Raw genomic sequence first — 438,950 nt, 5'->3', positions numbered from 1 at the left:
GTATATGTGGCAGTGTTCGCTGTTTAGAGAGTTGGCTGTGTAGGCTAAAACGTTCTTGTCGTCGCTCTTGATTGAGAGCTCGGGACAGTTTTTATTTTCTAGGGTTACAATTATTTCTTTGTCAGATTTTTGTGAGAGATAAAATAGCGGAATAAAATATGGTGCGATTATTTGGCTTGAAGTCGCTGTTGCGCCGTTGGTTTTTATTTTATTGCTTGCGCACTGCTCAGCAACAGCTTTATCAAATTTTTGGCCTTTTTCATCAATTACCCAATAGTCGCCAGATTTATAATCTGCAGATATGCATCCGCTAGCTGTGATGGCCATGAGAATTATTAAAACAATACGCACGGTAGTCCTATAACGTTTGGTTAAGGGGGCGGCTTTAGCCGGTCCCGAGTGAGCGGAGCGAGCGACTTGAACCAATTGTTAGACGTGGCCCTTTAGCGCAGCGATCTCCTGCTCTGCAATTCGTTTGGCTTTTTCAGAGCTTACACCGTGAGACTCTACAAATAACCGTATTTGCTCTGCAATGGCCGGTTGCAGAGAAACTGCCTCCGCCTGAAGATCCTCTAAACGTTGAAAAACAGTCTGACGACCTACATCGGTATACAAGGTGTCAGCATCTTGGTGTTGTGAGCGGTGCACAAGCCAGTCGCGCTCTTCTTTTAAACTTGAAAGCCTTGAAAAAAGTTCTTGTGGCAGTGAGTTATTTTCTTTGGCTGTGCGCAATGCCGTACCCAAGGTTGCTCTTCTGTGTTTCTTGAGCAACTCATATGCTTTGTCCTCAGGCACCGCTCCAGGTGTTTTTATTTCTATTTTTAGCGTGAGCAGTGTATGGAGTGCGTCTTCAACATACTGGATGTGCCAGATACATTTTCCAATGTATCGGTAAAGAATCTCTAGCTCTTCTGGGTGCATTTGGCGACGCATTCCGTGCCCCTACGTCTAACGTTTGGTTAAGGGGCCGCGGAACGCGGTCCCGAACGAGCGAAGCGAGTGACTTGAACCAGTTGTTAGAGCTTGGTGAGTCACATGGGGAAATATTTTACATTGTCCTCTACGAATACTGGATAGCACATATTTTTTTGTTCTTCGGTTAGGTCTTCCCATTGTACTTTTTCAAACCAGCGCATGGTTTGTCGAGATGCTATAAGGGCTGATATGATTTTGGCTTCTATTGATTTTCTGGAGGCATCAAGAGCTGTAGGAAATTGGGTAAAAGAAAATTTTGGCGATGGATCAATTTGATGGATTTCCAGTACATGCTCTGCGGTGGAAAAATACAAGCATGGAAATTCATCTCGTATTTCTGAAGGGATGTTTATTAAGTATTCCCCGGTTTCTGCATCGAAAGTTATATGGCTGGGGAGTTGGGCTGCATTTATTCGTTTAAATCGCTGCAGTTTTTTATCGTCACGCGCGCAGTCAGAGGCTATTGCTATGATGTCTTCTGTGTTTAAGTATCGGCGCTGAAATTTCATTAGCATAGAGCTCTAACGTTTGGTTAAGGGGCCGGCTTTAGCCGGTCCCGAGTGAGCGAAGCGAACGACTTGAACCAGTTGTTAGGCGCTTACGGTCCCCAGTAGTTGAAATAATACGTTTTGCCTTCTTTTATAATAATTTCCATACCGGTACCGCACTCGATACTATGTTCGCCGGGTTCTACTTGCCCTTTTTGATTGAGATCGTACGGCCACTCTTTTTTATCGACTAGTAGCGGGCCGCACTGGCCACCATTGTCATCTTCGATTACAAGATATGTTTTCCCGTCCGATGATTCTTTATATCTTCCTCTTAGCTCGTAGGTGGCATCAGGGTCAAGGCTCAATATATGCTCGGTAACTATTGCAAAAATAATTGCAAGTAGAACAAGAAGCGCGCCAAGCAGATATTTGATGAATTTCTTCAATGTTGCACCTAGCGCCTAACGTTTGGTTAAGGGGCCGGCTTTAGCCGGTCCCGAGTGAGCGAAGCGAACGGCTTGAACCATTTGTTAGGGGCGTTGAACAGTAATTGATATTATTGCCAAGATGCCGCACGCCCAGTAACTGACCAAGCTAATTAAAATAAGAAAAACTTCAGATTGGTCGCTGTACGCATATAGCGCGTACTGAACGAAGAGGCCTGCTATTAAGCAGATCCAGCCCAAGTTGAGGGGGAATATCAAACCCTTCCCCTTTATTATTGATAAGGAGACTATGGCTATTGGCAATATCCACCACAGTGAAAGATATAAAGAATCTCCCAGCCAATAAGGTTTAGATCGTGAAGCCATATTTATAGCAAGCACCATTTCTCCAGCCATCAGAGCCGCAAGAAGAAAAATTGTCACGTATGTGGTTTTTTGGAGCTTACGCGACATGCGGGAGACCCTAACGTTTGGTTAAGGTGCGGGCTTTAGCCCGTCCCAGTGAGCGCAGCGAACGGTTTGAACCTATTGTTAGGCGCGATTTTGAGCCGAAATAGGTTTTATTGAACACTATTTTGTAATGTTAAATTCGCAAATTCTGCGATCAGCCATTTTGAGTCGTAACCAGAAAATTCAATGTTGATCATCGTGGTTTCTTCATTGGGCGTTTGAATTTTTATTACTTTGCCGTTTCCGAATTTTGGATGGACCACTTCGTCTCCGACACGTACTAGGCCTAGGCCGGAAATTTCGTGCTCATCCACGCCATCTAACATGTTAATCATAAGGTTATCCGCGAGTGCTTCTTTCGGGGAAAATGCGATTCCAGCAAGTAATATAATGGTTGGCAACCGCATGCTTTGTTGCCTAACGATTAAGCTAAGGGGCGGGCTTTAGCCCGTCCCAGCGAACGAAGTGAGCGATTTGAGCGCATTGTTATACGGCTATTTCGCATGCAATATTTTGGTGTTTAGGTATTTTAGTATTTCTTTGCAATCGGATTCGTAGCCGTGGTTAGGCATGTTATTTATAAGTTTTGCCCAATTTTTAAAGTCTTCGCGGTTTTCAGTTTTCGCAACAATTTCCGCATCAGAGCCGAGCTTTGACAAGATTTCGGAATAGCACATGTTTTGACTGAATGAATTTGAAAAGACACCAGCATAAAAAATAATGGCGGCAGCAATAATGCTTACGGCAACAGTGTTAACTGTTTTCAGGTACACCGCAGATTCTCCTTAGCCTTATAACGATTAAGCTAAGGGGCGGGCTTTAGCCCGTCCCAGTGAACGAAGTGAGCGATTTGAGCGCCTTGTTAGGTGCGCATGAGTTGCGCACTATAACTACAGGTGTAAACATTAGGTATAAGCATATTCGTAAATTAACTTGGTAAATAATATTGCGCCAAATGAAAAACAGGATAAAGCAACGAGCCAATATAGTTTCGGGTGTTTTTGGTGGTAAAAGGTGAAGCCGTAAAATACTGCTCTCTTTGTATATAGAATATGTATTCCGAGCAAGATCCAGAAGGGTGCGAAAAAAAATATTTCCACTGGGCTAAGTTTAGCCATAATATCGCCATCGTTGACGAATAGTAAAACTATAAACCAGATGGATATATAAGCGTGAGGTATGTAGTGCCACCACTTCTTATCAGGTTTTAACAGTTCTGACATGAGTTGCTGAGCACCTAACTATAATTAGGCGACATTCCTGTCGCATAAAACACCTGAAGGTGTCTGATAACGTTCCTTGTCACCCGCTAAGCTTTTGAATTACATACCAACCCGAGCAGCAAACGCGACACGAGAAAGATGAAAAGCGACATGAGGCAAGACCGAGGCCTGATTGACAGCACCATTGGCGCTAGAAGCTACTGACAGGCTCTGGACCTGTCTAGCGTGTGTGTCGAAAAAATGTCGAAATCACTTGCCAAGGTAGGTCGATAAAGCCCAAAGCCGGACGAGCAGGGGGCTGGGAGCGACCAGTAAAGACTAGCGTTATCCATCAATGACTTAGCGCGAAGAAGGCTATAAACTTTCCGATCTTTACGGTGAGCCAGCCAGTGGTTCCGACGAGCCGCCCAACCCAGCATGACACCCATACAACTGCCTTTAGGTGTGCGTCTGCGTGATGACGCCACTTTCGCCAACTACTACCCCGGCGCCAATGCGGCGGCCCTCGGCTATGTCGAGCGGCTGTGCGAGGCTGACGCTGGCTGGACCGAGAGCCTGATCTATCTATGGGGTGGTGAGGGCGTAGGGCGAAGTCACTTGTTGCAGGCGGCGTGTTTGCGCTTTGAGCAGCGCGGCGAGCCGGCGGTTTATCTGCCGCTGGCTGAGGTGGTCGAGTACGGACCGGCGCTGCTGGATAATCTGGAGCGGTGTGAGCTGGTTTGTCTGGATGATCTGGATGCAGTGGCCGGGCGCAGCGACTGGGAAGAGGCGTTGTTTCATCTCTTTAATCGCCTGCGCGACAGTGGTCGGCGGCTGTTACTGGCCGCCAGCAGCTCGCCGCGCGAGTTGCCGGTACAACTGGCTGATCTGCAGTCGCGCCTGACTTTGGCTCTGGTGTTTCAGCTGCAGTCACTCTCCGATGAGGACAAGCTGCGTGCTTTGCAGTTGCGTGCGTCGCGTCGTGGTTTGCATCTGAGCGATGAGGTCGGGCGTTTTATCCTGACTCGCGGTGAGCGCAGCATGAGTGCGCTGTTCGAGCTGCTCGAACGCCTGGATCAGGCGTCCTTGCAGGCTCAACGCAAGCTGACGATTCCCTTTCTTAAAGAAACTCTCGGCTGGTAGCGGTTGCGCTCGCTATAAAATCGCTGAGCCCTAGAGAAGGCAGGTTCAGCTCTTACCTTAGTTTTCCCCAGCCAATTTACGCTCGTACTGAAACCGCCAGCGGGTAAACATCAGAGCGGCGCAGAACAGGCTAAAGCTCAGCCCTGTCAGCAGCCAGCCATACAGCGCCTTGCTGGGATCGAAGGCGGCGAGTACGCCCTGGATAAAGTACAAATTCACTACGAAACAGGCCCAAGCGTGGGTGCGGGCATTGCCTAGAATCAGGCCGGGTGCGAGCAATAGCAGGGGCGCGAGTTGTACGCCGAGGATTACCCAAAGCAGTTTGCTGGGGACATTGGCAAACCACAGGTTCCATGCGAGCAACAACGCAGCGAGGCTAAAAAAGCTCAATAGGCTGACGACGCGGCTGATGTTCAGGCGTGGTTGCAACCATTCCAGGGGCGGCAGCGGTTTTGTGGTTTTAGCCACGGGCGTTCTCCAGTTTTGCCGCAGTTTGTGCCAGGCGCTGGCCGAGTGCGCGGCACAGGGCGATTTCATGTTCATCCAGGGCGCGTTTGCCATCGGCTCCAGCGTAGTGGCTGGCACCATAGGGCGTGCCGCCACCACGGGTTTCCAGCAGCGCGGCTTCGCTGTAGGGTAGGCCGGTGATCAGCATGCCGTGGTGTAGCAGTGGTAGCAGCATCGACAGCAGGGTGGTTTCCTGGCCGCCGTGCAGGCTGGCGGTGGAGGTGAACACGCCGGCCGGTTTGCCAACCAGGCCACCGGTCAGCCAGAGGCCACTGGTGCCATCGAGAAAGTACTTGAGCGGTGCGGCCATATTGCCGAAGCGAGTCGGGCTGCCGAGCGCCAGGCCGGCGCAGTTCTTCAGGTCATCCAGGCTGGCGTACAGCGCGCCTTCGGTCGGGATGTCCGCAGCCACTGCTTCGCACTCGTTCGATACGGCAGGCACGGTGCGCAGGCGCGCTTCCAGACCATCTATTTCTACGCCACGGGCGATCTGGCGGGCCATTTCGGCGGTTGCGCCATGGCGGCTGTAATACAGCACCAGAATGTAGGGTGCGCTCACGGCAGAATCCCCAGAACATTTTCAGGTGGGCGACCGATGACGGCTTTTTCGCCGACGACCAGAATGGGGCGCTCAATCAATTTGGGCTGCTCAACCATGGCCGCGACCAGCTGTGCGTCGGTCAGTTGCGAATCGCTCAGGCCGAGGGTTTTGTATTCATCTTCACCCGTGCGCAGCAGTTGCCGTGGGCTGATGCCGAGCTTGTTCAGCAGCGTCTGCAGCTGGGGAGCGTTCAGTGGTGTTTCCAGGTAGCGCACGATAGTTGGGCTGTGCCCGCGATCTTCCAGCAATTGCAATGCACTGCGCGATTTTGAGCAGCGAGGGTTATGGTAGAGCGTCATAGCAGTCATGTTAGGGTCGCCGGTTAACTTCGATGGCGGCTATTCTAACCGCTAACGGCATTCACGCCTGCGCCTGTAGTTAAGGTTGTCGGGATGCAAATGGCTAAGGAGAGGGCATGCTGCAGCGCGTTAACAATCTATTGGAGTTCTGGCGTTTTCTGTTGCAGCGCTTTATCGCCGACCAAGGTACCAGCAATGCTGCGGCCTTGACTTACACCACCCTGTTTGCGGTGGTGCCGATGATGACGGTGACCTTTTCCATGCTCTCGGCCATTCCGGCGTTTCAGGATACTGGCGAACAGATTCAGAGCTTTATCTTTCGCAACTTCGTGCCCTCCGCGGGGGAAACCCTGCAGCAATACCTGCGTGACTTCACCACCCAGGCGCGCCAGTTGACCTGGATTGGTGTGGCAGTCTTGGCGGCGACGGCGTTCTGGATGCTGGTGACTATCGAGAAAACCTTCAACACCATCTGGCGTGTGCGCCAGCCGCGTCGTGGTGTGTCGAGCTTTCTGCTGTACTGGGCGATTCTCAGCCTGGGGCCGCTGCTGCTGGGCGGTGGCTTTGCCATCAGCACTTACTTTACGTCGCTGTCGCTGATCTCCGGTCCGGATGCGCTGATCGGTGCCCAGACCCTGCTGAAATTTATGCCGCTGCTATTCAGCGTGGCGGCATTTACTTTGCTGTATGCCACGGTGCCGAATGCCCAGGTGCCAGTTCGCCATGCCTTGCTGGGTGGCTTGTTTACAGCGGTGCTGTTTGAAGTGGCAAAGATGCTATTCGGCCTCTATGTGCGCCTGTTTCCCGGTTATCAGCTGATCTATGGCGCATTTGCTACGGTGCCGTTGTTTCTGTTGTGGATCTATCTGTCCTGGCTGATTGTGCTGTTTGGCGCCGAACTGGTCTGTAACCTGGGGTTCTCTCTGCAATGGCGCAAGCGTGCGATACCGCGTCTGTTGATGACGCTTGGTGTGTTGCGGGTGTTCTATGAGCGTCAGCAGTCGGGTTTGAAAGTGCGTCTGCTGGATGTGCAGCGTCAGGGCTGGTCGCTGGCTGAGCATGAATGGGAAGAGATTCTGGTGTTTCTTGAGCAGCAGAAACTGATCGCTCCGACCGGTTCTGGAACCTGGGTGTTGAGTCGCGATCTTGGCCATTACTCAGTGCAGCAACTGCTCAGCCACAGTCCCTGGCCGCTGCCTAGGGCGGAGAACCTGCCCGAGCTGCTTGATGAAGTCTGGTATCCGGCGCTGCGTAGAGGCTTGGTGAAGCTGCAGGAAGAGCAGATAGCGTTATTTGGTGAAGACCTGGCGACGTGGTTGCAACCAGAGGCTGAGCCGGAAAAGTGACGTAAAACGTCAGTTTGCGGCGTTGTGCTGATGGCGCATGATGGCACGGCGACCACGAAGGTCGCCAAACGCGGTTAAAGGGAAGCTGGCACGTTTCTGGCTATCTGTCCTGCAGATAGCGATCAGGTTGCCAGCAGGGCAGGGATTGGCGGAGTGTGAAGGCGTTATGACAGCCACTAAAGGCAAAGTGATTCATCTGTATCAGCGTGATCCGCAAGAGGCCCTCGAGCGCCTTAATCGCATCACCGGGCTGCGTTTCAGCAGCTGGCCACAGTCCTTAGTCAATTCCAGTCCGGCTGGACAGCCCGACTCTTCGGGTCCATCTGAAGCTGCTGTGCAGCCTGACTCCGGCGCCAAGTGCGGGCCGGTGGGAATGCTCTCGCGTTAAACGCAAAACCCCGCGTCGTCGCGCGGGGTTTGGGTGTAGCGGAGTGCTATCAGGCGAGTGCTTGGCGGCTATCGGTTTGGGGCAATTCGACTGCTTGTACGAACAGCTCCTCAACCACCAGGCTGGTCGCCGGTACGGCAGAGCGCAGGCGCACCTGCATTTCTTCGATCTTCTGCTTCACCGGCAGGCGAGCCACGCTGGATAGTAGAATCTTGCTGTGCTGATTGACCTTGCCGTGATCGACCATCACTTCACGGCGGGCGGTGCCGTCACGATAGCTGATCAACAGGGATACGGGCAGGTTGGCCAGCCCTGGCAGGTGCAGCCAGGCGGCTACGTTGAACTCTGCGACGCGCCCTTCGTACGGGGTGACCTGTAAGCGGGCGAGATTGACGATGGCAGATGGCACGGGGCCGACCAACTTATCGAGGGCTTGGGTCATGGGTGTGTTCCAGGCTAATAACGGATCGCATCAAGCGTGAGTGCGATGAATTATAAGCTGGCCCCCCCCGATGAAACTGTGCGCTCGGCCGACGTTCGGCGTGACCTTTCTCGCAGTTTTAGCGTATTGGCAACCAGGCTCAGGCCAGTTGCATCGGATAGCGGGTGACGGATGCGGTGACCAAGTTGGCGGTCGGCAGTGGCAGGATCGCCTGATTGTGCGCGCTGGCCAGTTGCAGCCAGACATTTTCCCCTTCAACAAACTGTCCATTAGGCAGCCATAAGCCGTGATGCCAGCCATTGCCGGGTGCTGGTGTGCTTTGCAGTACGCCAGGGTGAGTCTGGGCGCTGGGGGCGCGGCGTAGCCAGACTGGACGCGGCAGGCCTTTCAGGTAGCGCAGGCCCAAGTGCAGGCCTTCACTGTTCAGGTGTCGCCAGCGTACCAGGGCCAGGGTTGGCGTATCGCTGCCGGTGATCAGCAACACCAGTTGGCCAACTGACAGCTGTACGGCCTGATCAGCATTACACAGCAAGCGTGCGCCGCCCGCACTGGCGTCGAGCATTTGCGCACTGGTGCGCAGTGGCCGTTGTTCCAGCAACTGCGCATGAATGGCGGCTAGGCCGACTACCAGGCTGCACTCCGAGCTATGGTCGGCGCGGGTATGCCGACGCTGCTGACGCCCCAGCCAATGCTGTTGTACACGTTCCAGCAGTTGGCGTTCCGCCTTGCTTTGCAATGGTGCTGGCTCATGCAGGGCCACCAGCAAGGCGCCCAGCTCGAAGCGGCGTAGATAGTCAGCACTGCCTTCTGGCGTCTGGGCGTAGCTCAGGCAGGGTTGCGCCTCGGTCAGATCGATGGTCGGCCCTTCGATCTCTTCGTCCTCGTCCCAGGGCAGTAAACGAGCCAGCCCGGCCAGCGGCGAGAGCGCCCCGAACAGCAGTGCACATTCGCCATCGGCAAGGTGAAACGGGTTGCTCAGTGCGAGCAGCAGCATCTGTTGGTAGATGCCGCGCATGGTGTTTGCCGGTTGCGGGGTAAACGCCGCAGCCACTGGCTCGTCCAGGCAATCCTGATGTTCGCCGATCCAGTACAGCAGATGGCTGTCGCGCCACAGGCTGGGCGGCGGCTCCTGATACAACTGATAGTGGCGCAGCAGGCTCTGCGCGAGAAAATGCTGGGCCATATACAGGCACCAGGCCAGGTGCGGGCGTGAGGGCTGGCGGCCTTGCAGGATTTGCAGGAGCAGGCGCTTGAAACCGATGGCCAGTTCACTGCACAGGTGCACGAACAAGGCCGTGGGTGGATTCTCGCCTTGATAGGCCTTGCTGTAATGCCGGTACTGGTCGCTGAAGCTTTGCAGTGCGCGCTGCCTTTCGAGTAAGGTCATGGCGCTGCGGTTCAGCCTGAAGAGCAGGCCGAGCGTTTGTTGCAAGGCCAGTTCTGGCGACTCCAGGCGGGCCTGAGCCAGTTGCTCGTTGAGGTCGGCCAGCGGCGCGACCTCGGTTTCGAGGATGTCTGGCACTTCCAGGCGCAAGGCATCTAATGTCATATCAACCTTATGGAATCAGGGAGCGAATGCATGGGAATGCGTTTCCAGGCGATCATTCGTGCTGTTGCGGGCGTAGGCATAGGTCTGATTCTGGCCGGTTGCGCTGAAGACATAGGCGTCGATCAATATGGACGAAAGGTAGCGGTTGAGCGCCTGGAAGGCCAGTGGTTAGTGATTAATTACTGGGCGCAGTGGTGCGCCCCTTGTCGTACCGAGATTCCCGAACTCAATGTCCTGGAGCAACAGCTCAAGGAGCAATCCGTGCAGGTGCTCGGGGTGAATTTCGATGCGCTGCAAGGTGAGAAACTGAACCAGGCGGCACAGGACATGGGTATTACCTTTACCGTGCTGGCGCAGGACCCGGCCGAGCGCTATCAGTTACCGCGTGCCGAAGTGCTACCGGTGACCTATATCGTCGACGATCAGGGGCGCATGCGTGAGCGCCTGCTGGGTGAGCAGACGGCGGCGGGTTTGCTTGCTCGTCTGGCCGCGCTCAAGGCGGGGGGGTAAGCCGTGGTGCGTATATGCAAACATGGTTACGTCAGTGGCTACGTCCAGGGCGTACGTTTTCGTCAGGCGACTACAGAGCAGGCCGAGCGACTGGATCTCGACGGCTGGGTACGCAACCTGGTGGATGGCCGGGTCGAGGTGCTGTTCGAAGGTGATCAAGCTGCTGTGGCTGAGCTGGCAAGCTGGTTAGAGCAGGGGCCGCCGGCTGCCGAGGTGACTGCGCTGGAGCTGCAGGATCAGGCGTTGCAGGGAATTGCCGGGTTTATCGTGCGGCGCTGAATCGGTTCAGGGTTTGACATACCAGAAGTCATGCCAGAAACCGACGACTTTGGCCGAGTAGGTGTGTTTGCCCAGGCTGCCGTTATAGCGCGCCAGGGCGCGGTTCAGGTCGCCGTTTTCCTTGCGCAGATAGAAACTGAGAATGGTGCAGCCATAGCGCAGGTTAGTGGCGTTGTCGGTGAGGTTGTCCTGTGGGCGGCCCAGTTCGGCTTTCCAGAAGGGCATCACCTGCATCATGCCCTGGGCGCCGACTGAGGAAATAGCAAAACGGTCGAAATGACTCTCGGCATGAATCAGTGCGATCACTAAATCAGGACGCAAGCCCGCTTTGCTGGCTTCACGGTGCACCAGGCGCAGCAGGCTCAGGCGCTGCTCGGCATCCGGAATATAGCGACGCATGCGTGTGGACATATCCAGCAGCCAGACTTCGGCCTCGAAGCGATCCTGAAAGCTGTCGGCCTGGGCTACGGTCTGTTGCAGCAGTGTGCGCAGCTCTGGTTCAGGTGCCTGGCGCACTTGCGCATACGCCGCGCTGCAGAGCAGCAGGCAGAGTAGGGCGCAGGCCAGGCGCTGCCGCATGAGGTTTCAGTCGTTGCCAGGATCGGCGACCAGGCGGCCGGCGTCTTTGGTCAGGGCATGCAGGAAGATTTTTTGCAGCTCCGGATCGTTGCGCGTCAGTTCGATCAGGCTCTGTTCCAGCTCGCTGGCTTCCTCTTCCAGTCCCAGTTCTGACAGACGTTTGACTCGGTGCACCCATTGGGCAACGTCATCGCCCTCAAGGTCGTCATAAATCAAGTCGTGGGCTTCCTGCAGCTTGCCGCGCAAGGTGCGGCTGACCAGCAGCGAGGCATCTGCGCGCGCCGAGCCCTGGTCATCTTCAACTGTCAGCAGCAGCGTGCTGATAAGGGTGACATCTTCTTCGGCAAACGGGCTGTCGAGCAGGTTCAGGCGCAGGATGCCGTTACGGTCGGTGAGCAGTTCATGGTTCTTCTCGCCGGCTTTGACCCGCACCGGGCGTTCGGCCCACGGCAGGCTGGAATACTCCATGCGCGCATCCTGGCGGCGCTCTTCGAGGCTGGCAAGGTTCTGCTGTGAGCGGCCGTTCGATTCGACGTTCATCGCCGGGTTGAGCCCGGCAAAGCCATAACTGATCCAGTCCTTGGTGACGCTATCAGGCAGGCTGCCGAGCAGTACCACGTTGAGCACGTTGGCGCCGATGCCACCGACCACTGCCAGTGCTCCCAGCGGCACTTCATAGAGTTCGCGCCAGGGCTGGTAGGGGGTGTAGCGGTCGTAACGGCGTGTCACGTCAAACGCCGTGACCTCGAAGGTCTTCTGTTCATGCACGCGTACGCGGCGTTGCGGCAACTCCAGCACGCGTGGTTCACCCACATCTATCTGCAGGCTGTGATCGAGCAGTTTGCGCTCGACGCGCTCCTCATGCTCGCTGCGTTGCGGCAACTGGTTGGCGCAACCGCTGAGTAGCAGACAGCCACCTGCAAGGGTGGCAATAAGGCTGAGGGTGTTTCGCTTGAACATGACGACTCTTGCTGAAGGGGCTGAGATCAGTGGCTGATGCGGGCCTGGATAAAGTTCAGGATATCGGCGACAGGCACCGCCTGGGCTTCAGTTTCTTTACGGCTCTTGTATTCCAGGTTGCCTTCGGCCAGGCCGCGATCACTGACTACGATGCGATGCGGGATGCCGATCAATTCCATATCCGCGAATTTGATGCCCGGGCTGGTCTTTTTGTCACGGTCATCGAGCAGTACTTCGAAACCGGCAGCAGTAAGCTCGGCATACAGCTTGTCGGTGGCTTCGCGCACGGCATCGGTTTCGTAACGCAGCGGCACCAGGGCTATATGGAAAGGTGCCAAGGCGTCGTTCCAGAGAATGCCGCGGTCGTCATTGTTCTGCTCGATGGCAGCCGCCACCACGCGGGAAACGCCGATGCCATAGCAGCCCATGGTCAGTGTTACCGGCTTGCCGTTTTCGCCGAGCACCTGGCAGTTCAGCGCTTCGCTGTACTTGGTGCCCAGCTGGAAGATATGCCCGACTTCGATGCCGCGCTTGATTTCCAGAGTGCCTTTGCCATCCGGGCTCGGGTCGCCGGCTAGCACATTGCGCAGGTCCGCTACTTCCGGCAGCGGCAGATCGCGCTCCCAGTTGACGCCGAAATAGTGCTTGTCGTCGATATTGGCGCCGGAGGCGAAGTCGCTCATCAGGGCAACCGAGCGATCGATGATGCAAGGGATAGGCAGGTTGACCGGGCCCAGCGAACCAGGACCGGCGCCGATGGCCGCGCGAATTTCGGTTTCGTTGGCGAAAACCAGTGGGCTGGCAACCAGCTCCAGGTTGGCGGCCTTGATTTCGTTGAGTTCATGGTCGCCGCGTACGATCAAGGCCACCAAAGTGCCTTTTTTGGCACCGTGCACCATCAAGGTTTTGATGGTTTTCTCGATGGCCAGGCCAAAGCCTTGTACCAGCGCATCGATGGTCTTGGTGTCAGGGGTTTCAACCATGCGCATGCTTTCAGTGGCTGCGCCACGGCTGCTTTCGCGCGGAACGGCTTCGGCTTTCTCGATATTCGCGGCGTAGTCGGAGCTGTCGCTGAAGGCGATATCGTCTTCGCCAGAGTCGGCCAGTACATGGAATTCGTGGGAGCCGGTACCACCAATCGAGCCGGTATCCGCCTGCACGGGGCGGAAGTTCAGACCCAGGCGGGCGAATACATTGCAGTAGGCCTGATGCATGCGGTCATAGGTTTCCTGCAGCGAAGCCTGGTCAACGTGGAAGGAGTAGGCGTCCTTCATGATGAACTCGCGGCCACGCATCAAGCCGAAGCGCGGACGGATTTCGTCGCGGAACTTGGTCTGGATCTGATAGAGGTTGATCGGCAGCTGCTTGTAGCTATTCAGCTCATTGCGCGCCAGATCGGTGATCACTTCTTCATGGGTCGGGCCGGCGCAGAAATCGCGGCCGTGACGATCCTTCATGCGCAGTAATTCCGGGCCGTATTGTTCCCAGCGCCCGGACTCCTGCCACAGCTCTGCCGGCTGAATGCCAGGCATCAACACTTCCAGTGCGCCAGCGGCATTCATTTCCTCGCGCACGACCTTCTCAACCTTGCGCAGCACGCGCAGGCCCATGGGCAGCCAGGTGTACAGGCCGGAAGCCAGCTTGCGGATCATGCCGGCACGCAGCATCAGCTGATGGCTGATCACTACGGCATCGGATGGGGTTTCTTTCAGAGTCGAGAGCAGGAACTGGCTGGTACGCATATTTGGCTGTTCTGTCGGTTGCAAGAGATTTTGAATGGCCCGCATTGTACGGTGCCTGTACAGATGCGTACAGGAGGCTGGCGTGTGCTTATAAAAGGAGGGGGAGTGTGTCGATATTGACGGCGGAACAGGTTCAGGCGCTGATTCGGGCAGGGCTGCCGATGGCAGAAGACATTAACTTGTGTATTGATCGGTTGGATACAGAGGGGGCACTGGCGCGGGTGCCATTTCACAGCAAATTGATTCGCCCCGGCGGCACCTTGTCCGGCCCGACCATTATGGCCCTGGCAGATGCGGCGATGTATGCGGTGGTACTCGGCAGTCTTGGTCGGGTGGAAATGGCTGTGACATCTAACTTGAATATCAACTTTCTGGTTAAACCTAGGCCGGTTGATCTATTGGCTGAGGCGCGGATATTGAGATTGAGTCGTAGGCAGGCTGTTTGCGAAGTGTCGGTGTATTCGCAGGGTAATGAAGATGAGTTGGTGGCGCATGTGACGGGTACTTATGCATTACCACTGTAAGTTTTCAGCAGATAAGAAAAAGCCCGACCTAGGTCGGGCTTTCTTTACCAGCTAAACGGTCTGAATTATAGAACGCTCAGTGGGTATTCAACGATCAGGCGGAAATCGTTGATGTCACCGCCATAGGCTTTGTCTGCACGGTAGAAGGCATTGCGGATGCGGAAGGACAGGTCCTTGGCAGCGCCTTCTTGAATGACATACTTGGCTTCGATGTCAAGCTCGCGTTCTTCAACGTCCGACTTGGTATCAGTAACAATGTTGTCGCCGGCTATGTAACGAGTCATAAAGCTAAGGCCTGGTACACCGTACTCGGCCATGTTGAGGTCGTAACGAACCTGCCAGGATGTCTCGTCTTCAGCGTTGAAGTCGGAGTATTGAACCGAGTTCGACAGCCAGATAGTGCCGCCACCGTCAACACCGTAATCGTAGCCGCGGTCGCCGCTGGAGCGCTGGTAGGCGACAGTGAAGCCGTGTGCGCCCATGCTGTATTTAGTCGCAAGGCTCCAGATGGTGTTGTCTTGTTCGCTGGAGGTATTGGTGTACTGCTTGTCGTATTCGGTTTTATAGATGTTGAAGTCGAAGTTCAGTGCCTGGTCCTCAGCTAGCGGCATGTTGTAGTTAACATTGCCGTAGTACTTGTTCCAGTAATCTTCGACGTCAGAGGCATGTGCTGCAACGCTCAGATTGTCGCTCACAGCATAAGACAGACCAATGATGTCGGCAGAGGTGAGTCCTGCTTCGCCCTTGCCATTAATATCGTCGCGGCTGCTGCCTGTTTGGCTGCTCAGTGCTGTAAAGCGACCTGCGGTCAGCTCAAGACCTTCGATCTCGTTGCTGGTAAGCAGGGTGCCAGTGGCGACTTCAGGCAGAATGCGGCTATCGTCGGTAGAGAATACCGGACTGCCGGTGAACATGTTGCCGTGTTTCAGAACGGTGTCGGAAACGCGGAATTTGATGGCGCCGCCGACTTCAGTCTGGGTGTCATCGCCACGGCCTTCATCGGTTTTGCCGAATTGGCCAGTACCTACGCGGCCACGGCCACTGTCCAGCTTGATGCTGCTCAGAGAGTGAGCGTCAAAGCCAACGCCGACGGTGCCTTGAGTGAAGCCAGACTCAAGTAGCAGGCGAATGCCCAGGCCTGTCTCTTCACGGTAGCCAGCTTTATTAGCTGAGGTGCTGGCGGAGTTTGGACCATTACGGAAATCACGGTTCTGATATAGGACGCGGTTGAAGATATTGAAGCTGCTGTCTTCAACAATGCCCTTGGATTCGGACTGGCTGGATGCCACTGCCATTTGGGTGGTGCCCGCTGCTACTGCGAGGGCGATTACGCTCCACTTCATCACTTGCATCGTGATTGCTCCTTTGGTTTAGAAAAGTTGCGCCGTCCGGCTGGTTGTTATATGGACGACTCTTTCTTTTTGTGTCGGCGGTAACTTATAGCACGCTGCCAATGTTGGCGATAGTTGCAATCTATTCATTACGATTTCTTCACGGCCGTGTCGCAAAAGCTTATGAAGTATGTCGCATTTTTGTAGATGCTGCTGGCGTGCTTGAAGTCAAGGCTGACGGATTTTTGTGCCTGCTCGCTGGTTGCTTTTGGCAGCTAAACGGTGCAGTGCTCTTCATCATGGATTGCTTAGCAATAGTCGTGCACAAAATCCGGAAAGCCAGATTTTTATCCTGGATTTTGCTCGTCTGTCCATGGTTCTCGGGGTTTGCATTGGTTTGTTGATGCTTTTTTAGTGGTTATCTCTGATTTTGTTGTCAGCGAAAGGTTTTTTTGTTGGCGCCTTCTGCTTTGTTTTCAGTCGCTTGCTGTCATGTGGTGGTCGTGTGGCATTTGGCTGCTGCGTGGGGATTACCGAAGGGAACAGTTTTGGTGCGCTTGTTTGAGGTGGTTCTGTTGTGTGCTGTCTATTGGTGCGTGGGGTGGTTGAGGGTGCCGTGTTTTCAGCTTCGGCGTATCCTGCGCTGCCGGTGTTTACTGGCTTTGGTTTGGCTGCCTGTAGGTTGGTCAGGTTTTAGATGTCACCGCTTGATCTGTTCGATTTCAGCTAGAACTGAGGTGGTGGGTTTTTCTTAAAGGTAGATGGTTATGTTTGCTCTGGATTCGCGATTGCAGCAGGACACTGTTTGGTTGGGTGATTACCCGTTATGCAGTTTGCTGTTGATGAATGATGCGCAGTATCCCTGGTTTATTCTGGTGCCGCGTCGTGAAGATGTCAGCGAGTTGTTTCAGTTGGATGCGGCCGATCAGCTGCAGCTTTGGCGGGAAACCACTGCACTTGCCGAGGTGCTCAAAGATTGTTTTGCGGCAGATAAGATGAATGTCGCGACCTTGGGCAATATGGTCAGTCAGCTGCATATGCATGTCATCGTGCGGTGTCGCGAGGATGCGGCTTGGCCAGCGCCCGTTTGGGGTAAGCATCCGGCGCAGGCTTATGCGCCTGAGCAATTGGCTGCGTTGAAAGCCCGTTTACGCCTGGTTTTGACCGGGGATTTTTGTTTTGCTGAGAGTTGACTGGTGGAAATAGAAGAGCGCATCAACGATTTGCAAAGCCGGCTGGCTTTTCAGGACGACACTATTCAGGCGCTTAATGATGCGCTGGTGGCGCAACAGCGGCTTCTGGAGCGCTTGCAGCTGCAGGTGGCTGCGTTGATCAAGCGTCAGGATGAGGTGAGTTCGCAGTTCGGTATGGCTGAGGATGAGGCACCTCCGCCGCATTATTGATTGGCTATAAAACGCAAAAGGCCCGCAGTGTGCGGGCCTTTTGCGTTTATGCGCTTAACGTCGCGCAGGCAGCGCGGCGATGACGTCTTCGGCTTGCAAGCCTTTGTCGCGTTGCATTACGGCAAACTCGACCCGTTGGCCTTCGACCAGTACGCGGTGGCCTTCACCACGAATGGCACGAAAGTGCACGAAAATATCGTCGCCCGAGTCACGGGAGATAAAGCCGAAACCTTTCGAGGTGTTGAACCATTTCACTGTGCCTGTCTCACGGTCGCCCAGATCCTGCGAGCTTGAGGTGTTGCGTGATTTCAGGCGTAGGTTGGCTGCCAGGTGTACGGCTACGGCCGCTGCGATGATCAGCAGGCTGAACAGGCTGGCCGGTTGGTTAGCAATTACTGGCAGTGGGGCGAGCAGAACCAAGGCTTGGAGTAGGGTGCCGAGTACCAGTAAGGCGGACACCAGATTTTGCGCTTGATGGCGTAGGCCGGCGTGCCAGATGGGTAGCTGTGGGGCAAGCAGCAGGTTTAGCAGGCCGAACAAGGTGAGGCACAGTGCGTTGGGTTGCTCTAGGAATGAATGTGCTGTGTTACCGAAGGATGGAACAAAAGAAAGCAGCAGGGCGAGAGCGCCCGTCAGAAGGTGGACAATTTTCAACATGTTCGATGAGCTCGCTTAATTTAAAGAGTCAACAGGAGGGCTGGTTGCGCGTATTTGGCGTTGCAGGGGAGGACTAAAAGCGCGTGGTGCCAGCCTATGCGCTGAACCCTGAATGTGGTTCAGCGGCACGGGGCGTATTTAACAGTAAAGAGGTGGGGTTCTCAATCAAGCACTGAGCGCTGTTTCACTCGGAATGGGGCTTACTTGGTTGCGTCCATTGCGTTTGGCCTGGTAAAGCGCATCGTCAGCTCGGGTGAGCAGGGTTTCCAGCGTATCGCCTTGTTCTGCAAGGGCAAAGCCGAAGGAGGCCGTAATGCTGTCCAGTACTTCGTCGGTGCGACGCACTTTAATGCGCAGTGACTGGATCTTCAGGCGTAATTGTTCGGCAAAGGCGTAAGCCGTGGCGTTGTCAAAGCAATCGCGCAGGATGATGCAGAACTCCTCGCCGCCATAACGCGCAGCCATGGCGCGTGCCGGTAGTAGGTCGCGCAACAATTGGCCAACGTGCTGCAGTACGCGATCACCCAGTGGGTGGCCGTATTGATCGTTGAACTGTTTGAAATGGTCGATATCTAGCATCACCAGAGCAACGCCGTCATGCTCAGTGCTCAGGGTTTGTTCCAGTAGTCTGCTGAAAGCGTTGCGGTTGAAGACCTGAGTCAGGCTGTCCAGTGTTGCAGCGATATGCGCGCGTTCAAGCTGGCTGCGTAGGCTTTTGATCTCCTGCTGGGCAGCATTCAGGCGATAAAGGAACTTGTCCTGCTGGTCCTGCATCAATTGCGTGCTTTGCTGCAGCTCGTTCAGGACATTCGGCAGGTCGTCGATGATGGGCTCCTGCAATGCCGCTAGGCCATGTTCCAGGCTGACCTGGTAATTGCGGCTGCCAATAATGCTGCGTGACACATTGCCTTCGATGTCATCGACCAACTCAATCACCTGCTGTTGGCCAGCGCGGGCTTCTTCGAGTTCGCCATGGATGATGTAGTCGCGAAACAGCTTGGCCGCAGTCTCCGGTGGGAAACTGTCGAAGTCGGTGACGGTTTTGTCCAGGCGACGATTGAGTTCGGGCTCCAGGCCTTTGCTGTAGGTGTACCAGAGTGCGTAATGCATCGGGTTAGGTGGAATATCGTGGCGCATCATCAGCGGTACCGCCTTCTTCAGAAGCGCCGCAGCGTCGCGGGTTTCCTCGGGGTACAGTTCCAGAATGCTGGGGGCTTTAGCGGGTTTGTTCATGCACGTCACTGTGGCCAAGTTGCAATTGACCAAAGCATAGAACAGCTGCTGGGCAAGCGCCTAGCAAAAGGCCCATGGGTACGGGCCTTTTACGTAATTTGTCTATTTACCTATATACCTAGGCTGCCAGGAGGCTGCGCAGCATCCAGGCGGTTTTTTCATGAACTTGCATGCGCTGGGTCAGCAGGTCCGCGGTGGGCTCGTCGCTGACTTTGTCCAGCAGGGGGAAGATGCCGCGAGCGGTGCGCACAACGGCTTCCTGGCCTTGAACCAGCTGCTTGATCATGTCTTGTGCGTTCGGCACGCCTTCCTCTTCCTTAATAGAGGACAGGCGGGCGTAGGCGGCGTAGGTGCCGGGTGCCGGGAAGCCCAGGGCGCGGATGCGTTCGGCAATCTGGTCGACAGCCAGCGACAGTTCGGTGTACTGGCCTTCAAACATCAGGTGCAGGGTGTTGAACATCGGGCCGGTGACGTTCCAGTGAAAGTTGTGGGTTTTCAGGTACAGGGTGTAGGTGTCGGCAAGCAGGCGCGACAGGCCTTCGGCGATGGCGGCGCGGTCTTGTTCGGCGATTCCGATGTTGATGTCCATACCATTTCTCCTCTCAGGTGGCTCGGGGCTTGGCTGCCCGCTAATGGGCAGAGACTACCATGGGCTTTACCGAGCTTTAACGTGGTTTATATCAATGAAAGTGATGGTTGGAGGCTATGGCTTGGCGTGGGTTCAATTTTTCTACGGCTCAGCGATGTGTCAACTCTGGGTGTTGTTGCAGCGTCTGGTTGAACAGCTCAACCCAGTGTGCACTGAACTGCCGTCCGGCGAGGTTGTTGATTTCTAGGATGGCGCGTAGCAACGGACGTTTGTTCAAGGTTTGGTGAGCGCGCTCATGGGTGCGGGCGTCAAATGTGTCGACGATGTTGATAATCAGGGCGCCGGGGCTGGTTTCAATTTCCTTGAGTCCTTTGGGGTAGCCGCTGCCGTCGGCGTGCTCCTGGTGTTGCAGGGTGATTTCAGCTGCTGCGTCCCAGCGCGGCATGCGTTTGAGCAGGTCGTAGGCCAGGCGCGGGTGTGACTGCATCTGCCGGCGTTCTTCGCGATTGAAGTGTGCCTCCTTGTGCAGCATATCCAGGGGTAGAAAGGCCATGCCCAGGTCGTGCAGGCAGATGGCTGCCGCCAATTGCTCGGGTTGCTCCGGATTACCGCCCAGCTGGTTTATCGCCAGGCCCAGGTCCAGCTGGCGCAGGCCGCGTCCTTGCCAGAAATGCGAGCGGCGTTCGCTGGCTTGCATCAGGTCGACAAAGAACAGCAGGTCAGCGTCGGGTTCGATGCCGTAGCGTCTGAGCAAATCGGCAGCTGCAGGTTCGTCGGCTGTAATGGCAGCAGGCGGCTTTGAGCTGGGGTCGAGTTGTTGCAGCAGTGCACTGCGGATGCCGGTTTGTTGCGTCGCTGGTGCCAATGCCAGGGCGCTGAGAGCCTGGCTAAGCGCTTTGCTTTGGGCTGCATTGAGTTGTGCTGGCGGGCCGCCGAGTGCGTGTTGAATGAGTTCTTTCAGGTGGTCAAGAGTTAGCAGGAGGATATCGCCCAGCAGGCTATCGAAATGCAATTGGCTCTCTCGCAGGCACGACAGCACATCTTCCATGGCTTGCGGCACGCTCATCAGCGAATCCAGGCCGATATACCCCAGGTTGCCCTTGAGGGTATGCACCAGGCGAAACAGCTCGCGCAGGCGCTCGCGGTCGTCGGGGGCGTGCTCAAGCTCGATCAGCAATTGCTCGCAACGCTGGAATTGTTCGCTGGATTCCAGGCGAAAGTCGGCCAGCAAATCGCTGGGTATTTCAGCCAGGTTCGGCGTGACCATAAGCCTCTCCACTTATCGACAGTCAAATAGCTGCATGGCTGAGTATAGGAAGGGCTGGCAAAAGCGCGTGGGGCGGCGGCTGCAAGTGGCGGCTTAACCATATATAATCCCGCGCTTTGCCGCGTTTTGTCGGGCGAATAGTGGGCTGCGTATGCGCCACTGATCGTTTCGCGCCCCTTAAAGGCAGCACAATTGCGGAAAATGGCGCCTGCGCCAGCCGGTTGTCCGGCCAACGAGCGTCGCAGTCACTGCGGCCCAACGAATTCAAGACTCAAGAGAAGCGACCACCACCATGATGCGCAGCCATTATTGCGGCCAACTGAACGAGAGCCTGGACGGCCAGGAAGTCACCCTTTGCGGTTGGGTACATCGCCGCCGTGACCATGGCGGGGTGATTTTCCTCGACATCCGTGACCGTGAAGGTCTGGCCCAGGTGGTATTCGACCCGGATCGTGCCGAAACTTTCGCCACTGCCGACAAGGTGCGCAGTGAATACGTGGTCAAGATCACCGGTAAGGTGCGACTGCGTCCGGCTGGTGCCGGCAACGCCAACATGGCGTCCGGCGCCATCGAAGTGCTGGGCTATGAGCTTGAAGTGCTGAACGAAGCGGAAACCCCGCCGTTCCCGCTCAATGAATACACCGACGTCGGCGAAGAAACCCGCCTGCGCTATCGCTTTATCGACCTGCGTCGCCCGGAAATGGCGGCCAAGCTGAAACTGCGTTCGAGCATCACCAGCAGCATCCGTCGTTACCTGGATGACAACGGCTTCCTCGACGTGGAAACGCCGATCCTCACCCGTGCCACGCCTGAAGGTGCGCGTGATTATCTGGTGCCGAGCCGCACCCACGCCGGCAGCTTCTTTGCGCTGCCGCAGTCGCCACAGCTGTTCAAACAGCTGCTGATGGTGGCGGGCTTCGATCGCTACTACCAGATCGCCAAGTGCTTCCGTGACGAAGATCTGCGTGCTGACCGCCAGCCGGAATTCACCCAGATCGACATCGAGACCAGCTTCCTCGATGAGAAAGACATCATGGCCATTACCGAGACCATGGTGCGCAATCTGTTCAAGGAAGTGCTGGGCGTCGAGTTCGGTGAGCTGCCGCATATGACTCTGGCCGAAGCCATGCGTCGTTTCGGCTCCGACAAGCCGGACCTGCGCAACCCGCTGGAGCTGGTGGATGTTGCCGACCAGCTCAAGGATGTTGATTTCAAAGTCTTCGCTGGCCCAGCCAACGATCCGAAATGCCGAGTGACCGCGCTGCGCGTACCGGGTGGGGCGAGCATGCCGCGCAGCAAGATCGACGAGTACACCAAGTTCGTCGGCATCTACGGTGCCAAAGGTCTGGCCTATATCAAGGTCAACGAGCGCGCCAATGGCGTCGAAGGCCTGCAGTCGCCGATCGTCAAGAACATCCCGCTGGACAACATCAATGTGATCCTCGATCGCGTCGGTGCAGTGGATGGCGACATCGTGTTCTTCGGCGCAGACAAGGCCAAGATTGTCAGCGAAGCCCTGGGTGCCCTGCGCATCAAGCTCGGTCATGACCTGAACCTGCTGATCTGTGAGTGGGCGCCGCTGTGGGTCGTCGACTTCCCGATGTTCGAAGAGAACGACGATGGCAGCCTGACCGCCATGCACCACCCGTTCACCGCGCCGAAGTGCACCCCGGCTGAGCTGGAGGCCAACCCGGCCGCTGCGCTGTCGCGTGCTTACGACATGGTGCTCAACGGCACCGAGCTGGGTGGTGGTTCGATCCGTATCCACGACAAGGCCATGCAGCAGACCGTGTTCCGCGTTCTGGGTATCAGCGAAGACGAGCAGCAGGAGAAGTTCGGCTTCCTTCTCGACGCTCTGAAGTTCGGTGCGCCGCCCCATGGCGGCCTGGCCTTCGGCCTGGATCGCCTGGTGATGCTGATGACCGGCGCACAGTCGATCCGCGAAGTGATTGCTTTCCCGAAAACCCAGAGTGCGGCCTGCGTCATGACTCAGGCGCCGGGTGAGGTGGACAACAAGTCGCTGCGTGAACTGCACATTCGTCTGCGCGAGCAGCCGAAAGCGGAATAAAGCGTCACAAGAAGCCTGGTTTACCAGGCTTCTTCTTTATAGCGGCCTGAGAGACTCGAACTCTCACGCCTCGAAATCGAATGTGAAACAACCGGAGTGAGTTATGGCTGGTCATTCCAAATGGGCCAACATCAAGCACCGCAAAGGGCGCCAGGACGCCAAGCGCGGCAAGATCTTCACCAAGCTGATTCGTGAGCTGACGGTCGCCTCCAAGCACGGTGGTCCGATCCCGGCGGACAACCCACGCCTGCGCCTGGCGGTGGACAAGGCGCTGACCAACAACATGTCGCGCGATGTAATCGACCGCGCCATCGCCCGTGGTGCCGGTAATAACGAAGCCGACAACGTTGCCGAGCTGAGCTACGAAGGCTACGCACCGGGCGGTGTGGCAATCATCGTTGAGGCCATGACCGACAACCGCAATCGCACGGCCGCCGAAGTGCGGCATGCGTTCAGCAAATGTGGCGGCAACCTGGGTACTGACGGTTCGGTCGCTTATATGTTCGACCGCAAAGGGCAGATCAGCTTTGCCACGGGCGTGAGCGAAGATGCCTTGATGGAGGCCGCGCTGGAGGCTGGTGCCGATGACGTGGAAATGGCCGAGGATGGCTCTGCGCTGGTGTCCACCAGTTTTGCCGATTTCCACGGGGTCAACGAGGCGCTCAGTGTGGCTGGTTTCAAAGCTGCAGAGGCGGAGATCGCCATGATCCCGTCGATCAGTGCACCGATTACCGATCTGGAAACTGCGCAGAAGGTCATCAAGCTGATCGATATGCTCGAAGACCTTGACGATGTGCAGGAGGTCTATCACAACGCCGAGATTCCTGACGAGCTCATGGAACAACTTGGCTGATTGTTTGCGGCTGTCCGAGCCGGAGGTATTCAGGTCATTGGCCTGATTCCTCCGGCTTTTTTATGGGTGGTTGTCCATGGCGCTAAGCGGTGTGCCGGTGCTGCCCTATATGAATGATGCGCGGTCATTTTTATAACCTGTACCTGGATGACGCGGGCGCAGGCGAGCTCTATACTCGCGAGCTGGATAAATAGACAGTGTGCTGGCTAAGTGGCTGGTGCCTCGAGTGGGCGGAAGGCATGACCTTGATCCTTGGCATCGACCCCGGTTCGCGCATCACCGGTTACGGTGTGGTACGTGATACTGGGCGCAACTGCGAATATGTTGCCTCTGGCTGCATTCGTACAGGCAACGGTTCGATGCCGGAGCGTCTGCAAGTGGTGTTTCGCGGGGTGCGTGAGGTCATCGAAACCTACGGGCCAGTGACCATGGGCATCGAGCAGGTGTTTATGGCACGCAACCCGGATTCCGCGCTCAAGCTCGGCCAGGCGCGCGGCGTGGCCATCGTCGCGGGGATCGAGGCGGGGCTGGATATTGCTGAATACACCGCCACCCAGGTCAAGCAGGCGATTGCCGGCACCGGCGGGGCGGATAAGGAGCAGGTGCAGCTGATGGTCATGCACTTGCTCAAACTGGTGCAGAAGCCACAGATCGATGCCTCCGATGCCCTGGCAATTGCCCTGTGCCATGCCCATCACCGGCAGAGTCTGATTCCCCATGGTCTGGTCGGCGCCAAGCGGCGCGCCGGTCGCCTTCGTTTGTAATGTGATTTTTAAGGAAAGCAGCGGTGATCGGACGTTTGCGTGGCACTCTGGCGGAAAAGCAGCCGCCCCATGTAATTGTGGATATAAATGGTTTGGGTTATGAGCTGGAAGTGCCCATGACCACCCTGTACCGTTTGCCCTCGGTGGGTGAGCCGTTGACCCTGCACACCCATCTGGTGGTGCGCGAGGATGCGCATTTGCTCTATGGCTTTTTCGAGAAGCGTGAGCGCGAGCTGTTTCGTGAGTTGATCCGCCTTAACGGCGTTGGCCCGAAACTGGCCCTGGCCTTGATGTCCGGGTTGGAAGTTGATGAGTTGGTGCGTTGTGTGCAGGCGCAGGACACGTCGGTGCTGGTGAAGATTCCCGGGGTCGGCAAGAAAACCGCCGAACGCCTGCTGGTTGAACTAAAAGATCGCTTCAAGGCTTGGGAAGCCGTGCCGGGCATGTCGACCCTGGTGGTGGAACCTCGCGGTACTGGTGCAGTCACAAGCGCGGAGAATGATGCAGTCAGTGCACTTATTTCGCTCGGCTACAAACCCCAGGAAGCCAGTCGCGCCGTCTCAGCTATTAAGGAGGACGGTTTGAGTAGTGAAGATATGATTCGTCGAGCCCTGAAGGGAATGGTTTAAGTGCTAGAAGCTGATCGCCTGATTACCGCCACCAGTCGTGACCGCGACGAGCAGGTTGACCGTGCCATTCGCCCGCTGAAACTGGCCGAATACATCGGTCAGCCGAGTGTGCGCGAGCAGATGGAGCTGTTTATCCAGGCTGCCCGTGGCCGCAGTGAAGCGCTCGATCACACCCTGATCTTTGGTCCGCCCGGTCTGGGCAAGACCACCCTGGCCAATATCATTGCTCAGGAAATGAATGTTTCGATCAAGAGCACCTCGGGGCCCGTATTGGAGCGGCCGGGCGATCTGGCCGCCTTGCTGACCAATCTTGAACCGGGTGATGTGCTGTTTATCGATGAGATTCATCGCCTGTCGCCGATTGTCGAAGAAGTGCTGTACCCGGCCATGGAAGACTTTCAACTCGACATCATGATCGGTGAAGGCCCGGCTGCGCGCTCGATCAAGCTTGATCTACCACCCTTTACCCTGGTCGGTGCGACCACCCGTGCTGGCATGCTGACCAACCCGCTGCGTGATCGCTTCGGTATTGTCCAGCGTCTGGAGTTCTATAACACCGAAGACCTGGCGACCATTGTCATGCGTTCGGCGGGGATTCTAGGTTTGCCCATCGAGCCCCACGGCGCCTTCGAGATTGCCCGTCGCGCACGCGGTACACCACGGATTGCCAATCGCCTACTGCGCCGCGTGCGTGACTTTGCCGAAGTGCGCGGGCAGGGCGACATTACCCGGCCGATTGCCGGCCTGGCGTTGAATCTGCTGGATGTTGATGAGCGTGGCTTCGATCACCAGGACCGGCGCCTACTGCTGACCATGATCGAGAAGTTCGATGGCGGTCCGGTGGGTGTCGATAACCTGGCGGCTGCCATCAGTGAAGAGCGCCACACCATCGAAGACGTGCTCGAGCCCTATCTGATTCAGCAGGGCTATATCATGCGCACTCCACGTGGCCGAGTCGTCACCCGGCATGCGTATTTGCACTTTGGCCTGAATGTGCCCAAACGCATGGGCGAATTGCCCACGGCTGACTTGTTTGGGCGTGATGATGAGTAAGAAAAAATACTTGTCGAAGACGATTGGCAAGATCAGGAGCTGGCACTAGAGTATGCGCGCGCAAAACGGAGTTACGCCGTTCAGCCATCGTTGTCGGGTTTATTTCGAAGACACCGATGCAGGCGGCATCGTCTACTACGTCAATTACCTCAAATTTATGGAACGGGCTCGCACCGAGTGCCTGCGTGATCTGGGTTTTCTCCAGTCAACGTTGGCCGAGGAGGGCCTGTTGTTCGTTGTGCACTCGGCTGAAGCGCGCTACCACGCGCCAGCCAAGCTCGACGACGAGTTGCTGGTAAGCGCTGAAGTTATTGAATTAAACCGTGCCAGCCTACGTTTTCGTCAACAGGTCAGGCGGGCAACGGATGATGTGCTGCTGTGTGAAGGGCAGTTTATGGTGGCCTGTGTGCGCGCCGACAATTTGAAACCCCGGGCCATTCCCCAAGCTCTGCAAGCGGCCTTTGCCGGGCAGGGCGGCGCGGGTACATCTAAAGCAGGAGAGTAAAGCGTGGAAGCCAACGCCGTTGACCACATGTCGATGTGGAGTCTGATCAGCAACGCCAGCCTGGTGGTGCAACTGGTAATGCTGACGTTGGTGGCCGCATCGGTCACTTCGTGGGTCATGATTTTTCAGCGCACCGCATTGCTGCGTGCGGCCAAGCGTGCCCTGGATAATTTCGAAGAGCGCTTCTGGTCGGGTATCGACCTGTCCAAGCTGTACCGCCAGGCGGGCAGCAACCCGGACCCTGACTCCGGCCTGGAGCAGATTTTCCGCGCTGGTTTTAAAGAATTCTCACGTCTGCGCCAGCAGGCCGGTGTTGATCCGGATGCGGTGATGGACGCGGTGGCGCGTGCCATGCGTGTGGCCATCTCGCGTGAAGAAGAGAAGCTTGAGCAGAGCCTGCCGTTCCTTGCCACCGTTGGCTCGACCAGCCCGTATATCGGTCTGTTCGGTACCGTGTGGGGCATCATGAACTCCTTCCGCGGCTTGGCTCAGGTGCAGCAAGCAACCCTGGCCACTGTGGCTCCGGGTATTGCCGAGGCACTGATCGCCACCGCCATCGGTCTGTTCGCCGCGATTCCAGCGGTCATAGCCTATAACCGCTTTGCCGCCCGTGGCGAAATGCTGATCGGTCGTTACTACACCTTCGCCGATGAGTTCCAGGCGATTCTGCACCGCAAAGTCCACACCAGCGACGACTAAGCCTTAGGCATTCTCATTACAGGTTTTTCAAGCCATGGCCAGAATTCGCAACAGACGCAAGCCCGTCGCCGAGATGAACGTGGTGCCTTACATCGACGTGATGTTGGTACTGCTGGTGATCTTTATGGTAACCGCGCCCATGCTTAATCAAGGGGTCAAGGTCGATCTGCCGCAAGTCAGCAGTGAGGTCTTGCCGCAGGACAATAACGCCCAGGTGCTGACCATCTCGATCAAGGCCGACAAGACCTATTTCTGGAATATGGGCACCGAGGTTGATGTCGATACCGTGCAGGATAAGGCGCTGACCCTGGAAGAGATGACCCGCGCGGTAACGGCGATCATCAGCCAGAGCCGGGCAACCGGTAAGCAGGTGCAGGTGTTCGTGCGCGGCGACAAGAGCGTTGATTACGGCACCATCATGGCGGCCATGGGCGGCTTGCAGCAGGCTGACGTGGGTAACGTCGGGCTGATTACCGAGGCCCCCTGATGCACGACCAGCGCGAGCGTTCGCCCTCGGAAAGTCTATTCTGGCCGGTTGTCTGGGCTGTGGGGCTGCACGTCATCATGTTTGCCATGTTGTTCGTCAGCTTTGCCTTTGCCCCGGACCTGCCGCCGGCCAAGCCGGTGGTGCAAGCGACCCTGTACAAGCTGCAATCACAAAGCCAGGCCACCACGCAGACCAATCAGAAGATCGCGGGTGAAACCAAGAAGACCACCGCACCTGTGTACGAAACCGAACAGCTTGAACAGAAAAAAGCCGAGCAGGAAAAAGTAGCGGCCAAGGAAGCGGAACAAAAGAAAGCCCAAGAGGCTCAGAAGGCGGAGGCCGCAAAAAAGGCTGACGCCGATAAAAAAGCCGCCGAGCAGAAGAAGCTCGCGGATGTCGCCAAAAAGAAAGCGGCGGATGAGGCGGCCAAGAAAAAGGCTGCCGAAGATGCCAAGAAAAAAGCTGCAGAAGCTGCGAAGAAGAAAGCCGCTGCAGAAGCTGCGAAGAAGAAAAAGGCTGATGACGCCAAGAAGAAAGCGGCAGAAGCAGCCCAGCGTAAGGCGGTAGAAGACAAGAAGGCAGCCGCACTGGCTGAGCTGCTGTCCGAGGATGTCGGTCGCCAGCAGGCAATCGCCGATACTGTCGACGATGAAGTCGCCGGAAGCCTGGATGATCTGATTGTTATGCTGGTCAGCCAGCAATGGCGACGCCCGCCATCGGCGCGTAATGGCATGAGCGTAGAAGTACTGATCGAAATGCTGCCCGATGGCACCATTACCAATGCCAGCGTGACGCGTTCCAGTGGTGACTCGCCATTTGATAACTCGGCCGTGCAAGCGGTACGCAACGTCGGTCGCATTGCCGAAATGCAGCAGCTGGACCGCGCCACTTTTGATCGCCTTTACCGGCAGCGTCGCGCTGTCTTCAAACCGGAGGATTTAGGTCTGTGAATACCCTGATGCGTATTGTTCTGCTCGGTCTGACCATGCTGGTCGGCACCGTTCAGGCCGCTGATCCGCTGGTGATCAGCAGTGGCACCGACCGTGCCACGCCCATCGCTGTGGTGCCTTTTGGCTGGCAAGGTGGCACCGTGTTGCCTGAGGATATGGCCGAAATCATCGGCAATGACCTGCGTAACTCCGGCGTATTCGAGCCGATCCCTCGACAGAACATGATCAGCCTGCCGACTCAGGCGACTGAAGTGATCTACCGCGACTGGCAAGCTCTTGGCGCACAGTACGTCCTGGTCGGCAACATCGTGCCGAATGCCGGTCGTCTGCAGGTGCAGTTCGCCTTGTTCAACGTCACTACTCAGCAGCAGGTCATGACCGGTAGTGTGGGTGGCAGTGTCGATCAGTTGCGTGACATGGCGCACCATATCGCCGATCAGTCTTTCGAGAAGCTCACCGGCGTCAAGGGGGCGTTCTCGACGCGTATGCTGTATGTGACTGCCGAGCGTTTTGCGGTCAATAACACCCGTTACACCCTGCAGCGTTCCGACTATGACGGCGCCCGTGCAGTAACTCTGCTCCAGTCGCGTGAGCCGATCCTCTCGCCATCGTTCGCTCCGGATGGTCGTCGTATCGCTTACGTCTCGTTCGAGCAGAAGCGTCCGCGCATTTTCGTGCAGCATATCGATACCGGTCGCCGCGAGCAGATCACCAATTTTGAAGGCCTGAATGGCGCGCCAGCCTGGTCGCCGGACGGTAACCGCCTGGCGTTTGTGCTGTCGCGTGACGGTAACCCGGAAATCTATGTGATGGACATGGGCTCTCGCCAGCTGCGCCGCGTGACTAACCAGCCGTCGATTGATACCGAACCATTCTGGGGTAAGGACGGTCAGACCCTGTACTTCACCTCGGATCGTTCCGGTAAGCCGCAGATCTATAAAACCAACATCAATGGTGGCTCGGCAGAGCGTGTGACCTTTATCGGTAACTACAACGCTAACCCGAAACTTTCCGCTGATGAAAAAACCCTGGTCATGATCCACCGCCAGGATGGTTACACCGTGTTCAAAGTGGCGGCGCAAGACCTGCAGCGCGGCAATTTGCGGATACTTTCAGACACCAGTCTGGATGAGTCGCCTACTGTTGCGCCTAACGGCACCATGGTAATCTACGCCACCCGCCAGCAGGGTCGGGGAGTCTTGGTATTAGCGTCCACTAATGGACGTGTGAGGCTCCCTCTTCCTACCGCTCAAGGCGAAGTTCGAGAGCCTTCTTGGTCCCCTTACCTGAACTGATGCGGCGCTACACCGTTGTTGTTTGAAATACTGCTTAACACACTGGGGTTCATTAGGAGTTACATGATGGAAATGCTGAAATTTGGTAAGTTCGCCGCACTGAGCCTGGCTCTGGCCGTAGCCGTAGGTTGTTCCTCGAAAGGCGGCGACGCTGCTGGCGAAGGCGCTACCGATCCTAACACTGGCTATGACGCCAACAGCGGTATCGACAGCAGCCTGAGCGAAGAAGCTGCTCTGCGCGCTATCACCACCTTCTACTTCGAATACGACAGCTCCGACCTGAAGCCAGAGGCCATGCGCGCTCTGGATGTGCACGCCAAAGACCTGCAAGGCAATGGCGCTCGCGTAGTTCTGGAAGGCCACGCTGACGAGCGCGGTACTCGTGAATACAACATGGCTCTGGGCGAGCGTCGCGCCAAGGCTGTGCAGCGTTACCTGGTACTGCAGGGCGTTTCCCCGGCTCAACTGGAACTGGTTTCCTACGGCGAAGAGCGCGCTATCGCTACCGGTAACGACGAGTCCTCCTGGGCTCAAAACCGTCGCGTCGAACTGCGTAAGTAATTCGATATGCGTACGTGCCGCCGTGCTTTAACCGTTTTGGCGCTCAGCCTGCCGCTTGCGGCGTGGGCTGAGGTTCCTGTGGTGGATAACAATGCCGGTTACGGCAGCAGTTACCCGCCTGCTGGTTACGGTACGTCCGGCACCTCCGTCGTGACAGGGGCTGCGGCCCCTGTCACGGCGCAGGGCATGCTGTTCAACCAGTTGCAGCAGATGCAGGAAGAGATCGCGCAGCTGCGCGGTACGCTGGAAGAACAACAGAATGAAATTCAGCGCCTGAAGCAAGAAAGCCTGGAGCGTTATCAGGATCTTGATCGGCGTGTAAGTGGTGGTGCGGCAAGTGCTGCAGCCAGCCAGAATTCCTCAGCTGCTGGCGTAATCAATGCCAGTGGTACACCTACTCCGCCAGCGGCGGGGCAGGCACAAGCTCCGGCTAGTAATGAACCGGCCGATCCGGCAAAGGAGAAGCTGTTTTACGAGGCTGCCTTTGACCTGATCAAGGTCAAGGATTTCGACAAGGCCAGCCAGGCTTTCGCAGCCTTCCTGCGTAAATACCCGAATAGCCAGTACGCGGGCAACGCGCAGTACTGGCTAGGCGAGGTAAATCTGGCCAAGGGTGACCTGCAGGGCGCCGGCCAGGCCTTTGCACGGGTAAGTCAGACTTACCCGAGCCATTCCAAGGTGCCGGACTCGCTGTTCAAACTGGCTGATGTTGAACAGCGTCTGGGCAATAGCGACAAGGCCAGGGGCATTCTGCAGCAGGTGATTGCGCAGTACCCGGGGAGTTCAGCGGCTCAGTTGGCGCAGCGCGATCTGCAGCGTTTACCTTAAGTGCTGAATGCCTGATCAAGAAACCCGCGCATGGCGCGGGTTTTTTATTGGTGAATTTTCACTGCGTCTCTGGCGCGTCGTCATGCGGTGTGATGAGTCTTATGATCAGTCATCTTTGAGGTCCACCCTCCGGGCTGTCGCTGCGCGACGTTAAAAAATGCTCCCGGCAGTTTCTTATGGCCAACCATTCCCTGCGTCCAGCCTTCGGGTCGTAGCTGTGTGGCGTTAGGAATTTCCCCCGGAATCTATTTCGTATACAATCCGCGGCCCTTTTCCCGCAACGGAGGCGGACAGCCTGTTTAGCTGTCACGCCCGTGGCTGATATGCAAGATACCCTGCGCATTACCGAGATTTTCTACTCGCTGCAGGGCGAGACGCGCACCGCCGGCTTGCCGACTGTGTTCGTTCGCCTGACCGGCTGTCCTCTGCGTTGCCAATACTGCGACACCGCCTATGCCTTCAGTGGTGGCGAGATCATGTCGCTGGACGCCATTTTCGAGCAGGTTGCCGGCTACAAGCCGCGTTATATCTGCGTGACCGGTGGTGAGCCATTGGCGCAACCCAACTGCATTGCTTTGCTCAAGCGTCTGTGTGACGCCGGCTACGAAGTGTCACTGGAAACCAGTGGCGCGTTGGATGTGTCGGCGGTCGACCCGCGGGTAAGCAAGGTCCTTGACCTGAAAACCCCAGGCTCGGCGGAAGTTGCGCGCAATCGCTACGAGAATATCGAGCTGCTGACGCCGAATGATCAGGTCAAGTTCGTGATCTGCTCCCGTGAAGACTATGACTGGGCGGTGAGCAAGCTGATTCAGTATCGCCTGGCTGAGCGGGTTAGCGAGGTGTTGATGTCACCCAGTCATCATGAGCTGGATGCACGCTCGCTGGCCGAGTGGATCATTGCCGACAACCTGCCAGTTCGCCTGCAGATGCAGCTGCACAAGATTCTCTGGAATGATGAGCCGGGACATTGATATGAGCGATAAGAAAGCGGTAATCCTGCTGTCAGGCGGCCTGGACTCGGCCACCGTGGTGGCGTTGGCCAAGGCCGATGGCTACAGCTGTTACACCATGAGTTTTGATTACGGTCAGCGCCATCGCTCCGAGTTGCAGGCGGCCGAACAGGTGGCGCGGCAATTGGGTGTGGTCGAGCACAAGGTGATCGGCCTGAACCTCAATGGCATGGGTGGCTCGGCGCTGACTGATTCGAGCATCGAGGTGCCGGAAAGCCCGGTCGAGGGCATTCCGGTGACCTACGTGCCGGCGCGCAATACCGTGTTCCTGTCGCTTGCGCTGGGTTGGGCCGAGGTGTTGGGCGCTCGGGATATTTTTATCGGTGTGAACGCGGTGGATTATTCCGGTTACCCCGATTGCCGCCCTGAGTTTGTTGAGGCCTTCGAGCGCATGGCTAACCTGGCCACCAAGGCTGGTGTCGAAGGGCAGGGCTTCCGTATTCAGGCTCCGTTGCAGGCCATGAGTAAGGCCGAGATCGTCCAGGTTGGGGTTCAACATGGCGTCGACTACGCGCTGACCGTTTCCTGTTATCAGGCTGATGATCAGGGCCGCGCCTGCGGAAAATGCGACAGCTGCCGCCTGCGTGCGGCGGGCTTTGCTACTGCCGGGCTGGTAGATCCCACTCGTTATTTCTAAAAAGTTTTCGCGAAGTGTTGAATTTCTGAATTAAATCAGTATCATGCGCCTCGCGTCGGGTCGTTAGCTCAGTTGGTAGAGCAGTTGGCTTTTAACCAATTGGTCGTAGGTTCGAATCCCACACGACCCACCATATTTCCTTCCTCGGAAGGTCAAGAAGCCTGAAAGTTCTGTTAAAGGAATTTTCGGGCTTTTTTGTACCTGTAACTTTTACCGTCTTTGCGTGGATGCAAGCTGCCTGCTTCGTCGCTATCCAGGCGGGTATACTCGCTGCACTGAAAGCATATTCAGAGCCTGATGACATGACCCAGATTTCCGAACGCCTGCTGGTACAAGCCCATCTCGATGCCAAGCAGCCCAAGCCGCTGACACCTGAGCAAGAGGCTTTTTACCGTGCCGAGATTGCTGCCGAACTGAAAAAGCAGAACGCCGTGCTGGTGGCGCACTATTACTGCGATCCGGTGTTGCAGGCGCTGGCCGAGGAAACCGGCGGCTGCGTTTCCGATTCGCTGGAAATGGCCCGCTTCGGCAACCAACACCCGGCGCAGACGGTGCTGGTAGCCGGCGTTAAATTCATGGGCGAAACGGCGAAAATCCTCAATCCAGAAAAGCGTGTGCTGATGCCGACGCTTGAAGCGACCTGCTCGCTTGATCTGGGCTGCCCGGTAGAGGAGTTCTCGGCGTTCTGTGATCAGCATCCGCAGCGCACGGTGGTGGTGTATGCCAATACCTCGGCGGCGGTGAAAGCGCGGGCTGATTGGGTGGTGACCTCCAGCTGTGCGGTGGAGATCGTTGAGCACCTGATGGACAACGGTGAAAGCATCATCTGGGCACCGGATCAGCATCTGGGCCGTTATATCCAGAACAAGACAGGCGCCGACATGCTGCTGTGGGACGGTGCGTGCATCGTTCACGAAGAGTTCAAGGCCAAGCAGCTGGCAGACATGAAGGCGTTGTATCCGGATGCCGCCGTGCTGGTTCACCCGGAGTCGCCGACGGCAGTGATCGATCTGGCCGATGCTGTGGGCTCTACCAGCCAGCTAATCGCTGCTGCGCAACGTTTGCCGAACAAGACCTTTATCGTCGCCACCGACGCCGGCATCTTCTACAAGATGCAGCAGCTGTGCCCGGACAAGGAGTTTGTCGCCGCCCCGACTGCCGGCAATGGTGCCGCCTGCCGCAGTTGTGCGCATTGTCCGTGGATGGCTATGAATACCCTGCAGCGTACCCTGGAATGCTTACGTGAGGGCAGCAACGAGATATTCGTCGATCCGGCATTGATCCCCAAGGCGATCAAGCCGCTCAAGCGCATGCTCGATTTCACCCAGGCTGCACGGCTCAAGCTGAGCGGCAACGCTTAAGCGAGCGGTATAAAAAAGCCAGGCATTTGCCTGGCTTTTTCGTTTCTCGGGCGGGCAGTACTAGCGAAGCATCTGCTCGATGATGCGCTGTTCTTCCATTAGCTCGCGCTGCCTGGCGTCGATCCGTGAAGCCAGTTGGAAGTTGTTGCTGGCGCGGCGCTTGGCGAAGTCGAGCTGTTCCAGGGCCTGCTTGTAGTCGCCGACCAGGGCGAAGAATTCCCCGCGAGCTTGATGCAGGCCGATGGTGTTACCACTCAGGCCGCGCACTTCGGCTACCTGGTACCAGACGTCCGGGTCCTTGCCGCGACTCTTCAGCATGTCGTCGAGGGCGCGTTCGGCTTCCTGAATGCGACCCTGCTTCATCAGCAGGTCGATATGTGTCTGATTGACCGGGTAGTTGTTCGGGTAGAGGGTCAGTAGTCGGGTAGTCCGGCTTTGCGCCTCGCTCAGGCGATTGGCGGCCATATCCAGTTCAATCTGGGCCAGGTTGTAGGCCACATCATTGGGTGAGTTCGCCAGTAGCGGTTGCAGGGACTCGCGGGCCTGCTTGTGTTGGCCGCTTTTTATCTGCGCAATCGCCAGCCCGTAGCGGGCGGCTTCCAGCTGTGGGTTTTCGTCAAGCATACTGCGAAAACGTTTGGCGGCGACTCCTGGGGTTTCTTCATAGGTCAGTTGCACGCGGGCGCGCATCAGCTGGTAACGCACGCTGTCAGTGATCCCTGAAGCGTTGTACTGCTCGGCGCGGTTGCGGGTGTCGGCGATACGCGATTCCGACACGGGGTGGGTCAGGAGGAATTCCGGCGGTTTACGGTCGTAGCGGTACTGGCGCATCAGGCGCTCGAACATGCTGGGCATGGCGCGTGGGTCGAAGCCGGCTTTTTCCAGGTTGACCAGACCAATGCGGTCGGCTTCCTGCTCGTTCTGTCGAGAGAAGCGCCGCTGCTCTTGCATGGCGGCGGCCTGGGTCGAGGCAATGGCTGCGATGCCTAGATCTCCCGCGCCGGCGGCGGCTGCCACGATGCCGGCGAGCAGGCCGGCCATCACCGGGATCTGCATGCGCTGCTGCGCTTCCAGCCCTCGAGCGAAGTGGCGTTGTGATAAATGCGCCAGTTCGTGAGCCATAACCGAGGCGTACTCGGCTTCGGTCTGCGCATAGAGAAACAGGCCGCCGTTGACCCCGACAATCCCGCCTGGCGCGGCAAAGGCGTTGATCTGCGGGCTGTTGAGCAGAACGAACTCCAGGCGACGATCCTGCAGCTGGCTGGTTTCGCTCAAGCGGTACACGCTGGTTTCGACGAAGTCCTTGAGCTGCGGATCGTCGAGCTGGCTGACCTGGCCGCGTACCAGGCTCAACCAGGCGCGGCCCAGCTGGTGTTCTTGCTGTGGTGAGACGATGGCGGAACTGGCATCGCCAAGGGAGGGCAGGTCACTGGCTATGGCGGGGGCTGCCAGCAGGCAGGCCAGCGTCAACAGGGTAGGGCGCAGAAGGCTCATGCACAAAGCTCGTGTCGAACAAAGGCGCTACTGTAGCTGGCTGGCGGCTGTGCTGGCCAGGGTTGTGCGGCCTTGGGTATCCTTGGGGCCCTCCTGGAGTAGCTCAATGACTGATATGCAATGGCGTGCCGAAGACTTCGACGCGCAACTGGACGCCTGCGGGTTGAACTGCCCGCTACCTTTACTCAAGGCCAAATTGGAGCTCAACCGTATGGCTAGTGGCGCGGTGCTCAAAGTTGAGGCCACGGACGCGGGCTCACAGCGGGATTTTCGTGCCTTCGCCAGCCTGGCTGGGCATAGTCTGCTGCGTGAAGAAATTGATAATGGCGTGTACCGCTATTGGCTACGCAAAGCTTAGGATTTGCTGCGTTTGATGCGGATTATGAGGCAGCCTTTATAGGTGCTGCCCAGGTAAGGAGTCACGATGTTCAAGGTGTTTCAAGACTGGCTGCATCGCTATTTTTCCGATGAGCAGGCGGTGGTGCTGGCGGTGCTGCTGGTGGTCGGCTTCGCTGTCATACTGACCCTGGGCGGCATGCTGGCTCCGGTACTGACCGGTATGGTGCTGGCGTTTTTGATGCAGGGTTTGGTAAATGCCTTTGAGCGTTTGCGCATCCCGCAGGTGGTGTCGGTATGGCTGGTATTCACCCTCTTTATGAGCATGCTGGGGGTGTTTCTGTTGGTGCTGATGCCGTTGCTCTGGCGCCAGGTGATTACCCTGTTCAACGAGTTGCCGCGGATGCTGGGCGAGTGGCAGTCACTGTTTCTGTTGCTGCCGGAGCGCTACCCCACGCTGATTACCAATGAGCAGGTGTTGCAGCTGATTGAGGCCGTGCGGGGTGAGGCTGGAAGTGTCGGCCAGTCGGCGCTGTCGTTCTCGCTGTCCAGTTTGCCGATGTTGGTCAGCATCATGATCTACGTGGTGTTGGTGCCGATTCTGGTGTTCTTCTTTCTCAAGGATCGGGAGCTGATCGGTGTCTGGTTTCGCGGTTACCTGCCGCGCGAGCGGGCGCTGATTACTCAGGTGGCCGAGGAAATGAACAAGCAGATCGCCAACTATATCCGTGGCAAGGTGATCGAAATCATTATCTGCGGCGTGGTTACCTATATCGCCTTTGCTGCCCTGGGGCTTAACTATGCGGCGCTGCTGGCTTTGTTTGTCGGCCTGTCGGTGGTGGTGCCGTATATCGGTGCGGTGGTGGTGACTGTGCCGGTTGCGCTGATCGGGCTGTTCCAGTGGGGCTTTGGTGATCAGTTCATCTATCTGATGGTGGTCTACGGGATCATTCAGGCGCTGGATGGCAACGTTCTGGTGCCTTTGCTGTTTTCCGAAGCGGTTAATCTGCACCCGGTGGCGATTATCTGCGCTGTGCTGTTGTTTGGCGGTATGTGGGGGTTCTGGGGGGTGTTCTTCGCCATCCCGCTGGCCACCTTGTTCAAGGCGGTGATTGACGCTTGGCCGCGCAGTGAGCAGGTGGCGGCGCAATAGCTGCAGGCAATAAAAAGCCGGTCATGGACCGGCTTTTTTATGCGTGACGTTCAGGCCTTATTCAGCGCCTGGGCTGCAGCCAATACCGCATCGACATGCCCTGGAACCTTTACGCCGCGCCATTCCTGGCGCAGTACGCCGTCTTTATCGATCAGGAAGGTGCTGCGGTCGACGCCCAGGTATTCCTTGCCGTAGAGCTTCTTTAGCTTGATCACATCGAACAGCTGGCAGACCGCTTCATCCTTGTCGGAGATCAGCTCGAAGGGGAACTCCTGCTTGCACTTGAAGTTCTCGTGGGATTTCAGGCTGTCGCGCGAGACGCCAAAGATCAGCGTGTTGGCCGCCTGAAACGCCGGGTATTGATCACGAAAACCCTGACCCTCGGTGGTGCAGCCTGGGGTGCTGTCCTTCGGGTAGAAGTAGATCACCACTTGCTGTCCCTTGAGTGCCGAGAGCTGAACGGTCTGGCCGCTGGTGGCCTGTGCCTGGAAGTCTGCAACCGGGGTGTCGAGTGCTACGGCCATAAAATGCTGCTCCTTATGGGTTCTGTGGGCGCCAAGGCTCAATCAGCGCATCCAGGTTCAACGCATCGGCAAAGTCGAGGAACTGATCACGCAACCAGCTGATCTGCGTACCGGCTGGCAGGGTCACGGTCAGGGTGGCGTTGAGCATGGTGCCGCCGGTCTGTGGTGCCTGGTAGGTATCACAGGTGAGGTTTTCCAGCTCGACGTGGTGGTCGAGAAAGAACTGGCACAGCTCATTAAGGATGTCCGGGCGGTAGGCCGAGCTGACATACGCTACATAAGGTAGCGCCTGTGGGCGGCTTTCCGAGGCAGCGCTGCGAATCACATTGACCGAGAAACTGTGCTTTTTCGCCAGCGCCGGCAGGTTCGACTCCAGGCGCGCGAGGGCATCCCAGCTACCGGACACCTGCAGCACCAGCGCGCTGTATTCGCCATGCCGGCTAAGGCGGGTACTGACCACGGCGCAACGGTTCTCATGGCTGGTGCGGCAGAGCACATTGGTCAGCTCCATAGCATTGGGGCCAAGAGCGCTGATAAGCAGGAATTGTTCGCGAACTGGGGGGGTGGACATGCAGCCTTCCTAAACGATAAGCGGTCGAGCTGCTGGCGCAGCGCCGATCAAAGCCGGAAGGGTAGCGAAAAGCACCGCTGAGGGGAATGCCGGCAGGGCTTGTCGATGAGTAATGTGCCGCGTTTGCCTGATAAAGATTGTATACGCGTTGCCTCGGTACTTCGCTTGTGCAAGGCAGGTGGCCCCAGTACCATTACGGCTCTCTTTTTCCGGCAGGAGCGGTTGCATGATTGCGGGCAGTATGGTGGCACTGGTTACGCCCATGGATGCACAAGGTGGTCTTGATTGGGACAGCCTGAGCAAACTGGTGGATTTCCACCTGCAGGAGGGCACCAATGCCATCGTCGCAGTCGGCACTACCGGCGAGTCGGCGACCCTTGAGGTGCCTGAACACATCGAAGTGATCAAGCGTGTCGTTGATCAGGTCGCCGGGCGCATTCCGGTCATCGCTGGCACCGGTGGTAATTCCACCCGTGAGTCGGTCGAGCTGACCCGCGCAGCCAAAGACGTCGGCGCCGATGCATGCCTGCTGGTCACCCCGTATTACAACAAGCCGACTCAGGAAGGCCTGTACCTGCACTTCCGTCACATCGCCGAATCGGTGGCCATCCCGCAGATCCTCTACAACGTGCCAGGCCGCACCGTCTGCGACATGCTGCCGGAGACGGTTGAGCGCCTGGCCAAGATCGACAACATCATCGGTATCAAGGAAGCCACGGGCGACCTACAGCGCGGCCAGGAAGTACTGGATCGCGTGAGCAAGGACTTCCTGGTTTATTCCGGTGATGACGCCACCGCCGTCGAGCTGATGCTGATGGGCGGCAAGGGCAATATCTCGGTAACCGCCAACGTCGCCCCGCGCGCCATGAGCGATCTGTGTGCCGCTGCCATGCGTGGTGAAGCCGCCATCGCACGCGCCATCAATGATCGTCTGATGCCGCTGCACAAAGCGCTGTTTATCGAATCCAACCCGATTCCGGTGAAATGGGCTCTGCATGAAATGGGTTTGATGCCAGACGGTATCCGTCTGCCACTGACCTGGCTCAGCCCACGTTGTCATGACCCGCTGCGTCAGGCCATGCGCCAGTCCGGCGTATTGGTTTAATTGAGGAATTACTACGCATGAAGCGACTCACCGGACTCTCCGCCCTGGCCCTGATCATCGCTGGTACCAGCGGTTGTGGCTGGATCTATGGCGAAAACGGCTATTTCCGTGACCGTGGCAGCGACTACCTCGAAGCCCGTCAGACGGCCACGATGCAACTCCCGCCAAACGTCGACGCCAAGCGTATCGACCCATTGCTGCCCGTGCCGCAGCAGGTGGCGACCACCACCGATACCGGCGAATTTATCGTGCCGCGCCCGCAAGCCCTGGCTGTAGCCGGTGATGCCAGCGAGTTCAGCCTGCAAAAGAGCGGCGAGTCGCGCTGGGTTGTGGCGCAACGTGTACCGGCTGAAGTCTGGCCTGTAGCGCGTCAGTTCTTTGCTGACAACGGTTTTCAGATTGCAGAAGAGCGGCCGCAAACGGGTGAATTCAGCACCTCCTGGCAGCGTTTTGATGCGCTGTCCGAATCCATGGCGCGCCGTCTGAGCAGCCGCGTGTCCGGTGTGAACCCAGATGCCGAAACCCGCGTGCGGGTGCGTATCGAGCCAGGCGTGCAGCGCAATACCAGCGAGATTTTCGTGGTCAGCGCCGAGCGTCCAGCCGGCAGCACGGCCGATGTCGCCTTCACCAACCGCAGCAGCAATCCAAGCCTGGATGCTGCGCTGCTCGATGAAATGCTCGTGACCCTGGCGCGCAGCGCCGAGCAGGGTGGTTCGGTATCCTTGCTGGCTGCTCGTGATTACGACGCGCCGAACCGCGTTAGCTTGTCCGAAGATGGCAACGGCAACCCGGTGTTGAGCCTGGGGGCGGATTTCGATCGTGCCTGGTCCGGTGTCGGTCGCTCCCTGGAAATGGCTGATGTGCGCATCGACGATATCAACCGCAGCCTGGGTGTTTACTACATCAACCTCGCCGAGCGCGCGCAGAAACCTGACGACAAGCCTGGCTTCTTCGGCAGCGTATTTGGCAGCGCCCCGAGCAAGGAAGAGATCGACGCCCGCGCCGAGCGCTATCAGGTACGCCTGACTGCCGTTGGCGATAGCGTGCAGGTCACCGTGGAAAAAGACCTCAACACCATTGCCCCCGCCGACGTGGCGCGCAAGGTGCTGGACCTGATCCAGGAAAACCTTGGCTGACAGCAGGCCACTGCTGCACCGGCACTACCAATAGGCGAAACCCGGCGGGTTTCGCCTGTTTTGTTTACCAAAGGCGGAAATTCCGACATGAGCACAGCCACCACCCTGAGCCTGAAGAAAATCTATTCGGGCAAAGTCCGTGACCTATACGAGATCGACGACACACGCATGCTGATGGTCGCCACCGACCGCCTTTCGGCATTTGACGTGATCCTCAACGAGCCGATCCCGGAAAAGGGCAAAATCCTCACCGCCATCTCCAATTTCTGGTTCGACAAGCTCAAGGACCTGGTGCCCAACCACTTCACCGGTGACAAGGTTGAGGACATCGTCCCGGCCGCCGAATTGCCGTTGGTGGAAGGCCGCGCAGTGGTCGCCAAGCGCCTTAAGCCGGTCGCGGTGGAAGCCATCGTACGTGGTTATATCGTCGGCTCCGGCTGGAAGGAATACCAGAAGGACGGCACCGTCTGTGGCATTCAACTGCCTGCTGGCCTCAAAGAAGCGGCCAAGCTGCCGCAACCGATCTTCACCCCCTCGACCAAGGCTGCCGTGGGCGATCACGACGAGAACATCAGTTTCGAGCAGTGCGAAGCGATCATCGGCGCAGAGCTGGCTGCGAAAGTGCGCGACACCTCCATTGCCCTCTACAGCGCAGCGGTGGAATACGCAGCCACACGCGGCATTATCATCGCCGACACCAAGTTTGAATTCGGCCTGGACGAAGACGGCACCCTGACCCTGATGGACGAAGCGCTGACCCCAGATTCCAGCCGCTTCTGGCCGGCGGACAGTTATGTAGAAGGCAAGAATCCACCAAGCTTCGACAAACAGTTCGTACGTGACTGGCTGGAGTCCACCGGCTGGAACAAAGAACCGCCAGCTCCAGCAGTGCCCGCTGACGTCGCGCAGAAAACCGCTGACAAATACCGCGAGGCTTTGACGCGCCTGACCGTCTAAATCGCTGCAATATGCGTGTAAGTGCGATACAGAGGGGCGCTACGGCGCCCCTTTTTGTGGACGACTGTTTATCCTCCTACCAGCCAGATTTGGCCGCTGTTCAACTCCTTTGATCGCAAGCATCTGAAAGTATGTGAAAAATTTCAAAACTGGGGTTCGCCAAACGCACTTCAGCTGTTATCATGCGCGCCGCCACGGGAAGATGCCGGAGTGGCCGAACGGGACGGATTCGAAATCCGTTGTATCAGCGATGGTACCTAGGGTTCAAATCCCTATCTTCCCGCCATATTGCAGTACCTAAACCCCTGATTTTCCTAGTGAAGTCAGGGGTTTTTTGTTTCTGGCATTTGGGCACTGTCGAAAAAGTGTCGAAAGTGAGGAAAAGGTAAAATCTCTGCCTGATATTGAATAGGCAAACGCCCTGTAGGATGCTTTGCCGCTGGATATCGACCCTCTAGATTGTGCCTACTCATCATAAAAGGACTTACGAATGTTCTGTCGCAAGCTGCTTCCTCTCTTGCTACTGTGTGCCGCAACGACAGCGCAAGCTCAGATCTACAAATGGGTTGATGAGAACGGCCAAAAACACTTCAGCACCCAGCCCCCACCAGCTCAGCAAAAAGTCGAGCCGGTAAAGATCAACCAAGGCTATATTGGTGACGATCGACCTGCTCCAGAGGCGGAGGCTCCGTCTTCAGAGAGCAACCCCACTGCCTCAGCTAAGGCATCGAAAAAAGAAATGTGCAGCAGCGCTATGCGTTGGACGGCTATCGATATCGATAATCTGAAGGACATTGCAAGAGAGAAGAAGCAGTCCGGAAAGGCATCAGCAGCTGAGTATGACAAAGGCATAAAAAGCCTGGATGCCGTCAATAAGCAGATAACCATGCAGGACTGCATTACAAGCTCAGGCGAGGATCAGAAAAACTATGAGTGCCTGTCTAAAGGTGCCGGTATTTTGGTCTGTTCAGGCCTAATGGCAGAAGCCTTCAAAGAAGCGTTCAAGGAAGGGGCCAAGCGCGCTCAAAAACCCTAGCGCCCGGCCCACCGTCAGAAGAACCGTTCAAAATCATCAATAGGCCCAAAGCGCACAGCATCCTGCAGGTGATCCGGTGACAGGTGTGCATAGCGCATCGTCATGGCCAGTGACGTATGGCCGAGGATCTTCTGCAGCGTCAGGATGTTTCCGCCGTTCATGATGAAGTGCGATGCGAAGGTATGGCGCAGCACGTGTGATGACTGCCCGGCAGGCAGTACCAGGCCTGATGCCTTCAAGGTCTTATCGAAGCTGTTAAGGCAGTTGGAAAACAGCCCGTGAGCGGTGAAGTGCGCGTTTAGCTGCTGCTCCAGCTCGCCACTAATCGGGATGGACCGAGCGCGCTTTGATTTGGTGTTCACAAAGGTCACTGTGCCATTGCGAACCCGCTGCGGCACCAAGCCCTGAGCCTCGCTCCAGCGTGAACCCGTTGCCAGGCATATCAACGCAACCATATGCACATGCGGCGTCTTACAGCGCTTCCTGATGGCTTCAAACAGCGTGGTGATCTGCTCATCATTCAGATACGTCAGCTCACGCTCCTGTAGCTTGAGCGGCTTAACGCGGAGGAGGGGATTGGCATAATCGATCTCGCCTTGCTGTAGCAGCTCGTTAAACACAGCACGCAGATAACCCAGGCGATTATTCAGCGTCTTGCCGTTGGCACCACTGGCCAACTGCTGTGCCCGGTACTCGGTGTAGTTATGAGCACTGAAAGCGATCGCCACCGGATCTCCGAGATCCGCCACCAGCTGTACTAAAAGCTTTCTGCGGTTTTCACCATCCGCCAACGCATGCCCATGCAGCAATGCCCAACGCGCCACCAGCTCGCTAAGCCGGCGTTTATCCTTCGGCTTTAGATTCCAGTCTGGGTTTTGCGCTAAGCGCTCCCGCACCATCGCCTCAAACCGCACGGCCTCCGCTTTGGTCTTAAATCGCCGCCGAAAGCGTTTGCCCTTCACTGGCTCTACATCCGCCAACCAACGACCGTCTTCTTGCTTTTCAATACTCATAAACCCTCCTCATAAAGAAGGGTTTATCAAGCATAAGCTCTATAAAATCAAAATAAACACAACAAAGTGCACTAGTGTGCAGATAGAACTCTACTTGTTGATTTTTATTAGTCGATGAAAAACGATAGCAAGGTTACTGTTGAGGTAATACATTGTAAGACTAGAGCTACACAAAGAGAGATGACTAAACCACTCCGAGCATGCGGCGAGAAGAACGCATCCTGAATAGGTAGGAATACAAACTCCACAAGGTCGTCAACGAATCTAATTGTTTTTGAAGTTTCTATGGGCGCGGCTAACTCAGTGCCGCAGAGCCATTGCATGTCTCTGAGTTTTCTGTAAAGCGTCCGGTCGCTTAATTCATATTTTCCTGATTTATTAATTATCCAATATGTTATTTCTTTTATCATTTTTAAAAATATAGGAATTTGAAATATAAAGACAATGGCTATAAGCGTGCAGAATATGAGTAGTTCTCGAGTGAAAATAATAAATGTTTCCCAGATTTCTGCGAGGTTTAGAAATAGATAATTTTCATCTACTTCGATTGTTACCAATATACTTGCGAGAATGGCGAGTGTAACTGCCATTAGTGCTACAAGACGGTCGCTTTTAGGGGTTTTGAAGAAAGCCTGTACTAGGCTCCAATCGCCATTACCGGCTAGGTTCTGTACTTCCTTCCAATTCAGCCACTCGCGCTGGATATCTTTGCTTAACTGCGAAAGATCATCCTGTGTGCATTGATATTTTTCGGTGAGCCAAATTATTTTATGTCTTGATATTTCGGCTATAACATTGTGTTCTGCTGATACAAAATCTTCAGGAAGTGGAACTACTTTTTTTGCTTTTTCAATAGCGCTTTTAGTTGCTATGTGAATGCCCATAGGCACTAATAGCAATTGTGAAAATAGTAGGGTAAGTGATGCCTTGTTGTATTCATATGTGTTTTGGTCTAGATATTTAGTGATGAAATATAAGCTGGTGAACGTTGTTATTATGTGGCCTATGATGTAATAAGAAAATCTGTCGCTACAGACTGATTTTAGGGAGGTGCTATAAAAAATATCGGTGTACTCTTTGGTTGTGGTGATTATTTTCTGTAGAGTGATTTGTTGGTTTTTGTAAGTCGTATGGATGTTCACCGATCTACCTCTAAAAGGACTGCGTGTAATCTAATTTAGGGATTTAGTGCTGTATAAAAGCTGCGGGTTTAGTTTTTTATATTATCGCTTTTTGAGTTTTTCCGAACTATCGCTCGAATATACTTATTCTGAATCTGGAATCGATACGTCCCACCTGCTTTTGATTCAACTCTAGCAAGTGTGTGGTCGCCCAAGCTCCATATGATGTGTGCGTCAGTTAGTTCGCATTTCTCGTTAATTTCAACTGGGAAGTTTTTGATTTCGCAAAAGTCTTTAGTGAGCACAAGGCTTGTCGCAGTGTAGTTGCCTAGGCTGAGCATGTTTATAAATTTACTTGGAAAGCTTGTTAGTACTCCGCCGTAAAAAAGTATTACTGCTGAGAAAATAATGCACGCATAGAGTAAGTAGCGAATACCGCCAAGAACCGCAATGCATGAAATTGATATTACTAGAGAAATGAATATGGAGCCGATTAGTATGACTGCTGATTGAGCGATATCGTTGCCTGCGTTAAATATTGCTTCTTTGGCAACTAAAATTATTGTTAGTATCGAGAAATTTGACATAAGAACTGCGATTAACAATGTAAGAAATAACGCAAAAATGCTGCTGGCTTGAAATTCTAAGAATTGGCTTGAAATCGCGCAAAATATCAAGCTTATAAATAAAGGTATCGTAAAAAATATTGGCATGTAGTGATCGGAAAATGAAAATACTGCCAGCCAATTTAAAAGGCCGCCAAATAGTATTGGGTAAAATATGAGTATTCTGTAGACGAAAAACATTTGAATCCTGTCTTCGCTTTCGTCTGGATTTATAAAGTGTATCCTAAGTTTCTTTTTGCTTTTGTCATGAGAAAGCAAAATGCTCTTGTATATGAATCCTGGCGCTGCCAATGCTGAAGCTATTGAAAGAATTAAAATCGCGCCAATTATAAATGCAAATATCAATAGAGAACTGAACTGCAAAATGTCAAAGCTTGGGTAGAATCCTTGCTTTACAAAATACGAAAGAAATATAGAAAGCCCTATAATGGGCGGGGCTATTGTTAAAATCTCTTTAAGATGTTTTAGGGCGAAAGCCTCGAATTTGGCTATTGTTTTATCAATAGCGTCTTCTTCGATATTTGTATTGTTGCTCAAGTTTTCTTCCTTGAATTTATTCGCAGTATTTTTGAATGCTTTCTTGTGATTTTTGCGTAGGCGCAGTGGTGTGCTGCTGCATCCAGAATCGGCATTGTGGGCTGGTTATGCGTTGTTCTTTTTCTGATTGGGCCTGGGCTTCGGCTTGTTCGCGTTGGAGTTGGGCTTGGTTCTGTTTGAACTGCTCAAACATCTGCGTGCTCGCATCAACCTGGGGTCGTGCGGGAGGGTTTTGGAAGACTTCGCCCATCTGGCGGAGTGCAGAGTTAACCTGGCGGATCTGCTGCTCTTCGTAGACCTTATAGATCAGGGCGCAGGTGATGAGGATTGCCATAAAGCCCAGCCATAACCCGACAGCAATGCTGCCTACCAGCATCCATGGGTTAACGGTGATGTAGAGTTCGCGGCGTCTGGGTCTGTATGGCATGGGGCATCCTTGCTGCTTGCTGTCCTTGGCTTTGCCGGAGCTTACCGCATCAGCTGCGGGGAATGTAGCCAAACGCCATTACGTCTATTAAGGGTATTTTCATCCTGTTACCCTCGGCGTCCGTATTGAAGAATGGAGTCTGGTATGCCCGCGGTGATTGCAGAGAACGACGTTTCCCAATGGGCGGACCAGACAGGCGTTGTCTACCACTTTCCTAAGCGCTATCAAGCGATCCTCACACCTGGCACCCAGGTGATCTACTACAAAGGCAAGCTTCTGGATAAGGCCTTTGCTGACTCCCGGCTTAGCCCTAGCCCGCATTACTTTGGTGTAGCGACAATCGAGCAGGTGCACGCGGATGAAGCCAGTTCCAAGGGCGATCTGTATGCGATTTTGAGCGACTACAGAGCCTTTGCAGAACCGGTGCTGGCTAAGGAAGGCGATGATTACCTAGAGGTGATACCCGACTCTAAGGCGAGCAACTACTGGCGCAGTGGTGTGCGGCCAATCGACGGTGCCACCTATCAACGGATTGTGAACAAGGCACGGCTTAAACCGTTTGAGGTCAGAGAGGCTGAGCCACTGCCTAGCCTGGATGAGTTTGAGTCCAGGGAAGAAGGCCACCCCTCCAAGGTCTACAGCACCCGCTATGAGCGCGACCCGAAGCTACGCCAGCAAGCGATCGCCATTCATGGGCTGACCTGCAAGGGCTGTGGCTTTAACTTTGAGAAAACCTATGGTGAATACGCCAAGGGGATTATTCATATTCACCATATTGTGCCGCTTTCCGAGTATCAAGGCAGCCGGGTAGTTGATCCGGAAAAGGATCTAGTGCCGCTTTGTCCTAACTGCCACTCTGTCGTACATAGAATTAAAAACGCTACGTTGTCGATAGAAGATTTATGCAAGATTTTGAGAGGTGTGAAATGTTGATACTGTCATTTGCTAAGGGCTTTGGAAGCCATTGGCAGTGTGTATGAATGTCAAAAGCTCATTGATCCTTTGATTCAAGTCAAGCTTTGAAAGGTCTGCTTCATAGTTTGTTGTGTAGTGTTTAGCAATGCTTATTTTGTCAGCCGTTGCTTCTGGATTTTTCGTGCCGGTCTGTTTAAATTTTAAAGTGTTGTCCCAAACGTCTTTCCCTAAAAGAGATGTAGCGTGGGGGTGTACAAACTTGACGCATTTTTCAATGATATCTGGATCGATGTAGTTTTCAATTTCTCTGCCGCGAGTAACCCATGCAAACCCAGGGCCTTCATCAAATTCTTTTTTCAGTCTTTCTTTGGTATTAGAAAGTTTGGCGCGAGGGGACGATTTGTCACTGTCGAACATTATTGCTGACCATCTGTTTAGCTTTCTTAGTGCTATAAACTCACTAGTTGTCTCTTCCAGGTGTTCATCGCTTGCTCCTGAAAGGTGACTAAAAAGGCGGCCGCCATAAAACATAATTGAATAGTGAATCCCTTCAATAAGTTGTTTGCTGTTTTTTTCTATCCAGAAATTTAGATAAATTCTATCTGAAGGGCCTTCAACCCAAATTATGCAATTGGATTGGAGTATATCTGATGCTTTGTATCCTAACTCATGACATATGTTTGATCTTTCTCTGGTTGTGGTGACTGCGTCTACAATGGTATTACAATGTTCATCTTTCCTTACGAAAAAAACTTCTGCGCCTACTGTGTCTAGTAGGTGCGCGGAGTGTGTGGTAAATAAATATTGATTAGAAGTTTTTTTAGATAAGTAGTTGATTAATTTTCTTTGAAGCAATGGGTGCAAATGCAACTCCGGTTCTTCTACGCATAGTAGTGTTTCATCCAGAACAGTGGCTGCAGTTGCAAGAATTATTACCTCATGAATTCCAGTTCCTAGAGAGCTTAGTGGAAGTGTTCTCTGGTCCATGTGGACTAAAATCATATCTCGGTCGTGAGGTACTTCTAGTGTGGCACTTTCGTTGTCGAGAACTGTTTGGAGGAACTTATTTATATTGTGAAATTTTATCTTGTCACTTTGAGAGTCGATATTCGGATTTTGAAGTTTGGCAAGTCTATTTATAATTCCCTCACCACTGTAGTCGTCATCGTTTGTGCCGGGCGTTCCGATTTTTCTTATGGCGGGTATTAGCTCAATTTTTGGCAAGGGTGCAATCAATTTTGCAAGGACTACAAGTGAATCTGTAATCCAAGTGTCGACGTCACCTCCATTGCGGTTTGTAAGCTTTGACCAAATGGATTGCCAGGTACCTAAATTTATTCCAATTTTTATGTCATTTATATTGTGTTGTAATTTTGTATTTCTTCCGTTGCCTTCTCCAAATTTTAACCATGAAATTCCACTTTTTGGCGAGAAGGTTTCATGATTTAGTAAGTTTGCTATTGCGGTAGTATCTCTATTGGGTAAAGTTAAGTCTGGAATTTTAGAGAGATACTCGGAGATTTTATCGGCGCTATTAGGTACTGGTAGGGCAAGATGGAAGGGGGTTCGGCTGTCGAGGTGTATGTCAATTTTATTTAAACTTGATCCTTGGTCATTCCTTCCCAAAAGGTTAAGTTCCTTTTGGAGGTGATGTTTGAGGAATAGTGTAATGTTCGACTTTCCTATGTTATTTTCGCCAATAATAAAGTTTATTTTCTTTAGCGGCCCTATGAGTGCTGGCTTTTCACCGATGCTTCGATAGCCAGAGAATCCAAATCCTAAAAAATTCATGGGTAATCCTTTTTTATTACTCGCTGCGTCTTCTTTCGCTTTCTTTTGATAGAAAGTCTTTAGATAGAAATCGAGTTATTTTTGATCAGACTCTTTGTTTTTAATATCGTCATTCGCTAACTTGGCTTTGTCAGCTATCTCCGCTGAACGCTGCAATGAGTAATCCTTTAGGCCTTGGGTGCCTTGGAAAATTGCGAACAATGCAATAATAGATACTGCGACTTTTAGAAGAGTTCTTTCAACATCCATGTTTGTGCTTCCCATTCTTTCGGGCGTACCAGCGCCTAGTCACTTCCTTTGTGATCGCTATCCCGCGTGAGGTTTGCTCAAGTTTGAATGAGCCTCGTCATATTCTGGGCTGGTCTGTCCTGATTCTGGCGCTACCTTCCCGCTGATCAGCCAAAAGGCGTAATCAGGAAAGGCATTCGCCATGGCAGCAATATCGTCTTCGTTAGCGCGCCGCCTTCCGTTCCGAAGCGAATACCAGTTGCTACGGTCGATCCCCGTGAGCTTTTCCAGCTCTGTCGCACTCAGTCCTTTCTTATCCCAAATGGCTATAAGCCGGTCTCTGATCATTCAATAATCGACTTAAAAATGTACATAAGTTCCTTGAAGTATGTTCAAGCAATCTGTACTTTTGATCTTGCCCTTGAAGATAGTTCAAGGAATTTAAAGCCCAAGATCATAGTGCAGGAATGTGCATGGAAGTGGAAGAACTCAACGCCAGCCAGTTCGTTAACTGCCCACCGCTAATGCCGTGGCGTCAGTTCGCCAACTGGATACATATGGAAAGCGAACAAGAGACCGTTCGCGGGTGGATCGATAAAGGCTACCTGCCAACCGTGCGCATGGGCCGCCACCGTATGGTGAACGTGGTCTCGCTGGTTAAGAGCCTCCTTGAACAGGAGGACTACTAATGGAGCGCCTGCTCGACCTTATCTACCTGTGCCTTGGGCTGCTCGGCCTGGCCACTGTGGCGCTGTGGGGTGCTAACCACTGCAACGCCAACCCCAAAGCCAACACCTCATTCGCTGACAGCACGTACTGCGGTACGGCTGATCTGTTCGCGTCCATCACTGTTTGGGTGGTGAGCCATATAGCGGAGGCCAGCCATGAATGACCCTCTGATTCTCGGCGGCACTGTTTACGCTGCGCTGGCCTTCCTCTATGGCCTGGCTTCGCCCTTTATGAGTGACAAGGGCTACTCACCGTTTGTGAGTACAGCCGTGGGCATGTTCTACGGCTCGGTGCTGTCGATCCCTGGCTGCGTTGTCGGTGTGCTGATGGGCGCATGGCTGCGGTTTTTGATGGAGGGCGTGTGATGTACGCACAAACCCTCCTGCCGCTCGCCGTCGTGGCTGCGTGCTTCGGCTTCTTCTATGCCGTGCTGGGCAACCAACAGCCACGCCTGACGCTTGGCTATGTGGTGCAGTCGTTCTCGATCTCCATCGTTGGCTTTGCACTGCCTGTGCTGCTGATCGGCCTGTCGGTGGATCTGCTCGGTTGGTTTGTCTTCGAGTTGCTGCCCGCCTGGGCTGTGATCGTTGGGGAGGGCTGAGCATGGCCGGCTTGAATCTACTGATCGCCTCGGGTGTGTTGCTGCTGCTTATCTGCGCGCTGATCCCGCTGTCCCTTAAGCACGACTGCCCAACGTGCCAGCACTGCCTGGCGATTGGCTGGATGAAAGCGTGCGCGCCTTCTGCACGGCCCAAGGCCAAGCCCACCGCATCGGCACCGCCGAGAAATACCAAGGGGAGGGCATGTGATGCGCCTGCCTGTTTCCGTGCCTTACCTGACCTTCCTGATCGAACAGCTTTTGAGCGGCCGCCACGTATGCGCCCAGCACAAAGCCGCCCCCGTGCTAGGCGGTTTCTTCGCGCTGTGCCTTGTGTCCGTCACCCCACTGTCGGGCGGCCGCTCCTTTTACACCTGCAGCAAACCTCACCGCCTGCGGAGGTACTTCTATGACACCTACTTACCGCGGCTTGAAAGCGCACATCAAGCCGGGCTGCTCGTTGAAGGAACGTTTCCCCGAGCTGAGCCAACAGGAACCACCCGTAAGGGGTCACGGCCCGAACTGCATACAGCCTCGGCTGTACCAGACAGCGGACGGCCGCTGGCACGTCGAACCCGTTATTTGCCGCTGTGCCATGCGCCAGAGCAACAACCGGGATTACTGGCAGCTGGCCGAAACCCGCGGCAAGCCCACGCCCTTTGTGCCGCTGCATCGGCCCGGTGTGCTCGATGAACAAACCGAACTCTTTTGACCTGCACCGCGACACGCAGCACCGCATAGCCGAGGTAACCGCCATGACCACCGCCATACCGCCACGCCAGGCCGATTTGGAAGACAAAGACCGGCGCTTCTACGTCAGCGCTCCCGGCTCCGTGCACCTGGCCTTGCAGACCGAAGCCCATCAACGCGGAACGGATCTGTGGACGCTGGGTGGCGCCGTACTGAGCCAGTGGGTGCGCCTCGGCTGTCCTGACCAGCTGTCAGCCAACACCGGTTCCTTTGCCTCCACCCCGTCGCCGTCACCTTCGGTCGCGAACCAAAAGGAGCCTGCTGCAGCAGAGGGGCAAGGCTGAAAAGCGCCGAAGGCGCGTGCCTTGAGCCTCTGAGGCAGCGGGCTACGGTTCGCATCAAGACCGGAGGGGATGGCAGAGGGGTGGTGCAAAGCAGCCTCCACCCTTGAACCCGAACCCGAGGGAGCAACAGACCAGGCAACACCGAATTACCAGACCCGGCACTAACCGGCCGGACACAGCAAGGCAAAACGCCAAAACCACGAAAGGGGAAACACCATGCAATTCGAACTCACCGCCCTGTGCCTCAACGTTAAAAAAGTCACCGTCGAAGGCCGCACCTACTGCTCCGCGATCATCGCCCGCGAACCTCAAACCGAGGCCGAGCTGCAACAGAACCGCGGCTACCTGGTGCAGAAAGTCACCGCCGAAGTCGCCGTTTTTGACCAAACCAAAGACCTCGATAAACCCACCGTACGCAAATTCCTTTGCACCCTCGTCAGCGCTGCAGGCGGCAAAAGCCAACCGCATTTGCTGGGCGTTGTGCCGTCAGCCAACAGCACCAAAGCGGCTTAAGGCTGACACATGAATTTCATCGCCTGTGATGGGGCTTGGTCGGCAGGTGCATCAGGTGAACTCCTGTGCACCGGCACTCTGGTTTCCATCCCTGGCGAGGAAATGCAGAACCTTTCCGGCTCTGCACTCACTTGGGATCAGGTCAGCGAACTGCAGGGCGAAGCCATCATTTTGTTCGCCACGGTGTTCGGCTTCCTGGTTCTGAAAAAAGCCCTGAAATAGAGAGGTAACACCCATGAAACGCAACCTGCAAAACCTGAAACGCTCCCTCGGTGTCGTCGCTGCTGCTGGCGTGCTGAGCATCCAACAGGCCTACGCCGCTGTACCGCCTGAAGCCACTGGCGCACTCGATACCGCGGGTACTGACGTTGGCACCATCGGCTGGGCGGTGTTCGCCGTGATCATCGCGGCCATGGCCTTCAAGTACATGCGCCGCGCCCTGTAACCGTCCCTCTGCACCTACCAGTGCCGTAGCAACCAAACCCCGCTTCGGCGGGGTTTTCTCTTCTGGATAACGCCATGAGTTATGAACTGTACGTCCTGATCCTCACCACCCTGGCGTTTTACCTCGTGTTCTTTGGGCGGGTTTAACTGTGATGCGGCCATACGTGCTACTTCGACTACTGCTGGCTCTGACTCTAATAGGGTGGGGGCGATTCTCTTACGCTCAAGATTTTTTTTGGGCTAGCAATACGTTCGGCGGTACGTTTTCATCTCCGCTTGAAGCCTGCATATCCATATCGAAACACAACCTCGGCGGCGGCATCGAGCATGGTCGCGCCGAGGTGACCCGCATTCGTGATGATTACTTCCAGTGCCGTTTCTTTACCACGACTGGCTCTCCTTGGAGCGGTTTTCCGCCTTTCATCACTCGCCATGGCACCTCCTGTCCAGTCAATGCCATTTACGATCCAGCTACAGGCGTTTGTAAGCCACCTGAGCCTGACAAATGTGAGCCTACAGTGGGCGTGGATGTTGAACATCGTCACCGCGCTGGCGAGTTTACCGGGGCAGGTGTGATCGCTGGCCGTGTTGATCCCCCTGGTTCTGTATGCCGTGGTGGTTGCCAATATGCCTTCTCCGGCTCTGCACCTTCGCGGGCTTACCGTTTTGAAAACGGCGACCCGATTGGTGTCTTTCTGGCCTTCAAATACAAGGGTAACGGTGTCTCCTGCACCGGCAATGAATCCGAATTTGCTCAGCCTTCGGACGGTACGCCAGTTGTTGAAACACAGTCTGAATGCACCACCAAAATTACCGATGCTGAAGGTCGCCAGCGCTACGACTGCCAAGCCACTGAGCTGAATATCGACCCCGGCAATATGGAATGCAGCCTCGGTACTGTGGGCGGTGAACTGCAGTGCATCCCCAAGCCACCGTCGCCGAAAATGACCGACAAAAAGGTCGATCAAGAGATCGTCGAGAAAACCAACCCGGACGGCTCGAAAGACACCACGACAACCACGACCACCACCACGACCCAATGCACGGGCGTCAAATCCTGCTCAACCAGCACCACCACGAACGTCAGTAACAACCACACCAAAGCAGATGGCACCCCAGGTGGTGAAAGCAACACCTGCACCGGCCCAGGCTGCAAGGATGCCGACGGCAAGACCCAGGAAGAGCGCGAAGAGGAAGAAGAGAAAAGCGAAAGCAAGGTCACCGGTGGGCAGACCTGCGAAGCCGCGCCGGCCTGTGAGGGCGATGCCGTGCAGTGCGCCATCCTCAAACAGCAATACGAAGCCCGTTGCGACTTCGAAGAAGCCAACGACTTTGAAGAAAACGAAGACGACATCAAAGGCCTGTTCGAAGGCCAGGGCGACAAATTCAAGCTCGATGAAGGCTCAGGCGATATCGACGTGCCGTCCTTCATCAACCAAGGCACGCGCTTTCTCCCCGCCACTTGCCCAGCCGCTGAAAGCTTCTCCCTGACCACAGCCGGTGGTCGCACCTTCACCCTCAGTTATGAACCGCTGTGTCGCGCCGCCTCAGACCTTAGCGGGCTGTTCGTGGCCGTGGCCACCATCTTGGCCGCGCTCTATGTCGGCCGCTCCGTAGGAGGTAACTGATGCACTTTCTCTATGTCGCCCAGCTGCTGATCATCATCCTCGGCCCGCTGGTGAAGATGGTGCTGCGCATTCTGGGTTTTGGCTTCGTCACCTATGTCGGCTTCAACCTGATCATCGGTGAAGCCCAGTCCTACCTGTTCGCCCGCATGGGTGAAGTCGGCCCGATCATTCAACAGATCCTCGGCCTCGCCAAATTCGATGTGGTGGTGAACATCTACTTCGCCGCCATTTCCACCCGCTTCCTGTTGGCCGGCATCGACAAGGCCACCGACCGCAAACGTAGCCAAGTCTGGCGCAAGCCGGGCGGCACCTCCATTGAGGCATAAGGAGACTTCCCATGCTCTACATCCGCACGGGTAAGCCCGGCCACGGCAAAACCCTCAACACCATCCGAGAAGTGGACCAGAAGGCCCATGCCGAAGGCCGCACGGTTTACTACCACAACATCAACGGCCTCAAACCTGAGCAACTGCAGGCCGCGTGGTTCTCATTTGAAGACCCGGAGAAATGGTTTGAGCTGCCTGCTGATTCCATCATCGTCGTGGATGAGGCCCAAGGCTGGTTCGGTGCACGTGATCCCAGGGCACGCCCGCCGGAGCACATCAGCCGTTTTGAAACCATGCGCCACAACGGCCACGAAGTGCATCTGGTTACCCAAGACCCGCGCTATATCGACGTGCACCTGCGCCGCCTGTGCAACGGCCATATCCACTACTGGCGCGTATTCAAATCACAGCAACTGCTGCGCTTTGAATCCGAAGCGGTGATTGAGAAAGTCGAAACCAAAACCAGCTTCAAGGATGCCGACAAAAAGAGCCTGCGCCTCGATAAGAAGTACTTCGCCGTCTACACCAGCAGCAACGCCCAACACCACTTTCAGACCAAGTTACCGACCAAGTTCATCCTGGCCATGATGGTGATTCTTGGGGCCGGGATACTCGTTTACCGCGCCTACGACCGCTATGCCTCTGAGCAGGTCAAAACCCAGCAAGCCGATACAAAAGAAACACCGGCCAGCATGGTCGATCAGGTCAAATCCACCGTGGGTTCATTCATCAAACCTACCGGCCAGCCCGGTGAGCAAAACAGCCAAATAAGCCCCGCGCAGTACCTCGATCAACGTGCACCGCGCATTCCGCAAATACCGGCATCAGCACCCATCTACGACCAGCTCACGCAGCCCGTGGCCCACCCGCGGCTCTACTGCATGTCCAGCACCGACCCTAACACCTACGCCCGTGAGTTCAACCGCATGTCCAGTGCAGTAGTGAACGGCAAGCCCACGGTGTGCCAGTGCTACACCCAGCAAGGCACCCGTGTGAACACCGACTTCCTCTTCTGCAGCAACGTGGTGGAGAACGGCTACTTCGATCCGAGTATTCCTGATCGATCACAGCAGCACGCGCAGATGCAGCAGCCCCCACAACAACCTGTCCAGCAGCCTCAACAGCCGCTTGGGCCAACCGAGCCGAAGCCCACCATCACCGTGGTGCAGTACGAGAAAGGCAGGTTCCTGTGGTGAGCACCCAAAAACCCAGCCTGGCGCTTTTGGGCGCATGCGCGAGGTACGAGCGCAGCGCCATAAGCGCCAGGCCAGACGACCCTGTAGCACGTCTTTAAACAATTCCTTTGACAGCACATAACAGCACAGACGGACATAGAAGAATGAAACCAGCACGCGATCTGATCCGGATTCACTTCGACGAAACCGGTAACTTCAATGAATCACCGACCGGTCGCTATTTCCTGGACCAGGGCAACGGTGCGTTTATCGACATGACCCGAATCAACATCCTCGGTTGTCATGTCGATACGGTTCGTCAGCTTTACCGCGGTGTAATCCGTCCGGAGATCTTCGCGCTGTTCGAAGGTACAGACCTGGTTAGCTTTGCGGGTAAGCAATGGGCACCAGGCAGGGTAGGGCGAGACTCGGGGTATCAGTACAAGCTGCAGAATGCGGATCTAGGCTTGATCCTGCTGATCAAAAACTACAACGTCAAAGCCGACTCACCAGGCCCACACCTCAAGATCGAAGTCAGTCCCCACCTGATCGAGCAACACTCGCCAAAACAGCTACAGCAGATCCTGGATGAGCTTGCAGGGCAGGTACTGGCTGCCCTTGAAATCAGCCAGTGTGCTGTTCACTTGGCAGTCGATTTTCAAGGCTGGACGCCACCTGCAGACCTTGTGCCTCGTATGCGCTGCAAGTCCCGTAACGTCCGCGAGTTCGACGGTATAGGCAGCATCATCTTCGATGAAATGGCCGCTACCTACAGCCGTGGTCAGTCCTTCCTGTTCGGCTCTGCAGCAGCCCTACAGTGCGCGATCTACAACAAAACCAAACAAGCCAAAGCCGTTGATAAGCTCGACTATTGGGAAAACCGCTGGCGTGATGGTGACAACCCCTTCGAAGATGAAATCGGCAACTATGACCCGAAACTGGATGTGTACCGGGTCGAATTTCGTTTCCATCACTCGGTGGTCGAGCAGTTCGCCCAGGGTTCCCACAACAGCAGTGGCGAGATCCTCAACTCATGCTGCTACGCAGAGTTGGCTACTCACCTGCAGGGCCTTTTTGAGTACGGTCTAGATACCTTCAAACTCCTGCACCGTGTTGCCTACACAGATCCGCTGTGGACCATCCTACGCAGCGAAACCCGCTTCCTAGCACCTGTTGATCGCTTCGTTTACCGCCGCTACTACAAAACGGCCAGGGGGTTCTCGGGAAAGAACATCGAGCTGATGCTAGGCAACGCCATCACGCTCTTTGCCCGTAATCGCATGGACTTCGCGTCCTGCTGGGCAGCTCTCAAGTCGTTGCCAGTGTTCCACCTGGTGGAGGAGTACTACCGCGAGAAAGGCAGGTCACAGACCTGGCTCAAGAAGCACCTGGCTAAGAAGCTTGAAGAGCGCTATGTGCGATATGGAATGGCAGCTTAATTGAGCTGAAAATGGATTAGGAAAATTTTTACTTCTCTAATATGTGGCAAGCGGACGGATGTTAGCTAGCATCAATTTCAGCATCAAAAGAAAGGATAAAAAAGCGTCAAGGAAATGGCTCGAGAAAAATTGACACTATTGGTCTAGATAGTAGTTGAGAACGAGCTGGGTGCTCTCTTGTATACGTTTTAGCACCTTGAGTAAATTAACTAAACCATACATAAGTGGTGAGGGAATATTATGTGCGCAAAAAATATATGGAATTTGTTTTTGCCAGTGATCTTTTTTGTAGTGATTTCTGGCTGTGCTATTTCAAATCAGGGTGCTGTGGATTACCGGTACAATAGACCAGGCACTACAGGAGGTGAATTGCAGCCAAAGTATATTAGCATTTCGAATGCAAAAAATAGAATTGTAGCAGGTGATCCAATTGCTGTTTCCATAAAGCAGGTTTTTGTTAAGGATTTCTCAGAGTTTAGGAGTTTACTAAGGATTGCTCGTCGTGAGCCTACTTCTGGAGATATAGCGATAGTTGCAAGTACATGTGAAGATCCTTGCGCTAGAAAATTTGGTAGTGATGGGGTGAGAAATTCCAAAGTCATTTATTATAGTAATGATGTTCGTCGTGGGCAGTTCTTGAATTTTTCGAATTTGCATGGTGTGTATGGTCCTATTTCATATAGCGGACATCCATTTAAAATGGATGTATATATAATTGAACTTGACGCTGACGGGACCCAGCTTAGTAACCTTGCCGGAAACCTTGCGACGTTAGGTGAAACGTTCTATCCGCCTGCGCATCCGGTTACCTCTATTTTATCATCTCTTGCGGAGGTATTTATACAAGATGATCTGGATGATACTGCAATGGCTTTTTCTTTTGACCTGAAAAGCTTGGCTGAATCTGCTGATGCAGCAAACCCAGATACAGCATTTTTAGAGGCAGGTAACTACATTATTGTGAGAAGTGAAGACCGCAGTAAGCAAATTCCATGGAGTGAGCTGTCGTTTAATACTTCGGTTGGTAGGGTTGTTTATAAGAGTTGTGCAGGTGAACTAGAACCTATTGAAAGCTGCTACTACTTAGATAATTCGTATGTGGTGGTTGAGATAACTAAGGCAGCTAGCGCCATGGCAAACGACTCTCAGCAAATGTTGTTTTCTACACTCAGAAATACGATTTCCGGAGCTGGTGGGGCTATGAACTCTCAAGTGAGTTCTGAGAGTGTTGCAAAAATTAAAGAAAGTTTAGAGAGCTTAGAGGTTCGTTCTGCGGCATCTGGATATTTGAGTGGAATTAAAAATAGTGCTGCTAATTCCTTTGAAAGGAAGACGTTGGTATTTGAGTTTGTAACACTCTGGTTCGATGGAAGCAGGAGCGTGCTTGCTTCGGATGTGAATTTGGTTGCGGGTCAAGTACGCGCTTTTTTAGGTCAGTGCAGTGGAATCACAGTTGAAGAAAGGGTTGGTTATCATGATGCCGTGAAAAGTAGAAACACTACCAATAAACCAGAACTAATAAGAGCGCTTGAAAACTGTTCGGCTTAAGTGTTTTTTGAACTTTTTGAAAGTTTTTGGAGGGTTTTTAAATGCGGGTTTTAAATTTTCTGTTTCTTGCAACGGCTATGTCGATTTCTTCTTTGTCGCACTCGGAAGAATATTTTGGTGTTTTTTTGGGTGCATTGAAAGGGGAGATTGTTCCAGCTGTTCCAAGACCGAAGTTTAAACTATCACATGAGTTTCAGTTTGATGACCCTAACGGTCTTGTCTGGAGTGTGCCACCAGAGGTGGAAGTAGACGGCGCTTCAATACCACAAGCGTTTTGGTCATTTATAGGCGGACCTTTTGAGGGCGAGTATGTTAGGGCCTCTGTGATTCATGACTATTATTGTGATATTAAAACCAGAACTGAGCATGATACGCACAGGAGCTTTTATTATGGAATGAGAGCGGCAGGGGTAGAGAAATGGAAAGCTAAGTTCATGTATTGGGCCGTTGAGACGTTTGGCCCTACATGGACTATTACAGAGCGTGTGTCTCAGAAATTAAATTGCAGCTCTGTGGGCGGCCAAATTGCCTGCACACAAACTCCAGTGATGAGTAATAAGCTAGTTAGTTTTCCATCAGTCGATCTTGGTGATCCTGACACATTAGCCGCGGCGTTAAGTAAAGCGTCAGCCGTTGCTAGGTCGCTTAAAACTAGTGATGGAGAAATTTTAGATGTAACAGCGGGTGGGCAAGTAATGGCAGGGTTAGATAATATATCTAATAGCGCTGAAAATTACCGTAAAGTTTTCTATGCCCAGTCTTTCAAGACCAATCCTGAGTCTCTGGGCGTTCTTTCTCAGTGGAATGCTGCCGGTTTGGATAAAGTTGAGTCTTGGGATAATAATGTGATTCCGCAATATAAATCGTCGGCGCCACTTGATTTTTCTACTGTTGCGCGTGTTCGCGAAGGAGAGTCTTTCCGGTTGGATTCTCGTTCTGGTGGGCTTTTGCGTGATCGAATTAATTTTGACGCTCTGGACATGAAAACGACCAGTGGTGATTTATAGATGCTCTACTTAAGTTAAAGGCTAGAAGTGTCGAAAATGTGTCGAAAACGCTGTGCCATACAGTGGCTAACAGTGTAATGGAAGACTCATAACCTATTGATTATGTAGGATCTGTGTTGGTGTGTGCTGTTCTGAGAGGGGTTCAAATCCCTAGCTTCCCGCCATATTGCTGTACGCAAAGCCCCTGAAATCGCCATGGATTTCAGGGGCTTTTTTGTGGGCTTAGATTTTAGGATAAACAACCCTAAAAACTCTCCAAGTCCGTCATTTTTATGCTGTTCCCCATCGGCCAAGGCTTACTTTTTTGTTGTGTGGGGGCAGGGCTATGGGCGTAAGCATTGGGCTGCGCTAGCCAGTCGCCGTTTGCAGGTTGGCCTTGGCCTGTTGTTCGTATCGATTCCGGAAGTGGCTTGTGTTGTAGAGGTGGTCGCGCGTGAGGAAGTGCTTGAGCACTGCCCTGCGTTTGATGCGGTACAGCAGACCAGGTACCCAGCTGTATTCGGCGCGTACCTGGCGGTCGTATTCGTTGAAGCGCGCAGGTGCGGCGCCGAGTATGGCCAGGTCGATATCGACGAGAAGTTGCTGGTCGGCATCGCTAGGTATGGCGTTATGGAGGGTGGTCATGATCAGGTTATGCACCCGCGCTTGAACCTGCGTTGTGGCTCCGCTGGCCGCTAATTCCTGCATGGCCCAGTCGGCGCTGCGCAGTTCATTGTCTGCTCCGCGCAGTATGTAGATTGCATCGTGAAACCACAGCGCGATTTCCACTTCACCGGGCTCGGTCGCAAGGGCGAGCGCTGCGTCGAAATGTTCGAGGCATTCCACGATGTGTTGTTGCGTGTGGTAGTGGCGATGCGGCTCGTTATAAGCAGCCAGCAGCCGCTCGAACAAACCGGCCGGGGCCGGTAGGTTCAGGTTGCGCCATGCACGTTGCCAGGACTGGATGAGGTCGCCATGTGTTGTGGGCGTCTTGAATGGTTTCATTGGCCATCTCTCAAATTTGTGTGGCGCGGTTGTTCAGTAGGTCAACTAGCCCTCGCGCCAATTACCTTTATTAAGAAAGCAAACTACGACCTCAATGCGGGCAAGGTGTGCAGCCCGATGTCTGTGCAAGTATCCGTGCTCGTAAGGATCGCTGGCATGGACTGCTTGCCCCACCTGTGGCTAAAAGAAACTGCTGCATGTAACCGTTAGTGGATTTATAGCTGTTCATTCGCGTTCACAGCCTAAAGCGTTGACCAGAGATGCTCGTTCATCTTCGCGCTAGCCAGGTTAGCGGGGCAGGGGCTGGATCATTTTCACAGCTTCAAGCCAGTCCGCATCGAGTCGCAGTTGATCGGTCTCCATGCCCAGCTCTTCCATGCGCTCCTTGTGCCGATTGATTTCCGCCACCGCTTCACTGAGTGCGCTGGAGTTGCCATCCAGTTGGTGCATTTGGGTCAGACCCAGGTGGTAGAAACGCAGTAGCTGCATGGCAGCTGGGTCACGGGCGGCGACACCGGCTTTGACGTGGTGCATCAGATTGGTCACGCGCATCAGGCTGCGTTTCAGGCGCCAGCCGTACACGGCGGCGGCCATAAAGGGCTGTGGCCATAGCAGCACGCGCACCAGGGCTACAGTCAGCACTAGTGCGGCGATAACCCCGCCGAGGTTCCAGCGGAAGTTGTCGCCGCCTGGGGTGCCGAACAGCAGCACGGCGCTGCTCGATAGCAGCATGGCCAGGGCGACAAAGATCGCCGCGATAGTCAGGGTGCTGCGGCGGGTTTGCTGGCGGTAGATTTCAGGAGTGTGGTGCTGGATTTCGAACATCGGGGCCACGGAAATTCTCACTTGGGCAGGTGGTAGCGGTGTTACGTACGGGGGGAGGGCAGGCCGGGGTTGTCGAAGCATGCACCCAATGCTGCAAATTATGCGCTATTGCTCGGTAACAGGTATCTTCGCCCATTCGTTGACCGCATCGCTTAAGGATTTACCGGGTTTATGAGGCGTACTGTGTTTCAGGTTGTGATTATCTGCGTGGCAGCGCTGTGTTCGGGCGTCGCGCTGGCCAAGGTTGAGGTGCAGGCCGGGCAACATAAGAGTCTTGGGCGGATTTTCGTCGCCAAGGTCTTTGAGGATATTGCGCCGGGCGATTACGAGGCGCTGCTCAAGGGCATCAAGGCCAATCCCGGCAAATATACGAAGAAGATTGTCATGCTCGACAGCATTGGCGGCAGCGTAGCCGAGGCGATTCGCATGGGGCGCTTGCTGCGTGAAACGGGCTTTGATGCTCTGGTGCCGTCCACCGGAATTTGCCAAGGCAGCTGTGTGTACCTGTTGGCTGCGGGGCATGGAAAAGATGTGCGCGGTCATGTGGGCATTCACCGGCCGTATTATGCGGGCAGTGATTCGGTGCATTCGGCGTCCGCCTTTGCACCGAGCAGGGCGACTCAGGCAGCTTACTTCAAAGAAATGCAGATACCGCCCGAGCTACTTGAGGCGATCAACAGCACCGAGCCACAGCGCATGCGCGTGCTGACGCCGGCTGAGCTGACGCGTTACCGCCTGAAGTGAGGCTGCGCAGTGTCGGCTGGCGCGGTGCCTTTCGAAGAAACTCATTACCTGTGCTGGCGTCCTCGCGGGGCATGTCATAGCGCTGCTGCATCAGGTTGTCAGTTTGCGCCAGTTTTTCTGGATGGTTTCGGCAGCGGGGCTGCTTATGCGTGGCGCTCCTGAGGTTGCTGGTCTGGGCCAGTTGCGCGGTCAGAACGGAATTGTACTCAGGTCCTTCTGTCAAAACGTGCCGGGCTAGTGGGCGTGCATTCAGCGCGGCTTGACCTGGGCTGTCGCGACCTCGAACAGGATGAAGCCCTGGGGCTCAACTGCACCTGGTGTGCCGATATTTTACTGACGCTGACTGCCGATTAGCTGGCGAACTGCACCGGGCAGCGCTCCGCGCCTTCCAGCTTGTGGATTTCATCGATCACCTGTGGCCGTGCGTGGTGCAACACCAGATGCCGCTGCTGGCCGTGCAGGCGGCGGGCTTCCTGGTGCAGCATGGCGATGCCGGCGTAGTCGATAAAGTTGATGTGCTGGGCATCGATCATTACCCAGCGTGCCGAGCTGCGTTGCAGCATCTGCTGCAGGTAGTGGCAGGCGCCGAAGAAAATTGAGCCTTCGATGCGTAACCATTCCTGCTCACCGTCCTGCCATTGGCGCACACGCGGTTGCGAGGTGCGTTTGAGGTAGACGAGCAGGGAGGCCAGAACACCGGCATAGATAGCGCTTTGCAGCTCCAGCACCAGGGTTGCCAGCACGGTTAGCAGCATCACCAGAAACTCGCTGCGGCTCACACGCTTTAGGGCCTTGACGGCGTTGAGGTCGAACAGCCCCCAACAGATCAGCAGAATACTCGCCGCCATCGCCGGAATGGGCACATAGGCGAACAGGCGGCTGCCGTACAGGGCAAACAACGCCACCAGCAGGGCGGCGAACACCCCGGCCATGGGCGAGCAGGCACCGGCTTGCTGGTTGAGCGCCGAGCGGGTGAAGGAGCCGGCCGACAGCGAACCGCTAAACCAGGGGCCGACGATATTCGACAGGCCCTGGGCGCGAACTTCCTGATTGGCATCGAACAGCTGCTGGGATTTATCCGCCAGGGCGCGGGCAATCGACAGGCTGGTGACCAGGCCGAGCAAACCGCAGGCCACGGCTGCAGGCAGCAGTTGCAGGATGTGGCTGAGGTTGAACTCCAGCAGGGCGAAGGGCGGCAGGCTGCCTGCAAAACGGCTGACCAGCGCGACGTGGCCAAGTTGCTCAGGCCAGGCCATGACCAGCAGGCTGGCGGCCACAATCCCGATCAGTAAAGCCGGCGCACGCGGCCACAAGCGCCTGCTCAACAGGCTGATGGCCAGGGTGAACAGTGCTACGGCCAGGGTGCGCCAGTCACTCTCGGCCAGGTGCTCGCCGAGGCTGAGCAGGCTTGTCAGCGCGGTGGTCTGGCTGGTGACGGTGAGGCCGAGCAGGTTGGGCAACTGGCCGATGCCGATCACCAATGCTGCGCCCAGGGTGAAACCGAGCACCACCGAATGTGAGACGAAATTCACCAGCGCGCCGAAGCGCAGCAGGCCGAGCAGCCATTGGCACACACCGGCCAGCAGGGTCAGCAGCAGAATCAGGGCAATAAAGTGGTCGCTGCCCGGTGTCGCCATCGGACTGACACTGCTGAACAGCACGATGGAAATCGCGGCGGTGGGGCCGCAGATCAGAAAACTGGAGGAGCCCCACAGGCAGGCAATCAGCACCGGCACGATGGCCGCGTACAGGCCATATTGTGGCGGCAGCCCGGCAATCAGCGCATAGGCGATAGATTGCGGCAGCGCGAGGATGGCACCGTTGAGTCCCACCAACAGGTCTTTACCGAGGCTGCGTTTGCTGCAATGCGGCAGCCAGCGCAGAAAGGGCAACAGGGTCTGAAGGCGGAGCAAGGGCATGTGTGGCTTCTTGTGCGGACGATGGACAAGGCCGCTGCACAGCAGCGGCCCGCCTACTTTAGGGAATCAAGCCGGCCGGTTCAAAGCTTGGCGTTAACTGCCGCCAGAGCATCACCGCCCGTGCGGCTGGTGACGCCCTCAAGCCAGCCGGCCACCACCGCGGGGTTGGCCTTGATCCAGGCCTTGATTGCCTCATCGTTGCTGGCCTGTTTGCTCAGCACCTGATCCATGATGGCGTTCTCCATCTCCTGGGTGAATCTCAGGTTGCTCAGCAGCTTGCCGACATTCGGGCACTGCGCGGCGTAGCCTTTGCGGGTCAGGGTGTTGACGCTGCCGCTGGCACCGAAGTACTTCTCGCCGCCCTTGAGGTAGCGCATGTCGTATTGCACGTTCATCGGGTGCGGGGTCCAGCCGAGGAACACCACAAACTGCTCGCGTTTCACTGCGCGACCGACCTGCACCAGCATGGCCTGCTCGCTGGATTCGACCAGACTCCAGTCCTTGAGACCGAATTCGTCGGCGGCGATCATCTTCTGGATGGATTCGTTGGCCGGTGCGCCGGAACCGATGCCGTAGATCTTGCGGCTGAACTTGTCGGCATGCTGGTTGAGGTCGGCAAAGCTCTTCACCCCGGCCTCATAGGCGTAAGTGGGAACGGCCAGGGTGTACTCGGTGCCGCTGAGGTTTTCCACCACCTGCTCGACTTCACCGGTGGTCACGAACTTGTCGTAGTTGCTTTGCTGCGCCGGCATCCAGTTGCCGAGGAACACATCCACCTGACCTTTCTGCAGCCCGGTGAAGATGATCGGCACGGCCAGGGTCTGCGGCTGCGCCTTGTAGCCCAGGCCGTCGAGCAGGAAGCTGGCGATGCCATTGGTTACGGCAATATCACTCCAGCCCGGATCACCGAGTTTCACCGTGGCGCAACTGGCGTCTTCGGCGAGGCTGTAGCTGCTGGCTGTCAGTAACAGGCCGCCGATAAGTACTGTGCTGAATCTGTGCATGGCAATGTCCTCTTGAATTATTAGTTTTTGGATCAACTCGGCAGTGGCTTGCAATCAGGGTTGCGGGAAGCGAGCGCGACGTTCGAGATCGTCGAGATCAATGTGGTTGCGCATGTACTGCTGGCTGGCGTCGACCATTGGCTGGTGGTCCCAGCTGGTCAGGTGCCCCTGGGTCAGGGCGCTGGCAACAAAACGCCGGCGGCGCTGGCTGGCCAGGGTGGCCTGATGAATCGCCGGCATGTCCCAGCGCGCCTGGGCCTGGTTGATAAAGTCGGCCAGCAGGCTTTGGTGCTCGGCGGACTCTGCCAGGTTTTCGTGCTCTTGCGGGTCGTGGCGCAAGTTGAACAGCAGCAGGGGGTCGTGTTCCGAATAGATAAATTTCCACTCGCCCTGGCGGATCATCATCAGCGGGCTGATGGTGCCTTCGGCCATGTATTCGCCAAGCACTTCATCATGCCCCTGGCGACCTTCGAGGTGTGCCAGCAGCGAGCGGCCATCCAGCGGCAGGTCGGCTTGCAGCGTGCCACCGGCCAACTCCACCAGGGTTGGCAGCAGGTCCATGGTCGAGACGTTCTGGCTTACCCGGCGCGCAGCAAACTGCTTGGGGGCGTGCACCAGCAGCGGCACGCGGGCGGCCATTTCAAACCAGTGCATTTTGTACCAGAGGCCGCGCTCACCCAGCATGTCGCCGTGATCGCCGGAGAACACGATGATGGTGTTGTCGCTCAGGTTGCAGTCCTTGAGGGTTTTCAGCAGCTTGCCGATATTGCTGTCGATGTAGCTGCAGGCACCGAAGTAGGCGCGGCGTGCATCCTTGATCTTCTGCTCGGGCAGCGGCTTGTCCCACAGGTCGATGACTTTCATCAGGCGTTGCGAGTGCGGATCTTGCTCGGCCTGATCGATGTGCTGGCGCGGCAGCGGGATGTCCTTGTCGCGGTAGAGGTCCCAGAACTCGCTCGGGATGGTGTAGGGGTCATGCGGGTGAGTCATCGACACGGTCAGGCAGAAGGGCTGCTCGCCGTCGCCACGCACGTGGTCATACAGATACTGCTGGGCCTTGAACACCACCTCTTCATCGAAGTCCAGCTGGTTGGTGCGCACGCACGGCCCGGCCTGCAGCACTGAAGACATATTGTGGTACCAGCTGGCGCGCACGTCCGGCTCATCCCAGTTCACCGCCCAGCCGTAGTCGGCGGGGTAGATGTCGCTGGTCAGGCGCTCTTCATAGCCATGTAACTGATCCGGGCCGCAGAAATGCATCTTGCCCGACAGCGCTGTGCGATAGCCCAGGCGGCGCAGGTAATGGGCATAAGTCGGCACATCGGCGGGGAAGTCGGCGGCGTTGTCGTAGGCGCCGATCTTCGAGGGCAGCTGGCCGCTGACCAGGGTAAAGCGCGACGGCGCGCACAGCGGGCTGTTGCAGTAGGCGGCATCGAACACCACGGCGTCGGCGGCCAGGCGCATCAGGTTGGGCATCTGGATTGGTGAGGCGGCATCGTGCAGCGGCAGAATCGGCGCGGCCATCTGATCGGCCATGATAAAGAGGATGTTCGGGCGTTTCATGGCAGCCGGTATTCCATATAAATGATTTATGCGACAGTGCTGGCTTGATCATCCGGCTTAGCAAAAGCTGGGTAAACCTGCTGTCAGTAGATACATTGGATAACCTGAGCTTATGTTTGAACGCATCGATGGGGTGTCGCTGGATGTGCTGCGGGTATTCGAGTCCGCCGCCCGCCAGCTGAGCTTTACCGCCGCCGCCAGCGAGCTGGGCACCAGCCAGCCGGCGATCAGCCAGCAGATCAAACGTCTGGAGCAGCAGCTGGCCACGCGCCTGTTCGACCGGGTGTACCGGGGCATTACCCTTACCGATGCCGGCGAGCTGTTGCTGAGTTACGTGCAGGACGGTCTGCAGAGCCTGGATGCCGGGCTGCTGGCGGTCACCGCGCAACAGCAGCATGAGGTGCTGCAAGTGGCCACTGACTTTGCCTTTGCCGCCTACTGGCTGATGCCGCGTTTGCAGCGTTTCCATCAGCTGCATCCGGAGGTGGATGTCAGCCTGATCACCAGCGAGCGTGATCAGGGTGCTCTGCCGGCGGAGATTGATGTGGCGATCAACTTCGGCGATGGGCGCTTCAAGCATGCCGAGGCGCAGCTGATGTTTCGCGAAGAGGTGTTCCCGGTGTGCAGCCCGCAGCTGCTCAAGGGGCAGACATTGCCTTTACCTGCTGCTGCGCTGGCCAGCCTGCCGCTGCTGCACCTGCGCCCGGAAAACCGTTCGCGCTGGTTCGACTGGGCCGGGCTGTTCCGCGCCTTCGGCCTGCAGCAAACGCCCAGCCCCGGCAGCCTGCGTTTTGATAACTACACACTGCTGATTCAGGCGGCCATCGCCGGACAGGGCGTGGCCATCGGCTGGCGCCATCTGGTCGATGAACTGCTGACGCAGAACCTGCTGTGCCGTCTGGGCGATGAAGTCGCGCATTCAACGATGGGCTATTACCTGGTGCTGCCTGAGCGCAAACGCCGTCAGCGCCTGACGCAGGTGTTTGTCGATTGGCTGCAGGTTGAACTGGCCAAGGGGCCGGGGAGGTAACTGAGCCCCTCCCGGACCCTTGGCTAGGCTCGCTGACGAAGTTATTTGCGCTGCCACTTACCTTCAAGCTGGATGTATTGCCCTGCCGGGGTCTTGTCGATGGCTTTCTGCCCGGCAATGGCTTCCACATCGCTGAGCTGGATGCCGTTCTGCGCCGCCAGCTTCTGGTATTCGGTACGGCGCGCCTGGTTGATTAACTGGGCGATTTCGGCGGCCTGGCCAGCGTTACTCACCACGCCGAGATAGCCATTGGGCATTTCGCCTAACTGGCCGCTGGCTTTTGCGTCGCCCAGGGCGGACATGGCTTCGTTAAGGTTCAGGGCTACGGCCGGCAGGCTCAGGCTGAGCAGCAGTAACAGGCTGGCAAGGCGTTTATAGAGGTTCATGCTCGGGCTCCTTAGAACAATCCGCTGGATTCGCTGAACATGCTGTCCAGGGCTTTATCCACCTTGATATAGATTTCGTGCTCGATCTTCACATTGAGGTTGATGTTGATCGGCTCATTGGGCATCGCCAGCTGTACGGTCGGGGTGCAGGCCGTACTGAGCAGCCCTAGTAGCAGGACGGCGAAACAACTACGCAAGCGCATGGCGCTTCTCCTTGGTCATGGCTCTGTCGGGGCCGTTTTGGCATTGCGTTCCAGCATACGCTGTTGCACACGCTGCTTGATGATATCGCTGACTTTGTCGGTCAGTTGCAGGCTGGCCAGCAGGGTCGGAATGTCTTCTTCCAGGTTGATATTGAAGTGGATCGGTCGGCCTTGTTCGATGGCCGGGTTCTGTCCCTCCAGGCGCATGGCCAGAGCCAACTTGCCTTGCTGATCGTAGTTGACCTGGCTGCTCAGAGTCGTAAAGCGAAAATCCTCTAGCGATTGGGTCACCAGCTGCATCGCTGGGTTGCTGCGGCCGAGGGCGCGGATACGTTCGGAGTGGAACTGCAGTTTGCCGCCCGGTGCGCGTGCGCTGAGTTGGCCTTGTTCGATGGTCACGCCCTGGCTGCTAATCTGCAGCGGCAGACGACCATCGAGGGTACCGGTACCCGCCAGGCCCTCTGTGGGATAGAGGATAAACAGCTGCTCAAGTTCCAGGCCCTGCACCTGTACGGGAAATAGCAGCGGTTCGGCGGCCAGGCTCCATTGTCCGGGTGCCAGTTGCAGCTTGCCGCCCATCAGCGCCGCTTCGGCCTGGCGCAGCTGTAGCTGGCCTTGGGTCGGTGTTTGCAGGGCGGCGCTGTAGCTGCCGCTGAGCTGCAGCGGGCCTAGCGGTATGCCGGGGTTGGCCTGGGCCAGGCGCAGCTCGCTCAACTCAAGCTGCAGCTGTTTGGGGTCGACTCGCACATTGATACGGCTATCCAGCCCCTCCAATGCGGTGCGGTCATAAATCCCGCCCAGGCCCTTGCCGGTGAGTTCGAGTTTGAGCGTGGGCATCTGTTGATCACTGGCGAGGGTCAGGCTGGCGCTGGCATTCAGGCGACCGTTGTTCAGCTCCAGCAGGGCTGGCCATGCCGTGAAGCTGCCTTTTAAAGGGTTGCCGCTGCGCAGAAACAGCTCCGCCAGTTGTGCTTGCAGGCTTAGGCCCTTGGCGCTGCTGTGTTGTGCCTGCAGCTTGAGTTGCAGGCCGGCATCGTTGTGCAGTGTGCCGTCCAGCTCCGCCTGCAGTTGGTTGGCAGTCAAAGGGCCTTGCCAGTACCAGCGCTGTGGCTGCAATTGCTCATGCTGCAGCTGCGCACTGAGGTCGAGAGGTCCTTTTAGCTGCCAGTCGAGCAGCGCGCCTGCCGCCAGTTTTGCCTGCAGTTGCAGCTCACTGCTGCTGGCCTTGAGTTGCTGCGCCTGAACAGACGCACTACACAGGTGCTGCAGGCTGAGCTGTGAGCCTTTGCCGAGGACGAGATCCAACTGCTGTGCATCCAGAAAAACGTCGAGTTGCAGCTGCGTCTGCAGTGCGCCGATTTTCCAGCCCTCCAGCTGAAATGCCTGGGTGGATGCGTTAAGGCTGCCGTCCAGCAGCTGCAAGCCCCAGGGCAAGCCTTTGGCCAGGGCCAGCGTTCCTCGCAGCTCGAATTGGTTGCGCCCCTGGCCCTTTAACAGCAGTTGCAGGGGCAGGGCGCGACCAACCAGTTGTGATGCCAGGTTTTCGGGCGTTTGCGTGGCCTGGATTGTTAGCTGCAGCGCTTCGGGATGCAGTTTCGCGGGTACGCCACTGATAAGGTCATTGGCAATCTGCTTGAGGTTGAGGTCGGCACTCAGGCTATCGGCCAGCCACTGCCCATCCAGCGCCTTGGCGGAGAGATCGAAGCTGCCCTGCAACTGACCGATAGCGGGAATGGGCCAGGGCTCTGGCAGGTTGGCGCGGGCCTGTAACTGGCCGCTGGCCTGCTGCAGTTGCGCCACGTTAAGTGGGCCAGGTGCAAGCTGCAGTTGCCAACTTGCCTTTAGCTGCGCTGCCGTCGGAGCCTCAGGCAGCGTGCCTGCGGCGTTGGGCAGCCATTGGCTAAGCCAGCTCTGTAGCACCGCGCTTTGCTGCAGATCGCCGGTGAAATCACCTTGCCAGAGTTGCCCGGCGGCACTCTGTTGCAAGCTGCTGCTGAGCTGCAGTTGCGCTTGTTGATTGATCGCCAGGCTCAGCTGCAGCACTGCAGTTGTGGAGTCGCCTTGTAGTTGTGCGTGCCAGCTCAGCTGGTCCTGCTGATGTTGCAGGTTGAGCTGCGCATCAAGCTGTGCGGCGTCTTTGCGTAGCAGCAGATCGCCGAGCAGCTGGCAGCGCGTGTCGGCGCAGGGCAGCTCGATCTGCAGTGCATCGAGCTGCACGCGTTGCGGCAAGAGGCTGATAACGGCGGCGAGCTGCTCCAGCGGCACCTCAAAATCCGTACTGTCGTCAGCTGCAGGCTCGGCTTGAGAGGGCAGATTCAGTTGCAGGCCGGTGATCTGCACCTGCTGCCAGAAGGGCGGCGCCAGGCTGAATCCGCTCCAGCGCAATTGCACCTGTTGCAGCTGCACTGCGCCGCTGGGGTGCTGCAGGCTGAGCTGTTCAAGCTGTATGCCCTGGGTGGATAGGCCCAGACCGCGCCATTCGAGATTTTCGATCTGCTCGCGTTCGAGCAGACGATTCAGGCTCAGGTAGCCGTAAGCGCCAAGCAGGACGAGCAGTAAAACCAGGCAACTGATAAGTCGCAGCCAGGTGCGCCGGCTGGGCATAAGCACTGATCCATAGTGGGGGAGTTGCGTGGCAGGACGTTAACCCATGTCTGGCAGGCTGCCAATCACAGGTTATTCTGTTCTGTGTAATTGCAGCATTTAGTGTTATTTTTGCTGTAAACAGACATTGTGATAGTAGGAGGCCGTGATGAGCGCATTGATTCGACCGGTTGCCGACGCCGATGCGGTGCTGGCCAAGGCGCTGCTCAATACCCGTGAACAGCTGGGCCTGACTCAGCAGGAACTGGCGGACATCATTGGCGTACACCGTACAGCGATCTCGCGCTGGGCTGAGGGTGGCCTGCGCGTGCACAGCAAGACCGGTGAATTGGCCCTGCTGCTAATCCGCGTATACCGCTCGCTGTTTGCCCTGTTTGGCGGCAATTTGCCGGATATGCAGCATTTTCTGCGCACCGACAACCGCCATCTGGATGCACCGCCCTTATCCCTGATGATGCAGGTGCAGGGGCTGGTGCGGGTGGTGGAGTATCTCGATGCGATTCGTGGCAAAGGCTAGAACCTGTTTATGACCTGCTGCGCGTCGGCCCTGCAGCGTTAAAAACAGGACTCTAGCTCGCGAGGCCCTAAACAGCTTCTAAACAGCAAGCTTGAAGCGCAGTAGCCAACAATAATAAAAGTTAAGGACAACGCCACCATGGATATCTGGCAACACTGCCAAGGCCCGGCTCAGATCAAACCGCTGCGTGGGCGCCTGGTGCGTCTGGTCGAGAGCCAGGCCCAGGTCGCCACTTTGCAATTGGTCGATACCCTTGCCGAACAGGCGCTGCTTGAAGAGTTGCTGGAAACCAGCAAGCCGCCGCTGCCGCAGAATGCCGAGCCGTTGCATTACCTGCTGAAAACCCCGTTCCGTTATCCGCCGCTGCGCTGGGGCTCGCGCTTTGGTTCGGTGCACGAGCCGAGCCTGTTCTATGGCGCGCTGCGCATCGACACCGCCATGGCCGAGGCGGCGTATTACCGCTTTCTGCTCTGGGATGGCATGAGCATTGCGCCACCCAGCGGGCGCATCCTGTCCGAGCATTGCACCTTCGAGGCGCGCTATCAGGTTGAGCGCGGCATTCAGTTGCAGCATCCGCCGTTTGCGGATTTCCAGGCCGAACTCTGTCATGCCAGCGATTATCAGCCTTGCCAGGCATTGGGTGCAGCCATGCGCGGGGCAGGGGTTGCGGCGTTCGAGTACCGTTCGGCGCGCTGCCCGCAGAAGGGCAACAACGTTGCGCTATTCGTTCCAGGCGCGTTGGCAGAAAAGCGCCCGCGTAACCTGCTGAGCTGGCTGTGCGAAACCACCGACGACTATGTCGCCTTCAAGAATGCCCAGGTTCCGGACACCCCTAGAGTCTTTCGCCTGGATGCTTATCAGGTGGATGGTCGCCTACCGCGCCCGGCTTAGGGGCCGAGCCTGTTTTAGCGCGATACTGCATTTCTCGACACTCATTTGGAACAACCAAACTTCGTGTCTCGTGCCTTGCCTCGCGCTAAAACAGGCACCGGCGCGGCCGCGAGCGAAACGGCATCAGACCCTATACAGGGCGGCTTTTTCAGGGCGTTTTGCCCTGAAAAAGGGCAGTGCGACGGCGTGACGCAGCGACTTGTGCACAATTGCGATGCGCCTTGTCAAGCAGGATGCAGTGCTTGACGTAAACCCTTGATTCTTTTTATTGATTTTATAAGTCAATGAAATATATGGGTTTTTTGCGCTGGTGAAAAAATCACCAGTTTGACCTTGGGCCCCACACCATAGGCGCTGAGGCCGCTTGCTCCCATGTTATCCACGAAGTTATCCACAGCTTCTGTGGATTAACCCGAGCGCTTGCTCTAGGTCGCCGTCTGAGGCTTTGTTGCAAGGCTTTACCTTGGCGAAAAAAGGAGTAGAGTTGCGCGCCTTTCCGGCTACCGCTGCTTTTTATGCCTCGCGCAATCACTCGACTACCTATCGCTGCAACCACTGCTCCTCGCCTGCCCACCCGTGTGGCACTCTGGCTACTGGACAGCCCTCGACTCGGTCATGCCCCCAGCGTCAAACGCTTTGCTGGCCACCTGCTCAAGCAACCTGCATTGCAGGGCGTAGTGCAGGCACAGAGTCGGCTTGGGCAAATGCTCTGCCGTGATTGCGGTAACCCACGTGATCGGCGCATCGGTTTTGAACTGCTGCGCCAGGCCGCCCGCGCCGGTGATATGGGGGCCCAGCTGGAGCTCGGCCAACTCTATAGTCAGCCGCGCAACAATGAACCGCAGCAGGCCCGCCACTGGCTGGAGCTGGCAGCGGGGCAGGGTTCGCCAGAGGCGCAGCAACTGCTTAAACAGCTCTAGAGCCAACTCAAAGTCTGCTGCGCGTCGGCCCTGGCGCGTTAAAAACAGGTTCGGCAAGCCGCTGCGGTTAACGCGCTTCAGGCGACCCGAAGGGCGAGTGAAACGAGTAATGCTCTTGTACAAAAGTACACTTCGCTTGATTCGCTGCGCTCACCCTAAGGACCAGCCGTTGGCTGTTACTAACGTAGCGCCTTGCATGGCACTCGCTCGCGATACTTTGAGCAGGCTCTGACGCAATGGGCCGCTCTGTAAGAATACTGGTTATACTGCCAGTATTTTTCTGCGGAGTTGCTTATGCCTATCGATCTGTCCGTCGCGTTGGCACCTGCGCTGCTCGGGTTTGCCGCCGCAGCACTTCCTCTTCTTTATATGGCCTGGTCGCTGCAACGCCGTTTGGCCAGTCAGCAGCTGGAATTCAGCCTGCTACAGGAACGCTTGAGTAATGCGCAGCTCGCGCAGACCGGCCTCGCGGCGCAGCTGGATGATTGCCGCGAGGAAGTCGCCGAGATCAGCGAGATCAAGGCTGATCAGCAGGCCGAGTTGGCGGCGTTGCGCCGTGAGGCCGACTTGCTGCAGCAGGAGCGCCAGATTGCCCGCGAAGCAGCCCAGGCCTGGGCCAGCCAGCGCGAACAGCAGGAGTCTGAAATCCGCCGCCTGGATGCTCAACGGGCGGCCCTCAGCGCCGAACTCAAAGAACAGCAGGACAGCCATCAACAGCGTCTGAGCGACCTGCAAGGCTCGCGCGATGAACTACGCGCGCAATTTGCCGAACTGGCCGGGAAGATCTTCGATGAGCGCGAGCAGCGTTTTGCCGAAGCCAGCCAGCAGCAGCTCGGCCAGTTGCTTGACCCGCTCAAGGAACGCATTCAGTCCTTCGAAAAGCGCGTGGAGGAAAGTTATCAGCAGGAAGCCCGTGAGCGCTTTTCTCTGGGCAAGGAGCTGGAGCGTCTGCAGCAACTCAACCAGCGTTTGGGCGATGAAGCGACCAACCTGACCCGTGCCCTCAAGGGCCAGAAAACCCAGGGCAACTGGGGCGAGCTGGTGCTGGAGCGGGTGCTGGAGCACGCCGGCCTGGAGAAGGGGCGTGAGTACCAGACCCAGGTCAGCCTGAAGAGCGCCGACGGTGAACGCTTCCAGCCCGATGTGCTGATCCAGCTGCCGGGCGACAAGCAGGTGGTGGTGGACGCCAAGGTCAGCCTTACCGCGTACCAGCAATATATTGCCGCAGAGGACGACGCCAGCCGGCAGCTGTCGCTCAAGCAGCATGTGCTGTCGCTGCGCAGTCACTTGAAGGGCTTGTCGCTCAAGGACTACCAGCGCCTGGAGGGCCTGCACAGCCTGGATTTCGTGTTGCTGTTCGTACCGATCGAGGCGGCCTTTGCGGCGGCGTTGCAGGCCGACCCCGGGCTGTTTCAGGAGGCCTTTGATCAACATATCGTCATCGTCAGCCCGACCACGCTGCTGGCCACCCTGCGGGTGATCGACAGCCTGTGGCGACAGGAGCGGCAGAGCCAGAACGCCCGCGAGATTGCCGAGCGCGCGGGTGCGCTGTACGACAAGTTCGTCGCCTTTATTCAGGATCTGGATGAAATGGGGGCGCGCCTGCAGCAGCTGGACAAAGCCTATGTCGGCGCACGCAACAAGCTCTGCGAGGGGCGCGGAAATATCATCAGTCGTGTGGAAAACCTCAAACTGCTCGGCGCCCGCGCCAGCAAAAGCCTGCCTGCCGAACTACTCGAGCAGGCGGCCGGGGTGAGGGTGCTGGAGGATGAGGCGGCCGAGTAGAGCGCTCTTCTGTTCGTTGGCGAGTTGTCAGGCCCTGACCTGGGCTTGTTCAGCTGCCGCGCGTTGCGCCGCCGGTGAGTTAGCCAGGTAATTCAGCGCCACGCGGATATCGCCTTCGCTGCGCGGGTGATAGCTGGGGTTGAAATAGCGCACCACCGAACGGCCGATGCTACCCATGCGGGGCAACAGACCACGCTTGCCCAGGTGGTACCACAGGCGCAGAAAGCCTGGCCGGTAGCGGGTGACCGGGTCCTGGCGCATCATGATTTTCATTCCGCTGCTGAACAGAAAGATCAGCGCCGGCGTGGCAATCATCATATACACCCAGCGCATCAGCAGACTGCCGCCAATATGTACGTGTAGATCGTGGGCCACGCTGCGGTGCTCGACTTCTTCGGCGCCGTGCCAGCGCAGCAGGTCGAGCATTACCGGGTCAGCATGGTCGAGGCTGCGGGTGGTGATGATCCAGTCGCCCAGCACGCAGGTGAAGTGCTCCACTGCGGCGATCAGGCCGACCCGCTGACGCAGCCACCAGGGCTGCAGGGCGCGACTGATGGCGTTGTTGCCGAGGGGAAAGTCGCACAGCACGCGCTCGAATAGCCAGTGGATTGGTCTGGTAAAGGGCGTCGGATCAATGCCATGGCGCAGCAGGTAGGGCGTCAGTGCGCTGTCGTGGGCGCGGGCATGTTGCGCCTCCTGTTTGACGAAGCCTTGTACGTCTTCGCGCAACTGCGGGTCGCAGACCAGTGGTAGGGCCTTGTTATAGACCCGGCAGAACCAGAATTCCCCAGCCGGCAGGATCAGGTGCAGGCTGTTCATGATGTGCGAGGCTTCTGGCTCGTTCGGCACCCAGTGCAGTGGCGTGTTGGCAAAGTCGAAGCGTACTTTGCGTTGTTCCAGGCGGTGCTGTTCGCTCATCTCGATTCTCCTTATCGTCCTGCCAGGTTCTGGCTGGCAGGCTCGGTGCTGGCGGCCTCGCTGTGGATATGGGTGGTGAACTCACGCAGCCACTTGGCCAGCTGTTGTGGCTCAGTCAGCAGTTGCCAATGCCCGGCATTTGCCTCGCGCTGCTGTAGCCTGGGCGCCCAATGCTGCAACTGGTCGAACAGTTGCGGGCGGACGAAGCGGTCGCGGGTCGGCACGATCAGTTGCACCGGCACCTGGGTATGACGCAGGCGTGGCGTGAACAGGCTGCGGATAAAGTTGGCGCGGTACAGCTTGACCCCGTGTACACCGTCGGAGCGCTGGCTGCTGCTGACCGCGACATTGCGCAAGCCTTCGACTTTGCGCAGCAGGCCAGGCCAGGCGCGGTCCAGGCCCATGCGCCAGGTCAGCTCGGGCAGTAATGGCGTGTGGAACAGGGCGATGTACCAGGAGCTGAGCAGTTGGCCGAGCACCTGCAGCAGTGCGCGCGGAGTCTTCTGCTTGAGTTTGTCGCGCATCCAGTGGCCGACATGGTCCAGACAAGGTCCGGAGATGCTGGTGTAGGAGGCCAGCAGAGGTTGCATGCGTGGTTCGGTGACTGCTTCCCAGGCTTGAATCGAGCCCCAATCATGAGCCACCAGATGCACCGGCTGCTCGGGACTGAGGGCCTTGATCACCGTTTCCAGATCATTGGCCAGTTTTGCCAGGTGATAGTCCAGGCGCTTGCGTGGAATATCCGAGGCGCCAAAGCCGCGCACGTCGTATGCAATGATCTGATAGTCGGCGGCCAGCTCGCGTACCAATGGCAGCCAGATTTCATGGTTATCCGGGTAGCCGTGCACCAGCAGCAGAGTCGGGCCGTCCGGCTTACCCCAGCGATAGGCCGCCAGCTGTACACCATCGCCCTGAACCCACAGCTGTTCGGCTTGCAGTCCGTCGTTCGGCAACACGGCGGGCGCGTTCATACGGTTGCCTGATGCAGAGCGAGGGGTAGTGAGTAATACAGGGTGATAAAGGCGAGGTCGATGGGCATGCAGCGTCTCCGAATTGTCTGGATGATCGTTACATCATTTGATGTCACGGTTATTGTTGGGTGCTCGGGACGTCTCTGCCTAGTCATCGGCTGAACTCATTGCAGGTCCTGTTACGGTGTTACTTAGATAGCTGAAAGCCTTCTGCAACAGGGCTTTGCGCGGGCTGTGCAGGGCCGATTGAGCCGTTGGGTAGGGTAAGTCCAGCCCTTGGTTGGGGCGGTTGTTGGCCGGTTGCTCGTGCGGCTATGATCGCCGCCATGCAAACAGCCTCTGCTTTTCTCCAGCGTTTATTAGGCAGCGCCGCCCCTGTGGTGGAGGCGGTGTCCGTCGAATATCGGGTCGATGATCTGGCCCAGGCCGCGCAGACCAGCGTGCGTAATGTGCGCGCTTATCAGGATCAGGGGCTATTGCCGCCGCCGGAGCGGCGAGGCCGGCTGGGGATCTACAACGGCGAGCACCTGGCGCGGCTGAAGCTGATCGGCCAGTTGCTGGAGCGTGGTTACAGCATCGCCAGCATTCGCGAGCTGTTCGAAGCCTGGGCTCAGGGTCGCGACTTGGCCCATGTGCTGGGGCTGGAGCAGGCCATCCAAGGGCCTGGGCAGCCGGAGCAGGCCGAGCAGCTGTCATTTGCGCAGCTGCAGGCGCTGTTCGGTGAGGTGCTGGATGACCAGGTCATTGAGCGGGCCCTGGCCCTCGGTCTGCTGGAGTTTGCCGGCGACCATCTGCGCGTACCCAGCCCCAAACTGTTTGCCGCCGGGCTTGAGTTGTACCGCGCCGGTATTCCTTTGCCGGCGTTACTCGATGAACTGGCAGCCATTCGCGGGCATGTGCAACAGGTGGCCACGGGCATTGTCACGATGATTACCCAGCAGCTGGTTAACCCGCTGTTGCACAGTGATTTGCCGCATGCCGCTGATCTTGAGCGGCTCAGTGCGCAGTTGCTGCAACTGCGCCCCTTGGTGGAGCAGGTCGTCGTGGCCGAGCTGGCGCGCAGTCTGCCCGAGGCGGCCAATCGCGAGTTGAGCGAGCGGGTGCATAAGTTGCTGGAAGGTTTTCTGCGCGTCGCCCCTTCAAAGCAGCAGTAAAACCGCCGCGCCGACCAGCAGGCCGGCAGCCATCACCGGCAGGGTCATCAATGCCAGCTTGCGGCCACCGATCAGCGCGACCAGAAAGCCTTTGACCAGGCTGTTACTCAGCGCTGCGAGAAAAATTCCCTGCACGGCGACCTGGGCATCCAGTTCACCCTTGGCGCTGCGCGCCAGCGATAGGGTAATGGCATCCACATCGGCCAGCCCCGAAAGCCACGCCACCAGATAAACGCCGACATCACCCAGCCAGTGCTGTGCGGCTTCAACCATCAATAGAATCAACGCCAGTAACGCGGCAAAGCGCAGCGCCGGGCCCAGTTCAAAGGGGTTTTTCAGCGGCGGTTCGGCCTGCTCTTCGTTTTCCGTGCCGGCGCGGCGGAAGTACAGCAGCGCGCCAGCGGCATACACCAGAGTGGCGATGCCCAGCGGCCAGACCAGCTGTGGCAACAGGCTGGCGTTGACCAGGCCGACCTCCAGCAGTACCCGTGGAAACATCAGCGCCGAGGTGGCGAGCAGGCCGCAGGCCAGAATCGCTTGCAGGTTACGCCCCGGGGCCAGGCGCGCCAGGGTCACGGTCATCGCCGTGGACGACACCATGCCGCCGAGCAATGCGGTAATCAGCAGGCCATGACGCATGCCGATCAGGCGAATCGCCACATAGGCGGCAAAGCCAATGCTGGCGATCAGCACCACCATCCACCAGATGGCGTAGGGGTTGAAGGCCTGCCACGGACCGTAGCCTTGGTTGGGCAGCGCCGGCAGCAGCACCAGGGAAATAAATAGCAGCTTCAGTGCGCCTGACAGTTCCGCCTCGCTGAGTCGCTGCAGGGCACCGTGTAGCGACTGCTTGAGGCTTAGTAGCAGTGCAACCGCCACCGCGCCGGCCGCCGCCAGCCCGGCATAACCGGCCATGGCCAGGCTGCCGAGCAGGAAAGTGATCAGCAGCGCCACCTCGCTGGTCAGGCCCATATCACCCAGGCGTTGCAGTTCGCCAAAGTAGGAAGCCACCACCAGCAGGGCGAAACCGCTGAAGATCACCGCCCAGGCGATAACGCCGAAATGCTCACCGAGCAGCATGGCAAAGGCGCCGAGCAGGCTGCTCAGGGCAAAGGTGCGAATCCCTGCGACCAGCTGGGTGTCCTCGGTATTGCGTCCCTGCCAGCCGCGTTCGGCACCAATCAGCAGGCCTGCGGCCAGGGCGCTGGCGAAATTCAGCAGGGTGTCGAGGGCTTCCGGCATGAGTAGATCCTGGGCGGGCAATGCTGGCAGTCTAGCCAGTGGGTGTTGGGCTGTATTGCGGCAGGTCAGTCTACGGCGCAGTGCTGCGCAAGATTGTTCAAGACGCCGCAGCCGCGATGCGTCAGGCTATGCAGCAAAGGAGGGCGAATGAGCCGTTTACAGCAGTTTATCTATGGAGTTCGCGACAGTATCCCGATGATTGTCGGCATTCTGCCGTTTGGTCTGATCTATGGCGCGTTGGCCAGCCTGGCCGGGCTGAGTCTGGGGCAGGCGCTGGGTATGTCCCTACTGGTGTATGCCGGCTCAGCGCAGTTTATTGCCATCAGCCTGCTGACCCTGGGCAGCGGCGCGGTGGTGATTCTGCTCACCACCTTGGTGGTCAATCTGCGCCATGTGCTCTACAGCGCGGCGCTGCAGCCTTATGTCGGCAAGCTGCCGCAGCGCTGGCGGGTGCCGTTGGCGTTCGGCCTGACCGATGAAACCTTTGCCGTGGTGCAGCGCCGGTATCTGGCGCGCGGCATGACCGAGCACGGCCAGTGGTATCACGCTGGCGTGGCATTGGCGTTATACCTGTCCTGGGTGTCCAGCTCGCTGGTCGGTGCGTTGTTTGGCCAGAGCGTGCCGAACCTCGCGGGTTGGGGGCTGGACTTCGCCATGCTGGCGACCTTTATCGGCATTGTGGTGCCGGCGCTGCGCAACCAGCCGCAGATTGCTGCCGCTTTGGTAGCCGGTGCGGTGGAGCTGCTGTGCCATGCCTGGCCCTATAAATTGGGGCTAATGGCGGCTGCGCTGAGTGGCATTGCGGTCGGCGTATGGTTGGAGCAACGCACAATGCCGGTGACTGTCGGGGAGGGTGCGTGATGGCTATCTGGTTGCTAATTCTTGGTATGGCGCTGATCACTTTTGCGATTCGCTACAGCCTGTTTGCCTTTCCCGATCTGCGTTTCCCGCCGTTGGTGCGCCAGGGCCTGCATTACGTGCCGACCGCCGTACTGAGCGCCATCGTGCTGCCGGGCATGCTGATTCCCGATGGCCAGCACTGGGCGTTCAGCCTTGACAATGCCTACCTGTTGGCAGGGTTGGCGACTATTGCCATCGCCGCGCTGACCCGGCATCTGCTGGCTACCATCGGCGGCGGCCTGCTGGTGTTCTTTATCGTGCGTTGGTTGTTGGGTCAGTTGCCCCTGTAAGCAGGTTTTTTGCCGCCTGGATTTGTAGAAAATGCAGCAAAAGGCAGGTTTCGCTGTGGCTTTGTGAGGTGTTCTTGCAGTCAAATGCCTGACAACCCGCTTGGCCACTGCAGACAGGTACACGGACGATGACCGAACAATCACAATTCGCATTGCTGGGTAAAAAGCGCTTTTTGCCGTTTTTTATCACCCAGCTGTTGGGTGCTTTCAACGACAACATCTTCAAGCAATCACTGATTCTCGCCATTTTGTTCAAGATCAGTTCCGGGGCTGACAAGGCCTTGCTGATCAACCTCTGTGCGCTGTTGTTTATCCTGCCGTTTTTCCTGTTCTCGGCCCTCGGCGGCCAGTTTGGTGAGAAATTCGCCAAGGATTCGCTGATCCGCAAGATCAAGTTCGCCGAAATCGTGATCATGCTGCTCGGTGCTGTCGGCGTGTTGCTCGGCAACCTGCCCATGATGCTCGCGGTGCTGTTTGCCATGGGCACGCAGTCGGCGTTGTTCGGCCCGGTGAAGTATTCGATTTTGCCGCAGCACCTTGAAGAGCAGGAGCTGGTGGGCGGCAACGCACTGGTCGAGATGGGCACCTTCCTGGCCATCCTCGCCGGCACCATTGGTGCGGGCATCATCATGGCCAGCAGCGGTTATGCGCATATCGTCGCCGCCTGTGTGGTGCTGGTGGCAGTGTTTGGCTATCTGGCCAGTCGCGGCATTCCCGTGGCGTCGGCGGCCATGCCGCAGCTCAAGCTGGATTGGAACATCCTGCGTCAGTCCTGGCTGATCATGAAACTCGGCCTGGGCCAGCGTCCGGCGGTGTCGCGCTCGCTGGTGGGTAACTCCTGGTTCTGGTTTCTCGGCGCGGTGTACCTGACGCAGATTCCGGCCTATGCCAAAGAGTGGCTGTACGGCGATGAAAGCGTGGTGACGCTGATTCTCACCGTGTTCTCGGTCGGTATCGCACTGGGCTCGATGCTCTGTGAGCGCATGAGTGGACACAAGGTGGAAATCGGCCTGGTGCCGTTCGGCTCTATCGGCCTGACCCTGTTCGGCATCATGCTCTGGTGGTTCTCCGGTGGCTTCCCTGAGGCCGCAGAAAACCACGACTGGCTGTCTGTGCTGAGCTATAGCCAGGCTTGGTGGATTCTCGGCTCGATTCTCGGTATTGGTCTGTTTGGCGGTTTCTACATCGTGCCGCTGTATGCGTTGATCCAGTCGCGCACGGTGGAGCATGAGCGGGCACGGGTGATTGCCGCCAACAACATTCTCAATGCGCTGTTTATGGTGATTTCGGCAATTGTCTCGATCCTGTTTCTCAGCGTTGCCGAATTGTCGATTCCGCAGCTGTTCCTGACCATTTCGCTGATGAACATCGCGGTCAACAGCTACATCTTCAAGATCGTTCCCGAATTCAGCATGCGCTTTATGATCTGGCTGCTCAGTCACTCGATGTACCGGGTGGAGCACAAGGGGCTGGAGGCTATTCCTGATGAGGGTGCGGCGGTGCTGGTGTGCAACCACGTGTCGTTTGTCGATGCGCTGCTGATCGGTGGTGCGGTACGCCGGCCGGTACGCTTTGTCATGTATTACAAGATCTACAACCTGCCGGTGCTCAACTTTATCTTCCGCACCGCTGGCACCGTGCCTATTGCTGGGCGCAACGAAGACCTGCTGATCTACGACGCCGCGTTCAAAAAAATCGCCGAATACCTGCGCAATGGCGAAGTGGTGTGCATCTTCCCTGAGGGCAAACTGACCACCGATGGCGAACTGAATGAGTTCAAGAACGGCATTGAGCGCATCGTCGAGGCCAACCCGGTACCGGTGATTCCCATGGCGCTGCAGGGCTTGTGGGGCAGCTTCTTCAGTCGCGATCCGCACAAGGGCTTGTTCAAGCGCCTGTGGTCACGCATCACTCTGGTGGCCGGTACGCCGGTAGCACCCGAGTTGGCCAAGCGTGAGTTGCTGCAGGCTCAGGTGGCTGAGTTGCGAGGTGAGCGGCGTTAAACCGCAGGGATGAAAAAGCCCGCCAATTGGCGGGCTTTTTGTGCGTTTTGAGTGGCTAGTGGCTGAGTTTTAGCCCGATCAGGCCGCAAACGATCAGTGCCACGCTGGCGATACGCAGCAGCGTCACCGCCTCGCCAAACAGCATGATGCCGGCAATCACCGTACCTACAGCGCCGACACCGGTCCAGATCGCATAGGCGGTGCCCAGCGGCAACTCCTTCATGGCCAGGCCAAGCAGTGCCAGGCTGACGATGATCGCCGCAACAGTCAGTAGAGTGGGGAGAGGGCGGGTAAAGCCGTCGGTGTATTTCAGGCCAACAGCCCAGCCTACTTCGAACAGGCCGGCCAACAGCAAAATGAACCAGGACATACAAACCTCCAAAACAGATAGAGGGGCCGTCCCGTGGTGATAACTCGTAGAGTGGTGAGGTCGTCCTCACGCTGTGCAGTATTTTGCACATTGGCAGGGGTAGGGCAAGCCGCAGAGGACCAGTGGTCTGTTTCTCTGCGGCTGTCCAATGGTTTAGATCCCCTGCGGAATCTCTTCGCCGCCCAGGGCTTCGAACAGCGCCGGGAGGAAGTCCACCAGGGTCAGCATCATCAGGGTGAAGCTGGCATCCTGCTGGCCGAGGTCGTCGTCGCCACCGTCCTGTTCGGCTTGATCCTGTAGCAGGTCTTCGAAGCGCAGGCGCTTGACTACCAGTTTGTCGTCGAGCACGAAGGACAGCTTGTCCTGCCAGGCCAGGGACAGTTGGGTGACCTGCTTGCCCGCGCTCATGTGCAACTGGATCTCGTCGCTGGTCAGGTCCTGGCGCTTGCAGCGCACCACGCCGCCATCTTCATGGGTGTCGCGCAGTTCGCATTCATCCAGCACGTGGAAGTCCGGAGCTGCTTGTTGCACCTTGACCCAGTCGGTGAGGGTCGCGCTTGGTGCGATCTTCACGGTCAGTGGGCGCACCGGCAGCGAGCCGATGGCTTCACGCAGGGTCGACAGCAGGTCTTCAGCACGCTTGGCGCTGGCCGAGTCGACCAGGATCAGACCCTGTTTCGGCGCGATAGCGGCAAAGGTGGCGGATTTGCGGATAAAGGCGCGTGGCAGGAAGGTCTGCACGATGTCGTCCTTGAGTTGGTCGCGCTCCTTCTTGTAGACCTTGCGCATCTGCTCGGCTTCGATCTCGTCGACCTTGTCCTTCAGCGCATCGCGCACCACGCTGCCGGGCAGGATGCGTTCTTCCTTGCGTGCTGCGATCAGCAGGAAATCACCACTGACATGTACCAGTGGCGCATCGCCGCCTTTGCCAAAGGGCGCGATAAAGCCATAGGTGCTGAGCTCCTGGCTGGCGCACGAGCGGGCCGGTTTGGCTGAGAGGGCCGTTTCGAGTGCCTCGGCATCAAATGGGATGTCCTGGGTGAGGCGATAGACCAGCAGGTTACGAAACCACATAAGAGGGTGTATCTCCATTAACAGACCTGCCGGCAACGGCAGGTATCACAAGTCGTCAGTACCCTATGCGGGTGCTGTTTCAGGTTGGCCGCAGCGCTATGACCCGTTGGGCAACCTGTGCGTTGCATTGGGGGCGCATTATTCCCTTGAGCGGTGCCTGAGGCCAAGTCTGCGCTAAGCCTTTGCTGCATCAATAAAAAATTTTCAAAACAGTGCTTGCCAAGGTGCGGATCGCTCTCTAGAATGCGCCCCACTTCGAGAGTGAAGGGTGATTAGCTCAGCTGGGAGAGCATCTGCCTTACAAGCAGAGGGTCGGCGGTTCGATCCCGTCATCACCCACCAACTCGCTTTTTGAAGTTACGCGCAGCGGTAGTTCAGTCGGTTAGAATACCGGCCTGTCACGCCGGGGGTCGCGGGTTCGAGTCCCGTCCGCTGCGCCATTTTTCTCCTCGCTTCATCCCCTCTGTGACACGTCGCAATACCTCGCAAAATCCTTTCTCAATAATCAGCTAAACATCTGAACTTATACGCATTTTCTGCCTCCTAACACGGTAGCCAGTGATCGCAGCAGCCTGCTAAGCTCGCGCTTTCACACCATTAGCCCTAGGGCGCACCGGACAAGGAACAAGCATGAAACAGCATCGTTTAGCAGCGGCGGTCGCCCTGGTAGGTTTGGTTCTCGCAGGTTGCGACTCGCAAACCAGCGAAATCACTCTGGAAACCCCTGCACAGAAAGCGTCCTACGGTATCGGCCTGAACATGGGCAAAAGCCTGGCTCAGGAAGGCATGGATGACCTGGATTCCAACGCCGTTGCCCAAGGCATCGAAGACGCCATTGGCAAGAAAGAACAGCGCCTGAAAGACGAAGAGCTGATTGAAGCCTTTGCCTTCCTGCAGAAACGTGCCGAAGAGCGCATGGTTGCGCTGAATGAAGAGTCGGCCAAAGCCGGCAAGAAGTTCCTCGAAGACAACGCCAAGCGTGACGGCGTGACCACCACCGCTTCCGGCCTGCAGTATGAAGTTGTGAAGAAGGCCGACGGCGCTCAGCCGAAAGCCACTGACGTGGTGACTGTTCACTACGAAGGCAAGCTGACCGATGGCAGCGTGTTCGACAGCTCGGTTGAGCGCGGTAGCCCGATTGATCTGCCGGTTAACGGCGTGATCCCTGGCTGGGTTGAAGGTCTGCAGCTGATGCACGTGGGCGAGAAGTACAAACTGTACATCCCAAGTGAGTTGGCTTACGGCGAGCAGAGCCCGACTCCGGCGATTCCAGCCAATTCGGTGCTGGTGTTTGATCTGGAGCTGATTGCGATCAAAGACGCAGCCACTCAAGAGTAATTTCTAGCGTTTCCTGCAACGCCCCGTCTCGACGGGGCGTTGTCGTTTCTACGGATCGCAATCGGCACTTTTTGCTTGATTGGAGGGTCTTAAACAGCGTGTGTAGGTCGTGTGGTGTTACGGTTATGCACATTTCCCAGATTGGCCGTGACGGGTTAGGGTAACTCTCTTGAAGAAACCCTTTGCCATTTTTAAATTATTGATTTATATGAAGTTTTGTTGTGTGGGCAAAAAATGTCCGATCTGTGGCGAGGCCGCATGGGCTGGGCGTTTGCCAGGGTTATCGAGAAACTGTTCACAAGGTTATCCACAGCTTTAGTGGATAACCATGGCCAGCCCAGCGGGCACGCGGGGTTGCCGGGAGAGGGCGATGAAAACACCGAAAAATTTCGCGCGTTACCAGTTTTTGGCCAAGCGTTTCCTCAAGGCCGGACGGTTACCGGCGTTGCTGTTATCGGTCGCTCGAAAGCGTGAAAAACTCGGCAATGGCTTTGCTGGATTGGCCGATCAGCTGAAGCAGCTGCAGGCGCTTTGTCTGGCTTGGTGGCGCGGTGAATATCGGGCAATCGATTCTCGGGCGTTACTGGCGGTGGTGGCAGCGTTGCTGTACTTCGTCACGCCGCTGGATGCTATCCCTGACTGGTTACTGGGATTTGGCCTGGTCGATGACCTGGCTGTGCTGGCTTGGGTGTTACGTACCTGGCAGGAAGAGCTGGCGGCGTTTCAGCAGTGGCGAGCGGATCAGGCTCCCGAAGTGTTGCAGGCAGTCGAGCGTTTGCCCGATGTGGATGAATCGCTCGTGCCGCTGCAGGGGCGTGTGGAGTAGCGCGGCGCAGTTTCAGATGTCGTTGAGCATCTGCTCGATCAGGCCCTGGTCGCGTAATTGCTGCAGCGTCTTGTCCAGTCGTTCGGCACTTACCGGCAATTGCGGGCTGAAGGTGCAGTGCATGTCGTAGCGATCAATTACCCAGGGGTTGATCTGCAGCGGCGCATCCACACGCTTGGCCAGTTGGAAGTTCAGTGGCCGGCGCATATCGATGATCGCATCCAGGCGCTGTTTGCGTAGCAGGTTGAGCCCGGCTCTGTGGTCGCGTAGATCTTGACGAATGATCTGCTGCTTGGCGAAGGCCTCCATCAGTTCGCTTTTGTAGACATAACCCAGCTGGGTGCCAAGGGTTTTGCCGTGAAGTTCTTGCAGGCTGTTGATCGGGGCATGCTGGCGGTGCAGTAGCAGCACGTCCTCTTCGCTATAGAGGGGCACGGACCACTGATAGCGCTCGGGTTTGTCTATCCATTGCGGGTTGCTGTTACAGATCACATGGATGCGGCCGCGCTGCATATATTCATCGATGCGCTTGTTCGGGGTTTCGACAAACGCAGCTTGATAGCCCAGTTGCTGGCTGGCCAGCTGGCCTAGTTTGTAGATAACCCCACCGCGTAATTGCTGCTCGTGCACATCGACATAGGGCATACCGTCAGCCGTGGCAAAGCCCCAGCGCAACTCATCTGCGCAGGCCCAGCCGCTGTAGCCAATTAACAGCACTGTTATCAGTGTGCGCAAAGCCTGCCCCTAACTGCTGCTTGATAACCTTGAGGCAGTATAGATCACGCGCTTTATCGTGCTGGGCTGTTAAGATGGCCGTCTGTTCTGGAGTTGCTGAGAGTGATGGAAGTGCTCTGCATGGAGATTTACAGATGAATGTGCAAGTGATCGAGCGCGATGGCCAGCCGGAATATGCGGTGCTGCCTTGGGCGCAGTATCAAGCCTTGCTGCAGGCCGCAGGGCGCACGCCTGAGGTTGCCGCTGTGGTGGTGAGCGCCAGCAAGCCGGCGCTGAGCCAACTGGCGACGCTGCGCGAAGCCAAGGGCATGAGTGCCGAACAACTGGCACGCAATGTTGGCATCAGCCCATATTATCTGGGCATGATCGAGAGCGGCGAACGCCAGCCGGATGCTGCCATCCAGCGCGCGCTGGCCTGGCATCTTGGGGTCGATGGGTGGGAGGCACAGCCTTGAGCGTAAGCATCAGTCGGCAACATTGGCAGGCGTTGCTCGGTGAGCTTGAAGATGCCCAGCGTCAGCGTCATCTGCTGACTTATCGAGCCTTGATCGAACGACTGGCCTTGCCTAGCCCTGCCATGCAGACGTTAGCCGCCGCGCTGGAGCACCTGGCGGCCTTGGATGCGCGTGCCGAGCGTCCGCTGCGCAGTGCGCTGGTAATCAGCCAGGGCGCCAGCCGTTTGCCGCGTACCGGCTTCTTCGAGTGCGTCAGCCGCCTGGGGCGCTTCAGTGGTGCGTCCGATGGCATTGCCGCGGCATCCTGGCATGCCGCCGAAGTGGCCCGCGTGTTCGAGTTCAGCTACCCGGAAGACGCCTGATGTTCGGCGCGCTGCGTGCGCGTATCGGCTACCTGCTGGCGCGCCGCCTGTTCCACTGGGCCTGGCTGGTCAAGCAACCACGTGCCTGGCGCTGGCTGGAAGGGCAGTTCGCCCGCATGGCCAATCTGGGTGATACCCAGGCGCAAAGCTTCTACGGGCATATCCTGCTGTTTCGCGGTCAGGGTCTGGGGGCACGCAACGAAGGTCGGCGTTTGCTCGGCTTAGCGGCCAAGGCCGGCGATGCCAAGGCCGCTTACCAACTCGGTGTTCTGAGTCTTTCCGGCGATACCCAACATGCGGCAGATGCGCAGCAGACCATCGTTTGGTGGACGCTGGCCGCACACGCAGGCCACCCGGCTGCGGCCTATCGCTTGGCTGAGTTGTATCGCAGCGGCGCTGCGGGCGTTGCCGCTGATGCGGCGCAGGCCGAGCATTTCTCTGCGTTATCCAATCGCCTGAGCGGCCTCTGATTCAGGCCGCCGTATCCGCCTGGGTGTCGATGATATGCAGGCTGTAACCCGGCACCGCCTTGGCGTGCCGCTTGGCCTCTGAGGCCATAGCCGCCAGCAGGCTGGCATCCAGTTGTGCGCATTGTTCGGGATGTACATGCACCACCCCGAGTGACAGGGACAGCAGCGCATATTCCTGGCGTTTACCGCTACGGTCATGGGCGACAAAGCAGCCCGCATACAGGTCTTCTTCACGGTAGAAGCGTCGGCACTGGCTCTGGAAGTCTTCCAGCAAGCGATTGAGTCGCGCGCGCCAGTCCTGCGAACCGAGTACCAAGAGAAAGTCATCGCCGCCAATATGGCCGACAAAGTCCCGCGTTGGGTCGACCCGGTCATTCAGACACTGCGCCAGACTGAGCAGCACTTCATCGCCCTTGGCGTAGCCGTAGATGTCGTTGAACGGCTTGAAGTTGTCGATATCCACATAACACACCACGGCCTCGCGGCCCTGCTGCAGCAGGCGGGTCAGGCACTGCTGGATGGGTACATTGCCTGGCAGCAGGGTCAGCGGGTTAGCGTAGCGGGCCTGCTGGATCTTCAGCTCGGTAATCAGCTTGAGCACATCGATCACCCGCCCCAGCCCGATATAGCAGCCGTCCTCAATGATGATGAAGTCTTCTTCGATACGCTGGCGGGCGCGGCTGGTGAGCAGGCGGCTGACCTGCTGCAGTGACTGGCTGGATTCCACCGCCAGGTAGTCATCGCTCATCAAGCGGCTGATCGGTTTGCGGGAGAACAGCTCGTTGGCGAAAGGCTTGAGTAGGGCTTCAGCCAGTGAGTGACGATGCACGATGCCGACGGGTTGCTGCGCCTCGTTAAGCACCGCCAGCGAGTTCAGGTTGGCCTGAGCGCGGAACATCTCCAGCACTTCGCTGGTGGGGGTGCTCAGGGCTACTGCACGTTGCGGGTTGAGCAGGCTACGCAGATCGCTGGACTCTTCGCTGAGCGGGCTGCTGGCTGTGGCGCTGGGCAACAGATTGATGGCGTCACGCGGTGGCTGTTCCTGCGGCCGGCAGAGCAAATAGCCTTGCAGCAGGTCGACGCCCATCTCGGCGAGCACGGCGAGTTCTTCAGGCAGTTCGATGCCTTCGGCGATCACCTGGGCGCGCGAGGCCTTGGCCATTTTCAGAATGGAGCCGACAAACTCGCGTTTGACCGCATCCTGATGAATGCCGTCGATAAAGTGGCGGTCGATCTTCACGTAATCCGGGCGCAGTTCTGACCACAGACGCAGGCTTGAATAGCCAGCGCCGAGGTCATCCAGGGCGATGGAAAAGCCCATGGCGCGGTAGTGATGCAGGGCGGTGTCGAGCAGGGCAAAATCGTCGGTGGGTGATTGCTCGGTCAGCTCGATTACCACCTGGCTCGGTGGAATGCCCAGGGTTTGCAGCAGTTGCAGGGTGCGCCCCGGCTGGTGCTTGGGCTCCAGCAGCGAGTCTGGCGAGACGTTGAGAAACAGCTTGCCTTCAAGCTTGAGCTGGCTGAAACGCTGGCAGGCATTCTTGCGGCAGAGCAGTTCCAGTTCACTCAGGCGGCCGGCGCTGCGGGCGACGGCGAACAGGTTGATCGGCGAGTGCAGGGCGCTGTTGGACGGGCCGCGGCTGAGGGCTTCGTAGCCAAGAATGCGCCGCTCCGAGAGCGAAAAAATCGGTTGAAACAAACTATGCAGGTCGCCATTGGCGAGGATGCTGTCCAACGCGCTGAACTGCTCGGTGACGATCATGGCGGCTCTCTGTGCATAAAAAACGGGGGACTGGCATTGCTACCAGTCCCCGCATTTCACGACAGTTTGATGACCCTTTGATGACGCTCGCTGTTTTACTGCTTGGCCAGGTGCGTATTCAAGCCTAGGTAATCGAGCAGAATGCGTCCGCTTTCGGCGAGGTAGGCGTCATCTTCCGGCTTGGTTTTTTCATCTTCCGCCGGCAGGGCGTCTTCGTCTTCTTCCTTGAGCTTGTTCAGCAGCGCTTCACCTTTGGCTTTGCGGCGGCTGTTCTCGATGCTCAGCTGCTGGCCTTCGATATCAGTCTGCTGGGCACGGCGCTTGGTTTCGTTGAGGCTGACAGTGTTTTCTTCCATCAGCTTCTGCGCCAGTTGCAGGCGTTCACGGGCGAAGGTGAAGTCCGGGTTCTGTGCGGTGCGGTTCTCGAAGCGGCTCTGCAGTTCGGCAAGGAACGGCTTGATCGGGTCCAGCTCTGGTTTGATCGCCGGCTTGATGCTGTCCCACGGCAGGGCCTCGGGCAGGGCGCTCTCGCCGATTTCCTTGGTGTCCATGATGTCTGGATACTGGATATCGGGAATCACGCCCTGGTGCTGGGTGCTCTGCCCGGAGACGCGATAGAACTTGGCCAGGGTCAGCTTCAGCTCACCGTGGTTGAGCGGTTGAATGGTCTGCACGGTGCCTTTGCCGAAGGTCTGGCCACCGAGAATCAGCGCGCGGTGATAGTCCTGCATGGCGCCGGCGAAAATTTCCGAAGCCGAGGCCGACAGGCGATTGACCAGCACGGCCAGCGGGCCTTTGTAGTAGATGCCGGTGTTTTCGTCGGCCAGTACATCGACGCGGCCATCGCTGTTGCGCACCAGAACGGTAGGGCCTTGGTCGATAAACAGACCGGTCAGCTCGGTGGCTTCCTGGAGCGAGCCGCCGCCGTTGTTGCGCAGGTCGATGACCACGCCGTCGACTTTCTCTTTTTCCAGCTCTTTGAGCAGGCGTTTGACGTCGCGGGTGGTGCTTTTGTAGTTCGGGTCGCCGGCACGGAAGGCCTTGAAATCCAGGTAGAACGCCGGAATCTCGATAACGCCGAGCTTGTAGTCGCGGTTGTCGTGCTTGAGGTTGAGGATGGATTTCTTCGCGGCTTGCTCTTCCAGCTTGACCGCTTCACGGGTGATTGAGACCACCTTGCTGGTTTGATCGTTTGGCGCATTGCTCGCTGGAATCACTTCCAGGCGCACAGTTGAACCTTTCGGCCCGCGAATCAGCTTGACCACCTCATCCAGGCGCCAGCCGATCACGTCGACCATTTCCTTGCTGCCCTGGGCCACACCAATGATCTTGTCGGCGGGGGAGATCTGTTTGCTCTTTTCTGCCGGGCCAGCCGGCACCAGGCGCACGACCTTGACGTGTTCGTTGTCGCTTTGCAGCACGGCACCAATACCTTCGAGCGACAGGCTCATATTGATGTCGAAGTTTTCTGCGTTGTCCGGCGACAGGTAGGTGGTGTGTGGGTCGTAGGACATGGCAAAGGCATTGATATAGGCCTGGAACACGTCTTCGCCGCGGGTCTGCTTGAGGCGTGCGAGCTGGTTGTTGTAGCGCTTGGTCAGCAGTTCCTGGATTGCCTTGGGCTCTTTGCCGGCGATTTTCAGGCGCAGGACTTCGTCTTTGACACGCTTGCGCCACAGGTCATCGAGTTCGGCAAGGTCTTTGACCCAGGGGGCGTTCTCGCGGTCAATCAGCAGGCTTTCGTCGCTGTCGAGGTCAATCTTGTCGACACCTTTTTCAAGCATGTTCAGGGTGAACTGCAGGCGGCTCTGCAAACGCTCCAAGTGGCGTTTATAGATGGCAAAGCCAGGTTGCAGGTCGCCGTTTTTCAGCAGGTCGTCAAAGCGCGTGCGCCATTGATCGAACTCGGCGATATCGGAAGCAATAAAGTAGCTGCGCGAGGGGTCGAGCATCTTCAGGTAGCCCTGATAGATCTTTTCCGAGCGCTCGTCATTCAATGGCGGCTTGTTGTAGTGATGGCGCTTCAACAACTCCACTACGTTGAGGCTGGCGATGACCTGCTCGCGGTCAGGTTGCAGGTATTCCCAGGAGCCGTCACTGGTGGTTTTCGCCGCGAGCGGCAAGGCGCTCAGGGCAAACGAAAAGGCGAGGGTGACGCTGAGTAGGGATCGCTTCATGCTGATTCGACGTGTGGGCAGTTGATAACGCATATTAGGCCGTCTTTAAGGGCGCCAGGTTCCATCGGCGCAATGCAAAAGCCCGGTGGTCAGCGCCGGGCTCGGTTCAAATGCACTATGGAGGCAGCGTGAAGGCATTGCAAGGCGTTGAAGGCCGTGTGGAATGGGCGCAACACCCAGCGCCGGCCTGTGATGTAGGGGAAATTCGCATCCGTGTAGCGGCTGCCGGGTTGAATCGTGCGGATTTGTTGCAGCGGGCTGGACTTTACCCGCCGCCGCCTGGCGCCAGCGAGGTGCTTGGGCTGGAGTGCGCCGGTATCGTCAGTGAAGTGGGCGCCGGTTGTGACTGGAAAGTTGGCGACCGGGTTTGCGCGCTGCTCAGCGGTGGCGGTATGGCCGAGGAGGTGGTGGTCGATGCGCGGCACGCCTTGCCGGTGCCCGAAGGCATGACGCTGGCCGAAGCGGCGGCGTTGCCCGAGGTATACGCCACGGCCTGGCTCAATCTGTTCCAGCTGGCTGCGTTGAAGCCTGGGCAGAAGGTGCTGTTGCATGCCGGCGCCAGCGGCGTGGGTTCGGCGGCCATTCAATTATGTAAAGCCTTTGGCAGCCCGTGCTGGGTCAGTGTCGGTTCAGCTGAACGGCTGACCTACTGCGAAAGTCTCGGTGCTCAGGGCGGTGTGCTGCGCGGTGAGGAACAGCTGCAGGCGCTGCGTGATTTTGCTCCGTTCGATGTGATTCTTGATCCTGTGGGCGGCAACTACGCCGCGCTTAACCTGGATCTGCTGGCTGTGGATGGTCGCTGGGTGAACATCGGTTTGCTCGGTGGGCGCAAGGCTGAGCTCGATCTGGCGGTGGTATTGGGCAAGCGTATTACGCTGATTGGCTCGACCCTGCGCAATCGTGATGAGCAGTTCAAGGCCGATCTGTTGCGCGATTTGCAGCAGTTTGTCTGGCCGCTTTTCGCCGAAGGGCGCCTTAAACCGCAACTTCAGCAGGCTTATGCGCTCAAAGATGCCGAAGCCGCCTTTGCTGCGCTGGCGAGCAATCAGGTCAACGGCAAATTGGTGCTGGTCATAGACCCAACCTTGGAATAAATCTGTTTACGATCTGCTGCGCGTCGGCCATCCAGCGTTAAAAACAGCCTCGGAATGCTCATTTACACCAGTAAACTCCGCTTCCTCGGCTGTTTTTGCCTTGTCTGGCTCTAGCTCGCGAGAACGTAAACAGACTCTGGTGCTGGTGCGTCGATTGGCTTACTCAATCGGAATCATGGCGGCAATCAATAAGCTTTTTTTGCATAAGGCGCTAAGATGCGCCCTGTAAATTTCTAACCCTCAACAAGGAACCCGAGATGAATCTCATCAATACCCAAGTTCAACCGTTCAAGGCCAACGCTTTCCACAACGGCAAATTCATCGAAGTGACCGAGCAGTCCCTGAAAGGCCAGTGGTCGGTACTGATCTTCATGCCAGCTGCCTTCACCTTCAACTGCCCGACTGAGATCGAAGACGCTGCCAACAACTACGCTGCGTTCCGCGATGCCGGCACCGAAGTTTACATCGTCACCACCGACACCCATTTCTCCCACAAAGTCTGGCATGAAACTTCGCCAGCTGTAGGCAAGGCTCAGTTCCCGCTGGTGGGTGATCCAACCCACGCTCTGACTCGCGCTTTCGGCGTGCACATCGAAGAAGAAGGCCTGGCGCTGCGTGGCACCTTCCTGATCAACCCGGAAGGCGTGATCAAGACCGTTGAAATCCACTCCAACGAAATCGCCCGTGACGTATCGGAAACCCTGCGCAAGCTGAAAGCTGCCCAGTACACCGCTGCTCACCCAGGTGAAGTGTGCCCAGCCAAGTGGAAAGAAGGCGAGAAGACTCTGGCTCCTTCCCTGGACCTGGTTGGCAAGATCTAAATCTGCCGACACTTTCCCTGGGCTCAGGCTCGGGGAGGGGAGTACTTAGCGCTGTCAGGGTCGCAATCCGACCCTAGTGGTGCCCGATGCCCGGGCGCGATCCGCCCGGGCATTTTATTGCCTGCCATTCCATGGCGGCACCCTGCAGGCCGTCGCTACGCGACGTTAAAAATTGTTCCTGACAATTTTTTATTGCCCAGAATTTTTGTCATTGAGGACTACCCGCTATGTTGGACGCTAACCTGCAAACCCAGTTGAAGGCCTACCTGGAAAAGGTCACTCTGCCGTTCGAGATCGTCGCGTCCCTCGATGACAGTGCAAAATCCCAGGAGCTGCTTGAACTGCTCCAGACCATTGTCGGCCTGACCGACAAGATCACCCTGAAGACCGATGGTAGCGGTGCTCGTCGTCCGTCGTTCTCGCTTAACCGCCCTGGCGCAAATATCGGTCTGACCTTCGCCGGCATTCCCATGGGCCACGAGTTCACCTCGCTGGTACTGGCGCTGCTGCAGGTGGGTGGCCATCCGTCCAAGCTGGATGCCGAGACCATCGAGCAGATCAAGAGCATTGAAGGCTCGTTCGAGTTCGAGACCTACTATTCGCTGTCCTGCCAGAACTGCCCGGACGTGGTTCAGGCGCTGAACCTGATGGCCGTGCTCAACCCGAATATCCGCAACGTGTCGATCGACGGTGCGTTGTTCCAGGAAGAAGTCGAGCGTCGCCAGGTGATGGCCGTGCCGAGCATCTACCTGAACGGCGAAGTGTTTGCATCCGGCCGTATGGACGTGAAGGAAATCCTCGCCAAGATCGACACCGGCTCCGCTAACCGCGATGCGGAGAAGATGAGCGCCAAAGAAGCCTTCGATGTGCTGGTGATCGGTGGTGGCCCAGCTGGTGCTGCTGCGGCCATTTACGCGGCGCGCAAAGGTATTCGTACCGGCCTTGCTGCCGAACGTTTCGGTGGCCAGGTGCTCGATACCATGTCGATTGAGAACTTTATCTCGGTGAAGGAAACCGAAGGCCCGAAACTGGTGCGCGCTCTGGAAGAGCACGTGCGTGAATACGAAGTCGACATCATGAACCTGCAGCGCGCCAGCGCCTTGGTTCCTGCGAGCAGCGAAGGCGGCTTGCATGAGGTGAAGTTCGACAATGGCGCGAGTCTCAAGGCCAAGACCCTGATTCTCTCTACCGGCGCGCGCTGGCGCGAGATGGGGGTGCCCGGTGAGCATGAATACAAGGCCAAGGGCGTGTGCTTCTGCCCGCATTGCGACGGCCCGCTGTTCAAGGGTAAGCGTGTTGCAGTCATCGGCGGTGGTAACTCCGGCGTCGAGGCAGCGATTGATCTCGCCGGTATCGTTGCTCACGTGACCCTGCTGGAATTCGCCGACACGCTGCGTGCCGACGCTGTGCTGCAGAAGAAACTCTACAGCCTGCCCAACGTTACCGTGATCAAGAGCGCGCAGACCACCGAGGTCAAAGGCGATGGCCAGAAGGTCAATGCGCTGGTCTATAAGGACCGCACCACCGAAGAACTGCACAGCGTTGAGCTGGAAGGCATCTTCGTGCAGATCGGTCTGTTGCCTAACACTGACTGGTTGAAGGGCAGCGTCGAGTTGTCGCGTTTCGGTGAGATCATCGTCGACGCCAAGGGTGCTACCAATATTCCTGGTGTGTTTGCTGCCGGTGACGTGACCACCGTGCCGTACAAGCAGATCGTTATCGCGGTGGGCGAGGGTGCCAAGGCCTCCCTGAGTGCCTTCGATCACCTGATCCGCAGCTAACACGCTCGACGTTCTACGTCGTACCAGAGCGGACAACCTTTACGGGTTGTCCGCTTTTTTGTGCTCTGCCATCAGGCGGCTAGCGGTCTTTTTTCAGGTTTTTTTGCGTCTCAGGCGTTTGCGGGATAGCTGTCGATAGTTTTTATTATGGGCGACATATAATATTTATATTATGTGTGTAATATTATTTGGCGCACTATACCTCCAGACAGCCTACCTACCCGTATACCCCGTATACCCAGGAGACGCAGCATGAGCACGCATAACGAGAAAGGCACTGCATTGATCACCGGCGCTTCATCAGGCATTGGTGCCACCTACGCCGAGCGCCTGGCGCAGCGCGGTTACGACCTGCTGCTGGTGGCCCGCGATCTGCCGCGCCTGCAGGCCCTGTCAGCGCGTCTGACCGAGCAGTACGGGGTAAAGGTCGAAGCGCTGAAGGCCGGCCTGACTGACAAGGCTGATCTGCATGCCGTTACCCAGCGCCTGCGCACTGACAAGGCGATCAGCACACTGGTCAATAACGCCGGTATGGCCATGGGCGGCCAGCTGGCCGAGGCCGATCTCGACACTGTTGATCGCATGATCCTGCTCAACGTGGTTTCGCTGACACACCTGTCCACCGCAGCCGCTGCCAAATTCACCGCCGCCGGGCGTGGGGCAATCATCAATATCGCCTCGGTGGTGGCCCTGGCGCCGGAAATGTTCAATGCCGTGTACAGCGCCACCAAGGCCTATGTCCTGAGCCTGACCCAGACCCTTAACGGTGAAGTCAAGGCGCAGGGTGTGCAGGTGCAGGCCGTGTTGCCCGGTATTACCCGCACCGAAATCTGGGAGCGCAGTGGTATGGATGATTCGGCACTGCCGGCGAGCATGATCATGGAGGTCGGTGAAATGGTTGATGCAGCGCTGGCCGGTTTCGACCAGGGCGAGCTGATCACCATTCCATCGCTGCCTGATGCCGCTGACTGGCAGGCCTTTACCGATGCCCGCGGCAAGCTGGCGCCGAACCTGTCGCACAGCAGCGCGGCTGCTCGTTACAAATAAGTCGCTGGCTCTAACAACAAAAGCCCTGGCTGGAGACAGTCAGGGCTTTTGATAGGTGGCGCTTAGCCGTTGCAATCAGGCGCTTGGCGCTGAGTCGCCGCTGTTCTGCTCGATAAGCAGGCGGCGGGTGGTTTTCAGCAGTCGGTCAGACAGCTCTGGGTCGCTGACGCTGCGTGACAGCAGCAGGGCGCCAACCATGGCGCTAAGAATCAGCACGCTCTGTTCATCGGCATGCTCAACGCCAAGGCCGGCTTCGATGGTGTGCAGGCGGTCGCGGATCAGCTCATCGGTCACCGGGCTGGGTACGCCGCGCTGGCCCAGCTCGGCGGACATGGTCGGCAGTGGGCAGCCATCGCCCGGGTCGGCGCGGTGGGCGGACGACAGGTAACCACTGATCAGGCGGGTCAGCGGTTTATCGCTGTTGGCCATCTCGTTGGTGACCGCCGTCAGCTTGTCAGCGCTGTGGCGCAGGGCGGTTTCCACCAGCTCATCTTTCGATTTGAAGTGGGCGTAGAAGCCGCCATGGGTCAGGCCCAGGGTTTTCATCAGTGGCTGCAGGCCGGTGGCACCAACACCGTCGCGACGGAACAGGCGCGCGGCCTCTTCGATGATGCGCTGATGGGTCTGGGCTTTGTGGTCTTCGGAATAACGCATGGAGTACCTGGCCGCTGGTTTCAGATGTTGCCTGCCATCTTACTCGCTTCGCCCCGGTGTTTCAGTGCCGGGTGCAGGCGATGTCCCAGGCATGCTGAGAATCAGGCAGGTGGTTGAGCCAACGGCGTACAGGCGGTCGTCGACGTCGTAGATGCGCCCTTCGGCCAACGCGGTGGTGCGGCCGATATGCACGATGCGGCCTTCGGCGCGGATCGGGCCGACCTTGGTGCTGAGGGCGCGGATGTAGCTGATGCGTAGATCAGTAGTGGTGTAACCCTGGCCGCGCTGCAATTGGGTGTGGATAGCGCAGCCCATGCAGGAGTCGAGCAGGGTGGCCGCATATCCGCCATGCACACTGCCCAGCGGGTTGTAGTGGCGCGCATCGGGCGTGCCCTGGAAGACGAAGCGCCCGGATGACCATTGCAACGGGACAAAATCCAGCAGATGGCCGATGGGCGGCGAGGGCAGTTCACCGCGGCCGATGCCGTCAAAGAACTCCTGTGGTAGCAGTTCGCTGACCTGCGCCAGGCTCATGCTGCCGGGTGCGCCGAGGCTGGCGCGCATGGTCTGTTCGGCGGCAAGCCATTCGGCCAGTTTTTCTTCGCGTGATGGGATGCTCATGGACAGACCTCGTTGGCGGGTGGCTTTAAAATTACAAGCGTAATGTGATTTTTTATATTATGGTTGAAATATTAAAAGGTTGGCGAACCACGCCTACCCGTGATCACAGGACCCACGCCCATGTATCCCTTGCCGTCGCGCAGCCTGCTGTTGATTCTGGTGGCACTGACTGCCCTTGGAGAGATTTCCACCCAGCTGATCATCCCCAGCCTGGGCGCTATCGAACTGATCATGAACGCGCGTCCTGGCAGCAGCCTGCTGGCCTTATCGGCTTTCGTTGCCGCCTTTGGCCTGGGCCAGTTGCTGCTCGGCCCGCTGTCGGATCGCATAGGCCGACGTCCGGTGCTGGTCGCCGGGCTGCTGGTCTATCTACTCGCCACCTTGTGGATGCTGCTGGCCAGCAGCATGGACGAATTTATTGCTGCCCGCGTGCTGCAGGGGTTTGGGGCCTGCGCGGCATTGGTTTTGGCGCGGGCCATCGTTCGCGATGTGTGGCAGGCGCAGGCTGGGCCGGCATTGGCGTTGACGGTGATCGGCATGCTCTGCGCCATTGTCCTGTCGCCGATGCTGGGCGGCGTGTTGGTGCTATATGGCGGCTGGCGTACGCCGATTGCCTTGGCACTGCTGATCGGCGTTGCCATTGTTGTTGCCGTGTTGGGCCTGTACCGCGAAAGCAATCGGCAGCTCGACCCGCAGGCCGGGCAGCTGAGCAGCTTGGCTGGCAACTATGCCGATCTGCTGCGCGCCGCCTCGTTCCGCGCGCTGGCCCTGACGCTGGCCTGCACCTATGGCGCGATGTTTGCGGTAATCGCCGGCTCGTCAGCTGTATACATCGGTCTGCTCGGGTTGAGCACGGCGCAATACGGCATCACCTTTGCGGCAATTGTTTCGGCGCTGATCGCCGGCGCTCTGTTTACCCAGCGACGAATTCTGCAGTTGGGCCCGGAGAAGATCGTCGGCATAGGCGCGGCGCTGGTAGCGAGCGGTGCCCTGGCCACCTTGGCGATCTATCTGCTGTTTGGTTTGTCGCTGCTTGGCCTGTCGATACCCCAGGTTTTGGTTACCTTGGGTGGTGGCATGTTGCTGCCGGCATCGGTGGCTGGTGCGGTGATTCCCAATGCCCACCGCGCTGGGCTGGCCGCAGGCTTTATGGGCTTTGCGCAAATGGCCGGCGCCACCTGCAGCGGCGTTCTGCTCAGCCTGCTGGCGGATGGCTCGGCGTGGCCTATGGTGTTGCTGAACAGTTTATTTGCCGTCGCGGCGTTCTGCGCCTTCCACCTGCTGCGCCCACGGCCGGCAGCGAGCGCGGCTTTGGTTCGCTAAACCTCTGCAGCCTAGGAGTAACTCAATGAGCAACTATGACGTGCTGATCATCGGCGGCGGCCCCGGCGGCTACAACGCCGCCATCCGCGCCGGGCAACTGGGCCTCAAGGCCGCCTGCATCGAGGGCCGCGAGACTCTGGGCGGCACCTGCCTGAATGTCGGCTGCATGCCATCGAAGGCACTGCTGCATGCCTCGGAGTTGTACGAGGCGGCGACCAGTGGTGAGCTCAACAACCTCGGTATCGAGGTCAAGCCGACGCTTAATCTGATGCAGATGATGAAGCAGAAGGATGAGAGCGTAACGGCCCTGACCAAGGGCATCGAGTTTCTGTTTCGCAAGAACAAGGTCGAGTGGATCAAGGGCTGGGGCCGTTTGAACGGGCCGGGCAAGGTCACGGTGACCCTTGTCGATGGCAGTGTGCGTGAGCTGCAGGCCAAGGATATCGTGATCGCCACCGGCTCGGAGCCGACGCCGTTGCCTGGGGTGACGATTGATAACCAGCGCATTCTCGACTCCACCGGCGCGTTGGCCTTGCCCAAGGTGCCCAAGCACCTGGTGGTGATCGGCGCCGGGGTGATCGGCCTGGAGCTGGGTTCAGTATGGCGGCGTTTGGGCAGCGAAGTGACGGTGGTGGAATACCTCGACCGCATTTGCCCGGGCCTGGACAACGAAACTGCGAAAACCCTGCAGCGCACCCTGAGCAAGCAGGGCATGAATTTCAAACTGGCCACCAAGGTCAACGCCGCCAAGGCCACGGCCAAAGGCGTGACCCTTGAGCTGCAGCCTGCTGCTGGCGGCGCTGTCGAGCCATTACAGGCTGACTATGTACTGGTCGCGATTGGCCGCAGGCCTTATACAGCCGGCCTGGGGCTGGAGACCGTGGGCCTGGCCACCGACAAGCGCGGCATGTTGGAAAACCAGCAGCACCGCAGCAGCGTGCCGGGCATCTGGATTATCGGCGACGTCACCTCCGGGCCGATGCTTGCGCACAAGGCTGAAGATGAAGCCATCGCCTGTATCGAACGGATTGCCGGGCATGCCGCCGAGGTCAATTACGAGGCGATTCCCGGCGTCATCTACACCAAGCCGGAAGTCGCCACCGTGGGCAAGACCGAGGAGCAGCTGAAAGCCGAAGGGCGCGCCTACAAGGTCGGCAAATTTCCCTTTACCGCTAACAGCCGGGCGAAGATCAATCACGAGGCCGAAGGCTTCGTCAAAGTGCTGGCCGATGAGCGCACCGACCAGATTCTCGGCGTGCATATCATCGGCCCCAGCGCCGGCGAGCTGATCGGCGAATACTGCGTGGCGCTGGAATTCAGCGCATCGGCTGAAGATATCGCGCTGATCTGCCACCCGCATCCGACGCGTTCCGAGGCTTTACGTCAGGCGTCGATGAGTGTGCATGGTTGGGCGATGCAGGCTTAAGCCCCGAAGCGCTGCAGCTGCATCTCCTGCAAGCGGCTTAGGGTGCGGCGAAAAGCGAAGCTCAGGTAGCCCTCGGTATAGAGCTCGGCGAGCGGTACCTGGGCTTCCAGATACAGCGGCACCTTGCGGTCGTAGCACTCATCGACCAGGGCGATAAAGCGCCGCACGCTGTCATCCTTGAGCGACAGGGCGGGTAGCTGGCGATCGCCCGCCTGCACCCGCTCGACGCCATCTTCGGTGCCACGGGCGATCTTCGCCGCGCGTTGCGGGCTGCTCAGGTTGGGCACCTCGCTTAGCAGGATGGCCTGGAAGCGGTCGCACAGGGCGATAAAGTCCGGCGCGGCCAAGGGCTGCTCGCACAGATCAGCAAAGCGGCACCAGAGTACGCCGTCGCAGTGGCGCAAGGCCTGCACGCTACGGTGACCAAGCGTGAGCGGTTGATCGCTGCTGGGCCTACCTGCGGCCAGCTGGCTAAAGGTTCGGCTCAGCACACTTGGCAGCCCAGGCGTGGCAACCCAGTAACGGGTGTGCGCGGCGCCTGGGTGCAGGCGATGGTCTTGCTCGCCATTGAGGCTCACCACCTGCATATGCAGCTGCAAGGCGGCCACCGCTGGCAGAAAGCGCTCACGGTTAAAGCCTTCGGCATACAGCAGCTCAGGTGGCTGATTGGAGGTGGCCACCAGCACCACATCCTGTTCAAACATCACCTGGAACAGGCGGCCGAGAATAATCGCATCGCCGATATCGCTGACAAACAGCTCATCGAAGCACAGCACGCGCACTTCGCGACTCAGCTCCACAGCCAGGGACTGCAGCGGGTCAGGTGTGCCGGTGAGCTGAAACAGGCGCCTATGTACCCAGCGCATAAAGTGATGAAAGTGCTGACGCCGTGCCGGGACCTTCAGTCCTTTGTGAAAGCTGTCCATCAGCCAGGTTTTGCCACGGCCCACCGGCCCCCACAGATACACACCGTTGATCGAGCTCAAGGGTTCGTCTTGGTGCAACGCCTGATGGCAGTCGTGCAATGTCTGCGCGGCCTGCCACTGCGCAGGGTCGGACTTGAAACCGTCGCGGTTGATGGCCTGTTGATAGGCGGCGAGGGGTGAATTGCTGGGCATGAAATCAGGCGCATGGCTGTGAGGTGACGCGTTATAGCCTGTAGGCAGGCTTACGCGCCACAACCGGCCTCAATCAGCGCCAGCTCAGAATTGGCCAGCCGGCCTGCTGGGCGTGCGCAAGTAGGGTTGGGTCGGGGTTGACCACATAGGGTTTGTCGACCACCTGCAGCAGCGGCAGGTCGTTGCGTGAGTCGGAGTAGAAGTAGGCACCGTCGAGAACTTCGCCATGCTCTTGCAGCCAGGCACGCAGGCGCGTGACCTTGCCTTCGCGGTAGGTCATCACGCCCTGGGTACGGCCGCTGTAGTGGCCGTGCTGAACTTCCAGGTCGATGGCCAGCACTTCTTCAATCTTCAAGCGTGCAGCAACGGCGCTGACCAGAAAGTGCGCCGAGGCGGAAATCACCAGCACCCGGTCACCGGCGGCGCGGTGGTTGGCCAGGCAGCGGGTGGCGTCGCTGTAGAAAATCGGCTCGATCACGTCTTCGACAAAAGGTTCGACCACATGGGCGACTTCTTCCGGCGTGCGGCCCACCAGCGGCGACAGGGTGAAGGCCATATAGTCTTCCATGGCCAGGCAGCCGGCCGCGTATTGGCGCATCAGCTCCTGCTCATGGGCGATAAAGCTGTCGGCGTCGGCCCAGCCGAGCTTGACCATTTCCTGGGTCCACAGGCTGGCGCAGTCCCCGCCGATCAGGGTTTCGTCCAGGTCGAAAATTGCCAGGGCCATCAGGCCACCTCACAGATTGCGTTGTCTTCAATGTTCAGGTTGATGCGCTGCCCGCTGGCATGCAGGTCGGCCGGGGAGCGGTTGAGCACGTCCACCAGCAGTTCGACGCCGCGCGCCTCGACGCGGTAACGGATCACGTTGCCGAGCAGGCGATGGCTGTGGATCTGTCCTTCGATGCTGCCCTGGGCGCCAATCTGGATGGCTTCCGGACGGATCGCCACGCGGCTGTTGACCGGACGCAGCAGCAGGCGGCTGGCGGCATCGGCGTCGAGCAGGTTGTAGTTGCCGATAAATCCGGCGGCAAAAACATCGGCCGGGGCGGTGTAGAGGGTTTCTGCGTCGCCGCTCTGGACGATCTTGCCGGCGTTCATCAAGAAGATACGGTCGCTCATGACCAGCGCTTCTTCCTGATCATGGGTGACGAAGATGGTGGTCAGCCCCAGCTCCTGCTGGATGCTGCGGATCTGCTCGCGCAGGTGTTTGCGAATCCGTGCATCCAACGCCGACAACGGCTCGTCGAGCAGCAGCAGGCGCGGGCGGGTGACCAGTGAGCGGGCCAGGGCCACGCGTTGGCACTGGCCGCCAGACAGTTGCTGCGGGTAGCGGTCGGCAAAGTCATTCAGCTCAACCAGCTCCAACACTTCCTTGACCCGCTGTTCGGCTTCGCTGCCTTTGACCTTCTGCATGCGCAGGCCAAAGGCGACGTTCTGTTGCACGGTCATATTGGGGAACAGTGCGTAGCTCTGAAACACCATGCCGATGCCGCGTTTTTGCGGGGCGACGGGCACCAGGTCCTCGCCGTCGAGCAGAATCTGCCCGCCATTCACTCCAGTTAAACCGGCGATGCAACGCAGCAGGGTGGATTTGCCGCAGCCGGACGGGCCGAGCAGGGTGATGAATTCGCCCTTGGCGATCTCGCAGTTGATATCGCTGAAGATCGCGGTATCGCCGTAGCGTTTGTGCAGGCCTTGAATACTCAGATAACTCATGACTTGTCCTTATTCAGGCGGTTGGCCGCCCAGGTCATCAGCAGCACGAACATAAAGTAGGAAATCACCAACGCGCTGGTGAAGTGACCGCTGTCGTTGCGCATGTTGTAGAGGTACACCTGCAGGGTTTCATAACGGCTGCCTACCAGCAGGTTGGCGAAGACGAATTCACCGAACAGGAAGCTGAAGGAGAGAAACACCGAGACCATCAGGCCCTTGCGCAGGTTGGGCAGCACCACCATAAAGGCCGCGCGCCAGGTGCTGGCGCCGAGCAGGTGGGCAGCGTCCATCAGATCGCGCAGGTTGATCGCCTGCAGGTTGTTACTGATCGCCCGGTACATAAAGGGCAGGGCGATAGTGAAGAAGCAGCCAATCAGAATCCACGGCGTACCGAGGATCGGCAACGGGCCGCCAGCGAATAGCTGCATCAGACCGACCGAGGACACCACCGGCGGAATGGCGAATGGCAGCAGGATCAGCACGTTCATCAGCGCATCGAGCTTGGGGAAGTGATAACTGACCACAAACAGCAGCGGCAGAATCAGCACCAGCGACAGCGCAAGCGCCGCCAGGCAGACCAGCAACGAGCGGCCAAACGCGGCGAGAAAGCGTGCATCGCTCCACAGCGCCAGGTACCACTTGAAGGTCAGTCCGCTGGGCAGCACGCTGGCCGACCAGCTGGTGGAGAACGAGTAGAGCAGGGTGCCGAGCAGCGGCAGCAAAAGGATCAGCAGCAGGCTGTAGACCACCAGCTGGTGGAACAGCGGCGAGCGTTTTTCAGCGTGGGACATGGTAGCTCCGGCGCAGCAGCCATTGGTGGACGATGGTAATCAGGGTCATCAGGCCAACCAGAATCATCGCCAGGGCACTGGCCATATTCGGGTCGAGGAAGATGTCGCCGGAAACCATGGCGGCAATCCGAATCGGCAGGATGTTGAAGTTGCCAGTGGTTAGCGCATACACCGTGGCGTAGGCGCCGAGGGCGTTGGCCAGCAGAATTACGAAGGTGCCGAGCAGCGCGGGGGTCAGCACCGGCAAGCCGATATGCCGCCAGAACTGCCAGTTGCTCGCGCCGAGTAGTTCGGCCGATTCGCGCCAGTCTTCACGCAGGGCGTCGAAGGCCGGGTAGAGCAGCAGTACACCCAGGGGAATCTGGAAGTAGGTGTAGAGCACGATCAGGCCGGTTTTCGAGTAGAGGTTGAAATCCTCGATGATTCCCGCCTGCTTGAGCAGGATGGTCAGTGCGCCGTTGAACCCCAGCAGGATAATAAAGGCGAAGGCCAGCGGCACCCCGGAGAAGTTGCTGGTCATGTTGGAAAACGCCATAACGAAGTCGCGCAATTTGCTGTCGACCTGGCGCAGCGAGTAGCTGCCGAGAATGGCGATGCTGATGCCGATCAAACTCGACCAGAACGCCACTTCCAGGCTGTGACGCATGGCCTGACGGTAGAACGGCGAGGCGAAGGCCTGCTGGAAGTTGCCCAGGCCCCAGCCATCGCTAGTGTGCAGGCTGTTGCTGGCCACCCAGAGCAGCGGGGCGATCTGAAAGGCGATAAAGAACAGGGCAAAGGGCAGCAGGCACAGCAGCGCCAGCCATTTGCCGCGCAGGGCAGACATCATGCGAGGAGCTCCCGGCAGACAGGTTTGTCGTGGGCCACGCCGAGTAGCTCGCAGACCGTACCGCACAACTCCAGCTGTTTCGGCTGGGCGTTGGGGTTGAGGCTGAAGGCGCTGCCAAGTACCAGCAGCGGCACTTCGCGTTCTTCCGGCAGCAGGCCGTTGTGGCTGCGGTCGTTGTTCATGCCGTGGTCGGCGGTCACCAGAACCTGGTAGCCGGCGTCGAGCCAGGGCTGGATATACTCGGCCAGTAGCACATCGGCCATACGCGCACTGTTGCGGTACTGCGCGCTGTCGAGGCCGTGCTTGTGGCCGGCGTCGTCGATATTCATCGGGTGCACCAGCAGCAGGTTGGGCGCGTGGCGCAGGCGCAGGCTTTCCGCGTCGGCGAACAGGTGCGAATCCGGGTAATGGTCGGCGTAGTAGAAGTGGCCGTACTGAATCGGCAGGTTGGCGTCTGCCGTGTGACGGTCGCGCGCCGCCTGGAATGGCGAGCGGTTATACAGCTCGCTGACCCAGTGATAGGCCGCCGCAGCGGTAATCAGTCCGGCGTCGCGGGCGTAGTGGAACATGCTGCGCTGGGTCGACAGGCGCGACACATCGTTATTGACGATGCCGCTGTCGATGGGCGCAACACCAGTCAGAATCGCTTCATACAGCGGGCGTGACAGGGCCGGGAGTTCACAGTCGAGCTTATACAGCGCGGCGCGTCCAGCCTGGCAGTAAGCCTGCAGATGCCCCAGCGCATGCTGAGCCACCTGATAGCTCAAGCCATCCAGAACCACGAGGATGACGTTGTGCGACATGATTGAAAGCCTTAGCAACCGAATCGGCCCCGGAGTGTATCCGGGGCCAGATTGCATTAGTTCATATTGATGATGACGTGTTCCTGCCACAGACGCGGCAGTGCTTTGGACGTGGCTTCCCAGGCAGCAGCATCCTTGATCGGCTGAACCTTGGCGTATTGCTCCTGCGGCAGCAGCTTGGCTTGTACTTCGGCTGGCAGGGTCAGGTGCTCGGCGCGGATCGGCCGGGCGTTGCCTTTGGCCAGGTTGATCTGGCCGGCGTCGCTGAGGATGTACTCACGCGCCAGTTTGGCCGCGTTGGGATTTTTTGCCCACTTGTTGATGATGGTGCTATATCCGGAAATAACCGAACCATCGGAAGGAATCAGCACTTCGAAGCGGCTTGGGTCGATCTGGTCGCGGTAGCTCAGGCCGTTGAAGTCCCATACCACGCCCACTTCCACTTCACCTTTTTCCAGGGTCTGGATGGTTGGGTTGGCCAGCGACAGACGACCCTGTTTGGCCAGCTCGCCGTAGAAATCCAGCGCCGGTTGCACGTTGCTTTCATTACCGCCCATGGCGATGGCAGCAGCCAGTACGCCGTTTACCGCTTGTGCAGCAGTGCTGACATCGCCGGCAGAGACTTTGTAGGTGCCCTTTTTCAGGTCAGCCCAAGAGCGCGGGATGTCCTTGACCAGTTGCTTGTTGACGATAAAGGCAATGGAGCCGGTGTAGGCGAGCATCCAGTGGCCGTCGGTGTCCTTGGCCCAGGTTGGAATCTGTTCCCAGGTGCTCGGCTTGTAGGGCTGGGTAACACCTTGCTGCACGGCGATGGGGCCGAAGGCCGCACCGACGTCACCGATATCGGCGGTGGCGTTATCTTTTTCAGCGGCAAATTTGGCAATTTCCTGGGCCGAGCTCATGTCGGTATCCATATGCTTCAAACCATAAAGCTTGTTCAGGTCAACCCAGGTGTCCTTCCAGTTGGCCCAGCTATCTGGCATGCCCACACTGTTCACCGCGCCTTCAGCGCGCGCGGCCTTTTCCAGTGCTTGCAAATCCGTTTCAGCAGCCATGGCCGAGGTGGCCAGGGCGATGGCTGAGCCCATCAGTGAAGCCAGCAGCAGTTGTTTCATTGGAAACTCCTTTGCGATTGAAGTGCGTGCAGTGAAAAGTTCTGGTCTAGATCAGCAAGACCCAGGCCAATTTAGGCGTGTTAAATGACAGTTTTATGTACGTCGGTCATTTACCGGCTCAAGCCGGGTTGCACAAACTGGCGCACCACTAGCGTAGACCATCAACAAATTCAGTCATGTATGGCCTTCAGGCCAAGTTTTATAAGCTTTTACTGGCACTGAAAGAAAGTTGTCATGGCATGGTCATCAAGACTGCTTAAACTTGAAACATGGTTTTTACTGCTGCACTCACAGGTTGATGCCCCGAAATGGGGCTGGACTAGTCCAGTTTTGGAGGTCTTGATGCGCGATGAAGCGCCGCGGGCAGTCACTGCAATATGCCGGGCATTGGAAGAGCAGATCGAACACGGCCTGTTGCCGTCGGGAAGTCAGTTGCCGGCCGAACGCAAGCTCAGCGAGGTATTCGATACCACGCGCATTACCCTGCGTGAGGCGCTGGGCCAGCTTGAGGCCCAGGGGCTGATCTACCGCGAGGAACGGCGTGGCTGGTTTGTTTCGCCACCGCGCGTGGCCTACAACCCGCTGGTGCGCAGCCACTTTCACGCCATGGTCGGCGAGCAGGGCCGGGTGCCGGCCACCGAAGTGCTGAGCGCGCGGCTGATTCCCGCCAGCGCCGAGATCTGCCAGCTACTGGCCTTGCCGGCGCTGTCCAGCGTCTACCAGATCCGTCGCGCGCGGCGCATCGACGGCCGCTTGGTGTTGTATGTCGAGCACTACCTCAATCCGAACTACTTCGCCGGCATTCTGGATTTTGACCTGACCCGTTCGCTGACCGAATTGTATGCCAGTGAATACGACATTCATTACGGCCGAGTGCGGTTCGATATGGTGCCCACGGCCTTGCACAGCGAAGCCGCGTCGGCCTTGAAGGTAGCGGTGGGCAGCCCGGCGCTGCGTATCGTGCGGATCAACCGCGACCAGCATGGCCGCTTGATTGATTGCGACCTGGAGTTCTGGCGCCACGACGCCCTGCATGTGAGCGTCGAAGTACCAGAGTGATTTAGCGACCTGGCGGCCACTCGTCATGGTTGGGTAAATCGTCGCTTGCCAGCCATGGCCTGTCATGGCTAGTCCAGATGTGTTGGGCAGGGCGTTCTCCGGGGTCCTGATCCAGTGTTGCCACGCGGATGATCACATGGGGCTGGGCAGGTCGTTCAGCCACCAGCTGAGAGCCGCAGACCGAACAGAAGTGGCGCAGCTTGCCCGGCGAGGACTCATAGCTGGAGAGCTTGTCTTCGCCACGCAGCCAGCGAAAGTCCTCACGCAGCACGCCAGCCGTAGTGGCGAATGCGGCGGCATGTGCTTTCTGGCATGTCAGACAGTGACAGTGACCAATGGGCTTATCCAGGCGCGCGACGCTGTAGGCCAGCGCACCGCACAAACAGCTACCCGTCAGCATCACGGCAACTCAGCGCTGGCGTAAAACGCCGTCAGCACTTTCACCAGATGCGCCAGGTCATGGCTGCCGGCCAGTTCGCGGATCGAGTGCATGGCGAAGGTCGGCAGGCCGATATCCACGGTGCGTACGCCCAGCTGGCTGGCAGTGATCGGGCCGATGGTCGAGCCGCAGCCCATGTCGCTGCGGGTGACGAAGCTCTGCACCGGCACTTCATTTTCCAGGCACAGATGGCGGAAGAACCCGGCGGTTTCGCTGTTGGTGGCGTAGCGCTGGTTGCTGTTGATCTTGATCACCGGGCCGGCGTTGAGCTTGGGGCCGTGGTTGGCGTCATGCTTGTCGGCGTAGTTGGGGTGTACGCCGTGGGCGTTGTCCGCCGAGACCAGCAGCGAGCGCTGGATGGTGCGGACGAAGGCGTCACCGTCCGGTAGCACGCGACGCAATACCTGTTCGAGCATCGGGCCGTCGGCGCCGCACGCCGAGCAGGAGCCGACTTCTTCATGGTCGGTACAGACCAAGACGCAGCTTTCTTCATCCGGCGCGGCCAGCAGTGCCTGCAGGCCGGCGTAGCAGGACAGCAGATTGTCCAGCCGTGCGCCAGCGATAAAATCGTTGTTCAGGCCTATAACCGCGGCACTTTGGGTGTCGTAGAAGCTCAGCTCGTAATCGAGCACCGCATCGGCGCTGAAATCGTGTTCGCGGGCCAGTTGATCGGTGATCAGTGCGCGAAAGTCGGCCGGCTCATCGCCGGATATCTGCGCGAGGATTGGCGGCAGCTCAATCTGCTGGTTGATCGCCCAACCCTGGTTGGCTTCACGGTTGAGGTGGATGGCCAAGTTGGGAATGATCGCAATCGGGCTTTGAAAATCGATCAGCTGGCTTTCCACCTTACCGTCGCGGCGGTAGGTGACTCGACCGGCCAGCGATAGATCGCGGTCGAACCAGGGCGCCAGCAAGGCACCGCCGTAGACCTCAACGCCAAGTTGGAAAAAGCCTTGTTGCTGCAACTCCGGCTGCGGTTTGACCCGCAGGCACGGGCTGTCGGTGTGTGCGCCGACCAGGCGGATACCGCCTTCCAGTGGCGCGCGCTTGCCCAGCTTGAAGGCGATGATCGAGGAATCGTTGCGCGTGACGTAATAACGACCGCCGGCCTCGGTGTGCCAGCTGGCGCGCTCGTCCAGGTGCTGAAAGCCGGCCGCTTCAAGGCGCAATGCCAGGCTGGCGGTGGCATGAAAAGGGGTTGGCGAGGCCTTGAGGAACTCGATCAGGCCTTGATTCAAATCTTCGCGCATAGGGCACTCCAGACGGCAATCGGCCGAGTTTAGCGGATTTGCCTGGCGCTTTGGGCTGCCGCGCTCGACAGATCAGCGTGCAATGCTGATCAGGCTCAGCAGATAACCGTCGAACTCGGCGAACTGGCCTTCCAGCTCACTGCCGGCGGGCCAGTTCGTATGCAGGTCAATCAGTAACCGCATACGTGCCTTATTGTCGGCGTCGACGCTGAGCAGTTCGGCATCCTGAAAATAGAAGTGCTGCAATACCTGTGGGTAGAGCGCCTTGAACAGGCTTTCCTTGAGCGAGAAGGTCAGGCTGATGCGTTGCGCGCGCTGTTCGCTCGGCAAGGCTTCCAGGCGGAACAGCTCGGCTGAGGTAAGAATTTCCCCAGCCAGGCGTTCGGCGCGGCTGGCCGGCATGATCTGCTCGATATCCAGCCCGAGACCGCGCCAATCCGTGCTTTTGCCCACCACGGCGCCGGCCCAGCCGCTGCCGTGGGTGATGGAGCCGACCATACCGACTGGCCACTGCGGCGCGCGATCTTCACCAGAAGCTGGAACTGCCGCTGTACCGGTCACACGCAGCAAGGCTTCACGCGCACACAGGCGGCCGGCCAGGTATTCGGCCTGGCGTTTAGCCACGCCGCGCACCGGCTCGATGGTGCAGCGGCTGAAGTCCGCCATATCCAGCAGCTCTGGAGTAAAGAGGGTGCTGATCAACTGCACCGCCGGCAGCTTGTGCGGCAATGGCCAGTGGTCATTCAGCGGGCTGCAGCAGGACGGCAAGTAGGCTGTATTCATCGGCCTATTCTGCCGCGCGGCGTTTGGTACGGCCAGCCGGCGCGGGCGTTTACATTTCTTTGCAAAGCCGCAACAAAGCTAAACGGAGTTGCCGAGACTTTTTTGCCACACTGCGGCATGCGTTTCTTCGGGGACGCAGGTGAGGTTGTAGCTGGCATAGGCGTAAGGCTTGTTCCGGCATTTCTCTGAGAATGAGTACGGGAGCCCGTTTGGGCTCCCGTTTTTTTATGGCTTCCATTCATGGCAGGCACGCCTTCGATCATGCCGAGATCACTGGGTAGGCGGTGAGGGATGCCGAGCTGTGGTCGCTATGCCACCCGCGCCGAATGCGTCTTTTCTCGCCTGCCAGTCAGGCTACTTCCAGTACCCTGGTAGAACAAAAAACTGCAGCAGCCGCTGACGAGCGGCTTTTGTCGCCAAGTGGCTGCTCTTGCGCAGCACAACGGCTATGCACCCCGCGCAAAACCAGCGTTGCTGGCTGCGTGCTAATCTGCCAGGACGGCCGATTTAGAGCCTTTTTGTGAGCTTGCCGATGCCTGCTGCCAATTCCTCAGCGCACCTGATGCGCGGTACTCCCGCCTACCGGCGCGCGACCCTGGCGCTGTTCTGCGCCGGGTTTGCCACCTTTGCCTTGCTCTACTGCGTGCAGCCGCTGTTGCCGCTGCTGGCCGCGCACTTTTCCGTATCGGCGGCGGGCAGTAGCCTGGCGTTATCGCTGACCACCCTGAGTCTGGCCGTCTGCCTGCTGGTATCCGGTGCGCTGGCTGAGAGTTGGGGGCGCAAGCCGGTGATGGTGGCCGCCCTGGGTCTTGCGTCGCTGCTGGGGATTGCCTGCGCGCTGGTGGATAGCTGGGATCATCTGCTCTGGCTGCGTACCTTGCTCGGCCTGGCCCTGAGCGGATTGCCGGCGCTGGCCATGGCCTATGTTGGCGAGGAGTTCGATCCCGAAGCGTTGCCTGCGGCGATGGGCCTGTATATAGGCGGCACCGCTTTAGGTGGTTTGCTTGGCCGGCTGCTGGCAGGCTTGCTCAGTGATCTCGGTGGCTGGCCGCTAGCCCTGGCCGGGATTGCCGGCATGGGCTTGCTGGCGCTGGGGCTGTTTATCTGGCTGCTGCCGCCGTCGCGGCATTTCACCGCGCAGTCGTTGTCGCTACGCGGCCTGCTGCGTAACTTTGCGCTGCACCTGGGCAACGCTGAATTACGCCGTCTGTTTCTGTTGGCGTTTCTGTTGATGGGCGGCTTCGTCGCCTTATTCAACTACGTCGGCTTTCGTCTGGTCGCGGCGCCGTTCAATCTATCTTCCAGCCTGATCGGCCTGCTGTTTACGGTGTATCTGCTGGGTATCGTCAGCGCCGGTTGGGCGGGGCGGCTGGTGCCACGCCTGGGCGCGCGCCAGGTGATGCAGGGCGGTATCGCCATCATGCTGCTTGGTGTGGCGCTGTGTGCCACGCCTTGGCTGAGCGCGGCGGTGGCGGGTCTGGCCTTGTTTACCCTGGGCTTCTTTGCCGCCCATGCGGTGGCCAGCGGCCAGGTGGGGCAGCGCGCGCATGGCGCCAAGGCGCAGGCGTCGGCGTTGTACTTGTGCGCCTACTACCTGGGCTCCAGCGTGATCGGCTACGCCGCCGGGTATATCTGGGAGCATGCGGGCTGGCTGCCGATGCTCGCCGTGCTGGCGGCGTTGTTTGTCGCTGCTGGGATCAGTGCGCGCAAGTTGTAAGAGGGTTGTTCAGCATTTGTTTAGCAAGGGTTCAGTGGGCGTTCAGCTTGGGGTAGGCAACATGGACCTCGAGTTAAGCAACACCGACTAATCACTGAGGACACACCATGAACCGCACTCTTAGCAAACTGGCCCTGGCAACTTCCCTGACCTTCGCGGCGGCTGCGGCCAATGCCGGCGACAACTTTGTTGGCCTGACTTGGGGCCAGACTGACAACAACATTCAGAAATCCAGCGCGCTCAACAGCAACCTGAACAATCCCAAGCTCGACAAGGTGATCAACGACACGGGCACCTGGGGCGTGCGAGCTGGTCAGGTCAGCGAGACAAACCGTTACTACATGACCTACGAAAATGTCTCGGATACCGACAGCGGCAACAAGCTGCGTCAGCAGAACCTGCTGGGCAGCTACGATGTGTTCCTGCCGATTGGTGACTACAACACCAAGCTGTTCGGTGGTGCTACCGCTGGCTTGGTCAAGCTGGAGCAGGAGAGCAAAGGCTTTAAGCGTGACAGCGATATCGGTTATGCCCTCGGGCTGCAGGCTGGCATTCTTCAGGACATCAACCAGAATGCCTCGATTGAAGCCGGCTACCGCTACCTGCGCACCAATGCCAGCACGGAAATGGCGCCACACGGTGCAGGCAAGGTCGGCTCATTGGACCTGCACAGCAGCGGCCAGCTGTACCTGGGTGCCAACTACAAGTTCTAATCTGCTAAGCCAAAAGGGCCGGGCAGCATGCCCGGCCCTTTTATTGGAGGAATGTGCAGGATGAAACTGTTGGTCGTGGAAGATGAAGCGCTGCTGCGTCACCACCTCTATAGCCGGCTTGGTGAGCAGGGCCATGTGGTCGATGCCGTGGCCAATGCCGAAGAAGCGCTGTACCGCGCTGCCGAATACAACCATGACCTGGCGGTGATCGATCTCGGACTGCCAGGTATGAGCGGGCTGGACCTGATTCGTCAGCTGCGCAGTCAGGACAAGAGCTTCCCTATTCTGATCCTCACCGCTCGTGGCAACTGGCAGGACAAGGTCGAAGGTCTGGCCGCCGGTGCTGATGATTACGTGGTCAAACCCTTCCAATTCGAGGAGCTGGAAGCGCGTTTGAACGCCTTGCTACGCCGCGCTTCTGGTTTTACCCAGGCGAGCATTGCCGCCGGTCCGCTCGTGCTCGACCTCAACCGCAAACAGGCGCTGCTTGAAGGCGAAGCCCTGCAACTGACGGCCTACGAGTACCGCATTCTCGAATACCTGATGCGCCACCAGCAGCAGGTGGTGGCCAAGGAGCGGCTGATTGAGCAGCTCTACCCGGATGACGAAGAGCGCGACCCCAATGTGATCGAAGTGCTGGTCGGCCGTCTGCGCCGCAAGCTCGAAGGCCAGCTGGATTTCAAACCGATTGAAACCGTGCGCGGTCAAGGCTACCTGTTTAGCGAGCGCTGCCGATGAGTGAGGCCGAGCTGCGTAAACCGGTCGCGGGCCGTCGCGGCGAATCCTTGCGCTTGCGTCTGATGCTCGGCACAGCGGTATTGGCTGTGCTGTTTATGCTGGCACTGCTGCCGGCTTTGCGCGGCGCTTTTGTCATCGCCCTGGAGCAGTCCATCGAAAAGCGCCTGGCTTCGGACGCCGCCGGGCTGGTTACTGCCGCGCGTAACGAGCAAGGCCGATTGAGCATGCCGGACAAACTGCCAGCAGAGGAATTCGACACGCTGGAAGCCAAGCTGCTGGGCTTTATCTATGACCGCCAGGGCAAACTGGTCTGGCAGTCACGTTCCTCCCTGGACGAAAGCGTCAGCTACCGCCCACGCTACGATGGCAGTGGCCACGAGTTTGTGCGCATCACCGATGCTCATGGCCGCGAGTTCTTCGTTTATGACGTGGAAATCGACCTGCTGCGCGGGCAGAGCTCGGCCTTCAGCGTGGTGACCATGCAGCCGGCCAGCGATTACCAGGCTATGTACGACGGTTTTATGGGCCAGCTCTACCTCTGGCTAGGCGGCGCGCTGCTGGTGTTGCTCGGGCTGCTGTGGTTCGGCTTGACCTGGGGCTTTCGCAGCCTGCGCGGGCTGAGCGCCGAGCTGGATCAGGTGGAGGCGGGTACCCGCGCTGGCCTGAGTGAGGAGCACCCACGCGAGTTGTTGCGCCTGACCGGCTCGCTCAACCGCCTGCTGGAAAGTGAACGCCAGCAACGCGAACGCTACCGACATTCCCTGGACGACCTGGCGCACAGTCTGAAAACCCCCTTGGCCGTGCTGCAAAGCGTGGCCGAGGTGATCGACAAGCAGCCGCAGAACCATGAGCAGTCACAGGTGCTGCAACAGCAGATCGAGCGCATGAGCCAGCAGATCGGCTATCAGCTACAACGCGCCAGTCTGCGAAAAAGCGGCTTGATCCGCCATAGCACACACCTGGCGCCTTTACTCGATACGCTCTGCGGTGCGCTGGACAAGGTCTACCGCGACAAGCAGGTACAGGTACTGCGCGATTTCGCCAGCGAGCAGCACCTGCCAATGGAGCGCGGCGCGCTGCTGGAGCTGCTCGGCAACCTGCTGGAAAACGCCTACCGCCTATGTCTTGGCCAGGTGCGTGTGAGCGTGCGTCAGCAGGGCAGTGTGCTCGAACTCTGCGTCGAAGACGACGGCCCCGGGGTGCCGGCTGATCAGCGTGAGCGCATCCTGCGCCGTGGCGAGCGGCTGGATGCTCAGCATCCGGGGCAGGGCATTGGTACGGCGGTGGTCAAGGACATCATCGAAAGCTACGGCGGTGAGTTGCTGCTGGAGGATTCGCAGTTGGGTGGGGCGAGTTTTTGTGTGCGCCTGAGCGTCTGAAACATGCCGCCGGCCATTTGGCAGGGGCTTTAGCCGGTGGCTAGTTTTTGCTGTTTTCTAATGCACATCTAACTTCGCGGGTGGGCCCATCGAGCCGCAAAAAATTCCCGTTGAGCGAAGACATTTATGGGCTGACCAATTTGCTTGAAATCGGTCAGCCCAACTTGCTTATTGAGCAGGTGGAGTACGTTTAAACGGGTAGGCGAGTTGCTTAAGCATGCCTTTTGGCAGCTCTTTGCCGAATACGCCATAACGCGTTGGCCATTCCTTCGGCGGTAGCTTAAATGTGCCGAAAAGCATGTCAACTAATGGGGTATGGATCGCGTAGTTCTTATAGATGTAATCAATGTGTCGGGCATGATGCCAGTGGTGGTAACGAGGTAGTACAAGGATGTAGTTCAGCCAGCCGCCATCAATCTTGACGTTCGCGTGCGCTAATACAGCTTGCACACCAATCAAGATCACATAGGCATTCATCGCTTCTGTAGAGAAACCAAGCAGCATCAACGGTACCAGCACGCCCGTGCGGGTCAGCAATACTTCTGCAAAGTGAACTCGTGAGCCGGCAAGCCAATCCATGGCTGTACTGGAATGATGCACCGCGTGGAATTTCCACATCCATGGAATGACGTGGTACAGGCGATGCAGCCAATACTGGCCAAGATCAGCCACAAATACGGCCATTACAAACTGAACGACTATAGGCAGGCTGCGAACGGTCTCTTGAAGCGTGTCGGACACAGCCCAACTGGCGAGGAAACTGGATGAGGCTGTGACGAAGATCAGGATGAATTGCACAGCCATGTGACTGACGAAGAAGTAGCACAGATCTGTTCGCCAATGTGGGCGCAAGATTTGTAACTCAGGGTCTTTGGCGTAAAGCTTTTCCAGGGGAATAAAGACTATCGCCGAGACCAGCAATGCCAAGATGAACCAATCTAGGCCAAGCGAATACGGCGAGTGGCCAATGGTGTCGAACTGGATATTACTGCCGCCCAGGAGCAAGGCCGCTCCCGAGGTCAGCATGCCGGTGATGCCAAGGCGTTTACGCTTGTTAACCAAGATGTTGAGGGTGCCCAAGCCAAAGGAGCAGGCTAAACCGATCAGCAGCGCGGAGCGCGCAAATTGCTCGCTGTAGACTTTACGGAACTCTGCAAAAGTCAGCCATTCTGGAAATAGAAAGCACAACACGGCCAATAAACTGAGGATCCCGGTTGTCGCTGAGATATAGCCACTAATGCGGCCTTCTCCGATCCGAAACGCATCAGACCCATGGCGGTCGAAGTACGCTTTTACTGTTTGAATGAGCATGCACTGTTCTCCTTGTGCGCATTTTGACTATCAGATGCCCGGTATATCTGATTCATCACAGTTAAAACTCAAGAGCGCTAAAAGCTTTGCAGTTTTTAGCTCTACGATTGGAGCGTTCTAAGGTGGCCAGATAGTGCCCAGTCACTTCGGTATCAGCAATTTTCAAAAATGGTCGCAGGTCACACTGTGAGAAAAATGCGCTGATTAAATTATGCGGAAAATGCCTTGAGGGCTCTGTATGCAAACATTCAGCATGACAGGTGTTTGATCTGCATCCTCCAATGCCGAAGCGCACTAAAATATTTCACCCTTCCTGCGCCCGATAAGCCCCCGGTGTTAACCCGGTCCATTTTTTAAACGCCCGATGAAACGCCGACGGTTCCGAGAACCCCAGCTGCTCGGCAATATCCTGAATCGCCAACTCATCGCGCCCCAGATGGTAAATCGCCAAATCCCGGCGCAGGTGGTCTTTGAGTTCTTGAAAACTCGACCCTTCCTCGCGCAAATGCCGGCGCAGGGTTTGCGGGCTCATATGCAGTTGCTGGGCGACGGCATCCAGGTCCGGCCAGTTGCTGCAGTCGCGGCCGAGCAGGCGGCGGATTTGGCTGATCAGGCTGTCGCCGCCATCCGGGCGGGCGAGCAGATCGGCGGGGGAGTGCTGGAGAAATTGCTTGAGGGTGCGTTCATCCTGCAGCAGTGGCATGGCCAGGTAACGCGCATGGAATAGCAGGCTGGTGCGGCCGGCCGTGAAGCGGCGGGTGCATGGGAATAGCAGTTCGTATTCGCTTGCATGGGCGGGTTGGCTGTAGGTGAAGGTGGCTTCTTCCAGGCGGATGCGTTGGCCGATCAGCCAACTGCCGAGGCGGTGCCAGATCACCAGCAGGCTTTCCACCAGAAAGTGATCGGGGTCCCACAGGGTTGAGTCGTCCACGCTAAGGCGGGCCCAGTCACCTTCACGCTGGATGCTGATGGTTGGGGCTTCAGGGAACAGACTGTAGAACAGCGCGCCACGGCCCAGGGCTTTTTCCAGGGAATGGCAGTGGATGATCGCGTAACACATCATGGCGAAGGTGCCACGTTTGCTGCGCAGGCGGCCGAAGCCCAGGTATTCGTCGTCGAGGCTTTCCCACAGCAGTTGCACCAGGCGGGCGAACTGTTCCGGGGCGACCCGCGCGCGGGGCTCGTCGAGCAATGCCGGTTGGATGCCCAATTGGCGCAGCAGTTGTGTGCAGTCGTGGCCCTGGCGTTCGGCGCCGCGCAAGGCGGCGCGGACAAAGTGGCTGGCGATGGTGCGTTCGCGCATGACGGCTCCTTGAAAGTACGCCGATGGTAGGCAGCACACTGCGCCGCCGACAAGCCGGTCGAGCGATTGGGTCAATCCAGGCTGAGCGCATGGGTCATTGAGGCGCTAGGGGGCTGGGGCCTAACCTGCTGCACGACTTCAGCTCAGGGAGCACACCCGCATGCAGCGCCTTATTTTCGACACTGAACACAACTTGTTTCGCGACGCTTTTGCCGCCTTTCTGAAAAAGGAAGTGGTGCCACATCAGGATGAATGGGAAGCGGCCGGTGTGGTCAGTCGCGAGGTGTGGAAGAAGGCCGGCGACATGGGCTTTCTGCTGCCGTGGGCGGATGAGGAGTACGGCGGTGCCGGGCTCAAGGACTTCCGTTACGAGCAGATCATGTGCGAGGAGCTGGCGAAGATTAATGAGCCGGGCTTTATGCTGCCGCTGCACTCGGCGCTGTGCGGCCCCTATATCGCCGAATACGGCAATGCCGAGCAGAAGGCGCGTTTTATGCCGGGCATCATCAGCGGTGAGCTGATTCTTGCGGTGGCGATGACCGAGCCGAGCGCCGGTTCGGACCTGGCGGGTATGCGTACCAACGCGGTGGATCAGGGCGATCACTATGTGCTCAACGGCTCCAAGGTGTTTATCTCCAACGGCCTGCTGGCCGATGTGGTGATCGTGGCGGCCAAGACCGACCCGAACAATAAGCACGCCATGGGCCTGTTCCTGGTGGAGCGCGGTATGCCAGGCTTCGAGCGCGGCAAGAATCTGGACAAGCTCGGCATGAAGAGCCAGGACACCGCTGAGCTGTTCTTCAATAACGTCAAGGTGCCCAAGGCCAACCTGTTGGGCGACGCCAAGGGCGGCTTCTTCTATCTGATGAATATGCTCGCCCAGGAACGCCTGACCAATGCCTGCGGCGCGGTGGCCGGAGCCGAGGCGGCGCTACAGACCACCATCGATTATGTGAAAGAGCGCAAGGCCTTCGACCGGCCGATTTCGCACTTCCAGAACACCCGTTTCAAGCTGGCGGAAATGCGCACGCAGATCGACGTGGCGCAGGTGTTTGTCGACCGCTGCGTAACCGACCACAACCAGAAAAAACTCACCCCGGAAGTGGCCGCCGAGGCCAAGCTGTTCACCACCGAGCTGCTGTGCAAGGTGGTCGATGAAGGTGTGCAGCTGCACGGCGGCTGGGGCTATATGTGGGAGTATCCGATCTGCAAGATGTACGCGAACGCACGCATCCAGCGCATCTTCGCCGGCACCTCGGAGATTATGAAAGAGATCATCAGTCGTGGGATGAAGCTGTAGCGCGGGTGCAGCCAGACGGGCGATCCCTGCGGTTTACTGGGGTTGTCGGTCTTCAGGCTCCACGATGTTTTTTACCGAGGGACGCTGTTCAAGCGCTAACGTTCATGTCGGCAAAACAATAAGAACGAGGGATTGCGATGACCGATCAACTGCCCCTGGAGCGCCTGGCGCTCTGGGTTGAGAAGCGCCCCGATGCGGTCTGGCTCAGCCAGCCGGTAAACGGCCAATGGCATGACCTCACCTGGGCGCAGGTGGATGACCAGGCGCGGCGCATGGCCACGGCCTTGCACGCGCTGGGCTGCGTACCGGGGGATCGGGTGGCGCTGTTGGCGAAGAATTGTGCCGAGTGGATCATCGCCGACCTGGCAATCATGCTCGCTGGGTTGATCAGCGTGCCGTTGTATCCGCTGCAGTCGGCGGAAAGCATCGACTATGTGCTGCGTCATTCGCAGTGCAAGGCAATCTTCCTCGGCAAGCTGGATGAGCCGGCCAAGCTGGCGCCAGGCATTCCGGCGGACGTTGTGCGCATTGCCATGCCGTACCCGACCATCGAGGCCAACCACGGCTGGCATGCCTTGCTGGCAGCCCATCAGCCCTTACGCGATGGTCATTCGCAGTCACCGGATGAGTTGCTGAGCATCCTCTATACCTCCGGCACCACCGGCCAGCCCAAGGGCGTGATGCTTTCGGCCAAGGCTTTTGCCATTGCCGGTGGGTGTTCGGTGAAAGAACTGCAGATCACCGAGCAGGATCAGTATTTCTCCTACCTGCCGCTGTCGCATGCCGCCGAGCGCTTTCTGGTGGAGATGACGGCGCTGTACAGCGGTGGGCGAATCGCCTTTGTCGAGTCGCTGGAAACCTTTGCCAGTGACCTGCGCCATGTGCGGCCGACCGTGTTTTTCTCCGTGCCACGGCTGTGGACGCGCTTTCAGCAGGGCGTGCTGGAAAAACTACCGCAGCCCAAGCTGGCGCGGCTGCTGGGTATTCCGCTGATCGGCGGCTTGGTGGCACGCAAGATTCGCAAGGGCCTGGGGTTGGACCGCGCGCGCATTCTGGTCAGCGGCGCGGCGGCGATTCCGCGTGCCTTGCTCGACTGGTATCAGAGTATCGGTATCACCATCTGCGAGGGCTACGGCATGACCGAGCACCTGGCGTATGGCTGTTTCAACCGGCCGGGGCAGGTGCGTTTCGGCACCGTTGGCCGACCCATGCCGGGTAATGAACTGCGCATCGCCGAGAATGGCGAAATCCTTCTGCGTTGCCCGAGTCTGATGCTGGGCTATTACCAGGACCCGGAGAAAACCGCCGAAACCATCACCGATGGTTGGTTGCATACCGGCGACAAGGGCGAGGTCGACGCGGCCGGTTACCTGAAAATCACCGGGCGGGTGAAGGACATCTTCAAGACCAGCAAGGGCAAGTACATCGCCCCGGCGCCGATTGAAGGCGAGATCGCCAAGAATCTCTGGGTTGAGCAGGTGTGTCTGATGGGCAGTAATCTGGATCAGCCACTGGCGCTGATCGAGCTGTCGCCGGCGGCCCGCGAACAATCGCGTGAGCAAGTCACCGCGGATTTGCAGCAAACCTTGCAACAGCTCAATGCGCAGCTACAAGCGCATGAGCGGGTGAGCCACTTTGTGCTCGTGCGTGAGGCCTGGACGGTGGACAACGGCTGCATGACCCCGACCATGAAGATTCGCCGCAACATATTGGAAGCGCGTTTTGCCGATCAACTGGCGGCGCTGGATGCCAAGCAGCCGCTGCATTGGCAGTAACTGCACACGGTTGGCGTGCGCTATAGCTGAAGGTTGTGCGCCATCGACGTTAACAATTACCCCAAGGAGCTGTTATGGCAGGCCCGTTGTCGTCACTGAAAGTGCTGGACTTCTCAACCCTGTTGCCGGGGCCGTTTGCCTCGTTGTTGCTGGCTGACATGGGTGCCGAGGTGCTTCGGGTTGAGTCTCCTTCACGCATGGACCTGGTGCGCGTGCTGCCACCGCATGACGGCGGCGTATCGGCCAGCCATGCGTACCTCAATCGCAACAAGCGCTGCATCGCCCTGGATCTGAAAAGGCCTGAAGCGGTGGAGATGGTCAAGCAGCTGGTGGCCGAGTACGACATCGTGCTGGAGCAGTTTCGTCCCGGTGTTATGGACAAGCTCGGCGTGGGCTACGAGGCGCTGAAGGCAATCAACCCGAAGCTGATTTATGTATCGATCACCGGCTACGGGCAGAGCGGCCCGTACAAGGACCGCGCCGGCCACGACATCAACTACCTGGCCCTGGCCGGTATCGCCAGCTACACCGGGCGACGCGACAGCGGGCCGTTGCCACTGGGTATTCAGGCGGCGGATATCGCGGGTGGCTCGCTGCACGGGGTAATCGGCCTGCTCGCGGCAGTGATCCAGCGCCAGGCCACGGGGCTGGGCCAGCAGGTGGATATCAGCATGACTGACTGCGTCTTCAGCCTGCATGGCATGGCTGGGGCAGGGTATCTGGCTGCCGGGGTGGAGCCGGCGATGGAAAACCAGGCGCTGAACGGCGGCAGCTTCTACGACTACTACCGCACCCGCGACGGTCGCTGGTTCTCGGTCGGCAGCCTGGAGCCGCAGTTTATGCAGCAGTTCTGCGCCGCCATCGGCCGCCCGGAGCTGGCTGCGCGGGGGCTGTCGCAGAAGCCTGAAGATCAGCAAGCGCTCAAGCGCGAGATCGAAATCGAGTTCGAAAAACGCGATTTCTCCGAGTGGAGCCAGGTGTTCGCCGGGCTGGATGCCTGCGTGGAACCGCTGCTCAACCTTAGCGAGGCGGTCGAACACCCGCAGATCAAGGCTCGTGGCCTGGTCACCGAGGTGCCACGCGCGGGCAGTGGCCCGCAGGTACAGATTGCCTGCCCGATCAAATTCTCCAGCGGTTTGTCCGAACCTCGGCATATCGGCGCAACCCTGGGTGCACATACCGGCGAGGTGCTGGCAGAACTGGGCTACAGCGCCGAGCAGATTGCCCAGCTCAAGGCGGCCAAGGTGGTGGCCTAACGGCATCAGTAATAAGGCTGGCGTTGCCTCTCAAACTCAGGCATTAATCGGCACAAACACGCCTTGTGGCGAGCAACTGTTCTACGCTTCGAGAATCATTCGCTGTTCTGCGCGGATGGTTGTCATGGACAGTGCCGCTGTTTGCCGTGATATCTCCGAATAATGGATGTTGAGGGGAATGCCTGTGTCTACCAGCCACTATCACTTGCGAGCTTTTGCGCTGAGCGCATTGCTACTGTTCTCGGGCCTCAGCCTGGCGCTCGAAAAGCCCACCGGTCCCGCCGTGCTGCGTATCTCCGGGCTGGTGACACAGCCGAATATGCAGCAGCAGGCTGTTTTCGATATGTCGATGCTGCAAGCCCTGCCGCAGCACAGTTTCACCACGCAAACGCCCTGGTATGCCGAGCCGGTGAAGTTCACGGGGCCCTTGCTGCGTGATGTGCTGGCCGCCGCCGGGGCCAAAGGTGAGGGCATTACCGCGATTGCCCTGAATGATTACCGCACCGAAATCCCCTTCAACGACGCCGTCAAATACGACCTGATTGTGGCCATTCTGATGAATGACCAACTCATGCCGGTGCGTGAAAAGGGCCCGTTGTTTCTGGTTTACCCGTTCGATAGCAAAGCCGAGCTGCAGGCCGCGACTTTCTACAATCGCTCGGCCTGGCAACTGCGCGCCCTGAAGATCAAATAACCATGCGCCAGTTCCGCCTGCTGTGGCTGTTGATCATCAGCCTGGTGCTGCTGTACTTGGCAATCGGGGCGATTCTCGCTCATCAGTACCGCAACCTCAGCGAGGTTATGCGCAGTGGTGACGACAACGCGTTGTGGGCCTTTGCCCAGCTGAGTACCGAGTACCAGCGCTTTGACCATGCGCTGCACACTTACATCCTCGATCCCGTGAGGTCGCGCCGTAATCAGGCGTCCGATGAGCTGGGCAGCATTGGTATCGATGAGCTGCAGCTGCGTTACGACATCTTCGTCAGCCGTGTCAGCACCATCAAAACCCAGTCGGCGCGGCGCCTGATGGGCGATGAGGCGATTTACCAGCAAACCCTGCATGATCTGGAGCGCTTTATTGAGACGGCCGACGCTGCCCTTGAAAACTTCGCCCGACATGCCAGACCGCTGGATGCCGCCTCGCTGCGGGAGCAGTTGCAGCTGCTGCAGGATGATGTGCAGGAGCTTGGCTACACCTCGGCCCAGCTGGCGGCACGTACTGTCGATGGGCGCAACGCCGAGCTGCGCTCTCAGGTTGTGGTCACCACTGCGTTGACCCTGTTTCAAGGTTTTCTCACCCTGATGTTCGGCCTCGCCATGCTGCGTCAATCGCGCCAGCGCGTGCGAGCCCAGCGTGAGCTGCTGGCGGCGCAAGGCAAGTTGGTGGAGGCCCTGCAGGAAAATGAAGAGGTATTGGAAGGCCGCGTGCAGCAGCGCACCCAGGAGCTGGCCGAGGCCAATCAGACGCTGCGTGAACATGAAGAGGAACTGCAGATCGCCCGCGCCAAGGCCGAGAGCGCGTCGCAGTTGAAGTCGGACTTCCTGGCCAATATGAGCCATGAGATTCGTACGCCGATGAATGCGGTCATTGGCATGAGCCACTTGGTCCTCAGTAGCGACCTGACCGCCAAGCAGCGCGACTATGTAGAGAAGATTCAGCGCTCAGGCCAGCATTTGCTGGGGTTGATTAACGACATCCTCGACCTGAGCAAGATCGAGGCCGGCAAACTGGATGTCGAGTCGGTGCCGTTTGAGCTGCAGGCCGTGCTGGAAAATATGGCCAGCTTGATCGGTGAAAAATGCGCTGCTAAGGATCTGGAGCTTATTTTCGACATTGATCCACAGCTGCCTGAGAGTCTTATCGGCGATCCCCTGCGCCTGGGCCAGGTACTGATCAACTACGCCAACAACGCGGTCAAGTTTACCGAGCACGGCAGCGTGGTGATTCGCGCGCGCCTGTTGGCGCAGGATGCCAAGGGCGTGCGGGTACGTTTTGAGGTCGAGGACTCCGGTATCGGCCTCTCGCCCGAGCAGCAGGCGCGGCTGTTCCAGTCATTCCAGCAAGCTGACAGCTCAACCACGCGCAAGTACGGCGGCACCGGGCTGGGCCTGGCCATTTCGCGCAAGCTGGCCGAGCTGATGCATGGCGAGGTGGGTGTCGACAGCGTGTTGGGGCAGGGCAGCACCTTCTGGTTTACCGCCCGCCTGGGCGTGGTCGCTGCGCCGAAAACAGTGCTGTCGCTGCAACCCTCGCCGGATTTGCGTAACCGTCGGGTGTTGGTGGTGGACGATAACCCGCAGGCGCTGCATATCCATGCCAGCCTGCTGCGCTCCATGAGTTTTCAGGTGACGGAAGCTGACTGCGGTGAGCAGGCGCTGGAACTTGCAGCCAAGGCCTGCGCTGCCGGAGCACCCTTTGAAGCTGCGTTTGTCGATTGGAAAATGCCCGGTATCAACGGCCTGGAAACCTGTCGTCAGCTGGCCCTGCTCGAACCGGCGCCGCAGCCGGTGATTGTCACAGCCTATGGTCGCGAAGAAGTGTTCCACGAGGCCGAGCAGGCCGGGATTGCCTTGCTGCTGGTCAAGCCTGTGAGTCCATCGCTGCTGTTCGATGCGGCGATTCGCGCCCTGGGTGGCAATACCATCAGCGACAGCAGGCTGCGCCCGGCCAGTAACGCCAACGAGCAGGACCTCAGCTCGTTGCAGGGCGCGCAGGTGTTGCTGGTGGATGATAACGAGCTGAACCAGCAGGTCGGCCGCGACCTGCTGGAAGCCGCCGGGGTCTGCGTGGCCGTGGCCGAGAATGGCCAGGTTGCCCTGGATATGCTGGCCAGCAACGATTACCAACTGGTGCTGATGGATATGCAGATGCCGGTAATGGATGGCCTGACCGCTACCCGGCAGATTCGCGCCAACCCGCGCTGGGCTGATTTACCCGTGCTGGCCATGACTGCCAACGCCATGAGCAGTGACCGTGAGCAGTGTCTGGCGGCAGGCATGAATGCGCATCTAGCCAAGCCCATCGATCCGGATGAGCTGTTCGCGCTGCTGCTGAAATGGCTGCCAGCGGCGGTTGAGCCGGACAACGCGCTGCCCGCCGTGCGGATGCCGGCCCAGGCTGAAGCAGGCTTTCCCGAAATTGCCGGTGTCGATGTACAGGGCGGCTTGCGCCGCGTGCTGAACAAACGCACGGCCTATGAATCGATGTTGCGCAAATTTGTTCAGGGGCAGGCGGATGCCGCCCAGCAGACGCGGCGTCTGCTTGCCGAAGGCCGACACGATGATGCCTTGCGTGCCTTGCATACCCTCAAGGGCACTGCCGCGACCATCGGTGCCAATGGCCTGGCCGAACAGGCCGGCGTGCTGGAGGACCACCTCAGGCAGGGGCCGCCGGATAGCCAGTTCGATGCACAGCTCAGTGCGCTGGGCGAGAACTGCGCTGAGTTGATCGCGCGCTTACAGGCGGTATTGCCCGCGCAAGCCGTAACGGAGGCTGTATCAGGCGCTATCGACTGGCCACGTGTACGTCAGTTGGTGGCACGCCTGGAATACCTGCTCAGCGATGACGATGCCGATGCCATCGAGTTGTTCCAGCAGGAAGCGGCCTTGTTCAAGGCGGTTCTGGGTTCGGGATTTTCTGCTCTGGAACGGGCCATCAGCAGTTATATTCTGGACGACGCCCTAGCGGTCTTGCAGGCGGCGATACAGAACAATCCGGCACTGGGTAAGGATGCGACGTAATGGACAGGCTACTGGCCGGCAGGGAAAAACCGACGATTCTGGTGGTGGACGACACTCCCGATAACCTTTCGCTGATGAGCGGTTTGTTACGCGAGGACTACAAGGTCAAGCTGGCACCCAGCGGCGAACGTGCGCTGCAGATTGCCAGCGGCGAGGCCAAGCCCGATCTGATTCTGCTCGACATCATGATGCCCGGCCTGGACGGCTACGAAGTACTGCGCCGCCTGCAACAGGACGCTGGAACTGCGGCGATTCCGGTGATTTTCCTTACCGCCATGACCGCTGCCGAGGATGAGAAGATCGGCCTGGACCTGGGCGCCGTCGATTACATCAGCAAACCGATCAATCCGGCGATTGTTCTGGCCCGTGTGAACACGCAGCTGCAACTTAAATTCGCCCGTGACTTTCTGCAGAACCAGAATGCTTTCCTTGAGCGCGAAGTGGAAAAGCGCACCCGCGAAGTGATGACTATTCAGGATGTCACCATTCGGGCGATTACCTCCCTGGCGGAAACCCGTGACAACGAAACGGGCAATCATATTCGTCGTACCCAGTTCTATGTAAAGGCCCTGGCTGAGCATCTGCAGACCCACCCGCGGTTTGCCGGCGAACTAACCGCCGCGACGATCCAGTCGATATTCAAATCAGCGCCGCTGCATGACATTGGCAAGGTCGGCATTCCCGACAGCATTCTGCTCAAACCGGGCAAGCTCGATTTTGACGAGTTTGAAATCATGAAAACCCACACCACCTTGGGCCGTGATGCCATCGTGCATGCGGAGCAGGAGCTGGGTGAATCCATCGCCTTTTTGCGTCACGCCAAGGAGATTGCCTACAGCCACCAAGAGAAATGGGACGGCAGCGGATACCCGCAAGGCCTGGTGGGTGAAGCGATTCCCCTGTCGGCGCGCTTGATGGCCCTGGCCGATGTGTATGACGCGCTTATCTCGCGGCGGGTGTACAAGCCGCCCTTTAGCCACGAGCAGGCCCTGGAGATCATCCGCGAGGGACGTGGCAGTCATTTTGACCCGGATATCGTCGATGGGTTTGTGCAGATCAGCCAAGCCTTTGCCCAGATCGCCCAGCAATACAGTGATGAGCCGGACTCCAACGCATAGAGGTGTTCTGCAGCATGTCAATCAATGCCACTACGCTGCTAGTTGTTGATAGCGACCCGGTGCTGACCCGCGCCCTGGTCGATGAATTACAGCGCTATGGCTTTGCCCAGGTGCTGCAGGCCAATGATGTGGCGAGTGCCTTGCAGCAGCTGCGACAGGCGCCGGTTTCGCTGGTGCTCAGTGAGCAGAACCTGACGGGCTCCACCGGCCTGGCGCTGTTTGAAGGCATGCGCAGCGATGAGACACTGGCGGAAATTCCCTTTGTGCTGATGTCCAGCGCCATGCAGCGTCAGGATGTGCAGCGGGCTATCCAGTTGGGCATCCGCGACCTGCTGGTTAAACCCTTTACCACTCAGCGCTTGCTGGAGCGGATTCAGCGCTCCCTGCAGCGTGATGATCTGCTCGCGCAAACCAGCCTGCCACAGGGCGAGGAGCGCGCGAGCATTCTGGTGGTCGATGACACGCCGGAGAATCTTCAGCTATTGGCCGGGCTGTTTCGCGATCAGTTCAAGGTGAAACTGGCGCATAACGGCGAAAAAGCCATCGCCATCTGCCACTCGGACAACCCGCCGGACCTGATCCTGCTGGACGTGATGATGCCCGACATGGACGGATTCGAAGTGGCGCGCCGGCTGCGTCAGCACCATGCGTCTGAGCATATCCCGATTATTTTCGTCACCGCCTTGAGCGATGAGCGTTCCCGTGAACAAGGCCTGTCACTAGGCGCGGTGGACTATGTATTCAAACCGATTGATCCGACGCTGCTGCGTATTCGCGTGCGCAACCTGATGCGTTATGTCGAGCATCGCCGGCAGCTGCAGACGGACTTGGATCAGTTGCTGGAACTGGCCGCTCTGCGCGCGGACATGCTGCACCTGATCAGTCATGACCTGCTGCAACCACTCAACCAATGCGCCGAGGCGTTGCAGAGCCTGGCGCAGGACGGCGCACTTAATCCTGCGCAGAAGCAACAGGTGCAGTTGGCCACGCAAGGCGGCCAGCAGATGAAGGAGCTGCTTGAGTTGGCGGGCGAGCAGTTATCCCTCGAGGCCGGACAGCGCGAATTGTGCCCTGAAAGCATCCGGCTTAACCCGCTGCTGCGTGAGCTGATCGGCGAGCTGCGCCAGCGTTATGGCGACCGCGGCGTCGATATCCAGCTGGAGACCGCGCTGGGCAGCAGTACCGCGGTAATGGCCGACCCCGGGCTTTGCCATGCCTTGCTCTACCGCGTGCTAAAGCACGCCCATGCAGCATGCCCGGTGGGCAGCCAGCTGAGCCTGGTGATGATTGATGAGAGCCCCGCGCAGGTAAAACTGCTGCTGCCTGTGCGCCCTGCCAGCAACAAACCGCTTGCCGCCGCCCGTGCTCTGGCCCGCGCCCAGGGCGGCGACGTGCAGCAGGAAGATGACGGCGAGAGTTGCGTGATTCGCGTCAGCCTGCCGCGCGCCTGAGTGTATGCCGAGGTCGTGATTGACCCCGTATTTTGTGTGGGGCGGTGACGTGACGCTCGTCAAACAGGCTTTTTTCCGGCATAAGCCTGGGGCATTCGCGCCAGTGGGCAGCTTGGGAACGGAAAACATGTATCACGGGGAACGCTTCAATGCCTGGACCCATCTGGTCGGGGCGCTTCTGGCCTGCGCGGGGGCGGTGTGGCTATTGCTGCTGGCGAGCCTGGAGGGCGAGCAGCGCAAGATCATCAGCGTGGCGATCTATGGTTTGACGCTGGTGCTGCTCTACAGCATCTCCACGCTTTACCACAGCGTGCAGGGGCGGGCGAAAGTGTTGATGCGCAAGCTCGATCATCTGTCGATCTATCTGCTGATTGCCGGCAGCTATACGCCGTTCTGCCTGGTGACCCTCGAAGGTGCCTGGGGCTGGACGCTGTTCGGCATCGTCTGGACGCTGGCCGTGATTGGCATGCTGCAGGAGATCAAGCCGCGCTCAGAGGCGCGGGTGCTGTCGATTGTGATTTACGCGGTGATGGGCTGGATCGTACTGATTGCGGTCAAACCGCTGATTGCTGCGCTGGGCATGGCTGGGTTTATCTGGCTGGCCGGCGGTGGAGTGCTGTACACGGTGGGCATCATCTTCTTCGCCTATGACAGCCGCTTCCGTCACTGGCACGGCATCTGGCATCTGTTCGTCATGGGCGGCAGTCTGATGCACTTTGTCGCGGTGTTGCGTTACGTCCTTTAATTGCCCGGCGAGTCATTCGACTCGCTGTTCGCCGGTATAGCTCAAGGTGACCTTGCAGCGCCGGCAGTAGTAGCGCCGGCCCTTACTGACCAGTGCATGGCGCTGGGCTGAGAAGGGAAACTCGCCCTGCGGGCAACTGCAACGGTAGATATAGCGGCTAACTGCGCGCCGTTGCACCGCATAGCTGTGACAGCGATTGGGCGGCAGTTCATAGACGCCGCGCATGATCAGCTGCCATTCCTCGCCATGGGGTTGAATCTTCAGGCCGAACAGCTGATGGGCGATCAGATGCGCCACTTCGTGGGGGACGGTCTGCCTGAGGAAGTCTTCGCGGTTTTCCCGGTACAGCTGCGGGTTGAAGCGCAGCTTGTTTTCCGTCAGGTGCGCCACGCCAGCCTTTTGCCCACGCAGCTTGAAACTCACCTCGGCGCGGGCAAAGGGGCGTTTGAAAAAGGCTTCAGCCTGTTGGTAGCAGTGTTCTACGCGGCTCAGGAGGTGTTCGGGCATACATGCGGTTATCGCGGCTGGGGCAGCGATTATGCCCAAGCAACGCAGCGATCACAGCCCTGAAACGACGAAACCACCCGTAGGTGGTTTCGTCTTGCGTCATCAGCTGTCGCGTTAGCTGGTGTAGACCGGGCCGACCCCAAAGCCCCAGAGAATCACCGAACTGGCGATCATCGCCACCAACACCACCAAGCCTACTGCGAGCACCGAGCTGGAGAACATAAAACCTTCGTCCTCGGGGATGCCCATAAAGGTCGGTATGCCGACGTAGAGTAGATAAACCGTGTAACAGATGGCCGCCGTGCCCACCACCATGGCCAGCCAGAGATGTGGATAGAGCGCCGCCAGCCCGCCAATAAACAGCGGTGTAGCGGTATAAGCCGCAAATACCACGCATTGCGTGAGGTTCGGGCTGGCATCGTAGGTACGTGCCATCCAGTGGATAAACGCGCCCATCACTGCGATCCCGGCAAGCATTGCCAGGTAGGTCATGACGGTCATTTGCAACGCACTGGCCTCGGTCAGCATCACCGGCGCTCGATCGCCGATTGCCCAGCCGACCTGGGTGGTGCCGATATAGGCCGAAACAGCGGGAATAGCCGCGAGAATCAGTACGTGGGTGAGATACATGTGGCTGATGGTTTCTTCTTCGCCACGGATTTCCTGCCATTCCTGGTCAGGATGGGTGAATAGCCCCCAAACGTGATGGATCATGCCAGACCTCCTATTTTTATAGCGGTCGCCCCCCAGCGCAGCGCCTGATTCGCGTATGCAGCGCCATCAGGTACAAGGCCGAACCTATGCGACCGTATGTCGCAGTATAGGCAGAGGTCGCGATTGGCAAAGGCTGGGCATTAGAGCAAATCGGACTCTCAAGCACGCCCGTAATAGCGTTCGAGGATTTCCATGGCCTTGTTGATCGACTGCAGGCGTGCTGTGTTACCGCCGCGATCCGGGTGATGCAGGCTCACCAGTTGCCGGTAGCGGTGCTTGATAGTGGCGAGATTGAGCGTCTGCTCGCTGCCTTCGAGCTCGAACAACTCCAGCGCCGCCTGTTTTTCTTCGCTGCCATGCATGCGCGTCCAGAAGCTCAGCAGCAATTTGGCTACATCCTGTTCGTCGGTGTCGTTGAGCAGGCTGAGGTCGAGGTAATAGTCGCGCAGTGGGTCGTGCTCGCTCAGTTCGCTGCTGCCGGGCTGATAGGGCAGTAACTGGATTTTCAGTGCGCTGATCTGCAGGTAGCCGCTCTGGCTGGCCCAGAGCTGATCGCGCAGGCGGTAGAGGGCGTTGAACAGCAGAAAGTGCGTGCGGAACAGCACCAGCTTGTCGGTCAGTGGCAGATTGGGGATGTGCACGCACTGGCGGGCTTTCAGCAGCTGGATCAGCTGGTATTCGCTGAGGCCTTCAGGGGTCGCGCGTAACAGCAGATGCAGTTGTTCGGGCAGATCGAGGCCCGGGTCGAAATCGTCGTTCATCGGCCGAGCCTAGCATTTCCGCAACTGTGGGGTAGGGCGCGTCACGCTTTCTGGGTAAAATGCCGCACTTTCGTAACCCTCCGGATTCCAGCGCACCATGGGCACCTTCTCGGTCAATCAGAACAAACTGCAAAAACGCCTGCGTCGTCAGGCCGGCGAAGCCGTTGCCGACTTCAACATGATCGAGGATGGCGACAAGGTCATGGTCTGCCTGTCCGGTGGCAAGGACAGCTACACCATGCTCGACGTGCTGTTGCACTTACAGAAGGTCGCGCCGATCAAGTTCGAGATTGTTGCGGTGAACATGGATCAGAAACAGCCGGGCTTCCCTGAGCACGTGCTGCCGGCCTATCTGGAGTCCATCGGTGTGCCGTATCACATCGTCGAGAAGGACACCTACTCGGTGGTCAAGGAGAAGATCCCGGAAGGCAAGACCACCTGTTCGCTGTGTTCACGCCTGCGTCGCGGCACCTTGTACACCTTTGCCGATGAAATCGGTGCGACCAAAATGGCCCTGGGACATCACCGCGACGACATCCTGGAAACCTTCTTCCTCAATATGTTCTACGGCGGCACCCTCAAGGCCATGCCGCCCAAGTTACGCGCCGATGATGGTCGCAACGTGGTGATTCGCCCGCTGGCTTACTGCAATGAGGCGGATATCGAGGCTTACAGTCAGCTCAAGGAATTCCCGATTATTCCGTGCAACCTCTGCGGCTCCCAGGAAAACCTGCAGCGCCAGGTGGTCAAGGAAATGCTCCAGGACTGGGAGCGCAAGTCGCCGGGCCGCACCGAGATCATGTTCCGCGCCCTGCAGAACGTGGTGCCGTCGCAGCTGGCTGACCGCAACCTGTTCGACTTCCAGAGCCTGAAAATCGACGACAGCGCTACGCCACGCTTTCTCGATGTAATGAACCTCTGATCCCGCGGTTTCTCGGCTCAAGGATTGCCTGATGCGCGATTACAAATGGCTTAACGAATACTGTCTGAACCGTTTTGGCTCGGTCGCTGCGCTGGAGTCGATCCTGCCGCTGCCACGCAGCGCTGATGAGCTGCGCGCGATCAGTGATGATCGCTACCTGTCGACACTCAGCCTGCGGATCTTTCGCGCCGGCCTCAAGCACAGCCTGGTGGACGCCAAATGGCCGGCCTTCGAGCAGGTGTTCTTCGGCTTTGATCCGGAGAAAGTCGTGCTGATGGGGGCTGAGCGTCTGGAAAGCCTGATGCAGGATGCGCGCATCATCCGTCACTTGGGTAAGCTCAAGAGTGTGCCGCGCAACGCCCAGTTCATCCTCGATGTGCAGAAGGAGAAGGGCAGCTTTGGCGCGCTGATCGCCGACTGGCCGGTGAGCGACGTGGTCGGCCTGTGGAAGTACCTAGCCAAGCACGGCAGTCAGCTTGGTGGGCTGTCCGCGCCGCGTTTTCTGCGCATGATCGGCAAAGACACCTTCGTCCCCACCGATGACATGGTCGCGGCGCTGAAGGCGCAGAAGATCATCGACAAGGCGCCGACCAGCTTGAAAGAGCTGGCTGCCGTGCAGGCGGCGTTCAATCAATGGCAGGAGCAGAGCGGGCGGCCGTTATCTCAGCTGTCGGTGATGCTGGCTCATACGGTCAACCACTGAGGGTTTGGCAATGGAACGGGCAATCCAGCAGGTCGCTGAGCAGCTCAAGCAGGCTGAACGCATTCTGCTGATTACCGGTGCCGGGCTGTCCGCCGATTCCGGTTTGCCCACTTACCGCGGCCTCGGTGGCCTGTATAACGGCCACACCGCCGAAGGCTTGCCGATTGAAGCGGCGTTGTCCGGCTCGATGCTGCAGCGTGACCCCGCGTTGTGCTGGAAGTACCTGGCGGAACTGGGCAAGGCTTGCCTGGGTGCCCAGGCCAATGCTGGGCACCATGCGATTGCCGAGCTGCAGCGCAGAAAGCCGCAGTGCTGGCTGCTGACCCAGAATATCGACGGCTACCACCGTGCAGCCGGCAGCCCGATGGAGCGGGTGATCGAGATTCATGGTGAGTTGGCGCCGCTGTATTGCCAGTCCTGTGGGGCTGTGGACAGTGAGCTGGCAGAACATCTCGAGCGGCCGCTGCCACCCAAATGCCGGCAATGCGCCGGGGTGTTGCGTCCGCCCGTGGTGCTGTTCGAGGAAATGCTGCCCGAAAAGGCCATCGACACGCTCTATACCGAAGTGCGCAAAGGCTTTGAGGTGGTGATCAGCATCGGTACCAGCGCGAGCTTTCCATATATCGTCGAGCCGCTGCTACGTACACGCCAGGCGGGTGGCTTTACGGTAGAGATCAACCCGCAGCGCACCGACTTGAGCTCTCGCGTGGATGTGCATCTACAAGGGCGGGCGTTAGATGTTCTACCAGAACTGCTGAGTCACATTTAGAGCCATAGAATTTGCAAATGCATGCCGTAGAGGGCATAGTCGCGCTCTTGTGAAATTCACCGACACGGTCGTGCCCATGCTCAAACGCCTCGCACCCCTCGTGCCTATCGCACTCTCCCTGTTTTTGGCCGCCTGCGCCAACCATGCCCCACAGCCGGAGCTGGCAACCCAGCCTGCGGTGTTCTCCTCGACAGAACTTGCCGAGTTTGACGAACAAGCCAAAGAAGCGGCTCTGGGCGACTTCACTGAAGAGAAATCCTACAAACTGCCGCAACTGGCTGACAGCATCCTGACTCATGGCCTGTCGCTGGTGGGGACCCGTTATCGTTATGGCGGCAGTTCGGTGAAATCGGGCTTCGACTGCAGCGGTTTTATCGGTTATCTGTTCAAGGAAGAGCTGGGCATGAAACTGCCGCGCTCATCCCGCGACATGATCAATATCGACGCACCGCTGGTATCGCGTGATGACCTGGAGCCGGGCGATCTGCTGTTTTTCAGCACCAATGGCCGTAATCGCGTCAGCCATGCCGGCATCTACATGGGCGATAACCAGTTTATTCACTCCAGCAGTAGCCGCAGCGGCGGCGTGAGGGTCGATAGCCTGGACGATCGCTATTGGTCGCGTACCTTTATCGAAGCCAAACGTGCCCTGGCGCTGGCGCCAAGCGAGTCGGTTGTACGTCACCCTTGAGCCCTGCGAGTGGCGACCGAATCTGTTCGGTCGCTCGATTAACTGATACTTCAGACCTATCTCGATAATTTTCAACAACCTGCCAAGCAAAGCTAAAGCTTGCACTACGATGTGCAAGCCGGCAGAGTAGAGCGCATCCCGGCTCAGGATCGCTCGTCCATGACCGCTATCGCCCGTCTCTGCTTGATTATGCTTGCCGCACTGCTTAGTGCATGCGCCAGCAATGCCCTCACTCCATCCCCCAAGCCTGTTGTGCATGCGCCTATCGGCAGCTTTAACGGCAATGCTGAAGATGTACTGTTTCGTGCCCTCGGCCTGGTCGGCACACCCTATCGCTACGGCGGCAATACCCCGGATGGCGGCTTCGACTGCAGTGGTCTGATTGGCTATGTCTACCGCGATGCGGCGGGTATCAGTCTGCCGCGTTCGACCCGCGAGCTGATCAGCATGCGCGCCCCAACTGTCGGCCGCGACCGCCTGCAAAGTGGTGATCTGGTGTTCTTCGCTACCAATGGCGGCAGCCAGGTTAGTCATGCTGGCATCTATGTCGGTGACGGGCGCTTTGTTCACGCTCCTTCCAGCGGCGGCACCGTGCGCCTGGATAGCTTGAGCAATAAGTATTGGCAGCGCACCTACCTGAATGCCAAGCGCGTGTTCACCCCAGAACTGGCGCGCAACCCCTGACAGCTTAGGTTTGCAGAGGGAGTAAGCATGACCAATCGAACACTCAATCTCGATTCCATCCTGTATCAATACCTGCTGGATGTCTCCCTGCGTGAAACACCGCTGCTCAGACGTCTGCGCGAGGAGACCGCGCAGCTGAGTATGGCGCGTTGGCAAATTGCCCCTGAGCAGGGGCAGTTCATGGCCTTGCTGGTGCAGCTGACGGGGGCGCGGCGGATTGTCGAGGTCGGCACCTTTACCGGCTACAGCGCCATCTGTATGGCCCAGGCCATGCCTGAGGGGGGGCGGCTGATCTGCTGTGATATTCCCGGCGAATACAACGCCACGGCCGAGCGTTACTGGCGCGAAGCGGGGCTGAGTGAACGCATCGAACAGCGTTTGGCGCCTGCGCTACAGACCCTGGCGGAGCTAGAGGCCGAGGGTTTGGCTGGCAGTATCGATCTGCTGTTTATCGACGCCGACAAGGCCAATTACCCCGCCTACCTAGAGCATGCTCTGCGCCTGGTGCGCCAGGGTGGGCTGATCCTGTTCGATAACACCCTGTGGAGTGGGCGGGTGCTTGAGGAAAACCCCGAAAGCGCCGACACCCGAGCGATTCAGGCGCTGAACCTGGCGCTGCGCGATGACCCGCGCATCGACCTGTCGCTGCTGCCGCTGGGTGACGGGCTGAGCCTGTGCCGTAAACGCTGAACCCGTATGCCTGAACCGATTCGTCTGCCCGAGCAACCTGATGCCTGCGAGCTCTGCGCCCGCGCGGCCGCTTTGACACGCCATCATCTGATTCCCAAGGCGCTACACAACAAGGTCTATGTGCAGAAGCGCTTCGAAAAAAGCGAGCGCATCAGCGCCACGCTCTGGGTCTGCCGCGCCTGTCACAACCAGATCCACCGCTTGTTCAGCGAAAAGGAGCTGGCGCTGACCTACAACAATCGCGACAGCCTGCTCAGTGATGAACGCCTGCGTACCTTTGTCGAGTGGCTGGCCAGCAAGCCGGCGGGCTTTATGCCCAGGCATTGAATCGCGGCTAGGCTTGCTGTTTGTTTGTGATGACCTTCTGACCCCTTATGTAGTGGCGACTGCCGATGACCTGTTTGCGCGCGCTGTCATGTGTATGCCTCGCTCTGCTGTTGGGCGCCTGTGCTGGGCCAACGCCGCTGATGCTGATGAGCACGCCGGTGATTTATCACCAGGCTGCTATCGATCCTTTCGCCCATTTGTCGCCGGCAGAACGGGTGCCCGATGTGGCACTGTTCTATGCCACTACCCGGACGCCAGAGGGCGCGGGCTATGGCAATCGCGTCAGCCCGACCTTGCAGCTGGGGCGTGCCCAGGTGCGTTTGGGCGACCAGCAGAGTGATTGGTCGCAATTGCATTCGGCCTCGGTCAGCGAGCTGCGCGCGCGTGAGCTGCCACTGAGTCTGATTGCGGCTCAGCAAACAGCTGTACTGCCGGTGCGGCGACCGGTTGATGTGCCTTTGGCGGCGCCAGTGCAGAACTATGTCGATGCGATCAATCTGGCGCTGGACAAGGCCCGCGACAAGGAAATCATCATCTATGTGCATGGCGCAAAGGTTGATTTCGCCAATGCCTGTGAGCTGACGGGCGAGCTTGTGCATTTTGCCGGGCGCGACTTTGTCGGTCTGGCGTTCGACTGGCCGTCACACCAGAACATTGCCAGCTATCTGCTCGGCATCGATGTGAATCGCGCTCGCGATTCCAGCCAGGCGTTGGCGCAGTTGATCGAGCTGCTGGCGCGACATACCGCTGCCGAGCGAATCAACCTGATCGCCTACAGCGCCGGTGGGCGCGTGGCATCTCTGGCGTTGCAGACGTTCCAGAATCGTCATCCGGATTTGAATACCGCGCAGTTACAGACGCGTTATCGGATTGGCGCGGTGGTGTTTGCCGCTGCGGATGTCCCCGAGGAAGTATTTGAGGGGCGTCTGCTGGCAATCAGTCGCGTCGCTGAACAGGTGATGATCACTGTGTCTGATCAGGACGAGGCGCTGGATTACGCGCAGCGCCTGATGCCCGGTGGCGCACGGATCGGCAGCAGCCGGGCCGAACAGAGCCTGCACCAGTTCACCCGCAGGCGGCACTTGAACAATGTCACCCTGCTGGATGTTTCCGGTAATAGCAGCGAGCGCGGCTTTGATATCGTCGGACATCACTACTGGTACCGTCACCCCTGGGTCAGCAGTGATGTGATCTTGCTGCTGCGTACCAACCTGCCGCCGGATCAGCGAGCGCTATCTGTCACCGAGCACCCGGCAGTCTGGTACATGAATACTGACTACCCGCTGACGGTACGTGAGGCAACCCGGCGGGTACTCAAGGGGCAGTGGTAGGTGTTCTGGTCTGGCCTTAGCTGACGAAACATGCAGCTTGGCGCCAGCAGGATGTAAGCCTGGATGCGGCTATTTAAAACCAACGGATAGCGGACGAGGAATCAGCATGTTCACCCCTAAGCGTTTTGCCCTTTTGGCTCTGCTCGGCCTGCCGTTAGCGACCCTGCAGGCGGCTGAGCCATCGTTCAGCTGCACCAAGGTAGAGGCTGGCAGTATCGAGGCGCTGATTTGTCAGGCGCCTGCTCTGGCCGAACTTGATCAGAAAATGTCGGATATTTATCAGCAGGCTTCGGCTAAGGCCGCAAACCAGCATCCTCCCGTACTCAAGGCTGAGCAGCGAGGTTGGATAAAAGGCCGCAATGACTGCTGGAAGGCCGCTGACCGTGAGCAGTGCGTAGCCGAGAGCTATCGCCTGCGGATTGCCGAACTGCAGGCGCGCTACGCGTTACTGAAAGGGACCGGTTCGGTGCATTTTCAATGCGATGGCCTGCCAGCCAAGGAAGTCATCGTCACCTACTACCCCACCGAGCCTGGGACTCTGCTGGCCGAGCTTGCTGACAGCGTGTCGTTGATGTATCAGCAGCCTGCAGCCAGTGGCAGCAAATATCAGGGGCGCAATGAATCATTCTGGGAGCACCAGGGTGAGGCGACCGTGGTGTGGGGCTATGGCTCGCCCGAGATGAAGTGTCAGGCCAAGTAACCCAGGTGGTTTAAGCCGTCTGCGCTAAATGGCGCATTCGTTTGACGCTTAATCGCGAACTCTCTACCCTTCGCGCCTTGTAACAGGTGCCCCCAACGCTGTGCGTGTGTGGGGTGAAACTGGGAAGTCGGTGCGCTGTGCGTGTGAACGCCCGCTATTCCGACGCTGCCCCCGCAACGGTAAGTGAGTCAAACGCCGCAAGTGCCACTGTGCTCAAGCATGGGAAGGCGCGGCATAGAGCCTGCTAGGTTCTGAGAACCTCAAGGTTCGCTCACAAGCCCGGAGACCGGCCTGTTGCAGTCCACGGCATCGCGGAGGGCGATGGCTGGCGTGTGGTTTGCGCTGTGCGTGGGCCCGCGCTTTCCCTGTCCTCGCATGCTTTTTCCAGCCAGATCGCCCTGTGGCGGTGGAGCAGTGCGATGACTGAATCGATTGAGCGTGACGCCCGGCACAAGGCGCGCATGGCCCGCAAGAAAGCCCTGATCGATGAAAAGATTGCCCAGGCCCAGGATGAATACGGCCTGCTGCTGGTGCACAGCGGCAATGGCAAGGGCAAGAGCAGCAGCGCTTTCGGCATGGTCGCGCGTGCCTTGGGCCATGGCCTCAAGGTCGGCGTGGTGCAATTTATCAAGGGCGCGGCCAGCACCGGCGAGGAAAGCTTCTTCCGCCGTTTTCCCGATGAAGTCAGTTATCACGTAATGGGTGAGGGCTTTACCTGGGAGACTCAGGATCGTCAGCGCGATATCGATAAGGCCCGTGAGGCCTGGGCGGTGGCGGGGCAGCTGCTGAACGACCCAGCCATCGGTCTGGTGGTGCTCGATGAGCTGAATATCGCGCTGAAATATGGCTACCTGGAACTCGACGCGGTGCTCGCCGATATTGAAGCGCGGCCGCTGCTGCAGCATGTGGTGGTGACCGGTCGTGGCGCGCTGCCTGGGATGGTCGAGGCTGCGGATACCGTCACCGAAATGAGCCTGGTCAAGCATGCGTTCAAAGCCGGGGTTAAAGCACAAAAGGGAGTGGAGTTTTGAGCAGCGCCCGCTCTTGCCCCGCCTTATTGATCGCAGCTCCCGCTTCCGGCCAGGGTAAAACCACGGTAACCGCTGCCTTGGCGCGTTTGCATGCGCGCCAAGGCAAGCGCGTGCGGGTGTTCAAGTGTGGCCCGGACTTTCTCGACCCGATGATTCTCGCCCGCGCCAGCGGTGCGCCGGTGTATCAGCTTGACCTGTGGATGGTCGGCGAAGCCGAGAGCCGTCGCCTGCTCTGGGAGGCGGCAGGTGAGGCCGATCTGATTCTGATCGAAGGGGTGATGGGGCTGTTCGATGGCACGCCGGCGGCGGCCGACCTGGCCCGGCACTTTGGCGTGCCGGTGCTGGCGGTGATTGACGGTTCGGCCATGGCGCAGACCTTCGGCGCCATGGCCCATGGTCTGGCGACGTTCCAGGCGGATTTGCCGTTTTCCGGGGTGCTCGGTAATCGGGTTGGCAGTGCGCGGCATGGCGAGATTCTGCGTGATGCGCTGCCAGCCTCGATCCGCTGGTACGGCGCGCTGCCGCGCAGCGCCGAAGTTGGTTTGCCAAGCCGCCATCTCGGTCTGGTGCAGGCGGGGGAGCTGGCCGACCTGGATGCGCGCCTGGACGCCGCCGCCGATGCCTTGGCCGCCAGTGCCGATACCAGCCTGCCGCCGCCGGTCAGCTTCGCCGCGCCTGAGCAGGCAAGGCCCGCGCCGTTGCTTAAGGGCGTGCGGATCGGTGTGGCGCGCGACAGCGCCTTTGCCTTTCTCTACCAGGCTAACCTCGATTTGCTGGGCGAACTGGGTGCTGAATTGGCGTTCTTTTCGCCGCTCAGCGATCAGCAACTGCCCGATATCGACAGCCTGTATCTGCCAGGCGGTTACCCGGAGCTGCACCTGGCCGCACTTGAAACCAACCAGCCCATGGCCGAATCGATTCGCGCGCACCATGCTGCCGGTAAACCGATCCATGCCGAGTGCGGCGGGATGCTCTATCTGCTCGACAAACTGACTGACAAGCAGGGCGCCAGCGGGCAGATGCTCGGCCTGTTAAGCGGCGAGGCGACCCTGCAACCACGCATGACCGCCATGGCCTTGCAGCAGGCCGAATTGCCGGAAGGGCTGCTGCGCGGCCACAGTTTCCACTACTCGGCGCTCAGCAGCGGCCTGCAACCGCTGACCCGCGGCGAATGCCCGAATTACAAGCGCACCAGTGAGGCGGTCTATCGCCAGGGGCGGATGACCGCCTCCTATATCCACTTCTATCTGCCATCCGATCCGGTTGCCGCCGCGGCGCTGTTTTGCCCCGGAGCGCCGGCATGAGCGAGCAGGCCTTTAGCCCGCAAGAACGCGCGGCGGTGTATCGCGCCATTGCCGAGCGCCGTGATATGCGCCATTTCAGCGGCGGAGAGGTGGCTCCCGAGCTGCTCGCGCGCCTGCTCGAAGCCGCGCACCAAGCCCCCAGCGTCGGCCTGATGCAACCGTGGCGGTTTATTCGCATCACCCGCCCAGCCTTGCGCGAGGCGATTTATGGTTTGGTCGAAGAGGAGCGTGCGCGCACCGCCGAGGCGTTGGGCGAGCGCAGTGATGAATTTATGCGGCTGAAAGTCGAGGGCATTCGCGACTGCGCCGAGCTCTTGGTGGTGGCCCTGATGGAGGGGCGTGAAGCCCATGTGTTTGGCCGGCGCACTTTGCCGGAAATGGATCTGGCGTCCCTGGCCTGCGCGATTCAGAACCTCTGGCTGGCCGCCCGCGCCGAGGGCTTGGGCATGGGCTGGGTGTCGCTGTTCGAGCCCCAGGCCCTGACGGATCTGCTCAACATGCCAGCAGGCAGCAAGCCGCTGGCGGTGCTATGCCTGGGGCCGGTGACGCAGTTCTATGAGGCACCGATGCTGGTGCAGCAGGGCTGGGCCGAACCACGCCCGCTCAGTGCGTTGCTGTTCGAGAATCAGTGGGGCACGCCATGAGCCTGGTGCTGAGTACGTGCGCCGGGGTCGTCCTGGATGCCATTTGGGGCGAGCCCAAGGGCTGGCATCCGCTGGTGGCGTTCGGGCAATTGGCCAATCGCATCGAGCAGCGCTTCAATCCGGCCGGCGGTGGTTGGCGCAGCCATGGCGTCAGCGCCTGGTGTCTGGCGGTGTTGCCGCTGACCCTGCTGGCCTGGCTGCTGAGTGAGATCAGCGGGCTGGGTTGGGCGGTGGAAATCATTGCCTTGTACGCCGCGCTGGGTCTGAAAAGCCTGGGCGAGCACGCCATGCCGGTGGCGCAGGCACTGCGTCTGGGCGATCTACGCCTGGCGCGGGAGCGGGTTGGCTATATGGTCAGCCGCAATACTGCGCAGCTAGATGCCACGGGTGTGGCCCGCGCTGGCAGCGAATCGGTGCTGGAGAACGGCAGTGATGCGGTGTTCGCTGCGCTGTTCTGGTTTGTGATTGCCGGTGCGCCGGGCGTGGTGCTGTATCGCCTGAGCAACACTCTGGACGCCATGTGGGGCTATCGTAACGAGCGCTTTGAGCGCTTTGGCTGGGCTGCGGCGAAGATCGACGATGGACTCAATTATCTGCCTGCACGGTTGGTCGCTTTGACCTACGCGTTGCTGGGTAAAACCATGCTGGCGCTGCGCTGCTGGCGTACCCAGGCGCCGCTATGGGACAGCCCGAATGCCGGCCCGGTGATGGCGGCCGGGGCAGGGGCGCTGGGCGTCAGTCTGGGCGGCGCGGCGGAATATCATGGCGAGCTGCATATGCGCCCTGAACTGGGCGCGGGGCCGCAACCCAAGGCGCGGGATATCGAACGGGCACTCAATCTGGTCAACGGTGGCGTGCTGCTGTGGTTGGCGCTGCTGCTGTTGTGGGGGGCTTTTTATGCTTGAACCTTCTTATGCTTGAACATGGCGGGCGCTTGCGCGCGGCTTCGCTGCGTTACGGCATTGCTTTGGCAAATTGGCTTGATTTGTCTACGGGCATCGCGCCTTACGGTTGGCCGCTGCCAGCGATTCCCGCCAGTGCCTGGGCACGCCTGCCCGAGCAGCAGGACGGCCTGGAAAACGCCGCCCGCGATTACTACGGTGTGAGCAATCTGCTGCCGGTAGCCGGTTCGCAAGCCGCGATCCAGGCGCTGCCGCGGCTGGTGCGCAATGTCACGGTGGGTATTGTTTCACCGGCCTATGCCGAGCATGCCGCGGCCTGGCAGCGCGAGGGGCACAAACTGCTGGAGATCAGCGAGGGCGCTATCGAGCGGGCGCTGGAGCGCCTGGATGTGCTGCTGCTGGTCAATCCGAATAATCCCACCGGGCGGCGTATCGAGCCCCAGCGATTGCTGGACTGGCACGCCCGCCTGGCCGAGCGCGGCGGCTGGCTGGTGGTGGATGAGGCCTTTGTCGATTGCACCCCCGAGCACAGCCTGGCGGCCTTTAGCGAGCGGCCGGGGCTGATCGTGTTGCGCTCGTTCGGCAAGTTCTTCGCTATGGCCGGTATTCGTCTGGGTTTTGTCCTGGCTCAGCCGGCGCTACTCGAACAGCTGGCCGAATTGCTCGGCCCTTGGGCGATCAGCGGGCCGAGTCGGGTGGTGGCCAGCGCGCTGCTGCAGGATCATGCCGGCCAGCGTGTGCAACGTGAGCGTCTGCTGGTCGATGGCGAGCGCCTGGCCGCGCTGCTTGGTGCGCAAGGCCTGACAGCAACTGGCGGCTGTGCGCTGTTTCAGTTCTGCTGCACCCCCAGGGCTGCCGAGCTGCACGAGTTTCTCGCGACCAAGGGCATTCTTACCCGGCTATTCAGCAGCCCCAGCAGCCTGCGTTTCGGCCTGCCGGCCGATGAGGCCGGTTGGCAGCGGCTGCAACAGGCATTAGCGCTATTTGCCAAGGAGTGCCCATGAGCACATTGATGGTGCAGGGCACCACTTCGGATGCCGGCAAAAGCACTCTGGTTACTGCGCTGTGCCGCTGGCTTAAGCGCCAGGGCGTCAGCGTGGTGCCGTTCAAACCGCAGAATATGGCGCTCAACAGCGCAGTCACTGCCGACGGCGGCGAAATCGGCCGCGCCCAGGCGGTGCAGGCCCAGGCCGCCGGGCTGGCGCCGCATACCGATATGAACCCGGTATTGCTCAAACCCAATAGCGATACCGGCGCCCAGGTGATCATTCATGGCCGCGCCCTGAGCAGCATGGATGCCGTTGCTTATCACGACTACAAAAAAGTGGCGATGCAGGCGGTACTCGATTCCCATCGACGTCTGAGCGCGGCCTATCCGGTGGTGATGGTGGAGGGCGCGGGTTCGCCTGCGGAGATCAATCTGCGTGCCGGTGATATTGCCAATATGGGTTTTGCCGAGGCGGTGGACTGCCCGGTGATCCTGATTGCCGATATCGACAAAGGCGGCGTATTTGCTCATCTGGTCGGCACTCTGGCGTTGCTCTCCGAGAGCGAACAGGCGCGGGTGCAGGGCTTTGTGATCAACCGTTTTCGCGGCGATGTCGCCTTGCTGCAACCTGGACTGGATTGGCTGGAGCAGCGCACCGGTAAACCGGTACTGGGCGTATTGCCCTATCTGATGGATTTTCACCTGGAGGCCGAGGATGCCATCGATATTCGCCAGAGCGCCAAGACGGCCGAGCGGATCAAGGTGGTGGTACCGGTGTTGCCCCGTATCAGTAACCACACTGATTTCGATCCGCTGCGCTTGCATCCGCAGGTTGAGCTGAGCTTTGTCGGCCCGGGCCAGGCCATTCCGGCGGCTGACCTGATTATCCTGCCCGGCTCGAAAAGCGTACGTGCCGACCTGGCGTTTCTGCGTGAGCAGGGCTGGCCGGCGGCCATCGACAAGCACCTGCGTTATGGCGGCAAGCTGCTGGGTATCTGCGGCGGGCTGCAGATGCTCGGCATGCAGATCGACGACCCCCATGGCCTGGAAGGCGCTGCGGGTTCCAGCCCAGGGCTGGGGCTGCTGGATTTCAGCACCGTGCTGGAGCCGGAGAAACAGCTGCGCAATGTGCGCGGCCAGTTGTGTCTGGAAAATGCCCCGGTCAGCGGTTACGAGATTCATGCCGGGGTCAGCTCTGGCCTAGGGTTGAACGCAGCTGTGCGCCTCGATGACGGCCGCAGCGACGGTGCGTTGAGTGCTGATGGTCAGGTGCTTGGCACCTATCTGCATGGTTTGTTCGAGAGCAGCGATGCGTGCAGCGCCTTGCTGCGCTGGGCCGGCCTGCGCGAGGTGCAGCCGGTGGATTACCACGCCCTGCGCGAGCGTGATATCGAGCGCCTGGCCGATCTGGTCGAGGCGCATCTGGATACGGCAAAACTGCGAATGTTATGTGGCCTGTAGGGTGGATCACGCTGTATCGATCCAGCATTTGCGGTGGGACGGTGGATGTAAAAAGCGTCATCCACCCTACGGGGAAACTAGGTGAACCATGCATGAATTAATTCTCGGCGGTGCCCGTTCCGGCAAAAGTCGCCTGGCCGAGCGGTTGGCGGCCGAATCCGGCCTGGCGGTCACCTATATCGCCACCAGCCAGCCGCTGGATGGCGAGATGAATGAGCGCATTCAACATCACCGTGAGCGTCGTCCGGCGCATTGGGGGCTGGTGGAAGAGCCGCTGGCTCTGGCCCGGGTGCTGCGCGAGCGGGCCGACGCGGATAAGTGCCTGCTGGTCGATTGCCTGACCCTGTGGCTGACCAATCTGCTGATGCTGGACGACCCGGCGCGCCTGAGCGCCGAGCGCGATGCGCTGCTGGATTGCCTGGACAACCTGCCGGGGCGGCTTCTGCTGGTCAGCAATGAAACCGGTCTGGGCGTGGTGCCGCTGGGCGAGCTGACCCGGCGTTATGTCGATGAGGCCGGCTGGTTGCATCAGGCCCTGGCCGAGCGCTGTGAGCGCGTGGTGTTTACCGTGGCGGGTCTGCCGATGGTTCTCAAAGGAGAGGCGCTATGAGTGAGCAATGGTGGCAGCAGGGCTGTCAGGCGCTGGATAGCGCTGCGCGCAACACCGCCGAGGCGCGGCAGCAGCAGTTGACCAAGCCGGCCGGCTCGCTCGGCCAGTTGGAGCGGCTGGCGATTGAGCTGGCGGCCATGCAAGGCAGTCAGCGGCCGCAGGTCGAGCAGCTGTGGATCAGCATTTTTGCCGGTGACCATGGTGTGGTGGCCGAAGGGGTTTCGGCCTTCCCGCAAGCCGTCACCGGGCAAATGCTGCGCAACTTCGTCAATGGCGGCGCGGCGATCAGCGTATTGGCCAAACAGCTGGACGCAACGCTTGAGGTGATCGACCTGGGCACCGCGCTGCCGCTGGAGCCGCTGCGCGGCGTGCATCATCTGCATCTCGGTGCGGGTACAGAGAACTTCGCCCAGGGCCCGGCGATGTCTGCCACGCAGTTACTGCAGGCTTTGGATGCCGGCCAGGCCAGCGTGCAGCGCGCCCGTGAAGCCGGCAGCCAGCTGTTTATCGGTGGCGAAATGGGCATCGGCAATACCACCGCCGCCACGGCCATGGCTTGCCTGCTGCTGGAATGCCCGGCACTGGAACTGGTCGGCCCTGGTACCGGCTTGGACAGCGCGGGTGTGGCGCATAAAGCCAAGGTCATCGAGGCTGCTCTGGCCTTGCATCGCCCGGGGATCAGCAAACCCATCGATATCCTGCAGCGCCTCGGCGGCTTCGAGATTGCGGCGTTGAGCGGCACTTATCTGGCCTGCGCGCAGCAGGGCATCACCGCGCTGGTGGATGGGTTTATCTGCAGCGTGGCCGCGCTCATGGCGGTGCGCATGAATCCGGCTTGTCGCGACTGGCTGTTGTTTGCCCACAGCGGCGCCGAGCCTGGCCACCGGCGGGTACTCAAGGCGCTGCAGGCCGAGCCGCTGCTTGATCTGGGCCTACGTCTGGGCGAGGGCAGTGGCGCGGCTTTGGCCGTGCCGCTGCTGCAACTGGCCTGCAGCCTGCACAACGACATGGCCACCTTTGCCGAGGCGGCGGTAGCAGAGCGTCCGCTATGACGGTCTATCTAGAGCTGCTGCGCCACGGTGAAACCGAACTGGGCGGCGGCCTGCGCGGCAGCCTGGACGATGCCCTGACCGAAACCGGTTGGGCGCAGCTGCGCGCGGCGGTGGCCGAGGCCGGCCCCTGGGATCGCTTGATCAGCTCGCCCTTGCAGCGCTGCGCGCGTTTTGCCGAAGAGCTGGCCGCGCAGCATGACGTGCCGCTCAGTCTGGAGCCGGATCTGCAGGAGCTGCATTTCGGCGCGTGGGAAGGGCGCAGCACGGCCGAGCTGATGCAGACCAGCGCCGAAGAGTTGGGCCGTTTCTGGAGCGATCCCTATGGCTTTACTCCGCCCGAGGGCGAGACCTTGCTGGCTTTTGAGGCGCGGATACTGGGCGCCTTGCAACGTTTGCAGGCGCGCCATGCCGGCGAGCGCCTGTTGTTGGTCACCCACGGCGGGGTGATCCGCCTGCTGCTGGCTCGGGCTCGTGGCTTGCCGCGCAATGATCTGCTGCAAGTAGCGGTCGGGCATGCCGAGCGCTATCAACTGTGCCTGGATGAACAAGGCGAGCTATGGGAGTGCGTATGACGCCCTGGTGGATTGCCCTGCAGTTTCTTACCCGTTTACCGGTGATCCTGGCTGGCATGCCGAGGCCTGAGCAGATCGGTCGCTCGCTGCTGTTCTATCCACTGGTGGGGTTGCTGATCGGCCTGTTGCTGCTCGCCGTGCAACACCTGCTGGGCGATAGCGCGCTGCTGTTGCAGGCCGCGTTGTTGTTAAGCCTGTGGGTGGGCATCAGCGGCGGCCTGCATCTGGATGGTCTGGCCGACAGTGCCGATGCCTGGGTTGGCGGCTTTGGCGATAAACAGCGCACCCTGGCGATCATGAAAGACCCGCGTAGCGGGCCGATCGCAGTGGTGGTGCTGGTGCTGCTGTTGCTGCTCAAGTTCGCTGCGCTGGTGGCCTTGCTGGAGAGCGGCTCTGGGTTGTTGCTGGTACTGGTGCCTTGGTTGGCGCGTTGTCTGTTGCCGCTGCTGTTTCTGACTACACCCTATGTGCGGGCCGGCGGGCTGGGTCAGGCATTGGCCGAGCATCTGCCGCGTCGGCAACTGCCCTGGGTACTGGCCGCCAATGTTGTGGCCATGTTGCTGTTTGGCTGGTCGGCGCTGCTCGCCTTGCTGGTAGCCGGGGGCGTGTTTATCTGGCTGCGCAGCTTGATGCTCAAACGTCTGGATGGCACCACTGGTGATACCGCCGGAGCACTGCTGGAAATAGCCGAGTGCGCGGTGCTGGTGGCGTTGGCCTGCTAGCGTGTAAGGACAGCAAGGCTGTGGCAGGAATCTATATGGTGCGCAGGTCGTCTTACTCGGTGTTATTGGCTGCATTGCTTGGGGCCTTGCCCTGTGCAGGGCTATTAGAGGCCGAGGAGCTGGTGTGGGATGTTGTGCCGATTCCGGGGGGCGTCAATGTACGCGATGATCAGCCGGTTGACGGCCTGCTGTTCGAGGTCATGCAGCTGTTGGCTGCACGCCTGCCCGAGTTGCAGATGCGCTATGAAATATTGCCCCTCGCGCGCGTCGAAAAGCGCATGGGCGAGAAAGGCGAAAAATGCAGTAGTGGCCTTCTGCAGACCTCCGAGCGCAATCAGTTGAGTTACTTTGTACCTTTTGTGGCAACCACGCCGATGCATGTGCTGGTCCGTCGGCAGAGCCTGGGTGAGTTGCGAATCGAAAACGGCCAGGTCAGCCTCGACTGGCTGTTAGGCAATCCCTATCTGCGCGGTGCTCTGGCCAAGAGTCGGGTCTATCCCGCGTCGATTCGTGAGCGCCTGCTTCAGGCGCACGCCGAAGGGGATTTCCTCGAGCTGGGCGGCAGTCAGGGTGGGGAAAACCTGCTGCTGATGGTCAGCCATCACCGTCTGGATTATGTCTTCGACTACCCGGTGATCTACACCGAGGTAATGCGCCATTTCAGCCTCAGTGACGCGCTGGTGAGTGTGCCGCTGCGGGAAAACGCCGAGCTGGTGACGGTGGGTATCTATTGCCCACGCACACCATGGGGCGCGCGCATGGCCGGGCGTCTCGATCAGGCCATTCGCGAGCTTTCTGCTACACCCGTCAGCACCCTGGCGATCTACCAGCGTTGGCTGCCGCCTGAGGTGTACAGCCACTACCACGAGCAGTTGCTGGCGTTCTTCGCCCAGCGCGCCAGCGCCGCACCGCTGCTGTTCGATTAGCTGGCCGTTTTCAACGCAGGCTTGCCCAAGCAGGTAGTGTTCTCAGCGGCCTGTTAGCCGATGGTCGGCTTGCCGGCATGTCTAACTCAGGGTGCAATCTGTAGCACTGGATTGCCGAACAGCTGTAGCTGTTGCCTTGGCGGGTAGCGGTATATACCTGCGCGATATTGCCGATTTCTCGATAAACGGGGCGCTACCCGTAAAGGACAACCTATGACTTCGCTTTGGCGCACCAGTGGCTGGATATTGCTGGGCGCATCTTTGGTCCTGGCACTGTCGCTGGGCATTCGCCATGGCTTTGGCCTGTTCCTGCCGCCGATGAGCGCCGAGTTCGGCTGGGGGCGTGAGGTGTTCGCCTTCGCCATTGCCTTGCAGAACCTGATCTGGGGGCTGACCCAGCCCTTTACCGGCGCGCTGGCCGATCGTTTTGGCGCCAAACGTACGGTGATTGTCGGCGGCATTCTGTATGCCATTGGCCTCGGTTGCATGGGCCTGGCCGACTCGCCTCTGAGTCTGTCGCTGAGCGCTGGGTTGCTGATCGGTATTGGTTTGTCCGGCACTTCGTTCTCGGTGCTTCTCGGGGCAGTGGGTCGCGCCGTACCGATGGAAAAACGCAGCATGGCCATGGGTATCGCGGCGGCGGCGGGCTCCTTTGGCCAGTTCGTTATGCTCCCCGGCACCCTGGGCCTGCTTAGCTGGCTCGGTTGGTCGGTGGCGCTGATGGCCCTGGGGCTGCTGGTGACATTGATCGTGCCGTTGGCGGCCATGCTCAAGGACACACCGCTGCCGCTGACCGGTCAGGAGCAAACCCTGGGTGAAGCGCTGCGTGAGGCCTGCAGCCACTCCGGTTTCTGGTTGTTGGCATTGGGCTTTTTTGTCTGCGGCTTTCAGGTGGTGTTTATCGGCGTGCATCTGCCGGCCTATCTGGTCGATCAGCATCTGCCCGCGCTGGTCGGCACCACGGTGCTGGCGCTGGTCGGCTTGTTCAATATCTTTGGCACTTACATTGCCGGTTGGCTGGGCGGGCGGATGTCCAAGCCGCGCCTGCTCAGTGCACTGTATCTGGCCCGGGCAGTGGTTATTGTGGCGTTTCTTATGACACCGCTGACGGTGTGGAGCGCCTATGCCTTCGGCGTGGCCATGGGGCTGCTGTGGCTATCGACGGTGCCGTTGACCAATGGCACGGTGGCAACGCTGTTCGGCGTGCGTAATCTGTCGATGCTTGGCGGCATCGTCTTTCTGTTCCACCAGTTGGGGGCTTTTCTCGGTGGCTGGATGGGCGGCTATCTGTATGACCACACTGGCAGTTATGATCTGGTCTGGCAGATTGCCGTGCTGCTCAGCTTGCTGGCCGCCGCGTTGAACTGGCCAGTACGTGAGCTGCCCGTGGCGCGTTTGCAACAACAGGAGGCGAATGCATGAATACCGACTATGGCTGGAACACCGCACTGGTGATGGGCGGCATGTTGGCTTTGGGCCTGGCCTGGTGGGGCTGGCTGCAAAGTGGGTTGGCGTTTTTGCAGCTGGGTTTGGGTGTTTGCTGATGTCATCAAGGTGATCCGTATGTGGCGTTTTTCCCTGCTGGCTGTCGTTCTGCTTAGTGCCTGGGTTGGCCCCACGCAGGCCGCTGAGTGCCCGGCATTGCTGCAGGGTGAGGTGCAGAAGCTGCGCAGCGAGGAACGTATCGATCTGTGCGAACAGTTCGCCGGCAAGCCGTTGATAGTGGTCAATACCGCCAGCTTCTGCGGCTTTACCCCGCAGTTCAAAGGCCTCGAAGCGCTCTACCAGCGCTACAAGGAGCAGGGCCTGCAGATCCTCGGGGTGCCTTCCGATGACTTCCGCCAGGAGGCCGACAGCAGCGAAGAAACCGCCAAGGTCTGCTACGTCAATTACGGCGTGACCTTCCCGATGAGTGAAACTCAGCGTGTTACCGGTAGCGATGCGCTGCCGCTGTTTAAAGAACTGGCTGCGCAAAGCCAGGCGCCGCGCTGGAACTTCTTTAAGTATGTGGTCGACGCCCAAGGCAAGGTGCTTGCCAGCTTCCCCAGCAGCACCATGCCCGATGATCCCAAGCTGGTTGCCGCCATCGAACAGGCCATCGCCTCGCAGCGTTGAGGTATCACCCATCTGGGCGATAGCCCAGTTCCCAGTCCCTCCTTAGAGTTGTGAGTACGCCGGACGCAGTTTCCCGGCGTGCCAACAAGAAAAATAAGGAGGCACCCATGCGTCGCGTTATTACTTCTGCTCTCGCTGTATGCGCCCTGGTCGGCGCGGTTGAGGCCCAGGCCAACTACACCAAGACCAAATACCCGATCGTACTGGTACACGGGGTGACCGGCTTCGATACCATCGGCGGTCTGATCAACTACTTCCACACCATCCCCTGGAACCTCGAGCGCGATGGCGCCAAGGTCTATGTGGCCAGCGTTTCGGCGCTCAATGACAGCGAGCAGCGCGGCGCCGCATTGGCTAAGCAGATTGTGCCGTGGGCCGGAGCCAATGGCGGCAAGGTCAACCTGATCGGCCATAGCCAGGGCTCGCCAACCTCGCGCGTCGCGGCCTCCCTGCGCCCGGATCTGGTGGCCTCGGTAACCTCGGTCAACGGGGTGAACAAAGGCTCGAAAGTCGCCGACGTACTGCGTGGCGTGATCCCGCCGAACAGCGCCATTGAAGGCGGTGCCAATGCCCTGTCCAATGCTCTGGGTGCGGTAATCAACCTGCTGTCCGGCAGCAGCAATCCGCAGAGCGGCATCGATGCGCTGAAAACCCTGACCACTGCTGGTACGACTGCGCTGAACGGTCGCCATCCGTGGGGTGTAAACAGCAGCAGCTACTGCGCCAAATCCACCGAAGTGCACAACGTGCGTGGGCACAACATCCGTTACTTCTCCTGGACCGGTAATACCTCATACACCAACGTGTTCGATGCGGTCGATCCGTTCCTGGCGATCACAGGTTTGGCATTCGGTAGCGAGAAGAACGATGGTCTGGTTGGCGTCTGCTCCACCTACCTGGGTCAGGTGATCGGTGATGGTTACAACATGAACCACGTGGATGCGATCAACCACCTGTTCGGCATTCGCGGTTGGACCGAGCCGGTTTCGCTGTATCGCCAGCATGCCAACCGCCTGAAAAACAAAGGCGTCTGACCGTTGCACCAGCGGGCTGCGCAATGCAGCCCGCATTCTGGAGGTCATATGGCCCTGTCGTTGCGTTCAACTGTTGCTCTTTTGCTACTGGCCGGCAGCGTTGCCGGCCTTACGCTTTATTGGCAGTGGCCAGCCACTGCTGTAGCCGTCGCGCCTGCTGCAGCGGTTACCGTCACGACTCCTCTTGCTGTCGCACCTAGCCCGCTGTTGCCAGTCGCCAAGCCAGATACCGTTGCTGTTGGCGCGCCGGTAAGCCTGCCGGGTTTGCAAGGCACCGACGTGGATGGCGAGCTGAAGGCAGATAGCGCCGGCAATCTGCAGCTGAACCTGGCGCTGCGCGATTATCTGGATTACTTCCTCAGCGCCGCCGATCAAGCCGGGTTGGAAAGCGTGGTTGAAGTGATGTTGGCCGATGCGCGTGGACGTTTGCCGGAACCCGCCCTGGGACAGTTTATCGGCCTGCTCGGCGACTATATGGATTACAAGCGCGCCAGCCTGGCGCTGCTGCAGCAACCCTTGAGCAGTGCCCAGCAAAGCACCCCCGATGGCCAGCTGGTTGCCTTGCAGCGAGCCTTCGAGCAGTTGGCGCAGCTACGCCGGGCACACTTCTCCAGTGCGGCGACCGAAGCCCTGTTCGGCGCCGAGGAGGCTTATGGTCGTTACACCCTGGACAACCTGGCGCTGATGGCCCGTGACGATCTGAGCGAGCACGGCAAAGCCCTGGCGCAGGAGCGTTTACGTGCTCAACTCCCTGAAGCCATGCGTGCCAGTGAAGAGCGCCAGATCCAAGCGCAGGCCTTGCAGGCTCAGACTGACAAGCTTTGGCAGGAAGGCGCCAGCGAAGAGCAGGTGCGCCAGCTGCTTGCCTTGACCTATGATCCGCCCACGGCCGAACGTCTGCTCAGCGAGCAGCGCAACGAGCGCGCCTGGCAACAACGTTATGCCACCTACCAGCAGGAACTTGCCGCCTTGCAGGGCAATGGCCTCAGTGCGGCGGATCAGCAGCAGGAGCAGCAGCGTTTGCGCCAGCGTCTATTCAGCGCCGAAGATCAGCACCGGGTGGAAACCTATGACGCCATTGCCGCCAAGCAGCAGGACAATCAACCGCCCGAGTTGTAGGCCGTGAGCCTGGAACGTCAGGAAGCGCTGCTATTGGCCCAGCAGCGCCGCGGTTATCGTCGACTGCGTTTTACCAGTGTGCTGGAAGACGAGTTTGTCGAACACCGGGTACAGCGTATCCGTCGCCGCCTGCTGCTGATCATCAGCACTGCAGTGATCTTTCAGCTGGTCTACGCCGCCCTCGATCTGTTGTTGCTGCCCCTCAATGCCAGCCTTGTGACCTTGCCAGTGCGACTATTGGGCATAGTCGGTGCGCTGCTGTCCTTCTTCTATTGCCGCCGGCCCCAGAGTCCGCCGCGCCGCGCGCTACTGGTCTATGTGGCTGCTTACGCCCTTAACGGCGTTTGCGTCGCCGTGATCATTCATCTGTGCTGGAGTCTGGGCGTGGCCATGCCCTATGACGGGCTGTTTCTGGTGCTGCTGTTTGGTTACGTGCTGCTCGGGGTATCGTTTCGAGCCGTCAGCCTGGCGTCCTGGGGCGTGTGCGGACTGTTCCTCTGGCTGGGGTTTGTCGCCACCGGCGGCAGTGTGGCGCTGGGTTATCAGGGCTTGTTTCTGTTCTGTGCCAACCTGATCGGCAGTGTTGGTGCCTACCTGCAGGAGCATGGCCAGCGCGGCGCCTGGCTCAACCTGCGTTTGCTCGATCTGGCGCGGCAGCGCGCCGAAGCCGACGATGCGCGCAAGCTGCGCCTGCTGGCAGCCGCCAGCCATGATCTGCGCCAACCGCTCAACGCCATGGGCCTGTATGCCCAGCACCTGCTGGAGCAGAACCAGGACCCCGGCGTGCACCGCATCAGCAGTCGTCTGGCGATTGCCGTGGAGCAGCTCAGCCGGCTGCTGCAGTCGCTGTTCGATTACACCCGCCTGACTCTGCCCGGTGGGGTGCAGGCCAAGTCGCAGGTATTTGCCTTGCGCCCCTTGCTGGCGCGCCTGAGCGGTGAAAGCCGCGCCGAGGCCGATGCCCAGGGTGTCGAGTTGCAGCTGCAATGTGCGGAACTCTGGGTTCGCAGTGACCCGCTGCTGCTGGAGCGTGTGCTGCGCAACCTGCTGAGCAACGCGTTGCGCCACGCCCAGGCGCGGCAAGTCTGGCTGCATGCCCGCGTGGAGCAGGGCCTGGTGCAGCTGGAGGTCGGTGATGACGGCCAGGGCTTGAGTGAAGAAGAACAGAGTCAGGTATTCGAAGAATTTCGCCAGCTGGACAACCCTGGACGCAATGCCGAGCGCGGTCTGGGCCTGGGCCTGGCCATCGTTCAGCAATTGGCGCAGCTGCTCGGGCATCCGCTGCGGCTCGACTCCAGCCCAGGCGCGGGCGCACGCTTTATCCTGCAACTGCCGCAGGCTGAAGCTGGTGAATGGCAAGCCCCCGCAGCCGTTGCCGCGGCATTGAGTGGACGGGTGCTATTGCTGGAAGACGATGCTGCTGGCCGGGAGGCGCTGTCCGGTTTACTGCAGCGTTGGGGGTGCGCAGTCTGGGCCTGCGCCGATCCAGCCGAGGCTTTGCAGTGTCTGCCCGAGGCGCAGCCGCAGGTGCTGATCAGCGACTATCGCCTGGCGGCCACCGAGGACGGTTTGCGTGTTATCGAGCGCATGCGTGAGGAGGCCGGACGCATGTTGCCGGCCTTGTTGATTACCGCCGACGTCAGCGCCGACCTGCAGGAGCGCTGCACTCGCGCCCATGTCACCTTGCTCGGCAAACCGCTGTTGCCGGCCCGTTTGCGTCAGGCCCTGGCGGTGCTGTTACCGGCAGAGCTTAGAGCCAGCCCCGTTGCCGCGCCGCACTGACGCAGGCCGTGCGGGTATGTACGGAAAACTCCTGAAACAGTGATTTCAGATGGGTTTTCACCGTGTCTTCGGAAACGCCCAGCTGACGGCTGATCGACTTGTTCGGCAAGCCTTCGGCGAGTAACTGGAGGATTTCCATCTGCCGGGGTGTGAGCTGTGGTTTGTCGCCCGTCTGCGGCACTGGCAGGGTTTCGCCCAGCAGTACGCGGGTCACCGCCTGGCGCAGTTCATCGCTATTGGCACTTTTCGGGATAAAACCCAGCGCGCCGGCTGTCAGTGCGGCCTGGGCGTCCAGATTCGAGTCACTGGCGCTAAGGATTGCCACCGGGGTCATGCGACCTTGTTGTTGCCAGCGTTGCAGCAACTCCAGACCCGGCATATCGGGCAGGCGTAGGTCGAGCAGAATCAGGTCGAAGGTGGCGTGTTGCAGGCAGGCTTCGGCCGCAGCAGCGGATTCGGCGGTGTGAATCTGCAGGTCGGCGCAGAGTGGGGCGAGGGCCAGGCTGAGGCCATCGAGAAAGATCCGGTGGTCATCCACCAGTAACAGGCTGAGCTGTTCGGGCAAGTCTGTGCAGAGTGCAGTCATAAGGGCTGTCTCAGGCGGCATTATTGTTTTTGTGAGCGCCGCGCGAGTGTAACCCAAACCGCTGGTTGATTTAGAAGCGGTACGTCACTTGTGCGCCCAGGCCGTGGGCCGTGTTTTTGTAGGTGGCGCGGTAGTCATCCCGCTTGATGTGGGCGTCGTCTTCCATCAGGTAGGAGTAGGCCAGGTCGATGGTCACATCATCATTGGGGCTCCAGGCTGTGCCCAGGCTAAGGATGGTGCGGTCGCCGGTGGGGATGCGCGGCGAACGGTCAGCGTTATTGGTCGGCGACTGGTCGACGGCCAGGCCGGCGCGCAGGGTCCACTGCGGGTTCAGCTTGTAGGCGGCGCCTAAGGCGTGAGCCCAGGTGTCGTGCCAATTCTGTGGTTCGCTGATGCTGCTGAGGTTGCCTGCCAGCAAGCCACCTACGCCTTTGTTATCAGCGCGGATTTCTTGCAGACGGCTCCAGCGAGTCCAGGTGCTGCCGGCGTAGAGGGTCCATTCGGCATCCAGCTCGTGGGTGACGGAAAAATCCACCGATTCCGGGGTGGTCAGCTCCAGTGACGCATCGTAGGTGCCGGCGGAGGAGCCAATGACGAAGCCAGGGCCGGACACTGTGGTGTCACCCTTCAGGCGGTAGTCCACCTTGGAATGGTAGGTCAGGCCGAAACGGGTCTGCGGGGTGATTTCAAACAGCACGCCGACGTTGTAGCCCAGTGCCGTGTCATCGCCCTTGATTTCAACCTTGCCGTCACCCGCACCGGGAATCGGGTTGTTGATGGCTGACGTCAGCTCGCCGTCGATACGGTTGATGGTTGGGCCGAAACCGATCGACAGCTGCTCGTTGAAGCGATAGCTCAGGGTCGGTTGCAGAGTGATCACCCGCACTTCGCTGCGGTCACCGTGGTAGCGGCCCTGGAAGTTGCGCTCATAGTCGGTTACCAGGCCAAACGGCACGTACAGGCCCAGGCCGAAACTCCAGTTGTCGTCCAGCGGTTTGACGTAATAGCCCATAGGCGCGCCAATAAACGGCACCATGTCGCCGTCATTGCTGCCGCTGGCAGAGCCGCTGGCGTTGTCGATATCGGTTTTCGCGTGGATCAGGGCAATGCCGCCGCTGACTTGTTCGCGTTTGATACGCGCCATACCGGCTGGGTTGCCGAATACGGTGCTGGCGTCATCGGCCGATGAGGAACGGCCGGCAAAGGCGGTGCCCATGCTGCTGACGCTTTGTTCGTTGATGGCAAAACCACTGGCGAAGCCATGGCTGGCGGCAGAGGCAAGGGCAAGGGACAGGCAGGTCTTGACGACTCTTCTAGTCACGGAGGACTCCTAGGTTTACGGGGGGCGGAAACTAGCAACTTTTCCTGACCCCTGCCAAGCCCGCGAAGTTCCCGAGATAGAGCGGTTTATGCCTTTAACGTGGTGCTATTTTCTGCTAGCTGCATTGATCTTGTCGGACAATGCGGGTCGTTCGCTCGTGTCAGGCCACCTGGCTGAGGCTGCCGATGCAGCGTTGCCAGGCGGCGAGAAAGTCTTTGGTGCGCCCGTGCGGTTTGAATACCCGGCGCCAGACTTGCGCCATGCCGAGCAAATCATCGGCGGCCGGTAGTTCGCGGTGTTCGGTTTCAATCAACATCCAGGCAATCGCCGTGGCGTAGCGCAGGTTGACGGTCAGTTCCAGGTGCGGCGCGGCAAGGAAGGCATGCTGGCTGGCGAGGCCGCGTACCTGGCTGGCGAGGTCTGGGTCCAGCGCCAGGTGCTGATCCCAGAGCTGCTGGTGGCGCAGTGCGGCGATGCGGTAGAGGCCGTGGCCGTGTTTGTCATCGAGAGCCGAGCCGAGCCCGGATTGGCTGGCCGCTGCGCCCAGCAACAGGGCTTCGGCGGCGTTGGAGTGACGCCCAAGGTAGAGCAGGGTAGGGCGGATGACGTACTGGCTTAACTCGCAGGCGGCAATTCCCATATAGCCCTCGGCGAAAGGTGACCGATGGGGCCGGGGCGCTGGCAGCTTCGACTTATTCTGATAAAGGCCCCACCGGGAGCGGGGTTAGCCGCTCATGTTGAAGTGTAGTGCGACCTTTCTACTGTAAAGGGCTGTTTTTAAATTGTTTTCGGCTTTCGGTTATTGCCTATATTCCAGTTGGTACTTAACCAAGGCTGGCGGGCAATATCCGCATGGCCAGCCTGTCCACGCACAAATCAGTCCCCCGTGGCCACTGGGCGAGCTGGGTCAGTGATCCATTCGCTCCAGGAGCCGGCATACAGCGGTGCCAGCGGATAGCCAGCCAGGCACAGAGCAAACAGGTTGTGACAGGCCGTTACGCCTGAGCCGCAATAGGCCACCAGGCCCGTAGCCGGGCGCTCACCGAGTTGCGCGGCAAAGCGCTGGCGCAGCTGCTCTGGGCTGAGGAAGTGGCCGTCGCTGTCGAGGTTGTCGGTGAACGCCGCACACTGCGCGCCGGGGATATGCCCGGCGACTGGATCGATCGGTTCGACTTCGCCCCTGAAACGCGGCAAGCCGCGGGCATCCAGCAGGGTTAGTTGGCTATCACCGAGGCGCTCTTGCAGCTGCGCGGCACTGACCAGCAGGCTGGCATCGGCGCTGCCAGTGAACGCGCCGGGAATCGGCGTGGGTAGGTCATGGGTCAAGGTACCGCCGGCTTCGCGCCAGGCCTTGAGGCCGCCATCAAGCAGATACACCCCCTCGCGTTTACCCAGCCAGGCCAGCAGCCACCAGGCGCGAGCGGCAAAGGCGCCGGGGCCGTCGTCGTACAGCACCACGTCACTGTGAGTGTGCAGCCCCCACTCACACAGGCGATTTAGCAGTTGTGCGGGCTCCGGCAGGGGATGACGGCCGGTGATGCCTTTGTGGATCGGCCCGGACAGGTCGCGCTCCAGATCGGCAAACTGCGCCCCGGGGATATGCCCGTCGGCGTAGCTGCGCTGTCCGTAGGTCAGATCGTCGAGGGCAAAGCGGCAATCGAGAATCAGCAGGTTGGGTTCGGCAAGGCGCTGCTGCAGTTGCGCAGCACTGATCAGTTGGGCGAGGGGCATACAGTCATCCTGTGGGTAAATAAGAATCTGCTCACGATCTGCTGTGCGTCGGCCCGCTGCGTTAAAAACATGCTCGGAAGCCGCTTGCGGCTAACGCGCTTCAGCGCGACCCCGAAGGGGCGAGTGAAACGAGTAATGCTCATGTACAAAAGTGCACTCCGTTTCCTCGCCTGCTTTGACCAGCCGGAGGCTGTTACTAACGTAGCGCCTTGCATGACTCTAGCTCGCGAGATACTGAACAGATTCTAGGGCAGCCGGCATCATAAACCCTGCTATTGAGCTGTCGCAGCCTGGTTCTGGAAGATTTCTGCCCGCTGGGCGCTGCATCTTTGTCGGTTTATGGGCATGCTGCATCCCCGTTTTAGCTGACCCAGGTTGCGCACGCCATGAAGCGTTTTGTACTGCTCGATACCGCCCCGATTCCCGATGGCTCGGGTGCTTTGTGCCTGTTCGAGTACGGCGAGGACTTCGTCATCAAGATCGCCGGTGGCGATGGCGGTCAGTTGATGAATACGCGCATGCACGGCTCCGAAGATGCGCTGGCGGCGATTCCCTGCAAGAAGGTTGCGGGTCGCCCCGACTCACGGGTGCTGATTGGCGGCCTGGGCATGGGCTTTACCCTGGCTGCCGCCTTGCAGAATCTGGGCAAGACTGCCGAAGTGGAAGTCGCCGAGCTGGTGCCAGGGGTGGTGGAGTGGAACCGTGGCCCGCTGGGGGCCAAGGCCGGTTACCCCATCCTTGATCCGCGTACCCGCGTGATTCAGGACGACGTGGCCAACTGCCTGAAAAACGCCGAGCAGCGTTATGACGCAATTATGCTGGATGTCGACAACGGCCCCGAAGGCCTGACCCAGAAACGCAACAGCTGGCTGTATTCGGCCCAGGGTCTGCAGCGCTGTTACCAGGCATTGCGCCCCAAAGGCGTGTTGGCAGTGTGGTCAGCCAGTGCCGACCGGGTGTTCAGCGACAAGGTGCGCAAGGCCGGTTTCAAGGTGGAAGAAGTGCAGGTTTATGCCCATGGCAACAAGGGCACTCGACACACCATCTGGATTGCCAGCAAGTAGCGCTAGCCACCACTGAACGCCGCCAGGCGCTCAGTGGTGTTCGGCTCAGCCAAGCAACTCGGCAAAGCCTTTGTCGGCATCCAGAATCGCCGGCAGCTCGTCCAGCAGACTGGCCACATCCAGCCCTTCGAACAGTGGCCCCTGCAGCGTGTCCACCGCCTTGGACATGGCGCCCGGATGTTCACGCAGCGCCTCGGCAATCGACACGGCCTGGGCCAGCACGCGTGGCAAGGGCATGTCCACGGGTGCCTGGAACGGTCGGCTCTGGTAGGCGATGGCATGCTGGATCAGCTCCGGCAGTTGCCAGCGCCGCGCCAGCTCCGCACCCACTTCGGGGAAACCGAAGCCCAGTTGCAGGGTTTCCAGTGCCACACGCTGGGCGGCCCCGACATCCTTGCCGTTCTGGTTGAGGCGCTCGGCCAGCTCAGGTACACCGGTCTGAATCAGCAGTTCACCAATGTTGTGCATCATCCCGCAGGTAAACGCGGTTTCCGCGGCAACGCCGCGGTTCTTTGCCAGCAGCCGACTGATGCTGGCCACCTGGAAACTGTGCGTCCAGAAGCCCTTGAGATCAAAACCTGGTGGCGCCTGGAACGCGCCGGTTACGGCCGAGGCCAGAACCAGTGTGCGCAGGGTGTTGAAGCCCAGGCGCATCGCAGCATCTTCGACGCTGGTGGACTCGCGTGCACCGCGAAAGCGTGCAGAGTTGGCCAGGCGCAGTACTTTGGCAGCAATCACCGGGTCCAGGGCGATATTGCGTGCGACGCTGTCCAGGCTGGTGTGGGGGTTATCGAACTGTTGAATCAGGTCCTGGGCGACTCGGGGTATACAGGGCAAGCTGTGAACTTGGGAAAACAAGGCACTTATATCCATGATAGGAGCCTGCTTGAGGGGGGGAGTAATCACGATAGCAGCGATTTGCAGGGGCCATTGTGCCGTGCGCGCTTCTCCTGCTCTGGATCAGGAAAGCGGCTGCAAGAGTGGGGGCGAACGTGAGAGGCGGCCCGCGGTGCGGGCTTTAGCGGATCTTCAGCTTGCCAATGCGGTCGTTGTCCAGGCTGCCGAAGTACAGATAATCGCCCACCGGCTTGACCGAAGTGATCATGCGCAGGTGGGTGCCGCTGGTGTCGTGCAGGCTCAGGGTGATTTCGCCTTGTTCATTGAGGGCGATGGCAAAGCCGTAAGGCACGGCCTTGGGCCAGAAGGCGCGGGGCAGTTTGGCCAGCTGTGATTTCGCCCAGGGCGAGCGGTGCAGCATGTCGGCGTCGGCTTTACGCGGGGTTGGCAGAGCCACCCAGAAGGTGCCGTTGCGGTCGCCCTGCAGGTTGTCCGGCAGGCCCGGCAGGTTGTCGATAAAGATGTCGTGGGTGCCGGCCTTGTCGCCGCTCAGCCAGTAACGGGTGATGCGGTAGCGGTAGGTTTCGTTGACCAGCACGAAGTCCTCATTGGCCGACAGCGCCACACCGTTGGCGAAGTACAGGTCCTTGAGCAGCACCTTGGTTTCGCCGTTGATCGGGTTGTAGCTGAGCAGGCGGCCCCAGGGGCGAGCTTCGAGCAGGTCGAGCAGGTAGTCAGGTTGTTCGAAGCGCTGGCTGGCATCGCTGAAGTAGATGGTGCCGTCGCGGGCGATATCCAGATCGTCGGTGAACTTGAACGGCACGCCTTCGGCTTCAGTAGTCAGTACTTTGATCTGGCCCTGAGGGTTGATGCTCAGCAAGCCCTTGTAGGCGTCGGCGACGATCAGGTTACCGGCAGCGTCAAAGTCCATTCCCAGCGGGCGGCCCTGGGTGTCGACGAAGGTTTCTACACTGCCGTCAGCCTTGATGCGCACGATGCGGCCGTCATGCAGGCCGCTGTACACCTGCCCCTGGGCATCCACCGCCGTGTCTTCCGGGCCATGTACCTGGCCACGACCGAGCAGTTCGGCCTTCATCAGCGTGTCATTGGGTTCCAGTACGCCAGTCATCGGCGGGATGGCCGGGGCTTCCCAGGCCAGTGGATCAATCGGGCTGGGCGTAATGGCGAGATAGATCGCCGCCGCAGCAATCAAGGCCACAAGCAGGCCAAGCAGTTTCTTCATTGTTGTTATTCCCTGTGCTGAAGGTGGTTCTGGATGCAAGCGGGCGCAGAATAGCGCGTCTGCAGCCCGTCGCGCATTGTCAATGCCCGGCTATTGGGTGTGGCGATATATACTGCGCGGCATTCTTGATGGGAGAGCCGCGTGGCGATTGATATTCAGTGGATTGGTGATGACGCCAGCCTGGCGCAGCATTGCGCAACCTGGCGCAGCTTGGCGTTTGTCGCGGTGGATACCGAGTTTATGCGGGTTGACGCCTTTTACCCGATTGCCGGCCTGCTGCAGGTCAGCGAGGGCGAGCGAGCGTACCTGATCGATCCACTGCTGATCAGCGACTGGACGCCCTTTGCCGAGCTGCTGCAAGACCCTGCAGTGGTCAAGGTGCTGCACGCCTGCAGCGAGGACCTGGAAGTCTTTCTGCGCCTGACCGGCAGCCTGCCTACGCCGCTGTTCGACACCCAACTGGCCGCCGGTTATCTCAACCTGGGTTTCTCCATGGGTTACTCGCGCCTGGTGCAGGCGGTGCTGAATATCGAACTGCCCAAGGGCGAGACCCGCTCCGACTGGCTGCAGCGACCGTTGTCGGCCACTCAGGTCAGCTATGCCGCCGAAGACGTGCTGCACCTGGCTGAGGTGTATGCGCAGCTCAAGGCGCAGCTGTCAGCTGAGAAATACGCCTGGGTGCTGGAAGACGGCGCCGAGCTGGTCGGCAACCTCAAACGTGAAGTCGATCCCGAGCTGGCCTACCGCGAAGCCAAGCTGGCCTGGAAACTCTCGCGTCAGCAGTTGGCGGTACTGAAAGCGTTGTGCACCTGGCGTGAAGAGCAGGCGCGTAAACGCAACCAGCCGCGCAACCGGATTATCCGCGAGCATTCGTTGTGGCCACTGGCGCGCACCCAGCCGGATAACCTGGTGGCGCTGGCGCGGATCGAGGATATGCACCCGAAAACCGTGCGTCAGGACGGCGAATTTATTCTGCAACTGATCAAGCAGGCGGCTGCCACTCCGCCTGAGCATTGGCCTGAAGCGCTGCCGGAGCCTTTGCCGCTGGAAGTAGGGTCACTGCTGAAAAAGCTGCGTGCCATTGGCCAGCGAGAGGGTGAACGCCTGAACATCGCCCCTGAGCTGATGCTGCGCAAGAAAACCCTCGAAGCCCTGCTGAAAACCGGCTATCCCAATGGGCCGTACCAGCTGCCGGAGTCGCTGCGCGGCTGGCGGCGTGAATTGATGGGCCAGGCGCTGTTGAATTGCCTGGCTGCAACCGGAGAGTCCGCGTGAAACGTATCTGCTCAATCTACAAAAGCCCGCGCAAGAACGAGATGTACCTCTATGTGCTGAAAAGCGACGGCCTCAAACGTGTACCTGAGGCGCTGTTGAGCGCCTTCGGCCCCCCGGCACTGGCCTTCGAATTGATCCTCACCCCCGAGCGCCAACTGGCCCGCGAGGACATCCACAAGGTGCTGGCCAACCTCGACGAGCAGGGTTACCACCTGCAAATGCCGCCACCGGAAGATGAGTACATCGAGCACCTGCCCGATGAACTGCTGCGTCGTAACGATCCGGTCTGATGACCCCGCCAGCCGACACCCCGCTGCGCGTACTGATCGCGGAGGGCGAGCATCGCCGCTATGCCGCGCTGTTGCGTGAGCAGGCCCCGGGGTTGGAAGTGTTCGGCAGCGACCAGCTGGGCGATTTGCAGCTTCAGGCATCAACCTGCCCTGTGTGGCTGGGGCAGCCGGACCTGTTGGCTGCCTTGCTGCGCCAAGGCGCTCGGCCGCAATGGCTGCAATCGACCTGGGCAGGCATCACGCCCTTGTTGGCCGCTGATTTGCCAACCGATTACCGCCTGAGCCGCGCCGTGGGCATCTTCGGTCAGGTGATGGCCGAGTATGTGCTGTGCCACCTGCTGGCCCACGAGCGTCAGTTGCTGGCGCGTTTGGCCGACCAGGTCGAGCAGCGCTGGGACAATCGCCTACCGCGCAGCCTGGCCGGGCGTAAGGTGCTGATCGTCGGCGCCGGTGATATCGGCCTGAGCGTGGCGCAGTTTCTCGCGCCGTTCGGCATGCAGTTGCTGGGCATTGCCAGCAGCTCGCGCCATCTGCCGCCGTTCCGTCAGGTGGCTGGGCTCGACGAACTACCGAGCCTGGTGGGTGAGGCCGATTACCTGATCAACCTGCTGCCGGATACTCCGGCTACCCGCGATATCTATGACGCGGCGCTGTTCGCCGCCTGCAAGCCCAGCGCGCTGTTTATCAATGCCGGACGCGGTGTTGCAGTGGTCGATCAGGCACTGGTCAGCGCCTTGCAGCAAGGGCAACTGGCGGGTGCGGTGATCGATGTCTGCCGTGAAGAGCCACTGCCTGCTGGTCATCCATTCTGGGATGCGCCGTGTCTGCTGCTCACCGGGCACAGTGCTGCACCGACTGATCCTCATCTATTGGTGAAGTTGTTTGTCGATAACCTAGCGCGCTGGCAGGTAGGTTCAGCACTGCGCGGGCAGGTGGACTTTGTCCGTGGTTATTAATTGACCATTCAGCTCTCCGCCCTTGGCCGTTAAAGCCCCAGCCGCTAGACTGCCGGCCTTTTCGCCAGTCACCGTACCTCCCGCCATGGCCGCCAAAGTCGAACCCTTCTGGAAACGCAAAACTCTCGAACAGCTGGATCAGGACGAGTGGGAGTCGCTGTGCGATGGCTGCGGCCTGTGTTGCCTGCAAAAGCTCGAGGATGAGGACGATGGCAGCGTGTATTACACGCGCATCGCCTGCAAGCTGCTGGATCTGAATACCTGCCGCTGCACTGACTACAGCAACCGACGCAAATTCGTCGCCGACTGCATCCAGCTCACCCCGGCCCAGGCCGACCAGTTCCAGTGGCTGCCGCCGACCTGCGCCTACCGCCTGGTCAGTGAGGGCAAGGACTTGCTGCTCTGGCATCACCTGGTCTGCGGTGACCCGGATCAGGTGCACAAGCAGCGCATATCTCAGGCCGGGCGGATGCTCAGTGAAAACAGCGTGGCCGAGGATGAGTGGGAAGAACACATGATTTTCCGCGCTGGCTGAACCTCGTCGAGCAATCCCAGCCTAAACTCGCCTGAATCAATGATTTGCACTGTGGAGCCTTGCCATGCTGATGCGCCGTTTGCTGCTGTCCGTTGTTCTGCTGAGCCTGAGCACGCCGCTGTGGGCAAAGAAGGTCGACCTGGATTACCGCGTGCGTTTTCTGCCTGAGACCGAGCAGGCCGAAGTCAGCCTGACCCTGGAAGACGGCGCGCAGGTCATCAGCCTGGCTTTCAATCTGGGCGACCAGGGCGTTTACAGCGACTTCAAGGCTGACGGCCAGTGGACGCAGAACAGCCCTGAGTTGGGCACCTGGCAGCCGAGCAAAGGCCAATCCACCCTGACTTACCGCGTGCGTATCAATAATGAGCGCAGTGCTGGGCGCTTTGATGCGTTGATCACCAAGGATTGGGCGCTGCTGCGTGGCGACGATCTGGTGCCGGCGGTCAAGCTGCGCCAGGAAGATCACACCGTGCTGGTGTCGCGTCTGCAGTTCGACCTGCCCAAGGGCTGGAAAAGTGTTGAAACCGGCTGGCCGCGTGTCGGCAAGAACAAATTCCGCATCGACAACCCACAGCGCAAGTTCGACCGCCCGACTGGCTGGATGGTGGCCGGTAAGATCGGTACGCGCCGCGCCAAACTGGGTGAAACCGATGTGGCTATTGCCGCGCCGGTGGGCGAGGGCATGCGCCGCATGGATGTGATGACCCTGCTGACCTTTATCTGGCCGCATGCTCAGGACGTGTTCCCGCGCGACCCGACCAAACTGCTGATCGTCGGCGCCGGCGACCCAATGTGGCGCGGTGGTCTGTCGGCCACCAATTCCTACTACATGCACAGTGACCGTCCGCTGGTCAGCGAGAACGGCACCAGTTCCCTGGTGCACGAACTGGTGCATGTGTTCAGCCGGATCAAGGCGCGTGATCGCAGTGACTGGATCACCGAAGGCCTAGCCGAGTACTACGCCATCGAGCTGATGCGTCGCGCCGGGGGCCTCAGCGAGGAGCGTTACCAGAAGATCCGCGAGCAACTGATCCGCTGGAGTAAACCGGTCAAGAGCCTGCGCACCGACGACTCCAGCGGCCCGGTGACTGCCCGCGCGGTGTTGCTGCTGCAGGAGCTAGATCGGGAAATCCGCCAGGCCACCAAAGGCACCACCCAGCCGCGTTCGCTGGATGACGTGACCCGCGGCCTGATGCGCCTGGACAAAGCCAGCACCAAGGACTTTATCGAAATCAGCGAAAACGTCATGGGCGCTGCCTCCGAGGTGCTGGACAACAAGCTGTTGCGCTAGTTACCCGCCTGAGTAAGCATGCGGCGCAGTTGCCAGCGAGGAGCGCCGCATGCGCCGTCTACCGTCTCTCACTGCCTTGCGTACCTTCGAGTGCGCCGCTCGGCATGCCCACTTCGGCCGGGCAGCGGCCGAGTTGTGCGTCACCGACAGCGCAGTCAGCCATCAGATCCGTCAGCTGGAAGAGCAACTTGGCACTGCGCTGTTTGCCCGTGAAGGTCGTCAGGTCGTGCCGACGCCTGCCGCGCGGCGTTTGCTGCAGCGTTTGCAGCAGGCGTTTGAGCTGATTGGTGAGGCCTGTGACGAGTTGCGTGACCCTGGCTCGCAGGCGGTGTTGCGTATCGCGGTAACGCCCGAGCTGGCGCAGAAGTGGCTGGTCAGCCGCCTGGCTGATTTCAGCGACCGTTACCCGCAGATCACCCTGCATCTTCACGAACAGCCGCTGGAAGCCAGTTTGCCGAGCCCGGATATCGATCTGGCGATCACCTATGGCACCGGGCCCGAGGATGCCAGTGCCTACTTCGTGCGGCCGCTGCCGACCCTGCAGTTCTTTCCGGTGTGCAGCCCCAGTCTGTTCAACCAGGGCGGCCTTAAACATCCGCGTGATCTGGCTCGCCACGGCCTGCTGCACGATGATCAGGACGGCAAGACCTGGACCGCCTGGCTGACCACCCATGCCAGTGATATCCAGCCGGCGCGTCATCTGTACCTGGGGCATGCCGGCCTGGCGCTGGAGGCGGCGGCGCAAGGGCAGGGCGTGGCCATGGGCGACAACCTCACCGCTGCCGAAGACTTGGCCTGCGGTCGTCTGGTGCGTCCATTCAACGCCAGTGTGGCAGCGCTTGGGCAGTATGCGCTGGTCTGTGAACGCATTCGTCTGGAGAAGTCGGCAGTGGTGGACTTCTTAGATTGGCTGAGTGATCACCTGGCTGAATGATGAATTGAATTCAGTTATTCCGTAATTATCGTCGTTGGAACCTCGGTCAGAGCGCCGCGTACTGTGTGGCCATCTTCCCCACAGGCATGAGGTGCATCCTATGGCGCGTTCCCTGACTTCCCTCCCCAAAGCCGATGGCTTTCGTCTGCCCGGCGAATTCGAACCCAAGGCCGGTTGCTGGCTTGGCTGGCCGGAGCGCACTGATGTGTGGCGCAACGGTGCCAAGCCGGCGCAGAAGGTCTGGGTCGATATCGTCACGGCCATCGCCAGCAGCGAGCCGGTCACCGTGTGCGCCTCGGCCAGCCAGTACGCCAACGCCCGTCGCCAACTGCCGGCCCATGTGCGGGTGGTGGAGATGACCTGCAACGACACCTGGTTCCGCGACAGCGGCCCGGCTTTTTTGGTCAATGACGACAGCGGCGAAGTGCGCGGTGTGGACTTCGAGTTCAATGCTTACGGCGGTCTCGATGGCGGCTTGTACTACCCTTGGGACAAAGACGATCAGATCGCTCAGAAGATCCTCGAAATCGAAGGTTATGATCGCTATCGGGCGCCCTTTATCGCGGAAATGGGCGGTATCCAGACTGATGGCCAACGTACCTTGCTGACCACCGAGCAGTGTCTGCTCAACCGTAATCGCAACGCTCACCTGGGTAAGGATGAAATGACCCGCCGCCTGCGGGACTATCTCGGCGCCGAGCAGGTGATCTGGTTGCCACGCGGCTGCAAGTTCGATGAAACCGACGGCCATATCGATGACCTGGCCTGCTTTGTCCGCCCCGGTGTGGTGGTGATGCAGTGGACGGACGATCGCAACGATCCGCAGTGGGAGATCTACCAGGAGGCCTACGACATTCTGCGCAGTACCCGCGATGCCCAGGGGCGCGCGCTGGAAATCCACAAGCTGCCGCAACCGCGCGTACTGGAGTGGACGGCTGAAGAGGCCGAGGGCCTGGATCAGGATGATTCGACCCACACCCGCCAGGCCGGCACGCAGATCTGCGCCTCCTACATCAACTACTACGCCGGCAACTCGGCCATCGTCGTGCCGCTGTTCAACGACCCCTGCGACCGTGTTGCCCAGGCCACTCTGGCCGAGCTGTTTCCCAAGCACCGGATTATCGGTATCGAGAACTCGCGGGAGATTCTGCTCGGTGGCGGTAACGTCGCCTGCATCACCATGCCGCAATACGCCGCGCCCAAGCGCGCCTAGGAGGCTTCGATGAAACTGCATACCAGTTTGTTGGCCCTAGGCCTGGCCGCCAGCGTTCAGGCGCTGGCGGCCGAGGCGCCGAAGCAGGTCAATCTGTTTATCTGGGGCGAGTACCTGGCATCGGACACCCTGAGCAGTTTTGAACAGAAGACCGGAATCAAGGTGGTGGTCGATCACTTCGACTCGCTGGAAACCGTGGAAACCAAACTGCTTACCGGGCGCAGCGGTTACGACCTAGTACTGACGGCCGGTCAGCATCTGCAGCGGGCCATCCAGAGTGGCGCGCTGCAACCGCTGGACAAGGCCGCGCTACCGCATTTCAGCGGGCTTGATCCGGAGTTCACCGGGCATATGGCGACTTTCGATCCGGGAAATCGCTATGCCGGCCTGTATGTCTGGGGCACCACGGGTTTTGGTTATCAACAGCAGGCCATTGCCAAGCGCATGACCGATGCGCCAACCGACAGCTGGGCCATGCTGATGGACCCAGCCGTCGTGGCGAAGTTTGCCGACTGCGGAGTGAGTTTTCTCAACGATCCCAATGAGGTGTTCGCTGCCGCGTTTCGCTATCTGGACCTGGATATCAACCGGCAGAGCCTGGATGACCTGAAACTGGCCGAGGCGCATCTGGCCAAAGTACGACCGTCGATCCGCTACTTCGACAACGACCGCAATATCACTGACCTGGCAAACGGCGATACCTGCCTGGCGATGTCGTGGAATGGAAACGTGTCGATGGCCGCCGGCCAGGCTGAGCAGGCGGGCAAGCCCTACAGCCTGCACTACAGCATCCCGCGCGAAGGCACGCTGATCTGGTTTGATGCGATGGTTATCCCCAAAGATGCGCCGCATCCTGAGGCGGGCCTGGCGTTGATGGACCACCTGATGACCCCCGAGGTGATTGGCGCCATCACCAACACCATCTACTACGCCAACGCGGTGCCGGCGGCGAATGCCACGGTCGATCCGGCCATTCTCGCTGACCCCGGCACCTACCCAGCTGTCGATGTACGTGCGCAGTTGTACACCAAGAACGACAACGCCAAGGCTTTCAACCGCGCATTGACCCGCGCCTTTAGTCGGCTTAAATCTGGGCTCTGAAGGCTCGTATTGTGCGTCGCTCCAACGCCATCCAGTGCTATGCCGCTGGGTGGCGTTGCTGTTTCTGCGGCGCAGTTTGCTCAGTCGTGGCATAGCCAGCTTGACCCTGAGGTGTCGATCAATATCTAATGATAAGTATTCTCATTTAATGCTTGTCGATCCACGCACCCTGTTGCGTTGTTAGATTGATGCGGTGCAAGGGTGTGGCGGTGTTAGCGAACAATACGGCGTACGGGCGCCATGGCTATGGATAAACAACTCCATGGCCCGATTTCCCTGGTCTATCGCACCCTGCATGGCGAACTGCTGAAGTTTCTCGGCAAGCGTCTGGACAGCTCCGCCGATGCAGATGATCTGGCTCAGGATGCCTTCACCCAGTGGCTTGGCCGGGATGGCCGGGGTGATGTGCAACAGCCCCGCGCGTTTCTCTTTCAGATTGCACGCAATCTGCTGCGTGATCACTGGCGCCGTCAGCAGTCCCGCCCTCAGCTCTGCGCGGAGGGCGATTCACAGCATGGGTTGGACGCCATGGTTGATGAGCAGGGCGCCGGCCCCTTGGAAAAAGTCGAACAGCATCAACGTTTGCATCTGCTGGCCAGTGCCCTGGATGATCTGCCGCCGCGCCGGCGCGAGGCCTTCGTGCTGCATAAATTCGATGGCCTGTCCCAGGTTGAGGTGGCCGAGCGCATGGGAATTTCTCTGAGCATGGTGGAAAAGCACATTGCCAGTGCCTTGCTGCACTGCAAACGGCGTGTGCAAGGCCAATCCGCGGTGGAGCCGCTATGAGCCCAGGCATGCACAGGGAGCGTTCGATTTCCATCGATGAACAGGCGGCCATCTGGTTTAGCCGGCGTTGCCGCGGCCCGTTATCGAGGGCTGAGCAGGCGCAGCTGGATACCTGGTTGGCGGCTGATCCGGCCCATGGGCGGGCACTGGCCGATATGCAGTTGGTTTGGGCCGATCTTGATCTGCTGCCGCGACCCGTTTTGCCGGCGGCAGCTGCGATGACCTTACGGCCGCAGCGCAGTTGGCGGCCGGGGCGCGCCTTGGCGGCTGCGGTGGTGCTGGTATGTGCGGTGTTGGCAGCGCCGCAGAACTGGTTTAGCGCGCCGCCAACGCAGGAGTTGAGCCTGTCCAGCGCGCCTGGTGAGCAACGGCAGGTCGAGTTGGCGGATGGCACACGTATCGATCTGAATGTGGATAGCCAACTGCATGTGCGTCTCTATGAGGATTACCGCGAAGTTGAACTGCTGGCTGGTGAAGCCTTTTTCGCTGTGGCGGCTGATGCCTCGCGGCCCTTCGCGGTGATGGCTGGCGAGAGCAGCGTGCGGGTGATCGGTACACGCTTTAGCGTGCGTCGCAGTGACGAGCGCCTGGCGGTGGCAGTGGAAAGCGGCAAGGTGGCGGTGCAGCCGCAGGCCGATAAGGCGCAGCAAACGCTGCTGAGCGCGGGTGAGGGCGTCGACTTCGATTACCGCAGCAAGACCTTGCAGCAACTGCGTCTGGGTAGCGAAGAGATTGCCAGCTGGCGACGTGGTCAACTGGTGTTTAGTGATCGGCCTCTGGCGCAGCTGCTGGATGAGTTGGCGCATTACCGCGCAGCCCCGGTGCGCCTGGCCCAGGCCAGCCTCGGCAAGCGGCGCCTGTCCGGCAGCCTGAATATCGCCAAGCCGGATGACTTTCTTGCCGCGTTGCCGCAACTCTTGCCGGTTCGGGTTGAGCATCGCGGCGATGGTGTTGTGCTGATTCATCCCCTCTAAAAGCGAGCCTGCCCGGCAGGCTCTTTTGTATTTTTACAAATGAAAATATTTTGCATTCGCATATGTGGGTTTCTCGGCCTGCTGCGTCTTCCTGTTGTCCGCCTTATGCGAGGGCGGTTTTGCAGTATCTGGGAGACTTGCATGAAAACCCGCACCACCCGTTTTGCCCTGCGTCAGCTCTGTGCCAGCACCGCCATGGCTACCTGTCTGCTGAGTGGCAGTGTTCTGGCTCAGGAATTCAGCTTCAATCTGCCGGCGCAACCGATGGCCAGCGCTATCACCGCACTGGCTCAACAGAGCCAGTTGCAGATCCTTTTTGATGAAGCGCAATTGCGTGACCTGCAGGCTCCTGCCTTGCTGGGAACACTTAATGCGCGTGATGCGTTGGAAAAGTTGTTGAGTAACTCGGGGTTGGAGCTGCTGCCTGCGGGTGAAGGTTTTGTGGTGCGTAAACGTGCTCAGCAGAGCAGTCAGCAACATACGATTCAGCTCGATGCCCAGACTATTGTCGGCAGTGGAACCAGCGTCGATGCCAGCACTGTGGGCCGTTCGACTTTGACCAACAGGGAGATCGAGCGCCAGCAGGCCGATAATATCCCCAGCCTGCTGCAGACCTTGCCAGGCGTGAGCATGGGCGGCTCGGCCAAGCCAGGTGGGCAAACGATGAATATCTGGGGCCTGGGCGATGCCGAAGATGTGCCCTTTACCCTCGATGGTGCTACCAAGAGCGGCTTCGAGCGTTATCAGCAGGGCACGGTGTTTATCGAGCCGGAGCTGATCAAGCGTATCGAGGTGGAGAAGGGCCCGCATTCGGTGTTTACCGGCAATGGCGGCTTTGGCGGCACGGTGCATATGGAAACCAAGGATGCGCCGGATTTGTTGAAGGAAGGACGAAACCTGGGCGCCATGCTCAAGTACGGTTACCACAGCAACGATCAACAGAAAATCTACAGTGGCGCGGTGTATGGGCAGACGTCGGATGGTCGAGCCGATGGTTTGCTGTATCTGACCAGTCGTGATGGACGCGATATGAAGCTGGCAGGAACCATTCCTGATCCCGATAACCGCTATCCGGTCAATCCGCAGCGCTTGCCAAACTCGGCGCAGGATCTCGATGCCGGCTTGTTCAAGCTCAATCTGTATGCCACCGATGAGCATGCATTCGGGCTGTCCTGGGCGCGTTCGAAAAGTGCTCGTTGGACGCCATTCTCCTCGGCCAGCTTCCCGACACCGCCCACCCAGAGCAATATCAACCAATATGGTTATGAGGCGGCTTTGCGGCGTTTCCTGGCCCATCGGGAAACCATCGACACGACCTGGTCTGCAAAATATCACTACCAGCCGCTGGAGAATCCGCTGCTGGATATGACTCTCAGCTACTCGCAGTCCGATGTTGAACAGGTGGACGAGCGCGAGCCCGGGGCTTTCGTGCAGCCCTCAACCGGTGGCCGCAAGATGGACACCGGTTACCACGACAGGGTCATCGAACTGCGCAATACCAGCCGTTTCGACACCGGCCGCCTGTCCCATGCGCTGACTCTGGGCGGTGCATGGCGTCAGCACAACCGCGACACACTGATGTATATCGATACCTCCACCTACAACAAGCCACGCTACAACTATGGCCTGTTTCAGCCGACCTTTATGCCCAGCGGCGAGCAGCTAACTCACAGTTTCTATGTGCAGGACGCTATCAGTTACGGCCGCCTGACTGTTACGCCGTCCATGCGCTTCGACAGTGTGCGTAACGAAGCTGAGCCGAACCTGGCACCGATCTACAACAATGCGGCCCTCGGTCACGACTACAGCAGCCAGAGCTATTCGGGCTGGTCGCCACGCTTGTCGTTGTTCTGGGCTGCGACTGAGCAACTTGGCTTCTTTGCCGATTACACGCAAACCTGGCGTGCCCCGTTGATTGATGAACAGTACGAGGTACAGAACAGCAGCAGCCGTCCGGCCACCAGTCGTGATCTGGACCCGGAGCGTATGCATGCCCTGCGCGCCGGCAGCGTGCTGAGCCTGTCCAACCTGCTGGTGCAGAGCGATAGCCTGCAGGTTCGCACCACCTTGTTTCGCAACCGCATCAAGGATGAAATTTTCAAGAACGTTGGGGTGGGCTGTGAGGAGCAGTCCATCAGCAACGGTTCCTTGTCTGGCAGCTGTGGGGCTTATCTGCCGCAGGGTAACTACCGCAATATCGGTGATCTGACGATCAAAGGTGTCGAAGTCGAGAGCTTCTACGACAGTGCGCGGGTATTTGCAGCGCTGTCGTATTCCTGGATGAGCGGCGAACACGAGGGCGCCTATACCAACCCCTGGGGGCCGAATGTTTGGGCTAGGGGCATTCAGCCGGTCAAGTGGGTCGCGACGCTGGGAGTGAAAATCCCTGAAATCGACACACGAATTGGCTGGCAGGGTGAGTTTGTACGCAAGAGCGACCGCCTGCCCAGTGACCGCTATTCGGGTGGCATGGGCAGCTCGGTGGGGGACACCTATTACGATCACTTCGACAATGCCAGTTACGACACTCAGCGCATCTTCGCCAGCTGGAAGCCGCAGCTCGCTGGGCTGAAAGATACCGAGGTGAATTTCGTCGTGGATAACCTGTTCAACCGCTTCTATCAGCCGGCATTCAGTGGTGATCGGGTTTACAGCCAGGGGCGCAATGCCAAGCTGAGCATTACTCAATTCTTTTGAGTGACGAGGCCAGGCTGGACGGTTAGCTGCCCAGCCTCTGCAGGAGTATTAAACCGAGAGGAGGCAAGTGTCGGTCACCGATTACTTGAACCCGGGCCCGGACTTGGTGTTGATGCCTTTGGCCATGCGGTCGTAGAGCACCACATTGACGGTGGCCGCGAGGTTCATGCAGCCCTGGGTGGGGATGTAGATGACGTCCTCACACCAGTCGAGGACTTCCTTGCTCAGTGAGCCGTCTTCGGGGCCGAAGATATAGATGGCGCGGTCGGGGTGGGTGTATTGCGGCAGCGGCCGTGCGCCTTCGACCAACTCCACGGCCACCGGCGTGCAGCCGATGGGGATGATCTGCTGCAGGTCTTCCACGCCGATCAGCGGAATATCCATATAGATACGCTGGGTGTCGGTAATAAAGTCGCGAGCGCGGGCATAGCGTTTACCGCTGTAGAACACCGAGGCGGCGCTATAGCAGCCGGCTGCGCGCATCACTGAACCGACGTTTTCCGGGGACTTGGGGTTGAACAGGCCGATGCAGGCGTATCTCTTGTTGGCCACGGTGGCACTCGCACAGAATTTTCGGGGGGATTTTGCAGCCGCACCAAGGGGGCGGGCGGCAAAAAAGACGCGAGTATACCTGTATGACAGCAGCCTGATTTTTCTGGGAGACAGCTTGCTGACGATATAACTAACTCTTAGGTCGTCAGCAGCGGGCTTCTGCAGCATTGCGTTACTGTTTTTTAAGCCTTGCAGCCAGGTCGGCGAAGGGATTGTGGGTTGCCTGAGAGGTTTTTGGGCTGCTTAGCGAGCCTTCGCTGAAGTACTGCTGGTCGGTGTAACGCGCATGTTCGTTGTCATGGCAGTACAGGCATAACAACTCCCAGTTGGAGCCGTCCTGCGGGTTGTTGTCATGGTTGTGGTCGCGGTGGTGCACGGTCAGTTCGCTCAGGCGCTTGCCGGAAAACTCGCGGGCGCAGCGGCCGCAGACGTGCGGGTACATCTTCAGCGCCTTGTCGCGGTAGCCTTCTTCGCGCGAGCGCTGGGCCTCGGCGAGAATGCGGTCAAGCTTGCCGGTGGCAGAGGGGGATTTGTCGCTGCTCATCTGGAGTCTCTTACGGTGGGCCTTGGTTGCAGTCTAGCCTTGCCGGTGGTCAGTGAGAACTGCCCGCGCGGCACTTAACGCCGTGGTTGAGGCCCAAGTGACTAACTGTCTGGGAGATGTCCGCATGCGCCTGACTACTCTGTTGTTTGTTCTAAGCGCGCTTTTCAGCACTTCGCTGCTGGCTCAGCAACCGCCCAAAATGCCCGCTACGGGGCCTGCAACGGGTGCTCCGGGTACCGCAACGCCGCAACCTTATGCGCCGGTTGCACCGCAGCACCTGCCTGCGCCGACCCGCAATAACCCGCCGCTGCTCAAGCAGGCTCCGTTGCCAGAGCCCAGCCAGCCGCGCCGCGACCAGGAGTTGCCGTTGCTGAAAGAGCAGCGCGAACGCAATACGCGACCATTACCAAAATCCGACGAGTGACTGGCTGTCGCTAAAGCTGCTGTTCGACCAACTGCCCATCGGCCATGCGCAAACGTCGGGACATGGCAATAGCAATAGCACGGATGACTTTGGCAGCGGTCTTTGGCGCCTCGCCGAGCATCTTGTCCAGTGAGTCTCTGGCCAGCATTAGCAGGCTGCAGTCACTCACAGCGATGCAACTGGCCGAGCGGCGTTCGCCGTCGAGCACCGCCATCTCACCAAAGGCACGGCCCTTGCGCAGCTTGGCCAGTTCGATGGTTTCGCCGCTGGAGTTGATCTTGCGCACCGACACGGCACCTGAGTGGATGATGCACATAAAGGTGCCAGGGTCGCCTTCGCGGCAGATGCTGGCCTCCGGTGCACATTTACTGATGTTGAAATAGCCGGCGGCGCTGAGCAGCTCGTTGGGCGTGAGGCTGTCGAACAGGCCGCAATCGAGCAGCATGTCGCGTATTTCATCAATCAATTGAGAGTGGGCGGGCATGGACGGCAGCCTGGATAAACGTAGCGCGGGGTCAGTCGCATAGATTGACCTTAGCCGTCCGCCATCAGGCCCGCCAGCGCCACTCGCGACTGGCTGCCGAGTGGCCTGAACGGGAGACGGTTTAGAAACTGAAACGCCGCATTACACCCTGCAAGCGTCCAGACATGGCTTGCAGGGCCTGAATGGCTTGGACGATGCCGCCCTGTGCGGCGGAGTTTTCTTCGACGATCTGCGCGACAAGTTCCACGCTCATGGCCACCTGCTCGCTGGCAGCCCGCTGCTCTTGCAGCGAAAGCGAAATCACGCTGACGGCCTGGAGTGATTCATTCAGGGCTTGACGGATTCCCGTCATCGAGTTGCCCGCCTGATCGACCAGCTGGGTGCCGATGCTGACCCGTTCACAGCCAGCGGCCATGCTGCTTTTTGCCTTGTGCATGCCGCTGTGAATGGCATCGACCAGGGCGATGATTTCCGTGGTGGAGTGGGCCGTACGCCCGGCGAGGCTGCGTACTTCATCGGCAACCACGGCAAAGCCGCGGCCTTGCTCGCCGGCGCGCGCTGCTTCAATGGCGGCGTTGAGGGCGAGCAGGTTGGTTTGTTCGGCAATACCGCGAATCACATCGACAATCGCGCTGATATTGCGTGATTGCGCGGCCAGGGTTTCTACATCCTGGGAACTTTCGGCCACCAGCTCGGCGATCTTGTGCATTTCTGTGGTGGCTCGGGCCATCACAGAAATGCCCTCATCGGTCATGTCGCCGGCTTTTTTGGCCATGTCGTAGGTTTGCTGAGCGTTTTCGGCAATGTGGTTGATGCTCACCGCCAGTTGTTCAACGGTGGCAGCCATAGCCGACGCTGTATCGCTCTGCACGTTGGCGCTGGTCAGCACCTGTTCGGAGGAGGCGGCCAGTTGCAGGGTGGCGCATTCGATCTGCTCGGAGGCTTCGCCAATGTTGCCGATCATGTCCTGCAGACCACGGCGCATGCTCTGCACAGATTTCATCACGCCGGTCAGTACCTGGTTGCCCAGGCTTTTGCCGCCGCCCAGACGGCCTTCAGCAATCCGTGCACTGATTTCTTCCAGCTCGCCAGGCTCAGCGCCCAGCTGCCGGCTCATCAGGCGAATAAAATAGAACACCTGCGCCATACCAATCAGCAGGGCAATCAGCAGCACGCTGATGCTCAGGTTGAGGTTGCTGGCATAGGCGGCTTCACCCAGTTGGTACTGGCGCTTGGCTTCGAGCAGCTGCACGTCGATCAGCTCAGCAAATTTCTCTGACAGTGGGTCGATCAATGGGTAGAGCCGCTGGCTGGCAAAGGCTTCGATGCCGGCTTTATCGCCACGGTTGAGTAGGCTTTGCAGCTCATCCAGTGGTTGCTGGGCCTGTTGCATAAGCGGGTTGATCTGCTCGATCAGCTGGCTCTCTTCGCGGATCAGTTCGGTGACCAGGTACGCCTGCCAGGTTTCCTCGATACGCATCTGGGCTTGCTCGATCAGCTGTTGTGCTGTTTTTTCATCAAGCTCACCGCTGCGCGCTTTGTGGGTCGCATCAACGATATTGACCGCATACAGGTCGGCAATCAGTTTGAGGTCGCGCAGCGGCACCACGCGGTCCAGGTACACCGTTTGCAGCCCTTTTACGGTGGCCTGCAAGCCATACAGGCCAAGACCGCCGACACACAGCAGGCCAAGAAGCAGGCAACCGGCAAGTAGGAAAAGGTGAGTTCTGATCTTCCAGTTTTTCATCACAGACCGTCCATGGTGAGCAGGCAGTTGAATGGGTGAGATGGCAGTACGCCAGCGTGTCATTCAGCCTAGCTGAACTTGCAAGTCAGGCAGGTTAAATCTGCATGAACGGTCAAGTAATTTTTCGCGCTAAACGTCCGTTGTTTAGCGCGAATTACTCTGAGCTGCCGTCGCTTAGTAAGCCCGCATACGAGTGGACGAGCGGTGGTGGGGACTCAAGCCAGGCCCAGCACCTTGAGGATAAAGGCGTATTCTAGGGCTGCATCCTTGAGGGCTTGATAGCGGCCGCTCATGCCGCCGTGGCCGGCATCCAGTTCGGTTTTCAGCAGCAGCAGATTGCTGTCGGTTTTCTGCGCGCGCAGCTTGGCCACCCATTTGGCGGCTTCCCAGTACTGCACGCGGCTGTCGTTGTAGCCAGCCACCGCAAGAATCGCCGGATAGGCTTGGGCTCGGACGTTTTCGTAAGGTGCGTAAGCCTTGATCCGTTCGAACACCTCGGGCTGGTTGGGATCGCCCCATTCGTCGTATTCAGTGATGGTCAGCGGTAGATCCGGGTTTTGCATGGTGTTGAGCACATCGACAAACGGCACCTCGGCGATGGCGGCGGTGAACAGCTCGGGGCGCTGATTGAGCACCGCCCCTATCAGCAAACCGCCGGCGCTGCCACCGCTGATAACTAGTTGCTGCGCGCTGGTGTAGCCGGTGGCGATCAGGTGCTCGGCGCAGGCAATGAAGTCACCGAACGAGTTCTCTTTGTGTTCCAGTTTACCGGCGCGGTACCAGGCTTCGCCCAGCTCGCCGCCGCCACGGACATGGGCGATGGCAAATACGAAACCGCGCTCCAGCAGGCTCAGGCGCGCATGGGAGAACCAGGGGTCGAGGCTTTCGCCATAAGCGCCGTAGCCATAAAGGTAGAGCGGGGCAGAGGTGCCAAGCACCTCGCGTTTGGCCACCAGGCTGATCGGTACCTGGCTGCCGTCGGCGGCTGTAGCCCATAGGCGCTGGCTGACGTAGCTGTCGGCATCGAACGGCCCGAGTACCGGGGTTTGCTTGAGTACCAATTGCGCGCCCGTGGCCAGCTCTAGCTGACGTACCTGCGCCGGGCGATTGAGCGCTTCATAACGCAGGCGGATCGCGGGGCTGTCGAACTCCAGACTGTCCTGCACATACAAACTGTAGGCCGCGTCCGGTAGCTGCACGCGATAGGACGCTTGCCCCTGCGGCTGCACTTCGATAATCGGCAGGCCGCCTTCACGCAGGCTAAGCACCAGCGCTTGCTGATTGAGGCTAAAGCCTTCGAGCATCACTTCTGGGTCATGCTCACGCAGCAGGTGCCAGTGCGCGCGGCTTGGGGTTGTTTCAGTCGCGCTGAACAGGGCGAAGTTGATGCCGTGCTGGTTGCTGCGGATCAGCCAACTCCACTCGCCATTCAGGGTGCCGTGGTCTACGTCATATTCGTGGCCTTCTTCGCGCGGGGCCACGCAGCTGAACGAGGCTTGCGGAGTGGCGGCATCCAGCACCCAGGCTTCGCTGGTGGTTTTGCTGCCCAGCTGCAGAATCAACTGGCGCTCGGAGCTGCTGCGGTAACAACTGAGGAAGAAGCGGCCATCAAGCTCGTGGAATACCAGTTCGGCCGCGTCGGTGCCGAGGCGGTGGCGATACAGTTTGTGCGGCCGGTGGGTATCGTCCAGCTCGCCAAAGAACAGGGTCTGGCTGTCATTGGCCCAGGTCATGCTGCCATCGCAGTCCTCGAACGGCAGCTCGATCAAACTGTCGTCGGCCAATTCCTTGACGAACAACTGGTAGGTTTCCTCGCCGCTGGTATCCAGGCTATAGGCCAGGCGTTGATGGTCGGGGCTGATGCTGAAGGCGCCGAGCGAGATGAAACCGCCATCGGCCAGGGCATTAGGGTCGAGCAGCAATTGCTCGCTGGCCTCATCGACCGTCAGTGCGCTATCGGCAGATTTGCGGCAGCGGTAATGCCGGGGGTATTCATCGCCAGCGGTGGTGCGCTGGTAATACAGATAAGGCCCCCAGGGTGACGGCAGGCTGAGGTCGGTTTCGCGAATGCGTCCCTTGATCTCCTGAAACAATGTTTCACGCAGATGCAGTTGCTCACTGAGCTGCTGTTCCAGATAGGTGTTTTCCGCCTTGAGGTAATCAAGCACCTCAGCGCTGTCGCGGTTTTCCAGCCAGCGATACGGGTCGGCAGCGTTGTCGACGCGGGCGATGGGGGCGTGAGACATGGGGTAACTCCGTTAAATGACGGCCAACAGCGGGGACGCCGAAGCAGGCAAAAGCCGTTATCATAAGCGCCACTTCGCCCGTCGGCTGCTGAAATCTGCGCGTTTACGCGCCTATGCTGCCCGGTCTTCAATGCCAGAGAATTTGCGTTTTATGACTGAAAACGACTACATGCTTGCCTGGGGCGCCTATCTGGTGGCAGCTCTTGGTTGTCTGTTGGTGTGGTTTCGCCTGACCAGCTGGATGTGGCGTTACCTGCGTGAGCCGCTGCGCGTGCTGGTACTGGTGGTGCTGTTCAGCCCGACCATTGTCGACCCCGGTAAAGAGCAGTTCGCCCCTGCAGTGGCGATTACCGCCATGGACATGCTGCTTGGTGTGGGCAACAACGCCTGGCGCGCGGTGGCCGACCTGAGCATGTACGCGTTGATCCTGTTTACCCTATACCTGCTGTTTGTTGCCGTGCGTTGGCCCGTGGAGCGCTGGTGGCAGGGCCGCAAAGGGCCTGCGCCGGTTGCTGATGACGAGCCGACCTTGCGCGAGATGATGGCCCGTGATGAGCATGATTTCGGCGACACCCGCTACGATGCGCGCGGTGATCGTCGCCTGCGAGTTGAGCCCCGTTTGTAAGCCGCAGCGGCGCCTAACGCCGCTGCCCTTGCACCGCCGCACACACCCGGTCAGCATGGCCCTTATCGACTAAGGAGGGGTTATGGAGTGTGTGTTCTGTGCAATTGCCGCTGAGCAGTTGCCGGCCGAGCGTATTTATGAGGACGAACACTTTATCGTCTTGCTGGATATCTTCCCTCTGCGTCCGGCCCATGTATTGATTGTCAGCCGCGAGCACGCGCCTTTTCTCAAAGACCTATCCGCTGCAGCCAGTGAGCAGTTGCTGCCGTTGGCGCAACGCATGGCTGCCGCCTTGCGCGCGGCCGGTTATGGCGAGCAGGGCATCAATTTTTTGATCAACGATGGGCCGACCTCCAATCAGCATGTACCGCACCTGCATCTCCACCTGATTCCACGGCGCAGCGGTGATGTCACGCAGTTGCTCTGGCGCGCCCTGACGCGGTTTCTGCCGTTGGCGCGCAAGCGCATCGAGGCGCGCCTGGCAATTGAGGCGCAACAGCTGCGCGAGGCTCTAGCCAATGTGTGAGTTGCTGGGCATGAGCGCCAATGTGCCGACCGATATCGTCTTCAGCTTTACCGGTCTGATGCAACGCGGCGGGCGTACCGGCCCGCACCGTGATGGCTGGGGCATCGGCTTCTATGAGGGGCGCGGCCTGCGCCTGTTTCAGGACCCGCGCGCCAGCAGCGAATCAGAGGTGGCGCAGCTGGTACAGCGCTACCCGATCAAGAGTGAAGTGGTGATTGGCCACATTCGTCAGGCCAATGTCGGTCGGGTCTGCCTGGCCAATACCCATCCGTTTGTACGCGAGATGTGGGGGCGTAACTGGTGCTTTGCGCATAACGGCCAGTTAGCCGATTTCGCTCCGCAGCTGGATAACTACCGGCCGATTGGCGACACCGACAGCGAAGCGGCCTTCTGTGATTTACTCAATCGCCTGCGTCAGGCGTTTCCTGAACCGGTGGCGGTGGACCAGTTGTTGTCCACTCTGGTCAGTGCCTGCGCCGGCTATCGTCAGCACGGTGTATTCAATTGCCTGCTCAGCGATGGCGACTGGTTGTTCAGCTTCTGCAGCAGCAAGCTGGCGCATATAACCCGGCGAGCGCCCTTTGGCCCGGCGCACCTGAAAGATGCCGATATGCAGGTGGATTTCCAGGCAGAAACCACGCCCAATGATGTGGTCAGCGTGTTGGCGACCGAGCCGTTGACCGATAACGAGAGCTGGACGCCTTACCAGCCGGGTGAGTGGCGTTTATGGCGTGGCGGTGAATGTGTGGCGCAAGGCATAACGGACTGAATTGGGGGAGGGGAGATGTTTAGAAGCTATCTGCGGTTGGCCTTGTTTGCCTTGGGCTTGCTGGTTGGGGTGCAGGTGCCGGGGTTTATCGACGACTACAGCAAGCGCGTTGAAGCCCATCGCATTGAGTCGGAACTGGGCCTCAAGGGCTTTCGCGAAACGGCTCGGCGCTTTTTCAAAGGCGATTTGGTGGCGTTGGTTGGCCATTACCAGGCCAGCGCCGACCCAGTGATGCGTAGCGATGCGCAGAGCCTGGGCACACTGGTTGAGCGCTCGGCATTTCTTGAGCGTGAATCCAAGGCCATGCAAGGGCCCTGGTATGGCCAGGTCTGGCATCTGGCTACTGCCGCCGACCGCGAGTTAATGGAAGAAACCTTCGCTGCCTACCGCTACCAGGTGTTGCTCGCTCCCGAGGCCATCGCTTGGGGCATTGCCTGCGCCATGTTGCTGGCCTGGTTGCTGGAAAGCCTGGCACTGCTGGTCGGTATGCTGTTTGGTGTGGGTCGCAGCCAGAAGGTGCAGCAGCGGCACTGGCGCTAAGTTGAATCACCCAAGGGCTCGCAAGAGCCCTTGCTCTAAGCCTGCTGACCGGGTGATGAGGCCGGGGTGGCGAGTGTCTGCTTGTTAGCGTGAACGTCCTCGGCAGTAGGTGCGGGCTGAACGGGCACAGTTTTACGCCGCGACACCAGCAACACACCCGCCAAAACCAGTCCAGCCCCCGCTAGCTGGGCAAGCGAAACAGGCTCCGATAACAGCATCCAGGCGAAGACAATCGTCAGGATCGGCCCCAGCGTGCCAATCAGTACGGTACGCGCCGAGCCAATCAACCGTAGTGCAGCCGATTGCCAAAATATCGGTAGCACTGTGGAGAACATCGCCATTGCCGCGCTGTAGGCATACACCTCGACCGGCAGCTGCAGTGCGCTGAATGGCTGCGTGGCGAGGAAATGCAGCTGCGTGGCAAAGGTGGAGACGATAATCGCCAGCGCGGCAAAGCGAATGGTGCCCAAGCGGTGAATCGCCACTTCGGCCCCCGAACTGTACAGCGCGTAGGACAGGGCGGAGCCGAAGATAAAGGCTGCACCGATCAGGACCGTATGCAGGTCCTCTGCTACTTGCAGGTCGTGGGCGAAGGCCAGGCCGATACCGGCGTAGGACAGCAGCAGCGCCGCCACTTGGCGTTTCTCCAGACGTTTGCCCATAAACAGCACGCCAATTAGCACGGTCATGGTCGGGTAGATAAACAGAATCAGGCGTTCCAGCGCCGCCGAGATGTACTGCAGGCCAATAAAATCGAGGATGCTGGCCCCGTAGTAACCCAGCAGCCCCAAAGCGATCAGCATGCCCCAGTCCCTGCGCGTTAGCGGCGGCGCAGCGCGGCACAGCCACAGCGTGGCCCACAGCGCGATAGGCAGGGCAAAGCTCATGCGCAGCGTCAGCAGGGTGACCGCGTCCACAGGTGCGGCGGCGTAGGCCAGCTTGACGAAAATCGCCTTGAACGAGAAACCGAATGCAGCGAGCACCGCGAGTGCGATGCCTAACTGTTCGGCTGACCAGGTTTTCCATGGCATGGTAAATAACGCCCTAAAGAGTTGTGCTGAACCGAATGATGCTGGGGTTAGAATCCCTGTGGAATTGGCTATTTCATAAGTGATCGTTCGGATTTAACTAACGCTATGCACTATGACCTGATTGATCTGCGTCTGTTTGTCGCCATCGCCGAGGCGAAAAACCTCACCCGAGGTGCCGAGCGTGTGCATCTGGCGGCGTCTTCGGCCAGTCACCGTATGCGTCTGCTGGAAGCGTCGATTGGCACACCGCTGCTGCTGCGTGAACCACGCGGGGTCAGCCTGACCCGTGCCGGCGAGGCGTTACTGCGTCATGCGCGCCAGGTGTTTGCCCAGCTTGAGCAGATGCATGCCGACCTTACCCCATACGCCAAAGGCGTGCGTGGGCATGTCAGCCTGTGGGCCAACACCCACGCGACCCATACCTTTCTGCCGGATAGTCTGGCGACTTTTCTGCAGCGTCATCCGCAAGTGAGTATCTCTCTGGAGGAACACACCAGCCCCGATGTACTGATGGCGGTGACGCGCGGCGAGGTGGAGGTCGGAGTGGTGGCGGGGACGATGGAAGGTGCCGAGGTTGAGCTGATTCCATACCGAGCCGACCGCCTGGTGCTGATTGCACCGACTGATCACCCGCTTGCTACGCTTACCAGCAGCCTGTTTGCCGAGGTGCTGGATTATCCCTTTGTCATGCTGCATTCAGGTTCGGCGATTCACACTTTCACCATGAATGCGGCGGCCGCCTTGGGGCGACACCTTGAGGTGCGGATTCAGGTGCGCAGCTTTGAGGCCGTGTGCCGCATGGTCAGTGCTGGCGTGGGTATTGGCATGGTGCCGCGCAGTGCGGTAACGGCTGGCGCGCCGCTGGCGGTGATTGAGCTGGAAGAACCCTGGGCGCAGCGGGACTTGAAGGTCTGTGTACGCAAGCGCGAGCTGTTGTCGGGGTTTGCCGCAGCACTGGTCGACTGCCTGACTGGTAGCGATACCCGTTCGGTTAAGGCCTTCTAAAGAACAACGGGCCCTGCTGGGCCCGTTGGTTTTACTTGGAGAGAAACTTCATCCCGTCTTCCAGACCCTGCAGGGTCAGGGGGTACATCTGGTCTTCCAACAGCTCGCGCATGATGTTGGTCGAGGCGGTGTAGTTCCAGGTGTCCTTGGGGTAGGGGTTGATCCAGATAAGCTTCTTGTACTTCTCCATAAAGCGCTTGATCCAGACGTAGCCCGGCTCCTCGTTCCAGTGCTCGACGCTGCCGCCGGCCTGGGTGATCTCGTAAGGGGCCATGGCCGCATCGCCGACGAACACCACCTTGTAGTCCGCGCCGTACTTGTGCAGCAGGTCCTGGGTGGAAAAGCGCTCGGAGGTGCGGCGCAGATTGTTTTTCCACACCGACTCGTACACGCAGTTATGGAAGTAGAAATACTCCATATGCTTGAACTCGGTCTTGCAGGCGGAAAACAGCTCTTCGCAGACCTTGACGTGGGCGTCCATCGAGCCGCCGATGTCGAACAGAATCAGCAATTTCACCGCGTTGCGCCGTTCCGGACGCATCTGGATATTCAGCAGGCCGCCGTCCTTTGCGGTGTGGTCGATGGTGCCATCCAGATCCAGCTCGTCCTGGGCGCCCTGGCGGGCGAACTTGCGCAGGCGGCGCAGGGCCACCTTGATATTGCGGGTGCCCAGCTCGACCTGATCGTCGAGGTTCTTGTATTCGCGCTGGTCCCACACCTTGACCGCCTTGCCCTGGCGCTTGCCGGCGTCACCCACGCGAATGCCTTCCGGGTTGAAGCCGCCTGAGCCAAACGGGCTGGTGCCGCCGGTGCCGATCCACTTGTTGCCGCCTTCGTGGCGTTCCTTCTGTTCTTCGAGCCGCTTCTTGAACTCCTCAATCAGCTTGTCCAGGCCACCGAGGGATTCGATCTTGGCGCGTTCCTCGTCGGTCAGCGAGCGTTCGAACTCCTTGCGCAGCCACTCATCGGGGATCAACGCCTCGATATGCTGGTTGAGGTTTTCCAGGCCCTTGAAGTAGGCGCCGAACGCGCGGTCGAACTTGTCGAAATGCCGCTCGTCCTTGACCAGGATGGTGCGCGAGAGGAAATAGAACTCGTCCATATCGGCGAACACCACGTTGTGTTTCAACGCGTTGATCAGGTCGAGCAGCTCACGCACCGACACCGGCACCTTGGCAGCGCGCATTTCGTTAAACAGGTTGAGCAGCATGGCTGCGCCCTCGTGAATTCAACAGACTATGGCGCTAGGAGCGCCGCTCCAATGGCAGGCCATCGTTGATGGCGTACCAGTCGGCCTTCGATTCCGGAAAAATGTGCTTCTGCGCGATTTCACCCACGGGCGTATCCAGCGTGCCCAGCGCGACTGATAGCCAGTTCGGGTAGGGCTGTTCGCTGTACCACTGCAGGGTCGAGCCACAGTGCTTGCAAAAAGTCCGCGTCACGCCCGGCGAGGACTGGTAGACGCCCAGTGACTCCTCGCCTTGGGTGAAGTGGAAATCCTTGCGCCGCACATTGGCGTAAGTGGCGAATGCTGCTCCGTGGGCTTTGCGGCACATCGAACAATGGCAATGCGCCGCCGACTCGATAGGCGCATCGATGCGGTATCTCACTGCAGCGCAAAGGCAACTGCCGCTATGCATGGATTCGCCTCCCGGGGCCAATATTTAACGCGAAGAGCGGCGGCTCATAAAGGCCAGACGCTCAAGCAGCTGCACATCCTGCTCGTTTTTCACCAGGGCGCCAGCCAGCGGCGGGATGGCCTTGGTCGGATCGCGTTCACGCAGCACCGCTTCGCCGATATTGTCGGCCATCAGCAGTTTCAGCCAGTCGACCAGCTCGCTGGTGGAGGGCTTCTTCTTCAGGCCCGGTACCTTGCGCACGTCGAAGAACACGTCCAGCGCTTCGGCGACCAGGTCTTTCTTGATGTCGGGGTAGTGCACATCGACGATCTTCTGCAGGGTCGCGCGATCCGGGAAGGCGATGTAATGGAAGAAGCAGCGGCGCAGGAAGGCGTCCGGCAGTTCTTTTTCGTTGTTCGAGGTGATGATGATGATCGGGCGTTTTTTCGCCTTGATTGTCTCGTTGGTCTCGTAAACGTAGAACTCCATCTTGTCGAGTTCTTGCAGCAGGTCGTTGGGGAACTCGATATCGGCCTTGTCGATCTCGTCGATCAGCAGAATCACCCGTTCTTCGGCCTCGAAGGCCTCCCACAGCTTGCCTTTCTTGATGTAGTTACGCACGTCGTGGACTTTGTCCGAATCCAGCTGTGAGTCGCGCAGGCGGCTGACCGCGTCGTACTCGTACAGACCCTGATGGGCCTTGGTGGTGGATTTGATGTGCCAGGTGATCAGGCGCGCGCCAAAGGATTCGGCCAGTTGTTCGGCCAGCATGGTTTTACCGGTACCCGGCTCACCTTTGACTAGCAACGGGCGCTCCAGGGTGATGGCGGCATTGACCGCGAGCTTGAGGTCGTCGGTGGCGACGTAGGACTGGGTGCCTTCGAACTTCATCGGTAAATCCTCGAACGGTAACGCGCAGGGCCATACCCGCGGGTTCAGTATTTAAAAGCAGACTATAACGCGCAGCCCTGGTGACTGTGAACGTAGACGGGCCATTCAGTCACTGAATGGCGGGTCACCCAGCCTCTGTTACCATGCTGGACGCAGGCGGGCGGGCGTTTTAGTCTGGCTGACTATCGGCAACCACCGCACAAGGACCTCGCCATGAGCCGCATTTTCGCAGACAACGCACAAGCTATCGGCAACACCCCGCTGGTTCGGATTAACCGTTTGGGCCCGGATGGGGTGACTATCCTGGCCAAGATCGAAGGTCGCAACCCCGCCTATTCGGTGAAATGCCGCATCGGCGCCAGCATGGTCTGGGATGCCGAAGAGCGCGGCGTGCTCAAACCGGGTATGACTATTGTTGAACCGACCTCGGGCAATACCGGTATCGGCCTGGCTTTTGTGGCGGCGGCGCGCGGCTACAAGCTGCTGCTGACCATGCCCGCTTCGATGAGTCTGGAGCGGCGCAAGGTGCTCAAGGCCCTAGGCGCCGAACTGGTGCTGACCGAACCGGCCAAGGGCATGAAGGGCGCCATTGAGAAGGCCACGGAAATCGCCGCCTCTGACACTGCTACCTACTTTATGCCGCAGCAGTTCAACAACCCGGCCAACCCGGCGATCCATGAAAAGACCACCGGCCCGGAAATTTGGAACGACACCGATGGCGCGATTGACGTGCTGGTTGCTGGCGTCGGTACTGGTGGCACCATCACCGGTATTTCGCGCTATATCAAACAGGCCCAGGGCAAGCCAATCCTCTCAGTGGCGGTCGAGCCGATTGGCTCGCCCGTCATCACCCAGACCATCGCCGGTGATGAAGTCAAACCCAGCCCGCACAAGATCCAGGGCATCGGCGCCGGCTTTGTTCCAGGCAACCTGGATCTAGCCATGGTTGACCGGGTTGAACTGGTGGCGGATGACGACGCTAAAGCTGTAGCCCTGCGCCTGATGCGCGAAGAAGGCATCCTCTGCGGCATCTCCTGCGGCGCGGCTATGGCTGCCGCCTTGCGTATCGCCGCCGAACCCGGCATGCAGGGCAAGACCATTGTGGTGATCCTGCCGGACTCGGGTGAGCGCTACCTGTCGAGCATGCTGTTCAGCGACATGTTTACTGAGCAGGAGTTGCAGCAGTAAGCATTGATCGCCATAAAAAAGCCGCCTATCAGGGCGGCTTTTTTATGGGCGTGGGTTTTGTGTTCATCAGGCTGGCGCCTTGGCCGTGCCACTCGGTCGCACCACCAGCCATAGCGCGATGGCGATCAGCACGCCGCCGTACAGGTAGGCCCAGGACAGCGGCTCATCCAGCAGCAAGGCGCCCCACAGCACGCCGAAGGGTGGGATCAGGAAGGTGGTGGTGCTGGCCTTGATCGGGCCGATGTCGCTGAGCAGGCGGAAATACAGCACGTAGGCGAATGCGGTGCAGATAAACCCCAGCCCGGCCAGGGACAGCCAGACGTCGAGTCCGCCCCAGCTAGCAGGTGGCTGTATCAGCAGAGAGCCGCCGAAGAATGGCAACAGAAACAGGCTGGCACCGCACAGGCTGGCGAAAGCGGTCAGGCGGTTATCCAGGCCGCCTTGTTGGCCGATCCAGCGCCGTGTGAGAAAACCGGCAAAGCCGTAGCAGGCGGTAGCCACCAGGCAGGCAGCTGCGCCCCAGAGCAGCGGCAAATCAAACTCCACCGGGCCGGTGCGAGTCAGCACCGCTACCCCGAACAGGCCGATGGCCACCCCGGCAGCTTTGCTCAGGGTCAGCGCCTCAGCGAAGAACAACATGCCGATCAGCACGCCCATCATTGGTGTGGTGGCATTCAGAATCGCCGAGTAGCCCGCTGGCAGTACCAGCGCCGCCAGGCAGTACATGGCCGAGGGCAGGCCGGCGTTGATGACCCCGAGCATCAAACAGTGCTTGAGCTTGCCGCTGAAATCCCAGCGCACGCGCATCAGCAGCAGAATCGCCAGCAGGCCGAGCATGCCTAGGCTGGCGCGAAAGAACGCCGTCGGCATGCTGCCCAGTACCGGTGCGACGATGCGCATAAACAGAAAGCTGGCGCCCCAGATGGCAGCAAGCAACAGCAGACGGATCAGGTCGGCAAGACGCACAACGAACTCCATGACAGTTAGAAAGGCGAGCAGTGTTGCCGGGCGCGCACGCCAAGGCAATTCGAAATGCGCTTTCAAAGCCGTTGCTTGGCAATATTTCGTGGCAGATAAACGCCTGTCCACGCATTGCCAGCTTTTACTTGGTGCGGCCACTGGATAAGCTCGGCGGATTGTCCGCATTTCATCTGCAGGGGGTTGTTTATGCCACAGCAATGGCCGGCCAGCGCGATTGCCGCGCTTATCCTCGAAGGCTTTGACGATTACCGCGAGCAGTTCCGGCAGATTACCAACGGCGCGCGGGTACGTTTCGAGCAGGCGCAGTGGCAGGAAATCCAGCAGGCTTCAGCGGCGCGTATTGCCTTGTATGAGGAGTGTGTCAGCGCGGTCAGCGCAAGCCTGGGCCAGGCTTACAGTGCAGAGGTGCTGCTGGATGTGGCGCAGTGGCCGCTGGTCAAGTCGGCTTATATTGCCCTGATCGACCTGCGTTACGACGATGAGCTGGCGGAAACCTGGTTCAACTCGATCTTCTGCGGGCTGTTCAGCCATGACCAGATCAATGATGGCTGCATGTTTATCCATACCACGCGCCCAGCGTTGCGGGTTAATGAGCGGGCACCGCAAACCCGTCGTTACGAACCCAAGGGTAATGTCGAGCAGGCGCTGCGGCAGATTTTCGAGGATTTCAGTTTCGAAGTCGGCTATGAAAACCTCGAGCGCGACCTGGCACGGCTGCTTAAACAGTTGCAGGCCAACTTGCCGGATTGGGTGTGCAAGGACCCTGATTTGCGCATTGAGCTGTTCGCCTCGCGCTTGTATCGCAACAAGGGCGCCTACCTTGTCGGGCGTATCTACACCTGCGATGAGCAATGGCCGTTGGTGATCCCACTGCTGCACCGCGAAGGGCAGGGCATTCAGATTGATGCGCTGATCACCGATGAGGCGGAGGTGTCGATCATCTTCTCCTTTACCCGTTCCTATTTCATGGTGAGGGTGGGCTATCCGGCGGAATTTGTCGGCTTCCTTAAGCGCATTCTGCCGGGCAAGCATATTGCTGAGCTGTACACTTCTATTGGTTTCTACAAACACGGCAAGTCGGAGTTCTACCGTGCGCTGATCAACCACCTGGCCACCACTGATGACAAGTTCGTCATGGCCCCCGGGGTGCGCGGCATGGTGATGAGCGTGTTTACCCTGCCGGGTTTCAATACCGTGTTCAAGATCATCAAGGACCGTTTTTCGCCGTCGAAAAACGTCGACCGCAATACGGTGATCGAGAAGTACCGCCTGGTAAAAACCGTCGACCGGGTAGGGCGCATGGCCGATACCCAGGAGTTCGCCGATTTCCGCTTTCCGCTGAGTAAGTTTGACCCCGAGTGCCTGGCCGAGCTGCTGGAAGTCGCGCCGTCCACCGTCGAGGTGAGGGGCGATACGGTGCTTGTACGTCACTGCTGGACCGAACGGCGTATGACCCCACTCAACCTGTATGTGGAAAGCGCCAGTGCAGCCCAGGTGCGCGAAGCGCTGGATGACTACGGCCTGGCCATCAAACAGCTGGCGGCAGCCAATATCTTTCCTGGCGACATGCTGCTGAAGAACTTCGGCGTGACCCGTCATGGCCGCGTGGTGTTCTACGACTACGACGAGATCTGCTTCCTCACCGAGGCCAATTTCCGACGAATTCCGCCACCGCGTTACCCCGAGGATGAAATGTCCTCTGAACCCTGGTATTCGGTCGCGCCGCTGGATGTGTTTCCCGAGGAGTTCCCGCCGTTCCTGTTTGCCGATATGCAGCAGCGCAAGTTGTTCAATGAACTGCATGGCGAACTGTATGACGCCGATTACTGGAAAAGCCTGCAGGAGGCGATACGTGCCGGCAAGGTCATCGACGTGTTCCCCTATCGACGCAAGGACCAGGCCGACAAGGAGTATTGAACGGCGTGCGCCTGGTACTTGGAGTGATTGCCGCCGGCCTGTGGCTGCTGAACGACAGAGCTGTTGCTCAAGCGACCGAGGCTGAAAACACAGCAGTCGAATTAGCGCCATTGCTGATCACCTCGCCGCGCAGCACCACGCGCTGGTTGAGCACCCCGACCGCGGTGACTGTGATCGACGCCGGTGAAGTGCCAGGTGAGCAGAACCTAGCGCTGGATGCTTTGCTGGCCCGCGTACCGGGCGTGTTCAGTCTTAACCGCTACAACCTGGCTCAAGGTTTGCGCCCCGCGATTCGGGGCTTTGGTGCGCGCGGTAATTTCGGCGTGCGCGGCATTCGCGTATTGGTCGATGGCGTGCCCTTGACCATGCCCGATGGTCAGACCGAACTCGACGGCCTTGATCTGGGCTTGGTTGAGCGCATGGAGGTGCTGCGCGGCCCTGCCTCGGTGCTGTACGGCAATGCCGCTGGTGGCGTGCTGGCGATTGAAACCCGCGAGCCGCCGACGTTGCCCACGATGCAGTTGGACCTGAGTGCGGCCGGACTCGGTTATCAGCGCACGCGCGGCGAAATCGGCGGTAGCGGCGGTAACCTGGGTGGCTTGCTGGCATTCAACAGCACTGTTCTGGACGGCTATCGCGAACACAGCCGGGCGCAGACCAACAGCTTCACCGGCAAGCTGCGCTGGTATGCCCCGACGGGGCGTTTGCGCCTGAACTTCAATGCCATCGACAACCGCGCCGAAGACCCAGGTGGCTTGACCTCCGCCGAAGTAAAGGCAGATCGCCGCCAGGCGGCGCCGAACAACCTGCGTTTTGATGCCGATGAATACATTCGTCAGCAGCGCCTGGGCCTGGTTTGGGATGGTTACGCAGCCGGCGACGATGAGTACCAGCTACGCAGTTACTTGGGGCATCGCGAGTTTGCTAATCGGCTGGGCTTTGCCAACGGCGGGCAGACGACATTTGAACGCTATTTCAGCGGAGTTGGCGGGCAGTACAGCCATCACCGCGAGTTGATTGGCCTGTCTCATAAAATCACCACAGGCTTCGAGCTCGAGGCGCAACGTGATGACCGTCGGCGTTATGACAACCTGCTTGGCGAGCGCGGGCAATCACGTCTGCAGCAGGATGAGTCGGCACTGAGCCAGGGACTGTTTATCGAGAACCAGATTGCCCTGAACGAGCAGTGGCAAGCCACGCTTGGACTGCGCTATGACCAGGTTCGGTTGGCTGTGGATGACTTTTATCTGGCCGATAATCGCGATGATTCAGGCTCGCGCAGCCTGGAGGACTGGAACTACAGCGCCGGTCTGAGTTACCGCTTTACCCCGCAACAATCGGTCTATGCGCGGCTGGCCAGCTCCTTTGAAACCCCCACCATCAGCGAGCTGGGTAACCCGCAAGGTGGCGGCTTTAATAGTGCCTTGCAGCCGGCTCAGGCCTTCAGCCGGGAGCTGGGTATCAAAGGCGAATGGCCCTCGCTGCGTTATAGCCTGGCGCTTTACCGAATTGAGCTGGAAGATGAGTTGGTGGGCTTCAGTCTGCCAACTCAGCCAGGCCGTAATTTCTATCGCAATGCTGGGCAGTCGCGCCGCGATGGTCTGGAGTTGAGCCTGGATTGGCAGTTTGCCGATGCCTGGCGCTGGTCGGCGGCCTACGCCTACAACCGCTACCGCTTCGAGGATTATCAAACAGCCGTTGGCGACTTTTCCGGCAAGCGCATTCCCGGGATCCCACGGCAAACCCTGTTCAGCGAGTTGGCCTATGAGCATCGAGGCGGCTATGTGCGCCTCGGTGTTGCGGCTCAAACGCGGGTGTATGCCAATGATGCCAATACGCAGTCCGCCCCCGGCCATGCCTTGTTCAATCTGCGCCTAGGCAAGCGTTTTCAGGTCGGCGAGCAAAGCCTGGAGCCTTACCTGGGTATCGATAACCTACTGGGGCGTGAGTATTTTGATAACTTGCGCATCAACGACGGCAACGCGCGCTACTTCGAGCCAGGGCCGGGACGTACTTTGTATGCCGGTTTACGTGTGCTGTTTTAGACAGTCGCGACGAAGTGAGCGGCAGTTTCAAACCACCTGAACTAGGCTGAGAAAAGGTGTCCAAGCACCTATTCGATGTCCTTGGTTGGAGGCTACTTTATGAGCGCCAAGTTGCAGAATGCCTTGCTTGATCTGTTGGTTGCCCTTGGCCTGTGTGAGCGGCCAAAACTGCAGCCGATTCCTGTACGTAGCAATTCGCCTGATTCCAAAGCGGTTCCCCCTCGACGCTAGGTTCTCCCGCCCTTATTAATGCGCTCGGCTACGGTCAGATAATGTCTGGCTGTGGCTGTGGCTGTGGCTGTGGCAGCGACTAATTGTCCTAGATCATTATTGCGAGCATTAAACAAGCATTTGCTAGCGCGTTGGCACGGCTGTGCTAGACCTACATCTGAAGTTATGTAAATAGCTCAGACAGGGATAGCCCCAATGCGCCAGAACCTCCCAGTGACTCAGCGGGAAAGAACCTTTCCTGCGAATGAACGGCTGATTTCCACCACCGACCTGAACAGCAATATCACCTATTGCAACGACGCCTTTGTCGAAATCAGCGGATTTACTCGCGAAGAACTGATCGGTCAGCCGCACAATCTGGTGCGCCATCCGGATATGCCCCCCAGTGTATTCGGCCATATGTGGGAAACCATCAAACAGGGCAAGCCCTGGATGGGGATCGTCAAGAATCGCTCAAAGAACGGTGATTACTATTGGGTCAGCGCCTATGTCACGCCGATCTATGAGAATGGCCGGGTTGCTGGTTACGAGTCGGTACGCTCCTTGCCCGATGAAGCGCAGAAACGCCGTGCTGAAAAACTCTATGCCCGTTTGCGCGAGGGCAAAGCGCCGGTGCCAAAACTGGAGTACTGGACGTACGACATTATCCAGTCATGGCCGCTATTTCTGACTGGTCTGCTGATTCTCGGTGCGCACTTTGTGCTGAGTGGTCCCTGGTTATGGGGCTTTATTTTTGCGGCCATGTTTTGCCTTGGGTCCTACCAGCTGTATGCCAAACGCAGCTTGATCAGGCGCACGCTTTCCGAGCATCCCAAGGCGTTTACCAGTGCTCTGGTTGCCTTGACCTATACCGACAGCCGTGGTGCACAGGCCTTGCTGGATATGGCAATGATCAGCGAGGACGCGCGCTTGCAGACGGCGTTGACACGCATTGAAGACGCCGGGGCAAACGTCAAGACGCACGCCACTCGTTCCGCCGATCTGTCGCGTTCTGGAGCGAAAATGCTTGATCAGCAGCGCAGCGAAACTGATCAATCGGCCACAGCGATCAACCAGATGGCGGCAACCATTCAGGAGGTGACGCATAACGTGCAGAGCACCTCGCACGCCGCCGAAGAAGCGGATCGCCTGGCCAGGCAGGGCTTGCAACTGGCCAGCGGCAGTCTCGACTCCATGCAGCACATGGCCAAGGCCGTAGTGGACATTGGCCAGGCAGTTAATGACCTGGCTAACTCCACTCAGTCAATCGGCAGTGTGGCGGATGTTATTACCTCGATTGCCGAGCAGACCAACCTGCTTGCACTCAATGCTGCAATCGAAGCGGCGCGCGCAGGCGAGCAGGGACGGGGCTTTGCGGTAGTGGCTGATGAGGTACGCTCGCTGGCTTCACGCACGCGAGAGTCGACCGAGCAGATTCACCAGATTATTTCCTCACTACGTGCCGGCGCTGAACGGGCGGTGGTAACGGCGGGCAAGGGCGAGTCAATTTCCAAACAGAGCGTGGAGAGTGTAGAGAGTGTGCGTACCGCGCTGGATGGCATCAGTGAAGCGGTTAGCCGCATCACCGGCATGAGTCAGCAGATGGCTTCGGCTTCCGAAGAACAAAGCCATGTGGCGGAAGATATCAGCCGGCAGATCACTCAGATTGCTCAGCTCTCTGATCGCAGTGCCGAGCAGGCGCATCAGGGCGCGGCTATTGGCCAGGAACTGGAAGACATGGCGGACTATCTGCACAGCCTGGCGGAGCGCTTCAACCGCTAAGTGACGGTTCGTTTATATGTCTATCGGCTCACCTCTTAGGTGGGCCGGTTTTCTATCTGGTATGGCAAACTGCGCGGCTGAGGAGATACCGATGCCCCGCCCGCAATGCCCACGTTGTACCCGCCCAACCGAGCGCTGTTTATGTGCGCTTATTCCCTGCCTGAGGAGCCGTACTCGGGTGTTGATCCTGCAGCATCCGAGCGAGGTCAAGCATGCGCTGAATACCGCCCGCCTAGCAGCTCTTGGCTTGAGCAATGCTGAGTTGCTGGTGGGCGAGGTCTTCGAGCCGCTTGCGGCGCTGTTACAGCAGCCTAGCTATCGCGCGTGTTTGCTGTTCCCTGGCGAGCAGGCGCAAGCGTTGCTGCAGTTTGCTGAACAGCACAGTGAGCAGCCGCTGTTATTGGTGGTGCCCGACGGTACCTGGCGCAAAGCGCGCAAGCTGTTGCACCTCAATCCGTTGTTGGCGGCTTTGCCCAGAGTTGTGCTGCCGGAGGGGTTGCAGTCGCGTTATCGCTTGCGCAAAGCGCCGATGCCGGGTGCCTTATCGACCATCGAAGCGATTGTTACTGCACTGAATACTGTCGAGGCACCAGTTTGCTTCAATGCGCTGCTCAAGCCCTTTGAGGCATTGATTGAGGGGCAGATCGAGGCGATGGGAGAGCAGACTTTCCTGCGCAATCACGGCAAGCCGGGTGTTGTGGCTCAATGATTCTGGACACCCCGATAGGGCGTTAAGCTTCGCCCAGCAATGAGGTGTTTACGTGACCAGAAGATCATTCAGTACAGATTTCAAACTCGAAGCAGCAGGCCTGGTTTTGGCGTTACCTGACGGACTACTACAACCATCAACGGCCACACAGCTACAACGGGTACAAAACGCCAGTGGAAGCCGAATCACTGGCCGGATAAACCTAAACCAGTGTCCAGAATTCGTTGACCACAACAATCAGTAGCCCCTGCGTTGAGTAGCGCGTGCATTTCTGCATGAACCGCCCGCGAGAATTCGATGAGGCTCTTAAGCTGAGATTGTTTTCGAATAACGCTAAAAGCCGTTTGTTTCTTGTCCTCAGCGATAAGACCCTCCTTGATCAGAAGGTCCACTATCACGCCCGAGAGGAGCTTCTTTTCTTGGTCATTTGAACAAAGACCGCCATTGAGGTTCCAGCACCTGCGATCCTCATCAGGAGAGCTACCGTAAGCCTCCGTCTGATACAGGCCACCGAAGGCCTTTGGTACATCGTTCCAGCCGGTCGCGAGTATCTCCCCTTCCGAGCTGGTGATGGCGGCTCCCACCTGCCGTGATAGACACGCTGAATTGCGAGCAGCTGAGAAAGCAGCGTACATGGCCCGTTCGTTCAGCGTCGGCGTGGCAATCATCGTTCCTAACATCAGATCGAGAAAGCGTCGGACCCGCCCTTTTCGGTGGGTATCCGTGGTTTTCTCTACTCGCAAGAAGAAGTCTGCCTGGGGGAAGGTATCCTCGACCCGCTGACCGTAATCGACCTCCTCACCGGAGTCCCGATCAATTAGATCGTGAATCTGGTCTTCCTTCCCCTTGATACGTTCTAGTCGTGCTACCCGGAGCTCAATCGGCGAGTAAACGCCAACAACGTGCAACATGTCTCCATAGACGGAGCGCAGCAGACGAAGCTCATCAATGTGCTTAACCGAGTCGATGATGTGGCAATAGCGGGGAGTGACCTTTGGGACAACCGCTCCTTCAGTCGAGTCAAAGAGATCCGGTTCTCTGCGGTCTTCCGCCTGCTTTTGAGCGGCCTCACGCGCGAGGGTAATTTGCCGAATGGCAAAACGGGCAAGAATCTCATTGCCGTATTTTTGCCGCAGCTCATTCCCAGCGTTGATCAGTTTAAGGATTGATCGGTCTTCCGGCAGCTCTGAATGTGACCTGATCTCATCACTCAGCTTGATGATTTTGACTTCGTGATAGCCATAATCCGCGCTGGTGAGGAGTTCCTGAAATGTTTCAGCGACTTCATGCAGGGGCGTGCCCATCGGCCCACACAGCGCAATAACAATCTCTGGGGTGATCGTTCTGCCGATGGCTCCAACATCATCGAAGTGTCCACTGTCGTCGGTGTTAGCCGAAGGAACTAGCCGGAAATCTGGAGCTGCCATAGCCATCCCTGTCTGCTTGTGAGCTGAAGCCTGATAATCGCACAGTGCCATCGCTCCCGACAGCCCCACCCTTACGCGAATACTCGCCATGGGCGCCGGTAGATTGATTCGCAAAATGAGTGGTAATGGCCAATTTTTTAAGCGCCTGCTTCTCGCTGATCGCGCTCCTTCAAAGCGTGCTTCTCTCGGCCAATAATCGGACATTAATGAGCGCCACATCTTGGCATTTGGCAGCTGGTCATTCGATCATCCGGCTGTCGTACCATTCTCAGGTCGCCAGAGCGGATTGAAGGTGTAGACAATCGAGTCATTGTCATTGGCTCAGGCATAGTGGGCGCGTCCTTTGCGTATCACCTAGCTAGCAAAGGCACGAATGTCATGACGGTATAGGGTACTCGATAAGAGTTAGAAGGCTGCAGGTACATGGAGGTTATAGGTTTGAAAGAATATTTCTCTGAAATTTTATACGTGATAGCAATTTCCAAGAAAACGCAGTGGGCCATTCTTCTTGGCATTGTGTTTTTCATCGGTATAAATTTTCTTGGAAGCCACCTTACAAGTAACCTTCAATTCACTGGTCCACTCAAAGGGCTTGAAGATGTAGTTTCAGGTAAGCTACTTAAACGGTACGACAGAGTAGCGCTCTTCGCATTAATTTCATTCTGGGTAATAGCGTTTAAATGCTACCATCGCGATAAAAAGCGGTTGTGGTAGCCGTCTAACAATGCGCCATCTTCGTTCGCAAAGGCGGGCTAATGCCTGGCCCTTCGAGTATTGTTAATCCGCGAAGGTTAGTGCTGTTATTTTCCAGCTATGGTCTTTATAAAAGCCGATGACTTCTTGTGGTGGTGTCATTGTCTAGTTTAAATTGTTGTTGCACTTTGGGGTTGATATGCTGCAAGCACCAACTGATTCACTTTATAAATTTCTTGCTATCGCCGGACTATTGCTGATTGGATTGAGCGCGGCTTTAGGTTTTTCTCATACTTCAAGTTATCTCTCGCAAACATCTGCAGCTGGGAAAGCTTTGAATGAGATTGGAGCAGAGCTTATATTTTTGAAGCTTGAATTTGCGCCATATATTCGTGCCGCAAAAAATGTGCAACAAGGAATTCCCGTGGATGGTGAGCTACTTGAGTTGCCCGGTACTATTAAGTCAAAAGTCAACGAGCTGCAGCGGAAAATTGCAAATGGTCAGGTGTTAGTTGTAGATATAGGCATTGCAAAGCGAATTTGGTTGGGGGTCTTAATCGTTTGTGGGTTTCTTTTTTTATTTGGATTTGCGCTTTCGGCTATAGGTTTCAGGCTCTGGTACCTTCGCATTCAGAGATACTTGGATATTGATATAAAAAATCAGAGTGAGAAAAACTCGCGTAAGCCCTACTCATTAAACACTAGGCGCAGGCGTGCGCGTTGATTGCAGATCACGAGTGGTAGTCTGGAAGGATGGGTGGATACTAGTGAAGTATTTATGAGAGCAGCTGATTAGCTGTACGAGTGGTTCCCATTACATCGACATGATCTTTTGAAACAATGCGGGTATTAATGCAGCATTTCTTGAATTTTATACCGCTGCCACAGAAGCAAATTTCATTTCTATCTTTATGCTGATAATTCGGATTAGGAATGAGGCGCTTTGAGAAGATCAATTTGGAAAAGCCAATTATATTGCATGTTTTGTTATCAATGAGTTCTCCTATGTAGTTGATAATGGAGAATCCTGGGTCGCTATCGTCTAGTGTGATCACGCACCGTTTATCTCTTGGGTTTTTTACCAGCGCTACATGGTCAAGCCTTGTTACTTCCTTGGCAATGGCTACTGCCATTTCTCCGCCATATAGTTGGCCCTGCATATGCGGGCAGTCAAAACTATCAATGTTTTTTCCGCAAACGCTGCATTCAAAATGGTCAACAATTGCTCCAATAGATGCGAATATTTTATATGGGTATGCTTGCTCAAGTTGGAGTAATTGCTCCTCAAGTTGCTCAATAGTTATCTTGGAAAATCGTTTAATATTTCTCAGGTTACTTAGGCAGTCTTGTAAATTCACCCAGGATTGAGAGAACCTCCCCGAGGTTATTGCGAGCCAGAGTTGACAGTAGTCCTCAAACAATTCAATAAACCGATCAAGCACCCAAAGTGCGTTCAAATAATCTTCTTCTTTGTCTTCGTGCTTGTAGCGCGCTTCGCTGATGTGGTTTTTTGCGGAAAGCAATGATGTAATTGCTGACTCGAACTCCAATGCATTAATATCGACCACGGCTTGCGTGGTTATATTTTTAATGTGTAGAAAAATCTCATTTATATGTGGGTGCGTAAATAATTTACTCACGGAAAAACTCGTTTGCATCAAAGCGTTTGATAGCGGATTTCAGTGATTCATGGTCGCCTTCGAAAGTGAAACGCTTTATTTTTCCGGAGTGATTATCTTGAAATTCCGCACTAAAGTGAACGCGCGGCGACTCACCTTTAAGACTGCCTTTCATTCGATCGTACAAATAGCTGGCTATGAGATTTAGATATACAGGAAATGCAACATCGCTGGCTAAAAAAGCCAGCGGAATCCAAATATCGGCAGAGTGGAGAATGAGTCGGGGCGAGTCTTCAACCGCCACTTGTAGGTTCTGGTGATTTAACCTTAGCCATTTCGCAAATTGGAGACCATCTGCCTTGACTGTCTTGAGGCCTGCCTCTGAAGAGGGTTCCTCAAGAAAGGCTATTCCCATTGGATATTTTTGTGCCGTAGCGTTGAATGGCGCGTCATCGATTACGTCTGTGAGCTGAAAAGATTTGTCAGTTGCGTTCATTCGAAAATCTAACTCTTTAAAGTGGATATACCATGTAAACGCTTTGATATGCTCTTGGGTTTCTTAGGCGATGTTGTATTAAATTAGAGCTCGTGGAGGTCGTTAATATAATTTTTGAGGTGCTGCCCATGTATCAGAGCTGTTATTTAATTTCGCTATTTGTTGGTTTGACTCATGCTAGCGCGAGTCAAGCATGCGAGGAGTTAGATATGACATCAAGCCTTGGTTGTATTAGTCTAGTTGGACTAGAACTATCGCCCAAATCTCAGCTCGGAGGAGGGTTTCCTCTCTTCAGCATCAAGCTGATCAGCAGCTTCGGTGCTTTCCCTCCAGATGAAGGCCTCAATAGTTGGTACCAGCTCTTTTCGTCGTTCTTCAATAAGGTTTATTGAGTTCTCAGAAGCAGGTCTTTGCTCAAAATAATGCGCAAACTGAATGAGATCGGAGAGATCTGCGACAGGCCAATAAAATCCATCAGCGCTTGCAATCACTGCTTTCATCGGGTGCCCGTTACCACCCTCATCATCATGAGCTTTACAAAGAGCCCACAAATAGGCGGCCATATCTTCTAACAATAATCCGCTATTAGAGCTCCACAGTAGTCCACGCACAGTAGTTGGTTCCACGACGTAAAAATCGGGGTCAGCTTCTTGTCGTAGTGGCCCAGTTAGTGCGTCGTAATATGGTTGCGCTTCTAAGATAGTCTCATGAACCGGCATGAAACCATTATCTGGAGCTTTCCGCCCTTTGGGAAATGTCGGGTAAACAACAAAATGGCCATTGCGTGAAAGCTCTATGAAAGGTAGGTCGAACTGTGGATCAATGAATTTCATAAAATCCAGGATGAATTTTCCTTTCTCAGTCGCTAATTTTGCTTTTTCTGATTTGAACTCAAGTAGGAAAAAGCGTGCCCCATTCGACGTTAGAACATCCCCGCTTGCAGATTCGGCTCTTCCATCAAGCTTGGCTAGGAGAGGCGGAGGGCTGGTGAGAAGATCGGCACCTCGCTGGTTTTCGGGAAGGCTTGCGAGTCCCTGGCTTTTTTGCGTCAGTAACTGCACAGCTTTTGCCATAACAGCATGCTGTTTGACCATCCACTGAAGGTCTCTGAACGCTAAAATCAACGCGTCCTCCCAAGGAGCTGAATTTGCACTTTCGCTATTTTGTTTACTTTTTTTCTGCACTAGGGCTCTCACATATTCTACGATCGTAAATTCAGAATTCGCTAACCAGTATAGGAAGATTCTCTATTATGCGGCTATATATTATGTCGCTCCAAAAACGAGTATCTGGGTTTTGTTCTGGCGTTATGTGAGATAAATTATTATCTGAATGCTTGGAAGTTGAAGGGTGTCTAATACGGTACGTGCAGATTTTACTGAATAATATTTTTGCGCGCTTGCGATGATTATCCTTCCATTCATTTTCAGGTTCAGGCCAGCGGTTCTTTACTGTTGTTAATATTAAAAGTTCGTTGAATAATTGGTCGTCAAGGCTGGTAAAGTCATGTCTATGTAGCAGCAGAGTGCATTGTCCCGATGCGCCAGACTTTAATTCCATTTCTAGCAAATAGGCGAATTTTGACTCGTCGCTTGTAACTATTTCGGTCCACACTATTTTGCGGGGGCGTTTATTACCATCCGGGCTTATTATCTTATGCCATGTATATCTTTTCCCCACTCTTTCGGGAAATGTAGTAATAAGATCATCTCCTGTGCTTGTAACCCCGTTCCGTTTGCGTGTGCGTATTGTCCAGTTATGATTAATTGCCTTTTCACGAAGGTGCGCTAGCATTTCAATAAAGAGCGAAAGCTCTCTATCTAAGTGGTAGTCTTGGTTCTGGAATGCACTTATGCCTAAGATGCCATGTGTGCTTTCAGCGTAACTACCATCCTCTCGTGTCAGGGCGCTAACGGTGACATCAATTTTAAACCCTGACTGAGAGATGTTCTGGACAGTCGGTGGTCGTCTGTGTTCAAACACAAGTCCTTCGAATGCGCTGAATTGGTTGGTGTAGCTGAGAGACACAAGACGGTTAAGGCGTTGATCTGCTGGCTCATCGTTGAACTCGTATTCACTATCCTCGTCAGTTAAGGGGTTAAAGTGTGGTGGATTTATAGCGCTAGCGGGGCTATTAACCTGCTTGCTTGATAAGAAAGCCTCATCTTTTCTCAATACAACTCTGGAGAAGTCTCTGGGCCGTGCGCAATGATTGATTTCCATTGCAAAAAGTGCCCATTGCTCAGAGGCTCCTGCTTTTGTTAAAAGCATTTTTTTTCCGGAGACCTTGAGTTGAGTTATGCCTGTGAACGGAAAGCTCGCTTCAATTATAAGTGGGGACTTATTGTGCTCGCTGAGTGTTGCATTGTTTATGTTTGTCTTTGATAAATGCTTGTGCGGCCCTAGGAGTGAGTCCATAGCCGTAGGTGACCAATAAGCGCGTGCTAAAATTGAAGCTTCTTGGTGATTAATATCTTTCCGTATATACAAAACTGGTTGGCCTTCTTCTTTTTCGCAATTCTCCCAGTCGACGTAGTCATCAAAGAGACCTTGCAAGCTGCAGGAAATAAATCGTGCAGAGGCTCCAGTATAAAATCTGAAAAGCTCAGAGGCTGGTATCACAAGCCATTGAATTCGAGGATTCTCGAGTACTCGGACAATTACATATGAAGAAGATGCAAGCGCTGAGCGGTTTTGCCCCATGTCGAAATATGCTGTCGGTAGTACAGAGGGTGCCCACTGATCAGCTAATCTGACTGCGTGCATCAGTGGAACAGACCGTGCGCTGCTTGTGTCAATTGCGACAGTTACAGGAGCCTCTCTTGGGCCGGAAACACAGAGTCCATTTTCCCAGAGAGAGCCGACCTTAAACTCCTGAAGCCAGGAGGTATGAACCGATAGGCTATGTGTTGATCCATTCCGAGAGCTTGAAGCGTAGGGTTTACTTAAACCTATGTCAGTTAGGCCAGAGAAAAAGACGGTTGCTCTATTCCCTAACTGAGCATGCCCATCAATTGGCCCTATGCCATCGACGCGCCACAGTCCTGGTTCTTTCGCTAGCCCTGCGTGAGGTTGCTCCATCGCGTATCTTCACTATTTCGCAAGTGAGGATATTCGCGTTTTGGTTAGATCATTTGCAAATATTTTTGTGCCTTTCAGCGAGAACCCTACGCATGAAAACCATGCTGGTAGTGATGCGAGCGCTGGGAGTTGATTTGACCGCCCGCATGCGCAATAAAACCCCGCCCAGTTGAAGTAAACCCTAACTAGGCGTCTGGGTGGCACCCTGCGCAATGTCCGGATAGGGCAGATCCCGGTATTTTCTGACGTTTCGCCAGCAACCCTATGACCTCAACCTGTCAGGTCGCAGGCTTGGCGTACGTTTTTTCCGTTTTCTCTATCGTCCCCTCGAAGAGGGGCAGCAGATCCACCCACTTACCAGGGAGTGCCACACAAGCGGCCGTAGTAGACGTTGTACTGCCGGCGTAGATACGAATGCACAGAGGCTCTAGCTCGAGCGTTCCCTGGATTTTTCATACACCAGAAACGAAAAAACCGGCGCTCGGCCGGCTTTTTCCCCCTCCAACCAGATGGTCAAGCCACGCCGGTCGTGAGGGTTAGTTGTTGAGCGCAGTATTTCGCAACGTAAGTCGCGATACAAGAGGTTGCGTAAAACAGCCGTTAACTGGAGAGATCCGCCTGCCGCTTCTCTTCCTTGCGTATCTCTTCCTGGAACGCCTGATCCAGCAGGCTCGGACGCTTTTTCCAAGGCTTTCGATCTGGCCCAGGCTGAGTTGCATAGGTCATGACTTCACCGCCATAAACTGCCTCAAAACGTTGTTTCTGGCGCTCAAGCTCAGCGCGTAGTTCGTCTTTCGTCATGCGTGTTCCGGGTCGATCTGACGATCTGAGATTGCCAAACCTGTGGCCCGCTGTAAAACCAATCAGCACCAGGTGATCGCTGGCGACTAAAAGGCCAACTCGCAGCGTGTGCCCTCGCTGCCTGATTAGAACCAATCTCGCCTGAGCTATCACGGTTAACACGTGAGAATGCGCTCGCGCAAATATCGTCAGAAACTCTCAGCTAATTATGTTTGTTCTCATTTAATTCTAGAACTTACACCTCCGCCAACCAGCGCCGGGCCGGATGCGCTGTGATGAGGCGTTCTAAAGGGCCTTTGCGGCCAGGCACATAGCGGCGTATGGCTGGCCACGGAATGAATGGCCGCCACCTCCAGTGCTTCGGCCTCATCCAGCGGTGGTAACAGCCCCGGCAGGCGACTGGCCAGTAGGGTTTTGCCGGTGCCGGGTGGCCCGGTAAACAGCAGGTTGTGCGAGCCGGCTGCTGCTACCAGCAGCGCGCGTTTGGCGGCGATCTGGCCCTGTACCTCGGCCAGATCGGGATAGGGCAGCACGTGGCGCAGCAAGCCCTGAGCCTGATAGGGCGCAATCGGCGTTTGGCCATTGAGGTGGGCGGCGACTTCCAGCAGGTGCTCGACGGCAATCACCGTCAGTCCGGACGCCAGGCTGGCCTCCTCGGCATTGGCCTTGGGCACTACTAAGGTGCGTCCGGCAGCGCGGGCGGCCAGGGCAGCGGGCAAGACGCCCTGTACTGGACGAATCGCCCCGGACAACGCCAGTTCACCCAGGCATTCCAGCGGCTCCAGTGCACTGCTTGGCACCTGGCCACTGGCGGCGAGAATGCCCAGGGCAATTGCCAGGTCGAAACGCCCGCCGTCTTTGGGTAAATCTGCAGGTGCCAGATTGAGGGTGATGCGCCTGGGGGGAAAATCGAATGCGCAGTTGAGGATGGCGCTGCGCACGCGGTCCTTGCTTTCCTTGACGGCGGTTTCCGGCAGGCCGACCAGGGCCAGTGAAGGCAGGCCATTGGCCAGGTGGGCTTCGACGGTGACGGCGGGGGCTTCAACTCCCACCTGGGCGCGGCTGTGGACTATGGCCAGGGACATCGATCACTCCTTGATCGGCTGATGCATCCGCTGCGGGCGTTACTCGTCGGTAGCTGGCGCGTCCGCGCTGCGCGCTTCCATCTCGGCGACCTTGGCTTCGAGGGCTTCCAGGCGCGCACGGGTGCGGGCTAGCACGACCATCTGGCTGTCGAATTCGTCGCGGCTGACCAAGTCGAGTTTGCTGAAGGCGCTTTGCAGCAGCACTTTGAACTGGGCTTCGAACTCGCCGCGCGGCAAGGGCGCGTCACCGTTGAACAGGCGCGAGGCATGGGTGGTCAGGGCATCTAGCAGGGCTTTAGGTGGCAGCATGGTGAGGTTCCGTTTACAGGTGGCGGCAGTGTAGCACGCAGCTTTATCTGGCTTGCTGGGCGGGTCCGGAACGGCGTTGGCAGGTTCTGCACAGTTTTCGCGCGCTGCTTGGCGGGCCGTTGCACCGTTGTTGTGCGCTGGCGGTTGGCTAGTACCGGGCTAGAACGCCCGTTTGCCGGGTAACTGCATGAAATGAATCGGGTTTAGCTGTTCTGGCAAGCTTTCTGCTTTGTCTCCTGCGACGCATGCACCGATGCAGTTCCGGTGCGTCAGGCGAAGCGGGGAAGTGTTTCGTCGGGAGCGGTTGGTGAGCATCGGTGCCGCTGGGTCAGGGCTGCGATGCATTACAAAAGCCAGGCACTGCGCTTAGACTTGGGCCGGGTTCGTAATTCCTGGGGCAAGTCCACCATACACGGGAGAGAGTTACATGAAGCTAGTCACTGCCATCATCAAGCCGTTCAAGCTGGACGACGTCCGTGAGTCACTGTCGGAGATCGGCGTGCAGGGCATCACTGTCACTGAAGTCAAAGGCTTCGGTCGCCAGAAGGGCCATACCGAGCTGTACCGCGGTGCTGAATACGTGGTCGATTTCTTGCCAAAAGTGAAAATCGACGTGGCCATCGCTGACGATCAACTCGATCGCGTGATCGAGGCCATCACCAAGGCTGCTAACACCGGCAAGATCGGTGACGGCAAGATTTTCGTTGTAAACCTGGAACAGGCGATCCGCATCCGTACCGGCGAAACCGGCACCGACGCAGTTTAAGCCTCCGAACGAACCCCACGCCCCAGGAGTTAAACCATGACTCTGCGAAAAATCGCAGGGCTAGGAGCCCTTTTGTCTCTCGTTCCTGGCTTTGCCATGGCCGAAGAGGCAAGCCTGAACAGCGGCGACACCGCTTGGATGTTGGTCGCCACTGTACTGGTGCTGTTTATGACCATCCCCGGTCTGGCGCTTTTCTACGCCGGCATGGTGCGTTCGAAGAACGTGCTGTCGGTGTTGATGCAGTGTTTTGCAGTAACCGGGTTGATCAGCATTCTGTGGGTCGTTTACGGCTACAGCCTGGCCTTTGATACCACTGGCATGGAGCAGGGAGTCGTCAACTTCAACTCCTTCGTCGGCGGTTTCTCCAAAGCCTTCCTATCTGGTTTGACCCTGGACAGCCTGGTGGCTGGGATTCCAGAGAGCGTGTTCATCACCTTTCAGATGACCTTCGCCATCATCACCCCGGCGCTGATCGTCGGTGCCTTTGCCGAACGCATGAAGTTCTCGGCCATGCTGATCTTTATGGCGGTGTGGTTCACCCTGGTTTATGCGCCTATCGCGCACATGGTCTGGGGCGGTAACGGGGCGCTGATGTGGGACTGGGGCGTGCTCGACTTCGCTGGCGGCACCGTGGTGCACATCAACGCCGGTATCGCCGGTCTGGTGGCCTGTCTGGTGCTGGGCAAGCGCAAGGGTTTCCCAACGACCGCGATGCCGCCGCACAACCTCGGCTACACCCTGATCGGCGCAAGCATGCTCTGGGTCGGCTGGTTCGGCTTCAACGCAGGTTCTGCGCTGGCAGCCAACGGCAGCGCCGGTATGGCCATGCTGGTCACCCAGATTGCCACCGCTACCGCGGCGCTGAGTTGGATGTTCGCCGAGTGGATCACTCACCGCAAACCAAGCGTTCTGGGCATTGCTTCGGGTGCTGTGGCGGGTCTGGTGGCGATCACCCCAGCGTCCGGTACGGCGGGGCCGATGGGCGCTCTGGCGATTGGTCTGGCAAGTGGGGCGATCTGCTTCTTCTGCGCCACCAGCCTGAAACGCAAGCTGGGTTATGACGATTCCCTCGACGTGTTCGGCGTGCATGCCGTGGGCGGCATTGTCGGCGCCATTCTCACCGGGGCGTTCGCCGCACCGGCCTTGGGTGGTTTCGGCACGGTGGAAGACATTCCGGCGCAGTTGTGGATCCAGTTCGAGGGGGTGGCCTTCACAGTGGTGTACACCGCGGTGGTGACCTTCGTGATTCTGAAAGTGATCGACCTAGTAATGGGCCTGCGTGTCAGCGAAGAGGAAGAGACCATCGGTCTCGATCTCGCCCTGCATAACGAGCGCGGCTACAACCTGTAAGCACACGGAGCGCGTCCGGAGCCAACCCGGACGTCTTAACCGAATAGCGCTAAAAAGCGCACGGCAAGAGGTGAACCATGGACAACACAGCATTGACTGCATTGCAGTACGGTTTTGATACCTTCTACTTTTTGGTTTGCGGCGCCCTGGTAATGTGGATGGCAGCGGGTTTTGCCATGCTCGAATCCGGTCTGGTGCGAGCCAAGAACACCACTGAAATTCTCACCAAGAACATCGCCCTGTATGCAGTGGCGAGCATCATGTACCTGGTGATCGGCTACCACATCATGTACTCCAGCCCGGAAGGCGGCATCCTGCCAAGCCTGGGTTTCCTGCTGGGTGAAGAGAACAGCGTTGAGTCGGTTCTCGCCGGCGGTGACGATGCCCCTTACTACTCGGCGCGTTCGGACTTCTTCTTTCAGGTGGTGTTTGCCGCGACCTGCATGTCGATCGTTTCCGGTGCCGTTGCTGAGCGCATGAAGCTGTTTGCCTTCCTGGCTTTCGCCGTGGTCATGACTGGTTTCATCTACCCGGTACAGGGCTTCTGGAAATGGGGTTCGGGCTTCCTTAACGAAGCGGGCTTCCTCGACTTCGCCGGTTCTGGCGTGGTGCACATGGCTGGTGCTACTGCTGCTCTGGCTGGCGTACTGCTGCTCGGCGCACGTAAAGGCAAGTACGGCCCGAATGGCCAGGTCAACGCCATTCCGGGTGCCAACCTGCCGATGGCAGCGCTGGGTACCTTCATCCTGTGGATGGGCTGGTTCGGTTTCAACGGTGGCTCGCAGCTGAAGATGAGCACCATCGAAGACGCCAACGCCGTAGCCAACGTGTTTGTTAACACCAACATGGCGGCTGCCGGTGGCCTGATCGCCGCGCTGATCGTGGCGCGTATCCTGTTCGGCAAGGCTGACCTGACCATGGCCCTCAACGGTGCCCTGGCTGGCCTGGTGGCCATCACTGCCGAGCCGCTGACCCCGACTGCCCTGCAAGCCACCCTGATCGGTGGCGTGGGTGGCGTGCTGGTGGTGTTCTCGATCCTTGGCCTGGACAAGCTCAAGCTCGACGATCCAGTCGGTGCCATCTCCGTTCACGGCGTGGTCGGTATCTGGGGCCTGCTGGCTGTCTGCCTGACCAATAGCGACGCCAGCCTGGGCGCGCAGCTGCTGGGTATCGGCGCGATCTTCGCCTGGGTCTTTGTGGCCAGCCTGATCGTCTGGTCCATCATCAAGCTGGTGATCGGCCTGCGTGTCAGCGAGGAAGAAGAGTACGAAGGTGTGGATATCGCCGAATGCGGTATGGAAGCCTATCCGGAATTCACCAAGCGTTGATTTCCTAGGGTTTCAACAAGGGCGCCTCAGGGCGCCCTTTTTTATAGCCTGCCATCCCTGGCGGCCACCCTCCGGGCCGTCGCTGCGCGACGTTAAAAATTGCTCCAGGCAATTTTTTCTGAATGCCCATTAAAGGTTGTGGTTTTCAGCATTTGCGCGGTTGTGATGGAGCGGCAACAGACCCTAGAATGCGCGCCGTTGAGCGCAGTTCGCCGATGCGCAACGCTCAGCCCAAGGCAAGGCCACTGGAATTTTTATCAGCGACGTTAGAAAGCTGACGCAGCTGGGCTATAACTACTCTGCTTTTCGCAAGTCATGAGGTTGGAACATGAGCGACGAAGATCTGGAACACGACGAATTAGAAGGCGCTGACGAAGACGAAGGCGAGGAGCTGGCTGCCGCCGATGATGGCGATAGCAGCGATGATGGCGACGGTGACGACGAAGTCGTACCCGCCAGCAAAGGCAAAAAAGCCAAAGCCGCCGTCGACGTAGAAGAACTGCCGAGCATCGAAGCCAAGCAGAAAGAGCGTGACGCGCTGGCCCGCGCCATGGAAGAGTTCCTCTCCCGTGGTGGCAAGGTGCAGGAAGTCGAGCCGAATGTGGTTTCCGACCCGCCCAAAAAACCGGACAGCAAATACGGCAGCCGCCCTATCTAAGGGCCCATTATGATCTGCTGCGCGTCGGCCCTGCGGCGTTAAAAACCGGCTCGGAATGCTCATGTACAACAGTACACTCCGCTTCCTCACCGGTTTTTGCCTTGCAGGACTCTAACTCGCGCGATCGTAAGCAGCCCCTAAGTGCCTGTACGAATACAAAAAGCCCGCAGGCTGAAGTCTGCGGGCTTTTTTGTGGCGGTTAAGCGCTGGTCACGCCCAGCTATGCAGTAATGCCGGCAGCTCAGCCAGGCTGCGGATCTGCCCGTCCGGGGCATTGTCGGCCTCCCAGGCTTTGCCCTGGGGGTTGAACCAGATCGCCCGTAGCCCTGCAGCCTGCGCCCCGGCAATATCGTCGCTGGGGTGGTCGCCGATATGCACCGCGTGCTCGGCGGCGATGCCCGCGCGTTTCAGCGCTTCGGTAAAAGGTTTCGGGTCGGGTTTGCCGACGCCCAGTTCCTCGGCGCACAGGGCGAACTGGAAGTAATCGGCCAGGCCCAGGCGGCGCACATCGGCATTGCCGTTGGTAATGACCCCGAGCTGGAAACGATTGGCCAAGGTTTCAAGGGTTGGGTGCACCTCGGCGAATAGCTCGACCTGATGGCGCGCGGCGAGAAACACCTGAAAGCCGGCCTCGCCCAGCGTTTGTGCATCCGCGTGTGCATAGCCTGCATCTGACAGAGCGTGGAAAAGAATGCGTCGACGCAGCTCGCTGAGGCGATGCTTGAGCATTGGCTCGGCCTGCAGCAGGGTGGCGCGAATCGTCCACAGGTGTTCCACCGGCACGCCGCCGAGGCGTGGTGCGTGTAACGCCAGCCAGTTGCGCAGTGCCGCTTCGGCGTCCTGCATCACCGGGGTAACATCCCACAGGGTGTCGTCTAGGTCGAAGGTAATCAGCTGAATGCTCATTCTGTGCTGCCTTTGCGTTTGGCCCGTGGATGAGCCTTGTCATAGACCGTGGCCAGGTGCTGGAAATCCAGGTGGGTGTAAACCTGGGTGGTGGCGATATCGGCGTGGCCAAGCAGCTCCTGCACCGCGCGTAGGTCCTGGGAAGATTCGAGCATATGGCTGGCGAAGCTGTGGCGCAGCATATGTGGGTGCAGGTGCTGCCCCAGCTCACGCACGCCGGCCTGGCGCACGCGCAGCTGCACCGCGCGCGGGCCGATGCGTCGGCCCTGCTGGCTGATAAACACCGCGCCGTCGCTCGGGTTCGCTAGCGCACGCAGTGGCAGCCACTGCTGCATCGCTTCACGTGCCATGCGCCCAAGCGGCAGTTCACGAGTCTTGTTGCCTTTACCTATGACGCGTACCAGGCCGGCGGGCAGGTCGAGGCCATCGAGGTTGAGGCTGACCAGTTCGGACAGGCGCAAGCCTGAGGAGTAGAACAGCTCCAGCATGGCCTGATCGCGGCGGGCGATAAAGTCGTCTTCCAGGGCACCGTCGAGCAGCTGTGCGGTACGGTCGGCGTCCAGGGTTTTCGGCAGGCGACGTTCGCCCTTGGGCGGCGTCAGCCCGCTGGCTGGATCGCTCTGGCAGTGGCCTTCACGAATCAGATAACGATAGAGGCCACGGGTGGCTGAGAGCAGGCGCGCCAGGCTACGGCTGGACTGACCTTGCATATGCAGGCGGCCGATCATGCGGCGCAGGCGTACGGTATCGAGCGCGTTCCAGCTGTCGATCTGCTCCTGGTTGCAGAACGCCAGCAGCGTGCTCAGGTCGTGGCGGTAGCCGATCAGGGTATGGGAGGAAAGCTGGCGCTCACTGCGCAGGTGTTCGAGGTAGGCGTCCAGGAGGTCTTGCATGGAAGCTCCCTGCGGTGCAGTCGGTGCGATGCTTACAACGATTAACGCACCGAGCGCAAAGGTGTGGCAAAGCCCGGTACAACGCGTGCCAGCACTTCGGCGATATAACCGAGGAACAGCGTGCCCAGCGAGCTCTTGTAATGCTGCGGATCGGCACTGCCAATCGCCAGTACGCCATGCAGGCCCTGATGGCTGATGCTGACCACCGCCGCCGAACCGACTTGAGCACCGTCTTCGCTGCCGAAGAGGAAGTTCAGCTCATGCTCGCGCAATACGCCGCAGATGGTCTTGCCGCCGGCCAGTAGGCCACCAATGGCTTGGTGCGCTTCGGCGCTGCTGACCGAGCGGCCAACCGGCAGTGGCGCTTCGCTGAACAAAATCAGGCTGACGAAGGGCACCTGAAACTCGCGGCGCAGGCTGTCTTCGACGCAGCTGACCACTTCTTCCAGGCTGCTGGCATCGAGCAGGTCGAGCACCAGGCGACGGGTCTTGTCGAACAGGCGGTCGTTGTCGCGGGCCACGTCCATCAGTTGTGAGAGGCGGTGACGCATCTCGATATTGCGCTCGCGCAGCAGTTTCACCTGGCGCTCGACCAGCGACACGGTATCACCGCGCTGGTGCGGAATGCGCAGCTCGGGGATCAACTCATCGTGGTCGATAAAGAACTCCGGATGCAGGCGCAGATAAGCAGCAACCGTTTCCGAATCCAGTGGCTTGGGTGAATCCTGCTTGTCGGTCATAGGCGAACCTGTCCTTCGTACACACGTACTGCGGGTCCGGTCATCATAACGGGCTGGCCGGGGCCTGCCCACTCGATGCTCAGTTTGCCGCCGGGCAGTTCGATCTGCACCGGTGAGTCCATCCAGCCCTGACTGATTGCCGCCACTGCCGCTGCGCAGGCGCCGGTACCGCAGGCCTGAGTTTCCCCGGCACCGCGTTCCCAGACGCGCAGCTTGGCGCGTTGGCGATCGAGCACTTGCAGGAAACCGACGTTCACCCGCTGCGGAAAGCGCGAATGGTGTTCGAGTTTTGCTCCAAGGCTGTGCACCGGTGCATTGTCGACGTTGTCGACGCGCAGCACGGCATGCGGATTGCCCATGGACATGGCAGCCAGCTCAACGGTCTGACCGTCGACGGCCACGCTGTAACTCAGTGCCTGCTGCTCGGCCTGAAACGGGATATCAGCAGGCACCAGGCGCGGCGCGCCCATGTTGACACTGATCTGCCCGTCGTTGCGTACGTCCAGCTCGATGATGCCGCCCTTGGTTTCCACGCGCATCTGCTTCTTCACGGTCAGGCGCTTGTCCAGCACAAAGCGGGCAAAGCAGCGCGCGCCGTTACCACACTGCTCCACTTCCGAGCCGTCGGCATTGAAGATGCGGTAGCGGAAATCCACGTCCGGGTTGCTTGGCGGCTCGACCAGCAGCAGCTGATCGAAGCCCACACCGGTGTGGCGGTCGCCCCAGGCCTTGGCGTTCTTCGGCTGGATATGCGCGTGCTGGCTGACCAGGTCGAGGACCATAAAGTCATTGCCGAGGCCGTGCATCTTGGTAAAGCGCAATAGCATCAGACTTACTCCGGCAGGCGGCTTTCGCCCGCAAAGAGTTCGCTGAGCGTCTCGCGGCGACGCACTTCGAAGGCATGGTCACCGTCCACCATCACCTCGGCGGCGCGGCCGCGGGTGTTGTAGTTGGAGCTCATGACAAAGCCATAGGCACCGGCCGAGCGCACGGCCAGCAGATCGCCCTCTGCCAGGGCCAGCTGGCGATCCTTGGCGAGGAAGTCGCCGGTCTCGCAGATCGGCCCGACGATGTCGTAGTTGCGCGTCGCGCCATCGCGCGGTTGCACGGCCACCACTTCCATCCAGGCCTGGTAGAGGGCCGGACGGATCAAGTCGTTCATCGCCGCATCGACGATGGCGAAGTCCTTGTGCTCGGTGTGCTTGAGGTACTCGACCTGGGTCAGCAGCACGCCGGCGTTGGCGACGATCGAGCGGCCCGGTTCGAACACCAGAGCCAGATCGCGGCCAGCAATGCGCTCACGCACGGCCTTGATGTAGTCGCCAGCCAGTGGCGGTTGTTCATCGCGGTACTGCACGCCGAGACCGCCACCCAGATCCAGGTGCTTGATGCGGATGCCGTCGGCGGCAAGTTGATCGATCAGCGCGAGCAGGCGGTCGAGGGCATCGAGGAACGGCGGCAATGTGGTCAGCTGAGAGCCGATATGGCAATCAACGCCCACAACCTGAAGGTTCGGCAGGGCCGCGGCGCGGGCATACACAGCTGGTGCCTGCTCGATATCGATGCCGAATTTGTTTTCTTTCAGGCCCGTGGAGATATACGGGTGAGTGCCGGCGTCGACGTCCGGGTTGACTCGCAGCGAGATCTCCGCCGTCTTGCCCAGTTCGGCAGCGACGATTTGCAGGCGCTCCAGCTCGTCGGTGGATTCGACGTTAAAGCAGTGCACGCCCACTTCCAGGGCGCGGCGCATATCGTCACGGCTTTTGCCGACGCCGGAGAAGACGATCTTGCTCGGCTCGCCACCGGCGCTGAGTACGCGTTCCAGCTCGCCACGGGAGACGATGTCGAAGCCAGCACCGAGGCGCGCCAGGACATTCAGTACGCCGATATTGGAGTTGGCTTTAACGGCAAAACACACCAGATGCGGCATGCCCTGCAGGGCATCAGCATAGGCGCGGTACTGCGCCTCGATGTGCGCACGCGAGTAGACGTAGGTCGGCGTACCGAAGCGTTGGGCGATGGCGGACAACGCCACGCCTTCCGCGAACAGCGCACCGTCGCGGTAGTTGAAGGCGTTCATAAGCTGTCCCTATTCGGTTTGCGCAGGCGCTGGCTGGCTTTCTTCCGGCAGGTACAGCGGGCCTTTCTGGCCGCAGCCAGCGAGCAGAGCGCTGACGGCAAGCATCGCGACAAAGGCAGTAAACAACCGCTTCATGGTGAAATCCTTGTAATAAAGCATGATTGCGCCGGAGTATACCGGCCCCCCGGCGCCTTGCCTATGCGCCGGGGTTCCCGTCTGGCGGGGCTTTGCCTGTATCTTTGGCGATGTCTTCGTACCCATTGCCAGTGATCAGGAGACTGGATGGACAACCCCGTACCCGTGAGTAGCTCGGTTTCCGTTGCCTATCTGCAAGGTTTGCTCGATTACCTGGCGCGCCAGGGCGTCGACAGCGCTGAACTGCTTGAGCGGGTGCAGCTCAGTCCGCAGCTTCTCGCCCAGCGAGATCAGCGCATCGCCGCCAGCACCTATCTGGAGCTGCTCGGCCATGGCGTAAGGCTGACCGGCGATGAGCAGCTGGGCCTGCATCTGGGCGAGGCGGTACGCCCTGGTTATTACGGCGTGCTCGGTTATCTGATCATGAGCTGCGCGACTCTCGCCGACGCGTTGCATCGTCAGGCGCGTTACGCCGCGTTGGTGGGTAATCTGGGCCAGGTCGATCTTGCCGATGAGCCACCGCGCCCAGGGCTGGAGCCGCAGGTGGCACACAGTTGGCAACCGTTGTTGCCGCAGCAGAAACGTCAGCTCAGTGAGGAGACATTGGCCGGCTGGGTAACCTTCGGCCACTGGATCAGCGGCCTGGATATTCCACCGACCGAGGTGCGCTTTCAGCATGCTGCCCCGGCGGATATGTCCGAATATCAGCGGATCTTTCGCTGTCCGGTGCTGTTCGATCAGGCCGATAACGCTCTGGTATTCCCCAAGCGCCTGCTCGCCACGCCGCTTGGCCAGGCTGATGCTCAGGTGCGCCTGACGCTCGATGCCTATGCTGATCGCCTGCTGGGCGAGATCCAGCAGGGCCATAGCGTGCTCGATCGCGCGCGCCTGGAGTTGTCCCGTCAGCTGCCGGAAGTAGGCGCCGACCTGCAGCAAATCGCCGCGCGTTTGGCGCTCAGTCCGCGTACCCTGCAGCGGCGTTTGCGCGAAGCCGGGTTATCCTTCAATCAGTTGGTGGATGAAACGCGCCAGCAGCTGGTGTTGCATTACCTGCGCGACCCGGCGCTGGAATTGGCGGAAATCGCCTTCTTGGTTGGCTTCAGCGAGCCTGGCTCGCTGGCCCGCGCGTTTCGCCGCTGGACCGGGCAGAGCCCGGGCGACTATCGCCGTAGTTTGAAAGAACATTAATCACTGCAGCCCTGGGAGCCTGTCGGACATAACACTGTTCTGCTGCGAAGAAGCCGGATTTGGCCATTTTTGCTGTTCTTTCTCGTTAAATAGCTCGCTATTCGCCTCGAAAGACCAACAAAACTGACTCGGTCCGGACTTTCCCTCGTCACGAACGGTCAAGCCCGACAGGTTCCTATACTTTTGCAGTCGCTGACTTTTTTGAGGTAAGTCGTAATGAGTTTGACCGAAGCCCGCTTTCACGATCTGGTCGATGCCACCCAGCAGGCGGTGGAAGATATTTTCGATGACAGCGACCTGGACCTCGATCTGGAAAATTCCGCTGGGGTGCTGACTGTGCGTTTTGAAAACGGCACCCAGCTGATCTTCAGCCGTCAGGAACCGCTGCGTCAGCTATGGCTGGCGGCGCGTTCGGGTGGTTTCCACTTCGATTATGACCAGGCCAGCGAGCGTTGGATCTGCGACAGCAGCGACGAGCAGCTGGGCGAAATGCTGGCGCGTATCACCCTGGAACAATCCGGTGCCGATCTTGAGTTCGAAGAGCTCTGACAGCGCGGGCCAGGAGGTCGCCTCGCCCTGTCGACGTCAGTGTTGTCTGGATGATCAGGATATCTGCCTGGGCTGCGGTCGCACGCTGCAGGAAATTCTCGATTGGGGCAAAGCCGATATGACGGGCAAGCGCAGCATCTGCGCGGCTGCCGACGCGCGCTTGCGACAGCGTCGCGCGGCACCTTGACCGGGCGGTCTTGTTTATTTGACTAGCTGTGGTACGGTCAGCTCAAGCCTTGCAAAACCCCGTCTTAGTGATGGGGTTTTGCTTTTTTCACGATCCGTAAAGGGGACATACCCGCACCATGACCAGCGCACCTTCGCTCACCATCACCCGTCTTGACCTGCAGCGTCTGGAGCATCTGCTCGACAGCCTGGACGACTTTGGTACCAGTGCCATCGCGTTGCAGGCCGAACTGGACCGCGCCGACGTGGTCGGCCATGACGAGGTGCCGGCCGGGGTGGTGACCATGAATTCGCGGGTGCATTGCCGTGAGGAAAGCAGCGGCAAGGATTACCACCTGACCCTGGTCTACCCGCAGGATGCCGGTGGTGATGGCTGTGTGTCGGTATTGGCGCCTGTAGGCACGGCCTTGCTGGGGCTGTCCGTGGGTCAGCATATCGACTGGGCTGCGCCTGGCGGCAAGGTGCTCAAGCTGACCCTGCTGGCGGTGGAATATCAGCCGGAAGCGGCGGGCGAATACAGCCGTGCCTAGTCTAGAGTAGAGCTACGCCAATCTCGGCATGGAGGCCGTATGTCCAGTCTACCTATGTACTTTCCCCAGGGTTTTGACCTCTCGCGCGCGCTGCAATGCGCGCAGTTGGTCGGTTTCGCCTACGACCAATACAGCCAGTGGCAAGCTCAGCAGCGTCCGCGACGGCCCCAGGATTTCACCTGGCTGCCGCCTACGTTGCCGGGCTGGGGCTTTTCCGCACCAATCTGGAGTGTGCTCAGCGAACTGCGCTTTCTTAACGAATCGGAGCCCTTTGGCTTTGCCGCGCGTGACCCGCAGGGCGAGGTCTATCTGGTGTTTCGTGGCACCGATACGGTGCAGGACTGGCTGGACGATCTGGATGCCGATCAGCGCGCGTACCCCTGGCAAGCTGGCCTGGGCAATGTGCATGACGGCTTTCTCAAGCTCTATACGTCACTGCGCGACCAGGCCTTGCAGGCCGTAGATACTCAGCAGCCCAACGGGCCGCTGTGGGTGTGCGCACACAGCCTGGGCGGTGCACTCTCCAGCCTGACCGTGCTGGATTTGCGTGAACGCTGGCCGGACTTGCCGCTGCAGCACTACAGCTTTGCCAGCCCGCGCCTGGCTGCCCCGGATTTCGCTGCACATTACAGCGGGCTGCAGGTGCCGACCTTCCGCGTGGTGAATGACAGTGATCTGGTGCCGCAAGTGCCACCGGGCGTTACCGGCACGTGGCTGTATCAGCACCTGGGGCTGGCGGTGACCTTCACGGCCAGTTATGCATCGGTGGGCGACAATCACAGCCTGGCTGACTGCTACCTGTATGCGTTGCAGAACCCGCAGGCGCCGATGCGCGGCTGATCAGGCCTTCTGCAGCGCTTGATTAAGCGCTGCTTCCAGGCGGCTCTTGTAGCGCAGGTAATGCACGCTCTGCATATGCCCTTCGCCGAGTACCGCCGACAGGTCGAGGTCGGTGATATAGCAGGGGTAGCGCGCGCCATCGCGGCGTTGCGCGAGAATGTGCTGGGCGACCGCGGCGAACAGGTCGCCTGCGTATTCCAGCTCGGAGAATTCGCGGTGATTGCAGTACAGGGTGACATGCGAGCGCTTGCCATCTGCCGGCTCGACGATGGCCTGCACGTCATAGAACGGGTGGCTGATCGGTGACAGCGGCGGTGGCCGGCGCTCCAAGCGCTGAGCGCGCTGGGGCGCGTCCGGCAGCACCTGGTAATACAGCACCTCCAGTGGCTGATGCGCCGGCAGGTTATCCAGCGGCAGCAGGGCGTTACGCCGGTACAGCACCGATTGCAGAAAGCGTTGCAATGGGGTCAGCAGGCTCTGTTCATCACGGAACGGCATCTGCTGGCGCCACAGCGCGTTGTGCTCGTCGAGCACACTCAGTTCGGCCGTGGCGCTGGCTTCGTTCAGCCGGTAGAACACCTGAATGCACTGCGGCCGGCCCACGGGCAGGATCAGCGCCAGGTCTTCGCCTTCCAGGGCGCTGCGGTCCAGATGCAGCTCGCTGTAGCCGGGCAGCTCCTCGCCTAGGTGCTCGATCAACGTGGGCAGGTCTTTCAGGCTGGTGTGGCTGACGTGGCCGGGTTTCAGTTCGAGCAGGTGGTAGTGCTGTTTGATCTGCAGCAGGTAGCGGTTGGCCTGTTCGCTGCTGAAGCTGCCGAGGGTTTCGCGGAACAGCTCTTCAACTCGCTCGGCAATCGCCGTGGCGCGGTTGCGACAGAAGCAACGCACCCGCAGGTTGGGCTTCTTGCCGCTGGCGGGCAGGCTGTTGAGAAAGTCGCGCAGGCAGTCGAGCAGCGCATGCGGGCCGTCATAGCGGGTCACCAGCAGTTCGTTCCAGCTGTTCAGGGTGACCTGGTCAATGGTCAGAATCAGGTTTTCGCGTACCCCGGAATAACCCAGGGCATCGGTGCGCTCGGTGGTCATGTGCATGTTCATCTGGCTGAACTGCTTGAGCGGATCGATGCCGACATTGACCAGTAGCATCACTTCACCGGGCACGCTGGCGCTGAGCAGCGCCGCTTCGTCAACTGCCGGCAGAGGCAGCGGCACCACCTGCTGCAGGCTGCTGAGCAGATTGGATAACTCGTATTCGCTCAGGTCGCTGCTGCCTGGGTGCAACGACAGCCGCGTGCTGTTGTCGATTACGCCGTTGCGCTGGCACCAGGCGAGCAGCTCGATCAGCTCGCGCGAGCGCTTGAGCGGCGAGAAGTCTTCCAGATCCTGAGCGTTGACGCTGCCGCTGTAGAGCGCCCACAGCGTTTCATTGGGTTCATCCGGGCTGGGGCTTTGCGCCAGTGTCAGAGTGTCTTCGGCGAGGTCCGGGGCGATGCCCGGGTTGATAAATTCGATCTTCCCGGCCTTGCGCTCGAAGGCGGCGTAGAGGCGGCGGCCGAGGATGCCCAGGTCGCGGCTGTTGAGCGAGCTGCCGGCATGTTCGCTGCGGGCGAATTCGGAGAGAAAGCGATAGCTGTAGGTCAGCTCGTTGACCAGCATGCGTCGTTCGGCGCTGACCTGGCGCACCTTCCACTGGCTGCGGCTGTCGAGCATCGCCAGCTGGCGGCTGTCCCAGTTCCAGTCGCGGGTCAGGCGCTCCAGCAGCAGGCGCTGCCAGCTCTTGCGGTTGTTGCGCGGCGGGCGGCTGAGCTTCTTGTCGACCTTGAGGTACAGGCAGCGGCGGATCAGCTCCAGGCGCTCGTGCTCGCCGCGGGCATTGAGGTACTCCTCCAGGCGCCGGTAGACCACGATATAGGGGTCGAGCTCATCGACGTCCAGGCGATTGGCGAACACCGCCTGCTTGAAGCGCAGCGACAGGCATTCGACCTTGGGGTGTTCACTGGCGTAGACCTCGGTAAGCAGCAACTTGAGCACCGACTTGTAGGGTGACTCGATGCCCTTGAACAGTTGCCACATACCGGCGCCGATAAATTCTTCCGGCGGGATGCGCGCCAGGTGGCCGAGGTCGAGCACGTCCTCGGCGCGGATAAAACGCTTGGCCAGCAAGGTGCTGGTGTAGTGCTGGTAGCGCTGCTCTTCATACACCGGCACCAGCCACCACAGTGGCGTGCGCCCGCCGAGCCAGATGGCGGTGCGGTAGAACTCGTCGAGCAGCAGGTAATGCTGGGTGGTGCCGCAGTCGTCCGAGGTCAGCTGCGCCTCGCGTTCGCCCTGGGTGAAGCGCGCCGGGTCGATCAGAAAGAAATGCGCCTCGGCACCGAAGGTGGCCGCCCAGTTTTCCAGCAGTGCGCATTTCTTGTTTAGTTCATGCAGCTGTTGCGGGCTCAGGTCGCTGGCGTGGCACACCCAAAAATCCATGTCGCTCTGTTCAGCCTGGGCCACGGTGCCCAGGCTACCCATCAGAAACAGGCCGTGGATCGGTAGCGCCTGCTTGCCGCGATAGGGTTTGTAGGCGAACGAGCGGGTCAGGCGTTGCACTTCGGACAACAGTTCGTCGTCCGGTTCGAAGCCGCTGAGGCCGGCCGGAGTCAGCCCGGAAACGTAGCCCGGCAGCAGCGGATGATTGACGTGAAACAGCAGCGGCAACAGTTTGAGTACCAGCTGCTGGCGTGTCGACAGTGCCTGCATGGCGCGTTGCAGACGGCTCTGGTTGAGTTTGAGGAAGCGTGCACGCAGCTGCGTCAGTACCTTGCGGTCGATACCGTCTTCAATGTCCGGACGAATTTCCTCGGTACGACTCATGCTCAGGCTCTGCAGGGCGGTGCGTGATCATGCCTTGCCAGATGGCTGGCGGATACAGGGTTATCGCCTGCGTCGCGGGCAGCTTGAGGAAGTCGCTGCAACGCAGGCTCGGTTGGCTTGGAAGCGGTTTCGATCGCGCTAGTTGGCGAGATTTGAGGGCGCTTCTCAGGCCGCTTCGGTCACATTGAGAATGGTCAGCAGAACTTGCGCGTGTTCGGCGGCGTCGAGCCCTAGGCTGGTCAGATAACCGCCGTCTGGCTGGTTGATCAGGCCTTTGTCGTGCAGGCGTTGGGCGGCGGCAATCGCCGAGGGGGTGGCAGTGTGGTGAACCTTGATTCCTTCCTGAGTGGTGCCCAGGTTGAACAGCGCGAGGATTTCCAGTTCGGCAATCAGTTCAGGGGTAAAGGCCATAAGTACTCCAGCTTCTTGTTTTAGTGAGCTGCGGCCGGCGGCGGCAGCACCCGCTGCGGTAAATCGGCTGAAACAACAGGCAGCCTGCGAAGGCAGTGTAGTGAAGCGCCAGGCAGTCTGCTGTGACTTGATGCTGCCAGAAGTTGGCGTGCTGTGGGGTAAATTTTTCCGCGCCGTTTACGGCGCCTGTTCGGGCAGCTCGGGCAGGGCGCGCAGGCCTTGCTCATAGCGGGCGAGATCGAAGGGACGCTCATCGCGCAGCATGACCTCGATTTCATCGGCCAGCACCAGGGCCATCAGCTCGATGATCTCTTCGCGCTCGTAACCGACCAGCGTCAGCTTGTTCAGTACAGCTTGGACAAAGGCCGGTTCGCCAGCTTCCAGTTGGTTTTCGATGGCCTGGATCAGGGTGTCCTGGGCGAAATCTTCGTCATCTTGCTCGCTCATATGCTGCTCCAAAAGAGTGCGGCTTCAGCCTTGGGCAAAGTCCAGCAAAGCCTGGCCGGTAAGGCGGTAGGTGGTCCATTCGTCCTGCGGGCGGGCGCCGAACGCCTGGTAGAAATCAATGGCTGGCTGGTTCCAGTCCAGCACGGCCCACTCGAAACGGCCACAGCCTTTGTCTACGGCCAGCTGCGCAAGGTGGCGCAGCAGCGCTTTGCCTGCGCCCACGCCGCGTTTTTCCGGGCTGACGTAAAGATCTTCAAGGTACAGCCCGTGCTTGCCCAGCCAGGTCGAGTAGTTGAAAAAGTACACGGCATAGCCAATGGGTTGGCCGTCATGCTCGCAGATCAGCGCGCGGGTGCTGCTCTCTGGGCCGAACAGGCTTGCCTCGATGCCGGCAGCGTCGGTCTGCACTTCATGTTCGGCTTTCTCGTAGATCGCCAGGTCGGTGATAAAGCGCAGGATCAAAGCCGCGTCTGCGGCGGTGGCGGGGCGGATATTCAGAGACATGGGTACTTAGCCGTAGAGAAAAAGCAGGACAGTCAGCGGCATGCCGACCACACAGAGAGCGCCGAAGGCGGTGATCCAGCTGCTGCGCGAGTCCATCGGGTCAGACACGTTTAGTGGCAGGCGCGGATAGCGGCCCAGCGTCAGTAGGCGCAGCACCAGCCAGCCGCTGGCGTAGAAGAGGTAGCCGAACACCAGCTCCAGTACGATCTCCGCCAGGACAGCCAGGCCGCGTAGCAGCAGCTCGAACATGGGACGTCCCTTTCCCTTGTGAGTTGATGATCAGCGCGTCGCCAGCAGTTCTTTGCCGCGTACAACCGCTGCGCGTACCTGGTTCGGTGCGGTGCCGCCGATATGGTCGCGGGCGTTGACCGAGCCTTCCAGGGTCAGTACGGCGAACACGTCCTGCTCGATCTGGTCGCTGAACTGGCGCAGTTCTTCCAGGCTCATCTCGGCCAGGTCCTTGCCGGACTCGACGCCGTACTTCACCGCATGGCCGACGATCTCGTGGCAATCGCGGAAGGGCAGCCCCTTGCGCACCAGGTAGTCGGCCAGGTCGGTGGCGGTGGAGAAACCGCGCAGCGCCGCTTCACGCATGATCGCGTGCTTGGGCTTGATCGCCGGGATCATGTCGGCAAAGGCGCGCAGCGAGTCGCGCAGGGTGTCGGCGGCGTCGAACAGCGGCTCTTTGTCTTCCTGATTGTCTTTGTTATAGGCCAGCGGCTGGCCTTTCATCAGGGTCAGCAGGCCGGTCAGGGCGCCGAACACACGGCCGCTCTTGCCGCGCACCAGCTCTGGTACGTCCGGGTTCTTCTTCTGCGGCATGATCGAGGAGCCGGTGCAGAAACGGTCGGGCAGGTCGATAAACTGGAACTGCGCGCTGGTCCACAGCACCAGCTCTTCGGAGAAACGCGACAGGTGCATCATGGCAATCGAGGCGGCGGCGCAGAATTCGATAGCGAAGTCGCGATCCGATACGCCATCAAGCGAGTTGCCGCCCACTGCGGCGAAACCCAGCAGTTGTGCAGTGATTTCACGCTGGATCGGGTAGGTGGTGCCGGCCAGGGCCGCCGAGCCGAGTGGCATGCGGTTGGTGCGTTTGCGGCAATCGACCAGGCGCTCGTAATCGCGCGAGAGCATTTCGAACCAGGCCAGAAGGTGATGCCCGAAGGTCACCGGTTGCGCGGTTTGCAGATGGGTAAAGCCGGGCATGATGGTCTCGGCTTCACGATCGGCCTGCTCCAGCAGACCCTGCTGCAGGCGGGTGATCTCGCCGAGGATCAGGTCGATTTCGTCGCGCAGCCACAGGCGGATATCGGTGGCCACCTGATCGTTGCGGCTACGGCCGGTGTGCAGCTTCTTGCCGGTGACGCCAATGCGATCCGTGAGTCTGGCCTCGATGTTCATATGCACGTCTTCCAGATCGACGCGCCAGTCGAACTGGCCGGCTTCGATTTCGCTCTGAATCTGCGTCAGGCCGGCGATGATGCTATCGCGCTCGGCGTCGCTGAGTACGCCGACCTTGGCCAGCATGGTCGCGTGGGCGATGGAGCCCATGATGTCGTGGCGATACAGGCGCTTGTCGAATTCGACGGAGGCGGTAAAGCGGGCAACAAAGGCATCGACTGGCTCGCTGAAGCGGCCGCCCCAGGATTGGTTGGTTTTTTCAGTGCTCATGGGCTTCGCTCGGCTGGTGCGCTAAAACGGGCTGGCCGCGCTGGGGCGGCCGGCAAGACGGAAAAGTGCGCCGATAATAACAGGCTGGCCGGCAAATTCGCCGCGTCGCTTTGTCGGTGGGCGCAGCTAGGCTGCAGTAGAGCAATGTTGCGCCGTTCACAGTTTTATCGCGGCGGGTGCATTTCGGTGCTTTATTTTGCCCGGTCGCAGCTGTCTATCTTGCTGCTAGAGCGGGTCACGCGGAAACTGCGGCGATGAAAATAAAAAGCGCTTTATCAGAAAAACAACCACCACTGGTCGATGACTTCTTCGTGCCCGAACTCTGCCAGCCAGAAGCCCTGCTGAGCATGGTGCTGCTGGCTGAGCTGCTGGTGCTGGTGCTGGTGCTGTCCGAACCCATGCTGCCGGGCTTCGACTGGGTACGCCTGGCGCTGACCTCATTATTCGTGCAGTGGATCGTACTGCTCTCGGCCGCCGTGCTGTGCCGCCTGCGCCCGTTGATGGCGCGCATGCCCGCAGCGACGGCCGGCGCCTTGTGCTGCGCGATTGTGGTTACTCTGAGCCTGATCTGTACTGCTGTGGCGGATTACTACGAGCTGGGCGGGCCGCTGCCGCGTACTGGCGAGGTCAACCTGTACCTGCGACATGCCTTGATCAGCTTGATCATGTCGGCGTTGTTGCTGCGCTATTTCTACTTGCAGAGCCAGTGGCGCAAGCAGGAGCAGGCTGAATTGCGTGCGCGCATCGAATCGCTGCAGGCGCGCATCCGCCCGCACTTCCTGTTCAACAGTCTGAACAGCATCGCCAGCCTGGTGGTAGTCGACCCGTACAAGGCCGAGCAGGCTGTGCTGGATCTCTCCGACCTGTTCCGCGCCAGTCTGGCCAAGCCCGGTAGCCTGGTGCCCTGGCGCGAAGAGCTGGAGCTGGCACAACGATATTTATCGATTGAGCGCTATCGGCTCGGCGAGCGTCTACAGTTGCAGTGGGAGATTGTCGATGTGCCGGACGATCTGCCAATTCCACAACTGACGCTGCAACCCTTACTGGAAAACGCCTTGATCTATGGCATTCAGCCGCGCATTGAGGGTGGTCTGGTGCGAGTCGAGGCGAGTTATCACGAGGGGGTATTTCAGCTGTGCGTGAGCAATCCATACGAACAACTAGGCGAGGAGCCGCCCTCGCGCGGTACGCATCAGGCGCTGACCAATATCGATGCGCGGCTGGTGGCACTTTTCGGGCCGCGTGCCAGTCTCAGCGTAGAGCGCCGTGACGGACGCCACTTCACTTGTCTACGCTATCCTTGTGCGAGACCCAAGCAGGAAGCCCGTGCATTATGAATGTCCTGATTGTCGATGATGAACCCCTGGCCCGAGAGCGCCTGAGCCGCATGGTGGGCGAACTCGATGGCTATCGTGTGCTTGAACCTGCAGCCAGCAACGGCGAGGAGGCTCTGAGCCTGATCGACAGCCTGAAACCGGATGTGGTGCTGCTGGATATCCGCATGCCGGGCCTTGATGGCCTGCAGGTGGCAGCCAGGCTGTGTGAGCGCGAGGCGCCGCCAGCCGTGATCTTCTGCACCGCCCATGATGAGTTTGCCCTGGAGGCCTTCCAGGTCAGCGCTGTGGGTTATCTGGTCAAGCCGGTGCGTGCGGAAAGCCTCAGTGAGGCGCTGAAGAAAGCCGAGCGGCCCAACCGTGTGCAACTCGCCGCCCTGACCCGTCCTGCCGTAGACAGCGGTGGCGGCCCACGCAGCCATATCAGTGCACGCACCCGCAAAGGCATCGAGCTGATTCCGCTGGATCAGGTGATCTACTTTATTGCCGACCACAAGTACGTAACCTTGCGTCACGCTGGCGGCGAAGTGCTGCTGGATGAGCCGCTGAAAGCCCTGGAAGACGAGTTTGGTGATCGCTTTGTGCGCATTCACCGCAATGCGCTGGTTGCTCGTGAGCGTATCGAGCGCCTGCAGCGCACGCCGCTCGGGCATTTCCAGCTGTTCCTCAAGGGTATGAACGAGGAAGCATTGATTGTCAGCCGTCGGCATGTGGCCGGCGTGCGCAAGCTGATGCACAACCTTTAAGGCTCTCGGGCAGCCCGGATGACTTCGGGTTGCAGGCCTGATCCGGGTCAGCCTGTTATTATCCCCGGCAGTTCGTTTTCTGGAATTGCCCATGTCTCGCGAAATCCGCATCGCCACCCGTAAAAGTGCCCTGGCCCTGTGGCAGGCCGAACACGTCAAAGCCCGTCTGGAACAGGCGCACCCTGGTCTTAAAGTCAGCCTGGTGCCTATGGTCAGTCGCGGTGACAAGCTGCTCGACGCGCCGCTGGCGAAGATTGGCGGCAAGGGCCTGTTTGTCAAAGAGCTGGAAACCGCGATGCTGGAGAATCAGGCCGACATCGCCGTGCATTCGATGAAGGATGTGCCGATGGACTTCCCCGAAGGCCTGGGCCTGTACTGCATCTGTGAGCGGGAAGATCCGCGCGATGCCTTTGTGTCCAACACCTATGCCAGCCTCGATGCCTTGCCTGCCGGTAGCGTGGTCGGCACTTCCAGTCTGCGCCGTCAGGCCCAGCTGCTGGCGCGCCGGCCAGATCTGAAAATCCAGTTCCTGCGTGGCAACGTCAACACCCGCCTGGCCAAGCTGGATGCCGGTGACTACGACGCCATCATCCTTGCCGCCGCCGGGCTGATTCGCCTCGGTTTTGCCGAGCGCATTCGCTCCTCGATCAGCGCTGAAGACAGCCTGCCGGCCGGTGGTCAGGGCGCGGTGGGTATCGAATGCCGCACAGCCGACAGTGAGATCCATGCTCTGCTGGCACCTCTGCATCATCACGATACTGCGCTGCGGGTGACCGCCGAGCGCGCCTTGAACAAGCACCTGAATGGCGGCTGCCAGGTACCAATTGCCTGTTACGCAGTGCTTGAGGGCGAGCAGCTATGGCTACGCGGCCTGGTCGGTCAGCCGGATGGCGGTTTGCTGCTGCGGGCGGAAAACCGTGCTCCGTCAGCACAGGCTGAGCAGTTGGGGGTGCAGGTCGCTGAAGCCCTGCTGGCCCAGGGCGCTGCGGCCATTCTGCAAGCCGTATACGGCGAGGCCGCTGCCGAGTGATGGGTTGGCGTTTGCTGCTGACGCGACCGGCCCAGGAATCGGCAGCGCTGGCAGCAACCTTGGCCGAGCAGGGCATCTACAGCAGCAGCTTGCCGCTGCTGGCTATTGAAGCCCTGAGCGAAAGTGCCGAGCAACGCGCCGCGCTTGCTGATCTGCAGCGCTACTGCGCGGTGATCGTGGTGAGCAAGCCGGCGGCTCGGCTGGCGCTTGATCTGCTGGATCGCTACCAAACCCCAGTGCCTACCGAACAACCCTGGTTCAGCGTCGGCGCGGCCACGGCGCAGATTCTCCGTGGGCATGATCTGCAGGTGTATTACCCGGAAGAGGCTGATGACAGCGAGGCGCTGCTCGCCCTGCCGCAGTTACAGCAGGCACTGACGGCGGCCGCCAGCCCACGGGTATTGATCCTGCGCGGTGAGAGTGGCCGAGAGTTACTGGCCGAGCGCTTGCGCGGCCAAGGCGTGCAGGTGGACTATCTGCCACTGTATCGCCGGGTACTGCCGGATTACCCGTCCGCAGCACTGATCGAGCGGATTCAGGCTGAACGCCTGAATGCGCTGGTGGTCAGCAGTGGACAGGGCTTTGTGCATTTGCGCGAGTTGGCCGCTGAGTCCTGGGCCGAACTGGCTCAACTACCCTTATTTGTACCCAGCCCGCGAGTTGCCGAAATGGCCCGTGCGGCCGGTGCGCAATTTGTTGTGGACTGTCGTGGCGCGAGTGCCGCGGCGTTGCTGGCAGCCTTGCAGACGCAACCTGCCCCGATCTCTGACGCAAAGGATGGATACGTGAGCGAAGCAACTACTCCGAAAGAGCAAGGCCCGAACGATCACGCCGTAAAACAACCCGAACAGGCACCGCTGGATACCGCCGCTGCGCTGCCGGCTACGCCGCCTGTCGCGAGCCAACCGGCTTTGCGTGGCAACGGTCTGGCGCTGCTGGCCTTGCTGGTCGCTGCTGCTGGCGCCGGTGCGGGTGGTTGGGGGCTTTGGCAGTTACAGGCACTGGACGCTCGCGAGCAACAACAGCAAGGCCAGTTGCAGGAGGCGCGCAGTGAAGCGCAAAGCCTGGCGCAGACTGGCAAGAAATTAGAGGTGCGCCTCGATCAGCTGCCAAGTGTCGAGGAGCTGGAAACCCGTCGTCGTCTGCTGGCCCAGCTACAGGGCGATCAGCAATTGCTCAATCAGCGTCTGGAAACCGTACTGGGTGCCAGTCGTCAGGACTGGCGCCTGGCCGAGGCCGAGCATCTGCTGCGCCTGGCCAGCTTGCGTCTATCTGCTTTGCAGGACATCAACAGCGCCACCGCACTGGTGCAGGCCGCCGATGAAATCCTCCATGAGCAGGATGACCCCGCCGCATTTGCCGCCCGCGAGCAATTGGCCAAGAGCCTGCAGGCACTGCGTTCGACCGCCAACCCGGACCGTACCGGGCTGTTTCTGCAGCTCGGCGCATTGCGTGAGCAGGTGGTGCAACTCAATGCGCAGGCGCCTAGCTTCAGCGCTGACGGTGGCGTACTCAGCGAGCTGGCCGATTCAGGAGTGGTTGAGCAGCAATGGTGGCAGCGTGGCCTGCAGACCTTGTCGGAATACTTTCGCATTGATTTCAACGCCGACCGCAATATCCGCCCCGTGCTCGCCGGCCAGAGCCTGACTCAGGTACGCCTGGCCCTCAGCCTGGCGCTGGAGCAGGCCCAGTGGGGGGCGTTGCATGGTCAGCGCGAGGTCTATCGCCAGGCCTTGCAGCAGGCACGTGAGGTGCTGGATGCACACTTCGATGTGGATAACCCCAATAGCCGCGCCCTGCGTGCGCGCATTGATGAGCTGGCCGAGCGGCCGATTGCGGTGACGCCGCCGGACCTCAGCCCGACGCTGAATGCCGTGCAGGCATACATACAAGCCAAACAGACCGCGCGCAGCCAGCAGAAGGTCGAGGCTGAACCTGCCGCCGCGCCCAGCGATGATGTCGAGGCGCAACTGCAGGAGGCGCTGCAATGAAGCGCATCTACTGGTTGCTGCTGGTTCTGGCGATTGTTGCCGGCGTCGCCAGCCTGGTGCTGTTCGGTCTGCCGCTGGCCGAGCACAAGGGTTATGTGCTGATTGCCTTTCAGGGCTTTCGTTATGAATCCAGCCTATGGGCCTTTGTCGCTCTGGTGTTGGTGCTCTGGCTGCTGGTTTATCTAGTGCGTTTGAGCGTCCGGCTGTTGGTCACATCCGGCGGCCTGCTTAATCCCTGGTCACGGCTGCACAGCCGTCGCCGCGTGCGGCTGGCGTCCGAGCAAGGCTTTCTCGACCTTGCTGAGGGTCGCTGGGCGCGCGCCCTGCGTCATCTCAAACAGGCGGCCAGCAGCTCGCCGCAGCCCTTGAGTTATTACCTGGGCGCCGCACGCGCTGCACATCAGCTGGGGCATCACAACGACAGCGACGACCTGCTGGAGCAGGCACTCAACCGACAGCCGCAGGCGGAACTGGCAATTGCCCTGCAGCATGCCGAACTGCAACTGGCGCGCGGACAGACCGATGCGGCGCTGGAGACTCTGCAAGCCATGCGTTCGCGTCATCCACACCATCACCTGGTGTTGCGTCAGCTGCAGCAGCTCTACCTGCAGTCGGGCGATTGGTCGGCGCTGCTTGGGTTGCTACCTGATCTGCGCAAGGAGAAAGCTCTGGGCAATGCCGAGCTGAGCGAGCTTGAGCGTCAGGCGTGGCGTGGACGCTTGCTGCAGGCTGCTCAACCGATTGACGGCGACGCGCAGGCGGCGCTGCTGGCGTTGCAGCAAGTCTGGCAGGCCATGTCGACGGCGCAGCATCAGGTGCCCGAGTTACTGGCGGTGTATGCCGAGCAACTGCGTCAACTGGGTGCCGAAGGCGAGGCGGAAGAGCTGCTGCGGCATTTCTTGAAGCAGCATTACGACACCGCTCTGGTGCGTCTATACGGCTTGCTGCATGGGCGTGATCTGGGCAAGCAGTTACAGGCGGCCGAGGGCTGGTTGAAGCAACATCCACAAGATGCCGGCTTGCTGTTGACGCTGGGGCGGCTGTGTCTGCACAGTCAGTTGTGGGGCAAAGCCAAGGATTACCTGGAAAGCAGTTTGGTTTTTCAGCGTCATCCAGAAACCTGTGCCGAGCTGGCGCGTTTGTTGGCACAACTGGGCGAGCTGGAGCGTAGCAACAGCCTGTATCAGGAAGGCCTACGCCTGCTTGATGCGCGGTTGTGTACGCCAGTTTTGCCAGCAGCGATTTGATTTAGCCGCTTCTTGAGGTGCTTATGCGGACACTGTTGATCTGTTGTCTGGTAGCGCTGCTGGCGGGTTGTGCAGGCCCGCAGGTGAATGAGTATGTCAGCGAGCAGCCTCGCCTGGAGTTGAGCGATTACTTCAATGGCGAGTTGCAGGCTTGGGGCATGTTCCAGAATCGCTCCGGCGAGGTGGTCAAGCGTTTCCATGTGGCCATGACCGGCACCTGGGACGGTGATGTAGGCGTGCTCGACGAACGCTTTACCTACAGCGATGGCAGCACCGAACGGCGCGTCTGGACCCTGACCAGGCAGGCCGACGGCAGTTGGCGTGGTACTGCGGATGATGTGGTCGGGGAAGCCGTCGGTGAAGTTGCCGGCAACGCCTTGCATTGGCGTTACCAGCTACGGCTGAAGGTCGATGACTCAACCTATGTGGTTGATTTTGATGACTGGATGTTCCTGATGGATGGCCAGGTGATGCTCAATCGGGCGCGTATGTCGAAGTGGGGCATTGACCTTGGCCAGGTCACTCTGAGCTTTTACAAGCCTGCGGCGGCTGAGAAGGCTGAGTAGGCGCCGGTTAAACGCTTGTATGAAATTTTCTCCAACGCTACCTTGAAGGCCTAAGCCAGCGGGAATAATCTGGCCCTCAGATACCGCCGGAAAGTTGCCGTTTCACGGTTGTCTTCCCAGACCTTGCACGGACTGACAAAAATCTGTCTCGATGCGGGCGTACAACACTAATAGCAATAGGGAAGTAGAGGTCATCATGCTCGAGAGTTGTCAGAACGCCCAGGAGCGTTGGGGTGGAGTTCACCTGCTGATCGACCGTTGGCTGCAAGAGCGCAAAGAGCTGGTTCATGCGTATGCCGCCATCAACAATTCACCGCAAGCACCGAGCGCTAATGCCGAGGCATTGCAGCGTTTCTGCGAGATCCTTGTCGATTACGTATCCGCTGGCCACTTCGAGGTCTACGAACAGTTGACCAGCGAAGCCAAGGCCTTTGGTGATCAGCGTGGTCTTGATCTGGCCAAGCAGATCTACCCGCGCATCGAGGTGATTACTGAAGTGGCGCTGGCCTTCAATGACCGCTGCGATAATGGCGACTGCCACGACTCGGTATCCCTGCTGGATGAGCTGAAACGCCTCGGCCAGTTGCTGCACGAGCGCTTCGAACTGGAGGACTGCCTGATCGAAGTCCTGCATAACGCCCATCAGGAGCAGGCCGCACTGGCTCTCTGATGAACTGACTCGTTACTCCTTGGTGTCGAGCAATTCCAGCTCGAACACCAGGGGCGAGTAGGGTGGAATCAAATCCCCCGCTCCTTCTTCGCCATACGCCTGAGCCGACGGAATCACCAAGCGCCACTGCGCGCCCACCGGCATCTGCTGCAGCGCACTGCGCCATCCGGCGATCACACTGTCCAGGCGAAACCACTGCGCGGTCTGGCTTTCGTCAAACTGACTGCCATCTGCCAGAAAACCTATATAGCGCACCTGAATGCGGTCCTTCGCGCCAGGCTTGCGGCCGCTGCCTGCGCGCAGCTCCTGCATCAGCACGCCATCCTGCAGTACACGTACGCCGGCTTTGGCCTTCTCCGTGGCGAGAAAACGCTGCTCGGCTGTCTTGGCTTTTTCAATGCGTTCCGGGGCGCTGGCCAACTGCGCTTCATGTTCGGCCAGCAGGCTTTCGATGCGCTTGGCATCCAGCGCCAGCGACTCGTTGCGGTAGGCCTGGCGCAGGCCGTCGAGCAGGGCTTGCAGCTCCAGATCCGGTACTTCGTCACGTAGCCGCTCACCGAGTTTTACCCCCAGGCTATAGGCCAGGTCGTGGGAATGCTCATGCGCTTGAGGCAGAGGCGCGAGCAGGCAGAGCAGTAGCAAGGCGAAACGTGGCATGGGTGTTCTCCGGCCTAAGGTGCGCCAATAATGCCAGCCAGGCTCGCAAGCTCAATGCGTGAGGTGGCAAGGCGGGCAAAAGGAGGTCTAGTATGACGCCATCTTCATCCGCCAGGAGGCGAGTCATGTCGGCTACAAAGAATGCAAAGAAGAAATCAGTGAGTACTCCGCTGCATCTGCTGCAGCAACTTTCCAGCAGCCTGCTTGAGCATCTTGAAGATGCTTGCACACGCGCTTTGGTTGATGCCGAGAAGCTGCTCGCCAAGCTGGAAAAGCAACGCGGCAAGGCTCAGGAAAAGTTGCACAAAGCCCGCAGCAAAATGCAGGATGCCGCAGTCGCCGGCAAAGCCAAGGCCCAGGCCAAAAGCAAAGATGCCGTGGCAGAACTGGAGCAGCTGCTCGATACCCTAAAAGACCGTCAGAGTGAAACCCGCAGCTATATCGCCAACCTCAAGCGCGATGCACAGGAAAGCCTGAAGCTGGCCCAGGGTGTCGGCAAAGTTAAAGAAGCCGTAGGCAAAGCGCTGGACAGCCGTTCGGCCAAGGACGCTGCGGTCAAACCGGCTGCCAAGCCAGCCGCAACGAAGGCCCCGGCCAAACCCGCTGCCAGCAAGCCAGCGCCTAAACCTGCCACTAAAGCTGCTGCGCCAGCCGCCAAGGCCCCGGCGAAAGCGCCCGCCAAGCCGGCTGCAAAAGCGCCGGCCAAAGCTGTCAGCAAGGCTCCCGTCGCGGCAAAGCCAGCCGCCAAGCCGGCGGCGAAGAAACCAGTAGCCAGCGCAGCCAAGCCTGCAGCTAGCAAACCCGCAGCGAGCAAGCCGGTGGCACAGCCTGCCAAGGCAGCGGCTAAACCTGTGGTGAAAAAGGCTCCAGCGGCTAAGCCCAGCAGCAAGCCTGCGGCCAAGCCAGCTGCAAAACCTGCGGCCAAGCCGGTTGTGAAGAAAGCTGCCGCTAAACCGGCTGCCGCCAAGCCAGTAGTGGCTAACGCCCCGGTTGCCGATGCATCTGCTACATCTGCCGGCAGCAATGGCAGTACCCCGCCAAGTGCTGTTTAAGCGCTGAGGTGTGCCGCCGCGATGCGCAGCGTTTGCAGCGCATCGTGGTTGCTCGGCTGGGGAGCCAGGCTTTCCAGCCAATTCAGCGGTGCGTTCGCCGCGTTGCTTGGCCAGTCTTGAGTACAGGCCGCCAGGCGCTCCAGCTGCTCGCGTTCTGCGGCCAGCTCCAGCTGTTTGACCTGTTCACGTAACTGCGTCAGGGCGTTATCGCTCTGTGCTTGCTCGCGCCAGCTCTGGCGCAATTGGCGCAGCGGCACCACCACCTGCTGTTGCCAGGGCTGCGCGATATTGCGCAACGCTTCGCTGCGCTCGTTACTGCAGAGAATCTGCCGGCGTTCCAGCCAGGCAGCGCAGAGCAGCAGGCACACATCCGCTCCCTGCGTTTGCAGTAGCAGGCACGCGGCCTCGGTGCCAGGGCGTTGATACAGTGCTTCGGCGAATCGCCACAGGTCAGTAGGCATGGTGCTTTCCGGGTTTCTCTAAAGGGACTCTGGTAGACTCCGCCGCCATTATGATCCGACTCCAGAACCTGACTTTACAGCGTGGTCCTCAGCGTCTGCTAGAAGACGCCGAAATGACCCTGCACCCCGGCCACAAAGCCGGCCTGATCGGCGCCAACGGTGCCGGCAAATCCAGCCTGTTTGCCCTGTTGCGTGGCGAGCTGAGTGCCGACGCGGGCGATTGCCTGATTCCCGCCGATTGGCGCGTGGCGCATATGCGTCAGGAGATCGACGCGGTCGAGCGCCAGGCGGTGGACTATGTGCTCGATGGCGACGTACGGCTGCGCCGCGTGCAGGCCGAGTTGGTGCAAGCCGAAGCCGCCCATGACGGCGCCGCCGTGGCGCGGTTGCACACCGAACTCGATACCCTCGACGGCTACAGCGCCGATGCCCGTGCGCGCAAGTTGCTCGCCGGCCTGGGTTTTGACAGCGCGCAGATGGATCGCCGCGTCGGTGATTTTTCCGGTGGTTGGCGCATGCGTCTGAACCTGGCTCAGGCGCTGATGTGCCCGTCCGACTTGTTGTTGCTCGACGAGCCGACCAACCACCTCGACCTCGACGCGATCCTCTGGCTGGAAAGCTGGCTGAAAGGTTACCCCGGTACCTTGCTGCTGATCTCCCATGACCGCGATTTCCTGGATGCCGTAGTGGACCACGTTGCCCACCTCGATCAGCAGAAACTGACTCTCTATCGCGGTGGCTACTCGGCCTTCGAGCGCACCCGTGCCGAGCGTCTGGCGCAGCAGCAACAGGCGTACGAGAAGCAGCAGGCGCAGCGCGCGCACATGGAAAAGTACATCGCCCGCTTCAAGGCCCAGGCCACCAAGGCGCGCCAGGCGCAGAGCCGGATCAAGGCGCTGGAGCGGATGGAAGAGCTGTCGGCAGCGCACGTCGATTCGCCCTTCGACTTCAGCTTCCGTGAGGCGGACAAGATCTCCAGCCCGCTGCTCAGCCTTAGTGAAGGTCGCCTGGGCTACGGCGACAAGGTGGTGCTGGAAAAGGTCAAACTGAGCCTGGCGCCTGGTGCGCGCCTGGGCCTGCTCGGGCCGAACGGCGCGGGCAAGTCGACCCTGATCAAGAACCTGGCGAACGAGTTGCAACCGATCGGCGGCCATCTGCAGCGCGGCGAGAACCTGGTGGTCGGCTATTTTGCCCAGCATCAGCTCGATGCTCTGGATGACAAGGCCAGCCCGCTGCTGCACTTCCAGCGCCTGGCGCCGACCGAGCGCGAGCAGACACTGCGCGACTTCCTCGGCGGCTTCGATTTCCGCGGCCCGCGCTGTGACGAGCCGGTGCTGAATTTCTCCGGCGGTGAGAAAGCCCGTCTGGCCCTGGCGCTGATTGCCTGGGGCAAGCCCAACCTGCTGCTACTCGATGAGCCGACCAACCACCTCGACCTGGAAATGCGCCTGGCGCTGACCATGGCCCTGCAGGAGTTCAGCGGCGCAGTGGTAGTGGTGTCCCACGATCGCCACTTGCTCAAGAGCACCACTGACGAGTTCCTGCTGGTCGCCGATGGTCAGGTGCAGCCGTTCGATGGCGATCTGGAAGACTACGCCCGCTGGCTGGTGGATTACCGCACGCGGCAAACACCGGCGAGCAGTGGCGAAAGCAATCCGGACAAATCCGACAAGCGTGTGCAGCGCCAGGCCGCAGCGGCCTTGCGTCAGCAGTTGGCGCCGCACAAGCGTGAAGCCGACAAACTGGAGAAAGAGCTGGGCCAGTTGCACGAGAAGCTCGCCGCCGTCGAAGCGCGCTTGGGCGACAGCGGCATCTACGAAGCCGCGCGCAAGGACGAGCTGCGTGACGCCCTGGCCGAACAGGCCAAGCTGAAAAGCCGTGAAGCCGACCTGGAAGAGCGCTGGATGCTCGCGCTGGAAACCCTCGAAGCCCTGCAAGCTGAGCTGGAGGCCGCCAGTTGAACATCACCCTGCCGACGCTGGAGTGGCTGATGACCTGGCAAGAGCCGTTGCTGCGCGCCGGCCAGGTGATCCTGATTGTGCTGCTGGCCTGGTTGTTTCAGCGCATTCTCACCCGTGGCATCACCCGTCTCGGTAACCGCTACCCGCAATTGCCGGCCGAATTGCTGATGCCGCTGCGTGGCCTGCTGCGCTGGTTGGTGCTGGGTAGCGCATTTATGCTGGTGCTGGAGCGCCTGGGTGTTTCGGCGCAGGTGCTGTGGACGGCACTCACGGGTTTTGCAGCTGTGGCAGCGATCGCCTTTTTCGCTATCTGGAGCGTGTTGTCGAACATGTTCTGCGCGCTGCTGATCTTCGCTATGGGGCCGTTTCGCCTTGGCGATTGCGTCGAGGTGCTGGAAAGTGCCGATAAGCCTGGCGTACGCGGTCGAGTGGTGGCGATCAATCTGTTCTACACCACCCTGGAAGACCTCAGCGGTGATGCGCCGGGAGCCTGGGTACAGATTCCCAATAGCCTGTTTTTCCAAAAAGCCGTGCGCCGCTGGCGCAATGGCGAACTCCCTACGCCGCGTAATACCGAGGTTTAAGCAATTATGGAATGGCTGGCCAGCCCTGAACTCTGGGTCGCATTTCTGACCCTGACTGCCCTGGAAATTGTCCTCGGCATCGACAACATCATCTTTATCTCGATCCTGGTCAGCCGTCTGCCCAAACATCAGCAACCCAAGGCGCGCTTCTTCGGCCTGGCGCTGGCGATGGGCACACGGATTCTCCTGCTGCTGTCGATCAGCTGGGTGATGCGCCTGACGGCCGATCTGTTCCATGTGTTCGACCAGGGCTTCTCCGGGCGTGATCTGATCCTGTTCTTCGGTGGCCTGTTCCTGTTGTGGAAGAGCACGGCGGAGATCTTCCACAGCCTGGAGGGCGAAGAAGAAGCCCAAGCCGTTGGCGGCAAGACCTATGGCTTTATGGGCATCATCGTGCAGATCGCGATTATCGACATCGTGTTCTCCCTGGACTCGGTGATCACCGCGGTCGGCCTGGTCGACAACGTGCCGGTGATGGTTGCGGCCATTGTGATTTCGGTGTTCGTGATGATGCTGTCGGCCGGCACCATCAGTGATTTCATCGACAAGCACCCGAGCCTGAAAATCCTCGCCCTGTCGTTCCTGATCGTGGTCGGTACCGTGTTGATCGCCGAAGCCTTCGAGGTGCATGTGCCGAAGGGTTATGTGTACTTCGCCATGGCCTTCTCGCTGGCGGTGGAAGCCGTCAACATCCGTATGCGGATGGCGCGTGCCCGCGCGCGCAAGGAAGAAGAGCTGGAACCGGTACAGCTGCGTAAGGGTTCGCCGGACTGATGAGCCGGCTGGGCGAGTAACCCAACAAGGGGTAGGCTAGCGGCCTACCCCTTTTTATTTTCCGTTTGAGGTATCTGCCATGGCCCTGGAAACCTGGCTTGCGTTCTTTGTGGCCTGTTGGGTCATCAGCCTGTCGCCGGGCGCCGGGGCGATTGCCTCGATGTCGGCCGGGCTGCAATACGGGTTTGTGCGCGGTTACTGGAATGCCCTGGGTCTGCAGCTGGGCCTGGCTTTGCAGATCGCCATCGTCGCCGCTGGTGTCGGGGCGATTCTGGCGGCGTCGGAATTGGCCTTTAGCCTGATCAAGTGGTTTGGCGTGGTCTATCTGGTGTACCTCGGTTATCGCCAGTGGCAGGCGCTGCCCAGCGATATGACCACGCAGACCGAGCGCCCCATCGGTCGCCCGCTGACCCTGGTGCTGCGCGGTTTTCTGGTCAACTTCAGCAACCCAAAGGCCATCGTCTTTATGCTCGCGGTGCTGCCGCAGTTCCTCAACCCGCAGGCGCCGCTGCTGATGCAGTACTTGGTGATGGGCGTGACCATGATCTGCGTCGACCTGATCGTCATGGCCGGCTATACCGGTCTGGCTGCCCGGGTGTTGGGCGCGCTGCGTTCACCGCGTCAGCAGAAGCTGATGAATCGGACCTTTGGTGCGCTGTTTGTCGGCGCGGCGGCATTGCTGGCCAGCGTGCGCCGCGCGCCGGTCTGAACTGCGCGGGTATCGCTACCAAGGAATCGGTTGGCCATCCCAGCCCCAGAACGTGCCGGTCTGCGCTGGGCCGTGCCGTTCGATCTGCGCCAGCAGGCACTCGGCGGCATAGTCGGGAGTAAATAGCTTGTCGGTGGGCACATTGGCCTGAAAGGGTTTCGACAGTTCTGTGTCGGTGGTGCCAGGGTGCAGGCTGAGCACACAGCTGTTGGGGTTCATCCGGCTCAACTCGATGCTCGCGGTGTGTAGCAACTGGTTCAGCGCGGCCTTGCTGGCGCGGTAGCTGTACCAACCGCCGAGGCGGTTGTCGCCAATCGAACCGACCCGCGCCGACAGCGCCGCCACCGTGCAGGCATGCTGGCCGCGTAGCAGTGGCAACAGGTGCTTGAGCAGCAGAATCGGCGCAAAACTGTTGCGCTGAAAGGTCGCCAACAACCCCTCAAGCGTGATCTGGCTCAGGCCCTTCTCGGCCTTTGCCGCGCCGTCCTGCAGTACACCAACCGTGCACAGCAGCAGATGCAGGCGCGGAGTGGCAGCGCGCAAATACGCGGCCAGCTCGCTCAGCGCCTGTTCATCGCATACGTCCATATCCAGACAGTGCAGGCGTTGGCCATATTGCTCTCGCAACTCAAGCAGACCAGGCGCCTGACTGGCCTGGCGGGCGATGGCCCACACTTCAGCAATATCAGCGCGCTCCAGCAGCTGCGCGGTGAGGGCCAGACCAATCCCCCGGCTGGCGCCGCAGACCACAACATAAGCCGGTTCATCCAGGCTTTGCCAAAAACTCATCGCATCACTCCTGCGCCGTTGCGACGATCCGTCGCGGGCCATGGTCGATCAGAGGTTGAGGAAAGTCGTTAGGAGGGTAACAATCGAATGTCATCCATTCGTATTTGGGATCCACTCCTATATGACTTCCGTATTGCGTTTCTGCAGCTGGTTGCTGGTGCCCGTGTTGGCACTCTGCAGCCTGGCTGTTATGGCTGAGCCCCTCGAGGGCGCAGCGCAAGCTCTGCATCTGCTCGGTTACCTGGGCGCTGATTACCCGGCCACCGTGGCCAATGGTCAGGTGATCGACTCCAGTGAGTACCGTGAGCAGCTGGAGTTTATGACTGTACTGCAAGGTTTGATCGTTGCGCTGCCAGCGCGTAGCGAACAGGCTGAACTGGAGCAGGGCGTGGCCAATCTGCGCCAGGGCATTGAACAGCGTGTCGACGGCGGCCAGGTTGCGCAGCAAGCCCGGCAGTTGGCCGCGACCCTGGCCAGCGCTTATGGCGTTAGCCAGACCCCGGCCATCACTCCCGATCCCAGCCGTGGCGCGCCGCTGTTTGCCCAGCACTGCAGCGTGTGCCACGGCGACAGCGGTGCCGGCGACGGACCGGCGGGCATCGGCCTGGAGCCGCCGCCTGCCAACCTGCGCGACTTGGCGCGACTCAATCGCCTGAGCCTGTATGACCTGTTCAACACTATCGGCCTGGGCATCGATGGCACTGATATGGCGGCCTTTGCCGATCAGCTGGATGAGCGTCAGCGCTGGGACCTGGCCAGTTATATCGCAGGCTTCAGCACCGAGCCGGTTGCCGCCGGTTCGCCGTTCACGATGGCTGTGTTGGCCGGTACAACCCCGGATGAAGTAGCGGCAGCGCAGGGCGATGAGGCGGCTGCGCGCTTTCGCGTCCAGCGGGCTCAGCCACCGGTGCAGCAGCGCGGCCCGCTGCAGTTGATCGAACACACTCGCGCGACCCTGGAGCAGAGCCTGGCTGCCTACCGGGCAGGCGATCATGAGCAGGCCTATGACCTGTCCGTCGGCGCTTATCTGGAGGGTTTCGAGCTGGTCGAAAGCGCCCTGGATAACCTCGACTCGGTGCAACGCAAGACCACCGAGCGTGCGCTGATGGCTTACCGCCAGGCATTGCAGGATGGCTTGTCGGTGCCGCAGGCGGCGCAACGGCTGGAGCAGGCCAAGGCCGAGCTGGCGACCTCGGCCGCCTTGCTCGATGGCGATGGTCTATCGAGCTCGCTGAGCTTCTTTTCCAGCCTGCTGATCCTGCTGCGTGAAGGACTGGAGGCGATTCTGGTGTTGGCGGCGATTCTCGCCTTCCTGCGCAACACTGGTCAGCAGCAGGCGGTGCGCAGCGTGCACATCGGCTGGGGCCTGGCACTGTTAGCCGGGGTGGCCACCTGGGCGCTGGCGGCCTATCTGATCGACGTCAGCGGCGCGCAGCGTGAACTGCTGGAAGGCGTGACTGCGCTGTTTGCCAGCGTGATGGTGCTTTGGCTCGGGGTGTGGATGCATGACCGCCGGCATGCGGCGGCCTGGCAGGACTACATCAAGAGCAGCCTGGTCGGTGGCGGTGGTCGATTTGGCTTTGCTGTGCTGGCGTTCTTCTCGGTGTACCGCGAGCTGTTCGAGGTCATCCTGTTCTATGAAACCCTCTGGCTGCAGGCCGGCCCGCAAGGCCACGGTATGGTTTTGGCCGGCGCAGCCGCGGCGCTGGTGCTGCTGCTGGGCTTGGCCTGGGTGATCCTGCGCGGCTCACGCAAACTGCCGCTGGCCACCTTCTTCGGCGCCAATGCCGTGCTGCTCTGTGTGCTTTCGGTGGTGTTCGCCGGCCACGGTGTAGCGGCGTTGCAGGAAGCCGGGGTGCTCGGCACGCAACCGGTAGCCTTCTTCGAGTTTGACTGGCTGGGCATCCATGATGACGCCTACAGTCTGGCGGCACAGGCCACGGCCCTGGTGGCCATTACGCTGCTGTATGGGCATAGCTGGTTGGGCGAGCGTCGCCGTCTGATGCAGGCTTGACGCACAGCGGCTGCCGGCATGGCTTACCATGCCGGCTTTGTTGCGTCTGGAGAGTACCGGGTGATGCGAGTCTGGATTGATGCCGATGCCTGCCCCAAGGCGGCCAAGGATCAGGTGGTGAAGTTCGCCTTGAAGCGGCGCTTCGAGGTGCTGCTGGTGGCGGGTCAGGCGCAAATCAAGCCGGCGTACAGCTGCGTGCGGTTGATCGTGGTGCCCAGTGGCCCGGATGCAGCGGATGACTACCTGGTGGAGCATGCGCTGCCGGGTGAGTTGGTAATCTGCAGCGACGTGCCGCTGGCCGATCGCCTGGTGAAGAAGGGCGTGGCCGCGCTTGATCCGCGTGGTCGCGAGTTCGATGAGCGCAACATGGGCGACAAACTGGCCGTGCGTAATCTGTTTACCGAGTTGCGCGAACTGGGCCAGGTCGGCAGCGGTCAGCCGCCCTATGGCGAGCGCGACAAGCAGGCGTTCGCCAATTCACTGGATCGTATCCTCACCCGTTTGCAGCGGGCCTAGCCATTAGCCGCACAGATAAGTGCCGGTGCCGACGGCCACCAGGGTGCCGTCGTCGCTGTGCAGTTCGCTGCGCACCACCGCCACCTTGTTGCCGGTACGCAGCAGCACGGCGCTGGCAGTAAAACGCTGGCCTCGGCCTGGGCGCAGGTAGTCGATGCGCAGGTCGATGGTGCCGAGTTTGGACAGCCGCGTCATGCGTTCGGCACTGGACAGGTGCTGGTGTTTGTCGAATGCGCCGATCAGCGCCATGGCCCCGCCGGCTACATCCAGCAGCGAGGAAATCACCCCGCCATGCAGAATGCCGTGAACGAAATTGCCGATCAGTTCGGGCTTCATCGGCAGGTGCATGGTTACGCGCTGGGCGCTTAGCTCATCCAGCTCGATACCGAGTACCTGATTGAAAGGAATGCGCTGGAAGAAGCTGCTCACTGCTTGTTGCAGCTCGGCGGTCAGCTCGAAAGGGGAGTTGCTCATGGGAGTCGTGCCTGGGCGGATGGATGATCAACCTGCCGCACTGGGGCCGCTGTGACCAGTGGCGCGGCTGGAGTGCCGCGCGCATTGGCATGATTGGCGTGCTATCGGTCGGTTGATCAGGCCGCAGAGTTAGGCCGGGTGGCTAAGCTCCAGCACCCGATCCACCAGCTTGTTGATCCCCGATGCGGCTTCACTGATCGATTGGGCGAGCATATAGGCCGGGGTGGTCACCAGCTTGCGTTGAGTATCTTCGACAATTTCGCTGACTTCGCACTCGTGATGCACCGCGCCCATTTGGGTCAGTGCGGCGGCGGTGTCGTGATCGTTGCCGATGGTGCAGACCACGCCTGGGCCGAAGATTTTCGCCGCCAGCGCCGGGGCGATGCAGATCAGGCCGACCGGTTTGCCCGCCTTGACGAAGGCCTGGGCGGCTGCCAACACATCCGGCTGCACCGTGCAGTTGGCGCCGCTGATGGCGAAGTCGGAGAGGTTTTTCGCCGCACCGAAGCCGCCGGGCAGGATCAGCGCATCGAAGTCGCCGACATGTAGCTCCTTGACGTCCTTGATCTGGCCGCGGGCAATGCGCGCCGACTCCACCAGAACGTTGCGCGTTTCATCTGTCTCGTCGCCGCTGTAGTGGTCGACCACATGCAGCTGCGGCACGTTGGGGGCAAAGCACTGCACCTGCGCGCCGCGCTGATCGAGGCGCAGCAGGGTGATCACGCTTTCATGGATTTCCGCGCCGTCATAGACGCCACAGCCGGAAAGAATCACCGCGACTTTCTTGTTCATCAAGTTCTCCTGAATTACCAGCCGTATCGGGTTGAGTCATGTCCTTTGAGCCTGAGCTCTGATGTCGTCATATGCCACCTAGGTTGGCATGGTGCGCCGCGAGGCGGATGCGGCGCTGGGCTAGGATTTATTCAGCAATCCTAGCCGTTAGCCTCGTGCAGCGATATGGCGATTCTATGCAACCGGTGAAACCATGAATTACATCCTCTATGCCGTACCGTTTTTCTTTGCCTTGATCGCCCTGGAGCTGCTGCTCGACCGCTGGCGCGGGGTCAGCACTTACCGTTTCTCCGACGCCGTCAACAGCCTCAGTGCCGGGGTGCTGTCGACCACCGTGGGCCTGCTGACCAAGGCCGTCGGGCTGCTCACCTACACCCTGGCCTGGCAGCACATCGGCCTGTTCGAGTTGTCGGCGAGCAGCCTGTGGGTCTGGCTGTTCGCCTTTGTTTTCTACGACTTCTGCTACTACTGGAACCACCGTCTGGGCCACGAGCGCAACGTACTCTGGGCGGCGCACTCGGTGCATCACCAGAGCGAGGACTACAACCTCTCCACGGCGTTGCGGCAGACCAGCACCGGTTTCATCTTCGGCTGGGTCTTCTACTTGCCGATGGCGCTGATCGGTGTGCCGCCGTTGGTATTTCTCACTGTGGCGGCGCTCAACCTGCTCTATCAGTTCTGGGTGCATACGCGGCATATTCCCAAGCTGGGCTGGTTCGAGTGGTTCTTTATCACGCCGTCCAACCACCGCGTGCACCATGCGCAGAATGCTGTGTATATGGATCGCAATTACGGTGGCGTGTTCATTCTCTGGGATCGTTTGTTCGGCACCTTTCAGGAGGAGCTGGATGAAGAGCCGGTGATCTTTGGTGTGACCACGCCGTTGGCCAGCTGGAACCCGCTGTGGGCCAATGCGCAGTTCTATGTCGCGCTGTGGCGTGACGCGGTGCGGGCCGAGTCCTGGTGGGACAAGCTGCGCATCTGGTTTATGCGTACCGGCTGGCGCCCGGCTGATGTTGCGGCCAAGTACCCGCAGAGCAAGTCGGACCTCAGCCAGTTCGTCAAATTCGACGTGCCGCTGAGCCTGGCGCAGAAGCTCTATGCCGGTGTGCAGTTCAGCCTGTATGTGGTGGCCGGCACCGTGCTGCTGGGTATGGGCGAAAAACTTAACCTGACGCAGGCGCTGCTGGGCATCGTCTGGATGGCCGTGGGGCTGACGGTCATCGGCAGCTGGCTGGAAAACCGGCCAACGGCCAGGCGTTGGGAAATGCTGCGTCTGCTGCTCAACCTGCCCACGGTCTGGCTGGCCCTGCAGCTTGGCCTGCTGACCGCTCAGCCGCTGCTCTGGGTGCTGCTGCTCGGTTACAGCCTGCTCAGTGCCGGTGCGCTGTTCTGGACCCCGCGCGGACATACTCCCGTGCCTGCTTAGGCAGAGACCGCAGCTGGACTCGATAACGGTGGACAGGCGCAGGCCTGCTCCACCGTTATGCGTTTAAGCCTGGCGACTCGGGCTACCTGCCTGCTTTTCCGGCATATCCTCGCGTCGGTCGCGGCGCTATGCTTGCTGGGCTTGCGGCAAGCGGTCGCAGCGCTGTCGTGCGTTGTCATACTTTGGTCATAATGGCCGCTTATAACTGTCACACTTGCCCGTTGCTACGGGCTTCGGAGCCTGCCGTGAGCTTTACCCCCGCCAATCGCCTGTTTCCCGCCACTCGCCTGCGTCGCAACCGCCGTGATGACTTTTCCCGACGTCTGGTGCGGGAAAACCGCCTGAGTGTCGATGACCTGATTCTGCCGGTGTTCGTCCTCGACGGCGAAAACCGCCGCGAAGCGATTGCCTCGATGCCCGGTGTCGAGCGCCTGTCCATCGACCTGCTGCTCAAGGAAGCCGAGCACTGGGTGGCCCTGGGCATTCCGGCGCTGGCGCTGTTCCCGGTAACGCCGCTGGAGAAGAAATCCCTGCTGGCCGAAGAGGCCTGGAACCCGGACGGCATCGCCCAGCGTGCAATCCGTGCCCTGCGCGCCAAGTTCCCCGAACTGGGCGTGATCAGCGACGTGGCGCTGGATCCGTTCACCACCCATGGCCAGGACGGCATCCTCGACGAATCCGGCTATGTGCAGAACGACATCACCGTCGATGCCCTGGTCAAACAGGCACTGTCGCATGCCGACGCCGGTGCCCAGGTGGTCGCGCCGTCGGACATGATGGATGGCCGCGTGCAGGCGATCCGCGAAGCGCTGGAACTGGCTGACCATAGCAATGTGCGGATCATGGCCTACTCGGCCAAATACGCCAGCGCCTACTACGGCCCGTTCCGCGATGCGGTGGGTTCGGCAGCCAATCTGGGTAAGGCCAATAAGGCCAGCTACCAGATGGACCCGGCCAATGGCGATGAAGCGCTGCATGAAGTAGCCGCCGATCTGGCCGAAGGCGCGGATATGGTGATGGTCAAGCCGGGCATGCCCTATCTGGACATCCTCTGGCGGGTCAAGGCGGAATTCAAGGTGCCGACCTTTGTCTATCAGGTCAGCGGTGAGTACGCCATGCATATGGCGGCGATCCAGAATGGTTGGTTGGGCGAGGCGGTGATTCTTGAATCACTGACTGCCTTCAAACGTGCGGGTGCCGATGGCATCCTGACTTATTTCGCCGTGCGCGCGGCAGAACTGCTGAAGCAGGGGCAATAGCCCCGCCAGGACTTGGTAATGAACACCGAAGGACTCAGTACCCCTGAATTGCAAGACGCCCAGCCGGTCGTCGACGAGGTTGTAGCCGTGGAAGTGCCTGTCATCGAAGCCCCCGCGCCGGTCGCTCCAGCGCCTGTGGTGATCCATAACCTGGATGACAGCAGCCTGTATATCCACCGCGAGCTGTCCCAGCTGCAATTCAATATCCGCGTGCTAGAGCAGGCGCTGGATGAGTCCTATCCGTTGCTTGAGCGGCTGAAGTTCCTGCTGATTTTCTCCAGCAACCTCGACGAGTTCTTCGAGATTCGTGTGGCCGGGCTGAAGAAGCAGATCAACTTCGCCCGCGAACAGGCGGGTGCCGATGGCCTGCAGCCGCATCAGGCGCTGGCGCGGATTGCCGAGCTGGTTCACGAGCAGGTGGATCGCCAGTACGCGATCCTCAACGACACCCTGTTCCCGGCACTGGCCAAGCACAACATCAACTTTATCCGTCGGCGCTTCTGGACGGCCAAGCACAAGGCCTGGGTACGCCGCTATTTCCGCGACGAAATCGCGCCGATCATCACTCCGATCGGCCTCGACCCGACGCACCCGTTCCCGTTGCTGGTGAACAAGAGCCTGAACTTTATCGTCGAGCTGGAAGGCATCGACGCCTTCGGCCGCGACTCCGGTCTGGCGATCATCCCGGCGCCGCGTCTGCTGCCACGGATCATCAAGGTGCCGGAGGATGTCGGCGGCCCTGGCGACAACTATGTGTTTCTCTCGTCGATGATTCACGCCCATGCCGATGACCTGTTTCAGGGCATGAAGGTCAAGGGCTGCTACCAGTTCCGCCTGACCCGTAACGCCGATCTGTCGGTGGACACCGAGGACGTCGAAGACCTGGCCCGCGCCCTGCGTGGCGAGCTGTTCAGCCGCCGTTACGGCGATGCGGTGCGCCTGGAAGTGGTCGACACCTGCCCACGGCCGCTGCTCGATTACCTGCTCAAGCAGTTCAGCCTGACCGAGGCCGAGTTGTACCGGGTCAATGGCCCGGTCAACCTGACCCGGCTGTTCAGCATCACGGGTCTGGAAAGCCATCCGGAGCTGCAGTACACGCCCTTCACCCCGGTAATCCCCAAGCTGTTGCAGAACGCCGAGAACATTTTCAGCGTGGTCAGCAAGCAGGACATCCTGCTGCTGCACCCCTTCGAGTCGTTCACCCCGGTGGTTGACCTGCTGCGCCAGGCGGCAAAAGACCCGCACGTTCTGGCCATCAAGCAGACCCTGTACCGCTCCGGGGCCAACTCGGAGATCGTTGATGCGCTGGTCGAGGCTGCGCGTAACGGCAAGGAAGTCACCGCAGTGATCGAGCTGCGTGCGCGCTTCGATGAAGAGTCCAACCTGCAACTGGCCAGTCGCCTGCAGGCCGCCGGCGCGGTGGTGATCTACGGCGTGGTGGGTTTCAAGACCCACGCCAAGATGATGCTGATTCTGCGTCGTGAGAACGGCGAGATCGTCCGCTACGCCCACCTCGGCACCGGCAACTACCACGCCGGCAACGCCAAGCTGTACACCGACTACAGCCTGCTGACCGCCGATGTGGCGCTGTGTGAGGACGTGTCCAAGCTGTTCAGTCAGCTGATCGGCATGGGCAAGACCCTGCGCATGAAAAAGCTGCTGCATGCGCCGTTCACCCTGAAGAAGACCCTGCTCGACATGATTGCCCGCGAAACCGCGCTGGCGGCTGAGGGCAAACCGGCGCATATCATCGCCAAGTTCAACTCGCTGACCGATCCGAAGATCATCCGCGCGCTGTACAAGGCCAGTCAGACCGGAGTGAAGATCGACCTGGTGGTGCGTGGCATGTGCTGCCTGCGTCCGGGCATTGCCGGCGTCTCGCACAATATTCAGGTGCGCTCGATCATTGGCCGCTTCCTCGAACACACGCGGGTGTTCTATTTCTCCAATGGCGGCGAGGAGAAAATCTACCTGTCGAGTGCCGACTGGATGGAGCGCAACCTCGACAAGCGGGTCGAGACCTGCTTCCCGGTGGAAGGCAAGAAGCTGATTCTGCGGGTCAAGAAGGAGCTGGAAAGCTACCTCACTGACAACACCCAGGCCTGGGTGCTGCAGCCGGACGGGCGTTATCTGCGTGTCAGCCCAAGCGGCAACCAGAACCCGCGCAGCGCGCAGGCTGGCCTGCTGGAGAAGCTCACCGCACCGCTGATCAGCGCCCGCTAAGCCGGGCTGCTGACATCTCGCTGAATTGCCCTCTACCAGTATGGGGGAGGGACGTGAGCTTCAGCTCACGCTCAGTTCGATACCGATACGCTTGAGCCACTCCGCTTCCTGGGTGAAATCTGCCTGGGTTAGCGGGTTGCTCTGCAGCCAGCCTTCAGGGAACTGAATCTCCAGGCGTTGCTCGGCGGCCTTGAGCTGAACGTTGGGCATTTCCTGAGTACCACGGATGTGGTGGAACAGGATGGCAAAGCGCAGCAGCACACAGAGGCGGATCAACTTGATGCCTTCGGCGCCGAACTCGGCAAACTTGTCCTTGGGAATATTGCGTCGATGGCCGCGCACCAGTAGGGCGAGCATCTGCTGATCCTGACGCGAGAACCCGGACAGGTCCGAGTGCTCAACCAGGTAAGCGCCGTGCTTGTGGTACTGGTAGTGGGCGATGTCCAGGCCCACTTCGTGCACCTTGGCCGCCCAGCTGAGCAGCTCGCGGTGCCAGTCGTCTTCCAGCTGCCAATCCTGAGCGACTTTCTCCAGCGCCGCGAGCGCCTTGCTCTCGACCCGTGCGGCCTGCTCCAGATCGACGTGGTAGCGCTCCATCAGCGAGCTCAGGGTGCGTTCACGCACGTCCTCATGCTGATGACGGCCGAGCAGGTCATACAGCACGCCTTCGCGCAGCGCGCCTTCGGAATGACTCATGCGCTGGATATCACAGGCATCGAAGATCGCTTCGAGAATCGCCAAGCCCGCCGGGAAAATCCCCCGGCGATCCGGCTTGATGCCATCGAGGTCGAGCTTTTCCACCTCGCCGATCTTGAAGACTTTGCGCTTGAGCCAGGCCAGGCCCTGGGCGTTGACCTCGCCCGTGCCCAAGCCGGCGGCTTGAATGGTCAGGCCGATGGCCTTGATGGTGCCGGATGCGCCCACCGCATCTTCCCAGCCCAGGCGGCGCAGGGCGTGCTCGATACCCATGATCTCCAGGCGCGCCGCCGTGTAGGCCTGGGCGTAACGCGCCGGGGTGATCTTGCCATCCTTGAAGAAGCGCTGGGTGAAGCTCACACAGCCCATCTGCAGGCTTTCACGCAGTAGCGGCTCGAAGCGCTGGCCGATGATGAATTCGGTACTGCCGCCGCCAATATCGGCGACCAGGCGCTTGCCTGGGGTGTCGGCAATGCTGTGCGACACGCCGAGGTAGATCAGCCGCGCTTCTTCGCGCCCGGAGATGACTTCAACCGGGTGGCCGAGAATTTCCTCGGCGCGGCGGATAAATTCGCCACGATTGCGCGCCTCACGCAGGGCATTGGTGCCCACCACGCGCACCGCGCCTTCCGGCAGGCTGGCGGTCAGCTGGGCGAAACGGCGCAGGCAATCGAGCCCGCGCTGCATGGCCTCTTCGCTAAGCAGGCGCTGCTCGTCGATACCGGCGGCCAACTGGACCTTGTCGCCGAGGCGTTCGAGGATGCGGATCTCGCCGTGATCGGCTTTGGCCAGCACCATATGGAAGCTGTTGGAGCCCAGGTCGATAGCTGCAATCAAGGGAAAAGACTCGGCAGGGGTATGCGGCATGGCAGAACCATCTCAATGCGGAACCGCGTCATCGTGCCACGATAGGCTGGCCCCGCCAACGCATACTGATGTCGCAGGTACCGGCCAAACCGGCTGTTCTCTGGTTCGTCCGGTGGCTGGCCAGGGTTTGCCGGCCGTCTGAATAAATTGTGACGCAGGAAGTTGCGTGGCTGGCTTGTGGTCAGGCCATAGAGAAGCTCAATTGCCATCGCCTTCCTGTGAGGGAAAAGCCGGGCTATGATGTCGGCCATCTTTTGCTTACGAACTCGGAGACTTTCCATGAGCGAATTCATCACCAATGTCAGCGATGCCAGTTTCGACCAGGATGTTCTCCAGGCCGAAGGGCCGGTGCTGGTCGACTACTGGGCTGAGTGGTGCGGCCCGTGCAAAATGATCGCCCCGGTGCTCGATGAGATCGCTCAGACCTATCAGGGCAAACTGAAAGTCTGCAAGCTGAACATCGATGAAAACCAGGACACTCCGCCGAAGTTCGGCGTGCGTGGCATCCCGACCCTGATGCTGTTCAAGAACGGCAATGTTGAAGCCACCAAGGTGGGCGCACTGTCCAAGTCGCAGCTGGCAGCCTTCCTCGACAGCAACATCTAAGTTGCGCTGAGCCGGCAACAAGCCCTCGAGCCCTGCACATTGCGGGGCTTTTTTCTGTCTGGGCGCTGGACGTATGAATAAACCCGGTGTTACATTCGGCCTCGCTGCATTTTCTATGCAGCCCCCTGCAAGCCGTCGCCGACGCATTCCTATTCGAATCTTTCGATATACAAGCAGGCGATCAAGTCGCCTTCTCAGCGGCGCGGCCTCCCAAGCTAAATAGCTTATTCCCCTCCTTCATGATTACGTCATTCCTATGAATCTGACCGAACTCAAGCAAAAGCCGATTACCGAACTGCTGGAACTCGCTGAACAACAAGGCCTGGAAAACATGGCCCGTTCGCGCAAGCAGGACGTGATTTTCTCCCTGTTGAAAAAACACGCTAAAAGCGGTGAGGAAATCTCCGGTGATGGCGTGCTGGAGATTCTCCAGGACGGTTTCGGCTTTCTCCGCTCTGCGGATGCCTCGTACCTCGCTGGCCCCGATGACATCTACGTCTCGCCGAGCCAGATCCGCCGCTTCAACTTGCGTACCGGCGATACCATCGTCGGCAAGATTCGCCCGCCGAAAGAAGGCGAGCGTTACTTCGCGCTGCTCAAGGTTGACACGATCAACTACGACCGCCCGGAAAACGCCAAGAACAAGATTCTGTTCGAAAACCTGACGCCGCTGTTCCCCAACAAGCGTCTGGTCATGGAAGCCGGTAACGGCTCCACCGAGGACATCACCGGCCGGGTGATCGACCTCTGTGCCCCCATCGGCAAAGGCCAGCGCGGCCTGATCGTTGCACCGCCGAAAGCCGGTAAGACCATCATGCTGCAGAACATCGCCGCAAACATCGCGCGCAACAACCCCGAGTGCCACCTGATCGTTCTGCTGATCGACGAGCGCCCGGAAGAAGTGACCGAGATGCAGCGCACCGTGCGCGGCGAAGTGGTTGCTTCGACCTTTGATGAGCCGCCAACCCGCCACGTGCAGGTTGCCGAAATGGTGATCGAGAAGGCCAAGCGCCTGGTTGAGCACAAAAAGGATGTGGTCATCCTGCTCGACTCCATCACCCGTCTGGCGCGTGCCTACAACACCGTGATCCCAAGCTCCGGCAAGGTGCTCACCGGTGGTGTCGACGCCCACGCTTTGGAGAAGCCGAAACGCTTCTTCGGCGCCGCGCGGAACATCGAAGAAGGCGGTTCGCTGACCATCATCGCTACCGCGCTGGTGGAAACCGGCTCGAAGATGGATGAAGTGATCTACGAAGAGTTCAAAGGCACCGGCAACATGGAGCTGCCGCTGGACCGTCGTATCGCCGAGAAGCGTGTGTTCCCAGCCATCAACATCAACCGTGCCGGCACCCGTCGCGAAGAGCTGTTGACCGCCGATGACGAACTGCAGCGCATGTGGATTCTGCGCAAGCTGCTGCATCCGATGGATGAAATTGCCGCCATCGAGTTCCTCACCGACAAGCTGAAAGCGACCAAGACGAACGAAGAGTTCTTCCAGTCGATGAAACGCAAGTAAGGCGCTCCCTAGCCTTACAACAAAAGCCGGGTCAGCCCGGCTTTTGTGTGTCTGGGTACTGGCTGTCCCTTCTGAAAGACCCAGTTCGGCGCTAAACTTTGCGCCCTTAATGTCCGGCCCGAAACGAGGCATCTGCATGCAATATCGTGACCTGCGCGACTTTATCCGCGGTCTGGAAGAGCGCGGTGAACTCAAGCGCATCCAGGCGCCAGTTTCTCCAGTGCTGGAGATGACTGAAATCTGCGACCGCACCCTGCGCAAGGGCGGGCCGGCGCTGTTGTTCGAAAACCCCACGGGTTTCGATATACCGGTGCTCGGCAACTTGTTCGGCACGCCCAAGCGCGTAGCCTTGGGCATGGGCGCAGAAGAAGTCAGCGAGTTGCGCGAAATCGGCAAGCTGCTGGCGTTCCTGAAAGAACCCGAGCCGCCGAAAGGCCTGAAGGATGCCTGGAACAAGCTGCCGATTTACAAAAAAGTGCTGTCCATGGCACCCAAGGTGCTGAAGGACGCACCGTGCCAGGAAGTGATTGAGGAGGGCGACGATGTCGACCTCGGCAAGCTGCCCGTGCAGACCTGCTGGCCGGGCGATGTCGGCCCGCTGATCACTTGGGGTCTGACCATCACCAAAGGGCCGAACAAGGAACGACAGAACCTCGGTATTTATCGTCAGCAGGTGATTGGTCGTAACAAGGTGATCATGCGCTGGCTCAGCCACCGTGGCGGCGCTTTGGACTTCCGCGATTGGTGCGAAAAATACCCCGGCCGTCCATACCCTGTTGCAGTGGCGCTTGGCGCCGATCCGGCGACCATTCTGGGTGCGGTAACGCCGGTGCCGGATAGCCTTTCGGAATATGCCTTTGCTGGTCTGCTGCGCGGCCACCGTACCGAGCTGATCAAGGCGCGTGGCAGTGATCTGCAGGTACCGGCTAGCGCTGAAATCGTCCTCGAAGGGGTGATTCACCCCGGCGAGATGGCCCCAGAAGGCCCTTACGGCGATCACACCGGCTATTACAACGAAGTCGATAGCTTCCCGGTGTTCACCGTTGAGCGCATCACCCGTCGACAAAAGCCGATCTATCACAGCACCTACACCGGTCGGCCGCCAGATGAGCCGGCGATCCTCGGCGTGGCGCTGAATGAAGTGTTCGTGCCGATCCTGCAGAAGCAGTTCCCTGAGATCATCGATTTCTACCTGCCGCCGGAAGGCTGCTCGTATCGCATGGCGGTGGTGACCATCAAGAAGCAGTACCCCGGCCACGCCAAGCGCGTAATGCTCGGTGTGTGGTCGTTCCTGCGACAGTTCATGTACACCAAGTTCGTTATCGTCACTGACGACGATATCAACGCACGGGACTGGAACGACGTGATCTGGGCGATTACCACGCGCATGGACCCCAAGCGTGACACGGTGATGATCGACAACACGCCGATCGACTACCTCGACTTTGCCTCGCCGATCTCCGGCCTCGGCTCGAAGATGGGGCTGGATGCCACCCATAAATGGCCTGGGGAAACCAACCGCGAGTGGGGCCGGGCTATCGTTCAGGATGAAGCGGTCAAACAGCGCGTCGATGCGCTGTGGTCTGAGCTGGGAATTGATTGATGAAAGTCACCCTGAACCCGTCAGGTGCCGTACTGGACGTGCAGCCCCGCGAACGCATTCTCGATGCGGCGCGGCGGCTGGGTTACGACTGTCCGCAGAGCTGCCGCAATGGCAATTGTCATATCTGTGCGGCGCTGCTGGTTGAAGGGCGTGTGCAGCAGGGTGGGGTTGAGCTGACTCACGGTGAGCTATTCACCTGTCTGGCCGAGCCGCTGCAAGACTGCGTGCTGCACTGGGATGGCGTGCTCGCGCCGGGCGAGCTGCCGGTGCGTGAGCTGGCTTGCCAGGTTGCTGCGTGTGATGAGCTGGGCGGTGATGTGTTTCGTCTGCGCCTGCAGGCACCGGCCGGCAAGGCGCCGCGTTACCACGCCGGACAATACCTGCTGCTGCAGCGTGATGGTGACGATTACGCGGCGTTCTCCCTGGCCTCGGCGCCGCATCGCGGACGCGAGCTGGAGCTGCACGTGCTGGCCCGCGATGAGGCCACTGTCGAGCTGATTGCCCAGTTGCGCCGTGCCGGCCTGGCGCGAGTGAAAGTGCCCTTCGGTGATACCCATCTGGCCGAGCTGCCGAATGGGCCGCTGGTGCTGATCGCCGCCGGTACCGGTATGGCGCAGATGCACAGCCTGATCGAACACTGCCGCGCTGCTGGTTTCGCCCACCCGGTGCACCTGTACTGGGGCGCGCGTCGTCCGGAAGATTTCTACGAGCTGGAGCATTGGGCGCAGTGGCAGCAGGTGCCCAACCTGTTGCTGCATCAGGTGGTCAGCGACCAGTGCGGCTGGCAGGGCCGTTGCGGCCTGCTGCACGAAGCGGTGCGCGAAGATTTTCCTGACCTTAAGGCGCTGCATGTCTACGCCAGCGGCTCACCGGCGATGGTCTACGCCACCTTGGATGCATTGGTCGAGGCGGGCATGGACGCCCACCAGATGCGCGCGGATGTATTCGCCTACGCGCCGCGCGTGCCCGCTGAAAAGTCATAATCGCCCTTCGGGTAATCACGGTCTTATTTTTCTAGCTGATACGAGCGCCCCATTTGAGGGCGTTCACCAGGTGTGCTGCCCGCTATTCGGCTAAAGGGTGGTGCGTGCCAGTTGTTTGCGAATTATTTATTAGTGATCGATACGAAATTATTGAGCCTGGAGACAATCCTGCGCTAGCATCGGCTCGTTCGGCGAATTTGCGCAGCCTTCGGGTGCGGCATGTCGGCTTATTTTTTCGATGAACAGCGAATATCGATTGGATAGCAGGGAGGCAAATGCGTCATGGTTAGCATGTTTCATTCGCGTAGCGACCTGGTAAAACTGCTCGAACTAGCACAGTGCTGCATCAAGTCCAGTAGCGACAAAGAAGAGGTCGATTACGTTATCGAGCTTGCCAAGAGCATCATCCCGTTCACGTCTCTGGTCATCTGTCTCGACAACTTCGCCACGCTCGACCCCCAGGCCAGCCGACGACTGCTCAACTATGGCTATAGCAGTGAGTGGGTCGACATCTACTTTCGCAAATCCTTTCATCTGCAAGATCCGGTCCTCAAGCTTGCCGAGCACGAAACCCATGCATTTTCCTGGGGGGCGGGTTATGCCAACGAAGCGCCGAGCAAGGAGTTTCTCCATCTGTCACGGCAGTTTGTTGGCAACAATGGCATCGCCTGCTGCGTCAGTGGTCGCTCGCGTACCAGTACTACGCTGATCTCCATGACACTGCCGGAGCGTGAGCAAGCGCAGGATTATGTCGATGCCCTAGATTATCTGGCCCCGCACCTGCACGAGATATTCAATCGGCAGGGTAGTTTGAATCGTCACAGTCTGATGGCGCCGGAGATCTCACAACGCGAGATAGAGGTGCTGCACTGGGCCAAAGAAGGCAAGAGCACCTGGGACATTTCCAATATCCTGAGCATTTCCGAGCGGACGGTGAAATTCCATTTCGGCAATATCTTCCGCAAGTTAGACGTGCTCAACCGCTCTCAGGCGATTGCCAAGGCCATTCATTTTGGCGTGATCGCGGTTTAGTCTGCGACGGGTTGTGTGAGGCCGCAGCAGTTTAGATGGCCAGGGCCTTCGCCAACACCGGGCGATCCAGTTCGCGGGTGAAGAACTGCGGAGCCACTGCGAGAAAGGCTGTCAGGTCGATGCGCACCGCCAGGGTCTGTACACCATCGGGCATCTGCACCAATGGGCCGAGGCGTTCGCAGGGTAGGCCCTTGCTCAGCAATAAACGATGGATGGGTTCGGCGACCACCACGTACCAATAGCGCGTCGCAGTGTTTAACGAGTGCTCAATTATGCCTTTGATCAGCAGATCGAAGACGCCAAACGCGCCCAGCTGTTTGTGCCCTCGGTATTGGCGTTCGACCGCCAGGCGCGAAACTTCCAGGCTGTCGGGTTCGAAACGCTCAGATATCCCTGGTTCGAGCAGAAAGTCGAAGCATGCGCTGAGCATCCAGGGTGAGCCGTAAGGCGTAATACGTAGGTAACCGGCTGGCCGCCAGCGATGGATGACTGCCACATGCACGCTGAACGGGTCGAATACATCGCGCTCCTGGCCGTCAACGCTAGTCGCTACCCAACGCAATTCACGAGCGAAAACCGCCTCGCGCAGTTCCAAGCAGGCGGTTAACTGGCTCAGATGTGGATCGACAATCAGGCGGAAATCCCGCGCGTTGTCGGTTTGCGTAGATGCGTGCATCGGTGTTTCTCCCGGAGCGACTGTGCTTGGGAGGGGACTGTAGAAGTGTGATTGGCGATCCGGCAGCTGTCTTATTGGGCAGTTGCCGGATTGTTCCCGATGACGCTATTGCGGGGTTAAGGGCGGTCGATGGGGTAGTGCGGGAAGGGGTCTTTGAACTGGATGTTCGGGCTTAACTGGGTCAGCAGCGGGTTGACCTTGAGCAGGGTGATGCGCCAAACACCGGGTCGCACAGCTTTCAGTCCTAGGGTGTTGTTGCTGACGAACAGTTGTGGGCCGGGGGTTGGGTCGAACGGCTTGGGATCACCGGAAACTGCGGTGATGTTCTGATGCACCATGACATTGAAGTTCAACTCGATGGTGCCGGTGCCAGCCAGGCGGCCGCCTTGGTATTGGCTCATATAGGGCGCGCTCAGGGAAAACGATGCGCTATCGCGAATGCTCGCCAGGCCCTGAGTGGCGATGGCCAGGGCCGCAGCTCGGCCGTCGGAGAGATTGCCGCCGATATTGATATGGATGTTGTCGTCGACGGTTTCGTTAAAGCACTTCTCCACGTTCTCCAACACGCCAGGTTCGAGCTTGTGATTGGAGGCTTCCGGAATGCACAGGAAGAAACGGCGCACCACCTGATTGGCTTCGAAATAAGCGCTTTGCTTGATCAGGCTGGAACTGACGAATGTCAGGTTGGCCAGTTGTTCCAGCAGTGGTGGGTTGGCCTGTAGCGGTTTGGCTTGGGCCAGCGAGTGGCTACCCAGGCCAACGGCTAAGAGTACTAGGGTGGCGCGCAGTGTCTTGTGCATGGTGTCTCCTTCTTATGGTTGTGTTGTAGGTGAATGGGCAGACGTGGGCAGGCTGGTACTAGCTGTGACTGGCTCAGCAACATGCTGGGCCCAGCCGCGCACGTCCTGCTCAAGGCTGGATTCTTTGTAAATAGTGAAATCCGGGCAGGCGAAGCGAATGCTGCCGACCCTGGTAAGAACGGGCTTGTAGCTCGGTAGTCCGACACTGCTGAAAGCGCAGTTGATTTGCTTGATAGCGCGGAAAACCTTGACGTTGAGCTGTGCCTGGCTGTCGCCGATCATCTTGTGCAGGTGCTCGCGCTCGATCCAGCCGAGGCTCATCGGGTCTGTCGTTGCAGGGCTACTGGCGGTTTGGCGTGCCTGCAGTTGCTGGCAGAACTCGCGGGCTAACAGCAGTAAAACGTAGTGGTGTACACGTTCGCCGAGGTCGAGCTGTTGATTGCCTACTTCGATCAGCAGCTGCACATGCCAGTCGTCGGCGCTGACTTTGAAGATAAAGCGTGGTGTCTCGTTGCGGCTACCACTTGGCCTGGCTGAGCCTTCCGCTGTGTGCAAACGCTGTTGATTAAGCGGGATGAGTCTGTCGAACGCTTGACTAGGCTGCGGCGGGCTACTCTCGATGGGCAGACCGGTAAGCTGGCCAATAAGCTCGGCATAGTGGTTGGCTTGCTGCGCCTGGGGGATGGCATAGTTGCTCAGCAGCTGATTGAGCGCCAGTGGGCTTTCCTGGGTTGCTCGTCCCAGAATCGCGCCATGCACGAAGTGTATGCCATTGGCGATCGCCGACATGCTATTAGCCAGGGCGAAACCGTGTCTGTCGTTGCCCTTGAATGCCAGGGCCGGGCCGCTGCTTGGCAATTCTGGAAACTGCTCAAGCAGGTGGGTCAGCAGGTTGCGCACGCCTAACGGTGTCAGGCGCGCCTGCTGGTCGCAGAGGGTGATGCGTTCGATGGCAAAATGCTGGGCGAACTCGATGCAGGCCTGCAATTGTGCGGGCGAGGCGCCAGGCGCGTCCTGCAGCACCAGGCACAGCGGCGCGCCCCGTAGTGCTTCGACCACCTCAATCAGTGCGATCAGTTGTTCGCCAATCTGTTCGCAGGTGTGCCCGCCGAGTTGCACGCGTAGCTGGATACCGCACTGCGGATGCCGCGAGATTAGTCGGGTTAGGGGGTCAATGTCGGCGGGCTGTTGCGCGTCCAGCCAGGGGCGCAGTTGCGGAGCGCAGGCGCGCAGCTCAGCCAGGGCCGCATCCAGCACGGGTTCGTCGGCATGCAGCCGGCCCAAGCAGAGATCGCCGAAGGGTGTCTGCGCCAGTTGCTCGATATAGCGCTTCCAGGCCTGGCTGCCGTTTTCATCTTCCAGTAGGCAGGGGGTGTGATCCACACAGCCGCGAAACGAGGCGGGCAGCGGAAAGCGGTTCCAATCGCTGGAGGCGACCAGTGGGGGCGTGGGGGCGGTTTGCTGGTTCATACCGTCTCCTTTGGGCGAGTCAGACAACACGGGTGGTTTGTGGCAGAGCTTGCGGCTTGTGCTGCCAAGTGCTCAGGGCTCTGCTCAACAGCAGGCCGAGCAGGGCACACCAAATCAGGCTGAATCCTGTCAGTTTGAGTGCGCTGACGGTTTCGCCGAAGAGCAGTACAGCGAGCAGAAACATCAGGGTCGGGTTGAGGTATTGAAGGAAGCCCAGCGTGGTCAGCGACAGGATTTTTGCCGAGGCGATATACAGCCACATGGGCAAGGTGGTTATCAGTCCGAGGACAAGCAGCATTACCCAATCCAGGCGGCTATAGCTGACCGCAGCGCCGGCATTGAAGCTGCCATAAAGCAGCAAGGCGCTGGCGGGGATGGCGGCCAGCGTGGTCTCCAGCCCCAGGCCAAGCAGCGGCGACACAGTCGAGCGTTTCTTTACCGCGCTGTAGAGCGCGAAAGTGGCGGCAATGGTCAGGCCGATCCAGGGAATCTGCAGGTTCTGTTCACCCGCCATTATCAGCATCACCCCGGCCAGGCACAGGGCGCTGGCGAGCCACTCGCGGCGGCCGCTGGCTTCGCGGAACAGCCAATGGGCCAGCAATACGCTGAGCAGCGGCGATAGGTAGTAACCGAGGCTGGCGTCGAGTAGGCGATCGTTGGCTACGGCCCAGATCACCAGAAACCAATTGCAGGCGATCAAGCCGCTACTGAGCAGCAACAGGCCCAACTGACGGGGCGAACGCAGGATCTGCCAGGCCTGGCCCAGTACGCCGCCGAGGGCGAGAAAGAGCATGCACCAGCCCAGCGAGCCGATCACCCGGTAGGCAAATACCTCCCATACCGGCAAGTGCGTGAGCAGCTTGAACAGCAGGGTGGCCGAGGCCCAGAGGGCAAAGGCACTGATATTCAGCAGCAATGCCTGTTGTGGGCATAAGGGGGCGGCGAAGGGGATCCTGGGCATGCTCGGCTCACTCAGTCGCGGGTCAGGCTGACCTTGCCCAGCGCCTGGCCGGACTCGGCATAGACGTGGGCGGCGGCGACTTCGCTGAAGCTGAAACGCTGGCTGTCGAGCAGCGGACGGAGCTTGCCACTTTCGGCCAGCTTGGCACCTTCGCGCAGGATAAAGCCGTGATGCTCCATGCCGACGCTGGTAGCCATCGGCCAGGTCATGTTGACGCAATGCACGGTCTGCTTGCGTGCCCAGGCGACGGTCATATCCAGCTTGCCCATGGCCAGCACTGTGATGATGCGGCCGCCTACGCGGGTCGCCAGTAGGCTCTGTTCGAAGGTCTCGCCGCCAACGGTATCGACCACCACATCGAAGCCGACACCATCGGTGTAACGCTCGACGTAGCTGGCGACGTCCTGCTCGCGGTAGTTGATGACCTGGTCGGCACCGTATTCACGCGACAGCTCGGCTTTTTCTGCCGTGCCGACCGTGGTGTAGACCTTGGCACCCTGCCATTTTGCCAACTGCGCCGCGATATGGCCGACCCCGCCAGTGCCACCGTGTACCAGGACGCGATCACCTGGTTTGATCGCCGCTGTGTCGATCAAGCCTTCCCAGGCAGTGAGCAGCACCAATGGCATTGCCGCAGCCTCGGCCATGCTCAGGTTCTGCGGCTTATGCGCCACCAGGGCGGCATCAGCGAGCATATAGTCGGCCAGCGCACCTTGTCGGCCGCGTACCCCGCCGGCGCAACCATAAACCGCATCGCCCACGGCAAAACCCTGCACACCCGCACCTACGGCGCTGACGATGCCAGCGAAGTCGCCATGCAGAATCGCCGGGAAATCATGAGTGAAGGCGGGGATGTCGCCGCGCCGCAGTTTATAGTCCAGCGGATTGATGGCAGTTGCCGCAATCTGGACCAGCAACTGGCCAGCAGCGGCCTGAGGCGTTGGCATTTCGACTTTTTCGAAGACGTCGGCGGGGCCGAAGGCATTGATCACAAAGGCTTTCATAGCGTGTTCTCACAGGTGTGGGTGATGAAGGTGTCCAGCAGGTCGTTGAACCGGGCGGGGTCTTCCAGATGTGGGCAGTGACCGCAATCGTCGAACAGCACCACCGACAGCTTGGCCGGGGCGAAGACGGCGGCTTGCGTGCAGGCCCGAGCGTCGATAAACGCGTCGGCAGTGCCTTGCACCAGCAGCGTTGGTACGCCGCTGGCAGCCAGCAACGCCACTTCGTCGGCGAAGGCTCCGCTGCTCAGGCTTGCACCCAGGGCGGCACGAACCTGCGGGTCGGTGGCGCGGATATAACGTGCCAGGCTAGCGAGCTGCCTTTGCTCCAGGTGTTCCGGGTTGACAAAGGCGTTGGCTAAACGGGTGACCTGCTGATCGTCCAGTTCGGCCTGGAACACCAGGCCGCCGGTGGGTTCGGTGCAGAACAGCTGGCCGGCATTGCCAGAGTTGAACGGCGGTGCGCCGATTAGGCAAAGCCCGCGCAAGCCGGGTAAGCGTGGCAGCGCTTCGAGTGCAGCATGGCCGCCCAGGCTATGGCCGACTATCAGGTAATCCTCTAGCTGCAGGTGTTCGATAGCCTGCACCAAGGCATCGGCATAGCCGGCGAAGCTGTAGTGCTTGGGCGTTGCCGCCGCCGACTGTCCATGGCCGGGTAAGTCCAGGGCCAGTAGGCGGTGGCGCCTGCCGAGTGCGGCGAACTGAGCGCCGAAAGCCTCTGCGGCTGATGAGTTGCCATGCAGCAGCAGGACCGTGATGCCCGAGCCTTGGCTGTCGAAACAGTGCACAGGGCCGTTGGCTAACTGGATATGTAGGGCGTTCATTGATCCACCTCTGAGGCTGATATGAAGTCGAGCAAGGCCTGGTGCAACTTGTTCTGGAGCTGCCGGATACGCGTCTCGTCCATCAGGGGATCCGGGAAGGTGAAGCACAGCGATAGCGCGGTGGCGAATCCGGTGACGTGCAAAGCCACGGCGAAATTTCCGGCTACCCGCGAGGCCGCGTTGGCGTAGTCGAGTAGTTTGAAATGCCGGTATTGGGGGAATTCGATGACGCCGTGGTTGGTCAACGCGATGCCATGAACGAAACTTTGGTGCGAGCGTAGCGAGTGGATGCGCGTGCGCATGCTGTCGAGCTCCTGCGCTGGCAGGCACTTGACTAGGTGCGGCAGGCTGGCCTGGAGCTGACGCTGGTAATCGATGGCGATGCTGCCAAGGCTGCGGGCGGTCACCGGCAGGCAGTGGTTGGCCACGCCGATAAAGCAGCCAATAGCACTCTTATCGATTGGTGTAGCCGCACGCTGGCGCAACGACACTGCGGTGCTGATACGGATCTGGGAGCCCAGTGCCAACTCGCCTGAGGCCTTGAGCAAGGCGGCTGCCAGCAGTGAATTGAGCGTCAAACCCTGGGTTTTGGCTAGGTGCTTCAGCTTGCTGCTGATCTTGCTGTCGAGCAGCAAGCGGCGTATTCCGGTGCGTCGCCGCGCCAACGGCATGCTTTGCAAGAAACGTACTGGCGCTGGGTTTTCGCAGGGCGGCTGGGGCGCTGTTTCCGGAGTCAGGTAAGTTTCCAGGGCTGCGGCCAGTGGGGCTTGCTGAACCTGGAAGGGGCCGCCGATCTGTTGGCTTTCGCACAGGCTAAGCAGCTCGCCAAGCAATTGTGTGAGGCTGATGGCGTCGGCAATCGCGTGATGACAGGTCAACAGCAGATGGTGCTGGCTGCGATCTGCGGTTGATAGCAGCAACACGCGCCACAAGTGACGCTGTGGATCGAGCACGCTGTCGAGCTGATGCTGCAACATCTGCGCTGGTGTTTGCCCGGAAAGCAATGGGTGGTTATGCACCTTGATCTGCGCAAAACTCACATCGCACTTAAAGTGCAAGGCACCCGCCCGCTCGACGATACGACTGTGCAACAGTGGATGGCGCCAATGTAACTTTTCCGCTGCGTGCAGCAGGGTGGATGCCGATAGCGGGCCGGCAAAGCTCAATAGGCTGGCGGTTTGCGTGCTGCCGTTGAGCTCATGCATCAAGGCCATATTGGTTTCGATCTGGCCGAGTGGCCGGCCCTGGTTCTTTAACATCACGGCATCCCTCATCCGGCCAACTGCTCGGCAGTGACAAGGTCATGCAGATAAAAACGTTCAATCAGATTGGTAAGGCTGGATGGATCATCCAGGCGGCCTCGGCAATCGATAAACAGATCGGGGCGCACCAGCAGAAACTCGCCCTCACCCAACTGCCAGGCTTGGCGCAGCCGCTGCTGCGGGTCGGCTAGGTGGTTGGCGGCGGGCAGGCCCTGGCTATGCTCGCCCAGCCAGTGAATGCGTAAGTGCGCGCGCAAGGGCTCGAGCAGGGCGAGCAAGCGTTTGACTGCCGCAGGGTTGGTCTCACTCGACGGCACCATCAGCAGGCTGTGCTTGGCCTGGCCGAGTGCTTGCGGTAGCTGCGCCAGGGTGGCCACGTAGGGCAACTGACAACCAGCCTGCAATTCATGCAGCGGGGTGCCGTAGCGCAGGGTCAAACCGGCGGTTTCCAGGGGGAAGCGGCGGATGAATCCGCGGTTGCACAAGCGCGGCAGGTAGGCTTGCTCTTCGGCCGGCAGGTGACGGTGGAGGCGGGCGATCAACGAGGTGGACTTGTCGGTCTTGGCCAGCAGCGTGCGGGTGGTTTGCTCGCGCTCGTCGGCGTAAGACTGCAGCAGATGGTCGTTGCCCAGGCCTTTGAGGCTGTAGCCGAGTTTCCAGCCGAGGTTGAAGGCATCGGCGATGCCGGAGTTCATGCCAAAGCCGCCGATCGGGCTAAACAGATGGGCAGCGTCCCCGGCGAGAAATACCCGTCCCCGGCGAATGGTGCTCGCCGAGCGGTTGTAGAATGGCGCGCTGGACAACCAGATGGGGTCGCTGACCTGTAAGCCGGAAATCTCGTAGCGCTCGATATAGCCACGGATTTCTTCCAGACTCGGCTTGTAGCCTGGCGGACATTGTTCGTTGACCTTGATAACGATCCGGTGAAAGCCGTCCTTGAGCGGCAGCAAAATCAGGAAACCATCGTCGCGAATAAAGTAGAAGCCTTGTTCCTTGGCGCCCGGCCACTGGATGCGCAGGTCGGCGAGGATGAAATGCATGTTGTAGTCATAACCGCTGAAGTCCAGCCCCAGCTCGCTACGCACCTTGCTCAGGCCACCATCACAGCCCACGACATAGTTGAAGCGCTGGCGCTCAAGGCCCTTGCTGGTGCGCAGCTCGGCCTCTACATGGCCATCGAACTGGCGCAGGCCGATCAGTTCGCATTCGCGCTCAATCTCATGGCCCAGGTGACTTAGGCGCTGCTCCAACACCGCTTCGGTTTCTGGCTGCGGCAGCATCAGAAAGAATGGAAACTTGCTGGGCAGGCTGGCGAAACGGGCGCGCATCAGCGTCTGGTTGTCATATACCAGGTTGATCACTTCAGTTTTATGGCCCATTTCGATCAGGCTGTCGGCGACGCCCAGGTCGTCGAGCAGGTTCAGCGAGGCCGGGTTGATGCTTAGGGCCTTGGAGCCGGAAGCTTGCTTCGGGCGTTTCTCGATAAGGCGAAAGCCGATGCCGAAGCGTTGCAGTTGCAAGGCCAGGGTCATGCCGGTGGGGCCGCCACCGACTATCAATACGTGCGGTTTCATCTGCGCTATTCCTCATTGCCAATAGGTGGCCGGCGGCTCGAACTGAGCCGCGCGACTCCCTGTGACTCAGATGTTGGTGCCTTTGAGGATGGCGTCCGGGTAGCGTTTGCCGGCGATCGCCTGAGGCGCAAAGATCTGGCCGAGCATGGCCGAGGCGGCAACGTCCAGCTCCAGTGCCTGGGCTGCGAAGTTGCCGGCCAGGTACTTGATGCGCTTGGTGCCGGGGATTACATGCAGGTTCTCGTACTGCCCCAGCAACCAGGCCAGAGCCAGTTGCGCCGGGGTGCAATCCAGTTGACTGCTGAGCTGTTCCAAGGCTTTGACCAGTTGCAGGTTGCTGTCTAGGTTGTCGCCTTGGAAGCGCGGCAGCTTGGCGCGGAAGTCGCTCTCGGCGCTGGCCTGTTCGATGTGCTGCTTGGTGATGGCGCCGGTGAGGAAGCCACGCCCCAGCGGGCTGTAAGCGACCAGCGCAATATCCAGCTCTTCGAGGGCTGGCAGGGTGTGCTCTTCGAGATCGCGACTCCATAGCGAGTACTCGCTCTGCAGGGCGGCGATCGGGTGTACTGCGTGGGCTTTACGCAGGGTCTCCAGGGACACTTCGGAGAGACCGATGGCCTTGATCTTGCCCTCTTGTACCAGCTCTGCAAGGGCTTCGATGGTTTCCTCGATTGGAGTGTTTGGATCGCGGCGGTGCACGTAATACAGATCAATGCAGTCGGTTTTCAGGCGCTGCAGCGAGGCTTCGCAGGCTTTCTTGACGTAGTCGCGGGAACCGTCGATCAGCAGGTTGTACTTGTCGGCAGGGTCGCGGTAGATGCCAAATTTGCTGGCCAGAAGGATTTCGTCGCGACGGCTGCCGAGTTCGCTGACAAATTTGCCCAGCAGCTCCTCGTTGTGGCCGCGGCCGTACATGTCCGACGTGTCGAAGTGGCGGTAGCCGAGGTCGAATGCGGCATGCAGGGTTTCTAAGGATTGCGCGTCGTCGGTCTCGCCGTAGAACTCGCTCATACCCATGCAGCCCAAGCCTACTGCCGGGACGCTTTTGTTCGCCAGGGTTCTGTTCATGTCGCTCTCCAAAAAACGGTGGATACAAGCCGCGCTATCTGCGGCCAATGATTGAGGCTGCACGTTACTCAGCCCGCTGCGCGGGCATCACTGTTCGAACGGACAGGTAGGTTTCACCTCAGCTTGAAAAGCCACAGCCTTCGGCTACGTGTCGGGAGTTCCGGGGCATGGTGTGCGGGCCGCCAATGGCGCGGCCGCAAGCAGCGCTGACCTGCTGCATTGCTCGGCAGAAAAATAAGTGAGGCAAGGCCCCCTTCAAGAGGGGGCAAGAGACTGGGCGCGGTTAGGCCGCCTCGATAATGTTCCAGTTGCGCTGCTGGCAGAGACTGCGGCTATTGGCGTCGGGGTTGACCATGACCGGATAACCGACCTGTTCGAGCATCGGAATATCGGAAATATCGTCGCCGTATGCATAGCAGCGCTGCGCCAGCAACTGGTGTTCGCGGATAAACGCCTGCACGCCGTCAGCCTTGCCCTGACCGATGCTCGGGTGGCCGGTCAGGTGCCCGGTATAACGGCCGTTGAGAATTTCCAGCGGCGCGGCAATCAGAAAGTTCGCGCCGAGCTCCTCGGCCAAGGGCTCGAGAATCGCCGCAAAGGAGCCAGAGACCAGTACGATGCTGGCCCCCTGACGCTGATGCCAGCTAATTTCTTCACGCATGCGGGCGAAGAACAGGTTGTTATCGCGACTGACCTGGGCATACCAGTCACGTCCCAGTTCGCGTACCCGCTCAACATCGAGGCCTTCGTAAATGCGGTAGTAGAAACTGTTGATGGCCTCGCGCGGCTGCTCATTGGCGATCATCTGGCGCAGCGCTGTTTGATACTCCTTGACCCGTGGCGAGTCGGTGATGAGCAGCGCTTCGATCAGGTAATCGAGGAAGCTGAACATGCTCTTGATGCTGATCAGGGTGCCGTCCACATCGAAGAACGCTGACCAGTTACCGGCGTTGTCAGGCGCTTTTTTCATGGACGATCTCCGGGTTCAGTTCGCTGAGAATTGCCTGCTTGGCCAGGCCGGCTTCCTTTTCCGCGATCAAGGCGTCGGGATAGGTGGAGAACTTGGTTTTCACTACGCAGCAAATTTGTTGCGCCTGGATCACTGACATGCGCACCTCGAAGCGCTGTGAGCGGCTGCGCTCGCTGATCTTGTGATCGAGCACCTGATACAGAATGGTCATAGGCAGGGGGAAGACGAAGCGCAGGTACTCGACATCCATGTTGTTAATTACGAAGTAGCTGCTATGGGACTCGTTGTGCAGGTAGAACTCTTCGCTGACGGCCAGGAAGGTCTGCCGCGCCGCTTCGGTAAGCACCATGCCCTGGATGTGTTGGCCGGTCATGTGGTCGCTCATCTCGGCGCAGCGATCATCGAGTAGCACATCCACCTCGAAGCTGTCGTGGCTCAGGCGACGCGGCATGCTGATCATCGAATTGTGTTGTTGATGTTTATGCGCGTGCTGGCGGCCAGCCTTGAGCGGCTTGGAAAAGTCAGTGAGCCAGGGTTTCTTTAAGCTAGCGGCCTTCTCCAGGAGGCGGGCAACTAGCTCTTCGGAGACGCCCTGGCCCAATTGGAAGCGCAGGTTGTGTTGGTGCAGCAGGTCGCCATCGAGGATGGCCTCTAGTTTACTAACTGCCATTACATGGGCGTTTTCGGCGAACTGTGCAAACTTGTCGCCCACGATAAAAATTCTTTCCACAGACATGGCGGATTCCCTTTAGCTGATGACTTGAAAAGCATTGGTGCCGGATGGTTTAAAGCGGCAGTCAAGAAACCGTGCGGATCGGCTCGCCTCTGTGGGCAAGCGCTAGGCGCGCACGGCACTAGCGGGAGCTGCAAGGCATTGGCTAGTGATCGCTAAAGTAAGTGTCCCAATCGGTCGCTGTATATTTCAGCGCATATCAGCGCATATCAGCGACTCGGGTGTGCTGCGGGAGAGAGGGGTTGGTCAGGTCTGCGGCCAGCTAGCCATGGCCTGGTCGGCCATGGCCTGCAGTTCGCTGGCTAGAGCACCGTCACGGGCCTGGATCGACATACCTTGGATCACTGCACCGAAGAAACGCGCCAGCGTCTGGCAGTTGATATGTGCTGGGAGTTCGCCATTGTCTTTGGCTTCTTCGAAGCGTTTGCTGATCAGGCCCAGGGTAGCGCTGCGCAGTTCGCGCATGTTGTGCGCCATACGATGGTGCAAGGTGGCGCTCGCCACCAGTCCGGTGGAAACGATGCAACCAGGTGGGTGGTTATGCGCGGTGAACTCATGCGCGGCATTGCTGAGGATCTGTCGGGTAAAGCTTTGCGCATCGGATGACTGCTCAAGGGCGTGGTTGATGAAGTTACCTGGCCCTTTTAGGTAAAGGTCGATGACTTCGAGATAGAGCTGTTCCTTGGAGCCGAAGGCGGTGTACAGGCTCGGTGGTGCAATACCCATGGCAGCCACCAGATCGGCGATCGACGTCCCTTCGTAACCTTGTTGCCAGAACAGCTGCAATGCAGTGTGCAGCGCCTGTTCGCGGTTGAAGCTAAGAGGGCGGCCGCGCCTGTTTTTTTCGTTGGTTTTTTTCATAGTGGTCATTATTTAAACCGCGGATATGACTCGTCAAGACCACGGCGCCCGGGCCTCGCTGAGTTGGTTGTTCTGCAGGTAGCTTGATGTGGGCGGGAAAGCTGGACGGCGCAGCATCGCGCTTGAGCATCCGCGTGGCTGGGCTGTGGGCTGGCAGGCTTTCGGCATGGCGTGCGGGCACGCCATGCTTCACTCAGAGGATTTCGTCGATCTGGATAATAGGTTGTAGGTTGGTGTAATTGGGGATGTCGCCGAGTACCCGCGCGCTATGTTCGGCCATCACCTGGGCAAACTGTTCCGGGGAGCGGATATGGGTATTGAGCAGGCATAGATAAGGCGCGCTTGAACCATCAACTGCCTGGATGCCGCGGCGTACCTGGGTGCTGAGTACGTTGTTGCCGAGCAACTCAAGCATCATGGGGATATGGCGTTCGCGATAGTAGGTGAAGTCAAAACGAGCACCTGGCTGATTCGGATAGAGCACAGTAACGCAGTACATGGTGGGCACCTAGAAGAGGGGGTGCAGGAGTGTGAAGAAAATTTGAAAAGACTCGCCAGTGTCCGAATGGGCAGCTGGCGAAATGACTGGGTTGGTTATCGCATCAGCACCACTACCTTGCCGACCGCCTTGCGCTGACCGAGGGTGTTGATCGCCTCTGCCGCCTGCTCCAGCGGAAAGGTCTGCGACACCAGCGGCTTGAGCTTGCCTTCGGCGTGCCAGGCAAACAGTTGCTGGAAGTTGGCGGCGTTGTCCTGCGGTTGGCGTTGGGCAAACGAGCCCCAGAACACCCCGACCACGGCCGCGCCCTTGAGCAGGGTGAGGTTGACCGGCAGTTCGGGGATGCGCCCGCTGGCAAAGCCCACCACCAGCAGGCGGCCATTCCAGGCGATTGAGCGAATGGCGGCATCGAACAGGTCGCCACCCACCGGGTCGTAGATCACGTCCGCGCCCTGGCCGCCGGTCAGACGTTTCACTTCGTCCTTCAGGTTGCTTTCGCTGTAGTTGATCAGTTCATCCGCACCGGCAGCTTTGGCCACTTCAAGCTTTTCCGCGCTGCTGGCGGCGGCAATCACCTTGGCGCCCATGGCTTTGCCGATTTCCACCGCGGCCAGGCCGACACCGCCGGATGCGCCGAGCACCAGCAGGGTTTCACCTGGTTGCAGGTTGGCGCGCTGCTTGAGGGCGTGCATCGAGGTGCCGTAGGTCATGCCGAATGCGGCGGCGCTAGCGAAATCCATGCTCGCCGGGATTGGCATGACGTTGTAGCCAGGCACTGCCACTTCTTCGGCAAAGCTGCCCCAGCCGGTCAGGGCCATCACCCGATCGCCGACTTTAAGGTGGCTGACTTTCTCACCGACAGCGGTTACCACGCCAGCCGCTTCGCCACCCGGAGAGAAGGGGAAGGGCGGCTTGAACTGGTATTTGCCCTCGATGATCAGGGTGTCGGGGAAGTTGACCCCGGCCGCATGAACTTGGAGCAGTACTTCATTCTTCTTCGCTTCGGGGCTGGCGATTTCTTCCAGTACCAGGGTTTCGGCGGGTCCGAAGGCTTTGCACAGCATGGCTTTCATCGGGCTTTTCCTCTGCGGTTGATGGCCATGCAGTGTAGGTGCGGGTGATGACCGGTCAACGAGCATGCCTGTGCCTGATGGCTAAGCATAAGCTTGGGGCTTGGGCCGTCGCCTGACTGTGGCTATGCTAGGGGCTGAACTCTTGAGGAATACCGCCTGTGAAAGCCTGGATCGCATTGTTGTTGGCTCTGTCCCTGCCCTTGGCGGCGTACGCCTCGGAAGATAAAGAGGCTAAGGAGGGTGAAGGGGCCGCTCCGGTGGTGGCTTATGTCTCTCTGTTTCCTGCGCTGGTAGGGAATTTTGGCGAGGGGCCGAAGCTCAAGTTCTTCAAGGCCGATATTTCCCTGCGGGTAACTGGCGCGGATGTCGAGGCCAAGGTCAAACACCACGACCCGCTGATCCGCAATCAACTGGTTATGTTGTTCTCCCAGCAGACCGAAGAGGCCATGTCGGCCCCGGGCGCTCGCGAAACCTTGCGTGCCGAGGCGCTCAAGCAGGTGCAGGAAGTGCTCACCCAGGAAGAAGGCAAGCCGCTGGTGGAAGACCTGCTATTCAATAACCTGATTATTCAATAAGCCGGCATGGTGCAGGCACTGCGCCATTTCAGCGCAGCGCCAGTACGGCTGCCCATTCCTCGGCGCTGACAGGCATCACCGAGAGGCGGCTGCCCTTCTGCACCAGCGGTAATTCCAGCAGCGCACTCTGCGCTTTCAGCTGCGCCAGCGGGATCACCCGCTTGAACGCCTCGACAAACGCCACATCGACCGCGCTCCAGGGATTCTTGTCTGCGCTGGCCTTGGCGTCGAAGTAATGGCTGTCAGGCTCTAGCGCTGTAGGGTCGGGGTAGTGCGCCGAGGCGATACGGGCGATTCCGGCAATGCCCGGCTCTGGACAGCTGGAGTGATAGAAGAAGAACAGATCACCCGGCTGCATGCTGCGCAGGAAGTTGCGCGCCTGGTAATTGCGTACGCCATCCCAGCGTGCTTGATCCAGGCGCTGGAGGTCGTGAATCGAGAGTTCGTCGGGTTCTGACTTCATCAGCCAATAAGGCATGAACTTTGCTCCTGTGATTCAGTCCGTTAGCGGGCAGGTGCTATTTACACTGGTAGTGCCCGGCGTATTGCAGTGTTGCCGCCGGTGCGTGTGGATGGCTGCCGCTGTTGGATCTATAAAAATAATTGCCGCGAATACAGCGTGCGCTATGCCTTTAAGGGGGAGGCATTCGATGAAACGTAAACCCGATGTGTTGTTGATTTTGGTAATACTGTTCAGCCTGGGTGTGGTCACTACCGGTTATACCCAGAGTTTGTGGGATCGCCAGGCTGATACGCCGGTCACCCAGTCGCAAGCGGCAGGTTGAACCTGGTACGTACCGCAGGGAGTGCGGTACAGCCTTTAAGTGGCTTGATTCAATACCACGCCTTGTCAGTCACTGTGCCTTGCAGTGGCACATCCCAGCTGGCCATGGTCAGTCGATCTACCTGCTGACACTCATGCGCCAAGCCTAATAATGTCGGTTTGTGCCAATTTTTGCGCAGTGCGCGATACGCCAGACTGCGATCATAAAACCCACCGCCCATGCCCAGGCGCGCGCCGTGGCGGTCGAAACCGACCAGTGGCAGCAACACCAGGTCCAGTGTCCAGACCTTGCGTTGTTGTTTGCAGTTGCGCCGAGGCTCATCAATGCCGAAGCGATTCTTCTGCACACACTCATTGGTGCGGATGCGTTGAAATACCATCTTGCTGCGCGGCCAGGGGCTGAGCACCGGCAAGTAGGTCGCTTTGCCCCGTTGCTGGGCGGCACGCAACAGGGGGCCTGGGTCGATCTCGCCATCATTGGGCAGGTACAGGGCAATGTGTCGTGCGCGGCGAAACAGCGGGTGCTGTGCCATCTGTTTATACAGCCCCTTAGCGGCTTGGCGTTGAGCATGGCGGCTGAGGGCGCGCCGCTGTACGCGCAGATGGCGACGTAATTGCGCGCGGCTTAGTGCTGAGGTGTCGAGCATGGGCTGTTGCGGTAGCGATTGCCGCAGAAGGGCAATGGGCTGGAAGAGGTGACTCCCCGACGTGCCGCTGTCGGCTTAGCCCTTGAACCCGAAAGTTCAAGGTGGAGGTTGCAGGAGGCGTTAAGGCTTTCCGTCAAGCGGACATGCACACCGGCTTCAACGTGCAACCTCCGGGGTTGTGCGAATCGGCTCAGGGACATCACCAACTGGCGCACACTCCAGGGAGCGGTGGCCAGTATACCCGAAAGCGCCGGCGTGCAATCAGCTGCCTTGCTCATCGGCATCCCGAGCCAGAGCGCTGTCGACCCGATTGAGCAGGCTACGCACCTGATCACGGTTAGCGCCGGCCTGTTGATCAAGGTGTTGCTGTTTGTGTAGCAGGTCGTGGGTGATGTTCAGTGCAGCCATAACGGCAACGCGGTCGGCACCAATCACTTTGCCGCTTGAGCGGATCTCCCGCATCTTGCCATCCAGATAGCGCGCAGCGCTTTCCAGGTTGCTGCGTTCATCGCTCGGGCAGGCGATGCAATATTCTTTGTCCAGAATCTGGACGGTCAAGGTATTCGACTGGGTCATTAATCCTGCTCCAGGGCTTTGAGGCGCGAAATCATGGATTCGACCTTGTGCCGGGCCATTTCGTTCTTTTCAATTAGATGGGCACGTTCTTCGCGCCAGGCCTTTTCGCTCGTCAGAAGCTGTCGGTTTTGCGCCTTGAGCTGTTCGACCCGCTGGATCAGCAAGTCCAGCTTGGTCGTAAGAGCCTGCAGGTCGACGTCTTCCATGGTTCTCTACTCGTACTTGGTGAGTGGGCTGGCAGGTGAAAAATAGCGTCTTTAAGGCGACTTCGACAGTGTCGGGCGGTGCGCGGTGCTTGTTTGTCAGTGTGGAGCAGATCAGCACGCCAGAGGTTGATGTATTTCACCCGCGGATCACGTGCGGCAATTTTTGCGCTGGCAGGCGGGCTCCGTCGAGCCGCCTGCATAGTCTTGGCACGTCTGCCGGTGCTAGGATACAAGGCCTCCATTCTAGTGATCGCGCAGCTTTGCGCCTAGTTATCTATGCCAACTTCAAATTCTCCGTACTCCGCGTTTGCCGCCCTGCTAGCCAGCAGCGGTCATACCATTTCCCCTGCCGAGTTGCATGGTCTGTTGCTCGGTCGCAGCTGTGCTGGTGCGGGCTTTGATATCGACGCCTGGCTGGTGGATGCCGCCGAGCTGCTCGGCGCGGCACCGGAAGACACCGTGCGCCAGGCGTTGATCGGCCTGCAGGAAATGGTCAAGAACGAGCTGTCCAGCAATGACGTCACTGTGGTGCTGTTGCTGCCCAGCGACGATGCGCCGCTTAGCGAGCGCGCCGTGGCTCTGGGACAATGGTGTCAGGGCTTCCTCGGCGGCTTCGGTCTGACTGCCCGTGACAGCGCCCTGAGCGCTGAAGCCATGGAAGTGCTGCAGGACCTCTCGGCGATTGCCCAGGTGCAGAACGCCCTGGATGAGTCCGATGATGGCGAGAACGACTATATGGAAGTGATGGAGTACCTGCGCGTTGCGCCGCTGCTGCTGTTCAGCGAGTGTGCCAAGCCTGTAGTCGCCGCGGCGAAACCGTCGCTGCATTGATTTTCATGCAATAGAAGTGGACTCAATCTGCCCATGATCAGCATCCCCAAGTCGGAATACGCCCGTCGGCGCAAGGCGCTGATGGCGCAGATGGAACCCAACAGCATCGCGATTCTGCCGGCCGCGCCGGTGTATATCCGCAACCGCGATGTCGAGCACATCTACCGCCAGGACAGCGACTTCCAGTACCTCTCCGGCTTTCCCGAGCCGGAGGCGGTGATTGCGCTGATTCCCGGCCGCGAGCATGGCGAGTACGTCTTGTTCTGCCGCGAACGCGACCCGCTGCGCGAACTGTGGGACGGCCTGCGTGCCGGCCAGGATGGCGCGATCAGCCAGTACGGCGCAGACGACGCGTTCCCGATTGGTGATATCGACGACATTCTGCCGGGGTTGATCGAGGGCCGTGATCGGGTCTATTCCTCCATGGGCACCAACCATGAGTTCGATCGCCAGCTGATGGAGTGGATCAATGTGATTCGCTCCAAGGCGCGCCAGGGGGCCACGCCGCCGAACGAATTCATCACCCTCGAACACCTGCTGCACGACCTGCGCCTGTACAAGTCTGCAGCCGAAGTCAAAGTCATGAAGGAAGCGGCGGATATTTCCTGCCGCGCCCACGTGCGCGCCATGCAGGCCAGTCGCGCCGGGTTGTTCGAGTACCACCTGGAAGCCGAGCTGGATTACGAGTTTCGCAAGGGCGGGGCGAAGATGCCGGCCTATGGCTCTATCGTCGCTGCGGGCAAGAACGCCTGCATCCTGCATTACCGCGAGAACGACGCACAGTTGAAAGACGGCGATCTGGTGCTGATCGACGCCGGTTGCGAGATCGACTGCTACGCCAGCGACATCACCCGCACCTTTCCGGTCGGCGGCAAATTCTCCCCTGAGCAGAGAGCCATCTACGAGCTGGTGCTGGCTTCGCAGGAAGCTGCGTTCAAGGAGATCGGCCCCGGCAAGCACTGGAACCAGGCGCACGAGGCCACGGTGCAGGTGATTACTGCCGGGCTGGTGGAGCTGGGCCTGCTGCAGGGTGATGTGGCCGAGCTGATCGCCACTGAAGCCTACAAGCCCTTCTATATGCACCGCGCCGGCCACTGGCTGGGCATGGATGTACACGACGTCGGCGAGTACAAGGTCGGCGGCGAATGGCGCGAGCTGGAAGTCGGCATGGCCATGACCGTCGAGCCGGGCATCTACATCGCCGTGGACAATCAGGACGTGGCGAAGAAATGGCGCGGCATCGGTGTGCGCATCGAGGACGATGTGGTGGTGACCAAGACTGGCTGCGAGATTCTCACCTGCGGCGTACCGAAAACTGTCGCCGAGATCGAAGCGCTGATGGCCGCCGCACGCAGCGTGGCGGCCTAGAGCATGCCACGCGTCGACATTGCGATTATTGGCGGCGGCCTGGTCGGCGCGAGTTTGGCCGTGGCGTTGCAGGCCGAAGCCAAGCTGCGCGGCTGGCGCATCTGCCTGATCGAGCCATTCACTCCGGGCAGCGGCTATCAGCCCAGCTATGACGCACGCTCCACTGCGCTGTCGTTTGGTTCGCAGCAGATTTATCAGCGTCTCGGCCTGTGGCCACAGATCAGCCAGCGCGCCGAGCCGATCAAGCAGATTCATGTTTCCGACCGTGGTCGCTTCGCCGCCGCGCGCCTGAGCGCCGAAGAAGAAGGCGTGCCGGCGCTGGGCTATGTGGTGGAAAACGCCTGGCTCGGCGAATGCCTGTGGCAGGCGCTGGATCAACAAGTGGTGAGCTGGCGCAGCCCGGCACATGTCACCCGTATGCAGGCCCTGGCCGATGGCTACCGCCTGACCCTGGACGATGGCTGCGAGCTTGAGTGCAGCCTGGCGATTCTCGCCGAAGGTGGCCGCTCCGGTTTGCGTGAGCAGCTGGGCATTGCCGTTAGCACTACGCCATACGGGCAGAGCGCACTGATCGCCAACGTCAGCCCTACGGATGCGCACAACGGTCTGGCCTTTGAGCGCTTTACCGAAGAAGGGCCGATGGCCCTGCTGCCGCTGGCGGATAACCGCTGCGCACTGGTCTGGACCCGTGCCACGCAAGAGGCGGAACGCCTGTTTGCGCTGAGTGATGCGGCGTTTCTCGCCGAGTTGCAGCTGGCCTTCGGCTATCGCTTGGGTAGCTTGCGGCAGGTTGGTGCGCGGCACCTCTATCCGTTAGCCTTGACCGCCGCCAAGGAGCAGGTGCGCCAGCATCTGGTGGTGCTCGGCAATGCCGCGCACAGCCTGCATCCGATTGCTGGGCAGGGTTACAACCTGTCACTGCGCGACACCCTAGTGCTGGCTGAAACCCTGCTGGCGAGCAGCGCACCTTTGGGCGATCTGGCCACTCTGCAGCGTTATCTGAGCAGCCAGCAGGTGGACCAGCAACTGACCGTCGGTTTCTCCGACCAGGTCACCCGCCTGTTCAGTACCGGCCAGCCGCTGCTGGCGGCCGGGCGCAATCTCGGTTTGCTCGGCCTGGATCTATTACCTCCGGCGAAACGCTGGTTTGCCCGCCAGGCCATGGGCCTCGGCACCCGTACTTTATGAGAATGCTCGATGAGTGACCGTAAACTGGCGCGTCGCGCCCGCCTGCTGCGCCTGGGCTTGAACCTCTATCCGCCGTACCTCGGGGCGGGCATCAAGGTGCAGCGCATTTCCCCCGATTGCCGCGAGGCGCGGGTGCGCATGGCGTTGCGCTGGTACAACCGTAACTTCGTTGGCACTCAGTTCGGCGGTTCGCTGTACAGCATGGTTGACCCCTTCTACATGCTGCTGTTGATGCCGTTGCTGGGCGACGACTACATCGTCTGGGACAAAGCCGCCAGCATCGACTTCATCACGCCGGGCAAGGGCCCGGTGTATGCCGACTTCCGCATCGACGACGCCTTGCTGGCGGATATTCGCGCGAAGACCGCCGGCGGCGAGAAATACCTGCCTGAGTTGCAGGTAGACATCCGCGACGCGACCGGGACTCTGGTGGCCATCGCGCACAAGACCCTCTACGTACGCCTCAAGCCGCGCGCGCGGCAGGCTGGATAAGGAAGCTCATGCAAGCGGACCTGATCATCGTTGGTGCCGGTATGGTCGGCAGTGCCCTGGCGTTGGCGCTGCAAGACCAGGGCCTGGAGATTCTGCTGGTCGATGGCGGCCCGCTGAGCGTCAAACCCTTTGATCCGCAAGCGGCCTTCGAGCCGCGAGTCAGTGCGCTGTCGGTGGCCAGCCAGCGCATTCTCGAGCGCCTCGGTGTGTGGGACGGCATCGCCACGCGGCGCGCCTGCCCCTATGCCGAGATGCAGGTGTGGGACGGCTCGGGCACCGGGCAGATTCACTTCAGTGCGGCCAGCGTGCATGCCGAAGCGCTTGGCCATATCGTCGAGAACCGCGTGGTGCAGGACGCCCTGCTCGAACGGCTGCACGATAGTCCGATTGGCCTGCTATCAGGTGCGCGTCTGGAGCAGTTGCGCCGCTCCGGTGATGGCTGGTTGCTCAGCCTGAGCGACGGCCGTGAGCTGCGTGCGCCACTGCTGATTGCCGCAGACGGGGCCAACTCGGCGGTGCGTCGTCTCGCCGGTTGCGCCACCCGTGAGTGGGATTATTTGCACCACGCCATTGTCACCAGCGTGCGCTGCGCCAAGCCGCACCAGGCTACTGCCTGGCAGCGTTTTACCGATGACGGCCCGCTGGCCTTTCTGCCGCTGGCCGGTCCCGAAGGTGAGCATTGGTGCTCGATTGTCTGGTCGGTTACCCCAACTGAAGCCGAGCGATTGATGGCGTTGGACGATGCGGGTTTCCGCCGGGCGCTGGGCTTTGCCTTCGAGCATCGCCTGGGCGACATCCTTCAGGCCGATCCGCGTCTGTGTATTCCGTTGCGTCAGCGTCACGCCAAGCGTTATGTCGAAGACGGCCTGGCACTGATCGGCGATGCCGCGCACAGCATCCATCCGCTAGCCGGGCAGGGGGTCAATTTGGGCTTTCTCGATGTCGCGGTGCTGGCAGAGGTGTTGCTACACGCGACGCAGCGTGGCGAACGCTTGGCTGGTGTGAAGGTGCTCAGCCGTTACGAGCGCCGGCGCATGCCGCACAACCTGGCAATGATGGCGGCGATGGAAGGCTTCGAGCGGCTGTTCCAGGCTGATCCGCTACCGCTGCGCTGGTTGCGCAACAGCGGCCTCAACTGGGTGGATGATTTGCCGGAAGCCAAGGCACTGTTTGTCCGTCAGGCGTTGGGGCTGTCCGGTGACTTGCCGGAATTGGCGCGGGTTTAACGGGCTATCTAACTCAGTGAAGTGTGCTGCGCCGATGGTGGCTTAGGCCGCGTTTCGAGCGGCGTGATACCAGGTAATGGAGGTATGCGGCTAACCTGCGCGGTCCGACCCTCCCTACAAAAGCCACAGGCAAAAAAAGCCCGGCACTAAGGCCGGGCTGAAAGTGTGTAGGGAAGTACACACGGAGTTGCTGTCAGGTCATGCCCAGCCAGTTCGGCAATGCCATGGAGACGGCAGGCACGTAGGTGATGATCATCAGGAAGCTGAGTAGCAGCATCAGCCACGGCCAGGCGGCTTTGATCACCGAGGTCAGCGGCATACCGGTCACCGCCGAGGTGACGAACAGGTTGAGCCCCACGGGTGGTGTGATCAGGCCGATTTCCATGTTCACCACCATGATGATGCCCAGGTGGATCGGGTCGATGCCCAGTTGCACGGCAATCGGGAAGAGGATCGGTGCGAGGATCAGGATGATCGCCGATGGCTCCATAAAGGCGCCCGCCACCAGCAGCACGATGTTTACCACCAGCAGGAACTGCCAAGGTTGCAGGCCCATCTCGATCACCCAGGCGGTGATGGTTTGCGGGATCTGCTCGGTGGTCAGCACGTGGGCGAAGAGCATGGCGTTGGCGATGATGAACATCAGCATGATGGTCAGCTTGCCGGACTCCAGCAGCACCTTGGGGCACTCGCGGATGGTCATGTCCTTGTACACGAACAGCGCCACAAAGCCGGCGTAGACTGCTGCCACTGCAGCGGCTTCGGTTGGGGTGAACATGCCTGAGTAGATGCCGCCGAGGATGATCACCATCAGCAGCAGACCCCAGATGGCCTTGCGTGCCGCAGTGATGAACTCACGGAAGCTGGCACGCGGCATGGCTGGCAGATTCATCTTCCGCGCGACGATATAGATCGCCACCATCAGTGCTACGCCCAGCAGCAGGCCGGGTACGACACCAGCCATAAACAGCTTGCCCACCGACTGCTCGGTCGCGGCGGCGTACACCACCATGACGATCGACGGTGGAATCAGGATGCCCAGGGTGCCGGCGTTACACACGATCCCGGCACCGAATGCCTGCGGGTAACCCGAACGCACCATGCCAGCGATGGCAATCGAGCCGACGGCCGCCACGGTGGCAGGCGACGAACCGGACAGCGCGGCAAACAGCATGCACGCCAATACCGCCGAGATGGCCAGGCCGCCACGGATATGCCCGACGCAGGCGTTGGCGAAGTCGATCAGGCGCTTGGCCACGCCGCCAGTGGTCATAAACGCACCGGACAGTAGGAAGAACGGGATCGCCAGCAGGGTGTAGTGTTCGCTGGTTTCGAACAGCTTGATCGCCAGCGAACGTACCGAGTCCGGGCTGAACAGCATGATGGTCACCGAGCCGGCCAGGCCCAGCGAGGCAGCAATCGGCACGCCGATAAACATCAGCAGAAACAGGAGAATAAAGAGGAACAGGATGGTCATTACTTGTGCTCCCCGTGCTCATTGATCTTCAGTGCGTCGGCGGCTTCATCAGCCAGCCCCAGTCCAGTCTGCTGGTTGCGCAGAATGCGTACGAAGATTTCAAAGAAACGGATAAAAACCATGGCGTAGCCGAACGGCACGATCAGGGTGATATGCCATTGCATGATGCCGTAGTGACCGAGGTCTTCAGCACCGATGCCGGCGGTGAACAGGGTCCTCACCCAGTCGAAGCTGGCGACGGTGATCAGCCCGGCATAGCCCAGGCAGGCCAGGCAGGCGATCAGGCCGATAACCCGTTGCACCGGTTTGCTGGCCAGCTTGACCAGTGCATCGACGCCGATATGCCCGGCGGTGCGCACACCGTAGGCCAGGCCGAAGAAAATCAACCAGGCGAATAACGCCTTGGTCAGGGCAATGCTCCAGGTCATCGACTGGGCCATGCCGAGAATGCTGTCGCCAATGGCGAAGAAAAACTCACTGCTGCCTTCCCAACGATCCGCCAGGTTGTAGAACAGTGTGTAGAGGTTGTTGAGGATCACGTAGACGAAGGTCACCAGCGTCATGGCGGCCAGCAGGAACGCGATAAAGCCTTCCTCGAAATGGTCCCAGACGCGCCGCAAGGCGTTCATCAATAGAGTCTCCAGTGGTTGGGGGCGGCGTACCCAGGCAGCCCGCGAGGGTTGCCTGGGTATTCGGGCTATCGCGCAGCGGCAAGGCTGTGCTGTGGTTGGGTGCAGGCCGAGGCCTGCTCCGCCTTACTGGTTGGCTGCGTCGGCAGCTTTGATCAGGTCAGCACCGATTTCAGCTTCGAACTTGCTCCACACCGGCTTCATGGCATCGCGCCATTCATTACGCTGCTCTGGGGTCAGGGTAATGATTTCGGTGGTTTTCGCGTCGATGATGCGCTGCTTGTCGCCATCGTTCAGCGCGCCAGCCTGCTTGTTCACTTCGGCGGTCACTTCCACGATGATCTTGTCCAGCTCGCTGCGTACGTCTTCCGGCAGGCCGCTCCAGAACTTGGTGTTGGTGATCAGCATGTAGTCCAGTACACCGTGGTTGGATTCGGTGATGAACTTCTGCACTTCATGCATCTTCTGGCTGTAGATGTTCGAGTAGGGGTTCTCTGCACCGTTAACCACGCCGGTCTGCAGGCCCTGGTAAACCTCGGCGAAGCTCATCTTGCGCGGGTTGGCGCGCACAGCCTTGAACTGCTCTTCCAGTACGGCGGAAGCCTGTACGCGGAATTTCAGGCCACGGGCATCCTTCGGCTCACGCAGCGCCTTGTTGGCGGACAGCTGCTTGAGGCCGTTGTGCCAGTAGGCCAGGCCAGTGATGTTTTTCTCTTCCATGGACTTCAGCAGCGCCTGACCTTCTGGGCTCAGCTGGAAGCGGTCGACGGCGGCCATGTCCTTGAACAGGAACGGCAGGTCGAATACCTGGATTTGCTTGGTGTACTGCTCGAATTTGGCCAGCGATGGGGCGATCAGCTGCACGTCACCGAGCAACAGCGCTTCCATTTCCTTGCCGTCACCGAACAGTGAGGAGTTCGGGTAAACCTCGACCTTGACCTTGTCGCCCAGACGCTCTTCGGCGAGCTTCTTGAACAGCGCGGCACCCTGGCCTTTAGGGGTGTGGTCGGCGACCACGTGGGAGAACTTGATCACGATCGGGTCGGCCGCTTGGGCCATGCCGGCGATGCTCAGCGACAGGGCGCACGCGAGCGCCTTGGCAGTCAGTTTGAACATGGAGTCTTTCCTCTTGTTTTTGTATAGCGTGATGCGCCGCAGCGCTACAAGTCGGGCGAACAGGCTCAAGTCTAGGCGGCCTGTCAGAAAATGACGGGCGTCGGGCAGATTGCCTAGAACTGTGCATTGTGAAGTCGCCTGCAGGAGGCTAGAGCAACCGCCATGCCAGGCACTGAAATGGCTGCTGTGAGCAATGTGAAACGCAGCAGCGACAAGGCCTGGCAGGTTGTTGCAGGAAATTTCGCGAGCTGCTGCGCAGGCCGCTCGCGCAGCTTTTGGCGGAAATCCGCCTGCTAATCGAGGCTGTCTGGCGAGCTTCCGCCAGCGTCGGCAAAGCTCAGTCCGTGTTTACGCAGTTTGTCGTGCAGGGTTTTGCGCGGCACGCCCAGCGCTTCGGCCAGGCTGCGCAGCGAGCTGTGTGCGCGGCTCAGTTCGGCGCTGATCAGGCTGCGCTCGAAGGCTTCCACCTGGGCGTTCAGGCCGCCGCTATTGCCGTCTTCATCGGGCACGGGTGCAGCGGCCTGGGCTTGCAGGTCGAGATCCAGCTCCAGGCCTAGGGCAAAGCGTTCGGCGGCGTTTTGCAACTCGCGCACGTTGCCCGGCCAGGGGTGGCGCAGCAGCGCCGCGCGCTGGCCCGGTTGCAGGCTGCGCTCGGCCAGGCCGTGGCGGCTGCTGGCGGCTTCGGCAAAATGCTGGAACAGCAACAGGGCATCTTCGCCGCGCTCGCGCAGGGCCGGGATACGCAGCGGTGCGACGTTCAGGCGGTAATACAGGTCGGCGCGAAAGCGGCCCTGATCGGCAGCCTGGCGCAGGTCTTCCTTGGTGGCGGCGATCACCCGGATATCCAGCGGGATCAGCTGATTGCCACCGAGGCGTTCGACCACCCGCTCCTGCAACAGGCGCAGCAGCTTGACCTGCACTTCCAGGCTCATGCTTTCGATTTCATCGAGGAACAGGGTGCCGCCATTGGCGAATTCGAATTTGCCGATGCGGCGCTTTTGCGCGCCGGTAAAGGCGCCTTGTTCATGGCCGAACAACTCGCTTTCCACCACCGATTCGGCAAGGGCGCCGGCGTTGATTGCCACAAACGGCCCGGCGCGGCGGCTGGACAGATCGTGCAGCGCGCGCGCCACCACTTCCTTGCCGGCGCCGGTTTCGCCGAGGATTAGCACGTCGCTGTTGATCCCAGCCAGGGCGCCGATCTGTTCGCGCAGGCGCAGCATGGCCGGCGATTGGCCGACCAGACGTGCCGACAGGGTGTGGCGATCCGCCAGGGCCATGCGCAGGCTGCGGTTATCCAGCACCAGGCGGCGCAGAGACAGGGCGCGGCGTACGCTGTCGAGCAGGTCGTCGCTGGCAAAGGGCTTTTCCAGAAAGTCGTAGGCGCCAGCGCGCATAGCTTGCACGGCCAGGGGCACATCGCCATGGCCGGTGATCAGCAGTACCGGCAGTTCTGGGTCCTGTTCCTGTAGTTGTTGCAGCAGCTGCAGGCCGTCGATGCCGGGCATGCGGATATCACTGACCACCACCCCCGGCCAGTCGCGTTCGATGCGCGCGGCGACACCATGGGCGTCGGCCAGGCTGCTGACCTTGAGCCCCGCCAGGTCGAGAGTCTGGCTCAGCGCCTGACGCAGATGTGGGTCATCGTCGATCAGCAGCACCTGGGTGCGGGAGTCGATCATGCTCATACAACAAAGTCCTCTGGCGACTGGGTTTTGATGCCCTGATCCACGGCGCGCAGGCGCAGGGTCAGCTGGGCGCCGCCGTCAGGGTGGTTGGCGAACAGCAGTTCGCCGCCCAGGGCGCGCATCAGGGTATCGCAAATGGCCAGGCCGAGGCCGAGGCCCTGAGCGCTGGTCTTGGTGGTGAAGAATGGCTCGCGGGCGCGTTGCAGCGCCTCCTGGCTAAAGCCGGGACCATTGTCCCTAAGGTGTAGATCGACGCCTTCGGCGGTCAGTTCGGCACTCAGCCATAGACGGCGCGGCTGCGGTACTTCGCTCAAGGCATCGAGGGCGTTGGCCAGCAGGTTGCCGAGCACTTGGCGCAGGCGGGTTTCTCCGGCCTGCACCCACAGGGTGGCGTTCGGCAGGTCGCGAATCAGCTCGACCTGCATGGCCTGGCGGCGCTTGGCCAGCAGGGCCAGGGCATCGTCGATGGCCGGCTGCAGGGCCACGCTTTCCGGGGCATGGCGGTCACGGCGAGCGAAGGCGCGCAGGTGCGCGATGATCGAGGCCATGCGCTCGGTGAGCTGGCTGATCAGCTTGAGATTGGCGCGAGCATCATCGCCGCGCTGGTGGTCGAGCAGCACACAGGCGTTGTCGGCGTAACTGCGAATGGCCGCCAGGGGCTGATTGAGTTCATGGCTGATGCTCGCGCTCATGGTGCCCAGGGCCGAGAGTTTGCTGGCCTGCACCAGTTCATCCTGGGCCTGTACCAGCTCCTGCTGGGCCTGTTCGCGCTCCAGCACTTCCTGCTTTAGTCGGCTATTGAGGCGTTCCAGATCGAGGGTGCGCTCCAGCACGCGCTGCTCCAGCTGCTGGCGGGCCTGGCTGGCGAGGGCGATACGTTCCAGGTAGTGACGGCGCCGCTGCATCAGCAGGCCGAGCAACAGGATCAGCGCCAGCAAGGTGCTGCCGCCGACTGCCATGGTGGTACGCACCGGCTGGTCGAGCTGTGAGCGTGGCGTGAGGATGCTCACCGTCCAGCCGATTTCATCGAGTTTTTGTCCCTGGCGTAACCAGGCGTCGGCGTTGAGCTGCAGCGGTGGTGGCGACTGGATGCGATAGGGCTGGGTGTCGGCAATGGCTGCCCGCTCGGCATTGTCCAGTTCGCGGGTGGCGTGAAAGCGCCACTCGGCGTTTGAGGTGAGAATCACCACGCCGTAGTTATCGGTAACCAGCAACTGCTCGGGACGCTTGCCCCACAGGGTTTCGGTGTGGTCGAGGTCGACCTTGACCACCATCACGCCGAGAATCTGCTCGCCGTCGCGAATCGCCGCCGCGAAGAAGTAGCCGCGTTTACCCGAGGTGGTGCCCAGCCCGAAGAAATGCCCAGGGCGGCCCTGCATGGCTTCGCGAAAGTAGGGGCGATAGGAAAAGTTGCGGCCTACAAAAGAGTCTTCCTGCGTCCAGTTCGAGGCCGCCAGGGTGGTGCCGTCTGCGGCCATCAGATAGATGACATCGGCCCCGGTTTGCTGGCGAATCTGGCTGAGCAGGTGGTTGGCCGCTGTGCGTTGTGCCGCCTGAGCAGGGTTTTGCAGAGCGCTACGCACGTCGGGTAAGTCCGCAAGAATGGGCGGCAGGACTTCGTAGCGGCGCAAGGTGCCCAGCAGGTTGGCCACATAGAGATCGAGGGTCTGCCGGTTCTGTGCGGTCAGCACGCCGCTGTAATAGCGCTCTGTCAGGTGTTGCAGTGGCCACAGCAGCGGCACCAGCAGTAACACAAGGACTGCCAGGCTTCTCCAGCGTGGGCGACGAGGGTGGGATGACGGGGTGGACATGCGCTTACTCGGGCAGGGTGATCAGTTCAGAGTGGCGGTTATGCAATAAGTGGGCAAGTTCGCCGATATGGGTCAATACTCAAATCGTTCGGCATCGCCCTGGAGTAATGGTGTCGCCCGCTTGCGCCCTGCATGGACGGCTGCGCTTTAGTCCCTGGAGGTGTCCGATGTTGGCTCAATTGACGGTAAGGGCGAGGTTGCTGTTGTTGGCGGTGGTGCCGCTGCTGGTGCTGATTGTGGTCATCGGCATGGCGTTGTCCAATGCCAGCAAGCTGAATGACAGTTTTGATGAGTTGTTTACCGATCGCATGCGGCCGATCAGCCAGCTCAAGGTGGTGTCCGATGCCTATGCCGTGGCGATGGTCGATGCGCTGCATAAGTACCGTGCCGGGGTGTTCGATGAGTCCACATTGCGCAAGGCGTTCAGTGATGCCCGCAGCCGCGGGGACAACGCCTGGGCTGAGTACATAGGTACCCGCCTGACCAGTGATGAAAGCAGCCGGGTCGAGCGCACCAAGCCGCACCTGCTGCGGGTGCAGCAACTGGCCGATCAGTACCTGGGGCAGATCGGTAATGGTCAGTTGCTGGCCGCCGAGGCCGGCCCGTTCAATCGCACCCTGTATGACACCTTCGACCCGCTGGGTGGCGAGCTGGAGGGCCTGATCAGCCTGCAGCTGAGCGAGGGCGAGCGGCTTAATGTCGAGACCACGACGCAGTACCAGGCGATCCGCAACACCTTCGTGCTGATTGGTGCCGTGGCGCTGGTGCTGGTGCTGGTGGCCGCGTTGTTGATCAGCCTGTCGATCATTCGCCCGCTGGCGGGGTTGCGCAACCTGATCAGTGAAGTGCAGGAGTCTTCCAATCTGACCCTGCGCGCCGATGCCCGTGGCCGTGATGAGGTGTCTGATACCGCCCGCGCCTTCAATACCATGCTTGAGCACCAGCAGGCGCTGATTCGTCATCTGACTGATACCGCCACTCAGCTGGCCGCGGCGTCCGAGGAGATGAGCGCGATCAGCGCCCAGGTCAGTCAGGCCGCCACGGCTCAGGGTGACCAGACCAGCATGGTGGCCACTGCCGTGCATCAGATGAGCGTGGCGGTGCAGGAAGTGGCGCGCAATGCGCAGTCCACCGCCGGTAATGCCGCAGACGCGAATAAGGAGGCGCGTCAGGGCAGCGAGCTGGTGCAGTCCAACCTCTCGTCGATTCAAGGGCTGTCGGTGTCGGTGGAAAAAGCCGGCGAGGTGATCGACACCCTGCACAGCCAGAGCGACGAAATCAGCAAGGTGCTAGGGGTGATTCAGAGTATTGCCGAGCAGACCAACCTGTTGGCGCTCAACGCGGCTATCGAAGCTGCGCGCGCCGGTGAGGCGGGGCGCGGCTTTGCCGTGGTGGCTGATGAGGTGCGCAGTCTGGCGAGTAATACGCAGAAAGCCACCGAGTCGATCCGCGGCATGATCGATGCCCTGCAAGGCGGTGCGCGCAGTGCGGTCAGCGCCATGCAGCTGTCGCGCGAACAGGCGCAGAATAGTGTCAGCCATGCCCGTGAAGCGGGTGAAGTGCTCAATCATATTGCCCATGCCATCGAAGGCATTGCCGACGGTAATGTGCAGATTTCCGCCGCTACCGAGGAGCAGACGGCGGTGGCCAATGAGATCAGCCAGAACATCAGCAGTCTTAACGACAGTATTGGTGAAGTGGTCAATGGCGCTGAGCAGAGCTCGATTGCCAGCCGCGATCTGGCGCAGCTAGCCACCGGTTTGCAGCAACAGATTCAGCGCTTCAGGGCTTAGTTGTTTAGTGATTGAGTCGCTAGGCAGTCGGATAGTGCCTGTTGCCAGGTCGGCAGTTGCACCTGCCAGTCCTGCTGCAGGCGGCTGCAGTCCAGGCGCGAATTAAGTGGGCGCTGCGCGGGGGTTGGATAGGCGCTGCTGGGAATGGACTGCAGTGTCGCCACGTTTTTGCCCTGGCTGCGCAGGTGCCTGGCAATCGCGCTGGCGAAGCCAAACCAGCTGGTTTCGCCCTGCGCGGTCAGGTGATACACGCCCCAGGGGCCGGCATGGCCGCTGCGCCATTGCTCGACCAGTCGTGCCGTAGCCTGCGCAATGGTGCCGGCCCAGGTCGGCGCGCCGATCTGGTCGTCCACTACGGATAGGCTTTCGCGCTCCTGCAGCAGGCGTTGCATAGTCAGCAGAAAGTTTTTCCCGTGCTGTGAATAGACCCAGCTGGTGCGCAGAATCAGGTGCATGCCGCCCACGGCCTGAATCGCTTGCTCCCCAGCCAGTTTGCTGCGTCCGTAAACACTTAGCGGGTTTGTGCTATCGCTTTCGCGGTAAGGCTCAGTGTGGCTGCCGTCGAACACATAATCGGTGGAGTAATGGACCAGCGGAGCGCCCAGTTCGGCCGCTAGCTCGGCGAGGATGCCCGGCGCCGTGGCGTTGATTGCGAAGGTCAGTTCCGGCTCGTTCTCGGCCTGATCCACAGCAGTATGCGCGGCAGCATTGATGATCAACTCGGGACTGAGGTTTTGTACCTGCTGGCGAATCAGCTCGGGCTGAGCCAGATCCAGCTGCTCGCGACCCAGTACCGTCAGCTCGCCTGCGCCTTGCAGGGTGCGCTGTAGTTCCTGGCTGACCTGGCCATGCTGGCCGAGCAGGAGAATCTTCATGGGAAAACCTGAGCTTCAGCGAAGCTGAGCCCGGACTGATCCTTTGGCGAGAGCTGCGGCGCGCCATCCAATGGCCATTCGATGGCCAGGGTCGGGTCATCCCAGCGGATGCAGCGCTCGTGTTCCGGTGCGTAGTAATCGGTGGTCTTATAGAGAAATTCGGCGAACTCGCTAAGCACCAAAAATCCATGGGCAAAGCCTGCCGGCACCCACAGCTGGCGCTTGTTTTCGGCGGACAGGTGCACGCCGACCCAGTGGCCAAAGGTCGGCGAGCTGCGGCGTAGGTCCACGGCTACGTCATAAACTTCGCCGGCGGTGACCCGCACCAGTTTGCCTTGCGCCTGTTGAACCTGGTAATGCAGGCCGCGTAATACGCCGAGTTGCGAGCGTGAATGGTTGTCCTGAACGAACTCACACTGCAGGCCGGTGGCCTTGGCAAATGCGCGGGCGTTGAAGCTTTCGAAGAAAAACCCACGCTGATCGCCGAACACCTTGGGCTCGAGAATGAGCACACCGGGCAGCTCAGTATTGATTGCCTGCATGCTTACTCCTCGGCCAGTTTGAGCAAGTACTGGCCGTAGCCAGTTTTGCCGAAGGCTTTGGCCTGAGCTAATAGCTGCTGGCGATCAATCCAGTCTTGCTGATAGGCGATTTCTTCCAGGCAGGCGACTTTCAGGCCCTGGCGGTGTTCGATGGTCTGCACGTATTGTGATGCTTCCAGCAGGCTGTCGTGAGTGCCGGTATCGAGCCAGGCAAAGCCACGACCGAAGCGTTCGACCCGCAGATCGCCACGCTGCAGATAGGCATTGTTGACGTCGGTGATTTCCAGCTCGCCGCGCGCCGAAGGTTTGACCGCTTTGGCGATTTCGACCACATCGTTGTCGTAGAAGTACAGGCCGGTCACCGCATAGCTGGACTTCGCGGCTGTGGGCTTCTCCTCGATGGAGATGGCTTTGCCTTGCTCATCAAACTCGATAACGCCATAGCGTTGCGGATCACTGACCCAATAGCCGAAGACAGTGGCGCCAGAAGGTTGGGCTGCGGCGCTCAGAAGTTTCTCGGTGAAGTGCTGGCCATGGAAGATATTGTCGCCAAGGATCAGGCACACCGAATCTGTGCCGATAAAGTCTTCACCAAGAATAAAGGCCTGGGCCAGACCGTCCGGCGAGGGCTGCTCGCAGTATTCGAAGCGCACGCCGAACTGGCTGCCATCGCCGAGCATCTTGCGGAAATTCGGCAGATCCTGTGGGGTGGAAATGATCAGGATTTCGCGAATTCCAGCGAGCATCAGCACCGAGATCGGGTAGTAGATCATCGGTTTGTCATAGATCGGCAGCAGCTGCTTGGACACGCCCAGAGTAATCGGGTGCAGGCGGCTGCCGGAGCCGCCTGCGAGAATGATGCCTTTCATTGTGCTGCTCCTTGGGACGTGCCGAGACGTTCGCGGTGGTAGCTGCCATCCTGTACGCGGCGACACCAGTCGAGATTGTTCAGGTACCAGAGCACGGTTTTGCGCAGGCCGCTGGTGAAGGTCTCGGCGGGTTTCCAGCTGAGCTCACGTTCGATCTTGCTGGCATCGATGGCATAGCGCAGGTCATGGCCGGGGCGGTCGCTGACGAAACTGATCTGCTCCTTATACGAGCCATTCTGGCGTGGGGCCAACTCGTCCAATAGCGCGCAGATACTCTCCACCACATGCAGGTTCTTCTGCTCGTTGTGTCCGCCGATATTGTAGGTCTCGCCAACCTTGCCTTCGCTCACTACCTTTAGTAGCGCGCGAGCATGGTCTTCCACATACAGCCAGTCACGCACCTGCTGGCCATTGCCGTAGACCGGTAGTGGCTTACCATCCAGGGCGTTGAGGATCACCAGCGGGATCAATTTTTCCGGGAAGTGATAGGGGCCGTAGTTGTTCGAGCAGTTGGTGATCAGTACCGGTAGGCCATAGGTGCGCTGCCAGGCACGCACCAGATGATCCGACGCGGCCTTGCTCGCCGAGTAGGGCGAGCTGGGTGCGTAGGGCGTGGTCTCGCTGAACAGGTCGTCCACGCCATGCAGATCGCCATACACCTCGTCCGTGGAGATATGGTGAAAGCGAAACGCTGCCTTGCGCGCTGGCTCCAGCTGCAACCAGTAGCGGCGCGTGGTTTCGAGCAGCGCGTAGGTGCCGACGATATTGGTCTGGATAAACGCCGCTGGGCCGTCGATGGAGCGGTCGACATGCGACTCGGCTGCCAGGTGCATGATCGCATCCGGCTGAAACTCGGCCAGCGCCTGGCTGACGGCGGCGCTGTCGGCAATATCCGCCTGCACAAAACGATAGCGTGGGTTATCGGCAACGCTGGCCAGCGACTCGAGATTGCCGGCATAGGTCAGCTTGTCGAGGTTGAGCACCTGATGTTCGGTGTGATTCAGCAAATGGCGAATCAGCGCCGAACCGATAAAGCCGGCGCCGCCGGTGATAAGGATATGCACGGATCCACACCTTCCTTTCTTATATGCTCGGTGAACATTGCTAGGCAGTGTTACAAGCCGTGCAGGATGGGGGCAAGTGCAGTATTTTCTGCATAAAAAAGCCCCGCATCGCTGCGGGGCTTTCTTTATATGGTGCCGGCACCAGGAATCGAACCCGGGACCTACTGATTACAAGTCAGTTGCTCTACCAGCTGAGCTATACCGGCCTTTGAGGGTCGCCATTATATCCATTCATTTGGCTGAGTAAAGCCGTCTGAGCGTAGTTCTGTGAAGGCATTGTTATCAGCAGCCAAATCGTTATGCACATAAGCAGGGCATCTGGTACGAGCGTGCGCAGACTTTGTGCGCTGGTTCGCGGTATTGGCTAAGTGTCTGTTTTTACAAGCTATATTTACAGGCTGAAAAATGCGCAGATCAGCGATCTGTAGCTGGGGCGGGCTTTTGCGCGGTTTGCTCAGATTCTGTCAACAGAGTTATCCACAGAGTTTGTGGGCAACTTTCATGGGCGTTCGGCCAGTAGCAGCAGATTTCGTGGGCTCTGTTGGTGGCTGCAGAAGCGGCCAAGGCGCGTGCTGTAGCCTTGCTCTTGCAGGAAAAGTGCACGGTCGAGTGATAGCCAGAGCTCCAGTGGGCGGCGAAACAGGTTGCGCAGCAGTTCCAGGTTGCGGACTTCGGCCAGACGTTGCCAGCCTTGTTGTTCAAGCTGCTGCCAATTTTGCGCGGTAGGTGTGGGCAGCTGCTTGAGTGCCGCGAGGTCTTTGCAGTAGTCGGCAAAGGGCTTGTTCAGCCAGGCCGCAGGTAGGGATGGGGTTGGCAGGTATTCATTAATGCCGCGCAACTGGCGCTGCAGCAAGTCGAAGCCCAGGCGTCTGGCCATGGACTGGTCGCGCTGGCGGCGCACCCTTGCGCCAGCGGTGACGGTTTCACTCAGCGGGAGGCCAAGATCGTCGATGGACAGCTGCAGTGTCGAGGCCTGGGCGCTTACCGAGAGTGGCTGATAGGTCGCTGTGTTGATGCGGTTGTAGCAGCAGGGCGCCACGGCCAGTTGCTGGCAGCCGACATGGCTGGCCAGTTGCAGCAGGCGCGTGTGCAGTTCGCCGCAGGCATGCAGCGCCACGGGAGTGTGGTGCGCCTGCAGCTGCGTCACGGAGTTGTCGGCCAACACATCCTGCTCGATATGCTGTGCGGCGATGCCGAGTTTCTGGCTGAGTTGCTGGCCGCTGCTGACCAGCTGTGGATTGCATTCCAGGCAGGTCAGGCTGCTGCCGCCGTGTGCGAGCATCCGCCCGAGGTGGCCTTTGCCGGCGCACCAGTCCAGCCAGTGTTGCGGTTTCTGGCTAAAGCTCAGGCTGCGGGCGAACGCGTCGATCTGTTGCCACTTGCGCCCAGGCACATCGCTGCTAAAACGTGCGGGCAGAGCTGTCGCGGGTAACCGTGGCAGTTCGCCAATCAGGCTTAGCTCGTCAGCCTGAGCGGCCAGTTGTGGGAAGGGCACGGGTGCTGGCAGCAGGTACGGTTGGTTATGCGCAGCTTCAGCATGCTCCAGGCTTTGTGCTCTGAGCCAGGCGGCCAGCTGTGGGTGCTCGGCTTCCCAGGGCAATACCGGGTAATGCACAAAGGGCCGTGGTCGCCACAGCGCCTGATGCTCGATAAGAAAACTGTCGAGTGCTTGAAAACGCTGCAGCAAGGCAGCGTCTTGCAGGATCTGGGCAGGTAAGGTGGTTGGCATGATGGCGGTGCCTGAGGGTGCGAGCCCTCAGGCAATCAGCGGCCCTGGCAGGCGTCGACGCGCAGCCAGCGTTCCAGCAGTTTGAATCCGCGCACCAGCAGGAAGGCGATCAGCAGGTAGAACATCCCCGCCGCAAAGAAGATTTCCACCGGCAGGTAGGTGCGAGCGATGATCGTGCGAGCCATGCCCGTCAGCTCCAGCAGGGTCACGGTGCTGGCCAGGGCGCTGGCCTTGAGCATCAGAATCACTTCATTGCTGTAGGCCGGCAGGCCGATGCGCGCGGCGCGTGGCAGGATGATGTAGAACATCGCCTGTGCCCGTGACATGCCCAGCGCGCGGGCTGCTTCGATCTCGCCCGGTGGCACGGCCTGAATCGCCCCGCGCAGAATTTCGGCGATATAGGCGGCGGTGTGCATGGTCATGGTCAGCACTGCGCACCAGTACGGGGAGCGCAGGTAGGGCCAGAGCGGGCCTTCACGCACCGCATCGAACTGCGCCAGGCCGTAGTAGACCAGGAACAGCTGCACCAGCAGTGGTGTGCCACGGAAGAAGAAGATGTAGCCGTAGGGCAGAGCGCGCACATACCAGTGCCGCGAGGCGCGGGCGATGCCCATCGGCAGGGCGAGAATCAATCCGGCGAGAACCGCGATGGCTACCAGCTCCAGGGTCAGCAGGGCGCCTTCAGACAGGCGCGGCAGCCATTTGATGATCACGTCCCAGTTGAGGGCGGTCAGGCCGCCCCACAGCGCATAGGCAATCAGCGCAACGCCAACCGACCAGGCTGCGATTTCAGAGATCTTTCTCATGACGCGCTCCTGACAAAGCCACGGCTGGAGCGTTTTTCAAGGAAGTGCATGCCGATCATCGCCAGCACGGTCAGGCCCAAGTAAATAAAGGCCGCCACCATATAAAAGGTGAAGGGCTCCTTGCTGGCGGTCACGGCGATTTGCGAGCGGCGCATGATTTCTTCCAGGCCGATCACCGAGACCAATGCGGTGTCCTTCATCAGAATCATAAACAGGTTGCCCAGGCCGGGCAGGGCGATGCGCCACATCTGCGGCAGGATCAGCCGCCAGAATATCCGTGGTTTGGACATGCCCAGCGCTTGGCCGGCTTCGCGGTGGCCCTTGGGGATGGCCAGAATGGCGCCGCGAAACACCTCGGTGGCATATGCGCCGAAGCAGATGCCGAGGGCAATGGTGCCGGCGGCGAAGGCGTTCAGCTCAAGGCTTTCGATGCCGAGCAGGTCCGCCAGGTTGCGCATCAGCTGTACGGTGCCGAAATAGATCAGCAGCACCCAGAGCAGCTCGGGAATCCCGCGCACGATGGTCGAGTAAGTGCCGCCAAGCCATTGCAGCGGCTTGTACGGGGAAGTCTTGGCGAGGGCGCCGAGCAAGCCGAGCACCAGACCCAGGCACAGCGCGCTGAGCGCCAGCTTGAAAGTCATCAGGGTGCCAGCAGCCAGGGCCGGGCCGAATCCGTAGAGGTCGAAATTCATAGGGGCTCAGAAGCCTGCGCCGCCCGGGCGGGCGACGCAGTGCCGGCAGCTTAGTAGATGCTGAACGGGAAGTACTTGTCGTTGATCTTCTTGTAGGTGCCGTCAGCCACGATCTCGGCCAGTGCGGCGTTCAACTTCTCGCGCAGCGCGTCACCCTTGCGTACGGCGATGCCGATCTTGTCGTTGTCGAATACCGGGTCGCCCTTGAACTCGAAGCTCTTGCCGGCGTCGCTCTTCAGCCATTCCCAGTTGACGAAGGTGTCAGCCAGCACGCCATCGAGGCGGCCCGAGGCCAGGTCAAGGTAGGCGTTTTCCTGGGTGTCGTACAACTTGATGTCGACCACGCCATTGAGGTTGTCTTCCAGCCAGGTGCCGGCGATGGTAGCGCGCTGAGCGCCGATTACTTTGCCTTTGAGGCTGGCTTTATCGGTTTTGAAGTCGCTGCCTTTCGGGGCGATAAACTGCAGTTTGTTGGTGTAGTAGGGCTCGGTGAAATCCACTGCGGCCTTGCGCTCTTCGGTGATCGACATGGAGGCAATCAGGAAGTCGAATTTCTTCGCGTTCAGGGCCGGGATGATGCCGTCCCAGTCGGAGGTGACCACTTCGCACTCGGCCTTCATCTTGGCACACAGGGCCTGGCCGATTTCCACGTCAAAACCGCCGACCTGGCCACTGGCGTCAATCAGGTTGAACGGCGGGTAAGCGCCCTCAGTACCCAGTTTCAGCTTGTCCGCCGCGACGGCGCTGGTGCCGAAGGCCAGGGTGGCGACAGCGGCCAGCAGGATATTCTTGTAGTTCTGCATGCGTAGTTGCTCCGTGTTTTAGTGATTGCTGGACATGAATTGTTTGCAGCGCGCCGAATTCGGGTTGTCGAATACCTGCTCCGGGGAGCCCTGTTCTTCAACCAGGCCCTGATGCAGAAACACCACTTCGCTGGACACCTGACGGGCAAAGCCCATTTCATGTGTTACCAGCAGCATGGTGCGGCCTTCCTCGGCGAGTGCGCGGATCACATTAAGCACTTCTTGTACCATTTCCGGGTCGAGGGCTGAGGTGGGCTCATCGAACAGGATGACTTTCGGCTGCATGGCCAGCGTGCGGGCAATTGCCGCGCGCTGTTGCTGGCCGCCGGAAAGCTGATTCGGGTAAACGTGGCGCTTGTCGGCAATGCCGACCTTGGCCAGCAGCGCTTCGGCTACCTCGATGGCCTCAGCCTTGCTCTGCCCCAGCACGCGGCGCGGCGCCTCGATGATGTTGTCGAGCACGCTCATGTGCGGCCATAGATTGAAATTCTGGAAGACAAAGCCGATCTCGCTGCGAAGGCGATTGATCTGGCGATTGTCTGCGGCGACCAGGTCGCCATTCTTCGCGGCTTTGAGCTTGAGTTCTTCGCCCGAGAGGATGATCTGCCCCTTGTGCGGGTTTTCCAGCAGATTGATGCAGCGCAGAAAGGTCGACTTGCCGGAGCCGGAAGAACCGAGGATGGAAATCACATCGCCGTCGCGAGCGGTGAGGGAGATGCCCTTGAGCACCTCAAGGTCGCCGTAGCGTTTATGCAGGTCGCGTATTTCCAGCGCGGGCGTGGCCTCGGCCATGGGGGGTCCTCTTATTGTTCGATTGCGCTCAGGCGTTGCGTGGCCTTCCTGGCGAGGCGTCAAGCTAGCATAGCGTTTCGCTGACCGCCAAGCCGTTTACCGGCCTGGGGGCGCTCACCCGGTCATGCTGTCGCTTGGCTGCAGTTGGCTGTCGCGCGTGCGCAATATTGGCCTTTCTGGCTTGGTGTGACTCATTGCGCTGCCATTTGATACAGCGCCTGCGTCCGCGCTATGGCTAGTCAAGGGTCGCGCCTGTGATGCGTCGTCCATGGGCGATCAGGCCCATCTTCAGGGGGCTGACCATCTCGGCGACGGCGTAGTTGCTTCTGGCTGGAAAGCGTAGCGCTTCGCCCTTGGTCAAGTCGATCAGCTCCACCTTTCCGGCTTTGCCCCCGCTGGGGTCGAGAGTTCCAGCCAGGCTCAGCCAGGGGCTGTGCTCGGAAAACGTCGCCTGATGTACCCATCTTAGGGTGCTTGGGATGTCGCGCAGTTTGCTCAGGTTTGCAATGCGCCATTCGCTCACGGTGCCTTCGCGGTTGGCACTGATAAGGTTTTGCCCGTCTGCGCTGAAGCGCAGTGCCAGTAGCCAGTTGCCGGTGGCGTAGGGTTTGATCTTCTGTTTAAGCACAGCTTGCAGTTGCCCCTGTTGCTCGTTGAACTGCCATAGCTGAATCGAGCCGGAGGCAGTGCCCACAGCAATCAGGCTTTTTGTTGAGTTGGATGCCAGTGCAGTGATGCTTTCTCCGGTCTTGTAGCGTTCAGGCAGTGCCTGGCGCTTGTGCAGGTCGTACAAGATGAATTCATCGTCATTCGCGATCAGGTAGAGGTTCTTATGGGGCGCCTGGGCTACTGGGCCGCGGGCGTTGGCTATTGATGCTAAATGCGCGCCGCTTTTACTGTCCCAAAGCTGTGTGACGCTTTCGAAATAGGAATTGCTGAAAAGCTGCTTGCCGTCGCGGCTGAACTGCAATTGCGAGACCCTGTATTGATGGGCCCGCATGCTCAGGCGCGTCTCGCGCTGGGTTGCGTCCCATAGGTGGATTACGCCGGACTCCATGCCGATCGCCAGGTATTTGCCGCCATCGTGGTAGCGCATTGAGGTGGCTCGGTCTTCGCCAGCAAAGCGTTGCTTGAACAGTGTTTGGCTGAATTCGCTATGGATGGGTGGAAACAGCACGTAGTGCCAAAGCAGATAACCGGCGCCCAACAACAAGCTAGCTGCTGCAATGACGAACAGCTGTTTTCGGTTGGTGTTTTGCATTGGCGCGTCCTTGCGAATGATTTTTTTCTGAAAAAAAAAGGCCCGCCAGATGGCGGGCCTTTCTATGTTAGTGGTGCCCGGGGACGGAATCGAACCGCCGACACGGGGATTTTCAATCCCCTGCTCTACCGACTGAGCTACCCGGGCTAACGGGGCGCTATTAGACGGATTTGAAGGGTGGGTGTCAAGCGTGAGTTTGAAAAATATTTAAATATTTCGGGCGCTTAGGTTCGGGCGAGGGCAGAGCGGCACATTGCGATATGGTGGGTGGATAAGGCGTCATCCACCCTACGGGCTGGTCGGTGCGCGTGGGAGGGGCTTTAGCCGTGACTGCTGTTAGAGCATTTCGCCGCTAAAGCGGAATGCCGCCTAACGCCTCCCACGAGGTGTGCGTACGGTTTACTCGCTCGGTGGTACGTAGCCTTCGGCCTGGGCGTATTCTTCGCCGGAGAGGAATTTATCCATCTCGGCCTGGAGGAACTTGCGGTCTTCGGCGTTCATCATGTTCAGGCGACGTTCGTTGATCAGCAGGGTCTGGTGCTTTTGCCATTCGTCCCAGGCCTGCTTGGAGACGTTGTTGAAGATGTCCTCACCTTTGGCGCCCGGATACGGTGGGCGGTCCAGGCCGGGGAGTTCCTGCTTGTGTTTGCGGCACTGTACGGTGCGGGTCATGGCGTTTCTCCAGTATTTGCTGCGAGTGCTTCGGCCGCTCGCTTCAGCAGTTTTTTCACCGGGGCGGCGAGGCCCAGGCGCGGCGGGGTGGCGAGGTTATACCAGAGCCAGTCAGCCTCGGCCACGGCAGCAGGCGCGGCGTCGACCTGGATCAGCCAGGGCTCGATGGCCAGCTGGAAGTGGCTGAAGGTGTGGGTCAGGCCGCTCAGTTCGCGCTGTGCGCCGAGTTGCAGGCCGTGCTGGCTGGCCAGGCTGCTGATGGCATTGGCTTGCTCCAGCTCCGGCAGACTCCACAGGCCGCCCCAGAGGCCGCTGGATGGACGGCGATAAAGCAGCACCTCGCCGTGGCGGTTGGCGAAAATCGGCATCAGCGTGCGCTTCTGCGGCAGCGCCTTGCGCGGTTTGGGGATTGGGTAGCGGATTTCCAGGCCCAGCAGGTGTGCCTGGCAGCCGCTCTGCAGTGGGCAGAGCAGGCAGCTGGGTTTGCTGCGGGCACACAGGGTGGCGCCCAGATCCATCATCGCCTGGGTGTAGTGGTTGACTCGGGCGTGCGGGGTAAAGCGCTCCGCCACATCCCACAACTGTTTCGCCACCTTTGGCTCGCCTGGATAGCCTTCCTGGGCCACGTAACGCGCCAGTACGCGTTTGACGTTGCCGTCGAGAATTGGCGCACGCAGGCCCATGCTCAGGCTGGCGATGGCGCCGGCGGTGGAGCGGCCGATGCCGGGAAGTTCGGTGAGTTGGTCGACATCGCGGGGAAATTCGCCGGCATGTTCGCGTATAACGATCTGCGCGGTTTTTTGCAGGTTGCGCGCGCGGGTGTAGTAACCGAGGCCCGTCCACAGGTGCAGCACTTCGTCTTCCGGTGCGGCGGCCAGGTCTTTTACCGTGGGCAGGGCGGCCATAAAACGGTCGAAATAGCCGAGCACGGTGCTGACCTGAGTTTGCTGCAGCATGATCTCCGAGACCCACACGCGGTAGGGGGTGATGCCCTGTTGCCAGGGCAGGTCCTTGCGCCCGTGGCTGTCGTACCAGTTCAGTACTGCGTCAGAAAACTGCTCGGGTCTCATCGGTTGAACAGGCCCTTGAGTGCGTCTTTCAACTCTGGACTGACCTTGTCGCCGAGTTTTTCTTCGATCTTCTCGTTGAGCTTGTTGCCGGCCAGCTTGGCGGCAACTTTACCCAGGCCGTCCTGATCCAGGCGGCAGGCCTTGCCGCCCATTTCCAACGGGCCGCGGCAGCGCACAGGCCATTCGATGCCGACATAGCGTTCGTTGACCTGGCAGGCTGGATCGGGCATTTCGCGCTGGTCACCAATGACGGTGATGCCGACGCGGTAGTCGAGGCCGAGGATGCGCAGGTCCAGATCACCCTTGCCGCTGACGGCCAGGCCCGGAATAAAGGCCTTGAGGTCGGGGTTGTGGGCCACGCCGTTGCGCAGGGTCAGGCTGCCTTGCAGGGTTTCGAAGGGTGTGTCCTTGCCGCGTGGGTCGCTGCTCAGGGATTTGCGATTGAGCGTGGCGATGCCGCGGCACAGCTGTTGTTCCAGGTTGGCGTCGAGCAGTACGCCGTCATTCAGCATAAAGCTGGCGTCGCCCGTCAGCCCATCGACCCAGGCACGCTGGCTGTTGCCGCTGGTGGTCAGGTTGGCTTTGAAATCCAGCAGACCTTTTACCGGCGAAGGCTGGTCGGGCTTTTTCAGGAACGGCTCAATCGGGATGTTGTTGAGACTCTTCTGCACGCTGAGCAGTGGGATAGCCGGGCGTACATCGATGCTGGCCTTGGCATTGAAGCTGCCGTTGCCGATAGTGCCTCGCACATCCTGCAGGGTCAGCAGGCCGCCCTTGCTCTGCGCCTTGGCGCTGAAGGCGCTGATCACCTGCTGTTGAGCGGTGAGCTGATCCAGGCCGAGGTCGAGCCGTACGTCGAGCTTACGCAGCGTCTCGATCGGCAGCACTTCACTGTTGCTCCAGGCGTGCTGGGTCGGTGCATCGGGCAGCGGCGTACTGCCGCTCTGTCCGGCGCTGGCGACGCTGGCTTTGACCTCGGCCTGGCGCGCGGCGCCAGCGTCCTTGGCGTCTTTAGATGGCGCGGGCAGGTAGCGGTCGAGGTTCAGCTGGTCGCCCTTGAGCTGCACGCGCAGGGCCTGTTTGGCAAAGTCGGCTACCGCCATCTGGCCGCTGAAGTGGCTGTCATCCAGGGTTAGCTTGAGGTCTTCGAAGGTCAGGCTGTTGTCAGTGCCGCTGAGGCGGGTGACCAGCTCGAACTGGCTGAGGGTCTTGTCATCGTTCATCGGCGGCAGTTTCTGGCCGATGGTGGCGAGGAACTCACGCAGGTTGAGCGGTGCGATGGACAGGCCGCCGCTGAGTTTTGGTTGCTTGTCAAGGTCGCGGACTTTCAGCTCGCCCAAGGCGCGCAGCTGGTTGCCGGAGAGTTTCAGGCTGTTCCACTCGGCGACCTGGGCGGCCAGGTCGAGCAGCAGTTGGCCCTGGGCCGAGTAGGTCAGGGTCTGGCCATCGAAGGGCTCGCCGGACACTTCACCAGAAAACTTGGCGTCTTCCAGTTGGTAGCGCTTGAGGGCGCGGTCGAAGCGCAGTTCACCCTGCAGCTCGCTGCGGGCGCGCAGCACCGGCTTGTTGAGGCCGAAGAAGGCGCTGAGTTTGACCGGTATGCCTGCGCCTTCGCGGATCGCTCCGGTGGTCAGTTGAATGCTTTCGGCGCTGAATTGCTGGCCTTTCTGTACGTCGTGGTAGTCGATGCGCGCGCTGTTGACGATCAGGCTATCGATATCCAGTTTCAGTGGCTGGCTGCTTTCGCCGGGTTCGGTGGCTGGGCTGTCGGTCTGCGTGCTGTCGGTGCTCGCTGCTGGTGCGTCGGTTGTTGCGGTCGCGACGTTGGCCGGTTTGCCGACATCTTCCCAGTTGCTGCGGCCTTTCTCGTCGCGCTGCAGGTTGAGGTTGAGACCGTCGATGCGGATGTCGCTCATCTGTACTTCTTTACGCAGCAGCGGCAGCACGCGTACCGAGAGGCCAAGCAGGCGCAGGTCGGCGAACGGCTTGTCCGGGGTGCTGGGACTGGCGAGGGTGGCGTCGGTCAACTCCAGGCCGAGCCAGGGGAACAGGCTCCAGCCGATGTCGCCCTTGAGGGTCAGCTCCAGATTGGCCTTGTCGCGGGCCAGCTGACGGATTTCGTCTTTGTAGTCGTTGGGATCGAACAGGTGGGTAAGGGCAAAGCCCAGTGCCACGATGATCAGCAATAGCCCGAGAAAAAACAGGCCGAGAATTTTGCCGAGCGCTTTCATGTGCGAATCCTTGTTTCGAAACTGGATGGTGAAGTGCAGCAATTCAAGCCGGCGAGTATAGCGCCAGCGTTTTTACCTTGACCGCCGACAGTCCCGTTTACGCGGTGATTTTGCAAGCGGCTTTTACAGGGCCTGCGCCACGCGCTCGGCAATCGCCAGGCTGGCTGTGAGGCCGGGCGACTCGATGCCGAACAGGTTGACCAGGCCTGGCAGGCCGTGATCATTGGGCGTTTGGATAATGAAGTCGGCGGCCGGTTCCCCGGGGCCTGCGAGTTTCGGCCGGATGCCGCTGTAGCCAGGCACCAGGCGCGTGCTGTCGATGGCGGGAAAGTAGCGGCGGATGGCGTCGGCGAACGGCTCGCGCAGGCTTTCCTCGACCTGATAATCGATCTGTGTGAGGTAGTGGGTATCCGGGCCGAAACGCAGCTGGCCGCCAAGATCCAGGGTGGCGTGGATGCCAAGGCCGGCGGTATTGGCTTCCGGCATCGGGTAAATCAGGTGCTGGAAGGGTGAGCGACCGCTGTAGCTGAAGTAGCGGCCCTGGCACAGGTGTAGTTGCGGCACGTCCGTCAGGCCCAGGGTGTGGCTGGCCAACTGCTGGGCGAACAGGCCGCCGGCATTGATCACCCGTTGGGCTTTGAGCTGGAACGGCTCGCCGTTGCTCTGGCCGTGGGCTATCCAGCCATCGCCATTTGCCTCGAGCTGTTCGACGCGGGTGTGTAGAACCAGCTGCGCGCCACGCTGCTCGGCTGCTGCCAGCAGCGATTGCAGATAGGCGTGGCTGTCGATAATCCCGGTGCTGGGTGAGAGCAGGGCGCAAACGCCGCGCACGGCGGGCTCCAGTTCGTGCAGGCGGTTCTGCTCGATAGGCTGCAAGTCATGCACGCCGCAGGCTTGGGCGTTGCATTGCAGCTGTTCGAGTTTGGCGATTTCTGCGCTTTCCACTGCCACCAGCAGTTTGCCGAGCCGGCGGTGCGCCACCTGATGGCTGTTGCACCAGGCATACAGGCGTTCGCGGCCTTCCAGGCACAGTTCGGCCTTGAGCGAGCCAGGGGCGTAGTAGATGCCAGCGTGGATCACCTCGGAGTTGCGACTGGAGGTATGGCTGCCGATCAGGCTCTCGGCTTCGACTATCAGGGTGCTCTGCTCCGGTCTAGCCAGGCGTGCGGCGCAGGCCAGGCCGAGGGCGCCTGCGCCAATAATCAGGGTGTCGATACTGTCCATATGCATTCCGTTCGTTGTCTGGTGTGAGGCCGTGTGCTCGATAGCGGTGCCTCTGATCGCCGCTGGTAGCCGCCTGGGTGGATGCCCGCCTATAATGCCAGCCTTTTTCCGTGGGCAATTTCTGGAGCTGGTGATGGCCGAACGTACGGCATCCGTCGAGCGCAATACCCTGGAGACCCAGATCAAGGTCTCGATCAACCTGGATGGCACCGGCAAGGCCAAGTTCGATATTGGCGTGCCGTTCCTTGAGCACATGCTCGATCAGATTGCCCGTCACGGCCTGATCGACCTGGATATCCAGTGCAAGGGCGACCTGCATATCGATGACCACCACACCGTGGAAGACGTCGGCATCACCCTCGGCCAGGCTTTTACCCAGGCCATCGGCGACAAGAAGGGCATGACCCGTTACGGCCATTCCTATGTGCCGCTGGACGAAGCGCTGTCGCGCGTGGTGATCGACTTCTCCGGGCGCCCAGGCTTGCAGATGCACGTGCCGTTCACCCGTGCTGTGGTGGGTGGCTTCGATGTGGATCTGTTCCAGGAGTTCTTCCAGGGCTTCGTCAACCACGCGCTGGTGTCGCTGCATATCGACAACCTGCGTGGCACTAACACCCACCACCAGATTGAAACCGTATTCAAAGCCTTCGGCCGCGCGTTGCGTATGGCCGTGACGCTGGATGAGCGCATGGCCGGGCAAATGCCGTCGACCAAGGGCTGCCTGTAAATGCAGACGGTTGCAGTAATCGACTATGGCATGGGCAACCTGCACTCGGTGGCCAAGGCCCTCGAGCACGTAGGAGCCGGCAAGGTGCTGGTGACCAGCGATGCTCAGGTGATTCGCGAGGCTGACCGTGTGGTATTTCCCGGCGTTGGTGCGATCCGCGATTGCATGGCCGAGATCAAGCGCCTGGGCTTCGATAGCCTGGTGCGGGAAGTCAGTGCCGATCGGCCGTTTCTTGGCATCTGCGTGGGCATGCAGGCGCTGCTGGAGCGCAGTGAGGAGAACGACGGCGTCGATTGCATCGGTCTGTTCCCTGGCCAGGTGCGCTTCTTCGGCAAGGACATGGTCGAAGATGGCGAGCCGCTGAAGGTGCCGCATATGGGTTGGAACGAGGTGGCGCAGTCGGTCAAACACCCGCTGTGGCACAACATTCCGGATCTCGCGCGCTTCTACTTCGTGCACAGCTATTACATCGAGGCCGGCAACCCCAAGCAGGTGGTCGGTCGCGGCCATTACGGCAAGGATTTCGCAGCGGCGCTGGCTGAAGGCTCGCGCTTTGCCGTGCAGTTTCACCCGGAAAAGAGTCACACCCACGGTCTGCAGCTGCTGCAGAACTTCGCCGCCTGGGATGGCCGCTGGTAAATGAGCCGGGTGAGAAAGGATGCACCACCGCTTTTTCAGTTCAGCGTTGAGCAGCGAGCAGGTATTGCCCGTCAGCTAAAGCATTTCATGGCTGAGCGTTTCGAATTAGAGATAGGCGGTTTCGAGGCCGAGGAGCTATTCGATTTCTTCGCCTTGAAATGTGGCCCCTTGTTCTACAACCAAGCAGTGCTCGATGTGCAAACGGTGCTAAAAGACCGGTTCGAGAGCATCGAAAGCGACCTCTGGGCACTCGAAAAGAGCTGACCCACCGAATTCACACGACTTGAGCAGGTTCAACCGATGCTGATTATCCCCGCTATCGATCTGAAGGACGGCGCCTGCGTGCGTCTGCGCCAGGGCCGCATGGAAGACTCCACGGTGTTTTCCGATGACCCGGTGAGCATGGCGGCCAAGTGGGTCGAGGGCGGCTGCCGTCGCCTGCACCTGGTCGACCTCAATGGCGCCTTTGAAGGCCAGCCGGTCAACGGCGAAGTGGTCACCGCCATCGCCAAGCGCTACCCGACCCTGCCGATCCAGATCGGCGGCGGCATCCGCACTCTGGAAACCATCGAACACTACGTGCGCGCCGGCGTCAGCTACGTGATCATCGGCACCAAGGCGGTGAAGGATCCGCAGTTCGTCACCGACGCCTGCAAAGCCTTCCCCGGCAAGGTGATCGTCGGCTTGGACGCCAAAGATGGTTTCGTTGCCACCGACGGTTGGGCGGAAGTCTCGACCGTGCAGGCCACCGACCTGGCCAAGCGTTTCGAGGCCGACGGCGTCTCGGCCATCGTTTATACCGATATCGCCAAAGACGGCATGATGCAGGGCTGTAACGTCGAGGCCACCGCGGCCCTGGCTGCTGCCAGCCGTATCCCGGTGATCGCCTCTGGCGGCATCCATAATCTGGGCGACGTCGAAAAACTGCTGCTGGCCCGCTCGCCCGGCATTATTGGTGCCATCACTGGCCGGGCCATCTACGAAGGCACCCTGGATGTGGCTGAAGCGCAGGCCTTCTGCGACAACTTCAAAGGCTGATTCGCCTGCTCTGGCGGTGCGCGCCGCCTGGGCGGCCCCGCGATACCCTACGGGAATACCGATATGGCACTGGCTAAACGCATCATCCCCTGCCTCGACGTGGACAACGGCCGCGTGGTCAAGGGTGTCCAGTTCGAGAATATCCGCGACGCCGGTGATCCGGTGGAGATTGCCCGTCGTTATGACGAGCAGGGCGCAGACGAGATTACCTTTCTCGACATCACCGCCAGCGTCGATGGTCGCGACACCACGCTGCACACCGTTGAGCGCATGGCCAGCCAGGTGTTTATTCCACTGACCGTCGGTGGTGGCGTGCGCACCGTGCAGGACATCCGCAACCTGCTGAATGCCGGTGCCGACAAGGTGTCGATCAACACCGCAGCAGTGTTTACCCCGGAGTTTGTCGGCGAAGCGGCGGACCGCTTTGGCTCGCAATGCATCGTTGTCGCGATAGACGCGAAGAAGGTTTCCAAGCCAGGCGAAACTCCGCGCTGGGAAATCTTCACCCACGGCGGGCGCAAGCCGACCGGCCTGGATGCGGTGCTCTGGGCCAAGAAGATGGAAGACCTCGGTGCCGGCGAAATCCTGCTCACCAGCATGGATCAGGATGGCGTCAAGAGCGGCTATGACCTGGGCGTAACCCGTGCCATCAGCGAAATGGTCGGTATTCCGGTGATCGCCTCTGGCGGCGTTGGCAACCTGCAGCACCTGGCTGACGGCATCATCGAAGGCAAGGCTGCGGCCGTGCTGGCGGCGAGCATCTTCCACTTCGGCGAATACACTGTGCCGGAAGCCAAGGCCTATATGGCCGCTCGCGGCATCGTCGTGCGCTAAATCTCACCCGCAGCAGTGGCCAGCAGTCCTGCCGGCCACTGCTGCGGGCGAGTCGACAGCAAAATGTCGACTGGCCCGCTAAAATCAGAATGTTTGCGCTCAGGTCGATGCATTGGGCACCCCTTTGAGCGCTCCTCTTTCTAATAAATGGTTTTTCCATACACGGAGTTCTTATGCCTGCTATCCGGCTATTCACCGCGGTTTGGCTGTTGTGTGCTGTCAGCCTGGCTCGCGCAGAGCCTCTGGTTCTGCTTACCGAAAACCTGCCGCCGTTCAGCATGGCGGCCAGTGGTGGCAATTTTGCCAAGGATGCTGATGTGCAGGGCATTAGCAGCGATACGGTGCGTGCGCTGTGCAGTAAGGCGCAGCTTGAGTGTCAGATGATTCTGCGTTTCCCCTGGGATCGCCAGTACAAGCAGGCGTTGGAAAACAAGGGCTACGGAGTCTTCTCCACTGCTCGTACGCCGGAGCGTGAGTCGCAGTTCAAGTGGGTTGGGCCGATTGTAGTGAGCGACTGGGTGTTGCTGGCCAAGGTCGATAGCAACATTACGTTGAACAGCCTGGATCAGGCCGGTGCGTACAAGATTGGCGGTTATCGCAATGATGCGATTTCACAGTTTCTGATCGACCGTGGCGTGACGGTACAAACCAGCCTGCAGGACAAGGAAAACCTCAACAAGCTGGAAAAGGGCTTGATTGATCTATGGGCCACCGATGAGGCCGGTGGGCGCTATCAGGCCAAGTTGTCGCCACTCGGCGCGCTCAAGGTGGTGCATCGCTTCAACAGTGCTGACCTTTATCTGGCGATGAACAAAGAGACGCCCGATGATGTGGTGCAGAAGTTGCAGAAAGCCCTGGACGATATGCGTGCTCAAGGTGAGCTGGGTAAGATCAAAGACGGTTATCTGTAAGCCTCTTGCGTCCCTACCAGCGTAAAACCTGGGCTGGGCATAGTCGGACGTGCTGGGTATGCTTGCATGCTCAGCCCAACTATCGATGTGAGACAGCATGTTAAAACAACTACTAGTCGCCCTCGCTGGCACAGTTATGGTGCTCGCGGGCAGTGCTCGGGCCGAAATTGACCCGAACTACCGCATGGTCTTGCTGACCGAGAATTTCCCGCCGTACAACATGGCGATCAACGGCAAGAATTTCGCTCAGGAAGACAATATCGACGGTATTGCCGTGGATATCATCCGCGAGATGTTCAAGCGCGCCGGCATTCAATACAACATGACCCTGCGTTTCCCCTGGGATCGTATCTACAAGCTGGCGCTGGAAAAGCCAGGTTATGGTGTATTTGTGGCGGCGCGTCTGCCGGAGCGTGAGGCGCTGTTCAAATGGGTCGGCCCAATCGGTCCGGATGACTGGGTATTGCTTGGCAAGGCTGATAGCAGCATTACCCTGAACAGTCTGGAAGACGCTAAGCAATACAAGGTCGGTGCCTATAAGGGTGACGCGATTGCCGCGCATCTGGTGGAGAAAGGCCTGGAGCCGATTACTGCCTTGCGCGACACGGAAAACGCCAAGAAGCTGATGGCTGGTCAGATTGATCTGTGGGCCACCGGTGACCCAGCGGGGCGCTACTTGGCAAAACAGGATGGCATTTCCGGTCTAAAAACCATTCTGCGTTTCGATAGTGCAGAGCTGTATCTGGCACTGAACAAAGAGGTGCCGGACGAGGTTGTACAGAAGCTGCAAGCTGAGTTGGACAAGATGCGCAGCGAAGGCTTTGTCGAAGATATTCTGAACAACTACCTGTAATAAGTAGCAGCGGGTCGGCAATAAACCGGCTCGCGGCCATGGATGGTTGACGCCAAGTACCATACGTCGCCGGGCATCGCCCGAGCAGGGATGCCGCTAGCCATAATCACAATTCATGCGAGCGGAATGACTTATGTTGAAAACCCTGAAAGCCGGCCTGTTGTTCGGGCTTGTTCTGAGTGCCTGCGCAGCCCGTGCAGAGCTGCCAGCCGATTACAAAGTGGTGTTGCTGACCGAGAACTTCCCGCCGTTCAACATGGCGGTGGATGACAAGAACTTTGCCCGTGACGACGGCATCGACGGCATCAGTGCCGAGGTCGTCCGAGCAATGTTCAAGCGTGCCGGCATCAATTACACCCTGACCCTGCGCTTCCCTTGGGATCGCCTGTATCGCCTGACCCTGGACAAGCCCAACTATGGCCTGTTCTCCACTACTTTTACGCCCGAGCGTCAGCCACTGTTCAAGTGGGTGGGGCCATTGGCGAAAACCGGTTGGGTGCTGTTGGCTGCGCCGGGTAATAACCTGAGCGTCGCCAGCCTTAAAGATGCTGGGCAGTATCAGATCGGTGCCTATAAGAACGACGCGGTCAGTCAGCACCTGGAAAGCCAGGGCCTGAGTCCGGTCAACGCACTGCGTGATCAGGAGAACATCAAAAAGCTGCTCAGCGGCAAGATCGACCTGTGGGCTACCACTGACCCGGTGGGGCGCTACCTGGCCAAGCAGGAAGGTGTCAGTGGCCTGAATACCGCATTGCGTTTCAATGACGCCGAGCTGTATCTGGCGCTGAACAAGGACACCCCGGATGAGGTGGTGCAGCGTCTGCAGAAAGCGTTGGACGAGTTGCGTGCCGAAGGCTTTATCGACGAAATGACCAATAACTACCTGTAACTTCAGGCGTTATTAAAAAGCCCGACCTTGAGTGATCAAGGTCGGGCTTTTTCTTGCTGCAGTTTTACCGGCATGCCTGCACCTGCAAGCGCATTCCTAGTCGCCGCGGGTAACGCTCAGCCCTTTGAGCAGGTTGAGGGCCTGGCTCAACTGATAGTCGTCATCCTGTGGGCGTGCCGGGGTGCTGGTCTTGCCTCTGCTTGGCCTGTCTGCGCCGCCGTTGCCATTGCCCAGGTGACCTTGCAGGTCGGCTTCCTTGATGGTTTCGTCGCCCTGTTCGCGGGTCAGCTTGGCGCGCGCCACTTCGATGTCCGGGACGATGCCCTGAGCCTGAATCGAGCGACCGTTGGGGGTGAAGTACAGCGCGGTGGTGAGTTTCAGGGCGCGATCGTTGTTCAGTGGCAGCACGGTCTGCACCGAGCCTTTGCCGAAACTGTCGGTACCCATCAGCACACCGCGTTTGTGATCCTGCAGAGCGCCAGCAACGATTTCGGAGGCCGAGGCGCTGCCGCCGTTGATCAGTACTACCAGCGGCACGCCTTCACTGGCGTCAGCCGGGTCGGCATTGAAGCGCAGCTCGGAGTTGGCGATGCGTCCCTCTGTGTAGACGATCAGGCCTTTCTTGAGGAAGTGGTCGGTGACTTCCACCGCCGCCTGCAGCACGCCGCCGGGGTTGTTGCGCAGGTCCAGCACCAGACCGCGCAGCTTCTTGCCATTTTCCTTGCGCAGTTTGGCCAGGGCCTTGCCGACTTCTTCGCCACTGTTGACCTGGAACTGGGTGATGCGCACGTAGCCGTAGCCATCATCGAGTAGCTGGCTTTTCACGCTCTTGACCTTGATCACGGCGCGGGTCAGCTCGACATCGAAGGGTTTGCCACCTTCACGCACCAGGGTCAGCTCGATGTCGCTGCCAGCTTTGCCGCGCATCTTCTCCACGGCTTCCATCAGCGACAGGCCCTTGGTTGGTTGACCGTCGATCTTCACGATCAGGTCGCCTGGCTGGATGCCTGCAGCGGAAGCCGGGGTGTCATCGATCGGCGAGACCACCTTGAGAAAGCCATCTTCGGTACCGAGCTCAATACCCAGGCCGCCGAATTCGCCGCTGGTGCTTTCCTGCAGGTCGCGAAAGGCTTCCGGCTCCAGGTAGGCCGAGTGCGGGTCAAGGTTGCTGAGCATGCCCTTGATCGCGTTTTCCAGCAGGGTCTTGTCGCTGACCGGCTCGACATAGGCGGACTTGATACGGTCCATCACCTCGGCAAAGGTGCGCAGGTCGTCCAGCGGCAGTGGCGCGCTGTCGTTGGCGGTGGCCGGTGCTTCGGCGGGCGCGGCAAAGGCGGCAGTGCTGCTCAGCAGGGTAACGGCCAGCGCGAGGGCGGTGAGGCGGAACAGATGCGGCATGTCGAACTTACTCCTGTCCTAAATCGGTAATCGCAACACTTATCCTTGTGCGCGGCACCATTGAGCAGGGTCGGTCGGGCGGCCCTGCTGGCGAATTGCGAAATACAGTGCTGGGGTGTCCTGGCCGCCGCTGTTGCCAACGGTGGCGATGGCTTCACCGGCCTTGACCACGTCGCCGGCGTCCTTTAGCAGGCTCTGGTTATGCCCATAGAGGCTCAGGTAGCCGTTGCCATGGTCGAGAATGACCAGAAGCCCGGCGCCACGCAACCAGTCGGCAAATACCACGCGCCCGCCGTGTACGGCGTGCACCTGGCTACCGGCGGAGGCACCGATCAGCACACCATCCCATTTTGTTCGTGCATCGCCGCCACGCGGTGTGCCGTAGCGAGCCACCACGCGACCGTTAACCGGCCAGGGTAATTTGCCGCGGGCTTTAGCGAACGGACCGCCAAAGCTGGCGCCGGAACTCACCAGTGGACCCGTCGGCGCGGGATTAGTGCTGCTACGCGGCTGCTCGCGTTCAGCGAGCAGGGCTTGCTGACGCGCCGCTTCAGCTTCGCGGGCCTGGCGGGCGAGGGTTTCCTCGATGGTTTTCAGCACGCGCGCCAGGTTGGCTTGTTCCTGTTGGCGGGCCTTGAGCTTCTGGTCGCGGGCAGAGAATTCCTTGTTCAGCTTGGCCAGGGCCCGCTGGCGCTCCTTGCGTACGCTGGCGAGCTGTTCGCGGCGGCCATCCAGTGCGCTTTTCTGCTCCAGCAGCTGGCGTTGCTGGTTGGCAATGTCCAGCTCGACGTTGGCCAGCTGGCGCAGGGTTTCATTGAAGGCGGCAAGCTGTTCCATGCGCGCTTCGCTGAGGTAGTCGTAGTAGGTCAGGGTGCGCGAGAACTTTTCCGGGTTTTGCTGGTTGAGCAGCAGCTTGACGTATTCCTGGCGACCGCTCTGGTAGGCAGCACGGGCCTGGATGCCGATCAGCCCCTGCTGTTCAAGGCGCGCGCCCTCGAGTTTTTTTTTCTCCCTATCGAGGCTCTGAATCTCTTCTTCGCTTTTTTTCAGGTCCTGCTGCAGGCCTTTGACCTGTTTCTCCAGCTGGCCCATCTCGCTTTCGGTTTTCTTCAGGTCTTTCTGCACGCCGGATTTCTCCTGTTGCAGCTTTTCCAGCAGTTGCTTCAGCTCGGCGATATCGGCGCGCGCGGCATCCAGTTGCTTTTGCGCATCGCTCTTTTCATCGGCGATCGCAGGCGTCAGCAGGAGGGTCAGGAAAATAAGGGCGAGGGCACGAAACATGGGGCTGGCAGCACCTGAATTAAGAACGCGCCTAGTATGCCTAAAAAATGGCCGGGAGCCATGGTTAACGTCACGTTGCGACGGCCCGCAGGCCAGGCATTGCACCTGGCTTGCGGGCAGCTGCTTAGTTCAGCTCGACGATGCTGGTGCCGGTCATTTCCGCCGGTACTGGCAAGCCCATCAGGGTCAGCAGGGTCGGCGCCACGTCGGCTAGCACGCCGCCTGGGCGGATAGTCGCTGAGCGCTTGCCAACATAGATAAACGGCACCGGCTCGCAGGTGTGCGCGGTGTGCGCCTGACCGGTGCTTTCATCTTCCATCTGTTCGACGTTGCCGTGGTCGGCGGTGATCAGTGCTTCGCCGCCGACCTTGTCCAGTGCTGCAACGATGCGGCCGACGCAGCTGTCCAGGCATTCCACCGCCGCCACGGCGGCGGAGAACACGCCGGTATGGCCAACCATGTCGCCGTTGGCGTAGTTGACGACGATTACGTCATAGCGCTGGTTTTCGATGGCGTCGACGATCTTGTCGGTGACTTCCGGCGCGCTCATTTGCGGCTGCAGGTCGTAGGTGGCGACATTCGGTGACGGAATCAGGATGCGTTCTTCGCCGGCGAAGGGCTCTTCGCGACCGCCGGAGAAGAAGAAGGTGACGTGGGCGTACTTCTCGGTTTCGGCGATGCGCAGCTGGGTCTTGCCGTTGTTCGCCAGGTATTCGCCGAGCACGTTGGTCAGGGCTTCCGGCTTGTAGGCGCTGGGCGTCGGGATGCTCGCGGCGTACTGGGTGAGCATGACGAAGCCGGCCAGTTGCGGCACGCGCTTGCGCTCGAATTCCTTGAAGCCCGGCTCGACAAAAGCGCGGGTCAGTTCACGGGCACGGTCGGCGCGGAAGTTCATAAAGACTACGGCGTCGCCGTCTTCCATGCGCACGGGCTCGCCAATGCTGGTGGCTTTGACGAACTCGTCGCTTTCGCCGCGTTCGTAGGCGGCCTGCAGGCCTTCGATGGCAGTGGTTGCATTGAACTGACCGTTACCTTCAACCAGCAAGTCGTAGGCCTGCTCGACGCGCTCCCAGCGGTTGTCACGGTCCATGGCGAAGTAGCGGCCGATCAGGCTGGCGATGCGGCCCTTGCCCAGCTTGGCGAAGGTGGCGCCAAGCAGTTCGATGGACGGCTGGGCGCTTTTCGGCGGGGTGTCGCGGCCATCGAGGAAGGCGTGCAGGTAGATATTCTCGGCGCCGCGCTGGGCGGCCAGTTCGGCCATGGCTACCAGGTGGTCCTGATGGCTGTGCACGCCGCCGTCGGAGAGCAGGCCGAGGATATGCACGGCTTTGCCAGCGCTGACGGCTTTATCGACTGCAGTGGTGATGGTCGGGTTGGTGAAGAACTCGCCGTCGCGAATGGCTTTGGTCACCCGGGTGAAGTCCTGATATACCACGCGGCCCGCGCCGAGGTTCATATGACCGACCTCTGAATTGCCCATTTGCCCGTCCGGCAGGCCGACATCCATGCCCGAGCCCGAGATCAGGCCGTGGGGCTGGGTGGCGCGCAGGTGGTCGTAGACCGGCGTATTGGCGGCCATGATTGCGTTGGATTCGGGGCTGTCACTGTGGCCGAAGCCATCGAGGATGATCAGTACCAGGGGTTTGGGCGTGGCGCTCATAAAACTGGTTCGCTCTGGGTCGATGGGCGGAAAACAAAGAGGGGCATTTTACGGCCAAGTGGCGCAAACGTCACCGCCGGGCGGGGTTTGGCCGACCTGTGTGGCTGTGTATACTGGCCGACATTTTACCGCCCCGGAACTGCACAATGCTTGCCAACTTGATTGAATTTGCCACTACCCACTATGTCCTGAGCGGTTTGTTCGCAACTCTGCTCGCGCTGCTGATCTTCACCGAAGCGCGCAAGGGCGGGCAGAGCCTGAGCAGCCGCGAGCTGACTGCACTGGTTAACAGCGAGCAGGGCGTGGTGCTGGATATTCGCGGGCAGAAGGACTTTTCTGCTGGGCATATCGTGGGCGCATTGAATATTCCCTTTGAAAAACTCGCTAGCCGCATGGTCGAGCTGGACAAGCACAAGGCCAAGACCCTTATCGTGGTCGACGCCATGGGCCAGCACGCCGGCGCTGTCTGCCGTGATCTGAAGAAGGCCGGTTTTACTGCGGCCAAGCTGTCTGGCGGTGTCGCCAGCTGGCGCGGTGACAATCTGCCGCTGGTGAAGTGAGATGCAACCTGTCGTCATCTACTCCAGCGATTGGTGTCCGTACTGCATTCGTGCCAAGCAGCTGCTGACTCATAAAGGCGTGGCCTTTAACGAGATCAAGGTTGATGGCAAGCCGGATGTGCGGGCAGAAATGACCCGCAAGGCGCGGCAGACCTCGGTGCCGCAGATCTGGATCGGTGACACCCATGTGGGTGGTTGCGATGACCTTTACGCCCTGGAGCGCGCCGGCAAGCTCGACGCGCTGCTCAAGGCTTAATTCCCTGTTTACCCGTACCTAACGACAAGAAGGCTTTGCCATGACAGAACAAGCTAGCAACGGCGCCGCTCAGGGCGAACAAAACCCGCAATTCTCCCTGCAGCGTATCTACGTACGTGACCTGTCCTTCGAAGCGCCGAAGAGCCCGGAAATCTTCCGTCAGGAGTGGGCACCTAGCGTCGCCATGGACCTCAACACCCGCCAGAAGGCGCTGGATGGTGACTTCCACGAAGTCGTGCTGACCCTCTCGGTGACCGTGAAGACGGGCGAAGAAACCGCTTTTATCGCTGAGGTTCAGCAGGCTGGTATCTTCCTGATCAAGGGCCTGGACGCAGCGTCGATGAGTCATACCCTGGGTGCGTTCTGCCCGAATATCCTCTTCCCCTATGCCCGCGAAACCCTGGACAGCCTGGTTGTGCGTGGCTCGTTCCCGGCGCTGATGCTGGCTCCGGTGAACTTCGACGCCCTCTACGCGCAGGAGCTGCAGCGTATGCAGCAGGCTGGCGAAGCGGCCACCGCGCACTAAGATTTGCGGCTGGAACAAAAAACGCCCTACGGGGCGTTTTTTTTGGCCGCAGGTTTCTACAGCTGCCCGGTTTAATTGGCGTCGGCAAAACCCTGCTGGCGCCAGGCTTCATAGACCGCCACCGCAACGGTATTGGACAGGTTCAGGCTGCGGCAGCCTTCGCGCATCGGCAGACGCAGGCGCTGCTCGGGCGGCAGGCTGTCGCGAATCTCCTGTGGCAGGCCACGACTTTCCGGGCCGAACAGAAAGGCGTCACCAGGCTGGTAGCTGACCTGGTGGAACGCTTGCGATCCCTTGGTGGTAAAGGCAAACACGCGTGGCTGGCCGATGCTCGCCAGGCAGCTGTCGAGGTCGGCGTGGCGCTGCAGGGTGGCGTATTCGTGATAATCCAGGCCGGCGCGGCGCAGGCGTTTGTCATCCAGTTCGAAGCCCAGCGGCTCGATCAGGTGCAGGTGGCAGCCGCTGTTGGCACAGAGCCTGATAATGTTGCCGGTATTGGGCGGAATTTCCGGTTGAAAAAGGATGACGTGAAACATGCGCGGCTCCGAGCTTGAAGACGAGCAGCATTCTACAGACCCGCGCCCCCGTCCGTGGGTGCGGGTGATTGCTTCATTGGCGGTGTTTGGTTTTTTAATCGGTTTGATGATTGGCCGGCTGCTGCAGCCTGACCCGCTGTGGCTTGACCGCGTGGAGGTGCTCGATGATGGCCTGGTTCTATGGTTTAACGTCGAGCCGGTGCCGCGCGAGGAGCATGCTGCTGGGGTGTTTATCCTGCGCCTGCAGAGCTTTGGTCGCCAGCAACACGGTCAGCTGCAAGTACAAGGGAAATTGGCCAATTGGCGTTTGCAGCGTGAAAGAAGGGATTTACTGCTGAGAGTGGTGGCAGCCCGTCCATTGCGCGGCGAGTGGCGCGCTGAGGAGGTGGACGGGCGCTGGCGGCTGGTGGTCAGCCTGGTGGAGCAATAAAAGAGGGGAATCCCCGGCCTGCCTGTACCAAGGTCCCCAAAACTGGGATTGCTTGAGTCTATGCAGGCTGTGTGCCAGTTTTATTACGTTGGCTGCGGGCCGCGTAAATGCTGGGTTCCAGCGGTTGTCTAGGGTGCTGCTGGCGCTGGTATGTGAACCGCCGCTGTGCACTGGGTCGATGCCGGTGCATTGCTCTGGCGCATTCTCAGGTTGTTTACCGGTGTAAATAAAAACGGGCCCAGGTGGGCCCGTTTTGCATTTGGCGCCGCGTCAGCGGTTTAGTCGTCGCTGTCCTCGTCATCGGCGCTTTCGACGTTCATGCCCAGTTCTTTGATCTTGCGCGTCAAGGTGTTGCGGCCCCAGCCCAGCAGCACGGCGGCGTCGCGGCGGCGACCGGCGGTGTGCTTGAGCGCGGTTTCGATCATGATCCGCTCGAAGGCCGGCACGGCGGTATCCAGCAGGCTGGATTGACCGCGCCCCAGCGCCTGATCGGCCCACTGGCGCAGCGCCTGCTCCCAGTTGCTGACAGGCGCGCTTTCCTGCGGTTGGCTGAGCAGCTCGGGCGGCAGGTCGTCGACATGCACCTCACGACCCGAAGCCATGACGGTGATCCAGCGACAGGTGTTTTCCAGCTGGCGCACGTTGCCCGGCCACGGCAGCTGCTGCAGGTAGTCTTCGGTTTCGCTTTTCAGCAGCTTGGGCTCGACCGCCAGTTCCAGCGCGGCGCGGCTGAGGAAGTGCCGAGCCAACGTGGGGATGTCTTCGCGGCGATCCGACAGGCGTGGAATATGAATGCGGATCACGTTGAGGCGGTGGAACAGGTCTTCGCGGAACTTGCCGGCCTGCACCAGGCTTTCCAGGTTCTGGTGGGTGGCGGCGATGATGCGCACGTCCACTTTGACCGGGGTGTGGCCGCCGACCCGGTAGAACTCGCCGTCGGCCAGTACGCGCAGCAGGCGGGTCTGGGTGTCGGCCGGCATGTCGCCAATTTCATCAAGAAACAGCGTGCCGCCATCGGCCTGCTCGAAACGTCCACGACGCTGGTTGGCCGCGCCGGTAAACGCGCCTTTTTCGTGGCCGAACAGCTCGGACTCCATCAGGTCCTTGGGGATCGCTGCCATATTCAGTGCGATAAACGGCGAGGCCGCGCGTGGGCTGTGGCGGTGCAGAGCGTGGGCTACCAGCTCTTTACCGGTACCGGATTCGCCGTTGATCAGTACGGTGATATTGGAGTGCGACAGGCGCCCAATGGCGCGGAACACCTCCTGCATGGCCGGCGCTTCGCCGATGATCTCAGGTGTACGTGGCTGCTCGACCGGCACGTCCAGGCTCTGCTGCTCCTGCGCATGCATATTGGCGCGCTTGACCAGTGACACCGCTTCATCGACGTCGAACGGCTTGGGCAGGTATTCGAACGCGCCGCCCTGGTAGGACGCTACCGCGCTGTCCAGGTCGGAATGGGCGGTCATGATAATCACCGGCAGACGCGGGTACAGCTCGCGGATGCGCGCCAGCAGATCAAGGCCGCTGGCCCCCGGCATACGAATATCGGAAATGATTACATCGGGTTGTTGGCGGCTCAGACGGCTGAGCACGCCATCGGCGCTGTCGAAGCTCTGGGTGGTCATGCCTTCCTGTTGCAGGGCCTTTTCCAGAACCCAGCGGATGGAGCGGTCGTCATCGACAATCCAGACGGTTTCACTGCGACTCATGACGGCGTTACTCCTTGTTCCAGCGGCAGGAAGATCGAGAACACGGTGTGGCCAGGATGGCTCTCGCACTCGATCAGACCTTGGTGCTGACTGATGATGTTCTGGGTAATGGCCAGGCCCAGGCCGGTGCCGTCGGCACGCCCGCTGACCATGGGGTAGAAGATGGTTTCCTGCAGCTCGGGCGGAATGCCGGGGCCGTTGTCGATAATCTCGATCTTGGTCACCAGGCGATGGCGGCAGTGACCAATGGTGAATTGGCGCAGAGTGCGGGTGCGCAGGGTGATACGGCCCAGGCGCAGATCGCTTTGCCCCGACAGCGCCTGCATGGCATTGCGCACGATATTCAGCACCGCCTGGATCATCTGTTCGCGGTCGATCAGCACATCTGGAATGCTTGGGTCGTAATCGCGCACCAAAATGATGCTGCCCTGGCTTTCCGCTTCCACCAGACTGCCGACACGTTCGAGCACTTCATGCACGTTGGTCAGTGCCAGGGATGGCAGCTTGTTCGAACCGAGCATGCGGTCGACCAGGTTTCTTAACCGGTCGGCTTCCTCAATGATCACATTGGTGTAGTCCTTGAGGCTTTCTTCGGGCAGCTCGCGCGCCAGCAATTGCGCCGCGCCGCGAATGCCACCCAACGGGTTTTTGATCTCATGGGCCAGGCCGCGCACCAGCAGTTTGGTGGTTTCCTGTTTGGACAGCTGCGCCTCTTCCTTGGTGATACGCAGCAGGCGGTCACGCGGATGCACTTCCAGCAGTAGCAGGGTTTCACCACGGCTGAGTACTGGCGTCACCGCGTAGTCGACGGTCAGGGTCTGGCCGCTGACCGACGTCACCACCGCTTCACGCTTGTTGAACGGGTGGGCCTGTTGGACGGCCTGGCGCAGGGCGCTCAGCGCCTCGCTGGATTCGGTGAACAGCTCGCTGATGAATTGCCCGTGGCTGCGCTGGCCGCTGACGGCCAGAAGCATCTCCGCTGCCGGGTTCATGTACTCAAGACGCAGGTCGTCGTTGAGCAGCAGCGTGGCAGTGGTCAGGTTGTCCAGCAGCAGGCGGTGCAGTGCGTCGTTGATGATCATATGGAATGTCAGCAGACCCTTGGTTCCAGCAATGCAGCTGGAAAATGCAAGAAGCAAACCAAAGCCCCGAAAAGAAGCGTGTTTGGCCGTGGGATGCCGCGAATTAGCTGCTTTTCAGCGCAGCCGGGTCGTGCATGGCGACCCAAAACAGGGAGAGTATAGAAATGCCGGACAATAAGCGCACTGCTTTGGTGCGTGGTGCCGGTTTAGATAAATGGAACGAAAGGAATGTCCTTCTTTTCCGGTGGCTTGTCCTTCAGTGGACACTCCGGGCGCACGCCGTAATCGGCTTTCTTGCAGGGGTTGACCTTGCGCTTCTGCGCCAGGGATATGCGCAGCATATGGAATGGCTGAGTGGGCGTGCGCTCGATGATGCGCCCCTGCTGATCGACGATTTCTACCGCCAACTGATGGGTGCCGCGGTCGATATTCTCCAGTGGGAACACTGGGCTAGTACCCACTTCGCCCACCTGTACACCGTCCAGCAGCAGACGATAGTTGTGTTGGGGGAAAAGCTTTGGCTCGCTGTTGACGCTGACAATCAGGTTGCCGGCGCTGTCGCGGATGGTCGCGTCGGGCTGTGGTACCAGAATCCGCAGCAGGCTGTAGCGCTGGCTAGGCTCGGGTGGCGCTTCAATGACGGGCGCCGTTTGCGTCTGGATGGTCGGCATCGAGTTGCTGGGCGCCAGCTCGACGCGTTCGGCATCGCCCGAGCGGGGCTTGTCGGTGAAGACGCGATTCCCTTCGGCATCTATATAGGTGTAGACCTGCGCAATGGCAGGTAGAGCGAGCAGCATCAGGCCGCAGAACAGCAGATTGCGCATAGTCAGGGGGCTGGCTTGGGTTTTGGTGGAGGCGGACGCAGGGCCGGGCTGCTGGTGTTGACCCGCTGTACGGTAAAGGTGGCCGTGGCGCTCTGCTGGATCGCTTGCTCGCCGCTGAGCACTTCCACAGCCAGGCTGTGTTCGCCACGATCGGCATTGCTTATCTGCAGGCGCGGTACGTTGCTTGGCTGGCCGTGTGGCTTGCCGTCGAGCAGCAGGCGCAGGCGATGGTTGGTGGCCAGGCGCGGCTGGATATCCACGCCAACGCTGAAGGTGCCGTTGTTGGCACGCATGGCCTCATCGTCGGGGATGCCGGTCAGCTGCAGGGTGCTGTAAGGCGCGGTGTTGTCGACGGGGTCGGGGGTAGTTGCTGCGGGCAGGCTGGGTACTGGCATCGACACGCTATTGGTTTTCGGCAGCTCGACATTCTGCGTCGCCTGGCCTTCCGGTGGCTGGTCGGTGAATACCGTGTTGCCATTGGCGTCGGTGTATTTGTAGATCTGCGCACTGGCCGGCAACGCCAGACCCAGCAGCAGGCAGATAAGTAGAGGGCGCATGCCTGACTCTCCCTAGTAATGTGCCCTAAGACTTGCACTGGTGAAGCGCTCTGGCAAGCGTGTTGATGGCCGGGCGTGTACCAGCGCAGAAAACTGCGGGGTGAAAGGTGGCTTGTGCCAGGTGCCAGACGCAAAAAGGCCACCCGAAGGTGGCCTCTCGTGTTGCGTGCGGGATTAGACGCTGTAGTACAGGTCGTATTCCAGCGGGTGTACGAAGGTGCGTACTTTGATTTCTTCTTCGCTCTTCAGCTCAAGGTAAGCGTCGATGAAGTCGTCGGAGAACACGCCGCCTTTGGTCAGGAACGCACGACCTTTATCCAGCTCTTCCAGGGCTTCTTTCAGGCTGCCGCACACTTGCGGGATCAGCTTGCCTTCTTCTGGTGGCAGGTCGTACAGGTTCTTGTCAGCAGCATCGCCAGGGTGGATCTTGTTCTGGATACCGTCGATACCGGCCATCAGCAGAGCAGCGAAGGCCAGGTATGGGTTGGCAGCTGGATCCGGGAAGCGTGCTTCGATACGGCGAGCTTTCGGGCTGGAAACGTAAGGAATACGGATCGAAGCCGAACGGTTACGCGCCGAGTAAGCCAGCATTACTGGAGCTTCGAAACCTGGGACCAGACGCTTGTAGGAGTTGGTCGACGGGTTGGTGAAGCCGTTCAGTGCCTTGCCGTGCTTGATGATGCCGCCAATGAAATACAGGGCGGTATCGGACAGGCCGGCATAGCCTTCGCCGGAGAAGGTGTTCTTGCCATCTTTGGAGATGGACATGTGTACGTGCATACCCGAACCGTTGTCGCCGTACAGCGGCTTCGGCATAAAGGTTGCGGTCTTGCCATAGGCATCGGCCACGTTGTGTACGCAGTACTTCAGGGTCTGAACTTCGTCAGCCTTGGCCACCAGGGTGTTGAACTTCACGCCGATTTCGTTCTGACCGGCGGTCGCCACTTCGTGGTGGTGAACTTCGATGACCAGGCCCATTTCTTCCATGGCATTACACATGGCAGTACGGATTTCGTGGTCGTGGTCGCACGGCGGAACCGGGAAGTAGCCGCCTTTGACAGCTGGGCGGTGGCCCTTGTTACCGCCTTCGATGTCGGCGTCGGTGTTCCAGGAACCCTGTTCGGAGAAGATCTTGAACATGGAGCCGGAGATATCGGACTTGAACTTCACTTCGTCGAAGATAAAGAACTCAGGCTCCGGGCCGACAAATACGGTGTCGCCGATGCCGGTGGTTTTCAGGAACTCTTCGGCGCGCTTGGCGATCGAGCGCGGGTCGCGGTCGTAGCCCTGCATGGTGCTCGGCTCAACGATGTCGCAGACCAGGATCAGGGTCGGCTCTTCGGTGAACGGATCCAGTACAGCGGTTTCGTCAACCGGCATCAGGATCATGTCGGAGGCTTCGATGCCTTTCCAGCCGTGGATGGAGGAGCCGTCGAACATTTTGCCGTGCTCGAAAAATTCGTCGTCCAGGGCGTCGCGTGCCGGCATGGTCACGTGGTGCTGTTTGCCCTTGGTGTCGGTGAAGCGCAGGTCAACCCACTTCACGTCGTGTTCTTTAATCAGTTGAATCGACTTCGACATGCTGTCCTCCAGGTGGATAAGGCTCGAATCATGAGCCCTCAATAGTTCGGTACGGCCGCGGCATACTCCGCCAGGGCATCCTGCCTCACAAGGGAGCAAATTGCATGCCAGTGCACAGGAATGGGTGAGGGCCCTGAAACTCAGGGTTGGCGGGGGCTGCGCGGTGCTGCCTGATAAATATTCGCACTGTTATGGGTCGCCGCATTTAGTGCGTGCACTTAAATGGTGCTCGTTTTGATCGGGTAAGGATTTTTGATCAAAGCGTGAGCAATTTCCGCTATAATCCGCGCCCCTGTTTTTTCGCGGCCTCGGCACCCCCTGTTTTCATGAAACTGATCGTTAAAGTCTTCCCGGAAATCACCATTAAAAGTCGGCCGGTGCGTAAGCACTTTATCCGGCAGCTGGCGAAGAACATTCGTTCGGTTTTGCGTGAGTTTGATCCACAGCTGCAAGTCAGCGGTGTGTGGGACAACCTGGAAGTCGAAACCCAGATCAGTGAGCCGAAAACCCTGCAGGCGATGATTGAGCGCCTGAGCTGCACGCCAGGCATCACCCATTTCCTGCAAGTTGATGAATACCCGCTGGGTGACTTCGACGATGTGCTGGAAAAGTGCAAGCTGCACTTCGCCGACCAACTGCCGGGCAAGATCTTCGCCGTGCGCTGCAAGCGCGCCGGCAAGCACGCGTTCAGCTCCATGGATGTCGAGCGCTATGTCGGCAGCCAGTTGCGCCAGCAGTGCGGCGCCGCCGGCATCTCGCTGAAAGATCCCGACGTTATTGTGCGTATGGAGATCCGCGACCAGCGCTTATTCGTTATTCACCACCAGCACGAAGGCCTGGGCGGTTACCCGCTGGGCTCGCTGGAGCAGACCCTGGTGCTGATGAGCGGTGGTTTCGACTCCACCGTCGCTGCTTATCAAATGATGCGCCGCGGCCTGATCACCCACTTCTGCTTCTTTAATCTTGGCGGCCGCGCCCACGAACTGGGCGTGATGGAAGTGGCGCATTACCTCTGGCAGAAGTTCGGCAGCTCGCAGCGCGTGCTGTTTATCAGCGTGCCGTTCGAAGAAGTGCTGGGCGAGATTCTCGGCAAGGTCGACAACAGCCAGATGGGCGTCATCCTCAAGCGCATGATGCTGCGCGCCTCCACGCGCATGGCCGAGCGCCTGCAGATTGATGCGTTGGTTACCGGTGAGGCGATTTCTCAGGTATCGAGTCAGACCCTGCCGAACCTCGCGGTGATCGATTCGGCCACCGATATGCTGGTGCTGCGTCCGCTGCTCGCCAGTCATAAGCAAGACATCATCGACACCGCTACGCGCATCGGCACCGCCGAGTTCGCCAAGCATATGCCGGAGTATTGCGGGGTGATTTCGGTCAACCCGACCACCAAGGCGAAGAAGCTGCGCATTGAGCACGAGGAAAGCCAGTTCGATATGGCCATTCTCGAGCGCGCCCTGGAGCGTGCGACCTTGCTGCCGATCGACAAAGTGATCGATGAGCTGGGCAAGGACGTACAGGTCGAGGAAGTCAGCGAAGCCCTGGCCAGCCATGTGGTTATCGATATTCGCCACCCCGATGCCGCCGAGGACGAGCCGCTCGCCCTGCCTGGTGTCGAGGTCATGGCGCTGCCGTTCTATGCCTTGAATAGCAAGTTCAAGGAGCTGGATGAGGCGCGCCAGTACCTGTTGTATTGCGATAAAGGTGTGATGAGTCGTTTGCACGCCCACCACTTGCTGAGTGAGGGGCATGCCAATGTGCGCGTTTATCGTCCGACATAAGACGCCCGGGTTGAATGGCGGCAGTATCCGCCATCGCCCTCCCGACCTACAGGCGGCGTGAATAACACGCACGCCGCCTGGCAGAAATCGCAATTAGTTAATACTCGCCGCCTAGACTAAGCGGCACACCGAATCCTCTGATCGAGATACACACGTGATCGAAAATCTACGCAACATCGCCATCATTGCCCACGTTGACCATGGTAAGACCACCCTGGTAGACAAACTTCTGCGTCAGTCCGGCACTCTCGAGCGCGGCGAGCTCAACGACGAGCGCGTGATGGACAGCAACGACCAGGAAAAAGAGCGCGGCATTACCATTCTCGCGAAGAACACCGCGATCAACTGGAACGGCTACCACATCAACATCGTCGACACCCCCGGTCACGCCGACTTCGGCGGTGAAGTTGAGCGCGTAATGTCGATGGTTGACTCCGTGCTGCTGCTGGTCGACGCCCAAGACGGCCCGATGCCACAAACCCGTTTCGTGACCAAGAAGGCCTTCGAAGCCGGCCTGCGTCCAATCGTGGTGATCAACAAGGTTGACCGTCCAGGCGCGCGTCCGGACTGGGTTCTGGACCAGATCTTCGATCTGTTCGACAACCTCGGTGCTACCGAAGAGCAGTTGGACTTCAAAGTCGTCTACGCCTCGGCCCTGAACGGCATCGCCGGTCTGGATCACACCGACATGGCTGAAGACATGACCCCGCTGTACCAGTCCATCGTCGACAACGTGCCGTCCCCGGCTGTTGACGTTGACGGTCCGTTTCAGATGCAAATCTCCGCACTGGACTACAACAGCTTCCTCGGCATTATCGGCGTTGGCCGTATCGCCCGTGGTCGCGTCAAGCCGAACACCCCAGTGATCGCTATCGACGCCGACGGCAAGAAGCGCAACGGTCGTATCCTCAAGCTGATGGGTCACCACGGCCTGCATCGCGTTGACGTTGAAGAGGCCACCGCCGGTGACATCGTCTGCGTCAGCGGTATGGACGCGCTGTTCATCTCCGACACCCTGTGCGACATCAACCACGTTGAAGCGATGAAGCCGCTGACCGTCGACGAGCCGACCGTATCCATGACCTTCCAGGTCAACGATTCGCCGTTCTGCGGTAAAGAAGGCAAGTTCGTTACCAGCCGCAACATCAAAGAGCGTCTGGACAAAGAGCTGCTGTACAACGTGGCCCTGCGTGTTGAAGAAGGCGACAGCGCTGACAAGTTCAAGGTCTCCGGCCGTGGTGAGCTGCACCTCTCGGTACTGATCGAAACCATGCGTCGCGAAGGCTTCGAAATGGGTGTAGGTCGTCCGGAAGTGATCATCCGCACCGTTGACGGCGTGAAGCAGGAACCGTTCGAAAACGTCACCATCGACACCCCTGAAGAATCCCAGGGCAAGGTCATGGAAGAGATGGGCCTGCGTAAGGGCGACCTGACCAACATGGTGCCGGATGGCAAAGGCCGTGTACGTCTGGAATACAACATCCCGGCTCGCGGTCTGATCGGTTTCCGTAACCAGTTCCTGACTCTGACCAACGGTGCTGGCATCCTGACCTCGATCTTCGATCGCTACGACACCATGAAGTCCGGCGACATGTCCGGCCGTCAGAACGGTGTGCTGGTATCGGTAGAAACCGGCAAGGCGTTGACCTACTCCCTGGAAACCCTGCAGGCACGCGGCAAGCTGTTCGTCGAGCACGGCCAGGAAATCTACAACGGTCAGATCGTCGGCCTGAACAGCCGCGACAACGACATGGGCGTAAACCCAACCAAAGGCAAGAAGCTCGACAACATGCGTGCTTCCGGTAAAGACGAAACCATCGCCCTGGTTCCACCTGTTCGCTTCACCCTGGAGCAGGCTCTGGAATTTATCCAGGACGACGAACTGTGCGAAGTCACGCCGAAGTCGATCCGTCTGCGCAAGAAGATCCTCGACGAAGGCGAGCGCACCCGCGCTGCCAAGAAAGCCAAGAACTGATCCAGTTCTAGCTAACTGAAAAGCCCCCGCCGGCGCGAGCCTGCGGGGGCTTTTTTATTGGGCTGTCGCCGCGTGTGGCCACTCCCCTGTGCGACGATTAAATAATGCTCTCAACGATTTTATGCTTGGCATTTAGCTGCGCTGCTTCTCAATCGTGGGCGCCTTGTGTAAGGTTCGCCGCGACAGTAACCGGTGGTCAGAAGTTCAGGATGAGCGGCCGGTTCTGTGATGTGGTTCGCGCGTGACGTGAGTGATGGCAACTCGCCATGTGTTCTAATGCGCGCCGCATTTTCCTCTGTTAATCCGCTATTCAAAGGATTGAAGGCATGTCCCTTCGTAGTAAACCTTTATGGCCTGCCATCCTTGGCAGCCACCCTGCGTGCCGTCGCCGCGCGACGTTAAAAATGGCTCCAGGCCATTTTTTGGCCGTTTGGCTGATGTGTGCCCTTATTCCTGCTGCTGCGCTGGCGCAAACGCCAGGTGATCGTGACCTTATCCGTGAACGTCAGGAGCGTCTGCTGCAAGAGCAGGAGCGCCGCCTGGATGAGTTGCGCCAATTGCCTGGCAAGGTCGAGCAACTACCCGCGCAACTCGTTGCTGAAGACCAGCGCTGCTTTGCCATCGAACAGATCAATCTGGTCGGCGCCACGCTGCTTAGTCCAGCCGATCAGGCCAGCATTCTCAAGCCCTACAACGGCCAATGTCTGGGCGTTGGTCAGCTCAATCAGCTGCTTAAGGACATCACCAATCACTACCTCGGTCGTGGTTATGTCACCACACGCGCCTACCTGCCGCAGCAGGACCTAGCCAGCGGCACGCTGCAGGTCACTGTGGTCGAAGGTCGGCTTGAAGGCTTGAACAGCTCGGAGCTGGCTTCGGATCGGGAGTTGGCCATGAGTTTTCCCGGTGCCACCGAGCGCGTGCTGAACCTGCGCGAGCTGGAGCAGTTGGTCGAGCAGCTCAATCGTTTGCCGTCGCGTCAGGCACAGCTGGAACTGGTACCCGGTGAGCAGGTTGGTGGTAGCCGTGTACAGCTGCAAGGTCAGCGCAGCAAGCCATGGCGTGTCAGCCTGGCGCGGCATAACGATGGCCAGTTGAGTACCGGTGAGCAGCAGTGGGGGCTGGGTCTGGATTGGGACAGCCCGCTGGGCCTGGCGGATCAGTTGAGCCTGCGTGCCGGCCGCGATGCAGTCAGCGACAGTTACCGCCATTCTCACAACCAGAGCCTCAACTACAGCCTGCCGTATGGCTGGTGGACCTTCAATTACAGCTACAGCCAGAGCTACTACCGCACCGAAAGCGAAGCCAACGGTTTTGCCTTTGATCAGGATGGCGACAGCAAAACCCACGCCTTGCGTGCCGAACGTGTGCTGCACCGCGACAGCCTCAGCAAAACCGCCGCCAGCCTGGGCGTCAGTCACCTGCGCAGCAACAACTTTATCCTCGGCAACCTGATCGATGTCTCCAGCCAGCGTCTGTCCGAAGCGCAGTTGGGCTTTAACCATGGTCGGCGCATTGGCACTGCCTTTGTCAACGCTGACCTAGGTTGGCAACACGGCACCGGCGCATTCGATGCGCAGCGCAGCGGCAGCCCACAAAGCGGTCAGCCGGTGGCGCGGTACAACAAATACAGCCTGACCCTGAGCTACCTGCAGCCGTTTCAGCTGTGGGGCGAGTCGTTCAGCTTCGACAGCCTGGTTAACGGCCAGCGCAGTGAAGATGTGCTGTACAGCCCGCAACGCATCAGCGTCGGCGGCCTGAGTTCGGTGCGCGGTTTCAAGGAGCAATCGCTGTCCGGCGACAGCGGCGCCTACTGGCGCAACCAAGTGCGCTGGCGCAAGGCGGTGAGTTGGCAACCGCTGCAGCCCTTTGTCAGTGAGTACGGCGTGGCATTCGCCTACGACATGGGCGTGATCAGCGGCGGGCGTTACAACCCGGACCAGCATGGTCGCCTCTCCGGCAATGCCATCGAGCTGAGCGCCCGCGGCCAGCATCTGGCCGCATCGGTGACCTTCGCCCGTTCACTGGAACGCCCAGACGCCATCGAGCGCCAGGAGCATCCGGTGTATTTCCGGGTTGACCTGTTCTTCTGATTTTTTGCTGATTTCTGATTTAGAGCCCTACGGGTTGGAGTTATTACATGGACGTTCGCACGCCATTTTTCCAAAACATTGCCTGTGTCCTGATCGGCGTATTGTTCCTTAATCCGATCGTCACCACGGCGGCCGAACTGGCGCTGGATGCCCAGGCCGGCAGCAACGCCGCGGTAACCCAGGCCGCCAATGGCGTGCCCATGGTCAATATCGCCACACCCAATGGCAGTGGCCTGTCGCACAACAAATTCACCGACTTCAACGTCAGTCAGCAGGGCTTGATTCTCAACAACAGCGCCCAGGCGGTGGTGCAGACGCAGTTGGGCGGCTATGTGATGGGTAACCCCAACCTCAAGGGTGGGGCGGCGAATATCATCCTCAATGAGGTCAACGGCGGTAGCCCCAGTCAGCTCAAGGGCTACACCGAAGTGGCCGGCAAGTCCGCTGCGGTCATCGTCGCTAACCCGCATGGCATCAGCTGCGACGGTTGCGGCTTTATCAATACACCGCGCGTGACCCTCAGCACCGGCAAGCCGATTATCGAAGGCGGGCGTCTGGATCGCTTTGATGTCGAAGGCGGGCAGATCAGCATCGAAGGTGATGGCCTCAATGCGCGCAATGTCAGTCAGTTCGACCTGATCACCCGCAGTACGCAGATCAACGCCAAGCTGCATGCCAACCAGCTGAATGTGATTACCGGGCGTAACGAAGTCGACGCCGCCACGCTCAACGCTAAGGCCAAGGCAGATGACGGCAGTGATAAGCCACTGCTGGCCATCGACAGTTCAGCGCTGGGCGGCATGTACGCCGGCGCGATTCGTCTGGTCGGTACCGAAGCCGGTGTGGGCGTGAAACTGGCCGGTGATATGGCCGCCAGTGCCGGGGATATTCAGATCGACGCCAATGGCCAGCTGAGCATGGCGCGCACTGCTGCTAGCCGTGATTTGCAGCTCAAGGCCGAGAACATCGAACTGAATGCCGACACCTTCGCCGGGCGCAATGCCGTGGTGGATGCCAGTGGCCAAACGGTGGTCAAGGAAAGCCTCGCAGCAGCCCAGCTGCTAACCGTCAAAGGTGGCGAGCTGCTCAACCAGGGCGTGGTAGAGGCGGGCGTACGTGCCGATGGCAGCCTGAACAACACGGCCACCCTTAGTCTGCAAACCAGCACGGTGACAAACCCTGGGACCATCACCTCCCACGGCAGCCTGAACAGTGATGTGCAGACCCTGGATAACCGCACCGGCAAACTGCTCAGCGCCAGCGACGCAACGCTCAAGGCGCAGACGCTGGAAAACAGCGGCGGGCGTATCGTCGCGCAGCAGAGTCTCGACCTGAGCGGCACCCAACTGAATAACCAGGGCGGTGAAGTTCTAGCACAGCAAGACATCACCGTGACGGCGGCTAACCTGGATAACCAGAGCGGCACCGTGGCCGGCGGCGCGCTTGATCTGCAACTCAGCGCGAGCCTGAACAACCAAAGCGGGTTGATTGAATCAGCCAGCGATCTGCAACTGGCTGCCAATACCCTGAGCAACAACGGCGGCAAACTGCGCGCCCTGGGTGGTGAGGGCGATAGTCGTTTTGTCCTGGGGGGGCTGTTTAATAACGATGCCGGCCTGGTTGAGATTGGCAGTGGTGCATTTGCCTTGAGCAGCGTGGGCTTGAGCAACCTCGGCGGTACTGTGCGCCACACTGGCAATCAGGGCTTTAACCTTGATCTTGGCGACATCGGCCTAGCTGGCGGTAGTTTCAGCACTGCAGGCGAATTGACCGTGCAGGCCGATGCCTGGAGCAACAGCAGCCAGTTGCAGGCTGAGCGTTTGACCCTTGCCGTCGGCGAGTTCACCCAGACGGCCAGCGGTAAATTGTTATCCCGCCAGAGCATCGTGGCGACGGGAGATAACTGGACCAACCACGGCAGTATCGAGACCGACGGCGAGCTTGAACTTGATCTGACCGGTAGCTACAGCGGTAACGGTTCGCTGTTGAGTCAAGGAGACCTGATTTTCACTGCCGCCAGTGCCAGCATTGGCGCTGCCGCCAAAGTGCGCAGTGGTGGCCAGGCGGATTTCAGTCTGACTTCTTCCTTCGAAAACCGCGGTGTTATTAGCGCCGCTGACGCACTGCTACTGAGTGCAAACAGCCTCAATAACTTCGGCACACTGGGGGCAGGCGCAGCATTGCTGGTGCAATCCAACAGCATGCGTAATGAAGGTGGTCTGCTGTTCAGTGGTAGCCAGATGCAGCTACGTGGCGATAGCTTGGTTAATCAGCGCGGTGACCTGTACAGCGTCGGCAACTTCAGTTTTGCCGCTCTTGCACCGAGCGATCAAGCCGCGCGTTTCAGCAACGTATCCGGCACGCTGGAAAGCGAAGCTGATGTCAGCATCCAAGCCAAGTTGATCGAAAACATCCGCGAAAGCCTGGATATCGTCACCCGCAAGGTGGCTGTGCAATTTTATGATCGCGACTGTACCGATTGCAGCGGCGACAAGGAAAACGTGCGTTATCGCCTCCGGGAAATCGAGCGCACCGAAGGGCTCAATGTCAGCCCACAAAGCAGCCTGCTCGCGGGCGGCAATCTGCTGCTAAACAGTGATGACCTGGCCAACCACTCCAGCCTGATTTCAGCCAATGGCAATGTACAGATCGACACCACGCGCTTCGATAACAAGGGCGCGCAGACTGGCGAATACCTGATCACTCGTCGGGCTACTAGCGAGCGTGAGAAGTCGACAGGTTTTATCGTCGATGCTGTCAATGACTTCAATGCGCAGAATTGGCCAAACGCCAGTGCCAACGTTAATGCGCAACTCAACCATATTCTCAGTAAGTATCTGCCCAGCCATACAGGTCCAAGCGTCACGTTCACCCCCGATGCTGTACAGGCCTATGCCGCCATCATTCAGGCCGGTGGTGATGTCCAGATCAAAGCCCCTGAGCAGCTAAACAGTGGCGTCATTCGCCCCTCATTTAGCTATGTCGCGGGCGGTAGCCGTGACCCAGGCACCAGTGCGCCTGGTACCTCGATCGCTACCGTCGTTACCCTCAATACGCAGCTACCGCCTGATCTTGCTCAGCAGGCCGTTGACCCTTTGGCTTTGCCGGGCTTTAGCCTGCCGCAGGGGCAGAATGGTCTGTTCCAGATCAACACTCAGGTGGGCCATCGCTACCTGATCGAGACCAACCCAGTCTTCGCCAGCCTGAAGAATTTCCTCAATTCCGATTACATGCTGGGCAAACTGGGCTACGACCCGCAGACCGCTCAGAAGCGTCTGGGTGATGGTTTCTATGAGCAGCGCCTGATTCGTGAAGCCGTGGTTGCTCGTACCGGTCAGCGCTACCTGGCTGGGCTGGACAGTGACGAGGCGCAGTTTCGTTACCTGATGGACAACGCCATCGCCAGTAAAGAGGCCTTGAAGCTCAGCCTGGGCGTTAGTCTGACGGCCGAGCAAGTGGCGGCACTGACCCACGATCTGGTGTGGATGGAAGAGCGCGAAGTGGCCGGGCAGAAAGTGCTGGTGCCGGTGCTTTACCTGGCACAAGCCGAAGGCCGTTTGGCGCCCAATGGTGCCCTTATCCAAGGGCGCGATGTTGCGTTGATCTCCGGCGGCAACCTCACTAACCAGGGCACCCTACGCGCCAGCAACAACCTCAGCGTCACGGCCAGCAATATCAGCAACAGCGGATTGATGCAGGCCAGCGAGCGCCTGACGCTGCTGGCTACCGACAGCATTCGCAATGCCCAGGGCGGGATTATCGCGGGCAAGGATGTCACGGCGATTGCCCTGACTGGCGATATCGTCAACGAGCGTACCGTCACTCGTCACGAATCAGGCAAGCGCGGCTATCAGCACCAGCAGGACTTCGTTGATAGCGCCGCGCGCATCGAAGCCAGTGGCGATCTGACCCTAGCGGCTGGTCGCGATATCCAGAATATCGGCAGCGCGCTCAAGGCCGGTGGTGATATGCAACTGGATGCCGGACGTGATCTGGTGATTGCTTCGGCGCAGGAGCATGACCTGACCACCCGCAAAGACCGCAAAGGCAATAGCCGCAGTGAGCAGATCACTCAGTACGGCAGTGAAGTTGAAGCCGGAGGCAATATTGAATTGAGCGCCGAGCGCGACCTGGCAGTAATCGCCAGCCGCGTCAGCGCTGGAGAAGACCTGGCCGCATCCGCGGGCGGTGATGTACTGATTGCCGCCGCCGCCAATGAAGACCACTACGAGTCGCACCGCAAAAGCGGTGGCAAGAAGGTCGACAAGGTAGAAAGCCATGTTAGCCAGCAAGCCGCCGAATTGACCGCAGGTGGCAAGCTGACGGTACTGGCTGGTAACGACCTGACGGCGGTTGCCAGCAAACTCAAGGCGGGCGATGAAGCCTACTTGTATGCCGGTAACCAGCTTTCATTATTGGCTGCGCAAAACAGCGACTACTCGCTGTACGACAAGCAGAAAAAAGGCGGCTGGGGCAGCAAGGAAACCCAGCGCGACGAAGTGACCACCATCCGCAATATCGGCACCAGCATTACCACGGGTGGTGACCTGACCCTGGTCAGCGAAGGTGATCAACTCTATCAGCGTGCCCGCCTGGAAAGCGGCAATGACCTAACCCTGGATAGCGGTGGCAGCATCACCTTTGAGGCGGTTAAGGATCTGGATCAGGAGAGTCATGAGAAGAGCAAAAACAGCTGGGCTTGGACATCTGCCGAAGGCAAGGGCACGACCGATGAGACCCTGTTGCAAAGCCAGTTGATTGCCCAGGGCGATATCGTGATTCAGGCCGTTGAAGGGCTGAAAATCGACGTCAAGCAGGTCAACCAACAGAGCGTAAGCCAGACAATTAACGCTATGGTTGCCGCGGATCCGGAGCTGGCCTGGCTGAAGGAAGCCGAGCAGCGCGGCGATGTGGACTGGCGGCAAGTGAAGGAGGTGCATGACTCCTTCAAGTACAGCCATTCGGGGTTGGGTGGGCCGGCGATGATCATCATTGCAATCATCGTAACGTACCTGACTGCCGGAGCGGCAAGCGGCCTGGTGGCGGGGGCGACGAATGCCGCCGCAGGTTCGACCATGGCGGCCGCGACAGCAGCAACGGCGACCACGGCAGCGACCACGGCGGGAGTGGGCAATATTATGGCCACCGCAGTGCTGACCTCAGCGGCTAGCAATGCGGTCATTAGCACTATCAACAACCGGGGTAACCTGGGTGCCGTGGTTAAGGACGTTACCTCCAGCGACAACCTCAAAGGCTATGCCACCTCGGCCATAACCGCAGGCGTTACCGCTGGAGTGCTGGACAGTGCCTTTGGCGTAACCGGCGACAACGTCAACAAGGTCACCAAGGGCTTCGACCTGAGTAAAGCCGGTGATCTGGCCAAGTTTGGTACTTATCTAGGTGCGCAGGGTGCGGTTCATGCGGTGACCCAAACTGCTGTTCAGGGCGGCAGCTTGAGTGACAATCTGCAAATTGCGCTTACGGGACAAGTTCAGCACTTGTTGCAGGCGGGTGTCTTCAATGGCGTGGGCAATTTCGCAAAAGACCTAAACTGGCTCGACGGTAGCCCGGAAAAGATCGCCCTGCATGCCGTGGTGGGTGGCTTGCTTAGCGAAGCCACCGGTGGCGACTTCAAGACCGGCGCACTGGCTGCCGGTGCCAATGAACTGCTGATTGAGCGTCTGTCCGGGGTCATCAAAGGCGACAAGAACCTAGAGCTGACGGTATCGCAAATCATCGGTGTGGCCGCGGCAACGGCGACTGGCGGCGACCCGACCAAGGCGGCGGAGCTGGCGAAGAATGCGACGGCGTATAACAGGCAGTTGCATCCGGAGGAAATCAAGTTCGCCTCTGATGTAGAGCGTGTCAAACGCTATGCCGAACAAGCTGGAATATCGGAAGATGCTGCGCGCCAAGAATTGTTGCGCTCCGCTGCAGCGATGGTGGACAGAGGCTGGGACGAAGCGCTGAGCGTTCAAGATGGTAATACCTTGCAGGCTGTTAGTTTCTTGAGAGCTGAGTTGTCACAGAGTCAGTCGGGTCTTTTTCACGTCACCTTGGCGGAATACAACAACGAACGATTGGGGTTGAAAGAGCTGTTCAGTGATCGGGAGGCACTGAATACGCTGGTGAGGGACGTCGCGCTGGTTGATCCACTAGCTTACAAAACCGACCCTAAATACTTCCAAGAGGTGCTGAATGCTAAGGGGCTTGGTAGTCAGGAAGGGTTTGGAAATGCGGTTGAAGGTGCAGTTTCGGGGCCGTCAAAGGCTGCCATATGGCTTATGGGTGCCGCGAATTGTCCTTCGTGTGCTTTGGGTGACATCCAGAGCGCTTGGGATGCGGTTAGTACTCTGCCGGAGGAGCTGAGCTACAAAGCTTATCTGGATAACCTGCATATCATGCAGGGCAAGGGTGCAGGGGTTTTGCAGCAGAATGCGGCGTCCTCGACTGAGCTAGGAGTCGGTATCGGGCTTACAACGTCGCCAGTATTTGGGGGTGCAAAAGCGACAGCAGGTGCTTCTGTTGATGGCGCAGGCGGTATTGCTGTTGCGCCTAAAACGATCCCATATGAACCAAAGGGCTCGGTTGTTTTACAAGGTGACGCCCCTGTATGCGGACCAGCCTGCGCTGCAATGACAATTACTGACAAAACGGGTGCGGCTATTAGCCTTGATAATGCAATTGGAAACTTTGTAAACGGAGTCAGGCCGACCGGCGTTAACACTCAGGAGTTGTCAGATGTGATATCTAAGGCGGGAGTTAAAAATACTGTAAACACTACAATGCTTCCTGATCAGTTAAACAAAGCACTGCAAGAAGGAGCGAGTGTTATCGTTCAGGTTCCCGCTGGCCAAGGAAAACACTTCATTATTGTTGATGGTGTTAAGTCTGTTGATGGCGTGAATTACTATATGACACGAGACCCGTATGTCGGGCCAAGAGGTGTTCAGCAAGGGTTGTTAGATGGCGCAATGTCAACAGGCGTTAATGCCATTGTGATAGGAGGGTGATAATGAATGTCGGCGATATTGTTGAACTAGAGGGTTGGCTGGTTATTATTGATTATAAACTTTTCCTCATACCAGAAAACTATTCAGAAAATTATGAGGGTGGTGAGAAAATTGAGATGTCTAACCCTGAAATAATGTTTTCTGTGATGGATGAAATCCTTCCCTTGGCCGGAGGGAAGAGCTTTATATTTCATAGGTCTAAGGTTTCAGGGGTCTTGATAGAACTTTCGCCGATGAAGATTAAGCCAGCAACTTTGTCTGTAGAGGAAAGAGGGCGTGATTTTATTTCTATAGATATTCATGGGGATGTTGAAAAACATAAAGCTCGGTACGAGGATTTCCTTAAGAAGAGGCAGAAGATTAAGTCCGGTGACTGGCTAGATTACTTGTAAGGAGCAATAGGGAAAGGAGCAATAGGGGACAGACCACGATTATCCCCGTCTGGTCTAATCTTCTGGCGCTACTTCATGGAAAAGGAGTTTCCATATGCCACGTCGAGCGCGTGTGCTGTTGACGGGAGTCACGTTGCACCTGATTCAGCGGGGGAATAATCGTTCGGCCTGTTTCTTCGCGGAAGAAGATTACCTGTTCTATTTGGAGCACCTTGCGGATCAAGCCAGAAAGCATGGCTGCGCAATCCATGCTTGGTGTCTGATGACCAACCACGTTCATCTGCTGCTGACCCCAGCCAAGCCGGAAAGCGCCGGAATGCTGATGAAGGGCCTTGGCCAGCGCTATGTGCAATACATCAATCGTACTTATCGCCGCAGCGGCACTTTGTGGGAAGGTCGCTTTCGCTTTCGCTTTCGCTCTTGCTTGATGCAGGAGGACAGTTATGTACTGGCTTGCTATCGATACATTGAGATGAACCCGGTGCGGGCTGGAATGGTGGAGCATCCGGCGGAATATCGTTGGTCGAGTTATCGGGCGAATGCCCAGGCTGAACAATCGGCATTGATCACGCGACATTCTTTGTACCAAGCGTTGGGCGAGGCGACTGGGGCACGGTCGGAGGCCTATCGCGAGCTGTTTCGGCATCAGCTTGAACTTGGTTTGATAGATCAGATCCGTTCAGCTACCAACGGGAACTATGCACTTGGCAGTTCAAGGTTTACGGCAGAGGTGGAGCGCGTGCTGGGTCGAAGGGTGACCCGCGGGAAGCCGGGGCGACCGAAACAAGCAGCTGAGGCTGACTGAAACCGTGGTCTGTCCCCTATTACGTACGTGTGTCCCCTATTACGTGCTATTACGTGTCCCCTATTACGCGGCACAATAAAGCAGTCCTTTTCAGGCCAACTTTTAAGTCTGAATTTTAAATATAACTCGAGGTTATTTATGTTGGTTCGTTTTCTGCTGGTCGCTGTGCTGGTTTCCTTAGTCGGTTGTTCTACGATTAAGCCAAAAGAGCTGGCTGGTGCTGATGCTGGTCAGCTTCAGGGTAAGACATTGGGCTATTCGCGCTATAGCGAGCTGCCAGATTTTATTGCACAAACACCGGTTAATGTGCAGTTTGGTTTGTTGGGTGTGGCGACAGCTATCTCCAATGGCAATAGCATGATTCGCGATAACAAGATTGAAGATCCAGCGTTGGATATGGCCAAGCAGCTAGCGGATGAATTGGCTGCTGCACAGAAGATGACGGTTGCTCATGCCGCTGCAGCGGTTGAGTCTGCTGACCTAGATAAGGTCATCGCTGCATACCCGCAGGCTGACTATATTCTGGATATGCGTACCAGTGGGTGGGGCAGTATTTACTACGTATCCGATTTTAATAACTATAAAGTAGCTTACAGCGTGCACGCACGCCTGATAGATCGCAAGGCGAAAACGGTGTTGGCTGAAAAGGCCTGTTCATACACGCCGGTCTATGAAGACACCAACAAAGCACCGTCTTATCGTGAACTTAAGCAAGGCGTTGGTCTTCGCTCTCAACTGTCTCAGTCGGTTGAATACTGCTTGGCTGATGTGCGTAAAGTTATGGGTTTGGATTTGCCAGCAGCACTCGCTAAAACTCCGTAGTAATTAATCTAGTTATTAGTTCAGGCCGCGTAGCGGGCCATTTAATAATGGCTCGTTGCGGTCTGTGTTTTTCATCGGTTTGAGGTCTTATATGCTTTCTCGTTTTTTGCTTATTTCTCTGGCCGCTGCATGTCTTACAGGTTGTGCTTTGGGTAGCAAAGTCGATTATTCCCAGATATATCCGCAAGTAGGCGCTAAGCCGGCCAAGCTGATTGAGGTGGCAGTAGTAGATGAGCGAGCTTACGTTTTGAATGGCAGCAAGACCGCCAACTATGTAGGGCTTATTCGCGGTAGCTATTACATTCCCTATGACGTTAAGACCCGTAGCGGTGAGTCCCTGGCGCAGGACCTGCAGCAATCCATCATCGGTGGGATCAAGCAGGCTGGTGGCATGGCCGAGCCTGCGGCCTCACCAAGTGCTCAGGCCTCCAGCACCGGTCGGCAGCTGCTGACGGTGCGGATCAAAGAGTGGAAGAGCGAAGTTTTTATGGGAACGGTGCTGACCTACGTTCTGGCGGCCGATGTGTACGATGAGGCGGGTCAGCGCTTGGCATCGTCGCCTGTTTCAGGCTCAGAGGGTGTCGGCGACTATACGATGACAGGAAAGTCCATCTTGACGCGCCTGCTGGCCGCCGAAAGTGTTGTCTCTGCGCTGTCCGGTTCGGTTGCGGCTGTTGACGTGCCAGCGGCTGAGCTACCTGCTGCTCAGCGTGCGACGCTACCGTTGTTCGCTCCACGTGGCGTGGGTGACGGTGTTTTCTGACCGGTGTGAAAACAAGCAGTCGTGCCCACGCGTTCACGACTGCGTTCTAGTTATCGATGTTCAATTTTCAATTGCTTGAACGTCGCGCCGCCTGCTTCGGTTTCGTAGCCGCTGTTGTCCAGGGTGTAGATGCCGGCTTTGAAATACAGCTGGTGGCTTTTCCACGCCGTGTTGAGCTTTCTCTGCCAGCGTTTAATCGCTCCGCCGGGCTCTATCAAGCCGATGGTCAGTGTGCCGTTTTTGGCTAGGTGCACTTCGTAGCTGAAGTCCTGGTTCAGCCTGATCTTGCTGGAAAGTACGATCTTTTGTGAGTCGCTATCGGTGGGTTTGTCGCGAAAGGCAATCACCACATTGCCGTAGCCTGTTTGCGCCACATATTGGTAGCCCAACATCAGGGGTGGCGCCGAGCTCTGTTTGGTGTGTATCTGGGAGAAGGCGACCAGGCCGGTTGATGGCACTTGGGTGATCCTGGCTGTGGCGCTGAGAATGTTGGTGGCGGCGGTGTAGGTCCAGTTACGCAACGTGCCATTGGCGAAGGTTTCACGCATTTCGCTACGCGGGAACTCGGAGTTGGGCGTGGTCGTGCCGTTGACCGGCGCCCAAAAGCTGATCGTGCCGTCTTTCGATTGGAAGTAGTGATCCTGATAACCGCCAGCCAGCGCTGGTGTCTCAATAGTGGTCGCAGGCACGCCGACAGGGATGGTCAGGTTCCAGGTGGTGAGGTCGATCATGGTGGCTACTCCGATGGCAGAACGGCAGTCGGGGCACCTGGCATTTCCAATTACATACAGCTCCATTAGCGACGTTTGTCGCGATACCTGTCGGGTGCTTGGGCCGAGAGTATCGAGGTGTTGATCGCTCAGTAATTACCGCTCGTCATTGTTTTGTCGCCGTATTTTTGGCGGCTTTTTGAAGGGCTCGTTGCGAAATCTATCTACCAGCTGTTGCGTAACGGTTTTCCCGTTTTACGCTGTGATGGGCTGTGCGATGCACTGGGTTTTTACCGGTGAGGGCATATTGCAAGGATGTGCGCGAGGTCTCGAATGGCAGCCGCTGCAGTTCGTTTGCCAGCCCGGCGTTTCTCCTGCGAGGCCCAGCAGGTGTGGCATGCCTCGTTGAGCTTCGCCGCTTTGCTCTTCAACAAAGCACCGCTTGCCGCGCAGTGCACAATTGCTACAGGGCCAAATAAATCTGCCATTTTCTTCTTTTGCAATTCACGTCGGTGCATTTACTAAACGTCGCGGCACGTTTTTTTTACAAATATTTCAACCTAACTATTAGTGCAAATGGTTTTAGTTATGCCTCGTCTTATTTCTTGCTAGTTAACTTCTGTTGTCTACTCTCCCGGTGCCTGTGTTGTGTTTGGAGATACGAGCGCTGCATAAGTTTTCATGTGGGCCGCGTGCGTAGTTGGATGCATGGGCGTGGTGATTTTATGGAGTAACATTGGATTATTACCATTGAGGGATAGGTGATGAAGGGACGCACTTGTATAGCTTCTAACTTTGTAATTTTTTCCTGCTTGGGCTTGGGCGCAATAAATACGGGCGCTATTGCCAGTGAAATAAATCAGCCGGCCTTTAATTATTCAGCGCAAGAGATACAGCGCTTGCTGCCAGCCAGCGGCGATGTGCTTTTTAGCAACGAGCTGTTTCTGTATGGGCGAGATGCCGAGGCGTTTGACCTTGCCGGTTATCTCGCGGTGCATGCGCCTCTGCTACGTGACAAGCAGGAGCTGATAGCCCACTGGAGCGGTTACTACAGCATCAACCCTAAAGTTGTGCTGGCGCTTATGGAGCTTAAAAGCGGGCTGATGTCTGCACCCAGCCAGGAGAAGTTGCAGGCACCTTTTGCGGAGTTGTCGACGGCGAGTGGTTTTGCCGGGCAGTTGCGCGATGTCTTGCAGCAGCTATCGCAACGGTTCTACGGCTTTGAGGCCTACCAACGGCGACACGCTCATCCTGGTGTTAAGGATATAGGGGATTTGAATGCTGCCAGCGCAGCGCTGTTAGGGGTACTGCAGGCCGCCAATAGTGAGCCTGTGGTGCTCAAGAAAGCACCTTCGCTGCAAGTCTTTACTCAACACTTTGCCCAGCTGTTTAGTACGCCTCCTGAACAGTTGCGCAACGTTGAATCGAGTCGAGAAATGGCGCTAGCGGCTAATGCGCTGCCGCCGAGCAACATGCTGCAGTTACCCTGGTATCAAGGTTATTCCTGGCAATCAAATGGCGCGCATTCTCACACTGGCTCGGGCTCGCCGTACTCCTCCATCGATGTGTCCTACGACTGGCCGGGTTGGGGCGCCCAGACATACAGCGTGGCGGCGGCACATGGCGGTCGCGTCAGTGTATTGTCGCGTTGTCAGGTAAGGGTCACTAACGCAAATGGATGGTCGACCAACTATTATCATATGGACAATATTCGGGTGAGTAATGGGGAAACTGTTACGGTAAATACCAAGTTAGGGGTGTATGCGGGTAACCGAAATACCGCACTTTGCGAGGGCGGAAGTTCAACAGGGCCGCATCTGCATTTTTCGCTTTTATACAATGGCAGGTATGTCTCATTGCAGGGCGTTAACTTGGGAGTGTTGCGTGTATCTGTAGGCTCCTACAATTACGACAATCAATGCAGTCGCTTCAATTTCTACAATCTAAATACGGGGGATTATCAGTGCGCATGGAGTGGGCTGTATAACGCTGGGCCGTTGAACTAGCCATATTGACGGTATGTCTTTGTGGCTATTGCCAAGAGTTAGTGGCGTAGCGCGGTTGAAGAGCCCCTGCAGGTGAGTGCCGTGGGGGCTTTTTCTTGGGTGGGCAAAAAATTGCTCACTCCGGCAGTGTGTTTGACGGAATTTTCACAGGCTGGCTGGCATAAGGGTGACGGATATTTAGGTGTCATGAGGTCGCCATGTCAGCAGCATTGCAAGTGTCGCCACGTCAGCGCGTGGATTGGGCCGGTTTAGGTTGGGCTTTTTTGTTCTTTTGGTATTTCTCTGGCGTTACCCAGTTACTGATCCAGCTGACCGGTACCGCTGGTTTTTCCGGTTTCCGTCAGGCCTTGCTGGCCAGTGCGCTGTGGCTGGTGCCGTTGTTGCTGTGGCCGGCCCGCGCCCGCCAGTTGGCTGCGGGTATTGGCGCGCTGCTGTGGCTTTGCTCGTTAGGCAGCTTTGGCTATTTCCTGGTGTACGGTCAGGAGTTCTCGCAGAGCGTGATTTTCATCATGTTCGAGTCGAACCTGAATGAGAGCCGCGAATACCTGATCCAGTACTTCTCCTGGTGGATGCTCCTGGCATTTGCCGCCTACGGCCTGGGTGGCTGGTTGCTGTGGCGCAAGGTGCGTCCGGTATATCTGTCGCGCCCTGGCGCATTATTCGCCGCGGCCTTGGCAATATTTGTGTCTGTGGGTTATCCGGCGCTACGCCAGTTCAGCAAGCATGACAGTTGGCAGGCGGGGTTTGATGATTTTGCCCAGCGCATCGAAACAGCGACGCCTTGGCAGCTGGCTGTGGGTTACAAGAATTACCGCGAGCAGTTGGCCAATATGCAGGTGCTGTTGGCGGAGAACGCCAGCATTCCACCCTTGGCCAACTTGCAAGATGCGCATGCCGGGCAGCCGGCCACGTTGGTTTTGGTGATCGGTGAATCGACCAATCGCCAACGCATGAGCCTGTATGGCTACCCGCGTGAGACCACCCCGGAGCTTGATGCACTGCGTGATCAGTTGCAGGTGTTCGATAACGTGGTCACCCCGCGCCCTTACACCATCGAAGCGTTGCAGCAGGTTCTGACCTTTGCCGATCAGGAGCACCCGGATCGCTACCTGACCACGCCATCGGTGATCAACCTGATGAAGCAGGCGGGCTACAAGACTTACTGGATCACCAACCAGCAGACCATGACCAAACGCAACACCATGCTCACCACGTTCTCTGAGCAGGCTGATGAGCAGTTCTACCTGAACAACAACCGTGAACAGAACGCCCGCCAGTATGACGGTGACGTGCTGGCGCCTTTTGCCAAGGTGCTGGCCGATGCGGCGCCGCGCAAATTTATCGTGGTGCACCTGCTGGGTACACACATGAGCTATCAGTATCGCTATCCGCCTGAGTTTGAGCGCTTTACTGATCGCGCCGGTGTGCCGGCAAATGTAACGGGCGATCAGTTACCCACTTACAACAGCTATGACAATGCGGTGTTGTACAACGACCATGTGGTGGCCAGCCTGATCAAGGGTTTGGCGGGGCACGAGCCAAACGGCATGTTGCTGTACTTGGCGGACCACGGCGAAGCGGTATTCGATGCATCCAAGCCCGATGTGTTGGGGCGTAATGAGGCCGCACCCACCAGTCCGATGTATACCGTGCCGTTTATTGTCTGGAATTCGCCGCAGTGGCAGGCGCAGCAGCCCCGGGATTTCACGGCCACACTGTCGCGGCCTTACAGTTCGGCGCACTTTATCCACACTTGGGCTGATCTTGCCGGGCTGCGCTTTGATGAATATGACGCGCATAAAAGCCTGGTCAGCAGTGACTTTCAACCAATGCCGCTACTGATTGGCAATCCCGCGCAACCCAAGAGCTTGATTGATTTCAGCCTGATCAAGCCCAAGACCAGTGCGGGGAGCTTGGCTCAGCGCGAGAGCACCCAGGCAGCCGAGCTTTAATTACTGCCCATGGCAAACAAAAAGCCCCCGTCAGCCAATGTTGACGGGGGCTTTGTTTTGGCCGTGATGCAGCCTCTACGAGGCTTAAATCCCGCTTTTGACCTTGCTCCAGATGCGTGTGCGCACGCGGTCGATCTTCAATGGCATGGCCTCCAGGGCGTAGAGGTTATCCATCGCGTCCTGCGGCGGGTAAACCGTGGCATCGGCTTTCAGTTTGGGGTCAACCAGGTTGTCGGCGGCGCTGTTGCCGTTGGCGTATTGCACGTGGTTGGTGATCTGCGCGATTACCTCGGGTTGCAGCAGGTAATTCATAAAGGCGTAGGCCGCTTGTTGGTTGTTGCTGTCGACCGGCATGGTGACCATGTCGAACCAGATGGGCGTGCCTTCCTTGGGAATGACGTAGTTAATGTTGATGCCATTGTTGGCTTCAGCGGCGCGGTTGCCGGCCTGCATGATGTCGCCGGAGAACCCCACGGCCATACAGATATCGCCATTGGCCAGGTCGCCGACGTATTTTGAAGAGTGGAAATAGCGCACGTTCTTACGCATCTCCATCAGCAGGGCTTCGGCTTTTGCATAGTCCTCTGGGTTCTTGCTGTGGTGCGGCAGGCCGAGGTAATGCAGGGCGATCGGCAGCAGCTCGGGGTCATTGTCGAGAATCGCCACGCCGCATTGGCTGAGCTTGGCCAGGTACTCAGGCTTGAAAATCAGGTCCCAGGAGTCGAGCGGTACATCCGCGCCAAGCACTTCGCGCACCTTGGCGACGTTATAGCCGATCCCGGTGCTGCCCCACAGGTAAGGGAAGCCGTACTGGTTGCCAGGGTCGTTGGTTTCCAGCGCCTTCATCAGCACCGGATTGAGGTTGTTCCAGCCCGGTAGGCGGCTCTTGTCGAGCTTCTTCAGCGCGCCGCCCTGGATCTGCCGAGCCATGTAGTGGTTGGACGGAAACACCACGTCATAGCCGGAGCGCCCGGCCATCAGTTTGGCATCCAGGGTTTCGTTGCTGTCGTAAACGTCGTAGTGGCTGGCAATCCCGCTGTTTTGCTCAAATTGCTTGAGGGTGTCAGGCGCGATGTAGTCGGTCCAGTTGTAGATACGCACAGTTTCTGCGGCCTGACTGACGCTGCTTAACAGCAGCAGAGGAAGTAACTTCTTCAGCATGGGAATACCTCATCGTTTTTATCGGTGTTGTCGAAGTGGCAGTAGCAAGTGAAAGGCGTTGGCCTGCGCTGGGCCGGGTTATTTCAGGAGGACGAAGCTCTTGCGTACGGTTTCCTCGATATCCCAGATGCCGAAGGTGTTGGCGGGCAGCAGCAGGGCATCGCCAGCCTGGATGTGCATGGGCTCGCCGCCATCTGGCGTGAAGGTGCAGCGCCCAGTAATGAAGTGACAGAACTCCTGTTGGGCGATTTGCCGCCGCCAGCGGCCCGGTGTGCACTCCCAGATACCGGCGGCAACGCCATCGGCGTGTTCGATGTCATGGCTGCTGGTGATAGCGATAGGTTCGCCGAGCGGCACGGCTACCGGGTTGCTGTCTGGCAACGCTAGCTGCGCGGTGTTCTTGAAGTGTTCGATGCTCATGAAACTCTCCGGGGGTTAACGCATGAATTTTTCCATGGTGCCGGCCAGGTTGCTGGCCAGCTTGCGCCGCCAGGGCGGGCTGTGGGGGTTGGCGAGTACGCGGTCTTCATGCACGAAGCTCTGGATGATCGCGTTGTAGCCGAGCCAGCGCAGCGGCTCCGGCTCCCAGCGCGGCAGCTGGTTGAGGGGCAGATTACCGAGCACCCAGGGCTGGCGGGTCAGTTCGCTTTGCTGATCGAGAATCAGGTCAGCAAGAGTGCGCCCGCCGAGGTTGCTGGCGCCTACCCCTTCGCCGCCGTAACCGCCGGACAGGGCGATACCATTGCGCCGGTCCACCAGCATGTGTGGCCGAAAGCGCCGGGCCATACCCAGGTTGCCGCCCCAGGCATGGGTGATACGCACCTGCTTGAGTTGCGGAAACAGTTCGCTGAACAGATAGCGGCGCAGGTCGCGCTCATCCTCGCTGAGGTTGAAGTCGGTGCGTAAGCGGCCGCCAAAGCGGTAGCCGCCACGGGCGCCGAACACTAGGCGGTTGTCGGCGGTGCGCTGGCCGTAAGTAACCTGCCGGCTGTTTTCGCTGAAGGCCTGGCCGCGCTCCAGGCCGATGTCGGCCCAGACTTCTTTGGGCAGCGGCTCGGTGGCCACCAGCAGACTTTGCACTGGTAGTTGGTGTTTACCCAGGGGCGGCAGGCTGGCGGCGTACCCCTCTACGGCGGGCACTATCCAGTCAGCGCGGACGCTGCCGCTGTCGGTGCGCACCAAGCCGGTTTGCCAGTCGATCACCCGGCTTTGCTCATACAGCTCGACACCCATGGCTGCTACACAGCGGGCGAGGCCGCGTACCAGCTTGGCCGGTTGGATGGTGGCGCAATGCGGTGTGTGAATCGCGCCGAAGGCGTTGGCCAGCTGCAATTGCTTGCCGAGGTCAAAGGGGGTCAACCAGCGGTAATCGTTTTCATCCAGGCCCAGGGCGCGCAGTTCGGCCAAGTGGCTGCGCAGGCTGGTGAGTTGTTCGGGGTAGCGCGCGGCGCAATACAAGACGCCAGCTTTGCGGTAATCACAGGCGATCTGCTCACGCTGCAGCACACTGGCGACTTCATCAGGGATGCCATGCAGCAATGCATAAGCGCTCTGCCGAGCGGTGGGTGACTGCTTGGCGAGCATGCTGTCCTGGCCGAGCAGGTTGCCCATCAGCCAGCCGCCATTACGCCCGGAGGCGCCGAACCCGGCAATCTCACCTTCGAGGATGACGATGCGCAGGTGTGGCGCCTGGCGCTTTAGGTAATAGGCGGTCCACAGGCCGGTATAGCCGGCACCGATGATCGCTACATCCGCGTGCAGGTCTTCGGTCAGCGCAGGGCGGGCGGTCAGCGGTTCGTCCAGCTGATCCATCCATAGGCTGAGGGAGCGCCATGGGCTCATCGTGATCTCCGGCAAGTGAGTAGCGTTGCGCAGAGAGTAGGAGAGCGATCAAGGCGTGTCTTGTGTGCGTGCCCGCAAGGAAATTTGTTTGAGGTAAGCCTTGGGTGACAACCCGGTATGTCGGCGGAAGCAACTGTAGAAGGCTGATAGCGAATTGAAGCCGGCGGCGAACGCCTGTTCATCCATGCGCTGTAGGTCGTTGCCCGCGTCTAAACCCGCCAGCAGGTGCTGCAAGCGCTTCTGGTTGATATAGCGGTAGAAGCTTTGGCCGAGCACCTGGTTGAGCAGGTGGGAGATCTGGTTGCGGCTGTAACCTGTGGCGGTGGCAACCTGTTGCAGGCTGAGCTGCGGATCGAGGTAGACCTGGGCGCGCTGCATGTAGTCTTCCAGGTCCTGGGCCAGCAGACCCAGCTGGCGGGCGCTGAGGCCGAGGCGGCTGAGTGCTGGGCGGGAGTCACCGGCGGTAATCTGTTCGCGTTCTTCGCGCATCAGCGTGGCGTATTCATGGATGCGCCAGATCAGCCCGTCACGCACGGTGATGGCTTCGCCAGTGTGGAATGCCAGCAGTCCGCCACTGCCCTGCAGGCTGATGCGGTACTGGATAAATGCGGTATGCCCGTCGATGCGTATGCGGTCGGTGTGCTCCAGCGCTTCACCAGGCTGGCGCGGCAGGTTGTTGCGCACGTACTCGCGCAGCTCGGCAAAGCCCATGCAGCGCTGCTGAAAGAAGTCGTGGTACTGGATATCCGGGTGATACAGCGCCATCACCGCGTCGAGGTCGCGGTCTTTCCAGCTGAAGTGATAACGCATCACCGTAGCGCGGGTGCGCTCGGTCTGCTGGGCGTCATCGGGGAAGTCGGAGTTGTCCATGCCGCCCAGCTTGCCCGAGGCCTGGGCGCAGCTCAATCCTGCTGTCGCTGCGCCTTTACCTCAGGCACTTAGTTGTTGCAGGTGGGCGCACCTGAGGTGTCGGCTGCCCCGGCCAGGCTCTGGGAAATCTGCAGGTGACAGTTACGCCGCACCGTGCTGTCGAGCACCTGGCTTTGCAGGGGGAGCAGATCGCCGGTCAGCAGGTTCTGCAGCAGCGGGTTGGCGCGGTAGTGATTGTCCCCGAGCACCGTATTCTGCATGCCTTCCACACGGATCATGGCCTTGCCAATGCCTTCCAGCGTATTGCCGGTGATCACCAGTTGCCCGGCAGTCAGCTTGGCGTTACGCAGGCTGATGGCGTATTCCGGCGTAGACAGGATGCGGTTGCCGAGGATGAATGCGCCGTTCAGCTCGCCGGCATCGATGGCACTCAGCCGGCTATTGGCGATCAGGTTGTCCTCAATCAGCAAGGCCGCGCTACCGTTGAGGCGGCGCAACATCAGGCCATAGCCATTCGAGGCGCCCAGGCGGTTGCCTTTGATCAACAAGGCTCCTGCTTGATCACTGACTTCGATTGCGCTTTTACCGGAGTGCAGGATCAGGTTGTTCTGAATACGCCCGCTACTGCTGCCACTGATGCGGATGGCACTGTTGTGCTGCACGCCGTCTATACGGTTGTCGGCGATCAGGAAGCGGCTGTTGCCAAGATCGATAGCGTATTGCTGTTGCTTGTTGAACTGGTTATCGCGGATCAGCGCATCGCTGTGGCGCAGCTCCAGTGGGGTCGACATGCCTTCGAAGTGGCTATTGCTCACCTGGATGCGGGCTACCGGGCTGGTTGGCGATTGCTGAGTGCTCAGACCACTGCTGATGCCCCGCGAGAAGTTGGCGTTATAGCCGATTTTTACCAGCTGCGAATTATCGACCTGCAGGCGGCTGCCGGCCCAGTTCATGATAAAGGGGCGGGTTGGCCGGTCGGTGGCCGGGGCGCGTCCGTCGCTCCAGCTCTCCAGGCGCGATCCTTGTACACGCAGCACGCCCTGGTTGATCAGCGCAGTGCCGGAGGGGCCAAAGAGGTACAACACCTGATTGTCGATCAGCAGGGCAGCGTCTTCGGCAATCATCAGCGGGTAGCTGAGCAGGTAGCCATCTTCATGTCGGCGCAGGGCCTGCGGGTTGTTCAGCTGGGCCTGCAGCTGCGCCAGGGTCACGGCACCACCACGAATCACCACGGCACGTGGGTGTTGCGCCTGGTAACCGGCAATCGCGCGGAACAGGCCGTTATGCACAAAGGGTTCGAAAGGCCAGCTGCCAGCCTGTGCCGAGTACATCGGCTCCAGGCTGGCACTGCCGCGCGCGGTAGGCGCACGCAGGTCGAAGGTCGGCGGCTGGCTTTCATCCAGGGTGCGCTGGCGAACCTCTTGCTGTTGCTGTTGCTGCCATCGCGGGTCCAGCGTGTGCAGTGTGGCCGGGGCGGACTGGGCCGCCAGGCTGCAGCCGAAGCTGGTCGCCAACAGCAGGAAACGGCAGAAGGACAGTGCCTGTGACATGGGTTCCATCCTGGGTCAGTTGAGCTGGAGGTAAAGCGGCCTGAGGTCGCCGCCTACCTGGCTGTAGTGGTTTATGTCTTCGCCGTACTCCTGGTACAAGCGTCGGGCCCACTGGTGCTGCGGGTAGCGGCTGAGGAAGGGCAGTAGCCAGACCATCTTGTGTTCGCCGACATCCTCCTGACGCGTCGTCAGTTCCGCCAGGGTGTCAGGCTCAAGTACGGCGCGGGCGGCAAAGTTGGCAAGGCGGGCGAATTTCTCGCGCTCCTGCACCGTCAGCGCGCGGTTGTTCAGTTCGGCGGCTTCCACCAACAGCACCAGAGGTACCAGCGCGTAGTGGCTGTAGTCGGCCGCCAAGCGGCCCCGTGCGACTTCCAGTGGCAGGTAGTCGTAATCGCCCTGGCCTGGGGTGAGCTGGGTAAAGGCGCGGCGCAAGGCAACATCGGCCCATGCCAGAGCCTTGTCATCGTTGAGCAGCATGCCCGTGGCCGCGACAGCCCATGCCGCCCAGTAGTCGTGGTTGTTGAAGTAGATGCCAGGGTCATAGCGGCGCGGTTCGTATTCCGCGACCACTTTGTCCGATAGCTGGCCAAGCCAGCGCGCCTGGGCCTCGCTCAGCTGGTAGCGCTGATCACTCAGGGCCTGCACCTTGAGCAACGTCGAGGCGATGGCGGCCAGGGCCCATTTGCGCGAAGCGACGCCGGTCTTGCTGGCATCATCGCTGAGCAGCGCGGATTGGTTGGCCCAGGCATCCAGCCACTGATCCAGGCAGGCCAGTGCAGTATTCGCCTCGCTGGCCTTGCGGGTGCGTTGGAACACCTGGCCGGCTTTGACCAGGCCACCGATGTACTGTTGCACCTGTTTGCGGATGCGCTGGGTGTCCTTGCTCTGGCGCTGAACCAGCTTGGTTTTGCTCGCGTCGCTCTGGTCGTACTTGCTGTCGAGTTGCAGGTGTCCGGTATAGGCAGCAGGTGGTTTTTTCGGGCACTGCTCGCTGCGGTAGTCTGTGACCAGTTGCGCCGCTGCGGTCGATTGGTTAGCCCAGATCGGTTGTGCTGCACTGGCACTCAGCGGGCTGGCGAGCAGCAGCAGGGCTGCCGCCATGCGGCGGGTCGAGGTGCTCAAAGGCATAGCTTGGTCTCAACCTGGAAGGGCTGCTCGACGACCTGGGTTGGCTCTAGGAACACCGACAGCAGGTTGGCATCACGAAACTCTGCCGCGCGACTGAGCTCCAGGTAGTACTGGCCGCCCGTGACGATGGCTTCACGGCGGAACCACACCTTGTCGCGTGCGCCATTGTCGTAATAGGCAATGATGTAGAAATTCTTGATGTTGGGGTCGCTGATGCGGATGTCGAGCACGGCGTCCAGGCCTTTCAGGGCCTTGCGCCCTTCACCGGCGTTACTGAGCAGTTCCAGGCGATCATTGAGGGCCATGCCCGGGCGCTCTATCTTGCCTTCCAGTACGTTCTCGCTGGCTTTACAGCCGCCATTCACCGCCGGGATCAGCTGGCGGTAGGTCAGCTCGCCATCCAGACGGTAGTTGGCGGGCAGCTCCCAGACGATCAGCTTGGGCGCCTTGTCCGGGCTGTAGTTGGCCGAGAGCAGGTATTCCAGCAGCGAGCCGTCCTGGCCGGCACCAGGCAGGGCGTAGTTGATCAGGTCGCTACCCAGGTAGTCCTTGAGAAAACCATCGAAGTTGAATTGCTTGGTTTCATCTTCACGGGCGGCGGAGTTACTGGTGCCGACCAGGACGATTTCCGGGTCTGGCTGCTCTTCGAACAACTGGGCCGCATCGTTGCTTTCCGGCACGGTCTGGTAGCCAGGCACAAACTGGTAGCCGAAGTGGTTACCGCAAATGCTCGATAAGCCCAGGTTGAGGGTGCCGTCTTTGTACAGGGTCAGGCTTTGCTCGGTTGTATAGCCCTTGCGCGGTAGCTGGGCATAGACCGGGTGCTGGCGAATGGCATCGGCGGTGACCTTGGCGGTGGTCTGTGCGCCAACGGGGGTCCAGTGGTGGTCACGGCGGAAGAAGAAGTCCTTCGGTGGTTGTTCCACCAGGCTCATGATGTCCGGGACGATGGCGCCGGCATCGCGCATCTGCTGCAGGAACCGACTCAGGTTGGCGCTGGCCAGTTGATAGTCAAAGCCATGAGTCTGCCCAGGCAGCAACTGGACGCGGTGCATCAGGCCACGGGTCGGTTGTATTGCCATGGCGACCTGTGTGCCGTGGCTGGCAAAGGCGCGCATCAAACGAGCGAACTCCGGCTGCATCGCTGCTGGGATGCCGAAGTCGTTAGTCAGGTCGACTTCCGAGCGAAACAGCCAACGATCCCGCCCCGGCACGATTTGCTTGAGCAACTTCATGTTGCCTTCGGCGTACTCGGCCGGCGAGCTTAGCCCAGGGCAGATCAGGCACTGCAGATCCGTGCATTGTTCCCTTTTCTCCGCCGGAGCGGCCGCCAAGGCGACTTGCGCACAGGTTGCGAGCAGGCTGCCGAGAGCCAGCGAGAAATAGCGTTTCATGGTCGTCGGGTTCATCGTCCGCTCACTTGTATAACCGCCAGGCCAGGGTTCATTCGGTGGGGTCGATACTGTTGGCCAGGGTAATCGCACGGTAGCCATTGCCTGCGGGCAGCAGGGCATAGCTGTAGGAACGGCCCTTCTTCAGGAACAACTCATCGAAGCTGGCCAGCTTGTCAGCCTCGGCATAAGCGGCGAAAGCGATCTTCAACTCATTGACCATGCGGCTGCCGGTCTGATCGCGGGTGATCATCTCCACCACCACGTGTTGGCCGTCGACCGTCTTCAAGGCCGCTGGTTTCTCGGTGAGGTTGTAGAAAGCGATCTGCGCCTTACGCGGTTCATTGACGAACTGGTCGGCGATCAGCAGCAGTGTGCCGTCACGGTAGATTACGGTGCTTGCGGTGTTGGCTTTCAGCTCGCTTTCCAGTGCCTTGTCGCCCACGGCAATCCGCTGCTTGCCCGGTGCGACGAAGCGATAGCCGCCAAATTGGCCGCTGGTGACAGCCTGGGGTTTGTTCTTACCGCTGAGGGTGACCTCGATATTGCGCTCGCTCAGGTTCAGCACACGGACAAAAGCCGAGTTCGCTGGAGCTACCGCGTCGTAAAGGTCGGCATTACCGTCCTGAGCCGCCTGGCTGATGCTCCAGCTGAATGTCAGTAGCAGTACGCTTAACGCGCGAAGTATGGAAGCCGGCATGAAAACACCTCGTTAATGTTGTGCAGTGGTTGGAATGGCCAAGGCCGAGGGCATCTGGCGCTGGGCGAGTAGGGTGCGCAGGGGGAATTCCCAGATGATCGTTTGCAGGTCGCTGCTTGCGGCCGCCGGGCTGGCGAGGAATTCGTCCATGGACTGGAACGGCCCGCGTGCTTCCAGCGCAACGCTGATCAGGTCACGTTGCAGCGCCTGTTTGAGAAAGCCGATGAAGTTCCAGTCGTCGATGCGGGTATAGCTGGTGCCCACCAGCGCCAGGGACAGGCTTTCGTCACCGAACAGGCTGTCTGCCGCCAGGGGTTGGTTCTGCTTCAGCGTCTCGTAGAGATTGATATGCACCGGTTTGAAGTAGCTTGGATCAAGCCGAGGATCGAATTTCAGGTAGTTGAGCAGGTCACCTTCCACGGCTTTTTCGCTGACCGCACGGGTGACATAGGCTGTGTCTGCGTGTAGCTCAGGGAACTGCAGTGCCAGGGTTTGCGCGGCAAGCTCAGCGCCCTTCGGGCTCCAGTGGGTGTCGTTGCGCAAGAACAGTTGTTCATCTGCCGCAGCTGTCAGATAGGCGCTGCGCAGGTTCACCGTAGCGATGCCACGTTCGCGCAGCGCTTCGCTGAAGCGCTCATACAGGCCGGTGATCTGTTCTGTAGGTGCGTAGGCCGAATGCTGAGCGTAGGTGTCCAGCTTCATCGGGATGGGCAGCAGAATCAGGCGTTTGCCTTGCTGCGCCAGTTGCTCTTGGACTTTGCTGATCTGTGCCAGCTGCTTGTCCAGGTTGCGCTGCAGATTGTTGGGTACCAGATATTCCTGATTGGTAAACAGCCAGCCATCGCGCCCGAGTACGACGCCGCTGGTGCCTTCACGGAATATCGTGTGCTGGATATTGGCCCACAGCTTGACGGACGGGTCGCGCAGAAACAGATTCTTGTCATAGAACTGCTCGAACTGGCGCACCAGCTTGCCGTCGAGAAACAGTGACATGGCTTGGGTCTGGGTGCCGGCGAAGCCGAAAACCGCAGGCAAGGAATACAGGAACATGCCGATTAGCATTACGCAGAAGAGGATGCCATTGACCTTGCTGGCCGAGTTCATCACGGGAAACATGGGGCGTCCTCAGAACTGGAAGTACAGAAAGGGTGAGAAGGAATTGGCTGCCAGACGGCTTAGCGTCAGGATGAAACCAGCCCACAGCAGCAGTGCGTTGACTCCGCCGACATGCTGCATGAAGTACTGATCCTTGTTGGCTCCGGCGTAGTAGCGGATGTTGATGCCGCCGGCGATAACGATCCACAGCAAGGCAATCAGGGTGAACGACAGGGTCATGGCTGAGGTGCCAAACCAGTACATGTCCAGCGAACCAAAACCGTTCAGGCCGATCATGGCCTGGTAAATCTCCAGGCTGTGCGGCAGGTTGCCGGTAAAGAACAGCGGCATGCTCGACAGCAGTAGTGTGCAGGCCCGCACATTGCGCCAGAAGTTGTAGGGCGTGCTGACCTTGGTGGCGATGCCCAGCTTTCGCTCGACCACCATGGCGATACCGAAGAACAGCCCCCAGAAGATGAAGGCGAAGCTCGGCCCGTGCCAGAGCCCGGACAGCAGCATGGTGATCACCAGCCCGGTGAGCATGCCGACCAGGCGTTTGCGCACCAAGGGCATATACACGTAGTCGCGCAGGAAGTCGGCCAGGGTCATGTGCCAGCGTTGCCAGAACTCGGTAATGCTCTGTGCGATATAGGGCTGGTTGAAGTTCTCCGCGAAGCGAAAGCCCATCATCATGCCCAGGCCGATGGCCATATCGCTGTAACCGGAAAAGTCGAAATACAACTGCAGGGCGGAGATCAGCAGGCCGAACCAGGCATCGGCCATCTGCAACTCGCCGCCCCCGCCGATAAACAAGGTGTTCATCGGCGCGAGGGAGTCGGCTATCAGCACTTTCTTGATAAAGCCGAGCATGAAACGACAGGCCCCGAGGGAGAACAGCTCCATGGAGTGGGTGCGGTTTTTCAGCTGCTTGTCGATCAGGCTGTAACGCAGAATCGGCCCGGCGATGAGTTGCGGAAAGATCGCAATGTAGGCGGCGAAGTCGACAAAGCGTTCGGTGGGTTCTGCGTTGCGCCGATAGATGTCGACGATATAGCTCAGCGCCTGGAAGACGTAGAAGGAGATCCCCAGCGGCAGGATGATGTGCTCAAGGGTGAAGGTATTGATGCCCAGCGGCTCCAGTACCGCGACGAGCACATCCGCACCGAAGTTGGCGTACTTGAAATAGCCCAGAGTGGCCAGGTTGCCGGTCACCCCAACGGTTAGCAGACGAAAGGCAATTGTCTTCTCGCCAGCATCCATCCGAGCCTTGATGCGCAGGCCGAACCAGTAGTTCCAGTACGAGATGGCAACGAACAGCAGGAGGAAGTCCGGCCGCCACCAGGCATAGAACAGATAGCTGCCAAGCATGATCACGTACGAGCGCCAGTGATCCTTGGCTGCGTAATAGCAGAGCAGGAACACCGGCAGAAACAGGAACAGGAATACGTTGGAGGCGAAGATCATGCTGGCGCTTCTCTCGGTCAGTAGCTCAAGGTGACGCCAATGGTCAGCTGGTAGTCGTCACCGATCTCCAGCGCACTGCCGGCCCTGAAGTAACTCAGGCTGGTCAGGGTGTTGAGTTGCACGCGCTTGCCGTCATAGGCCAGCGGGAACATGCGCCAGTAATGGTTGATGTCCAGTGCCTGGCCCAGGTGGGAAGAGCGCGTATCGCGGACCTCGCCTTCGGTGGTGGTACGTAGAGGCAGCTGGGCGGTGCTGTTGCGCAGGCGTAGGTCACTCAGGCGGAAATCCAGCGCGGTACGGTCAGTAGGCTGGGTTTCCAGCGCCACGCCATAGAACGCCAGGTTGCTCAGGTTGACCCCGACCAGATTACTGACCAGGCGGCTGCTGTAGCTGAGCGGATCATTGCGCCGATCGGATTGAATGCGATTGAGGTTGAACCCATCGTTGCCGCTGTCATCCGGACGATCAGTGATGCCTGCCGTGAGGGCAAACCGAGGGGTCCACGGCAGAGTGTCAAAGCGCTTGCCGATGTCACCCACTACGGCCCAGCCTTGTTTGTCGCCGCTCTCGCGCAGGCCATTGCTTTGCGTGGTTTCAAAATCGCCGTCGAGTGCGGCAACTTCCAGGTGGTAATCGCTGATCAGGGGCGTCAGCTGGCGAGTATCGCCGCGTAGAAATACGCCGTAGCGCAGGCCGTCGAAGTCCTGGCGATCATCCCGTGAGCTGCCCGAGTAATCATCTTCGTGCAGCAGACGAGCGCCGAGCCAATGGTCGGCATGCCAGCGCCAGGCGTACTCGGCCATCAGATAGCGAATCTTCTTGTCGCGCGGGTCGAGTCGGTTGTCGTCCGAATTGTAGTAGTAGAATTTTTCGCCAACCGCGACAAAACCACTGGCGAAAGTGTCGTTGTAGTCCAGGCGCAGGGCTTCCAGGCTGTCGTCCCACCAGATGCCAAAGCGATCACTGAAGCGCTGACGGCCGAAGGTCAGCGAGAAGCGTGGATCGTCGCCCAGCAGGTTACGCCGCACATAGAATTCGCGAGCTTCGGCATAGGCGTGGCGCCGGCTCGACTGGCTGTCACTGTTGCCCTCGGTGTCCTGCAGTGCATTCGGGTCGGTGTCGTAGTTCAGCCACAAACGGCCGAACGCTTCCCACTTCGCCCAGCGTTGTTCGGGCGAGTACCAGCGGTAGGAGGGTTCATAACGCAGGCTGAAGAAGCTGCGGCGATCTTCGCCCAGGCGTGTTTCGTCAGGGCCGTAGCCGCTGCGCAGGAACAGTTTGTGGGTCACCAGCGAAGTAACGGGCTCCAGCTCTGGTGTGGGTGCGACGGCTTCTTCGGCATGCAGCGTGGCCAGCGGTAGGCATGCAAGCACCAGTGTCACGGGGCCGAAAGTGATGTTGAGTCTCACAGTGCTGATTCCTCGATAAGGCGATTGCCGTCGGCAGTGGCTACATCGCGCTGCAGCGGGGTGATGCGCGTCTGCAGGGCCAGCATCAGGTCTGTGGCGCGTTGGTCACCCAGTTCGTGGGCGGCATAGGCGAAGGTGTAGGCCTTGGCGTTATCGCGACAAATGGCGCGGCCGTAGGTGTACAGCCGGGCGATGCGTAGCAGGGCGTTGACGGAGCCTTTTTGTGCTTCCTGCATGTACAGCGCCAGGGCGCGGTCCTGGTCGGGCTCGTCCAGCCCGCCCTGGCTGTACAGGTCACCTTCGAGCAGCACGGCTTCTTCGTAGTGTTCGGCCTGTAGCTCGGCAATCAGGCGTTGGCTCAACAGTGGGTCGAGCGTGCGCCATAGCACCAGATGAAAACTGGCGCGCAAGGCTTTTATGCGCTGCGGGGTGATCGGTTGCTCCCGCTCGGCCATGCTCAGGGTCAGGTTTTCGCCCTGGCGTTGCTCCAAACGCTGGATCAGGGCTTCGACCGGCTCAGGGCCATAGCGGTCCGGGGCGGTCATCAGGAAGCCGGCTTTGCTCAGCATGGCCGGGCCGAAGTCGCGCTCAATGGCATTGTCCAGCCATTGCAGGACTTCACGATCGAGTTGTTCGACCAGGCTGGCGTGTGCCTGCGCCTTGAGGTCGCGAGCTTTCACTTCCTCGGGTGTATCCGCACGGTTCTGCGGGCGGCTGTTGTTGTAGGCGCTGATTTCGGAGTTACGCACGTTGGTCAGCTGTTGGCCAATGCGGTGCACCAAGTCAACCGGTAGCGCCTGCATGCGCAGGCTCAATTCGCTGGCGAAAGCGCGAAAGCGCGCATTGCGTTCTTCCCCGAGGAATTCGTAGTAGCGATACACCGCGCGGGTATCGCTTTCAATGGCCTGCTTGAACCACTTATCGGCATTCGTCCGATCACCGTTATGCACCGCTGCAACCGCGCGATAGAGGGGGGCGTGGCAGTAGATCAGGCAAGCGCGGTCATACAGCTCAATCAGCCGTGCGACCTCAGCCTGCTGAAACAGCTCGGGGTAGACCAGGAACACTTCGAGGCGCGTATCAACGGCAATAAAGTCACGACCTGTAGCGAAGCGCTCAAGCGCTTGGCGGATATAGTCTCGATTGGCCTCGCGTAAACGTGGCTTGTAGTCCACCAGGCGTGCCAGCGGGATCAATGCGCCGATATCACCGCGGCCGTCGGCAAATGCCTGCTTGAACAACCTGATGGCTTGCGCTGCATTGCTCGGGCTGCGGCCGATCAGCACCTCGCCAAGCAAGCGTGTGGCGCCCAGGTCGCCACGCTCTGCCAGATGACGCAGGTCTTCTTCGACCTGCGCCTGGCTGTCCTGGAATAGCGCATAGCGAACTTGCTCAAGACTGCGGGCTGCTTGCACGCCGCCACTCAGTGACAGCGTCAGGGCGGCGGTGCAAATGAGGTATCTGACCTGCATGGGCAACCTCAGTATGTCCAGCGCAGGGGTAGGCCGAGCCCGAAGTCGACAGCTGCCGGCAGCTGATAGGCACTGAGTGGCAGCTCGCTTTCCGGTTTGATGGTCAGTTCGACCATCTGGTTGACCTCGTCCAGGCGGCTGGCCACGATTTCCCCGGCGATGCTGTCGTGGCTACCCAGTACGCGTAGCTCAACCGAGTGCACGCGCTCCAGCTTGTCCAACTTCTCGAAGGGCACGCTGGCCTTGATATGCAGCGGCTGATCCTGCGGCAGCAGATGCATCAACGCTTCCTGCTTGTAGGCAAAGCCATCCATGCGCGGCTTGGGGAAGTACAGGGTGCAATTGCACGGGCTGGCGATCACGGTTTCCACCGTGACGCGGCCGAGCAGTGCCGCCACGTCCGGTGCCGACAGGTCGGCCAGTGCCGCAACATCGGCCGGGCTGGTCAGGCTGCTGGCCAGTTGGGTAGACACGCTGGCCAGCGGCTGGCCGCTGGTAACGCTGGTTTGCTCGGCGTTAATCAAGTATTTGAGGTTGCCGTTCTCCGGCATGCTGACGATGTAAGCATTGGCGCTGACCACGGCTTGTGCTGCAGGCATATGGAAGAACAGCAGATAGCTCTTGTAGAGAATCAGGCTGAGTGCTGCCAGGCCCGCGCTGAGGAACAGCAGGGTGCCCAGTGCTGCTTTCACTCGGTCGCCAGGCGTGCGTGCGCTGGCATGCTTGGTCTTGCGCTCCTTGATGTAGTTTTCGCGCTGCATCACGTTGAACAGGCCGTTGATGTCGGCGATCTCGCCGGACATATAGGCCGAAATGATGTAGCGCAGAATGTCGCGCTTCTGCCGATCCAGCTCGACGAACTCAGCTCCGACTTCCTGGCCGCGCTGTGAAACGATCTTCACCTTGGTGTCGATGTTCAGATCGATCTTGTTCAGCTTCAGTCGAATCGACGCGGTGAACAGGCTGCCGAGCTTCATGGGTTGTTCGATCAACAGGCCCAGGCCACCCAGGGAAATATCCTGTATGTCGCATTCCAGGCCTTTCAGGCCATTGCCTTCGAGGGTAATGCGGGCCGGTATTTTGGTGCGCACGAACTGACGTTCATCAATCGCTTCGTGAACAACATTTGCAGGTAAGACAGTGGTGCTACTCATAGCATTCGCGCCTTTACTTAAGGTTGCGTGATATCTAGCAGGACCGAAATGACCCCGAAGAAGATGGCGATGGAGGACAGCAGCATCGCCTTCGAGGTCCATCGGTTAAGGGCTGCATCGAAACTGACGCTGCCGTTGCTGAGTGTGGTTTTTTGCCGGGTCCAGCTCTGCCGGTCCATGTGGAACATGGTGTAAACCTTCATCACCGAGCCGACGATCTGGTTGTAATACAGAACGAAGGGGTAAATCGGGTCCACCGGGTGCTTGCTGAAGAAGAACAGCAGGGTCACCAGGGTGCGCGACAGCAACACCCAGAACAGGTACAGCAGCAGGTACTGGATACCGAACAGCAGGCCGGCGACGATTGATGCGCTCAACCCCATCAGGCAGGTCCACATGGACACCCGTTGGTCGTAGAGCACGTACATGGTGAATAGGCCGAGGCGCTCCATACCCAGTAATTTGGTGATGCGAAAATTCTGCCGCAGCGAGTTGCCATACCAGCGGTACATCAGTTGGCGTGTTGCGCGCAGGAAGCTGCTGTCTGGTGGATGCTCGACCGTCAGGGTGTGGCTGTCAGGCACGTAAAAAGTGTCCCAGCCCGAACGCATCAGGCTGAACCAGGAGGATTTGTCATCGCCGGTAAGGAACTGGAAGCGTCCCAGGCGCCAGTGATCGAGAAAGTCGGCTTCTACATCTTTGATGAACTCGGGGTCGGTCATCACGCTGGCGCGAAAGAATGACAGGCGCCCAGTCATGGTCAGTACGCGTTTGGAGAGCGCCATCGAGCACATGTTGATGTGCCGCTGGACGAAACGCATGGTGTGCCACTCCTGCATCAGCTTGCTGCCTTCCACCTCGCAGAATTCATTGGTGGTAAGGCCGCCGACGCTGGGCAGGTAAGCGAACATGGTCACTGCGCGCTCGACGCAACCGGGCAGCATCATGGTGTCGCCGTCGACCACACCGACGACTGCCTTCTCCAGCGGCATTTGCCGTGACAGGGCGCGGAAGGCATGGGCCAGACCGTCACGTTTGCCGGTGCCGCGGGCCCGCACGATGATCAGCTTGATGTCATCACGCTCGCGCACTTCCTGACGCATGATGTCCTTGATGAAGTTCTCGTCGCCTTTCTCCACGATCGAGGCAATGACCGTGCACGGCACCTGCAGGCGCTGAACTTCCTGAAACACCGACTGATAGACCTTGTAGGTGGTGTGCGTCGGGATACGGAAACTGGTGACGACCATGAACATATGTTCGGGCAGCGCCGCAGCGCCCATGCGCTCTACCGCTTTGCGCATGCGCGGGAAGCGCCAGTGCAGGAAATACATGCCGCGCATGTAGTGAATCGCCGCATTGCCGTAGCGCCACATGCCCAGGGCACCGATCAGAAAGATGAATTTCTGATGCGACGGATCCAGATAGCTCGGGTCGATCATTTCGGAGGCGAGTGCGATCAGTGCGATCAGGCAGACCCAGCCGCAGAGCTTGCCGAACGCTGGCGAAGTCTCGACCCACTTCAGTGCCCCTACAAAAAACCTAAGCATGCGTCATGCTTCCTCCATTGAAGCCGTTCTCTACCGCGAGGCGTTGTGCCATGCGGCCCTTGAACAGGGCCTTGATTAGTTGACCGTGGTGTCGGTACGGCCGTAGACGTCTTCGAAGCGCTCGATGTCGTCCTCACCCAGGTAGCTGCCCGACTGCACCTCGATGATTTCCAGAGGAATCTTGCCGGGGTTGGACAGGCGGTGAATGGCTGCGATGGGGATATAGGTCGACTGGTTTTCCCAGAGCAGAAATGACTTCTCGTCGCAGGTCACCCGCGCCGTTCCCGATACCACAATCCAGTGCTCGGCCCGGTGGTGATGCTTCTGCAGCGAGAGGCTGGCGCCCGGTTTGACGACGATGCGTTTGACCTGGAAGCGGTTGCCGCTGTCGATGGAGTCGTAACTGCCCCACGGGCGATAGACTTGGCAATGATTCTGCGCTTCCGTGCGGCCCTGGGTGGTCAGAGTGTTGACCAGCTGTTTGACGTCTTGCACGCGATCCTTGTGCGCGACCATGACGGCATCCTTGGTCTCCACCACCACCATGTCATCCAGGCCAACTAGCGTTACCAGCTTGCTTTGGCTGTGCACCAGGCAGTTGTGACTGTCATGCATCACTACATCGCCAGCATGACTGTTGCCGTTGCTGTCCTTGTCTCGCACGTCCCACAACGCTGACCAGGAACCGACATCGTTCCAGCCGGCGGCGAGTGGCACGACACAAGCGCGATCAGTCTTTTCCATCACGGCATAGTCGATCGAGTTATCCGGGCAGCATGCAAAAGACCCCGGATCGATACGGATGAATTCCAGGTCGGTCTTGCTGCGACTCAGGGCCAGTTGGCAGGTGTCGTAGATGTCAGGGTCATGGCGCTGCAGTTCTTCCAGATACCGGCTGCAGCGGAACAGGAACATGCCGCTGTTCCAGAAATAGTCGCCTTGTGCGACAAACGCGGTGGCGGTGGCCAGATCGGGCTTTTCGACAAACTGTTCAACTTGCAGCGCCCCGGCAGTCAGTCCGCTTTTGGCGCCGCCGGTTTTGATGTAGCCATAGCCTGTTTCTGCGCGCTCGGCCGGTACGCCAAATAGCACCATCTCGCCCTGTTCCGCCGCTTTGCGGGCCACGCCCAATGCCGTATGGAAAACCTGCAGGTCTTCAATCACGTGGTCGGCGGGCAATACCAGCAACAACTCGTCACGGCCTTCGGCGAGCAGGTGCATCGCAGCAATCGCTACGGCCGGCGCAGTGTTTCGACCGAAAGGTTCGAGCAGAATGCTTTGCGCCTTGCAGTCGATGGCAGCGAGTTGCTCGCTGACAATAAAGCGATGCTCTTCATTGCATACCACGATGGGTTTGCCCATGCCCTCAAGCGCCAGGCGCTTGAGGGTTTGCTGGAGCATCGTGGCGCTGCCGGTCAGGGCCAGGAACTGCTTTGGATAGAGTTTGCGCGAGAGCGGCCAGAGCCGGGATCCGCTGCCTCCGGATAAAATCAGAGGAATCATGTTGTCACTCCTTGTAACCATCGATTCAGATCGTCAGGGCAGTAGCGTTGGCAATGCGCCGCAGTCGAGCTGGCGGCACCTGTAACGGCGCCGCCTTTAATGTTGTTGATTGTTGGCTTACCAGCAGATGCCTTCCTTGGTCGCACTGGTGGTGTGTTCCATAAAACCGACCAGGTCGAGGATCTGTTTGTCGTCACCGGCGTTCTGCAGCACGTCAGCGAAACGTGCATCGCCGTTGCCGATGATCAGCACGTCGGATGCCGACACCACCTCGTCAAGTTCCTTGCACAGCAGTGAAGACACGTGGGGAATCTTCGACTCGATGTATTCCTTGTTCGCCCCGAAAACCCGGGCGTATTCGACGTTGCTGTCGAAAATTCGCAGCTCGTAGCCCTTGCCGATCAGCATCTCGGCCAGCTCAACTAAGGGGCTTTCGCGCAGGTCATCGGTGCCGGCCTTGAAGCTCAGACCGAGCAGGCCGATCTTGCGTTTGTCGTAGCTGGCGACCATGTCGTAGGCGCGCTGCACCTGGGCCCGATTGCTCGGCATGATGGAGGCCAGCAGCGGGTGCTCGACATCCATCTGGCCTGCGCGGTAAGTCAGGGCGCGGACGTCCTTGGGCAGGCAGGAACCGCCAAAGGCGTAGCCTGGGCGCAGGTAGTAGCGCGACAGGTTGAGCTTGTGGTCCTGACACACCACATCCATCACCTCACGGCCATCGACGCCGCATGCCTTGGCGATGTTGCCAATCTCGTTGGCGAAGCTGACCTTGGTCGCATGCCAGACATTGCAGGTGTACTTGATCATTTCCGCGACTTCGATCGACTTGCGGATAATGGGTGCATCCAGCTCGCTGTAGAGCTCTTGCAGCAGGTCACCGGACTGTTCGTCCAGTTCACCGATAACAGTCATGGCCGGGAAGTCGTAGTCCTTGATTGCCGTGCTTTCGCGAAGAAACTCAGGGTTGGTGGCGACGCCAAAGTCGATACCCGCCTTCTTGCCGGAAGCGGCTTCGATCAGGGGAATGACTACATTGTTGACGGTGCCCGGCAGGACGGTACTGCGTACAACGACGGTATGGCGGTCCTGCTTGTTGCGCAGCGCTTCGCCGATCTGTTTGCACACGGACTCCATATAGCCGAGGTCGAGATCGCCATTGCGTTTGCTTGGCGTACCGACGGCGATAAAGGACAGCTCACTGGCCAACACTGCAGCGCCTACGTCCGTCGTGCCGCGTAGCAGGCCTGACTTGACGCCAGCTTCGAGCAGCTCGGCAAGGCCAGGTTCAACAATAGGAGATTTGCCTTGATTGATCAGGTCGATCTTCGGTTGTGATACATCGACCCCTATGACCTCATGTCCGCGCGCCGACAAACAACCGGCACAGACAGCGCCCACGTAGCCCAATCCGAAAATACTGATTCGCATAGATCCCTCTCTCAATTAGTGAACAGTCGGCTTAAAGCATTGCCAACTTCCATATTCATTAGTACGCCGGGAAAGTTTCTTAATCATGACTGTTCGTGATTAAGGGGCGGTGATAACTGAACTGGCGCGGATACTAAGTTGGCTGTTTTGGCTCTTCAAGCAAAACATGAACCAATGTGCTGTTATTTTTAATATGCAACTTTCAAATTTATTTTTATGTTTAAAAACAATAACTTATAATTAGATGTTTTTAAGGCGCCAAAAAATAGTTATCAATATTGGTGTTAAATTTATGGCGCCATAAAAATAGCGCCGTTTGTGCGCGCTAATACTTCATTGCAAGTTTCGTTTGCGCGGAAGTTGTGCGTTTTCGCACTTTTCGGCGGCGCAGAGAGGCCTGAGCTGGTTAAGCTGGCAGTAGAGTGGTTGGAGGCGAGGCGAGGCGAGGCGTGCAGGGCTGGGGCGGCAACAGTTGTTGTCGCCCACGCAATCTGGGGAGGGGGTTAGTTCTTTGGCTTGTACGCGCAATAGCCCGGGCGTGGGCCGATCTTCGGGTGGTTGCGACAGGTGTCCGGGCGCTTGTCGTAGATGGTGCACAGGCGGGTTTTACGGTCGAGGTAATAGCAGTCGTTGTTGCTCATGCGGGTCAGGGTGAAGATGCCCGACTTCTGATGGAAACGTTCGACGATGCCGTCTTTCTGCAGGCGCTTGGCGATGTTCTTCAGCGGCTCGCTGCGTTCGAACTCATCAACCACGCCGATACGGATCAGGTCATTCAGCCGCGCCTCGACTGGCAGTGTGCAGCAGCTGGACATGCAGCTGTGGCACATATCGGCGGTGTATTTGGCCCAGGTTTCCAGGCGGTCGAGTTCGGCGGCGGCAATCAGGTTGTTTTTCATCGGAGCAGGCATGCATCAGTTATGCGGCGCGCGATGATAGCGGCCTTAGGGCGTTTGTGAGTGATTATCTGCCGGCTGGTCATAGTTTGTGCGGTTGGAGCCAGGCTGATTTCTTACTGTGCTGTGATGCGTGCGGCGTACGTCTCTCTGGGTATGCACCGGTCGGGCTCCTATACTGCTGCGCAGTTTGCGCCGGGTGCCGGGCAACGGGATGTTCGGGTTTAGCTGAATAGGAACGCGCTGCATGCAATGGATCTTCATGCTGGTCGGGTTGGTGCTCGGAGCCTTGGCGGATGAGACGCTGACTGCTTCGCTACTAGGGGCGCTGGTTGGTCTGGGCTTGGGCCAGGCGCTTAAGCTGCAGGGGCTGGAGCGTGAAAACGCTGAGCTTACGGCGCAACTCAAGGCGTTCTCGCAGCGCTTCGAGCAAGGCACTGCGGCGCTGTATGCGCGCTTGCTCAAGCTGGAGCAGGGCGCCACACCTGCTTCTGAAGTGCCGCCCGTGGCGGAACCGCTCGGTTCCGTTGCCGAGTCTGCACCTGAGCCCATCGTCACTGCCCAAGCGGCCCCGCCTGAGCTGGACTGGGCCCTGGATTTTGTCCTGCCCGAACCCGCTCCCGAGCCTGTCACTGCTATGCAGGCTGCGCCTGAGCCCGCGGCCGCGCCGATCGAAACGCCGGCCGCTACACCCTGGAAGCCTACTGAACCGCGTCAGCCAACCTTGCTTGAGCGAGGATTCACGGCGGCAAAGGACTGGCTGCTGGGCGGCAATACTGTATTACGTGTCGGCGTGGTGCTGCTGTTTCTCGGTCTGGCCTTCCTGCTGCGCTACGCCACCGAAGGTGTGGTGGTGCCGGTGGAGTTGCGCTACGCCAGTGTCGCCGCCAGTGCAGTGGCCTTGCTGGGCCTGGGCTGGTGGCTGCGTCTGCGTAACCCCAACTATGCCTTGATGCTGCAAGGCACCGGGATCGCCGTGCTGTACCTGACGGTGTTCGCGGCCATGCGCCTGCATCCGCTGTTGGACCCTGGCATGGCGCTGGGCCTGCTGGTGCTGGTGACGGTGTTTTCGGCGATTCTGGCGGTCAAGCAGAATGCCCTGGGGCTGGCCGCTGCAGCGGCGTTGGGCGGTTTTGCTGCGCCAATCCTGACGTCTACCGGCAGCGGCAATCATGTGGCGCTGTTCAGCTATTTCGCCCTGCTCAATGCCGGCATCTTTGCCATCGCCTGGTTCAAGGCCTGGCGCCTGCTCAACCTGATCGGTTTTGTCGGCACCTTCGGCATCGGCTTCGCCTGGGGTATCCGCTCCTACACGCCGGAACTGCTGTGGAGCACCGAGCCGTTTCTGATTCTGTTCTTCCTGATGTACGTAGCCATCGGCCTGCTGTTTGCCCGGCGCAAGCTGCGCGAAGCGCTGGATGCGCCTGAAGAGCGTGATCAACTGCTGCGCTGGGCGGCGCGCAAGGGCGACTATATCGACGCCACGGTACTGTTCGGCCCGCCGCTGGTGGGTTTTGGCCTGCAGTTCGCGTTGGTACAGCATATCGAGTTTGCCGCCGCCTTCAGTGCCTTGGTGTTGGGATTGTTCTACCTAGCACTGGCGCGGCTGCTGGTCGGTCGCACCGGTGATCGTGCGGCACTGCTGGTGGAAACCTGTCTGGCGCTGGGCGTGGTATTTGGCAGCCTGGCGATACCCTTGGGTCTGGATGCTCGCTGGACCTCGGCCGCTTGGGCGGTTGAAGGCGCGGGTATCTTCTGGATCGGCCTGCGACAGCAACGCAGCCTGGCCCGGGCGTTTGCCTTGCTGTTGCAGGTGGGTGCGGCGCTGGCGTTTGCCATCGGCTTGCGCGCTGGTGAGCTGACTCTGCTGGACGGCGCGCCGCTGGGCGCGTTGATGCTCGGCGTGGCCTTGCTGTTCAGTTACTGGCAGCTGCGCCAGGACACGCAGCACGCCAATCACTGGGAAGTGCGCGGCTTGCCGGTGCTGGCCTGCGCTGGACTGGCCTTCCTTTATCTGATTGCCCCCCTGTTGTTTGCTGCCCAAGGCACGGCGATCAGCTGGGCGCTGGCCGGTTTGCTGACCCTGTGGCTGGGCCTGCGCATACAGGCGCGCTGCTTCCTGTTCAGCGCCTTTGCCGTGCAGTTGCTTGGCGGGGTGGTGTTTATGCTGGATATGGCCGGCAATGCGGCCACCGGTATGGGCGGCTTCTCTGCCGGTTGGCAGGGCTTGCTGACCTCGTCCTTGATCGGTTTCGGGCTGATCGCCGGCATGCTGCTGGCGGCGCGTGATCCGCAGGTCGGCGCGGATCGCCGTCTGCTGCGGGGGCTGTCGGTGGTGCTGCTGGTCGGGCTGGTATTTCTCAATCTGGCGGTGCTGTTCGTCCTGCCCTGGGCCACGGCCAGCGCGGTATGGGGCGGTAGCGGGCTGCTGATCATCTGGCTCAGCCTGCACCTGCAGCAGCGTGCCAGTTTTGTCTTCGGTCTGTTGTTGCAGGTGCTGGCGGGGCTGGTGTTTCTCGCGGTCAGTCCGCTGCTACTCGGCCAGTTGTCGGCCGAAGGGCTGCAGCCACTGGCGCATATGGATTTCTGGACGCCGCTGGTGCTCGGTGTTGCCGCTTTGGTTGGCGCCTGGCGTTTGCAGCAATTGGCGCGGCGCGAAGCGCCCAGTGCCCTGGGTAATTTCAGTTTGCTTGGCCTGGCGCAGCTGCTGCTGGTATGGGGGGCGGCCTGGTGGGCGCTGGCGCTGAGCAGCGAAGTGCTGCGCTTTGTGACGCCTGAGTGGCAGAGCAGTGCCTTGCTCGCGGTGTTGGCGGCTAGCGTCGCCCTGGCGGCATTCCTTGCACCGCGTACACGCTGGGCCGAACTGGCGCTGCTGTGTTGCCTGCTGACACCGCTGGCTGGCGTGGTGCTGCTGCACGCCTGGCATCTGCACTATCACCCGGCGGCGCAGTTCGGCTGGCTGGCCTGGGCGCTGCTGTTTGCCGTGCACTTCTGGGCGTTGCGACGGTTGGCCGCGCAGCTGCCAGCGGGCGCGCTGAGCGCCGCCCATGTGCTCGGCTGCTGGTTGCTGCTGGGCGTGCTGGCGCTGGAGTTGCGCTACCTGCTGCTGGCCCTGTCTGAGCATTACAACGCCTGGCGTTGGCTAGGGTGGGCGCTGCTGCCGAGTGCCTATCTGTGGCTGATGGCGTTGCCGCGTCGTTGGCCTTGGCCGTTGTCGGCCTACCCTCGGGAATACCGCTTGCTGGCGGCAGCACCACTGGCGTTGCTGATGCTGGGCTGGTTCTGGCTGGCCAACGTCGCCAGCGCCGGGGATGCCGAGCCGCTGGCCTACCTGCCGCTGCTCAATCCGCTGGAGTTGGGTTTGTTGTTTGCTCTCGGCGCGGTGTTTGCCTGGGCGCGCATGGGCCTGGCTGAGCTGGGTGTGGAAGGCGTGCGTAGCCAGTGGCTGACTCAGGCTGTGGCGGGTGCTTCGCTGTTCGCTCTGCTGACTGCTATGGTCATGCGCACCGTGCATCATTGGGGGGGCGTGCCTTATCAGCTGGATGCGCTGCTCGATTCGATGCTGGTGCAGGCCGGTCTGTCGATCGTCTGGACGCTGATTGCCCTGCCGCTGATGGTGCTCGGTAACCGCCGTGGTCGGCGTGAACTGTGGCTGATCGGGGCGGCATTGATCGCGCTGGTGGTGGCCAAACTGTTCTTCGTCGAACTGGGTAATCGCGGTGGCCTGGAGCGCATCGTGTCGTTTATTGGGGTGGGTGTATTGCTGCTGGTGGTGGGCTATTTTGCCCCGCTGCCGGCACGCAAGGCGGATGCGGATCAGCCGCAGGAGCAAGCATGATCAGTCGTTTTATTCCTCGCGCATGCTGTGCTGCGTTTCTCGGTCTGCTGTGCAGCGCCCCAGTCCTGGCACAGGAGCAGCCGGGCGACTATGCCGTGCAACTGCCGCTGAACCTTAGCGGTGAAGGCCCCTGGTATCGCCTGGATGTACCGATGGCGCTGCATTTCGCTGCACGCTATGGAGATCTGCGTGACCTGCGGGTGTTCAACGGCGAAGGCCAGGCCCTGGCTTACGCGCTGGTGGCGGGGCAGGGCGAGTCGCGTGAAAGCCAGCAGGAGCAGGCGGTGAAGTGGTTTCCGCTGTATGCCGAACAAGGCGACAGCGGCGCCACGCCAAGCCTGCGGGTACAGCGCAGTACCAGCGGTACACTGATCGAGCTGCGCGATGAGACCGATAGTGCTGTCCAACCGGCCTTGCTGCGCGGCTGGCTGTTGGACGCCAGCGCATTGCAAGAGCCGCTGGTGCGCTTACAGCTGGACTGGAGCGGCGGCCAGGATGGTTTCCAGCGCTTCAACATTGAGGCCAGTGATGACCTGCAAGACTGGCAGCCCTGGGGCCGTGGTCAGCTGGCGCGCTTGTCTTTCGGCAGTGAGCGTATCGAGCAGCGTCAGGTCGAGTTGCCGGGGCGCAAGGCGCGCTACTTGCGTCTGCTCTGGCAAAGCCCGCAACAGGCGCCGCAGCTGACGGCCGCTAGCCTGCTCAGTCAACGCAGCGACAGCCTGCCGGCGCCGCTGGTGTGGTCGCAGCCGCTGGCGGCGACGCGCAGTCCTGATGGTGAATATCAGTGGCAACTGCCCCTGGCCTTGCCGCTGGAGCGTCTGCATGTAGAGCTCAGTCAGGCCAACAGCCTGGCGCCGATCCGCGTCAGCGGTCGCCGGGAAACCAAGGGTGCTTGGCAATCACTGGCTCAGGGTCTGCTTTATCGGCTGCCGGAAGAGGGTGTGGAAATCCGTCAGGATGAATTGCCATTACCCGGTTGGGCGGTACAGCAGCTGCGTTTACAGGTGGATGAACGGGGTGGTGGTTTGGGCGTTGAGCCGCCGCAGATCAAGGTGGCGGTGCGTGCCACTCAGCTGGTGTTCCTCCAGCGCGGCAGCCCGCCCTATAGATTGGCACTGGGGCGAGCAGGAGCGCAGTCGGCGGCTTTACCGCTGACCACCTTGATTCCTGGCTATCAGCCGCAGCGTCTGCAGCAACTGGGCACAGCCGAAGCGCAGTTGCAGGCTGAGAACCTGGCGCAGCAAGAGCAGGCCGCAGCGGGTGAGCGTGACTGGAAACGCTGGGGCTTGTGGTTGGTGCTGTTACTTGGGGTAGGCTTATTGGCACTGATGGCGGTCAGCCTGTTGCGTCGGCCGAGCGCCGAATAGAGCCTGCTAACAGAAATAAAGCCCAGCTGCCTAACGAATTTTGCAGTATGGTTGGCATCTTCAATTGATTGGCGTTTGAGGTCAGGAAGGCCCTTGCGTATTTCTACAACGCCCCGTATTCGGGTGATTCCCGTGTGTTTGCCAGGCTCGATTGGCAAACGCGCTGAGCCGTTTTCCTTGGCAGTGCCCTACCGATGAACGCTTGCGGTGATTCCGGCTGGGCGCTCAGTGGGCCGGTGATTCTGACCTCAGTGGTCTGCATCGGTGTGCTGCTGTTGGCCCACTGGGTTACGCGGCAACGCTATTTTCCGGGGCGCGAGAGTTTTATCGTGCTGCACTTGGCGAGCCTCTGGTGGTTGCTTGCCGCGAGCCTGGAAATGTCTGCGCAAGGCGCGCAGTGCAAGGTGTTCTGGGCCACCATGGCCTGGCCGGGGATTCTGGTGGTGCCCACCTTCTGGGCGGTCTTCCTCTGGCAATACGTCAACAGCGTGCGCCAACCGCTACCGCTGCGCAGCACCCTGAGTTTGGCCGTGGTGCCGGTGCTGATCTGGCTGATGGCCCTGAGCAATCCCTGGCACGGTCTGTTCTATGGCGCGGGTACGGCGCCACTGAGCGATGAGCCTGGCGCGCCGATTCGCTATCAGCACGGGCCGCTGTTCTACGCCGCCGCCGCTTACGTTTACCTGTTTATGACCTTCTGCATGGGCGTGGTGCTGCGTGCAGCCATAGTCAGCTATGGCGTGCATCGGCGGCATTACTTGGCCTTTGTCTTCGTCACGGCAGTGCCCTGGGTTGCCAATATCAGTTACGTGGTGTTCGGCTGGATGCTCTTTGGCTTCGATCCGACGCCGTTCAGTTTTGCCTTTACTCTGGTGGCCTTTGCCTGGCTGATTGTCGGTGTGCGTCTGTTTGACCTGCTGCCGGTGGCCCGCCATCTGCTACTGGATGCCTTGCTCGATCCGGTGCTGGTGGTCGATGCACAGTTGCGAGTGATCGAAGCGAACCCGGCCGCATTGAAACTGGCGGGGTTACGCAGTGGTTGGCAGGGCCGGCAGCTGGCCGACTGGCCGATTCTCGGCGCGGATTTGCAGCAGCTGCTGAGACAGCAGGTTCAGGGCGAGCATGAGCGCCTGTTGACCCTGGCCAACTCGGCGCGATATTTCGAGGTGCGCATCCGTGCCATTGAGCGGGTAACCCATCGCGGGACTCTGGTGCTCGGGCAGATGCTCTACCTGCGTGATGTCACTCAGCGTCATCTCAGCGAACTGAAGCTGGCCGAAGCCCTGGCCCTGAGTGAGGAGCGCCTGCGCACCATCACCACGCTGCATGAGAAGCTGCAGGAGCAGGCGCTATGTGACCCGCTGACTGGGCTGTACAACCGGCGTTATCTGGACGAATTCTTTGCCCGTGAGCTGGCCGTGGCGCAGCGCGAGCGCACGCCGATTTCCCTGGCGCTGATTGATCTGGATCATTTCAAGCAGCTCAACGATGAATATGGCCATCTGGAAGGCGACGATGTGCTCAAGGGCGTGGCCCAGCACCTGCTGGAGAACTTGCGCAGTTCGGACGCGGTATTCCGCATCGGGGGTGAAGAGTTCCTGTTGATCCTGCCGCGCGCCGATGCCCCTGAGGCGCGTGCGCGTCTGGAAACCATCTGCCGCGAACTGGCCGCACACCCTCTGCCGACCCGTGGCGGCGCACGCTATGTGACACTGTCTGCGGGCCTGGCGCTGTGGCCAGAACAGGGCTTGGTACTCGATGAGCTGATGCAGGTGGCCGATGCTGCGCTCTATCAAGCCAAACATGCGGGGCGCAATAGGGTCTGCAGTCTGGCTTGAGGGGCCGGCAACTCCTTCCATCCAGTGCTAAAGCGCTTTCCCCGCTAAAAGGGTAAACTGCGCGCGATTTTTCTTCCTTCCCGGAGCCATCCATGTCCCGCGTTACCCTCAGCCGCTACCTGATCGAGCAGACCCGTTGCAACAACACCCCGGCCGATCTGCGTTTCCTTATCGAAGTGGTCGCACGGGCCTGTAAGGAAATCAGCCATCAGGTCTCCAAGGGTGCTCTGGGCGGCGTGTTGGGCAGCATGGGCACCGAGAACGTGCAGGGCGAAGTGCAGAAGAAGCTCGACGTGATTTCCAACGAAATCCTGCTGGAAGCCAACGAGTGGGGCGGTCACCTGGCCGGTATGGCGTCGGAAGAAATGGACAACGCCTACCAGATTCCCGGCAAGTACCCGAAAGGTGCCTATCTGCTGGTCTTCGACCCGCTGGACGGCTCCAGCAACATCGACGTCAACGTTTCGGTCGGCACCATCTTCTCGGTGCTGCGCTGCCCGGACCGCAATGGTGCCGAGGGCGACCTGGGTGAAGAAGCCTTCCTGCAGCCGGGCACCGAGCAGGTGGCTGCCGGTTACGCGATCTACGGTCCGCAGACCATGTTGCTGCTGACCCTCGGTGATGGCGTCAAAGGCTTTACCCTGGATCGTGAACTGGGCAGTTTCGTGCTGACCCACGACAACATCAAGGTGCCGGAGTCGACCAAGGAATTCGCCATCAACATGTCCAACCAGCGTCACTGGGAGGCGCCGGTACAGCGCTATGTCAGTGAATTGCTGGCGGGTGAAGAAGGCCCGCTGGGCAAGAATTACAACATGCGTTGGATCGCCTCGATGGTGGCTGACGTGCATCGCATTCTCACCCGTGGCGGCGTGTTCATGTACCCACGCGACAGCCGTGAGCCTGAGAAACCGGGCAAGCTGCGTCTGATGTACGAAGCCAACCCGATGTCGATGATTATCGAGCAGGCTGGCGGTGTGGCCACCAATGGTACTCAGCGCATTCTCGATATTCAGCCGACTTCCCTGCACCAGCGCGTCGCAGTCTTCCTTGGTTCCAAGGAAGAAGTACTGCGCATCAGCGCCTATCACCGCGAGTAAGCGATGAACGCGCCCTGGCAGCCGTTACTCGAGTGGTGGTTTGGTGTGGCCGGCTGCAGCACCGGCATGACGGCTGCCGAGGTGGCTGCCAGTCGTACCACGTTGTGGTTCGGCAAGCAGGACCGTCAGGACGATCAGGCCCGTGAGCAGTTTGGCGCGCTGGTTGAGCAGGCTCTGGGCAACCAGCTGCAAGACTGGCAGCGCGAGCCTGAAGGCTGGCTGGCAAACTTGCTGTTGCTCGATCAGCTGCCGCGGATGATCTTTCGCGATACCCCGCGTGCTTTTGCCGGTGATCTGCTGGCTCGACCGTTGGCCCTGCACGGGCTGGCCCAGGGCTGGGATCAGCAATTGCCACCAATCCAGCGGGTATTTACCTATCTGGTGTTGGAGCACGCCGAAGATCTGGCGCTACAGGATCAGGCCGTGCAGCTGTTTCAGGTGTTGCGCGAGCAGGCCATAGTCGCCGAGCGCGAACTGTTTGCCGGCTATCTGGATTATGCCGAGCGCCATCAGCGAGTAATCGCGCGCTTTGGCCGCTTTCCCCATCGCAATCAGATACTCGGGCGCGTTTCCAGTGCGGAGGAATCTGCCTTTCTGCTGGAACCTGGCTCGCGCTTCTAGCATCCAAGCAGGCAAGCTCGGTATTGCTATGCCAAGCTGGTCTTGGTTCTTTCCTCAGGAGTTTCCCCATGTCTCTGCGTGTCGTCGCACTACTCGCCGGTTGCCTGCTGCTGGCTGCCTGCAACAAGATCAGTCAGGACAATTACACCCAGCTCAAGGCGGGCATGAGCAAGGATGAGGTCGAGAGCCTGCTGGGCAAGCCCGGCGAGTGCGCTGGCGCGCTGGGCATGTCCAGCTGTACCTGGGGCGATGAACAGCGCTTTATCAGCGTTCAGTACGCCGGTGACAAGGTCATGATGTTTTCCGGCAAGGGTTTGAAGTAATGCGCCTGCTGGCGGCGTTGGCCGCAGCGGCGCTGCTGGTGGGCTGCGCCAACTCCGGCACGGGTGTGGTGCCGCCGAGGACTGTCGAACAGGTCGATCTAACGCGTTATCAAGGCCTCTGGTACGAGCAGGCGCGTTTGCCGATGTTCTTTCAGCGCAATTGCGCGCAGTCCGAGGCGCTTTATGAGCTGCAGGAAGACGGCACTATCGGCGTGACCAATCGCTGCCGCACATACGATGGCGATATGCAGCAAGTACAAGGTCAGGCGGTGGCGCAGGTGCCGGGCAAGACCAATAAACTCTGGGTGCGTTTCGATAACTGGGCCAGCAGCCTGCTGCCAGGGCTGACCAAGGGCGAATACTGGGTGCTGTATCTGGATGATGGCTACCAGGCCGCGCTGGTTGGGCATCCCAATCGCAAGTACCTCTGGTTGCTGACACGTGATCAGGATGCCAGCGCGAAATACCTTGCGACGCTACTTGAAGAAGCGCGCAGCCGTGGTTATGACACCCGTGAGCTGATCTGGCGCCGTACGGCTGCTGAGATGGCTCTGCAGCGCTAGCTGCGGCTTATTTCTTGGCTTTCGGGCTCTGTAGGCGGATGTGCAGTTGAGTGTCCGCCGTACTGTGCTCGAATTGACTGTCACGCGGTGAGGGTTTGCCGTTGAGCAGTGGCGGGTTGGTCGAGAAGCCCACCGGCTCCAGCGGGATGCCGCGTCGCCCCTGATCGAGCTGGCCGTTGCCATTGCGATCCTGGTACAGCTGAATGGCATAGCGCCCAGGCGGTAGGTCAACCAGGCGCAGCTGGCCATCGTCATTTTGTTGCTGACGCAGCGGTTGTTCGGGCCAGCGTTTCTGCTCGCCGCTCACCAGTGCCGCATGTACGGTTCCCGTGGCTTGTATGCCCTCTACCGTGACCAGGATGTCGCCGGCCTGGGCCGATGAGCCGACCAGTAGCAGCAAGAGGCCAGTCTGATAGCCGGCCTTCTTTACGGTTTGAAGAATTCTCTGTGGCATAATCCGGGCATTTCGCAGGAAGTGGCTGGCGATGCGTCAGGTCTTGATCGTTCATTTTTCGCAAACTGGCCAGCTAGACAGGTTGGCGCAATCGGTATGCGAGCCTTTACAGCAATGCGGCGATATTCAGCTGGATTTTCTCCAGCTGCAACCCGCGCAACCTTACCCGTTTCCCTGGCCGTTTCTCGACTTTTTCCGGATTTTTCCGGAAACCGTGCTGATGCGTCCGCAGCCTCTGCTGCCGTTGGCGGTGGATGCGAGTAAACGTTATGACCTGGTGATCCTCGCCTATCAGGTGTGGTTCCTTTCGCCGTCGCAGCCAATGACTGCTTTCCTAGCCTCCCCAGAGGCGGCGCAGCTGCTCAAGGGCACGCCGGTGGTGACGCTGATTGGCTGCCGCAATATGTGGCTGATGGCCCAGGAAAAGGTCAAGAAACGGCTCACTGAGCTGGGCGCGCGGCTGGTGGACAATATCGCCCTGACGGACGCCTGCGGCACGGCGGCGAGTTTTCTGGCGACGCCCTTGTGGCTGTTTACCGGGCGGCAGAAGCCCTATAGCTGGGTGCCGCGTGCGGGTATCGATGAGGCGCAGATCGCTGCCGCCAGTCGTTTTGGCGTGGCCATGGCGCAACGTTTGACGGCCGATAGTCTGCCGGTTGAGCAGCCGATGCTCAGCGGCCTGGGTGCGGTGAAGATTGATGAAAAGCTGATCGCCAGTGAGAAAGTCGGTAATCGCAGCTTCCAGCTCTGGAGCCGTTTGCTGGCCGCTTTAGGCCCGCAGCAGAGCCGCCGCCGTGGTGCCGGGCTGGTCGTGTATATCCTGTTTCTGTTGTGCCTGATCGTCACTGTAGTGCCGCTCAGTGCCTTGCTTAAAAAGTTGTTGGCGCCGCTGCTAAAAGAGCGCACCCAGCGTGAGAAGGCTTACTTTGCCGGCCCGTCTGGCGAGTGAAGTGACCTGAGGAAGTCCCGTGGTACAACCTGTATTTATCAATCGCATTAGCGCCTTCCTGCCCCATGCGCCGGTCGACAATGAGCAGATGGAGGCGCGTCTGGGCCTGGTTGGCGGCAAGCCGTCGCGGGCGCGCAAGCTGATTCTGCGCAGCAATGGCATTCAGCAGCGCCACTATGTCATCGACCCGCAGACTGGCGCACCGAGCATGAGCAATGCCCAGGTCAGCGCAGCAGCGATTCGCGGCCTGCTCGGCGGCGATTTCCAGCTGGATGACCTCGACTGCCTGGTAGCCAGCAGCGCCTCGCCGGATCAGGTGATGCCTGGCCATGCGGTGATGGTGCAGGGCGAGCTGGGTAATCCGCCGTGCGAAGTGGTGTCCACCGCGGGTATCTGCCTGTGCGGCATGACCGCGCTGAAATATGCCTGGATGAGCGTGGCCAGTGGCGAAAGCCGCAACGCCGTAGCCTGTGGCTCGGAAGTGGCTTCGACCCTGATGCAGGCGAGCAACTTCAACGCTGAGTACGAGAGCCGTCTTGAGGAGCTGGAAACCCACCCGGAAATTGCCTTCGAGAAGGACTTTCTGCGTTGGATGCTCTCCGATGGTGCCGGTGCCGTGCTGCTGCAGGGGCAGCCGAACCCTACAGGCCTGAGCCTGCGTATCGACTGGATCGACATCTTCTCCTTTGCCGACCAGATGCCGCCGTGCATGTACGCCGGCGCGGAAATGGTCGACGGCCAGCTGCAGGGCTGGAGCCGCTATGAGGGCACTGAGCGCAACCGTCGCTCGCTGATGGCGATCAAGCAGGACGTCAAACTGCTGAACGACAATATCGTCAAGTACACCGTCGAAGAGACCCTGGCGCGGATCATGGCGCGCCGCGAGCTGCATGCCGAGGCGGTGGATTATTTCCTCCCGCACTATTCCTCGGAGTTCTTCCGCGAGCGGCTGTCCGTGGGCCTGGCCAATGCGGGCTTGCCGATTCCGCAGGAACGCTGGTTTACCAACCTGACCAGCAAGGGCAATACCGGCGCTGCGTCGATCTTTATCATGCTTGATGAGTTGTTCAATTCAGGTAGCCTGCGCAGCGGCCAGCGTTTGCTCTGCTATGTGCCGGAAAGTGGGCGCTTCTCCAGCGCCTTTATGCATCTGACAGTGGTTGGCCAGGACGGTGACAACACATGAAGCTTGATGAGGTTCCCCAGGATCACAGCTCTACTTACGGTGGCCACTGCAAACTGGTCTACGCGGTAGACGCCAGCGGCCATTATCAGGGCGCGCAGAGCGATGGCTGGGAGCCGGAAGCCTTCGCCACCCAACTGGCCGTAGCCGAGTTGCAGGAGCAGGAAGCCGAGGCCGAGGCCGGCTGGCAGCGCGGTGAACTGTCGCCGCTGAAGTGCCTGATGTATCGCTACCGCCTGGATGAACCGGCGCTGGCGCAGATTACCGGGCTGTGGCAGTGGCGCATTCGTCGGCATTTCCGTCCGGCGATTTACCGCAAGCTGTCGGCAGCCATTCTGGCACGTTATGCGGAGGCGTTCGGCCTGCCCGTTGAGCAATTGATTTCTTATCAGAAGGGCATGGCATGAGCAGTTTTCAGCATCAACAGAGCGCCCACTGCGAAAGCGGGGTGATGGCCAGCCTGTTGACCCATGCCGGTTTGCCGATGAGCGAGCCGATGGCCTTCGGTCTGGCCTCGGGCCTGGCATTTGCCTACCTGCCGATCGTCAAGCTCAGCGGTATGCCGCTGATTGCTTACCGCATGCCGCCCAAGCACCTGATCAAAACCCTGAGCAAACGTCTGGGTGCGAAACTGCATACCCGCACCTTCAGTGACCCCGAGCAGGGCCGTCGTGAGCTGGATGCGGCGTTGGACAGCGGTCGCCTGGCTGGGCTGCAGAGTTCGGTGTTCTGGCTGCCGTACTTCCCGCCGGAGATGCGCTTTCACTTCAACGCACACAACCTGCTGGCTTATGGCCGTGAGGGCAATGAGTACCTGATCAGCGATCCGGTGTTCGAAGAGCCGGTGCGCTGCGCCGCCGAAGACCTGCAGAAGGCGCGTTTTGCCAAGGGCGCACTGGCCGCCAAGGGGTTGATGTACTGGCTCGACGATGTGCCGCTGGAGCAGGACTGGAGCAAATTGATCCGCCAGAGTGTGCTGTCCACTACGCGGATTCTTGATGGCATGCCGCTGCCGTGGATCGGTATTCGCGGCATTCAGCATCTGGCGGGGCAGATCGACAAGCTCGATCCGGCGCAGAGCAAGTACAACCGCCTGTACCTGACCCATATCGTGCGCATGCAGGAAGAGATCGGCACCGGCGGCGCGGGTTTCCGCTTTATGTACGCGAGCTTTTTACAGGAAGCCGGCGAGAAGCTGGGTGACCACAACCTGCAGGACGCCTCGGCGCAGCTGACCGCCATCGGTGACAACTGGCGCCAGTTTGCCTCGGCCTGCGTGCGCGCCAGCCGCAATAAGGGCGAGACGCCGAACTTCGCGCCCATCGCCGACAGCCTGCGCAACATCGCTCTGCAAGAGCGCGGCTTGATGAAAGAACTGGCGGCCTGGAGCAAGCGCAAGTAGCGGCGTAGGGTGGATCGCGCTTTATCGATCCACCGATCAACGCCCTCGGTGGATGAAAACGGCGTCATCCACCCTACAGCTTGATTCGCTGTACCTCGGTGCCTGCGCTCAGTTCGCTAAAGCTGTTGGCGTAGGCGCCGGTTATCGCGCCCTCCAACAGCAGCGCCTGCACACAGAAATCTCCGCGCTCATCGCAAACCAGCAACAGTGCCTGCTCAATCAGGCCATCCTGCAAATCCAGATTGGCCAGTGCCTGCAATTGTGCCCAGGCCTGCTCGCCAGCACCGATAAACAGATTCGGTCCGTCGATACCCAGTTGTTGGGCGATATGAAAGCCGGCGGCGTTGCTTACGCTGTTCACGAACTCGAAGGGCTTGGGCTGTTTGTGCTGCACGCACACCGCCTCCAGCAGCGCGCCCATGGTGGCGCGGGCCGGATGCGCCGAGGCCAGGTACAGGCCGCAGTTGTTGCGTACCTGGCTCTTCAGCGGTGCGGCGGCCAGCAGGCATTGCAGAATCAGCCTGTCGATACGCCTTGGCGGGCTGTCCAGCCACTGGCCCAGGGCCGCTTTCAGCTCTTTATCGCTGGTGGCTGCCAGGCCGTGGACCTCGCTGGCGGCGATCACTGGCATGTTGTTTCTCCCGCCGTGCAGCCTTGCAGAACCAGGCTGGCGTTATTGCCGCCAAAGCCAAAAAAGTTGGCCAGCAGCAGGCTGTCGGCCGTCAGGCTCTGCGCTTCTGCACTAAAGGGCAGCAGGGCTTCGCCGGCGTAATCCACGGGCGGAAGTGGGCCCAGTTGCAGGGCCTTGAGCAATAGCAGGCTTTCGCTCAGGCCACAGGCGCCCAGGGTATGCCCGAGCCAGGGTTTGAGCAGGCTCAGGGCCGGCATGCGCTCGCCGTAGAGCAGGCGCATGCCGTTGCCTTCGGCTTCATCGTTGGCGCTGGTGGCGGTGCCGTGCAGTTTCACCAGGTCGATCTGCGCAGCCGTGCAATCGGCGCTGCGTAGGGCTTGTTGCATCACCCAGTTGATATGGCTGCCATCTTCACGGGTGGTGGTCAGGCTGCTGGTGTCGCAGGCGCTAAAGCCGCCGAGCAGGCGTGCCAGCGGTGCGTCACCCGGCTCGCGGCTGAGCAGTACGGCGGCATAGGCTTCGCCCAGCAGCAGGCCGTCACGCTCAGGGTGGAACGGACGGTATTGGCCGCTGGGACTGGTCAGCATCAGTGCGCCGAAACCCTGCATGGCGATGGCGCTGGGCGTCTCGAAACTCAGCACCAGGGCGCGGGCATACTGACCGGCATTGATCAGACGGGCGCCGTAGAGCAGCCCGTTGGCGGCGCTGGTGCAGGCGGTGTTCAAGGTAAACGCGGCGGCAAAGCCCCAGCGTTGGCGCAGCTGGTTGGCGAGTAGATCCAGTGGCGTCGAGTCTTCCGGACGGAACCCCTGCTGCTGGCTGGTCAGGGTTTCCAGTTCGCTGATATCCAGGCTAGTGCTGGCGACGATCAACAGGCAGTCATCAAGGGCCTGGGGATGTTCACCGAAGGTTTCGCTCAGCAGGCGATCCAGTCGCTCGTGCAGGTTCTCGCTGGTTCTAGCCGCGTATAGATACCTGCGCGGCTCAAGCACTTCATGCAGTACAAAGGGCTCGCCCTGGGGCGGCTGATCGCTTTGCAGGGCGCGGGCGGCGCTGTGCAGGTCTTCACCGAGGGCGCAGTGCAGGGCGGCGCGTTGCAGGTAGATCGGGGTCACTGCTGCTGCCTGATATAGGCGGCGATGCTGGCGATGCTGCCGAGTATACGGCGTCCATCCTTGGCGCCCTCAATACGCACTCCATAGTGCTGCTGCAGGGCCAAGGAGACTTGCAGGGCATCCAGGCTGTCCATGGCGATGCGGCTTTTGCCGCCGAACAGCGGCTCGTCGTCGCTGATGCTCTGCCAGTCGATATCGTCTTCCTTGTCGCACTCGCGAATCAGCAGTTGTTTGAGTTGTTGTTCTAGTAGTGAGTGGTCCATTGCGTGCGCTGTACTCGTCGGGTGAACAGAAGCAGCCCGGCCATGCCGCACACGGCTGCAAACAGCAGCAGGCGCGCGCAGTAGGGGGCGATGTCGGCCAGTGAGCCGTGGCCCACCAGCAGGGTGAGAAAGGCATCCAGTGCCCAGCTCATCGGGGAAACTTCGGCCAGCTGGGCCATGGCGGCGGGCATGACGCTTTTCGGCACCATGATCCCGCCAATGGCGGCCAGCAGGATATTGATGCCGCCGCCGAGCAGCAGCGCCTGTTCGCTGCTGCGCGCCAACGCGGCGAGCAGCAGGCCCAGGCTGCAGGTGGCAAGTGCCACACTGATAGCCAGCAGCGGATAGGCTGCGGCGCTGCCCGGCAGGCTGAGCGCCGGCAGGCCAAGCAGCGGTAGGCCGTAGATGCCAATGCCGAGTAGCAGCACGAATTGCAACAGGTTGATAGCGAAGTACGGCAGCAGTTTGCTCAACACCAGGGTGCCGAGGTTCAGGCCCAGGCAGCGCAGTCGCAGCAAGGTGCCGCTCTGCTGTTCGCGCTGAAAACCGCCGGCCATGGGCAGCACCACGAAGAACATGCCGAAGATCAACCAGGCCGGCACGCTCAGCTGGGTGGCATTGGCGCGGCCGCTAAGGTCGCCGCTGGCCAGCTGTTCCTGCTCATCGATCTGGCTCTGGGTGCGCTGCTGCACCAATTCCAAGCGCTCAGCACGGCTTAGTTCAGCATCGATCACGCCGCTGTCTTCCAGATAGGCCAGCAGCCGGGTCTGCGCCAGGGCGATGTTCACCGCGCTGTGCAGGCGTTGGCGCGAGAGTTTGTCAAACTGCGCCGGGAAGCTCAGGCTCGGCCCCTTGTGTGGGCTATCCAGCAGCGTTTCGGCAAAGTCAGCGGGCAGGCGCACGCGGGCCAGACGTTCGTCGCTGTCTGCGAGCAGCGTGCTGTCCGCCAGTTGCGCCTGCAGAGCATCGTGGAAGAACTGGCTGGCGTCGTCCTGCGGCGCTTGGATAATCAGGCGCAGTGCTGGCGGCTTGTCCTGCATATAGCTGGACATGGCCCCGGCCATCAGCAGCAGAAACAGGGTCGGCATGATAAAAAGCACCGCCAGCGCATGGGGGTCGCGCAGCAGCAACCGCACTTCCTTGAGCACCAATGCCAAGAGCCCCGCCCAGAGCCTCATAGCCGGCCTCCGTTCAAGCGCAGGTAGAGCTGTTCCAGCGACGGGCGGCCAAAGCGCAGCAGGTTGGGCAGGCCATCCTGGGTGGCGATAAATTGGGTGATTGCAAGCAGCTGCTGGCCATTCAGGGCTGCGATACGCAGGCCCTTGGGCAGCGCTTCGGCCGTCAGTTGCAGGTTCGCGAGCAGCTGGTTAAGGCCGGTAGGGGGAGCGTCCGGCCATTCCAGCAGCAGGCCATGGTCGTCGCCGAGCAGCTGACGTTTGTCCAAGTCCAGGCGTACCTGGCCTTCGTGCAGCAGCAGAATGCGCTGCGCCACCCGCTCGACTTCTTCCAGGTAGTGGCTGGTGTAGATCACCGCCTTGCCGTCGGTGGTCAGCTGCTCGACGGCGGTCAGCAAGTGCTGACGACTCGCCGCATCGACCCCCACGGTGGCTTCATCGAACAGATAGAGCTCAGCCGGTTGCAGCAGGCCGATGGCGAAATTCAAGCGCCGCTGTTCGCCGCCTGAGAGTTGCTCGCTGCGCCGCGTCAGCTTGTCTTGCAGGGCACAGATATCGATGCATTGCTGCAGGCGCTGGCGCCGTTCAGCGCCGCGCAGGCGATACAGGTCGGCAAACAGGTCGAGGTTCTCGCCCACCTTGAGTCCGGCGTAGAAGGCCAGCTGCTGCGGTACCAGGCCGAGCCTGGGTTGGCCATCCCAGCGCAGTTCGCCCTGTTGCAGCGCCAGCACGCCGCTAAGCAGCGAGAGCAGGGTGGTCTTGCCGGCACCGTTGCTGCCGAGCAGGCCGAGGCATTCGCCGGCCTGCAGCTGCAGGTCGATACCCTGCAGCGCGGCGCGGTTGCTGCCTGGGTAACTGTGGGTGACGTGGCGGAGCTCAAGCATGGATCAGTACCAGTAGTAGTTTGCCGTCGAGCAGCAGGCGCTGGTCGCTGTGGATACTAAAGGCATACAGCGCCCCCGCCGGGCTTAGCGCCTCTTGCTGGGCGCTGACCTGCAGCGCGCCGCTACGTTGCGTCGGTTCATGATGCAGCTGCAACTGCGAGAGCTTGCCAACCAGGGCCATTTCAATGGCACTGTCATCGCCGTATAAGGCACCATGCGCGGCGCACAACTGGGCCGCCGCCTCGAACAGCAGGCAAGGTGAGGCATTGGCCCCAAAGGTCTCGAGAAAGCGCCAGGCACTCAGGCCTTGGATGCTCAGGCGGTCATGCGCCAACAGACCATCCAGCCAGAGGGCTGGGCCCTGGTGGGGCAGCAGGCTGTGCAGTTGAGTGCGATCCATTGCGGGCGGCCGAGGTAAACAGGCCGGCAGTGTAACAGAGGGGCTGCAGGTCGCGTAGCGCCTGGCTTTGACGGACTATCGGGCGGAGTTGGAGAGGATCTTATGGAGTGGTTGCAGGGGGTGGTTTTCGGGCTGGGGACGTTGCTGCTGCTGGCGTTGTCCTGGCGGGCAGTGCGCAATCCGCAGTCCCACGGCTTCTACCGATTCTTCGCCTGGGAGGCGATTCTGGCCTTGCTGGTGCTCAATGGGCCGGTCTGGTTTGTCGACCGGTTTGCCCTGCACCAGCGTCTGTCCTGGGCGCTGCTGTTTGCATCCCTGCTGCTGCTATTTGCCGGCCTCTATCAGCTACGGCGGATGGGGCGCCCCGATGGGCAGCGTACGGATGCCGAGCTGTTTGCCTTCGAGCGCACTTCGCAACTGGTGACCAGTGGCATCTTTCGCCTGATTCGTCACCCGCTGTATGCCTCGCTGCTGTTGCTGGCCTGGGGTGTGGCCTGCAAGCAGCCCAATGGCTTGAGCCTGGTTCTGGCACTGCTGGCCAGCCTCGCCCTCTGGCTGACCGCCAAGCGCGACGAAGCCGAGTGTCTACAGCAGTTCGGCGAGGCGTACCGCGACTATATGCAGCGCAGCAAGATGTTTATTCCCTGGCTGTTTTAATCAGTTGCTGGGCCGTTATTGCCACTTCAGGCGCGCCAGCTTCCAGTCATCACCCTCCAGCCACCACTCCATTTCAACGATAAAGTGACGGGCGCTGTCGGGGACCAGGCTTTCGGCGCCGACCAGGGCAACCTGGGCCTCGGTGAAGCCTTTCTCGCGATAGGTCTCGTGGACGTAGCTGGCTGTGCTCAGGGCCAGCACTTCGACGTTCTTGTGGCGCATAAACAGCAGCAACATGGTGCGCTGCGCCCACTCACGGTCAAATTCGCCCTGGGCCGAGAACTGCGGGTGCAGCTGGTCGAGTACCGCGCTGTTGTTCTTCGCCTCCAGGTTGTCCTGCAGTTGTTGCACGGCTGCTTCCAGCGCAGCCAGCGGATCATCCTTGGCGCCGCAACCGGCGAGTAGGGTGCAAAACAGTAGGAAAGCTAAGGCAAATATCCGTGTTGGCATGCTGAACTCCTTTTTCATGGTTATGATGCCCGGCAGAGCTTAAAGCGGTGCGTCCGTGGTTGTTCGGCGCAAGGCCGTCAACGTTACGCCGCGCATTATTCAGGTCAAGTCAGGAGCGTGCCATGCAGACCTTGTATCCGGAGATTAAACCCTACGCCCGTCATGAGCTGGCGGTGCAGGCGCCGCACGTGCTGTATGTCGACGAAAGCGGTTCACCGGATGGTTTGCCTGTGGTGTTTATTCATGGTGGTCCAGGCGCCGGCTGCGACGCAGCGAGCCGGCGCTATTTCGATCCCAACCTCTATCGCATCGTCACCTTCGATCAGCGTGGTTGCGGCCGTTCTACCCCGCACGCCAGCCTGGAGCACAACACCACTCAGGCGCTGATCGCCGACATGGAACAGATCCGCGAGCACCTCGGTATCGACAAGTGGGTGCTGTTCGGCGGCTCCTGGGGCTCGACCCTGGCGCTGGCTTACGCCCAGGCTCATCCGCAGCGCGTGCATGGGCTTATTCTGCGCGGCATCTTCCTGTGTCGCCCACAGGAGATTCAGTGGTTTTATCAGGAAGGTGCCAGCCGTCTGTTCCCCGATTATTGGGAAGATTACCTCGCGCCAATCCCGGCGGATGAGCGCGGTGATCTGGTACAGGCCTTCTACAAGCGCCTGACCGGCCCGGATCAGATAGCCCAGATGCATGCCGCCAAAGCCTGGTCGACCTGGGAGGGCCGTACCGCCACCCTGCGCCCCAATCCGCAGGTGGTCGACCGTTTCAGTGATGCGCATCGCGCGCTGTCGATCGCTCGCATCGAATGCCATTACTTCGTCAACAATGCCTTCCTCGAAAGCGATCAGCTGCTGCGTGATATGCCGAAGATCGCCCATCTGCCCGGGGTGATCGTGCATGGCCGCTATGACGTGATCTGCCCGCTGGACAACGCCTGGGCGCTGCACCAGGCCTGGCCGAACAGCGAGTTGCAGATCATTCGCGATGCCGGCCATTCGGCCGCCGAAACCGGGATCACCGACGCCCTGGTACGTGCCGCGGACGAACTGGCGCGGCGCTTGCTCAACCTGGCGCCGGACGAAGCATGAAGGCATTGATTCAACGGGTGCGTGGAGCCCGAGTGGAAGTGGCGGGTGAAGTGGTTGGCGCGATTGATCAGGGCCTGCTGGCGCTGGTTGGCGTCGAGCCGCAGGACACCCCGGCCAGCGTCGAGAAAATTCTGCACAAGCTGCTCAACTACCGCGTGTTCAGCGATGCCGCTGGCAAGATGAACCTGTCGCTCAGTGATGTCGGCGGCGGGTTGTTGCTGGTTTCGCAATTCACCCTGGCCGCCGACACCAAAAGCGGTTTGCGCCCCAGCTTCACCCGCGCCGCGCCGCCGGCACTTGGAGCTGAATTGTTCGACTTGCTGGTGGCGCAGGCCCGCGCCAAACACCCACAGGTTGCCACCGGCCAGTTCGGTGCCGATATGCAGGTGCATCTGGTTAACGACGGGCCGGTGACCTTTCTGCTGGAAGTCTGACCCCCTCTCGGCCAGGCTACGGTTTCAGTTGTAGGGTGGATGGGTAAAGCGTCATCCACCCTACGTCTGCTAGCGCGTGAGGGCTTCGGCGACGAAGTCGAGGCGATCCTGACCGAAGTGCATCTCGTTGCCGATAAAGAAGGTCGGTGCGCCAAATACCCCACGTTTGACCGCCTCTTCGGTGGTGGCCTTGAGGCGCTCCTTGACTGCTTCATCGTTGACCAGGCGCTCGAACTCGGCGGGATCGAAGCCGGCGGCGCTGAGCACCTCGGCGACTACTTCGGGCTTGCCGAGGTTCTTCTGCTGCACCCACAGCGCCTCGAAAATAGTTCTTACAAAGTGTTCGAAGCGCTCGTTGTCGAGGTAGCCGGCCGCGCCACGCATCAGCGTCAGGGTGTTGATCGGGAAGTGCGGGTTGAAGGCCATCGGCACGCCATAACGGCTGGCAAAGCGTGCCAGGTCCTTGAGCATCCAGGCGCCCTTGCTCGGGATCATGACTGGCGACTGGTTGCCGGTGGCCTTGAATACCCCGCCGAGCAACATCGGTCGCCAGATAAGTTGCGCGCCGGCTTCGCGGGCGATTCGCGGCACCTGGGTCCAGGCCAGGTAGCTGGCCGGGCTGCCGAAATCGAAAAAGAATTCCAGGGTTTTGCTCATTGCATGCTCCTTCGGGAGATCTTGTTATGGGGCGAGCGCGCAGTCGTTAGAACGTCTCAGACCATGGTCGCAGATCCAACTCATGCACCCAGCAATCGCGAGGCTGGCAGTGGATCTGCCAGTAGGTCTCGGCAATGTGGTCGGGGTTGAGGATGCCGTCCTGATCCTTGAGCTGGTACAGCTGCGGAAAGGTGTCGCGGATAAACGCGGTGTCGATGGCCCCGTCGATAATCGGGTGAGCGACATGAATGCCCTTAGGGCCGAGTTCGCGGGCCATGCTTTGGGCTAACGCACGCAGAGCAAACTTGGCGCTGGCGAAGGCAGAGAAGTTGGCCCGGCCGCGCAAGGAAGCGGTGGCGCCGGTAAAGATGATCGTGCCCTGGCCACGCGGCAGCATCACTTTGGCCGCTTCACGGCCGGTGAGAAAACCGGCCAGCGCGGCCATTTCCCAGACCTTGCGGTAGACCCGCTCGGTGGTTTCGGTGATGGAAAACTGCACATTGGCGCCGATATTGAACACCACCGCGTGCAGTGGCCCGACCTCGAGCTCGATGGTACTGAACATGTCGATGACCTGTTCCTCGACTCGAGCATCGCAGCCAAAGGCCCGTGCGCTGCCACCTGCCGATTCAATCTCCGCGACCAGCGGCTCGAGTTTTTCAGCATTGCGTCGTGCCACGCAGGCCACATAGCCCTCGCGAGCGAAGCGTTTGGCGATGGCGCCGCCAGTGGCGTCACCGGCACCGACTACCAAGATTGCTTTGCGTTCTGTCATCGTTGCTCTCCATCAGTTCTGTTTTGGAACCTGCCTCGATAGTCGGTTCCATTTTGGAACCTGTCAAGCTATGGTGAGCCACTGTTGATGGAGATCGGCTTATGCGTTGGGAAGAACTGGAGCAGCAACCCTGCTCGCTGGCCCGCACCCTGTCGGTGGTGGGTGATCGCTGGACCCTGCTGGTGCTGCGCGAGAGTTTTCTCGGTATTCGTCGCTTTGACGAGTTCGAGAAACGCCTGGGCATTACCCGCCATGTGTTGGCCGATCGCCTGAAAAAACTGGCTGAAGCGGGTGTGCTGGACAAGGTGGCTTATCAGCAGCGGCCGCTGCGTGAGGAATATTGCCTGAGCGCCAAGGGCCGTGATCTGTACTCGGCCATTATGGCCTTGGTGAACTGGGGCGACCGTCATATGAGCGGCACCGAGGGCGCGCCGATTCGGCATATCCATCGTACGTGCGGCAGGCCTATGCATGGCGTGCTGGTGTGTTCGGATTGTGGTGAGCCGCTGCAGCCGAGGGATGTACAGCTGGAGGAAGCGCCTGCGCTCAAGGGCCAGCTGCTACCGGCGCATTGGCACGAAAAGCAGGTTGTGTAGGGTGGATGACGCTTTAGCTAGTGGATGGATACGGTGCCACTACCCTAGGGGGCAGGGATGTCTGCTCAGAACAGTCGCGCCAGCAAGGCAGTCACCGCGGTTTCCACCCGCAGAATCCGCGCGCCGAGTTGCACCGGTTGCAGGCCGGCTTCGTTGAGCTTTTCCACTTCGTAGGGAATCCAGCCGCCTTCCGGGCCGATGGCCAGCGTCACAGGCTGTTCGACGGCCCGTGGGCAGGCCGGGTAGTCGCCAGGGTGGCCGACCAAGCCCAGGGTGCCGGCGGCAATGCCTGGCAGCTGGTCCTCGACAAAGGGCTTGAAGCGCTTTTCGATGATGATGTCCGGCAGCACGGTATCGCGGGCCTGTTCCAGGCCAAGAATCAGCTGTTCGCGAATGGCTGCGGGTTCGAGGAAAGGCGTCTGCCAGAAGCTTTTTTCCACCCGATAGCTGTTCAGCAGCACCAGCCGTGACACACCCATGCTGCTGACAGTTTGCAGCACGCGGCGCAACATTTTTGGCCGAGGCAGGGCGAGCAGCAGGGTCAGGGGCAGTTTCTCTGGCGGTGGTTGGTCGAGCTGTACAGATAGCTCGGCTTCTTCTGCATCCAGGCGTAGCAGCTGGCCGCTGCCCATCAGTCCATTCAGGCGGCCGACGCGCAGGCTGTCGCCCGTTTCGGCGCGGTGCACTTCGTGCAGATGCTTGAGGCGGCGGCCGCTGAGCAGCACGCGGTCGGCGGCGATAAAGTCGCCGTCTTCCAGAATCAGCAGGTTCACGGTTGCGCGGCAGGCGGCTGGTCGTTGGAGGAGCTGTCAGCTTCAGTCGCAGCCTCCTCCTCATCGGCGCGGCGCTTGACCAGGCCGCCGCACAGCAGGCCGGCTTCGAACAGCAGCCACATGGGCACGGCCAACAGGGTTTGCGAGAACACATCTGGCGGGGTCAGTACCATGCCGACGACAAAGCAGCCAACGACTACATAGGGGCGGCTTTTGCGCAGGGTGGCGACATCGACCACGCCGACCCAGATCAGCAAAAAGGTCGCGATGGGGATTTCGAACGCCACACCGAAGGCGAAGAACAGGGTCAGCACGAAATCCAGGTACTGGCCGATGTCGGTCATCATCGCCACGCCTTCCGGGGTCACGCTGGCGAAGAAGCCGAACATGATCGGGAACACCACGAAATAGGCGAAGGCCATGCCTGCATAGAACAGCAGGATGCTGGAAATCAGCAACGGAATGGCAATGCGCTTCTCGTGCTTGTACAGCCCTGGCGCAATAAAGCCCCAGATCTGATGCAGGATGATCGGGATGGCGAGAAACAGCGCGACCATCAGGGTCAACTTGAACGGCGTGAGAAACGGCGAGGCCACGCCGGTGGCGATCATCGTCGCACCTTCCGGCAGATAGGCGCGTAGCGGCGCGGCGACCAGCGCGTAGATGTCCTGGGAGAAGTAGAACAATCCGGCAAACAGCGCGAACACCGCCGCCACAATGCGCAACAGGCGTGTGCGCAGTTCGGTCAGGTGAGAGACCAGGGGCATTTCCTGATCGCTGTCCGGTCGTTGGCTCATGGCTGCGGGCTTTTATCCTGGCGGGTGTTATCGGTAGCGGCTACTGGCTCTGCGGCGGGTGCAGCGGCAGGGCTCGTTTCGGTGATGCTGCTAAGCGGCGCGCTGAGGCTCTGCTTCATCGCGTTCATTTCCCGTTCCAGCTCGAGGATCTGTTCGTTATGCAGCTGGCGACGGATTTCGTCCGCGCCGATCTCACGCTCGACCTCAGCCTTGATCGCGCTGAAGCTGCGCTTGATTCGGCCGATCCACAAACCGGCTGTGCGTACCGCGCCGGGCAGGCGATCAGGCCCCAGTACCACCAGGGCGACGATGCCGACCAGCAGCAGCTCGGTAAAGCCGATATCGAACATGGCTTAGTCTTTTTTCGCCGGTTCTTCGACCTTGCGCGCCTGGGCGTCGATGGTCTGACCTTTTGGCTCGTCCACGGCGGGGGCGGGCTTTTCGGCATCGCTGTTGTCCATCGACTTGCGGAAACCCTTGATCGCATCACCCAGATCGGAACCCAGGCCTTTAAGGCGCTTGGTGCCGAACAGCATGACCACGATCAGCAGGACGATCAGGAGTTGCCAGATGCTTATGCCACCGAATCCCATAACGCGTACTCCGTAAGTGAAGGTTTAATCAGTCTTGCGAGCGTGCGGCTTTTTCCGCATGCCCGGAGAGGCCAAAGCGCCGATCCAGTTCGTCCAGTACCGCCTGCGGGTGCTGACCGAGGGCGGCGAGCATGACCAGGCTGTGGAACCACAGGTCGGCGGTTTCGTAGATCACATCGCTGCAGTCGCCGCTGACGGCGGCATCCTTGGCGGCGAGAATGGTTTCCACCGATTCCTCGCCGACCTTCTCCAGAATCTTGTTCAGGCCCTTGTGGTACAGGCTGGCGACATAGGAACTGTCGGCGGCCGCGCCTTTGCGCGACTCCAGCACTTCTGCCAGGCGGCTCAGGGTATCAGTCATGGCCGTGTCACTCATGGTTGTGTCCTGCAGCATAAATGGCGTGCGGGTCTTTCAGCACCGCATCGACGGTTTTCCAGGTGTCGTTCTCGAACACCCGGTAGAAGCAGCTCTCGCGGCCGGTGTGGCAGGCGATGCCGCCCAGCTGTTCGACCATCAGGATGATCACGTCGGCGTCGCAGTCCAGGCGCAACTCGTGCAGTTTCTGCACATGCCCGGATTCCTCGCCTTTGCGCCACAGTTTGCCGCGCGAGCGTGACCAGTAGATGGCGCGCTGCTCGGTAGCCGTCAGGGCCAGCGCCTCACGGTTCATCCAGGCCATCATCAGCACGCGGCCGGTTTTGTGGTCCTGGGCGATGGCTGGTACCAAGCCGTCGCTGTTCCAGTTGATTTCGTCGAGCCAGTCAGTCATTGCAAGTTCCGCCCATTTCGGGCTGTCTGATTCAGAAAGCTAGTGTGCCAGTGCATACCCGGTGTGGCTATCGGCGCAGCACCAGATAGAGGCCGCCCGCCAGCATCAGCCAGCTGGGCCAGGCGATCAGGCTCAGCAGCAGACCCTGAGTAGCGGCTCCGCCGATCAGTGCTGCGCCAAGCAAGCGTGCAGGCCATTGGCGACGCGTGACGGGCTGTTCCTGGCGGCTGGCCGGCTGCTGGTTGAGGCGTTCGAGGGTTTCGCGGGCAATTTGCGACAGGTGCGGCACCTGCTCGGCCTGCAGCTGCAGGTTGCGCAGCAGCTGCAGCGGGCTGATGCGCTCACGCATCCAGCGCTCGAGGAACGGCTGTGCGGTGCTCCACAGATCGAGGTCCGGGTACAACTGGCGGCCCAGGCCTTCGATATTCAGCAGGGTTTTCTGCAGCAGTACCAGCTGCGGTTGCACTTCCATATTGAAGCGCCGCGCGGTCTGGAACAGGCGTAGTAGTACCTGGCCGAAGGAAATGTCCTTCAGCGGCTTCTCGAAAATCGGCTCGCACACGGTGCGGATTGCCGCTTCGAAATCATTGATCTTGGTTTCTGCCGGCACCCAGCCGGAATCGATGTGCAACTGCGCCACACGGCGGTAATCACGTTTGAAGAAGGCGATCAGGTTGCGTGCCAGGTAGTCCTGATCTTCGGCGGTGAGGCTGCCGATGATGCCGCAGTCGATGGCAATGTACTGCGGGTTCCACGGCGTGCGGGTGCTGACGAAGATATTGCCGGGGTGCATGTCGGCATGGAAGAAGCTGTCGCGGAATACCTGGGTGAAGAAGATTTCCACGCCGCGCTCGGCCAGCAGCTTCATGTCGGTGCGCTGATCGGCCAGGGTTTCCAGGTCGGTGACCTGAATGCCATAGATGCGCTCCATCACCAGCACTTTCGGCCGGCAATAATCCCAGTACACCTGCGGCACATAGAGCAGTGGCGAGCCTTCGAAGTTGCGCCGCAGCTGGCTGGCATTGGCCGCTTCGCGCAGCAGATCGAGTTCGTCGTAAATAGTTTTTTCGTAGTCGCTGACCACTTCCACCGGGCGTAGGCGACGCGCATCGGCCGAAGCGCGCTCGGCCAGTTTGGCCAGCAGGAACAGCCAGGCGATGTCCTGTTCGATAACTGGCTTCAGCCCTGGGCGGATGACTTTGACCACCACCTCTTCACCGCTTTTCAGCTGCGCGGCATGCACCTGGGCGACCGAGGCCGAGGCCAGCGGTTGCGTGTCAAAGCGGGCAAACACTTCAGCGACCTTGGCACCCAGCTGGGATTCGATCAGCGCCAGCGCCTTGGCCGGATCGAAGGGCGGTACCTGATCCTGCAGCTTGGCCAGCTCATCGGCGATATCGCTGGGCAGCAGGTCGCGGCGGGTGGAAAGCAGCTGGCCAAACTTGATAAAGATCGGCCCCAGCTCTTCCAGAGCCAGACGCAGACGTGCGCCGCGCGACAGCAGCAGGTCGCGGCGCGGCAGCCAGCGCCAGGGCAGCACATAGCGCAGCAGGCGTGCCCAGAAAGGCAGCGGCAGGGCGAATAACAGGTCGTCCAGCTGGTAGCGGATGACTACGCGCTGGATACGCAACAGACGACGAGCGGCAAGCAGCTTCATGCGATGGGCTTATGGCGTTGGGCGAGGCGCTCGATGCGCGCGTCGAGTCGGTCGAGGGACAGCTTGAGGTGGTCCAGTTCGGCGAAGCGCGCATCGGCTTCGCGCTGGCCGACCAGGCTGCGGGATTCTTCGCTGAGGTAATCGGCCAGATTCAGGCGCAGGCTGTCGAGTGCCTGGCTGCTCCAGTTCACCCGGCTGCGCAGATGGCCACCAAGCAGCTGGCTGCCGACCGGGCCGAGCCAGCGTGACAGCTCGTATTCCCAGTCAAGCTCAAGGTCCTGAAGGATTCCGGCCAGCTCCAGCAAAGCGGCGCTGTCGCCGTCCAGACTGACATCAGGGCTGTGCAGGACACTGGTTTTGTCCTTGCTGGTGGCCAGGCGTAGCAGGCTGGCGGCGGGGGCACGCAAGTGACAATCGGCTTCGCCGGCCCACTGCGCGGCCAGTTGCAAGCCACTGGCACTGGGCAGAATAAACAGCTGCAGGTTTGGCGCGGCGCACTCCATGGCAATCACTCGGCCGCTCAACCGGGCCAGGCGTGGCAGCGCCGTGCTGTCCATGGCCAATACGCGGTTAAGGCCGAGTTCGACGCCGGCCAGCAGCCCGGTGAGTAACATCAGGGCTTGATGCCGCGGTGCAGGGCGACGATACCGCCGGTCATGTTGTGGAAGGTCACGCGCTCGAAGCCGGCTTCCACCATCATCGCCTTGAGGGTGTCCTGATCCGGGTGCATGCGGATCGACTCGGCCAGGTAGCGGTAGCTTTCGGCGTCGTTGGTGATCAGCTTGCCGGCCAGCGGCATGAACTTGAACGAGTAGGCGTCGTAGAACTTCGACAGCAGGGGGCTGGATGGCTTGGAGAATTCCAGGATCAACAGGCGCCCACCGGGCTTGAGTACGCGCAGCATCGAGCGGATGGCATCTTCTTTATGCGTCACGTTGCGCAGGCCGAAGGCGATGGTCACCACGTCGAAATGATTGTCAGGGAACGGCAGTTTTTCCGCATCGGCCTGAACGAAGCTGACATTGCCGGCCACACCCTTGTCGAGCAGACGATCACGGCCGACGCGCAGCATCGATTCGTTGATGTCAGCCAGCACCACTTCGCCAGTTGGGCCGACCAGGCTGGAGAACTTGCGGGTCAGGTCACCCGTGCCGCCGGCGATATCCAACACCCGGTTGCCAGTGCGTACGCCCGACAGCTCAATGGTGAACCGCTTCCACAGGCGGTGCATGCCGCCGGACAGTACGTCGTTCATCAGGTCGTACTTGGCCGCGACCGAGTGAAAGACTTCGGCGACTTTCTCCGCCTTCTGGCTTTCCGGCACGCTCTGGAAACCAAAGTGCGTGGTGGGTTCGCTGTCGCTGCTCTTGCGCGGATCGTTCATCGTGGCCTTTCCCAAAACACAGAGGCTGCATCTAAAGTGGCGGCCATTCTAAACCCAAAAAGCCCGGCTGGGTTTGGGCCGTGCGGCGGCAAACCACAAAGTTGTGCCATGGCCTGAGCCCTGACGTTGCATGCAGCTTGCGCCTTGCAGCCTTGCTATAGTCGCAGCGACTTAAGGTCGCAGTTAACTGGCGAGGAGAAATGCCATGGCCAAGATCACCGTAGAACGTCCCCACTCCCTGGGCCGCGAGGTCGCCCGGGAAAAAGCCGAGCAACTGGCCGAGCGCCTGGCTCGCGAATACGACGTGCGTTACCGCTGGAGTGGCGACACGCTGGAGTTCAAGCGCAGCGGCGCGGATGGGCGTATTGAAGTGCATGAACACAGCGTGCGCGTGCAGCTCAGTCTGGGGCTGTTGTTGTCGGCAATGAGCGGCAGCATCAAGCGCGAAATCGAGGAGGTGCTGGACAAGAATCTGCAAGCATAAGGTGTCGCCTGACGGCACCTTGGCCATTTTATGGCCGGCCATTTTTGCCAGCCACTCTTCGGGCCGTTGCTGCGCGACGTTAAAAACTGCTCCAGGCAGGTTTTTCTTACGCTTAGTATGCGGTTTCTAATTTTCATCGATACCGTGCACCTAAGCCTGCATTCCGTGGGCGTTTCCTCGAAACACTTAGAGTGAGGTGCACCATGTCGAAAGTTGCCGTTAAAAAGAAAGCCGTCGTTGAAGAAACCAGCAGCGTGCTGAGCGACGCAAAAGTTTATGCCCGCAAAATCTGGCTGGCTGGTCTGGGCGCTTACGCCAAAGCCGGTCAGGAAGGTTCCGAGTACTTCAAAGAGCTCGTGAAAAGCGGCGAAGGTGTTGAAAAACAAGGCAAAAAACTGGTCAGCGAACAAGTTGAAGCAGCCAACAGCCAGATCGACAGCGTTAAGAGCACTGTCACCAGCAACGTCAGCAGCGTGAAAGGCAAGGTTGAGGTGCAGCTCGACAAGATCGAGAAAGCCTTCGACAACCGTGTTGCCAGCGCTCTGAACCGCATCGGTATCCCGTCCAAGCAGGATGTTGAAGCGCTCTCTGCTAAGCTGGATGAGCTGAGCGCGTTGCTCGAGCACGTCGCGCGTACCAAGTAAGGAGAGCAGGATGGCTGTCAAAAAGAAAACCGAAAAGCAAACCACTTCCTGGATCGGCGAAGTAGAAAAATACTCGCGTCAAATCTGGCTGGCTGGTTTGGGTGCCTACTCCAAGGTCAGCAAGGACGGCAACAAGCTGTTCGACACGCTGGTCAAGGATGGCGAGAAAGCTGAGAAGCAAGCCAAGACCGAAGTCGACAAGCAAGTTGGCGCAGTGAAGTCCACTGTGGGTTCGAAAGTGGACACTGCCAAATCGAAAGTTGATGAAGTCAAAGACAAGGCTATTGGCAAGTGGGGCGAGCTGGAAGAAGCCTTCGACAAACGTCTGAACAATGCCATTTCGCGTCTCGGTGTACCGAGCCGTAATGAAGTGAAAGCGCTCAACGCCAAAGTTGAAAGCCTGACCAAGCAGATCGAGCAGCTGACCGGTGTTTCGGTCAAGTCGGTAAAGCCTGCGGTGAAGAAAGTAGCGGCCAAACCTGCTGCTAAGCCTGCAGCCAAGCCGGCCGCTAAAGCAGCCGCCAAGCCTGCAGCGAAACCTGCTGCCAAGCCAGCGGCTAAACCGGCCGTCAAGGCTGCAGCCAAACCAGCGGCTAAACCTGCTGCCAAAGCTGCCGCTAAGCCAGCAGCCAAACCAGCGGCAAAACCTGCTGCCAAGCCAGCTGCTAAAGCAGCCGCCAAGGCGCCAGCCAAGCCTGCAGTTGCCAAACCCGCTGCTGCTCCGGTAGCCGCTGCGGCACCTGCACCGGCCGCTGCACCTGCTGCACCTGTGACACCTGCCGCCCAGTCGTAAGACGCGTAGCAGTAAACGCAAACGCCCGGCCTAGTGCCGGGCGTTTGCGTTTAGGCATTCGCGTTAATCTTCGAGGTAGCGCTGCGCCAGGTGTTCGGCGGCGTAGCGCGACTCTTCGGCCAGATGCGGGGCCACCAGCATCATTACCTGATAGACCACCAGGCGGCTTTCACCCTCACGGCCGATGATGCGCTGGTAGTCGAGGGAGAACAGCAGGGTCAGGGTGATCTGCTCGACCAGTTGGCCCAGTGACTGGGTATCGCTTTGCAACTGGCCATCGAGTTGCAGTTGTGCAAGCAGTTCGGCCAGTGCGCGTTTGAGGTTGTTGAGCCAGTGACGCATGCCACGTTCCAGTTTTGGCAGGCGGCTGGTCAGGTTGGACAGGTCCTGGAACAGGAAGCGGTAGTGCGCCAGGCGTTCGACAATCAGGTGCAGAAACAGCCAGTAATCCTCCACATCCAGCTGCACGTCTTCGGGCGGTGAGAGCAGCGGCGCGAGTTCCGCCTGAAAGCGCTCGAACAAACCGAGGATCAGCGGTTCCTTGCCGTGAAAGTGGTAGTACAGATTGCCCGGACTGATGCCCAGTTCGTTGGCGATTTCCAAGGTGGAGACATTCGGTTCGCCCTTCTGGTTGAACAGCAGCAGGGCGCATTCAAGGATTCTGTCGCGGGTTTTCATCCGGTCTTCTTATTCTGGCCGCGGGAAGGCTGACGATACCTGGCCGCAATGGCTTGCGGCCAGTCTGATCATGCGTGGCTGGGTGTTTTAGCGCACATGCACATAGGTGCCGGGCGCGGCTTCCATGGCCGGGTAGTTCTGGTTGCCCAGGGCCATTAGGGTGTCCTTTTGCTCGCCAGAACGCTCCTGCATCCAGTTCAGCCACACTGGCCACCAGCTGCCCTGCACATGTTCGGCGTCGTGGTACCAGGCGCGCGGGTCGCCAGTGAGTTTGGGGTTCTCCAGGTAATTGGATTTCGGATTACCCGGTGGGTTGAGAATGCTCTGGATGTGCCCGCTGTTGGACAGAATAAAGCGCCGGTCACCGCCCAGCAGCAGGGTCGAGCGGTACACCGCATCCCAGGGGGTGATGTGGTCGTTGATTCCGGCGACGCTGAAGCTGTCGACCGTGACCTTCTGCAGATCGACCGGGGTGCCGCAGACTTCCAGGCCGCGCGGGTGAGTCAGCGGGTTGTGCTTGAAGAAGTCGATCAGGTCGCCATGCAGGGCGGCCGGCAGACGGGTGTTGTCGTTGTTCCAGTAGAGAATGTCAAAGGCCGGTGGCTGCTTGCCGAGCAGGTAGTTGTTGACCCAGTAGTTCCAGATCAGATCGTTGGGGCGCATCCAGGCGAACACTCGCGCCATGTCGCGTCCATCCAGCACGCCTTGCTGGTAGGAGCGGCGCTTGGCGGCCTCGAGGGTCAGCTCGTCAGCAAACAGCATGGCCGGGCTGTCGATCTGGCTGTCCAGCAGGCTGACCATATAGGTGGCGCTGGCCACTTTGCGCAGCTGACGTTTGGCTTGCAGATGCCCTTGCAGCGCGGCGATGGTCAGGCCGCCGGCGCAGGCGCCGAGGAGGTTGACGTCCTTGCTGCCGGTGATTTCACGGCAGGCATCGATGGCGACTTCCAGCGCTTCCACGTAGCTCGACAGGCCCCACTCGCGGTGCCGCGGGTCAGGATTGCGCCAGCTGATGACGAAGGTCTGCAGGCCGCCTTTTAGTGCGTACTGGACGAAGCTCTTCTCGTTGGAGAGGTCGAAGATATAGAACTTGTTGATTTGCGGCGGCACGATCAGTAGCGGTTTGGTGTACTGCTTTTCGCTCATCGGCTTGTACTGGATCAGTTCCAGCAGCTCGCTGCGAAACACCACCGCGCCTGGGGTGGTGGCCAGGTTGCGGCCGACTTCGAAGGCGTGTTTGCTGACCTGGCTGGGCATACCGTCGTTGTTCACCAGGTCATCGAACAGATGCGTCACACCTTTGAGCAGGCTGCTGCCACCGCTGTTGAACAGTTCCTTGATCACCTGCGGGTTGAGCAGCGTGTTGCTGGGCGCCAGTGCGTCGCCCAGCAGGGTGGCGACAAAGCGCGCGCGCGCGCGGTCATCGGCGTCCAGATTGCTCTCATCGATCCAGCTGTTCAGCTGCTTCTGGCAAGCCAGGTAGGCTTGCAGGCTGCGGCTGTAGAGCGGATTGTCTCGCCAGGTGGGGTCGGCGAAGCGCGGGTCTTGCGAGTTGACTTTGAACGGCTTGTCGCCCATCAACACGCGACCCAGTTGGCCGCCTAGCGCAGCAACATGCCGGGCGCTGTGAATAGGTTGCTTGATCCCCTGCAAGGCCAGGCCGCGCAGGGTGGACAGCAGATCACGGCCGCGCAGACCGACCACTGCATTTTGCACGTTCATCACGCTTTTGTGCGCCGGCAAGGCGCGTTTGGCTGGTTGGTCTCGCATTGGGCAACACTCCGTCGTCAAACCATGAGACTTGATAAGCAGCAAGGCTTATACCAATGCGCGCGCATGGGCGTTCCAGACTGCCGCGCGTCAAGTCCCAGGTAATACAACGTGCCCGAAAGTGGGTCAAGCACTGTGCTTGCGGCACAGTCTCAGAGCGTGCAGTTGAGGCCTTTGCCCAACCAAGGTGCGGTTAGCTGAGCGTGCGGGCTGGCGCGGGCTGTGGGTGCATAATCGCGCGCTGACGTTCTTCCTCGAGGAATTTCATGATGATCGGTGCCACCGCTTCGGCACGGGTCACTAGGAAAAGGTGACCATCGTCGATCACGTGCAGCTCGGAGTTGGGGATACGCCAGGCCAGCAGGCGCATATTCACCAGAGGGATCAGCGGATCGTCGTCCCCAGCCATCACCAGCGTCGGTTGGCGGATCTTGTGCAGCCAATGGATGCTGGTCCAGCCGAGGCCGGCAAACAGCTGCCAGTAGTAGCCCATCTTGCCGCCCGAACGCACTTTACTGGCATGTGCCAGCGCCAGTTTCGGGTCGCGGCGGAAGGCACCACCGTAGATTTCCGGGGCAATCTGCACGCCGTAGGACGGCTGCACATAACGCCGCGGGCTGGCCATACACCAGAGCACCTTGGGTTTACCGGGTACCATCACCGCGCCGGCCGAGGTGGCGGCAAGGATCAGCTTCTTGCAACGCTCGGGGTAGTCGTGGGCGAATTGCTGCGCCAGGGCGCCGCCCCAGGACACGCCAATCGCATTGACCTGACCGTAGTCGAGATAATCGAGCATGCGTGCGGCGAGCTTGGCCAGGCCAGGAAAGCGATATGGCGTGCTGGGCGTGGAGGAACCACCAACGCCAGGCACGTCGAAGGCGATGACCTCCAGACCTGGATCCAGGGCGCGCACGAAGGGCATGACCAGCTCCAGGTTGGCCCCGATGCCGTTAAAGATCAGCAGCGGGGTCATCTTGCCGTTGCCGGGGCGAACCGCGGTACGGATGGTCTGGCCGTCCAGTTCAATGGTACGGAATACGAAAGGTAGCGACATGCGCAAAAGCCCTATCAATTAAAACGCTGGATCAGACCCTCCGGGTCTTTTCCAGAAACACCAGGGCAAAGCCTGGTTCGCCTCACCCGCATCAATGAGCGGGTGGGCGAGCGACACCTCCAGTGCCGCAGGCAGTATTGCGCAGTGCGCAGGTGATCAACGTTCGTGAACGTAGGTGCCGGGGGCTGCTTCGCCGGCCGGATGTTTCTTGTTGCCCAGTTGGCTCGGTGCCTTTTTCTGCGCGCCGGAGCGCTCGCCCAGCCAGACCTGCCAATGCAGCCACCAGGAGTCGGCGTGCTTGGTTGAGCTGGCTTGCCAGGTTTTCGGGTCCGCGTGCATCTGGGTGTTGGTCATGTAGCGTGCTTTAGGGTTGCCCGGCGGGTTGAGAATGCTCTGAATATGCCCGCTGTTGGACAGGACGAACTCGACATTGCCACCGAACAGGTTGGCCGACTTGTAGCACGACTCCCACGGCGTAATGTGGTCGGTAGTGCCGGCCACGCAGTAGAGGTCGCTGGTGACCTGCTTGAGGTCAATTGGCGTGCCGCAGACTTCCAGTGCGCCCGCGCGGATCAGCGGGTTGGACTGGAACATCTCGATAAACTCACCATGCAGGGCAGCCGGCAGGCGCGTGGTGTCGTTGTTCCAGTAAAGGATGTCGAATACCGGTGGCTCGTTGCCGAGCAGGTAGTTGTTGACCCAGTAGTTCCAGATCAGGTCGTTGGGGCGCATCCAGGCGAAAACCTTGGCCATGTCGCTGCCTTCCAGCACACCGGCCTGATAGGAACGGCGCTTGGCCAGCTCCAGGCTTTTCTCGTCGGCGAACAGCGCCACATCGGTTTCCAGGCGGTTATCCAGCACGCTGACCAGCAGGGTCAGGGCATGCACCTTCTTTTCACCCAGTGCGGCGTAATGGCCCAGCAGCGAGGTGGTGGTCAGGCCGCCGGAGCAGGCGCCAAGCATGTTTACGTCCTTGCTGCCGGTGACGGCAGTGACCACGTCGATGGCTTCTTTCAGCGCCTCGATATAGGTCGACAGGCCCCACTCACGGTGTGCCTTGGTCGGGTTGCGCCAGCTCACCACGAAGGTCTGAATGCCGTTGCGCAGCAGGAAGCGCGCCACACTTTTTTCCGGTGACAGGTCGAATACGTAGAACTTGTTGATCTGTGGCGGCACCACCAGCAGTGGGCGCTCGTGTACCTGTTCGGTGATCGGTTTGTACTGGATCAGTTCGAGCAGGTCATTGCGGAAAATCACTGCGCCATCGGTTGTGGCCAGGCTTTTGCCGACTTCGAAGGCGTTCATGTTGACCTGGCTGGGCATGCCGCCGTTGTTGACGATGTCCTGGGCCAGGTGTGACAGGCCGTCGAGCAGGCTCTTGCCGCCGGTTTCGAAGAAGCGTTTAACCGCGGCCGGGTTGGCCATGCTGTTGCTGGGGGCCATGGCTTCGGTCATCAGGTTGATGACGAAGTGGCCACGGCTGGCATCCTGTTCGGACAGGTTGCTGTGCTCGACCCAGTCATGCAGTTCCTTGCGCCAGGCCAGGTAGGTCTGCAGGTAGCGGCGGTACAGCGGGTTCTGGCTCCAGGCCGGATCGGCAAAGCGCCGGTCGCCTTCGGCGGGGGTGAGGTCGGATTGGCCGAGCATCACGTTCTTCAGCTCCATGCTGAAGTGGGCAAGGTGTTTGGCGCTGTGCAGGGGTTGCTTGAGGGCTTGCTTGAGTACGACTCGGGCGGAGCTAAGTAGGTCTTTACCGCGGATGCCGATCACCGGGTTAAGGCCCAACGTGTTCTCGGAGGCCTGGTGTTTCAGGTCATCATTATTCTTATCTGTCATCTACAACGCTCCATTGTCCTGAGACGAAATACCGGCGTACTGCTGTGCACGGCGACACAGGGCTAAGGGCCAGGTATTGCCCGGATTGCCAAGGGCGGATCGCTCCGCAATCTTCCTCGTCGCAGGGGCTGCCTGGCGCGAGAAACTTCCAACTACTTGGTTACCCGAGTTTGAGAATTTGTGCAAGCCGGCCGAGATCCAAGCCGAATGCGCGATGAGTATGCAGGGAAGGATTAGAAAATGCGCTCTAACCGGCCAGGATCAACGGGCTAGACGGGCTGCTGCGCTGCGGCAGATTGCCGCTTGGTGGTGCGTGCGTGAGGAAATAGCTGACGTGTCTGAGTCAATTCCTGACGGTATATCGCCTGGGCACTTCAGAGCATCAGTTTGACCACGCTCTCGCTGGGATCGCGGGACTTGCCTGCGGCGGCGAGGGTGGCGAGGTAATCGTTCCACAGCTCAGTCTGGCGCAGGGACAGCTGTTCCAGATAATCCCAGGTGAACAGACCGCTGTCGTGGCCGTCATCAAAGGTCAGTTTGAGTGCGTAATTACCCGCAGGCTCGATCTTGCTCAGGCCGACGCCTAGCTTGCCGGTTTGCAGAATGGGTTTGCCGTGGCCCTGCACTTCCGCCGATGGCGAATGCACGCGCAGAAACTCGGCGGGCAGGGTGTAGTGCTCGTCGGCCCCGTAGTGCAGCTCCAGGGTTTTCGAGGCTTTGTGCAGTTTTATTGCGGTGGGGATGCGCATGCTCGCTTCCTGAATGGATCCCGGGCCCGGAGAGCATCCGGACCCAGGAGGGACGCGTTACAGAATATAGCGCGAGAGGTCTTCGTCCTGCGCCAGCTCGCCGAGATGGCTGTTGACGTAGGCCGCGTCGATCACGATCGGCGTGCCATTCTGCTGGCCGGCCAGGTCGCCGGCGCTGAAGGACACTTCCTCGAGCAGGCGCTCGAGCAGGGTGTGCAGGCGGCGCGCACCGATGTTCTCGGTCTTCTCGTTGACCTGGTAGGCAATCTCGGCAATGCGCTTGATGCCCTCGGCAACAAACTCGATGCCCAGGCCTTCGGTGTTCAGCAGCGCGGCGTATTGCTCGGTGAGCGAGGCGTGCGGCTCGCTGAGGATGCGCTCGAAGTCCTGCGGGGTAAGGGCTTTCAGCTCGACGCGAATCGGCAGACGACCTTGCAGCTCAGGCACCAGGTCGCTCGGCTTGCTCAGGTGGAACGCGCCGGAGGCGATAAACAGGATGTGGTCGGTTTTCACCATGCCCAGCTTGGTGTTCACCGTGCAGCCTTCGATCAGCGGCAGCAGGTCGCGCTGCACACCTTCGCGGGACACGTCGGCGCCGCCGGTGTTACCGCGCTTGGCGACCTTGTCGATCTCGTCGATAAACACGATGCCGTTCTGTTCCACGGCTTCCAGGGCCTGGGCCTTGAGTTCTTCCTCATTGACCAGGCGCGCAGCTTCTTCGTCACGCACCATCTTCAGGGCTTCCTTGACCTTGAGCTTGCGGCTTTTCTTCTTGCCCTTGCCCATGTTGGAAAACAGGCTCTGCAACTGGTTGGTCATCTCTTCCATGCCCGGCGGGGTCATGATTTCGATGCCGGCCGGGCTGTCGGCCACTTCGATCTCGATGTCCTTGTCGTCCAGCCGGCCTTCGCGCAGGCGCTTGCGGAACAGCTGGCGGGTGTTGGAATCACTGGCCGGCGCGGCTTCTTCGTTGAATCCGGTGCGGGCCGGCGGCAGCAGGGCGTCGAGAATGCGCTCCTCGGCGGCATCTTCGGCGCGGTGGCGGACCTTGATCATCTCCTGCTCGCGCAGCATCTTGATCGCTGCATCGGCGAGGTCTCGGATGATCGACTCGACATCGCGGCCGACATAGCCAACCTCGGTGAACTTGGTCGCCTCTACCTTGATAAACGGTGCATTGGCCAGCTTGGCCAGGCGGCGGGCGATTTCGGTTTTGCCGACCCCGGTTGGGCCGATCATCAGGATGTTCTTTGGCGTCACCTCGGCGCGCAGCTCAAGCGGCAGCTGCATGCGCCGCCAGCGGTTGCGCAGGGCAATGGCCACGGCGCGCTTGGCGTCGTCCTGACCGATGATGTGGCGGTTGAGTTCGTGAACGATCTCGCGGGGCGTCATGGACATGCGGCGATACTCCAGAGGAGGACGCGCTTATTCAGCGCAATCCTCCTCCTCAATTGTCAGGGTTTGGTTAGTGAAGACGCAGATGGAGCCGGCAATGTTCAGCGCGGTTTCGGTGATTTCACGGGCGCTCAAGTCAGTTTTCTGCAGCAGGGCCATGGCCGCGGCCTGGGCGAAGCCGCCGCCGGAGCCCATGGCGATCAGGCCGTGTTCGGGTTCAACCACGTCGCCGTTGCCGGTGATGATCAGCGAGGCGTCCTTGTTGGCGACGGCCAGCATGGCTTCCAGGCGGCTCAGGGAGCGGTCGGTGCGCCAGTCTTTGGCCAACTCGACGGCCGCGCGCACCAGATGGCCCTGGTGTTTCTCCAACTGGCCTTCGAAGCGTTCGAACAGGGTAAAGGCGTCGGCGGTGGCACCGGCGAAGCCAGCCAGCACCTGGCCGTGGTACAGGCGGCGAACTTTTTTCGCGTTGCCTTTCATCACGGTATTGCCGAGGGACACCTGGCCGTCGCCGCCCATGACGACTTTGCCGTTGCGGCGTACTGAAACGATGGTGGTCAAGGGGAGAGTCTCCACGCAGCGGGGCGAAAGTGCCCAATGCCGAATGAAGTGGGGGCAGCGGTGGCCTGCTTCAAGCCCTGGGGTGTATCCCGTCCGACAAATAGTCGTCAGAACGGGCCGCAGGGCCTGAAGTCGCGCGGTTTATTGCGCCTGTCGCTGCTGTAACAACAGATTGCTAAAGCCGCTGGCCGCCAGGGATTTCTGTGCCTGGCCGAGCTGCTCACGGGTGGCGAAGGGGCCGACCAGTACGCGGTGCCAGGTTTCTTCGCGCACCGTGCCGGACTCTACCTTGACGTTCTGCCCGAGCAGGATGATCTGTGCACGCAGGCTGTCGGCGTCGTCCTTGCGGCGGAACGAGCCAGCCTGAAGGAAGAACTGTGAGCTGACCGGGCCTTTGGCGACCACTGGAGGTGGTGGCGGCACCTGGCCGTTGAGCGCAGCTTCGGCGCGGGCGGCGTCGATCTTTGCCGCTTCTTCCGGGCTGACCGGTTTCTGCGCGGGCGGAGCGACGGGCTCGATGCTTTGCGGCGGCAGGATCACTTCCGATTCCGGCAGCAAGGTGTAGAAGTCGTACTTGGGCTTGGCCGGCTGGGTCGCCGGCTTGGCGGCAGCAGCTTTGCTGGCCTGCGTGGCGCGGGCCTGTTCGACCTTGCTGCGCTTGATCTCGTCGCGGCCCGGTTCGAGGCTGAACAGAAACACCATAAAGCCGCCGATCACCAGGCCACAGACCAGCCAGAACCAGCCCGGTACCGGTTTTTTCGCTGGCGCCTGGTAACGGCTGGCGCCGCGTTTGGCGGCGGGTTTCTTTTTCGCCGCCACTTACATGCGCTCCAGGGTTTCCAGACCGAGCAGTTCCAGACCTTGCTTGAGTGTACGCGCGGTCAGTGCGGCCAGGCGCAGGCGGCTGTTGCGTACAGCCTCGTCCTCGCTGGAAAGGATCGGGCAGTTCTCGTAGAAGCTGGAGAACAGCCCGGCCAGGTCGTACAGGTAAGCGCAGAGCAGGTGCGGCTCGCCCTTGTCGGCAACGCTGGCGAGCACTTCGTTGAACTGCGCGAGCTTGCCGCCCAGTTCGATTTCGTGGGCGGCCTGCAGGTCGAGGCTGCCTTCGAGCTGCTCGAAACCCTTGCCCAACTTGCGGAACACGCTGGCCACACGAGTGTACGCATACAGCAGGTAAGGCGCGGTGTTGCCCTCGAAGCTCAGCATCAGCTCGAAGTTGAAGCGGTAGTCGCTGGTGCGGTGCTTGGACAGGTCGGCGTATTTCACTGCGCTGATGCCCACGGCGCGGGCGATCTGCCGCAGCTCGGCTTCGTCCAGCTCGGGGTTCTTGCCTTTGACCAGCGCGTAGGCACGCTCTTCGGCCTCATCGAGCAGGTCGACCAGCTTCACGGTGCCACCGTCGCGGGTCTTGAACGGGCGGCCGTCGGCGCCGTTCATGGTGCCGAAACCCATATGTTCCAGCTGCATGCTGGCAGGGACGAAACCGGCCAGGCGCGCGGCAGTGAAGACCATTTGGAAGTGCAGGGCCTGGCGCTGATCGACGAAGTACAGCGCGCGGTCGGCTTTCAGAACGCCTGCGCGGTAGCGGGTGGCGGCGAGGTCGGTGGTGGCGTACAGGTAACCGCCGCCGGCTTTCTGCACGATCAGCGGCAGTGGGTTGCCTTCGGCGTTCTTGAACTCGTCCATAAACACGCACTGCGCGCCGTCGCTTTCGCTGAGCAGGCCCTTGGCCTTGAGGTCGGCGACCACGTTGGCCAGGTCGTCGTTGTAGGCGCTCTCGCCCTTGACGTCGGCCATGGAGAGTTTCACCCCGAGGCGGTCATACAGCGCCTGGCAGTGGCTCAGGGAAATATCGTTGAAACGGTGCCACAGGCGCAGGCATTCGGCGTCGCCGGCTTGCAGTTGTACCACCAGCCCGCGGGCACGCTCGGCGAACTCAGGGGATTCGTCGAAGCGCTTCTTCGCCGCGCGGTAGAAGCCTTCCAGGTCAGCCAGCTCGCTTTCGGCGGCCTCCGGGTTTTCCTGCATATAGGCCAGCAGCATGCCGAACTGGGTGCCCCAGTCGCCCACGTGGTTCTGCCGGATCACGTCGTCACCGAGGAACTCCAGCACACGCGCCACGCCGTCACCGATGATGGTCGAGCGCAGATGGCCGACGTGCATCTCTTTGGCCAGGTTGGGTGCCGACAGGTCGACCACCACGCGCTGCGCCGGGCCGGCCTTGCGCACGCCGAGCTTGGCATCGGCCAGCAGGGCGTCCAGGCGCGCGGCCAGGGCTTGGGTGTTCTGATAGAAATTGAGGAAGCCCGGGCCGGCGATCTCGACCTTGCTGATCGCGGTATCGCTCGGCAGCGCGGCGATCAGCTTCTCGGCCAGGTCTCGCGGCTTCATACCGGCCGGCTTGGCCAGCATCATGGCGATATTGCTGGCGAAGTCGCCGTGGGTCTTGTCCTTGGTGTTCTCCACCTGAATGGCCGGGCTCAGGCCTTCCGGCAGCACGCCGTCGGCGGTGAGGCGGGTCAGGGCTTGCTGGATCAGGTGGCGAATGCTGTCTTTCATGGTCTGCTCGGTCGGCCGTGGGGGCGGCGGCGCACAAAGGCGCTGGTTGAAAACTGCGCATTATCGACGCCCTTCGCCCGCAGCTTCAAGCAGCGCGTGGTTTCTCCGGGCTAAAGGCCAGTGTTCTGGGCGGCCGATCACGCCACCAAGCCTGCATAAGAAAACGCCGCAGAGGCGAAACCGCTGCGGCGTCTGGGTACAGCGCGAAGGCTTAAGCGGAACGCTGCGCCGTGCCGCGCACGGCTGCATTACCGGCGACGAAATACGGCGCGCTGCTGCGCGGCAGCGGGGCGCGGCCACGGATTTTGTCGGCAATCTTCTCGGCCATCATGATGGTTGGCGCATTCAGATTGCCGGTGACGATCAGCGGCATGATCGACGCGTCCACCACGCGCAGACCCTCGATGCCATGCACCCGACCCTGACCGTCGACCACGGCCATGTCGTCTTCGCCCATCTTGCAGGAACACGACGGATGGTAGGCCGTCTCCGCATGTTCGCGGATAAACGCGTCCAGTTCGGCATCGCTTTGCAGTTCGATGCCCGGGCTCAGTTCGCGACCGCGATACGGGTCCAGCGCCGATTGCGCCATGATTTCACGGGTGATGCGGATGCCGTCGCGAAACTCGCGCCAGTCCTGCTCGTGGGCCATGTAATTGAAGAGGATGCTCGGGTGCTGGCGCGGGTCCCGGGATTTGACCTGAATGCGGCCACGGCTCGGTGAGCGCATGGAGCCCATGTGCGCCTGGAAGCCGTGCTCCTTCACCGCGTTGCTGCCGTTGTAATTAATCGCCACCGGCAGGAAGTGATACTGGATATTCGGCCACGCGAAGTCCGCGCTGGAGCGGATAAAACCGCCGGCTTCGAACTGGTTGCTGGCACCGATGCCCTTGCCGAGGAACAGCCAGTTGGCGCCGATCATCGGCTGGTTCCACCATTGCAGCGCCGGGTACAGCGACACCGGCTGCTTGCAGGCGTATTGCAGGTATACCTCGAGGTGATCCTGCAGGTTCTGGCCAACACCGGGCAGGTCATGCACCACGGGGATGTCCAACTCGCGCAGCAGCGCTGCTGGGCCGACGCCGGAGCGTTGCAGGATTTGCGGCGAGGCAATCGCGCCGCCACACAGCAGCACTTCGCGGCGCGCGTTGACGGTGATTGGCGTGTCGTTGTCGCCTTGCAAGTAGGCCACACCAGTGGCGCGCTTACCGCTAAACAGAATGCGATCAGTCAGCGCGTGGGTGACGATGGTCAGGTTTGGCCGTTCACGGGCCTGATCAAGGTAGCCGCGCGCAGTGCTGGCACGCCGGCCCTTGGGCGTGACGGTGCGGTCCATCGGGCCGAAGCCTTCCTGCTGGTAGCCGTTGAGGTCATCGGTGCGCGGGTAGCCGGCCTGCACGCCGGCTTCGACCATGGCGTGGAACAGTGGGTTATTGCCGTTCTTCGGTGTGGTCACGCTCACTGGACCATCGCCGCCGTGGTAGGCATTGGCGCCGATGTCACGGGTTTCCGCTTTGCGGAAATACGGCAGGCAATCCAGATAACTCCAGTCTTCCAGACCTTTTTCCTCGGCCCAGCCGTCGTAATCCATGGCGTTACCACGGATGTAGCACATGCCGTTGATCAGGGACGAACCGCCCAGGCCTTTGCCGCGCCCGCATTCCATGCGGCGGTTATCCATATGTGGCTCAGGGTCGGTCAGGTACGCCCAGTTGTAGCGCCGGCCTTGCAGTGGGAAGGCCAGGGCGGCGGGCATCTGGGTACGGAAATCCAGGCGGTAATCCGGGCCACCAGCTTCGAGCAGCAGCACGCTGACGTCTGCGTCCTCGGTCAGGCGGGTGGCCAGTACGTTACCGGCCGAGCCCGCGCCGATGATGATGTAGTCGAATTCTTGGGGCATAAAAGCTCCTGTAGCCCGGATGCACTCCGGGGAAAACGCGGTGACTGTTCCCGGATTGCATCCGGGCTACGGGGCGACGATTCAATCCGTGGCAAGGGTCAGGCGGCGTTCCGCTTTAGCCGCGAAAGGTGTCGCGGCTAAAGCCCCTCCCACAACACAGTGGTTAGAAAACCGAGGCGTAGTCGCCCATTTCCAGCTGTACCGATTTGATTCGCGTGTAGTGCGCCAGGGTGGTCAAGCCGTTTTCGCGGCCGACGCCGGATTGCTTGTAGCCGCCGACTGGCATTTCCGCCGGCGACTCGCCCCAGGTGTTGATCCAGCAGATGCCGGCTTCCAGCTTATGGATCACCCGGTGCGCGCGGTTCAGGTCGCGGGTTACCACGCCGGCTGCCAGGCCGTATTCGGTGGCGTTGGCGCGGCGGATCACTTCTTCTTCCGTGTCGTAAACCAGGATGCTCATTACCGGGCCAAAGATCTCTTCACGGACGATGGTCATGCCGTCGTTGCAGTCGGTGAACACCGTCGGCGCAACATAGGCGCCCTTGGCGTAGTCGCCTTCGGTTACGCGGTTGCCGCCGATCAGCAGGCGCGCGCCTTCCTTGCGGCCGGTTTCGATATAGCCGAGCACGCTATCCATATGCGCCGCGCTGACCAGCGGGCCGAAGTTGGTGCTGTCATTGAGCGGATCGCCGAGGCGGATGCGTTTGACTCGCTCAACCACCTTGGCCTCGAAGCGCGCCTGCAGCATGCGCGGCACAAACACGCGGGTGCCGTTGGTGCAGACTTGGCCGGAGCTGTAGAAGTTGGCCATTACCGCGATATCGGCGGCGCGGTCGAGGTCGGCGTCTTCGAAGATGATCAGCGGCGACTTGCCGCCCAGCTCCATGGTCACTTCCTTGAGCGACGAGCTGGAGGCGCTGGCCATCACCTTCTTGCCGGTTACGGTGCCGCCGGTGAAGGAAATTTTCTCGATGCCCGGATGCTCGGTCAGCCACTGGCCGACTTCACGGCCGCTGCCGGTCAGCACGTTGAATACGCCATCCGGCAGGCCCGCAGCGGTAAAGATTTCGGCGAGCTTCAGCGCGCTCAAGGACGTCACTTCGCTCGGCTTGAAGATCATCGCGTTGCCAGCAGCCAGGGCCGGGGCCGACTTCCACAGGGCGATCTGAATCGGGTAGTTCCACGCGCCAATGCCTGCGACCACACCCAGCGGTTCACGGCGGGTGTAGACGAAGCTGGTTTCGCGCAGCGGGATCTGCTCGCCTTCGATGGCCGGAATCAAGCCGGCGTAGTACTCCAGCACGTCGGCGCCAGTGACGATATCGACGTAGCGGGTTTCGCTCAAAGGCTTGCCGGTGTCGAGGGTTTCCAGCTCGGCCAGCTCATCGTTGCGCTCACGCAGGATGTCCACGGCCTTGCGCAGGATGCGCGAACGCTGCATGGCGGTCATCGCCGCCCACACCTTTTGGCCCTCGGTGGCGCTGGCTACAGCCAGTTCCACATCAGCCTTGCTGGCGCGCTGCACGCGGGCGAGCACTTCGCCGGTGGCCGGGTTGATGCTGTCGAAGGTCTCGCCGCTGCTGGCCGTTACAGGGCGACCACCAATATAGAGCTGCTGTTCGTCGAAGCGGGGCATGGCGCGTTCCTCGTGTGCGGTGGGCGACGCGAGCCGCCTGGTGCAGGTCGTCGGTGTAGACAATATAGACGCAAGGCTAAATTATCTTAATTGAACGATCAATCAATAAAAGCGACAGGGCGCAGCCAAACACGACACGCAGTGCCTGTCGGCGCTGGTATTCAGGCTGTTTAAAGGAAGGGCGCCTATTGCGCCTTGAGCAGTTGCAGGTCGAGGTATTCGTAGGCGATCTCAATCGCCTGGCGGGTGTCGAAACCTTCGCCGGACAGTGCCCCGCGCAGCCACAAACCATCGATCAATGCCGCCAGACCACGTGCCGCGGTACGCGCCTGCTCCTGCGGCAATATCCGGCTGAATTGCCCGCACAGGTTGGAATACAGGCGGTGATCGTTGACCCGCTGCAAACGCCGCAGCGCCGGCTGGTGCATGCTGGTGGCCCAGAACGCCAGCCAGGTTTTCATCGCCGGACCGTTGACCTGGCTGTCGTCGAAGTTGCCTTCAATCATCGCCCGCAGGTGTTCGCGCGGCTGGTCTGGCGGCAAGCTGGCGCGACGTTCGCGCACGGCATCGCTGAGCGCCTGCATCAGGTGGCGCATGGTGGCGTCGAGTAAGCCGTTCTTGTCGCGGAAATAGTGGCTGATGATGCCGTTGGAGACCCCGGCGATCCGCGCGATATAGGCGATGCTGGCATCACCCATGCCGACCTGATCAACCGCTTCGAGAGTGGCCGCGATCAATTGCGAGCGGCGGATCGGTTGCATTCCGACCTTGGGCATCTGCTTCTCCATCGATGGGGGCGTCCCCGGAATGCGCGCAGTCTAGGCCGGTTATTGTTGAACGATCAATCAAACATGACGTTCCAGAGATGACCTGTCGGTCAGGGGCATGCCGCTGCGCGAGTGCCGACGGCGCTAGTTTTCAGGCTGACCGGCGGTGGTTTTATCGACGCATGCGCCTTCGCGGGCAATCAACTGAACGGGTGGCATGCTAAAGCGGAAATCGCAGTACGCCGCACCACCGGCGAGGGTTTGCCTGCGCTGCAGCGTCACGCCCCAATCGCTGGCCATGCGGTAATCCAGGCTGCACACGGCAAAGTGAGTCAGCTCCGGCGCACCCTGGTCGCGCAGGTAGCTGGCCAGCGGACACACCTGCACATCAAAGGCCACGCCAGCGGTGGCAGGCAGATTGCTGCGGCGGAAAGGGCGGGTAAACACCAGGCTGAACAACGCATCGAGCAGCCACTTGACGCGCGTCTGCAAGCGGTTGCTGCGTAAGCGCGATGCCTTGAACGCCAGGGCGCTGGCCGGGGCGAATATCTGCCAGTTGATCTGCTCAATCCACTCGCCAGCCTGCTGCTGACCTATGCCTTGCCCCTGCAGGGCGCGGTACAGCGCGCAATCCCACTGCATATAGGCCAGCAGCAGATTTACCCCGGGCGAATGGCGCACACGCGTGCGTTGCAATTCGCTGTGCACGTTCAGGGTTCTGGCCCATACCGCTGCCGTCGTGGCCGCTGGCAAACAAGCACCCAGCTGCACCTGCGCCGCCCGGCGAAAGGCGATGCGCGGGAGATAAACCAGCAGCAGGGCCAGCGGCTTCATTGGCTGTCTTTGGCCCAGGCGATGGCCGCATTCAGCGCCGCCTTGGCCTGTGGGCTGTTCTTCCAGCAGGTGCTGCCGAGCATGGCCGCGACCATCTCGGCGATATCCTCGGCCCGGTACGTGGCCAGCTGCGCCAGGGAGTCGATGCCAAGCTCCTCGAAGCGTTTGATCACGGTAGGGCCAACGCCCTTGATGGCGAGCAGGCTGAGGCGTTCTGTTTGGTTAAAAGCCATGGTGTGACGTCCTGTCCGCTGGTTGCGGGTGTCAGCGCGGCTCAACGTCGGCGATTAGCGACAGTAAATCGGTCACGCCGATATCCTGCCCGGCCTGGTGCAGCAAGGTGCTAGCCTGGCCGCGATGGTGAGTCTGATGATTGAAGAAGTGCAGCATCAGGCTGGCGTACGGGCGCTGCGCCGGCACGCCCTTCATATTGCCGTAGGCCAGCACATATTCCAGGTCCGCCTCGGTCAACGTCGCCGCCCAATCGCTGATATGCCCATCCAGTCGGCCGCGCAAAGCATACAGCGGCGCGAAGGTGTCGAATAACAGCTGATCCAGCGCCACTGGCCGTTGCAGATCGCTGATCGATTCACGCAGCTCAGCGCAGGCCGGGTGCTCGGCAAAGCGCTTGAGCCAGATGATATCGGCCACCGCAATATGGTTGAGCGTGGCGAGGATCGACGGGAAAAATGCTCCGCGATCCTCACTCAGCGCCTGCGGCGACAGCTGGCCGGCGGCCGCGTAGAGCTTGTCATTCATCCACGCGTTATAGCGGGCCATTAACTGCAAGTGGGCTAGCTGGGACATGGCGCGTAACTCGGCAATTAAGGTTCAGTCAGGCATCGAATACCGGGCGGAAGAAGGTGCGCTCGTAGCTGAGCACGCACTGGGTCTCTTCCGCATATTTAAAGGCAGCCAGGCACTCGGCGTCGGCAAAGGATTTCAGCCGGTACTGCTCATACTCCGCCAGGCTGGGGAAGCTGAACATCGCCAGGCCAATATTGTTGGCACCTTCGGAGGGCAGAAAGTAACCGTGATGCGTACCGCCAAACTTCGCCACCAGGGCGATCCACAGCTTGCCGTAATGCTCGAATTCCTTGAGTTTGCGTGGGTCGAGTACGTAGCGGATATGGCAGGTGATCATGTGGGTCCCTCAATGATTGGAGTGGCTTGCTGTTCGGCTGAAGTTTGTCAGGCAAGGTAAACCTCTCGCCTTTATTTCTCTAGCGCGGGCACCAGGCGAACCAGCACCGGCAAATGATCCGAGCCCAACTGTGGGCCTACCTGGCGCGCCACCACCGCCCAATGCTGCGTGACCAGTACATGGTCGATAGGCAACCCGAGCACGCCCTGCAAGGCGGCCGGCCAGGTCGCGGCCAAACCGCTGGCGCGGCGCAAACCCAATTGCGCCAGCCCGCTAAAGGCCGACGACCAAGGCGTGGCATTCAGGTCGCCGGCTAAAACCGTCGGTCTGGCGCTTGCGGCTGCTCGCTTGGCCAGGGCCGCCAACTTGGCATTACGCACGCTGTGATACTGCGGCGAAAGCGGTGGCATCGGGTGCAGAGCGATAATCCCGATCGGCTGGCCGTGCCACTGCAACTGCGCCTCGATATGGGCAATCCCCTGCGCATCCTCGATCACCTCTATCTGCAGCAGCGGATGGCGTGACAGCACGGCAATGCCAAAGGGGCTGTCCTGGGCAACGATGTGTTGAAAGGGATAATCGCGCAGCGCTCGCAAGCCTTGCGCATAGGCCGGGGAAACCTCCAGCAGCACCACCACATCCGGCTTTTCCTGCGCCAACCATGCGGCCAATGCCTCGGTGTTGCGGCTATCTAGATGAACGTTGGCACTGGCCACGGCAAACGCCAGGGCTTGCTGATCGCCAGCCGGCGCCGGCGCGGATGCTGTCAGCCAGGGCAGCGGCAGCGCCAGCAACAAAACGGCCCAGCGCATATCGCGCCAACAAGCCAACCCGGTAAACACCACGAGCCCCAACAAGAACAGCCACTGCCAATGGCTGGCCAGATCGATCAGCCAGGCCAGCGTGCCCGCTACGCCAGCGAGCAGGTGTGAGAGCAGCGGCAACAGCAGGCCGAGTAGGCAGAGCAGCGCGAGCGTATAAGCGCGTCTGGCACCGATAGCGCTGTGGGCTGGCTTGGATCTATCGGGTTGGCTGGTTGTGGCCATATTCGATTATTCGCGCTGCCTGCAACGGTTTAAGGCTCATGGCTGAAATGGCCATGCTGCAGAAATAGCTTGATCTGACTGGCCACAACATCGGCATTGGTCATAAACGTATGGCTGTGCGGAACAGCAATAAAGTCCTTCATCTCGGCGAGCTTGGCGCTCTCAACCGAAACCTTGCCATCGTTTGGCTTGGGCAAGTCGCCAGCAAACCACGGGTCCAGACTTTCCGTGCCGGCAATGATGCCGATCTCCAGAGGGATCGATTTAAGCTGGTTAGGCGTGCTGTCGGCTTCAATGCCGAGCTGCTGTCCGGCTGGCCCGGTGGCCATTTTGTACCACCACTGGTCTTTCTTATTGGTTGCCACCTCGCTGCCGTGGTTGGGCGGGCCGAGCATAACCACACGTTTGGCTTCGGCAACGAGGTTGTCCTGAAAATATTGCCTTACCAAGATGCCGCCCAAAGAGTGGGTAACAAAGTGGATACTCTGCGCCCCCGTCTTTTTACACTTGGCAATGCCATCCCCAACCACTGACGCCAGCTGTTGAATGTCTTGTTTCGTAGATGGGTAGCTGTTGTTGATGACGGAGTAATGCTCTTTGGCTAACAAGTCTTCGATTGCATTCATCGAGTAGCTGGTGCGGCCCATGCCATGCAATAGCACCACGCACTCATTGGCCAGTGATATCGGTGCGACAAACAACAAGAGATAAAGCGTGAGGCGCATGTGGGTTAACCCTGCAAAAAAGTGCGCTAGATAAGAGGCTATTGGTCTTGCTACGAAGCTCTGGTCAGCACCAGGCTGGCCCCATTAGCTTGGTGTGTGGCGACTCATCTGAGTTGATGCTGAGCCAAGGCCAGCGCTGCTGATAGGACGCGGCTTTCTCGGCAAAAAGGCTTCTGTGCGGCGTCAGCGGGTTAGGCGTCAAGGTTCCCTTATACAAAAGCTCAAGGCCGTTTGGTGCGTAGACCTCATCGGGGTTAATGCCAACGCATGTTCCCGGTATCAGAAAGCGGTCGACGCCTTCCCTGGCGCTGCTCAGCGCTGTGTAGGAATGGCCAAAATGCGCTTCATACCACAGGTGAACCCGTGCCTGGTTGGCGACTTCCACGGTTATGCCGAGGTCTGCCAGTACGGTTTCTACATGGCACTGCACGGCGTTCTCAGCCGCTTCGCTCAGGTCGGCAGGGTCGAAATAAAAGAAGTCGTAATCCTTGATCTTGCTCTCCGGCGGTTGCCCAGAAAGCACATTCCACACCGTCTGAAACAGGCAGCCGGCGACTAGCCAGCCATCCGTGAGATTCAACGCATCCCAGCGATCGATGATCTGTGCGTTATGGCGGTTATGCAGTACGTCGGCGCGAAACTTTGCTTGCATGGTGATCTACACAAAAGGCGGCAGGTTTATCCGGGGTTGTTATGCCTTATACAAACCAGAATTCAACCTCATCGGTCTCGACCTCAAAGACAGCCGAGTGCTCAACGTATGCAGGCACGTGATACCACTCGCCGACGCCAACCCTGATCGTTTGGTTATTCATCGTCAGGATCAATTCGCCGCGCGTAATCACGCCATGGTTGTCGGTGTCATGGGTATGCGGCGGGATGGAGGTGCCGGCGGGGTAGGAGGCAAACAGAACAGTGCTGTCTTTGGCCTCAAGCTTATAGGCGTCAAAGCGGCCATCGAATAAGGGCAGTTGCTTGATCCGGTTTGGGTATTGGCCTGGCATATGAATGTTCTTCCTTGTGGTCCATCACGGGTTATTGAGCTGCGAGCTTTACCCATTAGTTGCGAATGAGTCGAGCAAGATTCGGCGTCGTCAGTCTGTTTTGAGTTGCTGCAGGAACCTCTGTCCTTCGGGCCAAGCGCCCAAGCCGCTAGCGCTATTGATATGGCCGGCCTCGCCGATGTTTACAAGATCGCTGCCCCAAATAGCTGCACATGCTTCAGCGTATGCAACTCCACCGTAGGGGTCGTTGGTGCTGGCGATAACCGTAGATTTGAACGGCAGACGCTGCACTGGTACTGAATCAAACCCAATTGCCTGGGCGGGGAATGTTGGGCCTTTCGGGTTTGGCACGGCGACCAGCAAGGCCGCTTTGATCTGCAGATTGGTTTGCGCCGCCCAGTGCACAACCAGCAGGCATGCCAGGCTATGTGCAACCAGAATAGTGTCTGCGCCAGAACGTTGGACGCTGTCTTCGAGTGCCGCAACCCAGTCAACGCAACTGGGGTTGTCCCAGTCCGATTGGTTGACGCGGATATAGTTGTTATTCGTCTGTTCCCAGTGGCTTTGCCAGTGATCCGGCCCTGAGTTTCCGATGCCCGGAAGAATAAGTACGTTCATATTGGCAAGTTTCCTTTTGCTGTCGGGCGAGACTATTGCTGTTCTCTAGGCGGTGCATGTTGGATAAAGCTAATGGTGACTCAGATTAATATGCAGAAATTCTTAGCGTTTATTTAACTTCAGAAATGGTTTCTGAGTCTTGGTTGGATTCGGCGGAAAGTTTTAAACGATCGGCTTTGCTGATGTAGGTGGATTTTTTCTTCGGCGCTTTTTTCGCGTTGGCCTTTTTGGCGTGTGCTTCGAGTAGCTGTTTGATTTTTTTGCGGCGGTTCATTGTTTAGCCCGGTTATGCACTAAGGAGAATGGACTCGTTTGAGTTGTTATCTTTTGGCTGAGCCGTGGTCTGTCCCCTAATATTTACGCTCTGGTGAAAAGCCGTATCGCACTCTGGTTCGTTGCAATACGGCTGTTCACCCTAGTCGGCTAACGCTGATCGACTGAGACGGGCTGATCCGAAAGCAGTGCTTGCAGTAACGCTTCAGCCAAATGGGTGTTGTCTTGCATCGTGTGGCCGTTAAAAACCTCGTTTTTCCAACTGCTCGGCGCTTCGGGGTGCGGGCCTGAAACGGCCACTTTGCCGTGACCGTAGGAATTCACGAGCGCTGCTGGCTGGCCGTTGTCATAGCTCGCGATAATCTGGGTGAACTCAGCGTCTGGCAGCAGCGTAAATTCGGGCCCTGCCTGATAGTACATGCGGCGTGTTTCGCCAAGCCATGTGATTGGGTAAATCTTGGGCGCAAAGTCTTCGTCATACGCATCAGACTCTGCCGGGGTAAGACCCAAGGCTGGGAAAAAATCACCTTCATCATGCCAGCCGGCAGATGCTAAAAACGCCCCGCCACAGACGCCCAAGTACCTGCCGCCGTTTTGCAGGTATGTCTTTAACGCTTGGCGCGCAGTGGGTGTAAAGGCTTCAAGCAATGGCTGTACATCATCATCCGTCCCGCCCAGGATAAAAACACGCGCATTATCCAGCAGTGTTGGCAATATGTTCAGGTTGCTCACGTACTGGATCTTCAGGCCGCTCTTACCTGCAATGTTAGCAATCGCCTCTGTGCTGTCAGGATCTGCACCTGCGCCGTTATAGATCAATGCATAGTTCCCACGTACTGGAGATTGAGCAGCAGCCTCCTCAACGAACGTAGGCGGAATAAAGATCGTTATAAGTGCAGCGGAGCAGAACATTCCTTTGAGTAAGCGCATTCAACAAACTCCCTGTTGGTTAACGTGCAAGTGGCTTTATGTGTATGCCTGCTTAACATAATGGCCGGGTCTTCTGGCTGATCCAAAACTGTCCCTATAAGGATGTATCTACAACGCGACTCACGCGCGTTGGCGGGCGTGCAGCAGCATAACTCGATCCATCCCCGTTCTAGAACATTCTCCCGCCACCATTTCGCGCCCACAAAAAAGCGGGCCGTAGCCCGCTTCTATAGTGAGGTGCAGCCTTGGCTTATTTAAGCCACTCGGCGACGCGCTCTGGGTTTTTGCTGATCCAGGCTTTGGCGGCGTCTTCCGGTTTGGCGCCTTCGCGGATGGCGAGCATGACAGCGCCGACTTCTTCACCGCTCCAGGAGAATTTCTTCAGGAAGGCAGCGGCTTCTGGCGCTTTGCTGTTGATGCTGGGGTTGGCGACGGTGTCGACGTGTTCGTCATCGCCGAAGACTTTTTTCGGGTCTTCGAGGAAGCGCAGGTTCCATTTGGCGAACATCCAGTGCGGGATCCAGCCAGTGACGACGATGGCTTGCTTGTTTTTCTCAGCGCGGGTCAGGGCGGTGGCCATGGCCGGGCCGGAGCTTGGCATCAGTTTGATGTCAGCCAGGGCGTATTCCTTGATGGCTTCTTCGCTGCGGCGCATGACGCCGGCGCCGGCGTCGATGCCGGTGATTTTGCCATCGAAATCCTTGGCGTAGGTTTGCAGGTCGGCGATGGTTTTGGCTTGTACGTAGTCCGGTACGATCAGGCCGATTTTCGCGCCAGCGTAGTTGGTGCCGAGCACTTCGACCTTGTCTTTGAGTTTTTCAAAGTATTCGCCGTGGGTGGCGGGCAGCCAGGCGGAGAGGGTGGCGTCGAGGTCGCCACGGGCTACGCCTTGCCACATGATGGCGGGCTCTACGGGCTTGAGTGCAACGCTGTAGCCGAGTTTGCTCTGGAGGATTTCCCCGGCGACAAAGGTGGCGGCGACGCTGTCGTCCCAACCGTTGACGTAGCCGATGGTCAGGGTGGGTTTGTCAGCCGCCATGGCGGTGCTCATGCCGAGGGCCAGGGCGGCGACGCCGAGACTTTGCAGGCAGAGGTTCTTCAGGTTTCGCATAGGTTGTGCTCCGTCAGTGAGAGTGGCAGTTCAGTGAGTTACTGGCGCGTTCTTCTTGCGGGCCTAGCTGGGTGTTACAGGTCTGCGTGGTATGGCTTGCTCGGGAGGGGTTGTGTGTTGCCCCTCTCTCCAACCCTCGGCTTTGGCATCCTGCGTCGCCCTACTTTCTGCATCTATGCAGTCGTTTCCCCAATGGGGTGAGGGGTGATCGGTGTTGCTCAGGTGCTGCGTGGTAAATCCGGGCTGCAACAAACCAGGCGATGGCCGTGTGGCCTCGCAGGTCGGGTGCTGATCAAGGTGTTTTAGCTAGCCGCGCCACCTGCAGATCACTGGGGCGGCGCGGTGTGGCTTACATGCCGAGGTGTTTCTTCACCGCTGCAACGCCGTCCTGGCCGTCATAGGTGGTAACGCCGGCCAGCCACTGGTCGAGGATCGCCGGGTTGGCTTTGATCCAGTCGGCCGCGACTTTGGTTGGGTTCTGTTTTTCCAGAACCTTTTCCATCAGCTGGCTTTCGATTTCCACGGTGAACTGCAGGTTGTTCAGCAGTTTGCCGACGTTAGCGCAGCGCGCTTCGTAATCCGGCGGCACGACGGTGTAGACCTTGGCGGCGCCGTAGTCGGGGCCGAACACGTCATCGCCGCCTTCCAGGTAGGTGATATCGAACTGGGTGTTCATCGGGTGCGGTGCCCAGCCGAGGAACACGGCAGGTTCCTGCTTTTTCACCGCGCGTTGCAGCTGAACGAGCATGCCGGCTTCGCTGGACTCGACCATCTTGAATTCGCCGAGGCCGAACTGGTTGCTTTTGATCATGCCGTCGATCAGCAGGTTGCCGTCGTTGCCGGGCTCGATGCCGAAGATCTTGCCGCCCAGCTGGTCCTTGAACTTGGCGATGTCGGCAAAGCTTTTCAGTCCGGCTTCTGCGGCGTAGGTCGGCACGGCGAGGGTGTATTTGGCGCCTTCAAGGTTGGCTTTGGGCAGCACTTTGACGCCGCCATCCTTGGTGAAGGGCTCGATCACGGCGTCCATCGAGGGCGCCCAGTAGCCGAGGAAGACGTCGATCTGGCCGCTTTTCACCCCGGTAAAGGCGATGGGCACGGAGGCCATGATCTTGCGGGTCTGATAGCCCAGGCCTTCGCTGAGGGTCATGGCGACACCGGTGGTGGCGGCGATGTCGGCCCAGCCGATTTCGGCGAAGCGGACCATTTTGCAACTCTCCGGCTCCTGCGCCCAGGCGCTTTGCAACATGGCCACGGAGAGCAGGCCGACACCTGCGAGCTGTTTAATCGTCTTCATCTGCGATTCCCTGTGATGGTTAAATTTAGATTACTGGCGTTGAAGCTTGCCGCTGAACCAACTGAACAGACTGCTGCGTTTGGCGGTTTGCGGGGTACCGAAACTTTCCGTGATGCGGTCGAGAATGATCGCCAGCAACACCACGGCCATGCCGCTTTCGAAACCGAGGCCGATGTCCAGGCGCTGGATACTCGCCAGTACGTCGTTGCCCAGGCCGCCTGCGCCAACCATCGAGGCGATGATCACCATCGACAGGGCCATCATGATGGTCTGGTTGACCCCGGCCATGATCGACGGCATGGCGTTGGGCAGCTGGACCTTGAACAGTAGCTGACGCGGGGTGCAGCCGAAGGATTGGCCGGCCTCGATGATCTCTTTATTTACCTGGCGGATGCCCAGGTTGGTCAGGCGCACCGCCGGTGGCATGGCGAAGATCACCGTGGCGATGATCCCCGGCACGCGGCCGAGGCCGAAGAGCATGGCGGCGGGAATCAGGTAAACGAACGCCGGCATGGTTTGCATAAAGTCGAGAATCGGCCGGATGATGGTCGCTACCCGCTCACTGCGCGCTGCCCAGATACCCAGGGGGATGCCGAGTAACAGGCTGATCAGCGTGGCGGAGAAGGTCAGGCCGAGGGTGACCACGGTCTGTTCCCAGAAGCCGGTGAGCACGATCAGCACAAAGGCCACGGTGGTGAAGATGGCGAACTTGTAGCCGATACGCCACAGGCCGAGGCCGACGAAGATGGCGATCAGCAGCCAGGCTGGCGGCAGCATCAGCAGCCATTCGATGCCTTCGGAAAAGCCGTTGACCACGGCGCCGATGCTGTCGAAGCCATCGCTGTAGTTGTCCAGCAGGTGCTGCACCACGTCATTGACCCAGCTGCCCAGGTCGAGCTGTTTCTCACTCATGGAACTCTCCCTGCAGGCGGGTCAGCAGGCGACCTTTGCTGATGGCGCCGCTGTAGCGGCCATTGCTGTCGACCACCGGGATCGGCCCTTCGTTGTCCACCAGGCGTTCAATCACCTGGTCCAGCGGCAGGTCTTCGGGGATCGGTTGGATTGGCTTGAGCACCTGGCCGTCGAGGCCGCAGGTGGTGCCGCCCTCGACCAGCAGGGCGATCCGCTCCAGGCTGATGGAGCCCTGGAAGGTGTTCTGCTCGTCGACGATAAAGGCGTAGTGCTTGTCCAGCGCCTGCAGCTCCTGGCAGACCGTTTGTGCGTCCGGTGCTTTGCCGTTGTGCACGTAGATCGGCACGCTGTCGGCCATCAATTGGCCGGCGGTGAGGTAGCGGTTGGTGTCGACAGTGTTGAAGAAGTTGCGCACGTAGTCATTGGCGGGGTTGTCGATCAGTTCCTGCGGAGTGCCGACCTGAACCAGCTTGCCGCCTTCCATGATGCCGATGCGGGTGCCGATGCGCATGGCCTCTTCGATGTCGTGGGAGACGAAGATGATGGTGCGGCGATCAGTCTTCTGCAGCTCCAGCAGCACGTCCTGCATCTCGCGGCGCTTGAGCGGATCGAGGGCGGAAAACGCCTCGTCCATGATGATCATTGACGGGTCAACCGTCAGGGCGCGGGCCAGGCCGACGCGCTGTTGCATGCCGCCGGACAGCTCATGCGGCATCTTGTGCGCAAAGGTGTCCAGGCCGACCTGCTTGAGTACCTGCATGGCGCGCTGTTCGCGCTCCTTCTTGCCCTTGCCGGCCACTTCGAGGCCGAAGGCGGCGTTGTCCAGCACACTGCGCGAAGGCATCAGGGCGAAGGACTGGAAGACCATGCTCATGTCGCGGCGGCGCAGATCGATCAGCTCCGCCTTGGGCATCTTGGCGACGTTCTGCCCGTCGATGTAGACGTTGCCGCTGCTGGGTTCAACCAGGCGGTTGATCAGGCGGATCAGGGTGGATTTGCCGGAGCCGGAGAGACCCATCAGCACGAAAATTTCACCTTCCTCGACGCTGAAGGACACGTCGCTGACGCCGATTACCGCGCCTTTTTCCGCAAGAATTCGTTCCTTGCTCCAGCCCTGTTTGAGCAGGTCGATGGCTTCTTGTGGCTCTGCGCCGAACACCTTGTAGAGGTTTTCGACGACGATTTTTCCAGACTGCATGGGATGATTCCCCTTCAGTAGACATCCAGATCAGTGCTGCGGAACCGCGCCTACGCCAGCTGGCGTACGTACGGTGATGCCGACTGTTCTTGCCTGTGTGGGTTTACTGGGTTCCGGGGTCGGGGCCGTGCCTTGCCGCGCAACACATTCAGGGTACTCAGGCACAACCGCTGCAACGCTCCAGTTGCCTTGTGGGCAATGGACGCTATGGGGGCGTACTGTCGAGTCAACCTTGCTGTGCCGTGCTGCAAACCGCGTTCCAAACCCTCTGGCAGTGTTACGAAGTCCCATCCTTGGGTTTTACACACCTCGACCCGAGGTGCGCGTACATCCGAAATTTCTTGTTGGGCTGGCACCCATCACGTGGTGAGCCAGCACTTATATATTCTTCGGTCCGGGGCTGTGGGCGCCCGGTCTGTCGACCCTGCTAAGGCGACAGCGACGAAATCGGCTGACTCAACGATATAGTCTTCGGCCTGTCGCAATTGTCGGTTTGCGACTCTGACGTGTTGCGCGGCGACAGACTCTTTAAAAACCATAACAGACTTTTTTGCTCCGTTGCCAAGGCTGCAAGCCACAGCGGCCGTGGTTTGCAGCGTTTCAAATGGCCACAGGCGCGATGAGCTGGGGGCTGCGCGCTGTTCGAAAAAAATGACAAATTAATTTCCATCGGCAAGGTTTTCGGCGGTTTTTATTGATTGACCGTTCAGTCTTGTTACGCCTTGCAGCCAATTCGCCCGTGCCTGCGGATTAGCCTTCAACCAGGCTTTGGCCTCGCGCCGTGGGTTGGTGTTTTTGTTGAGAATGGCGCCCATCAGGTAGCTTTCCATCTCCAGGCTGAAGCGCAGGTTTTTCAGCAGTTGGATGGCGTTCGGACACTCTTCGGCCAGGCCGGCACGCACATTGGTGTACACCGTCGCGCCGCCGTAGTTGGGACCGAAGAACTCATCACCGCCGTCCAGATAATGCATCTGCAGCTGGTTGTTCATCGGGTGCGGCGCCCAGCCGAGAAACACCACCCATTGCTTGAGGTGTTCGGCGCGTTTGACCTGGGCCAGCATGCCGTTCTCGCTGGACTCCACCAGGCTGAAACCGGCAAGGCCAAAGGCGTTCTTGTCGATCATTGACTGGATCAGCTTGTTGCCATCGTTGCCGGGCTCGATACCGTAGAGTTTGCCGCCAAGTTCCTTGCTGAAGCGCGCAAGATCGGCGAAGTTCTTCAATCCGCCGTCATAGGCGGCCTGATTCACTGCAAGGGTGTACTTGGCACCTTCGAGGTTGGCGCCGAGGGTCTTTACCGAGCCGTTGGCGGTGTAGGGTTTGATGTCGTTTTCCATGCTCGGCATCCAGTTGCCGAGGAACACATCAATCTTGCCGTCCTGCATGGCTTGGTAGGTGTCCGGCACGGACAGGCGTTTGACCTGGGTGCGGTAGCCCAGCTCGCTGAAGAGCTGGCGAGTGACCGCGGTGGTCACGGTGATGTCGGTCCAGCCCACATCGGCGAAGCGAATCAACCCGCACTGCGCCGGCTCTGCAGCCTGGGCCAGCAGTGGGGTGCACAGGGCGGCCGCCAGTAGGCCACGACGCATATTCAGTTTCATCAAGCCTCTCCCAGTTGCAGTGACAGGGCGCGCGTGCAAGCGCGCAGTCGGGCCACGGGTGGCAGGCGAATGCAGCTGGCCGATCCATGGGCGCGGCGATCATGCCGACAGATTTCCTCCGCTGCCTATGCGTGAAGTCGCAACTAGAACGCTGCTGTCGTGAATTGCTGCTGCGCCGCCTGAAAGTGTGAACCCGTAGCCCGGATGAAATCCGAGGGGGCAAACCGCGCTCCTACAGGGAATTACTGCATGGAGCAGGTCATCACGGCCTAGCCATTGATCTCCCCGGATTGCACCCAGGTATAGAAAGCCTCGCGCCCGCGATCCGCCGTATGGATGGCCAGCTGACGGATTTAGGCATGGGCAAGTCGGTGTGGGGCGACTGTGCGCTGGGGAAATCCTGATCATGGCCTGCACGTAGCGTCGTGCAGGAGAGAGTCGTGGCTATCAGCGTGTTTGACTTGTTCAAGATCGGCATCGGGCCGTCCAGTTCGCATACCGTTGGGCCGATGCGCGCGGCGGCGCTGTTCAGCGGCGCATTGGCCGAGCGGCACTTGCTGGAGCGCACGGCACGGCTGCAGGTGCGCCTGTACGGTTCGCTGTCGGCCACCGGTGTTGGTCACGGCAGCGACCGCGCGGTGATCATGGGGCTGATGGGCGAGTGGCCGGATCAGGTCGACCCGAGCAGCATCGAACCGCGCATCGCTGAGTTATTGGCCAGCGGCCAGTTGCCGCTTGGCGGGCGTGTCAGCATCGCCTTCGACTGGCAGCGCGATATGCTGCTGCTCGACGAGAATCTGCCCTATCACCCCAACGCCATGAGCCTCAGTGCATTTGCCGCCGATGGCAGCCTGCTGCACGAGAACACCTATTACTCGGTGGGCGGCGGCTTTGTGGTGGATGCCGAGCAGGCCGCCAGCGGTCAGCTGGATCAGGACCACACCGTGCTGCCGTATGACTTCAATAGCGCCGAGCAGCTGTTGCAGCTGTGCCAGCGCAATGACCTGCGGGTTTCCGAACTGATGATGGCCAACGAAAAGGCCTGGCGCAGCGAGGCGGAAATCCGCAGTGGGCTGATGCGCCTGTGGCAGGCCATGCGCGAGTGTGTCGAACAGGGGCTGCGCCACGAAGGCATTCTGCCTGGCGGGCTGAACGTTAAACGCCGCGCTGCCAAGCTGCACCGCAGCTTGCAGGAAATGAGCAAACCCAACGTGATCGGCTCCACCCTCAGCGGCATGGAGTGGGTCAACCTGTTCGCCCTGGCGGTGAATGAGGAAAACGCCGCTGGCGGGCGCATGGTCACCGCGCCGACCAATGGTGCGGCGGGGATCATCCCCGCGGTGCTGCATTATTACGTGCGCTTTAGCCCTGCGGTCAGCGAAGCCAATGTGGTCGATTACCTGCTGGCAGCGGCGGCGATTGGCATTCTGTGCAAGAAGAACGCCTCCATCTCCGGCGCTGAAGTGGGCTGTCAGGGCGAGGTCGGTTCGGCCTGCGCCATGGCGGCGGCGGGGTTGGCGGAAATTCTTGGGGCGACACCTGAACAGGTGGAAAACGCCGCCGAGATCGGCCTGGAACATAACCTCGGTCTGACCTGCGACCCGGTCGGTGGCCTGGTGCAGGTGCCGTGTATCGAGCGCAATGCGATTGCCGCGGTGAAGGCGATCAACGCCGCGCAGATGGCCCTGCGCGGCGACGGTCAGCACTTTATCTCGCTGGATCGGGTGATCCGCACCATGCGCGACACCGGCGCCGATATGCATGACAAGTACAAGGAAACCTCGCGCGGCGGGTTGGCAGTTAGCGCTGTTGAGTGCTGATGCGCACGTTCAGATCGCCGCGCACATTTTTGGTGCGTGGATGTGCGGCGCGGCGACAAAGGGCAGTGCAAGGCTGCTGAATCCGGCTTGACCATTGGTCCGTTACCGCGGTGTTTTTACCCTGCGTAGCGGGGTGACAACGCACCTGCCTGGCAGTGCTACCGAAATGCTCAAACGCCCGCCAGTTGGGCGCTTGCGGTCGTAATCAGAATGCTTCTGTCGCTCCTGCCAACGCCTAGTGGCACTAGCCGTGGAAAACAGCCGATATTTTTAATTGAACGCCCAATCAATTTAGGCACGGCCTTTGCGTTGTGCTGGTAGTCGATCTGGCGTTGTGCAGTCCCAGAACCATAAAAAGAGCCACCGCATAGAGGGGCTCACTACCGTGCTTTGCTTCGCGTGAGGGTTTACCTGATGTCACAGTTCACTCAAGGGGCACAACCCCAGAGCCGTGCTCCGCAGTCCATCGGCTTTCTCCTGCTCGACAACTTCACCCTGATTTCCCTGGCGTCTGCCGTCGAGCCATTGCGGATGGCCAATCAGCTGTCCGGCAAGGAGTTGTACCGCTGGCACACCCTCAGCCAGAGCGGCCTGCCGGTCAGTGCCAGTGATGGCCTGCAGATTACCCCGGACGCCGGCCTGAGCAACGCGCCGCGCCTGGATGCGGTAATCGTCTGCGGCGGCGTGGACATTCAGCACAGCGTTACCCGCGAGCATGTGCAGTGGCTGCAAAGTCAGGCCCGCCATGGTGCGCAGCTGGGTGCGGTGTGTACTGGCAGCTGGGCGCTGGCCAAGGCCGGGCTGCTCGACGGTTTCGACTGCAGCGTGCACTGGGAATGCCTGGCCTCGATGCAGGAAGCCTTCCCTCGTGCGGGCGTCAGTACTCGCCTGTTCTCGATTGACCGTAATCGCCACACCAGCTCCGGCGGCACTGCGCCGATGGACATGATGCTGCACGTCATTGGCCGCGAGCATGGCCGCGAACTGGCGGCAGCGATTTCCGAGATGTTTATCTACGAGCGCATCCGCAATGAACAGGATCACCAGCGCGTGCCGCTCAAGCACATGCTCGGTACCAACCAGCCGAAGTTGCAGGAAATTGTCGCGCTGATGGAAGCCAACCTGGAAGAGCCGATCGACCTCGATCAGCTGGCGCTGTATGTCGATGTGTCGCGCCGCCAGCTGGAGCGCTTGTTCCAGAAGTACCTGCACTGCTCGCCGTCGCGCTACTACCTCAAGCTGCGCCTGATTCGTGCGCGCCAGCTGCTCAAGCAGACCAGCATGTCGATCATCGAAGTGGCCTCGGTCTGCGGTTTTGTCTCCACGCCGCACTTTTCCAAGTGCTACCGCGAATACTTTGGCATCCCGCCACGCGATGAGCGCGCCGGCCAGCAGGGCGGCAATGTGGTGGCGCTGCTGCCAATGCCGGAAGACCTGATGCGCCCTTCGCCATCCTCGGCCATGGCCGCGTTGACCCGCGCGCAGGGGGAGTCGACCTTCGCCAGTGTCAGGTTGTAAGTGATCGATGGGAGGCGCTTTAGCGGCGAGCTTTTGCTTACAGCCGTCGCGGCTACGACTGCATGGATGCAGGAGGTAGGGCGAAGCAGGATGCCAGAGCCGAAAGCCCCTCCCACGGGATTGGTAGCACCAAACAAAAACGCCACACGGGCCTTGAGGGCGGGTGCGGCGTTTTGCTGTGTGTCGTGCTGCTGTAAGAGGTCTTAATACTCGATGGCCACATCACCCTGCGGCACGCTGCAGCAGGAGAGGATATAACCCTCGTCGACATCTTCGTCGGTAATGCCGCCGTTGTGCTCCATGCTCACTTCACCAGCGGTTTTCATCACCTTGCAGGTGCCGCAGATGCCCATGCCGCACGCCTTTGGAATATGCAGGCCAAGCTTGGCGGCGGCGGCGTGGACGGTTTCGCCCGGGTCGACGCGGATGCTCTTGCCGGTGCTGGTGAATGCCACTTGATGCTGCTCGGCAGCGGGTACGGCCGGCGCGTCGGCGGCTTCGGCAGCCAGTTCCTTGACCTCTGCGCGCACTTCCGGCGGCGTCGCGCCGAAAGATTCTTCGTGGTAGCGGCTCATGTCGTAGTGGTTGGCTTCGAGCAGGCGCTTGACCGCGTTCATATAGGGCGTTGGGCCGCAGCAGAAGATCTCCCGCTCCAGATAATCCGGGGCAATCAGCTCCAGCATCTTCTGATTGAGGTAGCCGCGATAACCGGCCCAGGCCTCACCCAGGCCATGTTTCTCGCAGATCACGTGCAGGCTGAAGTTGTTGATCCGCGCGGCCATATGTTCCAGCTCGCGGTGGTAGATGATGTCCTTCGGCGAGCGCGCGCTGTGCACAAACACCATGTCGACATTGGCGTTGGTGTCGTAGAACCAGCGTGCCATCGACATCACAGGTGTGATGCCAACCCCGCCGCTGAGGTAGAGCACCTTCTCGGCGGGAAAGTCGATGGCGTTGAACAGCCCGACCGGGCCGTGCACCGGCAGCTCGTCGCCTTCATTGAGGTTGTCGTGCAGCCAGTTGGAGACCTTGCCGCCCGGCACCCGCTTGATGGTGATGGAAAAGCTGTAGGGCACCGAAGGGGAGCTGGAAATGGTGTAGGAGCGCATCACCGGCTGGCCGTCGATCTCCAGCTCCAAGGTGACGAACTGTCCAGGTTTGAAGAAGTACAGCACCGGTTGATCGGCCATAAAGCAGAAGGTGCGCACGTCCCAGGTTTCCTGGATGACTTTGACGCAGCGCACCATATGCCGACCATTGCTCCAGGTCTGCGTGGTAACCGGGTTGAGGAAGTCGTTCGTCGTCATGGACGTCTCTCCGCGCGGCCGGACATCGGCCTTGTATGGGGCGGATTGTGCGTACTGGCCGGCACGCTCATTTATCTGCCAGCGACATTTACATGCTTATCGCGACCTGCCGCTCAGGCCTTGGTTTGCCGCGTCGGAAACGGATGTGGCCATGTCGCCCATAGATAAGGTTTCGCCCACGCCGAGCGCCACACTCGCAGCCAGCCGAAGCAAAAGGTCACGAGCGAATTCCTCTTTCATCCAGTCGCCATCGGCAGGCGCAGAACGGGGCAATGACGCCACCTTGCGTGAAGAGGGTCTGCTGACGCTTCGTCGCGGTCGCGGCGAAGGTCCGTTTGGTGCAGAACAAGGCACGAGGAGCGAAGTTTGGTGTTCCAAATCAGCTCCGAGAAACGCAGTGCTGCGCCAAACGGACCACGCCCTTTCGGGTTGCGCGGCAAATGGTGCCAGGCGGTGTTGCGAGACTTGGTAAGGGAATGGCCATTACCGGCATCCCGCGCCTTGCCTGGCACCATTTGACGCGGCAACGCGACTCGCGCCGAAGCGTTAGCAGACCCTGGTATTAGCCACTTTTACGGCCGTCGCACTAGACGATGAGCCATTGAGGAGTTACCGATGGACGTCACTTCCACCCTGAGCCTGGGCGATCCGCTGGAGCCCGCACGCAAGGCCGCCGCAGAGATGCTGCAGACCCGTGAGCGGACTTTTTCCCTGCCGCAGCCGTTCTATAACGACGAACGTCTGTTCAAGATCGACATGCAGGAGATCTTCCACAAGGAATGGTTGATCGCCGGCATGACCTGCGAGATTCCGGCCAAGGGCAACTTCCTCACCTTGCAGCTCGGCGACAACCCGATCATGGTGATTCGTGGCGCCGATGGTGTAGTGCATGCGTTCCATAACGTCTGCCGTCATCGTGGCTCGCGCCTGTGCACCAGCGACAAGGGCAAGGTGGCCAAGCTGGTATGTCCTTATCACCAGTGGACCTACGAGCTGGACGGTCGCCTGCTGTTCGCCGGTACCGAAATGGGCGCGGATTTCGACCTCAAGGACTACAGCCTGAAGCCGGTCAACTGCAAGGTGGCAGGCGGTTACATCTTTATCTCGCTGGCAGAGAACCCGCCGGCCATCGACGATTTCCTCAGCACCCTGGCTCACTATATGGAGCCCTACGACATGGAAAACACCAAGGTGGCGGTGCAAACCACCTTGATGGAAAAAGCCAACTGGAAGCTGGTGCTGGAGAACAACCGCGAGTGCTACCACTGCAACGGTTCGCACCCGGAACTGCTGAATACCCTGCTGGAGTGGGATGACGTCACCGACCCGCGCGCTACTCAGGCGTTCAAGGATCAGGTCAGTGAGTGCACCACTCGCTGGGACAAGGACAATATTCCCTACGCCCATGCCAGCTTCGGCCTGCGCAACCGCATCGTGCGCATGCCGCTGCTCAAGGGCACCGTGTCCATGACCATGGATGGCAAGCAGGGCTGCAAGAAACTCATGGGTCGCATCACCGATCCGGACCTCGGCTCGATGCGCATCCTGCACCTGCCGCATTCGTGGAACCACTGCATGGGCGATCATATGATCGTCTTCACCGTCTGGCCGATCAGCGCGCAGGAAACCATGGTCACCACCAAATGGCTGGTGCACAAGGATGCCGTGGAAGGCGTCGATTACGACGTGGCGCGACTGCGTCAGGTGTGGGACGCCACCAACGACCAGGACCGTCGTCTGGCTGAAGAGAACCAGCGCGGCATCAACTCCACCGCTTACCAGCCCGGCCCCTACTCGAAGACCTACGAGTTCGGCGTGGTCAACTTTATCGACTGGTACAGCGAGCGCGTGCTGCACAACCTTGGCGCGGCGCCGGCGCCGTACCTGCGTCAGGTCGGCGCAGAGTAAGCCGGCATGACGTTAGGCCTGTGGCTGCTGCTTGGCCTGACCGCCTACGGTCTGCTGGCGGCGCGGCGCAGGCCGGCGACCTCTGCAACACACTGAGACCCACCTCAAGGGTCACTTTGGCCTCTGTCGGATACCCCCGGGCAGGGGCTTTTTTTATTGGCGATGTATCAGAACTGTATGCAGGCTGCTTTTGTAGGGCGGGTTAGTGGCGCCGGGGCTAGTTATTGACTGCACCACGCAACTCGGGCGCTGCGTAACCCACCATTGCGGTTTGCCGGTAGATCGTCATGGTGGGTTACGGCGCGTTGATAATCGGTGGTATTTGCCTGATTCCGGTTCGCGCCTAACCCACCCTACGGGTAGTCGCTGCCTTGTACCGGCCCTCTGGCCTGCGCATATCTGCCTGCGATCCGGCTTTGACGCTTTCGGCAATACCCCAGTCGTTTTTGCACCGGGTCGCCCGAGCCCCCGGGGATATGCTCAGTCCAAAGCGCCAACAACGGGTTTGGCGACACCGCTAAAAGGGGACTGCCTGATGAGCCCAGCCGAATTACACGCCGACAGCATCGTTATTGACGGGCTGATCATCGCCAAGTGGAACCGCGACCTGTTCGAGGACATGCGCAAAGGCGGCCTGACCGCTGCCAACTGCACCGTGTCGGTGTGGGAAGGCTTTCAGGCCACGGTGAACAATATCGCCGCCAGCCAGAAGCTGATCCGCGAAAACAGCGACCTGGTGATGCCGGTGCGCACCACCGCTGACATCCGCAAAGCTAAAGAGCAGGGCAAGACCGGCATCCTTTTCGGCTTCCAGAACGCCCACGCGTTCGAGGACCAGATCGGTTACGTCGAGGTGTTCAAGCAGCTCGGCGTGGGCATTGTGCAGATGTGCTACAACACCCAGAACCTGGTCGGCACCGGTTGCTACGAGCGTGACGGCGGGCTGTCCGGTTTCGGCCGCGAGATCGTCGCCGAGATGAACCGCGTCGGCATCATGTGCGACCTGTCGCACGTCGGCTCCAAGACCAGCGAGGAGGTCATCCTCGAATCGAAGAAGCCGGTCACCTACTCCCACTGCCTGCCGTCCGGCCTGAAGGAGCACCCGCGCAACAAGTCCGACGAAGAGCTGAAGTTCATCGCCGACCACGGCGGCTTTGTCGGCGTGACCATGTTCGCGCCGTTCCTGGCCAAGGGCATCGACTCGACCATCGACGACTACGCCGAAGCCATCGAGTACGTGATGAACATCGTCGGCGAAGACGCCATCGGCATCGGCACCGACTTCACCCAGGGCCACGGCCAGGACTTCTTCGAGTACCTGACCCACGACAAGGGCTACGCCCGTCGCCTGACCAACTTCGGCAAGATCATCAACCCGCTGGGCATCCGCACCGTGGGCGAATTCCCCAACCTCACCGAGACCCTGCTGGGGCGCGGCCATTCCGAGCGCGTGGTGCGCAAGATCATGGGCGAGAACTGGGTACGGGTTTTGAAAGACGTCTGGGGCGAGTGATGAATACCTCCGGAGCCTACTGCGCCCACCGATAGCTGCGTCGCGTCCTCGCGACAAGCTCGCCGTACATGCGTACTGCTCTCGCTTGTCGCTGCGGGTCTCCTTGCTCTCGGCGTGCTCGCTACGGCTCCACAGGCATTCATCGGCACCTTTCAAATATGCAAGACAACGAATTCTGGAGCACTGAACACATGGCCACCCACGCACCCGAAATGCCTATCCAGGTCGACGACGAAACCGGCGTCTGGACCACTGACGCGCTGCCGATGCTCTATGTGCCGCGGCATTTCTTCGTCAACAACCACATCGGGATCGAAGAGGTGCTGGGCGCTGAGGCCTATGCCGAGATTCTCTACAAGGCCGGCTACAAGTCCGCTTGGCACTGGTGCGAGAAAGAGGCCGAATGCCACGGTCTGTCTGGCGTGGCGGTGTTCGAACACTACATGAAGCGCCTGTCGCAACGCGGCTGGGGGCTGTTCGAGATCGAAGTCATCGACCTGGCCGCCGGCACCTGCTCGGTTCGCCTCAAACACTCGGCCTTTGTCTACGTCTACGGCAAATGCGGGCGCAAGGTTGATTACATGTTCACCGGCTGGTTTGCCGGTGCCATGGACCAGATTCTTCAGGCCCAGGGCAGCGCTATTCGCACCGTGGCCGAGCAGGTCTATGGCGGCTCCGAAGAGGGCCACGACGATGGCCTGTTTGTGGTCAAGCCACGCTAAAAACAACCCTGTGTGGGAGGGGCTTTAGCCGCGACGGGCATACCGCTATCGCCGCTAAAGCGCCTCCCACAATCCTTAGTTCCGTGAGGGTGCCGTAATGGCTTTCGAAGCAATGTTCCAGCCGATCCAAATCGGCCAGCTGACCATCCGCAACCGCGTGCTCAGCACCGCGCATGCCGAGGTGTATGCCACCGACGGCGGCATGACCACTGAGCGCTATGTGCAGTACTACGAAGAGAAGGCCAAGGGTGGCATCGGCCTGGCCATCTGCGGTGGCTCCTCGGTGGTGGCCATCGACAGCCCGCAGCAGTGGTGGAGTTCGGTCAACCTGTCCACCGACCGGATCATTCCGCACTTCCAGAATCTCGCCGACGCCATGCACAAGCACGGCGCCAAGATCATGATCCAGATTACTCACATGGGCCGTCGCTCGCGTTGGGACGGCTTCCACTGGCCGACCCTGATGTCGCCGTCCGGCATCCGTGAGCCGGTGCACCGCGCCACCTGCAAGACCATCGAGGTCGAGGAAATCTGGCGGGTGATCGGCAACTACGCCCAGGCCGCACGCCGCGCCAAAGAGGGCGGTCTGGACGGCGTTGAACTGTCCGCCGTGCACCAGCATATGATCGACCAGTTCTGGTCGCCTCGGGTCAACAAGCGCACCGACGAATGGGGCGGCACCTTCGAGGGCCGCATGAAGTTCGGCCTGGAGGTGATCAAGGCCGTGCGCAAGGAAGTTGGTGACGACTTCTGCGTGGGTATGCGTATCTGCGGTGACGAGTTCCACCCGGATGGCTTGTCCCATGAGGACATGAAGCAGATCGCCGCCTATTACGACGCCACCGGCATGATCGACTTTATCGGCGTCGTCGGCTCGGGCTGCGACACCCATAACACCCTGGCCAACGTCATTCCGAACATGAGCTACCCGCCGGAGCCGTTCCTGCACCTGGCGGCCGGGATCAAGGAAGTGGTCAAGGTGCCGGTGCTGCACGCGCAGAACATCAAGGACCCGAACCAGGCCACGCGCATCCTCGAGGGCGGCTACGTCGACATGGTCGGCATGACCCGCGCGCATATCGCCGACCCGCACCTAATCGCCAAGATCAAGATGGGCCAGGTCGACCAGATCAAGCAGTGCGTCGGTGCCAACTACTGCATCGACCGCCAGTACCAGGGCCTGGACGTGCTGTGCATTCAGAATGCCGCGACCAGCCGTGAATATATGGGCCTGCCGCATATCATTGAGAAAACCAGCGGGCCGAAGTGCAAGGTGGTGATCGTCGGTGGTGGCCCGGCCGGGATGGAAGCCGCACGCGTTGCCGCTGAACGTGGCCATGACGTAACCCTGTTCGAGAAGAAAGACAGCCTCGGCGGGCAGATCAGCCTGGCGGCCAAAGCGCCGCAACGTGATCAGATGGCCGGCATCACCCGCTGGTTCCAGCTGGAGCTGGCACGCCTGAATATCGACCTGCGCCTGGGTACCGGCGCGGACGAGGCGAGCATCATGGACCTGCGCCCGGATATCGTGGTGCTGGCCAACGGCGGCCATCCGTTCCTGGAGCAGAACGAGCACTGGGGCGCGGCCGAAGGCCTGGTGGTCAGCAGCTGGGACATCCTCGACGGCAAGGTCGCACCGGGCAATAACGTGCTGGTTTACGACACCATCTGTGAATTTACCGGCATGTCGGTGGCCGACTTTATCGCCGAGAAGGGCGCCAAGGTGGAGATCGTCACCGACGACATCAAGCCGGGCGTGGCCATTGGCGGCACCAGCTTCCCGACCTATTACCGCAGCCTGTATCCGAAAGAAGTGATCATGACCGGCGACCTGATGCTGGAGAAGGTCTACCGCGAAGGCGACAAGCTGGTGGCGGTGCTGGAGAACGAATACACCGGCGCGAAAGAAGAGCGGGTGGTCGATCAGGTGGTGGTGGAGAACGGCGTGCGTCCCGATGAGCGCCTGTACTACGCGCTCAAGGACGGCTCGCGCAACAAGGGCCAGATCGACGTGGAAGCGCTGTTTGCCATTCAGCCGCAGCCTTGTTTATCCGAGGCGGGTGAAGGCTATCTGCTGTTCCGCATCGGCGACTGCGTGGCCCAGCGCAACACCCACGCGGCGATCTACGACGCGCTGCGGTTGTGCAAGGACTTCTGATCCAGACGCTGAACCGATGTGGGAGGGGCTTTAGCCGCGACAAGGTCAACAGCGGCGCGGCTAAAGCCCCTCCCACAGGAACCATGTCCAAGGTCACGATCATATTGGTCGCCCTATGTGGTCCCTTTAAGGAGACCAAAGAATGTTGAACACGATCCTCCCCATTCTGCTCTTCGCCGCCCTGGCCCTTGCGGTTATCGGCGCGGTGAAGCGCTTTCTGATGTGGCGCCGTGGCCGTCCGGCGCAGGTCGACTGGTTGGGCGGGCTGCTGGCTATGCCACGGCGCTATATGGTCGATCTGCACCATGTGGTGGCGCGCGACAAATATATCGCCAACACCCACGTGGCCACGGCCGGCGGCTTTGTTCTGGCCGCCGTGCTGGCGATTGTCGTGCATGGCTTTGGCCTGCAGAGTCGCATCCTCGGCTTCGCTCTGCTGGCGGCGACCGCGCTGATGTTCGGCGGCGCGCTGTTTGTCGCGAAACGGCGCCTTGATCCGCCATCACGCTTGTCGAAAGGCCCGTGGATGCGTCTGCCGAAAAGCCTGCTGATGTTTGCCAGCAGCTTCTTTATCGCCACGCTTCCTGTTGCCGGCATCCTGCCGGACGGCTTTGGTGGTTGGGTGCTGGCGCTGCTGCTAACCGTCGGTGTGGCCTGTGGTGTGTCCGAGCTGTTCTTTGGCATGACCTGGGGTGGGCCGATGAAGCACGCTTTCGCCGGCGCCCTGCACCTGGCCTGGCACCGCCGTACCGAACGCTTCGGTGGCGGTCGTTCTACCGGGCTGAAAGCGCTCGACCTGAACGATCCCAAGGCGCCGCTGGGGGTGGAGAAGCCTACGGATTTCACCTGGAATCAGCTGCTTGGCTTTGATGCCTGCGTGCAGTGCGGCAAGTGCGAGGCGGCCTGCCCGGCCTTCGCCGCCGGCCAGCCGCTGAACCCGAAAAAGCTGATTCAGGACATGGTGGTTGGCCTGGCCGGTGGCAGCGATGCCAAGTTCGCCGGTTCGCCGTACCCAGGAAAACCAGTGGGCGAGCACAGCGGCGGCCCACACCTGCCCATCGTCAATCTGCATGGCAAAGCCCTGGTCGATGCCGAAACGCTGTGGTCCTGCACCACCTGCCGCGCCTGCGTCGAGGAGTGTCCGATGATGATCGAGCACGTCGACGCCATCGTCGATATGCGCCGCCATCTCACCCTGGAGAAGGGCGCGACGCCGAACAAGGGCGCCGAGGTGCTGGACAACCTGATCGCCACCGACAACCCCGGCGGCTTTGCCCCTGGCGGACGACTGAACTGGGCTGCGGATCTGAACTTGCCGCTGATGAGCGACAAACAGAAGGTCGATGTGTTGTTCTGGGTTGGCGACGGCGCCTTCGATATGCGTAACCAGCGCACCCTGCGCGCCTTTGTAAAAGTGCTGAAAGCCGCTAAGGTCGACTTCGCTGTGCTTGGCCTGGAAGAGCGCGACAGCGGCGACGTGGCCCGCCGTCTGGGCGATGAAGCAACCTTCCAGCTGCTGGCCAAACGCAATATTGCCACCCTGGCCAAGTACCAGTTCAAGCGCATCGTCACCTGCGACCCGCACAGTTTCCATGTGCTGAAAAACGAATACGGCGAGCTGGGCGGCCGCTATCAAGTGTTGCACCACAGCACCTATATGGATGAGCTGATCAGCGGCCAGAAACTCAACCTCGGCCAGCACAAAGGCGGCTCGGTCACTTACCACGACCCCTGCTACCTGGGCCGCTACAACGGTGAATACGAAGCACCGCGCAATGTGCTGAATGCCATCGGCATCGAAGTGAAGGAAATGCAGCGCTCGGGCTTCCGTTCCCGTTGCTGCGGCGGTGGTGGCGGTGCGCCGATCACCGATATCCCTGGCAAGCAGCGGATTCCCGATATGCGCATGGTCGATATCAAGGAAACCGCCGCCGAGTTGGTCGCCGTGGGTTGCCCGCAGTGCACCGCGATGCTCGAAGGCGTGGTCGGCCCGCGCCCGGAGGTCAAGGATATTGCCGAGCTGGTGGCCGATGTATTGATCGAGGGCGTGGTCGAGGCGAAGCAGCCTGCGCCGGCCCCGCGTGAAGCAGCCGAGGTAAGCCCATGAGCGACTTGATCCGCCGTGATCCACGGGCCGAATGGATTGCTCGCAACCGTCTGCACCCGCTGCATGCCGCCACGCAGCCGGCGGTGGCCAGCTGGCTCAGCGCCGCCGGGGTGCTGCGTAAGAACCCGCATGCGGTGGGCTTTATCGGCCCCAGCGGACTTAAACGCATCGACCGTTCCGGCGCGCAGCAGGGCGGCGCGGCCAAGCGCTCGACGGCCAGTGCCGTGGTGCAATTGCCACTGCATGTGATCGAGCAACCGGCTTTCTATATCGCCGTGGTACCGGACATGGTTGGCGGCCGCCTGAGCGCCCATGACAAGGACCTGCTCGGTCTGGCGCACAAGCTTGCCGGTCGCGACGGCGCGGTGGTGGCGGTGATCTTTGGTGAGCACAAGGAAAGCGCCTTCGACAGCAACGGCGTCGATCGCCTGCTGCAGTTTGCCGGTGACGATTTCGACGGCTATGCCCCGGAAGCGCGGGTGCTGGCGTTGGGTGCGCTGGAGCGGCAATTGTCGCCGCGCCACTGGTTGCTGCCCGACAGCCGCAGCGGTGGCGGAGAGCTGGGCCGTCGCCTGGCCGCCAAGCTCGGCGAACGCCCGGCCACGCGGGTCTGGCAGGTGGCCGATGGCATGGCCAGTGGGCGTGCTGGTGCCGGCCGGGAAGACCTGGTGCAGGCCGCGCCGCGTTTGATCCTGGCGGCGGTTGAGTGTGCCGAGCCGGTCAGCGAGACCCGTCATGAAGTGCGGCCGCTGGTGCTGAGTGAAGCTCTGGTCAGCCACTTGCCACGTATTCAGGATTTGGGTGCCGTAGCAGTCGACCCTGCGCAGATCACCATGGCCGAGGCCGAATTTATTCTCTCCGGCGGTAACGGCGTGAAGGACTGGGCGTTGTTTCATCAAACGGCCGCCGCGCTGGGGGCGACCGAAGGAGCCTCACGCGTCGCGGTGGACGATGGCTTTATGGGCCGCGAGCGCCAGGTCGGCGCGTCCGGTATCTGGGTCACTGCGCGGGTGTATGTGGCGGTGGGCATAAGCGGGGCGATCCAGCACCTGCAAGGCATCGGTGCCTGCGACAAGGTGGTGGCGATCAACCTCGACCCAACCTGCGACATGATCAAACGCGCCGATCTTTCGGTGATTGGCGAGTCCGCCGCCATTCTGCAGGCGTTGATCGAGCGCGTCGCCGCTTATCGGCAAGGAGGCGCACGTGATGCGGCCTAACCCATTCGTAGGGTGGATGACGCTTCACCCATCCACCATTACCCACACCGACATGGTGGAAGAACACAGCGTCTTCCACCCTACGGAGCTGCGCCATGACTGATTTGCAGGTAGTTACGCTGGTCTCAGTCGGCGCCCATCCAACCTCCGGGCGACCGCGCCGCGCCGAGCAGGACGCCCGTGCGGTCGAGCTGGGCCTGCGCCTGGCCGGTGAGCGCTTGCAGGTGCTGCATGCCGGCGACCCGCAGGAGGAAGCGCTGCGGGCTTACCTGGGCATGGGCCTTAATCAGATCAAAATTCTCGAACAACCGGCGTACAGCGATGCGCTGCCGGTGCTGGCCGACTACCTGGCCGACTCCAGCGCGCAGCTGGTGTTGACCGGCAGTCAGGCGGAAACTGGCGAAGGCTCCGGCATGCTGCCTTACCTGCTGGCGGAACAGCTCGGCTGGCCGCTGGTGGTCGGGCTGGCGGCGGTGGAGCAGGTCAGCAATGGCGTGGCTCAGGTGCTGCAAGCCTTGCCGCGCGGTCAGCGCCGGCGCTTGCAGGTGCGTCTGCCGTTTGTCGCCAGCGTCGACAATGCTGCGCCCGTCGCCCGGCAAAGCGCCTTCGGTCCGGCACGCCGTGGTCTGTTGACAGCCGAGGAGGTGGAATTGGTTGCCGATCCGCTGTTTGCCAGCGCCCAGCTGCAACCGGCCAAGCCCCGGCCCAAGCGCCTCAAGGTGATCAAGGCCAAGACCGGGGCCGAGCGGATGAAGGCTGCTACGGCCAAGGCATCCGGCGGAGGCGGGCAGGTGCTCAAGGATGTATCGCCACAGGCCGGTGCCGAGGCTATCTTCAAGTTATTGCTGGAAGAAGGCGTGCTGCGCTAAGAGCCAGCTCTAACGTTCTACCACTAGAGGAATTGACCATGATGCACGCCGACCTGATCGATCAGGAGGATCTACGCGAACGCCTGGTGGCGCTTGGGTTGTCGATTCCACCCGGGGTCACTGCCGAGCAGGCGTGCGAGCATGCCGTCAGCGGGCTAAGTCCAGAACGCGCCGTGGCGCTGCGGCGGCTGGTGGAGGAGTTGCTGGGTGGCAGCGCCACACTGCTGCCGAATGTACGCGAGGCCATCTCGCGCACCTTGCTGCCGGCGCTGGTGCCGCGCTAGAACCGGCTCAAGGTCTGCTGCACGTCGGCCCTGCTGCGTTAAAAGCAGGTTCGGAATGCTCATGTACAAAAGTACACTCCGCTTCCTCACCTGCTTTTGCCTTGCATGGCTCTAGCTCGCGAGCCCTTGAGCAGGTTCTAGTTCGTTGCTGTCATCGCCTGGCGAATATCCCCTGCCAGCTGGCGCACCCGCGCTTCGTCGGTGTCCCAGGAGCACATAAAGCGCGCGCCGCCGGCTCCGATAAAGGTGTAGAAGCGCCAGCCCTGACCACGCAGGGTTTCCAGTGCGGCTTCCGACATCTGCAAAAACACGCCGTTGGCCTGCACCGGGAACATTAGGCTGACCCCCGGAATGTCGTTGACCAACTCGGCCAGCAGCTGCGCGCAGCGGTTGGCATGCTGGGCGTATTTCAGCCAGGCATCGTTCTGCAGGATGCCGACCCAGGGCGCGGACAGGTAACGCATCTTCGAGGCCAGCTGACCGGCCTGCTTGCAGCGGTAGTCGAAATCTTCGGCCAGGTCCTTGTTGAAGAACAGGATCGCCTCGCCCACGGCCATGCCGTTTTTGGTACCGCCAAAACACAGCACATCGACGCCGGCCTTCCAGGTCAGGTCGGCCGGGCTGCAGCCGAGAAAAGCGCAGGCATTGGAGAAGCGTGCGCCGTCCATATGCAGGTGCAGGCCCAGTTCGCGACACACCGCACTGATCGCGCGCACTTCATCGGGGCTGTAAACGGTGCCGACTTCTGTGGCCTGGGTCAGGGTGACAACGCGCGGTTTTGGGTAGTGGATGTCCTGGCGCTTGAGGGCGATTTCGCGGATCGCCTCGGGGGTCAGCTTGCCGTTCTCGGTCTTGGCCAGCAGCAGCTTGGAACCGTTGGAGAAGAACTCCGGCGCGCCGCATTCGTCGGTTTCGACGTGGGCGGTCTCCGAGCAGATCACGCTGTGGTAGCTCTGGCACAACGAGGCCAGGGCCAGGGAGTTGGCCGCCGTGCCGTTAAAGGCGAAGAACACCTCGCAGTCGGTTTCAAACAGGCGGCGGAAATGGTCGGCGGCGCGCGCCGTCCACTCGTCGTCGCCGTACGCTCGCTGGTGACCCTGATTGGCTTCGGCCATGGCTGCCCAGGCTTCCGGGCAGATACCGGAATAGTTGTCGCTGGCGAATTGTTGCGAGAGATCGGGCATGGGAGCTTCCTTGTGAGCGCTAACGCTAAGCCGTTTGGGATGCTTCTACTGTATCCGCGGTCACGCCCGCGTGCAGATACGGGGGCGACATCCTCTGCCATACAGGCGAAGCCGCAACGCGCTGTCGCGAGGCTCTGCGCAATTGCGACCTGTGCATGTCGCAAACGAAATCCCCCGTGGCGTGCCTAGGCATCTGACCGATCAGGGCCAGTCATACCATCGGCTCACAAGGGCTCAGCCCGCTATCGACACAGATGCGCTGCCCAGGCGCCGCAGGAGATCCGCGATGTTCAGCAAGCATGACCAGATTCAAGGCTACGACGACGAATTGCTCAGCGCCATCAACGCCGAGGAAAGCCGTCAGGAGCACCATATCGAGCTGATCGCCTCGGAAAACTACACCAGCAAGCGCGTGATGCAGGCACAGGGCAGCGGCCTGACCAACAAGTACGCCGAAGGCTATCCGGGCAAGCGCTATTACGGCGGCTGCGAGCATGTCGATGTGGTCGAGCAGCTGGCCATCGACCGCGCCAAGGCGCTGTTCGGTGCCGACTACGCCAACGTGCAGCCGCACTCCGGCTCCTCCGCCAACAGCGCGGTGTACCTGGCGCTGATCAATGCCGGCGACACCATTCTCGGTATGAGCCTGGCCCACGGCGGCCACCTGACCCACGGCGCCAAGGTGTCGTCCTCGGGCAAGCTGTACAACGCCGTGCAGTACGGCATCGACACCGCCACCGGTTTGATTGATTACGACGAAGTCGAGCGCCTGGCCGTGGAGTGTCAGCCGAAGATGATCGTCGCCGGGTTCTCGGCCTACTCGAAAACCCTGGATTTCCCGCGTTTCCGCGCCATTGCCGACAAGGTTGGCGCGCTGCTGTTTGTCGACATGGCGCACGTCGCCGGCCTGGTCGCCGCGGGTCTGTATCCCAACCCGATTCCCTTTGCCGATGTGGTCACCACCACCACCCACAAGACCCTGCGCGGTCCGCGTGGCGGCTTGATCCTGGCCAAGGCTAATCCTGATATCGAGAAGAAGCTCAACGCGGCGGTCTTCCCCGGCGCCCAGGGCGGCCCGTTGATGCACGTGATCGCCGCCAAGGCGGTGTGCTTCAAGGAAGCCATGGAGCCGGGCTTCAAGGAATACCAAGCGCAGGTGATCAAGAATGCCCAGGCCATGGCCAAGGTGTTTATCCAGCGCGGCTACGACGTGGTCTCCGGCGGCACCGACAACCACCTGTTCCTGGTCAGCCTGATCCGTCAGGGCCTCACCGGCAAAGACGCCGATGCCGCCCTGGGCCGAGCTGGCATCACGGTCAACAAGAACGCCGTGCCGAATGACCCGCAGTCGCCGTTTGTCACCTCGGGCCTGCGTATCGGCACCCCGGCGATCACCACGCGCGGTTTCAAGGAAGCGCAGAGCATCGAGCTGGCCGGCTGGATCTGCAACATCCTCGACCACCTCGGCGATGCCGATGTGGAAGCGCAGGTGGCCACGCTGGCGGCAGGGCTGTGCGCCGATTACCCGGTCTACCGATAAGCGCAATGTTCCACCCGGTTCGGTAACTGCCGCGCCCGGCGACAAGGTTCCAGCTTTCCGTTTCAGGAGCACCTTTATGCAACGTTATTCCGGCTTCGGCCTGTTCAAGCACGCGTTCAGCCACCACGAAAACTGGCAGCGCATGTGGCGCAACCCCACGCCCAAGCCGGTGTACGACGTGATCATCGTCGGCGGTGGCGGCCACGGTCTGGCCACGGCCTATTACCTGGCCAAAGAGTTCGGCGTAAAGAACGTCGCGGTGATCGAGAAGGGTTGGCTGGGCGGCGGTAACACTGCGCGCAACACCACCATCGTGCGCTCCAACTACCTGTGGGATGAGTCCGCGCACCTGTATGAGCACGCGATGAAGCTGTGGGAAGGTCTGTCCCAGGACCTCAACTACAACGTCATGTTCAGCCAGCGCGGCGTCTACAACCTGTGCCACACCCTGCAGGACATGCGCGACTCCGAGCGCCGTGTCAGCGCCAACCGCCTGAATGGCGTGGACGGCGAACTGCTGGATGCCAGGCAGGTGGCCGAAGAGATTCCGTACCTCGATTGCAGCAAGAACACCCGCTACCCGGTGATGGGCTCCACCGTGCAGCGTCGCGGTGGCGTTGCACGTCACGATGCCGTGGCCTGGGGCTATGCCCGCGCCGCCGACGCCTTGGGCGTGGACCTGATCCAGCAGACCGAGGTGATCGGCTTCCGTAAGGAAAACGGCGTATGTATCGGCGTGGAAACCAACAAGGGTTTTATCGGTGGCAAACGCGTCGGAGTGGTCACCGCCGGTAACTCCGGGCATATGGCGGGCCTCGCCGGCTTCCGCCTGCCGCTGGAATCCCATCCGCTGCAGGCGCTGGTGTCCGAGCCGATCAAGCCGATTATCGACAGCGTGATCATGTCCAACGCCGTACACGGCTATATCAGCCAGTCGGACAAGGGCGACCTGGTCATCGGTGCCGGTATCGACGGCTACAACGGCTACGGCCAGCGCGGCTCCTACGGCACCATCGAACACACCCTGCAGGCCATCGTCGAGATGTTCCCGGTGCTCTCGCGGGTGCGCATGAACCGTCAGTGGGGCGGCATCGTCGACACCTCGCCGGACGCCTGCCCGATTATTTCCAAGACCCCGGTACCGAACCTGTTCTTCAACTGCGGTTGGGGCACCGGCGGCTTCAAGGCCACCCCGGGTTCGGGCCACGTGTTCGCCGCGAGCCTGGCCAAGGGCGAAATGCACCCGCTGGCCAAACCCTTCGCCATGGACCGTTTCCACACTGGCGCACTGATCGACGAACACGGCGCTGCTGCCGTGGCTCACTAAGAGGGCTTACCCATGTTGCATATCTTCTGCCCTCACTGCGGCGAACTGCGCTCCGAAGAGGAATTCCACGCCAAGGGCCAGGCGCACATTCCGCGCCCGTTGGACCCGGCCGCCTGCACCGATGCCGAGTGGGGCGAGTACCTGTTCTTCCGCGATAACCCGCGCGGCATTCACCACGAGTTGTGGGTGCATTCGGCCGGTTGCCGCAAGTACTTCAACGCCACCCGTCACACGGTGTCCTACGAAATTCTCGAAACCTACAAGATCGGCGAGAAGCCCAGCGTCACTGCTGCCGGCACTGTCGAGAAAAAGGCCATCGACCAAGGAGTAACGGCATGAGCCAGGTCAATCGTCTTGCTACAGGCGGCCGCGTTGATCGCAGCCAGCCCCTGACATTCAGCTTCAACGGGCAGAGCTACCAGGGCTTTGCCGGTGACACCCTGGCAGCCGCCTTGCTGGCCAATGGCGTGGATATCGTCGGGCGTAGTTTCAAATATTCACGGCCGCGCGGCATCGTTGCTGCCGGCGCGGAAGAGCCGAACGCCGTGCTGCAGATTGGCAGCACCGAAGCGGCGCAGATTCCCAACGTGCGTGCCACCCAGCAGGCGTTGTATGCCGGCCTGGTCGCCAGCAGCACCAACGGCTGGCCGAGCGTAAACACCGACCTGATGGGCATTCTCGGCAAGGTCGGCGGCAAGATGATGCCGCCGGGGTTCTACTACAAGACCTTTATGTACCCGCAGAACCTCTGGCTGACCTACGAGAAATACATCCGTAAGGCCGCCGGTCTAGGCCGCGCGCCGACCGCCGTGGATCCGGACAGCTACGACTACATGAACCAGCACTGCGACGTGCTGGTGGTCGGTGCCGGCCCGGCGGGCCTGGCGGCAGCCTTGGCTGCTGCACGCAGCGGTGCCCGGGTGATTCTCGCCGATGAGCAGGAAGAGTTTGGCGGCAGCCTGCTCAGCACCCGCGAAACCCTCGACGGCAAACCCGCCGCCGACTGGGCCGCGCAGGTGATTGCCGAGTTGTCCGGCATGCCTGAAGTCACCCTGTTGCCGCGTTCCACGGTCAACGGTTACCACGACCACAACTTCCTCACCATTCACCAGCGCCTGACCGACCACCTCGGGGAAATCGCGCCTATGGGGATGGTGCGTCAGCGCATGCACCGTGTGCGTGCCACTCGTGTGGTGCTGGCCACCGGCGCCCACGAGCGGCCGCTGGTGTACGCCAACAACGACGTGCCGGGCAATATGCTCGCCGATGCGGTGTCCACCTATGTGCGCCGTTATGGCGTGGCACCAGGCAAGCAGCTGGTGCTGTCGACCAACAACGATTACGCCTACCGCGTGGTGCTTGACTGGCTCGACGCCGGTCTGCAGGTGGTAGCTGTGGCCGATGCCCGCAGCAACCCACGCGGTAGCTGGGTGGAAGAGGCGCGCAAGCGTGGCGTGCGCATCCTTACCGGCAGCGCCGTGGTGGAAGCGGCCGGCAGCAAGCGGGTGACTGCTGCGCGCATCTGCGCCATCGATGTGCACAGCCATAAGGTCAGCAGCCCCGGCGAGGTGCTCGATTGCGACCTGATCGTCAGCTCCGGCGGTTACAGCCCGGTGGTGCACCTGGCGTCGCACCTGGGCGGTCGGCCGACCTGGCGTGAAGACATTCTGGCCTTTGTGCCGGGCGAGGGCGGCTTCCAGAAGCGCCTGTGCGCCGGTGCGGTGAATGGCGTGTTTGGCTTGGGCGATGCCCTGGCTGATGGCTTCGAAGCGGGTGTTTCGGCGGCTGCCGAAGCCGGCTTCAAGGCGGTCTCCGCCAGCCTGCCGCAGGTCGCACCACGCTTGGAAGAGCCGTCCCTGGCGCTGTTTCAGGTGCCGCACGACAAGCCGACGGCGCGTGCGCCCAAGCAGTTTGTCGACCTGCAGAACGACGTCACCGCCGCCGGTATCGAGCTGGCCACCCGCGAGGGCTTCGAGTCGGTCGAGCACGTCAAACGCTACACCGCGCTGGGCTTCGGTACCGACCAGGGCAAGCTGGGCAATATCAACGGTCTGGCGATTGCCGCCCGTTCGCTGGGCATCAGCATCCCGCAGATGGGCACCACCATGTTCCGCCCGAACTACACCCCGGTGACCTTCGGCGCGGTGGCCGGCCGTCACTGTGGCGCGCTGTTCGAGCCCAAGCGTTACACCGCGATGCAAAGCTGGCACCTGCAAAACGGTGCCGAGTTCGAGGACGTGGGTCAGTGGAAGCGCCCGTGGTACTTCCCCAAGGTGGGTGAAGACCTGCACGCCGCCGTGGCCCGCGAGTGCCTGGCCGTGCGTAACGCCGTCGGCATTTTGGACGCCTCGACCCTCGGCAAGATCGACATTCAAGGCCCGGATGCCCGCGAGTTTCTCAACCGCGTCTACACCAACGCCTGGACCAAGCTGGATGTTGGCAAGGCCCGTTACGGCCTGATGTGCAAGGAAGACGGCATGGTCTTCGACGACGGCGTAACCGCCTGCCTGGCCGATAACCACTTCCTGATGACCACCACCACCGGCGGTGCCGCACGGGTGATGGAATGGCTGGAGATTTACCACCAGACCGAGTGGCCGGAGCTGAAGGTGTACTTCACCTCGGTCACCGACCACTGGGCGACCATGACCCTGTCCGGCCCCAACAGCCGCAAGCTGCTGGCCGAGGTCACTGACATCGACCTGGACAAGGAAGGCTTCCCGTTTATGACCTGGAAGGAGGGCCTGGTTGGCGGTGTGCCGGCGCGGGTGTTCCGCATTTCCTTTACCGGTGAGCTGAGTTATGAGGTCAACGTGCAGGCCGACTACGCCCTGGGCGTGTGGGAAAAGATCATCGAAGCCGGCAAGAAGCATGGCCTGACGCCTTACGGCACCGAGACCATGCACGTGCTGCGCGCCGAGAAGGGTTTCATCATCGTCGGTCAGGACACCGACGGCTCGGTCACCCCGGACGACCTCAACATGGGCTGGTGCGTAGGGCGAACCAAGCCGTTCTCGTGGATCGGCTGGCGCGGCATGAACCGCGAAGACAGCCTGCGCGAAGACCGCAAGCAGCTGGTCGGGCTCAAACCCGTCGACCCCAACAAGGTGCTGCCGGAAGGCGCGCAACTGGTGTTCGACCCGCAGCAGTCCATCCCGATGCAGATGGTCGGCCACGTCACCTCCAGCTATATGAGCGCGGCGCTGGGCTATTCCTTCGCCATGGGCGTGGTCAAGGGCGGGCTCAAACGCATGGGTGAGCGGGTGTTCGCACCGCTGGCCGATGGCAGCCTGATCGAAGCCGAAATCGTCAGCTCCGTGTTCTATGACCCGAAAGGGGATCGCCAGAATGTCTAATTTGATCAACGTTTATCAGCAACGCCCGGCCGCCGCGCATGCCGAGTCGCCGCTGTTCCACGCCGGCCTTGAACAACTGGCGGGTAAAGGTTCGGCCAGCGCCGGGGTGACGGTGCGTGAGAAGAAGTTGCTCGGTCACCTGACCCTGCGTGGCGATGCCAAGGATCCGGCATTTGCCGGCGGCGTGCACAAAGCTCTGGGCCTGGAGCTGCCGGTGGCGCTTACCCTGGTGGCGGCCGGCGACACCTCGCTGCAATGGCTGGCGCCGGATGAGTGGCTGCTGATTGTGCCGAGCGGCAGCGAGTTC

General features: G+C 59.7%; 440 protein-coding genes, 6 tRNA genes, 1 other RNA gene, 7 pseudogenes and 1 riboswitch (2 of these 455 running past the window's edge). Of the genes and pseudogenes, 232 read left to right on the top strand and 222 right to left on the bottom strand.

Features of this window, described 5'->3' with window-relative positions; all coding sequences use genetic code 11:
- The 6 genes from ACIN8IBEIGE_RS13870 to ACIN8IBEIGE_RS13845 form a co-directional block, all read right to left on the bottom strand.
- Positions 1 to 351, bottom strand: partial view of a hypothetical protein gene (locus tag ACIN8IBEIGE_RS13870; protein WP_160015144.1) — the 5' portion only. It extends 156 nt beyond the left edge of the window; 351 of the gene's 507 nt are visible here — the first part of the coding sequence; it begins with the start codon at positions 349 to 351; its stop codon lies off the left edge, out of view.
- Between the two features lie 78 nt (positions 352 to 429).
- Positions 430 to 933 (bottom strand): hypothetical protein, encoded by a 504-nt coding sequence (locus ACIN8IBEIGE_RS13865; protein WP_160015143.1) that lies wholly within the window; start codon positions 931 to 933, stop codon positions 430 to 432.
- Between the two features lie 98 nt (positions 934 to 1,031).
- On the bottom strand, positions 1,032 to 1,484 hold the full coding sequence (locus ACIN8IBEIGE_RS13860) for a hypothetical protein (protein WP_160015142.1): 453 nt from the start codon (positions 1,482 to 1,484) through the stop codon (positions 1,032 to 1,034).
- A gap of 89 nt (positions 1,485 to 1,573) precedes the next feature.
- Entirely contained in the window at positions 1,574 to 1,912 is a 339-nt protein-coding gene (locus ACIN8IBEIGE_RS13855; protein ID WP_160015141.1) for a hypothetical protein, read from the bottom strand.
- A 560-nt stretch (positions 1,913 to 2,472) separates the two neighbouring features.
- A complete protein-coding gene (locus ACIN8IBEIGE_RS13850; protein ID WP_160015140.1) occupies positions 2,473 to 2,769 on the bottom strand; it encodes a hypothetical protein in 297 nt (98 codons plus the stop codon).
- A gap of 87 nt (positions 2,770 to 2,856) precedes the next feature.
- The gene (locus ACIN8IBEIGE_RS13845) at positions 2,857 to 3,135 is read right to left on the bottom strand and encodes a hypothetical protein (RefSeq protein WP_160015139.1); all 279 of its coding nucleotides are present in this window, start codon (positions 3,133 to 3,135) and stop codon (positions 2,857 to 2,859) included.
- An 867-nt stretch (positions 3,136 to 4,002) separates the two neighbouring features.
- On the opposite strand from ACIN8IBEIGE_RS13845, the gene hda reads away from it, so the two are divergent.
- Positions 4,003 to 4,707 carry a DnaA regulatory inactivator Hda gene (gene hda / locus ACIN8IBEIGE_RS13840; protein WP_160015138.1) on the top strand — a complete coding sequence of 235 codons (705 nt, stop codon included), beginning with the start codon at positions 4,003 to 4,005 and terminating at the stop codon, positions 4,705 to 4,707.
- Between the two features lie 57 nt (positions 4,708 to 4,764).
- Here the strand turns inward: hda and ACIN8IBEIGE_RS13835 are convergent, their stop codons facing one another.
- Genes ACIN8IBEIGE_RS13835 through arsC form a run of 3 tightly spaced genes read right to left on the bottom strand, consistent with a single transcriptional unit; the run spans position 4,765 to position 6,123 of the window.
- Positions 4,765 to 5,175, bottom strand: coding sequence for a DUF2069 domain-containing protein (locus ACIN8IBEIGE_RS13835; protein WP_160015137.1), 411 nt, complete (start codon positions 5,173 to 5,175; stop codon positions 4,765 to 4,767).
- Positions 5,168 to 5,773 carry an NAD(P)H:quinone oxidoreductase gene (gene wrbA, locus ACIN8IBEIGE_RS13830; protein WP_160015136.1) on the bottom strand — a complete coding sequence of 202 codons (606 nt, stop codon included), beginning with the start codon at positions 5,771 to 5,773 and terminating at the stop codon, positions 5,168 to 5,170. Before wrbA ends, ACIN8IBEIGE_RS13835 begins: the two co-directional genes overlap by 8 nt.
- Entirely contained in the window at positions 5,770 to 6,123 is a 354-nt protein-coding gene (gene arsC, locus ACIN8IBEIGE_RS13825) for an arsenate reductase (glutaredoxin) (protein ID WP_160015135.1), read from the bottom strand. The genes wrbA and arsC overlap by 4 nt, the downstream gene beginning before the upstream one ends.
- Before the next feature lie 107 nt (positions 6,124 to 6,230).
- Here arsC and ACIN8IBEIGE_RS13820 point away from each other — a divergent pair, with 107 nt between their 5' ends.
- On the top strand, positions 6,231 to 7,460 hold the full coding sequence (locus tag ACIN8IBEIGE_RS13820; protein ID WP_160015134.1) for a YihY family inner membrane protein: 1,230 nt from the start codon (positions 6,231 to 6,233) through the stop codon (positions 7,458 to 7,460).
- Positions 7,461 to 7,626: 166 nt separating this feature from the next.
- Positions 7,627 to 7,848: a hypothetical protein gene (locus ACIN8IBEIGE_RS21240; RefSeq protein WP_160015133.1), complete on the top strand. Its 222-nt coding sequence runs from the start codon at positions 7,627 to 7,629 to the stop codon at positions 7,846 to 7,848.
- 49 nt (positions 7,849 to 7,897) lie between these two features.
- Here ACIN8IBEIGE_RS21240 and ACIN8IBEIGE_RS13810 read toward each other — a convergent pair whose 3' ends face one another.
- Entirely contained in the window at positions 7,898 to 8,290 is a 393-nt protein-coding gene (locus tag ACIN8IBEIGE_RS13810) for a hypothetical protein (protein WP_160015132.1), read from the bottom strand.
- 139 nt (positions 8,291 to 8,429) lie between these two features.
- Positions 8,430 to 9,839, bottom strand: coding sequence for a PilZ domain-containing protein (locus tag ACIN8IBEIGE_RS13805; RefSeq protein WP_160015131.1), 1,410 nt, complete (start codon positions 9,837 to 9,839; stop codon positions 8,430 to 8,432).
- 30 nt (positions 9,840 to 9,869) lie between these two features.
- Between ACIN8IBEIGE_RS13805 and ACIN8IBEIGE_RS13800 the strand changes: the two genes are divergently transcribed.
- Positions 9,870 to 10,349 (top strand): TlpA disulfide reductase family protein, encoded by a 480-nt coding sequence (locus ACIN8IBEIGE_RS13800; RefSeq protein ID WP_160015130.1) that lies wholly within the window; start codon positions 9,870 to 9,872, stop codon positions 10,347 to 10,349.
- A gap of 3 nt (positions 10,350 to 10,352) precedes the next feature.
- Entirely contained in the window at positions 10,353 to 10,628 is a 276-nt protein-coding gene (locus tag ACIN8IBEIGE_RS13795; protein WP_160015129.1) for an acylphosphatase, read from the top strand.
- A gap of 6 nt (positions 10,629 to 10,634) precedes the next feature.
- On the opposite strand, the gene ACIN8IBEIGE_RS13790 is transcribed toward ACIN8IBEIGE_RS13795, so the two are convergent.
- The 3 genes from ACIN8IBEIGE_RS13790 to ACIN8IBEIGE_RS13780 are packed head-to-tail and all read right to left on the bottom strand — an operon-like array spanning position 10,635 to position 13,909.
- Positions 10,635 to 11,207: a transglycosylase SLT domain-containing protein gene (locus ACIN8IBEIGE_RS13790; RefSeq protein ID WP_160015128.1), complete on the bottom strand. Its 573-nt coding sequence runs from the start codon at positions 11,205 to 11,207 to the stop codon at positions 10,635 to 10,637.
- 6 nt (positions 11,208 to 11,213) lie between these two features.
- A complete protein-coding gene (locus ACIN8IBEIGE_RS13785) occupies positions 11,214 to 12,167 on the bottom strand; it encodes a hypothetical protein (protein ID WP_160015127.1) in 954 nt (317 codons plus the stop codon).
- Positions 12,168 to 12,193: 26 nt separating this feature from the next.
- Entirely contained in the window at positions 12,194 to 13,909 is a 1,716-nt protein-coding gene (locus ACIN8IBEIGE_RS13780) for a proline--tRNA ligase (RefSeq protein ID WP_160015126.1), read from the bottom strand.
- A gap of 116 nt (positions 13,910 to 14,025) precedes the next feature.
- Between ACIN8IBEIGE_RS13780 and ACIN8IBEIGE_RS13775 the strand changes: the two genes are divergently transcribed.
- Positions 14,026 to 14,433 carry a PaaI family thioesterase gene (locus ACIN8IBEIGE_RS13775; RefSeq protein ID WP_160016386.1) on the top strand — a complete coding sequence of 136 codons (408 nt, stop codon included), beginning with the start codon at positions 14,026 to 14,028 and terminating at the stop codon, positions 14,431 to 14,433.
- A 65-nt stretch (positions 14,434 to 14,498) separates the two neighbouring features.
- Here ACIN8IBEIGE_RS13775 and ACIN8IBEIGE_RS13770 read toward each other — a convergent pair whose 3' ends face one another.
- The gene (locus tag ACIN8IBEIGE_RS13770) at positions 14,499 to 15,785 is read right to left on the bottom strand and encodes an OprD family porin (protein WP_160015125.1); all 1,287 of its coding nucleotides are present in this window, start codon (positions 15,783 to 15,785) and stop codon (positions 14,499 to 14,501) included.
- Positions 15,786 to 16,531: 746 nt separating this feature from the next.
- On the opposite strand from ACIN8IBEIGE_RS13770, the gene ACIN8IBEIGE_RS13765 reads away from it, so the two are divergent.
- Both ACIN8IBEIGE_RS13765 and ACIN8IBEIGE_RS13760 read left to right on the top strand, forming a co-directional pair.
- Positions 16,532 to 16,957, top strand: a complete 426-nt coding sequence (locus tag ACIN8IBEIGE_RS13765) for an HIT domain-containing protein (RefSeq protein WP_160015124.1) — start codon at positions 16,532 to 16,534, stop codon at positions 16,955 to 16,957.
- 3 nt (positions 16,958 to 16,960) lie between these two features.
- A complete protein-coding gene (locus tag ACIN8IBEIGE_RS13760; protein ID WP_160015123.1) occupies positions 16,961 to 17,167 on the top strand; it encodes a SlyX family protein in 207 nt (68 codons plus the stop codon).
- 54 nt (positions 17,168 to 17,221) lie between these two features.
- On the opposite strand, the gene ACIN8IBEIGE_RS20960 is transcribed toward ACIN8IBEIGE_RS13760, so the two are convergent.
- From ACIN8IBEIGE_RS20960 to ACIN8IBEIGE_RS13740, 5 genes and pseudogenes are all read right to left on the bottom strand, one after another.
- On the bottom strand, positions 17,222 to 17,446 hold the full coding sequence (locus ACIN8IBEIGE_RS20960) for a cold-shock protein (RefSeq protein WP_169852850.1): 225 nt from the start codon (positions 17,444 to 17,446) through the stop codon (positions 17,222 to 17,224).
- A gap of 57 nt (positions 17,447 to 17,503) precedes the next feature.
- Positions 17,504 to 17,824 (bottom strand): annotated as a pseudogene (locus ACIN8IBEIGE_RS21060) (cold shock domain-containing protein membrane protein); the annotation flags it as partial.
- Positions 17,825 to 17,989: 165 nt separating this feature from the next.
- Complete coding sequence (locus ACIN8IBEIGE_RS13750) at positions 17,990 to 19,057, bottom strand: GGDEF domain-containing protein (RefSeq protein WP_160015121.1); 1,068 nt, start codon at positions 19,055 to 19,057, stop codon at positions 17,990 to 17,992.
- Between the two features lie 118 nt (positions 19,058 to 19,175).
- Positions 19,176 to 19,646 carry a Dps family protein gene (locus ACIN8IBEIGE_RS13745; RefSeq protein WP_090385237.1) on the bottom strand — a complete coding sequence of 157 codons (471 nt, stop codon included), beginning with the start codon at positions 19,644 to 19,646 and terminating at the stop codon, positions 19,176 to 19,178.
- A 148-nt stretch (positions 19,647 to 19,794) separates the two neighbouring features.
- The gene (locus ACIN8IBEIGE_RS13740; protein WP_160015120.1) at positions 19,795 to 20,913 is read right to left on the bottom strand and encodes an HD domain-containing phosphohydrolase; all 1,119 of its coding nucleotides are present in this window, start codon (positions 20,911 to 20,913) and stop codon (positions 19,795 to 19,797) included.
- A 292-nt stretch (positions 20,914 to 21,205) separates the two neighbouring features.
- On the opposite strand from ACIN8IBEIGE_RS13740, the gene aspS reads away from it, so the two are divergent.
- From aspS to nadA, 16 genes are all read left to right on the top strand, one after another.
- Positions 21,206 to 22,981, top strand: a complete 1,776-nt coding sequence (aspS, locus tag ACIN8IBEIGE_RS13735; protein ID WP_160015119.1) for an aspartate--tRNA ligase — start codon at positions 21,206 to 21,208, stop codon at positions 22,979 to 22,981.
- Between the two features lie 103 nt (positions 22,982 to 23,084).
- Positions 23,085 to 23,834 (top strand): YebC/PmpR family DNA-binding transcriptional regulator, encoded by a 750-nt coding sequence (locus ACIN8IBEIGE_RS13730; protein WP_160015118.1) that lies wholly within the window; start codon positions 23,085 to 23,087, stop codon positions 23,832 to 23,834.
- A gap of 239 nt (positions 23,835 to 24,073) precedes the next feature.
- Positions 24,074 to 24,598 carry a crossover junction endodeoxyribonuclease RuvC gene (gene ruvC / locus ACIN8IBEIGE_RS13725; RefSeq protein ID WP_160015117.1) on the top strand — a complete coding sequence of 175 codons (525 nt, stop codon included), beginning with the start codon at positions 24,074 to 24,076 and terminating at the stop codon, positions 24,596 to 24,598.
- 23 nt (positions 24,599 to 24,621) lie between these two features.
- Positions 24,622 to 25,227: a Holliday junction branch migration protein RuvA gene (gene ruvA, locus ACIN8IBEIGE_RS13720; RefSeq protein ID WP_090385262.1), complete on the top strand. Its 606-nt coding sequence runs from the start codon at positions 24,622 to 24,624 to the stop codon at positions 25,225 to 25,227.
- Entirely contained in the window at positions 25,228 to 26,280 is a 1,053-nt protein-coding gene (gene ruvB, locus ACIN8IBEIGE_RS13715; RefSeq protein ID WP_160015116.1) for a Holliday junction branch migration DNA helicase RuvB, read from the top strand.
- A 52-nt stretch (positions 26,281 to 26,332) separates the two neighbouring features.
- Positions 26,333 to 26,785 (top strand): tol-pal system-associated acyl-CoA thioesterase, encoded by a 453-nt coding sequence (gene ybgC, locus ACIN8IBEIGE_RS13710; RefSeq protein ID WP_160015115.1) that lies wholly within the window; start codon positions 26,333 to 26,335, stop codon positions 26,783 to 26,785.
- Between the two features lie 3 nt (positions 26,786 to 26,788).
- Positions 26,789 to 27,484 carry a protein TolQ gene (tolQ, locus tag ACIN8IBEIGE_RS13705; protein WP_090385277.1) on the top strand — a complete coding sequence of 232 codons (696 nt, stop codon included), beginning with the start codon at positions 26,789 to 26,791 and terminating at the stop codon, positions 27,482 to 27,484.
- A gap of 34 nt (positions 27,485 to 27,518) precedes the next feature.
- On the top strand, positions 27,519 to 27,971 hold the full coding sequence (tolR, locus tag ACIN8IBEIGE_RS13700; protein WP_090385281.1) for a protein TolR: 453 nt from the start codon (positions 27,519 to 27,521) through the stop codon (positions 27,969 to 27,971).
- On the top strand, positions 27,971 to 28,921 hold the full coding sequence (tolA, locus tag ACIN8IBEIGE_RS13695; RefSeq protein ID WP_160015114.1) for a cell envelope integrity protein TolA: 951 nt from the start codon (positions 27,971 to 27,973) through the stop codon (positions 28,919 to 28,921). The genes tolR and tolA overlap by 1 nt, the downstream gene beginning before the upstream one ends.
- Positions 28,918 to 30,216, top strand: a complete 1,299-nt coding sequence (gene tolB / locus ACIN8IBEIGE_RS13690; protein WP_160015113.1) for a Tol-Pal system beta propeller repeat protein TolB — start codon at positions 28,918 to 28,920, stop codon at positions 30,214 to 30,216. The genes tolA and tolB overlap by 4 nt, the downstream gene beginning before the upstream one ends.
- A 66-nt stretch (positions 30,217 to 30,282) precedes the next feature.
- Entirely contained in the window at positions 30,283 to 30,777 is a 495-nt protein-coding gene (gene pal, locus ACIN8IBEIGE_RS13685; protein WP_160015112.1) for a peptidoglycan-associated lipoprotein Pal, read from the top strand.
- Positions 30,778 to 30,783: 6 nt separating this feature from the next.
- Complete coding sequence (gene ybgF, locus ACIN8IBEIGE_RS13680; protein WP_160015111.1) at positions 30,784 to 31,605, top strand: tol-pal system protein YbgF; 822 nt, start codon at positions 30,784 to 30,786, stop codon at positions 31,603 to 31,605.
- A gap of 323 nt (positions 31,606 to 31,928) precedes the next feature.
- Entirely contained in the window at positions 31,929 to 32,576 is a 648-nt protein-coding gene (queE, locus tag ACIN8IBEIGE_RS13675) for a 7-carboxy-7-deazaguanine synthase QueE (protein ID WP_160015110.1), read from the top strand.
- Position 32,577: 1 nt separating this feature from the next.
- Entirely contained in the window at positions 32,578 to 33,252 is a 675-nt protein-coding gene (gene queC / locus ACIN8IBEIGE_RS13670) for a 7-cyano-7-deazaguanine synthase QueC (RefSeq protein WP_160015109.1), read from the top strand.
- A 57-nt stretch (positions 33,253 to 33,309) separates the two neighbouring features.
- A tRNA-Lys gene (locus ACIN8IBEIGE_RS13665) sits at positions 33,310 to 33,385 on the top strand.
- A gap of 169 nt (positions 33,386 to 33,554) precedes the next feature.
- A complete protein-coding gene (nadA, locus tag ACIN8IBEIGE_RS13660) occupies positions 33,555 to 34,613 on the top strand; it encodes a quinolinate synthase NadA (protein WP_160015108.1) in 1,059 nt (352 codons plus the stop codon).
- A gap of 60 nt (positions 34,614 to 34,673) precedes the next feature.
- On the opposite strand, the gene ACIN8IBEIGE_RS13655 is transcribed toward nadA, so the two are convergent.
- Positions 34,674 to 36,107: a M48 family metalloprotease gene (locus ACIN8IBEIGE_RS13655; RefSeq protein ID WP_160015107.1), complete on the bottom strand. Its 1,434-nt coding sequence runs from the start codon at positions 36,105 to 36,107 to the stop codon at positions 34,674 to 34,676.
- Between the two features lie 106 nt (positions 36,108 to 36,213).
- Here ACIN8IBEIGE_RS13655 and ACIN8IBEIGE_RS13650 point away from each other — a divergent pair, with 106 nt between their 5' ends.
- Positions 36,214 to 36,465, top strand: a complete 252-nt coding sequence (locus ACIN8IBEIGE_RS13650) for a sulfurtransferase TusA family protein (RefSeq protein ID WP_160015106.1) — start codon at positions 36,214 to 36,216, stop codon at positions 36,463 to 36,465.
- Between the two features lie 66 nt (positions 36,466 to 36,531).
- Positions 36,532 to 37,596 (top strand): AI-2E family transporter, encoded by a 1,065-nt coding sequence (locus tag ACIN8IBEIGE_RS13645; RefSeq protein ID WP_160015105.1) that lies wholly within the window; start codon positions 36,532 to 36,534, stop codon positions 37,594 to 37,596.
- A gap of 50 nt (positions 37,597 to 37,646) precedes the next feature.
- Here ACIN8IBEIGE_RS13645 and ACIN8IBEIGE_RS13640 read toward each other — a convergent pair whose 3' ends face one another.
- Both ACIN8IBEIGE_RS13640 and ACIN8IBEIGE_RS13635 read right to left on the bottom strand, forming a co-directional pair.
- The gene (locus ACIN8IBEIGE_RS13640) at positions 37,647 to 38,120 is read right to left on the bottom strand and encodes a peroxiredoxin (protein ID WP_160015104.1); all 474 of its coding nucleotides are present in this window, start codon (positions 38,118 to 38,120) and stop codon (positions 37,647 to 37,649) included.
- Positions 38,121 to 38,133: 13 nt separating this feature from the next.
- Positions 38,134 to 38,691, bottom strand: a complete 558-nt coding sequence (locus tag ACIN8IBEIGE_RS13635) for a glycine cleavage system protein R (RefSeq protein WP_160015103.1) — start codon at positions 38,689 to 38,691, stop codon at positions 38,134 to 38,136.
- Between the two features lie 226 nt (positions 38,692 to 38,917).
- Between ACIN8IBEIGE_RS13635 and dapA the strand changes: the two genes are divergently transcribed.
- From dapA to ACIN8IBEIGE_RS13610, 5 genes are all read left to right on the top strand, one after another.
- Positions 38,918 to 39,796 (top strand): 4-hydroxy-tetrahydrodipicolinate synthase, encoded by an 879-nt coding sequence (gene dapA, locus ACIN8IBEIGE_RS13630; protein WP_160015102.1) that lies wholly within the window; start codon positions 38,918 to 38,920, stop codon positions 39,794 to 39,796.
- Between the two features lie 17 nt (positions 39,797 to 39,813).
- The gene (bamC, locus tag ACIN8IBEIGE_RS13625) at positions 39,814 to 40,932 is read left to right on the top strand and encodes an outer membrane protein assembly factor BamC (protein ID WP_160015101.1); all 1,119 of its coding nucleotides are present in this window, start codon (positions 39,814 to 39,816) and stop codon (positions 40,930 to 40,932) included.
- Between the two features lie 87 nt (positions 40,933 to 41,019).
- Positions 41,020 to 41,889 carry a phosphoribosylaminoimidazolesuccinocarboxamide synthase gene (locus ACIN8IBEIGE_RS13620; RefSeq protein ID WP_160015100.1) on the top strand — a complete coding sequence of 290 codons (870 nt, stop codon included), beginning with the start codon at positions 41,020 to 41,022 and terminating at the stop codon, positions 41,887 to 41,889.
- 196 nt (positions 41,890 to 42,085) lie between these two features.
- Positions 42,086 to 42,175 (top strand) — tRNA-Ser (locus ACIN8IBEIGE_RS13615).
- 204 nt (positions 42,176 to 42,379) lie between these two features.
- Positions 42,380 to 42,925: a DUF4124 domain-containing protein gene (locus ACIN8IBEIGE_RS13610; RefSeq protein ID WP_160015099.1), complete on the top strand. Its 546-nt coding sequence runs from the start codon at positions 42,380 to 42,382 to the stop codon at positions 42,923 to 42,925.
- 14 nt (positions 42,926 to 42,939) lie between these two features.
- Here ACIN8IBEIGE_RS13610 and ACIN8IBEIGE_RS13605 read toward each other — a convergent pair whose 3' ends face one another.
- The 4 genes from ACIN8IBEIGE_RS13605 to ACIN8IBEIGE_RS13590 all read right to left on the bottom strand — a co-directional run bounded on the left by ACIN8IBEIGE_RS13605 (position 42,940) and on the right by ACIN8IBEIGE_RS13590 (position 46,649).
- Positions 42,940 to 43,938 (bottom strand): tyrosine-type recombinase/integrase, encoded by a 999-nt coding sequence (locus tag ACIN8IBEIGE_RS13605; protein ID WP_160015098.1) that lies wholly within the window; start codon positions 43,936 to 43,938, stop codon positions 42,940 to 42,942.
- A gap of 107 nt (positions 43,939 to 44,045) precedes the next feature.
- On the bottom strand, positions 44,046 to 45,080 hold the full coding sequence (locus ACIN8IBEIGE_RS13600; protein ID WP_160015097.1) for a hypothetical protein: 1,035 nt from the start codon (positions 45,078 to 45,080) through the stop codon (positions 44,046 to 44,048).
- Between the two features lie 68 nt (positions 45,081 to 45,148).
- Positions 45,149 to 46,222 (bottom strand): hypothetical protein, encoded by a 1,074-nt coding sequence (locus tag ACIN8IBEIGE_RS13595; RefSeq protein WP_160015096.1) that lies wholly within the window; start codon positions 46,220 to 46,222, stop codon positions 45,149 to 45,151.
- 16 nt (positions 46,223 to 46,238) lie between these two features.
- Positions 46,239 to 46,649 (bottom strand): hypothetical protein, encoded by a 411-nt coding sequence (locus ACIN8IBEIGE_RS13590; RefSeq protein WP_160015095.1) that lies wholly within the window; start codon positions 46,647 to 46,649, stop codon positions 46,239 to 46,241.
- A 144-nt stretch (positions 46,650 to 46,793) separates the two neighbouring features.
- On the opposite strand from ACIN8IBEIGE_RS13590, the gene ACIN8IBEIGE_RS13585 reads away from it, so the two are divergent.
- Positions 46,794 to 47,582, top strand: a complete 789-nt coding sequence (locus ACIN8IBEIGE_RS13585) for an HNH endonuclease (RefSeq protein WP_160015094.1) — start codon at positions 46,794 to 46,796, stop codon at positions 47,580 to 47,582.
- Positions 47,583 to 47,594: 12 nt separating this feature from the next.
- Here ACIN8IBEIGE_RS13585 and ACIN8IBEIGE_RS13580 read toward each other — a convergent pair whose 3' ends face one another.
- Both ACIN8IBEIGE_RS13580 and ACIN8IBEIGE_RS13575 read right to left on the bottom strand, forming a co-directional pair.
- Entirely contained in the window at positions 47,595 to 49,355 is a 1,761-nt protein-coding gene (locus tag ACIN8IBEIGE_RS13580) for an AAA family ATPase (protein ID WP_160015093.1), read from the bottom strand.
- Positions 49,356 to 49,430: 75 nt separating this feature from the next.
- On the bottom strand, positions 49,431 to 49,604 hold the full coding sequence (locus ACIN8IBEIGE_RS13575) for a hypothetical protein (RefSeq protein WP_160015092.1): 174 nt from the start codon (positions 49,602 to 49,604) through the stop codon (positions 49,431 to 49,433).
- Between the two features lie 452 nt (positions 49,605 to 50,056).
- Here ACIN8IBEIGE_RS13575 and ACIN8IBEIGE_RS13565 point away from each other — a divergent pair, with 452 nt between their 5' ends.
- The 9 genes from ACIN8IBEIGE_RS13565 to ACIN8IBEIGE_RS13525 all read left to right on the top strand — a co-directional run bounded on the left by ACIN8IBEIGE_RS13565 (position 50,057) and on the right by ACIN8IBEIGE_RS13525 (position 52,902).
- Positions 50,057 to 50,272 carry a DNA-binding protein gene (locus ACIN8IBEIGE_RS13565; RefSeq protein ID WP_160015090.1) on the top strand — a complete coding sequence of 72 codons (216 nt, stop codon included), beginning with the start codon at positions 50,057 to 50,059 and terminating at the stop codon, positions 50,270 to 50,272.
- Positions 50,272 to 50,475, top strand: a complete 204-nt coding sequence (locus ACIN8IBEIGE_RS13560) for a hypothetical protein (RefSeq protein WP_160015089.1) — start codon at positions 50,272 to 50,274, stop codon at positions 50,473 to 50,475. The genes ACIN8IBEIGE_RS13565 and ACIN8IBEIGE_RS13560 overlap by 1 nt, the downstream gene beginning before the upstream one ends.
- Positions 50,468 to 50,677, top strand: coding sequence for a hypothetical protein (locus ACIN8IBEIGE_RS13555; RefSeq protein WP_160015088.1), 210 nt, complete (start codon positions 50,468 to 50,470; stop codon positions 50,675 to 50,677). The genes ACIN8IBEIGE_RS13560 and ACIN8IBEIGE_RS13555 overlap by 8 nt, the downstream gene beginning before the upstream one ends.
- Positions 50,677 to 50,913 (top strand): hypothetical protein, encoded by a 237-nt coding sequence (locus tag ACIN8IBEIGE_RS13550; RefSeq protein ID WP_160015087.1) that lies wholly within the window; start codon positions 50,677 to 50,679, stop codon positions 50,911 to 50,913. Before ACIN8IBEIGE_RS13555 ends, ACIN8IBEIGE_RS13550 begins: the two co-directional genes overlap by 1 nt.
- 406 nt (positions 50,914 to 51,319) lie before the next feature.
- The gene (locus tag ACIN8IBEIGE_RS13545) at positions 51,320 to 51,622 is read left to right on the top strand and encodes a DUF5447 family protein (RefSeq protein ID WP_160015086.1); all 303 of its coding nucleotides are present in this window, start codon (positions 51,320 to 51,322) and stop codon (positions 51,620 to 51,622) included.
- On the top strand, positions 51,600 to 51,944 hold the full coding sequence (locus ACIN8IBEIGE_RS13540; RefSeq protein ID WP_160015085.1) for a hypothetical protein: 345 nt from the start codon (positions 51,600 to 51,602) through the stop codon (positions 51,942 to 51,944). The genes ACIN8IBEIGE_RS13545 and ACIN8IBEIGE_RS13540 overlap by 23 nt, the downstream gene beginning before the upstream one ends.
- 216 nt (positions 51,945 to 52,160) lie before the next feature.
- Positions 52,161 to 52,457, top strand: coding sequence for a hypothetical protein (locus ACIN8IBEIGE_RS13535; RefSeq protein WP_160015084.1), 297 nt, complete (start codon positions 52,161 to 52,163; stop codon positions 52,455 to 52,457).
- A gap of 9 nt (positions 52,458 to 52,466) precedes the next feature.
- Positions 52,467 to 52,679, top strand: a complete 213-nt coding sequence (locus tag ACIN8IBEIGE_RS13530) for a hypothetical protein (RefSeq protein WP_160015083.1) — start codon at positions 52,467 to 52,469, stop codon at positions 52,677 to 52,679.
- Positions 52,680 to 52,692: 13 nt separating this feature from the next.
- Positions 52,693 to 52,902, top strand: coding sequence for a major capsid protein (locus ACIN8IBEIGE_RS13525; RefSeq protein WP_160015082.1), 210 nt, complete (start codon positions 52,693 to 52,695; stop codon positions 52,900 to 52,902).
- A 265-nt stretch (positions 52,903 to 53,167) separates the two neighbouring features.
- Here ACIN8IBEIGE_RS13525 and ACIN8IBEIGE_RS13520 read toward each other — a convergent pair whose 3' ends face one another.
- A complete protein-coding gene (locus ACIN8IBEIGE_RS13520) occupies positions 53,168 to 53,335 on the bottom strand; it encodes a hypothetical protein (RefSeq protein ID WP_160015081.1) in 168 nt (55 codons plus the stop codon).
- 90 nt (positions 53,336 to 53,425) lie between these two features.
- On the opposite strand from ACIN8IBEIGE_RS13520, the gene ACIN8IBEIGE_RS20955 reads away from it, so the two are divergent.
- The 6 genes from ACIN8IBEIGE_RS20955 (at position 53,426) to ACIN8IBEIGE_RS13490 (ending at position 60,024) form a co-directional block, all read left to right on the top strand.
- The gene (locus ACIN8IBEIGE_RS20955; RefSeq protein WP_256665156.1) at positions 53,426 to 54,529 is read left to right on the top strand and encodes a virulence factor TspB C-terminal domain-related protein; all 1,104 of its coding nucleotides are present in this window, start codon (positions 53,426 to 53,428) and stop codon (positions 54,527 to 54,529) included.
- A complete protein-coding gene (locus tag ACIN8IBEIGE_RS13510) occupies positions 54,529 to 54,855 on the top strand; it encodes a DUF2523 domain-containing protein (RefSeq protein ID WP_160015080.1) in 327 nt (108 codons plus the stop codon). The genes ACIN8IBEIGE_RS20955 and ACIN8IBEIGE_RS13510 overlap by 1 nt, the downstream gene beginning before the upstream one ends.
- Before the next feature lie 11 nt (positions 54,856 to 54,866).
- Positions 54,867 to 56,051: a zonular occludens toxin domain-containing protein gene (locus ACIN8IBEIGE_RS13505; RefSeq protein ID WP_160015079.1), complete on the top strand. Its 1,185-nt coding sequence runs from the start codon at positions 54,867 to 54,869 to the stop codon at positions 56,049 to 56,051.
- Positions 56,052 to 56,194: 143 nt separating this feature from the next.
- Positions 56,195 to 57,469 carry a hypothetical protein gene (locus ACIN8IBEIGE_RS13500; RefSeq protein ID WP_160015078.1) on the top strand — a complete coding sequence of 425 codons (1,275 nt, stop codon included), beginning with the start codon at positions 56,195 to 56,197 and terminating at the stop codon, positions 57,467 to 57,469.
- Between the two features lie 270 nt (positions 57,470 to 57,739).
- Positions 57,740 to 59,017, top strand: a complete 1,278-nt coding sequence (locus ACIN8IBEIGE_RS13495) for a hypothetical protein (RefSeq protein ID WP_160015077.1) — start codon at positions 57,740 to 57,742, stop codon at positions 59,015 to 59,017.
- Positions 59,018 to 59,058: 41 nt separating this feature from the next.
- On the top strand, positions 59,059 to 60,024 hold the full coding sequence (locus tag ACIN8IBEIGE_RS13490) for a DUF1353 domain-containing protein (protein ID WP_160015076.1): 966 nt from the start codon (positions 59,059 to 59,061) through the stop codon (positions 60,022 to 60,024).
- Between the two features lie 348 nt (positions 60,025 to 60,372).
- Here ACIN8IBEIGE_RS13490 and ACIN8IBEIGE_RS13485 read toward each other — a convergent pair whose 3' ends face one another.
- Positions 60,373 to 61,008 (bottom strand): N-methyl-D-aspartate receptor NMDAR2C subunit, encoded by a 636-nt coding sequence (locus tag ACIN8IBEIGE_RS13485; RefSeq protein WP_160015075.1) that lies wholly within the window; start codon positions 61,006 to 61,008, stop codon positions 60,373 to 60,375.
- 288 nt (positions 61,009 to 61,296) lie between these two features.
- Positions 61,297 to 61,833, bottom strand: coding sequence for a DUF3087 domain-containing protein (locus ACIN8IBEIGE_RS13480; RefSeq protein ID WP_160016385.1), 537 nt, complete (start codon positions 61,831 to 61,833; stop codon positions 61,297 to 61,299).
- 171 nt (positions 61,834 to 62,004) lie between these two features.
- Here ACIN8IBEIGE_RS13480 and ACIN8IBEIGE_RS13475 point away from each other — a divergent pair, with 171 nt between their 5' ends.
- Complete coding sequence (locus ACIN8IBEIGE_RS13475) at positions 62,005 to 62,577, top strand: hypothetical protein (RefSeq protein ID WP_160015074.1); 573 nt, start codon at positions 62,005 to 62,007, stop codon at positions 62,575 to 62,577.
- A 350-nt stretch (positions 62,578 to 62,927) separates the two neighbouring features.
- On the opposite strand, the gene ACIN8IBEIGE_RS13470 is transcribed toward ACIN8IBEIGE_RS13475, so the two are convergent.
- From ACIN8IBEIGE_RS13470 to betC, 3 genes are all read right to left on the bottom strand, one after another.
- Entirely contained in the window at positions 62,928 to 64,496 is a 1,569-nt protein-coding gene (locus tag ACIN8IBEIGE_RS13470) for a SulP family inorganic anion transporter (protein WP_160015073.1), read from the bottom strand.
- A gap of 80 nt (positions 64,497 to 64,576) precedes the next feature.
- On the bottom strand, positions 64,577 to 65,500 hold the full coding sequence (gene choX, locus ACIN8IBEIGE_RS13465) for a choline ABC transporter substrate-binding protein (protein ID WP_160015072.1): 924 nt from the start codon (positions 65,498 to 65,500) through the stop codon (positions 64,577 to 64,579).
- A 54-nt stretch (positions 65,501 to 65,554) separates the two neighbouring features.
- Positions 65,555 to 67,063: a choline-sulfatase gene (betC, locus tag ACIN8IBEIGE_RS13460; RefSeq protein ID WP_160015071.1), complete on the bottom strand. Its 1,509-nt coding sequence runs from the start codon at positions 67,061 to 67,063 to the stop codon at positions 65,555 to 65,557.
- A gap of 112 nt (positions 67,064 to 67,175) precedes the next feature.
- Between betC and ACIN8IBEIGE_RS13455 the strand changes: the two genes are divergently transcribed.
- A complete protein-coding gene (locus ACIN8IBEIGE_RS13455; protein WP_160015070.1) occupies positions 67,176 to 68,093 on the top strand; it encodes a LysR family transcriptional regulator in 918 nt (305 codons plus the stop codon).
- A 41-nt stretch (positions 68,094 to 68,134) separates the two neighbouring features.
- Here ACIN8IBEIGE_RS13455 and ACIN8IBEIGE_RS13450 read toward each other — a convergent pair whose 3' ends face one another.
- Genes ACIN8IBEIGE_RS13450 through ACIN8IBEIGE_RS13440 form a run of 3 tightly spaced genes read right to left on the bottom strand, consistent with a single transcriptional unit; the run spans position 68,135 to position 71,286 of the window.
- Positions 68,135 to 68,479, bottom strand: a complete 345-nt coding sequence (locus ACIN8IBEIGE_RS13450; protein ID WP_090387061.1) for a YdbL family protein — start codon at positions 68,477 to 68,479, stop codon at positions 68,135 to 68,137.
- A gap of 11 nt (positions 68,480 to 68,490) precedes the next feature.
- Positions 68,491 to 68,682: a YnbE family lipoprotein gene (locus ACIN8IBEIGE_RS13445; RefSeq protein WP_090252927.1), complete on the bottom strand. Its 192-nt coding sequence runs from the start codon at positions 68,680 to 68,682 to the stop codon at positions 68,491 to 68,493.
- Between the two features lie 15 nt (positions 68,683 to 68,697).
- Positions 68,698 to 71,286: a YdbH domain-containing protein gene (locus ACIN8IBEIGE_RS13440; RefSeq protein ID WP_160015069.1), complete on the bottom strand. Its 2,589-nt coding sequence runs from the start codon at positions 71,284 to 71,286 to the stop codon at positions 68,698 to 68,700.
- 148 nt (positions 71,287 to 71,434) lie between these two features.
- Between ACIN8IBEIGE_RS13440 and ACIN8IBEIGE_RS13435 the strand changes: the two genes are divergently transcribed.
- The 4 genes from ACIN8IBEIGE_RS13435 (at position 71,435) to rmuC (ending at position 75,399) form a co-directional block, all read left to right on the top strand.
- Positions 71,435 to 71,803, top strand: a complete 369-nt coding sequence (locus ACIN8IBEIGE_RS13435) for an antitoxin Xre/MbcA/ParS toxin-binding domain-containing protein (RefSeq protein ID WP_160015068.1) — start codon at positions 71,435 to 71,437, stop codon at positions 71,801 to 71,803.
- Positions 71,804 to 71,941: 138 nt separating this feature from the next.
- Entirely contained in the window at positions 71,942 to 72,694 is a 753-nt protein-coding gene (locus tag ACIN8IBEIGE_RS13430) for an RES family NAD+ phosphorylase (RefSeq protein WP_160015067.1), read from the top strand.
- A gap of 515 nt (positions 72,695 to 73,209) precedes the next feature.
- Positions 73,210 to 73,614: a tetratricopeptide repeat protein gene (locus ACIN8IBEIGE_RS13425; protein ID WP_160015066.1), complete on the top strand. Its 405-nt coding sequence runs from the start codon at positions 73,210 to 73,212 to the stop codon at positions 73,612 to 73,614.
- Positions 73,615 to 74,034: 420 nt separating this feature from the next.
- The gene (gene rmuC, locus ACIN8IBEIGE_RS13420; RefSeq protein WP_178124394.1) at positions 74,035 to 75,399 is read left to right on the top strand and encodes a DNA recombination protein RmuC; all 1,365 of its coding nucleotides are present in this window, start codon (positions 74,035 to 74,037) and stop codon (positions 75,397 to 75,399) included.
- Between the two features lie 27 nt (positions 75,400 to 75,426).
- Here the strand turns inward: rmuC and ACIN8IBEIGE_RS13415 are convergent, their stop codons facing one another.
- Positions 75,427 to 76,317: a metal-dependent hydrolase gene (locus ACIN8IBEIGE_RS13415; RefSeq protein ID WP_160015065.1), complete on the bottom strand. Its 891-nt coding sequence runs from the start codon at positions 76,315 to 76,317 to the stop codon at positions 75,427 to 75,429.
- 11 nt (positions 76,318 to 76,328) lie between these two features.
- Positions 76,329 to 77,288: an alpha/beta fold hydrolase gene (locus tag ACIN8IBEIGE_RS13410; protein WP_160015064.1), complete on the bottom strand. Its 960-nt coding sequence runs from the start codon at positions 77,286 to 77,288 to the stop codon at positions 76,329 to 76,331.
- Positions 77,289 to 77,614: 326 nt separating this feature from the next.
- Here ACIN8IBEIGE_RS13410 and ACIN8IBEIGE_RS13405 point away from each other — a divergent pair, with 326 nt between their 5' ends.
- Complete coding sequence (locus ACIN8IBEIGE_RS13405) at positions 77,615 to 78,442, top strand: MerR family transcriptional regulator (RefSeq protein WP_160015063.1); 828 nt, start codon at positions 77,615 to 77,617, stop codon at positions 78,440 to 78,442.
- On the opposite strand, the gene ACIN8IBEIGE_RS13400 is transcribed toward ACIN8IBEIGE_RS13405, so the two are convergent.
- The gene (locus tag ACIN8IBEIGE_RS13400; RefSeq protein ID WP_160015062.1) at positions 78,428 to 79,684 is read right to left on the bottom strand and encodes an MgtC/SapB family protein; all 1,257 of its coding nucleotides are present in this window, start codon (positions 79,682 to 79,684) and stop codon (positions 78,428 to 78,430) included. The two genes, ACIN8IBEIGE_RS13405 and ACIN8IBEIGE_RS13400, sit on opposite strands and share 15 nt — an antisense overlap.
- 147 nt (positions 79,685 to 79,831) lie before the next feature.
- Between ACIN8IBEIGE_RS13400 and ACIN8IBEIGE_RS13395 the strand changes: the two genes are divergently transcribed.
- From ACIN8IBEIGE_RS13395 to ACIN8IBEIGE_RS13385, 3 genes are all read left to right on the top strand, one after another.
- Positions 79,832 to 80,545 carry an AzlC family ABC transporter permease gene (locus ACIN8IBEIGE_RS13395; RefSeq protein WP_160015061.1) on the top strand — a complete coding sequence of 238 codons (714 nt, stop codon included), beginning with the start codon at positions 79,832 to 79,834 and terminating at the stop codon, positions 80,543 to 80,545.
- Complete coding sequence (locus ACIN8IBEIGE_RS13390) at positions 80,545 to 80,874, top strand: AzlD domain-containing protein (protein WP_160015060.1); 330 nt, start codon at positions 80,545 to 80,547, stop codon at positions 80,872 to 80,874. The genes ACIN8IBEIGE_RS13395 and ACIN8IBEIGE_RS13390 overlap by 1 nt, the downstream gene beginning before the upstream one ends.
- 128 nt (positions 80,875 to 81,002) lie before the next feature.
- Positions 81,003 to 82,877, top strand: a complete 1,875-nt coding sequence (locus ACIN8IBEIGE_RS13385; RefSeq protein WP_160015059.1) for an MFS transporter — start codon at positions 81,003 to 81,005, stop codon at positions 82,875 to 82,877.
- A 55-nt stretch (positions 82,878 to 82,932) separates the two neighbouring features.
- On the opposite strand, the gene sugE is transcribed toward ACIN8IBEIGE_RS13385, so the two are convergent.
- Both sugE and rdgC read right to left on the bottom strand, forming a co-directional pair.
- Positions 82,933 to 83,247, bottom strand: coding sequence for a quaternary ammonium compound efflux SMR transporter SugE (gene sugE / locus ACIN8IBEIGE_RS13380; protein WP_090387039.1), 315 nt, complete (start codon positions 83,245 to 83,247; stop codon positions 82,933 to 82,935).
- Positions 83,248 to 83,400: 153 nt separating this feature from the next.
- Positions 83,401 to 84,321, bottom strand: coding sequence for a recombination-associated protein RdgC (rdgC, locus tag ACIN8IBEIGE_RS13375; protein WP_160015058.1), 921 nt, complete (start codon positions 84,319 to 84,321; stop codon positions 83,401 to 83,403).
- 266 nt (positions 84,322 to 84,587) lie between these two features.
- Here rdgC and ACIN8IBEIGE_RS13370 point away from each other — a divergent pair.
- The 4 genes from ACIN8IBEIGE_RS13370 (at position 84,588) to ACIN8IBEIGE_RS13355 (ending at position 86,485) form a co-directional block, all read left to right on the top strand.
- Positions 84,588 to 84,663: transfer RNA gene (locus tag ACIN8IBEIGE_RS13370), tRNA-Val, on the top strand.
- A 21-nt stretch (positions 84,664 to 84,684) separates the two neighbouring features.
- Positions 84,685 to 84,761, top strand: a tRNA-Asp gene (locus ACIN8IBEIGE_RS13365).
- 190 nt (positions 84,762 to 84,951) lie between these two features.
- Complete coding sequence (locus ACIN8IBEIGE_RS13360) at positions 84,952 to 85,659, top strand: FKBP-type peptidyl-prolyl cis-trans isomerase (protein WP_090387036.1); 708 nt, start codon at positions 84,952 to 84,954, stop codon at positions 85,657 to 85,659.
- Positions 85,660 to 86,029: 370 nt separating this feature from the next.
- Positions 86,030 to 86,485, top strand: coding sequence for a YkvA family protein (locus tag ACIN8IBEIGE_RS13355; RefSeq protein WP_160015057.1), 456 nt, complete (start codon positions 86,030 to 86,032; stop codon positions 86,483 to 86,485).
- Between the two features lie 12 nt (positions 86,486 to 86,497).
- On the opposite strand, the gene ACIN8IBEIGE_RS13350 is transcribed toward ACIN8IBEIGE_RS13355, so the two are convergent.
- Complete coding sequence (locus ACIN8IBEIGE_RS13350) at positions 86,498 to 87,220, bottom strand: ABC transporter substrate-binding protein (protein ID WP_256665154.1); 723 nt, start codon at positions 87,218 to 87,220, stop codon at positions 86,498 to 86,500.
- Positions 87,221 to 87,354: 134 nt separating this feature from the next.
- Between ACIN8IBEIGE_RS13350 and ACIN8IBEIGE_RS13345 the strand changes: the two genes are divergently transcribed.
- From ACIN8IBEIGE_RS13345 to ACIN8IBEIGE_RS13335, 3 genes are read left to right on the top strand one after another with little or no spacing between them, the layout of a single operon-like run.
- A complete protein-coding gene (locus ACIN8IBEIGE_RS13345; protein ID WP_160015056.1) occupies positions 87,355 to 87,675 on the top strand; it encodes a helix-turn-helix transcriptional regulator in 321 nt (106 codons plus the stop codon).
- Entirely contained in the window at positions 87,672 to 88,037 is a 366-nt protein-coding gene (locus ACIN8IBEIGE_RS13340) for a hypothetical protein (RefSeq protein WP_160015055.1), read from the top strand. The genes ACIN8IBEIGE_RS13345 and ACIN8IBEIGE_RS13340 overlap by 4 nt, the downstream gene beginning before the upstream one ends.
- A complete protein-coding gene (locus ACIN8IBEIGE_RS13335) occupies positions 88,037 to 88,507 on the top strand; it encodes a sel1 repeat family protein (protein WP_160015054.1) in 471 nt (156 codons plus the stop codon). Before ACIN8IBEIGE_RS13340 ends, ACIN8IBEIGE_RS13335 begins: the two co-directional genes overlap by 1 nt.
- 1 nt (position 88,508) lies before the next feature.
- On the opposite strand, the gene ACIN8IBEIGE_RS13330 is transcribed toward ACIN8IBEIGE_RS13335, so the two are convergent.
- Both ACIN8IBEIGE_RS13330 and ACIN8IBEIGE_RS13325 read right to left on the bottom strand, forming a co-directional pair.
- Positions 88,509 to 90,269: a bifunctional diguanylate cyclase/phosphodiesterase gene (locus ACIN8IBEIGE_RS13330; RefSeq protein ID WP_160015053.1), complete on the bottom strand. Its 1,761-nt coding sequence runs from the start codon at positions 90,267 to 90,269 to the stop codon at positions 88,509 to 88,511.
- Between the two features lie 95 nt (positions 90,270 to 90,364).
- Complete coding sequence (locus ACIN8IBEIGE_RS13325; protein ID WP_160015052.1) at positions 90,365 to 92,446, bottom strand: carboxy terminal-processing peptidase; 2,082 nt, start codon at positions 92,444 to 92,446, stop codon at positions 90,365 to 90,367.
- 128 nt (positions 92,447 to 92,574) lie between these two features.
- Here ACIN8IBEIGE_RS13325 and ACIN8IBEIGE_RS13320 point away from each other — a divergent pair, with 128 nt between their 5' ends.
- The 4 genes from ACIN8IBEIGE_RS13320 to ACIN8IBEIGE_RS13305 all read left to right on the top strand — a co-directional run bounded on the left by ACIN8IBEIGE_RS13320 (position 92,575) and on the right by ACIN8IBEIGE_RS13305 (position 97,189).
- Positions 92,575 to 93,540, top strand: a complete 966-nt coding sequence (locus ACIN8IBEIGE_RS13320; protein ID WP_160015051.1) for an NAD(P)H-quinone oxidoreductase — start codon at positions 92,575 to 92,577, stop codon at positions 93,538 to 93,540.
- 257 nt (positions 93,541 to 93,797) lie between these two features.
- A complete protein-coding gene (gene ahpC, locus ACIN8IBEIGE_RS13315) occupies positions 93,798 to 94,361 on the top strand; it encodes an alkyl hydroperoxide reductase subunit C (protein ID WP_090252986.1) in 564 nt (187 codons plus the stop codon).
- 227 nt (positions 94,362 to 94,588) lie between these two features.
- A complete protein-coding gene (gene ahpF, locus ACIN8IBEIGE_RS13310; protein WP_160015050.1) occupies positions 94,589 to 96,142 on the top strand; it encodes an alkyl hydroperoxide reductase subunit F in 1,554 nt (517 codons plus the stop codon).
- Between the two features lie 252 nt (positions 96,143 to 96,394).
- Positions 96,395 to 97,189, top strand: coding sequence for an SDR family oxidoreductase (locus tag ACIN8IBEIGE_RS13305; protein ID WP_160015049.1), 795 nt, complete (start codon positions 96,395 to 96,397; stop codon positions 97,187 to 97,189).
- Positions 97,190 to 97,264: 75 nt separating this feature from the next.
- Here the strand turns inward: ACIN8IBEIGE_RS13305 and ACIN8IBEIGE_RS13300 are convergent, their stop codons facing one another.
- Together ACIN8IBEIGE_RS13300 and ACIN8IBEIGE_RS13295 are read right to left on the bottom strand one after the other, a co-directional pair.
- The gene (locus ACIN8IBEIGE_RS13300; protein ID WP_160015048.1) at positions 97,265 to 97,843 is read right to left on the bottom strand and encodes a TetR/AcrR family transcriptional regulator; all 579 of its coding nucleotides are present in this window, start codon (positions 97,841 to 97,843) and stop codon (positions 97,265 to 97,267) included.
- Positions 97,844 to 97,882: 39 nt separating this feature from the next.
- Positions 97,883 to 98,464: a PaaI family thioesterase gene (locus ACIN8IBEIGE_RS13295; RefSeq protein WP_160015047.1), complete on the bottom strand. Its 582-nt coding sequence runs from the start codon at positions 98,462 to 98,464 to the stop codon at positions 97,883 to 97,885.
- Positions 98,465 to 98,584: 120 nt separating this feature from the next.
- Between ACIN8IBEIGE_RS13295 and ACIN8IBEIGE_RS13290 the strand changes: the two genes are divergently transcribed.
- Complete coding sequence (locus ACIN8IBEIGE_RS13290; RefSeq protein WP_160015046.1) at positions 98,585 to 99,787, top strand: MFS transporter; 1,203 nt, start codon at positions 98,585 to 98,587, stop codon at positions 99,785 to 99,787.
- Positions 99,788 to 99,812: 25 nt separating this feature from the next.
- Entirely contained in the window at positions 99,813 to 101,213 is a 1,401-nt protein-coding gene (lpdA, locus tag ACIN8IBEIGE_RS13285) for a dihydrolipoyl dehydrogenase (protein WP_160015045.1), read from the top strand.
- On the opposite strand, the gene zapE is transcribed toward lpdA, so the two are convergent.
- The 7 genes from zapE to ACIN8IBEIGE_RS13250 form a co-directional block, all read right to left on the bottom strand.
- Positions 101,210 to 102,331, bottom strand: a complete 1,122-nt coding sequence (zapE, locus tag ACIN8IBEIGE_RS13280) for a cell division protein ZapE (RefSeq protein WP_160015044.1) — start codon at positions 102,329 to 102,331, stop codon at positions 101,210 to 101,212. The genes lpdA and zapE overlap by 4 nt on opposite strands.
- Before the next feature lie 73 nt (positions 102,332 to 102,404).
- Positions 102,405 to 103,058, bottom strand: coding sequence for an HAD family phosphatase (locus ACIN8IBEIGE_RS13275; protein ID WP_160015043.1), 654 nt, complete (start codon positions 103,056 to 103,058; stop codon positions 102,405 to 102,407).
- Positions 103,058 to 104,047, bottom strand: a complete 990-nt coding sequence (locus tag ACIN8IBEIGE_RS13270) for an ABC transporter ATP-binding protein (RefSeq protein ID WP_160015042.1) — start codon at positions 104,045 to 104,047, stop codon at positions 103,058 to 103,060. Before ACIN8IBEIGE_RS13270 ends, ACIN8IBEIGE_RS13275 begins: the two co-directional genes overlap by 1 nt.
- Positions 104,044 to 104,838, bottom strand: coding sequence for an ABC transporter permease (locus tag ACIN8IBEIGE_RS13265; RefSeq protein WP_160015041.1), 795 nt, complete (start codon positions 104,836 to 104,838; stop codon positions 104,044 to 104,046). Before ACIN8IBEIGE_RS13265 ends, ACIN8IBEIGE_RS13270 begins: the two co-directional genes overlap by 4 nt.
- Positions 104,825 to 105,664, bottom strand: coding sequence for an ABC transporter permease subunit (locus ACIN8IBEIGE_RS13260; RefSeq protein WP_160016382.1), 840 nt, complete (start codon positions 105,662 to 105,664; stop codon positions 104,825 to 104,827). Before ACIN8IBEIGE_RS13260 ends, ACIN8IBEIGE_RS13265 begins: the two co-directional genes overlap by 14 nt.
- On the bottom strand, positions 105,664 to 106,470 hold the full coding sequence (locus ACIN8IBEIGE_RS13255) for an alkaline phosphatase family protein (RefSeq protein WP_160015040.1): 807 nt from the start codon (positions 106,468 to 106,470) through the stop codon (positions 105,664 to 105,666). The genes ACIN8IBEIGE_RS13260 and ACIN8IBEIGE_RS13255 overlap by 1 nt, the downstream gene beginning before the upstream one ends.
- A 56-nt stretch (positions 106,471 to 106,526) precedes the next feature.
- Complete coding sequence (locus ACIN8IBEIGE_RS13250; RefSeq protein WP_160015039.1) at positions 106,527 to 107,585, bottom strand: ABC transporter substrate-binding protein; 1,059 nt, start codon at positions 107,583 to 107,585, stop codon at positions 106,527 to 106,529.
- 342 nt (positions 107,586 to 107,927) lie between these two features.
- Here ACIN8IBEIGE_RS13250 and ACIN8IBEIGE_RS13245 point away from each other — a divergent pair, with 342 nt between their 5' ends.
- Complete coding sequence (locus ACIN8IBEIGE_RS13245) at positions 107,928 to 108,644, top strand: UTRA domain-containing protein (RefSeq protein WP_160015038.1); 717 nt, start codon at positions 107,928 to 107,930, stop codon at positions 108,642 to 108,644.
- Position 108,645: 1 nt separating this feature from the next.
- Here the strand turns inward: ACIN8IBEIGE_RS13245 and ACIN8IBEIGE_RS13240 are convergent, their stop codons facing one another.
- The 3 genes from ACIN8IBEIGE_RS13240 to ACIN8IBEIGE_RS13230 all read right to left on the bottom strand — a co-directional run bounded on the left by ACIN8IBEIGE_RS13240 (position 108,646) and on the right by ACIN8IBEIGE_RS13230 (position 111,116).
- Positions 108,646 to 109,044: a GFA family protein gene (locus ACIN8IBEIGE_RS13240; RefSeq protein WP_160015037.1), complete on the bottom strand. Its 399-nt coding sequence runs from the start codon at positions 109,042 to 109,044 to the stop codon at positions 108,646 to 108,648.
- The gene (locus tag ACIN8IBEIGE_RS13235; RefSeq protein ID WP_160015036.1) at positions 109,044 to 110,333 is read right to left on the bottom strand and encodes a M18 family aminopeptidase; all 1,290 of its coding nucleotides are present in this window, start codon (positions 110,331 to 110,333) and stop codon (positions 109,044 to 109,046) included. Before ACIN8IBEIGE_RS13235 ends, ACIN8IBEIGE_RS13240 begins: the two co-directional genes overlap by 1 nt.
- Before the next feature lie 72 nt (positions 110,334 to 110,405).
- The gene (locus tag ACIN8IBEIGE_RS13230; RefSeq protein WP_160015035.1) at positions 110,406 to 111,116 is read right to left on the bottom strand and encodes a 4'-phosphopantetheinyl transferase; all 711 of its coding nucleotides are present in this window, start codon (positions 111,114 to 111,116) and stop codon (positions 110,406 to 110,408) included.
- Between the two features lie 532 nt (positions 111,117 to 111,648).
- Here ACIN8IBEIGE_RS13230 and ACIN8IBEIGE_RS13225 point away from each other — a divergent pair.
- From ACIN8IBEIGE_RS13225 to ACIN8IBEIGE_RS13210, 4 genes are all read left to right on the top strand, one after another.
- Positions 111,649 to 112,833: an MFS transporter gene (locus tag ACIN8IBEIGE_RS13225; RefSeq protein WP_160015034.1), complete on the top strand. Its 1,185-nt coding sequence runs from the start codon at positions 111,649 to 111,651 to the stop codon at positions 112,831 to 112,833.
- A 107-nt stretch (positions 112,834 to 112,940) separates the two neighbouring features.
- On the top strand, positions 112,941 to 113,546 hold the full coding sequence (locus ACIN8IBEIGE_RS13220; protein WP_090386989.1) for an outer membrane beta-barrel protein: 606 nt from the start codon (positions 112,941 to 112,943) through the stop codon (positions 113,544 to 113,546).
- A 60-nt stretch (positions 113,547 to 113,606) separates the two neighbouring features.
- The gene (locus ACIN8IBEIGE_RS13215) at positions 113,607 to 114,284 is read left to right on the top strand and encodes a response regulator (RefSeq protein WP_160015033.1); all 678 of its coding nucleotides are present in this window, start codon (positions 113,607 to 113,609) and stop codon (positions 114,282 to 114,284) included.
- The gene (locus ACIN8IBEIGE_RS13210) at positions 114,281 to 115,663 is read left to right on the top strand and encodes an ATP-binding protein (RefSeq protein WP_160015032.1); all 1,383 of its coding nucleotides are present in this window, start codon (positions 114,281 to 114,283) and stop codon (positions 115,661 to 115,663) included. Before ACIN8IBEIGE_RS13215 ends, ACIN8IBEIGE_RS13210 begins: the two co-directional genes overlap by 4 nt.
- Positions 115,664 to 115,831: 168 nt before the next feature.
- Here ACIN8IBEIGE_RS13210 and ACIN8IBEIGE_RS13205 read toward each other — a convergent pair whose 3' ends face one another.
- Together ACIN8IBEIGE_RS13205 and ACIN8IBEIGE_RS13200 are read right to left on the bottom strand one after the other, a co-directional pair.
- On the bottom strand, positions 115,832 to 116,974 hold the full coding sequence (locus ACIN8IBEIGE_RS13205; RefSeq protein ID WP_256665153.1) for a sterol desaturase family protein: 1,143 nt from the start codon (positions 116,972 to 116,974) through the stop codon (positions 115,832 to 115,834).
- A gap of 304 nt (positions 116,975 to 117,278) precedes the next feature.
- Positions 117,279 to 118,277 carry an AraC family transcriptional regulator gene (locus tag ACIN8IBEIGE_RS13200; protein ID WP_160015031.1) on the bottom strand — a complete coding sequence of 333 codons (999 nt, stop codon included), beginning with the start codon at positions 118,275 to 118,277 and terminating at the stop codon, positions 117,279 to 117,281.
- A 160-nt stretch (positions 118,278 to 118,437) separates the two neighbouring features.
- Between ACIN8IBEIGE_RS13200 and ACIN8IBEIGE_RS13195 the strand changes: the two genes are divergently transcribed.
- The 8 genes from ACIN8IBEIGE_RS13195 (at position 118,438) to ACIN8IBEIGE_RS13160 (ending at position 129,663) form a co-directional block, all read left to right on the top strand.
- Positions 118,438 to 119,577, top strand: coding sequence for an acyl-CoA dehydrogenase family protein (locus ACIN8IBEIGE_RS13195; RefSeq protein ID WP_160015030.1), 1,140 nt, complete (start codon positions 118,438 to 118,440; stop codon positions 119,575 to 119,577).
- 137 nt (positions 119,578 to 119,714) lie between these two features.
- Positions 119,715 to 121,352, top strand: a complete 1,638-nt coding sequence (locus ACIN8IBEIGE_RS13190) for an AMP-binding protein (RefSeq protein WP_160015029.1) — start codon at positions 119,715 to 119,717, stop codon at positions 121,350 to 121,352.
- A gap of 74 nt (positions 121,353 to 121,426) precedes the next feature.
- A complete protein-coding gene (locus tag ACIN8IBEIGE_RS13185) occupies positions 121,427 to 122,608 on the top strand; it encodes a CaiB/BaiF CoA-transferase family protein (RefSeq protein WP_160015028.1) in 1,182 nt (393 codons plus the stop codon).
- A gap of 178 nt (positions 122,609 to 122,786) precedes the next feature.
- Positions 122,787 to 123,302 carry a molybdopterin-dependent oxidoreductase gene (locus ACIN8IBEIGE_RS13180; protein ID WP_160015027.1) on the top strand — a complete coding sequence of 172 codons (516 nt, stop codon included), beginning with the start codon at positions 122,787 to 122,789 and terminating at the stop codon, positions 123,300 to 123,302.
- Positions 123,303 to 123,304: 2 nt separating this feature from the next.
- Positions 123,305 to 126,349: a response regulator gene (locus ACIN8IBEIGE_RS13175; protein WP_160015026.1), complete on the top strand. Its 3,045-nt coding sequence runs from the start codon at positions 123,305 to 123,307 to the stop codon at positions 126,347 to 126,349.
- Positions 126,349 to 127,467 carry a two-component system response regulator gene (locus ACIN8IBEIGE_RS13170; protein WP_160015025.1) on the top strand — a complete coding sequence of 373 codons (1,119 nt, stop codon included), beginning with the start codon at positions 126,349 to 126,351 and terminating at the stop codon, positions 127,465 to 127,467. The genes ACIN8IBEIGE_RS13175 and ACIN8IBEIGE_RS13170 overlap by 1 nt, the downstream gene beginning before the upstream one ends.
- Positions 127,468 to 127,481: 14 nt before the next feature.
- A complete protein-coding gene (locus ACIN8IBEIGE_RS13165; protein ID WP_160015024.1) occupies positions 127,482 to 128,918 on the top strand; it encodes a response regulator in 1,437 nt (478 codons plus the stop codon).
- 127 nt (positions 128,919 to 129,045) lie between these two features.
- Positions 129,046 to 129,663, top strand: a complete 618-nt coding sequence (locus tag ACIN8IBEIGE_RS13160) for a hemolysin III family protein (protein ID WP_090386951.1) — start codon at positions 129,046 to 129,048, stop codon at positions 129,661 to 129,663.
- 12 nt (positions 129,664 to 129,675) lie between these two features.
- Here the strand turns inward: ACIN8IBEIGE_RS13160 and ACIN8IBEIGE_RS13155 are convergent, their stop codons facing one another.
- From ACIN8IBEIGE_RS13155 to ACIN8IBEIGE_RS13145, 3 genes are all read right to left on the bottom strand, one after another.
- Positions 129,676 to 130,170 (bottom strand): SprT family zinc-dependent metalloprotease, encoded by a 495-nt coding sequence (locus ACIN8IBEIGE_RS13155; RefSeq protein ID WP_160015023.1) that lies wholly within the window; start codon positions 130,168 to 130,170, stop codon positions 129,676 to 129,678.
- A gap of 114 nt (positions 130,171 to 130,284) precedes the next feature.
- Positions 130,285 to 130,884, bottom strand: a complete 600-nt coding sequence (locus ACIN8IBEIGE_RS13150) for a Yip1 family protein (protein WP_090253063.1) — start codon at positions 130,882 to 130,884, stop codon at positions 130,285 to 130,287.
- Positions 130,885 to 131,042: 158 nt separating this feature from the next.
- Positions 131,043 to 131,645 carry a DNA-J related domain-containing protein gene (locus ACIN8IBEIGE_RS13145; protein WP_160015022.1) on the bottom strand — a complete coding sequence of 201 codons (603 nt, stop codon included), beginning with the start codon at positions 131,643 to 131,645 and terminating at the stop codon, positions 131,043 to 131,045.
- Between the two features lie 97 nt (positions 131,646 to 131,742).
- Between ACIN8IBEIGE_RS13145 and ttcA the strand changes: the two genes are divergently transcribed.
- The 26 genes from ttcA (at position 131,743) to ACIN8IBEIGE_RS13020 (ending at position 154,724) form a co-directional block, all read left to right on the top strand.
- On the top strand, positions 131,743 to 132,567 hold the full coding sequence (gene ttcA, locus ACIN8IBEIGE_RS13140; protein WP_160015021.1) for a tRNA 2-thiocytidine(32) synthetase TtcA: 825 nt from the start codon (positions 131,743 to 131,745) through the stop codon (positions 132,565 to 132,567).
- Between the two features lie 31 nt (positions 132,568 to 132,598).
- On the top strand, positions 132,599 to 133,270 hold the full coding sequence (locus tag ACIN8IBEIGE_RS13135) for a DNA-3-methyladenine glycosylase I (protein ID WP_160015020.1): 672 nt from the start codon (positions 132,599 to 132,601) through the stop codon (positions 133,268 to 133,270).
- Positions 133,271 to 133,280: 10 nt separating this feature from the next.
- On the top strand, positions 133,281 to 134,039 hold the full coding sequence (locus ACIN8IBEIGE_RS13130; RefSeq protein WP_160015019.1) for an NAD-dependent deacylase: 759 nt from the start codon (positions 133,281 to 133,283) through the stop codon (positions 134,037 to 134,039).
- 76 nt (positions 134,040 to 134,115) lie between these two features.
- On the top strand, positions 134,116 to 134,730 hold the full coding sequence (locus ACIN8IBEIGE_RS13125) for a C40 family peptidase (RefSeq protein WP_160015018.1): 615 nt from the start codon (positions 134,116 to 134,118) through the stop codon (positions 134,728 to 134,730).
- Between the two features lie 159 nt (positions 134,731 to 134,889).
- Entirely contained in the window at positions 134,890 to 135,414 is a 525-nt protein-coding gene (locus ACIN8IBEIGE_RS13120; protein ID WP_160015017.1) for a C40 family peptidase, read from the top strand.
- Between the two features lie 27 nt (positions 135,415 to 135,441).
- Positions 135,442 to 136,104 carry an O-methyltransferase gene (locus tag ACIN8IBEIGE_RS13115; RefSeq protein WP_160015016.1) on the top strand — a complete coding sequence of 221 codons (663 nt, stop codon included), beginning with the start codon at positions 135,442 to 135,444 and terminating at the stop codon, positions 136,102 to 136,104.
- Between the two features lie 6 nt (positions 136,105 to 136,110).
- The gene (locus ACIN8IBEIGE_RS13110) at positions 136,111 to 136,431 is read left to right on the top strand and encodes a hypothetical protein (RefSeq protein ID WP_160015015.1); all 321 of its coding nucleotides are present in this window, start codon (positions 136,111 to 136,113) and stop codon (positions 136,429 to 136,431) included.
- A 65-nt stretch (positions 136,432 to 136,496) separates the two neighbouring features.
- Positions 136,497 to 137,762: an alpha/beta hydrolase gene (locus ACIN8IBEIGE_RS13105; RefSeq protein ID WP_160015014.1), complete on the top strand. Its 1,266-nt coding sequence runs from the start codon at positions 136,497 to 136,499 to the stop codon at positions 137,760 to 137,762.
- A gap of 106 nt (positions 137,763 to 137,868) precedes the next feature.
- A complete protein-coding gene (locus tag ACIN8IBEIGE_RS13100; RefSeq protein ID WP_160015013.1) occupies positions 137,869 to 138,462 on the top strand; it encodes an MliC family protein in 594 nt (197 codons plus the stop codon).
- 67 nt (positions 138,463 to 138,529) lie between these two features.
- Positions 138,530 to 138,772, top strand: a riboswitch (cobalamin riboswitch).
- A 109-nt stretch (positions 138,773 to 138,881) separates the two neighbouring features.
- On the top strand, positions 138,882 to 139,493 hold the full coding sequence (gene cobO, locus ACIN8IBEIGE_RS13095; protein WP_160015012.1) for a cob(I)yrinic acid a,c-diamide adenosyltransferase: 612 nt from the start codon (positions 138,882 to 138,884) through the stop codon (positions 139,491 to 139,493).
- Positions 139,490 to 140,797, top strand: a complete 1,308-nt coding sequence (locus ACIN8IBEIGE_RS13090) for a cobyrinate a,c-diamide synthase (protein ID WP_160015011.1) — start codon at positions 139,490 to 139,492, stop codon at positions 140,795 to 140,797. Before cobO ends, ACIN8IBEIGE_RS13090 begins: the two co-directional genes overlap by 4 nt.
- Positions 140,794 to 141,441 carry a 5,6-dimethylbenzimidazole synthase gene (bluB, locus tag ACIN8IBEIGE_RS13085; protein ID WP_160015010.1) on the top strand — a complete coding sequence of 216 codons (648 nt, stop codon included), beginning with the start codon at positions 140,794 to 140,796 and terminating at the stop codon, positions 141,439 to 141,441. Before ACIN8IBEIGE_RS13090 ends, bluB begins: the two co-directional genes overlap by 4 nt.
- Positions 141,438 to 142,346, top strand: a complete 909-nt coding sequence (gene cbiB, locus ACIN8IBEIGE_RS13080) for an adenosylcobinamide-phosphate synthase CbiB (protein ID WP_160015009.1) — start codon at positions 141,438 to 141,440, stop codon at positions 142,344 to 142,346. The genes bluB and cbiB overlap by 4 nt, the downstream gene beginning before the upstream one ends.
- An 8-nt stretch (positions 142,347 to 142,354) precedes the next feature.
- Complete coding sequence (cobD, locus tag ACIN8IBEIGE_RS13075; RefSeq protein ID WP_160015008.1) at positions 142,355 to 143,347, top strand: threonine-phosphate decarboxylase CobD; 993 nt, start codon at positions 142,355 to 142,357, stop codon at positions 143,345 to 143,347.
- Positions 143,344 to 144,792 carry a cobyric acid synthase gene (locus ACIN8IBEIGE_RS13070; RefSeq protein ID WP_160015007.1) on the top strand — a complete coding sequence of 483 codons (1,449 nt, stop codon included), beginning with the start codon at positions 143,344 to 143,346 and terminating at the stop codon, positions 144,790 to 144,792. The genes cobD and ACIN8IBEIGE_RS13070 overlap by 4 nt, the downstream gene beginning before the upstream one ends.
- Positions 144,793 to 144,880: 88 nt before the next feature.
- Positions 144,881 to 145,402, top strand: a complete 522-nt coding sequence (gene cobU / locus ACIN8IBEIGE_RS13065; protein ID WP_160015006.1) for a bifunctional adenosylcobinamide kinase/adenosylcobinamide-phosphate guanylyltransferase — start codon at positions 144,881 to 144,883, stop codon at positions 145,400 to 145,402.
- Positions 145,399 to 146,454, top strand: a complete 1,056-nt coding sequence (cobT, locus tag ACIN8IBEIGE_RS13060; protein ID WP_160015005.1) for a nicotinate-nucleotide--dimethylbenzimidazole phosphoribosyltransferase — start codon at positions 145,399 to 145,401, stop codon at positions 146,452 to 146,454. Before cobU ends, cobT begins: the two co-directional genes overlap by 4 nt.
- The gene (cobC, locus tag ACIN8IBEIGE_RS13055) at positions 146,451 to 147,026 is read left to right on the top strand and encodes an alpha-ribazole phosphatase family protein (protein ID WP_160015004.1); all 576 of its coding nucleotides are present in this window, start codon (positions 146,451 to 146,453) and stop codon (positions 147,024 to 147,026) included. Before cobT ends, cobC begins: the two co-directional genes overlap by 4 nt.
- Entirely contained in the window at positions 147,023 to 147,748 is a 726-nt protein-coding gene (locus ACIN8IBEIGE_RS13050; RefSeq protein WP_160015003.1) for an adenosylcobinamide-GDP ribazoletransferase, read from the top strand. The genes cobC and ACIN8IBEIGE_RS13050 overlap by 4 nt, the downstream gene beginning before the upstream one ends.
- 38 nt (positions 147,749 to 147,786) lie before the next feature.
- Entirely contained in the window at positions 147,787 to 148,674 is an 888-nt protein-coding gene (locus ACIN8IBEIGE_RS13045; RefSeq protein ID WP_160015002.1) for a hypothetical protein, read from the top strand.
- 213 nt (positions 148,675 to 148,887) lie between these two features.
- Entirely contained in the window at positions 148,888 to 150,096 is a 1,209-nt protein-coding gene (locus ACIN8IBEIGE_RS13040) for an MFS transporter (protein ID WP_160015001.1), read from the top strand.
- Positions 150,093 to 150,218, top strand: coding sequence for a hypothetical protein (locus ACIN8IBEIGE_RS20950; protein ID WP_256665152.1), 126 nt, complete (start codon positions 150,093 to 150,095; stop codon positions 150,216 to 150,218). The genes ACIN8IBEIGE_RS13040 and ACIN8IBEIGE_RS20950 overlap by 4 nt, the downstream gene beginning before the upstream one ends.
- Before the next feature lie 19 nt (positions 150,219 to 150,237).
- Positions 150,238 to 150,789, top strand: a complete 552-nt coding sequence (locus ACIN8IBEIGE_RS13035; RefSeq protein WP_160015000.1) for a glutathione peroxidase — start codon at positions 150,238 to 150,240, stop codon at positions 150,787 to 150,789.
- Between the two features lie 107 nt (positions 150,790 to 150,896).
- The gene (locus ACIN8IBEIGE_RS13030; protein ID WP_160014999.1) at positions 150,897 to 151,823 is read left to right on the top strand and encodes a triacylglycerol lipase; all 927 of its coding nucleotides are present in this window, start codon (positions 150,897 to 150,899) and stop codon (positions 151,821 to 151,823) included.
- 48 nt (positions 151,824 to 151,871) lie between these two features.
- On the top strand, positions 151,872 to 152,942 hold the full coding sequence (locus ACIN8IBEIGE_RS13025) for a lipase secretion chaperone (RefSeq protein WP_160014998.1): 1,071 nt from the start codon (positions 151,872 to 151,874) through the stop codon (positions 152,940 to 152,942).
- Positions 152,943 to 152,945: 3 nt separating this feature from the next.
- Entirely contained in the window at positions 152,946 to 154,724 is a 1,779-nt protein-coding gene (locus ACIN8IBEIGE_RS13020) for a hybrid sensor histidine kinase/response regulator (RefSeq protein ID WP_256665151.1), read from the top strand.
- On the opposite strand, the gene ACIN8IBEIGE_RS13015 is transcribed toward ACIN8IBEIGE_RS13020, so the two are convergent.
- From ACIN8IBEIGE_RS13015 to ACIN8IBEIGE_RS13000, 4 genes are all read right to left on the bottom strand, one after another.
- Entirely contained in the window at positions 154,693 to 155,310 is a 618-nt protein-coding gene (locus ACIN8IBEIGE_RS13015; RefSeq protein ID WP_160014997.1) for a response regulator transcription factor, read from the bottom strand. The genes ACIN8IBEIGE_RS13020 and ACIN8IBEIGE_RS13015 overlap by 32 nt on opposite strands.
- 70 nt (positions 155,311 to 155,380) lie before the next feature.
- Complete coding sequence (locus tag ACIN8IBEIGE_RS13010) at positions 155,381 to 156,631, bottom strand: OmpP1/FadL family transporter (RefSeq protein WP_160014996.1); 1,251 nt, start codon at positions 156,629 to 156,631, stop codon at positions 155,381 to 155,383.
- A gap of 160 nt (positions 156,632 to 156,791) precedes the next feature.
- Positions 156,792 to 157,271 (bottom strand): hypothetical protein, encoded by a 480-nt coding sequence (locus ACIN8IBEIGE_RS13005; RefSeq protein ID WP_090386908.1) that lies wholly within the window; start codon positions 157,269 to 157,271, stop codon positions 156,792 to 156,794.
- Positions 157,272 to 157,507: 236 nt separating this feature from the next.
- Positions 157,508 to 158,362 (bottom strand): sulfurtransferase, encoded by an 855-nt coding sequence (locus ACIN8IBEIGE_RS13000; protein WP_160014995.1) that lies wholly within the window; start codon positions 158,360 to 158,362, stop codon positions 157,508 to 157,510.
- A gap of 386 nt (positions 158,363 to 158,748) precedes the next feature.
- Between ACIN8IBEIGE_RS13000 and ACIN8IBEIGE_RS12995 the strand changes: the two genes are divergently transcribed.
- Positions 158,749 to 159,426, top strand: coding sequence for a spermidine synthase (locus tag ACIN8IBEIGE_RS12995; protein ID WP_160014994.1), 678 nt, complete (start codon positions 158,749 to 158,751; stop codon positions 159,424 to 159,426).
- Positions 159,427 to 159,471: 45 nt separating this feature from the next.
- On the opposite strand, the gene ACIN8IBEIGE_RS12990 is transcribed toward ACIN8IBEIGE_RS12995, so the two are convergent.
- Positions 159,472 to 160,302 (bottom strand): HDOD domain-containing protein, encoded by an 831-nt coding sequence (locus ACIN8IBEIGE_RS12990; protein ID WP_178124393.1) that lies wholly within the window; start codon positions 160,300 to 160,302, stop codon positions 159,472 to 159,474.
- Between the two features lie 142 nt (positions 160,303 to 160,444).
- A complete protein-coding gene (locus ACIN8IBEIGE_RS12985) occupies positions 160,445 to 161,506 on the bottom strand; it encodes an SMP-30/gluconolactonase/LRE family protein (RefSeq protein WP_160014992.1) in 1,062 nt (353 codons plus the stop codon).
- Positions 161,507 to 161,647: 141 nt separating this feature from the next.
- Between ACIN8IBEIGE_RS12985 and rnd the strand changes: the two genes are divergently transcribed.
- From rnd to ACIN8IBEIGE_RS12930, 11 genes are all read left to right on the top strand, one after another.
- Complete coding sequence (gene rnd, locus ACIN8IBEIGE_RS12980; protein WP_160014991.1) at positions 161,648 to 162,781, top strand: ribonuclease D; 1,134 nt, start codon at positions 161,648 to 161,650, stop codon at positions 162,779 to 162,781.
- Positions 162,778 to 163,071 carry a YcgL domain-containing protein gene (locus tag ACIN8IBEIGE_RS12975; protein ID WP_160014990.1) on the top strand — a complete coding sequence of 98 codons (294 nt, stop codon included), beginning with the start codon at positions 162,778 to 162,780 and terminating at the stop codon, positions 163,069 to 163,071. Before rnd ends, ACIN8IBEIGE_RS12975 begins: the two co-directional genes overlap by 4 nt.
- A 23-nt stretch (positions 163,072 to 163,094) precedes the next feature.
- Positions 163,095 to 164,027, top strand: coding sequence for a D-2-hydroxyacid dehydrogenase (locus ACIN8IBEIGE_RS12970; protein WP_160016379.1), 933 nt, complete (start codon positions 163,095 to 163,097; stop codon positions 164,025 to 164,027).
- A gap of 85 nt (positions 164,028 to 164,112) precedes the next feature.
- Positions 164,113 to 164,562 carry a YcgN family cysteine cluster protein gene (locus ACIN8IBEIGE_RS12965; protein ID WP_160014989.1) on the top strand — a complete coding sequence of 150 codons (450 nt, stop codon included), beginning with the start codon at positions 164,113 to 164,115 and terminating at the stop codon, positions 164,560 to 164,562.
- 64 nt (positions 164,563 to 164,626) lie between these two features.
- The gene (locus ACIN8IBEIGE_RS12960) at positions 164,627 to 165,853 is read left to right on the top strand and encodes a hypothetical protein (RefSeq protein WP_160014988.1); all 1,227 of its coding nucleotides are present in this window, start codon (positions 164,627 to 164,629) and stop codon (positions 165,851 to 165,853) included.
- A 49-nt stretch (positions 165,854 to 165,902) separates the two neighbouring features.
- Entirely contained in the window at positions 165,903 to 166,787 is an 885-nt protein-coding gene (locus ACIN8IBEIGE_RS12955) for a LysR substrate-binding domain-containing protein (protein ID WP_160014987.1), read from the top strand.
- 100 nt (positions 166,788 to 166,887) lie between these two features.
- Positions 166,888 to 168,000, top strand: coding sequence for an agmatine deiminase (gene aguA / locus ACIN8IBEIGE_RS12950; RefSeq protein WP_160014986.1), 1,113 nt, complete (start codon positions 166,888 to 166,890; stop codon positions 167,998 to 168,000).
- 9 nt (positions 168,001 to 168,009) lie between these two features.
- Positions 168,010 to 169,101: an extracellular solute-binding protein gene (locus tag ACIN8IBEIGE_RS12945; RefSeq protein ID WP_160014985.1), complete on the top strand. Its 1,092-nt coding sequence runs from the start codon at positions 168,010 to 168,012 to the stop codon at positions 169,099 to 169,101.
- A 246-nt stretch (positions 169,102 to 169,347) separates the two neighbouring features.
- Positions 169,348 to 169,887: a sigma-70 family RNA polymerase sigma factor gene (locus tag ACIN8IBEIGE_RS12940; RefSeq protein WP_160014984.1), complete on the top strand. Its 540-nt coding sequence runs from the start codon at positions 169,348 to 169,350 to the stop codon at positions 169,885 to 169,887.
- Between the two features lie 8 nt (positions 169,888 to 169,895).
- Positions 169,896 to 170,861 (top strand): FecR family protein, encoded by a 966-nt coding sequence (locus ACIN8IBEIGE_RS12935; RefSeq protein ID WP_160014983.1) that lies wholly within the window; start codon positions 169,896 to 169,898, stop codon positions 170,859 to 170,861.
- Between the two features lie 195 nt (positions 170,862 to 171,056).
- A complete protein-coding gene (locus ACIN8IBEIGE_RS12930) occupies positions 171,057 to 173,558 on the top strand; it encodes a TonB-dependent receptor (RefSeq protein ID WP_160016378.1) in 2,502 nt (833 codons plus the stop codon).
- 81 nt (positions 173,559 to 173,639) lie between these two features.
- Here ACIN8IBEIGE_RS12930 and ACIN8IBEIGE_RS12925 read toward each other — a convergent pair whose 3' ends face one another.
- Both ACIN8IBEIGE_RS12925 and ACIN8IBEIGE_RS12920 read right to left on the bottom strand, forming a co-directional pair.
- Entirely contained in the window at positions 173,640 to 174,110 is a 471-nt protein-coding gene (locus ACIN8IBEIGE_RS12925; RefSeq protein WP_160014982.1) for an RNA methyltransferase, read from the bottom strand.
- Positions 174,111 to 174,282: 172 nt separating this feature from the next.
- Positions 174,283 to 174,654 carry a YajD family HNH nuclease gene (locus ACIN8IBEIGE_RS12920; protein ID WP_160014981.1) on the bottom strand — a complete coding sequence of 124 codons (372 nt, stop codon included), beginning with the start codon at positions 174,652 to 174,654 and terminating at the stop codon, positions 174,283 to 174,285.
- Positions 174,655 to 174,778: 124 nt separating this feature from the next.
- Here ACIN8IBEIGE_RS12920 and ACIN8IBEIGE_RS12915 point away from each other — a divergent pair, with 124 nt between their 5' ends.
- Positions 174,779 to 175,078, top strand: a complete 300-nt coding sequence (locus tag ACIN8IBEIGE_RS12915) for a hypothetical protein (protein WP_160014980.1) — start codon at positions 174,779 to 174,781, stop codon at positions 175,076 to 175,078.
- Positions 175,079 to 175,088: 10 nt separating this feature from the next.
- Here the strand turns inward: ACIN8IBEIGE_RS12915 and ACIN8IBEIGE_RS12910 are convergent, their stop codons facing one another.
- The 4 genes and pseudogenes from ACIN8IBEIGE_RS12910 to ACIN8IBEIGE_RS12900 form a co-directional block, all read right to left on the bottom strand.
- Positions 175,089 to 175,562, bottom strand: a complete 474-nt coding sequence (locus ACIN8IBEIGE_RS12910; RefSeq protein ID WP_160014979.1) for a Crp/Fnr family transcriptional regulator — start codon at positions 175,560 to 175,562, stop codon at positions 175,089 to 175,091.
- 121 nt (positions 175,563 to 175,683) lie between these two features.
- Entirely contained in the window at positions 175,684 to 176,271 is a 588-nt protein-coding gene (locus tag ACIN8IBEIGE_RS21235; protein WP_372240017.1) for a methyl-accepting chemotaxis protein, read from the bottom strand.
- Between the two features lie 510 nt (positions 176,272 to 176,781).
- A pseudogene (locus ACIN8IBEIGE_RS21230) lies at positions 176,782 to 177,309 on the bottom strand (Tar ligand binding domain-containing protein); the annotation flags it as partial.
- 215 nt (positions 177,310 to 177,524) lie between these two features.
- Entirely contained in the window at positions 177,525 to 179,555 is a 2,031-nt protein-coding gene (locus tag ACIN8IBEIGE_RS12900; RefSeq protein WP_160014977.1) for a S9 family peptidase, read from the bottom strand.
- A 151-nt stretch (positions 179,556 to 179,706) separates the two neighbouring features.
- Between ACIN8IBEIGE_RS12900 and ACIN8IBEIGE_RS12895 the strand changes: the two genes are divergently transcribed.
- The 4 genes from ACIN8IBEIGE_RS12895 (at position 179,707) to ACIN8IBEIGE_RS12880 (ending at position 182,015) form a co-directional block, all read left to right on the top strand.
- Positions 179,707 to 180,180, top strand: coding sequence for an MFS transporter (locus tag ACIN8IBEIGE_RS12895; protein WP_160014976.1), 474 nt, complete (start codon positions 179,707 to 179,709; stop codon positions 180,178 to 180,180).
- Positions 180,181 to 180,262: 82 nt separating this feature from the next.
- The gene (locus ACIN8IBEIGE_RS12890; RefSeq protein WP_160014975.1) at positions 180,263 to 180,706 is read left to right on the top strand and encodes an HIT family protein; all 444 of its coding nucleotides are present in this window, start codon (positions 180,263 to 180,265) and stop codon (positions 180,704 to 180,706) included.
- Positions 180,699 to 181,475: a class II glutamine amidotransferase gene (locus tag ACIN8IBEIGE_RS12885; RefSeq protein WP_160014974.1), complete on the top strand. Its 777-nt coding sequence runs from the start codon at positions 180,699 to 180,701 to the stop codon at positions 181,473 to 181,475. Before ACIN8IBEIGE_RS12890 ends, ACIN8IBEIGE_RS12885 begins: the two co-directional genes overlap by 8 nt.
- 15 nt (positions 181,476 to 181,490) lie before the next feature.
- Positions 181,491 to 182,015: a DUF2937 family protein gene (locus tag ACIN8IBEIGE_RS12880; protein WP_160014973.1), complete on the top strand. Its 525-nt coding sequence runs from the start codon at positions 181,491 to 181,493 to the stop codon at positions 182,013 to 182,015.
- Positions 182,016 to 182,050: 35 nt separating this feature from the next.
- On the opposite strand, the gene ACIN8IBEIGE_RS12875 is transcribed toward ACIN8IBEIGE_RS12880, so the two are convergent.
- On the bottom strand, positions 182,051 to 183,046 hold the full coding sequence (locus tag ACIN8IBEIGE_RS12875; RefSeq protein ID WP_160014972.1) for a DMT family transporter: 996 nt from the start codon (positions 183,044 to 183,046) through the stop codon (positions 182,051 to 182,053).
- Positions 183,047 to 183,151: 105 nt separating this feature from the next.
- Between ACIN8IBEIGE_RS12875 and ACIN8IBEIGE_RS12870 the strand changes: the two genes are divergently transcribed.
- On the top strand, positions 183,152 to 184,051 hold the full coding sequence (locus ACIN8IBEIGE_RS12870) for a LysR substrate-binding domain-containing protein (RefSeq protein ID WP_160014971.1): 900 nt from the start codon (positions 183,152 to 183,154) through the stop codon (positions 184,049 to 184,051).
- A 31-nt stretch (positions 184,052 to 184,082) separates the two neighbouring features.
- On the opposite strand, the gene ACIN8IBEIGE_RS12865 is transcribed toward ACIN8IBEIGE_RS12870, so the two are convergent.
- The 3 genes from ACIN8IBEIGE_RS12865 to ACIN8IBEIGE_RS12855 are packed head-to-tail and all read right to left on the bottom strand — an operon-like array spanning position 184,083 to position 186,561.
- A complete protein-coding gene (locus ACIN8IBEIGE_RS12865) occupies positions 184,083 to 185,261 on the bottom strand; it encodes a VWA domain-containing protein (protein WP_160014970.1) in 1,179 nt (392 codons plus the stop codon).
- A gap of 34 nt (positions 185,262 to 185,295) precedes the next feature.
- Positions 185,296 to 185,691, bottom strand: a complete 396-nt coding sequence (locus ACIN8IBEIGE_RS12860; protein ID WP_160014969.1) for a GFA family protein — start codon at positions 185,689 to 185,691, stop codon at positions 185,296 to 185,298.
- Positions 185,692 to 185,715: 24 nt separating this feature from the next.
- Positions 185,716 to 186,561 carry a MoxR family ATPase gene (locus ACIN8IBEIGE_RS12855; protein ID WP_160014968.1) on the bottom strand — a complete coding sequence of 282 codons (846 nt, stop codon included), beginning with the start codon at positions 186,559 to 186,561 and terminating at the stop codon, positions 185,716 to 185,718.
- Positions 186,562 to 186,774: 213 nt separating this feature from the next.
- On the opposite strand from ACIN8IBEIGE_RS12855, the gene cysK reads away from it, so the two are divergent.
- Positions 186,775 to 187,749, top strand: a complete 975-nt coding sequence (gene cysK / locus ACIN8IBEIGE_RS12850) for a cysteine synthase A (protein WP_160014967.1) — start codon at positions 186,775 to 186,777, stop codon at positions 187,747 to 187,749.
- Between the two features lie 66 nt (positions 187,750 to 187,815).
- Here cysK and ACIN8IBEIGE_RS12845 read toward each other — a convergent pair whose 3' ends face one another.
- Positions 187,816 to 188,715 (bottom strand): DMT family transporter, encoded by a 900-nt coding sequence (locus ACIN8IBEIGE_RS12845; RefSeq protein ID WP_160014966.1) that lies wholly within the window; start codon positions 188,713 to 188,715, stop codon positions 187,816 to 187,818.
- Between the two features lie 201 nt (positions 188,716 to 188,916).
- Here ACIN8IBEIGE_RS12845 and aceK point away from each other — a divergent pair, with 201 nt between their 5' ends.
- From aceK to ACIN8IBEIGE_RS12825, 6 genes and pseudogenes are all read left to right on the top strand, one after another.
- Complete coding sequence (aceK, locus tag ACIN8IBEIGE_RS12840) at positions 188,917 to 190,647, top strand: bifunctional isocitrate dehydrogenase kinase/phosphatase (RefSeq protein ID WP_160014965.1); 1,731 nt, start codon at positions 188,917 to 188,919, stop codon at positions 190,645 to 190,647.
- Positions 190,648 to 190,652: 5 nt separating this feature from the next.
- Entirely contained in the window at positions 190,653 to 192,692 is a 2,040-nt protein-coding gene (locus tag ACIN8IBEIGE_RS12835; RefSeq protein ID WP_256665150.1) for a TonB-dependent receptor, read from the top strand.
- A gap of 99 nt (positions 192,693 to 192,791) precedes the next feature.
- The gene (locus ACIN8IBEIGE_RS21055; RefSeq protein ID WP_306109729.1) at positions 192,792 to 192,923 is read left to right on the top strand and encodes a PA1414 family protein; all 132 of its coding nucleotides are present in this window, start codon (positions 192,792 to 192,794) and stop codon (positions 192,921 to 192,923) included.
- Positions 192,924 to 193,118: 195 nt separating this feature from the next.
- A pseudogene (locus ACIN8IBEIGE_RS21225) lies at positions 193,119 to 193,400 on the top strand (PAS domain-containing protein); the annotation flags it as partial.
- Between the two features lie 264 nt (positions 193,401 to 193,664).
- Entirely contained in the window at positions 193,665 to 194,684 is a 1,020-nt protein-coding gene (locus ACIN8IBEIGE_RS12830) for a methyl-accepting chemotaxis protein (RefSeq protein ID WP_372240016.1), read from the top strand.
- 91 nt (positions 194,685 to 194,775) lie between these two features.
- Positions 194,776 to 195,393, top strand: a complete 618-nt coding sequence (locus tag ACIN8IBEIGE_RS12825) for a tRNA-uridine aminocarboxypropyltransferase (protein ID WP_160014963.1) — start codon at positions 194,776 to 194,778, stop codon at positions 195,391 to 195,393.
- Between the two features lie 185 nt (positions 195,394 to 195,578).
- On the opposite strand, the gene ACIN8IBEIGE_RS12820 is transcribed toward ACIN8IBEIGE_RS12825, so the two are convergent.
- Positions 195,579 to 197,024 carry a cytidine deaminase gene (locus ACIN8IBEIGE_RS12820; RefSeq protein WP_256665149.1) on the bottom strand — a complete coding sequence of 482 codons (1,446 nt, stop codon included), beginning with the start codon at positions 197,022 to 197,024 and terminating at the stop codon, positions 195,579 to 195,581.
- A gap of 81 nt (positions 197,025 to 197,105) precedes the next feature.
- Between ACIN8IBEIGE_RS12820 and ACIN8IBEIGE_RS21220 the strand changes: the two are divergent.
- Both ACIN8IBEIGE_RS21220 and ACIN8IBEIGE_RS12815 read left to right on the top strand, forming a co-directional pair.
- Positions 197,106 to 197,207 (top strand): annotated as a pseudogene (locus ACIN8IBEIGE_RS21220) (FAD-dependent oxidoreductase); the annotation flags it as partial.
- Positions 197,208 to 197,712: 505 nt separating this feature from the next.
- Positions 197,713 to 198,237, top strand: a complete 525-nt coding sequence (locus tag ACIN8IBEIGE_RS12815) for a hypothetical protein (protein ID WP_160014962.1) — start codon at positions 197,713 to 197,715, stop codon at positions 198,235 to 198,237.
- 52 nt (positions 198,238 to 198,289) lie between these two features.
- On the opposite strand, the gene ACIN8IBEIGE_RS12810 is transcribed toward ACIN8IBEIGE_RS12815, so the two are convergent.
- From ACIN8IBEIGE_RS12810 to ACIN8IBEIGE_RS12780, 7 genes and pseudogenes are all read right to left on the bottom strand, one after another.
- The gene (locus ACIN8IBEIGE_RS12810; RefSeq protein WP_160014961.1) at positions 198,290 to 199,153 is read right to left on the bottom strand and encodes an SEC-C domain-containing protein; all 864 of its coding nucleotides are present in this window, start codon (positions 199,151 to 199,153) and stop codon (positions 198,290 to 198,292) included.
- Complete coding sequence (locus ACIN8IBEIGE_RS12805) at positions 199,146 to 199,628, bottom strand: hypothetical protein (protein WP_160014960.1); 483 nt, start codon at positions 199,626 to 199,628, stop codon at positions 199,146 to 199,148. Before ACIN8IBEIGE_RS12805 ends, ACIN8IBEIGE_RS12810 begins: the two co-directional genes overlap by 8 nt.
- 251 nt (positions 199,629 to 199,879) lie before the next feature.
- Entirely contained in the window at positions 199,880 to 200,812 is a 933-nt protein-coding gene (locus ACIN8IBEIGE_RS12800) for a hypothetical protein (RefSeq protein ID WP_160014959.1), read from the bottom strand.
- Positions 200,813 to 200,843: 31 nt separating this feature from the next.
- Positions 200,844 to 202,709, bottom strand: a complete 1,866-nt coding sequence (locus ACIN8IBEIGE_RS12795) for a hypothetical protein (RefSeq protein ID WP_160014958.1) — start codon at positions 202,707 to 202,709, stop codon at positions 200,844 to 200,846.
- Between the two features lie 600 nt (positions 202,710 to 203,309).
- Complete coding sequence (locus tag ACIN8IBEIGE_RS12790; protein WP_160014957.1) at positions 203,310 to 203,510, bottom strand: hypothetical protein; 201 nt, start codon at positions 203,508 to 203,510, stop codon at positions 203,310 to 203,312.
- 239 nt (positions 203,511 to 203,749) lie between these two features.
- Positions 203,750 to 204,595: pseudogene (locus tag ACIN8IBEIGE_RS12785) on the bottom strand (YifB family Mg chelatase-like AAA ATPase); the annotation flags it as partial.
- 39 nt (positions 204,596 to 204,634) lie between these two features.
- The gene (locus ACIN8IBEIGE_RS12780; RefSeq protein ID WP_160014956.1) at positions 204,635 to 204,904 is read right to left on the bottom strand and encodes an accessory factor UbiK family protein; all 270 of its coding nucleotides are present in this window, start codon (positions 204,902 to 204,904) and stop codon (positions 204,635 to 204,637) included.
- Positions 204,905 to 205,331: 427 nt separating this feature from the next.
- Here ACIN8IBEIGE_RS12780 and glnK point away from each other — a divergent pair, with 427 nt between their 5' ends.
- The 4 genes from glnK (at position 205,332) to sutA (ending at position 209,006) form a co-directional block, all read left to right on the top strand.
- Positions 205,332 to 205,670, top strand: a complete 339-nt coding sequence (glnK, locus tag ACIN8IBEIGE_RS12775; protein ID WP_021700071.1) for a P-II family nitrogen regulator — start codon at positions 205,332 to 205,334, stop codon at positions 205,668 to 205,670.
- 36 nt (positions 205,671 to 205,706) lie between these two features.
- Complete coding sequence (locus ACIN8IBEIGE_RS12770; protein ID WP_160014955.1) at positions 205,707 to 207,020, top strand: ammonium transporter; 1,314 nt, start codon at positions 205,707 to 205,709, stop codon at positions 207,018 to 207,020.
- Between the two features lie 77 nt (positions 207,021 to 207,097).
- Entirely contained in the window at positions 207,098 to 208,348 is a 1,251-nt protein-coding gene (locus ACIN8IBEIGE_RS12765; RefSeq protein ID WP_160014954.1) for an ammonium transporter, read from the top strand.
- Between the two features lie 328 nt (positions 208,349 to 208,676).
- Entirely contained in the window at positions 208,677 to 209,006 is a 330-nt protein-coding gene (sutA, locus tag ACIN8IBEIGE_RS12760; protein ID WP_160014953.1) for a transcriptional regulator SutA, read from the top strand.
- Positions 209,007 to 209,216: 210 nt separating this feature from the next.
- Here the strand turns inward: sutA and ACIN8IBEIGE_RS12755 are convergent, their stop codons facing one another.
- From ACIN8IBEIGE_RS12755 to ACIN8IBEIGE_RS12730, 6 genes are read right to left on the bottom strand one after another with little or no spacing between them, the layout of a single operon-like run.
- Positions 209,217 to 209,912: an HAD family hydrolase gene (locus ACIN8IBEIGE_RS12755; protein WP_160014952.1), complete on the bottom strand. Its 696-nt coding sequence runs from the start codon at positions 209,910 to 209,912 to the stop codon at positions 209,217 to 209,219.
- Positions 209,909 to 210,805 (bottom strand): tyrosine recombinase XerC, encoded by an 897-nt coding sequence (xerC, locus tag ACIN8IBEIGE_RS12750; RefSeq protein WP_160014951.1) that lies wholly within the window; start codon positions 210,803 to 210,805, stop codon positions 209,909 to 209,911. Before xerC ends, ACIN8IBEIGE_RS12755 begins: the two co-directional genes overlap by 4 nt.
- 41 nt (positions 210,806 to 210,846) lie before the next feature.
- On the bottom strand, positions 210,847 to 211,545 hold the full coding sequence (locus ACIN8IBEIGE_RS12745; RefSeq protein ID WP_160014950.1) for a DUF484 family protein: 699 nt from the start codon (positions 211,543 to 211,545) through the stop codon (positions 210,847 to 210,849).
- Positions 211,542 to 212,372 carry a diaminopimelate epimerase gene (dapF, locus tag ACIN8IBEIGE_RS12740; protein ID WP_160014949.1) on the bottom strand — a complete coding sequence of 277 codons (831 nt, stop codon included), beginning with the start codon at positions 212,370 to 212,372 and terminating at the stop codon, positions 211,542 to 211,544. The genes ACIN8IBEIGE_RS12745 and dapF overlap by 4 nt, the downstream gene beginning before the upstream one ends.
- A gap of 5 nt (positions 212,373 to 212,377) precedes the next feature.
- Positions 212,378 to 213,625, bottom strand: coding sequence for a diaminopimelate decarboxylase (gene lysA, locus ACIN8IBEIGE_RS12735; RefSeq protein WP_160014948.1), 1,248 nt, complete (start codon positions 213,623 to 213,625; stop codon positions 212,378 to 212,380).
- 9 nt (positions 213,626 to 213,634) lie between these two features.
- Positions 213,635 to 213,760 carry a lipoprotein gene (locus ACIN8IBEIGE_RS12730; RefSeq protein ID WP_090387640.1) on the bottom strand — a complete coding sequence of 42 codons (126 nt, stop codon included), beginning with the start codon at positions 213,758 to 213,760 and terminating at the stop codon, positions 213,635 to 213,637.
- Positions 213,761 to 213,907: 147 nt separating this feature from the next.
- Between ACIN8IBEIGE_RS12730 and ACIN8IBEIGE_RS12725 the strand changes: the two genes are divergently transcribed.
- The 5 genes from ACIN8IBEIGE_RS12725 (at position 213,908) to ACIN8IBEIGE_RS12705 (ending at position 217,053) form a co-directional block, all read left to right on the top strand.
- A complete protein-coding gene (locus tag ACIN8IBEIGE_RS12725; RefSeq protein ID WP_160014947.1) occupies positions 213,908 to 214,948 on the top strand; it encodes an AraC family transcriptional regulator in 1,041 nt (346 codons plus the stop codon).
- Positions 214,949 to 215,164: 216 nt separating this feature from the next.
- Entirely contained in the window at positions 215,165 to 215,497 is a 333-nt protein-coding gene (gene cyaY, locus ACIN8IBEIGE_RS12720; RefSeq protein WP_090254611.1) for an iron donor protein CyaY, read from the top strand.
- Positions 215,475 to 215,684 (top strand): DUF1289 domain-containing protein, encoded by a 210-nt coding sequence (locus tag ACIN8IBEIGE_RS12715; RefSeq protein ID WP_256665281.1) that lies wholly within the window; start codon positions 215,475 to 215,477, stop codon positions 215,682 to 215,684. The genes cyaY and ACIN8IBEIGE_RS12715 overlap by 23 nt, the downstream gene beginning before the upstream one ends.
- A 118-nt stretch (positions 215,685 to 215,802) precedes the next feature.
- On the top strand, positions 215,803 to 216,213 hold the full coding sequence (gene rnk / locus ACIN8IBEIGE_RS12710; RefSeq protein WP_160014945.1) for a nucleoside diphosphate kinase regulator: 411 nt from the start codon (positions 215,803 to 215,805) through the stop codon (positions 216,211 to 216,213).
- Between the two features lie 39 nt (positions 216,214 to 216,252).
- A complete protein-coding gene (locus ACIN8IBEIGE_RS12705) occupies positions 216,253 to 217,053 on the top strand; it encodes a lipase family protein (protein WP_160014944.1) in 801 nt (266 codons plus the stop codon).
- Here the strand turns inward: ACIN8IBEIGE_RS12705 and ACIN8IBEIGE_RS12700 are convergent, their stop codons facing one another.
- From ACIN8IBEIGE_RS12700 to argH, 6 genes are all read right to left on the bottom strand, one after another.
- Positions 217,054 to 219,909, bottom strand: a complete 2,856-nt coding sequence (locus ACIN8IBEIGE_RS12700; RefSeq protein ID WP_160014943.1) for a class I adenylate cyclase — start codon at positions 219,907 to 219,909, stop codon at positions 217,054 to 217,056.
- Between the two features lie 165 nt (positions 219,910 to 220,074).
- Positions 220,075 to 220,320 (bottom strand): TIGR02647 family protein, encoded by a 246-nt coding sequence (locus tag ACIN8IBEIGE_RS12695; protein WP_090254617.1) that lies wholly within the window; start codon positions 220,318 to 220,320, stop codon positions 220,075 to 220,077.
- 177 nt (positions 220,321 to 220,497) lie between these two features.
- Positions 220,498 to 220,767, bottom strand: a complete 270-nt coding sequence (locus tag ACIN8IBEIGE_RS12690; protein WP_178124357.1) for a hypothetical protein — start codon at positions 220,765 to 220,767, stop codon at positions 220,498 to 220,500.
- 24 nt (positions 220,768 to 220,791) lie between these two features.
- Entirely contained in the window at positions 220,792 to 221,271 is a 480-nt protein-coding gene (locus tag ACIN8IBEIGE_RS12685; RefSeq protein ID WP_160014941.1) for a GNAT family N-acetyltransferase, read from the bottom strand.
- A 6-nt stretch (positions 221,272 to 221,277) separates the two neighbouring features.
- Positions 221,278 to 221,520, bottom strand: a complete 243-nt coding sequence (locus tag ACIN8IBEIGE_RS12680; protein ID WP_160014940.1) for a hypothetical protein — start codon at positions 221,518 to 221,520, stop codon at positions 221,278 to 221,280.
- Positions 221,521 to 221,550: 30 nt separating this feature from the next.
- A complete protein-coding gene (gene argH / locus ACIN8IBEIGE_RS12675) occupies positions 221,551 to 222,945 on the bottom strand; it encodes an argininosuccinate lyase (RefSeq protein ID WP_160014939.1) in 1,395 nt (464 codons plus the stop codon).
- Between the two features lie 254 nt (positions 222,946 to 223,199).
- Here argH and ACIN8IBEIGE_RS12670 point away from each other — a divergent pair, with 254 nt between their 5' ends.
- The 8 genes and pseudogenes from ACIN8IBEIGE_RS12670 (at position 223,200) to rsd (ending at position 230,529) form a co-directional block, all read left to right on the top strand.
- Positions 223,200 to 224,282: a sensor histidine kinase gene (locus ACIN8IBEIGE_RS12670; protein WP_090378077.1), complete on the top strand. Its 1,083-nt coding sequence runs from the start codon at positions 223,200 to 223,202 to the stop codon at positions 224,280 to 224,282.
- The gene (locus ACIN8IBEIGE_RS12665) at positions 224,279 to 225,025 is read left to right on the top strand and encodes a LytTR family DNA-binding domain-containing protein (protein ID WP_160014938.1); all 747 of its coding nucleotides are present in this window, start codon (positions 224,279 to 224,281) and stop codon (positions 225,023 to 225,025) included. Before ACIN8IBEIGE_RS12670 ends, ACIN8IBEIGE_RS12665 begins: the two co-directional genes overlap by 4 nt.
- Positions 225,026 to 225,116: 91 nt before the next feature.
- The gene (gene hemC, locus ACIN8IBEIGE_RS12660) at positions 225,117 to 226,055 is read left to right on the top strand and encodes a hydroxymethylbilane synthase (protein ID WP_090378071.1); all 939 of its coding nucleotides are present in this window, start codon (positions 225,117 to 225,119) and stop codon (positions 226,053 to 226,055) included.
- Positions 226,055 to 226,807: pseudogene (locus tag ACIN8IBEIGE_RS20945) on the top strand (uroporphyrinogen-III synthase); the annotation flags it as partial. The gene hemC and the pseudogene ACIN8IBEIGE_RS20945, both read left to right, overlap by 1 nt.
- Positions 226,808 to 226,840: 33 nt before the next feature.
- On the top strand, positions 226,841 to 228,046 hold the full coding sequence (locus ACIN8IBEIGE_RS20940; protein ID WP_372240015.1) for a uroporphyrinogen-III C-methyltransferase: 1,206 nt from the start codon (positions 226,841 to 226,843) through the stop codon (positions 228,044 to 228,046).
- Complete coding sequence (locus ACIN8IBEIGE_RS12650; protein ID WP_160014936.1) at positions 228,043 to 229,293, top strand: heme biosynthesis HemY N-terminal domain-containing protein; 1,251 nt, start codon at positions 228,043 to 228,045, stop codon at positions 229,291 to 229,293. Before ACIN8IBEIGE_RS20940 ends, ACIN8IBEIGE_RS12650 begins: the two co-directional genes overlap by 4 nt.
- Positions 229,294 to 229,316: 23 nt before the next feature.
- Complete coding sequence (locus ACIN8IBEIGE_RS12645; RefSeq protein WP_160014935.1) at positions 229,317 to 229,859, top strand: DUF3833 domain-containing protein; 543 nt, start codon at positions 229,317 to 229,319, stop codon at positions 229,857 to 229,859.
- A gap of 196 nt (positions 229,860 to 230,055) precedes the next feature.
- Positions 230,056 to 230,529 carry a sigma D regulator gene (gene rsd, locus ACIN8IBEIGE_RS12640; RefSeq protein ID WP_160014934.1) on the top strand — a complete coding sequence of 158 codons (474 nt, stop codon included), beginning with the start codon at positions 230,056 to 230,058 and terminating at the stop codon, positions 230,527 to 230,529.
- 12 nt (positions 230,530 to 230,541) lie between these two features.
- Here rsd and ACIN8IBEIGE_RS12635 read toward each other — a convergent pair whose 3' ends face one another.
- On the bottom strand, positions 230,542 to 231,186 hold the full coding sequence (locus ACIN8IBEIGE_RS12635) for an FKBP-type peptidyl-prolyl cis-trans isomerase (RefSeq protein ID WP_160014933.1): 645 nt from the start codon (positions 231,184 to 231,186) through the stop codon (positions 230,542 to 230,544).
- Positions 231,187 to 231,311: 125 nt separating this feature from the next.
- On the opposite strand from ACIN8IBEIGE_RS12635, the gene ACIN8IBEIGE_RS12630 reads away from it, so the two are divergent.
- Entirely contained in the window at positions 231,312 to 232,238 is a 927-nt protein-coding gene (locus ACIN8IBEIGE_RS12630) for an AlgP family protein (protein ID WP_160014932.1), read from the top strand.
- On the opposite strand, the gene ACIN8IBEIGE_RS12625 is transcribed toward ACIN8IBEIGE_RS12630, so the two are convergent.
- Entirely contained in the window at positions 232,235 to 232,699 is a 465-nt protein-coding gene (locus ACIN8IBEIGE_RS12625) for a TIGR02444 family protein (protein WP_160014931.1), read from the bottom strand. The two genes, ACIN8IBEIGE_RS12630 and ACIN8IBEIGE_RS12625, sit on opposite strands and share 4 nt — an antisense overlap.
- Before the next feature lie 50 nt (positions 232,700 to 232,749).
- Here ACIN8IBEIGE_RS12625 and ACIN8IBEIGE_RS12620 point away from each other — a divergent pair, with 50 nt between their 5' ends.
- From ACIN8IBEIGE_RS12620 to rhtB, 4 genes are all read left to right on the top strand, one after another.
- Positions 232,750 to 234,660: an ATP-binding cassette domain-containing protein gene (locus ACIN8IBEIGE_RS12620; RefSeq protein ID WP_160014930.1), complete on the top strand. Its 1,911-nt coding sequence runs from the start codon at positions 232,750 to 232,752 to the stop codon at positions 234,658 to 234,660.
- Positions 234,661 to 234,689: 29 nt separating this feature from the next.
- Complete coding sequence (locus ACIN8IBEIGE_RS12615) at positions 234,690 to 235,244, top strand: mechanosensitive ion channel domain-containing protein (protein ID WP_372240014.1); 555 nt, start codon at positions 234,690 to 234,692, stop codon at positions 235,242 to 235,244.
- 6 nt (positions 235,245 to 235,250) lie between these two features.
- Positions 235,251 to 236,018, top strand: coding sequence for a TerC family protein (locus tag ACIN8IBEIGE_RS12610; RefSeq protein WP_160014929.1), 768 nt, complete (start codon positions 235,251 to 235,253; stop codon positions 236,016 to 236,018).
- Positions 236,019 to 236,097: 79 nt separating this feature from the next.
- On the top strand, positions 236,098 to 236,727 hold the full coding sequence (rhtB, locus tag ACIN8IBEIGE_RS12605) for a homoserine/homoserine lactone efflux protein (RefSeq protein ID WP_160014928.1): 630 nt from the start codon (positions 236,098 to 236,100) through the stop codon (positions 236,725 to 236,727).
- 15 nt (positions 236,728 to 236,742) lie between these two features.
- Here the strand turns inward: rhtB and ACIN8IBEIGE_RS12600 are convergent, their stop codons facing one another.
- Positions 236,743 to 237,516: an SDR family NAD(P)-dependent oxidoreductase gene (locus ACIN8IBEIGE_RS12600; protein WP_160014927.1), complete on the bottom strand. Its 774-nt coding sequence runs from the start codon at positions 237,514 to 237,516 to the stop codon at positions 236,743 to 236,745.
- 121 nt (positions 237,517 to 237,637) lie between these two features.
- Between ACIN8IBEIGE_RS12600 and ACIN8IBEIGE_RS12595 the strand changes: the two genes are divergently transcribed.
- Both ACIN8IBEIGE_RS12595 and ACIN8IBEIGE_RS12590 read left to right on the top strand, forming a co-directional pair.
- Positions 237,638 to 239,530, top strand: a complete 1,893-nt coding sequence (locus tag ACIN8IBEIGE_RS12595) for a cytochrome c/FTR1 family iron permease (RefSeq protein WP_160014926.1) — start codon at positions 237,638 to 237,640, stop codon at positions 239,528 to 239,530.
- Positions 239,531 to 239,593: 63 nt separating this feature from the next.
- Entirely contained in the window at positions 239,594 to 240,046 is a 453-nt protein-coding gene (locus tag ACIN8IBEIGE_RS12590; RefSeq protein ID WP_160016374.1) for a YaiI/YqxD family protein, read from the top strand.
- Between the two features lie 3 nt (positions 240,047 to 240,049).
- On the opposite strand, the gene ACIN8IBEIGE_RS12585 is transcribed toward ACIN8IBEIGE_RS12590, so the two are convergent.
- Positions 240,050 to 240,520 (bottom strand): thioesterase family protein, encoded by a 471-nt coding sequence (locus tag ACIN8IBEIGE_RS12585; RefSeq protein ID WP_090378029.1) that lies wholly within the window; start codon positions 240,518 to 240,520, stop codon positions 240,050 to 240,052.
- A 129-nt stretch (positions 240,521 to 240,649) separates the two neighbouring features.
- Positions 240,650 to 241,312 (bottom strand): isoprenoid biosynthesis glyoxalase ElbB, encoded by a 663-nt coding sequence (elbB, locus tag ACIN8IBEIGE_RS12580; protein ID WP_160014925.1) that lies wholly within the window; start codon positions 241,310 to 241,312, stop codon positions 240,650 to 240,652.
- 193 nt (positions 241,313 to 241,505) lie between these two features.
- Between elbB and ACIN8IBEIGE_RS12575 the strand changes: the two genes are divergently transcribed.
- The 3 genes from ACIN8IBEIGE_RS12575 (at position 241,506) to ppk1 (ending at position 246,223) form a co-directional block, all read left to right on the top strand.
- A complete protein-coding gene (locus ACIN8IBEIGE_RS12575; protein WP_160014924.1) occupies positions 241,506 to 242,741 on the top strand; it encodes a sterol desaturase family protein in 1,236 nt (411 codons plus the stop codon).
- A 245-nt stretch (positions 242,742 to 242,986) separates the two neighbouring features.
- Positions 242,987 to 244,000, top strand: coding sequence for a porphobilinogen synthase (gene hemB / locus ACIN8IBEIGE_RS12570; protein WP_160014923.1), 1,014 nt, complete (start codon positions 242,987 to 242,989; stop codon positions 243,998 to 244,000).
- An 18-nt stretch (positions 244,001 to 244,018) separates the two neighbouring features.
- The gene (gene ppk1, locus ACIN8IBEIGE_RS12565; protein WP_090378017.1) at positions 244,019 to 246,223 is read left to right on the top strand and encodes a polyphosphate kinase 1; all 2,205 of its coding nucleotides are present in this window, start codon (positions 244,019 to 244,021) and stop codon (positions 246,221 to 246,223) included.
- A 60-nt stretch (positions 246,224 to 246,283) separates the two neighbouring features.
- Here the strand turns inward: ppk1 and ppx are convergent, their stop codons facing one another.
- Positions 246,284 to 247,786 carry an exopolyphosphatase gene (gene ppx / locus ACIN8IBEIGE_RS12560; protein WP_160014922.1) on the bottom strand — a complete coding sequence of 501 codons (1,503 nt, stop codon included), beginning with the start codon at positions 247,784 to 247,786 and terminating at the stop codon, positions 246,284 to 246,286.
- Between the two features lie 279 nt (positions 247,787 to 248,065).
- Here ppx and trxA point away from each other — a divergent pair, with 279 nt between their 5' ends.
- The 5 genes from trxA (at position 248,066) to ACIN8IBEIGE_RS12535 (ending at position 253,526) form a co-directional block, all read left to right on the top strand.
- A complete protein-coding gene (gene trxA, locus ACIN8IBEIGE_RS12555; RefSeq protein ID WP_090241426.1) occupies positions 248,066 to 248,392 on the top strand; it encodes a thioredoxin TrxA in 327 nt (108 codons plus the stop codon).
- 256 nt (positions 248,393 to 248,648) lie between these two features.
- Complete coding sequence (rho, locus tag ACIN8IBEIGE_RS12550; protein WP_160014921.1) at positions 248,649 to 249,908, top strand: transcription termination factor Rho; 1,260 nt, start codon at positions 248,649 to 248,651, stop codon at positions 249,906 to 249,908.
- Between the two features lie 136 nt (positions 249,909 to 250,044).
- Positions 250,045 to 251,511: a 4-hydroxy-3-polyprenylbenzoate decarboxylase gene (ubiD, locus tag ACIN8IBEIGE_RS12545; protein WP_160014920.1), complete on the top strand. Its 1,467-nt coding sequence runs from the start codon at positions 250,045 to 250,047 to the stop codon at positions 251,509 to 251,511.
- On the top strand, positions 251,511 to 252,494 hold the full coding sequence (locus ACIN8IBEIGE_RS12540; protein WP_160014919.1) for a CDP-6-deoxy-delta-3,4-glucoseen reductase: 984 nt from the start codon (positions 251,511 to 251,513) through the stop codon (positions 252,492 to 252,494). The genes ubiD and ACIN8IBEIGE_RS12540 overlap by 1 nt, the downstream gene beginning before the upstream one ends.
- 282 nt (positions 252,495 to 252,776) lie before the next feature.
- Positions 252,777 to 253,526 carry a LuxR family transcriptional regulator gene (locus ACIN8IBEIGE_RS12535; protein ID WP_160014918.1) on the top strand — a complete coding sequence of 250 codons (750 nt, stop codon included), beginning with the start codon at positions 252,777 to 252,779 and terminating at the stop codon, positions 253,524 to 253,526.
- Between the two features lie 31 nt (positions 253,527 to 253,557).
- On the opposite strand, the gene ACIN8IBEIGE_RS12530 is transcribed toward ACIN8IBEIGE_RS12535, so the two are convergent.
- The 14 genes from ACIN8IBEIGE_RS12530 to ACIN8IBEIGE_RS12465 form a co-directional block, all read right to left on the bottom strand.
- A complete protein-coding gene (locus tag ACIN8IBEIGE_RS12530) occupies positions 253,558 to 254,202 on the bottom strand; it encodes an acyl-homoserine-lactone synthase (RefSeq protein WP_160014917.1) in 645 nt (214 codons plus the stop codon).
- 116 nt (positions 254,203 to 254,318) lie between these two features.
- Positions 254,319 to 255,002 carry a hypothetical protein gene (locus ACIN8IBEIGE_RS12525; RefSeq protein ID WP_160014916.1) on the bottom strand — a complete coding sequence of 228 codons (684 nt, stop codon included), beginning with the start codon at positions 255,000 to 255,002 and terminating at the stop codon, positions 254,319 to 254,321.
- Positions 255,003 to 255,014: 12 nt separating this feature from the next.
- A complete protein-coding gene (locus ACIN8IBEIGE_RS12520; protein ID WP_160014915.1) occupies positions 255,015 to 256,472 on the bottom strand; it encodes a hypothetical protein in 1,458 nt (485 codons plus the stop codon).
- Positions 256,473 to 256,491: 19 nt separating this feature from the next.
- Positions 256,492 to 257,433, bottom strand: coding sequence for an EamA family transporter RarD (rarD, locus tag ACIN8IBEIGE_RS12515; RefSeq protein ID WP_160014914.1), 942 nt, complete (start codon positions 257,431 to 257,433; stop codon positions 256,492 to 256,494).
- An 11-nt stretch (positions 257,434 to 257,444) separates the two neighbouring features.
- Positions 257,445 to 258,437 carry a zinc-dependent alcohol dehydrogenase family protein gene (locus tag ACIN8IBEIGE_RS12510; protein ID WP_160014913.1) on the bottom strand — a complete coding sequence of 331 codons (993 nt, stop codon included), beginning with the start codon at positions 258,435 to 258,437 and terminating at the stop codon, positions 257,445 to 257,447.
- Positions 258,434 to 259,258, bottom strand: coding sequence for an alpha/beta fold hydrolase (locus tag ACIN8IBEIGE_RS12505; protein ID WP_160014912.1), 825 nt, complete (start codon positions 259,256 to 259,258; stop codon positions 258,434 to 258,436). The genes ACIN8IBEIGE_RS12510 and ACIN8IBEIGE_RS12505 overlap by 4 nt, the downstream gene beginning before the upstream one ends.
- Entirely contained in the window at positions 259,255 to 260,517 is a 1,263-nt protein-coding gene (locus ACIN8IBEIGE_RS12500) for a condensation domain-containing protein (RefSeq protein ID WP_160014911.1), read from the bottom strand. Before ACIN8IBEIGE_RS12500 ends, ACIN8IBEIGE_RS12505 begins: the two co-directional genes overlap by 4 nt.
- Positions 260,518 to 260,528: 11 nt before the next feature.
- Entirely contained in the window at positions 260,529 to 262,094 is a 1,566-nt protein-coding gene (locus ACIN8IBEIGE_RS12495; protein ID WP_160014910.1) for an FAD-dependent monooxygenase, read from the bottom strand.
- Between the two features lie 66 nt (positions 262,095 to 262,160).
- Positions 262,161 to 263,159 (bottom strand): aldo/keto reductase, encoded by a 999-nt coding sequence (locus ACIN8IBEIGE_RS12490; RefSeq protein WP_160014909.1) that lies wholly within the window; start codon positions 263,157 to 263,159, stop codon positions 262,161 to 262,163.
- 283 nt (positions 263,160 to 263,442) lie between these two features.
- Positions 263,443 to 264,129, bottom strand: a complete 687-nt coding sequence (locus ACIN8IBEIGE_RS12485; protein ID WP_160014908.1) for an HAD family phosphatase — start codon at positions 264,127 to 264,129, stop codon at positions 263,443 to 263,445.
- Entirely contained in the window at positions 264,113 to 264,865 is a 753-nt protein-coding gene (locus ACIN8IBEIGE_RS12480; protein ID WP_160014907.1) for an AfsA-related hotdog domain-containing protein, read from the bottom strand. Before ACIN8IBEIGE_RS12480 ends, ACIN8IBEIGE_RS12485 begins: the two co-directional genes overlap by 17 nt.
- 243 nt (positions 264,866 to 265,108) lie before the next feature.
- Positions 265,109 to 265,732, bottom strand: coding sequence for a TetR/AcrR family transcriptional regulator (locus tag ACIN8IBEIGE_RS12475; RefSeq protein WP_160014906.1), 624 nt, complete (start codon positions 265,730 to 265,732; stop codon positions 265,109 to 265,111).
- 184 nt (positions 265,733 to 265,916) lie between these two features.
- Positions 265,917 to 266,222, bottom strand: coding sequence for an EthD family reductase (locus ACIN8IBEIGE_RS12470; RefSeq protein ID WP_160014905.1), 306 nt, complete (start codon positions 266,220 to 266,222; stop codon positions 265,917 to 265,919).
- 95 nt (positions 266,223 to 266,317) lie between these two features.
- Positions 266,318 to 267,295 (bottom strand): NADPH:quinone oxidoreductase family protein, encoded by a 978-nt coding sequence (locus ACIN8IBEIGE_RS12465; RefSeq protein WP_160014904.1) that lies wholly within the window; start codon positions 267,293 to 267,295, stop codon positions 266,318 to 266,320.
- Positions 267,296 to 267,453: 158 nt separating this feature from the next.
- On the opposite strand from ACIN8IBEIGE_RS12465, the gene ACIN8IBEIGE_RS12460 reads away from it, so the two are divergent.
- Positions 267,454 to 267,870, top strand: a complete 417-nt coding sequence (locus ACIN8IBEIGE_RS12460; protein WP_090377959.1) for a flagellar basal body-associated protein FliL — start codon at positions 267,454 to 267,456, stop codon at positions 267,868 to 267,870.
- 28 nt (positions 267,871 to 267,898) lie between these two features.
- On the opposite strand, the gene ACIN8IBEIGE_RS12455 is transcribed toward ACIN8IBEIGE_RS12460, so the two are convergent.
- Positions 267,899 to 268,348 carry an EVE domain-containing protein gene (locus tag ACIN8IBEIGE_RS12455; RefSeq protein ID WP_160014903.1) on the bottom strand — a complete coding sequence of 150 codons (450 nt, stop codon included), beginning with the start codon at positions 268,346 to 268,348 and terminating at the stop codon, positions 267,899 to 267,901.
- Positions 268,349 to 268,520: 172 nt separating this feature from the next.
- Here ACIN8IBEIGE_RS12455 and ACIN8IBEIGE_RS20935 point away from each other — a divergent pair, with 172 nt between their 5' ends.
- Positions 268,521 to 268,655 carry a hypothetical protein gene (locus tag ACIN8IBEIGE_RS20935; RefSeq protein WP_256665141.1) on the top strand — a complete coding sequence of 45 codons (135 nt, stop codon included), beginning with the start codon at positions 268,521 to 268,523 and terminating at the stop codon, positions 268,653 to 268,655.
- A 49-nt stretch (positions 268,656 to 268,704) separates the two neighbouring features.
- On the opposite strand, the gene ACIN8IBEIGE_RS12450 is transcribed toward ACIN8IBEIGE_RS20935, so the two are convergent.
- From ACIN8IBEIGE_RS12450 to ACIN8IBEIGE_RS12435, 4 genes are all read right to left on the bottom strand, one after another.
- Positions 268,705 to 269,301: a 5-formyltetrahydrofolate cyclo-ligase gene (locus ACIN8IBEIGE_RS12450; RefSeq protein ID WP_160014902.1), complete on the bottom strand. Its 597-nt coding sequence runs from the start codon at positions 269,299 to 269,301 to the stop codon at positions 268,705 to 268,707.
- A 49-nt stretch (positions 269,302 to 269,350) separates the two neighbouring features.
- Positions 269,351 to 269,529: non-coding RNA, 6S RNA (gene ssrS / locus ACIN8IBEIGE_RS12445), on the bottom strand.
- Between the two features lie 33 nt (positions 269,530 to 269,562).
- Positions 269,563 to 269,877, bottom strand: coding sequence for a cell division protein ZapA (locus tag ACIN8IBEIGE_RS12440; protein WP_090254691.1), 315 nt, complete (start codon positions 269,875 to 269,877; stop codon positions 269,563 to 269,565).
- Positions 269,877 to 270,083 carry a TIGR02449 family protein gene (locus tag ACIN8IBEIGE_RS12435; RefSeq protein ID WP_090254694.1) on the bottom strand — a complete coding sequence of 69 codons (207 nt, stop codon included), beginning with the start codon at positions 270,081 to 270,083 and terminating at the stop codon, positions 269,877 to 269,879. The genes ACIN8IBEIGE_RS12440 and ACIN8IBEIGE_RS12435 overlap by 1 nt, the downstream gene beginning before the upstream one ends.
- 276 nt (positions 270,084 to 270,359) lie before the next feature.
- On the opposite strand from ACIN8IBEIGE_RS12435, the gene ACIN8IBEIGE_RS12430 reads away from it, so the two are divergent.
- The 5 genes from ACIN8IBEIGE_RS12430 to ACIN8IBEIGE_RS12410 are packed head-to-tail and all read left to right on the top strand — an operon-like array spanning position 270,360 to position 275,188.
- Complete coding sequence (locus ACIN8IBEIGE_RS12430; protein ID WP_160014901.1) at positions 270,360 to 270,914, top strand: YecA family protein; 555 nt, start codon at positions 270,360 to 270,362, stop codon at positions 270,912 to 270,914.
- Between the two features lie 33 nt (positions 270,915 to 270,947).
- The gene (pepP, locus tag ACIN8IBEIGE_RS12425) at positions 270,948 to 272,282 is read left to right on the top strand and encodes a Xaa-Pro aminopeptidase (RefSeq protein ID WP_160014900.1); all 1,335 of its coding nucleotides are present in this window, start codon (positions 270,948 to 270,950) and stop codon (positions 272,280 to 272,282) included.
- A 3-nt stretch (positions 272,283 to 272,285) separates the two neighbouring features.
- Positions 272,286 to 273,470, top strand: a complete 1,185-nt coding sequence (gene ubiH, locus ACIN8IBEIGE_RS12420) for a 2-octaprenyl-6-methoxyphenyl hydroxylase (RefSeq protein WP_160014899.1) — start codon at positions 272,286 to 272,288, stop codon at positions 273,468 to 273,470.
- Between the two features lie 9 nt (positions 273,471 to 273,479).
- Complete coding sequence (locus ACIN8IBEIGE_RS12415; protein ID WP_160014898.1) at positions 273,480 to 273,962, top strand: DUF4442 domain-containing protein; 483 nt, start codon at positions 273,480 to 273,482, stop codon at positions 273,960 to 273,962.
- Between the two features lie 8 nt (positions 273,963 to 273,970).
- A complete protein-coding gene (locus ACIN8IBEIGE_RS12410; RefSeq protein WP_160014897.1) occupies positions 273,971 to 275,188 on the top strand; it encodes a 2-octaprenyl-3-methyl-6-methoxy-1,4-benzoquinol hydroxylase in 1,218 nt (405 codons plus the stop codon).
- Positions 275,189 to 275,381: 193 nt separating this feature from the next.
- Here the strand turns inward: ACIN8IBEIGE_RS12410 and dctM are convergent, their stop codons facing one another.
- From dctM to ACIN8IBEIGE_RS12385, 5 genes are all read right to left on the bottom strand, one after another.
- A complete protein-coding gene (gene dctM, locus ACIN8IBEIGE_RS12405) occupies positions 275,382 to 276,665 on the bottom strand; it encodes a C4-dicarboxylate TRAP transporter large permease protein DctM (protein WP_160014896.1) in 1,284 nt (427 codons plus the stop codon).
- Positions 276,665 to 277,294 carry a TRAP transporter small permease gene (locus tag ACIN8IBEIGE_RS12400; RefSeq protein ID WP_160014895.1) on the bottom strand — a complete coding sequence of 210 codons (630 nt, stop codon included), beginning with the start codon at positions 277,292 to 277,294 and terminating at the stop codon, positions 276,665 to 276,667. Before ACIN8IBEIGE_RS12400 ends, dctM begins: the two co-directional genes overlap by 1 nt.
- Positions 277,295 to 277,420: 126 nt before the next feature.
- On the bottom strand, positions 277,421 to 278,410 hold the full coding sequence (gene dctP / locus ACIN8IBEIGE_RS12395; RefSeq protein ID WP_160014894.1) for a C4-dicarboxylate TRAP substrate-binding protein DctP: 990 nt from the start codon (positions 278,408 to 278,410) through the stop codon (positions 277,421 to 277,423).
- A 293-nt stretch (positions 278,411 to 278,703) separates the two neighbouring features.
- Positions 278,704 to 280,098: a sigma-54 dependent transcriptional regulator gene (locus ACIN8IBEIGE_RS12390; RefSeq protein ID WP_160014893.1), complete on the bottom strand. Its 1,395-nt coding sequence runs from the start codon at positions 280,096 to 280,098 to the stop codon at positions 278,704 to 278,706.
- The gene (locus ACIN8IBEIGE_RS12385; RefSeq protein WP_160014892.1) at positions 280,095 to 281,909 is read right to left on the bottom strand and encodes an ATP-binding protein; all 1,815 of its coding nucleotides are present in this window, start codon (positions 281,907 to 281,909) and stop codon (positions 280,095 to 280,097) included. Before ACIN8IBEIGE_RS12385 ends, ACIN8IBEIGE_RS12390 begins: the two co-directional genes overlap by 4 nt.
- On the opposite strand from ACIN8IBEIGE_RS12385, the pseudogene ACIN8IBEIGE_RS21215 reads away from it, so the two are divergent.
- Positions 281,894 to 282,838: pseudogene (locus ACIN8IBEIGE_RS21215) on the top strand (MCP four helix bundle domain-containing protein); the annotation flags it as partial. The gene ACIN8IBEIGE_RS12385 and the pseudogene ACIN8IBEIGE_RS21215 sit on opposite strands and share 16 nt — an antisense overlap.
- The gene (locus ACIN8IBEIGE_RS21210) at positions 282,839 to 283,702 is read left to right on the top strand and encodes a methyl-accepting chemotaxis protein (RefSeq protein WP_372240013.1); all 864 of its coding nucleotides are present in this window, start codon (positions 282,839 to 282,841) and stop codon (positions 283,700 to 283,702) included.
- Here the strand turns inward: ACIN8IBEIGE_RS21210 and rfbD are convergent.
- From rfbD to ACIN8IBEIGE_RS12300, 16 genes are all read right to left on the bottom strand, one after another.
- The gene (gene rfbD / locus ACIN8IBEIGE_RS12375) at positions 283,699 to 284,577 is read right to left on the bottom strand and encodes a dTDP-4-dehydrorhamnose reductase (RefSeq protein WP_160014890.1); all 879 of its coding nucleotides are present in this window, start codon (positions 284,575 to 284,577) and stop codon (positions 283,699 to 283,701) included. The two genes, ACIN8IBEIGE_RS21210 and rfbD, sit on opposite strands and share 4 nt — an antisense overlap.
- Positions 284,574 to 285,119 (bottom strand): dTDP-4-dehydrorhamnose 3,5-epimerase, encoded by a 546-nt coding sequence (gene rfbC / locus ACIN8IBEIGE_RS12370; protein ID WP_160014889.1) that lies wholly within the window; start codon positions 285,117 to 285,119, stop codon positions 284,574 to 284,576. Before rfbC ends, rfbD begins: the two co-directional genes overlap by 4 nt.
- Before the next feature lie 2 nt (positions 285,120 to 285,121).
- Positions 285,122 to 285,988 (bottom strand): glucose-1-phosphate thymidylyltransferase RfbA, encoded by an 867-nt coding sequence (rfbA, locus tag ACIN8IBEIGE_RS12365; RefSeq protein WP_160014888.1) that lies wholly within the window; start codon positions 285,986 to 285,988, stop codon positions 285,122 to 285,124.
- Positions 285,985 to 287,052 carry a dTDP-glucose 4,6-dehydratase gene (gene rfbB / locus ACIN8IBEIGE_RS12360; protein WP_160014887.1) on the bottom strand — a complete coding sequence of 356 codons (1,068 nt, stop codon included), beginning with the start codon at positions 287,050 to 287,052 and terminating at the stop codon, positions 285,985 to 285,987. The genes rfbA and rfbB overlap by 4 nt, the downstream gene beginning before the upstream one ends.
- A gap of 130 nt (positions 287,053 to 287,182) precedes the next feature.
- Positions 287,183 to 287,258 (bottom strand) — tRNA-Thr (locus ACIN8IBEIGE_RS12355).
- A 293-nt stretch (positions 287,259 to 287,551) separates the two neighbouring features.
- On the bottom strand, positions 287,552 to 288,781 hold the full coding sequence (locus ACIN8IBEIGE_RS12350) for a methyltransferase (RefSeq protein WP_160014886.1): 1,230 nt from the start codon (positions 288,779 to 288,781) through the stop codon (positions 287,552 to 287,554).
- Positions 288,782 to 288,816: 35 nt separating this feature from the next.
- On the bottom strand, positions 288,817 to 289,587 hold the full coding sequence (locus ACIN8IBEIGE_RS12345; protein WP_256665138.1) for an ABC transporter permease: 771 nt from the start codon (positions 289,585 to 289,587) through the stop codon (positions 288,817 to 288,819).
- On the bottom strand, positions 289,584 to 290,279 hold the full coding sequence (locus tag ACIN8IBEIGE_RS12340) for an ABC transporter permease (RefSeq protein ID WP_160014885.1): 696 nt from the start codon (positions 290,277 to 290,279) through the stop codon (positions 289,584 to 289,586). The genes ACIN8IBEIGE_RS12345 and ACIN8IBEIGE_RS12340 overlap by 4 nt, the downstream gene beginning before the upstream one ends.
- A gap of 50 nt (positions 290,280 to 290,329) precedes the next feature.
- Positions 290,330 to 291,082 (bottom strand): ABC transporter substrate-binding protein, encoded by a 753-nt coding sequence (locus tag ACIN8IBEIGE_RS12335; protein ID WP_160014884.1) that lies wholly within the window; start codon positions 291,080 to 291,082, stop codon positions 290,330 to 290,332.
- An 18-nt stretch (positions 291,083 to 291,100) separates the two neighbouring features.
- Positions 291,101 to 291,874 carry an ABC transporter ATP-binding protein gene (locus tag ACIN8IBEIGE_RS12330; protein WP_160014883.1) on the bottom strand — a complete coding sequence of 258 codons (774 nt, stop codon included), beginning with the start codon at positions 291,872 to 291,874 and terminating at the stop codon, positions 291,101 to 291,103.
- A gap of 235 nt (positions 291,875 to 292,109) precedes the next feature.
- Positions 292,110 to 293,135: a WD40 repeat domain-containing protein gene (locus ACIN8IBEIGE_RS12325; RefSeq protein WP_160014882.1), complete on the bottom strand. Its 1,026-nt coding sequence runs from the start codon at positions 293,133 to 293,135 to the stop codon at positions 292,110 to 292,112.
- Between the two features lie 71 nt (positions 293,136 to 293,206).
- Positions 293,207 to 293,282 (bottom strand) — tRNA-Phe (locus tag ACIN8IBEIGE_RS12320).
- Positions 293,283 to 293,534: 252 nt separating this feature from the next.
- Positions 293,535 to 293,807, bottom strand: a complete 273-nt coding sequence (locus tag ACIN8IBEIGE_RS12315) for an oxidative damage protection protein (RefSeq protein ID WP_090379491.1) — start codon at positions 293,805 to 293,807, stop codon at positions 293,535 to 293,537.
- Positions 293,804 to 294,877 (bottom strand): A/G-specific adenine glycosylase, encoded by a 1,074-nt coding sequence (gene mutY, locus ACIN8IBEIGE_RS12310; RefSeq protein ID WP_160014881.1) that lies wholly within the window; start codon positions 294,875 to 294,877, stop codon positions 293,804 to 293,806. The genes ACIN8IBEIGE_RS12315 and mutY overlap by 4 nt, the downstream gene beginning before the upstream one ends.
- Positions 294,874 to 297,108, bottom strand: a complete 2,235-nt coding sequence (locus tag ACIN8IBEIGE_RS12305) for an AsmA family protein (protein ID WP_160014880.1) — start codon at positions 297,106 to 297,108, stop codon at positions 294,874 to 294,876. Before ACIN8IBEIGE_RS12305 ends, mutY begins: the two co-directional genes overlap by 4 nt.
- Before the next feature lie 123 nt (positions 297,109 to 297,231).
- Positions 297,232 to 298,332, bottom strand: a complete 1,101-nt coding sequence (locus ACIN8IBEIGE_RS12300; RefSeq protein ID WP_160014879.1) for an NAD(P)/FAD-dependent oxidoreductase — start codon at positions 298,330 to 298,332, stop codon at positions 297,232 to 297,234.
- A gap of 133 nt (positions 298,333 to 298,465) precedes the next feature.
- Here ACIN8IBEIGE_RS12300 and hisB point away from each other — a divergent pair, with 133 nt between their 5' ends.
- From hisB to ACIN8IBEIGE_RS12260, 8 genes are all read left to right on the top strand, one after another.
- Positions 298,466 to 299,059: an imidazoleglycerol-phosphate dehydratase HisB gene (gene hisB, locus ACIN8IBEIGE_RS12295; RefSeq protein WP_090255169.1), complete on the top strand. Its 594-nt coding sequence runs from the start codon at positions 298,466 to 298,468 to the stop codon at positions 299,057 to 299,059.
- Entirely contained in the window at positions 299,060 to 299,698 is a 639-nt protein-coding gene (gene hisH / locus ACIN8IBEIGE_RS12290; RefSeq protein WP_160014878.1) for an imidazole glycerol phosphate synthase subunit HisH, read from the top strand.
- Positions 299,699 to 299,962 carry a DUF2164 domain-containing protein gene (locus ACIN8IBEIGE_RS12285; RefSeq protein WP_160014877.1) on the top strand — a complete coding sequence of 88 codons (264 nt, stop codon included), beginning with the start codon at positions 299,699 to 299,701 and terminating at the stop codon, positions 299,960 to 299,962.
- Between the two features lie 36 nt (positions 299,963 to 299,998).
- The gene (hisA, locus tag ACIN8IBEIGE_RS12280; RefSeq protein WP_160014876.1) at positions 299,999 to 300,736 is read left to right on the top strand and encodes a 1-(5-phosphoribosyl)-5-[(5-phosphoribosylamino)methylideneamino]imidazole-4-carboxamide isomerase; all 738 of its coding nucleotides are present in this window, start codon (positions 299,999 to 300,001) and stop codon (positions 300,734 to 300,736) included.
- A 63-nt stretch (positions 300,737 to 300,799) separates the two neighbouring features.
- Entirely contained in the window at positions 300,800 to 301,570 is a 771-nt protein-coding gene (hisF, locus tag ACIN8IBEIGE_RS12275; protein WP_160014875.1) for an imidazole glycerol phosphate synthase subunit HisF, read from the top strand.
- A 173-nt stretch (positions 301,571 to 301,743) separates the two neighbouring features.
- Entirely contained in the window at positions 301,744 to 302,481 is a 738-nt protein-coding gene (locus tag ACIN8IBEIGE_RS12270) for an ABC transporter substrate-binding protein (RefSeq protein ID WP_160014874.1), read from the top strand.
- Between the two features lie 97 nt (positions 302,482 to 302,578).
- Entirely contained in the window at positions 302,579 to 303,334 is a 756-nt protein-coding gene (locus ACIN8IBEIGE_RS12265; RefSeq protein ID WP_160014873.1) for an ABC transporter substrate-binding protein, read from the top strand.
- Positions 303,335 to 303,467: 133 nt separating this feature from the next.
- Positions 303,468 to 304,223: an ABC transporter substrate-binding protein gene (locus ACIN8IBEIGE_RS12260; protein ID WP_160014872.1), complete on the top strand. Its 756-nt coding sequence runs from the start codon at positions 303,468 to 303,470 to the stop codon at positions 304,221 to 304,223.
- A 96-nt stretch (positions 304,224 to 304,319) separates the two neighbouring features.
- Here ACIN8IBEIGE_RS12260 and ACIN8IBEIGE_RS12255 read toward each other — a convergent pair whose 3' ends face one another.
- From ACIN8IBEIGE_RS12255 to gpmI, 3 genes are all read right to left on the bottom strand, one after another.
- Positions 304,320 to 305,621 (bottom strand): S41 family peptidase, encoded by a 1,302-nt coding sequence (locus ACIN8IBEIGE_RS12255; protein ID WP_160014871.1) that lies wholly within the window; start codon positions 305,619 to 305,621, stop codon positions 304,320 to 304,322.
- A 39-nt stretch (positions 305,622 to 305,660) separates the two neighbouring features.
- Positions 305,661 to 306,902, bottom strand: coding sequence for a murein hydrolase activator EnvC (locus ACIN8IBEIGE_RS12250; protein WP_160014870.1), 1,242 nt, complete (start codon positions 306,900 to 306,902; stop codon positions 305,661 to 305,663).
- Positions 306,903 to 307,026: 124 nt separating this feature from the next.
- Positions 307,027 to 308,562: a 2,3-bisphosphoglycerate-independent phosphoglycerate mutase gene (gene gpmI, locus ACIN8IBEIGE_RS12245; RefSeq protein WP_160014869.1), complete on the bottom strand. Its 1,536-nt coding sequence runs from the start codon at positions 308,560 to 308,562 to the stop codon at positions 307,027 to 307,029.
- A 146-nt stretch (positions 308,563 to 308,708) separates the two neighbouring features.
- Here gpmI and ACIN8IBEIGE_RS12240 point away from each other — a divergent pair, with 146 nt between their 5' ends.
- Genes ACIN8IBEIGE_RS12240 through secB form a run of 3 tightly spaced genes read left to right on the top strand, consistent with a single transcriptional unit; the run spans position 308,709 to position 309,904 of the window.
- Positions 308,709 to 309,122: a rhodanese-like domain-containing protein gene (locus ACIN8IBEIGE_RS12240; RefSeq protein WP_160014868.1), complete on the top strand. Its 414-nt coding sequence runs from the start codon at positions 308,709 to 308,711 to the stop codon at positions 309,120 to 309,122.
- Between the two features lies 1 nt (position 309,123).
- Positions 309,124 to 309,378, top strand: a complete 255-nt coding sequence (grxC, locus tag ACIN8IBEIGE_RS12235; RefSeq protein ID WP_090254765.1) for a glutaredoxin 3 — start codon at positions 309,124 to 309,126, stop codon at positions 309,376 to 309,378.
- Between the two features lie 40 nt (positions 309,379 to 309,418).
- Positions 309,419 to 309,904: a protein-export chaperone SecB gene (gene secB / locus ACIN8IBEIGE_RS12230; RefSeq protein ID WP_090254767.1), complete on the top strand. Its 486-nt coding sequence runs from the start codon at positions 309,419 to 309,421 to the stop codon at positions 309,902 to 309,904.
- 71 nt (positions 309,905 to 309,975) lie between these two features.
- Here the strand turns inward: secB and trmL are convergent, their stop codons facing one another.
- A complete protein-coding gene (gene trmL / locus ACIN8IBEIGE_RS12225; RefSeq protein WP_160014867.1) occupies positions 309,976 to 310,440 on the bottom strand; it encodes a tRNA (uridine(34)/cytosine(34)/5-carboxymethylaminomethyluridine(34)-2'-O)-methyltransferase TrmL in 465 nt (154 codons plus the stop codon).
- Here trmL and ACIN8IBEIGE_RS12220 point away from each other — a divergent pair.
- Entirely contained in the window at positions 310,439 to 310,870 is a 432-nt protein-coding gene (locus ACIN8IBEIGE_RS12220) for a hypothetical protein (protein ID WP_160014866.1), read from the top strand. The genes trmL and ACIN8IBEIGE_RS12220 overlap by 2 nt on opposite strands.
- 278 nt (positions 310,871 to 311,148) lie before the next feature.
- Here the strand turns inward: ACIN8IBEIGE_RS12220 and ntrC are convergent, their stop codons facing one another.
- The 5 genes from ntrC to glnA form a co-directional block, all read right to left on the bottom strand.
- Positions 311,149 to 312,582: a nitrogen regulation protein NR(I) gene (ntrC, locus tag ACIN8IBEIGE_RS12215; protein ID WP_160014865.1), complete on the bottom strand. Its 1,434-nt coding sequence runs from the start codon at positions 312,580 to 312,582 to the stop codon at positions 311,149 to 311,151.
- Entirely contained in the window at positions 312,579 to 313,664 is a 1,086-nt protein-coding gene (gene glnL / locus ACIN8IBEIGE_RS12210) for a nitrogen regulation protein NR(II) (RefSeq protein WP_160014864.1), read from the bottom strand. Before glnL ends, ntrC begins: the two co-directional genes overlap by 4 nt.
- Before the next feature lie 206 nt (positions 313,665 to 313,870).
- On the bottom strand, positions 313,871 to 314,488 hold the full coding sequence (locus ACIN8IBEIGE_RS12205; protein ID WP_160014863.1) for a DUF4124 domain-containing protein: 618 nt from the start codon (positions 314,486 to 314,488) through the stop codon (positions 313,871 to 313,873).
- A gap of 2 nt (positions 314,489 to 314,490) precedes the next feature.
- The gene (locus tag ACIN8IBEIGE_RS12200) at positions 314,491 to 315,045 is read right to left on the bottom strand and encodes a DUF4124 domain-containing protein (protein ID WP_160014862.1); all 555 of its coding nucleotides are present in this window, start codon (positions 315,043 to 315,045) and stop codon (positions 314,491 to 314,493) included.
- 174 nt (positions 315,046 to 315,219) lie between these two features.
- Positions 315,220 to 316,626, bottom strand: a complete 1,407-nt coding sequence (gene glnA / locus ACIN8IBEIGE_RS12195) for a glutamate--ammonia ligase (RefSeq protein ID WP_090379552.1) — start codon at positions 316,624 to 316,626, stop codon at positions 315,220 to 315,222.
- Positions 316,627 to 316,952: 326 nt separating this feature from the next.
- Here glnA and thiI point away from each other — a divergent pair, with 326 nt between their 5' ends.
- The 8 genes from thiI (at position 316,953) to ACIN8IBEIGE_RS12155 (ending at position 332,270) form a co-directional block, all read left to right on the top strand.
- Positions 316,953 to 318,407 (top strand): tRNA uracil 4-sulfurtransferase ThiI, encoded by a 1,455-nt coding sequence (gene thiI, locus ACIN8IBEIGE_RS12190; protein ID WP_160014861.1) that lies wholly within the window; start codon positions 316,953 to 316,955, stop codon positions 318,405 to 318,407.
- Between the two features lie 154 nt (positions 318,408 to 318,561).
- The gene (gene typA, locus ACIN8IBEIGE_RS12185; RefSeq protein ID WP_160014860.1) at positions 318,562 to 320,382 is read left to right on the top strand and encodes a translational GTPase TypA; all 1,821 of its coding nucleotides are present in this window, start codon (positions 318,562 to 318,564) and stop codon (positions 320,380 to 320,382) included.
- Between the two features lie 437 nt (positions 320,383 to 320,819).
- Positions 320,820 to 322,475, top strand: a complete 1,656-nt coding sequence (locus tag ACIN8IBEIGE_RS12180) for a ShlB/FhaC/HecB family hemolysin secretion/activation protein (protein ID WP_372239986.1) — start codon at positions 320,820 to 320,822, stop codon at positions 322,473 to 322,475.
- Positions 322,476 to 322,522: 47 nt separating this feature from the next.
- On the top strand, positions 322,523 to 329,488 hold the full coding sequence (locus ACIN8IBEIGE_RS12175; RefSeq protein ID WP_160014859.1) for a DUF637 domain-containing protein: 6,966 nt from the start codon (positions 322,523 to 322,525) through the stop codon (positions 329,486 to 329,488).
- A gap of 2 nt (positions 329,489 to 329,490) precedes the next feature.
- On the top strand, positions 329,491 to 329,880 hold the full coding sequence (locus ACIN8IBEIGE_RS12170) for a hypothetical protein (protein WP_160014858.1): 390 nt from the start codon (positions 329,491 to 329,493) through the stop codon (positions 329,878 to 329,880).
- A 94-nt stretch (positions 329,881 to 329,974) separates the two neighbouring features.
- Positions 329,975 to 330,685, top strand: a complete 711-nt coding sequence (locus tag ACIN8IBEIGE_RS12165; protein ID WP_160014857.1) for a transposase — start codon at positions 329,975 to 329,977, stop codon at positions 330,683 to 330,685.
- Positions 330,686 to 330,823: 138 nt separating this feature from the next.
- Entirely contained in the window at positions 330,824 to 331,507 is a 684-nt protein-coding gene (locus ACIN8IBEIGE_RS12160) for a hypothetical protein (RefSeq protein ID WP_160014856.1), read from the top strand.
- 91 nt (positions 331,508 to 331,598) lie between these two features.
- Positions 331,599 to 332,270 (top strand): hypothetical protein, encoded by a 672-nt coding sequence (locus ACIN8IBEIGE_RS12155; RefSeq protein ID WP_160014855.1) that lies wholly within the window; start codon positions 331,599 to 331,601, stop codon positions 332,268 to 332,270.
- A 50-nt stretch (positions 332,271 to 332,320) separates the two neighbouring features.
- On the opposite strand, the gene ACIN8IBEIGE_RS12150 is transcribed toward ACIN8IBEIGE_RS12155, so the two are convergent.
- Entirely contained in the window at positions 332,321 to 333,001 is a 681-nt protein-coding gene (locus tag ACIN8IBEIGE_RS12150) for a polysaccharide lyase family 7 protein (protein WP_160014854.1), read from the bottom strand.
- Positions 333,002 to 333,744: 743 nt separating this feature from the next.
- Here ACIN8IBEIGE_RS12150 and ACIN8IBEIGE_RS12145 point away from each other — a divergent pair.
- A complete protein-coding gene (locus ACIN8IBEIGE_RS12145; protein ID WP_160014853.1) occupies positions 333,745 to 334,986 on the top strand; it encodes a M23 family metallopeptidase in 1,242 nt (413 codons plus the stop codon).
- 197 nt (positions 334,987 to 335,183) lie between these two features.
- Entirely contained in the window at positions 335,184 to 336,938 is a 1,755-nt protein-coding gene (gene cptA / locus ACIN8IBEIGE_RS12140; protein ID WP_160014852.1) for a phosphoethanolamine transferase CptA, read from the top strand.
- 84 nt (positions 336,939 to 337,022) lie between these two features.
- Here cptA and ACIN8IBEIGE_RS12135 read toward each other — a convergent pair whose 3' ends face one another.
- The 17 genes from ACIN8IBEIGE_RS12135 to ACIN8IBEIGE_RS12055 all read right to left on the bottom strand — a co-directional run bounded on the left by ACIN8IBEIGE_RS12135 (position 337,023) and on the right by ACIN8IBEIGE_RS12055 (position 357,554).
- Entirely contained in the window at positions 337,023 to 338,099 is a 1,077-nt protein-coding gene (locus tag ACIN8IBEIGE_RS12135; protein WP_160014851.1) for a polyamine ABC transporter substrate-binding protein, read from the bottom strand.
- Between the two features lie 78 nt (positions 338,100 to 338,177).
- A complete protein-coding gene (locus ACIN8IBEIGE_RS12130) occupies positions 338,178 to 338,519 on the bottom strand; it encodes a cupin domain-containing protein (RefSeq protein WP_160014850.1) in 342 nt (113 codons plus the stop codon).
- Between the two features lie 15 nt (positions 338,520 to 338,534).
- Positions 338,535 to 339,941, bottom strand: coding sequence for an FAD-binding oxidoreductase (locus ACIN8IBEIGE_RS12125; protein ID WP_160014849.1), 1,407 nt, complete (start codon positions 339,939 to 339,941; stop codon positions 338,535 to 338,537).
- 48 nt (positions 339,942 to 339,989) lie between these two features.
- Entirely contained in the window at positions 339,990 to 340,811 is an 822-nt protein-coding gene (locus ACIN8IBEIGE_RS12120; protein ID WP_160016371.1) for an AraC family transcriptional regulator, read from the bottom strand.
- Positions 340,812 to 340,879: 68 nt separating this feature from the next.
- The gene (locus ACIN8IBEIGE_RS12115; protein WP_160014848.1) at positions 340,880 to 342,361 is read right to left on the bottom strand and encodes a right-handed parallel beta-helix repeat-containing protein; all 1,482 of its coding nucleotides are present in this window, start codon (positions 342,359 to 342,361) and stop codon (positions 340,880 to 340,882) included.
- A 15-nt stretch (positions 342,362 to 342,376) separates the two neighbouring features.
- Positions 342,377 to 343,489, bottom strand: coding sequence for a polysaccharide lyase (locus tag ACIN8IBEIGE_RS12110; RefSeq protein ID WP_160014847.1), 1,113 nt, complete (start codon positions 343,487 to 343,489; stop codon positions 342,377 to 342,379).
- Entirely contained in the window at positions 343,480 to 344,898 is a 1,419-nt protein-coding gene (locus tag ACIN8IBEIGE_RS12105) for an alginate biosynthesis protein AlgX (protein WP_256665133.1), read from the bottom strand. Before ACIN8IBEIGE_RS12105 ends, ACIN8IBEIGE_RS12110 begins: the two co-directional genes overlap by 10 nt.
- A gap of 34 nt (positions 344,899 to 344,932) precedes the next feature.
- Positions 344,933 to 345,580: an alginate O-acetyltransferase AlgF gene (locus ACIN8IBEIGE_RS12100; protein ID WP_160014846.1), complete on the bottom strand. Its 648-nt coding sequence runs from the start codon at positions 345,578 to 345,580 to the stop codon at positions 344,933 to 344,935.
- Between the two features lie 12 nt (positions 345,581 to 345,592).
- Positions 345,593 to 346,696 carry an alginate O-acetyltransferase gene (locus tag ACIN8IBEIGE_RS12095; RefSeq protein ID WP_160014845.1) on the bottom strand — a complete coding sequence of 368 codons (1,104 nt, stop codon included), beginning with the start codon at positions 346,694 to 346,696 and terminating at the stop codon, positions 345,593 to 345,595.
- Positions 346,697 to 346,705: 9 nt separating this feature from the next.
- Positions 346,706 to 348,139, bottom strand: a complete 1,434-nt coding sequence (locus tag ACIN8IBEIGE_RS12090) for an MBOAT family protein (RefSeq protein ID WP_160014844.1) — start codon at positions 348,137 to 348,139, stop codon at positions 346,706 to 346,708.
- A gap of 17 nt (positions 348,140 to 348,156) precedes the next feature.
- Positions 348,157 to 349,548 carry an alginate export family protein gene (locus tag ACIN8IBEIGE_RS12085; protein ID WP_160014843.1) on the bottom strand — a complete coding sequence of 464 codons (1,392 nt, stop codon included), beginning with the start codon at positions 349,546 to 349,548 and terminating at the stop codon, positions 348,157 to 348,159.
- Positions 349,545 to 351,020, bottom strand: a complete 1,476-nt coding sequence (locus ACIN8IBEIGE_RS12080; RefSeq protein WP_160014842.1) for a sel1 repeat family protein — start codon at positions 351,018 to 351,020, stop codon at positions 349,545 to 349,547. Before ACIN8IBEIGE_RS12080 ends, ACIN8IBEIGE_RS12085 begins: the two co-directional genes overlap by 4 nt.
- An 8-nt stretch (positions 351,021 to 351,028) precedes the next feature.
- On the bottom strand, positions 351,029 to 352,174 hold the full coding sequence (locus ACIN8IBEIGE_RS12075) for a PilZ domain-containing protein (RefSeq protein ID WP_160014841.1): 1,146 nt from the start codon (positions 352,172 to 352,174) through the stop codon (positions 351,029 to 351,031).
- Positions 352,175 to 352,191: 17 nt separating this feature from the next.
- The gene (locus ACIN8IBEIGE_RS12070; RefSeq protein WP_160014840.1) at positions 352,192 to 353,724 is read right to left on the bottom strand and encodes a glycosyltransferase; all 1,533 of its coding nucleotides are present in this window, start codon (positions 353,722 to 353,724) and stop codon (positions 352,192 to 352,194) included.
- A 75-nt stretch (positions 353,725 to 353,799) separates the two neighbouring features.
- Entirely contained in the window at positions 353,800 to 355,227 is a 1,428-nt protein-coding gene (locus tag ACIN8IBEIGE_RS12065) for a mannose-1-phosphate guanylyltransferase/mannose-6-phosphate isomerase (RefSeq protein WP_160014839.1), read from the bottom strand.
- 117 nt (positions 355,228 to 355,344) lie between these two features.
- A complete protein-coding gene (locus tag ACIN8IBEIGE_RS12060; protein ID WP_160014838.1) occupies positions 355,345 to 356,655 on the bottom strand; it encodes a nucleotide sugar dehydrogenase in 1,311 nt (436 codons plus the stop codon).
- Between the two features lie 503 nt (positions 356,656 to 357,158).
- Positions 357,159 to 357,554 carry a YkgJ family cysteine cluster protein gene (locus tag ACIN8IBEIGE_RS12055; protein WP_160014837.1) on the bottom strand — a complete coding sequence of 132 codons (396 nt, stop codon included), beginning with the start codon at positions 357,552 to 357,554 and terminating at the stop codon, positions 357,159 to 357,161.
- A gap of 244 nt (positions 357,555 to 357,798) precedes the next feature.
- On the opposite strand from ACIN8IBEIGE_RS12055, the gene ACIN8IBEIGE_RS12050 reads away from it, so the two are divergent.
- The 7 genes from ACIN8IBEIGE_RS12050 to ACIN8IBEIGE_RS12020 all read left to right on the top strand — a co-directional run bounded on the left by ACIN8IBEIGE_RS12050 (position 357,799) and on the right by ACIN8IBEIGE_RS12020 (position 367,201).
- Complete coding sequence (locus tag ACIN8IBEIGE_RS12050) at positions 357,799 to 361,389, top strand: DUF2339 domain-containing protein (protein WP_160014836.1); 3,591 nt, start codon at positions 357,799 to 357,801, stop codon at positions 361,387 to 361,389.
- Positions 361,386 to 362,756, top strand: coding sequence for a DUF3999 domain-containing protein (locus ACIN8IBEIGE_RS12045; protein ID WP_160014835.1), 1,371 nt, complete (start codon positions 361,386 to 361,388; stop codon positions 362,754 to 362,756). The genes ACIN8IBEIGE_RS12050 and ACIN8IBEIGE_RS12045 overlap by 4 nt, the downstream gene beginning before the upstream one ends.
- 194 nt (positions 362,757 to 362,950) lie before the next feature.
- A complete protein-coding gene (locus ACIN8IBEIGE_RS12040) occupies positions 362,951 to 364,594 on the top strand; it encodes a histidine kinase N-terminal 7TM domain-containing protein (RefSeq protein ID WP_160014834.1) in 1,644 nt (547 codons plus the stop codon).
- Positions 364,595 to 364,686: 92 nt separating this feature from the next.
- A complete protein-coding gene (locus ACIN8IBEIGE_RS12035) occupies positions 364,687 to 365,694 on the top strand; it encodes a class 1 fructose-bisphosphatase (protein WP_160014833.1) in 1,008 nt (335 codons plus the stop codon).
- Between the two features lie 3 nt (positions 365,695 to 365,697).
- Positions 365,698 to 366,315, top strand: coding sequence for a DUF924 family protein (locus tag ACIN8IBEIGE_RS12030; protein ID WP_160014832.1), 618 nt, complete (start codon positions 365,698 to 365,700; stop codon positions 366,313 to 366,315).
- A 68-nt stretch (positions 366,316 to 366,383) separates the two neighbouring features.
- Positions 366,384 to 366,638 (top strand): outer membrane protein assembly factor BamE, encoded by a 255-nt coding sequence (gene bamE / locus ACIN8IBEIGE_RS12025; RefSeq protein WP_090379433.1) that lies wholly within the window; start codon positions 366,384 to 366,386, stop codon positions 366,636 to 366,638.
- Entirely contained in the window at positions 366,638 to 367,201 is a 564-nt protein-coding gene (locus ACIN8IBEIGE_RS12020) for a lipocalin family protein (protein WP_160014831.1), read from the top strand. Before bamE ends, ACIN8IBEIGE_RS12020 begins: the two co-directional genes overlap by 1 nt.
- A gap of 7 nt (positions 367,202 to 367,208) precedes the next feature.
- Here ACIN8IBEIGE_RS12020 and ACIN8IBEIGE_RS12015 read toward each other — a convergent pair whose 3' ends face one another.
- A complete protein-coding gene (locus tag ACIN8IBEIGE_RS12015; RefSeq protein WP_160014830.1) occupies positions 367,209 to 367,655 on the bottom strand; it encodes a DUF2141 domain-containing protein in 447 nt (148 codons plus the stop codon).
- A gap of 31 nt (positions 367,656 to 367,686) precedes the next feature.
- On the opposite strand from ACIN8IBEIGE_RS12015, the gene ACIN8IBEIGE_RS12010 reads away from it, so the two are divergent.
- From ACIN8IBEIGE_RS12010 to ACIN8IBEIGE_RS11995, 4 genes are read left to right on the top strand one after another with little or no spacing between them, the layout of a single operon-like run.
- Positions 367,687 to 368,604, top strand: a complete 918-nt coding sequence (locus ACIN8IBEIGE_RS12010; protein ID WP_160014829.1) for a dialkylrecorsinol condensing enzyme — start codon at positions 367,687 to 367,689, stop codon at positions 368,602 to 368,604.
- Between the two features lie 19 nt (positions 368,605 to 368,623).
- Positions 368,624 to 369,790: a beta-ketoacyl-ACP synthase III gene (locus ACIN8IBEIGE_RS12005; protein ID WP_160014828.1), complete on the top strand. Its 1,167-nt coding sequence runs from the start codon at positions 368,624 to 368,626 to the stop codon at positions 369,788 to 369,790.
- A complete protein-coding gene (locus ACIN8IBEIGE_RS12000; protein WP_160014827.1) occupies positions 369,787 to 370,194 on the top strand; it encodes a hypothetical protein in 408 nt (135 codons plus the stop codon). Before ACIN8IBEIGE_RS12005 ends, ACIN8IBEIGE_RS12000 begins: the two co-directional genes overlap by 4 nt.
- Positions 370,191 to 371,189 (top strand): BtrH N-terminal domain-containing protein, encoded by a 999-nt coding sequence (locus tag ACIN8IBEIGE_RS11995; protein WP_160014826.1) that lies wholly within the window; start codon positions 370,191 to 370,193, stop codon positions 371,187 to 371,189. The genes ACIN8IBEIGE_RS12000 and ACIN8IBEIGE_RS11995 overlap by 4 nt, the downstream gene beginning before the upstream one ends.
- Before the next feature lie 73 nt (positions 371,190 to 371,262).
- On the opposite strand, the gene ACIN8IBEIGE_RS11990 is transcribed toward ACIN8IBEIGE_RS11995, so the two are convergent.
- From ACIN8IBEIGE_RS11990 to ACIN8IBEIGE_RS11965, 6 genes are read right to left on the bottom strand one after another with little or no spacing between them, the layout of a single operon-like run.
- A complete protein-coding gene (locus ACIN8IBEIGE_RS11990) occupies positions 371,263 to 371,820 on the bottom strand; it encodes a hypothetical protein (protein WP_160014825.1) in 558 nt (185 codons plus the stop codon).
- Entirely contained in the window at positions 371,811 to 372,935 is a 1,125-nt protein-coding gene (locus tag ACIN8IBEIGE_RS11985) for a beta-ketoacyl synthase N-terminal-like domain-containing protein (RefSeq protein WP_160014824.1), read from the bottom strand. The genes ACIN8IBEIGE_RS11990 and ACIN8IBEIGE_RS11985 overlap by 10 nt, the downstream gene beginning before the upstream one ends.
- On the bottom strand, positions 372,932 to 373,198 hold the full coding sequence (locus ACIN8IBEIGE_RS11980; protein ID WP_160014823.1) for an acyl carrier protein: 267 nt from the start codon (positions 373,196 to 373,198) through the stop codon (positions 372,932 to 372,934). Before ACIN8IBEIGE_RS11980 ends, ACIN8IBEIGE_RS11985 begins: the two co-directional genes overlap by 4 nt.
- Entirely contained in the window at positions 373,180 to 374,376 is a 1,197-nt protein-coding gene (locus ACIN8IBEIGE_RS11975) for an ABC transporter permease (protein WP_160014822.1), read from the bottom strand. The genes ACIN8IBEIGE_RS11980 and ACIN8IBEIGE_RS11975 overlap by 19 nt, the downstream gene beginning before the upstream one ends.
- A complete protein-coding gene (locus tag ACIN8IBEIGE_RS11970) occupies positions 374,373 to 375,257 on the bottom strand; it encodes an ABC transporter ATP-binding protein (RefSeq protein ID WP_160014821.1) in 885 nt (294 codons plus the stop codon). The genes ACIN8IBEIGE_RS11975 and ACIN8IBEIGE_RS11970 overlap by 4 nt, the downstream gene beginning before the upstream one ends.
- Positions 375,250 to 375,657 (bottom strand): beta-hydroxyacyl-ACP dehydratase, encoded by a 408-nt coding sequence (locus ACIN8IBEIGE_RS11965; RefSeq protein ID WP_160014820.1) that lies wholly within the window; start codon positions 375,655 to 375,657, stop codon positions 375,250 to 375,252. Before ACIN8IBEIGE_RS11965 ends, ACIN8IBEIGE_RS11970 begins: the two co-directional genes overlap by 8 nt.
- A 102-nt stretch (positions 375,658 to 375,759) precedes the next feature.
- On the opposite strand from ACIN8IBEIGE_RS11965, the gene ACIN8IBEIGE_RS11960 reads away from it, so the two are divergent.
- On the top strand, positions 375,760 to 376,314 hold the full coding sequence (locus tag ACIN8IBEIGE_RS11960; protein ID WP_160014819.1) for an isoprenylcysteine carboxylmethyltransferase family protein: 555 nt from the start codon (positions 375,760 to 375,762) through the stop codon (positions 376,312 to 376,314).
- 15 nt (positions 376,315 to 376,329) lie between these two features.
- Here the strand turns inward: ACIN8IBEIGE_RS11960 and ACIN8IBEIGE_RS11955 are convergent, their stop codons facing one another.
- Positions 376,330 to 376,764, bottom strand: coding sequence for a hypothetical protein (locus ACIN8IBEIGE_RS11955; protein WP_160014818.1), 435 nt, complete (start codon positions 376,762 to 376,764; stop codon positions 376,330 to 376,332).
- A gap of 122 nt (positions 376,765 to 376,886) precedes the next feature.
- Between ACIN8IBEIGE_RS11955 and pip the strand changes: the two genes are divergently transcribed.
- Entirely contained in the window at positions 376,887 to 377,858 is a 972-nt protein-coding gene (pip, locus tag ACIN8IBEIGE_RS11950) for a prolyl aminopeptidase (RefSeq protein WP_160014817.1), read from the top strand.
- On the top strand, positions 377,855 to 378,292 hold the full coding sequence (dtd, locus tag ACIN8IBEIGE_RS11945; RefSeq protein ID WP_160014816.1) for a D-aminoacyl-tRNA deacylase: 438 nt from the start codon (positions 377,855 to 377,857) through the stop codon (positions 378,290 to 378,292). The genes pip and dtd overlap by 4 nt, the downstream gene beginning before the upstream one ends.
- 69 nt (positions 378,293 to 378,361) lie before the next feature.
- Here dtd and ACIN8IBEIGE_RS11940 read toward each other — a convergent pair whose 3' ends face one another.
- Together ACIN8IBEIGE_RS11940 and ACIN8IBEIGE_RS11935 are read right to left on the bottom strand one after the other, a co-directional pair.
- Positions 378,362 to 378,949, bottom strand: coding sequence for a 2-hydroxychromene-2-carboxylate isomerase (locus ACIN8IBEIGE_RS11940; RefSeq protein WP_160014815.1), 588 nt, complete (start codon positions 378,947 to 378,949; stop codon positions 378,362 to 378,364).
- 46 nt (positions 378,950 to 378,995) lie between these two features.
- On the bottom strand, positions 378,996 to 379,724 hold the full coding sequence (locus ACIN8IBEIGE_RS11935) for an SDR family oxidoreductase (protein WP_160014814.1): 729 nt from the start codon (positions 379,722 to 379,724) through the stop codon (positions 378,996 to 378,998).
- Between the two features lie 101 nt (positions 379,725 to 379,825).
- Between ACIN8IBEIGE_RS11935 and ACIN8IBEIGE_RS11930 the strand changes: the two genes are divergently transcribed.
- Entirely contained in the window at positions 379,826 to 380,320 is a 495-nt protein-coding gene (locus tag ACIN8IBEIGE_RS11930; RefSeq protein ID WP_160014813.1) for a helix-turn-helix domain-containing protein, read from the top strand.
- A gap of 65 nt (positions 380,321 to 380,385) precedes the next feature.
- Here ACIN8IBEIGE_RS11930 and ACIN8IBEIGE_RS11925 read toward each other — a convergent pair whose 3' ends face one another.
- From ACIN8IBEIGE_RS11925 to ubiE, 9 genes are all read right to left on the bottom strand, one after another.
- Positions 380,386 to 381,093 carry a 16S rRNA (uracil(1498)-N(3))-methyltransferase gene (locus ACIN8IBEIGE_RS11925; RefSeq protein ID WP_160014812.1) on the bottom strand — a complete coding sequence of 236 codons (708 nt, stop codon included), beginning with the start codon at positions 381,091 to 381,093 and terminating at the stop codon, positions 380,386 to 380,388.
- Positions 381,090 to 381,890 (bottom strand): twin-arginine translocase subunit TatC, encoded by an 801-nt coding sequence (tatC, locus tag ACIN8IBEIGE_RS11920; RefSeq protein ID WP_160014811.1) that lies wholly within the window; start codon positions 381,888 to 381,890, stop codon positions 381,090 to 381,092. The genes ACIN8IBEIGE_RS11925 and tatC overlap by 4 nt, the downstream gene beginning before the upstream one ends.
- On the bottom strand, positions 381,887 to 382,240 hold the full coding sequence (tatB, locus tag ACIN8IBEIGE_RS11915; protein WP_160014810.1) for a Sec-independent protein translocase protein TatB: 354 nt from the start codon (positions 382,238 to 382,240) through the stop codon (positions 381,887 to 381,889). Before tatB ends, tatC begins: the two co-directional genes overlap by 4 nt.
- A gap of 3 nt (positions 382,241 to 382,243) precedes the next feature.
- A complete protein-coding gene (gene tatA / locus ACIN8IBEIGE_RS11910; protein WP_090379405.1) occupies positions 382,244 to 382,483 on the bottom strand; it encodes a twin-arginine translocase TatA/TatE family subunit in 240 nt (79 codons plus the stop codon).
- Between the two features lie 28 nt (positions 382,484 to 382,511).
- Positions 382,512 to 382,844 (bottom strand): phosphoribosyl-ATP diphosphatase, encoded by a 333-nt coding sequence (locus tag ACIN8IBEIGE_RS11905; protein ID WP_090255176.1) that lies wholly within the window; start codon positions 382,842 to 382,844, stop codon positions 382,512 to 382,514.
- A 7-nt stretch (positions 382,845 to 382,851) separates the two neighbouring features.
- The gene (hisI, locus tag ACIN8IBEIGE_RS11900; protein ID WP_160014809.1) at positions 382,852 to 383,253 is read right to left on the bottom strand and encodes a phosphoribosyl-AMP cyclohydrolase; all 402 of its coding nucleotides are present in this window, start codon (positions 383,251 to 383,253) and stop codon (positions 382,852 to 382,854) included.
- A 67-nt stretch (positions 383,254 to 383,320) separates the two neighbouring features.
- Positions 383,321 to 384,910 carry a ubiquinone biosynthesis regulatory protein kinase UbiB gene (gene ubiB, locus ACIN8IBEIGE_RS11895; protein ID WP_160014808.1) on the bottom strand — a complete coding sequence of 530 codons (1,590 nt, stop codon included), beginning with the start codon at positions 384,908 to 384,910 and terminating at the stop codon, positions 383,321 to 383,323.
- Entirely contained in the window at positions 384,907 to 385,524 is a 618-nt protein-coding gene (locus ACIN8IBEIGE_RS11890) for an SCP2 domain-containing protein (protein WP_160014807.1), read from the bottom strand. The genes ubiB and ACIN8IBEIGE_RS11890 overlap by 4 nt, the downstream gene beginning before the upstream one ends.
- Entirely contained in the window at positions 385,524 to 386,294 is a 771-nt protein-coding gene (gene ubiE, locus ACIN8IBEIGE_RS11885) for a bifunctional demethylmenaquinone methyltransferase/2-methoxy-6-polyprenyl-1,4-benzoquinol methylase UbiE (protein ID WP_160014806.1), read from the bottom strand. Before ubiE ends, ACIN8IBEIGE_RS11890 begins: the two co-directional genes overlap by 1 nt.
- Before the next feature lie 205 nt (positions 386,295 to 386,499).
- On the opposite strand from ubiE, the gene ACIN8IBEIGE_RS11880 reads away from it, so the two are divergent.
- From ACIN8IBEIGE_RS11880 to ACIN8IBEIGE_RS11870, 3 genes are all read left to right on the top strand, one after another.
- Positions 386,500 to 386,778, top strand: a complete 279-nt coding sequence (locus tag ACIN8IBEIGE_RS11880; RefSeq protein WP_160014805.1) for a polyhydroxyalkanoic acid system family protein — start codon at positions 386,500 to 386,502, stop codon at positions 386,776 to 386,778.
- 203 nt (positions 386,779 to 386,981) lie between these two features.
- Positions 386,982 to 387,422, top strand: a complete 441-nt coding sequence (locus ACIN8IBEIGE_RS11875; protein ID WP_160014804.1) for a phasin family protein — start codon at positions 386,982 to 386,984, stop codon at positions 387,420 to 387,422.
- Between the two features lie 10 nt (positions 387,423 to 387,432).
- Positions 387,433 to 388,215 carry a phasin family protein gene (locus ACIN8IBEIGE_RS11870; RefSeq protein WP_160014803.1) on the top strand — a complete coding sequence of 261 codons (783 nt, stop codon included), beginning with the start codon at positions 387,433 to 387,435 and terminating at the stop codon, positions 388,213 to 388,215.
- A 63-nt stretch (positions 388,216 to 388,278) separates the two neighbouring features.
- Here the strand turns inward: ACIN8IBEIGE_RS11870 and ACIN8IBEIGE_RS11865 are convergent, their stop codons facing one another.
- From ACIN8IBEIGE_RS11865 to choX (ACIN8IBEIGE_RS11730), 28 genes are all read right to left on the bottom strand, one after another.
- Complete coding sequence (locus tag ACIN8IBEIGE_RS11865; protein WP_090379388.1) at positions 388,279 to 388,893, bottom strand: TetR/AcrR family transcriptional regulator; 615 nt, start codon at positions 388,891 to 388,893, stop codon at positions 388,279 to 388,281.
- Between the two features lie 87 nt (positions 388,894 to 388,980).
- On the bottom strand, positions 388,981 to 390,663 hold the full coding sequence (gene phaC, locus ACIN8IBEIGE_RS11860; RefSeq protein ID WP_160014802.1) for a class II poly(R)-hydroxyalkanoic acid synthase: 1,683 nt from the start codon (positions 390,661 to 390,663) through the stop codon (positions 388,981 to 388,983).
- Between the two features lie 193 nt (positions 390,664 to 390,856).
- Positions 390,857 to 391,717, bottom strand: a complete 861-nt coding sequence (gene phaZ / locus ACIN8IBEIGE_RS11855; RefSeq protein WP_090379382.1) for a poly(3-hydroxyalkanoate) depolymerase — start codon at positions 391,715 to 391,717, stop codon at positions 390,857 to 390,859.
- Positions 391,718 to 391,873: 156 nt separating this feature from the next.
- Positions 391,874 to 393,553 carry a class II poly(R)-hydroxyalkanoic acid synthase gene (phaC, locus tag ACIN8IBEIGE_RS11850; RefSeq protein ID WP_160014801.1) on the bottom strand — a complete coding sequence of 560 codons (1,680 nt, stop codon included), beginning with the start codon at positions 393,551 to 393,553 and terminating at the stop codon, positions 391,874 to 391,876.
- Positions 393,554 to 393,927: 374 nt separating this feature from the next.
- Entirely contained in the window at positions 393,928 to 394,302 is a 375-nt protein-coding gene (locus tag ACIN8IBEIGE_RS11845) for a gamma-butyrobetaine hydroxylase-like domain-containing protein (RefSeq protein WP_090379376.1), read from the bottom strand.
- A 57-nt stretch (positions 394,303 to 394,359) separates the two neighbouring features.
- A complete protein-coding gene (gene hslU / locus ACIN8IBEIGE_RS11840) occupies positions 394,360 to 395,700 on the bottom strand; it encodes an HslU--HslV peptidase ATPase subunit (protein WP_160014800.1) in 1,341 nt (446 codons plus the stop codon).
- A gap of 27 nt (positions 395,701 to 395,727) precedes the next feature.
- A complete protein-coding gene (gene hslV, locus ACIN8IBEIGE_RS11835; protein ID WP_090254921.1) occupies positions 395,728 to 396,258 on the bottom strand; it encodes an ATP-dependent protease subunit HslV in 531 nt (176 codons plus the stop codon).
- Positions 396,259 to 396,399: 141 nt separating this feature from the next.
- Positions 396,400 to 397,077, bottom strand: a complete 678-nt coding sequence (locus ACIN8IBEIGE_RS11830; RefSeq protein ID WP_160014799.1) for an SPOR domain-containing protein — start codon at positions 397,075 to 397,077, stop codon at positions 396,400 to 396,402.
- Positions 397,078 to 398,817 carry an arginine--tRNA ligase gene (gene argS / locus ACIN8IBEIGE_RS11825; protein WP_160014798.1) on the bottom strand — a complete coding sequence of 580 codons (1,740 nt, stop codon included), beginning with the start codon at positions 398,815 to 398,817 and terminating at the stop codon, positions 397,078 to 397,080.
- Positions 398,818 to 399,028: 211 nt separating this feature from the next.
- Complete coding sequence (gene betA / locus ACIN8IBEIGE_RS11820; RefSeq protein WP_160014797.1) at positions 399,029 to 400,717, bottom strand: choline dehydrogenase; 1,689 nt, start codon at positions 400,715 to 400,717, stop codon at positions 399,029 to 399,031.
- Positions 400,718 to 400,880: 163 nt separating this feature from the next.
- Positions 400,881 to 402,353, bottom strand: a complete 1,473-nt coding sequence (betB, locus tag ACIN8IBEIGE_RS11815) for a betaine-aldehyde dehydrogenase (protein WP_160014796.1) — start codon at positions 402,351 to 402,353, stop codon at positions 400,881 to 400,883.
- A 185-nt stretch (positions 402,354 to 402,538) separates the two neighbouring features.
- Positions 402,539 to 403,129 carry a transcriptional regulator BetI gene (gene betI / locus ACIN8IBEIGE_RS11810; protein ID WP_160014795.1) on the bottom strand — a complete coding sequence of 197 codons (591 nt, stop codon included), beginning with the start codon at positions 403,127 to 403,129 and terminating at the stop codon, positions 402,539 to 402,541.
- Positions 403,130 to 403,264: 135 nt separating this feature from the next.
- A complete protein-coding gene (locus tag ACIN8IBEIGE_RS11805; protein WP_160014794.1) occupies positions 403,265 to 403,954 on the bottom strand; it encodes an L-2-amino-thiazoline-4-carboxylic acid hydrolase in 690 nt (229 codons plus the stop codon).
- Positions 403,951 to 404,187: a helix-hairpin-helix domain-containing protein gene (locus tag ACIN8IBEIGE_RS11800; protein WP_160014793.1), complete on the bottom strand. Its 237-nt coding sequence runs from the start codon at positions 404,185 to 404,187 to the stop codon at positions 403,951 to 403,953. The genes ACIN8IBEIGE_RS11805 and ACIN8IBEIGE_RS11800 overlap by 4 nt, the downstream gene beginning before the upstream one ends.
- A gap of 31 nt (positions 404,188 to 404,218) precedes the next feature.
- Entirely contained in the window at positions 404,219 to 404,761 is a 543-nt protein-coding gene (locus ACIN8IBEIGE_RS11795) for a DinB family protein (protein ID WP_160014792.1), read from the bottom strand.
- 28 nt (positions 404,762 to 404,789) lie between these two features.
- Positions 404,790 to 405,098, bottom strand: coding sequence for an NIPSNAP family protein (locus ACIN8IBEIGE_RS11790; protein WP_090379344.1), 309 nt, complete (start codon positions 405,096 to 405,098; stop codon positions 404,790 to 404,792).
- A 71-nt stretch (positions 405,099 to 405,169) separates the two neighbouring features.
- Positions 405,170 to 406,144: an endonuclease/exonuclease/phosphatase family protein gene (locus ACIN8IBEIGE_RS11785; protein ID WP_160014791.1), complete on the bottom strand. Its 975-nt coding sequence runs from the start codon at positions 406,142 to 406,144 to the stop codon at positions 405,170 to 405,172.
- Positions 406,145 to 406,173: 29 nt separating this feature from the next.
- Positions 406,174 to 406,869, bottom strand: coding sequence for a triacylglycerol lipase (locus tag ACIN8IBEIGE_RS11780; RefSeq protein ID WP_160014790.1), 696 nt, complete (start codon positions 406,867 to 406,869; stop codon positions 406,174 to 406,176).
- Between the two features lie 64 nt (positions 406,870 to 406,933).
- Positions 406,934 to 407,521 carry a nucleotidyltransferase family protein gene (locus ACIN8IBEIGE_RS11775; RefSeq protein ID WP_160014789.1) on the bottom strand — a complete coding sequence of 196 codons (588 nt, stop codon included), beginning with the start codon at positions 407,519 to 407,521 and terminating at the stop codon, positions 406,934 to 406,936.
- Positions 407,522 to 407,567: 46 nt separating this feature from the next.
- Complete coding sequence (locus ACIN8IBEIGE_RS11770; RefSeq protein ID WP_160014788.1) at positions 407,568 to 407,873, bottom strand: cupin domain-containing protein; 306 nt, start codon at positions 407,871 to 407,873, stop codon at positions 407,568 to 407,570.
- Between the two features lie 90 nt (positions 407,874 to 407,963).
- Entirely contained in the window at positions 407,964 to 408,491 is a 528-nt protein-coding gene (locus ACIN8IBEIGE_RS11765) for an alpha/beta hydrolase (protein WP_160014787.1), read from the bottom strand.
- 109 nt (positions 408,492 to 408,600) lie between these two features.
- The gene (locus tag ACIN8IBEIGE_RS11760; RefSeq protein ID WP_160014786.1) at positions 408,601 to 408,765 is read right to left on the bottom strand and encodes a DUF2986 domain-containing protein; all 165 of its coding nucleotides are present in this window, start codon (positions 408,763 to 408,765) and stop codon (positions 408,601 to 408,603) included.
- A 149-nt stretch (positions 408,766 to 408,914) separates the two neighbouring features.
- A complete protein-coding gene (locus ACIN8IBEIGE_RS11755) occupies positions 408,915 to 409,694 on the bottom strand; it encodes a BPL-N domain-containing protein (RefSeq protein ID WP_160014785.1) in 780 nt (259 codons plus the stop codon).
- Positions 409,695 to 409,944: 250 nt separating this feature from the next.
- On the bottom strand, positions 409,945 to 410,805 hold the full coding sequence (locus ACIN8IBEIGE_RS11750) for a glycine betaine ABC transporter substrate-binding protein (RefSeq protein ID WP_160014784.1): 861 nt from the start codon (positions 410,803 to 410,805) through the stop codon (positions 409,945 to 409,947).
- Positions 410,806 to 411,154: 349 nt separating this feature from the next.
- On the bottom strand, positions 411,155 to 412,099 hold the full coding sequence (locus tag ACIN8IBEIGE_RS11745; protein WP_090379317.1) for a choline ABC transporter substrate-binding protein: 945 nt from the start codon (positions 412,097 to 412,099) through the stop codon (positions 411,155 to 411,157).
- Between the two features lie 30 nt (positions 412,100 to 412,129).
- Positions 412,130 to 413,011, bottom strand: coding sequence for a proline/glycine betaine ABC transporter permease (locus tag ACIN8IBEIGE_RS11740; protein ID WP_090379315.1), 882 nt, complete (start codon positions 413,009 to 413,011; stop codon positions 412,130 to 412,132).
- Positions 413,004 to 414,209, bottom strand: coding sequence for a glycine betaine/L-proline ABC transporter ATP-binding protein (locus ACIN8IBEIGE_RS11735; RefSeq protein WP_160014783.1), 1,206 nt, complete (start codon positions 414,207 to 414,209; stop codon positions 413,004 to 413,006). Before ACIN8IBEIGE_RS11735 ends, ACIN8IBEIGE_RS11740 begins: the two co-directional genes overlap by 8 nt.
- 659 nt (positions 414,210 to 414,868) lie before the next feature.
- Positions 414,869 to 415,810, bottom strand: coding sequence for a choline ABC transporter substrate-binding protein (gene choX, locus ACIN8IBEIGE_RS11730; protein ID WP_160014782.1), 942 nt, complete (start codon positions 415,808 to 415,810; stop codon positions 414,869 to 414,871).
- 440 nt (positions 415,811 to 416,250) lie between these two features.
- Here choX (ACIN8IBEIGE_RS11730) and ACIN8IBEIGE_RS11725 point away from each other — a divergent pair, with 440 nt between their 5' ends.
- Positions 416,251 to 417,630: an L-serine ammonia-lyase gene (locus tag ACIN8IBEIGE_RS11725; protein WP_160014781.1), complete on the top strand. Its 1,380-nt coding sequence runs from the start codon at positions 416,251 to 416,253 to the stop codon at positions 417,628 to 417,630.
- Between the two features lie 414 nt (positions 417,631 to 418,044).
- Positions 418,045 to 419,148, top strand: coding sequence for a GlxA family transcriptional regulator (locus ACIN8IBEIGE_RS11720; RefSeq protein ID WP_160014780.1), 1,104 nt, complete (start codon positions 418,045 to 418,047; stop codon positions 419,146 to 419,148).
- A 203-nt stretch (positions 419,149 to 419,351) separates the two neighbouring features.
- Here the strand turns inward: ACIN8IBEIGE_RS11720 and gbcB are convergent, their stop codons facing one another.
- Complete coding sequence (gbcB, locus tag ACIN8IBEIGE_RS11715; RefSeq protein WP_160014779.1) at positions 419,352 to 420,455, bottom strand: glycine-betaine demethylase subunit GbcB; 1,104 nt, start codon at positions 420,453 to 420,455, stop codon at positions 419,352 to 419,354.
- 615 nt (positions 420,456 to 421,070) lie between these two features.
- Between gbcB and gbcA the strand changes: the two genes are divergently transcribed.
- The 8 genes from gbcA to ACIN8IBEIGE_RS11675 all read left to right on the top strand — a co-directional run bounded on the left by gbcA (position 421,071) and on the right by ACIN8IBEIGE_RS11675 (position 431,236).
- Positions 421,071 to 422,363, top strand: coding sequence for a glycine-betaine demethylase subunit GbcA (gene gbcA / locus ACIN8IBEIGE_RS11710; RefSeq protein ID WP_160014778.1), 1,293 nt, complete (start codon positions 421,071 to 421,073; stop codon positions 422,361 to 422,363).
- A 535-nt stretch (positions 422,364 to 422,898) separates the two neighbouring features.
- Positions 422,899 to 423,876 carry a dipeptidase gene (locus tag ACIN8IBEIGE_RS11705; RefSeq protein ID WP_160014777.1) on the top strand — a complete coding sequence of 326 codons (978 nt, stop codon included), beginning with the start codon at positions 422,899 to 422,901 and terminating at the stop codon, positions 423,874 to 423,876.
- A 191-nt stretch (positions 423,877 to 424,067) separates the two neighbouring features.
- Positions 424,068 to 424,598 carry a DUF5943 domain-containing protein gene (locus tag ACIN8IBEIGE_RS11700; RefSeq protein WP_160014776.1) on the top strand — a complete coding sequence of 177 codons (531 nt, stop codon included), beginning with the start codon at positions 424,068 to 424,070 and terminating at the stop codon, positions 424,596 to 424,598.
- A gap of 97 nt (positions 424,599 to 424,695) precedes the next feature.
- Positions 424,696 to 426,756, top strand: coding sequence for a dimethylglycine demethylation protein DgcA (gene dgcA / locus ACIN8IBEIGE_RS11695; protein ID WP_160014775.1), 2,061 nt, complete (start codon positions 424,696 to 424,698; stop codon positions 426,754 to 426,756).
- Between the two features lie 142 nt (positions 426,757 to 426,898).
- Positions 426,899 to 428,863 (top strand): dimethylglycine demethylation protein DgcB, encoded by a 1,965-nt coding sequence (gene dgcB, locus ACIN8IBEIGE_RS11690; protein ID WP_160014774.1) that lies wholly within the window; start codon positions 426,899 to 426,901, stop codon positions 428,861 to 428,863.
- Positions 428,860 to 430,083, top strand: a complete 1,224-nt coding sequence (locus tag ACIN8IBEIGE_RS11685; RefSeq protein WP_160014773.1) for an electron transfer flavoprotein subunit alpha/FixB family protein — start codon at positions 428,860 to 428,862, stop codon at positions 430,081 to 430,083. The genes dgcB and ACIN8IBEIGE_RS11685 overlap by 4 nt, the downstream gene beginning before the upstream one ends.
- Before the next feature lie 95 nt (positions 430,084 to 430,178).
- Positions 430,179 to 430,952 carry an electron transfer flavoprotein subunit beta gene (locus ACIN8IBEIGE_RS11680; RefSeq protein WP_160014772.1) on the top strand — a complete coding sequence of 258 codons (774 nt, stop codon included), beginning with the start codon at positions 430,179 to 430,181 and terminating at the stop codon, positions 430,950 to 430,952.
- Between the two features lie 38 nt (positions 430,953 to 430,990).
- Positions 430,991 to 431,236 (top strand): hypothetical protein, encoded by a 246-nt coding sequence (locus ACIN8IBEIGE_RS11675; RefSeq protein WP_090379281.1) that lies wholly within the window; start codon positions 430,991 to 430,993, stop codon positions 431,234 to 431,236.
- A 137-nt stretch (positions 431,237 to 431,373) separates the two neighbouring features.
- Here the strand turns inward: ACIN8IBEIGE_RS11675 and ACIN8IBEIGE_RS11670 are convergent, their stop codons facing one another.
- Entirely contained in the window at positions 431,374 to 432,420 is a 1,047-nt protein-coding gene (locus tag ACIN8IBEIGE_RS11670; RefSeq protein WP_160014771.1) for a low specificity L-threonine aldolase, read from the bottom strand.
- Between the two features lie 286 nt (positions 432,421 to 432,706).
- Here ACIN8IBEIGE_RS11670 and glyA point away from each other — a divergent pair, with 286 nt between their 5' ends.
- From glyA to ACIN8IBEIGE_RS11645, 5 genes are all read left to right on the top strand, one after another.
- Positions 432,707 to 433,960, top strand: a complete 1,254-nt coding sequence (glyA, locus tag ACIN8IBEIGE_RS11665; protein WP_160014770.1) for a serine hydroxymethyltransferase — start codon at positions 432,707 to 432,709, stop codon at positions 433,958 to 433,960.
- A gap of 76 nt (positions 433,961 to 434,036) precedes the next feature.
- Complete coding sequence (locus tag ACIN8IBEIGE_RS11660) at positions 434,037 to 435,287, top strand: sarcosine oxidase subunit beta family protein (RefSeq protein ID WP_160014769.1); 1,251 nt, start codon at positions 434,037 to 434,039, stop codon at positions 435,285 to 435,287.
- Between the two features lie 12 nt (positions 435,288 to 435,299).
- The gene (locus ACIN8IBEIGE_RS11655; protein WP_160014768.1) at positions 435,300 to 435,626 is read left to right on the top strand and encodes a sarcosine oxidase subunit delta; all 327 of its coding nucleotides are present in this window, start codon (positions 435,300 to 435,302) and stop codon (positions 435,624 to 435,626) included.
- Positions 435,623 to 438,643: a sarcosine oxidase subunit alpha gene (locus ACIN8IBEIGE_RS11650; RefSeq protein WP_160014767.1), complete on the top strand. Its 3,021-nt coding sequence runs from the start codon at positions 435,623 to 435,625 to the stop codon at positions 438,641 to 438,643. The genes ACIN8IBEIGE_RS11655 and ACIN8IBEIGE_RS11650 overlap by 4 nt, the downstream gene beginning before the upstream one ends.
- Positions 438,636 to 438,950, top strand: the beginning of a protein-coding gene (locus ACIN8IBEIGE_RS11645) for a sarcosine oxidase subunit gamma (RefSeq protein WP_160014766.1). It continues 318 nt past the right edge of the window; only the first 315 of its 633 coding nucleotides appear in the window; the start codon lies at positions 438,636 to 438,638; its stop codon lies beyond the right edge, outside the window. Before ACIN8IBEIGE_RS11650 ends, ACIN8IBEIGE_RS11645 begins: the two co-directional genes overlap by 8 nt.

Origin of the sequence: Pseudomonas sp. 8BK (assembly GCF_902506475.1) — a bacterium.
Taxonomy (GTDB): Bacteria; Pseudomonadota; Gammaproteobacteria; order Pseudomonadales; family Pseudomonadaceae; genus Aquipseudomonas; species Aquipseudomonas anguilliseptica.
This window is presented reverse-complemented; position numbering and strand designations above follow the sequence as displayed.

Coding starts and splice junctions, on each gene's coding strand:
- ACIN8IBEIGE_RS13740 (WP_160015120.1), bottom strand. CDS start 20,913: ATGGTCACGCCGAACCTGGCTGAAATACCCAGCGATTTGCTGGCCGAC.
- ACIN8IBEIGE_RS21210 (WP_372240013.1), top strand. CDS start 282,839: ATGCTTGAGCACCAGCAGGCGCTGATTCGTCATCTGACTGATACCGCC.
- ACIN8IBEIGE_RS13640 (WP_160015104.1), bottom strand. CDS start 38,120: ATGGCCGTAGCACTCGACACCCCGGTTGCAGACTTCCAGGCACAGGCC.
- ACIN8IBEIGE_RS13810 (WP_160015132.1), bottom strand. CDS start 8,290: ATGACCCAAGCCCTCGATAAGTTGGTCGGCCCCGTGCCATCTGCCATC.
- ACIN8IBEIGE_RS12770 (WP_160014955.1), top strand. CDS start 205,707: ATGACTCTGCGAAAAATCGCAGGGCTAGGAGCCCTTTTGTCTCTCGTT.
- ACIN8IBEIGE_RS11755 (WP_160014785.1), bottom strand. CDS start 409,694: ATGCGCTTACTCAAAGGAATGTTCTGCTCCGCTGCACTTATAACGATC.
- ACIN8IBEIGE_RS13525 (WP_160015082.1), top strand. CDS start 52,693: ATGAAACGCAACCTGCAAAACCTGAAACGCTCCCTCGGTGTCGTCGCT.
- ACIN8IBEIGE_RS12400 (WP_160014895.1), bottom strand. CDS start 277,294: ATGAACGCCTTGCGGCGCGTCTGGGACCATTTCGAGGAAGGCTTTATC.
- ACIN8IBEIGE_RS12335 (WP_160014884.1), bottom strand. CDS start 291,082: ATGCAGAACTACAAGAATATCCTGCTGGCCGCTGTCGCCACCCTGGCC.
- ACIN8IBEIGE_RS12065 (WP_160014839.1), bottom strand. CDS start 355,227: ATGATTCCTCTGATTTTATCCGGAGGCAGCGGATCCCGGCTCTGGCCG.
- ACIN8IBEIGE_RS12040 (WP_160014834.1), top strand. CDS start 362,951: ATGAACGCTTGCGGTGATTCCGGCTGGGCGCTCAGTGGGCCGGTGATT.
- ACIN8IBEIGE_RS11845 (WP_090379376.1), bottom strand. CDS start 394,302: ATGCGCATCCCCACCGCAATAAAACTGCACAAAGCCTCGAAAACCCTG.
- ACIN8IBEIGE_RS12625 (WP_160014931.1), bottom strand. CDS start 232,699: ATGCCTACTGACCTGTGGCGATTCGCCGAAGCACTGTATCAACGCCCT.
- ACIN8IBEIGE_RS11935 (WP_160014814.1), bottom strand. CDS start 379,724: ATGACAGAACGCAAAGCAATCTTGGTAGTCGGTGCCGGTGACGCCACT.
- ACIN8IBEIGE_RS12610 (WP_160014929.1), top strand. CDS start 235,251: ATGGAATGGCTGGCCAGCCCTGAACTCTGGGTCGCATTTCTGACCCTG.
- ACIN8IBEIGE_RS12650 (WP_160014936.1), top strand. CDS start 228,043: ATGAAGCGCATCTACTGGTTGCTGCTGGTTCTGGCGATTGTTGCCGGC.
- ACIN8IBEIGE_RS13125 (WP_160015018.1), top strand. CDS start 134,116: ATGCTCAAACGCCTCGCACCCCTCGTGCCTATCGCACTCTCCCTGTTT.
- ACIN8IBEIGE_RS12345 (WP_256665138.1), bottom strand. CDS start 289,587: ATGAGAAAGATCTCTGAAATCGCAGCCTGGTCGGTTGGCGTTGCGCTG.
- ACIN8IBEIGE_RS12855 (WP_160014968.1), bottom strand. CDS start 186,561: ATGAAGTTCGAAGGCACCCAGTCCTACGTCGCCACCGACGACCTCAAG.
- ACIN8IBEIGE_RS12520 (WP_160014915.1), bottom strand. CDS start 256,472: ATGAACCAGCAAACCGCCCCCACGCCCCCACTGGTCGCCTCCAGCGAT.
- ACIN8IBEIGE_RS12630 (WP_160014932.1), top strand. CDS start 231,312: ATGTCGGCTACAAAGAATGCAAAGAAGAAATCAGTGAGTACTCCGCTG.
- ACIN8IBEIGE_RS13330 (WP_160015053.1), bottom strand. CDS start 90,269: ATGATCGTCACCGAGCAGTTCAGCGCGTTGGACAGCATCCTCGCCAAT.
- ACIN8IBEIGE_RS13750 (WP_160015121.1), bottom strand. CDS start 19,057: ATGAACAAACCCGCTAAAGCCCCCAGCATTCTGGAACTGTACCCCGAG.
- ACIN8IBEIGE_RS12900 (WP_160014977.1), bottom strand. CDS start 179,555: ATGTCTCACGCCCCCATCGCCCGCGTCGACAACGCTGCCGACCCGTAT.
- ACIN8IBEIGE_RS13790 (WP_160015128.1), bottom strand. CDS start 11,207: ATGCGGCAGCGCCTGGCCTGCGCCCTACTCTGCCTGCTGCTCTGCAGC.
- ACIN8IBEIGE_RS13305 (WP_160015049.1), top strand. CDS start 96,395: ATGAGCACGCATAACGAGAAAGGCACTGCATTGATCACCGGCGCTTCA.
- ACIN8IBEIGE_RS12540 (WP_160014919.1), top strand. CDS start 251,511: ATGAAAGTCACCCTGAACCCGTCAGGTGCCGTACTGGACGTGCAGCCC.
- ACIN8IBEIGE_RS12060 (WP_160014838.1), bottom strand. CDS start 356,655: ATGCGAATCAGTATTTTCGGATTGGGCTACGTGGGCGCTGTCTGTGCC.
- betI (WP_160014795.1), bottom strand. CDS start 403,129: ATGCCCAAGGTCGGAATGCAACCGATCCGCCGCTCGCAATTGATCGCG.
- tatC (WP_160014811.1), bottom strand. CDS start 381,890: ATGAGCCAACGACCGGACAGCGATCAGGAAATGCCCCTGGTCTCTCAC.
- ACIN8IBEIGE_RS12895 (WP_160014976.1), top strand. CDS start 179,707: ATGACTGAAAACGACTACATGCTTGCCTGGGGCGCCTATCTGGTGGCA.
- ACIN8IBEIGE_RS13115 (WP_160015016.1), top strand. CDS start 135,442: ATGACCAATCGAACACTCAATCTCGATTCCATCCTGTATCAATACCTG.
- ACIN8IBEIGE_RS11975 (WP_160014822.1), bottom strand. CDS start 374,376: ATGAGGCTCTGGGCGGGGCTCTTGGCATTGGTGCTCAAGGAAGTGCGG.
- ACIN8IBEIGE_RS13335 (WP_160015054.1), top strand. CDS start 88,037: ATGTTCGGCGCGCTGCGTGCGCGTATCGGCTACCTGCTGGCGCGCCGC.
- ACIN8IBEIGE_RS12945 (WP_160014985.1), top strand. CDS start 168,010: ATGAAACTGCATACCAGTTTGTTGGCCCTAGGCCTGGCCGCCAGCGTT.
- rfbC (WP_160014889.1), bottom strand. CDS start 285,119: ATGCAGGCAATCAATACTGAGCTGCCCGGTGTGCTCATTCTCGAGCCC.
- ACIN8IBEIGE_RS12995 (WP_160014994.1), top strand. CDS start 158,749: ATGAAGCGTTTTGTACTGCTCGATACCGCCCCGATTCCCGATGGCTCG.
- ACIN8IBEIGE_RS11760 (WP_160014786.1), bottom strand. CDS start 408,765: ATGAACCGCCGCAAAAAAATCAAACAGCTACTCGAAGCACACGCCAAA.
- ACIN8IBEIGE_RS13145 (WP_160015022.1), bottom strand. CDS start 131,645: ATGAACGACGATTTCGACCCGGGCCTCGATCTGCCCGAACAACTGCAT.
- ACIN8IBEIGE_RS12725 (WP_160014947.1), top strand. CDS start 213,908: ATGGACAACCCCGTACCCGTGAGTAGCTCGGTTTCCGTTGCCTATCTG.
- grxC (WP_090254765.1), top strand. CDS start 309,124: ATGCAACCTGTCGTCATCTACTCCAGCGATTGGTGTCCGTACTGCATT.
- xerC (WP_160014951.1), bottom strand. CDS start 210,805: ATGCAAGACCTCCTGGACGCCTACCTCGAACACCTGCGCAGTGAGCGC.
- hda (WP_160015138.1), top strand. CDS start 4,003: ATGACACCCATACAACTGCCTTTAGGTGTGCGTCTGCGTGATGACGCC.
- ACIN8IBEIGE_RS11990 (WP_160014825.1), bottom strand. CDS start 371,820: ATGCCAGTGATCGCCGCCAGCGAGGTCCACGGCCTGGCAGCCACCAGC.
- betB (WP_160014796.1), bottom strand. CDS start 402,353: ATGCCCCGCTTCGACGAACAGCAGCTCTATATTGGTGGTCGCCCTGTA.
- ACIN8IBEIGE_RS12385 (WP_160014892.1), bottom strand. CDS start 281,909: ATGTCCACCCCGTCATCCCACCCTCGTCGCCCACGCTGGAGAAGCCTG.
- bamC (WP_160015101.1), top strand. CDS start 39,814: ATGAAGCGACTCACCGGACTCTCCGCCCTGGCCCTGATCATCGCTGGT.
- ACIN8IBEIGE_RS12240 (WP_160014868.1), top strand. CDS start 308,709: ATGCTTGCCAACTTGATTGAATTTGCCACTACCCACTATGTCCTGAGC.
- ACIN8IBEIGE_RS13635 (WP_160015103.1), bottom strand. CDS start 38,691: ATGTCCACCCCCCCAGTTCGCGAACAATTCCTGCTTATCAGCGCTCTT.
- dctP (WP_160014894.1), bottom strand. CDS start 278,410: ATGTTCAAACTGACTGCCAAGGCGCTCGCGTGCGCCCTGTCGCTGAGC.
- aceK (WP_160014965.1), top strand. CDS start 188,917: ATGCCACAGCAATGGCCGGCCAGCGCGATTGCCGCGCTTATCCTCGAA.
- ACIN8IBEIGE_RS13235 (WP_160015036.1), bottom strand. CDS start 110,333: ATGCGCGAAGATTTGAATCAAGGCCTGATCGAGTTCCTCAAGGCCTCG.
- ACIN8IBEIGE_RS12305 (WP_160014880.1), bottom strand. CDS start 297,108: ATGAAAGCGCTCGGCAAAATTCTCGGCCTGTTTTTTCTCGGGCTATTG.
- ACIN8IBEIGE_RS12875 (WP_160014972.1), bottom strand. CDS start 183,046: ATGCCATGGAAAACCTGGTCAGCCGAACAGTTAGGCATCGCACTCGCG.
- ppx (WP_160014922.1), bottom strand. CDS start 247,786: ATGCCGCATACCCCTGCCGAGTCTTTTCCCTTGATTGCAGCTATCGAC.
- hisH (WP_160014878.1), top strand. CDS start 299,060: ATGCAGACGGTTGCAGTAATCGACTATGGCATGGGCAACCTGCACTCG.
- ACIN8IBEIGE_RS13655 (WP_160015107.1), bottom strand. CDS start 36,107: ATGAGCCTTCTGCGCCCTACCCTGTTGACGCTGGCCTGCCTGCTGGCA.
- ACIN8IBEIGE_RS11790 (WP_090379344.1), bottom strand. CDS start 405,098: ATGATCACCTGCCATATCCGCTACGTACTCGACCCACGCAAACTCAAG.
- ACIN8IBEIGE_RS11965 (WP_160014820.1), bottom strand. CDS start 375,657: ATGGATCGCACTCAACTGCACAGCCTGCTGCCCCACCAGGGCCCAGCC.
- ACIN8IBEIGE_RS12485 (WP_160014908.1), bottom strand. CDS start 264,129: ATGAAAAAAGCGCCTGACAACGCCGGTAACTGGTCAGCGTTCTTCGAT.
- tatA (WP_090379405.1), bottom strand. CDS start 382,483: ATGGGATTCGGTGGCATAAGCATCTGGCAACTCCTGATCGTCCTGCTG.
- ACIN8IBEIGE_RS11745 (WP_090379317.1), bottom strand. CDS start 412,099: ATGAAGACGATTAAACAGCTCGCAGGTGTCGGCCTGCTCTCCGTGGCC.
- pip (WP_160014817.1), top strand. CDS start 376,887: ATGCAGACCTTGTATCCGGAGATTAAACCCTACGCCCGTCATGAGCTG.
- ACIN8IBEIGE_RS12780 (WP_160014956.1), bottom strand. CDS start 204,904: ATGCTGCCACCTAAAGCCCTGCTAGATGCCCTGACCACCCATGCCTCG.
- ACIN8IBEIGE_RS13180 (WP_160015027.1), top strand. CDS start 122,787: ATGCCTGTGTCTACCAGCCACTATCACTTGCGAGCTTTTGCGCTGAGC.
- ACIN8IBEIGE_RS12165 (WP_160014857.1), top strand. CDS start 329,975: ATGCCACGTCGAGCGCGTGTGCTGTTGACGGGAGTCACGTTGCACCTG.
- ACIN8IBEIGE_RS12220 (WP_160014866.1), top strand. CDS start 310,439: ATGCGCGGCTCCGAGCTTGAAGACGAGCAGCATTCTACAGACCCGCGC.
- cyaY (WP_090254611.1), top strand. CDS start 215,165: ATGAGTTTGACCGAAGCCCGCTTTCACGATCTGGTCGATGCCACCCAG.
- ACIN8IBEIGE_RS13650 (WP_160015106.1), top strand. CDS start 36,214: ATGACTGATATGCAATGGCGTGCCGAAGACTTCGACGCGCAACTGGAC.
- ACIN8IBEIGE_RS12600 (WP_160014927.1), bottom strand. CDS start 237,516: ATGAGTTTTTGGCAAAGCCTGGATGAACCGGCTTATGTTGTGGTCTGC.
- ACIN8IBEIGE_RS11865 (WP_090379388.1), bottom strand. CDS start 388,893: ATGAAAACCCGCGACAGAATCCTTGAATGCGCCCTGCTGCTGTTCAAC.
- ACIN8IBEIGE_RS12455 (WP_160014903.1), bottom strand. CDS start 268,348: ATGCCTTATTGGCTGATGAAGTCAGAACCCGACGAACTCTCGATTCAC.
- ACIN8IBEIGE_RS13000 (WP_160014995.1), bottom strand. CDS start 158,362: ATGCCCCTCGCCCAACTGATCAGTGCTGCGCAACTGCAGCAGCGCCTT.
- ACIN8IBEIGE_RS12145 (WP_160014853.1), top strand. CDS start 333,745: ATGAAGGGACGCACTTGTATAGCTTCTAACTTTGTAATTTTTTCCTGC.
- cbiB (WP_160015009.1), top strand. CDS start 141,438: ATGAGCCTGGTGCTGAGTACGTGCGCCGGGGTCGTCCTGGATGCCATT.
- cobD (WP_160015008.1), top strand. CDS start 142,355: ATGCTTGAACATGGCGGGCGCTTGCGCGCGGCTTCGCTGCGTTACGGC.
- rfbA (WP_160014888.1), bottom strand. CDS start 285,988: ATGAAAGGCATCATTCTCGCAGGCGGCTCCGGCAGCCGCCTGCACCCG.
- ACIN8IBEIGE_RS13850 (WP_160015140.1), bottom strand. CDS start 2,769: ATGCGGTTGCCAACCATTATATTACTTGCTGGAATCGCATTTTCCCCG.
- ACIN8IBEIGE_RS13195 (WP_160015030.1), top strand. CDS start 118,438: ATGCAGCGCCTTATTTTCGACACTGAACACAACTTGTTTCGCGACGCT.
- ttcA (WP_160015021.1), top strand. CDS start 131,743: ATGGGCACCTTCTCGGTCAATCAGAACAAACTGCAAAAACGCCTGCGT.
- ACIN8IBEIGE_RS12690 (WP_178124357.1), bottom strand. CDS start 220,767: ATGAGCGAGCAAGATGACGAAGATTTCGCCCAGGACACCCTGATCCAG.
- gpmI (WP_160014869.1), bottom strand. CDS start 308,562: ATGAGCGCCACGCCCAAACCCCTGGTACTGATCATCCTCGATGGCTTC.
- ACIN8IBEIGE_RS13100 (WP_160015013.1), top strand. CDS start 137,869: ATGTTCACCCCTAAGCGTTTTGCCCTTTTGGCTCTGCTCGGCCTGCCG.
- ACIN8IBEIGE_RS12495 (WP_160014910.1), bottom strand. CDS start 262,094: ATGAAACCGCACGTATTGATAGTCGGTGGCGGCCCCACCGGCATGACC.
- ACIN8IBEIGE_RS13520 (WP_160015081.1), bottom strand. CDS start 53,335: ATGGCGAGTGATGAAAGGCGGAAAACCGCTCCAAGGAGAGCCAGTCGT.
- ACIN8IBEIGE_RS12695 (WP_090254617.1), bottom strand. CDS start 220,320: ATGGCCTTTACCCCTGAACTGATTGCCGAACTGGAAATCCTCGCGCTG.
- ACIN8IBEIGE_RS11655 (WP_160014768.1), top strand. CDS start 435,300: ATGTTGCATATCTTCTGCCCTCACTGCGGCGAACTGCGCTCCGAAGAG.
- ACIN8IBEIGE_RS12315 (WP_090379491.1), bottom strand. CDS start 293,807: ATGACCCGCACCGTACAGTGCCGCAAACACAAGCAGGAACTCCCCGGC.
- ACIN8IBEIGE_RS13015 (WP_160014997.1), bottom strand. CDS start 155,310: ATGACTGCACTCTGCACAGACTTGCCCGAACAGCTCAGCCTGTTACTG.
- ACIN8IBEIGE_RS11880 (WP_160014805.1), top strand. CDS start 386,500: ATGGCCAAGATCACCGTAGAACGTCCCCACTCCCTGGGCCGCGAGGTC.
- ACIN8IBEIGE_RS12200 (WP_160014862.1), bottom strand. CDS start 315,045: ATGCGCCCTCTACTTATCTGCCTGCTGCTGGGTCTGGCGTTGCCGGCC.
- ACIN8IBEIGE_RS13120 (WP_160015017.1), top strand. CDS start 134,890: ATGACCGCTATCGCCCGTCTCTGCTTGATTATGCTTGCCGCACTGCTT.
- trxA (WP_090241426.1), top strand. CDS start 248,066: ATGAGCGAATTCATCACCAATGTCAGCGATGCCAGTTTCGACCAGGAT.
- ACIN8IBEIGE_RS13300 (WP_160015048.1), bottom strand. CDS start 97,843: ATGCGTTATTCCGAAGACCACAAAGCCCAGACCCATCAGCGCATCATC.
- ACIN8IBEIGE_RS21240 (WP_160015133.1), top strand. CDS start 7,627: ATGACAGCCACTAAAGGCAAAGTGATTCATCTGTATCAGCGTGATCCG.
- ACIN8IBEIGE_RS13860 (WP_160015142.1), bottom strand. CDS start 1,484: ATGAAATTTCAGCGCCGATACTTAAACACAGAAGACATCATAGCAATA.
- ACIN8IBEIGE_RS13260 (WP_160016382.1), bottom strand. CDS start 105,664: ATGTCTGCCCTGCGCGGCAAATGGCTGGCGCTGCTGTGCCTGCTGCCC.
- ACIN8IBEIGE_RS13030 (WP_160014999.1), top strand. CDS start 150,897: ATGCGTCGCGTTATTACTTCTGCTCTCGCTGTATGCGCCCTGGTCGGC.
- ACIN8IBEIGE_RS11970 (WP_160014821.1), bottom strand. CDS start 375,257: ATGCTTGAGCTCCGCCACGTCACCCACAGTTACCCAGGCAGCAACCGC.
- ACIN8IBEIGE_RS13255 (WP_160015040.1), bottom strand. CDS start 106,470: ATGTCGCACAACGTCATCCTCGTGGTTCTGGATGGCTTGAGCTATCAG.
- ACIN8IBEIGE_RS13475 (WP_160015074.1), top strand. CDS start 62,005: ATGAGGCGTACTGTGTTTCAGGTTGTGATTATCTGCGTGGCAGCGCTG.
- ACIN8IBEIGE_RS12885 (WP_160014974.1), top strand. CDS start 180,699: ATGTGTGAGTTGCTGGGCATGAGCGCCAATGTGCCGACCGATATCGTC.
- ACIN8IBEIGE_RS13605 (WP_160015098.1), bottom strand. CDS start 43,938: ATGAGTATTGAAAAGCAAGAAGACGGTCGTTGGTTGGCGGATGTAGAG.
- ACIN8IBEIGE_RS13110 (WP_160015015.1), top strand. CDS start 136,111: ATGCCTGAACCGATTCGTCTGCCCGAGCAACCTGATGCCTGCGAGCTC.
- ACIN8IBEIGE_RS12930 (WP_160016378.1), top strand. CDS start 171,057: ATGGCTACCTGTCTGCTGAGTGGCAGTGTTCTGGCTCAGGAATTCAGC.
- ACIN8IBEIGE_RS13230 (WP_160015035.1), bottom strand. CDS start 111,116: ATGAATACAGCCTACTTGCCGTCCTGCTGCAGCCCGCTGAATGACCAC.
- dapF (WP_160014949.1), bottom strand. CDS start 212,372: ATGCTATTGCGCTTTACCAAGATGCACGGCCTCGGCAATGACTTTATG.
- ACIN8IBEIGE_RS13865 (WP_160015143.1), bottom strand. CDS start 933: ATGCGTCGCCAAATGCACCCAGAAGAGCTAGAGATTCTTTACCGATAC.
- ACIN8IBEIGE_RS13450 (WP_090387061.1), bottom strand. CDS start 68,479: ATGAACCTCTATAAACGCCTTGCCAGCCTGTTACTGCTGCTCAGCCTG.
- ACIN8IBEIGE_RS12505 (WP_160014912.1), bottom strand. CDS start 259,258: ATGAACGCCCTACATATCCAGTTAGCCAACGGCCCTGTGCACTGTTTC.
- ACIN8IBEIGE_RS12860 (WP_160014969.1), bottom strand. CDS start 185,691: ATGCATAGCGGCAGTTGCCTTTGCGCTGCAGTGAGATACCGCATCGAT.
- ACIN8IBEIGE_RS13410 (WP_160015064.1), bottom strand. CDS start 77,288: ATGAACGCGCCCGCCGTGTTGCCGAACGACGGACTGCAAGCCGAACAG.
- ACIN8IBEIGE_RS13190 (WP_160015029.1), top strand. CDS start 119,715: ATGACCGATCAACTGCCCCTGGAGCGCCTGGCGCTCTGGGTTGAGAAG.
- ACIN8IBEIGE_RS13250 (WP_160015039.1), bottom strand. CDS start 107,585: ATGAAACAACTGCTGCTGGCTTCACTGATGGGCTCAGCCATCGCCCTG.
- ACIN8IBEIGE_RS12635 (WP_160014933.1), bottom strand. CDS start 231,186: ATGCCACGTTTCGCCTTGCTACTGCTCTGCCTGCTCGCGCCTCTGCCT.
- ACIN8IBEIGE_RS13170 (WP_160015025.1), top strand. CDS start 126,349: ATGGACAGGCTACTGGCCGGCAGGGAAAAACCGACGATTCTGGTGGTG.
- ACIN8IBEIGE_RS13385 (WP_160015059.1), top strand. CDS start 81,003: ATGACCGAACAATCACAATTCGCATTGCTGGGTAAAAAGCGCTTTTTG.
- ACIN8IBEIGE_RS13220 (WP_090386989.1), top strand. CDS start 112,941: ATGAACCGCACTCTTAGCAAACTGGCCCTGGCAACTTCCCTGACCTTC.
- ACIN8IBEIGE_RS12120 (WP_160016371.1), bottom strand. CDS start 340,811: ATGGACAACTCCGACTTCCCCGATGACGCCCAGCAGACCGAGCGCACC.
- ACIN8IBEIGE_RS12705 (WP_160014944.1), top strand. CDS start 216,253: ATGTCCAGTCTACCTATGTACTTTCCCCAGGGTTTTGACCTCTCGCGC.
- ACIN8IBEIGE_RS12645 (WP_160014935.1), top strand. CDS start 229,317: ATGCGGACACTGTTGATCTGTTGTCTGGTAGCGCTGCTGGCGGGTTGT.
- ACIN8IBEIGE_RS12670 (WP_090378077.1), top strand. CDS start 223,200: ATGAAAATAAAAAGCGCTTTATCAGAAAAACAACCACCACTGGTCGAT.
- cysK (WP_160014967.1), top strand. CDS start 186,775: ATGAGCCGCATTTTCGCAGACAACGCACAAGCTATCGGCAACACCCCG.
- ubiD (WP_160014920.1), top strand. CDS start 250,045: ATGCAATATCGTGACCTGCGCGACTTTATCCGCGGTCTGGAAGAGCGC.
- cptA (WP_160014852.1), top strand. CDS start 335,184: ATGTCAGCAGCATTGCAAGTGTCGCCACGTCAGCGCGTGGATTGGGCC.
- ACIN8IBEIGE_RS12205 (WP_160014863.1), bottom strand. CDS start 314,488: ATGCGCAATCTGCTGTTCTGCGGCCTGATGCTGCTCGCTCTACCTGCC.
- ahpC (WP_090252986.1), top strand. CDS start 93,798: ATGAATCTCATCAATACCCAAGTTCAACCGTTCAAGGCCAACGCTTTC.
- ACIN8IBEIGE_RS12180 (WP_372239986.1), top strand. CDS start 320,820: ATGTGTGCCCTTATTCCTGCTGCTGCGCTGGCGCAAACGCCAGGTGAT.
- ACIN8IBEIGE_RS12595 (WP_160014926.1), top strand. CDS start 237,638: ATGACTTCCGTATTGCGTTTCTGCAGCTGGTTGCTGGTGCCCGTGTTG.
- ACIN8IBEIGE_RS12965 (WP_160014989.1), top strand. CDS start 164,113: ATGGCCGCCAAAGTCGAACCCTTCTGGAAACGCAAAACTCTCGAACAG.
- ACIN8IBEIGE_RS11955 (WP_160014818.1), bottom strand. CDS start 376,764: ATGCCAACACGGATATTTGCCTTAGCTTTCCTACTGTTTTGCACCCTA.
- ACIN8IBEIGE_RS12665 (WP_160014938.1), top strand. CDS start 224,279: ATGAATGTCCTGATTGTCGATGATGAACCCCTGGCCCGAGAGCGCCTG.
- lpdA (WP_160015045.1), top strand. CDS start 99,813: ATGAGCAACTATGACGTGCTGATCATCGGCGGCGGCCCCGGCGGCTAC.
- ACIN8IBEIGE_RS11670 (WP_160014771.1), bottom strand. CDS start 432,420: ATGCCCGATCTCTCGCAACAATTCGCCAGCGACAACTATTCCGGTATC.
- ACIN8IBEIGE_RS12285 (WP_160014877.1), top strand. CDS start 299,699: ATGAGCCGGGTGAGAAAGGATGCACCACCGCTTTTTCAGTTCAGCGTT.
- ACIN8IBEIGE_RS13805 (WP_160015131.1), bottom strand. CDS start 9,839: ATGACATTAGATGCCTTGCGCCTGGAAGTGCCAGACATCCTCGAAACC.
- ACIN8IBEIGE_RS12270 (WP_160014874.1), top strand. CDS start 301,744: ATGCCTGCTATCCGGCTATTCACCGCGGTTTGGCTGTTGTGTGCTGTC.
- ACIN8IBEIGE_RS11680 (WP_160014772.1), top strand. CDS start 430,179: ATGACTGATTTGCAGGTAGTTACGCTGGTCTCAGTCGGCGCCCATCCA.
- ACIN8IBEIGE_RS11890 (WP_160014807.1), bottom strand. CDS start 385,524: ATGTTACTCACCGGGCTGCTGGCCGGCGTCGAACTCGGCCTTAACCGC.
- ACIN8IBEIGE_RS12745 (WP_160014950.1), bottom strand. CDS start 211,545: ATGACCGACAAGCAGGATTCACCCAAGCCACTGGATTCGGAAACGGTT.
- aspS (WP_160015119.1), top strand. CDS start 21,206: ATGATGCGCAGCCATTATTGCGGCCAACTGAACGAGAGCCTGGACGGC.
- ACIN8IBEIGE_RS13445 (WP_090252927.1), bottom strand. CDS start 68,682: ATGCGCTTGCGTAGTTGTTTCGCCGTCCTGCTACTAGGGCTGCTCAGT.
- ACIN8IBEIGE_RS13160 (WP_090386951.1), top strand. CDS start 129,046: ATGTATCACGGGGAACGCTTCAATGCCTGGACCCATCTGGTCGGGGCG.
- ACIN8IBEIGE_RS11800 (WP_160014793.1), bottom strand. CDS start 404,187: ATGGCTTTTAACCAAACAGAACGCCTCAGCCTGCTCGCCATCAAGGGC.
- ACIN8IBEIGE_RS13490 (WP_160015076.1), top strand. CDS start 59,059: ATGCGGGTTTTAAATTTTCTGTTTCTTGCAACGGCTATGTCGATTTCT.
- ACIN8IBEIGE_RS13050 (WP_160015003.1), top strand. CDS start 147,023: ATGACGCCCTGGTGGATTGCCCTGCAGTTTCTTACCCGTTTACCGGTG.
- ACIN8IBEIGE_RS12685 (WP_160014941.1), bottom strand. CDS start 221,271: ATGTCTCTGAATATCCGCCCCGCCACCGCCGCAGACGCGGCTTTGATC.
- ACIN8IBEIGE_RS12390 (WP_160014893.1), bottom strand. CDS start 280,098: ATGAGCATGATCGACTCCCGCACCCAGGTGCTGCTGATCGACGATGAC.
- ACIN8IBEIGE_RS12090 (WP_160014844.1), bottom strand. CDS start 348,139: ATGATCTTCGCCTCCAACGTATTCCTGTTCCTGTTTCTGCCGGTGTTC.
- nadA (WP_160015108.1), top strand. CDS start 33,555: ATGACCCAGATTTCCGAACGCCTGCTGGTACAAGCCCATCTCGATGCC.
- ACIN8IBEIGE_RS11685 (WP_160014773.1), top strand. CDS start 428,860: ATGAGCGACTTGATCCGCCGTGATCCACGGGCCGAATGGATTGCTCGC.
- ACIN8IBEIGE_RS11980 (WP_160014823.1), bottom strand. CDS start 373,198: ATGGACCACTCACTACTAGAACAACAACTCAAACAACTGCTGATTCGC.
- ACIN8IBEIGE_RS13770 (WP_160015125.1), bottom strand. CDS start 15,785: ATGCAAGTGATGAAGTGGAGCGTAATCGCCCTCGCAGTAGCAGCGGGC.
- ACIN8IBEIGE_RS12475 (WP_160014906.1), bottom strand. CDS start 265,732: ATGACCACTATGAAAAAAACCAACGAAAAAAACAGGCGCGGCCGCCCT.
- ACIN8IBEIGE_RS12680 (WP_160014940.1), bottom strand. CDS start 221,520: ATGTTCGAGCTGCTGCTACGCGGCCTGGCTGTCCTGGCGGAGATCGTA.
- ACIN8IBEIGE_RS12255 (WP_160014871.1), bottom strand. CDS start 305,621: ATGCCGCATCTGTTCCGCCTCACCGCCCTCGCGCTGGCCGTTACCCTG.
- ACIN8IBEIGE_RS20935 (WP_256665141.1), top strand. CDS start 268,521: ATGAAACGTAAACCCGATGTGTTGTTGATTTTGGTAATACTGTTCAGC.
- queC (WP_160015109.1), top strand. CDS start 32,578: ATGAGCGATAAGAAAGCGGTAATCCTGCTGTCAGGCGGCCTGGACTCG.
- ACIN8IBEIGE_RS13210 (WP_160015032.1), top strand. CDS start 114,281: ATGAGTGAGGCCGAGCTGCGTAAACCGGTCGCGGGCCGTCGCGGCGAA.
- dapA (WP_160015102.1), top strand. CDS start 38,918: ATGATTGCGGGCAGTATGGTGGCACTGGTTACGCCCATGGATGCACAA.
- ACIN8IBEIGE_RS12440 (WP_090254691.1), bottom strand. CDS start 269,877: ATGACCCAGTCGAATACCTTGACCGTCCAGATTCTGGACAAAGAATAT.
- ACIN8IBEIGE_RS13590 (WP_160015095.1), bottom strand. CDS start 46,649: ATGCCATACAGACCCAGACGCCGCGAACTCTACATCACCGTTAACCCA.
- ACIN8IBEIGE_RS13215 (WP_160015033.1), top strand. CDS start 113,607: ATGAAACTGTTGGTCGTGGAAGATGAAGCGCTGCTGCGTCACCACCTC.
- ACIN8IBEIGE_RS12080 (WP_160014842.1), bottom strand. CDS start 351,020: ATGCAGGTCAGATACCTCATTTGCACCGCCGCCCTGACGCTGTCACTG.
- ACIN8IBEIGE_RS12955 (WP_160014987.1), top strand. CDS start 165,903: ATGCGCCGTCTACCGTCTCTCACTGCCTTGCGTACCTTCGAGTGCGCC.
- ACIN8IBEIGE_RS13580 (WP_160015093.1), bottom strand. CDS start 49,355: ATGAATTTTTTAGGATTTGGATTCTCTGGCTATCGAAGCATCGGTGAA.
- ACIN8IBEIGE_RS12700 (WP_160014943.1), bottom strand. CDS start 219,909: ATGAGTCGTACCGAGGAAATTCGTCCGGACATTGAAGACGGTATCGAC.
- ACIN8IBEIGE_RS12815 (WP_160014962.1), top strand. CDS start 197,713: ATGCTGCAAGCACCAACTGATTCACTTTATAAATTTCTTGCTATCGCC.
- ACIN8IBEIGE_RS11675 (WP_090379281.1), top strand. CDS start 430,991: ATGATGCACGCCGACCTGATCGATCAGGAGGATCTACGCGAACGCCTG.
- glyA (WP_160014770.1), top strand. CDS start 432,707: ATGTTCAGCAAGCATGACCAGATTCAAGGCTACGACGACGAATTGCTC.
- ACIN8IBEIGE_RS12730 (WP_090387640.1), bottom strand. CDS start 213,760: ATGAAGCGGTTGTTTACTGCCTTTGTCGCGATGCTTGCCGTCAGCGCT.
- ACIN8IBEIGE_RS12825 (WP_160014963.1), top strand. CDS start 194,776: ATGCCCCGCCCGCAATGCCCACGTTGTACCCGCCCAACCGAGCGCTGT.
- ACIN8IBEIGE_RS12075 (WP_160014841.1), bottom strand. CDS start 352,174: ATGAGTAGCACCACTGTCTTACCTGCAAATGTTGTTCACGAAGCGATT.
- ACIN8IBEIGE_RS13175 (WP_160015026.1), top strand. CDS start 123,305: ATGCGCCAGTTCCGCCTGCTGTGGCTGTTGATCATCAGCCTGGTGCTG.
- pepP (WP_160014900.1), top strand. CDS start 270,948: ATGATCAGCATCCCCAAGTCGGAATACGCCCGTCGGCGCAAGGCGCTG.
- ybgC (WP_160015115.1), top strand. CDS start 26,333: ATGCGCGCGCAAAACGGAGTTACGCCGTTCAGCCATCGTTGTCGGGTT.
- ACIN8IBEIGE_RS11875 (WP_160014804.1), top strand. CDS start 386,982: ATGTCGAAAGTTGCCGTTAAAAAGAAAGCCGTCGTTGAAGAAACCAGC.
- betA (WP_160014797.1), bottom strand. CDS start 400,717: ATGCCCCAAGAATTCGACTACATCATCATCGGCGCGGGCTCGGCCGGT.
- argS (WP_160014798.1), bottom strand. CDS start 398,817: ATGAAAGACAGCATTCGCCACCTGATCCAGCAAGCCCTGACCCGCCTC.
- ACIN8IBEIGE_RS12325 (WP_160014882.1), bottom strand. CDS start 293,135: ATGCAAAACACCAACCGAAAACAGCTGTTCGTCATTGCAGCAGCTAGC.
- ACIN8IBEIGE_RS13505 (WP_160015079.1), top strand. CDS start 54,867: ATGCTCTACATCCGCACGGGTAAGCCCGGCCACGGCAAAACCCTCAAC.
- ACIN8IBEIGE_RS12880 (WP_160014973.1), top strand. CDS start 181,491: ATGTTTAGAAGCTATCTGCGGTTGGCCTTGTTTGCCTTGGGCTTGCTG.
- ACIN8IBEIGE_RS21055 (WP_306109729.1), top strand. CDS start 192,792: ATGAGCGCCAAGTTGCAGAATGCCTTGCTTGATCTGTTGGTTGCCCTT.
- ACIN8IBEIGE_RS13360 (WP_090387036.1), top strand. CDS start 84,952: ATGAAACAGCATCGTTTAGCAGCGGCGGTCGCCCTGGTAGGTTTGGTT.
- ACIN8IBEIGE_RS12070 (WP_160014840.1), bottom strand. CDS start 353,724: ATGCTTAGGTTTTTTGTAGGGGCACTGAAGTGGGTCGAGACTTCGCCA.
- ACIN8IBEIGE_RS13425 (WP_160015066.1), top strand. CDS start 73,210: ATGCCTCGCGCAATCACTCGACTACCTATCGCTGCAACCACTGCTCCT.
- ACIN8IBEIGE_RS13585 (WP_160015094.1), top strand. CDS start 46,794: ATGCCCGCGGTGATTGCAGAGAACGACGTTTCCCAATGGGCGGACCAG.
- ACIN8IBEIGE_RS12150 (WP_160014854.1), bottom strand. CDS start 333,001: ATGATCGACCTCACCACCTGGAACCTGACCATCCCTGTCGGCGTGCCT.
- ACIN8IBEIGE_RS12590 (WP_160016374.1), top strand. CDS start 239,594: ATGCGAGTCTGGATTGATGCCGATGCCTGCCCCAAGGCGGCCAAGGAT.
- ACIN8IBEIGE_RS11650 (WP_160014767.1), top strand. CDS start 435,623: ATGAGCCAGGTCAATCGTCTTGCTACAGGCGGCCGCGTTGATCGCAGC.
- ACIN8IBEIGE_RS13565 (WP_160015090.1), top strand. CDS start 50,057: ATGGAAGTGGAAGAACTCAACGCCAGCCAGTTCGTTAACTGCCCACCG.
- ACIN8IBEIGE_RS13295 (WP_160015047.1), bottom strand. CDS start 98,464: ATGAGCATCCCATCACGCGAAGAAAAACTGGCCGAATGGCTTGCCGCC.
- ACIN8IBEIGE_RS13290 (WP_160015046.1), top strand. CDS start 98,585: ATGTATCCCTTGCCGTCGCGCAGCCTGCTGTTGATTCTGGTGGCACTG.
- ACIN8IBEIGE_RS11805 (WP_160014794.1), bottom strand. CDS start 403,954: ATGAAGCCGCTGGCCCTGCTGCTGGTTTATCTCCCGCGCATCGCCTTT.
- ACIN8IBEIGE_RS13560 (WP_160015089.1), top strand. CDS start 50,272: ATGGAGCGCCTGCTCGACCTTATCTACCTGTGCCTTGGGCTGCTCGGC.
- ACIN8IBEIGE_RS13005 (WP_090386908.1), bottom strand. CDS start 157,271: ATGGGAATTGCCGCCTGCGAGTTAAGCCAGTACGTCATCCGCCCTACC.
- ACIN8IBEIGE_RS13455 (WP_160015070.1), top strand. CDS start 67,176: ATGTTTGAACGCATCGATGGGGTGTCGCTGGATGTGCTGCGGGTATTC.
- cobT (WP_160015005.1), top strand. CDS start 145,399: ATGAGTGAGCAATGGTGGCAGCAGGGCTGTCAGGCGCTGGATAGCGCT.
- ACIN8IBEIGE_RS13270 (WP_160015042.1), bottom strand. CDS start 104,047: ATGAGTTATCTGAGTATTCAAGGCCTGCACAAACGCTACGGCGATACC.
- ACIN8IBEIGE_RS12265 (WP_160014873.1), top strand. CDS start 302,579: ATGTTAAAACAACTACTAGTCGCCCTCGCTGGCACAGTTATGGTGCTC.
- ACIN8IBEIGE_RS12340 (WP_160014885.1), bottom strand. CDS start 290,279: ATGAATTTCGACCTCTACGGATTCGGCCCGGCCCTGGCTGCTGGCACC.
- ACIN8IBEIGE_RS13130 (WP_160015019.1), top strand. CDS start 133,281: ATGGAACGGGCAATCCAGCAGGTCGCTGAGCAGCTCAAGCAGGCTGAA.
- ACIN8IBEIGE_RS12260 (WP_160014872.1), top strand. CDS start 303,468: ATGTTGAAAACCCTGAAAGCCGGCCTGTTGTTCGGGCTTGTTCTGAGT.
- ACIN8IBEIGE_RS13395 (WP_160015061.1), top strand. CDS start 79,832: ATGAGCCGTTTACAGCAGTTTATCTATGGAGTTCGCGACAGTATCCCG.
- gbcB (WP_160014779.1), bottom strand. CDS start 420,455: ATGACGACGAACGACTTCCTCAACCCGGTTACCACGCAGACCTGGAGC.
- ACIN8IBEIGE_RS11780 (WP_160014790.1), bottom strand. CDS start 406,869: ATGCGCCTCACGCTTTATCTCTTGTTGTTTGTCGCACCGATATCACTG.
- ACIN8IBEIGE_RS13105 (WP_160015014.1), top strand. CDS start 136,497: ATGACCTGTTTGCGCGCGCTGTCATGTGTATGCCTCGCTCTGCTGTTG.
- ACIN8IBEIGE_RS13415 (WP_160015065.1), bottom strand. CDS start 76,317: ATGAGCGAACAGCACCGCCTGGAACAACGCAAAGTACGCTTCGACTTT.
- choX (WP_160014782.1), bottom strand. CDS start 415,810: ATGAAACTGAATATGCGTCGTGGCCTACTGGCGGCCGCCCTGTGCACC.
- ACIN8IBEIGE_RS11750 (WP_160014784.1), bottom strand. CDS start 410,805: ATGCGAAACCTGAAGAACCTCTGCCTGCAAAGTCTCGGCGTCGCCGCC.
- ACIN8IBEIGE_RS12960 (WP_160014988.1), top strand. CDS start 164,627: ATGCTGATGCGCCGTTTGCTGCTGTCCGTTGTTCTGCTGAGCCTGAGC.
- ACIN8IBEIGE_RS12110 (WP_160014847.1), bottom strand. CDS start 343,489: ATGCCTTTGAGCACCTCGACCCGCCGCATGGCGGCAGCCCTGCTGCTG.
- ACIN8IBEIGE_RS13765 (WP_160015124.1), top strand. CDS start 16,532: ATGTTTGCTCTGGATTCGCGATTGCAGCAGGACACTGTTTGGTTGGGT.
- ACIN8IBEIGE_RS11705 (WP_160014777.1), top strand. CDS start 422,899: ATGAGCCCAGCCGAATTACACGCCGACAGCATCGTTATTGACGGGCTG.
- ACIN8IBEIGE_RS13390 (WP_160015060.1), top strand. CDS start 80,545: ATGGCTATCTGGTTGCTAATTCTTGGTATGGCGCTGATCACTTTTGCG.
- ACIN8IBEIGE_RS13205 (WP_256665153.1), bottom strand. CDS start 116,974: ATGCTCATTCAAACAGTAAAAGCGTACTTCGACCGCCATGGGTCTGAT.
- ACIN8IBEIGE_RS12415 (WP_160014898.1), top strand. CDS start 273,480: ATGAGTGACCGTAAACTGGCGCGTCGCGCCCGCCTGCTGCGCCTGGGC.
- pal (WP_160015112.1), top strand. CDS start 30,283: ATGGAAATGCTGAAATTTGGTAAGTTCGCCGCACTGAGCCTGGCTCTG.
- ACIN8IBEIGE_RS13610 (WP_160015099.1), top strand. CDS start 42,380: ATGTTCTGTCGCAAGCTGCTTCCTCTCTTGCTACTGTGTGCCGCAACG.
- ACIN8IBEIGE_RS12870 (WP_160014971.1), top strand. CDS start 183,152: ATGCACTATGACCTGATTGATCTGCGTCTGTTTGTCGCCATCGCCGAG.
- zapE (WP_160015044.1), bottom strand. CDS start 102,331: ATGCCCAGCAATTCACCCCTCGCCGCCTATCAACAGGCCATCAACCGC.
- ACIN8IBEIGE_RS12130 (WP_160014850.1), bottom strand. CDS start 338,519: ATGAGCATCGAACACTTCAAGAACACCGCGCAGCTAGCGTTGCCAGAC.
- dgcA (WP_160014775.1), top strand. CDS start 424,696: ATGGCTTTCGAAGCAATGTTCCAGCCGATCCAAATCGGCCAGCTGACC.
- queE (WP_160015110.1), top strand. CDS start 31,929: ATGCAAGATACCCTGCGCATTACCGAGATTTTCTACTCGCTGCAGGGC.
- tatB (WP_160014810.1), bottom strand. CDS start 382,240: ATGTTCGATATCGGCTTTACCGAGCTGCTGCTGGTCGGCATCGTCGCC.
- ACIN8IBEIGE_RS13245 (WP_160015038.1), top strand. CDS start 107,928: ATGCGCGATGAAGCGCCGCGGGCAGTCACTGCAATATGCCGGGCATTG.
- rsd (WP_160014934.1), top strand. CDS start 230,056: ATGCTCGAGAGTTGTCAGAACGCCCAGGAGCGTTGGGGTGGAGTTCAC.
- ACIN8IBEIGE_RS12055 (WP_160014837.1), bottom strand. CDS start 357,554: ATGAAAAACAACCTGATTGCCGCCGCCGAACTCGACCGCCTGGAAACC.
- ACIN8IBEIGE_RS11870 (WP_160014803.1), top strand. CDS start 387,433: ATGGCTGTCAAAAAGAAAACCGAAAAGCAAACCACTTCCTGGATCGGC.
- ACIN8IBEIGE_RS20950 (WP_256665152.1), top strand. CDS start 150,093: ATGAATACCGACTATGGCTGGAACACCGCACTGGTGATGGGCGGCATG.
- ACIN8IBEIGE_RS13550 (WP_160015087.1), top strand. CDS start 50,677: ATGTACGCACAAACCCTCCTGCCGCTCGCCGTCGTGGCTGCGTGCTTC.
- ACIN8IBEIGE_RS12105 (WP_256665133.1), bottom strand. CDS start 344,898: ATGAACCCGACGACCATGAAACGCTATTTCTCGCTGGCTCTCGGCAGC.
- ACIN8IBEIGE_RS11660 (WP_160014769.1), top strand. CDS start 434,037: ATGCAACGTTATTCCGGCTTCGGCCTGTTCAAGCACGCGTTCAGCCAC.
- ACIN8IBEIGE_RS13470 (WP_160015073.1), bottom strand. CDS start 64,496: ATGCCCTTGCTCCGCCTTCAGACCCTGTTGCCCTTTCTGCGCTGGCTG.
- ACIN8IBEIGE_RS13510 (WP_160015080.1), top strand. CDS start 54,529: ATGCACTTTCTCTATGTCGCCCAGCTGCTGATCATCATCCTCGGCCCG.
- hisB (WP_090255169.1), top strand. CDS start 298,466: ATGGCCGAACGTACGGCATCCGTCGAGCGCAATACCCTGGAGACCCAG.
- ACIN8IBEIGE_RS13745 (WP_090385237.1), bottom strand. CDS start 19,646: ATGGACATCAACATCGGAATCGCCGAACAAGACCGCGCCGCCATCGCC.
- ACIN8IBEIGE_RS12435 (WP_090254694.1), bottom strand. CDS start 270,083: ATGGAAGACGTCGACCTGCAGGCTCTTACGACCAAGCTGGACTTGCTG.
- ACIN8IBEIGE_RS12030 (WP_160014832.1), top strand. CDS start 365,698: ATGAACGCGCCCTGGCAGCCGTTACTCGAGTGGTGGTTTGGTGTGGCC.
- ACIN8IBEIGE_RS13035 (WP_160015000.1), top strand. CDS start 150,238: ATGTGGCGTTTTTCCCTGCTGGCTGTCGTTCTGCTTAGTGCCTGGGTT.
- ACIN8IBEIGE_RS12135 (WP_160014851.1), bottom strand. CDS start 338,099: ATGCTGAAGAAGTTACTTCCTCTGCTGCTGTTAAGCAGCGTCAGTCAG.
- glnL (WP_160014864.1), bottom strand. CDS start 313,664: ATGATCATCAACGACGCACTGCACCGCCTGCTGCTGGACAACCTGACC.
- ubiH (WP_160014899.1), top strand. CDS start 272,286: ATGCCACGCGTCGACATTGCGATTATTGGCGGCGGCCTGGTCGGCGCG.
- ACIN8IBEIGE_RS12765 (WP_160014954.1), top strand. CDS start 207,098: ATGGACAACACAGCATTGACTGCATTGCAGTACGGTTTTGATACCTTC.
- dgcB (WP_160014774.1), top strand. CDS start 426,899: ATGTTGAACACGATCCTCCCCATTCTGCTCTTCGCCGCCCTGGCCCTT.
- ACIN8IBEIGE_RS13480 (WP_160016385.1), bottom strand. CDS start 61,833: ATGTTCGAAATCCAGCACCACACTCCTGAAATCTACCGCCAGCAAACC.
- rfbD (WP_160014890.1), bottom strand. CDS start 284,577: ATGAAGATTCTCCTGCTCGGCCAGCATGGCCAGGTCAGCCAGGAACTA.
- ACIN8IBEIGE_RS13025 (WP_160014998.1), top strand. CDS start 151,872: ATGGCCCTGTCGTTGCGTTCAACTGTTGCTCTTTTGCTACTGGCCGGC.
- ACIN8IBEIGE_RS12010 (WP_160014829.1), top strand. CDS start 367,687: ATGCGTCAGGTCTTGATCGTTCATTTTTCGCAAACTGGCCAGCTAGAC.
- cobC (WP_160015004.1), top strand. CDS start 146,451: ATGACGGTCTATCTAGAGCTGCTGCGCCACGGTGAAACCGAACTGGGC.
- ACIN8IBEIGE_RS12585 (WP_090378029.1), bottom strand. CDS start 240,520: ATGAGCAACTCCCCTTTCGAGCTGACCGCCGAGCTGCAACAAGCAGTG.
- tolA (WP_160015114.1), top strand. CDS start 27,971: ATGCACGACCAGCGCGAGCGTTCGCCCTCGGAAAGTCTATTCTGGCCG.
- ACIN8IBEIGE_RS13070 (WP_160015007.1), top strand. CDS start 143,344: ATGAGCACATTGATGGTGCAGGGCACCACTTCGGATGCCGGCAAAAGC.
- ACIN8IBEIGE_RS12790 (WP_160014957.1), bottom strand. CDS start 203,510: ATGACGAAAGACGAACTACGCGCTGAGCTTGAGCGCCAGAAACAACGT.
- ACIN8IBEIGE_RS12805 (WP_160014960.1), bottom strand. CDS start 199,628: ATGAACGCAACTGACAAATCTTTTCAGCTCACAGACGTAATCGATGAC.
- ACIN8IBEIGE_RS12820 (WP_256665149.1), bottom strand. CDS start 197,024: ATGTCCGATTATTGGCCGAGAGAAGCACGCTTTGAAGGAGCGCGATCA.
- ACIN8IBEIGE_RS11785 (WP_160014791.1), bottom strand. CDS start 406,144: ATGGCCACAACCAGCCAACCCGATAGATCCAAGCCAGCCCACAGCGCT.
- ACIN8IBEIGE_RS12470 (WP_160014905.1), bottom strand. CDS start 266,222: ATGTACTGCGTTACTGTGCTCTATCCGAATCAGCCAGGTGCTCGTTTT.
- hemC (WP_090378071.1), top strand. CDS start 225,117: ATGTCTCGCGAAATCCGCATCGCCACCCGTAAAAGTGCCCTGGCCCTG.
- ACIN8IBEIGE_RS11795 (WP_160014792.1), bottom strand. CDS start 404,761: ATGTCCCAGCTAGCCCACTTGCAGTTAATGGCCCGCTATAACGCGTGG.
- ACIN8IBEIGE_RS13530 (WP_160015083.1), top strand. CDS start 52,467: ATGAATTTCATCGCCTGTGATGGGGCTTGGTCGGCAGGTGCATCAGGT.
- ahpF (WP_160015050.1), top strand. CDS start 94,589: ATGTTGGACGCTAACCTGCAAACCCAGTTGAAGGCCTACCTGGAAAAG.
- ACIN8IBEIGE_RS11720 (WP_160014780.1), top strand. CDS start 418,045: ATGTCACAGTTCACTCAAGGGGCACAACCCCAGAGCCGTGCTCCGCAG.
- ACIN8IBEIGE_RS13150 (WP_090253063.1), bottom strand. CDS start 130,884: ATGATCCATCACGTTTGGGGGCTATTCACCCATCCTGACCAGGAATGG.
- ACIN8IBEIGE_RS12940 (WP_160014984.1), top strand. CDS start 169,348: ATGGATAAACAACTCCATGGCCCGATTTCCCTGGTCTATCGCACCCTG.
- argH (WP_160014939.1), bottom strand. CDS start 222,945: ATGAGCACTGAAAAAACCAACCAATCCTGGGGCGGCCGCTTCAGCGAG.
- ACIN8IBEIGE_RS11940 (WP_160014815.1), bottom strand. CDS start 378,949: ATGAGCAAAACCCTGGAATTCTTTTTCGATTTCGGCAGCCCGGCCAGC.
- ACIN8IBEIGE_RS12015 (WP_160014830.1), bottom strand. CDS start 367,655: ATGCCACAGAGAATTCTTCAAACCGTAAAGAAGGCCGGCTATCAGACT.
- ACIN8IBEIGE_RS13185 (WP_160015028.1), top strand. CDS start 121,427: ATGGCAGGCCCGTTGTCGTCACTGAAAGTGCTGGACTTCTCAACCCTG.
- ACIN8IBEIGE_RS11765 (WP_160014787.1), bottom strand. CDS start 408,491: ATGAACGTACTTATTCTTCCGGGCATCGGAAACTCAGGGCCGGATCAC.
- ACIN8IBEIGE_RS12050 (WP_160014836.1), top strand. CDS start 357,799: ATGCAATGGATCTTCATGCTGGTCGGGTTGGTGCTCGGAGCCTTGGCG.
- ACIN8IBEIGE_RS12620 (WP_160014930.1), top strand. CDS start 232,750: ATGATCCGACTCCAGAACCTGACTTTACAGCGTGGTCCTCAGCGTCTG.
- ACIN8IBEIGE_RS13645 (WP_160015105.1), top strand. CDS start 36,532: ATGTTCAAGGTGTTTCAAGACTGGCTGCATCGCTATTTTTCCGATGAG.
- ACIN8IBEIGE_RS12020 (WP_160014831.1), top strand. CDS start 366,638: ATGCGCCTGCTGGCGGCGTTGGCCGCAGCGGCGCTGCTGGTGGGCTGC.
- bamE (WP_090379433.1), top strand. CDS start 366,384: ATGTCTCTGCGTGTCGTCGCACTACTCGCCGGTTGCCTGCTGCTGGCT.
- ntrC (WP_160014865.1), bottom strand. CDS start 312,582: ATGAGTCGCAGTGAAACCGTCTGGATTGTCGATGACGACCGCTCCATC.
- ACIN8IBEIGE_RS12160 (WP_160014856.1), top strand. CDS start 330,824: ATGTTGGTTCGTTTTCTGCTGGTCGCTGTGCTGGTTTCCTTAGTCGGT.
- cobO (WP_160015012.1), top strand. CDS start 138,882: ATGACTGAATCGATTGAGCGTGACGCCCGGCACAAGGCGCGCATGGCC.
- sutA (WP_160014953.1), top strand. CDS start 208,677: ATGAGCGACGAAGATCTGGAACACGACGAATTAGAAGGCGCTGACGAA.
- ACIN8IBEIGE_RS13405 (WP_160015063.1), top strand. CDS start 77,615: ATGCAAACAGCCTCTGCTTTTCTCCAGCGTTTATTAGGCAGCGCCGCC.
- elbB (WP_160014925.1), bottom strand. CDS start 241,312: ATGAACAAGAAAGTCGCGGTGATTCTTTCCGGCTGTGGCGTCTATGAC.
- hisI (WP_160014809.1), bottom strand. CDS start 383,253: ATGACTGACTGGCTCGACGAAATCAACTGGAACAGCGACGGCTTGGTA.
- ACIN8IBEIGE_RS12510 (WP_160014913.1), bottom strand. CDS start 258,437: ATGAAAGCCTTTGTGATCAATGCCTTCGGCCCCGCCGACGTCTTCGAA.
- glnA (WP_090379552.1), bottom strand. CDS start 316,626: ATGTCGAAGTCGATTCAACTGATTAAAGAACACGACGTGAAGTGGGTT.
- ACIN8IBEIGE_RS13200 (WP_160015031.1), bottom strand. CDS start 118,277: ATGCGCGAACGCACCATCGCCAGCCACTTTGTCCGCGCCGCCTTGCGC.
- ACIN8IBEIGE_RS13275 (WP_160015043.1), bottom strand. CDS start 103,058: ATGGCCCTGGCAATTTTCGACCTGGACGAAACCCTGATCGGCGGGGAC.
- ACIN8IBEIGE_RS11995 (WP_160014826.1), top strand. CDS start 370,191: ATGAGCAGTTTTCAGCATCAACAGAGCGCCCACTGCGAAAGCGGGGTG.
- ACIN8IBEIGE_RS13500 (WP_160015078.1), top strand. CDS start 56,195: ATGAAACCAGCACGCGATCTGATCCGGATTCACTTCGACGAAACCGGT.
- ACIN8IBEIGE_RS12430 (WP_160014901.1), top strand. CDS start 270,360: ATGCCAACTTCAAATTCTCCGTACTCCGCGTTTGCCGCCCTGCTAGCC.
- glnK (WP_021700071.1), top strand. CDS start 205,332: ATGAAGCTAGTCACTGCCATCATCAAGCCGTTCAAGCTGGACGACGTC.
- ACIN8IBEIGE_RS12575 (WP_160014924.1), top strand. CDS start 241,506: ATGAATTACATCCTCTATGCCGTACCGTTTTTCTTTGCCTTGATCGCC.
- dtd (WP_160014816.1), top strand. CDS start 377,855: ATGAAGGCATTGATTCAACGGGTGCGTGGAGCCCGAGTGGAAGTGGCG.
- tolR (WP_090385281.1), top strand. CDS start 27,519: ATGGCCAGAATTCGCAACAGACGCAAGCCCGTCGCCGAGATGAACGTG.
- phaC (WP_160014801.1), bottom strand. CDS start 393,553: ATGACAGATAAGAATAATGATGACCTGAAACACCAGGCCTCCGAGAAC.
- ACIN8IBEIGE_RS12890 (WP_160014975.1), top strand. CDS start 180,263: ATGGAGTGTGTGTTCTGTGCAATTGCCGCTGAGCAGTTGCCGGCCGAG.
- ACIN8IBEIGE_RS13225 (WP_160015034.1), top strand. CDS start 111,649: ATGCCTGCTGCCAATTCCTCAGCGCACCTGATGCGCGGTACTCCCGCC.
- ppk1 (WP_090378017.1), top strand. CDS start 244,019: ATGAACACCGAAGGACTCAGTACCCCTGAATTGCAAGACGCCCAGCCG.
- rdgC (WP_160015058.1), bottom strand. CDS start 84,321: ATGTGGTTTCGTAACCTGCTGGTCTATCGCCTCACCCAGGACATCCCA.
- ACIN8IBEIGE_RS11775 (WP_160014789.1), bottom strand. CDS start 407,521: ATGCAAGCAAAGTTTCGCGCCGACGTACTGCATAACCGCCATAACGCA.
- ACIN8IBEIGE_RS12095 (WP_160014845.1), bottom strand. CDS start 346,696: ATGTTTCCCGTGATGAACTCGGCCAGCAAGGTCAATGGCATCCTCTTC.
- ACIN8IBEIGE_RS12155 (WP_160014855.1), top strand. CDS start 331,599: ATGCTTTCTCGTTTTTTGCTTATTTCTCTGGCCGCTGCATGTCTTACA.
- ACIN8IBEIGE_RS12250 (WP_160014870.1), bottom strand. CDS start 306,902: ATGTTTCGTGCCCTCGCCCTTATTTTCCTGACCCTCCTGCTGACGCCT.
- ACIN8IBEIGE_RS11930 (WP_160014813.1), top strand. CDS start 379,826: ATGCGTTGGGAAGAACTGGAGCAGCAACCCTGCTCGCTGGCCCGCACC.
- ACIN8IBEIGE_RS11735 (WP_160014783.1), bottom strand. CDS start 414,209: ATGCAGTCTGGAAAAATCGTCGTCGAAAACCTCTACAAGGTGTTCGGC.
- ACIN8IBEIGE_RS13780 (WP_160015126.1), bottom strand. CDS start 13,909: ATGCGTACCAGCCAGTTCCTGCTCTCGACTCTGAAAGAAACCCCATCC.
- ACIN8IBEIGE_RS12170 (WP_160014858.1), top strand. CDS start 329,491: ATGAATGTCGGCGATATTGTTGAACTAGAGGGTTGGCTGGTTATTATT.
- ACIN8IBEIGE_RS13400 (WP_160015062.1), bottom strand. CDS start 79,684: ATGCCGGAAGCCCTCGACACCCTGCTGAATTTCGCCAGCGCCCTGGCC.
- ACIN8IBEIGE_RS13555 (WP_160015088.1), top strand. CDS start 50,468: ATGAATGACCCTCTGATTCTCGGCGGCACTGTTTACGCTGCGCTGGCC.
- ACIN8IBEIGE_RS13240 (WP_160015037.1), bottom strand. CDS start 109,044: ATGCTGACGGGTAGCTGTTTGTGCGGTGCGCTGGCCTACAGCGTCGCG.
- ACIN8IBEIGE_RS12535 (WP_160014918.1), top strand. CDS start 252,777: ATGGTTAGCATGTTTCATTCGCGTAGCGACCTGGTAAAACTGCTCGAA.
- ACIN8IBEIGE_RS13730 (WP_160015118.1), top strand. CDS start 23,085: ATGGCTGGTCATTCCAAATGGGCCAACATCAAGCACCGCAAAGGGCGC.
- ACIN8IBEIGE_RS12985 (WP_160014992.1), bottom strand. CDS start 161,506: ATGAAGAAACTGCTTGGCCTGCTTGTGGCCTTGATTGCTGCGGCGGCG.
- ACIN8IBEIGE_RS12795 (WP_160014958.1), bottom strand. CDS start 202,709: ATGGAGCAACCTCACGCAGGGCTAGCGAAAGAACCAGGACTGTGGCGC.
- phaC (WP_160014802.1), bottom strand. CDS start 390,663: ATGCGAGACCAACCAGCCAAACGCGCCTTGCCGGCGCACAAAAGCGTG.
- thiI (WP_160014861.1), top strand. CDS start 316,953: ATGAAACTGATCGTTAAAGTCTTCCCGGAAATCACCATTAAAAGTCGG.
- aguA (WP_160014986.1), top strand. CDS start 166,888: ATGGCGCGTTCCCTGACTTCCCTCCCCAAAGCCGATGGCTTTCGTCTG.
- ACIN8IBEIGE_RS11740 (WP_090379315.1), bottom strand. CDS start 413,011: ATGAGTGAGAAACAGCTCGACCTGGGCAGCTGGGTCAATGACGTGGTG.
- ubiB (WP_160014808.1), bottom strand. CDS start 384,910: ATGAAGCTGCTTGCCGCTCGTCGTCTGTTGCGTATCCAGCGCGTAGTC.
- ACIN8IBEIGE_RS13440 (WP_160015069.1), bottom strand. CDS start 71,286: ATGCCCAGCCGGCGCACCTGGCTGCGACTTATCAGTTGCCTGGTTTTA.
- ybgF (WP_160015111.1), top strand. CDS start 30,784: ATGCGTACGTGCCGCCGTGCTTTAACCGTTTTGGCGCTCAGCCTGCCG.
- ACIN8IBEIGE_RS12490 (WP_160014909.1), bottom strand. CDS start 263,159: ATGAACAGAACCCTGGCGAACAAAAGCGTCCCGGCAGTAGGCTTGGGC.
- ACIN8IBEIGE_RS13155 (WP_160015023.1), bottom strand. CDS start 130,170: ATGCCCGAACACCTCCTGAGCCGCGTAGAACACTGCTACCAACAGGCT.
- gbcA (WP_160014778.1), top strand. CDS start 421,071: ATGGACGTCACTTCCACCCTGAGCCTGGGCGATCCGCTGGAGCCCGCA.
- ACIN8IBEIGE_RS12920 (WP_160014981.1), bottom strand. CDS start 174,654: ATGAGCAGCGACAAATCCCCCTCTGCCACCGGCAAGCTTGACCGCATT.
- ACIN8IBEIGE_RS12045 (WP_160014835.1), top strand. CDS start 361,386: ATGATCAGTCGTTTTATTCCTCGCGCATGCTGTGCTGCGTTTCTCGGT.
- bluB (WP_160015010.1), top strand. CDS start 140,794: ATGAGCGAGCAGGCCTTTAGCCCGCAAGAACGCGCGGCGGTGTATCGC.
- hisA (WP_160014876.1), top strand. CDS start 299,999: ATGCTGATTATCCCCGCTATCGATCTGAAGGACGGCGCCTGCGTGCGT.
- ACIN8IBEIGE_RS12910 (WP_160014979.1), bottom strand. CDS start 175,562: ATGCCCGCCCACTCTCAATTGATTGATGAAATACGCGACATGCTGCTC.
- ACIN8IBEIGE_RS12035 (WP_160014833.1), top strand. CDS start 364,687: ATGTCCCGCGTTACCCTCAGCCGCTACCTGATCGAGCAGACCCGTTGC.
- ACIN8IBEIGE_RS13135 (WP_160015020.1), top strand. CDS start 132,599: ATGCGCGATTACAAATGGCTTAACGAATACTGTCTGAACCGTTTTGGC.
- arsC (WP_160015135.1), bottom strand. CDS start 6,123: ATGACTGCTATGACGCTCTACCATAACCCTCGCTGCTCAAAATCGCGC.
- ACIN8IBEIGE_RS13430 (WP_160015067.1), top strand. CDS start 71,942: ATGGATATCTGGCAACACTGCCAAGGCCCGGCTCAGATCAAACCGCTG.
- ACIN8IBEIGE_RS12100 (WP_160014846.1), bottom strand. CDS start 345,580: ATGCCGGCTTCCATACTTCGCGCGTTAAGCGTACTGCTACTGACATTC.
- ACIN8IBEIGE_RS12115 (WP_160014848.1), bottom strand. CDS start 342,361: ATGTCACAGGCACTGTCCTTCTGCCGTTTCCTGCTGTTGGCGACCAGC.
- ACIN8IBEIGE_RS12175 (WP_160014859.1), top strand. CDS start 322,523: ATGGACGTTCGCACGCCATTTTTCCAAAACATTGCCTGTGTCCTGATC.
- ACIN8IBEIGE_RS12500 (WP_160014911.1), bottom strand. CDS start 260,517: ATGTTAAAGAACCAGGGCCGGCCACTCGGCCAGATCGAAACCAATATG.
- ACIN8IBEIGE_RS12465 (WP_160014904.1), bottom strand. CDS start 267,295: ATGAAAGCCATGCTGTGCAAAGCCTTCGGACCCGCCGAAACCCTGGTA.
- secB (WP_090254767.1), top strand. CDS start 309,419: ATGACAGAACAAGCTAGCAACGGCGCCGCTCAGGGCGAACAAAACCCG.
- ACIN8IBEIGE_RS13540 (WP_160015085.1), top strand. CDS start 51,600: ATGAACAAACCGAACTCTTTTGACCTGCACCGCGACACGCAGCACCGC.
- ACIN8IBEIGE_RS13820 (WP_160015134.1), top strand. CDS start 6,231: ATGCTGCAGCGCGTTAACAATCTATTGGAGTTCTGGCGTTTTCTGTTG.
- ACIN8IBEIGE_RS12450 (WP_160014902.1), bottom strand. CDS start 269,301: ATGCTCGACACCTCAGCACTAAGCCGCGCGCAATTACGTCGCCATCTG.
- ACIN8IBEIGE_RS12000 (WP_160014827.1), top strand. CDS start 369,787: ATGAAGCTTGATGAGGTTCCCCAGGATCACAGCTCTACTTACGGTGGC.
- phaZ (WP_090379382.1), bottom strand. CDS start 391,717: ATGTCGCTACCTTTCGTATTCCGTACCATTGAACTGGACGGCCAGACC.
- hisF (WP_160014875.1), top strand. CDS start 300,800: ATGGCACTGGCTAAACGCATCATCCCCTGCCTCGACGTGGACAACGGC.
- lysA (WP_160014948.1), bottom strand. CDS start 213,625: ATGAACGCCTTCAACTACCGCGACGGTGCGCTGTTCGCGGAAGGCGTG.
- ACIN8IBEIGE_RS11700 (WP_160014776.1), top strand. CDS start 424,068: ATGGCCACCCACGCACCCGAAATGCCTATCCAGGTCGACGACGAAACC.
- betC (WP_160015071.1), bottom strand. CDS start 67,063: ATGAAACGCCCGAACATCCTCTTTATCATGGCCGATCAGATGGCCGCG.
- ACIN8IBEIGE_RS13325 (WP_160015052.1), bottom strand. CDS start 92,446: ATGAAGCGATCCCTACTCAGCGTCACCCTCGCCTTTTCGTTTGCCCTG.
- ACIN8IBEIGE_RS13435 (WP_160015068.1), top strand. CDS start 71,435: ATGAGCGCATTGATTCGACCGGTTGCCGACGCCGATGCGGTGCTGGCC.
- ACIN8IBEIGE_RS12350 (WP_160014886.1), bottom strand. CDS start 288,781: ATGCCAACCACCTTACCTGCCCAGATCCTGCAAGACGCTGCCTTGCTG.
- ACIN8IBEIGE_RS12410 (WP_160014897.1), top strand. CDS start 273,971: ATGCAAGCGGACCTGATCATCGTTGGTGCCGGTATGGTCGGCAGTGCC.
- ACIN8IBEIGE_RS11770 (WP_160014788.1), bottom strand. CDS start 407,873: ATGCCAGGCCAATACCCAAACCGGATCAAGCAACTGCCCTTATTCGAT.
- ACIN8IBEIGE_RS12525 (WP_160014916.1), bottom strand. CDS start 255,002: ATGCACAAGACACTGCGCGCCACCCTAGTACTCTTAGCCGTTGGCCTG.
- ACIN8IBEIGE_RS13040 (WP_160015001.1), top strand. CDS start 148,888: ATGACTTCGCTTTGGCGCACCAGTGGCTGGATATTGCTGGGCGCATCT.
- ubiE (WP_160014806.1), bottom strand. CDS start 386,294: ATGAACGATCCGCGCAAGAGCAGCGACAGCGAACCCACCACGCACTTT.
- ACIN8IBEIGE_RS21235 (WP_372240017.1), bottom strand. CDS start 176,271: ATGCACAAGATCGCCGAGCTGGTGGCCGAAAGTTCCCAGGATGTAGAA.
- ACIN8IBEIGE_RS13535 (WP_160015084.1), top strand. CDS start 52,161: ATGCAATTCGAACTCACCGCCCTGTGCCTCAACGTTAAAAAAGTCACC.
- ACIN8IBEIGE_RS12300 (WP_160014879.1), bottom strand. CDS start 298,332: ATGGACAGTATCGACACCCTGATTATTGGCGCAGGCGCCCTCGGCCTG.
- cobU (WP_160015006.1), top strand. CDS start 144,881: ATGCATGAATTAATTCTCGGCGGTGCCCGTTCCGGCAAAAGTCGCCTG.
- ACIN8IBEIGE_RS13800 (WP_160015130.1), top strand. CDS start 9,870: ATGGGAATGCGTTTCCAGGCGATCATTCGTGCTGTTGCGGGCGTAGGC.
- ACIN8IBEIGE_RS12755 (WP_160014952.1), bottom strand. CDS start 209,912: ATGAGCATTCAGCTGATTACCTTCGACCTAGACGACACCCTGTGGGAT.
- ACIN8IBEIGE_RS13165 (WP_160015024.1), top strand. CDS start 127,482: ATGTCAATCAATGCCACTACGCTGCTAGTTGTTGATAGCGACCCGGTG.
- ACIN8IBEIGE_RS13545 (WP_160015086.1), top strand. CDS start 51,320: ATGACACCTACTTACCGCGGCTTGAAAGCGCACATCAAGCCGGGCTGC.
- ACIN8IBEIGE_RS11960 (WP_160014819.1), top strand. CDS start 375,760: ATGGAGTGGTTGCAGGGGGTGGTTTTCGGGCTGGGGACGTTGCTGCTG.
- ACIN8IBEIGE_RS13265 (WP_160015041.1), bottom strand. CDS start 104,838: ATGTCCCACGCTGAAAAACGCTCGCCGCTGTTCCACCAGCTGGTGGTC.
- sugE (WP_090387039.1), bottom strand. CDS start 83,247: ATGTCCTGGTTCATTTTGCTGTTGGCCGGCCTGTTCGAAGTAGGCTGG.
- choX (WP_160015072.1), bottom strand. CDS start 65,500: ATGCACAGATTCAGCACAGTACTTATCGGCGGCCTGTTACTGACAGCC.
- ACIN8IBEIGE_RS13785 (WP_160015127.1), bottom strand. CDS start 12,167: ATGTTCAAGCGAAACACCCTCAGCCTTATTGCCACCCTTGCAGGTGGC.
- ACIN8IBEIGE_RS13485 (WP_160015075.1), bottom strand. CDS start 61,008: ATGAAACCATTCAAGACGCCCACAACACATGGCGACCTCATCCAGTCC.
- ACIN8IBEIGE_RS12125 (WP_160014849.1), bottom strand. CDS start 339,941: ATGAGCCCATGGCGCTCCCTCAGCCTATGGATGGATCAGCTGGACGAA.
- ACIN8IBEIGE_RS12615 (WP_372240014.1), top strand. CDS start 234,690: ATGACCTGGCAAGAGCCGTTGCTGCGCGCCGGCCAGGTGATCCTGATT.
- dctM (WP_160014896.1), bottom strand. CDS start 276,665: ATGACCATCCTGTTCCTCTTTATTCTCCTGTTTCTGCTGATGTTTATC.
- rho (WP_160014921.1), top strand. CDS start 248,649: ATGAATCTGACCGAACTCAAGCAAAAGCCGATTACCGAACTGCTGGAA.
- ACIN8IBEIGE_RS13355 (WP_160015057.1), top strand. CDS start 86,030: ATGAAAACACCGAAAAATTTCGCGCGTTACCAGTTTTTGGCCAAGCGT.
- rnk (WP_160014945.1), top strand. CDS start 215,803: ATGACCAGCGCACCTTCGCTCACCATCACCCGTCTTGACCTGCAGCGT.
- ACIN8IBEIGE_RS13345 (WP_160015056.1), top strand. CDS start 87,355: ATGAATGTGCAAGTGATCGAGCGCGATGGCCAGCCGGAATATGCGGTG.
- ACIN8IBEIGE_RS12935 (WP_160014983.1), top strand. CDS start 169,896: ATGCACAGGGAGCGTTCGATTTCCATCGATGAACAGGCGGCCATCTGG.
- rhtB (WP_160014928.1), top strand. CDS start 236,098: ATGGCCCTGGAAACCTGGCTTGCGTTCTTTGTGGCCTGTTGGGTCATC.
- ACIN8IBEIGE_RS12865 (WP_160014970.1), bottom strand. CDS start 185,261: ATGCTGCTCAACCTGTTTAACGAAATGCGCGCTGCCAAGGTGCCGGTG.
- ACIN8IBEIGE_RS11905 (WP_090255176.1), bottom strand. CDS start 382,844: ATGACTGATACCCTGAGCCGCCTGGCAGAAGTGCTGGAGTCGCGCAAA.
- ACIN8IBEIGE_RS13575 (WP_160015092.1), bottom strand. CDS start 49,604: ATGGATGTTGAAAGAACTCTTCTAAAAGTCGCAGTATCTATTATTGCA.
- ACIN8IBEIGE_RS12830 (WP_372240016.1), top strand. CDS start 193,665: ATGTTTTGCCTTGGGTCCTACCAGCTGTATGCCAAACGCAGCTTGATC.
- rarD (WP_160014914.1), bottom strand. CDS start 257,433: ATGCCCAGGATCCCCTTCGCCGCCCCCTTATGCCCACAACAGGCATTG.
- ruvC (WP_160015117.1), top strand. CDS start 24,074: ATGACCTTGATCCTTGGCATCGACCCCGGTTCGCGCATCACCGGTTAC.
- ACIN8IBEIGE_RS12915 (WP_160014980.1), top strand. CDS start 174,779: ATGCGCCTGACTACTCTGTTGTTTGTTCTAAGCGCGCTTTTCAGCACT.
- ACIN8IBEIGE_RS12330 (WP_160014883.1), bottom strand. CDS start 291,874: ATGGCCGAGGCCACGCCCGCGCTGGAAATACGCGACCTGCATAAACGC.
- mutY (WP_160014881.1), bottom strand. CDS start 294,877: ATGAGACCCGAGCAGTTTTCTGACGCAGTACTGAACTGGTACGACAGC.
- trmL (WP_160014867.1), bottom strand. CDS start 310,440: ATGTTTCACGTCATCCTTTTTCAACCGGAAATTCCGCCCAATACCGGC.
- ACIN8IBEIGE_RS12480 (WP_160014907.1), bottom strand. CDS start 264,865: ATGTCTGTGGAAAGAATTTTTATCGTGGGCGACAAGTTTGCACAGTTC.
- ACIN8IBEIGE_RS13620 (WP_160015100.1), top strand. CDS start 41,020: ATGAGCACAGCCACCACCCTGAGCCTGAAGAAAATCTATTCGGGCAAA.
- ACIN8IBEIGE_RS12530 (WP_160014917.1), bottom strand. CDS start 254,202: ATGCACGCATCTACGCAAACCGACAACGCGCGGGATTTCCGCCTGATT.
- hslU (WP_160014800.1), bottom strand. CDS start 395,700: ATGTCCATGACGCCCCGCGAGATCGTTCACGAACTCAACCGCCACATC.